Annotated in this window: 399 protein-coding genes, 9 pseudogenes and 2 riboswitches (2 of these 410 cut by a window edge); of the genes and pseudogenes, 208 read left to right on the top strand and 200 right to left on the bottom strand. The window is 61.9% G+C overall.

Features of this window, described 5'->3' with window-relative positions; genetic code table 11:
* The 8 genes from V6093_RS05900 to dapB form a co-directional block, all read left to right on the top strand.
* Positions 1–1,097, top strand: partial view of an acyltransferase family protein gene (locus tag V6093_RS05900; RefSeq protein WP_108078389.1) — the 3' portion only. The gene continues 913 nt to the left of window position 1, outside the view; 1,097 of the gene's 2,010 nt are visible here — the last part of the coding sequence; the start codon falls outside the window, past its left edge; it ends in the stop codon at positions 1,095–1,097.
* Between the two features lie 70 nt (positions 1,098–1,167).
* Positions 1,168–2,721, top strand: a complete 1,554-nt coding sequence (locus V6093_RS05895) for an FAD-dependent oxidoreductase (RefSeq protein ID WP_406669736.1) — start codon at positions 1,168–1,170, stop codon at positions 2,719–2,721.
* Positions 2,722–2,754: 33 nt separating this feature from the next.
* Complete coding sequence (locus V6093_RS05890; RefSeq protein WP_052196216.1) at positions 2,755–3,471, top strand: autoinducer binding domain-containing protein; 717 nt, start codon at positions 2,755–2,757, stop codon at positions 3,469–3,471.
* An 82-nt stretch (positions 3,472–3,553) separates the two neighbouring features.
* Positions 3,554–4,147: an acyl-homoserine-lactone synthase gene (locus V6093_RS05885; RefSeq protein ID WP_256658252.1), complete on the top strand. Its 594-nt coding sequence runs from the start codon at positions 3,554–3,556 to the stop codon at positions 4,145–4,147.
* A 57-nt stretch (positions 4,148–4,204) separates the two neighbouring features.
* Positions 4,205–4,876 carry an autoinducer binding domain-containing protein gene (locus V6093_RS05880; protein WP_218643551.1) on the top strand — a complete coding sequence of 224 codons (672 nt, stop codon included), beginning with the start codon at positions 4,205–4,207 and terminating at the stop codon, positions 4,874–4,876.
* 112 nt (positions 4,877–4,988) lie between these two features.
* A complete protein-coding gene (locus V6093_RS05875) occupies positions 4,989–6,002 on the top strand; it encodes an AfsA-related hotdog domain-containing protein (protein ID WP_346641271.1) in 1,014 nt (337 codons plus the stop codon).
* Positions 6,003–6,048: 46 nt separating this feature from the next.
* Positions 6,049–6,327: a YciI family protein gene (locus tag V6093_RS05870; protein ID WP_052196214.1), complete on the top strand. Its 279-nt coding sequence runs from the start codon at positions 6,049–6,051 to the stop codon at positions 6,325–6,327.
* A 43-nt stretch (positions 6,328–6,370) separates the two neighbouring features.
* The gene (gene dapB / locus V6093_RS05865; protein WP_267827643.1) at positions 6,371–7,231 is read left to right on the top strand and encodes a 4-hydroxy-tetrahydrodipicolinate reductase; all 861 of its coding nucleotides are present in this window, start codon (positions 6,371–6,373) and stop codon (positions 7,229–7,231) included.
* Positions 7,232–7,249: 18 nt separating this feature from the next.
* On the opposite strand, the gene V6093_RS05860 is transcribed toward dapB, so the two are convergent.
* The 4 genes from V6093_RS05860 to V6093_RS05845 all read right to left on the bottom strand — a co-directional run bounded on the left by V6093_RS05860 (position 7,250) and on the right by V6093_RS05845 (position 11,378).
* The gene (locus tag V6093_RS05860; protein ID WP_014861576.1) at positions 7,250–7,930 is read right to left on the bottom strand and encodes a hypothetical protein; all 681 of its coding nucleotides are present in this window, start codon (positions 7,928–7,930) and stop codon (positions 7,250–7,252) included.
* A 69-nt stretch (positions 7,931–7,999) separates the two neighbouring features.
* A complete protein-coding gene (locus V6093_RS05855) occupies positions 8,000–8,722 on the bottom strand; it encodes an NAD(P)H-dependent oxidoreductase (RefSeq protein WP_014861577.1) in 723 nt (240 codons plus the stop codon).
* A gap of 493 nt (positions 8,723–9,215) precedes the next feature.
* Positions 9,216–10,202: a zinc-binding dehydrogenase gene (locus tag V6093_RS05850; protein WP_047602925.1), complete on the bottom strand. Its 987-nt coding sequence runs from the start codon at positions 10,200–10,202 to the stop codon at positions 9,216–9,218.
* 69 nt (positions 10,203–10,271) lie between these two features.
* Entirely contained in the window at positions 10,272–11,378 is a 1,107-nt protein-coding gene (locus V6093_RS05845) for an alkene reductase (protein ID WP_047602924.1), read from the bottom strand.
* Between the two features lie 223 nt (positions 11,379–11,601).
* Between V6093_RS05845 and V6093_RS05840 the strand changes: the two genes are divergently transcribed.
* The 4 genes from V6093_RS05840 to V6093_RS05825 are packed head-to-tail and all read left to right on the top strand — an operon-like array spanning position 11,602 to position 17,478.
* Positions 11,602–11,739, top strand: coding sequence for a hypothetical protein (locus V6093_RS05840; RefSeq protein ID WP_179053510.1), 138 nt, complete (start codon positions 11,602–11,604; stop codon positions 11,737–11,739).
* A gap of 26 nt (positions 11,740–11,765) precedes the next feature.
* The gene (locus tag V6093_RS05835; RefSeq protein ID WP_223817384.1) at positions 11,766–12,929 is read left to right on the top strand and encodes an efflux RND transporter periplasmic adaptor subunit; all 1,164 of its coding nucleotides are present in this window, start codon (positions 11,766–11,768) and stop codon (positions 12,927–12,929) included.
* Positions 12,926–16,099: an efflux RND transporter permease subunit gene (locus V6093_RS05830; protein ID WP_179053511.1), complete on the top strand. Its 3,174-nt coding sequence runs from the start codon at positions 12,926–12,928 to the stop codon at positions 16,097–16,099. Before V6093_RS05835 ends, V6093_RS05830 begins: the two co-directional genes overlap by 4 nt.
* Entirely contained in the window at positions 16,096–17,478 is a 1,383-nt protein-coding gene (locus V6093_RS05825; protein WP_047602922.1) for an efflux transporter outer membrane subunit, read from the top strand. The genes V6093_RS05830 and V6093_RS05825 overlap by 4 nt, the downstream gene beginning before the upstream one ends.
* A gap of 175 nt (positions 17,479–17,653) precedes the next feature.
* Here V6093_RS05825 and V6093_RS05820 read toward each other — a convergent pair whose 3' ends face one another.
* The 6 genes from V6093_RS05820 to V6093_RS05795 all read right to left on the bottom strand — a co-directional run bounded on the left by V6093_RS05820 (position 17,654) and on the right by V6093_RS05795 (position 23,775).
* Complete coding sequence (locus V6093_RS05820; protein ID WP_080756695.1) at positions 17,654–18,961, bottom strand: MFS transporter; 1,308 nt, start codon at positions 18,959–18,961, stop codon at positions 17,654–17,656.
* A gap of 64 nt (positions 18,962–19,025) precedes the next feature.
* Positions 19,026–20,006, bottom strand: a complete 981-nt coding sequence (locus tag V6093_RS05815; protein ID WP_047602921.1) for a transketolase family protein — start codon at positions 20,004–20,006, stop codon at positions 19,026–19,028.
* A gap of 3 nt (positions 20,007–20,009) precedes the next feature.
* Complete coding sequence (locus tag V6093_RS05810; protein ID WP_144000007.1) at positions 20,010–20,897, bottom strand: transketolase; 888 nt, start codon at positions 20,895–20,897, stop codon at positions 20,010–20,012.
* 48 nt (positions 20,898–20,945) lie between these two features.
* Positions 20,946–22,037 (bottom strand): glycerol dehydrogenase, encoded by a 1,092-nt coding sequence (locus V6093_RS05805; RefSeq protein ID WP_047602919.1) that lies wholly within the window; start codon positions 22,035–22,037, stop codon positions 20,946–20,948.
* A gap of 143 nt (positions 22,038–22,180) precedes the next feature.
* Positions 22,181–22,873, bottom strand: coding sequence for an SDR family NAD(P)-dependent oxidoreductase (locus V6093_RS05800; protein WP_047602918.1), 693 nt, complete (start codon positions 22,871–22,873; stop codon positions 22,181–22,183).
* 110 nt (positions 22,874–22,983) lie between these two features.
* Positions 22,984–23,775, bottom strand: coding sequence for a shikimate dehydrogenase (locus tag V6093_RS05795; RefSeq protein ID WP_108078392.1), 792 nt, complete (start codon positions 23,773–23,775; stop codon positions 22,984–22,986).
* A gap of 280 nt (positions 23,776–24,055) precedes the next feature.
* Between V6093_RS05795 and V6093_RS05790 the strand changes: the two genes are divergently transcribed.
* From V6093_RS05790 to V6093_RS05755, 8 genes are all read left to right on the top strand, one after another.
* Complete coding sequence (locus V6093_RS05790; protein WP_047602916.1) at positions 24,056–25,249, top strand: glycerol dehydrogenase; 1,194 nt, start codon at positions 24,056–24,058, stop codon at positions 25,247–25,249.
* On the top strand, positions 25,250–26,422 hold the full coding sequence (locus tag V6093_RS05785) for an iron-containing alcohol dehydrogenase (RefSeq protein ID WP_047602915.1): 1,173 nt from the start codon (positions 25,250–25,252) through the stop codon (positions 26,420–26,422).
* Positions 26,423–26,559: 137 nt separating this feature from the next.
* Positions 26,560–27,834, top strand: a complete 1,275-nt coding sequence (locus tag V6093_RS05780) for a carbohydrate porin (RefSeq protein ID WP_144000009.1) — start codon at positions 26,560–26,562, stop codon at positions 27,832–27,834.
* Positions 27,835–27,901: 67 nt separating this feature from the next.
* Complete coding sequence (locus V6093_RS05775; protein WP_108078395.1) at positions 27,902–29,410, top strand: aldehyde dehydrogenase; 1,509 nt, start codon at positions 27,902–27,904, stop codon at positions 29,408–29,410.
* Positions 29,411–29,442: 32 nt separating this feature from the next.
* Positions 29,443–30,684 carry a sugar ABC transporter substrate-binding protein gene (locus V6093_RS05770; RefSeq protein WP_332729594.1) on the top strand — a complete coding sequence of 414 codons (1,242 nt, stop codon included), beginning with the start codon at positions 29,443–29,445 and terminating at the stop codon, positions 30,682–30,684.
* A gap of 55 nt (positions 30,685–30,739) precedes the next feature.
* Positions 30,740–32,251, top strand: coding sequence for a sugar ABC transporter ATP-binding protein (locus V6093_RS05765; RefSeq protein WP_047602911.1), 1,512 nt, complete (start codon positions 30,740–30,742; stop codon positions 32,249–32,251).
* The gene (locus V6093_RS05760) at positions 32,244–33,290 is read left to right on the top strand and encodes an ABC transporter permease (protein ID WP_047602910.1); all 1,047 of its coding nucleotides are present in this window, start codon (positions 32,244–32,246) and stop codon (positions 33,288–33,290) included. The genes V6093_RS05765 and V6093_RS05760 overlap by 8 nt, the downstream gene beginning before the upstream one ends.
* Before the next feature lie 122 nt (positions 33,291–33,412).
* Positions 33,413–34,090 carry a GntR family transcriptional regulator gene (locus V6093_RS05755; protein ID WP_047602909.1) on the top strand — a complete coding sequence of 226 codons (678 nt, stop codon included), beginning with the start codon at positions 33,413–33,415 and terminating at the stop codon, positions 34,088–34,090.
* Between the two features lie 88 nt (positions 34,091–34,178).
* Here the strand turns inward: V6093_RS05755 and V6093_RS05750 are convergent, their stop codons facing one another.
* Both V6093_RS05750 and V6093_RS05745 read right to left on the bottom strand, forming a co-directional pair.
* The gene (locus V6093_RS05750) at positions 34,179–35,120 is read right to left on the bottom strand and encodes a TIGR03571 family LLM class oxidoreductase (protein WP_047602908.1); all 942 of its coding nucleotides are present in this window, start codon (positions 35,118–35,120) and stop codon (positions 34,179–34,181) included.
* The gene (locus V6093_RS05745) at positions 35,117–36,334 is read right to left on the bottom strand and encodes an MFS transporter (RefSeq protein WP_098090529.1); all 1,218 of its coding nucleotides are present in this window, start codon (positions 36,332–36,334) and stop codon (positions 35,117–35,119) included. Before V6093_RS05745 ends, V6093_RS05750 begins: the two co-directional genes overlap by 4 nt.
* A 97-nt stretch (positions 36,335–36,431) precedes the next feature.
* Between V6093_RS05745 and V6093_RS05740 the strand changes: the two genes are divergently transcribed.
* On the top strand, positions 36,432–37,355 hold the full coding sequence (locus tag V6093_RS05740) for a LysR family transcriptional regulator (RefSeq protein ID WP_047602906.1): 924 nt from the start codon (positions 36,432–36,434) through the stop codon (positions 37,353–37,355).
* Positions 37,356–37,868: 513 nt separating this feature from the next.
* Here V6093_RS05740 and V6093_RS05735 read toward each other — a convergent pair.
* From V6093_RS05735 to V6093_RS05725, 3 genes are all read right to left on the bottom strand, one after another.
* Positions 37,869–40,295 carry a TonB-dependent siderophore receptor gene (locus V6093_RS05735; protein ID WP_047602905.1) on the bottom strand — a complete coding sequence of 809 codons (2,427 nt, stop codon included), beginning with the start codon at positions 40,293–40,295 and terminating at the stop codon, positions 37,869–37,871.
* Between the two features lie 146 nt (positions 40,296–40,441).
* Positions 40,442–41,467, bottom strand: coding sequence for a FecR family protein (locus V6093_RS05730; RefSeq protein ID WP_232861351.1), 1,026 nt, complete (start codon positions 41,465–41,467; stop codon positions 40,442–40,444).
* Positions 41,464–41,982 carry a sigma-70 family RNA polymerase sigma factor gene (locus tag V6093_RS05725; protein ID WP_049273522.1) on the bottom strand — a complete coding sequence of 173 codons (519 nt, stop codon included), beginning with the start codon at positions 41,980–41,982 and terminating at the stop codon, positions 41,464–41,466. The genes V6093_RS05730 and V6093_RS05725 overlap by 4 nt, the downstream gene beginning before the upstream one ends.
* A 1,024-nt stretch (positions 41,983–43,006) precedes the next feature.
* Here V6093_RS05725 and V6093_RS05720 point away from each other — a divergent pair.
* Positions 43,007–43,324, top strand: a pseudogene (locus V6093_RS05720) (GTP-binding protein); the annotation flags it as partial.
* A 55-nt stretch (positions 43,325–43,379) separates the two neighbouring features.
* On the opposite strand, the gene V6093_RS05715 reads toward V6093_RS05720, so the two are convergent.
* From V6093_RS05715 to V6093_RS05705, 3 genes are all read right to left on the bottom strand, one after another.
* On the bottom strand, positions 43,380–45,650 hold the full coding sequence (locus V6093_RS05715; RefSeq protein ID WP_052196229.1) for a C1 family peptidase: 2,271 nt from the start codon (positions 45,648–45,650) through the stop codon (positions 43,380–43,382).
* A gap of 705 nt (positions 45,651–46,355) precedes the next feature.
* Positions 46,356–47,543, bottom strand: a complete 1,188-nt coding sequence (locus V6093_RS05710) for an MBL fold metallo-hydrolase (protein WP_052196230.1) — start codon at positions 47,541–47,543, stop codon at positions 46,356–46,358.
* Positions 47,540–47,962: a hypothetical protein gene (locus tag V6093_RS05705; protein WP_047603561.1), complete on the bottom strand. Its 423-nt coding sequence runs from the start codon at positions 47,960–47,962 to the stop codon at positions 47,540–47,542. Before V6093_RS05705 ends, V6093_RS05710 begins: the two co-directional genes overlap by 4 nt.
* A gap of 1,311 nt (positions 47,963–49,273) precedes the next feature.
* On the opposite strand from V6093_RS05705, the pseudogene yfcF reads away from it, so the two are divergent.
* A pseudogene (gene yfcF / locus V6093_RS05700) lies at positions 49,274–49,906 on the top strand (glutathione transferase).
* Between the two features lie 81 nt (positions 49,907–49,987).
* Here yfcF and V6093_RS05695 read toward each other — a convergent pair.
* On the bottom strand, positions 49,988–50,902 hold the full coding sequence (locus V6093_RS05695) for a LysR family transcriptional regulator (protein ID WP_003253946.1): 915 nt from the start codon (positions 50,900–50,902) through the stop codon (positions 49,988–49,990).
* Between the two features lie 206 nt (positions 50,903–51,108).
* On the opposite strand from V6093_RS05695, the gene V6093_RS05690 reads away from it, so the two are divergent.
* The 3 genes from V6093_RS05690 to V6093_RS05680 all read left to right on the top strand — a co-directional run bounded on the left by V6093_RS05690 (position 51,109) and on the right by V6093_RS05680 (position 55,389).
* Positions 51,109–52,131, top strand: a complete 1,023-nt coding sequence (locus tag V6093_RS05690; protein ID WP_003253945.1) for a zinc-dependent alcohol dehydrogenase family protein — start codon at positions 51,109–51,111, stop codon at positions 52,129–52,131.
* A 517-nt stretch (positions 52,132–52,648) separates the two neighbouring features.
* On the top strand, positions 52,649–54,034 hold the full coding sequence (locus V6093_RS05685; protein WP_047605146.1) for a hypothetical protein: 1,386 nt from the start codon (positions 52,649–52,651) through the stop codon (positions 54,032–54,034).
* A complete protein-coding gene (locus tag V6093_RS05680; RefSeq protein WP_003253943.1) occupies positions 54,034–55,389 on the top strand; it encodes a GntR family transcriptional regulator in 1,356 nt (451 codons plus the stop codon). Before V6093_RS05685 ends, V6093_RS05680 begins: the two co-directional genes overlap by 1 nt.
* Before the next feature lie 127 nt (positions 55,390–55,516).
* On the opposite strand, the gene V6093_RS05675 is transcribed toward V6093_RS05680, so the two are convergent.
* Complete coding sequence (locus tag V6093_RS05675) at positions 55,517–56,818, bottom strand: MFS transporter (protein WP_003253942.1); 1,302 nt, start codon at positions 56,816–56,818, stop codon at positions 55,517–55,519.
* Positions 56,819–56,884: 66 nt separating this feature from the next.
* Positions 56,885–58,198 carry an L-fuconate dehydratase gene (locus tag V6093_RS05670; RefSeq protein WP_108078441.1) on the bottom strand — a complete coding sequence of 438 codons (1,314 nt, stop codon included), beginning with the start codon at positions 58,196–58,198 and terminating at the stop codon, positions 56,885–56,887.
* Positions 58,199–58,299: 101 nt separating this feature from the next.
* Between V6093_RS05670 and V6093_RS05665 the strand changes: the two genes are divergently transcribed.
* From V6093_RS05665 to V6093_RS05630, 8 genes are all read left to right on the top strand, one after another.
* Complete coding sequence (locus tag V6093_RS05665; RefSeq protein WP_003253940.1) at positions 58,300–59,247, top strand: LysR family transcriptional regulator; 948 nt, start codon at positions 58,300–58,302, stop codon at positions 59,245–59,247.
* 27 nt (positions 59,248–59,274) lie between these two features.
* Positions 59,275–60,246 carry a LysR family transcriptional regulator gene (locus tag V6093_RS05660; protein WP_014861306.1) on the top strand — a complete coding sequence of 324 codons (972 nt, stop codon included), beginning with the start codon at positions 59,275–59,277 and terminating at the stop codon, positions 60,244–60,246.
* A gap of 146 nt (positions 60,247–60,392) precedes the next feature.
* Positions 60,393–61,934 carry a UxaA family hydrolase gene (locus tag V6093_RS05655; protein WP_047605147.1) on the top strand — a complete coding sequence of 514 codons (1,542 nt, stop codon included), beginning with the start codon at positions 60,393–60,395 and terminating at the stop codon, positions 61,932–61,934.
* 35 nt (positions 61,935–61,969) lie between these two features.
* Complete coding sequence (locus V6093_RS05650) at positions 61,970–63,028, top strand: Ldh family oxidoreductase (protein ID WP_012052581.1); 1,059 nt, start codon at positions 61,970–61,972, stop codon at positions 63,026–63,028.
* 20 nt (positions 63,029–63,048) lie between these two features.
* Positions 63,049–64,266 carry a fumarylacetoacetate hydrolase family protein gene (locus V6093_RS05645; protein ID WP_014861308.1) on the top strand — a complete coding sequence of 406 codons (1,218 nt, stop codon included), beginning with the start codon at positions 63,049–63,051 and terminating at the stop codon, positions 64,264–64,266.
* A 99-nt stretch (positions 64,267–64,365) separates the two neighbouring features.
* The gene (locus tag V6093_RS05640) at positions 64,366–65,673 is read left to right on the top strand and encodes an MFS transporter (RefSeq protein ID WP_406669821.1); all 1,308 of its coding nucleotides are present in this window, start codon (positions 64,366–64,368) and stop codon (positions 65,671–65,673) included.
* 125 nt (positions 65,674–65,798) lie between these two features.
* On the top strand, positions 65,799–67,448 hold the full coding sequence (locus V6093_RS05635; protein WP_014861310.1) for a VRR-NUC domain-containing protein: 1,650 nt from the start codon (positions 65,799–65,801) through the stop codon (positions 67,446–67,448).
* Positions 67,445–69,706 (top strand): ATP-dependent DNA helicase, encoded by a 2,262-nt coding sequence (locus tag V6093_RS05630; RefSeq protein WP_406669735.1) that lies wholly within the window; start codon positions 67,445–67,447, stop codon positions 69,704–69,706. Before V6093_RS05635 ends, V6093_RS05630 begins: the two co-directional genes overlap by 4 nt.
* 99 nt (positions 69,707–69,805) lie before the next feature.
* Here V6093_RS05630 and V6093_RS05625 read toward each other — a convergent pair whose 3' ends face one another.
* Positions 69,806–70,987, bottom strand: coding sequence for an NnrS family protein (locus tag V6093_RS05625; RefSeq protein ID WP_406669734.1), 1,182 nt, complete (start codon positions 70,985–70,987; stop codon positions 69,806–69,808).
* A 216-nt stretch (positions 70,988–71,203) separates the two neighbouring features.
* Here V6093_RS05625 and xerC point away from each other — a divergent pair, with 216 nt between their 5' ends.
* From xerC to ureG, 9 genes are all read left to right on the top strand, one after another.
* A complete protein-coding gene (gene xerC / locus V6093_RS05620; protein ID WP_004576552.1) occupies positions 71,204–72,118 on the top strand; it encodes a tyrosine recombinase XerC in 915 nt (304 codons plus the stop codon).
* 277 nt (positions 72,119–72,395) lie between these two features.
* On the top strand, positions 72,396–73,229 hold the full coding sequence (locus V6093_RS05615; RefSeq protein ID WP_179052483.1) for an urease accessory protein UreD: 834 nt from the start codon (positions 72,396–72,398) through the stop codon (positions 73,227–73,229).
* A 9-nt stretch (positions 73,230–73,238) separates the two neighbouring features.
* Complete coding sequence (locus V6093_RS05610) at positions 73,239–73,541, top strand: urease subunit gamma (protein WP_003253929.1); 303 nt, start codon at positions 73,239–73,241, stop codon at positions 73,539–73,541.
* Between the two features lie 19 nt (positions 73,542–73,560).
* A complete protein-coding gene (locus V6093_RS05605) occupies positions 73,561–73,878 on the top strand; it encodes an urease subunit beta (RefSeq protein WP_010953752.1) in 318 nt (105 codons plus the stop codon).
* The gene (gene ureC / locus V6093_RS05600; RefSeq protein WP_003253927.1) at positions 73,875–75,578 is read left to right on the top strand and encodes an urease subunit alpha; all 1,704 of its coding nucleotides are present in this window, start codon (positions 73,875–73,877) and stop codon (positions 75,576–75,578) included. Before V6093_RS05605 ends, ureC begins: the two co-directional genes overlap by 4 nt.
* A gap of 9 nt (positions 75,579–75,587) precedes the next feature.
* A complete protein-coding gene (gene ureE / locus V6093_RS05595; protein WP_047605150.1) occupies positions 75,588–76,091 on the top strand; it encodes an urease accessory protein UreE in 504 nt (167 codons plus the stop codon).
* Positions 76,092–76,109: 18 nt separating this feature from the next.
* A complete protein-coding gene (locus V6093_RS05590) occupies positions 76,110–76,655 on the top strand; it encodes a HupE/UreJ family protein (protein ID WP_332731958.1) in 546 nt (181 codons plus the stop codon).
* A complete protein-coding gene (locus tag V6093_RS05585) occupies positions 76,655–77,329 on the top strand; it encodes an urease accessory protein UreF (protein WP_047605152.1) in 675 nt (224 codons plus the stop codon). Before V6093_RS05590 ends, V6093_RS05585 begins: the two co-directional genes overlap by 1 nt.
* Before the next feature lie 11 nt (positions 77,330–77,340).
* Positions 77,341–77,964 carry an urease accessory protein UreG gene (gene ureG / locus V6093_RS05580; protein ID WP_003253923.1) on the top strand — a complete coding sequence of 208 codons (624 nt, stop codon included), beginning with the start codon at positions 77,341–77,343 and terminating at the stop codon, positions 77,962–77,964.
* A gap of 766 nt (positions 77,965–78,730) precedes the next feature.
* On the opposite strand, the gene V6093_RS05575 is transcribed toward ureG, so the two are convergent.
* The 12 genes and pseudogenes from V6093_RS05575 to mcpP form a co-directional block, all read right to left on the bottom strand.
* Complete coding sequence (locus tag V6093_RS05575; RefSeq protein WP_047605153.1) at positions 78,731–79,459, bottom strand: thioredoxin family protein; 729 nt, start codon at positions 79,457–79,459, stop codon at positions 78,731–78,733.
* Positions 79,460–79,553: 94 nt separating this feature from the next.
* The gene (locus V6093_RS05570; protein ID WP_406669733.1) at positions 79,554–81,755 is read right to left on the bottom strand and encodes an LTA synthase family protein; all 2,202 of its coding nucleotides are present in this window, start codon (positions 81,753–81,755) and stop codon (positions 79,554–79,556) included.
* Between the two features lie 135 nt (positions 81,756–81,890).
* The gene (locus tag V6093_RS05565) at positions 81,891–83,171 is read right to left on the bottom strand and encodes a hypothetical protein (protein WP_004577464.1); all 1,281 of its coding nucleotides are present in this window, start codon (positions 83,169–83,171) and stop codon (positions 81,891–81,893) included.
* Positions 83,172–83,217: 46 nt separating this feature from the next.
* Complete coding sequence (locus tag V6093_RS05560) at positions 83,218–83,970, bottom strand: hypothetical protein (protein ID WP_064614697.1); 753 nt, start codon at positions 83,968–83,970, stop codon at positions 83,218–83,220.
* A gap of 45 nt (positions 83,971–84,015) precedes the next feature.
* The gene (locus V6093_RS05555) at positions 84,016–84,696 is read right to left on the bottom strand and encodes a C39 family peptidase (protein WP_003253917.1); all 681 of its coding nucleotides are present in this window, start codon (positions 84,694–84,696) and stop codon (positions 84,016–84,018) included.
* Positions 84,697–84,757: 61 nt separating this feature from the next.
* Positions 84,758–86,209: a hypothetical protein gene (locus V6093_RS05550; protein WP_047605155.1), complete on the bottom strand. Its 1,452-nt coding sequence runs from the start codon at positions 86,207–86,209 to the stop codon at positions 84,758–84,760.
* Positions 86,210–86,258: 49 nt separating this feature from the next.
* On the bottom strand, positions 86,259–86,837 hold the full coding sequence (locus tag V6093_RS05545) for a hypothetical protein (protein WP_010953763.1): 579 nt from the start codon (positions 86,835–86,837) through the stop codon (positions 86,259–86,261).
* A 1-nt stretch (position 86,838) separates the two neighbouring features.
* Complete coding sequence (locus V6093_RS05540; protein ID WP_003253914.1) at positions 86,839–87,276, bottom strand: hypothetical protein; 438 nt, start codon at positions 87,274–87,276, stop codon at positions 86,839–86,841.
* A 297-nt stretch (positions 87,277–87,573) separates the two neighbouring features.
* On the bottom strand, positions 87,574–88,143 hold the full coding sequence (locus tag V6093_RS05535) for an AAA family ATPase (protein ID WP_047605156.1): 570 nt from the start codon (positions 88,141–88,143) through the stop codon (positions 87,574–87,576).
* A complete protein-coding gene (gene pnuC, locus V6093_RS05530) occupies positions 88,140–88,706 on the bottom strand; it encodes a nicotinamide riboside transporter PnuC (RefSeq protein ID WP_047605157.1) in 567 nt (188 codons plus the stop codon). Before pnuC ends, V6093_RS05535 begins: the two co-directional genes overlap by 4 nt.
* A gap of 549 nt (positions 88,707–89,255) precedes the next feature.
* Positions 89,256–89,990, bottom strand: coding sequence for a methyl-accepting chemotaxis protein (locus tag V6093_RS05525; protein ID WP_404940839.1), 735 nt, complete (start codon positions 89,988–89,990; stop codon positions 89,256–89,258).
* A 138-nt stretch (positions 89,991–90,128) separates the two neighbouring features.
* Positions 90,129–90,800, bottom strand: a pseudogene (mcpP, locus tag V6093_RS05520) (methyl-accepting chemotaxis protein McpP); the annotation flags it as partial.
* A gap of 390 nt (positions 90,801–91,190) precedes the next feature.
* Here mcpP and V6093_RS05515 point away from each other — a divergent pair.
* Both V6093_RS05515 and V6093_RS05510 read left to right on the top strand, forming a co-directional pair.
* On the top strand, positions 91,191–92,021 hold the full coding sequence (locus V6093_RS05515) for an undecaprenyl-diphosphate phosphatase (protein WP_026031837.1): 831 nt from the start codon (positions 91,191–91,193) through the stop codon (positions 92,019–92,021).
* Complete coding sequence (locus tag V6093_RS05510; protein ID WP_003253909.1) at positions 92,014–92,427, top strand: DUF1294 domain-containing protein; 414 nt, start codon at positions 92,014–92,016, stop codon at positions 92,425–92,427. The genes V6093_RS05515 and V6093_RS05510 overlap by 8 nt, the downstream gene beginning before the upstream one ends.
* Before the next feature lie 58 nt (positions 92,428–92,485).
* Here the strand turns inward: V6093_RS05510 and V6093_RS05505 are convergent, their stop codons facing one another.
* Positions 92,486–92,845: an MmcQ/YjbR family DNA-binding protein gene (locus V6093_RS05505; RefSeq protein WP_012052560.1), complete on the bottom strand. Its 360-nt coding sequence runs from the start codon at positions 92,843–92,845 to the stop codon at positions 92,486–92,488.
* A complete protein-coding gene (locus V6093_RS05500) occupies positions 92,838–93,740 on the bottom strand; it encodes a LysR substrate-binding domain-containing protein (RefSeq protein ID WP_003253907.1) in 903 nt (300 codons plus the stop codon). The genes V6093_RS05505 and V6093_RS05500 overlap by 8 nt, the downstream gene beginning before the upstream one ends.
* 133 nt (positions 93,741–93,873) lie before the next feature.
* On the opposite strand from V6093_RS05500, the gene V6093_RS05495 reads away from it, so the two are divergent.
* On the top strand, positions 93,874–94,485 hold the full coding sequence (locus tag V6093_RS05495; RefSeq protein WP_003253906.1) for an FMN-dependent NADH-azoreductase: 612 nt from the start codon (positions 93,874–93,876) through the stop codon (positions 94,483–94,485).
* A 68-nt stretch (positions 94,486–94,553) separates the two neighbouring features.
* Here the strand turns inward: V6093_RS05495 and V6093_RS05490 are convergent, their stop codons facing one another.
* From V6093_RS05490 to V6093_RS05480, 3 genes are all read right to left on the bottom strand, one after another.
* Positions 94,554–95,756, bottom strand: coding sequence for an NAD(P)/FAD-dependent oxidoreductase (locus V6093_RS05490; RefSeq protein WP_406669732.1), 1,203 nt, complete (start codon positions 95,754–95,756; stop codon positions 94,554–94,556).
* Positions 95,757–95,836: 80 nt separating this feature from the next.
* Complete coding sequence (locus V6093_RS05485) at positions 95,837–96,436, bottom strand: helix-turn-helix domain-containing protein (RefSeq protein ID WP_108078432.1); 600 nt, start codon at positions 96,434–96,436, stop codon at positions 95,837–95,839.
* A 39-nt stretch (positions 96,437–96,475) separates the two neighbouring features.
* Positions 96,476–98,428 (bottom strand): FAD-dependent oxidoreductase, encoded by a 1,953-nt coding sequence (locus tag V6093_RS05480; protein ID WP_108078431.1) that lies wholly within the window; start codon positions 98,426–98,428, stop codon positions 96,476–96,478.
* Positions 98,429–98,601: 173 nt separating this feature from the next.
* On the opposite strand from V6093_RS05480, the gene V6093_RS05475 reads away from it, so the two are divergent.
* From V6093_RS05475 to V6093_RS05450, 6 genes are all read left to right on the top strand, one after another.
* Entirely contained in the window at positions 98,602–99,645 is a 1,044-nt protein-coding gene (locus V6093_RS05475; RefSeq protein ID WP_003253902.1) for an ABC transporter substrate-binding protein, read from the top strand.
* A 22-nt stretch (positions 99,646–99,667) separates the two neighbouring features.
* On the top strand, positions 99,668–100,423 hold the full coding sequence (locus V6093_RS05470) for a class II aldolase/adducin family protein (RefSeq protein ID WP_047605190.1): 756 nt from the start codon (positions 99,668–99,670) through the stop codon (positions 100,421–100,423).
* A gap of 162 nt (positions 100,424–100,585) precedes the next feature.
* The gene (locus tag V6093_RS05465; protein ID WP_003253899.1) at positions 100,586–101,470 is read left to right on the top strand and encodes an EamA family transporter; all 885 of its coding nucleotides are present in this window, start codon (positions 100,586–100,588) and stop codon (positions 101,468–101,470) included.
* Positions 101,471–101,540: 70 nt separating this feature from the next.
* Entirely contained in the window at positions 101,541–101,861 is a 321-nt protein-coding gene (locus tag V6093_RS05460) for a YbjQ family protein (RefSeq protein WP_003253898.1), read from the top strand.
* Positions 101,862–101,999: 138 nt separating this feature from the next.
* Entirely contained in the window at positions 102,000–102,188 is a 189-nt protein-coding gene (locus V6093_RS05455; RefSeq protein ID WP_406669731.1) for a hypothetical protein, read from the top strand.
* Positions 102,189–102,329: 141 nt separating this feature from the next.
* Entirely contained in the window at positions 102,330–102,641 is a 312-nt protein-coding gene (locus V6093_RS05450; protein ID WP_014591259.1) for a hypothetical protein, read from the top strand.
* A gap of 46 nt (positions 102,642–102,687) precedes the next feature.
* Here the strand turns inward: V6093_RS05450 and V6093_RS05445 are convergent, their stop codons facing one another.
* Positions 102,688–103,020, bottom strand: coding sequence for a hypothetical protein (locus tag V6093_RS05445; RefSeq protein ID WP_003253895.1), 333 nt, complete (start codon positions 103,018–103,020; stop codon positions 102,688–102,690).
* 300 nt (positions 103,021–103,320) lie between these two features.
* On the bottom strand, positions 103,321–104,463 hold the full coding sequence (gene ampC / locus V6093_RS05440; protein ID WP_406669730.1) for a class C beta-lactamase: 1,143 nt from the start codon (positions 104,461–104,463) through the stop codon (positions 103,321–103,323).
* 107 nt (positions 104,464–104,570) lie between these two features.
* Here ampC and V6093_RS05435 point away from each other — a divergent pair, with 107 nt between their 5' ends.
* Positions 104,571–105,572, top strand: a complete 1,002-nt coding sequence (locus V6093_RS05435; RefSeq protein ID WP_108078430.1) for a bile acid:sodium symporter family protein — start codon at positions 104,571–104,573, stop codon at positions 105,570–105,572.
* Positions 105,573–105,810: 238 nt separating this feature from the next.
* Here V6093_RS05435 and mobA read toward each other — a convergent pair whose 3' ends face one another.
* The 3 genes from mobA to V6093_RS05420 form a co-directional block, all read right to left on the bottom strand.
* Entirely contained in the window at positions 105,811–106,386 is a 576-nt protein-coding gene (gene mobA / locus V6093_RS05430; protein WP_004577474.1) for a molybdenum cofactor guanylyltransferase MobA, read from the bottom strand.
* Between the two features lie 61 nt (positions 106,387–106,447).
* Positions 106,448–109,576, bottom strand: coding sequence for an efflux RND transporter permease subunit (locus V6093_RS05425; RefSeq protein ID WP_047605193.1), 3,129 nt, complete (start codon positions 109,574–109,576; stop codon positions 106,448–106,450).
* A gap of 11 nt (positions 109,577–109,587) precedes the next feature.
* On the bottom strand, positions 109,588–110,763 hold the full coding sequence (locus V6093_RS05420; protein WP_406669729.1) for an efflux RND transporter periplasmic adaptor subunit: 1,176 nt from the start codon (positions 110,761–110,763) through the stop codon (positions 109,588–109,590).
* 245 nt (positions 110,764–111,008) lie between these two features.
* Here V6093_RS05420 and V6093_RS05415 point away from each other — a divergent pair, with 245 nt between their 5' ends.
* From V6093_RS05415 to ilvA, 4 genes are all read left to right on the top strand, one after another.
* Entirely contained in the window at positions 111,009–111,710 is a 702-nt protein-coding gene (locus tag V6093_RS05415) for a response regulator transcription factor (protein ID WP_003253889.1), read from the top strand.
* 6 nt (positions 111,711–111,716) lie between these two features.
* Positions 111,717–113,015 (top strand): ATP-binding protein, encoded by a 1,299-nt coding sequence (locus tag V6093_RS05410; RefSeq protein WP_003253888.1) that lies wholly within the window; start codon positions 111,717–111,719, stop codon positions 113,013–113,015.
* A 243-nt stretch (positions 113,016–113,258) separates the two neighbouring features.
* Positions 113,259–113,690 carry a PACE efflux transporter gene (locus tag V6093_RS05405; RefSeq protein ID WP_003253887.1) on the top strand — a complete coding sequence of 144 codons (432 nt, stop codon included), beginning with the start codon at positions 113,259–113,261 and terminating at the stop codon, positions 113,688–113,690.
* A gap of 180 nt (positions 113,691–113,870) precedes the next feature.
* A complete protein-coding gene (gene ilvA / locus V6093_RS05400; RefSeq protein WP_003253886.1) occupies positions 113,871–115,430 on the top strand; it encodes a threonine ammonia-lyase, biosynthetic in 1,560 nt (519 codons plus the stop codon).
* 122 nt (positions 115,431–115,552) lie between these two features.
* On the opposite strand, the gene V6093_RS05395 is transcribed toward ilvA, so the two are convergent.
* The 3 genes from V6093_RS05395 to V6093_RS05385 all read right to left on the bottom strand — a co-directional run bounded on the left by V6093_RS05395 (position 115,553) and on the right by V6093_RS05385 (position 118,995).
* Positions 115,553–116,734, bottom strand: a complete 1,182-nt coding sequence (locus V6093_RS05395) for a hypothetical protein (protein ID WP_108078429.1) — start codon at positions 116,732–116,734, stop codon at positions 115,553–115,555.
* A gap of 51 nt (positions 116,735–116,785) precedes the next feature.
* The gene (locus V6093_RS05390; RefSeq protein WP_004577478.1) at positions 116,786–117,265 is read right to left on the bottom strand and encodes a VOC family protein; all 480 of its coding nucleotides are present in this window, start codon (positions 117,263–117,265) and stop codon (positions 116,786–116,788) included.
* A 110-nt stretch (positions 117,266–117,375) separates the two neighbouring features.
* The gene (locus V6093_RS05385) at positions 117,376–118,995 is read right to left on the bottom strand and encodes an NADP-dependent glyceraldehyde-3-phosphate dehydrogenase (protein WP_047605195.1); all 1,620 of its coding nucleotides are present in this window, start codon (positions 118,993–118,995) and stop codon (positions 117,376–117,378) included.
* A 451-nt stretch (positions 118,996–119,446) separates the two neighbouring features.
* On the opposite strand from V6093_RS05385, the gene V6093_RS05380 reads away from it, so the two are divergent.
* The 3 genes from V6093_RS05380 (at position 119,447) to V6093_RS05370 (ending at position 122,845) form a co-directional block, all read left to right on the top strand.
* Entirely contained in the window at positions 119,447–120,601 is a 1,155-nt protein-coding gene (locus tag V6093_RS05380; RefSeq protein ID WP_003253880.1) for a hypothetical protein, read from the top strand.
* 229 nt (positions 120,602–120,830) lie between these two features.
* Positions 120,831–121,949: a glycosyltransferase 61 family protein gene (locus V6093_RS05375; protein WP_004576556.1), complete on the top strand. Its 1,119-nt coding sequence runs from the start codon at positions 120,831–120,833 to the stop codon at positions 121,947–121,949.
* Between the two features lie 47 nt (positions 121,950–121,996).
* The gene (locus tag V6093_RS05370) at positions 121,997–122,845 is read left to right on the top strand and encodes an AraC family transcriptional regulator (protein ID WP_003253877.1); all 849 of its coding nucleotides are present in this window, start codon (positions 121,997–121,999) and stop codon (positions 122,843–122,845) included.
* Here the strand turns inward: V6093_RS05370 and V6093_RS05365 are convergent.
* Positions 122,810–123,391, bottom strand: a complete 582-nt coding sequence (locus V6093_RS05365; RefSeq protein ID WP_047605196.1) for a LysE family translocator — start codon at positions 123,389–123,391, stop codon at positions 122,810–122,812. The two genes, V6093_RS05370 and V6093_RS05365, sit on opposite strands and share 36 nt — an antisense overlap.
* A gap of 292 nt (positions 123,392–123,683) precedes the next feature.
* On the opposite strand from V6093_RS05365, the gene V6093_RS05360 reads away from it, so the two are divergent.
* Entirely contained in the window at positions 123,684–125,255 is a 1,572-nt protein-coding gene (locus tag V6093_RS05360) for a TerC family protein (RefSeq protein WP_406669728.1), read from the top strand.
* Here the strand turns inward: V6093_RS05360 and rarD are convergent.
* Positions 125,218–126,105 (bottom strand): EamA family transporter RarD, encoded by an 888-nt coding sequence (gene rarD / locus V6093_RS05355; protein ID WP_047605198.1) that lies wholly within the window; start codon positions 126,103–126,105, stop codon positions 125,218–125,220. The genes V6093_RS05360 and rarD overlap by 38 nt on opposite strands.
* 33 nt (positions 126,106–126,138) lie before the next feature.
* Positions 126,139–127,725 carry an EAL domain-containing protein gene (locus V6093_RS05350; protein WP_406669727.1) on the bottom strand — a complete coding sequence of 529 codons (1,587 nt, stop codon included), beginning with the start codon at positions 127,723–127,725 and terminating at the stop codon, positions 126,139–126,141.
* 298 nt (positions 127,726–128,023) lie between these two features.
* On the opposite strand from V6093_RS05350, the gene hppD reads away from it, so the two are divergent.
* Entirely contained in the window at positions 128,024–129,100 is a 1,077-nt protein-coding gene (gene hppD / locus V6093_RS05345) for a 4-hydroxyphenylpyruvate dioxygenase (RefSeq protein WP_003253865.1), read from the top strand.
* A 23-nt stretch (positions 129,101–129,123) separates the two neighbouring features.
* On the opposite strand, the gene V6093_RS05340 is transcribed toward hppD, so the two are convergent.
* Both V6093_RS05340 and V6093_RS05335 read right to left on the bottom strand, forming a co-directional pair.
* Entirely contained in the window at positions 129,124–129,930 is an 807-nt protein-coding gene (locus tag V6093_RS05340) for a CSS-motif domain-containing protein (RefSeq protein ID WP_003253863.1), read from the bottom strand.
* Positions 129,931–130,059: 129 nt separating this feature from the next.
* A complete protein-coding gene (locus V6093_RS05335) occupies positions 130,060–130,746 on the bottom strand; it encodes a type 1 glutamine amidotransferase domain-containing protein (RefSeq protein WP_047605200.1) in 687 nt (228 codons plus the stop codon).
* Positions 130,747–130,939: 193 nt separating this feature from the next.
* Here V6093_RS05335 and V6093_RS05330 point away from each other — a divergent pair, with 193 nt between their 5' ends.
* Positions 130,940–133,003, top strand: a complete 2,064-nt coding sequence (locus V6093_RS05330; protein ID WP_080756814.1) for a PAS domain-containing sensor histidine kinase — start codon at positions 130,940–130,942, stop codon at positions 133,001–133,003.
* Between the two features lie 6 nt (positions 133,004–133,009).
* Here the strand turns inward: V6093_RS05330 and V6093_RS05325 are convergent, their stop codons facing one another.
* The 7 genes from V6093_RS05325 to gspG all read right to left on the bottom strand — a co-directional run bounded on the left by V6093_RS05325 (position 133,010) and on the right by gspG (position 143,648).
* The gene (locus tag V6093_RS05325) at positions 133,010–134,626 is read right to left on the bottom strand and encodes a response regulator (protein ID WP_014859088.1); all 1,617 of its coding nucleotides are present in this window, start codon (positions 134,624–134,626) and stop codon (positions 133,010–133,012) included.
* Positions 134,627–134,704: 78 nt separating this feature from the next.
* Positions 134,705–135,760 (bottom strand): HEAT repeat domain-containing protein, encoded by a 1,056-nt coding sequence (locus V6093_RS05320; protein ID WP_108078426.1) that lies wholly within the window; start codon positions 135,758–135,760, stop codon positions 134,705–134,707.
* Between the two features lie 223 nt (positions 135,761–135,983).
* Positions 135,984–137,399, bottom strand: coding sequence for an efflux transporter outer membrane subunit (locus V6093_RS05315; protein ID WP_003253851.1), 1,416 nt, complete (start codon positions 137,397–137,399; stop codon positions 135,984–135,986).
* On the bottom strand, positions 137,396–140,575 hold the full coding sequence (locus V6093_RS05310; protein ID WP_003253849.1) for an efflux RND transporter permease subunit: 3,180 nt from the start codon (positions 140,573–140,575) through the stop codon (positions 137,396–137,398). The genes V6093_RS05315 and V6093_RS05310 overlap by 4 nt, the downstream gene beginning before the upstream one ends.
* A 12-nt stretch (positions 140,576–140,587) precedes the next feature.
* On the bottom strand, positions 140,588–141,829 hold the full coding sequence (gene mexE / locus V6093_RS05305; protein ID WP_003253847.1) for a multidrug efflux RND transporter periplasmic adaptor subunit MexE: 1,242 nt from the start codon (positions 141,827–141,829) through the stop codon (positions 140,588–140,590).
* Between the two features lie 191 nt (positions 141,830–142,020).
* Complete coding sequence (locus V6093_RS05300; RefSeq protein ID WP_012052183.1) at positions 142,021–143,211, bottom strand: type II secretion system F family protein; 1,191 nt, start codon at positions 143,209–143,211, stop codon at positions 142,021–142,023.
* A gap of 11 nt (positions 143,212–143,222) precedes the next feature.
* Positions 143,223–143,648, bottom strand: a complete 426-nt coding sequence (gene gspG, locus V6093_RS05295; protein WP_012052184.1) for a type II secretion system major pseudopilin GspG — start codon at positions 143,646–143,648, stop codon at positions 143,223–143,225.
* A gap of 185 nt (positions 143,649–143,833) precedes the next feature.
* On the opposite strand from gspG, the gene V6093_RS05290 reads away from it, so the two are divergent.
* From V6093_RS05290 to V6093_RS05275, 4 genes are all read left to right on the top strand, one after another.
* Positions 143,834–144,427, top strand: a complete 594-nt coding sequence (locus V6093_RS05290) for a lytic transglycosylase domain-containing protein (protein WP_004576566.1) — start codon at positions 143,834–143,836, stop codon at positions 144,425–144,427.
* 174 nt (positions 144,428–144,601) lie between these two features.
* Positions 144,602–146,053, top strand: coding sequence for a HAMP domain-containing sensor histidine kinase (locus V6093_RS05285; protein WP_047605204.1), 1,452 nt, complete (start codon positions 144,602–144,604; stop codon positions 146,051–146,053).
* Between the two features lie 306 nt (positions 146,054–146,359).
* The gene (locus V6093_RS05280) at positions 146,360–147,853 is read left to right on the top strand and encodes a HAMP domain-containing sensor histidine kinase (protein ID WP_047605205.1); all 1,494 of its coding nucleotides are present in this window, start codon (positions 146,360–146,362) and stop codon (positions 147,851–147,853) included.
* Entirely contained in the window at positions 147,822–149,249 is a 1,428-nt protein-coding gene (locus tag V6093_RS05275; RefSeq protein ID WP_003253836.1) for a sigma-54 dependent transcriptional regulator, read from the top strand. Before V6093_RS05280 ends, V6093_RS05275 begins: the two co-directional genes overlap by 32 nt.
* Before the next feature lie 14 nt (positions 149,250–149,263).
* Here V6093_RS05275 and V6093_RS05270 read toward each other — a convergent pair whose 3' ends face one another.
* The 3 genes from V6093_RS05270 to V6093_RS05260 form a co-directional block, all read right to left on the bottom strand.
* A complete protein-coding gene (locus V6093_RS05270) occupies positions 149,264–149,566 on the bottom strand; it encodes a hypothetical protein (protein WP_012052189.1) in 303 nt (100 codons plus the stop codon).
* Positions 149,567–149,652: 86 nt separating this feature from the next.
* Positions 149,653–151,005 (bottom strand): GntP family permease, encoded by a 1,353-nt coding sequence (locus V6093_RS05265; RefSeq protein WP_003253832.1) that lies wholly within the window; start codon positions 151,003–151,005, stop codon positions 149,653–149,655.
* Between the two features lie 111 nt (positions 151,006–151,116).
* The gene (locus V6093_RS05260; protein WP_003253831.1) at positions 151,117–151,656 is read right to left on the bottom strand and encodes a gluconokinase; all 540 of its coding nucleotides are present in this window, start codon (positions 151,654–151,656) and stop codon (positions 151,117–151,119) included.
* Positions 151,657–151,862: 206 nt separating this feature from the next.
* On the opposite strand from V6093_RS05260, the gene V6093_RS05255 reads away from it, so the two are divergent.
* The 3 genes and pseudogenes from V6093_RS05255 (at position 151,863) to V6093_RS05245 (ending at position 154,414) form a co-directional block, all read left to right on the top strand.
* The gene (locus V6093_RS05255; protein ID WP_003253830.1) at positions 151,863–152,882 is read left to right on the top strand and encodes a LacI family DNA-binding transcriptional regulator; all 1,020 of its coding nucleotides are present in this window, start codon (positions 151,863–151,865) and stop codon (positions 152,880–152,882) included.
* A 212-nt stretch (positions 152,883–153,094) separates the two neighbouring features.
* Positions 153,095–153,877: pseudogene (locus V6093_RS05250) on the top strand (PAS domain-containing protein); the annotation flags it as partial.
* A 42-nt stretch (positions 153,878–153,919) separates the two neighbouring features.
* Entirely contained in the window at positions 153,920–154,414 is a 495-nt protein-coding gene (locus V6093_RS05245) for a methyl-accepting chemotaxis protein (protein WP_371044604.1), read from the top strand.
* Here V6093_RS05245 and V6093_RS05240 read toward each other — a convergent pair.
* The 8 genes from V6093_RS05240 to V6093_RS05205 form a co-directional block, all read right to left on the bottom strand.
* Positions 154,389–157,661, bottom strand: coding sequence for a transporter substrate-binding domain-containing protein (locus V6093_RS05240; protein WP_047605207.1), 3,273 nt, complete (start codon positions 157,659–157,661; stop codon positions 154,389–154,391). The genes V6093_RS05245 and V6093_RS05240 overlap by 26 nt on opposite strands.
* 13 nt (positions 157,662–157,674) lie before the next feature.
* Positions 157,675–158,289 (bottom strand): response regulator transcription factor, encoded by a 615-nt coding sequence (locus tag V6093_RS05235; protein ID WP_003253824.1) that lies wholly within the window; start codon positions 158,287–158,289, stop codon positions 157,675–157,677.
* A gap of 221 nt (positions 158,290–158,510) precedes the next feature.
* Positions 158,511–158,753 (bottom strand): DUF1272 domain-containing protein, encoded by a 243-nt coding sequence (locus V6093_RS05230; RefSeq protein WP_003253822.1) that lies wholly within the window; start codon positions 158,751–158,753, stop codon positions 158,511–158,513.
* 66 nt (positions 158,754–158,819) lie between these two features.
* Entirely contained in the window at positions 158,820–159,572 is a 753-nt protein-coding gene (cobM, locus tag V6093_RS05225; protein WP_047605208.1) for a precorrin-4 C(11)-methyltransferase, read from the bottom strand.
* Between the two features lie 34 nt (positions 159,573–159,606).
* Positions 159,607–159,993, bottom strand: a complete 387-nt coding sequence (locus V6093_RS05220; RefSeq protein WP_047605209.1) for a cobalamin biosynthesis protein — start codon at positions 159,991–159,993, stop codon at positions 159,607–159,609.
* Positions 159,993–160,679, bottom strand: coding sequence for a CbtA family protein (locus V6093_RS05215; protein ID WP_003253815.1), 687 nt, complete (start codon positions 160,677–160,679; stop codon positions 159,993–159,995). The genes V6093_RS05220 and V6093_RS05215 overlap by 1 nt, the downstream gene beginning before the upstream one ends.
* A gap of 9 nt (positions 160,680–160,688) precedes the next feature.
* The gene (locus V6093_RS05210; RefSeq protein ID WP_003253813.1) at positions 160,689–160,877 is read right to left on the bottom strand and encodes a CbtB domain-containing protein; all 189 of its coding nucleotides are present in this window, start codon (positions 160,875–160,877) and stop codon (positions 160,689–160,691) included.
* A 92-nt stretch (positions 160,878–160,969) separates the two neighbouring features.
* A riboswitch (cobalamin riboswitch) is annotated at positions 160,970–161,193 on the bottom strand.
* Positions 161,194–161,312: 119 nt separating this feature from the next.
* On the bottom strand, positions 161,313–161,792 hold the full coding sequence (locus tag V6093_RS05205) for a GNAT family N-acetyltransferase (protein WP_003253811.1): 480 nt from the start codon (positions 161,790–161,792) through the stop codon (positions 161,313–161,315).
* Positions 161,793–161,915: 123 nt separating this feature from the next.
* On the opposite strand from V6093_RS05205, the gene V6093_RS05200 reads away from it, so the two are divergent.
* The 4 genes from V6093_RS05200 to V6093_RS05185 all read left to right on the top strand — a co-directional run bounded on the left by V6093_RS05200 (position 161,916) and on the right by V6093_RS05185 (position 164,981).
* Positions 161,916–162,545 carry a LysE family translocator gene (locus V6093_RS05200; protein ID WP_012052198.1) on the top strand — a complete coding sequence of 210 codons (630 nt, stop codon included), beginning with the start codon at positions 161,916–161,918 and terminating at the stop codon, positions 162,543–162,545.
* A 21-nt stretch (positions 162,546–162,566) separates the two neighbouring features.
* Positions 162,567–163,439: an alpha/beta fold hydrolase gene (locus V6093_RS05195; RefSeq protein WP_047605210.1), complete on the top strand. Its 873-nt coding sequence runs from the start codon at positions 162,567–162,569 to the stop codon at positions 163,437–163,439.
* 96 nt (positions 163,440–163,535) lie between these two features.
* Positions 163,536–164,423 carry a pirin family protein gene (locus tag V6093_RS05190; RefSeq protein ID WP_047605212.1) on the top strand — a complete coding sequence of 296 codons (888 nt, stop codon included), beginning with the start codon at positions 163,536–163,538 and terminating at the stop codon, positions 164,421–164,423.
* A gap of 297 nt (positions 164,424–164,720) precedes the next feature.
* Positions 164,721–164,981: a DUF1652 domain-containing protein gene (locus V6093_RS05185; protein WP_033725899.1), complete on the top strand. Its 261-nt coding sequence runs from the start codon at positions 164,721–164,723 to the stop codon at positions 164,979–164,981.
* Between the two features lie 105 nt (positions 164,982–165,086).
* Here the strand turns inward: V6093_RS05185 and V6093_RS05180 are convergent, their stop codons facing one another.
* From V6093_RS05180 to V6093_RS05155, 6 genes are all read right to left on the bottom strand, one after another.
* Entirely contained in the window at positions 165,087–165,374 is a 288-nt protein-coding gene (locus V6093_RS05180) for a hypothetical protein (protein WP_003253801.1), read from the bottom strand.
* 169 nt (positions 165,375–165,543) lie between these two features.
* Positions 165,544–166,203: a DNA oxidative demethylase AlkB gene (gene alkB, locus V6093_RS05175; protein ID WP_019751428.1), complete on the bottom strand. Its 660-nt coding sequence runs from the start codon at positions 166,201–166,203 to the stop codon at positions 165,544–165,546.
* A 146-nt stretch (positions 166,204–166,349) separates the two neighbouring features.
* On the bottom strand, positions 166,350–167,795 hold the full coding sequence (locus V6093_RS05170) for a curlin (protein ID WP_003253796.1): 1,446 nt from the start codon (positions 167,793–167,795) through the stop codon (positions 166,350–166,352).
* 16 nt (positions 167,796–167,811) lie between these two features.
* The gene (locus V6093_RS05165) at positions 167,812–168,285 is read right to left on the bottom strand and encodes a curlin (protein ID WP_019751430.1); all 474 of its coding nucleotides are present in this window, start codon (positions 168,283–168,285) and stop codon (positions 167,812–167,814) included.
* A 15-nt stretch (positions 168,286–168,300) separates the two neighbouring features.
* On the bottom strand, positions 168,301–170,532 hold the full coding sequence (locus V6093_RS05160) for an Ig-like domain-containing protein (protein WP_265977457.1): 2,232 nt from the start codon (positions 170,530–170,532) through the stop codon (positions 168,301–168,303).
* Positions 170,533–170,564: 32 nt separating this feature from the next.
* The gene (locus tag V6093_RS05155) at positions 170,565–171,893 is read right to left on the bottom strand and encodes a hypothetical protein (protein WP_010954268.1); all 1,329 of its coding nucleotides are present in this window, start codon (positions 171,891–171,893) and stop codon (positions 170,565–170,567) included.
* Positions 171,894–172,161: 268 nt separating this feature from the next.
* Between V6093_RS05155 and V6093_RS05150 the strand changes: the two genes are divergently transcribed.
* The 6 genes from V6093_RS05150 (at position 172,162) to V6093_RS05125 (ending at position 178,568) form a co-directional block, all read left to right on the top strand.
* A complete protein-coding gene (locus V6093_RS05150) occupies positions 172,162–173,073 on the top strand; it encodes a LysR family transcriptional regulator (protein ID WP_265977453.1) in 912 nt (303 codons plus the stop codon).
* Positions 173,074–173,171: 98 nt separating this feature from the next.
* Entirely contained in the window at positions 173,172–174,101 is a 930-nt protein-coding gene (locus tag V6093_RS05145) for a hydroxymethylglutaryl-CoA lyase (RefSeq protein ID WP_047605215.1), read from the top strand.
* A gap of 24 nt (positions 174,102–174,125) precedes the next feature.
* On the top strand, positions 174,126–175,316 hold the full coding sequence (locus V6093_RS05140) for a CaiB/BaiF CoA-transferase family protein (protein WP_088512677.1): 1,191 nt from the start codon (positions 174,126–174,128) through the stop codon (positions 175,314–175,316).
* Positions 175,317–175,328: 12 nt separating this feature from the next.
* A complete protein-coding gene (locus V6093_RS05135; protein WP_014861744.1) occupies positions 175,329–175,853 on the top strand; it encodes a gamma carbonic anhydrase family protein in 525 nt (174 codons plus the stop codon).
* Positions 175,854–175,921: 68 nt separating this feature from the next.
* The gene (locus V6093_RS05130; protein ID WP_014756894.1) at positions 175,922–177,238 is read left to right on the top strand and encodes an MFS transporter; all 1,317 of its coding nucleotides are present in this window, start codon (positions 175,922–175,924) and stop codon (positions 177,236–177,238) included.
* Positions 177,239–177,287: 49 nt separating this feature from the next.
* On the top strand, positions 177,288–178,568 hold the full coding sequence (locus tag V6093_RS05125) for an OprD family porin (RefSeq protein ID WP_014861743.1): 1,281 nt from the start codon (positions 177,288–177,290) through the stop codon (positions 178,566–178,568).
* Between the two features lie 12 nt (positions 178,569–178,580).
* Here the strand turns inward: V6093_RS05125 and V6093_RS05120 are convergent, their stop codons facing one another.
* From V6093_RS05120 to V6093_RS05090, 7 genes and pseudogenes are all read right to left on the bottom strand, one after another.
* Positions 178,581–179,729, bottom strand: coding sequence for a DUF6708 domain-containing protein (locus V6093_RS05120; protein ID WP_265977446.1), 1,149 nt, complete (start codon positions 179,727–179,729; stop codon positions 178,581–178,583).
* A pseudogene (locus tag V6093_RS05115) lies at positions 179,729–182,401 on the bottom strand (T6SS effector BTH_I2691 family protein). The gene V6093_RS05120 and the pseudogene V6093_RS05115 overlap by 1 nt, the downstream one beginning before the upstream one ends.
* A gap of 14 nt (positions 182,402–182,415) precedes the next feature.
* Positions 182,416–183,294, bottom strand: a complete 879-nt coding sequence (locus V6093_RS05110) for a DUF4123 domain-containing protein (RefSeq protein ID WP_144000154.1) — start codon at positions 183,292–183,294, stop codon at positions 182,416–182,418.
* Positions 183,294–185,471, bottom strand: coding sequence for a type VI secretion system Vgr family protein (locus V6093_RS05105; protein ID WP_144000153.1), 2,178 nt, complete (start codon positions 185,469–185,471; stop codon positions 183,294–183,296). The genes V6093_RS05110 and V6093_RS05105 overlap by 1 nt, the downstream gene beginning before the upstream one ends.
* Before the next feature lie 13 nt (positions 185,472–185,484).
* Positions 185,485–186,333, bottom strand: a complete 849-nt coding sequence (gene icmH, locus V6093_RS05100) for a type IVB secretion system protein IcmH/DotU (protein ID WP_265977439.1) — start codon at positions 186,331–186,333, stop codon at positions 185,485–185,487.
* A 216-nt stretch (positions 186,334–186,549) separates the two neighbouring features.
* Complete coding sequence (locus tag V6093_RS05095) at positions 186,550–187,386, bottom strand: phosphatase PAP2 family protein (RefSeq protein ID WP_179052498.1); 837 nt, start codon at positions 187,384–187,386, stop codon at positions 186,550–186,552.
* 2 nt (positions 187,387–187,388) lie between these two features.
* Positions 187,389–188,078 (bottom strand): histidine phosphatase family protein, encoded by a 690-nt coding sequence (locus V6093_RS05090; RefSeq protein WP_014861729.1) that lies wholly within the window; start codon positions 188,076–188,078, stop codon positions 187,389–187,391.
* Positions 188,079–188,356: 278 nt separating this feature from the next.
* Here V6093_RS05090 and V6093_RS05085 point away from each other — a divergent pair, with 278 nt between their 5' ends.
* From V6093_RS05085 to V6093_RS05050, 8 genes are all read left to right on the top strand, one after another.
* Positions 188,357–189,103 carry a gluconate 2-dehydrogenase subunit 3 family protein gene (locus V6093_RS05085; protein ID WP_265977436.1) on the top strand — a complete coding sequence of 249 codons (747 nt, stop codon included), beginning with the start codon at positions 188,357–188,359 and terminating at the stop codon, positions 189,101–189,103.
* A gap of 3 nt (positions 189,104–189,106) precedes the next feature.
* Complete coding sequence (locus V6093_RS05080; RefSeq protein ID WP_004374955.1) at positions 189,107–190,891, top strand: GMC family oxidoreductase; 1,785 nt, start codon at positions 189,107–189,109, stop codon at positions 190,889–190,891.
* Positions 190,892–190,903: 12 nt separating this feature from the next.
* A complete protein-coding gene (locus tag V6093_RS05075) occupies positions 190,904–192,151 on the top strand; it encodes a cytochrome c (RefSeq protein ID WP_004574128.1) in 1,248 nt (415 codons plus the stop codon).
* A 244-nt stretch (positions 192,152–192,395) separates the two neighbouring features.
* Positions 192,396–193,415, top strand: coding sequence for a transcriptional regulator PtxS (gene ptxS / locus V6093_RS05070; protein ID WP_179052502.1), 1,020 nt, complete (start codon positions 192,396–192,398; stop codon positions 193,413–193,415).
* A gap of 64 nt (positions 193,416–193,479) precedes the next feature.
* Positions 193,480–194,259 carry a sugar phosphate isomerase/epimerase gene (locus V6093_RS05065; RefSeq protein ID WP_179052503.1) on the top strand — a complete coding sequence of 260 codons (780 nt, stop codon included), beginning with the start codon at positions 193,480–193,482 and terminating at the stop codon, positions 194,257–194,259.
* A complete protein-coding gene (locus V6093_RS05060; RefSeq protein WP_047605230.1) occupies positions 194,252–195,202 on the top strand; it encodes a sugar kinase in 951 nt (316 codons plus the stop codon). The genes V6093_RS05065 and V6093_RS05060 overlap by 8 nt, the downstream gene beginning before the upstream one ends.
* Before the next feature lie 58 nt (positions 195,203–195,260).
* Complete coding sequence (locus V6093_RS05055; RefSeq protein WP_014861724.1) at positions 195,261–196,553, top strand: MFS transporter; 1,293 nt, start codon at positions 195,261–195,263, stop codon at positions 196,551–196,553.
* A 10-nt stretch (positions 196,554–196,563) separates the two neighbouring features.
* A complete protein-coding gene (locus V6093_RS05050; protein ID WP_014861723.1) occupies positions 196,564–197,526 on the top strand; it encodes a D-glycerate dehydrogenase in 963 nt (320 codons plus the stop codon).
* Positions 197,527–197,568: 42 nt separating this feature from the next.
* Here the strand turns inward: V6093_RS05050 and V6093_RS05045 are convergent, their stop codons facing one another.
* The 3 genes from V6093_RS05045 to bamA all read right to left on the bottom strand — a co-directional run bounded on the left by V6093_RS05045 (position 197,569) and on the right by bamA (position 201,426).
* Positions 197,569–198,534 (bottom strand): endonuclease, encoded by a 966-nt coding sequence (locus V6093_RS05045; protein WP_004374941.1) that lies wholly within the window; start codon positions 198,532–198,534, stop codon positions 197,569–197,571.
* 14 nt (positions 198,535–198,548) lie between these two features.
* On the bottom strand, positions 198,549–198,932 hold the full coding sequence (locus V6093_RS05040) for a hypothetical protein (RefSeq protein WP_047605232.1): 384 nt from the start codon (positions 198,930–198,932) through the stop codon (positions 198,549–198,551).
* Positions 198,933–199,062: 130 nt separating this feature from the next.
* The gene (bamA, locus tag V6093_RS05035; protein WP_406669726.1) at positions 199,063–201,426 is read right to left on the bottom strand and encodes an outer membrane protein assembly factor BamA; all 2,364 of its coding nucleotides are present in this window, start codon (positions 201,424–201,426) and stop codon (positions 199,063–199,065) included.
* Positions 201,427–201,623: 197 nt separating this feature from the next.
* Here bamA and V6093_RS05030 point away from each other — a divergent pair, with 197 nt between their 5' ends.
* Together V6093_RS05030 and V6093_RS05025 are read left to right on the top strand one after the other, a co-directional pair.
* Positions 201,624–202,325, top strand: coding sequence for a response regulator transcription factor (locus V6093_RS05030; protein WP_047603558.1), 702 nt, complete (start codon positions 201,624–201,626; stop codon positions 202,323–202,325).
* Positions 202,322–203,584 (top strand): ATP-binding protein, encoded by a 1,263-nt coding sequence (locus V6093_RS05025; protein WP_012052222.1) that lies wholly within the window; start codon positions 202,322–202,324, stop codon positions 203,582–203,584. The genes V6093_RS05030 and V6093_RS05025 overlap by 4 nt, the downstream gene beginning before the upstream one ends.
* Here V6093_RS05025 and V6093_RS05020 read toward each other — a convergent pair.
* From V6093_RS05020 to V6093_RS05010, 3 genes are all read right to left on the bottom strand, one after another.
* Entirely contained in the window at positions 203,577–204,572 is a 996-nt protein-coding gene (locus tag V6093_RS05020; protein ID WP_010954243.1) for an aldo/keto reductase, read from the bottom strand. The genes V6093_RS05025 and V6093_RS05020 overlap by 8 nt on opposite strands.
* 96 nt (positions 204,573–204,668) lie before the next feature.
* On the bottom strand, positions 204,669–205,520 hold the full coding sequence (locus V6093_RS05015; protein ID WP_004374928.1) for a LysR family transcriptional regulator: 852 nt from the start codon (positions 205,518–205,520) through the stop codon (positions 204,669–204,671).
* Positions 205,521–205,582: 62 nt separating this feature from the next.
* On the bottom strand, positions 205,583–206,767 hold the full coding sequence (locus V6093_RS05010; protein ID WP_012052224.1) for an MFS transporter: 1,185 nt from the start codon (positions 206,765–206,767) through the stop codon (positions 205,583–205,585).
* Between the two features lie 267 nt (positions 206,768–207,034).
* Here V6093_RS05010 and V6093_RS05005 point away from each other — a divergent pair, with 267 nt between their 5' ends.
* A complete protein-coding gene (locus tag V6093_RS05005; RefSeq protein ID WP_004576841.1) occupies positions 207,035–207,694 on the top strand; it encodes an alpha/beta hydrolase in 660 nt (219 codons plus the stop codon).
* On the opposite strand, the gene V6093_RS05000 is transcribed toward V6093_RS05005, so the two are convergent.
* Positions 207,679–208,560 carry a LysR family transcriptional regulator gene (locus tag V6093_RS05000; protein WP_004374921.1) on the bottom strand — a complete coding sequence of 294 codons (882 nt, stop codon included), beginning with the start codon at positions 208,558–208,560 and terminating at the stop codon, positions 207,679–207,681. The two genes, V6093_RS05005 and V6093_RS05000, sit on opposite strands and share 16 nt — an antisense overlap.
* Positions 208,561–208,745: 185 nt before the next feature.
* Between V6093_RS05000 and V6093_RS04995 the strand changes: the two genes are divergently transcribed.
* Positions 208,746–210,389: an acetolactate synthase large subunit gene (locus V6093_RS04995; RefSeq protein ID WP_004576806.1), complete on the top strand. Its 1,644-nt coding sequence runs from the start codon at positions 208,746–208,748 to the stop codon at positions 210,387–210,389.
* A 126-nt stretch (positions 210,390–210,515) separates the two neighbouring features.
* Here V6093_RS04995 and V6093_RS04990 read toward each other — a convergent pair whose 3' ends face one another.
* Positions 210,516–213,059, bottom strand: a complete 2,544-nt coding sequence (locus tag V6093_RS04990) for an HWE histidine kinase domain-containing protein (RefSeq protein ID WP_047602652.1) — start codon at positions 213,057–213,059, stop codon at positions 210,516–210,518.
* A gap of 226 nt (positions 213,060–213,285) precedes the next feature.
* Between V6093_RS04990 and V6093_RS04985 the strand changes: the two genes are divergently transcribed.
* Positions 213,286–213,903 (top strand): dTMP kinase, encoded by a 618-nt coding sequence (locus tag V6093_RS04985; protein WP_047602653.1) that lies wholly within the window; start codon positions 213,286–213,288, stop codon positions 213,901–213,903.
* Positions 213,904–213,943: 40 nt separating this feature from the next.
* On the opposite strand, the gene V6093_RS04980 is transcribed toward V6093_RS04985, so the two are convergent.
* Complete coding sequence (locus V6093_RS04980; protein WP_004374903.1) at positions 213,944–214,384, bottom strand: Lrp/AsnC family transcriptional regulator; 441 nt, start codon at positions 214,382–214,384, stop codon at positions 213,944–213,946.
* Between the two features lie 143 nt (positions 214,385–214,527).
* Between V6093_RS04980 and V6093_RS04975 the strand changes: the two genes are divergently transcribed.
* A complete protein-coding gene (locus tag V6093_RS04975; RefSeq protein WP_406669725.1) occupies positions 214,528–217,575 on the top strand; it encodes an aminotransferase class III-fold pyridoxal phosphate-dependent enzyme in 3,048 nt (1,015 codons plus the stop codon).
* 78 nt (positions 217,576–217,653) lie between these two features.
* Here V6093_RS04975 and V6093_RS04970 read toward each other — a convergent pair whose 3' ends face one another.
* The 8 genes and pseudogenes from V6093_RS04970 to V6093_RS04935 form a co-directional block, all read right to left on the bottom strand.
* The gene (locus V6093_RS04970; protein ID WP_004374895.1) at positions 217,654–218,778 is read right to left on the bottom strand and encodes a mechanosensitive ion channel family protein; all 1,125 of its coding nucleotides are present in this window, start codon (positions 218,776–218,778) and stop codon (positions 217,654–217,656) included.
* A gap of 303 nt (positions 218,779–219,081) precedes the next feature.
* The gene (locus V6093_RS04965; RefSeq protein ID WP_144000569.1) at positions 219,082–220,140 is read right to left on the bottom strand and encodes a diguanylate cyclase; all 1,059 of its coding nucleotides are present in this window, start codon (positions 220,138–220,140) and stop codon (positions 219,082–219,084) included.
* A gap of 477 nt (positions 220,141–220,617) precedes the next feature.
* Positions 220,618–222,669: a TonB-dependent receptor gene (locus V6093_RS04960; RefSeq protein WP_406669724.1), complete on the bottom strand. Its 2,052-nt coding sequence runs from the start codon at positions 222,667–222,669 to the stop codon at positions 220,618–220,620.
* Between the two features lie 81 nt (positions 222,670–222,750).
* On the bottom strand, positions 222,751–223,158 hold the full coding sequence (locus V6093_RS04955) for a DUF2946 family protein (RefSeq protein WP_108078632.1): 408 nt from the start codon (positions 223,156–223,158) through the stop codon (positions 222,751–222,753).
* Between the two features lie 194 nt (positions 223,159–223,352).
* Positions 223,353–223,472, bottom strand: a pseudogene (locus tag V6093_RS04950) (hypothetical protein); the annotation flags it as partial.
* Between the two features lie 60 nt (positions 223,473–223,532).
* Positions 223,533–225,686, bottom strand: a complete 2,154-nt coding sequence (locus V6093_RS04945; RefSeq protein ID WP_406669723.1) for a TonB-dependent receptor — start codon at positions 225,684–225,686, stop codon at positions 223,533–223,535.
* Between the two features lie 71 nt (positions 225,687–225,757).
* Positions 225,758–226,147: a DUF2946 family protein gene (locus V6093_RS04940; RefSeq protein WP_014861864.1), complete on the bottom strand. Its 390-nt coding sequence runs from the start codon at positions 226,145–226,147 to the stop codon at positions 225,758–225,760.
* 402 nt (positions 226,148–226,549) lie between these two features.
* Positions 226,550–227,443, bottom strand: coding sequence for a LysR family transcriptional regulator (locus V6093_RS04935; RefSeq protein ID WP_004374880.1), 894 nt, complete (start codon positions 227,441–227,443; stop codon positions 226,550–226,552).
* A 101-nt stretch (positions 227,444–227,544) separates the two neighbouring features.
* On the opposite strand from V6093_RS04935, the gene V6093_RS04930 reads away from it, so the two are divergent.
* Together V6093_RS04930 and V6093_RS04925 are read left to right on the top strand one after the other, a co-directional pair.
* Entirely contained in the window at positions 227,545–227,958 is a 414-nt protein-coding gene (locus V6093_RS04930; RefSeq protein WP_014756856.1) for a VOC family protein, read from the top strand.
* A 158-nt stretch (positions 227,959–228,116) separates the two neighbouring features.
* Positions 228,117–229,433, top strand: coding sequence for a cation:dicarboxylate symporter family transporter (locus tag V6093_RS04925; protein WP_047602659.1), 1,317 nt, complete (start codon positions 228,117–228,119; stop codon positions 229,431–229,433).
* Positions 229,434–229,635: 202 nt separating this feature from the next.
* Here the strand turns inward: V6093_RS04925 and V6093_RS04920 are convergent, their stop codons facing one another.
* The 3 genes from V6093_RS04920 to folE2 all read right to left on the bottom strand — a co-directional run bounded on the left by V6093_RS04920 (position 229,636) and on the right by folE2 (position 233,714).
* On the bottom strand, positions 229,636–230,358 hold the full coding sequence (locus V6093_RS04920) for a DUF4198 domain-containing protein (RefSeq protein ID WP_004577556.1): 723 nt from the start codon (positions 230,356–230,358) through the stop codon (positions 229,636–229,638).
* 14 nt (positions 230,359–230,372) lie between these two features.
* On the bottom strand, positions 230,373–232,463 hold the full coding sequence (locus V6093_RS04915) for a TonB-dependent siderophore receptor (RefSeq protein ID WP_406669722.1): 2,091 nt from the start codon (positions 232,461–232,463) through the stop codon (positions 230,373–230,375).
* Positions 232,464–232,769: 306 nt separating this feature from the next.
* Positions 232,770–233,714 carry a GTP cyclohydrolase FolE2 gene (folE2, locus tag V6093_RS04910; RefSeq protein WP_265980319.1) on the bottom strand — a complete coding sequence of 315 codons (945 nt, stop codon included), beginning with the start codon at positions 233,712–233,714 and terminating at the stop codon, positions 232,770–232,772.
* A 353-nt stretch (positions 233,715–234,067) separates the two neighbouring features.
* Between folE2 and V6093_RS04905 the strand changes: the two are divergent.
* The 3 genes and pseudogenes from V6093_RS04905 to V6093_RS04895 all read left to right on the top strand — a co-directional run.
* Positions 234,068–234,501: pseudogene (locus tag V6093_RS04905) on the top strand (TerC family protein); the annotation flags it as partial.
* Between the two features lie 323 nt (positions 234,502–234,824).
* On the top strand, positions 234,825–235,238 hold the full coding sequence (gene arfB, locus V6093_RS04900; RefSeq protein ID WP_004374860.1) for an alternative ribosome rescue aminoacyl-tRNA hydrolase ArfB: 414 nt from the start codon (positions 234,825–234,827) through the stop codon (positions 235,236–235,238).
* 258 nt (positions 235,239–235,496) lie between these two features.
* Positions 235,497–235,859 carry a histone-like nucleoid-structuring protein, MvaT/MvaU family gene (locus V6093_RS04895; RefSeq protein WP_004374858.1) on the top strand — a complete coding sequence of 121 codons (363 nt, stop codon included), beginning with the start codon at positions 235,497–235,499 and terminating at the stop codon, positions 235,857–235,859.
* A gap of 223 nt (positions 235,860–236,082) precedes the next feature.
* Here the strand turns inward: V6093_RS04895 and V6093_RS04890 are convergent, their stop codons facing one another.
* The 7 genes from V6093_RS04890 to V6093_RS04860 all read right to left on the bottom strand — a co-directional run bounded on the left by V6093_RS04890 (position 236,083) and on the right by V6093_RS04860 (position 247,392).
* A complete protein-coding gene (locus V6093_RS04890; protein ID WP_332731927.1) occupies positions 236,083–236,991 on the bottom strand; it encodes an amino acid ABC transporter substrate-binding protein in 909 nt (302 codons plus the stop codon).
* A gap of 48 nt (positions 236,992–237,039) precedes the next feature.
* Positions 237,040–238,380, bottom strand: coding sequence for a putrescine-ornithine antiporter (gene potE, locus V6093_RS04885; RefSeq protein WP_004374854.1), 1,341 nt, complete (start codon positions 238,378–238,380; stop codon positions 237,040–237,042).
* 384 nt (positions 238,381–238,764) lie between these two features.
* Positions 238,765–239,877: a hypothetical protein gene (locus V6093_RS04880; protein ID WP_406669721.1), complete on the bottom strand. Its 1,113-nt coding sequence runs from the start codon at positions 239,875–239,877 to the stop codon at positions 238,765–238,767.
* 86 nt (positions 239,878–239,963) lie between these two features.
* Positions 239,964–241,379, bottom strand: coding sequence for a DUF2252 domain-containing protein (locus tag V6093_RS04875; protein ID WP_217427663.1), 1,416 nt, complete (start codon positions 241,377–241,379; stop codon positions 239,964–239,966).
* 295 nt (positions 241,380–241,674) lie between these two features.
* A complete protein-coding gene (locus tag V6093_RS04870; RefSeq protein ID WP_014861895.1) occupies positions 241,675–243,108 on the bottom strand; it encodes an efflux transporter outer membrane subunit in 1,434 nt (477 codons plus the stop codon).
* Position 243,109: 1 nt separating this feature from the next.
* Positions 243,110–246,319 (bottom strand): efflux RND transporter permease subunit, encoded by a 3,210-nt coding sequence (locus V6093_RS04865; protein WP_179052864.1) that lies wholly within the window; start codon positions 246,317–246,319, stop codon positions 243,110–243,112.
* Positions 246,316–247,392: an efflux RND transporter periplasmic adaptor subunit gene (locus V6093_RS04860; RefSeq protein ID WP_004374843.1), complete on the bottom strand. Its 1,077-nt coding sequence runs from the start codon at positions 247,390–247,392 to the stop codon at positions 246,316–246,318. Before V6093_RS04860 ends, V6093_RS04865 begins: the two co-directional genes overlap by 4 nt.
* A gap of 652 nt (positions 247,393–248,044) precedes the next feature.
* Between V6093_RS04860 and V6093_RS04855 the strand changes: the two genes are divergently transcribed.
* On the top strand, positions 248,045–249,724 hold the full coding sequence (locus V6093_RS04855; protein WP_274083866.1) for a SulP family inorganic anion transporter: 1,680 nt from the start codon (positions 248,045–248,047) through the stop codon (positions 249,722–249,724).
* Between the two features lie 26 nt (positions 249,725–249,750).
* Here V6093_RS04855 and V6093_RS04850 read toward each other — a convergent pair whose 3' ends face one another.
* Entirely contained in the window at positions 249,751–250,194 is a 444-nt protein-coding gene (locus V6093_RS04850) for a potassium channel family protein (RefSeq protein WP_004374840.1), read from the bottom strand.
* Positions 250,195–250,584: 390 nt separating this feature from the next.
* Positions 250,585–251,493 (bottom strand): LysR family transcriptional regulator, encoded by a 909-nt coding sequence (locus V6093_RS04845; protein WP_121783439.1) that lies wholly within the window; start codon positions 251,491–251,493, stop codon positions 250,585–250,587.
* Between the two features lie 103 nt (positions 251,494–251,596).
* Here V6093_RS04845 and V6093_RS04840 point away from each other — a divergent pair, with 103 nt between their 5' ends.
* A complete protein-coding gene (locus V6093_RS04840; RefSeq protein WP_060538616.1) occupies positions 251,597–252,349 on the top strand; it encodes an SDR family NAD(P)-dependent oxidoreductase in 753 nt (250 codons plus the stop codon).
* Positions 252,350–252,666: 317 nt separating this feature from the next.
* Here the strand turns inward: V6093_RS04840 and V6093_RS04835 are convergent, their stop codons facing one another.
* From V6093_RS04835 to V6093_RS04825, 3 genes are all read right to left on the bottom strand, one after another.
* Complete coding sequence (locus V6093_RS04835) at positions 252,667–254,103, bottom strand: alanine/glycine:cation symporter family protein (RefSeq protein ID WP_406669720.1); 1,437 nt, start codon at positions 254,101–254,103, stop codon at positions 252,667–252,669.
* Between the two features lie 83 nt (positions 254,104–254,186).
* Entirely contained in the window at positions 254,187–254,996 is an 810-nt protein-coding gene (locus V6093_RS04830; protein ID WP_406669719.1) for an alpha/beta fold hydrolase, read from the bottom strand.
* An 89-nt stretch (positions 254,997–255,085) separates the two neighbouring features.
* On the bottom strand, positions 255,086–255,985 hold the full coding sequence (locus tag V6093_RS04825; RefSeq protein ID WP_265979052.1) for a LysR family transcriptional regulator: 900 nt from the start codon (positions 255,983–255,985) through the stop codon (positions 255,086–255,088).
* A gap of 107 nt (positions 255,986–256,092) precedes the next feature.
* Here V6093_RS04825 and V6093_RS04820 point away from each other — a divergent pair, with 107 nt between their 5' ends.
* The 15 genes from V6093_RS04820 to V6093_RS04750 all read left to right on the top strand — a co-directional run bounded on the left by V6093_RS04820 (position 256,093) and on the right by V6093_RS04750 (position 269,455).
* Positions 256,093–256,755 (top strand): RraA family protein, encoded by a 663-nt coding sequence (locus V6093_RS04820; RefSeq protein WP_180688137.1) that lies wholly within the window; start codon positions 256,093–256,095, stop codon positions 256,753–256,755.
* A 1-nt stretch (position 256,756) separates the two neighbouring features.
* Positions 256,757–257,422 (top strand): RraA family protein, encoded by a 666-nt coding sequence (locus V6093_RS04815; protein WP_265979055.1) that lies wholly within the window; start codon positions 256,757–256,759, stop codon positions 257,420–257,422.
* Positions 257,419–258,048, top strand: coding sequence for an RraA family protein (locus tag V6093_RS04810; protein WP_180688135.1), 630 nt, complete (start codon positions 257,419–257,421; stop codon positions 258,046–258,048). Before V6093_RS04815 ends, V6093_RS04810 begins: the two co-directional genes overlap by 4 nt.
* The gene (locus V6093_RS04805) at positions 258,045–259,253 is read left to right on the top strand and encodes a pyridoxal phosphate-dependent aminotransferase (RefSeq protein WP_346641172.1); all 1,209 of its coding nucleotides are present in this window, start codon (positions 258,045–258,047) and stop codon (positions 259,251–259,253) included. The genes V6093_RS04810 and V6093_RS04805 overlap by 4 nt, the downstream gene beginning before the upstream one ends.
* A 270-nt stretch (positions 259,254–259,523) precedes the next feature.
* A complete protein-coding gene (locus V6093_RS04800) occupies positions 259,524–260,165 on the top strand; it encodes a DUF4286 family protein (RefSeq protein WP_265979060.1) in 642 nt (213 codons plus the stop codon).
* The gene (locus V6093_RS04795) at positions 260,165–261,496 is read left to right on the top strand and encodes an MFS transporter (RefSeq protein ID WP_265979062.1); all 1,332 of its coding nucleotides are present in this window, start codon (positions 260,165–260,167) and stop codon (positions 261,494–261,496) included. The genes V6093_RS04800 and V6093_RS04795 overlap by 1 nt, the downstream gene beginning before the upstream one ends.
* A 72-nt stretch (positions 261,497–261,568) precedes the next feature.
* Positions 261,569–262,255 carry a 5-oxoprolinase subunit PxpB gene (gene pxpB, locus V6093_RS04790; protein WP_108078642.1) on the top strand — a complete coding sequence of 229 codons (687 nt, stop codon included), beginning with the start codon at positions 261,569–261,571 and terminating at the stop codon, positions 262,253–262,255.
* Entirely contained in the window at positions 262,252–263,217 is a 966-nt protein-coding gene (locus tag V6093_RS04785; RefSeq protein WP_265979066.1) for a biotin-dependent carboxyltransferase family protein, read from the top strand. The genes pxpB and V6093_RS04785 overlap by 4 nt, the downstream gene beginning before the upstream one ends.
* Positions 263,218–263,232: 15 nt before the next feature.
* Positions 263,233–264,015: a LamB/YcsF family protein gene (locus V6093_RS04780; RefSeq protein WP_265979068.1), complete on the top strand. Its 783-nt coding sequence runs from the start codon at positions 263,233–263,235 to the stop codon at positions 264,013–264,015.
* Positions 264,015–264,449 carry a biotin/lipoyl-containing protein gene (locus V6093_RS04775; protein WP_108078645.1) on the top strand — a complete coding sequence of 145 codons (435 nt, stop codon included), beginning with the start codon at positions 264,015–264,017 and terminating at the stop codon, positions 264,447–264,449. Before V6093_RS04780 ends, V6093_RS04775 begins: the two co-directional genes overlap by 1 nt.
* A complete protein-coding gene (gene accC, locus V6093_RS04770) occupies positions 264,442–265,818 on the top strand; it encodes an acetyl-CoA carboxylase biotin carboxylase subunit (protein ID WP_265979071.1) in 1,377 nt (458 codons plus the stop codon). Before V6093_RS04775 ends, accC begins: the two co-directional genes overlap by 8 nt.
* The gene (locus tag V6093_RS04765) at positions 265,808–266,209 is read left to right on the top strand and encodes a hypothetical protein (protein WP_265979073.1); all 402 of its coding nucleotides are present in this window, start codon (positions 265,808–265,810) and stop codon (positions 266,207–266,209) included. The genes accC and V6093_RS04765 overlap by 11 nt, the downstream gene beginning before the upstream one ends.
* Positions 266,210–266,291: 82 nt before the next feature.
* Positions 266,292–267,524 (top strand): OprD family porin, encoded by a 1,233-nt coding sequence (locus tag V6093_RS04760; protein WP_265979075.1) that lies wholly within the window; start codon positions 266,292–266,294, stop codon positions 267,522–267,524.
* Positions 267,525–267,598: 74 nt separating this feature from the next.
* The gene (locus V6093_RS04755) at positions 267,599–268,510 is read left to right on the top strand and encodes a LysR family transcriptional regulator (RefSeq protein ID WP_108078649.1); all 912 of its coding nucleotides are present in this window, start codon (positions 267,599–267,601) and stop codon (positions 268,508–268,510) included.
* A 30-nt stretch (positions 268,511–268,540) separates the two neighbouring features.
* Complete coding sequence (locus V6093_RS04750; protein WP_265979078.1) at positions 268,541–269,455, top strand: LysR family transcriptional regulator; 915 nt, start codon at positions 268,541–268,543, stop codon at positions 269,453–269,455.
* Positions 269,456–269,911: 456 nt separating this feature from the next.
* Here V6093_RS04750 and V6093_RS04745 read toward each other — a convergent pair whose 3' ends face one another.
* On the bottom strand, positions 269,912–270,826 hold the full coding sequence (locus V6093_RS04745; RefSeq protein ID WP_108078651.1) for a LysR substrate-binding domain-containing protein: 915 nt from the start codon (positions 270,824–270,826) through the stop codon (positions 269,912–269,914).
* Positions 270,827–270,946: 120 nt separating this feature from the next.
* On the opposite strand from V6093_RS04745, the gene V6093_RS04740 reads away from it, so the two are divergent.
* The 4 genes from V6093_RS04740 (at position 270,947) to fliE (ending at position 273,416) form a co-directional block, all read left to right on the top strand.
* The gene (locus tag V6093_RS04740) at positions 270,947–271,864 is read left to right on the top strand and encodes a DMT family transporter (RefSeq protein WP_323055202.1); all 918 of its coding nucleotides are present in this window, start codon (positions 270,947–270,949) and stop codon (positions 271,862–271,864) included.
* Complete coding sequence (locus V6093_RS04735; RefSeq protein WP_265979082.1) at positions 271,864–272,664, top strand: NAD(P)H-dependent oxidoreductase; 801 nt, start codon at positions 271,864–271,866, stop codon at positions 272,662–272,664. The genes V6093_RS04740 and V6093_RS04735 overlap by 1 nt, the downstream gene beginning before the upstream one ends.
* A 33-nt stretch (positions 272,665–272,697) precedes the next feature.
* Positions 272,698–272,991, top strand: a complete 294-nt coding sequence (locus V6093_RS04730) for a DUF1330 domain-containing protein (protein WP_108078654.1) — start codon at positions 272,698–272,700, stop codon at positions 272,989–272,991.
* Positions 272,992–273,086: 95 nt separating this feature from the next.
* The gene (gene fliE, locus V6093_RS04725; RefSeq protein WP_108078655.1) at positions 273,087–273,416 is read left to right on the top strand and encodes a flagellar hook-basal body complex protein FliE; all 330 of its coding nucleotides are present in this window, start codon (positions 273,087–273,089) and stop codon (positions 273,414–273,416) included.
* Positions 273,417–273,424: 8 nt separating this feature from the next.
* On the opposite strand, the gene V6093_RS04720 is transcribed toward fliE, so the two are convergent.
* Both V6093_RS04720 and V6093_RS04715 read right to left on the bottom strand, forming a co-directional pair.
* Entirely contained in the window at positions 273,425–274,768 is a 1,344-nt protein-coding gene (locus V6093_RS04720; RefSeq protein ID WP_108078656.1) for a HAMP domain-containing sensor histidine kinase, read from the bottom strand.
* Positions 274,765–275,445: a response regulator transcription factor gene (locus V6093_RS04715; protein ID WP_108078740.1), complete on the bottom strand. Its 681-nt coding sequence runs from the start codon at positions 275,443–275,445 to the stop codon at positions 274,765–274,767. The genes V6093_RS04720 and V6093_RS04715 overlap by 4 nt, the downstream gene beginning before the upstream one ends.
* 305 nt (positions 275,446–275,750) lie before the next feature.
* Between V6093_RS04715 and V6093_RS04710 the strand changes: the two genes are divergently transcribed.
* The 6 genes from V6093_RS04710 to V6093_RS04685 all read left to right on the top strand — a co-directional run bounded on the left by V6093_RS04710 (position 275,751) and on the right by V6093_RS04685 (position 283,930).
* A complete protein-coding gene (locus tag V6093_RS04710) occupies positions 275,751–278,897 on the top strand; it encodes an efflux RND transporter permease subunit (RefSeq protein WP_108078657.1) in 3,147 nt (1,048 codons plus the stop codon).
* Positions 278,894–279,211 carry a DUF2790 domain-containing protein gene (locus tag V6093_RS04705; protein WP_108078658.1) on the top strand — a complete coding sequence of 106 codons (318 nt, stop codon included), beginning with the start codon at positions 278,894–278,896 and terminating at the stop codon, positions 279,209–279,211. Before V6093_RS04710 ends, V6093_RS04705 begins: the two co-directional genes overlap by 4 nt.
* A gap of 373 nt (positions 279,212–279,584) precedes the next feature.
* Positions 279,585–280,709: an MFS transporter gene (locus tag V6093_RS04700; RefSeq protein WP_265979304.1), complete on the top strand. Its 1,125-nt coding sequence runs from the start codon at positions 279,585–279,587 to the stop codon at positions 280,707–280,709.
* A 27-nt stretch (positions 280,710–280,736) separates the two neighbouring features.
* Positions 280,737–281,393 carry an alpha/beta hydrolase gene (locus tag V6093_RS04695; protein ID WP_265979090.1) on the top strand — a complete coding sequence of 219 codons (657 nt, stop codon included), beginning with the start codon at positions 280,737–280,739 and terminating at the stop codon, positions 281,391–281,393.
* A gap of 125 nt (positions 281,394–281,518) precedes the next feature.
* Positions 281,519–282,874, top strand: coding sequence for an MFS family transporter (locus V6093_RS04690; RefSeq protein WP_108078661.1), 1,356 nt, complete (start codon positions 281,519–281,521; stop codon positions 282,872–282,874).
* A 12-nt stretch (positions 282,875–282,886) separates the two neighbouring features.
* The gene (locus tag V6093_RS04685) at positions 282,887–283,930 is read left to right on the top strand and encodes a hydroxyacid dehydrogenase (protein ID WP_108078662.1); all 1,044 of its coding nucleotides are present in this window, start codon (positions 282,887–282,889) and stop codon (positions 283,928–283,930) included.
* A 109-nt stretch (positions 283,931–284,039) separates the two neighbouring features.
* Here V6093_RS04685 and V6093_RS04680 read toward each other — a convergent pair whose 3' ends face one another.
* The 9 genes from V6093_RS04680 to V6093_RS04640 all read right to left on the bottom strand — a co-directional run bounded on the left by V6093_RS04680 (position 284,040) and on the right by V6093_RS04640 (position 291,802).
* On the bottom strand, positions 284,040–284,618 hold the full coding sequence (locus V6093_RS04680; protein ID WP_108078663.1) for a TetR/AcrR family transcriptional regulator: 579 nt from the start codon (positions 284,616–284,618) through the stop codon (positions 284,040–284,042).
* 184 nt (positions 284,619–284,802) lie between these two features.
* On the bottom strand, positions 284,803–285,618 hold the full coding sequence (locus V6093_RS04675) for a CoA ester lyase (protein ID WP_108078664.1): 816 nt from the start codon (positions 285,616–285,618) through the stop codon (positions 284,803–284,805).
* Positions 285,615–286,457: a MaoC family dehydratase N-terminal domain-containing protein gene (locus V6093_RS04670; RefSeq protein WP_265979095.1), complete on the bottom strand. Its 843-nt coding sequence runs from the start codon at positions 286,455–286,457 to the stop codon at positions 285,615–285,617. The genes V6093_RS04675 and V6093_RS04670 overlap by 4 nt, the downstream gene beginning before the upstream one ends.
* Positions 286,458–286,470: 13 nt before the next feature.
* Positions 286,471–287,400, bottom strand: a complete 930-nt coding sequence (locus V6093_RS04665) for an electron transfer flavoprotein subunit alpha/FixB family protein (protein WP_265979097.1) — start codon at positions 287,398–287,400, stop codon at positions 286,471–286,473.
* Entirely contained in the window at positions 287,400–288,149 is a 750-nt protein-coding gene (locus V6093_RS04660; RefSeq protein ID WP_265979099.1) for an electron transfer flavoprotein subunit beta/FixA family protein, read from the bottom strand. Before V6093_RS04660 ends, V6093_RS04665 begins: the two co-directional genes overlap by 1 nt.
* Positions 288,150–288,200: 51 nt before the next feature.
* Positions 288,201–289,397 carry a CaiB/BaiF CoA-transferase family protein gene (locus V6093_RS04655; protein ID WP_265979102.1) on the bottom strand — a complete coding sequence of 399 codons (1,197 nt, stop codon included), beginning with the start codon at positions 289,395–289,397 and terminating at the stop codon, positions 288,201–288,203.
* A 55-nt stretch (positions 289,398–289,452) separates the two neighbouring features.
* The gene (locus V6093_RS04650) at positions 289,453–290,616 is read right to left on the bottom strand and encodes an acyl-CoA dehydrogenase family protein (protein WP_047602688.1); all 1,164 of its coding nucleotides are present in this window, start codon (positions 290,614–290,616) and stop codon (positions 289,453–289,455) included.
* Between the two features lie 71 nt (positions 290,617–290,687).
* The gene (locus V6093_RS04645; protein ID WP_047602689.1) at positions 290,688–291,284 is read right to left on the bottom strand and encodes a thiamine pyrophosphate-dependent enzyme; all 597 of its coding nucleotides are present in this window, start codon (positions 291,282–291,284) and stop codon (positions 290,688–290,690) included.
* The gene (locus tag V6093_RS04640) at positions 291,272–291,802 is read right to left on the bottom strand and encodes a thiamine pyrophosphate-binding protein (protein ID WP_047602690.1); all 531 of its coding nucleotides are present in this window, start codon (positions 291,800–291,802) and stop codon (positions 291,272–291,274) included. Before V6093_RS04640 ends, V6093_RS04645 begins: the two co-directional genes overlap by 13 nt.
* A 489-nt stretch (positions 291,803–292,291) precedes the next feature.
* On the opposite strand from V6093_RS04640, the gene V6093_RS04635 reads away from it, so the two are divergent.
* The 5 genes from V6093_RS04635 to V6093_RS04615 all read left to right on the top strand — a co-directional run bounded on the left by V6093_RS04635 (position 292,292) and on the right by V6093_RS04615 (position 298,611).
* A complete protein-coding gene (locus V6093_RS04635; protein WP_047602691.1) occupies positions 292,292–293,584 on the top strand; it encodes a dicarboxylate/amino acid:cation symporter in 1,293 nt (430 codons plus the stop codon).
* 214 nt (positions 293,585–293,798) lie between these two features.
* Positions 293,799–294,722: a LysR family transcriptional regulator gene (locus V6093_RS04630; protein WP_047602692.1), complete on the top strand. Its 924-nt coding sequence runs from the start codon at positions 293,799–293,801 to the stop codon at positions 294,720–294,722.
* A 274-nt stretch (positions 294,723–294,996) separates the two neighbouring features.
* The gene (locus tag V6093_RS04625) at positions 294,997–296,367 is read left to right on the top strand and encodes an MFS family transporter (protein ID WP_108078669.1); all 1,371 of its coding nucleotides are present in this window, start codon (positions 294,997–294,999) and stop codon (positions 296,365–296,367) included.
* A 380-nt stretch (positions 296,368–296,747) separates the two neighbouring features.
* Positions 296,748–296,936 carry a hypothetical protein gene (locus tag V6093_RS04620; protein WP_175442728.1) on the top strand — a complete coding sequence of 63 codons (189 nt, stop codon included), beginning with the start codon at positions 296,748–296,750 and terminating at the stop codon, positions 296,934–296,936.
* Between the two features lie 1,354 nt (positions 296,937–298,290).
* Entirely contained in the window at positions 298,291–298,611 is a 321-nt protein-coding gene (locus tag V6093_RS04615) for a hypothetical protein (RefSeq protein WP_265979112.1), read from the top strand.
* A 50-nt stretch (positions 298,612–298,661) separates the two neighbouring features.
* Here the strand turns inward: V6093_RS04615 and V6093_RS04610 are convergent, their stop codons facing one another.
* The 7 genes from V6093_RS04610 to V6093_RS04580 form a co-directional block, all read right to left on the bottom strand.
* Entirely contained in the window at positions 298,662–298,973 is a 312-nt protein-coding gene (locus V6093_RS04610) for a hypothetical protein (RefSeq protein WP_265979114.1), read from the bottom strand.
* 21 nt (positions 298,974–298,994) lie between these two features.
* Positions 298,995–299,930, bottom strand: coding sequence for a hypothetical protein (locus V6093_RS04605; protein WP_265979116.1), 936 nt, complete (start codon positions 299,928–299,930; stop codon positions 298,995–298,997).
* A 100-nt stretch (positions 299,931–300,030) separates the two neighbouring features.
* Positions 300,031–302,199: a P-loop NTPase fold protein gene (locus tag V6093_RS04600; protein WP_265979118.1), complete on the bottom strand. Its 2,169-nt coding sequence runs from the start codon at positions 302,197–302,199 to the stop codon at positions 300,031–300,033.
* A gap of 1,195 nt (positions 302,200–303,394) precedes the next feature.
* Positions 303,395–304,387 carry an integrase gene (locus V6093_RS04595; RefSeq protein WP_265979120.1) on the bottom strand — a complete coding sequence of 331 codons (993 nt, stop codon included), beginning with the start codon at positions 304,385–304,387 and terminating at the stop codon, positions 303,395–303,397.
* 1,779 nt (positions 304,388–306,166) lie between these two features.
* Entirely contained in the window at positions 306,167–306,595 is a 429-nt protein-coding gene (locus V6093_RS04590) for a DUF6691 family protein (RefSeq protein ID WP_004577360.1), read from the bottom strand.
* Between the two features lies 1 nt (position 306,596).
* Positions 306,597–307,034, bottom strand: a complete 438-nt coding sequence (locus V6093_RS04585) for a YeeE/YedE family protein (RefSeq protein WP_004577361.1) — start codon at positions 307,032–307,034, stop codon at positions 306,597–306,599.
* Between the two features lie 426 nt (positions 307,035–307,460).
* The gene (locus V6093_RS04580; protein WP_108078686.1) at positions 307,461–308,654 is read right to left on the bottom strand and encodes a sodium:proton antiporter; all 1,194 of its coding nucleotides are present in this window, start codon (positions 308,652–308,654) and stop codon (positions 307,461–307,463) included.
* A 320-nt stretch (positions 308,655–308,974) separates the two neighbouring features.
* Here V6093_RS04580 and V6093_RS04575 point away from each other — a divergent pair, with 320 nt between their 5' ends.
* On the top strand, positions 308,975–309,547 hold the full coding sequence (locus tag V6093_RS04575) for a bifunctional pyr operon transcriptional regulator/uracil phosphoribosyltransferase (RefSeq protein WP_047602794.1): 573 nt from the start codon (positions 308,975–308,977) through the stop codon (positions 309,545–309,547).
* Position 309,548: 1 nt separating this feature from the next.
* Here the strand turns inward: V6093_RS04575 and V6093_RS04570 are convergent, their stop codons facing one another.
* On the bottom strand, positions 309,549–310,427 hold the full coding sequence (locus V6093_RS04570; protein WP_179052861.1) for a universal stress protein: 879 nt from the start codon (positions 310,425–310,427) through the stop codon (positions 309,549–309,551).
* Between the two features lie 78 nt (positions 310,428–310,505).
* Here V6093_RS04570 and V6093_RS04565 point away from each other — a divergent pair, with 78 nt between their 5' ends.
* Entirely contained in the window at positions 310,506–310,631 is a 126-nt protein-coding gene (locus V6093_RS04565; RefSeq protein ID WP_014756736.1) for a hypothetical protein, read from the top strand.
* Between the two features lie 14 nt (positions 310,632–310,645).
* Here V6093_RS04565 and V6093_RS04560 read toward each other — a convergent pair whose 3' ends face one another.
* The 3 genes from V6093_RS04560 to V6093_RS04550 all read right to left on the bottom strand — a co-directional run bounded on the left by V6093_RS04560 (position 310,646) and on the right by V6093_RS04550 (position 314,229).
* The gene (locus tag V6093_RS04560; RefSeq protein WP_265979126.1) at positions 310,646–311,524 is read right to left on the bottom strand and encodes a universal stress protein; all 879 of its coding nucleotides are present in this window, start codon (positions 311,522–311,524) and stop codon (positions 310,646–310,648) included.
* A 161-nt stretch (positions 311,525–311,685) separates the two neighbouring features.
* The gene (locus V6093_RS04555) at positions 311,686–313,968 is read right to left on the bottom strand and encodes a heavy metal translocating P-type ATPase (protein WP_406669718.1); all 2,283 of its coding nucleotides are present in this window, start codon (positions 313,966–313,968) and stop codon (positions 311,686–311,688) included.
* 6 nt (positions 313,969–313,974) lie between these two features.
* Positions 313,975–314,229: an outer membrane lipoprotein OprI gene (locus tag V6093_RS04550; RefSeq protein WP_265979305.1), complete on the bottom strand. Its 255-nt coding sequence runs from the start codon at positions 314,227–314,229 to the stop codon at positions 313,975–313,977.
* Positions 314,230–314,417: 188 nt separating this feature from the next.
* Between V6093_RS04550 and V6093_RS04545 the strand changes: the two genes are divergently transcribed.
* The 3 genes from V6093_RS04545 to V6093_RS04535 are packed head-to-tail and all read left to right on the top strand — an operon-like array spanning position 314,418 to position 317,387.
* Entirely contained in the window at positions 314,418–315,065 is a 648-nt protein-coding gene (locus V6093_RS04545) for a BON domain-containing protein (protein WP_019751519.1), read from the top strand.
* A gap of 26 nt (positions 315,066–315,091) precedes the next feature.
* Entirely contained in the window at positions 315,092–316,933 is a 1,842-nt protein-coding gene (gene ftsH, locus V6093_RS04540; protein WP_019751520.1) for an ATP-dependent zinc metalloprotease FtsH, read from the top strand.
* Between the two features lie 28 nt (positions 316,934–316,961).
* Entirely contained in the window at positions 316,962–317,387 is a 426-nt protein-coding gene (locus V6093_RS04535) for a potassium channel family protein (RefSeq protein ID WP_088513168.1), read from the top strand.
* A gap of 7 nt (positions 317,388–317,394) precedes the next feature.
* Here the strand turns inward: V6093_RS04535 and V6093_RS04530 are convergent, their stop codons facing one another.
* From V6093_RS04530 to V6093_RS04520, 3 genes are all read right to left on the bottom strand, one after another.
* Entirely contained in the window at positions 317,395–319,770 is a 2,376-nt protein-coding gene (locus V6093_RS04530; protein ID WP_274083532.1) for a phosphoketolase, read from the bottom strand.
* 33 nt (positions 319,771–319,803) lie between these two features.
* Complete coding sequence (locus V6093_RS04525; RefSeq protein WP_019751521.1) at positions 319,804–319,980, bottom strand: CBS domain-containing protein; 177 nt, start codon at positions 319,978–319,980, stop codon at positions 319,804–319,806.
* Positions 319,981–320,099: 119 nt separating this feature from the next.
* Positions 320,100–320,660, bottom strand: coding sequence for an Hsp20/alpha crystallin family protein (locus V6093_RS04520; protein WP_265979136.1), 561 nt, complete (start codon positions 320,658–320,660; stop codon positions 320,100–320,102).
* Between the two features lie 190 nt (positions 320,661–320,850).
* Here V6093_RS04520 and V6093_RS04515 point away from each other — a divergent pair, with 190 nt between their 5' ends.
* Positions 320,851–321,585, top strand: coding sequence for a hypothetical protein (locus V6093_RS04515; protein ID WP_017148343.1), 735 nt, complete (start codon positions 320,851–320,853; stop codon positions 321,583–321,585).
* Here the strand turns inward: V6093_RS04515 and V6093_RS04510 are convergent.
* Positions 321,554–322,285, bottom strand: a complete 732-nt coding sequence (locus V6093_RS04510; protein ID WP_406669717.1) for a cyclic nucleotide-binding domain-containing protein — start codon at positions 322,283–322,285, stop codon at positions 321,554–321,556. The genes V6093_RS04515 and V6093_RS04510 overlap by 32 nt on opposite strands.
* 224 nt (positions 322,286–322,509) lie before the next feature.
* Here V6093_RS04510 and V6093_RS04505 point away from each other — a divergent pair, with 224 nt between their 5' ends.
* Entirely contained in the window at positions 322,510–323,079 is a 570-nt protein-coding gene (locus tag V6093_RS04505; RefSeq protein ID WP_004374572.1) for a GNAT family N-acetyltransferase, read from the top strand.
* 59 nt (positions 323,080–323,138) lie between these two features.
* On the top strand, positions 323,139–324,506 hold the full coding sequence (locus tag V6093_RS04500) for an erythromycin esterase family protein (RefSeq protein WP_144000130.1): 1,368 nt from the start codon (positions 323,139–323,141) through the stop codon (positions 324,504–324,506).
* A 47-nt stretch (positions 324,507–324,553) separates the two neighbouring features.
* Here the strand turns inward: V6093_RS04500 and V6093_RS04495 are convergent, their stop codons facing one another.
* The 4 genes from V6093_RS04495 to V6093_RS04480 all read right to left on the bottom strand — a co-directional run bounded on the left by V6093_RS04495 (position 324,554) and on the right by V6093_RS04480 (position 328,260).
* The gene (locus V6093_RS04495; protein ID WP_004374568.1) at positions 324,554–325,246 is read right to left on the bottom strand and encodes a phosphoribosyltransferase; all 693 of its coding nucleotides are present in this window, start codon (positions 325,244–325,246) and stop codon (positions 324,554–324,556) included.
* Positions 325,247–325,310: 64 nt separating this feature from the next.
* A complete protein-coding gene (locus V6093_RS04490; RefSeq protein WP_047602801.1) occupies positions 325,311–325,817 on the bottom strand; it encodes a hypothetical protein in 507 nt (168 codons plus the stop codon).
* 158 nt (positions 325,818–325,975) lie between these two features.
* Positions 325,976–327,343, bottom strand: a complete 1,368-nt coding sequence (locus V6093_RS04485; protein WP_004374564.1) for an MBL fold metallo-hydrolase RNA specificity domain-containing protein — start codon at positions 327,341–327,343, stop codon at positions 325,976–325,978.
* Complete coding sequence (locus V6093_RS04480; RefSeq protein ID WP_004374562.1) at positions 327,334–328,260, bottom strand: universal stress protein; 927 nt, start codon at positions 328,258–328,260, stop codon at positions 327,334–327,336. The genes V6093_RS04485 and V6093_RS04480 overlap by 10 nt, the downstream gene beginning before the upstream one ends.
* Before the next feature lie 182 nt (positions 328,261–328,442).
* Here V6093_RS04480 and V6093_RS04475 point away from each other — a divergent pair, with 182 nt between their 5' ends.
* Complete coding sequence (locus V6093_RS04475) at positions 328,443–328,991, top strand: GNAT family N-acetyltransferase (protein ID WP_047602802.1); 549 nt, start codon at positions 328,443–328,445, stop codon at positions 328,989–328,991.
* 29 nt (positions 328,992–329,020) lie between these two features.
* Here the strand turns inward: V6093_RS04475 and V6093_RS04470 are convergent, their stop codons facing one another.
* Entirely contained in the window at positions 329,021–329,947 is a 927-nt protein-coding gene (locus V6093_RS04470) for a universal stress protein (RefSeq protein WP_004577372.1), read from the bottom strand.
* Between the two features lie 539 nt (positions 329,948–330,486).
* Between V6093_RS04470 and fnrC the strand changes: the two genes are divergently transcribed.
* Positions 330,487–331,308, top strand: a complete 822-nt coding sequence (gene fnrC, locus V6093_RS04465) for a Crp/Fnr family transcriptional regulator FnrC (RefSeq protein WP_047602803.1) — start codon at positions 330,487–330,489, stop codon at positions 331,306–331,308.
* Complete coding sequence (locus V6093_RS04460; protein ID WP_047602804.1) at positions 331,293–332,531, top strand: DUF4010 domain-containing protein; 1,239 nt, start codon at positions 331,293–331,295, stop codon at positions 332,529–332,531. Before fnrC ends, V6093_RS04460 begins: the two co-directional genes overlap by 16 nt.
* A gap of 39 nt (positions 332,532–332,570) precedes the next feature.
* Here V6093_RS04460 and paaX read toward each other — a convergent pair whose 3' ends face one another.
* Together paaX and paaY are read right to left on the bottom strand one after the other, a co-directional pair.
* Positions 332,571–333,494: a phenylacetic acid degradation operon negative regulatory protein PaaX gene (gene paaX, locus V6093_RS04455; RefSeq protein ID WP_004374548.1), complete on the bottom strand. Its 924-nt coding sequence runs from the start codon at positions 333,492–333,494 to the stop codon at positions 332,571–332,573.
* A gap of 77 nt (positions 333,495–333,571) precedes the next feature.
* Positions 333,572–334,171 carry a phenylacetic acid degradation protein PaaY gene (gene paaY, locus V6093_RS04450; RefSeq protein ID WP_004374546.1) on the bottom strand — a complete coding sequence of 200 codons (600 nt, stop codon included), beginning with the start codon at positions 334,169–334,171 and terminating at the stop codon, positions 333,572–333,574.
* A 346-nt stretch (positions 334,172–334,517) separates the two neighbouring features.
* Here paaY and paaF point away from each other — a divergent pair, with 346 nt between their 5' ends.
* The 15 genes and pseudogenes from paaF to paaZ all read left to right on the top strand — a co-directional run bounded on the left by paaF (position 334,518) and on the right by paaZ (position 350,010).
* Complete coding sequence (gene paaF / locus V6093_RS04445; protein WP_004577376.1) at positions 334,518–335,291, top strand: 2,3-dehydroadipyl-CoA hydratase PaaF; 774 nt, start codon at positions 334,518–334,520, stop codon at positions 335,289–335,291.
* Positions 335,292–335,325: 34 nt separating this feature from the next.
* Positions 335,326–336,117 (top strand): 2-(1,2-epoxy-1,2-dihydrophenyl)acetyl-CoA isomerase PaaG, encoded by a 792-nt coding sequence (gene paaG / locus V6093_RS04440; RefSeq protein ID WP_014861995.1) that lies wholly within the window; start codon positions 335,326–335,328, stop codon positions 336,115–336,117.
* 2 nt (positions 336,118–336,119) lie between these two features.
* Positions 336,120–337,637, top strand: coding sequence for a 3-hydroxyacyl-CoA dehydrogenase PaaH (gene paaH / locus V6093_RS04435; protein WP_265979146.1), 1,518 nt, complete (start codon positions 336,120–336,122; stop codon positions 337,635–337,637).
* Positions 337,630–338,070 (top strand): hydroxyphenylacetyl-CoA thioesterase PaaI, encoded by a 441-nt coding sequence (gene paaI / locus V6093_RS04430; RefSeq protein WP_012052299.1) that lies wholly within the window; start codon positions 337,630–337,632, stop codon positions 338,068–338,070. Before paaH ends, paaI begins: the two co-directional genes overlap by 8 nt.
* On the top strand, positions 338,063–339,283 hold the full coding sequence (gene pcaF / locus V6093_RS04425; RefSeq protein WP_265979149.1) for a 3-oxoadipyl-CoA thiolase: 1,221 nt from the start codon (positions 338,063–338,065) through the stop codon (positions 339,281–339,283). The genes paaI and pcaF overlap by 8 nt, the downstream gene beginning before the upstream one ends.
* 121 nt (positions 339,284–339,404) lie before the next feature.
* Positions 339,405–340,724: a phenylacetate--CoA ligase PaaK gene (paaK, locus tag V6093_RS04420; RefSeq protein WP_004374534.1), complete on the top strand. Its 1,320-nt coding sequence runs from the start codon at positions 339,405–339,407 to the stop codon at positions 340,722–340,724.
* A 226-nt stretch (positions 340,725–340,950) separates the two neighbouring features.
* Positions 340,951–341,940 (top strand): 1,2-phenylacetyl-CoA epoxidase subunit PaaA, encoded by a 990-nt coding sequence (gene paaA, locus V6093_RS04415; RefSeq protein WP_004374531.1) that lies wholly within the window; start codon positions 340,951–340,953, stop codon positions 341,938–341,940.
* Between the two features lie 25 nt (positions 341,941–341,965).
* On the top strand, positions 341,966–342,247 hold the full coding sequence (paaB, locus tag V6093_RS04410) for a 1,2-phenylacetyl-CoA epoxidase subunit PaaB (RefSeq protein ID WP_004374528.1): 282 nt from the start codon (positions 341,966–341,968) through the stop codon (positions 342,245–342,247).
* Positions 342,248–342,255: 8 nt separating this feature from the next.
* Positions 342,256–343,014 (top strand): 1,2-phenylacetyl-CoA epoxidase subunit PaaC, encoded by a 759-nt coding sequence (paaC, locus tag V6093_RS04405; protein ID WP_108078698.1) that lies wholly within the window; start codon positions 342,256–342,258, stop codon positions 343,012–343,014.
* A complete protein-coding gene (gene paaD / locus V6093_RS04400; RefSeq protein ID WP_004374513.1) occupies positions 343,001–343,534 on the top strand; it encodes a 1,2-phenylacetyl-CoA epoxidase subunit PaaD in 534 nt (177 codons plus the stop codon). Before paaC ends, paaD begins: the two co-directional genes overlap by 14 nt.
* Positions 343,535–343,549: 15 nt before the next feature.
* A complete protein-coding gene (paaE, locus tag V6093_RS04395) occupies positions 343,550–344,626 on the top strand; it encodes a 1,2-phenylacetyl-CoA epoxidase subunit PaaE (RefSeq protein WP_265979154.1) in 1,077 nt (358 codons plus the stop codon).
* A gap of 152 nt (positions 344,627–344,778) precedes the next feature.
* Positions 344,779–345,087 (top strand): DUF485 domain-containing protein, encoded by a 309-nt coding sequence (locus V6093_RS04390; RefSeq protein WP_004374508.1) that lies wholly within the window; start codon positions 344,779–344,781, stop codon positions 345,085–345,087.
* A pseudogene (locus V6093_RS04385) lies at positions 345,084–346,646 on the top strand (cation acetate symporter); the annotation flags it as partial. The gene V6093_RS04390 and the pseudogene V6093_RS04385, both read left to right, overlap by 4 nt.
* 39 nt (positions 346,647–346,685) lie before the next feature.
* Entirely contained in the window at positions 346,686–347,918 is a 1,233-nt protein-coding gene (locus V6093_RS04380) for an OprD family porin (protein WP_047602812.1), read from the top strand.
* A 37-nt stretch (positions 347,919–347,955) separates the two neighbouring features.
* Complete coding sequence (gene paaZ / locus V6093_RS04375) at positions 347,956–350,010, top strand: phenylacetic acid degradation bifunctional protein PaaZ (protein WP_004374496.1); 2,055 nt, start codon at positions 347,956–347,958, stop codon at positions 350,008–350,010.
* 197 nt (positions 350,011–350,207) lie between these two features.
* Here paaZ and V6093_RS04370 read toward each other — a convergent pair whose 3' ends face one another.
* Both V6093_RS04370 and V6093_RS04365 read right to left on the bottom strand, forming a co-directional pair.
* Positions 350,208–350,477, bottom strand: coding sequence for a DUF6555 family protein (locus V6093_RS04370; protein WP_004374494.1), 270 nt, complete (start codon positions 350,475–350,477; stop codon positions 350,208–350,210).
* Between the two features lie 165 nt (positions 350,478–350,642).
* Positions 350,643–350,852, bottom strand: coding sequence for a general stress protein (locus V6093_RS04365; RefSeq protein WP_012052306.1), 210 nt, complete (start codon positions 350,850–350,852; stop codon positions 350,643–350,645).
* 235 nt (positions 350,853–351,087) lie between these two features.
* Here V6093_RS04365 and V6093_RS04360 point away from each other — a divergent pair, with 235 nt between their 5' ends.
* The gene (locus tag V6093_RS04360) at positions 351,088–351,486 is read left to right on the top strand and encodes an NUDIX hydrolase (RefSeq protein WP_047602815.1); all 399 of its coding nucleotides are present in this window, start codon (positions 351,088–351,090) and stop codon (positions 351,484–351,486) included.
* Between the two features lies 1 nt (position 351,487).
* Here the strand turns inward: V6093_RS04360 and V6093_RS04355 are convergent, their stop codons facing one another.
* The gene (locus V6093_RS04355) at positions 351,488–352,039 is read right to left on the bottom strand and encodes an ATP-dependent Clp protease proteolytic subunit (RefSeq protein WP_014862002.1); all 552 of its coding nucleotides are present in this window, start codon (positions 352,037–352,039) and stop codon (positions 351,488–351,490) included.
* A 124-nt stretch (positions 352,040–352,163) separates the two neighbouring features.
* Between V6093_RS04355 and V6093_RS04350 the strand changes: the two genes are divergently transcribed.
* From V6093_RS04350 to V6093_RS04335, 4 genes are read left to right on the top strand one after another with little or no spacing between them, the layout of a single operon-like run.
* A complete protein-coding gene (locus V6093_RS04350) occupies positions 352,164–353,216 on the top strand; it encodes a DUF72 domain-containing protein (RefSeq protein WP_265979157.1) in 1,053 nt (350 codons plus the stop codon).
* Positions 353,213–353,986, top strand: a complete 774-nt coding sequence (locus V6093_RS04345) for an endonuclease/exonuclease/phosphatase family protein (protein WP_265979159.1) — start codon at positions 353,213–353,215, stop codon at positions 353,984–353,986. The genes V6093_RS04350 and V6093_RS04345 overlap by 4 nt, the downstream gene beginning before the upstream one ends.
* A complete protein-coding gene (clsB, locus tag V6093_RS04340; RefSeq protein ID WP_108078703.1) occupies positions 353,983–355,185 on the top strand; it encodes a cardiolipin synthase ClsB in 1,203 nt (400 codons plus the stop codon). Before V6093_RS04345 ends, clsB begins: the two co-directional genes overlap by 4 nt.
* Positions 355,185–356,138 carry a lysylphosphatidylglycerol synthase domain-containing protein gene (locus tag V6093_RS04335; RefSeq protein WP_144000118.1) on the top strand — a complete coding sequence of 318 codons (954 nt, stop codon included), beginning with the start codon at positions 355,185–355,187 and terminating at the stop codon, positions 356,136–356,138. The genes clsB and V6093_RS04335 overlap by 1 nt, the downstream gene beginning before the upstream one ends.
* 294 nt (positions 356,139–356,432) lie before the next feature.
* Here the strand turns inward: V6093_RS04335 and V6093_RS04330 are convergent, their stop codons facing one another.
* Together V6093_RS04330 and V6093_RS04325 are read right to left on the bottom strand one after the other, a co-directional pair.
* Positions 356,433–356,657: a metallothionein gene (locus V6093_RS04330; RefSeq protein ID WP_004374480.1), complete on the bottom strand. Its 225-nt coding sequence runs from the start codon at positions 356,655–356,657 to the stop codon at positions 356,433–356,435.
* Positions 356,654–357,118: a hypothetical protein gene (locus V6093_RS04325; protein ID WP_047602817.1), complete on the bottom strand. Its 465-nt coding sequence runs from the start codon at positions 357,116–357,118 to the stop codon at positions 356,654–356,656. Before V6093_RS04325 ends, V6093_RS04330 begins: the two co-directional genes overlap by 4 nt.
* 127 nt (positions 357,119–357,245) lie before the next feature.
* On the opposite strand from V6093_RS04325, the gene ligD reads away from it, so the two are divergent.
* Genes ligD through V6093_RS04300 form a run of 5 tightly spaced genes read left to right on the top strand, consistent with a single transcriptional unit; the run spans position 357,246 to position 362,850 of the window.
* Positions 357,246–359,747: a DNA ligase D gene (ligD, locus tag V6093_RS04320; protein ID WP_265979163.1), complete on the top strand. Its 2,502-nt coding sequence runs from the start codon at positions 357,246–357,248 to the stop codon at positions 359,745–359,747.
* A gap of 40 nt (positions 359,748–359,787) precedes the next feature.
* Positions 359,788–360,831: an acyl-CoA dehydrogenase family protein gene (locus tag V6093_RS04315; protein WP_047602819.1), complete on the top strand. Its 1,044-nt coding sequence runs from the start codon at positions 359,788–359,790 to the stop codon at positions 360,829–360,831.
* Positions 360,828–361,583 (top strand): PIG-L deacetylase family protein, encoded by a 756-nt coding sequence (locus V6093_RS04310; protein WP_004374473.1) that lies wholly within the window; start codon positions 360,828–360,830, stop codon positions 361,581–361,583. The genes V6093_RS04315 and V6093_RS04310 overlap by 4 nt, the downstream gene beginning before the upstream one ends.
* An 11-nt stretch (positions 361,584–361,594) precedes the next feature.
* The gene (locus V6093_RS04305) at positions 361,595–362,194 is read left to right on the top strand and encodes a bifunctional 2-polyprenyl-6-hydroxyphenol methylase/3-demethylubiquinol 3-O-methyltransferase UbiG (RefSeq protein WP_121783496.1); all 600 of its coding nucleotides are present in this window, start codon (positions 361,595–361,597) and stop codon (positions 362,192–362,194) included.
* Positions 362,191–362,850, top strand: a complete 660-nt coding sequence (locus V6093_RS04300; RefSeq protein ID WP_004374469.1) for a glycosyltransferase family 2 protein — start codon at positions 362,191–362,193, stop codon at positions 362,848–362,850. Before V6093_RS04305 ends, V6093_RS04300 begins: the two co-directional genes overlap by 4 nt.
* A gap of 21 nt (positions 362,851–362,871) precedes the next feature.
* Here the strand turns inward: V6093_RS04300 and V6093_RS04295 are convergent, their stop codons facing one another.
* The 10 genes and pseudogenes from V6093_RS04295 to V6093_RS04250 all read right to left on the bottom strand — a co-directional run bounded on the left by V6093_RS04295 (position 362,872) and on the right by V6093_RS04250 (position 371,577).
* A complete protein-coding gene (locus V6093_RS04295) occupies positions 362,872–363,693 on the bottom strand; it encodes a Ku protein (protein ID WP_108078709.1) in 822 nt (273 codons plus the stop codon).
* Positions 363,694–363,778: 85 nt separating this feature from the next.
* Positions 363,779–364,366 carry a nucleosidase gene (locus V6093_RS04290; RefSeq protein WP_406669716.1) on the bottom strand — a complete coding sequence of 196 codons (588 nt, stop codon included), beginning with the start codon at positions 364,364–364,366 and terminating at the stop codon, positions 363,779–363,781.
* 56 nt (positions 364,367–364,422) lie between these two features.
* Positions 364,423–365,529, bottom strand: a complete 1,107-nt coding sequence (locus V6093_RS04285; protein ID WP_047602822.1) for a carboxylate-amine ligase — start codon at positions 365,527–365,529, stop codon at positions 364,423–364,425.
* Positions 365,530–365,535: 6 nt separating this feature from the next.
* The gene (locus tag V6093_RS04280; protein ID WP_014862014.1) at positions 365,536–366,489 is read right to left on the bottom strand and encodes a class I SAM-dependent methyltransferase; all 954 of its coding nucleotides are present in this window, start codon (positions 366,487–366,489) and stop codon (positions 365,536–365,538) included.
* Positions 366,489–367,820: an iron-containing redox enzyme family protein gene (locus V6093_RS04275; RefSeq protein ID WP_406669715.1), complete on the bottom strand. Its 1,332-nt coding sequence runs from the start codon at positions 367,818–367,820 to the stop codon at positions 366,489–366,491. Before V6093_RS04275 ends, V6093_RS04280 begins: the two co-directional genes overlap by 1 nt.
* Before the next feature lie 18 nt (positions 367,821–367,838).
* The gene (locus tag V6093_RS04270; RefSeq protein WP_014756700.1) at positions 367,839–368,036 is read right to left on the bottom strand and encodes a hypothetical protein; all 198 of its coding nucleotides are present in this window, start codon (positions 368,034–368,036) and stop codon (positions 367,839–367,841) included.
* A 58-nt stretch (positions 368,037–368,094) separates the two neighbouring features.
* Positions 368,095–368,220, bottom strand: a pseudogene (locus V6093_RS04265) (general stress protein); the annotation flags it as partial.
* A gap of 204 nt (positions 368,221–368,424) precedes the next feature.
* Positions 368,425–369,708: an NTP/NDP exchange transporter gene (locus tag V6093_RS04260; protein WP_406669714.1), complete on the bottom strand. Its 1,284-nt coding sequence runs from the start codon at positions 369,706–369,708 to the stop codon at positions 368,425–368,427.
* Between the two features lie 4 nt (positions 369,709–369,712).
* Positions 369,713–370,624, bottom strand: coding sequence for an aldo/keto reductase (locus tag V6093_RS04255; RefSeq protein ID WP_144000115.1), 912 nt, complete (start codon positions 370,622–370,624; stop codon positions 369,713–369,715).
* Positions 370,625–370,713: 89 nt separating this feature from the next.
* Complete coding sequence (locus tag V6093_RS04250; RefSeq protein WP_121783503.1) at positions 370,714–371,577, bottom strand: Dyp-type peroxidase; 864 nt, start codon at positions 371,575–371,577, stop codon at positions 370,714–370,716.
* Positions 371,578–371,761: 184 nt separating this feature from the next.
* Between V6093_RS04250 and V6093_RS04245 the strand changes: the two genes are divergently transcribed.
* Positions 371,762–372,655, top strand: a complete 894-nt coding sequence (locus V6093_RS04245; protein WP_004576240.1) for a bile acid:sodium symporter family protein — start codon at positions 371,762–371,764, stop codon at positions 372,653–372,655.
* A 34-nt stretch (positions 372,656–372,689) separates the two neighbouring features.
* Here the strand turns inward: V6093_RS04245 and V6093_RS04240 are convergent, their stop codons facing one another.
* Positions 372,690–373,157 carry a sterol desaturase family protein gene (locus V6093_RS04240; RefSeq protein WP_047602827.1) on the bottom strand — a complete coding sequence of 156 codons (468 nt, stop codon included), beginning with the start codon at positions 373,155–373,157 and terminating at the stop codon, positions 372,690–372,692.
* Positions 373,158–373,554: 397 nt separating this feature from the next.
* Between V6093_RS04240 and V6093_RS04235 the strand changes: the two genes are divergently transcribed.
* Entirely contained in the window at positions 373,555–374,268 is a 714-nt protein-coding gene (locus V6093_RS04235; protein ID WP_004374444.1) for an MgtC/SapB family protein, read from the top strand.
* A 17-nt stretch (positions 374,269–374,285) separates the two neighbouring features.
* The gene (locus V6093_RS04230; protein ID WP_047602828.1) at positions 374,286–374,789 is read left to right on the top strand and encodes a GNAT family N-acetyltransferase; all 504 of its coding nucleotides are present in this window, start codon (positions 374,286–374,288) and stop codon (positions 374,787–374,789) included.
* Positions 374,790–374,832: 43 nt separating this feature from the next.
* Here V6093_RS04230 and V6093_RS04225 read toward each other — a convergent pair whose 3' ends face one another.
* The gene (locus V6093_RS04225) at positions 374,833–376,401 is read right to left on the bottom strand and encodes a sensor domain-containing diguanylate cyclase (protein WP_267827383.1); all 1,569 of its coding nucleotides are present in this window, start codon (positions 376,399–376,401) and stop codon (positions 374,833–374,835) included.
* Positions 376,402–376,553: 152 nt separating this feature from the next.
* On the opposite strand from V6093_RS04225, the gene V6093_RS04220 reads away from it, so the two are divergent.
* On the top strand, positions 376,554–377,054 hold the full coding sequence (locus V6093_RS04220; RefSeq protein ID WP_406669713.1) for a DUF4142 domain-containing protein: 501 nt from the start codon (positions 376,554–376,556) through the stop codon (positions 377,052–377,054).
* An 8-nt stretch (positions 377,055–377,062) separates the two neighbouring features.
* Positions 377,063–377,314, top strand: coding sequence for a hypothetical protein (locus tag V6093_RS04215; RefSeq protein WP_341782820.1), 252 nt, complete (start codon positions 377,063–377,065; stop codon positions 377,312–377,314).
* A 112-nt stretch (positions 377,315–377,426) separates the two neighbouring features.
* Here the strand turns inward: V6093_RS04215 and V6093_RS04210 are convergent, their stop codons facing one another.
* From V6093_RS04210 to V6093_RS04200, 3 genes are all read right to left on the bottom strand, one after another.
* On the bottom strand, positions 377,427–378,413 hold the full coding sequence (locus V6093_RS04210; RefSeq protein ID WP_346641145.1) for a DNA-binding protein: 987 nt from the start codon (positions 378,411–378,413) through the stop codon (positions 377,427–377,429).
* A 345-nt stretch (positions 378,414–378,758) separates the two neighbouring features.
* Positions 378,759–379,715: an aliphatic sulfonate ABC transporter substrate-binding protein gene (locus V6093_RS04205; RefSeq protein WP_070095443.1), complete on the bottom strand. Its 957-nt coding sequence runs from the start codon at positions 379,713–379,715 to the stop codon at positions 378,759–378,761.
* A gap of 16 nt (positions 379,716–379,731) precedes the next feature.
* The gene (locus V6093_RS04200) at positions 379,732–380,697 is read right to left on the bottom strand and encodes an ABC transporter substrate-binding protein (RefSeq protein WP_060545114.1); all 966 of its coding nucleotides are present in this window, start codon (positions 380,695–380,697) and stop codon (positions 379,732–379,734) included.
* A gap of 200 nt (positions 380,698–380,897) precedes the next feature.
* Here V6093_RS04200 and V6093_RS04195 point away from each other — a divergent pair, with 200 nt between their 5' ends.
* From V6093_RS04195 to V6093_RS04155, 9 genes are all read left to right on the top strand, one after another.
* Complete coding sequence (locus V6093_RS04195; protein WP_047602832.1) at positions 380,898–381,788, top strand: LysR family transcriptional regulator; 891 nt, start codon at positions 380,898–380,900, stop codon at positions 381,786–381,788.
* Positions 381,789–381,982: 194 nt separating this feature from the next.
* Positions 381,983–383,116 carry an acyl-CoA dehydrogenase family protein gene (locus tag V6093_RS04190; protein ID WP_406669712.1) on the top strand — a complete coding sequence of 378 codons (1,134 nt, stop codon included), beginning with the start codon at positions 381,983–381,985 and terminating at the stop codon, positions 383,114–383,116.
* Complete coding sequence (locus V6093_RS04185) at positions 383,113–384,057, top strand: D-isomer specific 2-hydroxyacid dehydrogenase family protein (protein WP_144000112.1); 945 nt, start codon at positions 383,113–383,115, stop codon at positions 384,055–384,057. Before V6093_RS04190 ends, V6093_RS04185 begins: the two co-directional genes overlap by 4 nt.
* 16 nt (positions 384,058–384,073) lie before the next feature.
* Entirely contained in the window at positions 384,074–384,868 is a 795-nt protein-coding gene (locus V6093_RS04180; RefSeq protein WP_047602835.1) for a class II aldolase/adducin family protein, read from the top strand.
* A 72-nt stretch (positions 384,869–384,940) separates the two neighbouring features.
* Positions 384,941–386,560 (top strand): ABC transporter substrate-binding protein, encoded by a 1,620-nt coding sequence (locus V6093_RS04175; protein ID WP_267827374.1) that lies wholly within the window; start codon positions 384,941–384,943, stop codon positions 386,558–386,560.
* A complete protein-coding gene (locus V6093_RS04170) occupies positions 386,557–387,507 on the top strand; it encodes an ABC transporter permease (protein WP_267827372.1) in 951 nt (316 codons plus the stop codon). The genes V6093_RS04175 and V6093_RS04170 overlap by 4 nt, the downstream gene beginning before the upstream one ends.
* A gap of 1 nt (position 387,508) precedes the next feature.
* On the top strand, positions 387,509–388,417 hold the full coding sequence (locus tag V6093_RS04165) for an ABC transporter permease (protein WP_047602837.1): 909 nt from the start codon (positions 387,509–387,511) through the stop codon (positions 388,415–388,417).
* Positions 388,414–390,033, top strand: coding sequence for an ABC transporter ATP-binding protein (locus V6093_RS04160; RefSeq protein ID WP_047602838.1), 1,620 nt, complete (start codon positions 388,414–388,416; stop codon positions 390,031–390,033). The genes V6093_RS04165 and V6093_RS04160 overlap by 4 nt, the downstream gene beginning before the upstream one ends.
* A gap of 140 nt (positions 390,034–390,173) precedes the next feature.
* Positions 390,174–391,274, top strand: a complete 1,101-nt coding sequence (locus V6093_RS04155) for an LLM class flavin-dependent oxidoreductase (protein WP_004374416.1) — start codon at positions 390,174–390,176, stop codon at positions 391,272–391,274.
* Between the two features lie 97 nt (positions 391,275–391,371).
* Here V6093_RS04155 and V6093_RS04150 read toward each other — a convergent pair whose 3' ends face one another.
* Both V6093_RS04150 and V6093_RS04145 read right to left on the bottom strand, forming a co-directional pair.
* Positions 391,372–392,691 carry an LLM class flavin-dependent oxidoreductase gene (locus V6093_RS04150; RefSeq protein ID WP_004374414.1) on the bottom strand — a complete coding sequence of 440 codons (1,320 nt, stop codon included), beginning with the start codon at positions 392,689–392,691 and terminating at the stop codon, positions 391,372–391,374.
* A gap of 58 nt (positions 392,692–392,749) precedes the next feature.
* Entirely contained in the window at positions 392,750–393,688 is a 939-nt protein-coding gene (locus V6093_RS04145; protein ID WP_004374412.1) for an ABC transporter substrate-binding protein, read from the bottom strand.
* A gap of 296 nt (positions 393,689–393,984) precedes the next feature.
* Here V6093_RS04145 and V6093_RS04140 point away from each other — a divergent pair, with 296 nt between their 5' ends.
* Both V6093_RS04140 and V6093_RS04135 read left to right on the top strand, forming a co-directional pair.
* Positions 393,985–394,593, top strand: a complete 609-nt coding sequence (locus V6093_RS04140; protein ID WP_406669711.1) for a cysteine dioxygenase — start codon at positions 393,985–393,987, stop codon at positions 394,591–394,593.
* Complete coding sequence (locus tag V6093_RS04135) at positions 394,590–396,173, top strand: rhodanese-related sulfurtransferase (RefSeq protein ID WP_406669710.1); 1,584 nt, start codon at positions 394,590–394,592, stop codon at positions 396,171–396,173. The genes V6093_RS04140 and V6093_RS04135 overlap by 4 nt, the downstream gene beginning before the upstream one ends.
* 192 nt (positions 396,174–396,365) lie before the next feature.
* On the opposite strand, the gene V6093_RS04130 is transcribed toward V6093_RS04135, so the two are convergent.
* On the bottom strand, positions 396,366–397,172 hold the full coding sequence (locus V6093_RS04130; RefSeq protein ID WP_019751605.1) for a membrane protein: 807 nt from the start codon (positions 397,170–397,172) through the stop codon (positions 396,366–396,368).
* A gap of 655 nt (positions 397,173–397,827) precedes the next feature.
* Between V6093_RS04130 and V6093_RS04125 the strand changes: the two genes are divergently transcribed.
* The 9 genes from V6093_RS04125 to V6093_RS04085 all read left to right on the top strand — a co-directional run bounded on the left by V6093_RS04125 (position 397,828) and on the right by V6093_RS04085 (position 406,876).
* Positions 397,828–398,853 carry an ABC transporter substrate-binding protein gene (locus V6093_RS04125; RefSeq protein ID WP_004576255.1) on the top strand — a complete coding sequence of 342 codons (1,026 nt, stop codon included), beginning with the start codon at positions 397,828–397,830 and terminating at the stop codon, positions 398,851–398,853.
* 38 nt (positions 398,854–398,891) lie between these two features.
* Positions 398,892–399,917, top strand: coding sequence for an aromatic ring-hydroxylating dioxygenase subunit alpha (locus V6093_RS04120; RefSeq protein ID WP_108078722.1), 1,026 nt, complete (start codon positions 398,892–398,894; stop codon positions 399,915–399,917).
* Between the two features lie 65 nt (positions 399,918–399,982).
* The gene (locus V6093_RS04115) at positions 399,983–400,831 is read left to right on the top strand and encodes an ABC transporter ATP-binding protein (RefSeq protein WP_406669709.1); all 849 of its coding nucleotides are present in this window, start codon (positions 399,983–399,985) and stop codon (positions 400,829–400,831) included.
* A gap of 85 nt (positions 400,832–400,916) precedes the next feature.
* On the top strand, positions 400,917–401,645 hold the full coding sequence (locus V6093_RS04110) for an ABC transporter permease (RefSeq protein ID WP_029380638.1): 729 nt from the start codon (positions 400,917–400,919) through the stop codon (positions 401,643–401,645).
* A gap of 38 nt (positions 401,646–401,683) precedes the next feature.
* The gene (locus V6093_RS04105) at positions 401,684–403,114 is read left to right on the top strand and encodes an amidohydrolase family protein (protein WP_070095453.1); all 1,431 of its coding nucleotides are present in this window, start codon (positions 401,684–401,686) and stop codon (positions 403,112–403,114) included.
* The gene (locus V6093_RS04100) at positions 403,111–404,055 is read left to right on the top strand and encodes a PDR/VanB family oxidoreductase (RefSeq protein WP_406669708.1); all 945 of its coding nucleotides are present in this window, start codon (positions 403,111–403,113) and stop codon (positions 404,053–404,055) included. The genes V6093_RS04105 and V6093_RS04100 overlap by 4 nt, the downstream gene beginning before the upstream one ends.
* Before the next feature lie 188 nt (positions 404,056–404,243).
* Positions 404,244–404,849 (top strand): transcriptional regulator, encoded by a 606-nt coding sequence (locus V6093_RS04095; RefSeq protein WP_004374393.1) that lies wholly within the window; start codon positions 404,244–404,246, stop codon positions 404,847–404,849.
* 93 nt (positions 404,850–404,942) lie between these two features.
* On the top strand, positions 404,943–405,932 hold the full coding sequence (locus V6093_RS04090) for a threonine/serine dehydratase (protein WP_108078726.1): 990 nt from the start codon (positions 404,943–404,945) through the stop codon (positions 405,930–405,932).
* On the top strand, positions 405,929–406,876 hold the full coding sequence (locus tag V6093_RS04085) for an ornithine cyclodeaminase family protein (RefSeq protein ID WP_047602845.1): 948 nt from the start codon (positions 405,929–405,931) through the stop codon (positions 406,874–406,876). The genes V6093_RS04090 and V6093_RS04085 overlap by 4 nt, the downstream gene beginning before the upstream one ends.
* A 13-nt stretch (positions 406,877–406,889) precedes the next feature.
* Here V6093_RS04085 and codA read toward each other — a convergent pair whose 3' ends face one another.
* From codA to V6093_RS04060, 5 genes are all read right to left on the bottom strand, one after another.
* Positions 406,890–408,131, bottom strand: a complete 1,242-nt coding sequence (codA, locus tag V6093_RS04080; protein ID WP_047602846.1) for a cytosine deaminase — start codon at positions 408,129–408,131, stop codon at positions 406,890–406,892.
* Between the two features lie 4 nt (positions 408,132–408,135).
* Positions 408,136–409,353, bottom strand: coding sequence for a PucR family transcriptional regulator (locus V6093_RS04075; RefSeq protein ID WP_004374385.1), 1,218 nt, complete (start codon positions 409,351–409,353; stop codon positions 408,136–408,138).
* Positions 409,350–410,615 (bottom strand): cytosine permease, encoded by a 1,266-nt coding sequence (codB, locus tag V6093_RS04070; RefSeq protein ID WP_265979208.1) that lies wholly within the window; start codon positions 410,613–410,615, stop codon positions 409,350–409,352. Before codB ends, V6093_RS04075 begins: the two co-directional genes overlap by 4 nt.
* Positions 410,616–410,843: 228 nt before the next feature.
* On the bottom strand, positions 410,844–411,509 hold the full coding sequence (gene tenA, locus V6093_RS04065) for a thiaminase II (protein WP_047602849.1): 666 nt from the start codon (positions 411,507–411,509) through the stop codon (positions 410,844–410,846).
* Positions 411,506–412,153 (bottom strand): TenA family protein, encoded by a 648-nt coding sequence (locus tag V6093_RS04060; RefSeq protein WP_004374380.1) that lies wholly within the window; start codon positions 412,151–412,153, stop codon positions 411,506–411,508. The genes tenA and V6093_RS04060 overlap by 4 nt, the downstream gene beginning before the upstream one ends.
* A gap of 78 nt (positions 412,154–412,231) precedes the next feature.
* Positions 412,232–412,346: riboswitch (TPP riboswitch) on the bottom strand.
* Between the two features lie 241 nt (positions 412,347–412,587).
* Between V6093_RS04060 and V6093_RS04055 the strand changes: the two genes are divergently transcribed.
* The 4 genes from V6093_RS04055 (at position 412,588) to V6093_RS04040 (ending at position 420,472) form a co-directional block, all read left to right on the top strand.
* Complete coding sequence (locus V6093_RS04055) at positions 412,588–415,983, top strand: Ig-like domain-containing protein (RefSeq protein WP_265979211.1); 3,396 nt, start codon at positions 412,588–412,590, stop codon at positions 415,981–415,983.
* Between the two features lie 55 nt (positions 415,984–416,038).
* On the top strand, positions 416,039–417,022 hold the full coding sequence (locus V6093_RS04050) for an SCO family protein (protein WP_004576264.1): 984 nt from the start codon (positions 416,039–416,041) through the stop codon (positions 417,020–417,022).
* A gap of 81 nt (positions 417,023–417,103) precedes the next feature.
* Positions 417,104–419,431, top strand: a complete 2,328-nt coding sequence (locus V6093_RS04045; protein ID WP_265979213.1) for a bifunctional diguanylate cyclase/phosphodiesterase — start codon at positions 417,104–417,106, stop codon at positions 419,429–419,431.
* A gap of 60 nt (positions 419,432–419,491) precedes the next feature.
* Positions 419,492–420,472: a site-specific integrase gene (locus tag V6093_RS04040; protein ID WP_079732525.1), complete on the top strand. Its 981-nt coding sequence runs from the start codon at positions 419,492–419,494 to the stop codon at positions 420,470–420,472.
* Here V6093_RS04040 and V6093_RS04035 read toward each other — a convergent pair.
* On the bottom strand, positions 420,462–421,502 hold the full coding sequence (locus V6093_RS04035) for an SMP-30/gluconolactonase/LRE family protein (protein WP_179052836.1): 1,041 nt from the start codon (positions 421,500–421,502) through the stop codon (positions 420,462–420,464). The genes V6093_RS04040 and V6093_RS04035 overlap by 11 nt on opposite strands.
* Positions 421,503–421,629: 127 nt before the next feature.
* Here V6093_RS04035 and V6093_RS04030 point away from each other — a divergent pair, with 127 nt between their 5' ends.
* Entirely contained in the window at positions 421,630–422,529 is a 900-nt protein-coding gene (locus V6093_RS04030) for a LysR substrate-binding domain-containing protein (RefSeq protein WP_108078734.1), read from the top strand.
* Between the two features lie 19 nt (positions 422,530–422,548).
* Here the strand turns inward: V6093_RS04030 and V6093_RS04025 are convergent, their stop codons facing one another.
* Positions 422,549–423,688, bottom strand: coding sequence for a glycerate kinase (locus V6093_RS04025; RefSeq protein ID WP_265979217.1), 1,140 nt, complete (start codon positions 423,686–423,688; stop codon positions 422,549–422,551).
* A 141-nt stretch (positions 423,689–423,829) separates the two neighbouring features.
* Positions 423,830–424,927: a sugar diacid recognition domain-containing protein gene (locus tag V6093_RS04020; protein WP_012052348.1), complete on the bottom strand. Its 1,098-nt coding sequence runs from the start codon at positions 424,925–424,927 to the stop codon at positions 423,830–423,832.
* Positions 424,928–425,090: 163 nt separating this feature from the next.
* Between V6093_RS04020 and V6093_RS04015 the strand changes: the two genes are divergently transcribed.
* The 4 genes from V6093_RS04015 (at position 425,091) to V6093_RS04000 (ending at position 430,391) form a co-directional block, all read left to right on the top strand.
* Entirely contained in the window at positions 425,091–426,419 is a 1,329-nt protein-coding gene (locus V6093_RS04015; protein WP_004374354.1) for an MFS transporter, read from the top strand.
* 175 nt (positions 426,420–426,594) lie between these two features.
* The gene (locus tag V6093_RS04010; protein ID WP_047602854.1) at positions 426,595–428,115 is read left to right on the top strand and encodes an apoptosis inducing factor family protein; all 1,521 of its coding nucleotides are present in this window, start codon (positions 426,595–426,597) and stop codon (positions 428,113–428,115) included.
* 72 nt (positions 428,116–428,187) lie between these two features.
* A complete protein-coding gene (locus V6093_RS04005) occupies positions 428,188–429,198 on the top strand; it encodes an aldo/keto reductase (protein WP_047602855.1) in 1,011 nt (336 codons plus the stop codon).
* Positions 429,199–429,293: 95 nt separating this feature from the next.
* Positions 429,294–430,391, top strand: coding sequence for an alkene reductase (locus V6093_RS04000; RefSeq protein ID WP_004374351.1), 1,098 nt, complete (start codon positions 429,294–429,296; stop codon positions 430,389–430,391).
* A 42-nt stretch (positions 430,392–430,433) separates the two neighbouring features.
* On the opposite strand, the gene V6093_RS03995 is transcribed toward V6093_RS04000, so the two are convergent.
* The 14 genes from V6093_RS03995 to hisN form a co-directional block, all read right to left on the bottom strand.
* Positions 430,434–431,414: an LLM class flavin-dependent oxidoreductase gene (locus tag V6093_RS03995; RefSeq protein WP_047602857.1), complete on the bottom strand. Its 981-nt coding sequence runs from the start codon at positions 431,412–431,414 to the stop codon at positions 430,434–430,436.
* A gap of 100 nt (positions 431,415–431,514) precedes the next feature.
* Positions 431,515–432,426, bottom strand: a complete 912-nt coding sequence (locus V6093_RS03990; protein WP_004374343.1) for a LysR family transcriptional regulator — start codon at positions 432,424–432,426, stop codon at positions 431,515–431,517.
* Positions 432,427–432,494: 68 nt separating this feature from the next.
* On the bottom strand, positions 432,495–433,574 hold the full coding sequence (locus V6093_RS03985; RefSeq protein ID WP_070095470.1) for a metal-dependent hydrolase: 1,080 nt from the start codon (positions 433,572–433,574) through the stop codon (positions 432,495–432,497).
* 74 nt (positions 433,575–433,648) lie between these two features.
* Positions 433,649–434,899 (bottom strand): OprD family porin, encoded by a 1,251-nt coding sequence (locus tag V6093_RS03980; RefSeq protein ID WP_047602859.1) that lies wholly within the window; start codon positions 434,897–434,899, stop codon positions 433,649–433,651.
* Positions 434,900–434,953: 54 nt separating this feature from the next.
* Positions 434,954–436,153 (bottom strand): benzoate/H(+) symporter BenE family transporter, encoded by a 1,200-nt coding sequence (locus tag V6093_RS03975; RefSeq protein ID WP_265979288.1) that lies wholly within the window; start codon positions 436,151–436,153, stop codon positions 434,954–434,956.
* A gap of 145 nt (positions 436,154–436,298) precedes the next feature.
* Positions 436,299–437,213, bottom strand: coding sequence for a catechol 1,2-dioxygenase (catA, locus tag V6093_RS03970; RefSeq protein ID WP_012052357.1), 915 nt, complete (start codon positions 437,211–437,213; stop codon positions 436,299–436,301).
* Between the two features lie 29 nt (positions 437,214–437,242).
* On the bottom strand, positions 437,243–438,571 hold the full coding sequence (locus tag V6093_RS03965; protein ID WP_004576273.1) for an aromatic acid/H+ symport family MFS transporter: 1,329 nt from the start codon (positions 438,569–438,571) through the stop codon (positions 437,243–437,245).
* A gap of 57 nt (positions 438,572–438,628) precedes the next feature.
* Positions 438,629–439,390, bottom strand: a complete 762-nt coding sequence (locus tag V6093_RS03960) for a 1,6-dihydroxycyclohexa-2,4-diene-1-carboxylate dehydrogenase (protein WP_004374331.1) — start codon at positions 439,388–439,390, stop codon at positions 438,629–438,631.
* 193 nt (positions 439,391–439,583) lie between these two features.
* Positions 439,584–440,594 carry a benzoate 1,2-dioxygenase electron transfer component BenC gene (gene benC / locus V6093_RS03955; protein ID WP_014756669.1) on the bottom strand — a complete coding sequence of 337 codons (1,011 nt, stop codon included), beginning with the start codon at positions 440,592–440,594 and terminating at the stop codon, positions 439,584–439,586.
* A gap of 72 nt (positions 440,595–440,666) precedes the next feature.
* The gene (benB, locus tag V6093_RS03950) at positions 440,667–441,152 is read right to left on the bottom strand and encodes a benzoate 1,2-dioxygenase small subunit (protein WP_004576276.1); all 486 of its coding nucleotides are present in this window, start codon (positions 441,150–441,152) and stop codon (positions 440,667–440,669) included.
* Positions 441,149–442,507 carry a benzoate 1,2-dioxygenase large subunit gene (benA, locus tag V6093_RS03945; protein ID WP_014859583.1) on the bottom strand — a complete coding sequence of 453 codons (1,359 nt, stop codon included), beginning with the start codon at positions 442,505–442,507 and terminating at the stop codon, positions 441,149–441,151. Before benA ends, benB begins: the two co-directional genes overlap by 4 nt.
* 159 nt (positions 442,508–442,666) lie before the next feature.
* A complete protein-coding gene (locus V6093_RS03940) occupies positions 442,667–443,623 on the bottom strand; it encodes an AraC family transcriptional regulator (RefSeq protein ID WP_144000093.1) in 957 nt (318 codons plus the stop codon).
* A gap of 299 nt (positions 443,624–443,922) precedes the next feature.
* Positions 443,923–444,654 carry a hypothetical protein gene (locus V6093_RS03935; RefSeq protein WP_012052361.1) on the bottom strand — a complete coding sequence of 244 codons (732 nt, stop codon included), beginning with the start codon at positions 444,652–444,654 and terminating at the stop codon, positions 443,923–443,925.
* A 186-nt stretch (positions 444,655–444,840) separates the two neighbouring features.
* Positions 444,841–445,632: a histidinol-phosphatase gene (gene hisN, locus V6093_RS03930; protein ID WP_004374316.1), complete on the bottom strand. Its 792-nt coding sequence runs from the start codon at positions 445,630–445,632 to the stop codon at positions 444,841–444,843.
* Between the two features lie 125 nt (positions 445,633–445,757).
* Here hisN and V6093_RS03925 point away from each other — a divergent pair, with 125 nt between their 5' ends.
* A complete protein-coding gene (locus V6093_RS03925) occupies positions 445,758–446,648 on the top strand; it encodes a universal stress protein (protein ID WP_004374313.1) in 891 nt (296 codons plus the stop codon).
* Between the two features lie 255 nt (positions 446,649–446,903).
* A complete protein-coding gene (locus V6093_RS03920) occupies positions 446,904–449,030 on the top strand; it encodes a TonB-dependent siderophore receptor (protein ID WP_265979293.1) in 2,127 nt (708 codons plus the stop codon).
* Positions 449,031–449,061: 31 nt separating this feature from the next.
* On the opposite strand, the gene V6093_RS03915 is transcribed toward V6093_RS03920, so the two are convergent.
* The 3 genes from V6093_RS03915 to ptrR all read right to left on the bottom strand — a co-directional run bounded on the left by V6093_RS03915 (position 449,062) and on the right by ptrR (position 451,273).
* On the bottom strand, positions 449,062–449,583 hold the full coding sequence (locus tag V6093_RS03915; RefSeq protein WP_004374308.1) for an acyloxyacyl hydrolase: 522 nt from the start codon (positions 449,581–449,583) through the stop codon (positions 449,062–449,064).
* Positions 449,584–449,836: 253 nt separating this feature from the next.
* Positions 449,837–450,280 carry a hypothetical protein gene (locus tag V6093_RS03910; protein WP_060537386.1) on the bottom strand — a complete coding sequence of 148 codons (444 nt, stop codon included), beginning with the start codon at positions 450,278–450,280 and terminating at the stop codon, positions 449,837–449,839.
* Positions 450,281–450,406: 126 nt separating this feature from the next.
* Positions 450,407–451,273, bottom strand: coding sequence for a putrescine utilization regulator PtrR (ptrR, locus tag V6093_RS03905; RefSeq protein WP_004374302.1), 867 nt, complete (start codon positions 451,271–451,273; stop codon positions 450,407–450,409).
* Positions 451,274–451,380: 107 nt separating this feature from the next.
* Between ptrR and V6093_RS03900 the strand changes: the two genes are divergently transcribed.
* Complete coding sequence (locus V6093_RS03900) at positions 451,381–452,766, top strand: aldehyde dehydrogenase family protein (RefSeq protein WP_265979296.1); 1,386 nt, start codon at positions 451,381–451,383, stop codon at positions 452,764–452,766.
* Between the two features lie 37 nt (positions 452,767–452,803).
* Here V6093_RS03900 and V6093_RS03895 read toward each other — a convergent pair whose 3' ends face one another.
* Both V6093_RS03895 and V6093_RS03890 read right to left on the bottom strand, forming a co-directional pair.
* A complete protein-coding gene (locus V6093_RS03895) occupies positions 452,804–454,714 on the bottom strand; it encodes an AAA family ATPase (RefSeq protein ID WP_265979298.1) in 1,911 nt (636 codons plus the stop codon).
* A gap of 78 nt (positions 454,715–454,792) precedes the next feature.
* Positions 454,793–455,692: a helix-turn-helix domain-containing protein gene (locus V6093_RS03890; RefSeq protein ID WP_004374296.1), complete on the bottom strand. Its 900-nt coding sequence runs from the start codon at positions 455,690–455,692 to the stop codon at positions 454,793–454,795.
* A gap of 183 nt (positions 455,693–455,875) precedes the next feature.
* Between V6093_RS03890 and V6093_RS03885 the strand changes: the two genes are divergently transcribed.
* The 4 genes from V6093_RS03885 (at position 455,876) to V6093_RS03870 (ending at position 460,531) form a co-directional block, all read left to right on the top strand.
* The gene (locus tag V6093_RS03885) at positions 455,876–457,234 is read left to right on the top strand and encodes a glutamine synthetase family protein (RefSeq protein WP_004374294.1); all 1,359 of its coding nucleotides are present in this window, start codon (positions 455,876–455,878) and stop codon (positions 457,232–457,234) included.
* Positions 457,235–457,315: 81 nt separating this feature from the next.
* Positions 457,316–458,404, top strand: coding sequence for a polyamine ABC transporter substrate-binding protein (locus V6093_RS03880; RefSeq protein WP_004374291.1), 1,089 nt, complete (start codon positions 457,316–457,318; stop codon positions 458,402–458,404).
* A 13-nt stretch (positions 458,405–458,417) separates the two neighbouring features.
* A complete protein-coding gene (locus tag V6093_RS03875; protein WP_265979300.1) occupies positions 458,418–459,713 on the top strand; it encodes an FAD-binding oxidoreductase in 1,296 nt (431 codons plus the stop codon).
* 140 nt (positions 459,714–459,853) lie between these two features.
* Positions 459,854–460,531, top strand: a complete 678-nt coding sequence (locus V6093_RS03870) for a DUF3313 domain-containing protein (RefSeq protein ID WP_004374288.1) — start codon at positions 459,854–459,856, stop codon at positions 460,529–460,531.
* Between the two features lie 69 nt (positions 460,532–460,600).
* Here V6093_RS03870 and V6093_RS03865 read toward each other — a convergent pair whose 3' ends face one another.
* A protein-coding gene (locus V6093_RS03865; protein ID WP_047602865.1) for an L-serine ammonia-lyase crosses the window boundary here: on the bottom strand, positions 460,601–461,373 show its 3' portion. It continues 604 nt past the right edge of the window; only the last 773 of its 1,377 coding nucleotides appear in the window; its start codon lies beyond the right edge, outside the window — the gene reads right to left on this strand; it ends in the stop codon at positions 460,601–460,603.

Genomic DNA, 461,373 nt, shown 5'->3' with positions numbered 1-461,373 from the left:
CAATCGCACGCTTTGTTGAGGGCGACAACGACTTGTCGATGGGCATGATGGCCTGCTTGCTGGTGCTGATCGTGGCGCTTTCAGTACTGACCTACTTGGGTGTAGAGCGCCCTTTGATTCGTTCCAGGCTTGGGTTCAAGGCCGCCTTCACGGGTTTTGCCGGGCTTTCCATGGGGTCTTTTGCACTGATCGTGGCTATGACCGGCCTGGAGGCATTGAACTTGCCCCCGATAATGGGTGAGCGGTATACCAACCTGACGGTCAATGGCCAGAACATCCATATGACCGAAGGCTGGGTAGCGCCCTGCTGGGAAGTGAATGACCTGGATCCCAGCAAGGCCGCCGTGGATGAGCGCTGCCACATCGGCGCGCATTCCTCCGAGCAGGTCTTGATGGTAGGTGACTCCCACGGTGCGGCATTGGGCGGTTTCATCGACACCCTCGCGAAAGCGGAAGGCTTTTCCGTTACGGCATATGAAGTGGGTGGCTGCCAAGTGGCCGAGTGGGGTATGGCCAAGCGCGTACCGGCTATCGTGTTGACGGATGAACGCCGCGCCAAATGTGCAGCGATGCTTGATTTCATTGAGCAGAATCATGCCCGCTACAAAGCCATTTTCGTGGTTAACGCTTTCAACCTATTTGCCGGTGCATACGATGTACTTAAAAAGGTCGATGGCGTACCGGTGGACTTGAATGAGGAGCGCCTGCATAGGTTTGCGGCGAAGACACCGTTGTACTTCTTCCACGATGCGCCAGTGCTCGACCGCTCGATGCAACATTCGCCTCTGCTCAGTCGTCTCGGTCTGCGCTTGGGCGCTGCTCCTGTGGAGCATGGCGCGCAAGGCAACCTCCAGGTAAAGGCGATGGTGGCTCGGATAGCGAACGCTCACTGGGTCGACTTGGCTGCGGCTTACCAAGTGCTTCAGGACAGCAGTTTCCTGCATGACGGTCTGCCTGCCTATGCCGACACCAATCACCTGAGTGGTCGTGGTGCGCTGGCGCTGGCTGGGGTCTTCCAGGCTCAGGGCGGGTGTCTGCTGTGTACCTCGGTTAAGGCTGGCAAGGACGGGATGGCGTTGTCAGGGGCGGCGCGCTGAACCTACGGCAGGGCAATGTCGTGGGCGACGAGATTTCCCGCCCATGGCTTAACGGGCAAAGGAGCTTCATATGAAAACTGAACAAGGCAAGCATCACGTGGTAGTGGTCGGCGCCGGGCCAGTCGGCTTACTGACCGCCTACTTGTTACGGCGTATGCAGGTCGATGTGACGCTGTTAGAACGGCGTCACTCGCGCTCCACACAGTCCAAGGCGTCCTCGATGAACGCTTACTCGCTGGCAATCATGGACATGGTCGGGTTGGCGGACGCCTTCATCGAACAGGGAGTGCCGATTCACGACCTGTTGGTCTACTGGAACAATCGGCGCACGATGCATGTGAACTATCGCCACTTGCCATCGGTTCATGACTACATTCTCGGCATTTCCCAGCCCGAGACCGAAGCTGTGCTTGAGCATGCCTATCGAGACCTGGGGGGGAGCCTGCAACGAGGCAGCAGCGTGACTGCATTGACGCCCACCGAGCAGGGGGTCGAGGTGGAGCTGGACGATGGCCGTATTCTTAGCTCTGATTACGTCGTGGGGTGCGATGGTAGTCTAAGTACCGTCAGAACATTAATGGGCATCGAATTTGAAGGTAGCGATTTCGGTGTTGAGTTCTTCATGTTCGATGCGCAGGTCAGTTGGGCAGGGGAGGTTGGCAAGGTCCACTACTACGTCCGTGAGGACAGTTTTTTCCTCATCATCCCCCAGGCCGGCGGTACCCACCGGGTCATCATCAAGGCCAGCGACGGCAAGGTTGCCCAGGTGCAGGGCGATCCTCTGGCGTTCTACCAGGAACTCACCGACCGCTACGGTCGTTGTGGGGTCAAGCTGGAGCGCATCATCTGGGAGTCCAATTCTCGCTTCTACAACCGGCTGGCGCGTCGCTACTCGCAAGGCCGGGTGTTCCTGTGCGGAGACGCCTGCCACCTGTTCAGTCCGGTAGGAGGCTTGGGCATGAACACGGGGTTTCAGGATGCTTTCAACCTCGCCTGGAAACTGGCAGGTGTACTGAACGGTAACCTGTACCCGTCGGTGTTGGAAAGCTATGAGCATGAGCGCCAGCCGGTAGCGGCTCAGATGATTGCGACCACCGACGCCAACACCCGTTTGATCCTGCGCCAGGATTGCGATCCGGCTGGCGCATTGCGCCGGTGGCTGCCGACAATGGACAACCGCCATCACATCGCTGTTGGCTTCCCAATGACATTTTCGGGCCTGGGTCAACGGTACGGGGAGCAGGCCCTTGTCGCCGGCGGTGGGCGGTGGGTGGGCCGCTTGTTGCCCTCTGTCCAGATGCACACCGACGTGGGTGTGCAGAGCAGCCATGCACTGATGCGAGCAGGGCGATTCGTGTTGCTGGTTCGCGGGGCGTGCCCTACCCAGTTGAGTCAGCAACTGCAGGCCAGTGGGCAGGTTGATGTCGTGTCTGTCATTGAGGTGTCGGCTGGACGTAACCAAGCCATGGCGCTGCGTAAGGGGGAAGCCTTGCTGGTCAGGCCTGATGGCGTGGTTGCACTCCAAGCGATGGTTGATGACCCGAACGTGTTCTTGGCGTACCTGAGCAACGTCTTGCCTGCATTGGCACTTTACAGGCCTGCGGAGGAGTCCCTACAGGTCTGACGCATGATCAGATGCATGGAATGAGGGGAAATCTTGACTGACATCGAACGATTTAGAGCATTGACTGTAACAGCAACTCTGGACGAATGGTTCGACACCTTGAGAGGGCTCGCAGGCAACATGGGGTATGGTCAGATTCTGCTGGGCCTGAAGTCCAGGTCACAGGTGGATCACCGAAGCGCTTTCATCAGAAGCAATTATCCCCAGGCCTGGCGGCAGCGCTATGACGAGGAGCAGTTCGCCCTGGTGGACCCGGTGGTATCACATTGCCTGCGCTCGCCATTGCCGTTTTCGTGGAGCGGTTACAGCTGCCATTCCGCGTCGGCCCAAACATTCTTCGAAGAAGCCGCCGCCTATGGCCTGCAGCACGGTGTAGCTTTGCCCCTGCACGGAGGAATGGGGCACAGTGGCATGCTCAGCCTAGTGTGGCAGGGTGGTTGCGCCAAGGCGTACCAGCGACATCTGGATGACACACTGGGCCGCGCTACCCTGCTACGTGATTTTGCCTTGGAAAGCGCAATTTCTCTGCTGTCGCGCAGTCAATGGTCGCATGACCCTCTAACCAAGCGGGAGCTCGAGGTGCTGCTTTGGAGCGCGGCAGGCAAGACCACGTGGGAAATATCCATGATTCTCTCCTGCTCGTCCTCGACCATCGAGTTCCACTTCAAGAACATCCGTCGCAAGTTCAACGTCAGCTCTCGCCAGCTAGCTGTCGTCAAGGCCCTGCAGACCAAATTGATCAACCCATAAGCACAAATACGTTTGTGTCACCTCTCATATCTGAGAGGTGACACAATCGTGTTTGTAACTATAAATTTCAACGCGATATTTGATGCAATGGAATGTGGCAATGCTCATCTCGATAAAGCAACGCAGTGAAATGGACAGCGCGCACCTGAAGGCAATGCATGCCTTGCGCGCGAGGGTTTTCAAGGACCGAAAGCAATGGGATGTGAGCATTATCGATGACATGGAAATCGATGGTTACGATGCGTTGAACCCGTACTACATGGTGGTCCGCGATCCGACCGATCCGCAGGTGCCGATCGGTTGCTGGCGCCTGATGCCAACCACAGGCCCTAACATGCTTGCCCACAGTTTTCCGCAATTGCTGGATGGTCAACCTGCACCGTGTTGCACTGACGTTTGGGAACTGAGCCGGTTCGCCATCGATAGCCCGGCGCGATCAGCAGGCCGCTTTTCCCACGGTACGACCCATGCTATCCGAGCAGTCGTGGCTTTTGGCCTCGCACGCAACCTCAGCCGCTATGTGACCGTGACAACCACGGGTGTCGAGCGTTTGCTGCGGCGCCTTGGCGTCGACCTGTCGCGTTTGGGGCCAGCTCAGCAGATCGGTGTCGAAAAGGCTGTGGCCCTGAAAATTGAGCTCAATGAAATCACCCGTCAGGCGCTCATGGCTCGGTAGCCTCGGCACCCCGTATTCATTTGGGAGTATTTAGGCATGCTATCCGGACGCATGTTCATGGAAGACATCATCAAAATGGCGGGCGATGCAGAGGTGTTCTCGGTCTGTCAGCGTTGGGTAACACAACTGGGATTCGACTTTTTTGCGTGCGGCACCCGCAACCCTTTGCCCATTTTCAATCCGTCCATCGGTATGTTCAGCAATTATCCGATTGAGTGGCAAATGGCCTATCAGAACAATGACTATGTGGGCATCGACCCCGTGGTACGCCGCTGCACCGATGCTGTTTCACCGCAGATCTGGAATTGCAGCGAGTTCGCTGAGCGTCCGTTCGCCGAGCAGGCTCAGGCGCATGGCATCCGGTATGGGGTGTCGCTGTGTATCAGGGACGGTCGGGGTTACCAAAGCCTGGTCACGTTTGCACGCCAGGAGGAGCCGTGCAGGGCCATGGAGCTGCTGGAGCTGCAAGGTATGCTGGCGATGTTCGGCCAGTTGACCCACGCCCAGTTGGTGCGCCAGAGCCAATGCCCGGACGTGGCGTCATTGACATCCCGGGAGCTTGAAGTATTGAAATGGAGCGCCGAAGGCAAGACCTCTGCCGAAATCGCCCAGATCATGGATATCAAGGTGCGGACGGTTAATTTTCATGTCGACAACTGCGTCTTGAAGTTGTCCGCGTCCAACAAACTGCATGCTGTGGTTAAGGCTGCGAGGGTTGGCATTCTGTGAAAGTTCGCAGGTTGTCTGTGAGGCCACGCTTGATAACCTGAGTCGACCCAAGGGTGGCAGGCCTGCACAGGGGCTGGCCTGGCTCAGGGATATCAGCAAAAGGACCGATGCAATGGAACAGGCGTCAATTCAGCCAAGATGGCTGCATAAGGATAACGGCGAAGATGTCTTGATCCGCCACTACAGGCCGGCATGGCCGTTGTACCAGCCGGCAACCACCGCTGATGAGGCGCACCTGCCGTATCGGCAGGAGGCGGATGGCCGCAGGCGCTTCTCCCTCCCAACGACTTCGCTGGATGAGTACCTGGCCAATGGCATCCTGCCGCAGCCCATTGCTCGTGACGATGCCTGGCAAGCCCGGCGGGGCGTTCCCTATCAACTGGCCGCGCCGTTGCTGGAGGCCTCGGAGATGCCAGCAACCAGCCCAAGGCACCTCTCCAGCAGTTACGAGCTTATCAATTACGCCGATCACTACTACTTCTATCGAAAATCCCACGAGCATGTACCCGGTGTCATGCTGATAGAGGCGCAGCGCCAGGCGGTTTATCACCACCTTTATCACACGACCGCGCACGTACGTGGGGAAGTGACCGTCAGCTGGAATCAAGTCAATGCGAGCTTTTTCTCTCATGCCGAGCTGATGTATCCCATCGAGCTGGTGGTCGACGACCTGCAGACAGAGCCGTCACCAAAGCCACGCAAGATCCACTACCGAGTGGCGTTCTATCAGCGTGGCTATCTGCTGGGCACCATTGATACAGTGGCGAGCGTGATCGAGTTAGGACGTTTCGAACGCTTGCGCAGCGTATTTGCCTTAAGTAATGATCGCTTCCGCCCGCTTGCGGGCGTGCGCCATGAATGTTGTCTGACACTGGACGAGGGCAGTCAAGAGACAACGCAACTGGCGTTCCTCGAACGCGGCCACTGCGTCACCGCGCCGGCTCTAGCCGATCCCAAACGGGTGACAGGCATCAGCATTGCCAATGCCGAAGGTTTGCGCTTCGAGGCCCATGTTCGTTCGTTCGTTGCACTGGACGGCCAGGTCCGCTGGTATTTTGAAGCGTTGTCCGAGGATCAGGAAACAGCTATGGGCAAGCTGATCAAGCGTGGGTATGTGGCTGCCTGAACGGGTCATATTTCTTGCTGTTGAACATCCAAAAAGGGAATTACAGATGCTCATAATCGAAACGCGTTATATCGTTGATCCTGCACTAGCCGAACCCCACAAGCAGTCACATGTCGAGTGGGTCCGCAAGTATATCGCTGAGGGGTTATTCATCCTGGCCGGCCCCAAGCTGGAAGCTGGCGGTGGCGTCATCGTTGCCCATGCCGTGAACGACGAGCGCTTGCAGGCCATCTTGAAGGAGGACTCCTATGTCAGTGAAGGCATCGTCGAATACAAGGTGAGCGCATTCAACCCTCTGTTCAAAGGCGCTCCGTTCCAGGCTTGATACGTTTGCAGTCGTGGAGCGAGTTATCGCGGTTGCCGTAAGCATGACGGCGGCCGCTTTTTTTAAAGGAGACGTTTTGATACCTATGGATAGACCAATAAGACTGGTGGTATTGGGCGCGTCGGGGCGCATGGGTCAGAGACTGGTGCGAAGCTTGCTTCATGCCCAGGGTGCGTGCCTGCATGCTGCGGTGGTACGGCCTGGTTCCAGCTTGGTTGGCAAGGACTGCGCTGAAGTGGTGGGGAGTGACCCGACTGGGGTGCATTTCACTGACGATATGTTGCGATCGCTCGACGGGGCTGATGGCGTGCTTGATTTCACCCAGCCCGAAGTCACGTTGCAATGCTTGGAGTACACCTCGGCCCGAGGGTTGGTTCACATTATTGGTACGACTGGTTTCAACCCCGAGCAGGAAGCGGCGATTGCTGGCAGCCAAGGGGCGCGCATTGTCAAGTCTGGCAACATGAGCGTAGGGGTGCAGTTGCTCAGTGTCCTCGCTGAAATTGCCGGTCGAGTGCTACCTGCGGAGGATTGGGATGCTGAGGTGCTGGAAATGCATCACCGTCATAAGGTAGATGCACCGTCCGGCACGGCGTTGATGATGGGGGAAGCGGTCGCCAAGGGCCGGCAGGTGGACCTAGGCAGCCAGGCGGTGCGCGTGCGGGATGGGCTGACCGGCCCCCGTGAAGTGGGCACCATTGGTTTCGCCACCCTTCGGGGGGGCTCAGTGGTGGGGGATCACTCACTCATCTTTGCGGGCGAAGGAGAAGTATTTACCCTTAGCCACCAGGCACTAGATCGGCAGGTATTCACCCGAGGGGCGCTGCGGGCGGCACGCTGGGCTTGGCATCAGCCTGCCGGGGTATATTCCATGCAGGCGGTGCTTGGCTTGGCAGTGAGTTGAGCGTGAGTGCGATGCGGGCTAGTGGTGCTCTAGTCGCAAGGATTGGTCCAGCGCTTGCAAGAGTGTCTGGTCGATCTCGTCCAGATCCTTGCAGATGAACCGCACACCCGATGCCTGCATCTGCTGTTTCTGGTACAGGGTTGCGGGTTTGCCGATAAAGCCACAACCGAGCGTTTTGCTCACTTGGGCGACCCGGTTCAGGTCATCGATGAACACCAGCTCGCCGGCACTGGTAGCTGTTTGACGGTGGATTTCAGCCATGCCCGGGCGTGCGTGGCCCATGTCGATGTAAGGCAGGTCGGCATCGAAGTACTCACTTACCGGCGCCAGGTAGCGGTCGAAGATCGCTGCCTTGGTGCTTCCCCCATATGCGGTGATACGAGCGCCTGTTTCTTTGAGCCGGGCGAGCAAGGCAACGGCTCCCGGTGCCAGCTGCACAGGGTGGCGTGCGGCGTACTGGGCTTGCTCTGCGAGGAAGGCATCTATGGTTTCCATGGCTGTCCAGGGCAGGTTGCAGGCCAGCGCCATGATGTGCCCCCCGGCCATATGCGGCGAGCCTAGTATCTGGCGTTCTAGATCGGCCGTGTAGTGGCCGCCATGGCGTTCGACGAAGGTACGAATTGGAGTGCTATAGACATCGCTCAGCAATACACCATTGGTGTCTATCGCGAAATGGCGAATTTTTTCGAGCTTGTTCATTCTGGATTCCATCTCAAATGGGCGCATAGCCGACGAGAAGCAGCGCGGGCTGCTTCTCAACGCGGGGGATTAGGTGTTTTGCGTCGCGGCTTGGCGAAGGCGGAACGTGCTGGGGTCATAGTCGTGGAGGCTGGCGAAAGGCAGCGCTTCGGCTGTGAACAAATGGTCCAGGCGATCACGGTAGGCTTGTAGGTAGTCCGCACGAACCTCGGCGGAGACACTTGCTGGTTGCCAGCAGATGAAGGGTTCGAGCACATCGAAGCCGGTCAGACGCAGTACACCGTGCTGAATGGGAAACAGCAGCGTATTGATGTTGCCGTTGATGCCGTCATGGCCGTACATCGAGGCGCCACCCCCGGTGGTAAGCGAAACCATGGCTTTCTTGCCGGCGAACTTGCCGTTGTCATACCAGGCCCCGGCGCCATAGACCGCACCGTAAGCCAGCACGCGATCTACCCAGCCCTTCAGAATCGCAGGCATCGAGAACCACCAAAGTGGGAACTGCAGAATCAGCGCGTCGCAAGCAAAGAGCTTGTCGATCTCTGCTTGAATGTCCGGGGCAAAGCCTGAGTTTTCGGTAGCGTGCGCCTCCTCGACCTGTTGCTTGAAATAGTCAGGGTCGGCACAGGTTGTGAAGTTGCCACGCCCGGACAGTGCCTGCCAGTTCATCGCGTAGAGGTCTGAAACCGTGACTTCATGACCTTGCTGAGTGAGGTGACTGCGGGCTTGGGCTGTGAGTGCAGCGTTGAAGCTCTTGGCTTCAGGGTGGGCATGGACGATGTGTACTTTCATGTGTGTTCCCGGGAGTCGTTCGCTGATGGAAGTAAACGAACGGTGCATACTCAGCCCATCTCATGCAGGGCAGGCTCACGCCGTTCGCCCGCAAACTCTGGCCAAACGGGGGCATTTCGGCTAGCTGCGAACTATCTCAGGTAGGGGGGCGCCCAGCGGTGCGTCAGTGGGTTTCTGCGCCGGATCGTGCACCCCATGCAGGGTGATGACTTCGCCAGCTTCGTTGCGCCATTGAGCCTCGATCTTGGCTTTTTTGGCTTTGAGTGAGAGACAGACCCGGCACGTCGCCATCGGCGTACTTACCTATAATGGGCATGGTCCGAATCCGTATCTCAAGGATGCACTGACACGCTTGCCGATACAGCGGGCAAGTCAGATTGCCGAGCTGCTAGCGCACAGGTGGGGCACTGCTCAAATTTGCAGCATGTTTAAGGCTGAGCCGAGGCTCAAACATCAGGCCCTGCTTCAGCAAACACCATCCTGTGAAGCGCAGTCAGCCCAGTTGCGCGACCCACTTGCCCCCGCCGTTACCCTCTTTGAGCTGGCGCAGTGCCAGGGGAAGCTCAGCGAAGTCGAACAGCCGGCGTTGCGGAGTAATCAGTTGGCCATCGGCGACGTGTTGCAGCAGCTGTTGCGCCTGGGTCCGTAGTGCCTGGTGATCGAGCAGCCGACCGTGGGCGTGAACGCTGTTCAGGGCCACTTCATGCAGCGAGATCGCGCTGCTGAATGCGGGCAGTGGCGCGGTTTCCTGGCGGTCCTGGATGCACACCAAGTGGCCGTTGTAGCCGAGCAGATGGGCGAGGCTGGCAGCGTGGGCGCCGCTGACCGTGTCGAATAGCGCATGCAGAGGGCGCTCGCCCAAGGCGATTTGCAATTGTGCCTGCCACTGGGCGTTGTTGTAATTGAACACATCGACCACACCAAGGGCCTTTAGCGCAGCATGGTGCCGCTCACCGGCTGTGGCCCACACACGCAAGCCACGTTGTACGGCCAGTTGCGCCAGATAGAAGCCCACCGCGCCACCAGCTCCGATCACCAGCACATCGGTTGAAGCGCCTTGGGCAATTTTGGCCAATGCCTGCCAGGCGGTAAGAGCCGGGCAGGGCACAGTGGCAGCGACGCTGTCATCAATAGTGGCTGGCAACTGCATGAGCAAGTAGGCGTCTACCAGGCAGTATTCGGCGAAGCTGCCATCGCGTGAGAGCGATTGGTGGTAAGCCACGCGAGTGCCGACTGGGATATCCACACCAGCGCCGACGGCTTCGACGATACCTACACCGTCAACCCCGGGCACGGTGCCATGACGCCAGTCGGTGTGACCCCATTCGCAGATCTTCCAGTCCACCGGGTTGAGGGCGATGGCGCGGTTAGCTACCAGCACTTCGCCGGGGCCTGGTTGCGCCAAGAGTTTGCGGATCAGTTGCAGGCCATCGAGGCCAGCGCCCGGGGTCCAGCCCCAGGCTTGGTACGAGGTGGACATGAGCATTCCTGGTTCGAAAGGTATAAGGGAGTGTGCCAATGCCATGAAGGCTCTTTCACTGAATGACTATCAGACCGTCTGTAAAGTCGGGTAGTCCGTCAGCCCTTGGGCGTTACCCCCAAACAGGGTGGCGCGTTCATGCTCGGCCAGCGGCGCATGCTGGCGCAGGCGTTCGGGCAGGTCGGGGTTAGCCACGAACGGCCGGCCAAAACCGATCAAATCAGCCCAGCCCGCTTGCAGCGCCTCACGCGCGCGCTCGCCGGTGTATTTGCCGGCATAAACCATCACCCCTGGGAATACCTCGCGCAGCTGCTGCTTGAAGGTCACCGGCATGTCTGGCGCATCGTCCCAGTCGGCTTCGGCGATATGCAGGTAACCAATACCGATTTCGCCCAGCCGCTGGGCGGCCGCGGTGTAAGTGGTGACCGGATCTGCATCGACACAGCCATTGAGGGTAGTCAGCGGTGCCAGGCGCACACCGACCCGGCTGCGCTCGCCAGTGCCATCGACCAACGCGCGGGTCACCTCATCGAGAAAGCGCAGGCGGTTTTCCAGCGAGCCGCCGTAGCGATCGGTGCGGCTGTTGGCTTCTGAGTCGAGGAACTGGTTGACCAGGTAGCCATTGGCGGCATGCAGCTCGACGCCATCGAAGCCAGCTGCCATGGCATTGCGTGCGGCCTGGCGATACTGCTCGACAATCTGCCCGATCTCGTCTTCAGCCAGTGCTCGCGGCTGCGATGCCTGGACAAAGCCTGGGGTGCCATCGGGGTTGTCGATGAACACATTGACCCCGACTGCCTGCACCGCCGAGGACGACACTGGCGCCTGGCCGCCGAGCAAGCTGCTGTGGCTCAAGCGGCCGACATGCCACAGTTGGGCAAAAATCCGCCCGCCCGCGGCATGCACCGACTCGGTAACCAGCCGCCAGCCGTCGATCTGCTGCTGGCTGTAGATGCCTGGCGTGCGCGCATAGCCTTTGCCCAGCGGCGAGATCCAGGTGCCTTCGCTGACGATCAACCCGGCGCTGGCGCGCTGGGCGTAGTACTCGGCCATCAGCGCCGTGGGCACGTCACCTGGTTGCGCGGCGCGTGAGCGCGTCATCGGTGGCATGAGGATGCGGTTGGGCAACTGCAGCCCACCCAGTGGCAGCGGTTGGAACAGCGGGTCGTTGCGCATGGCGGTCTCCGGAGAAAGTCGATGGGGTGATTCTCGACAGCGGCGCAGGATGGAAACAGCCGTCGTGGGGACAATCACTTTTGCCTCCATGGCACAAGTCGCTTATGGAACTGCATGCTCCGTTCATGCTCGGTGCACAAAATTGATTTGTGCGCGCCGCTATTAATCTGCCACAGCCATTTGCCGAGAATCCGCCTCACTTTCCGCTCACCGAGGCATCTCCATGACCGTTATCAAGCACGCCCTGCTCCTGCTCGCCACCCTGGCCAGCCTGTCGTCCGCCCTGGCTGTCCAGGCCGAAGAGTCGTCAGCGTTCGTCGAGCGCACGCAAACCCTCAGCGCCCGCGTCCTGAAAAACTGATGCTGTTCTGCATGGAATCCATCCATATGAAGCTCTCCAGAAGTGGCGCAGCCGCAGCGTTCGCCTTGACCCTGGCCGCCGTGCTGGTCGGCTGCGGCCCGCAGGCCGAGCACAGCGCACCGGCGCTGCCAAGCGTAGTGATCAGCCAGCCCTTGAAATCCACCGTCAGTGACTGGGACAGCTTCACCGGCCGCTTCGAGGCCACCGACTCGGTCGAGGTGCGCTCGCGGGTCAGTGGCTACCTGGAAAAGGTAGCCTTTACTGATGGCGCGATCGTCAAGAAGGGCGACCTGCTGTTCGTCATCGACTCGCGCAGCTTCCAGGCTGCCGTCACCCAAGCGCAGGGCCAACTGGCCCAGGCCCGTTCGCGGTTGTCGCTGGCCGAGCAGGAGTATGCGCGGGCCAGGCTGCTGATCAATTCCAAGACCATCGCCCAGAGCCTTTACGACCAACGCCTGCAAGCGCGCGACGCGGCCAAGGCCGAAGTGCTCAGCGCCGAAGGGGTGCTGGCCAATGCGCGCCTGGAACTGGAGTTCACGCGCATCACCGCGCCCATGAGCGGGCGCATCAGCCGCAAGCTGATCAGCGAAGGCAACCTGGTCAATGGCGGCAACAGTGGCGCGACCTTGCTGACCACCATCGTCTCGCTCGACCCGATCGACATCTATTTCGATATCGACGAGCAGAGCTACCTCAAGTACCGCCGCCAGTCCTCCGGCAACCTCACCGGCAGCCAGGTACGCATCGCCTTGCCGGGTGAGGCCCAGCCGTCGCTGAGCGGGCGTATGGACTTCATCGACAACCGCCTCGACCCCTCCACCGGCACCCTGCGTCAGCGGGCGCGGGTGAGCAATCCAGACCTGGCCTTGAGCCCGGGCCAGTTCGGCCGCGTGCAGTTTTCCGCACGCCCTGCCTATGAGGCGTTGCTGGTGCCGGACACCGCAGTCGGCGTGGATGCCACGCGCAAGGTGCTGCACGTGCTCAATGCGCAGAACCGGGTCGAGCTGCGCCCGGTGCAGCTGGGCAAGCTGCATGACGGCTTGCGCGAAGTGGTCAGCGGTTTGCAGGCGCAGGAGCAGGTCATCGTCGATGGCCTGCAGCGGGTACGCGCAGGCGACAGCGCCGTTGGCGAGCCGCGCAGCCTGAGCCGGGTGGCCAGTGCCAACCCAACTGGGGAGGCACCGCTATGAACCTGGGACGCACGTCGATCGACCAGCCCGTGCTGGCCATCGTCCTTTCGGTGGTGATGCTGATCGTGGGTGGCTTGGCCTACCTGGTGTTGCCGACCTCCGAGTACCCCGACATCGCACCGCCGACGGTGGTGGTCCAGGCGACCTATCCGGGCGCCTCGGCGCAGACCGTGGCCCAGACCCTGGCGATCCCATTGGAGCAGGAGGTCAACGGTGTCGAGGACATGCTCTACATGTACAGCCAGGCGACCTCCGATGGCAGCCTCAACCTAACCGTGACCTTCAAGAGCGGCACCGATGTCGACAAGGCCCAGGTGCTGGTGCAAAACCGCGTCGCCCTGGCCACGCCACGGCTTCCGGAACCGGTGCAGCGCAGCGGCGTTTCGGTGCGCAAGTCGTCGCCGACCCAGCTGTCGACCATCTTCATCTCTTCACCCAAGGGCACTCACGATCAGCTGTACGTGTCGAACTTCGCCATTCGCACCGTGGCCGACACGCTCAAGCGCATCGATGGGGTAGGGGACATCAACCCGCTGGGCGCCCGCGAGTACTCGATGCGTATCTGGCTGGACCCGGAGCGGGTCGCGGCGTTCAACCTGACCCCAGGTGACATCATTGCGGCGGTACGCGCACAAAACACCCAGGTGGCTGGTGGGGTGATCGCTCAACCTCCGGTAGCGTCCCAGGCGTTCCAGCCGAACTTGATCTTCGAAGGCCGTCTCAAAGAGCCGGCAGACTTCGACAACATCGTGCTCAAGTCCGGTGAGGCGGGACGTCTGGTGCGCCTCAAAGATGTTGCCCGCACTGAAATCGCCGGGCTTGCCTACGTCAACAACACCTACTATCTGCGCCATCCGGCGATTGGCTTGCAAGTGTTGCAGCGCCCCGGCGCCAACGCCTTGGCGACCATGCAAGTGGTCGAGCAGACCATGGCGCAGCTCAGCGAGGAGTTCCCTGAAGGGATCGAGTACAGCATCGGTTACAACCCCACCGCGTTCATCGCCGACAGCATTGGCGAGTTGGGCAAGACCATCTATGAGGCTGTGATCCTGGTAGTGCTGGTGGTGCTGTTGTTCCTCCAGGGCTGGCGGCCATCGATCATCCCGATCCTGGCAATCCCGGTATCGCTGGTGGGCACTTTTGCGGTCATGGCGATGCTCGGCTATTCGATCAACAACCTGACTCTGTTCGGCCTGGTACTGGCGGTGGGGATCGTGGTCGACAACGCCATCGTCGTGGTGGAGAACGTCGAGCGGCATCTGGCCGAGGGCAAGGGCCCGCGTGAGGCGACTATCCTGACCATGCAGGAAATCGGCGGCGCGCTGGTGGCGATCACCTTGGTGCTGTGTGCGGTGTTCATCCCCACCGCGTTCATCCCGGGGATCTCCGGTGAGTTCTTCCGCCAGTTCGGGGTGACCATCGCGGTGGCCACGGCGATCTCACTGTTCAACTCGCTGACCCTGTCGCCGGCACTGGCGGCGATGATTCTGCGTCGCCATGGCGGCCATGCGCCGCTGCGCCGTGGTGTGCTTGGCGTGCCGCGGCGCGGTGCCGAGGCGTTCAACCGTGGCTTTGCCCGGTTGTCTGATGGCTATGCCCGCAGTGTACGCGGCCTGGTGGCGAAGACGCCGTTGATGCTGGCGCTGTACGCGGCACTGATCGCCGCCACCGGCTACCTGCTGGTGAGTACGCCCAAGGGCTTCATCCCGGCGCAGGATCGAGGCTACCTGGTGGTGATCGTGCAACTGCCCGATGGCGCCTCGCTGGAGCGCACCAACGCCATTTCTCAACAGATCGAAGCGATTGCCCTGCAGGTGCCGGGTGTCGATCGGGTGCCGACCTTCTCCGGTTTTTCGATGGTCACCGGGACCAACTCGTCGAATTCGGCGGGCCTGGCGCCGGTGTTCGAGCCCTGGTCCCAGCGCAAGCTGCACGGGCTGACCGCTGACAAGATCGCCGTCGACCTGCGCGAGCGGCTCAAGGCCGTCAGTGGTGCTTCGGTGATTGTCGCCACGCCGCCGCCGGTACAGGGGCTGGGCAGCACCGGCGGCTTCTCCCTGCGTCTGCAAGACCGCGCAGGGCTGGGCAGCGAGGCGCTGGCCAAGGCCACCGCCGAGCTGGTCGCCGCGGCCAACGCTACGCCGGGCATGACCGGGGTGTACTCGCCGTTCTCGGCCAGCACGCCGCAGGTGTTCGTCGAACTCGACCGCGAGCGCGCCGAGATGCTGGGGGTGCGGAGCAGCCAGATCAACCAGGCCATCGAGACCTACTTTGGCTCAACCTACATCAATGACTTCAACCTGGTCGGGCGTACCTATCGGGTCACTGCCCAGGCTGACTTGCCGTATCGGGTCAGCCCTGAGGACCTGGCACGGGTCAAGGTACGCAACGAGGCCGGGCAGATGGTGCCGCTGGCCAGCGTGACCCAGCTGCACGAAGCCCTCGGGGTCGAGCGCTTCCCACGGTACAACCTGTTTCCGACCGCTGAGATCAACGGCGACACCTTGCCGGGCCTGGGCTCGGACTACGCCATTCAGACCATGCAACGGTTGGCGGGCGAGCATCTGCCGGCGGGTATCAGCTATCAATGGACCGACCTGAGCTACCAGCAGACCACCGCTGGCAACATGGGCCTTCTGGTCTTCCCGCTGTGTGTGGTGTTCGTTTATCTGGTGTTGGCGGCGCAGTACGGCAGCTGGAGCTTGCCCCTGGCCATCCTGTTGATCGTGCCGATGTGTCTGTTGGCGGCGGCCGGTGGCGTGCGCCTGATGGGCCTGGATATCAACATCCTCACCCAGATCGGCTTCATCGTGCTGGTGGGCTTGGCAGCGAAGAACGCCATCCTCATCGTCGAAGTCGCCCGCCAGTTGGAGCAGGACGGGCAGGCCATCGTTACCGCCGTGGTCGAGGCCTGTCGCTTGCGCTTGCGGCCGATCCTGATGACCTCGCTGGCGTTCATCCTCGGTGTGTTGCCGCTGGTGCTGTCCGAGGGCGCCGGTTCTGAAATGCGTCTGGCGGTGGGCTCGGCGGTGTTCTTCGGGATGATCGGCGTGACCTTGTTCGGCCTGTTGTTCACCCCAGTCTTCTATGTGCTGATTCGCCGCCTGGCCGGTGGCGAGCAGCGGCTTTCGGCGCAGCCTGCGGCTGCTGAACAGGATATCCAGCCATGAACACTCGTCTTCGTTTTCCCCTGCTGGGCTTCACCGCGGCGCTGCTTGGCGCCTGTGCCGCGCCGAGCCTGCCGCCGGACAGCGCGGCGCCGCCCGCGCAGTACATCAATGCCCATTCCACGGCGCCGCTGACAGTCACCACACAGTGGTGGCGTGGCTACCATGACCCGCTGCTCGACCGCTTGGTGCAGCGCGCCATGGACGACAACCTCGATGTGCAGATTACCTTGGCGCGCATCGATGCGGCGCGAGCCTTGCGTCAGGTCAGCGCCTCGGCGGGTAGCCCGAATCTGGACCTTGGCGCCAGCGCGGCCCGCCAGCGCACCTCGGCCTACCAGACAGGTTTTAGCGACGCCGTGATCGATGAGCCGCTGTCGCTGGGGGTAGGCGCCAGTTGGGAGCTCGACCTGTTTGGACGCATTCGCGAAGGTGTGCGGGCCGCCGATGCCGAAATGGTTGCCAGCGAGGAGCAGGCGCGCGCGGTGCGCGTCGCCTTGGTGGGCGACGTGGTCCAGGCCTATGCCCAGGCGCGTGGTTTGGAGCAACGCCTGGCCATCGTTCGACAGAGCGCGCAGAGCCAGGCTGAGACCTCGCAGTTGAGTGAGCAGTTGTATGCTGCCGGCAGCAGCCCGCAAGCCGATGTGCTACGCGCGCGGGCCCAGGCTGATAGCACTGCGGCGCGGGTGCCGGCGTTGCAACTGGAGTGGCAGCGTGCTGTGCATCGGCTTTCGGTGCTGCTGGCCATGCCCAGTGCCGAGCTGTATGGGCAGATGCAGCAAAGCCCGGTCAGCGTGCGCGAAGTGGCCGTGCAAGACGCCGGCACCCCGGCCGATCTGCTGCGCCAGCGACCGGATGTGAAAGCGGCGGAAGCGCGGGTGATTGCCGCCTATGCCCGCGTGGGCGTGGCCAAAGCCGAGCTGATGCCGCGCTTGAGCCTGTCGGCGGCAATAGGGTCTTTGATCAACGGCATGAGTGCTGCCAATCTGGCCAGTTCGACCTTCTGGCTGGCGGGGGTGAATGCCAGTGCGCCGTTGTTCGATGGCGGTCGGCGCAAAGCTCAGGTGGCGCTGCGTGATGCCGAGGCGCGCGAGGCGTTGCTGGCGTATCGGCGCACGGTACTGGTGGCAGTGGCGCAGGTGGAGTCGGCGCTGGCGGCGGCGCAGCGCAATGCTGAGCGTCAGGTGTTGCTCGCACGCTCAGCCGAGCAGGCGGGCTCGGCGCTGGAGCAGATTCGCCGGTCGTGGCAGGCAGGTGAGGCGCCATTGCTCGATGTGCTGGAGGCCCAGCGTAGTCAGCTCAGCGCACAGAGTGCGCTGGCAATGGTGCGCACCGCGCAGTGGCAGAACCAGGCATTGTTGGTAAGTGCGCTGGGTGGGTAAGGCTTCAGGCCAGCGGTGGATGCTTCGCGGGCAAGCCCGCTGCCACAGGTATCGCCTAGATTTCAGACCTGCGTTGAGTCAGCACTGGCTCAACGCAAATACTGCCAACGGCCCGAACCCTGTGGGAGCGGGCTTGCCCGCGAGGAGGCCAGTAGGTACAGAGCAAAGGGTTGGTTCAAACCTGATCGATCGGCACCCCGTGGTTGTTCTTCCACATCAGCACCACACCACTGGCAATCACCGCCACCACAATCAGGTAGACATTGAACATCCAGCCGATCTGCTCCGAATACAACCAGGTGGTCAGGTATGAGGCGGTCCCGCCAAACACGGCAACCCCCAAGGAAATGCACACACCGAACATCCGTGTGCGATAGCGCGTCGGAATCTGCTCGGAGATCGATGCCGGCTTGCAGCCGGTGATGAATGCCACCAGCATCAACCCGGCTGTCTGCGCCACCATCAGTGTCCATGGCTCGCTGGATATCATGCCCCACAGCGGGAACAACGTCGCGGCAATGCCCAGCAGCGAGATCAGCGCGCAGACCTTGCGCCCCCAGTGGTCCGACAGCCAGCCACACACCGGCAGGAAGGCCAGGTAGATCACCTGGGCAACGCAACTCATCATGAACGCGCTGTGCGGATCCATGCCCTTGACGGTCATGGCGTAGATCGACGCGGAGGTCACCCAGGTGTAGTAGGTCAGGGTCGCCCCGGCTTCATAGAGGAACAAGCGCACGCCATGTTGCAAGACCTGGCCGCGGCTCCAAGGCGCCTGCAGCGAATTGTTGCTGGCACTTGGGCTGTGCTCGCTCTCCATCATGTTGCGCCGCAGCCATAGAGCGACCACGGCCAGCACACCACCGGTGGCGAACGGGATACGCCAGCCCCATTGCTGCATTTCTTCGACGCTGAGCACCGAGGTCAGCAGGGCCATGTAGAAGGTTGCCAGCAACGAGCCGCTGCCGACGGCGAAAAACACCGTGCTCGACCACAGCCCACGGCGTTTCGGCGGGGCAATTTCGGCGATATAGGCGTAGGAGGTGGTGGTCTCGCCGCCATGGGCGAAGCCCTGGATCAGCCGTGCACCAAGCAGCAAGGCCGAGGCCCAGCTGCCAATGGCTTCATAGGAGGGGATGAAGGCGATCAGCAGGCTGGCGCCGGCCATCAGCAGCATGGTACTGAGCAGCACGGTGCGCCGGCCGAGGCGGTCGGCGAGGATGCCGAAGACGATGCCGCCCAAGGGCCGTAGCAAAAAGCCTGCGGCGAACACGGCAAGGGTGGCCAGTAGTGCGGAGGTGGGGTTGCTCTTGTCGAACAGGGCGGCGGCGATGTACACCGAGGCGACGGTGTAGAGGGTCCAGTCGAACCACTCCAGCAGGTTGCCGATGCCAGTGGCGAGCAAGGATTTGCGGCGCAGGTTGACAGCGCCTGGTGTGGCCTGGGCCACGCTACCGGGCAGGGTCTCGGTCATATTGTTCATTGTTGGCTCCGAGCGAAAGGGGCGGGCAGCGCCAAGGCTGGCGCTGCCCGTACAGCGACAGAAGTCAGCTTGCCAGGTGCGTGAGCGCCACTTCCTCGATGCCAGCGGCGTCGAGCTTGTAGTGCTGGTAGAGGTGGGTCGGTGGTGCGATCAGGCTGTACTCGTCATAGATGCCATGGCGCTTGAGCTTGATCCCGACACCTTCGTCGGCCAGCACTTCGGCCACGGCCGCGCCCAGGCCGCCGAGCACGTTGTGCTCCTCGACCGTCATCATCCGTTTGCTGCGCGCTGCAGCCTGCAGGATCGCCTCACGGTCGATCGGCTTGATCGACGCCATGTCGATCACACCCACCGAACGGCCCTCGGCATTGAGCTTGCGTGCAGCGGCCAACGCCGGATGCACTGTGATCCCGCAGGCAATGATGGTCAGCTCTTCGCCCTGCACAAGCTCGGTGGCCTTGCCGAATTCGAAGGTGGCGCCGTTCTCGTAGATGATCGGGTCGCGACCACGACCGATACGGAAGTACACCGGTTTGTCGTAGGTGGCCGAGGCCTTGATCGCAGCGGCCAGTTGCGGCCCGTCGGAGGGCGAAACCACCGCCAGGTCGGCGATCGAGCGCATGGTCGCGATGTCTTCGGTGGCGTGGTGCGAGGTGCCGTAGAAGCCCAGGGAGATCCCGGTGTGGTGGCCGATCAGGCGCACCGGCTGCGCCGAGTAGGCGACGTCCATGCGGATCTGTTCGCAGCACAGCAGGCCGAGGAACGAGGCGAAGGTCGCCACGAACGGCATCACTCCGCAGGTGGCCAGGCCGGCGGCGGCGGTGACCATATTCTGCTCGGAGATGCCGAACTGGATGTAGCGATCCGGGAATGCCGTGGCGAACTTGTTCAGGCCGTTGGAGTACTGCAGGTCAGCGGAGCCAGCCATCACCGGATGGCCCTCGCGGGTCAACTCGATCAGGGCATCGGAGAGGTAGGAAAGCCCTGGGTTCATGGCGTTCAGGCCACGGTATTGCCAGGAGTTGGGGGACAGGGGGGCGCTCATGTTTCAGATCTCCTTGGCTTCGATTTCAGCGATGGCGCGTTTGGCGTCTTCAGGGTCCAGGTAACCCAGGTGCCAGCCCGGCTCGGTTTCCATGTAGGAAACCCCTTTGCCCTTGATGGTCTTGGCGATGATGCAGACCGGCTTGTCACGGTTTTCGTCGGCCTTGACCTTGCGCAGGGTGGTGGTCACCTCGGCGATGTCGTGGCCGTCGATCACGTGCACTTCCCAGCCGAAGGCGCGCCATTTCTCATCCAGCGGCTCGACGCCGATGACATCGTCAACGCTGCCGTCGAGCTGGAAGCCGTTGCGATCGACAATCGCGATCAGTCGGCTGGCCTTGTGGTGGGCCGCGCCCATGGCCGCTTCCCAGACCTGGCCTTCCTGCATTTCACCGTCGCCGAGCATGACGAACACGTCGTATTCGTGGCCGGTGAAGCGCTGGGCCAGGCACATACCCAGGCCGCCGGACAGGGCATGGCCGATGGAGCCGGACGAGAAGTCGATACCGGGTACTTTGCGCATATCAGGGTGATCACCCAGAGGGCTACCCAGGCGCGTGTAGTCATCCAGCCATTGCTTGGGGAAGATGCCGAGGTCGGCCAGGATCGGAAATTGACCGACGGCAGCATGGCCCTTGCCCATCAGGAAGCGGTCACGGCCAGCCCAGTTTGGCTCTTCTGGGCGCAGGTTCAGTACGTCGTAGTAAAGCGCCGAGAACAGCTCTGCGGCGGAGAACACCGAGGTGTAGTGGCCGGTCTTGGCGATCTCGATCAAGCGGATGGTTTCCAGGCGGACGAATTTCGCCCGGTCGCGCAGGTGGGCGACGGTCTCGGCGCTAGGCACGAAATCGCTGGCTTTCCAGGCCTCGAGGGTTTTACGGGGTGTAGCCATCTCTACCTCCAAATTCAGGCATCGCAGGGTGGGTGTTGCCGGGGAAATTCAGCGGGTCAAAGATTCGAGCGCGCGCATGGCCTCGATCAGTTCATCACTGGTTAGGGGGTGGCCGTTGGCGCGCACGAAATTGAGCGCGTGGGGCGCTTGCAGGGTCGGCTCGGCAACTTGGAGCAGGGTCGCCTGGTCGAGCACCTTGACGCCCAGATCAACCAAGTTGCAGGGCAGGCCGATGCGTCGGTAGAAGGCCAGCAGCTCAGCCATGAACGCCGCTTCGCGGTCTTCCAGAACCAGCTGCACCAGCAGGCCGTAGGCAACCTGCCAGCCGTGCACCTGGTCACGCGCGCCGGGGATCTTCGACAGGCCGCGAGTCATTGCGTGCGCGATCGACAGGCCGCCACTCTCAAAGCCCAGACCGCTCATCAGCAGTACGGCTTCGATCAGGCGCTCGAACGATTCGTTGACTTCGCCGCTGCCTGCCAGCGCCAGGCCTTCTTCAGCGTTCGCGCGCAGCACCTGGTAGCACTCGCGGGCCAGGGTCACGCCGGCTAGCGAAGGGCGGGCGCCGAACATATTGATGCCGCCGGCCTTAAGGCATTGTTCGGCTTCGAACTTCTTGGTTAGGGCATCGGCGATGCCCGCCAGCAGGAACGGGCGGGGAGCTTGGGCGATCAGGCGGGTATCGACCAGTACATAGCGTGGGCTGCTAAGCAGGTGGCCGACTTCGCTGAGTTGATGATGCTCGTCGTAGACGACGAAGTTCTTTGAGGTCGGCGCATCGTTGGAGGCTACGGTGGGCATGCTGATCAGGGCCGCGCCAGAGGAGTGAGCCAGGGCTTTGCCGGCGTCGATCGACTTGCCACCACCGACTGCCAGGATCATGTCGAAGGCAAACCGCGCCGCGGACTGGCGCAAGGCGGCGATGCCGTGGGCGGTGATCTCACCATCGAAGGTGATGTAGTGCAGCTGGACGTCGGCGCGGGCGCAGGTGGCGTCCAGACGCTCCTTGACCAGGCCGATGACGAAACTGTCGATGACCACCACGGCGCTGCGGCCGCAATGGGCCAGGTATTGGCCTGCCTCATCAAGTACACCAGGGCCTTGCACGTAGCGCCCGGGCGATCCGAATACCAGATTCATACGGCACCTCTTTGTGACTGTTTGTTGTTGTTATGCGAGACCAGCGAGGATCTCGGTCATGCGTGATGCATCATATATCATGCGTTTTGGCCGTCAAGCGACTTCAGCTGGCAGTAACGGCCGTAGGTCAGTTCAGCGGCGAATCAGGCGATCGAGTAGCCACCGTCGACGGCCAGGGTGGTGCCGGTGACGTAGCGAGCGTTGGCCGAGACCAGGAAGGCGATGGCGTTGGCCACGTCTTCAGGCTGGCCCCAGGCCTGCATTGGAATGCGTGACAGGATGCTGGCTGAGCGGCTCGGGTCTTCGTAGGCGCGGCGTGATAGCTGGGTCACGATCCAGCCTGGTGCCACGGCATTCGAGCGCACCCCGTCGCCCGCCCAGGCCACGGCCTGGCAGCGGGTCAGTTCAGCGATGGCCGCTTTGCTCGAGGCATAGGCCGGGGTCTTGGCCGAGCCGAAGATGCCCCACATCGAAGCGAAATTGACCACCGCGCCGCGGGCCAGTTTGAGCGCGGGCAGGGCGGCGTTGCTGATGCGCATGACAGCGGTGAGGTTGACCTCGAGCACGCGGCTGAAGCCGTCCAGTTGCCATTCACGGCTGTGGTCGATGACGCCAGCAGCATTGATTAGCGCATCGATACGTTCGAAACGGCTGAAGAAATCGTTAACCGCGGCGTCGCTGGTGACATCCAGCTCCTGATAGTGAATACCTGCAATCCGTTGCTCAGGTTCGCCCAGGCCCAGGGTATGCACCTGGTAACCGTCGGCGAGCAGGCGCTGGGCAGTGGCCAGGCCAATGCCTGAGCCGCCACCGGTGATGATTGCGATCTTGGTCATGCGGTGCTCCGTTATAGAGGTTTTTATGTGGGGGCAAGACAGCTGGTTTCGACCAGGCCGGCACAGGCCCTGTAGCAGCGGGTTTACTCGCCAAGAACAGCCACCGGGCATTAATGGCCGAACAGAAAATCAGCCAACAACTCAACCTGCCCGGTGAGCATGTGCACGCCTTTGTGGATCTGGCAGCCACGCGCCCGAGCGGCCTCCAGCAACGCGGTGACATCAGGGTTCATCACCACTTCGCCGACCAGCGTGCCCGGTTCGAGCGTTTCTGCCGGCAGCGGCAACGGGTCATTGGCCTTCAGCCCCAAGGCGGTGGCATTGATCACCACATCGAAGCCACGCCCATCGGCGGCACCGGTTGCGACCAGACGACCAGGCACCAGGCCCTGCAGTTGGATCGCCAGCTCCTGGGCCTTGGCCGCGGAGCGATTGCTGATCACCAACTGCGCCAATGGCTCGGCCAGCAGGGCGTGAGCTATCCCCGTGGCGGCGCCACCGGCGCCGAGCAGCAGCACGCGCTTGCCGGCCAGGCTGTGGCCTTGGTTCTTCAGGCCACGGACAAACCCTTCGCCATCGAACATCCGCCCAGTGAAGCGCCCGTCTGCTAAACGGCGAGCGACGTTGCACACCTTGAGCAGCTGCGCCGTGCCCTGGAGTTCATCACACAGATGCGCGACTTCGATCTTGTGCGGCACGGTGACGATCACCCCGGCGAGGTTCTCGATCCCGCGCAGGCCTTGCCAAGCTGAGGCCAGGTTGGCGGGTGAAACCTCCCAAGGCACCAGCACGCCGTCATGGCCCAGGCGTTCAAGCAACGGGTTGAAGAAGGACGGCGTGCGCAAATGCTTGGCCGGGTAGGTCAGGTGGACCACGACCTGGGTGGTGCCGGTGATTGGCATGGCTGCATTCCTTTTTGCGGACAGGTTCAGGGAAAGTACGTTTATTAATGCATCATATATCTTTCTTTTGGCATAGCGCCGCAAGCAAAAGTGTTTTGCCTTGAAGTCAAAGGATCGCGCTTGGCGCCTTAAAAATAAATATGATATATCATGTTTTCAGTCGGCCCCGAGCCGGTGAACGTCCTGATAGCAAAAACAACAACAGCCTAAGAAAAGGCGAGGATGAACCCATGCAAGCAATACGTTGTGCGTTGCCGCTCGAACGTGGCGGGAGGTGCGAATGACCCAGATCTTCGCCGCACCCGGCCGCTACATTCAGGGCTACAAAGAGCTTGAACGCCTCTACCGGCATATCGCCTGGTTTGGCCAACGCTTTCTGATCATCACCAGCCAGGGCCGTCTGGATAGCCTCAAACAGACCCTGGCCATCAGCTTCGATCAACCCGACCTGAGCCTGCACTACGCCGTGTTCGATGGCGAAGTCACCCGCGCCGAGGTCCAGCGCCTGGCTGCGTTGCAGCACAGCCTGGGCTGCGATGGGGTGATTGGCGTGGGCGGCGGCAAGGTGCTCGATGCCGCCAAGGCAGTGGCACAGCAAGCGCGGCTGCCGCTGTGCATCGTACCCACCGTGGTCTCCAACGACGCCCCGACCAGCGCCTTGTCGGTGCTGTACCACCCAGATGGCAGTTTCGATGACGTGCTGTTTCATGAACGCAGCCCGGATGTAGTGGTGGTCGATACCTGGGTGATCGCTCAGGCCCCGGTGCGCTTGTTGGTTGCTGGCATCGGCGACGCCTTGGCCACCTATTACGAAGCGCGTACCTGCGTGCAAGGTAACAACGACAACTTTCTCGGCCTGGCCGGTGGCGGTTTGCAGGCGAGCGAGGGCGGCGGCAAACCAACCCTCACCTCGATGGCGATTGCCCAGCTGTGCCACCAGGTGCTCCAGGCCGATGCCGTGCAAGCGGTCATGGCCTGTTCCCGGCAGATCGTCACCAAGGCGCTGAATCGGGTGATCGAGGCCAATGCCCTGATGAGCGGCATCGGCTTCGAAAGCAACGGCGTGGCTACTGCCCATGCGGTGTATTGCGGATTCAGCGTGCTGGGTGCGCGCGCCACGGCCTACCACGGGGAGTACGTGGCCTTCGGCACCCTGGTGATGCTGCTTCTGGAAGGCGCACCGGCCAGCGAGTTGGATCAATTGCTGGGGCTGTGCCTGGCGATCGGCCTGCCGGTGTGTTTTGCCGATCTTGGCCTCGCTGACCTCAGCGAAGAGGAGTTGCAGCAAGTGGTGCAGGTCGCCGCATCGCCGCAGCAGACCAGCCGGGTAGAGCCGTTCGAAGTCACCACCTGGGAAATGCGCGCGGCGCTGATCGGCGCCAGCGACCTGGGCGAATTCTACAAAAAAGGCGGATCGATCCTGAGCACATCGGGTGCTCGGGATCTGCCATCGGCCATTAGCAGAGGTGAGTAGATGAAAGCATTTCAGGCAAGCCTGCCGGTCAAACTGGATTTTGAGGTCGGGGCGATCCGCCGCATGGGCGAAAAGGTAGCCCCCTATGGCAACAAGGTGCTGCTGATGGTCGACCCGTTCCTGCAAGGCAGCGAGCTGGTCGCCCAGGTGCTGGGCAGTTTTGCCGAGCGCGGCATCAGCGCAGTGGAGTTCTACGACATCGTGCCCAACCCACGGCACACCACCATCGACCGTGCAGTGGCGCTGGTGCGTGACAGTGGCTGCCAGGTGGTGGTGGCGATTGGCGGCGGCAGTGCGATCGACTCGGCCAAGGCGGTGGCTTTCGTCGCCGTGCATGGCGGCAGTTGCTGGGACTACACCGAGCGCCTCGGTGAGCCGGTGACCCGTCCGCAGGCACGCGGGCTGCCGTTGCTGGTAGTGCCGACGACTTCCGGCACCGGCACCGAGGCAACGCCGTTTGCTGTCATCAATAATCCAGGGCTGGGCCTCAAGTGTGCCATCGTCAATCCGCACATCTATCCGGATGTGGCCTTGATCGACCCGCAGATTCTGGTTTCCAAGCCGCCACGGCTAACTGCGCTGACCGCGGTCGACACCTTCTGCCATGCCCTTGAGGCTTACATCAGCATCCACGCCACGCCCTGGGTGGAGATGGTCGCGCTGGAGGCGATTCGGCTTTTCGCGGCCAATGCCCTGCGCTGTGTCGAACAGGGCGATGACCTCGAGGCGCGGGCGCGCATGGCCTTTGCCTCGACCTTGGGTGGCATGGCCATCGCTGGCGCTGGGGTTACCGTGTCGCACGCGCTCGGCCAGCCACTGGGAGCGATGACCGATGCCCCGCATGGCGGCACGGTAGCGGCCAGCACCGCGCAGGTGATCCGCTGGACCTTGCCAGTGGCCGCCGGCAAGTTCGCCCGCGTTGCCGAAATTCTTGACCCCAGCACCCATACCCTGCCCGAAGGCCAGCGTGCGTCACGGTTGCCGGAGATTGTCAGCGCTCACTTTGCGCGCCTGGGCGTGCGCGACACCTTCGGCAGCTATGGCCTCAAGCCCGAGCAGGTCGATGAGTTCGCCCAAGTGGTTTGGACCAGTTTCAACCAGGACCTGGCGTGCCACCCGAAACCGATTCGTGACCAGCAGGAGGTGGCCGAGATCGTCAGGCAGTGCCTCTAGACCGGATCGGCTCAACATTCTCGCTTCGCGGCTAAAGCCGCGAAGCGTGCACCACAGCACTCAATACCAAGCACCACCTTTGCACACTCGAACCGCTGAACAACAACCACAAAAACCAGTTTCGGGAATTCAACGCAATGGCAAGAACCACCTTGATCGGGGTCGGGTTACTGGGCGCGTGCGCCTTGCCCCTGGCCCAGGCCGATAGCTATTCTCCGGCCAATTTTCTCTTCGGCGACTGGCAAGGCCAGCGCACCCTCCTGCATGAGCAGGGCGTGGACCTGCAGTTCACCTATGTCAATGAGCTGGCCTACAACACCCAGGGCGGCGAGCAGCACAAGGGCACTTACAGCGATCAGCTGATGGCCGATGCGCGCTTCGACCTGCAGCGCCTGCTGGGCTGGCAGGGCGCGGCGTTTCGCCTGACCCTGAGCAACCGCAACGGCGAGAGCCTGACTCAAGAGGCCAACACCGGTACGCTGTTGGCTGCCCAGGAGATCTACGGCTACGGCAGCGTCACCCGCTTGGTGCAGATGTATTACCAGCAAGCGTTGCTCGATGAACGCCTGCTGCTCAAAGTCGGGCGGCTGCCGATGAGCGGCGATGTGTTCCCGTTCTCCTGCAAGTTTCAGAACCTCACCTTCTGCGGCGCCGTTCCGGGCTACATTACCCCCAACTGGTTCACCTGGCCGGTCAGCCAATGGGGCGCCACCCTGGCTGCGCAGTTGGCCGATGATTGGTGGCTCAATACCGCGATCTATCAGGTCAACCCACGTTTTACCGAGAACAGCCAAGGGTTGAATTTCGCCAGCCCGTCAGGCACCAGCGGCTACCTGGCTGTAGGTGAGCTGGCCTGGAAGCCGAGCTTCAATGGCCTGCCGGGCAGCTATCGGCTCGGGCTGTGGCGCAACACGGGTGACTTCGCTGATATCTACCACGATGTCGACGGCCAGCCCATCGGCCTGACTGGCGCGCAAGCCAAGCAGCACGATCAGGCCAACGGCTATTACGCCATGGCCGAACAGCGCGTGTACCAGAGTGCGCGCAACCCCGCGCGCGGCCTGACCCTGTTCGCCAACTTCATCCAGTCTGACCGGGATGTCTCCAGCATCGAGCGGGTTTGGCATGTGGGCGCCTTCATCAGCGGGCCATTGGCCCAGCGCCCGCAGGACGAGATTGGCGTTGCCCTGGGCCGCCTGGAGGTCAACCCGCGTTCGGCCCGGCGTGTCCAGCAAGCCAGTGGGCAACCGCAGCGCGCCGACGTCGAGTACCCACTGGAGCTGTATTACGGCCTGAGCCTGAGCCCGGCGCTGACCCTCAGACCCAATGTGCAGTACGTACGTAACCCAGGCGGCTTTGAGCATGACCGCAGCGTGGTGGTCTGGGGCCTGAAAACCGAAATCAGCTTCTAGGGCGATGGTGCCAACACGGCGCCGTGTCGCTTTTTTAATGATGCATCATGTATGAATGGAGTGAATCATGAGCCTTGCCAATTTCGTTGACCTCACCAGCGTCCAGCAACGTGCCAGCCACCTCACACTGCTGGGCCAGGCATTTATCGATGGCCGCTTTGTCGATGCCCAGGGTGGCGAAACCTTCGACAATATTTCGCCCCGCGATGGCCGGGTGCTCAACCAGGTCGTCTCGTGCCAGGCCGCAGACGTCGACCTTGCCGTCAAGGCCGCGCGGCGCGCCTTCGACAGCGGCGTCTGGGCGCAGCGCACCCCCAAGGAGCGCAAGAAAGTCCTGCTGCGCTTTGCCGCACTGTTCGAGCAGCACATGGATGAGCTGGCGCTGCTGGAAACCCTCGACATGGGCAAACCGATCAGCGAAAGCGCAGGTTTCGATGTTCACGCCGTGCTTGATTGTCTGCAGTGGTACGCCGAAAGCTGCGACAAGCTTTACGACGAAGTCGCCCCGTCGGGCCCCGCAGCATTGGGCCTGGTGACCCGCGAAGCGATTGGCGTGGTGGCGGCGGTAACGCCGTGGAACTTCCCCATGCTGATGGCCATGTGGAAGGTCGCGCCGGCTTTGGCCATGGGCAACTCAGTGATCCTCAAACCTGCCGAGCAATCGCCGCTGACGGCCCTGCGCATCGCCCAACTGGCCGCTGAGGCGGGCATTCCGGCGGGGGTGTTCAACGTCCTGCCCGGCTTTGGCCCCACCGCCGGCAAGGCCCTCGGTCTGCACATGGATGTCGACACCCTGGTATTCACCGGCTCAGGCGAAGTCGGCAAGTTGTTTCTGCAGTACTCCGGCCAGTCGAACATGAAGCGGGTCTGGCTCGAGTGTGGCGGCAAGACGCCGAACATCATTCTCAATGACTGCCGCGACCTGGAAAAAGCCGCGACCACCGCAGCGCGGTCGATGTTCTTCAATCAGGGCGAAGTTTGCGTGGCGCCGTCGCGGCTGATCGTCGAGGCGGGTATCCGCGCCGAGTTCGTTGCCGAGGTGCTCAAGGTGGCCCGGGCGATCACGGTTGGCGACCCGCTGGACCCAACCACCGAGCTGGGCGCGATGGTCGATGCCAGTCAATTGCAGCGGGTACTGGGCTACATCGACAAGGGCGTGCAGGAGGGCGCCCAGCTGATTCTTGGCGGCGAGCGGGTCAAGCATGGCCTGGGCGCCGAGGGCTACTACATCCCACCAACCATTTTCGACAACGTCAGCAATGACATGACCATCGCCCGAGAAGAGATCTTCGGCCCGGTGCTGTCGGTGATCACTGCCCGCGATCATCTCGAGGCCTTGCGCATCGCCAACGATACCCCGTATGGCCTGGCCGCCAGCCTGTGGACCGCCGATCTGTCCCGCGCCCACCAGATGGCCCGTGGCCTGCGTGCCGGCAGCGTGTGGGTCAACTGCTTCGACGGTGGCGACATCAGCATGCCGTTCGGTGGTTTCAAGCAATCGGGCAATGGCCGCGACCGCTCGCTGCACGCCCTGGACAAGTACTCCGAGCTCAAGTCCACCTGGATCGAGCTGTGAGCCTTCGCCCGGCAACTTTGGAGAACAATAAGATGAACAAAACCGTTGCCCGTACTTTTGCCACCCTGGCCATGACTGCGCTGCTGGCGGGCCCAGCCGCCGCCGAGGCGCGCCACTCGCTGTACCAATTGATCCCCAATACCGCGCTGTCTGGCCTGGTCGATCCGCAAATGGCTGATCGTAGCCAGGTCGACAAGGCCCTGCCGCTGAAACAGAAGGGCGAGCGCCTGCGTATTGGTTGGACCGAGATCACCCTCGGCAACCCTTGGTTCGTGTCGATGATCGACGATGCCCGCAGCCTGGCCGAACGCTATGGCTATGACATGCAGGTGCAGGTCGCCGACGGCGATGTCGCGCGCCAGAGCACCCAGGTCGATAACTTCATCACCCTGGGTGTCGATGTGATCGTCATCGACCCCACCGACATCCTCGGCTCGGTGGCCGATGTCGAGCGGGCAGTGGCGGCGGGGATCCCGGTAATTACCGTCGGTACCGCACCCGACGCCCGAGCGCCGGTTATCACCACCAGTACCGGCAACCCCTACGGCAGCGGTGTCGAGGCGGGGCGCTATGTGGTCGAGCACAGTGATCCGGCCAGCGAGATCAACGCGGCCATGGTCATCGGGGTGATGGGCAACTCCACCTCCGAGAGCCGCCTCAACGGCATGATCTCGGGGATCGTCCAGGCCCGCGCCGAACAGCGCAAGCTCGGTCTGTCCAGGGAGGATGCCTTGCTCAAGGGCTTCGAGCTGTTCCAACAAGTAAAGGCCAAGGGCAGTTTTAGCTGGCCCGAAGGGGGCTTCAATGTGCTTGCCTGGGGGCGTGGCGATTGGACCGAGGAGGGCGGCCTGGCTGCCAGCGAAGACATCCTCAGTGCCCACGGCGAACGCCTCAACCTGATCCTGGCGGAGAACGACTTCATTGCCATCGGTGCGATCAGCGCCGTCGACAACGCTGGCAAGGCTGGCCAGGTGCGAGTCGCTGCCGCAGCTGGCAGCTTCAAGGTCGCGCTGGAGCTGATCAAACAGGGCAAGCTGCTGGTCACCGCCAGCAACAGTGGTTCGCAAACTGGCGTGGCGGCTATCGAGCTGATCCATCAGATCCTCGATGGCCGGCTTGCCGCCAACAACTTGCCACTGGCCTCGTACTTTCCGGTCGAGCTGATTACCCCGGCCAATGTCGAGCAGTTCATCCAGCTCGAACAGGCCCCGGCCAGTGTCGAGCGATTGCCGGCGTTCCGCTCCATCGACCAGCTCAAGGCAGCCATGCGCTGACCCCCGCGGATGCGGCGCCTGTCCAGACAGCGCGCCGCTTGCAGAGGCATGACCTATGAATACATCAAACACTATCGCTGTGGAGCTGCGCGACATCCACAAGGCTTTCGGCGGCATCAGCGCTCTGAGTGGTGCCAGTTTCAGCGCCCAGGCCGGTGAGATACACGCACTGATGGGCGAGAACGGCGCGGGTAAATCGACCTTGATGAAAATCCTCGCTGGCGCCTACCTGCGCGATGCCGGCGAGGTGCTGTTGCACCAGCAGCCGGCGAGCATCGCCAAACCGGCCGATGCGCTGCGCCTGGGGGTATCGGTGATCTACCAGGAGTTCGCCCTGGCGCCACACCTGTCGGTGGCCGAGAACATCTGCATCGATGACCTCGGCGCGCGCGGGGGCCTGGTGCAGTGGGCCACGCTGCGGGCCAAGGCGCGGCGCATTCTCGACGAGTTGGGCTTTGCCATCATCGACGAGCGCCGCGCAGTCGGCGCGTTGCCGGTAGCCCACCAGCAGGCGGTGGAAATCGCCAAGGCGCTGTCACGCAACGCTTCGGTGCTGGTGTTCGACGAGCCGACGGCGGTGCTCACCTCGCACGAGACCGAGCAGTTGTTTCGCATCCTCGATGAGCTACGGCGCAAGGGCGTGTGCATCATCTACGTTTCGCACCGCATGGACGAAATCTTCCGGATCTGCGACCGCGCTACGGTGCTCAAGGATGGGCGCACGGTGGGCACCTTACCGTTGTCGGCCATTGATGAGCGAGGCCTGGTGCAGATGATGATCGGCCGTGAGCTGAGCGATCTGTTTGCGCCGCGCAAGGCCAGCCTGGGCGAGGTGCGTTTGCAGGTCGAGGGGTTGTGCGCCGGGCCACTGGTGCGCGATATCAGCTTCCAGGTGCGTGCCGGCGAAGTGTTGGGTTTCAGTGGCTTGGTCGGCTCGGGCCGCACCGAAACCATGCGCGCCTTGTTCGGCGCCGAGCGCAGCACTGCCGGCAGCATTCGCCTGGATGGCCAGCTGCTGCGCAATCGCAACCCGCGTGCGGCCATCGGCCACGGCATTGGCTTGCTCCCCGAAGACCGCAAACAGCAAGGCGTGCTGCTGGAGATGTCGATCCGGATCAACGCCGCCTTGCGGCCTGATTCGCCCTACACCGGCCGCTGCGGCTGGATCGACGGCCGGCGCGAGCGCGCCGGGGTCGAGGCGCTGCGCAAGCGACTGCGGCTCAAGACCGGCTCGATCGAGCAGGCAGTGGGCGACCTGTCAGGCGGCAACCAGCAAAAGGTCGCGCTGATGAAGTGGGTCGATGCCGGCTGTCGGGTGTTGATCCTCGATGAGCCGACCCGCGGCGTCGATGTTGGCGCCAAGACCGAGATCTATCGGGTCATCAATGAACTGGCCGAGGCCGGGGTGGCGATCATCCTGGTGTCTTCGGAAATGACTGAGCTGATCGGCATGTGCGACCGGGTGCTGGTGATGCGCGATGGCGCCATCGCTGGCGAGCTCGGCGGCAGTGCGATCGAAGAACACGCAATGATCTGTCTGGCGATGGGAGTCGAACACCGTGGATAACAACCTGAGCAAACTGGCCGCCGGCAACCTGCCGGGCGAGCCTGCCCAGCCGCAGGCCTGGGGGCGCTCGCTGCAGCGCCTGTTTTTGCAGCACAACGCCTTGGTCATGCTGCTGGTGCTGGTGGTGGTTGCCAGCAGCCTGTCGGCGGACTTCTTCACCTGGCAGAACCTGGGCAACCTGCTACGCCAATCGACGCCGCTGATGCTGGTGAGCATCGGCATGCTGATCGTCATCCTCACCGCCGGCATTGACTTGTCGGTGGCGTCGGTGGCGGCGGTGGGCGGTATTGTGGTGGCGATAAGCCTGAACCTGGTGCCACTGGAGGGGGGCGCCGGGCTGTTTTTGGCGGTCGCCATCGCCGTGGCGGCAGGGGTGTTGATGGGCCTGGTGACGGGTAGCTTCGTCGCCTACTTTCGCATGGCGCCGTTCATTGCCACCCTGGCGATGATGACGGTGGCCCGGGGCCTGGCGTTCATACTCTCCAATGGCCAGCCGCAACGCCTCGCCGACGGCCAGAGCGCCGCTGGGCTGTTGCGCGACTTCGGTCGTCAGGCGGACGGCCTGTTCGGCGTGCCCTGGCCGGTATGGTTGGCGGTGCTGGCAATCGCAGTGTTCGCGCTGATCCTGCGTTACAACGCCTTTGGCCGGCTGATCATCGCCAGCGGCAGCAACGAAACCGCTGTGCGCCTGGCGGGCATCCCGGTGGAGCGCTACAAGCTTGCCGCCTATGCCATCTGCGGTGGGTTGAGTGCATTGGCCGGGGTGGTCATCGCCTCGCGCTCGGGAGTCGCCACGCCGAGTGCCGGCATGGCCCTTGAGCTTGATGCAATTGCTGCCTGCGTGATTGGTGGGGCGCTGTTATCCGGCGGCAAGGGCAGTTTGTTCTATACCGTGGTTGGCGTGCTGGTGCTGGGCCTGATCGGCAACATCATGAACCTGCTCAGCGTCCCCGCTTACCCACAGCAGATCATCAAGGGCGCGATCATCGTGGTGGCGGTATTGCTGCAAGGGGTTGGCAGGCGCGACGCGCGAATCTAGATACCAGCGGGCGTGCTGGCGGCGCATGAATGATGATGTATCATGCGTCTTCGCCATCTCGCCCAGCGGTACCATCACTGGACGCTGGCGCCGGGCCATTCACCAGACGAGAGAGAACCAGCGTGACAGTTCACAAGCCCCTGGATAAAGGCAACCTGAGCGAGCGGGTCTACAGCATCATCCGCACGGCATTGATGGACGGCCAGTACCAGCCGGGTGACCGCCTGCGCATCAGTGCCTTGGCCGAGGAGTTCGGGGTGTCGATCACCCCGGTGCGCGAGGCGATTTTCCGTCTGGTCAGCGACCATGCACTGGACATGAAGGCGGCCACCTCGATCTATGTGCCAGAGCTGAGCGTCAGCCAATTGCGCGAGATCCAATTGATTCGCCACCTGCTCGAAGGCGAGGCGGCGGGGATGGCCGCCGAGCGTATTTCTGCGGCTGAGCTGGAGCATCTGGAACAGGTGCAGGCGGCGTTTCAGGCGGCGGTCAGCGTCGATTACAAGAAGGCGTCGCTGCTTAACCGCGAGTTTCATTTCGGCCTGATTGCCGCGGCGCGCATGCCGGTGATCTTCAAAACCTTGGAGAACATGTGGGTGATGATGGGGCCGCTGCTCAGCACCTTCCACGCCGAAGTGCCCAAGGCGGAGTTGGCCAGTGCCAAGCACAAGCATTTCGAAGTGTTGGAGGCCTTGCGCAAACGTGATTCGGCCAAGGCCAAGGCGGCTTTGCAAGCAGATATCGCCTGGGGCGAATTGATGTTGGAGTGGTTGGAGCGCAAGTCGCTGAGTCCGGCCTGAGCAGTACCGGCCCTATCGCGGGGCAAATTGGGCCAAACCGCCGCTCCCACGCGGACCCCGTGGGAGCGGGCTTGCCCGCGAATGGGCCTTACTGGCCCTTGCAGGCTGAGGCATGAAAATGCGGCAATACAAACGCCGCCAACTCCTCCAGCGTCTCATCCAGCGGCCGCCGATTGCGCCGCAGGTGCAAGCCAAGATGCGCCACCCCCGCCTCGCGCATCGCCTCAAGCTCGCCAATCAGCCCATTACGCCCAACCATCGCGCCAAAGCGGTGACGCTGTAGCGGCGTGTCCGGGTTGTCATCCAGATCCAGGTGCAGGAATGACACGTATGGCTTGGCCCCGGCCACTTCGCGCCACAGCGCCGCACGACGCACGTGCTCCTGCGGCGTGCCGGGGTAGGCCAACCAGCCATCCAGATGCTCACCCACCCACGCCGGGCTCTGCTGAGCCAGGCCGGCCACCAGCAACGGCAGCGGTTGGGAGGGGCGCGGCAAGACTTCGATCTGCTCGGGCAGGCCCGGCCCGCGCCAGTCGCGCAGCAACGCGATATGCTCACGAAAGCGTTCGCCACGGCTGTCGAAGTCGCGCTCGAACAGCGGGTATTCCACTGGTCGGTCGCCACTGGCCACGCCCAGCAACAAGCGGCCGCCGCTGAGCAGATCGACGCTGGCTGCGGCCTTGAGAGTCAGCAGCGGCTCTCGGATCGGCAGTACCACCGCGGCTGTGCCGAGCATGATGTTGCGGGTAATGCCAGCGAGAAATCCGAGGTAGGTAAACACCTCGAACACCTGCGCCGCATCGCCGAATTGCGGGTCGTACAGCGGCACGTCGCGTACCCACAGGGCGCGAAAGCCCAAGCGATCAGCGAGAGTCGCCAGCTGTGCATGCTGTGCCAGGTCCGGCACACCGAACAGACCGCCGGCCTGCTGCCGGGTCTGATCGCGTGGGGTGGTCCAGTCGTTGTCCAGCGGCAGCTCCAGGCCGATGCTCAGGCCACCAGCGGTCAGTTTTGCCAGGGCGCCGCTCATGCTTGCGCTCCTGCCTGTGCACCCGCGTCAACCGCTGGGCGTTTGCCGCGCCAGACCAGCCACGCCAGCGGCAAGTGAACCAGTACCGCAGCGACCACGCCGGCCCAGGGGGTTAGGGCCAGTTGGCCGTGGGTCACCAGGTAGCTACCGGCGGTCTCACCTAGGGTGATGCCCAGGTTGAACGCCGAGATATTCAGCCCCGAGGCGAAATCCACCGCTCTAGGCGTGTAGCGCCCAGCGGTGTCGAGCATGCCGGCCTGGAAGCCCGGCGTCATGCCAAAAGCCAACACGCCCCAGATGAACAGCAGCACCACCATGGCCACTGGCGACGACAGCGAGAAGCCCAGCAACACCAGCACCGCCGCCAGCAAGACGAACAGTACGCGCAACGCCCGTTGCCAGCCCAGGCGGTCGGCCAGACGGCCTCCGGCAAGGTTGCCGATCAGCGTGGCAATGCCGAACACCACTAGCAGGCTGCTGGCCGTGGCCGAGGAGAAACCGGTGATGTCGGTGAGGATCGGCGTGATGAAGGTAAATGCGGCAAAGCTTGCGCCAAAGCCCAGGATGGTCACCAGCATCATCGACCAGATCGCCGGTTGACCGAGCGCAGCCAGCTGGGTGCGGATGCTCCCGGCTTCCCCGGTTTTCAGGGCCGGCAGCCAGAACAGGGTGGCGAGCAAGGCCAGTGCGCTGAGCACCGCCACCGCGTAGAACGGCAGACGCCAGCCCATGGCATTGCCCAGGAAGCTGCCCAGCGGCACCCCGATGACCATGGCCAGGGTCAGCCCGGCGAACATGATGGCGATGGCTTTGCTGGCCTGCCCCTTGGGTGCCAGGCTCGCCGCAACCGTGGCCCCAATGGCGAAGAAGCTGCCATGGGCGACGGCGGTGATCAGTCGCCCGATCAACAGCGTCGGGTAGTCACTGGACAACGCCGAAAGCAGGTTACCAGCCAGGAAGATTGCCACTAGGCCAGCCAACACCGGCTTACGTGGCAAGCGCCCCAGCAGCAAGACGATGAACGGGGTGAACACCGCCAGCGCCAATGCGTACAGGCCGACCAAGCCACCCGCGGTGGCCAGGGTCACGCCCAGGTCGTTGGAGATAGCGGGGAGAATACCGACCACGATGAACTCGGCCACGCCAATGGCGAAGGCGGTCAGGGCCAGTACGTACACCCCGGGGTGAATGCGTGTTGAGGAGAGGGTAGCCATGAAAAATGCTCGCAAGGTGAAAGATGCAGCACAGGATACGAGGCGCCAGTTTTGTGATGTAGACTCGTGTAATTCCAACCAGCTGTGAATTCAAGTCATGAAAACCCGAGCCAAGGACATCAATCGCTCTGGCGAGATGGAAGTGTTTGCCGAAGTGGTCGCCTGCGGCACTTTCTCGGAAGCGGCGCGGCGCCTGGACATGACCCCATCGGCGGTGAGCAAGCTGATCGCCCGCCTTGAGCAACGCTTGGGCGCACGCCTGCTACTGCGCTCGACACGGCGCCTGGAACTGACCGCCGAGGGCGAGCGCTTCCACGTCGAGACCCTGCGCATTCTTGAGCAGATCGACAACGCCGAGCGCGATGTGGCCAATGCCGCCTGCCCCAGCGGAATCATCCATATCAACAGCAACCTGCCGTTCGGCCTGCATTGCCTGGCGCCGCTGGTGCCAGCATTTCTTGAGGCCTATCCGCAGATAACCTTGAACATCGAACTGACCGATACGGTGGTCGATTTGCTCGAGCGCCGGGCCGATGTGGCGATCCGCTCGGGGCCGCTGAAGGCCTCGCGGCTGGTGCAACGGCACTTGGGCCGTAGCCGTTTGTTGACGGTGGCCGCACCGGACTACCTGGCGCGCAAGGGCACCCCGCGTACGCCACAGGAGTTGCTCGAGCACAATCGATTGAGCTTTGGTTTTCACCGGCACTCTCAGGCCTGGGTGTATCAGGACACCGATGGCGAGCGCGTCGAGGTTGAGCCGCAGGGGAATCTGCTGCTGCAAGACGGTGAGAGCATGCGCCAGCTGACCCTCGGTGGCGCGGGGATTGCCCGCTTGGCCAATTTCCATGTGGGAGCGGATATTGCGGCGGGGCGGCTGGTGCCGCTGCTGGAGGATTTTGACAGTGGTGAGCAAGACATCCTGCATGCGGTATTCATTGGGCCTGGTCGACAGTTGCCGCAGCGGGTGAGGGTGTTCATCGATTTTTTGGTTGAGCGTTTGGATGTGCAGTATTTCAGTTGAGTGGCTGGGCTAGGGCCCGCTTCATGCCACACCTCCACGCTCCCGCTATCACACCAGCTTGGCAGGGAGAGTGAGCTGGACGGAGTTGATCAGCAGGATCACATTGACGGCATGGCCTTCTACATCGAGGTGAGGAAATTCGTCACGCCAATCGATCAGATCCTCTTCGGTTTCAGCCGAGGCATCGATACTGAAAACGGCTTCAAGATGGGGAAGTAATCAAAGCTGTGCTTCTTCCACCTCCCAGAAATACCCTCTGATACCCCCAGCTGGATGCGCGATCGCGAATGGCGATTTCTGATAGCTGTCGGGGTGGCGCACTCTGGACTGTATCTCCATGGCTGGATCGACGTAAGCAGGGCGGGGCTGCATCTACATGGGTCGTATGTCACGAATGGCTGCTTTCGACCCAAAGCGGCCGTTGGTTCAGATCGGCTAAAAGCCAAGAGTCGCCCTTTAGGCAGTATCTGCCGAAGGGGCGATTCAAAGCGTTCCGAAATGGGCGACTGGAGACTAGTTCTCGTAGCGCAGCGTAACGGCAAAGTTGCGGGGTTCGCCGTAGTAGTTGCCAGTGTCCTGGCTGAAAATCGCGGTGTAGTACTTCTCGTCAAAAACGTTGTTGAGGTTCAGTTGCACGCTGAGGTTCTGGTCAATCCGGAAGTTGGCGTTCAAGTCCACCAGATTGTAGGCGCTCTGGGTAATATCATTCAGGTACAGCTTGCTCTGATGGTAGAGGTTGGCGCCCACTCGCCATTGGTCGAACCCACCGGGCAGTTGATAGGTGGTGGCGGCCTTGAACAGTCGCTGTGGCGAGTTCTCGGTGCCATAGGTGTCGCCCTTGCTGGCGCCGGCCACGTATTTCGGATGGCTGTAGGTGTAGCCCATCGACGCGTTCCAACCGGGCATCAATTCACCTGAAACCTCTGCATCGAACCCGCGGTTGCGCACCTTGGCACCCTCGGTGTAGCACCGCGCATCGCGCGTCGGCCCGCACACGCGCCCGGCCTCGGGCACTACCTGTGGAAGGCCGGTCTGATCCACCTGGAACACTGCGACGGCGGTATTCAAACGTCCATCGAACAGCTCGCTCTTCACGCCAACCTCGTAGTTGCTGCCGGTAGTGGGCTCCAGCAACTTGTTGTCGACACTGTAGGTGCTTTGCATCTTGTAGATCTCGGTGTAGCTGGCGTAGACCGAGGTGTTGTCCGTGAGGTCGTAGACGATGCCGCCGTAGGGAATGACCTTGCGATCTTCCTTGAACCGGTCGGTTTCCCACGGGCCTTGGGTGTCATAGTCGACCCAGCTCAAGCGGCTGCCAAGAATGACGTGCAGATCATCCAACGGATTGAGGCGCGTGGCGACATAGACCCCCTTGTCCTTGCGCACATGCCGGCTGGGCGTCAGGCTGCCGACTATCTGCGGCTTGGGGAACGTGGAGGTGTCGAAGTCGAGGATGTCGACGGTGGGGTTCTCACTGGCCGAGCCGGTGACGTACTGCAGCCTGTCGCGCCGCATGTTGGTCCCTATCACCACTTCATGCTTGCGCCCCAGCAGGGTGAATGCGCCGTTGAGCGCCGCGTCGAGGTTGACCTGCTCGTCATCGTAACGGGCACTGTTCGGCCAATACTGCATCGTCGAATCCGTCTCGTAGGTGTGATAGCCAACCTGGGCAAGAAAGTCGGCGTTGGACCAGATCAGGTTGGTGGCGACGGTGAGGTTCCAGTCCTCGTTGAAGCGGTGCTTGATATCGGCGAAGACGTTGCGGTTGATCTTGTCCAGATAGGCCCACTTGCCGGCGAGCGACTTCGAGCGCGAGAAGTTGTACGAGCTGCCGTCCAGGTGGGTAGGCAAACCACCCCAGTCGTAGCCGTTGTTGTTGTCCTGCTGGAAGGACGCCCCCAGCGCGACCGTGGTCGCGTCACTCAGGTCGGCTTCGCCGATGGCGTAGAACAGCTGGTTGTCCTTGCCTGCGTAGTCCTGGTAGCTGTTTTTCGTGTTGTACATCAGCACCGTGCGGCCGCGCAGGGTGCCCTCTGCGTTCAGCGGGCCGCCGACATCGAGCTGGGTGCGGTAGTTGTCCCACGAGCCGGCGCCGATTTCCGCCTTGAGCTGGTATTCACGCGTGGGTCGCTTGCGCACCATGTTGATCGCCGCAGACGGGTTACCTGCGCCTTGCATCAGACCGTTGGCGCCGCGGACAATCTCCACCCGGTCGTACATGGCCATGTTGTTCACCGACATGACGTCCATCGAGAAACTTTCGGTGACACTGCTCGGCAGGCCATCGAACTGCAGGTCGTCGACCTGGAACCCGCGTGAGTAGTACAGCGGGCGCTCTGTGCCAAACCCTTTGACCGTGCTGATGCCCGTCGCGGCCTTGGCAACGTCTTCCAGCGACTGCATGTTCTGGTCGTCCATCTGCTGGCGCGTGACGACACTGATGGACTGAGGCGTCTCTCGCGGCGAGAGCCCCAACCGGGTTGCGGTACTGGTGAGGCCAGTGGTGTAGGAGCCAGTCCCTTCGGTAGTCGCCCCCAGCCCAAGTGCATTCACATCGGTAGCGCCCAGCTCCAGCGCTGATGAATCCGCCGCTATCTTGCGCAAGGTCAGCGTCTTGTCATTTACGTACTCGTAGCCGTAACCACTGCCTCTGAGCAGTTGCTCGAGCGCCTCGTTGATCGTGTAGGCCCCACGCAGCCCAGCGCTGCGCATTCCGCTTATCTCGTCAGAATTGAAAATGATGCGCAGGCCGGCCTGGTCGGCCAGACGGGTTAGTGCGCTGTCCAGTGGCTGGGCAACGATGGTGAAGACCTGGGTGACAGCTGAGCTTTCTGAAGCCCTGGCCTGGGCCTCGACCGGTGCCAGGAGGCCGAACAAGGCGGCGAATGCCACCGCTTGGCGCAACGACTGTGCGCGGGTACGTACGCAGATATGCAGCATGACAGCAACCTTTCCCTAGAGTTGGCTGCGCGACTTTTATGTGAATGATTCGCGCTTCGTCTTTACGACGAAGCGACCTACAGGACCTTGCCAAAGAATTTTCATTTTTTTTGCAAGGCGCTGCGCGGAAGAGAGAGGGTGCGGCGTCAGTCTTTCGGCCGCACCAGGGTGATCAACGGCAACCGGGTGATACGCAGGGGCTGCGTCTGCTCCAGCACGGCCAGGGCAGCCTGTGGATCATCCACCTCGAATATGCCGCTGATGCGCCGGGCCGCCAGCGTCTTATCGGTGAGGTACACAATGCCGGGGATGTACCGGTCGAGCTCGGCGAGCACGTCACCCAGCGGGCGCGCGTTGAAGATCAATTTGCCGCGTTGCCAGGTGGCGACGTTCTGCACATCGACCGCCTTGCCCGGCTGCGGCGCCACACCGCGCCGATAGGCCGAGGATTGCCCGGCCGGCAGGCGCAAGCTCTGCCCGCCCGAACTGAGCTGCACGATGCCTTCGCTCACCTGCACGGTCACCTCGTCACCGCGCTGGTTTACATCAAATCGGGTGCCGACGGCCTGCACATCTCCTTGCGCCGCGTGCACGATGAAAGGCCGCGATGGGTCCTTGGCTACCTCGAATAGCGCCTCCCCTTGATACAGCGTGATACCGCGTCGATTTTGGCTGTAGCCCACCGACAACACGGTGTCTGCGTTCATCCAGACAACGCTGCCGTCCTGCAGGCGCACTTCCCGCCGCTCGCCAGCATCGGTCACCTGATCGGCATACAGGGCCGACCAAGGCCGTAGCAGCCCTGCACTGATCATCACCAGCGCCAGGCACGCGGCCAGGCCCACCGCCCACAAGGCGCGTGCGGGTCTGCGCCGCTTGCGCGGGCTTAGGGCGACGAACTGTTGGGCTTTCGGCGTGTGCGCAAATGCCCCCCACAACGCCTCGGACTTTCTGGCGGCCAGGGCATGGGCCTCGGAGCGCTGGCACCAGCGCTCATAGGCCAAGTGGTCGGCTGCAGTAGCCCGGCCGGACTGAAGATGCACCAGCATCTCGATGGCCTGGTCTTCCAGCTCGAAAGGATCAACGGTATCGGTCATGGTTTCTGCAAGCTGAGCAGCATGAGGAGGCGTCGGAGTCTGGGGGGTGGTGTCCGAATAAGGCAAGCGGTTCATATCCACTCCTTCTTGCTCAAGGAGTCGCGACAATGACGTACCGCTTGCACGATGTACTTGCCTACAGTGCTCTCGGACACGCCGAGCCTGGTGGCGATCTGGGCATGCGTCAGCCCCTCGAGACGATTGAGCAGCAGCGCCAGGCGTGCGTTGGTGGGCAACTGGTCCATCGCGACATCGAGCTGCGCCAAGGCCTCATCGGTCATCAGCGCCGACTCGGGTGAAGGGCGTGGGTCGCAGACCTCCAGGGCTTGCGACTCGTCGGCATGCAGGGCATTGAACCGCCCCTCGCGCCGCATACGGTCGATGGCCAGGTTGCCGGCGATGCGGAACAGGAACGCGCGCGGCTCCTGGATCGGTTCGCCCGCAGGGAGGTTGACCAACCGCAGGTAGGTGTCTTGCGCTACATCGGCAGCCTGCTCGACGTTGCCCAGCCGCCGAGCCAGGAACGCCATCAGTTCCGCGTAGTGCTCATGGAAGTTGGTCAGCAACTCAGAGGTGCCAATGCGCGACATGCTCAGCCCTACGTCGGTAAACCGGCTCCGCCGGAGAGCGGCGAATACTACACTAACTGAGAAGCATTATTAAATGGGCTTCGAGTGGACTTGACAATGTCGAGCATATCGCTTGGCGAGGGTGACAGGCTGCTGATCAGGCGATGATCGGACCCCACTGCTGGACCCTGATCGCCATCAATGAAGGGCAGCTTTGGGTCGTAAGCAGCCTCTCCACCCCAGCGGTTTTGGATTCAAACATTCAACCTCTTGTTCCTCGCCCTAGCGGATTGCCTCTCCGGCAGCCTCCACGTAGCGTTTTCTAGGCGCCTCCGTAGAAAGCTTCTGTTTGCCACAATGGTTTTTTACATAGGCCCTGCCGGCTTTCTCTTTGCGCGGCTCCCTCAGTACTCCTCGTAGCCAGGCAGGCAAATGACTACCCAACCGACTAAATCAGAGACGGCTGACGCTAGACATCCTGGGATAGTGTACTTGGCTATGTGGGGCGGCATTGAGAGCCGTCCCAATACACACTCCATGATGGAAGGAGTAAAGCGATATCGACCTTATCCTTGGCACGATGCACCCATGCAGTCAACAGATCAGACTTCGAGCGGGATCAGCAGTGGCCGGATACTCCCCAAAATCGCCGCCTGCTGGCCGCATACGGGGCCGCGTGTGTCGGATTCCGAAATAAATGCGAAATTTTGGAAATAGCTGCGACTACAAAGACGACAAAAAAACCGCACACGCGGGCCTGTGGGCGCATCTGATGTTCCGTGACGTTCGCGCATCCAGTTTCCAGGCAGCACGGGCGCGCTAAACTGAAGGCCCATCTACTGATGATTGAGCCCGTCGCTATGTCGCTGATGATTGATGCCGCACCGCTCAGAATGGTGATGGTCCAAGTTGAAGGCGCGCGCCAATAGCTGGAAAAAGCCGACAGAAAGGTCGGCCTAGGCAGCATGCTCTGGTCAGCGATTACGTCCTGAAGCTGATGGATGAGTATGCGCACGCTCATGAGACCTACGCTCGCTTCACCATTGACAACCTCAGCGCCACCTTCAGCCCGGAACTGGCCGACCTGACGGTCAATGTGATCGATGTCGCCGAGGGCGAGAAGATTCCGCGCAAGGGCGGGCCGGGCATTACCAAGTCGGACTTCCTGGTGATCAGCAAGATCAACCTGGCACCTTATGTCGATGGTTCGCTGGAGGTCATGGAAAAAGATACCCAGCACATGCGTCCGCAGCGGCCGTGGGGCTTTACCAATCTAAAGACCGGGCAAGGATTGCAGGCGCTGATCGACTTTATCGTCGAGCGCGGACTGCTCAAGGCAGGCAAAGGTCATCCAGACCTATAGGGACAAACCCGCCAGCTCACGGCGGGCTTGCATCTTTCACCGGGTGTAGAGTGGTTCAGTAGTCAAGCCACTCCAGATCGCCTACAAGTTTCTTGCCGGCGAGGATGCGCCGGAGCACGAAGGTCATAACCTCGATATTGTTATCAAAAGAACCATGGGTCGCCTGGATTTGCTGGCCATCACGGGTGTGCTGGACCCAGGGTGATGGCCAGACTCGCAAGCGATCCGGTTTGCTCGGCCAGTTCGCCAGCCATTGCTGCACATCGGCCAGGGAACCGGCATCCCATTGGTCCTGGTTGGTGGCAAAACTCTCGTCCAGGGCGCGGGCCATGCCCAGCAGGGGTTGCTTGCGCACATCCTCTAGGGCCCGGGATACCAGGTACAGCAGAGATTTGCCATAGGCAGCGAAGCCCGGCGTGGGCAGACCATCGGCTTTCTCATCTTCATCGCGCAGCACATCCAGCCACAGTTGATCCAGCGGCAATACGCCGTTGGCGTGGGCCTTGAGGTAGTGATCCAGGGCAAAGCGCGACGAGCAGGCTGCTGCGAACAGCTCGCAGCTGCGCACCTTCACCACACTGCCACCCGCAGGGCCGAGGCGGTCAAGCAGGTGGCCTAGGAGAATGGAACCGGCGGAGTGCCCGATCAGGTGCAGTTCAAGTGTCGCCCCTTGTTGCTGCAGGGTGTTGGACAGGTCGCGCAGCGCCTCGGCCAGCAGGTCAATGCCGTGCCCCGGCTTGCTGCTATCACGGGCATTGTTGCGCATTTGCGACCAGATGCCGGTGCCCAGCACATTGCCCAATGCCTCGACCATGCGGTCCTTGGCATCCTTGAGATCCTCGAAGACTCCGGTGGCCAGGGCATCGCGGTCACCGAATAACGAATGGAACCAGTCAGCGGCCATATTCGCCAAGGTTTCGCCGGGGCCGGTTTTCCAGGTCAGGAACAGCGGGTAGATGCCGTTGGCCAGGAAGTAGGGCGCCAGCACGCGGTTGCGTTGGATCGACTCATCCTCGGCGTTCAGCCCTCCGTGGGCATAGATCGCCAAGCGTAGTGTCGTCTTCGGGTTCTGGGTAGCAAGCCAGGCGAGTGGCCGCTCGTGCACGGTTTCCTGGACCAGGCCGACTCGGTTCAGCGGATCGTGGGTAAAATCAGTGGGGACGATTTCGCCGTCGTTGCCGGTAACCAGGGTCAGCTCGTAGGCACGGGGAGTGGTCAAGGGATGATACAGAGGTTGTAGGAAGGGGTGATCGAAGGGCCAGGGATCATCCACCGGGTTGGCCGGCTGCCGTGCGCTACGGCCGAGGCTGGTCAGTGAACGGCCCGAGCCCAGGCGAAAGGCCGAGGCTATCTGCGTACGCATGGCCACAGCCCCGGCTTTCTGCTGCGCCGCCGGCAGCAGCTGTGGAACGCCCAAGGCACAGGCCCAGGCGTCGGTGCCGTACAGCACCCATTCCTCGTAAGGCAGAATGGCAAACCCTGCGTTGCCCCAGCGGGTGCCCCAGGAGTTCTGCACGATAAAGCCGCGCTGGTTGTAGCCAACCAGTGCAAAGGCATGACCGCCCAGGGTGCCTGGGTCTTTCGCCGCGGGGATCACCGAAAGGCTGGCATGGTTCTTCGGTACGGCGGTTGCGCGGCTGCGCATCAGTGTGTCCCAACCGTCATGGACCTTTGCCGAAACATAGATGGCACCAATGTTGAGAATCGCCGCCTGCAGGTCGACCACCGAGGTGCGATCGATGCGGTAGTAGACACCCAGTGGCCGCGACGGAGCGTCGCTGTCCCATCCGGGTAGCGGCCGGACAAAGCCCTTCTGCGAAAAGGGCCAGAGTGTTTCGCTGCAGACTCCGTGCTTGTGCCAGCCTTTGAGCGCACCCCGGCAGCTTGAGCCCTCGTAGTCATCCCCCGGCCACTCATCGTAGCGCCGGGCCAGTTCGTAGAGCATGCGTGGGCTGACCGCGGTGAAGACGTGCCCGTCACCGAGGGACAGATGCTGCAACCACAACAGGTAGTTGACCACGCAGGCCAGCCCGAAGCCGGTACACGCGCCATCACTGCCCTGATCGAGGACCAGGCCTGCGGCCACATAGCTCTTGAGGTATCGTGCCAGGTCCGTTTGCAATGGCCAGCAGGGTGACAGGGAACGTAGCGGGGGCGTGTAGGGCAGGTCGCGAAAATCAAGGCGGTCGGGGCGGGCGTCAAACACCCGGCCGGCGATGGGGGTGCGATGGACCGGCGGCTTCTGTGCCTGGGTGGCGATAGCATTGCTTTTGGTTGCTGCAGTTTTTCGTGGCGCTTTGGCGGACGCGCTGGGTGCCTTGGGCATGTCTGTTGCTCCATGGAAATGCCTGACGTGGGGTCCATTGGTCATGGCATGTCCATCTGACTGCAAGGCCGGCCTCGGCTTGCTACCACCCGGGTCCAGGATGAAGGCATCGCCACTGTCCAAACGGCACCAAAGAGCCTAGATCAAGCGCGGATGCTTTGCAGATCCGTGCCGGGATCTTGAAGAGACTGATGGCTTTGAGGCTCACCACGACGAGTTGCCCAGCGTGCAGCTGGTCGACTGGAGCCGTCTCATTGAGTGTTTCAAGGCCCCAACAGGAGAATGCTGCATCAGCCAGTGATGAGTTCAGTACCGGCTGCTGATTCGGTTAGGATCGCAGAAGCGCCAGAGGGGGACCTCGAGTTCAACGAGCGCGTTCTGTCACCCAGTACTAATGATGGGCAGGAATGTCCGCGGTGTGGTGGTGCAATGACCGCTCGGTATGCTCGGGCCATGAATAACGGGATCGCCCAGAGTGTTTTCCTTAGCTGCCTCAACTTCCCAGCATGCCGTGGTACTCGGCCACTATAACGCTAACCCTACTCATAGAGGTCGACGGGCTGACTAGAAGATTCTTCTGAGGGTGTCATTTCAGGCCGGTCAGCTTTATGTGACAAGGGGGGCTCAGACCACCTTCTTTCGAGATGAAGCAATTTGGCGCCAGATTTTCAGCCCATCGGTCGGGAGTGCTCGCCGGCACTTAGGTTATGGCAGCTTCACTTCCTTTAGGGGGGCTGGCATGCTTACGGTTGCATTGATTCCGGCTTCCTTGACGACCCTGTCCACTGCCTTGCGCATACCAATGATGTCTTGGTGAGGTAGTGGTTTTGGATTTTCGTCACCGGGGTCATTCCCGAAGAAATTTTCCCAGTGGCCGAGCAGCACAAGCTTGGGCCTTGTCAGCTTCAGTATCTCATCCGGATAGTTTTTCACGTTATCCCATGACCCTACGCCGAGGATCTCCACGTCAACGGGATGATTCTCGGGCAACGGTGAGGGGAATCCGCAAGGAGGGTTGGCAGCACTGTCCTGGAAGTGGATGCGGTGTTCGACCTTTGCCTTGCTGTCATCTGGTTGAGTGGCATCCAGCAAATCAATCAACCAGGCCATCGACTGGCCTTGCTTCCATTTGAACACGCTTGTCGGCACCTCGTTCAGTTCCGTCGGGTAGGATCCGTCAGCGATGGTAATACCCAGAAAGTGGCTTGCGTGCATGCTTTGGATGGGCATTGCTCGGATGTGGCCACCGGTTGAGCGAATCCAATGTCCAGGTGTTGACGCATCCTGTCTGCCTTCGCAGCTCTGAACGGTTGCCATATACCCGGATGTCCAGGTTTCTCCGTTCACCACAATTTTCGTGTTAACTGTCCGGAGTCGATTGGGGTCCACGTGTGTCCAAGTGTCATCCACCGTTTTGTTTTCGAAGCGCATCGAACGCAACATGTTTACAACCGTGTCTGAGCCGTAGAGCGTAGCTTTCGGGGTGTGCATTTTCATCACCCAGGGCACGTCTAACAGGTGGTCATAGTGGCCGTGTCCAACAAGAAGCATCGTGACGTCCTTAGCTTCAGGCATGTACTTGTCGATCCGCCCCTTGTTGGCTACAACCCGCAACGGTGGAAGGCCCATGAAACTTTCAGGGTTGCTGAAGGATGGCGCTAATAGCAGGCCTTCTCCACGCCAGTGCACCAGCCAACCGCCTACGCCCAGATACTGAATTTTTGGCTCGAGTAAATCGTGGCCACGGGAGATATCAAGGTTCTCAGTGTCCGAGCCGTGGGCGAAGATACTGACAAGCATCAACCCAGCAAACCCAAGGAGCTTTTGCCTGTTCATCTGCGGGAAGGTTCTATTGGTGCAGGCACAACCCGTTTGGGTCAGGGGCTCGGTCATCGCCACACCTCCAACGAGATGGATGAGATGTTGTTCCAGTACATGCCAGGCATGTCGTTGGCGAAGACAGTGAGCCTTCCTTTCATGGTGGCAACCCATCCATCGCGCCAACGCGAGCCATCGCCAATGACAAACAATGAGTCGTTCGACTCTTCGATGGCCCCGATCAGGGTGAACCAGGTGGCTCCGTCCTTCCGGCAACGCAGGTGGTCCTTGGCAAAATTCGTGTACCAGCGACTGTAGCCATTAGCATCACAACGGATGTAGGCATCCCACCACTTACCAGTTGCCCTGAAGAAATATCGCGTGCCCTGCTCCAGGATGACCTTGGTGTCCGCCCAATCGTCTCGTGATGAAACCTCGGTTTGCACGAGCAAGTGTGATGCACCGAAGGGCGGAGAAAGCGCTAGGTCGTTCACGGCTGTTCCTATTTGTTGAAGGGATTGAACCTGGTAAAGACATCAGCGGCTTCATCCAACCACCCAAGAATTTTGAGGTCGTTGGCCAAAGAAGTGGGTGACCATTAAGTGTGTCTAGGCATCCCGTCGTTACTTGTCAAACGCCATCTCACCCGATCCGGTTGGAGTATCAAGGAAGGTTGGAAGTCGCTGCACTTTTGCGGCTGCAAAACACTGTCGCTGTTTCAAATGCCGTTAGACTCATGTGGTGGGCGGAAGGCCGCTCCTACACCGATGCGCAGGCCGTCGTGGAACGGGTTCACCCGCGAAAGGGCTGGGCCTGCTGGCCAATGTCCCCGGCCGTTCACCGTTGTCGCCGCCACCGTATTCGCGGGTAAACCCGCTCCTACACCGAGGCGCAGACCGTCGTGGAACGGGTTCACCCGCGAAAGGGGCGGGCCTGCTGGCCGATATCCCTGGCCGTTCACCGTTGTCGCCGCCACCGTATTCGCGGGTAAACCCGCTCCTACACCGAGGCGCAGACCGTCGTGGAACGGGTTCACCCGCGAAAGGGGCGGGCCTGCTGGCCGATATCCCTGGCCGTTCACCGTTGTCGCCGCCACCGTATTCGCGGGTAAACCCGCTCCTACACCGATGCGCAGGCCGTCGTGGAACGGGTTCACCCGCGAAAGGGCTGGGCCTGCTGGCCGATATCCCTGGTCGCTCACCGTTGCCGTCGCCACCGTATTCGCGGGTAAACCCGCTCCTACACCGAGGCGCAGACCGTCGTGGAACGGGTTCACCCGCGAAAGGGGAGGGCCTGCTGGCCGATATCCCTGGCCGTTCACCGTTGTCGCCGCCACCGTATTCGCGGGTAAACCCGCTCCTACACCGAGGCGCAGACCGTCGTGGAACGGGTTCACCCGCGAAAGGGGCGGGCCTGCTGGCCGATATCCCTGGCCGTTCACCGTTGTCGCCGCCACCGTATTCGCGGGTAAACCCGCTCCTACACCGAGGCGCAGACCGTCGTGGAACGGGTTCACCCGCGAAAGGGGCGGGCCTGCTGGCCAATGTCCCTGGTCGCTCACCGTTGCCGTCGCCACCGTATTCGCGGGTAAACCCGCTCCTACACCGAGGCGCAGACCGTCGTAGGAGCGGGTTTACCCGCGAAAGGGCCGGGCCTGCTGGCCAGTGTCCCTGGCCGCTCTGCCAGTTCATACCGCCCCCGAGGGTCAGGCGATTCAGCTCGCCTGGCAGACGATAGGTGCTCCACAGCTTATTTCTAGAGCCGGATCTCTTAGCGTCATTGCTCCCGCATATGGAGATGACGCTATGAACAATTCAGGGCTGTGCTTGCATGTTGACGCTCAATTCACAAGTCCTTATGCAATGTCGTGCTTTACGGCGCTTCGCGAAAAGGGAATCGAGTTCGAATGGAGCCCTCTTGACCTGGACAGCCTGTAGCATCAGGCGGATGGTTATTCCCATCTCTCGCTGACGCAGCGAGTGCCCACTCTGGTGCATGGCGATTTCGCGCTGTCCGAGTCATCGGCAATCACTGAGTATCTGGAGAAGCTGTACCCGCACACGCCGATTTACCCAGAACACTCACTGCAACGTGCCAGGGCGCGGCAAGTTCAGGCGTGGCTACGCAGCGACTTGCTCCCCATTCGTCAAGAGCGCTCTACGCTCGTTGTATTCTATGGCCTCAAGTCCGGCCCCTTGTCAGCACTGGCGGAGTCTGCAAAACAAAAGTTGGTGAATGCCGCGCAACTGTTGCTTGCTGATAATCCCGATTACCTGTTTGGTCGATGGTCAATCGTCGATGTTGATCTGGCATTGATGCTCAATCGATTGATACATAATGGTGACAGGCTTCCAGCCCAACTGGAGGATTATGCTCAGCGACAATGGCAACGCCCGACCGTGCAGGAGTGGGTCAAGCTGATGCGACCCATGCTGTAGCGCCGGCGTATGGACGGTCGCTGCCCTTGGTTGAGGGTAGCAATCGGGCCCGATCCAGATATTCGCCTGAAGGGCGGGAATTCAAAGGCTATCCGGATCCCCAAAGAACATCTGTATCCGCGACCGCAGCCACCGCTCCGCCGGGTCATTGTCCTGTGCCCCGCGCCAGGCCATGTGCAGTTCGAAACTGCGCACGGGTATCGGCAAATCCTCGGCCCGCAAGCCGCCGGCGGCCGTCAGTGCATCCGCCGTGTAGTCCGGTACCGTCGCCACGATATCGGTACCTGCCAGCAAGCTCCCCAGCCCGTTGAACTGCGGTACCGCCAGCACCACGTGGCGCTTGCGGCCGATTTCTTCCAGGGCTTCGTCGATGAACCCGGACAAGTCCCCGGCAAACGACACCAGCGCATGGGGCCGGGCGCAGAAGTCATCCAGGGTGATGCTGCCGGGTACGCTGTCGGCGCGCAGCAGTTTCGGCATGCTGCGGCGCAACACCTTGCGCTTGGCGTTGGCCGGCAGTTCGCTGGTGTAGCTGACACCCACCGAAATCTCGCCCGAGGCCAGCAGGGTTGGCATCAGCAAGTAGTTGACCCGTCGCACCACCAGCACGATACCGGGTGCCTCGGCGCGAATGCGCTTGAGCAGTTGCGGCAGCAAGGCGAACTCGGCGTCGTCCGACAGGCCGATGCGGAACACCGCATTGCTGGTGGCCGGGTCGAATTCGGCGGCGCGGCTGACTGCCGTGGAAATCGAATCCAGTGCCGGTGACAGCAGGGCGAAGATCTCGTGGGCCCGTGCCGACGGCTCCATGCTGCGCCCTGTGCGCACGAACAACGGGTCATCGAACAGGTTGCGCAGGCGCGACAGCGCCGCGCTGATGGCCGGTTGGCCGAGAAACAGTTTTTCTGCGGCACGGGTCACGCTGCGCTCGTGCATCAGCGTTTCGAACACGATCAGCAGGTTGAGGTCTACACGACGCAGGTCGTTTCGATTCATCGGTGCGCTTCGCCTAATGTGGGGCAGAGGTGAATCTTAAGGCCAAAGGCTGTTACCCTGCACGGGTTTAGGGGGACCAATCGCAGGGAAAGTCAGGTGCCCAATCGATGACAAGCATGTCGACTATTAATGCCCACTGATGGTCTAACGGGCAAAGCCCGGATAGAGTCAGTGGTAATTAGAGGTTCACAAAGGCGAGGTATGCGATGTCCCGCATGATCCGTTTCCACAAGTTCGGTGCTGCCGACGTGCTCCGTTGCGAAGAGCAGGCCGAACCGTCACCCGCTGCCGACGAGGTGCAGATCCGCGTCGAAGCGGTTGGCGTCAGCTGGTATGACGTGCTTTGGCGCCAGAATCTGGCACCGTCCCAGGCGCGTCTGCCAGCGGGGATCGGTCATGAAATGGCCGGGGTGGTGACTGCGGTCGGGGAAGGGGTCGATGACATTGCCGTCGGTGATCGGGTCGCCAGCTTCCCGGCCACCAGTGCCAACGACCACCCGGTGTACGGCGATGTCATCGTACTGCCCCGTACAGCCATCACGCGCTACCCGAATGTGCTCACCCCGATCGAGGCCAGCGTGCACTACACCCCGCTGCTGATCGCCTACTTCGCCTACGTCGACCTGGCACGGGCCAAGGCCGGGCAGACAGCACTGGTCACCGATGCCAGCCATTGCGCCGGGCCTGCCTTCGTGCAGCTGGGCAGGGCCCTGGGGCTGAAAGTGTTCGCCGCCACCAAGGATGCGGCGCAGCGTGACTACCTGCTGGGCTTGGGCGCAGACAAAGTGATCGTCACCGAAGAGCAGGACCTGCTGCTGCAGATTGGCAAGTACACCGATGGCCGTGGTGTGGACATGGTGCTCGACGGCATGGGCGGCCCGCAGATGTCGCTGTTGGGTGATGTGCTGGCGCCGCGTGGCAGCCTGGTGCTGTACGGTCTGCAAGGCGGCAACCAGACGCCGTTCCCGGCCTGCGCGGCATTCCAGAAGAACATTCAGTTCTATGTGCACTGCATCGGTAATTTCACCGGCAAGCCAGAGCTTGGCATCAGCCAGGACCAGGTGGCACTGCAGCGTGCCTTGCGCGATATCAACCAGTTCACCGCCGATCAGCTGCTGACACCGCAGATCATCAAGGTGTACCCGTTCGAGCAGGTGGTCGAGGCGCATCGCTACATGGACCAATGCCCGTGCGGCGGGCGCGTCGTGCTGGACATGGCGCAACACTGACGGTGGATGGCGCAAGCAGAAAACCCGGGCAATGTCCCGGGTTTTTTATGCGCGGAGTAAAGTGTTTCAACACTTAAAGTAGGACTGTTCCTACAATAAACCCAGATGTGGACTACATATAAGTCCGTAGCTTTCGGGCTGTCAGAAATATCCCGGAAAATAATCAGCCTTGAACGCTTTTGCCTTGCGAGTCACTGTGAACTGACACGGATGCTGAATGGTTTTTTTACCCTGAACTGTATCTTCAATTCATGCTGCCTCCCTCTCGATAATGGCCCAATGATAGTTTGTGCAAGGAACGTGGGATGAGCATGGCTATGCCTGATATAGAGCAGCATGTGACAGCGACAGGCCATCGCAGGGGTGGTTTCTTCTCGATGGCTTGGCGACAGTGAAGGGTTACGTCATTACTTTCATTTTGTTGTAAGAAATTTCTTCTAGGTAAGTTCGGCGCATGTTCACGTTCAAATGTTGGATACCGCATGCGCTGGCTGCATGAAGTTGATGAGGTGATTGCGTGACTGCTATTCACGACCAGGCGATGCATTATATCTACCAGCAAGTACTCGAGCGCTTGTTGAACCACATGTCCCAGGCCCAGCGCGCTTCCTTGCAGTTGCTGATACAACGCCTGTTGGTCGCTGCAGGCGGGCCGGAGTACATCGGTACTTTCAGCTTGCAGGTATTGCAAGGGAGCGACCGCCATAGCAGCCGGCTGCTGGCCATGTTGCGTGCCGCGCAACTGAGCATTGCCCTGCGTTCGCCGGTAACCTTCCAGCTGCGAGTATTGGTGGTCAGCCTGCCGGTTGCCGATAGCGCCACGCTGGAAGCTCACGAGCGCAGTTTTAGCGCGTTGTTCATGCAGGATGACCCGCGGGTGCAATTGCAGATGATCGAGGGGCGCGCAGTGGTGCCGTTCAGTCGTCGGCTCTCGGTAATGCCTGAGCGCTGGCTGCTGGCGAGGGACGCGATGTTGATGTTCGGCCACATGATCGATGCCAGGCCTGAAGCCCTGCTGGGCTGCCGCCTGCACCTGGAGCTGGCCGGGGCCGTGGGTCAGGCGCTGCAGGCAGCGGTGCCTCCCGATGCGTTGGTCACCGCCATGCCCGGGCTGCAGCGGCGCCGATACCTGGCGTGGGCCCGGCGTAGCCTGCGCCTGGCCGGCGTGCGTGGCTCGCATGCAGTGCACCAGTGCCTGGCGGCGCTGGCCCAAGGGCTGAGCCGATTGCACGGTGCTGTTGGGGGCGCACCGGGTGGTCAGCACGAGCCGGTTCCAGGCGCCGTACCGGAGCGCGCGCCGGTGCGGCTGATTGCTATTGATGACCTGTTGCCGCACTTGCTTGAAGAGCCGCAGCTTGACGCGATGCTGGGTTGTCACTTCGAGACGGCTGCGGATGCTTTGCCGCTGTCCGAATTCGTTGACTCGCTAGCCACGGCCCAGCTGCATGAACTGCGCGCCCGCAGTCTGGAGCCGCTGGCCGGGCGCCCAGCGCTGAGGCTGGCAGGGCAGGCGGGCGGCAGCAAGCAGCGTGACGCCGCGTCGTTGCTATTGGGCAAAGCCTACGGCATCAATCAGGCCCAACTGGTGTGCCTGCTGTTCAGCCCGTTTGCCAGGCAGGGGAAAAACCTCGAGCGGTTCTTGCAGTGTCGGCACGCCGACATGGTGGTGGCGTTGCCGTACCTGCACAGGGCCTTGCAAGGCAAACCCTGCCCCGATGCAGTCAAAGCCTGGCTGGTGAATACCAGTGGCTTGCCGTTGGGGCAACTGCGGCAAATTTATGATGGGCAGTTGCCGCTGGCGGGATGGCGCCTGCTTAACAACCTGGCCCGCCGCGATGTACACCTGAGGCTGCTGCCGCAGCTGGCGTTGGGGCGGCGGCGTGGTGTTGCGGGGCTGCCTTGATGGGGCGAGCGGCCCCAGGCGAGTTCGCGTATCGCAAGGTGTATCGCTACCTGGAAGCGTTGATCGAACAAGCTGCAGGCGTTGGCACATGCCGGTTGCCGTCATTGCGTGAGCTGTCCCGGCGGCTGCGGGTGTCGTTGGCCACGGTACAAAGTGCCTACAGCCTGCTGGAAGAGGAGGGCCGTGTACACTGCCTGCCGAGGTCGGGCTATTACGTACAGAGCGGTGGCAAAGATCAGGCCGTGGCCGTGGCCCGGCAGCCTCCCTTGCCGACGCAGCCACTGTTGGAGCGCATGCTGCTTGGTCACGAACGGCGTTTAGCCCGTCAGCGTGATCGCAGCGTTGCGTCCTGGGAAGCGCTGGGTAGCGCCCGTTTGCGCAATGCTGTGGCTGAGCGATACACCCGCTGCTCCAACCAGTACTGGCATGCCGATGATGTCCAGCTAGCTCCCGATGTGCTGGCGGTGCTGGAGACGCTGCTTGCGGCGCTGGCCCTGCAAGGTGGTACCGCATTGGTGCATTCGCCTTGTTGCTGGCAAGTGTTGCGCGCCCTGGCGCGTGCCGGCATGCGCGTGCTGGAAACACCACTGGATGCCCGTGGCAACCCCGAGCTGCACGCGTTGGCCAAGCTGCTGGGTAGCGAGCCGGTAAGCCTGCTGGTCATGCCGTCTTGCCTGGGCATGCCACAAGGTCGGCTGGTTTCACCGTATTACCAGCAGCAGCTTGGTCTTTTGCTTGGCCAGCACCCTGTATGGCTGCTGGAAAACGACCTGGACAGCGAGCTCTGTTACGACGGGCCGCCGAGCACACGCCTGCGTGACTGGATCGACCCGCGCTGGCTTCTGGTGATGGGCACGTTCGAGGCCGCAGTGGGGGCAGAGGCGCCGTATGCCTATTTACTGAGCCGTGACACCGTGTTGGCCAAGGCATTCGCTGAACGGGCGTTTCGGCTTGCGCCGCTACGTTTGCAGGCGCTTGCTCACATGCTCGGCAAGGGGGAAATCGAAACGCAGCTGGTACAGCAACGCACAGACTTGCAAAGGCGTACGCAATACCTGGCGCATGTACTGCAGTCGCAATTCGGCCAACGGGTGGTCTTCGACATGCCGCAAGGTGGGCAAATGCTGTGGGTGAGCTTTTGCCAGCCGCTGGCGTGGGACGGTATTGCCGCAGCGTTGGCAGGCTCTGCATTGCACGCACTGCCGGGCGAGCAGTTTGGCCTGCCGGGGCATTACCCTCAACACCTTGCGCTGATCTGGCTGGGGGGGCGCCCGGATGAACTGCAACTGGCGGTAAGGCGACTGGCGCAGGCGCTTGAGGTGCGCTGCGGGCGAAACACCCGCTTCTCAAGTTGAAATCAAGACGCTTGCAGGCGCCGCCAAGTGCTGCGAGAGGGCCGACAAACGAAATGACGGCCTGAAGATCTCAAGGCTCACTCGCAGCACAAAGAGCCACCTGCAGGGGGTGTAAATTGAGTACGCCTCAGGGTTGCTCTTGCCCTTGACGCAAACGGGTACTGACCAGCGCCGCACATACCAGCAACGCTGCAATGATCCACAACCCGTTGCGGGTGCTGCCGGTGGTCTGCTCGATCAGGCCCATCACCGACGGCCCGACGAAACCGCCAAACAGACCGCAAGTGGTGACGAAGGCCAGGCCCGCCGCCAACGCGCTGCCGCTCAGTCGGCTGGAGGGGAAGACGAAGATGATCGACTGCACCACGAACAGCATCAGCGCGGTCAGGGAAAACCCGATCAGGCCGATGAACGAGTTGGCCAGCGATGCCAGCAGCAATCCGGCCGCCATGGTCAGCAGGCCAAAGAACAGCAGGGTGCGGCAGCGGCGCGGCGAGGTGGCCAGGCGTGGGAAGGTCGCAGCACCCATGGCTGCTGCAATCCACGGCACCGCTGTCAACAGGCCGACCTGGAAGGGCGAAAGCGCAGCGTAGGTGCCGATAATGCCCGGCAGGAAGAAAATCACCGTGTAGATGGTGATCTGGTGCACGAAGTAGACCACGATCGCCAGCCAGATCTGCCGGTCGCGGAACATCTGCCCCAGCTTGCTCTGCTGCGGTGCGGCCGCCTGCTCTGCGGCCAGGCGGCGCTCGATGTCCTGGGCGTCGGCAGCCGTCAGCCAAGGTGCCGAGGCTGGACCGTCCGGCAGCTTCTTCCACACCACATAGGCCAGGGCTACGGCGGGCAGGCCTTCGAGCACGAACAGCCATTGCCAGCCATGCCAGCCCAGTACACCGTCCAGCTCCAGCAGGGCACCGCCCAGCGGGCCGCTAAGGATGTTGGCCAGGCACACACCCAGCAGGAAGTACCCCGTGGCACGGGCGCGTTGTTCGCGGTCGAACCAGTAGGTCAGGTACAGCATTACCCCGGGGAACAGGCCAGCTTCGGCGACCCCCAGCAGCAGGCGCATGATGTAGAACGAGGTTTCACCCTGAACGAAGGCCATGCCTGCCGAGAGCAAACCCCAGGTAATCATGATACGGGTGATCCAGAAGCGCGCGCCCACCCGGTGCATGATCAGGTTGCTGGGCACTTCGGCCAAGGCATAGGTAAGGAAGAACAAGCCCGCGCCCAGGCCATAGGCGGCTGCCGAAAGGCCCAGGTCAATGCCCATGCTGGCTTTCGCCAGGGCGATGTTGGTGCGGTCAAGAAAGCTCATCACGTAGACGACGATGAGCAGTGGCATCAATTTGCGTAGCAGCAGGCCGTTCAAGCGCTGCTCATGGGTGGTGGCTGGGGCGCAAGCCGCTGCGCGGGTGAGGGTTGTCATTGTTTTTTTCCCCGTGAAAAGTGCTGGTGGTGTGCCGCGCAGCAGCGGCACACTCAGGTCTGTGGGTCAGGAACGGTTGATGTCGAGCCACACTGCGCCGTTGGGGTACTGATAACGTTCCAGGGTCTCAGCGTGCATCTCGATGCTGTAGCCAGGGCGTTGTGGCGGCATGTAGCGCCCGCGATGGATCACCACCGGGTCGATGAAGTGCTCGTGCAGGTGGTCGACATACTCCAGCACCCGGTTGTGCAGCGAGGCAGACACCGCGATGTAGTCGAAAAGCGCGATGTTCTGCACATACTCGCACAGCCCGACGCCACCGCCGTGCGGGCAGACCGGCACGTCGTACTTGGCGGCCATCAGCAGTACGATCAGGACCTCGTTAAGGCCGCCCAGGCGGGCTGCGTCCAGCTGGCAGAAGTCCAGTGCACCGGCCTGGAACATCTGCTTGAACATCACCCGGTTGTGGCAGTGCTCACCGGTGGCGACACCGATTGGCGCAATGCGCTGGCGAATGGTGGCGTGGCCGAGAATGTCATCGGGGCTGGTCGGTTCTTCGATCCAAAGCGGTTCGAAGGCGGCCAGGCGGCGCATGTTGGCCACCGACTCTTCGACGCCCCACACTTGGTTGGCATCCATCATCAGGGTGCGTTCCCAGCCGATTTCGTCGCGCAGGATGCTGGCGCGGCGGATGTCTTCTTCCAGGTCGGCCCCGATCTTCTGTTTGATGTGGGTCCAGCCGTCTGCCACGGCCTCGCGGGCCAGTTTGCGCATTTTCTCTTCGCTGTAGCCCAGCCAGCCCGGGGCAGTGGTGTACCCGGGGTAGCCTTCACGCACCATGTGTGCCTCGCGCTGGGCTTTGCCCGGCGCCTGGCGGCGCAGCAGGGCGATGGCCTCTTCGGGGGTGAGCACGTCGGTGACGTAGCTGAAGTCCAGGCAGCGCACCAGCTGCTCTGGCGTCATGTCGGCCAGCAGTTTCCACACGGGCTTGCCCTCGTGCTTGGCCCACAGGTCCCACACCGCGTTGATGATGGCGGCGGTGGCCAGGTGGATCACGCCCTTTTCCGGGCCCAGCCAGCGCAACTGGCTGTCGCTGACGGTAAAGCGATGCCAGAAAGCGCCCATGTCGGCGCTGATTTCTTCGAGCGTAAGGCCGACGATCAAGGGGGCCAGCGACTGCACCGCTGCCGCGCATATCTCGTTGCCACGGCCAATGGTGAAGGTCAGGCCGTGGCCTTCGAGGGCTGCAGCGTCGGTGTGCAGCACCACGTAGGCCGCCGAATAGTCGGGGGCACTGTTCATGGCGTCGGAGCCATCCAGCGACAGCGAAGTGGGGAAACGGATATCGCGAACGCTCAGGTGGGTAATGCGTATGCTCATGGTCGACTCTTGTTCTGTTCAGGCACAGGGAGAGCTGACTGTAGGTTGTCGAGCGATACAGGCATAATCGCCAAATCTTAATCAGTGATACCGGATTCGATATGTCTCGCTTGCCACCTGACAAGGCCCAGGCGCCTGCCGGCCTCGGTGCCTTGAAGATTTCCAGCCGTCAGATCACGTTGCTCAATGCCCTGGGCGAATTCGGCAACCTGCGCCGCGCCGCCGCCGCGATGCACACCACGCAACCGGCCGCCAGCCTGTTGCTACAGCAGCTTGAGGAGCGCCTGGGGGTACGTTTGTTCGAGCGCCTGCCCCGGGGGATGCAAGCGACGCTGTATGGCGAGGTGATGATTCGCTATGCGCAAAACGCATTGCATGAGTTCGATCATGCCCAGGCGCAAATCGCCGAACTGGCGCGCGGGGCGTTGGGCCTGGTGCGGGTGGGCAGCGTCATGGGCCCGGTACCGGGCGTGCTGACCAAGGCGGTGCTGGCCTACAAGCGCGACCAGCCCAAGGTGCGTATCTCGCTGGAAGTGGGCACCAGCGACACCTTGCTGCCGGCCTTGCTACGCGGTGATTTCGATATGGTAGTGGGGCGCCTGCCGGATCAGAGCGACAGCCAGGAACTGAATATCGAGCTGTTCGACGGCGGTGAGCAGATGCGCGTAATTGCTCGCGCAGGTCATCCCTTGGCGACAGCCACAGGGCTGCAGCTGGCCGACCTGGTGAGCTTGACGTGGATCTTGCACCCCATCGGCAGCCCGATGCGCCGTCGCGTCGAAAGCGCATTGCAGGCCGGTGGCATGGTGCAGTCGCTGGATATCGTCGAAACCGCTTCGATCCTGGCGACCACTGCCATGCTCGAAGCGTCCGAAATGATTGCGGTGGTGCCCAATGACGTGGCCCAGCATTATGCCCGCTATGGCATGGTCGCCATCCTGCCGGTGGAGTTGCCACTGGCGATGGCCAACCTCGGCGTGCTGACCCTGCGCTCGCGGCCCAACTCGGTTGCCCTTGATACCTTGCTGCGCTACCTGCGGGCACAATAACTTTCACCTGCATGAGGCCCTGCGTCTATGCCGCCGGACATGACCCATTCCAGCTTTTGCAACTGGATCCGCTACAAGCACCTGGTGTTGATCGACACGCTGGCGCGCACGCGCAACATGCACGCCACTGCCACGCGCATGAACCTCAGCCAGCCGGCGCTCAGCAAAATGCTGCGTGACCTTGAGGAGCAGTTCGGCTTTGCCCTGTTCGAGCGCCTGCCTCGCAGCATGCCCCCCACCGAGCTGGGTGAATACGTGGTGCGGTACGCCCAGGGTGCCCTGGCCGAGTCGCAACAGTTCGTCGACCAGGTCAACCGCCTGCGCAACGGCGGGCACGGTTTCATCCGCGTTGGCGGGATCTTTGCCGCGACCGCATTGGTATTGCCGCAGGCCATCGCCGCCATCAAGGCGCGAAGCCCGTTACTGTCGATTGAAGTGGTGGAGCATTCCAGCGATCACCTGCTGACCATGCTCGAGCAGAACAAGCTGGACATCATGATTGGCCGCTTCACCGAGGAACGCTTCGGTCAGCTGTTCGACTTCCAGCCGCTGGAGCCTGAACCCTTCAGCCTGGTGGTGAACAGCGAGCACCCGCTCAACCGGCTCGACAACACACCGCTTGAGGCGCTAGGCGATTGGCCGTGGGTGCTGTACCCGGTGGGTACGCCGATCCGCAACCGCCTGGAGCAGGCGTTCCGAGTGGCCGGAATCGCCACGCCTGCCGACTGCGTGGAGACCATCTCCATGCCCATGTTCCTGCAGTTGCTGCAATCGGCACCGATGATTGCCATGCTGCCGCGCTCGATGGTGGCCGCGCAGTTGGCCAGCGGGCAGTTCAAGGAGCTGCGCAGCCCTTTGCAGGTGCCCGCGCTGGAGTATGGTGTGGTCACCCGCAAGGATGAACCGCTGAGCGCCTCCGCCAGGGCGTTTGTCGAGATTCTGCTGGAGGGCGCGCAGCGACGGCGGCAATCTCCGGCAGATGCTGCGTTCCACCCCTAGCCGATTTAAGATCACGCACCCAAATACCCTTGCGATAACTCCAGGTTATCGCTCGATCGGATCATCTCATTGGGAATGCGGCACCAGGCTTCTTACAGTGGCGACAGCCATAACAAGAAGTCAGCCGCTCCGCCCTGAGAGGTCCCATGCAACTGATTGCCAAATCCGGTGACCCCGCCGTCATCCGCCTCAACCCTTTGGACAACGTCGTCATCGCCCGCCAGGCCCTGGCGCCGGGCGTGCGCCTGGATGCCGAGGCGATTACCGTGCGCCAGCCCATCCCTTCAGGCCACAAGCTCGCCACCGAGCCTGTGGCGCAAGGCCAGCCGTTGCGCCGTTACGGGCAGATCATCGGGTTTGCGTCCCAGGCGATCGACGCTGGCGACCATGTGCACGTGCACAACGTGCAGATGGGCGATTTTGCCCGCGACTACGCGTTTGGTGTCGATACCCGCAGCCTGCCAGGCTGCGCCGCGCAGTTCCAGGGCATCGTGCGCGCCGATGGCCGTGTCGCTACCCGCAACTACATCGGCATTCTCACCTCGGTGAACTGTTCGGCAACCGTGGCCCGGGCCGTGGCCGACCATTTCCGCCGTGACATTCACCCCGAGGTGCTGGCCGACTACCCGAATGTCGACGGTGTGGTCGCCCTGACCCACGGTGCCGGCTGCGCAGTGGACCCGAGCGGTGAAGCCTTGGGCCTGCTGCGCCGCACCCTGGCCGGGTACGCCGTCCACCCCAACTTCGCTGCCGTGCTGATCATCGGCCTGGGCTGCGAAACCAACCAGATCGAAACCCTGCTGGAAACCCAGGGCCTGCAGGCGAGTGCGCAACTGCGCGCCTTTACCATCCAAGGGATCGGGGGCACCTCGAAAACCATCGCTGCCGGTATCGCCCAGGTCAAGGCGCTGTTGGCCGAGGCCAATCAGGTACGGCGCCAGCCGGTCAGTGCCCGCCACCTGGTGGTCGGCCTGCAGTGCGGCGGCTCAGATGGCTATTCGGGGATCACCGCCAACCCGGCACTGGGCAATGCCGTTGACCGCCTGGTGGCCGCCGGTGGTACCGCCATTCTCTCCGAAACCCCGGAAATCTATGGTGCCGAGCACTTGCTCACGCGCCGCGCGGTAAGCCGTGAGGTGGGGGAGAAGCTGGTGGCGCGCATTCGCTGGTGGGAAGACTACTGCCAGCGTATGAACGCCGAATTGAACAACAACCCCTCGGCCGGCAACAAGGCAGGGGGGCTGACCACTATCCTCGAGAAATCCCTGGGCGCAGTGGCCAAGGCAGGTTCCAGCAACCTGGTCGATGTGTATCAGTACGCGCAAGCCGTGCGTGCCCAGGGCCTGGTGTTCATGGACACCCCCGGCTACGACCCGGTCTCGGCCACCGGTCAGGTGGCCGGCGGGGCCAACCTGATCGCCTTCACCACCGGCCGCGGCTCGGCCTACGGCTGTGCCCCGGCGCCATCGATCAAGCTGGCAACCAACAACCGGGTGTTCGAGCACCAGCAAGAGGACATGGACGTCAATTGTGGCGGCATCGCCGATGGCTCCACCAGCATCGAAGAGCGCGGCGCATTCATCTTCGAGCAGATGCTGCGCATTGCCTCCGGGGAACGCAGCAAGAGCGAACAGCACGGCTACGGGCAAAACGAGTTCGTCCCGTGGCAGATCGGCGCCGTGACCTGATTGACCGCTCCCGTCCCATTTGCGAGGCAACTGCAATGATTCAAACCACACGGTACAACGTGCAAACGCTTACCACGTTTGTCGAGCAACTGTTCATGAAAGCCGGAGCCGACGTGGAGGTCGCCCAGGTGGTGACCCGGGTGCTGCTCGAAGGCGAACTGCTCGGCCACCGTACCCATGGCCTCAACCTGGTCAGCCGCTACATCGACGGCGTGCTCAGCGGGCAGGTCAAGGCCCGCGCGCAGGCGCTGGAACAGGTCGCCGACAGTGGTGTTTCCAGCCTGTTCGACGGCCACTACGTGTTGGGGCCCTATTGCGTCAGCCGGGCACTGGATTGCGCGGCCGCGGGCGCGACCAAGCAGGGCATCGGTATTGCGGTAGTACGCCGCGCTGCCCATATCGGCTGCCTGGCCGCCTACCTCAAGCCATACACCGACCAAGGGTTGCTGGCCATCGTCTACTCGTCGGATCCGTCGGTGGGGTTGGTCTGTGCTCATGGTGGCATCGACCCGGTGTACACCCCCAACCCGATTGCTGCCGGTATCCCGACCCAGGGTGAGCCGATCCTGCTGGACGTCAGCATGTCCACCGTCACCCTCGGCCTGGTCGGCCAATGCCGCGATGCCGGCCGACGTCTGCCGCACCCGGTGCTGGTGAGCAATGACGGGCAGCTCAGCGATGACCCGGGCGATTTCTTTACCCGCCCGCAAGGCAGCATCCTGCCGCTCGGCGGCCAGGCCTTTGGCCATAAAGGGTTTGCCCTTGCGCTGTTGGTCGAAGCCCTCACCTCGGGGCTGGCCGGCCATGGGCGCAAGGATGCACCGGATCAGTGGGGCGCCTCGGCCACTGCGCTGGTGATTGACCCGCGCATGTTCGGCGGCCTGGAGGCGTTCCTCGACGAAACCAGCTTCCTGGGGGGATTGGTTCTGGCAAGCCGCCCGCTCGACCCCGAACGCCCGGTACGCCTGCCCGGGCAAGCAGGCCTTGCCCTGCGTCGCCAGGCCGTGGAACAGGGCGTGAGCCTTTCGCCGCAGTTGATAGCCGACCTTGAGCGTGTGGCTGGGCAGTTGCAACTGCCGGGACTTTTCCAATGATGCACAGCAAGGGAACACAGATGACTGATCGAACGAACGCCAATCAACCGCTGCCACTGAACCATGATGCCAGCGTTTTCGACAGCGGCAGCTGGGTAGGGCGCGTCTGGTTGCCGGAGCAGGGGCCGGCGGTGGTGCTGGTGAAAGCCGGCGCTGTCTACGACATCAGCACCCACGTGGCGACCGTCTCGGCGCTACTGGAAGTGGACGATCCGGTGGCCTACCTGCGTGCCTTGCCGCTGGCCGAACCCTTGATTGCGCTGCCGGCATTGCTGGGCAACAGCGATCCCGCACGGCGCACCCCGCACCAGCCGTGGCTGCTGGCGCCGATCGACCTGCAAGCGGTGAAGGCCGCTGGTGTGACCTTCGCCACCAGCCTGCTGGAGCGTGTGGTAGAAGAACAAGCCAAGGGCGACCCGGCCAAGGCCGACGCCATCCGTGACACCCTGGCCAGCCGCATCGGCGCCGACCTGTCGCAGATCGTGCCCGGCTCGGCTCAGGCCGAAGCGCTGCGCAAGGTGCTGGTAGAGCAGGGCCTGTGGTCGCAGTACCTGGAGGTGGGTATAGGCCCGGATGCCGAAGTGTTCACCAAGGCCCAACCGCTGTCCGCGGTTGGCCACGGCGCCGACATCGGCATCCACCCCAAGTCCAGCTGGAACAACCCAGAACCGGAAGTGGTGCTGGCCGTGTCGAGCAATGGCAGCATCAAGGGCGCCATGCTCGGCAACGACGTCAACCTGCGTGACTTCGAAGGGCGTAGCGCGTTGCTGCTGTCCAAGGCCAAGGACAACAACGCCTCCACTGCACTGGGCCCGCTGCTGCGGTTGTTTGACGAAAGCTTCGGCCTGGACGATGTGCGTGCTGCCGAGGTGGACCTGCGGGTGGAAGGCGAGGACGGCTTTATCCTCGCCGGGCGCAGTTCCATGCGCCAGATCAGCCGTGACCCGCAAGACCTGGTGCAGCAAACCCTCAACGAAAACCACCAGTACCCTGACGGCCTGGTGCTGTTCCTCGGTACCCTGTTCGCCCCCAAGCAGGACCGCGATCAGCCGGGTAACGGCTTTACCCACAAACCGGGTGACGTGGTGAGCATCAGCAACCCGCAACTGGGTACCCTGTGCAACCGCGTGACCACCAGCGATCTGGCACCGCAGTGGGACTTCGGCCTGCGCGCGTTGATCGACAACCTCGGCCGGCGTGGCCTGCTGGAGGTCGCGGCCACCGCCCGCCCGCTTTGAACGGCTCGCTGCGTCAGGGAGGGGCGCAGCATCATCGAGGGATCGTCAAGGCGCTGACAGCGCGGCAACAATAATAATAAAGGTCATCACATGAACCCAATGAAGAAGTACCAGCGCATTACCGTCGTGTTCCTGCTGCTGATCGGCATCGTCAACTACCTGGACCGTAGTGCGCTGTCGATCGCCAACACCTCCATCCAGAAAGACATGATGATCAGCCCGTCGCAGATGGGCATCCTGTTGTCGGCGTTTTCCATTGCCTATGCCTTTGCCCAGTTGCCAATGGGCATGATCATCGACCGCCTGGGCAGCAAGATCGCCCTCGGCGCCTCGTTGCTGGGCTGGTCGGTTGCCCAGGCGGCGTTTGGCATGGTCAACAGTTTTGCCGGTTTCATGGGCCTGCGGGTGTTGCTGGGGATTGGCGAAGCGCCGATGTTCCCATCGGCGGCCAAGGCATTGTCGGAGTGGTTCGACGCCAACGAGCGCGGCACCCCGACCGGTGTGGTCTGGTCGTCGACCTGTCTTGGCCCCTGCCTGGCGCCGCCGTTGCTGACGCTGTTCATGGTCAACTTTGGCTGGCGCGGCATGTTCATCATCACCGGCGTGATCGGCGTGGTACTGGCGCTGTGCTGGCTGACCTTCTACAAGAGCAAGGCCCGTTTTCTGGCAGAGCTTGCCGCCGAGGGCAAACCGCTGCCGAGTGAGCGCCAGGCTGCGGCCGCCACGGCAACCGCGCCGAAGGCTTCGTACTTTGCCGGCTGGCTTGATCTGTTCAAGCACCGCAGTACCTGGGGCGCGGTGTTGGGTTTCATGGGGGTGATCTACATGCTCTGGCTGCACTTGACCTGGCTGCCGGGCTACTTCGAGCGCGAGCATGGCCTGGACCTGTACAAGACCGCCTGGGTGGTGTCGCTGGCGTATGGCTTCGGTGCGGCGGGTACCATCGTTGCCGGGCGCTTCTGTGACTGGCTGGTAAGGCGTGGCATGAGCGTGCTGGGCAGCCGCAAGTTCAGTGTCATCACTGGCCTGCTGCTGGCAGCGCTGTTCACCTTGCCACTGTCGTTCGTCACCGGCCTGACGGGGTGCATCATGCTGCTTTGCCTGGCGCTGTTCAGCATCAATATGGCCAGTGCCACCGCCTGGATGATCGTCAACACCATTGTCGACAGCCAGCGCGTGGCCTCGTTTGGCTCGATCCAGAACTTCGGCGGTTACATCGCAGGCTCGGTGGCACCGATCGCGACGGGCTTCAGCATCCAGTACTCGGGCTCGTTCACCACAGCGTTCATGATCAGCGCGGTGGTGGCGCTGTGCTCGGCGGTGGCGTACTTCCTGCTGCTACAGGCACCCATTGGCAGTGCCAAGGTCGAGGCAGGCGGGATGGCTGGCGCAACTGAACAGGCGTGAACGCTACGGGGGCTGCAGTGCAGCCCCTGAACCCTTGGTTGATTGTGACGCGACCCGCGGCGCTTGTCATGGAGGGGTATCTGTATGTATAAACAGTGCCTGTTGCCGCCATCTGACTTCCGCCCGTGATCGCCCATTCCGTCGACGACCCGTTCTACTACCTGCATAACTTCCGCCAGGTCGTGCTGTGGGTCGAACAGCGCTACCAGGACCTGCTCGATGACCAGGAACTGGCCTTCATCCGTGCCTTCAGTCAACTGCAAGCGCCAGCCCAGGCTTTGATGGTGCGCATGGTGATGCGCAAAGGCGAGTTGTTTCGCAGCGATCGGCTCGACTACGCCGAAATCGGCGATACTGCGCTGGCGCTGCAGCCGTTGCTGGCCCTCGGCTGGGTACGGGAGCCCGAGCAACTGGACCTTGAACAGCTGTTCGCGTTGCTGCGCAAGGAAGAGCTGGCCCGCTGCTTCGCCCGGCAACTGAACCGCCCGCGCGCGGCCAAGCATGAGTTGTTGGCACAGCTGCAACCCCTGGCGCTGGCAGCCCGGTCACTGGTCGAGTGGTTTCCTGACAGCGAGGTGCGCATCCTCCAGTGGTGCCTGCAACCTCTGTGCGACCGCATGCGCCTGCTGTTCTTCGGCAACCTGTACCAGGACTGGTCAGACTTCGTCCTTGCCGACCTGGGCTTGCTGCGTTACGAGCAGGTGCCGTTCAGCTCCGATTCGCGTGCCTTGCAGCAACGTGACGATGTCGACCTGGCCATGGCGCTGCACCAGTGCGCCGAGCGCCTGGAGCAGGGCGGCGACCCCCTGCCGATCCTTGCCACCCTGCAGGGCCTGCACAGCAGCAACCCCTGGCTGGCCCGGCGCCATGCGCGGCTACAATTCGCCGTGGGCCAACAATGCGAACGCCTGGGTGAATGGGACCTGGCCACGGCGGTGTATGCGCAATGCAACCATCCCCAGGCGCGCATTCGCCAGGTGAGGGTGCTGGAGCGCAGCGAACAGTGGCACCAGGCCCATGCACTGGCGGTGCAACTGGCTGCGGCACCTGCCAACGCGCTGGAGGTGCAGGCGCTGCAGCGCATGCTGCCACGCCTGGCGCGCAAACTCGGCGGCCCGCCACAGCGGCGCCAGCGCACCACGCCGCTGGAACTGATCGAGCTCGAACTGCCCCGCGGGGACGCTGCACTGGGCGTTGAAGAAGCCGTGCGTCAGCACCTGATGCAAGAGGGGGGGCAGGCGCATTACGTGGAAAACACGCTGTTCAACAGCCTGTTTGGCCTTTTGTGCTGGGAGGCCATCTTCGCCCCGGTGCCCGGCGCATTCTTCAACCCGTTCCAGGCCGCGCCACAGGACCTGCACGACAGCGACTTCCAGCAACGGCGCAGTGCACTGTTCGAACGCTGCCTCGGGAGGCTCGACGAGGGTAGCCATCGGCAGGCGATTCTCGACTGCTACGTGGCCAAACAGGGGCTGCAGTCGCCGTTCGTGTTCTGGTCCATGCTCAGCGAGGAACTGCTGGAGCAGGCCTTGGCTTGCCTGCCGGCCGCGGCGCTCAAGCAATGTTTCCTGCGCCTGTTGCAGGACATTCGCAACAACCGTACCGGCATGCCCGACCTGATTCAGTTCTGGCCCGAGCAGGGCCGTTATCGCATGGTCGAGGTCAAGGGGCCCGGTGACCGCCTGCAGGACAATCAGCTGCGCTGGCTGGAGTTCTGCAGGCAGCACGGCCTGCCGGTCGCGGTGTGCCACGTGCGCTGGAGCGAAACGCCTTGAGCTACAGCGTAGCGGTGCGCGCCTTGTGTGAGTTCAGCGCCAAGGTCGGCGACCTGGACCTGCGCTTCACGCCATCGCCCACCGCCCAGGAGGGTATCGAAGGGCATCAGCGGGTGGTGGCACGGCGGGCTGCTGGCTACGAGTCGGAAATCGCCCTTGAAGGCCAGTTCGAAACCCTCAGGGTGCGGGGCCGCGCCGATGGCTATGACCCTGGCAGCAATCGCCTGGAAGAGATCAAGACGCACCGTGGCGATCTGGCGCGTCAACCGGCCAATCACCGTCAGTTGCACTGGGCGCAGGCCAAGGTCTATGGCTGGTTGATGTGCCAGGCACGGCAACTGCCCGCCATCGAGGTGGCGCTGGTGTACCTCGACGTGGACAGCGACAGCCAGACGCTGTTCACGGAGCACTGTTCGGCTGCCGAGCTGCAGGCCTTCTTCGAAACCCAGTGCCAGCGCTTTCTGGGCTGGGCCCGATCGCAGCAACGACGCCTGGCCGACCGTGACCAAGGCCTGCTGACGCTGAGTTTCCCCTACCCAAAGTTCCGAAAGGGCCAGCGGCAGTTGGCTGAAACCTTGTACAAAGCGGTGAGCACCGGCCGTTGCCTGATGGCCCAGGCCAGCACCGGCATTGGCAAAACCCTTGGTACCTTGTTCCCGCTGCTGAAGGCCATGGTGCCGCAGCAGCTGGACAAGCTGTTTTTTCTCACCGCCAAGACACCAGGCCGGGCACTCGCCCTGGATGCCATGCGCCAGATCACCGATGCCACGGCCCAACCTGCCCTGCGCACATTGGAGTTGATCGCCCGCGACAAAGCCTGTGAGTACCCGGACAAGGCCTGTCATGGTGAGTCCTGCCCATTGGCCGCAGGTTTCTACGACCGTTTGCCGGCTGCGCGCGAGGCTGCAGCAGCACTGCCGTTGCTCGACCGCGCCAACCTGCGTGAAGTGGCTTTGGCGCACCAGGTGTGCCCGTACTACCTGGGCCAGGAGATGGCGCGTTGGGCCGACGTGCTGGTCGCCGACTACAACTACTACTTCGATGCGCATGCTTTGCTGTTCGGCCTGACCCAGCTCAACCAGTGGCGAGTGGCAGTACTGGTGGACGAAGCGCATAACCTGGTCGAGCGTGGGCGCGGCATGTACAGCGCCAGCCTTGACCAGGGCCAGCTGCTGGCGTTGCGCCAGAGCAAACCGCTTGGGCTGGTCAGTGCGCTGGACCGCCTGAACAGGCAGTGGAACGCCCTGTATAAAGAGCAGCGTGCGCCGTACCAAGCCAGTGAGTCGCTGCCTGAAGGCCTGCTGCGCGCCCTGCAGCAGTGCGTCGGGGTGATTCAGGAGCAGATGAACCAGGCCCCCGCGCACATCGACCCCCAGGTGTTGCAGTTCTACTATCAGGCCTTGCAGTTCTGCCGGGTTGCCGAGCTGTTCGACGAGCACTTTCTGTTCGACATCAGCCAGCGCCAGGGCCCGCGCAAGCGGCGGCTGGCCACGCTGTGCCTGCGCAATGTCACCCCGGCGCGGCTGCTGGCACCACGCATGCAGGCGGCGCGCAGTGTGACGCTGTTTTCCGCCACGTTGAGCCCACGGCACTTCTACAGCGACCTGCTGGGCATGCCAGCCGATACCGCTTGGCTGGACGTGGCCGCGCCGTTCCGTGCCGAACAGCTGGAGGTGCGCATTGCCAGCCAGGTGTCCACCCGTTACCAGCAGCGCCAAGCCTCCCTGGCGCCGATCGTTGACCTGATTGCCCGGCAGTATGAGCGCATGCCGGGTAACTACCTGGCGTTCTTCAGCAGCTTCGAATACCTGCAACAGGTGGCAGGGCTGTTGGCCGAGCAGCATGGGCAGATTCCGCTGTGGTCACAGGAGCCGGGCATGGACGAGGCGGCCCGCCAGGCATTTCTCGATCGCTTTGTCGCCGATGGCCGAGGTGTGGGCTTTGCCGTATTGGGCGGCGCTTTCGGCGAAGGGGTGGATTTGCCCGGCACGCGGCTGATTGGTGCGTTTGTCGCTACCCTGGGGCTGCCTCAGGTCAACCCGGTCAACGAGCAGTTCAAACAGCGCCTGGGGCGGCAATTTGGCGCGGGTTTCGATTACGCGTACCTCTACCCGGGCGTGCGCAAGGTGATCCAGGCGGCGGGCCGGGTTATTCGGGGTGATCAGGACCGTGGCGTACTGGTGCTGATTGACGAACGCTTCGCCGAGCCCCGGGTGCAGCAGATGTTTCCAGGGTGGTGGGCAGCGGCTATTGTCTAGCGGTCTTTCGCCTTTGGCGATCAGACGCAATCAGGAGGGTGAGCAAACCACCCACCAAGTTCCCCTCATGGCACACCGCCGCAAGGCGGCCCAAGCACGTCAACCGGGCATTCCGTCTGCCCGGGGACGCAGCAGGATGGGCAGGTAATGGCGCAGGAACAGCAACAGCGCCAGGCTCCAGCACAGTGCCGAAACGCTTACCCCCAGCGATGTGAACAGCGGCAGAATCACCCGGGCCAAGGTCGACAGTTGCATCAGGGCAAAGGCCCAGGCAATGCTGGTCGGCACCTGCAATGGCCTGCCGGTGTGGCCCAGGCTGACCCGCGCCATCATGGCCAGGATCAGCCCGGTCATGGCGCCAACGGTCAGCGCGTGGGTCACCAGGCTCGGGCTCAGGGCCACCCCGCTATGCCACAACGCCATGCCCAGGCAGGCCAGGGCGAGCCAGGCGTAGGCCAGGTGTAGCGACCACAGCAACGGTACGCGCCACAGGCCACGGTCGTGCCACAGCACCAGTCGGGTCGCGTGCAGCGCGAACAAGGCAAAAAACAGCACCGCCAGGCTTGCTTGCGGCGTATCGGCCAGGCCGGTGGCAAACGCCAGCGGTACTGCGACGCCGAGCAACAGGCAGGCTCGGTCCAGCCATGGGCGGGCAGGGGCCGCGTCAAGGTAACCCAGGCCACGGCGGGTAAAGAATGGTATGACCCGGCCGCCGAGTACGGTCATCATCGCCGTCACCAGCCACAGCCCGGCAAATATTCCACGACGCTGCCACAGTTCGTCCTGGTGCAACCAGCCGGCCAAGGTCAGCCACTGGCAGGCGGCAATCAACAGCACCAGTACGACGATCGGGTAGTTGTTGCGCAGGCGCCGTTGCAGGACCGGTCGTGCCAGGCTCAATGCCACCAATGGCAGGAAGCTGCCCTCGACCAGTACCAGCAAGCTACCCGGTAGTGGCATGAACCAGCTTACCCGCCCCAGCAGCCAAAGCAGGAACACACCCTGCAGCGCCCGCCCGCTCATGCCTGGGATGCCGCTCCAGTTCTGCACGGCGGTCAGCAGAAAACCCGCGATAATGGCGGCGGCGAAGCCGTAAAGCATCTCGTGGCGGTGCCAGGCGAGCATACCCCCGGGCGGTGCAGGGGCCAGTGCCCCAGCCAGTACGCCGGCCCACAACAGCAGGGCGATCAGCGCAAACAAACTGCCACCCAGGAAGAACGGGCGAAAACCCAGGCTCCAGACGGCTTGGCGTGGGCGTGAAGCAGTGGGTTGCAAGAGCATGGGCAGTCCTTGGTTCGTTCAGTAGGCTTCAATTGGGGTAAGATCACGATCCGTGCCAGTTTGCAAAGCCCTTGAATATCAAGGTGATGGCACTTCTCAGGGTCCGAATGACACGCGCGTATTGCGGTCATTCAGACTGGCTTGTATGTCGTTTTGACTTGCTTCAGGGTTTGCCTGGTTCAGTGCCGGCTGACGCTTCGCTACAGGATTCACGTTTTGTCCGACCTCTCGAAAAATCCGCTGCTGCAGTACATGGCCCGTCTGGCCCCATCCAGCCAGCAAACCATGCGCTACATTCTTCAGGACGCCGCCGACCGGCTAGGTTTTGTCGACTGCAACATTGTCGATGTGCCTTGGCATCGGCTCGAGCCGGGCCATGTGATTGCACTGGTGGCTGCCCTGCGTGCCGATGGCTACGCGCCCAACAGCTCGTCGCTGTACGTCAATGCGATTCGCGGGGTGATGAACGAGGCCTGGCGTCAGGGCCTGATCGACCACGAGCAGCTGTTGCGTATTCGCGAGGTCAAGCCCGCCACGGGCAGTCGCCTGCCGCCAGGGCGCAACCTGCGCCGCAGCCTGATCCGCGAGCTGATGGATGTGTGCGCCGCCGACCCGCGGCCACAGGGGGTACGTGATGCGGCGATCATTGCCTTGCTGTACGGCACCGGCATGCGCAAGTCGGAGTCGGTCGACATCGACCTCGACCAGGTCGACTTCGAGGCGCGCAGCCTGCAGGTAGTGGGCAAGGGCAACCACCAGCTGGTCAAGTACGCACCGCCGTGGGCGTTCGAGAAGCTGCAGGCCTGGCTTGAACTGCGCCGCCAGGACCTGCCTGCCGGGGCGGAAGATGACCCGTTCCTGTTCAACCGCATCCGTCGCGGCAACCACATTACCCGGGCGCGCATTACCAAGCATGCGATCTACTACATTGCCCGCCAGCGCGGCGCGCAGGTGGGGGTGAAGATCATGCCGCACGATTTTCGCCGGGCATTCATTACCCGGGTGATCGAAGAGCACGACCTGTCGATTGCGCAGAAGCTGGCGCACCATGCCAATATCCAGACCACGGCCATCTATGACCGGCGTGATGACAACGAGCGTCGGCGTGCCGTGGACCGCTTCGATTACTGAGGCTTGAAATTGTGGGGCTCAAAGCAGCCCCCTTTTCACGTATGCCGGCACCGAAACAGGGCCGACACACGCCCCTGCTTTGTGCGCCATTCCCCCGCATGCCCGATGCCAGAGCGGGCACCGCACAGGTTTCATCATCGTTCACCTGCGAAGTTGGCCCGCAACCTGCTATATCCAGCCTGCGAATTTGATCGAGTGGTCAGGCCGTGCGCGCTAGCAGGCGCCCGCGCCGGACCCTCTAAACGGCCAGCAGGCCACGGATTTCAGGGGCCGCAGGATGTCGCTCGCGGAGCAGATCGAACAACAACAAGACGATGCAGGCTGGAGTGCTCACCTGCAGTTGCGCTTTGTCCAGCGTGACGGCGTGACCCGCCTTGGTGCGTGGAAGCATTTCGGACCTCTTTTGGTGCAGCGGCCTTTCTATCCTGAAGGTGCGCCGTGCCATGTCTATGTCCTGCACCCGCCAGGCGGTATCGTCGCCGGCGACCGCCTGGAACTGGACATTCACCTGGAGCCGGGTAGCCACGCGCTGCTGACCATGCCCGGCGCCAGCAAGTTCTACCGCAGCATTGGCCCGACCGCGCGGTTGACCCAACGCTTCCACATGGCCGCGGGCAGCACCCTGGAGTGGCTGCCGCAGGACAGCATCTTCTTCTCCGGCGCCCGCGCCAGCCTCGCCAGCCGTTTTACCCTCGAGCCGGGCGCCCGCCTGCTGGCCTGGGAAACCCTGTGCCTGGGCCGTCCGGTCATGAACGAGCGTTTCGACCACGGCGCCCTCGACAGCCTTTTGCACATCGAACTGCCTGACGAGGTTGGCCTGCATGAGCGCCTGCGGCTCGCAGGCGGGCACCTGGGCAAGCTGGGTGGGCATCCGCTACTCGCCACCTTTTGTGCCGCACCTGCCGATCAGGCAGTACTGGAGCAGGTGCGCCCGCTACTCGATGAACTGGGCAACCCGGCCGGTGCGACCCTGCTCGGGTCGTTGCTGGTGATCCGCGTGCTCGACCATGACAACCAACACCTGCAACGCACCCTGCAACGCCTGTGGCATGTGCTGCGCCCGGCCATCCTCGGCCTGCCAGCCTGTCCGCCGCGTATCTGGGCTACCTGAGAGAGCGCCATGGAGCTTACCCCGAGAGAGAAAGACAAACTGCTGCTGTTCACTGCCGCGCTGCTGGCGGAGCGGCGGCTGGCCCGTGGCCTGAAGCTCAACTACCCGGAGGCCGTGGCGCTGATCAGTGCCGCGGTGCTCGAAGGCGCCCGCGATGGCCGCACAGTCGCCGAGCTGATGAGCCTGGGGCGTGAAGTGCTGACCCGTGAGCAAGTGATGCCCGGTATCGCTGAAATGCTTCACGACGTACAGGTCGAAGCGACCTTCCCGGATGGCACCAAGTTGGTGACCGTGCATGACCCCATCGTCTGAAACCGCCAAGGAGCGTCGCATGATCCCAGGTGAAATCCAGGTCGCCGCGGGCGACATCGAGTTGAACAGTGGCCGAGAAACGGTCAGCGTCAGTGTGGCCAACCATGGCGACCGGCCGGTGCAGGTCGGCTCGCACTACCACTTCTACGAGGTCAACGACGCGCTGGTATTCGACCGTGCGCCAACCCTGGGCTTTCGCCTGGACATCCCGGCCGGCACTGCCGTGCGCTTCGAGCCGGGTCAGGCGCGTACCGTGCAACTGGTGGCGTACGCCGGCAAGCGTGAGGTCTATGGTTTTCAGGGCAAGGTGATGGGCGCGCTGGAGGGCAGGGCATGAGCCGTATTTCCCGTCAGGCCTATGCCGACATGTTCGGCCCCACGGTTGGCGACCGCGTGCGCCTGGCCGACACTGCGCTGTGGGTGGAGGTCGAGAAAGACTTCACGATCTACGGCGAAGAGGTGAAGTTCGGCGGCGGCAAGGTTATTCGTGATGGCATGGGGCAGGGCCAGATGCTGGCGGCCGAGGCCATGGACCTGGTGTTGACCAATGCGCTGATCATCGACCACTGGGGCATCGTCAAAGCCGACATCGGCATCAAGCATGGACGCATTGCGGTGATCGGCAAGGCCGGCAACCCCGATGTGCAGCCGGGCGTGAACGTGCCGGTTGGGCCGGGGACCGAGGTGATCGCGGCCGAGGGCAAGATCGTCACCGCCGGGGGGGTCGATTCGCATATCCACTTCATTTGCCCGCAGCAGGTGGACGAGGCATTGAACAGCGGTGTCACCACGTTCATCGGCGGTGGAACCGGGCCGGCCACTGGCACCAATGCCACCACCTGCACGCCCGGCCCTTGGTACCTTGCGCGCATGTTGCAGGCCGCCGACAGCTTGCCGATCAACATCGGGCTGCTGGGCAAGGGCAATGCCTCGCGGCCGGACGCGCTGCGCGAGCAGATTGCCGCAGGTGCTGTCGGGCTCAAACTGCATGAAGACTGGGGCTCTACGCCAGCAGCCATCGACTGTTGCCTGGGCGTGGCCGAGGAAATGGATATCCAGGTGGCGATTCACACCGACACCCTCAACGAGTCGGGCTGTATCGAAGACACGTTGGCGGCCATCGGCGACCGCACCATCCACACCTTCCATACCGAAGGTGCCGGTGGCGGCCATGCCCCGGACATCATCCGTGCGGCGGGGCAGGCCAACGTGCTGCCATCCTCGACCAACCCGACCCTGCCGTACACGATCAACACCGTGGACGAGCACCTGGACATGCTCATGGTCTGCCACCACCTGGACCCGAGCATCGCTGAGGACGTGGCCTTCGCCGAGTCGCGCATTCGCCGCGAAACCATCGCTGCCGAGGACATCCTCCACGACATGGGCGCCTTTGCCATGACCTCGTCCGACTCCCAGGCCATGGGCCGGGTTGGCGAGGTGGTGCTGCGCACCTGGCAGGTGGCGCACCAGATGAAGCTGCGTCGCGGGCCGCTGGCACCGGACACCCCGTACAGCGACAACTTTCGGGTCAAGCGCTACATCGCCAAGTACACCATCAACCCGGCACTCACCCATGGCATCGGTCACGAAGTGGGCTCGGTGGAGGTCGGCAAGCTGGCCGACCTGGTGCTGTGGTCGCCAGCGTTCTTTGCGGTCAAGCCGGCTTTGGTGCTCAAGGGCGGGATGATCGTCACCGCGCCCATGGGCGACATCAACGGCTCCATACCCACCCCCCAGCCGGTGCACTATCGGCCGATGTTCGGCGCGCTGGGGGCGGCTCGGCATGCCACACGCATGACATTCCTGCCCCAGGCGGCAATGGACCGCGGGCTGGCAGAGGCGCTTAACCTGCGCAGCCTGATTGGCGTGGTCAACGGCTGCCGGCGGGTACGCAAGCCGGACATGGTCCACAACACCCTGCAGCCGCTGATCGAAGTCGATGCGCAGACCTATCAGGTGCGTGCTGATGGCGAGCTGCTGGTCTGCGAGCCGGCCAGCGAACTGCCGCTGGCCCAGCGCTATTTCCTGTTCTGAGGAGCACCCATGATTGTCTTGAGCCGCCGTATCTCCGAACCCGGTACGCGGGTTGTCAGTGGCACTGTCACCCTCGACGTGGACAGCCGTATCAAGAGCCGCCTGCGAGTAACCCTGGACGATGGACGCGAAGCCGGGCTGATGCTGGAGCGCGGCCACCTGCTGCGCGGAGGTGAACTGCTGGCCGATGCCGAGGGCACCCAGCTGATCCGCGTGCTGGCGGCGCCCGAGGCGGTGTCGACGGTGCGCTGTACCGATCCACACCTGTTGGCCCGCGCCGCCTACCACCTGGGTAACCGCCATGTGCCGCTGCAGATCGAACCCGGGCTGTTGCGCTTCCAACACGACCATGTGCTGGACGACATGCTGCGGGGGCTGGGCCTGACGGTAGAGGCCGAACAGGCCCCGTTCGAGCCTGAAGCGGGCGCTTACCAGAGTGCACCGCATGGCCACAGCCACAGTCATGCCCATGGCCACGATCACCCGTTCGTACGCCTGCCTGCCCATTCCTGAACTGCCCTGGAGCAACCGATGAAAAAGACTTTCGCCCTGTTTCTGTTGATGCTGGCACTGCCAGCCTTCGCCCATCCAGGCCATGACAGCAACCCGCTGCAGGACGGCCTGCTGCACCCGCTGACCGGGCTCGATCACCTGCTGATGCTGCTGGGCACCGGTGTGCTCGCCGCGTTGACCCGGCGCAACCTGACATTGCCCCTGGCGACCCTGGCGGCCATGTTCGGTGGCGCCGTGTGCGGTCACCTGTTCGGCGATGTGCTGGGCATGGAAACCCTGATTGCCGCGTCGCTGCTGGTGGCTGCCGGGGCGGTGCTGCTGCCGAGCCGCCAGTCGCTGCTGGCCATGGCCATGCCGGTGTTCGCCTTGTTCCATGGCTGGGCACATGGCGTAGAAGCCACGCCGAGCGCGTTCTGGCAGTTCAGCGCGGGGTTTGTCGTGGTCAGCGGCTTGCTGCTGGCGGCGGGCTTTGCAGTCGGTTGCCTGCTGCGCCGCCACAGCGGCCTGCAGAAGGCCTTTGGCGGTGGCCTGTTGGCCGGCGCCGCGCTGGTACTGGCCGGTTGATGAACAGCGACCTGGCGCTGCTGCGCCTGCTGCAGTTGGCCAGCCCCGGCTTGCCGGTGGGTGGTTTTACCTATTCGCAAGGCCTGGAGTGGGCGGTCGAGGCCGGCTGGGTTCGGGGCGTGGACAGTTTTGCCGGCTGGCAGCGTGAGCAGGTTCACGACACCCTGGCCTGCCTCGACTGGCCGGTGCTGGCGCGTCTGTACCAGGCCTGCCAGGCTGAGGACGCCGAAGCGTTCGGTCACTGGAGCCGGTTCTTGCTGGCCAACCGCGAAACCGCCGAGCTGCGCCTGGAAGAACAGCAGCGCGGCGCAGCGCTGGCGCGGTTGCTCGACGGCTGGCAACTGGGCCAGGCACCCGCCTGGCGCGCCAGCCTTGAGCTGACCCAGTTGGGCGGCATGGCCTGGCTGGCTGCACACTGGGCCATCCCGCTGCGCCAGCTGGCATTGGGCCATGGCTTTGCCTGGCTGGAGGGTGCAGTCATGGCCGGGGTCAAGCTGGTGCCGTTCGGCCAGCAGGCTGCCCAGACCTTGCTGCGCGACCTTGGCGCCGACTTGCCCGCTGCACTGGACCAGGCACTGGCCCTGGGCGATGACCAGCTTGGCGGCGGCCTGCCGCTGCTGGCCATCGCTTCATCGCGTCACGAAACCCAATACACCCGTTTGTTCCGTTCCTGAGGACTGCCTGCATGCAAAGCTATCAACAACCCCTGCGCGTCGGTGTCGGCGGCCCGGTCGGCTCTGGCAAGACCGCTCTGCTGGAAGCGCTGTGCAAGGCCATGCGCGATCACTACCAGATTGCCGTGGTTACCAACGACATCTATACCAAGGAAGACCAGCGCATCCTCACCGAGGCCGGCGCCCTTGAGCCGGAGCGCATCGTTGGCGTTGAAACTGGCGGCTGCCCGCACACGGCCATTCGTGAAGACGCCTCGATGAACCTGGCGGCGGTCGAAGCGCTGGCGCGCAAGTTCGGTAACCTCGAAGTCATTTTCGTGGAAAGCGGCGGTGACAACCTCAGCGCCACGTTCAGCCCGGAGCTGGCTGACTTGACCATTTATGTGATCGACGTGGCCGAGGGCGAGAAAATCCCGCGCAAGGGCGGCCCAGGCATTACCAAGTCCGACTTCCTGGTGATCAACAAGACCGACCTGGCGCCTTATGTAGGGGCTTCACTGGAGGTGATGGAGCGCGACACCCAGCGCATGCGGCCACAGCGGCCCTGGACCTTCAGCAACCTGAAGAAGGGCGAGGGGTTGCAGGCGGTGATCGACTTTATCGTTGAGCGCGGGATGCTGGGGGTGCGAGCCTGACAGAGCGAGGTCTCTGTGCGGGCATGTCCGCACAGCGACCAACGCGGTGGATGGCACCGGCTCTGCCGGTGTTCGCGGGTGAACCCGCTCCTACGACGGGCTGTGTCCAATCACCGATGTGTGTCCACCCCCGATCAGGTGTAGGAGCGGGTTTACCCGCGAATACGGTAGCGGCGGCAACGGTGAACGGTGGGTGGAGATTGGCCAGCAGGCCCGGCCCTTTCGCGGGTGAACCCGCTCCTACACGACGGGCTGTGTCCAATCACCGATGTGTGTCCACCCCGATCAGGTGTAGGAGCGGGTTTACCCGCGAATACGGTAGCGGCGGCAACGGTGAACGGCGGGTCGAGATTGGCCAGCAGGCCCGGCCCTTTCGCGGGTGAACCCGCTCCTACACGACGGGCTGTGTCCAATCACCGATGTGTGTCCACCCCCGATCAGGTGTAGGAGCGGGTTTACCCGCGAATACGGTAGCGGCGGCAACGGTGAACGGCGGGTCGAAATTGGCCAGCAGGCCCGGCCCTTTCGCGGGTGAACCCGTTCCTACACGACGGGCTGTGTCAAACCACCGATGTGTGTCCACCAACGATCTGTGTGTAGGAGCGGGTTTACCCGCGAATACGGTAGCGGCGGCAACGGTGAACGGCGGGTCGAGATTGGCCAGCAGGCCCGGCCCTTTCGCGGGTGAACCCGCTCCTACGGGGCGACCGCGCAAGCCTTCGAATGTTGATCAAGACAGTTGCCCCACAGGTGTGTGTTGCCTGCATCATTTGTGACAACAGTGAGGCTTGTCCGGTTGCCCTTCATAGCGGTCATGGTGCCGCACCCAGTCCATGGTCCCACCTTCATTGCGCCCCAGTGGCGCAATGTCGAGGAAGTTGTAGGTGTTGACCAGAATGTCCAGCCCGCGGGCGTAGGTTGAGTAGGTGTGGTACACGCTGCCGTCGCCTTCGCGGACAAACGCACTCAAGCCGGGCAGCTCGCTATCATTGCCCTCATACGGCTCATAGTTGTACTGCCGCTGGCCTTCACTGCCGACACTGACGCCAAAGTCCTCGTTGAAGGGGCTGCCATGCGACGAATACCACGGGAACTGCCAGCCCATGCGCTGGCGAAATGCCTGAAATTCGGCATACGGGGCCCGTGACACCGCCACCAGCGACACATCGTGGTGGGCCAGGTGCAGGTTGGCGCCGTCAAAGTGGTCGGCCAGAAAAGAGCAGCCGGGGCAGCCCTCGCTCCAACCCTCGGCGAACATGAAGTGGTAAAGCAACAACTGGCTGCGGCCTGCGAACAGGTCGGCCAGGCTCAACGCGCCGTTCGGGCCGAAGAAGCGGTAATCCTGCTCGACCTTTACCCAAGGCAGGGCGCGACGGGCTGCAGCTAGCGCGTCGCGGTGGTGGGTAAACGCCTTTTCGTGCAGCCACAGTTGCTGGCGAGCCGCCAGCCACTGGCTGCGGGAAACCACCGGGTGCCTGCTTTCGCGGGTGCTCATGGTGCTGTCTCCTCGCTGGGGGATTCACACCTTGGTCGAGTACGACCAGGTCGATTCGACAAGCACCGGTGACCGGGCGATGAGCGGTACCTGCTTAACCCGAATGAGCGATATGCCCCTCGGCCAGCTCATCGGCGCCGTCATCCTCACCCGGCAGGGCGGTGATCACGCTGAAGTCGCTGACTTCTACCTTGCCGCCGCCATAGCCCAGCAAGTGGAAGGAAAACGCCTTGCGCTCGGTCGGGTTGTCGAAGCTGAACTCCATCTCCAGTGGCGCGTCGGCAGTGACCTTTACCTCTTCTGGCAGGCCCAGCGGCACGTCCTGTTCCAACTGCTTGGCCTTGAGCCGGATATAAGCCGCACGTTCAGGGTCCAGCGAGCGGACCTTGACCCGCACGCGGGTATGCGAGCCTCCGGGCATTTCCAGATACTGTGCGCCAATGAGGTTGTCGGCCCAGTCATCGTGAATGCGCTTGCGCAACTTGATCGGCGAAGGGCCGCCAAACTGGTAACGCAGGTTGAGTGGGGTTTGCAGCAAGGATTGGTCGAGCACCCCGGCCAAGGCGCCGATCTGTTGGCCCAGCAAGCTGTCGGCCGGCCCGAGGTAGCGGGCCTGGTCGGCGATAAAGCCCTCACTGGCATAACGCCGGCAGCGCTGTTGGAAGTCACATTCAGTGAACAGGCCCTGGCCATTGTGGTAGCGCAGCATGCCGTTGGTGTAGGAGATCATTTCGCGGCCGCTGTCGTAGTCGCGGTACAACGAGCGACCGCCAAGCGCCACAGGAATGGGCAGTGCGAAGTAGTCGAGCAGCGAGGTGGCCAGGTCGATATGGCCGTAGGTGCCGCGCTTGATGGTTGGCAGCTGGGCTTGCTCCGGCGCCAGGGTAAGGTTGAAGCCCCAGGACGACGCCAGGCGCACGCCATCGATGCCGTGAGACTCGTCGGAAGTCACCACCACCAGTGTGTCCTTGAGGACGCCCTGGCGCTCGAGATTGTCAAGAAATGCCCCGACTGCGTCATCCAGGTAGGCGACCGCTGCCTGTTTCGGTGTGTCGAAGCGCTCGAGGTACTCGGCCGGCGCCGAATAGGGCTGGTGGGTGCCCACGGTGAGCAACGTCAGCATCCATGGCTTGTCCTGCTTCTGCAGCTGGCCCACATAGCCCAGGGCACCTTCGAAGAAGGCGCGGTCATCCTTGCCCCACGGGAAGTCCAGGTAGTTCTTGTTGCCGAACCACTCCTGGCCATGCACCGAATCGAAACCGATGTGCGGCATGATGCGGTCCTTGGCCATGAAGCGCAGGCCCGCGCCTTGCAGGTAGTGGGTGGTGAAGCCGGCCTGGCGCAATTGCGCCGGCAGGCAGGCCTGGTTGCGTTCGTTCTGGGTCAGCAGTTCTACGCCCTTGGGCGTGCCGTTGGCCAGCTTGTCGTAATCGCCGCACAGCATCGCATACAGGCCACGGATGGTCTGGTGGGTGTGCAGCACGTAGTCTGGGGTGTTCATGCCGCGCTCGGCCCACTTGCTGAGCTTGGGCATCAAGTCGTCGTTGAAACGGCTGTTCAGCGCCTGGCGGTTAGGCTGCAGGTAGGCGCCTGGGATGCCTTCCAGGGTAATCACCAGCAAGTTGCGGGCGCTTCCAGGGCCGGCAAGCAGCCTTTGCCCATGCAGGTCGGATTGAGTCAGGCCGCTGCTGGCCAGCGGGGTGAAGGGTTGCGTGCGGCCCATCCAGCCTTCGACCTGGCGTTGCAGGTTACCGACGCCGGCAGACATCAACTGGTGGGGGAGGTTGTATTGCCGCCACTGGTCGGCATCGGAAGGTACCCACTGCTGGCTGCCCCAATGCGCGCCGAACAGCAGTACGGGTATGGCCCAGGCTTTGGGCGGCAGTGGCAGGTTACGCCGTGCACGGCTGCGCCACGCACAGGCCAGCCAGGCCAGCAGGCCGCCACCCAGGGCCCAGGGCAGCCAGGCATGGGCCAGGCCGCCACCGGTCGAATTCTCCATGAATTGCGGGTCGGTCAGGTAGTTAAGGTCGGCGCTGGTGGGCAGTCGGCCCACTGCGCTTACCAGTTCGGCCGAGGCCACCCAAAGCGCCGCCCAGGCCAGCAGCACCGGCAGCGCCAGCCACCACGGCCTGCGGTGTAGCAGCACTATCAACAGGCTGCCGAGGGCGAGATCGGACAGGTAACCGAACGGGTTGGACCAACCCAGCATGGCGCGCGTACCCAGTGGGATCACCAGCACCAGGGCCGCCAAAGCGGCAAGCCGGGTGCTTGGGTGGTCGGACAGGTTCTTCACAAAAACTTCCCTTTTGCCATTAAATCGTCATGCATCTGTGCTTGATGATATCAGGCCTGGGCAGGGAAGGCGGCCGGTTACAAGGCTTGTAACCAAAGCCGGGCCCGTTCGCACAGGCCCGGCCGATGGCAACTATCAGAAGTAATAAGGGAATTTCAGGCTGAAAGAAAAGTCAGGTGCGTCATCGGTCAGACCAATGGACAGGTTGGGCACGATGGTCAGGTTGTCGGTGGCGGCGAAGGTCAGGCCAATGTTGAAGTTGGCGGCGTTGTAGTCACTGTTGGAGATCGATTGCCAGTCGCCGCCATCAGGTTTGATCTTGCTCTTGCGGGCGAACTGGTCGGATACCGAGAACGACATACTCATCTTTTCGTTAAGGGCAAAGGCGATGCCACCGCCGATCTGCCACGAGTCGCCAAGCTTGACGTCACCCGGCACCTTGCTGTTCACCTGCGGACTGATGTCGCTGAACGAGTCTTGCATGTTGTAGGTGTAGGACAGGCTGCCGAACAGCACGGCCGGGTCGAAGGTCTTGACCAGCGAGATGCCCGGTGTGATCGACCATACACCGTTGCCGGTCGGTAGGCTTTCCGGTACCGCGAGGTTGTTGTTGCCGTCCACCTCGCGCAGTTTGATGCCATAGGGGTCTTTGCCGGTCGGTGCCTTGATTCGCAGGGTGGCCACTGCGTCAGGCCAGGTTTCGTCCTCGTCGAGGAACTTGTAGGCCACCCCGACGTTGATATCGCCGATTTCCGGGTCGCGGGTCACGCTGGCATCGGAAGTGGTTGCCCCGGCTCCCCCCGCACCGCCAGACGAGTAGGTGGACTCGCGGTAAACCACGGGGACGTTGATATCGAACTGCCAGCGCTGCGCCAGGTTGTAGCGCGCGGTCATGTCCAGGGTCCAGTTGTCAGCCTTGATCCGGTCAAGGTTGATGCTGCCGAGGAAGATCGAGTCCAGTGCCAGAAAGCCATTGAGGGTCAGCGCACGGGTATCGTAATGGGTATAGGTAACGCCGGTTTCGAAGCTGAACTTGCCCCCGCCAAAGAATCCGCTGGCTTCGTCATACAGGTTGGAAACGCTTTGCGCCGGCTCGGAATCGGCTGTCAGCGCCTGGCCGTAGGAGCTCCCTGTAGTGCCCGGTGCGCCAGAGGCGACGGTCTGCGCACCTTTCACCCCCTCGGCCGGAGACTTGACCAAGCGTTTGGGTTGCGCGGCAGCAGGGGCCTCCTCGACCTGACGCACACGTTGCTCCAGCACCATCAGTGCCTGTTGCTGTGCCTCATAGCGGCGTTTGAGTTCAATCAGTTCCTGTTTCAGCGCTTCGACTTGTGGGTCGGCGGCTGCATAAAGTGCGGTGGCGGGGGCCAAGGTAGTCAAGCACACAAAAGCTCTGAGCGTAAAAGATCGGTACATGGAGTTGCCGTCCCTTCCAACTACTTTTGATGAGACTGAGCGTAGATCAGTATCCGAAGGTGCGAAGACCTTTGAGCTGGTCGAGGCTACCGTTGAGGGAAGCCGCTGTCGGCACGCTCTCGCGCATGACAACGTTCAGGGTAGTGACGTTGTTGACCAGGTTGCCGTTGCCAAGCAGCGTCGAGTTCTGCAACAGGCCACCTTGGGCCAGGCGTTGTACGCTGCTGCCCTGGTTATTGCTGGCATTGATGTTGAGCTGCACGCCCACACCGCTTGAGGAGACACTGAGCGCGCCGGCGCCATTTTCCCCGACCAGGGTCTGGCCGGCGGCCAGTACCTGGCCTTGCTGTTGTGCAGCGGGGGCCTGGTTGGCTTTGGTCACGTTGATGTCGACGTTGTTGTAAGCGGCGTTGTTGTCACCGGCTGCACGGACCACCTGGGTCACACCTTCGGTGGTGGTCAGGCCGTTGCCGCCCGTTACCACGCCAGTCCCGGCCGCAGACGCGCTGCTCGGCGCCGCACCTGCGCCTTTTCTATCGATCATCGATACATAGAACTGGGGTTTGATGGTCGATTGCTGAACCTGCAGCGTGGACGTTGCCCCGATCACATCCCCTTTTGCATTTTGCCAGGTGCTGGACATGACAATGCCGAAGCTCACGATTCGTCCGGGCATCACATAGCGGCCCCGCAGGTTGGCCAGCTCCTGGTCCTTCAGTTCGATGGGTTTCAACGCCTCTGCGTGACTGGGCAGGCTGGCTGCCAGGCAGGCGATGGCCAACCACAATGAAGTCTTCATGAAATGCTCCCTGGAGCTTCATGCTCCTTGTCATTAGAACAGTCGTTAGAAGAAGTCGCTTCTGATGAAGCCGAAGTCCAGCAGCTCTGAGTCCTGCACGGGGGTGAAGTTGTTCACCCGGCCCTTGGCGGTCAGTGGCAGGGGCGGGTCGAGCAGGATGTTGTTCTTGTCGTAACCCTGGCCGATCACCGCGAAGATGATGCCGTTCCAGCCCTTGAGGAAATCGTCGACCTTGTATCGCCTGTGGCCCAGCACCGGATCACCGATGTACACCCAACCTTTGTCGACTTTCTGCATGACCACGAAGTGCTTGTAGCCGCGCACATCCATCAGCACCACGACAGGAATGCGTACGCTGTGCAGGGTTTCAGGCGCCACCCGGTAACCGCGGGCACGCATCCCGAGGCTTTCGACGTAGCGCTTCATGTCGAGCATCGAGAAGCCTTGCGTACGCACAAGGTCCTGGTCGGCGTGGGCCAGCATGCCTTCGATGATCTGATGTTCGTCCACATCCAGCCAGTACGCCTGGCGCAGGATGGTCGCCAGCGCGGCGGCGCCGCAGCTGAAGTCGGTCTTTTGTTGCACCAGGTCGGCGAACTTGCGTTCACGCAAGCTCTGGATCGGTTTGAACACCACAGCGCCGCCCGGCAGGACGGACAGCGGCATTTGTGCAGCTTCGCTCACGCTGGCCAGGCACAGCAAAAACGCCAAGGCGAAAATACGCATGATCGGATGCCTTAGGGTGTGTTGAAGAAAGGCCCCCCGAAGGGGGCCTCAAGCACAGCGGTTAGAACGAAGTGTTGGAGATGGCCAGCGAGTTGCTTTGCTGGTTGCCCACACCGGCTGCTACGTTCACGCCCAGGTTACCGCTGCCACCGTTCACCGAACCGCTAAGGGTTGCAGTGTTGGTAACTGGGTTGGCCCAGCCGGTCGGGGTCAGCACTTGGAAGGACACAGTATTGCTCAAGTCGTAGGCGCTGCTTTCGCTGTAGCTCTTCGAAACGTCGTTCGAGGATTGTTTTGATTGCTCGCCAGACTTCGAGAACTCAGACGCCGAAGCATTCTCGTACGAAGAGTCGTGAGACTTGGTGTACGAAGACTCTTTGGACTTGTCGTACGACGACTGATGCGCCTTGTCGTAGTTGGAGTCGAATGCTTTCTCGAACGACGAGTCGTATGCACTTTCGTGCGACTTGTCGACCGACACATCCAGCGACGCACTCAGCGAGCCATCGAAGGAGCTGGAGTCGGTACGCTCGTGACGGCCATAGTCGGTGGTCCGGGTACGCGAGGCGCTAACGTCAGCGTCCAGCGAAGCTGCCAGGCTGGCGCTGCTCGACGCGCTGTGGCTGCCGCTGGCAGAGCCACTGGCACCCCAGCCGAACGAGCCACTTGCGCTCGAGTTGTGGGAGCCGCTGGCACTGCTGGATTGCGAGCCGCTGGAGTCCCAGCCACTGGAGCCGCTGGAACTGGCGCTTTGCGCACCGGCGAGGCTGAAGCTCGAAGACGAGCTGCGGTCGTCGGTCGAGTTGAAGCTGCCTTCCTTCGAGCTTGAACCGCTGGCCGATTTGGTGATGGTAATCGTATCCACCCGATAGGTGCGGTCGGCGCTGTTGTTTACAATCAGGCCTGGGCCGTCCTGATTGGCCGAAGCCGTGGCAGTGGCGTTACCCAGCGGGGCACCGGTGTTGGCGATGGCCATGGTGTTTTTCTGCTGGTTGAGGTCGCCACCGGCAACGTTGATGCCAATGTTGCCCTCAGCCCCGCTGGCCGAGCCGCTCATCACAGCCGAAGACTGGGTCGAATAGTTGTCGACCCGGTTGTTTCTGCTGGTTTGCACAACGTCAGCTGTGGCACTGGCCATGCCGAACACGAAGCTGTTGTCCAGGCTCGAGTCGGAGCCTGCGTTGGCAATGGCAGCGGCGTTATCTTGCTGGTTGCCGTTACCGGCCGCCACGTTTATGCCAACGTTGCCGCTGGAGCCGGTGCCAGAGTCACTCATCTCGGCTTCGTTGATGGTGCCTTCATTGGAGATGCGGTTGCGAGTGCTGGTTTGGGTGTCCCAGGCATTGGCCGTTGCATACACAGGGATCTTGGTGGGTGGAGGCGTGTGATGACCATTGTTGTGGTGGCCGTTATGGTGGTCATTACGCCGATCATTTTGCCCAGCTTGTACAGCAACAGCCATGACCGCAGCAATTGCGAAAACCAGAGGCTTGATTGCCATCGAGGGTTTCATGGTGATTCTCCGTACGCTATTAGGTTAAGTGTCGTTCTTAACTGCAGGGTCAATCCGCGACCCGGATGCTCAAGGTGTTGGCCATTCGGTTTCCCACCCCGGCACTCTGGTTCAACTGGATCACCCCTCGGCTACCGGTGAAGGCCTGGTCACTGGTAGTGACCTGGCGATAGCCTGCTGGAATGTCAGTTGCTCCTGAGTTGTTGATCAGCGCCACGTTCTGCTGCATGAGGACGCTGTCGTCGATGCTTTGCGGTTGTGCACCAATGCTGATGCTCAGTGCGTTGGCTTGCTGGGTGTTGGCACCTGCGCTCTGGTTGACCCCCAGGGCACCGCTGCCGTTGCTGAAAGCGTTGCCCTGGATGGTCGAGCGGGCGTCCATCGCGGGGTCGGCGGGCGTGTCGAGCCGTTGCCGGATCTGGGTGCTTGCATTGGCTTCGGGGCCGACGGCGATGGCGCGCGCATTGACTTGCTGCTGTTTGTCGCCAGCGGCCTGGTTGACAGAGAGGTTGCCCTGATAGCGGCTGCCGGAGCTGTCGATATCGGCGTTGTTGATGACGGGAACCAGGGATTGCGCAAAGGCCGGTGCAGTGCAAAGGGCGGCCAGCATCAGCAGTGTGCGCTTCATCTCACTTGCCCCCGCCGGTCAGAATCTGCAGCGGCGCGAGGCCACGCTGCACGCTCGAGTTGACCATGTTCGAGATACCGTTACCCGACCCCGTGCCGCGTCCGCCCGCCAAGTTGGGAAGCTGGTTCTGGTTGCCGAGGTTGCCACCCAGGTTGTTGGTCTGCTGGGTGACCAGGTTGCTGATGCCTGCACCGCTGCTGATGCCGGCGAAGTCGCCATCGCTCAGCTCGTTGGTTTGCTTGAGCACGTGGGCAGAAGGGTTGGCATTGACGGTGGTAGGGCTCGGGTCTGGGATCAGAGGGGGGATGGTCGCGTTGCGCACCTGCACATCGCGCTTGATGATGATGATCCCCTTGTCCGCCTGAGCCGTCAGGCTGAGTGACCCCAGTACACAACCCACCAGTAATAGGTGATAGAGGCGTTTGTCACGTTTCCTCACGACGGCAACTCCTTCTTTGAGCGCTGGCCCTGTTCAGCGATGCGAACGACAGAGCAGAAGGTGTGCCGCTTTTTAGAATCTTTTTTAGATCAGATAGTTAGGGCAAGAGGCTGACAAAGTGCGACGCATGCTGTCTCAGGCTTGAAACAGCTTGCTTCGAGCGTTGCCGGCAAAGGCAGCTGTGGCCTTGATTGGAAGGGTTTTTGCAAGTGTGTTTCACGGGCTTGACACTGCCCCCAGGACAGGGGGAAGCCCCGCAATTTCGGGGGCTTTGCCCCACCGGAGTGTGTCAGTGGTTTAACACTCGGTTGGGCATGATGGCGCATCGCTACCAAGCAGCATAGCAACTGATTGCAAGGCCAGCAATTGGCGTTGCGGCCAATTGCCATCGAGTATTTGGTGCGGCTGGTTGTGCCGCCTCAGCCACGCCTGGCTGTCGTCGAAAAAGCGCTGACGATCGCTGAGATCGGGTTGGCAACGCTGACCATCGGCAATCCAGTCCACCCCTTGCGGGCTGAGCAACAGGTGCAGGTCGTAACGCCGTGCCAGCAGTGCCTCTTCCAGCCAGGTTGGGCAGTCGTCGAACAGTGCCTGGCTCCAGAGCATGTTGCTCAGCAGGTGGGTGTCCAGAATTAGCAGCGGGGGCGCCAGCTCACGCGCACGGTCCTCCCATGCCAGTTGCCCGCGGGCGATGGCGGGAATATCGGCGTAGCAGGTGTCACGGCATTGCTGGTCGATGAAATGGCGCACGTACTCGCCCACCACCACGCCACCAAAATGTGCCTGGATCACCCCGCTAAGCCAGCTTTTGCCACTGGATTCTGGGCCGCACAGTACCAGCACTTTCATTGCTTGCTGCGCACTCATGGCTGTACCAACGCCGGGTCGCGGCGCCATTCCAGCCAGCCGCGTACAGCAATGAGGGTGAGCACGGCGAAGAAGCCTGCGGTGAAATACAACTGCTGATGCAGGTATTGGCCCACATAGATGATGTCGACCACCACCCACAGTGGCCAGCACTGCAGGCGTTTCTGCGCCATCCACAGTTGCGCTACCAGGCTGAATCCGGTCAGGGTGGCATCCAGCCAGGGCAGGGCGGCATCGGTCCAGTTGGCCATGGCCGTGCCCAGGGCGGCGCTCAGCAGCACCCCGGTGGCCAGGCCGGTGAACAGTGCCGGGCGTTGCAGGCGGGAGACCTGACGGGCGTCTTCAGCGTGGCCGGGGCGCTTCCATTGCCACCAGCCGTACAGTTGCAGGATGGCGTAGGCCACTTGCAGCAACATGCCCGAGTACAGCTTTACCTCGTAGAACAGCCAGCCATAAATCAGCACCATGACCAGGCCAATTGGCCAGCACCAGGCGTTCTGCTTGACCGTGAGCCAGACAGCGGTTACGCCGAGGAGGGCGGCAATGAGTTCAAGGCCGGACATCGGCGATCCTTGGAGGCTACGGGGAAGGGGCGAGATTGTAGCGGGTCGGCCGGGGAAGGTGTAGGGCGCAGCGGCGGGATACCTGGTTGTAGGAGCGGGTTTACCCGCGAACACCGGCAGCGCCGGTGCCATCCACCGCGTTGCTTCCTTCGCGGGCATGCCCACAAAGGATCGGCGGCGCCTTGATTACCAGCGCCCCGCCGCATCCTGGTCACTCTGCTTCCCCTCCACCCATCCAGTGGTGTGTCAATCAGCTTTGCCGGTGAAGATGACGCGTATCATCACTGACCTTCAGCGGGCTACACGCGCCCTGTGGGAGCGGCCTTGTGTCGCGATTGGGCCGCAAAGCGGCCCCAGGATTTCGGCTTTGATGCGCAGATTGTCGGGGGCCGCTACGCGGCCCTTTCGCGACACAAGGCCGCTCCCACTCGGATCGCGCCAGCTTTCAGAAATTGAGCAAGACAGTTGCTCCCACAGGTGCAGCGCAGGCTTGAAGGTCACTCGATACCTGCTGGAGCAGGCATGCCCGCTCCCACAAAGGGCTTGTTCTCAGACCCGGAACTGCCGCAACAACTGCTCCAGCTCTTCGCTCAACCGCCCCAATGCCACCCCGGCATCGCTGGACTGACGCGCTGCATCGGCGGTCTGCTGCGACAACCCGGCAGTATCCAGCACATTGCGGTTGATCTCTTCGACCACATGCGACTGCTGCAAGGTAGCGCTGGCAATGGAGGCATTCAATGCGGTGAGGTTGTTCAGCACCTGGTTGATGGCGTCCAGGCTGGCGCCGGCCTCGCGGGCTTGTTCGACAGTCTGGCGTGATGCCTCGCTGCTGGTGTCTATGGCCTTGACCGCAGCGTCCGACTGACTCTGCAGGTGCTCGATCATGGTATGAATCTCGGCCGTCGATTGTGCTGTACGCTGGGCCAGCAGGCGCACCTCGTCGGCGACCACGGCAAAGCCTCGGCCTTGCTCGCCAGCCCGTGCAGCCTCGATGGCGGCATTCAGCGCCAGCAGGTTGGTCTGTTCGGCAATGGAACGAATCACGTCCAGCACGCCACCGATGCGCGTGCTGTGGCCGGCCAGGTCGCGGATTACCTGTACGGCCTCATCGATGGTCAGCGACAGGCGGTCGATCTGCGCCAGGCTGCCGTGGATGGCCTGCTGGCCGTGCGTCACCTGTTGTTGTGCCGTGCGCATTTCTCCGGCGGCCTGTTCAGCGGTCTTGGCCACGTCCTGCACGGCGTAGGTCACCTCATTGACTGCAGTGGCCACCTGGTCCATCTGCAACGATTGCTGGGCACTGCGCTGTTGTGCGGCACCCGCATTGTCACCGACGTGCCCGGCGGACTGGGCCAATGCGTGGGCCGCGCCTTGCAGCTGGCCGACGACACCTTGCAGTTTGCCGTTGAAGCGGTTGAAGTGCTCGCCCAGGTGGGTGATCTCGTCGCTGCCATGGGTGTCCAGGCGCCGGGTCAGGTCGCTTTCGCCGCTGGCGATGTTGCCCATCGCCTGCACCGCTTCCTGCAGCGGGCGGGCGATGCTGCGGGCGATCAGCATGACCACCAGCGCCATCAGCAGGGCAATGCCCACGCCAACCAGCGAAGCGTCGCGCAACTGGCGAGCGAATTCGGCCTGCACGTCATCGACGTACACGCCCGAACCGATGATCCAGCCCCACGGCTTGAACAACTGAATATACGAGGTCTTGGCTACCGGCTCACTGGCGCCGGGCTTGGGCCAGCGATAGTTGACCGGGCCGGCGTCCTGCTGGCGGGCAAGGGCGACCATTTCGTTGAACACCGCGAAACCATCGGGGTCGCGGATGGCTGAAAGGTCCTGGCCGTCGAGCTTGGGGTTGGCCGGATGCATGATCATCTTCGGCCCCAGGTCGTTGATCCAGAAATAGTCGTCATGGTCGTAGCGCAGCGCGCGCACTACCTGCAGCGCCTGTTGCTGGGCGGTTTCGCGGCTGAGCGTGCCGGCAGCTTCCAGGCCTTGGTAATAGGCCAGCACACCCGCGGCGGTTTGCACCACATGGCGGGTTTTCTCTGCCTTGGCCTGGTACAGGTCGCCATGGATCTGCCGCAGCATCAGCAGGCCCAGTACCACCAGCATGGCCACTGCCACCACAAGGATCAGCCACAGGCGCTGACTGATTGACATCGATCTCAGAGTGTTCATCCATCAGCTCCCGCATTGTTCTTTTTATTGAGGTGCATCGAAGCATGCTTTGCAGCGAGCCCACACCCGACTAATGGCTAAGTGCTATGTTGGTGATAGTCTGCAACGGGTCAGGTAAAGCGATTGCCAGGGGGCTCTGTCAGGATTTCGGCCGCGCAAGATGAAACCTTTAACAGGCATGAACTTTTCCGCTGGCGTTGCGCCCAACAGACGCTGTAAAACAGCCGGGCCGTGTAAGGCAATTTCAAGCAAATCAAGAACAAGGGGCCTGCGACAAGCAGAGCTCCATCCGGGGGAATGATGGATTTTTGGACTGCCTTCCAGGCAATCATCTTAGGCGTGGTTGAAGGGCTGACGGAGTTTCTGCCGATCTCCAGTACCGGTCACCAGATTATCGTCGCCGACCTGATCGGTTTTGGCGGCGAACGGGCCATGGCTTTTAACATCATCATTCAGCTGGCGGCGATCCTGGCGGTGGTGTGGGAGTTTCGCAGCAAGATTTTCGAAGTGGTCTTCGGCCTGACCCACCAGCCCAAGGCGCGCCGCTTCACGGGCAACCTGTTGCTGGCGTTCATGCCGGCGGTGGTCCTGGGTGTGCTGTTCGCCGACCTTATTCACGAATACCTTTTCAACCCCGTCACCGTGGCGGCGGCTTTGGTGGTGGGGGGCGTCATCATGCTCTGGGCCGAGCGCCGTGAGCACCGCGTGCAGGTGGACCATGTGGACGACATGCGCTGGAGCCATGCGCTGAAAATAGGCTTCATCCAGTGCCTGGCGATGATCCCGGGCACGTCGCGCTCCGGTTCGACCATTATCGGTGGCCTGCTGTTCGGCCTGTCGCGCAAGGCAGCGACCGAGTTCTCGTTCTTCCTGGCAATGCCGACCATGGTCGGTGCGGCGGTATATTCGGGCTACAAATACCGTGACTTGTTCCAGCCCGGCGATCTGCCGGTGTTCGCGCTCGGCTTCGTGACCTCGTTCATCTTCGCCATGATTGCCGTACGGGCGTTGCTCAAGTTCATTGCCAACCATAGCTACGCGGCATTTGCCTGGTATCGCATTGTGTTCGGCCTGTTCATTCTGGCGACCTGGCAGTTCGGTTGGGTCGACTGGTCCACGGCACATGGCTGAGGCGCTGCGTGGGCAACGGGCTGAAGGCGTGCGCAATGTGCGCCTGAAGCTGCTGCTGTTGGGCGTGCTTTGCCTGTTGCCCGGCCTGGGGGCGGCGCGCATGGCCTGGAACGATCAGGCCTGGTGGCCGTTGGCGTTGTACCCGGCCATGAGCCTGATCAGCCTGTTGCTGTATTGGCAGGACAAGCAGCAGGCACGTAACCAGGCCTGGCGTACACCCGAGAAAGTGCTGCATGCCAGCGAGTTGCTCGGTGGTTGGCCGGGGGCGCTGTTGGCGCAGCAGCTGTTTCGGCACAAGACCCGCAAGGTGTCGTTCCAGTTGGTGTGCTGGGGGATTGTGCTGCTGCACCAGGTGTTCTGGGCAGACTGGCTGTTTCTTGACGGGCGTTATCTGCCCCTTGGTTGATGTGCAGTTGTGCCGGCCTCTTTGCGGGTAATGCCGCGAAAGGGCCGGTACAGGTAGATCACATGACCAACCCCACCTGCAACCGCTTGGGCAACCGACGCACGACCAGCTGGTGCGACCGCTGCAACACATCACACAGTTCATCACGCCCCATGGGGTAGGGCGGCGCCATGCTGACCCATCGCGCCCGCGCCAGGTACGGCGCCGGCCGTATCCCGGGGCGATCGCAATAACCCAGAAACAGCTCGTCGGCTACCTTGAACGACAACCCGGCACCCGCCAGGTCGAGCACCGCGAACATCTTGTTTTCTGCCACCGAAAACACTCGGATGCCGCCCCATTTGTAGTCTTCCCGCGCCCCCGGCAGGCTCAGACAAAATGCCGCCACCTGGGCCTCGCTCATCTTCCGTTCAGACATACCGCTCTCCACAAGCCTCGAATGACGCCGCCAGGTGATCGATCCACACTCGGACCGCAGGCAGCAGGCCGCGCCGGTGTGGGTAAACCGCCTGCAGGTAGCCACCCGGCAGCGACCAGTCTGGCAGCAGGCGCACCAGTTCGCCGCGTTCCAGTTCCTCTTCACAGAACATGCTGGGCAGCGCAGTGAACCCCAGCCCGGCACGTACAGCAGCGTTACGTACTACGAAATCATCGATCGCCAAGCGTGGCTCCAGCGCTATTTCCTGCTGCTTGCCATGGGGGCCGAACAGGCGGAAGTGTACCAGCCGGTCCGCTTCGGCTGCGCCCAGCACGGGCAATGATGCCAGCTCGCCCGGTTCGCGAATGTGGTCGGCAAAACCGGGTGCAGCCACCAGTTGCATTTGTGCCTGGCGCAGGCGGCGGGTGACCAGGGCCGGGTCTTCGTCGCCCAGGTCGCGTACGCGCAACGCTACGTCAATGCCTTCGGAAATCAGGTCGACCCGGCGGTTGAGCAATACCATGTCCAGTTGCACCAGCGGGTACTGCTCGAGAAAGCGGCTGATCACATCCGGCAGGAAGGCGTGTGCCAGTGCCACCGGGCAGGAAACCCGCAAACGCCCGCGCGGTTCACTGCTCATGCTGGCCACGGTTTCGTCGGCGGCTTCGGCCTCCAGCAGCATGGCCTGACAATGATGCAAGTAACGTTCACCTACTGCGGTGAGCTTGAGTTGCCGTGTGGTGCGCTGCAACAGGCGTGTGCCCAGGCGTTCTTCAAGCTCGGCGATACGCCGCGACAGGCGCGACTTGGGGATACCCAGCTGGCGCCCGGCGGCGGCGAATCCGCCGGCTTCGACGACGCGCGCGAAGTAGAAGAGGTCGTTGAGGTCTTGCATGGGCATGTCTCACTGTTCCATCTGTGGGACAAACTAACGCATTTTTGCTGACTTATCAGCTATTGATCACTTCGATAGGATTCTCCCCATCGTGATCGCCCACAGATGCGGTCTTCACTCACAGGAGAGTCCCATGAAACTGTTGCACATCGATTCGAGCATCCTGGGCGACAATTCCGCCTCGCGTCAGCTGAGCCGCGAAGTGGTCGAAGCCTGGAAGGCTGCAGACCCAAGCGTTGAGGTGGTTTACCGCGACCTGGCTGCCGATGCCATTGCCCACTTCTCCGCCGCCACCCTGGTCGCTGCAGGCACCCCTGAAGACGTACGCGACGCGGCCCAGGCTTTCGAAGCCAAGCTGAGCGCCGAGACGCTCGAAGAGTTTCTGGCTGCCGATGCCGTGGTGATTGGCGCGCCAATGTACAACTTCACCGTGCCGACCCAGCTAAAAGCCTGGATTGACCGTGTGGCCGTCGCCGGCAAGACCTTCAGCTACACCGAAGCCGGCCCGCAAGGCCTGTGCGGCAACAAGAAAGTGGTGCTGGTTTCCACTGCGGGTGGCCTGCACGCTGGCCAGCCGACTGGCGCCGGGCATGAAGACTTCCTGAAAGTGTTCCTGGGCTTCATTGGTATTACCGACCTGGAAATCGTCCGGGCCCACGGCCTGGCCTATGGCCCGGAGCAGCGCAGCCAGGCGATCGATGCTGCACAGGCGCAGATTGCCAACGAGCTGTTTGCGGCTGCCTGATCAAGGGAGCGGTTGGTTGCAAGCGTGGCCCTGTCGAGGGACAAGGCCACCCCAACCCGTAGAAGCGTTCAGGCTACCGGAATAAGCGGATCAGCGGCTGCCAAGGCTGCTGCACGGTCAGCCGCTGGCGGATAAATCCACACTGAATTGATCTGGCGCTTCAGCGCCTTGGCTTCGGCCTTGTCCTCCGGTGGCGACACCTCACGGTCCCATCCTTCGGTATACACCGCACCCCAAGCCCCCAGGTCCAGGCAGGTCACGTACTTGGGCTGGCTGTAAGCCATCTGTGCCACGCCAATCAGCTCGGCCGCGGCATTGTTGCCTGCGTGGCGCCCCAGCGCAATCGCATGCTGGCACGACATCATTGCAGGGTTGCCAAGCGCGTCACAGGTGGCGTAAGCCACGTCTCCAGCTGCATACACGGCATCATTGCCCTTGACCTTCAGGTTGCCATCGACATGCAAACGGCCGCGATTGTCGCGCTCGCCGCTGATCTGTTCGGTGAGCGGGTTGGCCTTGAAGCCAACCGTCCGGACCACCGTGCTGGCGTCGATACGCTGGCCGTTGTCCAGCTGCACACCGGCAGGGTCTACCGAAACTACTGTGGCACCGCAAACCCACTCCACGCCCAGGGCCTCGCATGCCTGCTCGATGGCTGGGCGGATGCCGTCACCCAAGGCTGCGCCAATCCTGGCGCCGCGGTCGATTACCACTACGCGCAACGCGGCGTCTTCACCCAGTATCGCGCGCAAGCGGGCCGGCAATTCGGTGGCCGTCTCGATGCCGGTAAAACCGCCCCCGGCTACCACCACGGTATTGCGTGCCGGCGTGTTCGGCAGGCTGGCCAGTGACTTCAGGTGGGTTTCCAGGCGTGCGGCGCTGTCGAGCTTGTCGACGTCGAAGGCATGCTCGATGCCGACCATGTCAGGGCGCTCGAGCTCACTGCCGCAGGCCATGATCAGACGGTCGTAGGGCAAGGTGCAGCGAGTGCCGCTGCGGGTGCGATAGCCCACGCGGCGGGCCGCTTCATCGATGTGGTATGCCGTGCCCTCCACGAAACGGACATTGACAGCGTCGAACAGCGCCTGCAGGGGTGCGGCCAGGGTATGCACGTCTGGCTCATAGAAGCGCGGACGCACATGCAGCTCAGCCTGGGGCGCGAGCAAGGTGACCTCGACGCCCTTGCTGCCGTTGAGGTCAAGCTGGCGGATGGCGCTGAGTGCGCTCCACAGGCCGGCAAAGCCCGCACCAATGATCAGGATCTGCTTCATGGTTGTGCTCCTTTGAAGTTCGGTGGACAAGGTAGACCGTATTGCCGGTCAACGGTGTTACCAGTGCTTGCCGGAGTGCTTCAGAATGTTGGCGGCGTGATCACCCAGATCACCACGGCATCCACCTCACCGGGGTTGCCGTAGCGATGGGGCTCCTGGCTCGAGAAGCTGAAGCTGTCGCCTTCACTCAGCTGGAAATGCCGCTCGCCTACCCACAGTTCAAACGTGCCACTGAGCAGGTAACCGGCTTCTTCGCCGTCGTGGCTGTAGCTTTGCTGGCTGTAGGTACCTGGCGGGAAACGTGAGTGCAGCATCTCCAGCTGGCGGTTGGGCTGGGGGGTGAGCAGTTGATCAACGATGCCATCTTCGTAATGCACGCTCAGGCGGCTGTTGCGCCGCACCACAAAGCCTTGGTCTTCGGGCGCGGTGGTGGCTTCGCTGGCGAAGAACCACTGGATGGTCACGCCCAGGCTGCGGGCGATATTGAACAGCGCCGGGATCGACGGGTAGGAGAGGTTGCGCTCCAGCTGGCTGATGTAGCCTGCGGTCAGTTCACTGTGTGCGGCCAGCTCCGCCAAGGTCATGCCGCGGCGCTTGCGCAGGCCGCGGATGCGGGTGCCGAGGAACTGCGGCGCGGCGCCCCCGGGTTCGCTGGCGGTGGGCTGGGAGGGTTGGCTCATGCGCGTCGGTCCATCGCAAAAGCCGCAGTATGTACAGCCTCAGAGTGCCCAGGCAACCGTCAGGCCATCGTGAATCGCTTCTTCGGCTGTGCGCGGCGCCAGGCAGTCGCCAATCCGCCGTACGTCCACCACACCTGCCAGTTCAGTGGCCAGGTGGTCTTGCGGTAGATGCCCCATGCACAGCACCAGGGTGTCGATGCCTTCGAAGATCATCGGATCGCCGCTGGCGGTGTGCTGCAGATACACCGTGTTGTCGTCGCTGCCATACAGGCGTGCGTATGGGGTGACAGGGATACCCAGGCGATGCAGCTCGCCGGCCAGTTGGTCACGTACATAAAGCGGCAGGCTCTCGCCGCAATGAGTGCCGTTGACCGCCAACTGGACCTGATGACCTTCGCGCACCAGGCGTTCGGCGATACCGGGGCCGATCCAGTCACAGCGCCAGTCGATCACCAGCACCGAACGCCCCGGTTTCACCTCATTGCGCAGCACTTGCCAGGCGTCCACTACCTGAAGCTCGCCGGTACGCTCGAACGCCGGCCAGTAGGGGGTGGCGCCGGTAGCGGCAATGACCAGATCAGGGCGCTCACGTTCGACCAGCGCGCGGTCGACCCGGGTGTTGCGCACCACTTCTACACCTGCCAGGGCCATTTCCCGTTGAAGGTTGGTGCTGGCACCCCCGAACTCGCTACGCCGTGGCAGTAGCTGGGCCAGCAGCACCTGCCCACCGAGCTGCGGGCCCGCCTCGTACAGCGTGACCTGGTGCCCGCGCGCGGCGGCCACGGCGGCGGCCTTCATGCCGGCAGGCCCGCCGCCGGCGACCATTATGCGCTTGGGCGAGGAAGTGGGCGTGAGGTGCCCGTACTGCAACTCACGCCCGGTTTCCGGGCGCTGGATGCAGGAAATGGGCAAACCACGATGGAAATGGCCGATGCATGCCTGGTTGCAGGCGATGCAGGCGCGCACGTCTTCGACCTGGCCGCGTTCGGTCTTGCCTGGCATCGACGGATCGCAGATCAGCGCCCGGGTCATGCCGCACACATCAGCCTGGCCGCGGGCCAGGATCAGCTCGGCTTCCTGGGGCTGGTTGATGCGCCCGGTGACGAACAGGGGGATAGCCAGCTGTTGCTTGAAGGTGCCAGCCTCGCGGGCCAGGTACGCCGGTTCGATGGCCATCGGCGGCACGATATGGACCGCGCCCCCCAGCGAGGCCGAGGTACCGGCGACGATATGCAGGTAGTCGAGCTGGCCCTGCAAGGCCACGGCAGCAGCCAGTGACTCGTCTTCACTCAGGCCCTGGCTGTCGCGCTCGTCAGCGCTGATGCGCAGGCCAATGATGAATTGCTCATCGGTGGCGGCGCGCACTGCGGCCAGCACTTCGCGCAAGAACCTCAGGCGCTGATCCAGGTCACCGTTGTAGCCATCGCTGCGTACGTTCACACGCGGGTTGAGAAACTGCGCGGGCAGGTAGCCATGGCTGGCCACCACCTCGACGCCATCCAGCCCGGCCTGGTGCAGGCGGCGGGCGGCGCTGGCGTAGCCCTGGACGATTTCGTCGATCATTGCCTGGTCCAGCGCCCGTGGCATCACCCGGAAGCGCTCATTGGGCACCGCAGAGGCCGAGTAGGCTACCGCCAACAGGCCGTCTGCCGATTCCATGATCTCCCGCCCGGGGTGAAACAGTTGCGACAGCACCACGGTGCCGTGCGCGTGGCAGGCCTCGGCAAGCTGCCGGTAGCCATCGATGCAGGCATCGTCAGTGGCCATTAGCACATGCGAGGTGTAACGGGCACTGTCGTGCACCCCGGCGACCTGCAGCACGATCAGGCCAACGCCGCCGGCAGCGCGGTCGCGCTGGTAGGCGATCAGTTTGTCGTTGACCAGGTTGTCGGTGGGCAGGCAGGTGTCGTGCCCGGTGGACATGATGCGGTTTTTCAAACGTTTGCCGCGGATCTGCAAGGGCTCGAACAGGTGTGGGAAGGCGGTCTGCATACAGGCGGCTCCGGTACGGTGTTGTTATTTTTCTATCAAAGTGTAGCGATAGTAAAAAATCAACTTGTTTTTTTACTGGTGTCTGTCTAGGTTTTCCTCACTCGCATGGCGAGGGTGTGACCTCAAAACAACAAGAAAACGGGCCCGTCGGGCACCGCCAGGAGGAAACTACGATGCAGCTATATCCACGTGTGACCGGCCTTTGTGCAGCCTTGCTGGCCCTTGGCCTGGGCACTGCGCAAGCTGCGCAGCAGATGGTTGTGGTCGGTTATGGCGGCGCGGGCCAGAAGGCCCAGGATGAGGCGATTTTCAAGCCCTTCGTCGCCCAGGACGGCAGCCAGCTGATCCAGAGTGAATACAACGGTGAAATGGCGCGGATCCAGGTCATGGCAGACACCGGCAACGTCGATTGGGATGTGGTGCAGATCGAAGGCCCTGACTTGATGCGCGGCTGCGACGAGGGGATCTACGAGCACCTGGACTGGCAGCGCCTGGGCCATGCCGCCGAACTGATCCCGGCAGCCGCACAGGATTGTGGATCGGCCGCGCTGGTCTGGAGCGTGGCTATTGCCTACGACCGCAGCAAGCTGGCCCAGGCGCCGGCGTCGTGGGCCGACTTCTGGGACGTCGACAAGTACCCTGGCAAGCGCGGCCTGCGCAAACGTGCGGTGTACAACCTGGAATTCGCGCTGTTGGCTGACGGGGTCAAGGTCGAGGACGTATACCGGGTATTGTCCACGCCGGCAGGTGTCGAGCGGGCCTTCGCCAAACTCAGTGAACTCAAACCCCATATCCAGTGGTGGGACGCCGGCGCTCAACCCGCGCAATGGCTGGCAGCCGGTGACGTGGTGATGACCTCCACCTACAGCGGACGAATTGCGGTGGCGGCGCAGCAGGGCAGCCCGTTGGCCGTGGTATGGCCTGGCAGCCTGTACGGTATGGACTATTGGGCGATCATCAAAGGCTCGCGGCATGTCGACCAGGCCAAGCGGCTGATTGCCTATGCCAATCAGCCGGATACCCAGGTGCGGTATGTACAACAAATCCCCTATGGGCCAACCAATACCCAAGCCGCGGCCAGGCTTGACCCGGCGCTGGCCAACTGGGTACCCACTTCGCCACAGAACCTGCAAGGGGCGCTGGCCATGAACGTGGAATTCTGGGTCGATCATGGCGAAGAACTGGAGCAACGCTTCAACGCCTGGGCCAGCAAATAGGGCTCAGTAAAGGGGCAACAAGATGACTGAAACGGAACTAAGCCTGCGTCGGGAGCTGGCTGCCTGCTACCGGCTGATCGCACACTTTCGCATGAGCGATCTCATCTTCACGCATATCTCCCTGCGCCTGCCTGGGCCGGAGCACCATTTCCTGATCAACCCGTATGGCCTGCTCTTCGAGGAGATCACAGCGTCCAGCCTGGTGAAGATCGACCTGCAGGGGCGGCCGGTGGGGGCTGCCCGTCACCCGGTCAACCCGGCCGGGTTCGTCATTCACAGTGCCATTCACGCTGCCCGCGAGGATGCCCAGTGCGTGCTGCACACCCACACCCGCGCAGGTTGCGCGGTGGCCGCACTGGAATGTGGCCTGCTGCCGGTCAACCAGATGTCCATGGAGTTTTACGGCAATGTGGCTTACCACGCCTACGAGGGCGTCGCGCTGGACATGGATGAACAGCAACGGCTGGTGGCCGACCTGGGCAACAAGCCGGTGATGATGCTGCGCAACCATGGCCTGTTGACCACGGGGCGCAGTGTGGCTGAAGCCTTCTTGCGCATGTACTACCTGGAGAAGGCTTGCGAGATCCAGTTGGCGGCGCAAAGTGCTGGGCAACTGATATTGCCGACGACCGACGTGTGCGTGCGTACCGAACGGCAGTTCAACGCGCCGGAGAGAGGGTTGAAGCAGGGGGAACTGACCGACCCGGATGCGCTGCAATTGGCGTGGGCGGCGTTGTTGCGAATGTTGGAAAAGGTGGCGCCTGGTTATCAGGATTGAACCTGTGCTTGCTGATTTGGCAGTTAGTCGTCCAAACGACAGCGGGCAGACGGAACAGTCACTGTAGTGCAACCATTGGTTTCAACTGTGCTGGTCCCTTCTCAAGGAATACCGTTATGCTGTAACGAAATATGTCTAAAAAGCCTGCAGAAGGAAGTCGCAATGCCACTCAAGGACCTGCTTATCGCCCTGGTGGTGATTGTCGCCTGGGGCGTCAACTTTGTGGTCATCAAGGTTGGCCTCGACGGGCTGCCACCGATGTTGCTGGGGGCATTGCGTTTCTTGCTGGTGGCGTTTCCGGCGATCTTGCTGGTCAGGCGGCCCAAACTGCCGTGGCGCTGGCTGATCGCTTACGGTGCGACCATTTCACTGGGCCAGTTCGCGTTCCTGTTTCAGGCCATGTACAGCGGCATGCCGCCAGGATTGGCTTCGTTGATCCTGCAGTCGCAAGCCTTCTTCACCCTCGGTTTTGCGGCGTTGTTTCTCGGTGAGCGGCTGCGCCTGGCCAGCGTGCTGGGGCTGCTGGTGGCGGCCGGCGGCCTGGCACTGATCGGCAGCGAAGACGGCGGCCATGTGCCCATGCTGGCGTTGGTGCTGACCCTGTGTGGCGGTGCAATGTGGGGCCTGGGCAACATCATTACCCGGCGGTTCGGCTCGGTCGACCTGGTCGCGTTGGTGATCTGGGGTGGGCTGATCCCGCCACTGCCATTCCTGGCACTGTCCTGGTGGCTGGAAGGCCCCGAGCGCATTGGCCATGCCTTGGCCAATATCAGTTGGAGTTCGGTGCTGGCCCTGGCGTATTTGGCCTTTGTGGCCACCATGCTCGGTTACAGCCTGTGGAGTAAGTTGCTGTCGCGTCACCCGGCAGGCAAAGTGGCGCCGTTCTCGCTGTTGGTACCGGTGATTGGCCTGAGTTCGTCGGCGTTGCTGCTGGGAGAGCGCCTGACCGCTACGCAGGGCTGGGGCGCATTGTTGGTGATGGCCGGCCTGCTGGTGAATGTATTCGGTGCGCGCATCGGTCAGCGTTTGCGGGCTGCCAACGCGTAAAGCGCTTAAATCCGCCGACCTGCGCTCTGTTAGAATCGGCCTCTTTTTGCCAGGCCAACGGAGCGCATCCATGATCATTTCCACCACCAGCCAGCTCGAAGGCCGCCCGATTGCCGAATACCTGGGCGTGGTCAGTTCCGAATCGGTGCAGGGCATCAACTTCGTGCGCGATTTCTTTACACGGTTTCGCGACTTTTTCGGTGGCCGCTCACAAACCCTGGAAAGCGCGCTGCGCGAGGCCCGGGAGCAGGCCACTGAAGAACTCAAGGCCCGGGCACGACAGTTGCAAGCCGATGCGGTAGTGGGGGTGGATTTTGAGATCAGCATGCCGTCGGTACAGGGCGGCATGGTCGTGGTATTTGCCACCGGCACGGCAGTACGCCTGAAGTAAAGCCTTTTGCCATTGGTCGGCTGCAAGGTTCTTGTCCGGTCGGTCCGCAAATGACCAGCTAGTCTCACTTTCACAGGCCGCGTTTCCTGGGCAACTTGTCTGGTTGCCGACGCGACCGCCACTGGAGGGAGACTGGGCATGAGCGAATCCTTTTTCGAAGACCTGAACGACACGTTCCCGATCAACAGCCAGGTGCGTTGCGGCCAGGCGGCATTTCGCCTGGGTTTCGCCCACATGACGCTGGATGATTCCGAACAGCTCCAGCCTGCACATTTGCAGCGCAGCAAAAAAGGCCGCTTCATGCCGCGGGTACCGCTCAAGAAGTGATCCCGCGTCTGCACACACCCCGCCCAACGGCGGGGTTTTTATTGCCATTCGTTGATCCGCCTCATGGTATTGCCCGGTAGCGCTCGCCGGATGGCCCGGCCTGTGGTTTTCTGACGCGGCATTCCAGCAACGGAGGATTGAATGCTCATGCGAGTCAGGGAAGAAACCTATTGGCAGTGGGCCGACGCACATTTGCACAGCCGCTGCCACGACGAAGCACTCAGCGACGGCACCACACTGGACGTGCAGGTGCGCTTGTCGCGCCTGGGGGCGACGCAGCTGTTTCTGGGGTTGTACGCCGGGGATGGGCGGGCGTTGCTGGAAGAGTATTACCCTGCGCTGCCGGGCGAGACCATGACCCGTGCGCTGGTGTGGGGTGTCGACCGCGCCCGGGCGATGGCAACAGGCGCCTTGCCTTTGCCGGAAACCCGTCTGCAGCGGCGCCAGGCATGAAAAAGCCCGGCCTATGCGGGCCGGGCTCTGGTAAGGGTGCGAACCCTCAATTTAGCGGTTCGATCACCTTGACTGCCTGCTGCTCACGGGCAGCGGGCCATTCTTGTTGCAGGGTCTGCAGCACGCGGCCAACGAATTCAGTGTCGGCGGCGGCTTTCTTGCCGACGTAGCCTTGGCCACGGCGGTAGACCTTGAAGCGGGCACGCATGCTGGGCAGGTGCTCTTCAAATTCATCTTCGACGGTGTTCGGTGGCAGGCGGTCGAGGCGCACTTCACCGGTTTGGCTAACCCACAGCAAATGGTCGTCAAGGCTGTCCTTGCGCACGGCGAACAGCTGGGCCAATTGGTCGATAGTCGGATTGTTGTTCAAGTTCATCATAAAGCCCCCATTACCCATTCATAGGTGATTTTCACAGTTGGCGCTATCACGGTGTAGCGCACTACCAAGGCTGCTACAGCAGCATCGCAACAGGGGCTTTCTCACGCTGCCTTTTGGACAGTTTCCCTCTCCACGGACGGCCTGCGTTACCGCGCAGGCCGTCTGGAACACCCTTGCCACCGCTCCCGATCGGGGAGACGGCTTCATCATGCCCAAGCGCGATGAACGGCGTCAACCATTTTGTAGTGAATATTTTTGCTCACTACATTCTGTCGTTTTGTCCGACAATCAACGTGAGCGTTATAAGCCGGAAAGGATGTCGAAGGCGGCTTGCACCCGCGCCTGGTTGGGGTAATTCCGATTGGCCAGCAGCACGACTGCCAGCTGTTCTGCCGGCACGAACGCGGCGTACGCGCCGAAGCCGTTGGTGGCGCCGGTCTTGTTGTACCAGGCTGCCGGTAGCGCGGGCAGGGCCGGCTGCAAGCGAGTGGTGGCCTGCGGTTCGCGGATCAGCCGTGGGCTGTTGCCATCGATCAGTGTGCTCAGCGTGACCGGGTAGGGGTAGCGTTCCCAGCCCAGGCCTTGCGTCATGCCGCCAACCTGGAAATAGCCCTGCTGGGTAATGGCGGTGGCTTTCACCAGGGCCGGTGGCAGGCCCTGCGGCTGCATGTGCAACCGCACATAGCGCAGCAGGTCGCTGGCGCTGGTTTTGATGCCGTAGGCCTCATCGGCGTAGGGGCCGGGCCCTACACGCACCGGCTTGTCGTCGGCGTCATACCCTTGGGCATAAAGCCCCTGGGCGCTGGCCGGAACCTGAAGGTAAGTATTTTTCAGGCCCATCTTCGTCAGCAGGCCCTCACTCATCAGCGTGGAAAACGGTTCATGCTGCGCACGGGCAGCCAGGTCACCGAACAACCCCAGGCTGGGGTTGGAGTAGCAGCGCTGGGTGCCGGGTTTGGCGCGAGGTTGCCAGTGGCGGAAGAAATCGACTACCTGCTGCGGTGTTTGCACGGTGTCGGGGAACTGCAGTGGCAGGCAGTCGGCGCTATAAGCGCCCAGTTCCAGCACCTTCGCGTCGCCGATGGGGACGCCGGCCAGTGCCGGGTGATAGCGCTTGGCCGGGGCCTCGAGGTCAAGCTTGCCCTCGGCGCTGGCAAGCGCGGCCAGGGTGGCAGTGTAGGTCTTGCTCAGCGAACCGATTTCGAACAGCGTATCGCGGCTGACCGGTACGTTGTCGGCCTTGCTGGCCACACCGTAACTGAAGTAATGCGCGTGGTCGCGTGCATAGATGGCCACAGCCATGCCGGTGATGCCTTGTTCCTGCATGAGCGGGCGGATGATCTGGTCGACCTTGGCCTGTAACTGGTCGTCGGCCTGGACGCTGGCATGGCCCAAGGCAAGGGTAATGGCGGCTGCAAGTGCAGCCAGACGTGGGCGGAGCATGGTGAGTCCTTTTTGTGGAACGTGTCCGTTGAGCGATACCGCTCGGGGTTCCGGCGTTAGCGACGGAGAGCCAAAGACCTTATCGTCTGCCCAGCCACCATGACAAGATGGATACAGTGATGAAGTATTTGCGCATGTTATTTGACAATTTCACCTTGGCCTTGCTCGGTGTAGTACTCATCGCCACCGTGCTGCCTTGCGCGGGCGATGGCGCGGTGTATTTCGGCTGGCTGACCAACCTGGCCATCGGCCTGTTGTTCTTCCTGCATGGCGCCAAACTGTCCCGTGAAGCCATCATTGCCGGTGCCGGGCACTGGCGCCTGCACCTACTGGTGTTCTCCTGTACTTTCGTATTGTTCCCATTGCTGGGCCTGGCGTTCAAACCCCTGTTCGTACCGCTGGTGGGTAACGAGCTTTACCTGGGCATCCTGTACCTGTGTGCCTTGCCTGCAACCGTGCAGTCGGCCATTGCCTTTACCTCGCTGGCCCGCGGTAACGTGCCGGCCGCCATCTGCAGCGCGGCGGCCTCCAGCCTGCTGGGTATCTTCCTCACCCCGTTGCTGGTGATGTTGCTGCTGGGTGCCAGTGGTGATACAGGTTCCGGCCTGGATGCGGTGTTGAAGATCACGTTGCAGCTGCTGGTGCCGTTCGTTGCCGGGCAGGTCGCGCGACGCTGGATCGGTGCCTGGGTCAAGCACAATGCGCGCTGGCTCAAGGTGGTGGACCAGGGTTCGATCCTGCTGGTGGTGTACACCGCCTTCAGTGAGGCCGTGGTTACCGGGCTGTGGCACACCGTATCGCCGCAGCACCTGGCGGGGTTGTTCGTAGTGTGCGCAATTCTGCTGGCAGTGGTGCTGTTTGGCACACGCATGCTTGGCAAGGCGCTGGGCTTCGACCTTGAGGATCGCATCACCATCCTGTTTGCCGGTTCCAAGAAAAGCCTGGCCACGGGGGTGCCCATGGCCCAGGTGTTGTTCGTGGGCAGTGGCATTGGCGCGATGATCTTGCCGCTGATGCTGTTCCACCAGATACAGCTGATGGTGTGTGCTGTGCTGGCGCAGCGTTATGCAAGCCGCGAGCAGGAGGTGGAGGCTTCGGCGGTGTCGTGAGCGCCTTTGCGTTCCCATTAGATACACTGTTGGCGGTCAAGCTTTTCTGCGGTGCTCAGAGCTGAAAAGCTTGGTCGTATTAAATGGTTGATGGCCGCGAAGAGGCCGTGCCTGCTGGCCAATTTCCACCCGCCGTTCACCGTTGCAGCCGCCGCCGTATTCGCGGGTAAACCCGCTCCTACAAAGTCACCACAGTTCTGAAGTGTTGTGGCTTACCTGTGGGGGCGGTGTCATGCCCTCAGTCTTGCAGCCGTTCCGGGCTGTTGAAGTTGCTTAGCCGGCGATCGCTCTCGGCGCACTCCAGCCCTTGCACCGCCTCGCGCAGCAAGGCCTTCTGCAAACTCCGCTCACCCGCTGCCCAGGCCTGCTCCAGCACCGGCAACACCCGCTTGGGCAGCACGCTGAACATCGGCTGCCAAAAACCACCCTGACGCACCATTGCCGCGCTGTTACCGGCCACTGCCAGCCGCAGCAGGTCTTCGATCAAGTCGCGATCAACCAGGGGGGCATCGCAGGCCAGCAACACCACCCACGCATGACGTGCCACCTTGAGCCCGGCAATCACCCCCGCCAGCGGCCCGGGGAAGTCGGCTTCTGCATCGCCCACCCACTGGTCGGCGTATGCTCGGTAAGCCGCCTGGTTGCGATTGCAGGAAATCACCAAGTCGTCGCTCAGTGGCCGCACCGCGCGATGAACATGTGCAATTAACGGCTCGCCTTGCCAGTCCACCAGGCCCTTGTCACGGCCGCCCATGCGCTGGCCGCGGCCACCGGCGAGAACGAGGATTGAGCAGGGGGGGAGTGCATCAGGCATGAAAAAGGGTTCCGGGCAGTCATTGCCGGGAACCCTCCCATTTCACGCGGGGCTTGTCCAGTCAGCTTTCGCGGGGCACGGGTTGCCCGTCGCTGTCATGCGCCTGGCGTCGCTGTGACAGGCGCATCACCACCACGAAGAACACCGGCACGAACACCACCGCCAGCGTGGCGCTGAGCATGCCGCCGATCACCCCGGTGCCAATCGCCTGCTGGCTGGCAGAGCTTGCGCCGCTGGCGATGGCCAGTGGAACCACGCCGAGAATGAACGCCAGCGAAGTCATCACGATCGGCCGCAGGCGCAGGCGGGCCGCTTGCACGGCGGCGTCGACGGCGTCCACGCCCTGGTCTACCAGATGCTTGGCAAACTCGATGATCAGGATGGCGTTCTTCGCCGACAGGCCGATCAGGGTAATCAGGCCAACCTTGAAGAACACGTCGTTGGGCATGCCGCGCAAGGTCACCGCCAGCACCGCACCGAGCACACCGAGCGGAACGACCAGCAGCACCGCAGTCGGGATCGACCAGCTTTCGTACAGCGCAGCCAGGCACAGGAACACCACCAGCAGCGACAGCGCCATCAGCAGGGGGGCCTGGCTACCGGACAGCCGCTCCTGCAGTGACAAGCCGGTCCATTCCAGGCCGGTACCGGCCGGTAGCTGCGCCACCAGCCGCTCGACTTCGGCCATGGCTTCGCCCGAGCTGTAGCCGGCGGCTGGCTCGCCAGAGATCGACACCGCCGGGTAACCGTTGTAACGGGTCAGTTGCACCGGGCCGCTGACCCACCTGGCCTGAACGAACGCACCCAGTGGCACCATCTTGCCGCTGTCGTTGCGCACGTGAATGTTCAGCAAGTCTTCAACCTGGCTGCGCTGGTCACCTTCGGCCTGCACCACCACCCGCTGCATACGGCCCTGGTTGGGGAAATCGTTGACGTAGCTGGAGCCTACGGCCACGTCCAGCACCGTGCCGATATCGGCAAACGACACGCCCAGTGCATTAGCCTGGCGGCGGTCGATTTCCAGTTGCACCTGCGGGCTTTCCGCCAGCGAGGCTTCGCGCACGTTGGTCAGCACCTTGCTTTTGCTGGCGCTTTCGAGCAACTGGTCACGGGCTGCCATCAGCTCGGCGTGGCCCATGCCGCCACGGTCCTGAAGGCGAAATTCGAAACCGGTAGACTCACCGAGCCCGTCGATGGGGGGCGGCAGCACCGAATAGGCTATCGCGTCCTTGAGCTGGGTGAAGGCCATGGTCGCGCGGTCGGCGATCGACTGGGCGCTGTCGTCGGCGCTGCGCTCGGACCAGTCCTTGAGGGTGGTGAAGGCCAGCGCCGCGTTCTGCCCGCTACCGGAGAAGCTGAAGCCGAGGATCAAGGTGGTGTTGCCCACGCCTGGTTCTTCGGCGTTGTGCGCCTCGATCTGCGCGGCTACCTGTTCGGTGCGCATGCGGCTGGCGCCCGGCGGCAGTTGAATGTCGGTAATGGTGTAGCCCTGGTCTTCGGTGGGCAGGAACGCCGTAGGCAGCTGGCTGAAACCGTAGCCCAGCACCGCCAGCAGCACCGCGTACACCAGCAGGTAGCGGCCGCTGCGCTTGAGCGCCTGCACCACCCAGCGCTGGTAGCCGTTGCTCATGCGTTCGAAGCGGCGATTGAACCAGCCGAAGAAGCCTTTGCGTTCATGGTGCTCGCCCTTGGCCACGGGTTTGAGCAGGGTGGCGCACAATGCCGGGGTCAAGCTGAGGGCGAGAAACGCCGAGAACAGGATCGACACCGCCATCGACAGCGAGAACTGCTGGTAGATCACCCCCACCGAGCCTTGCATGAAGGCCATAGGCAGGAATACCGCCACCAGCACCAGCGTGATGCCGACGATTGCACCGCTGATCTGGCCCATGGCCTTGCGTGTGGCGTCCTTGGGCGGCAAGCCTTCTTCGGCCATGATGCGTTCGACGTTCTCCACCACCACAATGGCATCGTCGACCAGAATGCCGATGGCCAGTACCATGCCGAACAGTGTCAGCACATTGACCGAGAAACCCATGGCCAGCATCACGGCGAAGGTGCCCATCAATGCCACTGGCACGACCAGGGTCGGGATCAGCGTGTAGCGCAGGTTCTGCAGGAACAGGAACATGACTGCGAACACCAGCAGCATGGCTTCGAACAGGGTGTTGATGACCTGCTCGATCGACACCTTGACGAACGGCGAGGTGTCGTAGGGGATGTCGTACTTGACGCCTTCCGGGAAGTAGCGCGCCAGGTCCTGCATCTTCGCCCGCACCAGGGTAGCGGTTTCCATGGCGTTGGCGCCGGGTGACAACTGCACGCTGAAGGCCGTGGCCGGTTTGCCGTTCAGGCGCGTGCCGTACTGGTATTCCTGGGCGCCGATTTCAACCCGGGCGACATCCCCGATGGTGACCGTGGAGCCGTCCGGGTTGGCACGCAGGACAATGGCAGCAAACTCTTCGGGGCTGCTCAACTGGCCTTTGACCACCACGTTGGCGGTGATTTCCTGGGTGCTGCGGCTGGGCAGATCGCCGATGCTGCCAGGGGCCACCTGGGCGTTCTGCGCGGCGATGGCTTCGGCCACATCGTTGGGCGTGAGGTTGAAACCGATCAGCTTGCGCGGGTCGATCCAGATGCGCATGGCCCGTTCGGAGCCATACAACTGGGCCTTGCCGACGCCCTTGAGGCGGCGGATTTCGTCCATCACGTTACGTGCAAGGATGTCCGACAGCGCGGTTTCATCGAGCTTGCCGTCTTCGGAGGTGAGGGTGGCCAAAAGCAGAAAGCCGGTGGACACTTTCTCCACCTGCAGGCCTTGCTGGGTGACCGGGCGTGGCAGGCGCGACTCGACCACCTTCAGGCGGTTCTGCACGTCGACCTGGGCCAGGTCCGGGTGGGTGCCCGGGGCGAAGGTGGCGGTGATGGTGGCGCTGCCCAGGCTGCTCTGCGACTCGAAGTACAGCAGGCTGTCGGCGCCATTGAGCTCTTGCTCGATCAGGCTGACCACGCTTTCGTCCATGGTCGCCGCCGAGGCGCCTGGGTACACGGCGTAGATTTCTACCTGCGGCGGTGCCACGTTGGGGTACTGGGCCACCGGCAGCTGCGGGATGGCCAGCGCGCCGGCCAGCAGGATGAACAGTGCGACCACCCAGGCGAATACCGGGCGATCGATGAAGAATTGTGGCATGAATCAGGCCCTCACTGGCCGGTATGCTGTGCGATGGGCGGGGCAGTGGGTGCGTTGTCGACCTGCACCTGGTCACCGGCCTTGACGTGCTGCAGGCCTTCGACCACCACCCGCTCGCCGGCCGCCAGGCCCTCGCTGACGACCCAGCGGTCGCCTTGGGCGCTGCCCAGTACAACCTGGCGGTCGCTGACCCGGGCGTGCTGGTCTACCACCAGCACCTTCGGCACACCGGCGCTGTCACGCAGGATGGCGCGTTGCGGCACGCTCAGGCCCTTGGGTTGCACCGCTTGCTCCAGGCGTACCCGCACGTAGCTGCCAGGCAGCAGGTCGAGGTCCGGGTTGGGGAATTCGCTGCGCAGGGTGATCTGGTTGGTGCTGGGGTCGACGCTGATGTCGGAGAACAGCAGCTTGCCCGGCAGCGGGTAGGCGCTGCCGTCATCCTGGATCAGCGTGGCGCGTGCCTGGCCGTCGCCCACCTGCTGCAATTCGCCAGCGCGCAGGGCGCGGCGCAGCGCGTTGAGCTCACGGGTAGACTGGGTGACATCGGCATGGATCGGGTCCAGCTGCTGGATGGTCGCCAGCGGGGTGGTTTCGTTTTGCCCGACCAGCGCGCCTTCGGTGACCTGGGCGCGGCCGATACGGCCGGAGATCGGCGCGGTCACGGTGGCATAGCCGAGGTTCAGCCGGGCGCGCTCCAGCGCCGCCCTGGCTTCGGCCACTTCGGCATCGGCCTGCAGGAAACTGGCCTTGGCGTTGTCGTATTCCTGGCGGCTGACGGCTTTGTCGTCGACCAGCTCGCGGTAGCGCTGCTCTTGCAGGCGCGCCTGATACCGGGTGGCCTCGGCCTTGGCCAGCGTGGCGCGGGCGCTGTCGTGGTCGGCCTTGAACGGTGCCGGGTCGATCAGGAACAGTACATCACCCTGCTTGACGTCGCTGCCTTCGCGGTACACCCGCTTGAGCACCACGCCTGCGACCCGCGCACGCACTTCGGCGGTGCGTGGCGCGAGGATACGGCCGCTGAGTTCGCTGCTGATGGCCAGTGGCTGCAGTTGCAGGGTTTCCACGCGCACTTGCGCAGTGGGTGCCTGGTCGTCTGGCTCGGCGCTGTCGCTGCAACCGGCCAGGGACAGGCTCAGCAATGCCATGAGCGCCAACGGGCGCAGGCACGGGGAGAGGGTAGTAGGCATGCGGATCTTCCGATGATGACCGTGTATATGCTAAGGCAGACGCTGGCTGAGCGGCTGTTAATACCTGTAGGGCGAGTGTGAAAAAGTGTGAAGAATGGTCCTGTCGAGTGGTTGGGTTCTATATTCTGCATGGGCCTGTGGCGAGCACTTCGCGGGTAAACCCGCTCCTACGGGGACCTGCAGGAGCGGGTTTACCCGCGAAGTGCTCGCCACAGGCTTACTTCAACCCAGACGCCCAAGCACCTATGCCGAACATTTTCCTGGTCGAGGACGACAGCGCCCTGTCCGAGCTGATCGCCAGCTACCTGCAACGTAACGACTTCCATGTCCAGGTGATCGCCCGGGGCGATCATGTGCTGGACGAGTACCGTCGGCAAAGGCCTGACCTGGTCATCCTTGACCTGATGCTGCCGGGCATCGATGGCCTGCAGCTGTGCCGGCTGCTGCGCCAGGAGTCGCAGACCCTGCCAATCCTCATGCTGACGGCCCGCGACGACAGCCATGACCAGGTGCTTGGCCTGGAAATGGGGGCCGACGACTACGTGACCAAACCCTGTGAGCCACGCGTGCTGCTGGCCCGCGTGCGCACGCTGCTGCGCCGCAGCAGTGTCAACGAACCGCGCCTGGAAAACGACCTGATCCTGATTGGTGGCCTGCGCATCGACCTGGCCGAGCGCACGGTGAGTTGGCGCGGCGAGGAGGTGGAGCTGTCCAGCGGCGAGTACAACCTGCTGGTGGTGTTGGCGCGCAATGCCGGTGAGGTGATGAACCGCGACCGTATCCTGCAACAACTGCGTGGCATCGAGTTCAATGGCACCGATCGCTCCGTTGACGTGGCCATTTCCAAACTGCGGCGCAAGTTCGACGACAACGCCGGCGAAGCGCGCAAGATCAAGACCGTGTGGGGCAAGGGCTACCTGTTCAGCCGTGTCGAGTGGGAGTGCTGATCGGCCATGCTCAAGATCCTGGTGCGGTTGTACCTGGTGATCATCGTCGCCTACGCCGGCGCATTGCTGTTCATCCCTGACACCATTGTCGGCCTGTTCCGCGACCGGTTCATGGCCTACAACCTGGACCAGGCCAAGGGCGTACAGGCGTTGATCGTGCGCCAGTTCCGCCAGGCCCCGCGCGAGCAGTGGCCAGCGGTGGAGCAGGAACTGGCCAGTGATTTCGCGCCGCTGGAGCTGCAGCTGCTGCGCAGGGATCAGGCCGGTTTGAGCGATGAGGAGCAGGCGCGCCTGGCGCAGGGGCTGTACGCAGTGCGCATTGCCGAGTGGGGCTATTACGAGACGGTGCTGGCGCCGCTGGACAAGGAGTGGCTGGTACGCCTGCATTCCCCGCCGGACCCGCTGGACATCAACGTGCTGTCGTGGGGCGTGACCGTATTGATTGGTGCAGCCATGCTGGGCTGCCTGCTGCTGTGGGTATGGCCGCACTGGCGTGATCTGGAGCGCCTCAAGGAGACCGCTCGGCGCCTGGGCCAGGGGCAGATGGCTGAGCGTACGCACATTTCGCCTCACTCCAACATTGGTGAGCTGGCCGGGGTATTCGACACCATGGCCAGTGACCTGGAACGCCATGTCAACCAGCAGCGTGAACTGCTCAATGCGGTATCGCACGAGTTACGCACGCCACTGACCCGGCTGGACTTCGGCCTGGTGCTGCTGTTCGACGAAGTGCCGCCAGCCAGCCGCAAGCGCCTGCTGGAGCTGGTCGGGCATGTGCGCGAGCTGGATGAACTGGTGCTGGAGCTGCTGTCCTACAGCCGGTTGTACAACGCCGATCAGGCGCGGGAGCGGGTGGAGGTATCGCTGCTGGAGCTGGTCGACAGTGTGCTTGGCGGCTTTGCCGAGGAGCTCGATGGCCGGGGTATCCAATGGGAGGTGCGGGCCGAGGGTGAGTTGCCGCGCTTTGTACTGGACCCGCGGCTGACGGCGCGCGCGGTGCAGAACCTGGTGCGCAATGCCATGCGCTATTGCGATGAAAGCCTGTTGCTGCGCTTGCGCCTGGAAGCCGATGGCGCCTGCTTGCTGACGGTAGAGGATGACGGGATTGGCGTCCCTGTGGAGGAGCGCGAGCGGGTGTTCCAGCCGTTCTACCGCCTGGACCGCAGTCGCGATCGCAACACCGGTGGTTTTGGCCTGGGGTTGGCCATCAGCCGTCGGGCAATCGAGGGGCAGGGTGGCACCTTGACCCTGGCGCAGTCGGCGCTGGGTGGGGCGCAGTTCAGGATTCGTTTGCCCGCCGGATGATGTTTCGCCTGTTCTGCCAGCTGGCTTGATCACAACGCAAAGCGGTCTTGGCTTCCTGCAACACCTGGGCAGGGACGGCGCCGCCACGCGCTGCTCGGCCCCAGCGGGTCCAGCCCTTCAACGCCTATCGCGAACGCTTCACCTCACAGCCGGGCAGCCAAGCGCGAAGTTGTCCAGCGTTCGGGCTTTTTCTTGGGGGCTACATCTTGTAGCTTTACAGGTCGTTTATTCAGGGAGCTGAACATGCAAGGCAAGGCCCGCAAGATCGTCCAGGCCATTCTCTATGAGGCCATCGCCGTCGCCTGTGTGGCGCCTGCGCTGGAGCTGGCGTTCGGCGCCGGCATGGCGCAGTCGACCGTGCTCTCGGTGCTGATGTCGGGTATCGCGATGAGCTGGAACATGGGCTACAACTGGGTGTTCGAACGTTGGGAAGCGCGCCAGCACAAGCGTGAGCGCACCTTTTTGCGGCGCCTGCTGCATGCGCTGGGTTTCGAGGGTGGGCTGGTGGTGATTCTGCTGCCGCTGGTGGCGTACTGGCTGGACGTGAGCCTGTGGGCGGCACTGCTGACCAACCTGGCGCTGTTCGTGTTCTTCTTCGTTTACGCCTTTGTCTTCCAGTGGGGCTTCGACAAGGTGTTCGATGTGCCGCTTTCGGCGCAGCAGGCCAAGTGTTGACTTCTGGCTGTGAGGCAGGCTAAGTTCCTACCCATGAACACATTCCCGCACGTGAACGCCATTATTATTACCGCCATTATCAGCTTGGCGGGCTAGCGCGTACGTGCACCGAACCCGCCCTGGAGGCGGGTTTTTTCTCTCTGACTCCTGGGCAACGTAAAAATAGCCAAGGAGTCATCGATGACCAGCTTCAGTGTCCCTCGTACTACCGTCACCCCCCAGCAACTGCTGTCGGAGCAGGTGCGGCGCATTCTTGCCGCGCCGGTGTACGACCTGGCCATCGAAACGCCCCTGCAAGCGGCCCCGGCCTTGTCTGCCGCCCTGGGCAACCAGGTGTTGCTCAAGCGCGAAGACCTGCAGCCTACGTTTTCGTTCAAGATCCGCGGTGCCTACACCCGCCTGTCGCGTCTGACCGATGTGCAGCGTGAGCGCGGGGTGATCACCGCTTCGGCGGGCAACCATGCCCAGGGCGTGGCCTTGGCGGCATCGCATCTGGGTATCAAAGCAACGATCGTCATGCCCACCACCACGCCATCGTTGAAAGTGGAAGGTGTGCGTTCGCGCGGCGGGCATGTGGTGCTGCATGGCGAGAGCTTCCCGCATGCGCTGGCCCATGCACTGAAGCTGGCCGACAGCGAAGGCGCCACCTTCGTGCCACCGTTCGATGACCCGGATGTGATCGCCGGGCAGGGTACCGTGGCCATGGAAATCCTCCGTCAGCGCCCGGGGGCGCTGGACGCGATCTTTGTGCCCGTGGGCGGTGGCGGCTTGATCGCCGGGATCGCCGCCTATGTGAAGTACCTGCGCCCTGACGTGAAGGTGATCGGCGTCGAGCCGGTAGATTCCAACTGCCTGCAGGCTGCCATGGCCGTCGGCGAACGCGTGATCCTGCCGCAGGTCGGCACCTTTGCCGATGGCGTGGCGGTGGCGCAGATCGGCGCCCATTGCTTCGAGCTGTGCCGCCACTTCGTCGACGAGGTGGTGACGGTGAGCAGTGACGAGCTGTGCGCGGCGATCAAGGATATCTACGACGACACCCGTTCGATCACCGAGCCGTCCGGGGCCTTGGCCGTTGCCGGGATCAAGAAGTACGTGGCGCGTGAAGGTGTGCAGGGGCAGACCCTGGTGGCCATCGACTCCGGGGCCAACGTCAATTTCGACCGCTTGCGCCATGTGGCCGAGCGGGCCGAGCTGGGTGAGCAGCGCGAGGCGATCATTGCCGTGACAATTCCGGAACAGCCGGGCAGCTTCCGGGCCTTTTGCCAGGCACTGGGCAAGCGGCAGATCACCGAATTCAACTACCGCTTCTACCCTGGCAAGGAGGCGCGCCTGTTCGTGGGCGTGCAGACCCACCCGGTGCACGACCCGCGTGAGCAGTTGCTGGCCAGCTTGCGGGAGCAGGGGTACAGCGTGCTGGACCTGACCGACAACGAGCTGGCAAAGCTGCATGTGCGCCATACCGTGGGCGGGCATGCCGCGTCAGGGGCTGATGAGCGGGTACTGCGCTTCGAGTTTCCCGAACGGCCAGGGGCGTTGCTGGGGTTTCTGGAGCGGTTGGGCAAACGTTGGAACATCAGCCTGTTCCATTACCGCAACCATGGTGCGGCGGAGGCACGGGTGTTCGCTGCTTTGGAAGTGCCAGCGGACGAATTGGCGAGCTTGCCGTTGACGCTGGACGAGATGGGGTACCGGTATTGGGACGAGACTGACAACCCGGCGTACAAGCTGTTCCTGGGTTGAGGCACCTGTGCGGCCAATGCACGCTTGTCTAACCGCTTGCCGCCTGTGTTCGCTGCGTGACCGCCCCGCCCAAAGGGCAGGGCGATCTCCTGCAAGAAACTGCGCGAGCCAACGCGTGGGTTTCAACGCTCGCGCATGAAAAAGCCGGCAACGAACTTGCGGAACGTTTCAAGGCTTTTGAAGTCGGCGTAGCGCTTGAAGTTCTCGGTATCCGGCTCGGGACCGATGGGCTGTTCCAGCAGCGACACTGACAACACCCGGTCCTGGTCCGAGGTCAGCACCAGTTCATCCATCACCTGCCCACCGATCACGGGGCGACGCATCTGCACTTTCACCCCTTTACTGGCCATCCAGTCGATCAGCGACACCAATGCCTTGAGCGGCTCGCGCTCTTCATCGCGGTACACCGGGAACAGGTGGGCGCGCGACAGCACGGGCACACTGGCCACATGAATCAGCTCATAGAAATGGCTGCCGGCGCTGGTCGGCGAGTAGATCATCAGCGCCAGCAACGGCCCGGTGGTGCGGCTCCCGCCCCAGTACAGGTGATGCCCCTGGAAGTCGAAGCCGTCTTCGCTGCGGTTGTTGAACAACTTGCGCCCTTTGATCTGGTCGACGCAGTCCAGCAGCAGGCCATGGCGGCGATGGTTGCCGAACACAGAGGCTTCGCGCAGGCGGGACTTGAGCATCATCATGTGCTTCATGTCCAGGCGGGTTTCCAGGTAGTTGCTGGCGGGCACCCGCTCCAGCAGCGGATAGCGGCTGGCCACGCTGCGCAACTCGGCAAACTGCGTGGTCAGGTCTTTTTTCAAGTGGGTGGCGTAGAGGTTGAGCCCGCTGGTTTCAATCCAGGTTAGCAGCAGTGACAGCAGGCGCTGCTGTTCGCGTCTGTCGTTGCCGTCGCCGGCGCCACCGGCCGTGCCAGCACGGAAGTCGCTGATCAGGCGCAAGGGTGTGTCGGGTGGCAGCCAGGCGGCGGGGGGGACAGGGTCATTTTCACGTTCGGCGGCTTCCCGCTCGTCCTTGGTGAACGGGCAGCCTGGCGCGTGCTCGGCAGTGCCCGGGTTGTTCTTGAGGAAGAGCGTACCGGTGCTGCCGTTGAGGGTGACGTTGAGCACCGGCAAGGCATCGTTGCGGCAGTCGCAAGCCAGCCACTGGTTGGCGTTGCGCACTTTCATCAGTAGCTGGTTGGCCTGTAGCAGGCGCGGGCCGGCGAGGCTGCCGGTGGCAAAGCCGACCAGCAGTTCCTCTTCAGCGGGGGTCAGGCTGCGCACCTGGGTGGCGGTTTTGTCGATGATTCGCATGAAGCAGCTCCAAGCTACGAGCCTCAAGCTTCAAGCAAAGTCGCGCGGCTTTCAACTCGCCGCTTGGCTGCCGCCGAACATCTTCGCGGCGCGGGCGCGAATCTCGTCGGGGGTCAGGTCCTCTTTGTGGGTGGACACGAACCAGATGTTGCCAAACGGATCTTTCAGGGTGCCGCTGCGGTCACCGTAAAACTGGTCGGTCAAGGGATGTAACTGGATGCCCCCGGCGGCCAGGGCCTGGGCGTAGACCTTGTCGCAGTCTTCAACATACAAGTGCAGGCCAACACCCGCACCGCTGAGCTTCTGGCTGGCGGTGAGGCCGCCTTCCATGTCGCAGGGGTCGCCCAGCATCAGCGACGAATCGCCGATTCTCAGTTCGGCATGGCCAACGCGACCGCCCGGGGCATCGAGGCGGAACATTTCCTTCGCGCCAAAGGCTTGCTTGTAGAACTCGATGGCCTTGGCGGCGTCGTTGATGGCCAGGTAGGGCGTGATGCTGTGCTGGCCTTCGGGGATGGGTTTGACTGCCATGTTCGACTCTCCTGCGCAATGGGCGCCGAAAGGCGCCCTGTTGCTTAGAGTCGTTCGCCCAGATGGAAAATCGACAGTGACGCTAGATCGATTGTCTATAAGCGCGGCGGTCAGAAGATGTAGTCGGTGGTCAGGAAGCTTGACTGGCGGTTGCGAATGATCTCGCTGATCAGCGCTTTGTTGGCCTCCTGGAAGCGGGTGGCGACCAGCGTCCGGATGGAGAACACACGCAAAGCGTCATCCACCGAGAGCGTGCCCTCGGCGCTGTTCTTGCGGCCGTTGAACGGGTAGGTGTCAGGGCCGCGTTGGCACTGAGCATTGATGTTGATGCGCCCGACCTGGTTGGCGAAGATGTCGACGAGGCTGCCGATGGTGGCCGGGTCGTTGCCGAACAGGCTCAGTTGCTGGCCGTAGTCGGAGTCCAGCACATAGTCGATCACTGTCTGCAGGTCGCGGTAGGGCACCACCGGTACCAGCGGGCCGAACTGCTCCTCGTGGTACACGCGCATTTCTTGGCTGACCGGGTACAGCAAGGCCGGGTAGAAGAATGAGCCGCGGCTGTGCCCGCCATTTTCGTTGAGCACGCGCGCGCCCTTTTCCGTCGCATCGGCAACCAGGCCATCGAGGTAGTCGACCTTGCCAGGCTCGGGCAATGGTGTCAGCGCCACGCCAGGTTCCCACGGCATGCCGGGCTTGAGCGCCGCCAATTTGCGCTGAAACTTGTCGAGGAAGGCCTCGACCACATCCTCATGCACGAACAGGATCTTCAGTGCCGTGCAGCGCTGGCCGTTGAACGACAACGCCCCGGTGACGGCCTCTTCGACAGCGTTGTCGAGGTCGACCTGGGGCAGCACGATGCCCGGGTTCTTGGCGTCCAGGCCCAGTGCGGCGCGCAGACGATGCGGGCGTGGGTGCAGTTTTTTCAGGTCGCTGGCGGCCTTGTGGGTGCCGATGAAGGCGAATACATCGACCTTGCCGCTGGCCATCAGCGCGCTCACCGTTTCCCGGCCGCGTCCATAGATGACATTGATCACGCCTGCCGGGAAGCTGTCGCGGAACGCTTCGAGCAAGGGGCGGATCAGCAGTACGCCGAACTTGGCCGGCTTGAACACCACCGTGTTGCCCATGATCAGCGCCGGGATGAGCGTGGTGAAGGTCTCGTTCAGCGGGTAGTTGTAGGGCCCCATGCACAGGGCCACGCCCAGCGGGGCGCGACGGATCTGGCCGAGGGTGCCTTGTTCCAGCTCGAAGCGGCTGGAGCGGCGGTCCAGGTCCTTGAGGGCGTTGATGGTGTCGACGATGTAGTCGCAGGTGCGGTCGAATTCCTTTTCTGAATCCTTCAGGTTCTTGCCGATCTCCCACATCAGCAGCTTGACCACGGCCTGGCGCTGTTCACGCATGCGGGCAAGGAAGGATTCCACATGCTGGATACGCTCGGCCACGCGCATGTTTGGCCAGGCGCCACGGCCTTTGTCATAGGCCTGCACGGCGGCATCGAGGGCGGTAAGCGCGGTATCGGCATCCAGCAGCGGGGCGCTGCCCAGTATGACCTGATGCTCTTCGTCGCCTTGCTTGAGCCACACCGGGCTGCGCACCGTGGCCAACGGGCCGTCCCAGCGCCTGAGCTCACCGTTGACCAGGTAGTCGCGTTGTTCCAGTGGGGCTCCCAGGCGCCAGGTTTCCGGGATGTTTTCGGCGCTGGGGAAGAGTGAATCGAGCAAACGGTCCATGGGTACTGCACCTCACATCAAAGGGCGGTTTTCAAGTCAGTTGAATCGTTTCAGCTGCGAGCATGCACTGGCTGCCGGAAAAACACCAGTCTGGTTCAACATGGCCGCCAATGCCTGCCCGGCAATCCGTCAGCGGCCTGAGAGACGTTGATGCAAGTCGTCAAAGGTTATTCATGGATAGCGAAGTGGCCAGCGGAGCTTGATGGGCACGGTTATAGCAAATGTGTTGTTGAGCGTCGGTTTGATGCGGGGAATTTGACGCCATGAAACTTGATCTAAAGTCAGCCAGAAGCCGCTTGCCAAAGCGTTTGCAGGCATCTTAAATTGTTACTGAATGTGATTAGAAAGTTGCAAGCCATACTATAAAAATCAAAGTGTTAAGTGTTTTTGCTGGATTTTTCTCTTTTTCCGATTGGCCAATAGTGCACTTCAAAAGGACGTCGAAGAAGAAATGAAAAAGACCTTGACGACTGTGGCGCGCAAGCTCCTGTCGCCCTCCATGCGCTACGAAATCAGGCTGCTGGCCAGCAAAATGCGAGAAATGATGGCGCGTGCCTGTCTCTGGCGTTGGGAAGTCGCCAGGTTTCGCCCGCAACAGGAGAGCCCGTACGAAATCCTCTACATCGGCCGCAAGCAGCAACGGGAAATGGCCAAGCTGCTGATTGGGGGCAAGGGCCAGGGCAGCGCATCGATCGTGGACGGTGCAAGTGCCACGGCGGCTGCCAGCCACGTCGTGGTCATCAGCGAAATGCCCACGTCGGGGGCGCTGTCAGTGCCGCACTACCTGAGCGCCGTGGTGCCCTTGGGGCGCCCTCTGGAAGACATCACGGCCCGCTACGACAGCGAACTGCGGCGCAGCATTCGCAAGAACCGGCCGCTGTATCACATGCGCCAAGCTCTTTCGGACGAAGAAATCGCCATGGCCGACCGGGATCTGCTGCGCCCTTATGCTTCGGCCCGGCAGGGCATTCATGCCGCGCAGTTTCCTACCGAAGAGGTGTTCCGTATTGCCAAGAGTGTCGGCCGGCTTGACTTGATCATGTTGGGCGATGAAGTGATCGGCTGTCACCTGGGGTGTGAAGTGGTACGCGGCGGCAAGCGTTACTGGAGCACGTTGCGCTTTGGCTATTGCGAGGCGGTGTTTTCCGATGCGAAGAAACTGCGCGAGGTGAATTCGATCACCACCTTCATGGCGCTTGAATGGGCACTGGAGCAGGGCTTCGATTATTACGACATCGGCCTGTGTCTGGCGCGCCCGGACGACGGCCTGCTGAAGTGGAAGCGCCGCCGCGGTGGTGATATCGATTCGCTGGGTAACCATGCGTACCTGTTTGTCCGCCTGCCCAAGACCGGTACGGCAAAGTTCTTGTGGGATACGCCGATGTTCGCGGTCGAAGGCGACAAGCTGACGTTGCATCTGGGGCTCCCGGATGGCCCAAGCGATGAAGAAGTTGCCAGTCGCTATCACGAAATGGTGTTTGGTGGCCTGCACAAGATTTATCTCTATGGCGGCAGCGGGGCAGGCGAACCGTTTGTGCAAACGTTGCGCAGCCGTTACGCCAGCTTGCAATCACCGCCCACCATGGAAAGAGTCACGAGCAATTGAGTAACTGCCAGGGATGCTTTGATCTGGCGCCTAGGCGCTGTAAGAAAAGCCTTGATACTGGTTCATGCTGCGTTGAAAACAGCCTCGGAATGCTCATGTACTCCAGTACAGTCGGGCGCGACCCCGGCCGTTCCTCGGCTGTTTTCGCCTTGCCTGACCCGCGTCTCAAGACTTTTCGTACAGCGCCTAGCGCCGGGCTCCACACTTCGCCATCAAGGGAGGACGCTTCATGGGAAGCGACATCTCGCAGTTCAGTGCATCGCCCGCAGCCAGGCAACACAGCTGGACCTTGGCCGCCTACCGCCACATGGCGCGCAAACGGCTGGGTGGAAAAACGGCGACCGATCTCAAGAGCGTCGCCACCAAGTGCTGGGACATCGCCCCGGGCGAAGCCACGGTTTCGCCGCCGGCCATTTTCCTGCCTGGTCAGCTGGAGCGGGTGACGGGCTGGGAAGGCAAGCGGTTTTACCCCTACGTGCACCCGGCGCAGACCATGGAGGGGGGCGTCAACACATTGCAAGGGCCAACCCGTGGCTACTTGATCAAGGATGTATGGCTGGTCGAAGGGGCGTTGTACAAGGGCAAAGCCAGCCATTGGCTGTCACAGAAGCCGAGTACCTTCCCGACCATCCTCATCGACAATGAAATCGACCGCGCTGCAATCTACTGCACGCAAAACGGTAACGCCTGGTTCGGCACCTGGTTGATGGAAGACTGTCCGACCTATGCGCTGGCCTGCAACGAGGGCATCCCGGTGACCACCGCCCCGTCTGCCAGGTATCCGCTGTTTACCCAGGCACCGGCCTATGAAGACTGGCTGGACATGAAGCCTTTGCGCCTGCGCAGTGCGTTCTTCCGTGAGCTGGTGCTGTTCGATGACCAGAGCAACAACCGCAGCCGGCATGCTCGCTACCGAGCCATGGGTGACAAGCTGCTCTCGCATGTGTCGTACACGCAGCACCCGGGGGTTTTCCTGTTGCGGGGCGGTGATGGTGACCTGCGCCTGTTGCGCAACGAGCTGGAGCTTGCCGAACACTTGCGTACTACCCGCGGTTTTCGCATCGTCAACCCGCTGAAGTCCGATGTGCCGAGCATTATCGCGGCATGCGCCGGGGCTAAAGTGGTCATCGGGGTGGAGGGTAGCCAGTTGGTGCATGGCGTGAATGTGCTGCAGGCTGGAGGCTGCCTGCTGACTTTGCAGCCGCCGAACCGTTTCGTCAGTTACTACAAATACCTGACGGATCGTGACCAGCAGCATTTTGGCTTTGTGGTGGGCCTGCCGGAAGGCGATGGTTTCAGGATCGATATTGACGAAGTGGAGCGCACGTTGGATCTGTTCCCACGATAAGTGTGTAGTATCGGTGCATGGATCCGCGGCGGGCAGGGCAGTAGAGGATGATCGAGGTATCACGGTTTTGGCGCGACCCTGCCTTGCCGTTCGTCGAAGCCCGACGGGTAGGGGACGGGCGCAAGGTGTGCTACGCCGCGCACTCTCACGAGAGCTTCTCCATCGGGGTGATCACGGGGGGGCGTAGCACTTACATCAACAGTGACCAGTGCGTTGAGGTGGGGGCGGGTACCACGGTGTTGATGAACCCGGGCGTGGTGCATACCTGCAACCCTGTTGCCGGGGAACCCTGGTCTTACCTGATGCTGTTCGTCGATCAGCCTTGGTTGCAGGCAGTGGGTTTTACCCTGCCAACACAGACCTGGAGCCGCTCACCTGTGTTGTACGGGCGGCTGTTGCAGGCCTTTGCCGACCTGTTCGACGCCAGGCTGCCTGATCGGGAAACCCGCCTGGCGGCCCTGTTCAGCGAGCTGCCGGGCATGCTTGCCCGTAATGCCAGCGAGATTGACCAGGGCAATCCACGGCTGGATGCAGCGGCTGCTTTCATACGCGCCCACCGCAGTGACCCGCTCAGCCTCGAAGACATCTGCGGGGCTTGCGGCCTGTCCCGCTCCTACCTGATTCGTGCGTTTCGCCAACGCTTCGGCCTGACGCCGCATGGTTACCTGCTAGACCAGCGTGTACAGCTGGCCCGGGCGCAGTTGCGCCAGGGCCGCTCAATTGCTGAAGTTGCACAGGAGGCCGGGTTCGCTGATCAGGCACACCTGCAGCGGGCATTCAAACAGCACCTGGCGGCGACACCGGGGCATTACAGAAATGCTGTCGCTAGCCTCGGTGCTCCTGCAGGAGCCGTGCATGCCTTAAAGGATCAGGTAAACCGCACTGGCAACCAGTAACACGGCCAGGCTCCGATTGAGCATGCGCAGGTGACGTGGGTTGTCCAGGTACCGGCGAATCACGCTGCCGGCCCAGGCCCAGCAGGCCACTGAGATGAAACAGATCGGCCCGTAGATCCAGGTAAACAGCCACAGCAAGTGCTGTTCACCACCGGTGTAGGCACCCACCCCGGCAACGGCTGCCAACCAGGCTTTGGGGTTCAGCCACTGCATTGCTGCGCCGTGCCAGGCGGAAGGGGCTTGGGTAGGCTGTGCGCTGTTCAGGTTACCGTCGTCACTGGCCAGCTTCCACGCCATGTACAGCAGAAACGCCACACCGCCCCAGTGCAACATCAGGCCCAGCAAAGGCCAGCGAAGCAGCAGTTGATGCAGGCCCAGCCCGACCAGCACCAGCAACAGGCAGAACCCCAGCGTGGCGCCGGCGACATGTGCAACGCTGGCGCGCAGGCCATGGCGGGCACCGCTACCAAGGGCGACGATGTTGACCGGGCCGGGAGAGATCGAGGCCGCAAGGGCGAAGGCGGCCATGGACAGGGATAGGCTCATGAGGAAGATCCACGTGGTTGGAGAGGCGTCATCCTCGCGTCGCCGACGGTCTGATGTATTGAACAAAAGTACCCGCGCACGACTCGCTCCCGCGGGGCGATAGGGCGTTGCAGGGTCGTTACAGGTTTTGTAATAGTTTTGCGCTACAACAGAAACCTGCTGTGCTTGTAGCATCGTTCTCCCAATTTGTTATCAAGGTCTATATGAGCACCTTCGCGGAGCCCCCCAGTCTTCGGCCTTTCTGGCCATCCTTCTCCCGTCCTTGTGACGTGTCCCACGTGAGTACCCGCTAATGGAATGGCTAGCCGACCCCACGGCCTGGCTAGGCCTGTTGACGCTTATCGTCCTCGAGCTGGTGCTGGGTATCGACAACCTGGTGTTCATCGCCATCCTTGCCGACAAGTTGCCGCCCCATCAGCGCGACCGCGCGCGGGTCATTGGCCTGAGCCTGGCGCTCATCATGCGCCTGGGCCTGTTGGCCAGCATTTCGTGGATGGTCACCCTTACCGCACCGCTGTTCGAAGTGTTCGGCAAGAGCTTCTCTGGCCGTGACCTGATCATGCTGTTCGGTGGTGTGTTCCTGCTGTTCAAGGCCACCATGGAGCTGCACGAACGCCTGGAAGGTCACGTGAGCCAGGCCAGTGGCACGCTGCGCCATGCCGCGTTCTGGCCGATCGTTGCCCAGATCGTGGTACTGGACGCGGTATTCTCGCTGGATGCCGTGATCACGGCGGTGGGCATGGTCGATGAGCTGTCCGTGATGATGATCGCGGTGATCTTCTCGATCGGTATCATGATCGTTGCCAGCAAGCCGCTGACCCGCTTCGTCAACGCCCACCCCACGGTGATCATGCTGTGTCTGGGCTTCCTGATGATGATCGGTTTCAGCCTCACCGCCGAAGGCCTGGGCTTCCATATCCCGAAAGGCTACCTGTACGCGGCCATCGGCTTCTCGATCCTGATCGAGCTGTTCAACCAGCTGGCGCGCGCCCGTCGCAAGCGCAGCCTGCAACAGCACAAGCCGTTGCGTGAACGCACTGCCCATGCCGTGCTGCGCCTGCTGGGCGGCCGCCGGGTCGAGGCTGACGAGGTCGGCGAGGAGATTGCCGATCTGGTCGAAGGTGGCGGCGAGCAGGTGCTGTTCGACCGCCGTGAGCGGGTCATGATCAGCGGCGTGCTGAACCTGGCCGAGCGGTCGATTCGTACGGTGATGACTGCCCGTGCCGAGGTTGATGTGATCGACCTGGCGCAACCGGCCGACGCCATTGCCCAGGCCCTGGCCAATTCGCCGTACTCGCGCCTGCCGCTGATCCGCGATGGTCGCGTGGACGAGCCCTTGGGCTTTGTGCACAAGAAGGAACTGCTGAAGGAACTGCTCTCGGGCAGCCAGCCCGATCTGGAAAGCATGGCCCGGGCGCCGTTGAACCTGCTGGAGAGCTTCAGCATCCTCAATGCCCTGGAGCAAATGCGCGGTCAGTCGACCCACATTGCCTTCGTGGTCAACGAGTTCGGTGACTTCACCGGGCTGTTGACCATGACCGACATCCTTGAGTCGATTGCCGGTGAGCTGCCGGATGCCAGTGAAGTTGAAGGCCCGGGCATCGTTCAGGAGGGCGAAGGCTTTGTGGTCAGCGGCGCGCTGAACCTCAGCCAGGTGCAGGCGCGTACTGGCTTCAGCGCCCGTGCTACCGAGGATTACCAGACCCTTGCGGGCCTGGTGATGAGCTTGCTCGACCGCCTGCCGATGGTCGGTGACCGGCTAGCCTGGAATGGCTGGATGCTGACCGTGGAGGCGGTTGAAGAGCGACGGGTACGCCAGGTTCGGCTTACACCGAACGGCGACGCTGACGTAGCAGGTGCTTGAAGCCCTCTAGCACCAGCACCAGTACTGCGGCCCAGATTGGCAGGTAGGTCAGCCACTGATCCGGGCCGATGGTTTCGCCCAGCAGCAACGCCACGCCCACCAGCAGCACGGGTTCGACGTAGCTGAGCAGGCCGAACAGGCTGAATGGCAGCATGCGGCTGGCCAGCACGTAGGCGATAAGCGCCGAAGCGCTGATCGCGCCAAGGATCGGCACCAACACATACAGCCCGGGGTGTGCTTGCAGGTCAGCGCTGGAAAGTGGGCTCTGGATCACGAAGTACAGCGCCCACGGTAGCAGCAGGCACATGTCGCACCACAGGCCGCCCAGGTGGTCGGTGCGGCAGCGTCGGCGCAGCACGAAGTAGATCGGGTAGCCGATCGTTACCAGCAGGGTTTCCCAGGCAAAACTGCCGTTTTGGTACAGCTCGTGGCCTACGCCCAGTGCGGCGCAGGCCACGGCTACCGTCTGCAGGCGTGACAGCCGCTCGCCATAGACCAGCCGCCCGGTCAGGACCATGGCCAGTGGCAGCAGGAAGTAACCCATCGACACTTCCAGGCTGCGCCCATGCAGGGGCGCCCAGAGAAACAGCCACAGTTGCACCCCCATCAGCCAGGACGTGCCGACCATGCCGAGCAACAGCACCGGCGTGCGTTTTACCCGACCCATCAGTTCGCCCACCCGCTTCCAGTCTTTCGAGACAAGCATGAACAAGGTGAGGCAGGGCAGTGTCAGCAGGGTACGCCAGCCAAAGATTTCTTCGCCATCGAGTGGCTTGAGCAGGGAGGTATAGAAGTACATCACAGCGAACAGGCAGGACGCCATGACCGATGAAACAATGCCTTTTGACACGAATGCCTCGAATGCGGGAATTGAGCGGGTTGATCAGCCGCGCATGATCTCAGGGGGCGCATCTTGCGGCAACTGCGTTGCGCTCGGGCGAGTGGCCAGGGCTGCGAGGAACTGGGCGGCCGGCATGGGCCTGGCGAACAGGTAACCCTGCTGGAAGTCCACCCCATGCGCGGCCAGGTAGTCGCGCTGCAGGTCGGTTTCCACACCCTCGGCAACGATGCCCAGGTCCAGCTTTCCCGACAGCTGGATGATGGTCTCGAGTATGTGCACAGACAGCGCATCGGCGCCGATCATGGCAACGAAGCTCTGGTCGATCTTCAGGTAGTCGACCTTGAATTGCCGCAGGTAGTTGAGGCTCGACTGGCCGGTGCCGAAGTCGTCGAGGGCGATCATCACGCCCATGGCATGCAGCTTTTCGAACAACTCAAGGGTGACCGGCGTGGGCTCGATCAGCTTGCGCTCTGTCAGTTCCAGGGTCAGCACCACCCGGCCGGGCGGAAAGTGCTGCAGGAACGTGCGGCAGTCATCCAGCAGGCTGAGGTCGCGGCAGTGGTCAGCGGTGATGTTGACACCAATATGGAAGCCGTCTTCCAACAACCCGGCATAAGGCGCCAGGCTTTGCGCGGTATGTGTCAACAGCGCGCGGGTCATGGCGACAATCTGCCCGCTGTGTTCGGCATAGGGGATGAACAGGTCGGGGCGAACCAGGCCTTCTCGTGGGTGGTGCCAGCGCATCAGCACTTCCGCACCGGCCCAGCGGTAATCGCCCTTGCGCACCACCGGCTGAAAATACGGCAGGAATTCATCGGCCTGCAGGGCACGGTCCAGTTCGGCACGCGGAGAGGTGGCGCGGCGAATCTGCCAGCGGCACACCAGCGCTGCCAGGGCACCCAGTACCAGCAACAGGCTGAGCAGGCCAGGGTAGTGGCTGCGCAACAGTTGGCCTTGCTTGTCGGCACTGTAGCCGCCCTGCACGCTGAAAGGGTAACGCGTCGAGCCTATCAGCACGTTGGCACTGGGGGCGGCAGGGGAGACACCTTTGTGGACCACGCCGTCCTTGCCCATCCAGGCGTCGCCCACGCGGATTTGCAGTTCTTCATCGGGGCCGATCAGGCGCAGTGCTGTTAGCAGGTGGTCGCCGTCCACCGTGGTGATTGCGCCGTGGTCGCCGTCGCTGGCACGGTAGACCAGCAGCGGGTGGCCCGGCGTAACCGAGTTGCCGTCCATCAGCCATAACTTGCCGTCGACGTAATCGCCAGGATTGACCGGTTCTTCGAACTCGCCGAACAGCGAGGTGCAATAAAGGTTGTTGTGCCTGAACAGGTTGGTCGAGCGCACGAAGGCATTGCGGGTAACCTGGGCCCGCAGCATAAGCTGGGCCTGCTCGCATGAACGGTCAGTCAGTGGAAGTAGCGAATTGGCGGCACGGGACAGGTTGTCGAGGATGTGTTCGACGTGCTCCAACGCCTGGCGGGTGGTGGCGTGGCTGCTGGCCTGCATTTCACGCTCGACCTGCCAGTTCATCACGGCCAGGCCGCACATGACCGGCAGCACGCCGACGACCCAAGGCAAGAGCGTGCGCCAGCTGAGTGCGGCGCGGCGTTTGACGGTAAGGGGCATGCTGACCTGACTATCATGGAGTAAAACGAGAGGATAGCCGTTTGTCGCCGCGTACGAGCAACTAAAACGCGACAAACCATTTTACGCAATGTAGAATCGATTTACGAATACAACAATAAGGTCCTTCACCTCCGAAGGATCAAGCCCGCCGAGAATGGGTCCATATGACATACCATGGGTTCAAGCTGATCATAGGTGACTTCCTCGCCCGCAGCGTGCGCGGTATCCCGTGCTCACCGCCGTTTCTGTTCCACATCCTACGCAATCTATAATTTTCGCAGCAGATGAGGACACGAACATGGCTGATATCTTCGACAATCCAATGGGCCTGATGGGCTTCGAGTTCATCGAACTGGCTTCGCCGACCCCTGGCGTACTTGAGCCTGTATTCCAGATACTGGGTTTCACCAAAGTGGCCACCCACCGCTCCAAGGATGTGCACCTGTATCGCCAGGGTGGCATCAACCTGATCCTGAACAATGAACCCAAAAGTATCGCTTCGTACTTCGCCGCTGAACACGGCCCGTCGGTATGTGGCATGGCCTTTCGCGTGCGCAATGCCCATGAGGCTTATGCCCGCGCCCTGGAACTGGGCGCCCAGCCGGTAGAAATCGAAACCGGCCCGATGGAATTGCGCCTGCCTGCGATCAAGGGTATCGGGGGGGCACCGCTCTACCTGATCGACCGCTTCGAGGAAGGCAGTTCGATCTACGACATCGATTTCAACTTCATCGAAGGCGTGGATCGCAACCCGGTGGGTGCTGGCCTGAAAATCATCGACCACCTCACCCATAACGTCTACCGTGGGCGCATGGCCTACTGGGCCGGGTTCTACGAGAAGCTGTTCAACTTCCGTGAAATCCGCTACTTCGACATCAAGGGCGAATACACCGGCCTCACCTCCAAGGCCATGACTGCGCCTGATGGCATGATCCGCATCCCGCTCAACGAAGAGTCGTCCAAGGGCGCAGGGCAGATCGAAGAGTTCCTGATGCAGTTCAACGGTGAAGGTATCCAGCACGTAGCCTTCCTGACCGATGACCTGCTCAAGACCTGGGATGCCCTGAAGGGGCTGGGCATGCGCTTCATGACCGCGCCACCGCAAACCTACTACGAAATGCTGGAAGAGCGCCTGCCTGGCCATGGTGAGCCGGTCGACCAACTGCAAGCGCGTGGCATCCTGCTCGATGGCGCCTCGCAGCCCGAAGACAAGCGCCTGCTGCTGCAGATTTTCTCGGAAACCCTGCTTGGCCCGGTCTTCTTCGAGTTCATCCAGCGCAAAGGTGACGATGGCTTCGGTGAAGGCAACTTCAAGGCGCTGTTCGAATCCATCGAACGTGACCAGGTACGCCGTGGCGTGCTGAGCACAGACTGATCGCCCCTGGAGTACCGTCGTCGTCATGTTCGTTCGGCGGCGGTACCCCGCCTGTTGGCACGTGCCCTGAACAGGGCCAGGTAGACGATCGAGCCGGTCACGATCCCCACCAGCATCAGCGAGGGGACGATCTGCAGCACCGACTGGCGGATTTCCTGAGCGGTGAAACCCTCTGGGTAGCCACCTTTGACCGTGTATCCATACTTGGCCGACATTGCGCTTGTAAAAAACTCGGACTGTGAAGGGCGCTCAAGGTCACGGCTGTCACCGTTGCTCCATATGTAGCGGTCGCCAAATTCGACCAGCAGTGTCAGCCCATCCAGAAAGCCATCCAGCTCGTTGCGGATCTGCATGGCATAGGCGGTGACGATTACGCTATTGCTTTTGCCCTTCTGGTGAAAGTCGACCAGCAGCTTCTGACGCGTATCAGGAGGGCCGTAGGACAGTGCGACTCGCTGGCCGGACGACGCGAAGGATGAATAATGCTCCAGCGAACCTGAAGCCGTGCTGCAGTAGGGTTGATTGTCTTTGAGCAAGGTCAGCGACCTGACCATTGAGCGAATGGCAACCTGGTCCTGCAAGGCACTTTTGACGTTATCGCAAGATTCCCCTGCAAATGGCAGAGTGCGCAGGGCCGTCTCGTGCATTCTGTCCAGTGCATTGTCGACGCTAAAAACCGCCTCCTGAACGGAAATGCTGGCGTTTTCCGCAAGTTTCGCTTCCAGCTGGAAAGCCATCACCAGCAAACCGGAAACCACAGGCACCAGCGCCACTGCAATGAGCAGCAGCAGCTCCACCATGCTGCGCCCCGCGTGCATGATTTTCGACATAGGCTAATAGTTCTCCGCTCTGAAACTGTTCGTGGTGAACAGCTGAGCCCTGAGCCTATGTATTTGCTGTCCGGGCTGCTGTAGTCCGGCTGCAGTTGAAACGGTAGGAAATCGAGCGCCTTGATGTAGCTAAGTGCCCTTGAGCTTTTTCAGCACTGTCTCGGCCAGCAAGGCAGTGGAAGCGGGGTTCTGCCCGGTGATCAGCCTATCATCGTCGACCACGTACGGCTTCCACGGCTCATCATGTTTGCTGTACTCACCGCCGCGAGCTACAAGTTCGTTCTCCGTCAGGAACGGCACTTTGTCGTCCAGTTCGGCCAGTTTTTCCTCTATGTTGGAAAAGCCGGTCACCTTGCGGCCTTTGAGGAGCAGGCAGTTGTTGCTCAGCTTGATGCTCAGCAGGCCGACAACGCCGTGACAGACTGCTGCGACAATGCCACCTTTTTCGTAGATTTTGCGTGCCAGTTCCTGCAGAGCCTGGTTTTCTGCGAAGTCATACATTACCCCATGACCACCGGTGTAATAGATGACGCTGTATTCGTCAGCCTTCACCTGCCCTGGGGCCAAGGTACTGCCAAGGCGCGTCATGAAACGCTTGTCGTCGTACCACTGCCAGTCCAGCTCAGGGGCCATCTGCAGGCTGTGCGGGTCGACGGGAACGTAACCGCCCTGTGGGCTGACATAGTCGACGGTGTAGCCGGCCTTTTCGACTTTCTCGACAAAGTGAACGGCTTCACCCAGCCACAACCCGGTCGCCCGTTTGAGGGTTGGATACTTCGCTGTATTGGTCAGTACCACCAGAATTTTCTTGCTCATGACCCTGCTCCCGTCGCCAACCTGAATGGGCCGGTGCTCCCTGGCCCGAGGGAAAACCTAAATAGCATAGCTGTCACCTGCAAGTGCGCCATGGTGTTCGGGACATGCTGTGCTAATTTGAACAAATCCACGGGCGAGCCTGCCAGGCTTGGCGGCGCTGTGGTCAACCCTTAGCATTGCTGGAGTCACGGTATTGGTCGCAAACGGTACGCCACGCGAGCCTGCGTCGCAGGTCATCCTGCAGTCGCCTGTTTTGCCATTGATCGAGCCGATGGGGGAGCGGATAGCCCAGTTCGACTGGTGGCGTACCTCGCTTGGGCCATTGTCGCGCTGGCCTGCTTCGTTGCGCATAGCCGTGGACATGATGCATTTGTCACCTTTCCCATGTGCGGTGGTCTGGGGGGCGGACCTGTGTGTGGTGCATAACGATGGCTACCGGGCGTTGCGGGCATTACCGGATGCGCTGGGCATGGCGTTCGATACCCTGTGGAGTGATATCTGGCCTGCAGTGGGACCCTGGGTGTTCAAGGCACTGGAAGGCCACTCGAATTTTGTCGAGGACCCACCCCTGCGTATCGTCCGCAGTGAAGGCGCCGAACCACTATGGTGCGCTTTCGGTTATGCCCCCCTGCACGATGAACTCGGTAACGTGGCGGGGTTTCTGCATACGGTGATCGAGACCACGGCCAGCGTCGAGGCCCACCGCCATTGGCGTGAGCAGGTGCAGAGCTTTGAACGCCAGGTTGAGCAGCATGTGGCCGAGCGAGAGCAGTTCTGGTTGCTGTCGCGCGAAGCGATGATGATGCTCACCCCTGAATTGAAACTGCATGCTGCCAACCCGGCCTGGTACCGCATTCTGGGCTGGACAGAAGAACAAGTGCAGGCGAAGTCGGTGATGCAGCTGGTGCACCCGACAGAGCGTGCCGAAGTGCAATTGGCAGTGTCCGAGCTGCTGCAATGCAGCCACGCGGAGCAGTTGGAGATCCGCCTGCGACACCGTGATGGTCACTACCACTGGTTTCGTTGGAGTGCGCGGTTTGACGGCAGCCTGCTGACTGCAGTTGGCCGCGACATCACCGCAGACCGTGAAGAGGCTGCGCGTCAGGCGGAGATGCTGATGCACAACAGCGAGCGTATGGAGGTGGTTGGCCAGTTGGCAGGCGGCATGGGCCATGAAATGAACAACTTGCTGTCCGGTATTGGTGGCAGCCTCGAACTGCTGCAGCGGCGCCTGCAGGAGGGGCGGCTGGAACGTGTGGAGGCCTACGTGGACGTTGCGCGCGACGCGGTGCAGCGGGCCATGGACCTGACCCATCGGTTGATCGCATTTTCCCGCCATCAGCCATTGGTCCCTCGGCCACTGGACTTCAAGCGGCAGTTACGTTTGAGCGAACCCCTGTTGCTGCGGGCGTTGGGGGCAGAGATGCGTTTGCACTGGCAACTGGACGTTGCACCTTGGGCAGTGAGCCTGGACGTGCCCCAGCTTGAGAATGCCTTGATCAACTTGTGTGCCAATGCGCGTGAAGCGTGCCTGGAACAAGGGAATGTCACCATCAGCAGCGTCAACGAACGGCTGACTGCGTTTTTCCCGGATGAAAGTGGCTTGCCGCCGGGCGACTATGTGGCGTTGCATGTCGAGGATGATGGCCATGGCATGGAAGTGGTGGATATCGCCAGGGCTTTTGAACCGTTTTACACAACCAAACCTCTCGGGCGTGGGGCGGGGCTTGGCCTGTCGATGGTGTATGGCTTCGTCCGTCAGTCGGGCGGGTATGCCTGGATCGAGTCGGCGCCGGAGCAGGGCACCAGGGTTTCCATGCTTTTCCCCAGGTGCCATGAGCCGGTTCCGGATGAGCCCGCGCCGGTACTGCTGTCGCAGCGCATGGCCCGGGGCGAGCGCCTGCTGCTGGTGGATGACGAGCTTGATCTGCGCGCGGTCATGCGTGAATACCTGACTGAGCGTGGTTTTGACGTCACGGATGTGGGCGATGCCAATAGCGCACTGGAGCGCTTTCGCCATGGCGGCCCTTTCGATCTGGTCATCACCGATATCGGCTTGCCGGGTGGGTTCAGTGGCCGGCAAGTGGCCAAGGCCATGCGCATGCAGCTTGCACAGCAGAAAATTCTGTTTATTACCGGATATGCGGATCAGTCCATTGAAGCGCAATTGCTCGATCAGCCGGGCACGGCATTGTTGAACAAGCCGTTTTCGCTGGCGCTGCTTGCCGATGAGGCGCTACGCATGCTTGACGTGTAAGGCGCTTCAAGGCTTGCCTAGAATCTGTGCCACTCGCGTCTGTAACTGCTGCAACTCGAACGGCTTGCAGATAAGCTGCATGCCTGCGCCCAGGAAGCCTTCGCGGGCCATGGCCGTTTCCGCGTAGCCAGTGATGAACAGCACCGGTAATTGTGGCCGCAGGCTGCGGGCAATTTCTGCCAGTTGCCGGCCGTTCATGCCGGGCAAGCCCACATCGGTGATCAGCAAATCCACCGGTTGTGCCGAGCGCAGCACCTTCAGTCCCTCGTTGGCGTCGGCTGCGCTTTGGCAGGGGAAGCCGTTTTCGCCCAGTGCCTGGCAAAGCAGTTGGCGCACATGGGGATCGTCCTCGACAATCAGCACGTGTCGGCTGCAGCCGTCTTGTCTGGCCGGCACAGGCTTGCTGGATGGCAGGGCCTGGTCGACATGGCGTGGCAAATACAGCTCCACCTGGGTTCCCTGGCCAATCTCGCTGCTGAGGGTGATATGCCCATGGGACTGCTTGCTGAAGCCGTACACCATCGACAACCCCAGGCCAATGCCCTGGCCGGTCGCCTTGGTGCTGAAGAAGGGTTCGAAGGCGTGCTCCAGCGTGCTTTGCGCCATGCCTTGGCCGCTGTCGATGATTCGCAGGCGCACATAGTCGCCAGTGCGCAAAGCGCCGTCCGCAGCTTGCTCGGTGGCGATGTGATGATTGTTCGCCTCGATGCGTAGCAGGCCACCGTTGGGCATGGCCTCGCTGGCATTGAGCAGCAGGTTGTCGAGGGCCTCTTGCAACTGCTGGTCATCCGCCTCCACGGGCCACAGGTCTTTGGCCGCGTGCACTTGCAGGGTTATTGACGGGCTCAGGCAAGCTTCCAGGCGTTCTGTCTTGAGCAAGGTAGGCAGGTCTATACGTTGGCTGTGCAGCGATTGGCGGGAAGAGAAGGCAAGCAGGCGGTGGGTCAGGCGGGCGGCGCGTGAAACGGCCTCGCGGCCCATGCACAGAACGCCATCCAGTCCCTCGCCGCGGCCTTGGCGCAGCCGCCGCTGGATGAGTTCGAAGCTGCCGCTGATGCTGGTGAGCAGGTTGTTGAAGTCATGAGCAACGCCGCCGGCCAGTTGGCCGATGGCCTCCATCTTGCGTGCCTGGCAGCGGGCGAATTCACCGCGGTCCTGCTCTTCTTCCGGCGTTGAAGGCCGGCTGTCCAGGCGCTGCTGCATACCATAGAGTTCATCACGTGTAACGTACTGTCGCCGGCGGTTGCGCAGCGCGGACCGGGTCATGTGCAGTAACTGGGCATTTTCGTAGGGCGCGCCCAGCCATAGCAGATTGCCCACCGGATGATGACTCACGCCAGCGGCCGACCAGGCGCTCTGGGTCAGCAGCACAATGGGCAAATCCGACCAGCTCGGTTGCTGGTCGATGAATGCCTGCAGCAAGGCGCTTGGGCCTTGGCTGAACACTTGCTCGGCAATAATCGCCAAGCCTGCGCCTTCGGCCAGACGCGCCTGCAGGTTGGCCAGGTCGACCGCGCAGAGGCTGTTGATGCCGGCGGAAGTCAACAGACGTGAGGTATCCGCCGCCAGTTGTGGCGGTGCGAGGATCAAGGCACGTTCATCCAGCGCCAACGAACTGGCCAAAACGACTCTCCTTTAGGGTGGCCTGATACCCACTGGACCCTGGCGCAGGCTCAGGGTTCAACTGAATTCAGGCACTGCCTACAGGCCCTGTTGCAGCGCAGGGTCGTCCGGGTTCTGGCGCTCCAGCTCGGCGAGCGAAACTTGCACGTTCTGCAGTTGGCCGGACTCTTTCCAGTACTGGATCAGCAGCACCCGTACCCGGCGATTGGCTGGCTGGCGATTGAGCACGGTTTCCAGTTGCTTCTGGGCGGCGTTGGGCTGGTCCAGCTCATGCAGAGTGACCGCCAGGGTATAGCGGTAATCGGCGTTGTCCGGGTCCAGTTCCACGGCGCGGGACAGGGCCAGCAAGGCATACTCGTGCTGTTCGTGGCGCTTCAGCCAAAGCCCTAGCTCATACTGCAGAAAGGCCGAGTCGGGGCTCAGCGCCAGGGCTTTGCCCAGCACCTGGCGGGAGGCGTCGTGGTGGCCCTGGCGCTCGAGCAGGCGTACCTGAGTTGCCAGGGCATCGAGGTTGCCGGGGGCAACCGCGAGCGCACGTTTCAAGGCCGCAGCGGCCTGCGTGTAGTCGTTTTCGTGCAGGTACAGGCGCGCCAGGTGCACTTGGGCGTCGGCATCTTCAGGCTGTTGCTCCAGGGCTTGCTGGTATTGCTCCAGGGCTGACTGCAGGGGGCCGAAATAGAGGCCGATGGCGTCGGGATCGAGGCCCAGCAGGGCATCCACGGCGGCAAAACGCACGCTTTGCTCACTGTCGTCCAGCAGCGGGCCGAGTACCAGGCTGCGCTGCGCTGGCGGTAGCAGGCGGCGGATACTGGCAATGGCCGCTCGACGCACCAGCGGCTCGGCATTTTCCAGGTCCTGGCGGGCCAGTTTCAATGCCTGCGGCGAGGGGTAGTTGGGCAACTCATCGTAGAGCGCCGCACGGCGGATCGCAGGCAGGTCGTTACGTTGCAATTGCTGGTACAGCACCCGTGCGGCACCGGGCTGGCCATCGTGGGCCTGGCGCAGCGCCTTGGCGTAGCTGTGTGCTGGCAAGGTCGGCGGGGTTGGCGGGGCGTCGCGCCACAGGTAGCCGAACAGGGCCGATACCAGAATCGACAACAGCAGGGCGATCAGGTAGCGGTTGCGTCTGGGCATCGGACGATCCGTGGCGGCGGGAAGGGCAGAGCTTGGGCCAGCCGGGGGGTAAATGCAACCGAACCGGGCACGCCGCTCGCCAGGCGCCAGGCCTGAGGTGGCATTCCATGCACTGCGTATTGGGGTGAATACGATGGCAAACATAAAAAAGCCCCGCGGGCCAAGGCCTGCGGGGCAAACGGTTGGGGGAGGAGCCAACCAAAGGAGTCGTTGAGCAGTGGAATCAGTGTGCGCTGGCCACTGTCTCCGGTTGCCAGCCGCCACCCAGGGCCTTGTAGATCGAGACGATGCCGCGATAAAGGTCGACTTCACCCTGAGCTTGTGCATCTTCAGCACTTAGCCGCTCACGTTCGGCATCGAGCAGTACCAGGTAGTCCACGGTACCCTCGCGATAGCGAATCGAGGCCAGTTCTGCAGCCTTGCGGCTGGCGTCGCTCTGGCGCATCAGCGACAGCAGACGCTGCTGGGTCTTGTCGTAATCGCTGAAGGCGTTGGCCGACTCTTCCAGTGCCAGCAGTACCTGCTGTTCGTAGTTGGCCAGAGCCCCTTCGGCATCGGCCTTGGCGCCGCGCAGGCGGGCCCGCACGCTGCCCAGGTCGAAGGCCGCCCAGGTAATGCTCGGGCCCAGTGCCCAGGCGTTGGCCGCCGAAGAGCCGATCTGCGAGCCGCGGGCGGCGGTAAAGCCGAGGAAGCCACTAAGGCTGACGCGCGGGAACAGGTCGGCGGTGGCCACGCCAACGTTGGCGGTGGCGGCCGCCAGTTGGCGCTCGGCGCTGCGGATGTCCGGGCGGCGGCGCAACAGCTCACCCGGGTCACCGACCGGCAGCGCCTTGGCGATGGCCGGCAGGGCCTTGGGCGACAGGTCTACGCTGAGCGCGTCAGGGCGCTGGCCGAGCAGGGTGGCGATGCGATGCCGCGCCCGTGCCTGTTCGGCTTGCAGTTGCGGCACGGTGGCTTCGACCCCGGCCAGGCGGGCATCGGCACGCACCACGTCGAGGTCGTTGCCCACGCCGGCATCGCGCAGGGTTTCGGTGATGGTGCGCGATTCCTGCTGGGTCTTGAGGTTGGCCAGGGCGATTTTCTCGCGCAATTGCGCGCCACGCAGCTGCCCATAAGCATCCACCAGCTCGGCGATCAGGCTGACCTGCAGCTGTTGCAGGTCGGCGGCGGCTACCGCTTCCTGGGCTTCGCTGGCTTCGATCTGGCGCTGGATGCGCCCGAACAGGTCAAGCTCCCAGGCCATGTCCAGGCCCAGGTCGTAGCGCTCGCTGTTCACCCGCTCGGTGGTCTGGCCGGGGATCTGGCCTTTGCCGAGATCGCTGCTGGCACGGCTGGTGACCACCGGGAACGGGTCGTTTTCGGCGTCTTCGCGGATCGAGCGGGCAGACTTCAGGCGGGCGAAAGCCACGCGCAAGTCACGGTTGCCGTCCAGCGAAGCCTGCACCAGCTGGTTCAGCACCGGGTCGTCGAACTGCTTCCACCACAGGCTCTCGAAGCGGCTACGGTCGTAGGCCTTGGCCTGCACATCGCTGCCCAGTTGAGCAGGTTCGGTGGCTGGCGCCTGGTAGTCCGGGCCTACCGCACAGGCCGCCAGGGCCAGTGCCAGCAGGCTTGGGGTCAAGGGTTTGAGCAGGTTCATGCGTGGTTCTCCAGCACTTGAGCGTGTTCAGCCTTGCGGGCCTGGCGACGCTCGACGAAACGGCGGATCAGGAAGAAGAACACCGGGGTCAGGAACAGGCCGAACACCGTTACGCCGATCATCCCCGAGAACACCGCCACACCCATGGCATGGCGCATTTCCGAACCTGCACCGGAGCTGAACACCAGGGGCACCACACCCATGATGAAGGCGATCGAGGTCATCAGGATCGGCCGCAGACGCAGGCGGCAGGCTTCCAGCACTGCAGCCAGCGGGTCGAGGCCCTTGGCCTGTTCGTCCTTGGCGAACTCGACGATCAGGATCGCGTTCTTGCACGCCAGGCCCACCAGTACGATCAGGCCGATCTGGGTGAAGATGTTGTTGTCGCCACCCGAGACGATCACACCGGTGATGGCCGACAGCAGGGTCATCGGCACGATCAGGATTACCGCCAGCGGCAGGCTCCAGCTTTCGTACTGGGCGGCCAGCACCAGGAACGCCAGCAGTACGCACAGCGGGAACACCAGCAATGCGGTATTGCCCGAGAGGATCTGCTGGTAGGTCAGGTCGGTCCACTCGAAGGTCATGCCGTTGGGCAGTTCCTCTTTCAGCAGCTTCTCGATCGCAGCTTCCGCCTGACCAGAGCTGTAGCCCGGGGCGGCAGCGCCGTTGATCTCGGCAGTGATGAAGCCGTTGTAGTGCATGACCCGGTCCGGCCCGGAGGTGTCGCTGACCTTGAGGAAGGTCGCCAGCGGGATCATCTCGCCAAGGTTGTTGCGCACTTTCAGTTGGCCGATCTGCTCGGCATCAAGGCGGAACTGCTGCTCGGCCTGGACGTTGACCTGGTAAGTGCGGCCAAAGCGGTTGAAGTCGTTGGTGTACAGCGAGCCCAGGTAAACCTGCAGGGTGTCGAAGATGTCGGTAATCGCCACACCGTGGGTCTTGGCCTTTTCCCGGTCGATGGCGGCATCGACTTGTGGCACGTTGACCTGGTAGCTGGTGAACAGGCCTGCCAGCTCTGGGACGTTGTGGCTTTTGGCGATGATGTTCTGGGTTTCCTTGTACAGCGCTTCGTAACCCAGGTTGCCACGGTCTTCGATTTGCAGACGGAAGCCGCCAATCGTGCCCAGGCCCTGTACCGGCGGCGGTGGGAAGATGGCAATGTAAGCGTCCTGGATGTCGGCGAACTGGGCATTCAGCGCGGCTGCGATGGCTGCCGCCGACTGGCTCGGGTCCTTGCGCTCATCGAATGGCTTGAGTGGGGTGAACACGATGCCGCTGTTAGGGCTGTTGGTGAAACCGTTGATCGACAGGCCCGGGAAGGCTACCGAGTCGGCCACGCCAGGCTGCTTGAGGGCGATTTCGCTCATGCGCTTGATCACCGCTTCGGTACGGTCGAGGCTGGCCGCGTCCGGCAGTTGGGCGAAGGCCACCAGGTACTGCTTGTCCTGGGCCGGCACGAAACCGGTCGGCGTGGACGAGAAGCCGAGGTAGGTCAGGCCCATCAGGCCGGCATACACGAACAGGGCGATGCCGCTGGAGCGGATGACCCGGCGCACGCCACCGACGTAGCTGTGGCTGGCCCGGTCGAAGAACCGGTTGAAAGGGGAGAACAGCCAGCTGCCCAGCAGCTTGTCGAGGAACCGCGAGAAACGGTCCTTGGGTGCGTGATGGTCCTTGAGAAGCACCGCGGCCAAGGCTGGCGACAGGGTCAGCGAGTTGAACGCCGAAATGACGGTCGAGATGGCGATGGTCAAGGCGAACTGCTTGTAGAACTGCCCGGTCAGGCCGGAAATGAACGCTGCAGGTACGAACACCGCGCACAGCACCAGGGCGGTGGCGATGATCGGCCCGGTCACTTCGCTCATGGCTTTTTGCGTGGCTTCCAGCGGCTTCAGGCCCAGCCCGATGTTACGTTCGACGTTCTCCACCACGACGATGGCATCGTCCACCACGATACCGATGGCGAGCACCAGCCCGAATAACGACAGCGCGTTGAGTGAAAAACCGAACAGGTGCATGACCGCGAAGGTACCGATCAGCGAGACCGGCACCGCCAGCAGCGGGATGATCGAGGCGCGCCAGGTCTGCAGGAACAGGATCACCACCAGCACCACCAGCACCAGGGCTTCGAACAGGGTGTGCACCACTGCTTCGATGGAGCCGCGCACGAAGATGGTCGGGTCATAGACGATGCTGTAGTCCATCCCTTCCGGGAAGTCCTTTTTCAGCTCGGCCATTTTCGCCCGCACTTCGTCGGAGATCTCGATGGCGTTGGAGCCTGGGCGCTGGAAAATCGGGATGGCCACCGCCGGCTGGTTGTTCAGCAGCGAGCGCAGGGCGTACTGGCTGGAGCCGAGTTCAACCCGGGCGATGTCTTTCAGGCGGGTGATCTCGCCATCGGCACCGGCGCGGATGATGATGTTCTCGAATTCTTCCTCGTTGACCAGACGGCCTTGGGTATTGATCGACAGCTGGAAGCTGGTCGAGCCTGGGGCAGGCGGCGCGCCCAGCTGGCCGGCGGCCACCTGGCGGTTCTGCTCGCGGATTGCCGCGACCACATCACTGGCCGTCAGGTTGCGCGAAGCGGTCTTGTTCGGGTCCAGCCAGACGCGCAGCGAGTAGTCGCCCATGCCAAACAGCTGCACATCGCCTACGCCGCCCAGACGCGCCAGCTCGTCCTTGATGTTGAGGATGGCGTAGTTGGACAGATAGAGCATGTCGTAGCGGTTGTCCGGCGAGGTCAGGTGCACGACCATGGTCAGGTCAGGCGAGGCCTTGTCGACGGTGATACCGATACGGGTCACTTCCTCGGGCAGCTTGGGCTGGGTGCGGGTGACGCGGTTCTGCACCTGCACCTGGGCGTTGTCCAGGTCGGTACCCAGGGCGAAGGTGATGGTCAGCGTCAGCTTGCCGTCCGCAGTGGACTGGGAGGACATGTACAGCATGTTCTCCACACCGGTAATGGCCTGCTCCAGCGGCGCGGCAACGGTTTCGCCGATGACCTTGGGGTTGGCGCCGGGGAAGTTGGCGCGCACCACCACGGTGGGCGGCACCACTTCGGGGTATTCGCTGATCGGCAGCTGGAACAGCGAGATAGAACCCGCGATCAGCAGCACCAGCGACAGCACCGCGGCGAAGATCGGCCGGGTAATGAAGAATTTCGAGAAGTTCATCGGTAGGGTCCCTTAACCGCGTGGCGCCTGGGCGCTGGCGACTTTCACGTTGTTGCCCGCCACCTTCGGCGCCGGGTTGCTGGCCTCCAGGGCCTGACGCTGCTGGGCGAGGGCGGCGAGGGTTTGCTCGCTGGCCATCTGTGTTTCTTCCGGGGTTACCGGCGAACCAGGGCGCACGCGCTGCAAGCCCTTGACCACGATGCGGTCGTCCTTGCCCAGGCCGCTGCGCACGATGCGCAAGCCTTCCAGCTTTGGCCCCAGTTCCACGGCGCGGTAGGTGGCTTTGTTGTCCTTGTCCATGACCAGCACAAACTTCTTGCCAAGGTCGGTGCCCACGGCTTCGTCGTTGATGAGCATGGCGTCGTACTGGGCGCTGCCGACCAGCTTCAGGCGCGCATACAGGCCCGGGGTGAACTGGCCGTTGCTGTTGTCGAATACCGCGCGGCCGCGGATGGTGCCGGTGCGCGGGTTGACCTGGTTGTCGACGAAGTTCATCTGGCCCAGGTGCGGGTTGCCGCTTTCGTTGGTCAGGCCCAGGTATACCGGGGTGCTCTGGCTACGCTGGCCTTCACGGGCCAGCTGGGTGTACTTGAGGTACACGCGCTCGTCGGCGTCGAAGTAGGCGTAGACCTTGTCGGTGGACACCACACTGGTCAGCGGGGTGACATCGGCGGTGACGATGTTGCCGGCGGTGAACTCGGCGCGGCTGACACGGCCACTGATGGGCGCGGTGACGCGGGTGAAGCTGAGGTTCAGGCGTGCCAGGTCGAGCTGGGCCTGGATCGCATCGACGCCGGCACGGGCTTCGGCGGCGGCACTGCTGCGCGATTCGGCCAGTTCGGCGGAGATGGCGTTGCTGTCACGCAGGCGCTCGCCACGGCGGGCTTCGTTGGCGCTGCGGATGGCGGTGGCCTTGGCCTGTTGCAGCTGGGCTTCAAGGCGGCGGACTTCAGCCTGGAACGGGCGCGGGTCGATCTGGAACAGCAGGTCGCCTTTCTTGACCTGGGCGCCTTCGGTGAAGGCTACCTGGTCGATCTGGCCGGAGACCCGCGGGCGCACTTCGACGGTTTCCGGGGCTTCGAGGCGGCCGGTGAACTCGTCCCATTCGGTGATCGGTTGTTCGATCACCTTGGCCACACTTACCTTCGGCGCGGCGGGAGCCTGCACGGCGTCGGGGGTTCGACCGCAAGCGCTGATCACCACCACTGCCAGGGCAGCGAGGGGGAAGCGCAAGGGTTTGAGTGATTGTTCCATGGAGAACTCCGCCAATGTATTAGTAGTGGGCGGAGTGTGAGTGTGTTGCGCGCGAGGCACGAATCGAACGGGACGAAGGTTAATATCACGCTGAATGATAAGTGGGGATCAACTATCGATGGCTGCCAGGGTTGGGCGCAGGGCACCGCCTGTGCGGGCACCACGTTACGCGAGAGCCTGGGCCTGGCCATTCAGTGAATACTTGAGGCCAGCTCGAAGATTGGCATGTACATGAGGATCACGATCAGGCCGATCAGCAGGCCGATGAAGGTCATCAACAGCGGCTCGAACAGTTTGACGAACCATTCCACCCAGCGGCCGATTTCCTGATCATGGAAGTCGGCGCAGCGCTCCAGCATCTCGCCCAGGTTGCCAGACTGCTCGCCAGCGCGCAGCAGGCGCAGTGACACCGGTGTCACCAGGTGCCCGGCCGCGAGTGCATCGGAGAGGGGCAGCCCTTCGCCCACCCGCTGGCTGGCCTGCTCCAGGCCCTGCGCTGCTGCGTTGCCGAGCAGGCCGCGGGCCATGCCCATGGCGGTGAGGATGGGGATGCCGCCTTGCAGCAGGATGCCCAGCGAGCGATAGAAACGCGCCAGCTCGTACATCATCAGGCGTTGGTGCAGCGCGGGCAGGCGCCGCAGTTGGCAGGAGGCCCAGTACCGTACACGCGGGTGCCGGCGCAGCAGCCAAAGCGCCGCGACCCCACCGACGGTGCCCAGCGCCAGTGGCGCTTGCTGGGCATGCAGAAACAGGCCGACCTGCATCAGCACCCGTGACAGCCAGGGGAGCTCGGTGCCCATGCCCTCGAACACCTGGCTGAACCGCGGCACCACATAGCCGAGCAGGAACAGCACCACACCGCCTCCCACCAGCAACAGCAGTAATGGGTAGACCGAGGCACCCACCAGCTTCTGCCGGACCAGGTCCAGGCGCTGGCGATAGCTGATGTAGCGGGTGAGGGCGTCGCCCAGAGCACCGGTGCGTTCGCTGGACTGCACCAGCGCCACATACAGCGGCGGGAATACCCGCGGTTGCTGGCCCAGCGCCTGGGACAGCGAGCGGCCCTCGTACAGCTGGCGCACCAGCTCGGCGAGCACCTTGCGCGCTGTCGCTGCGGGGCTCTTCTCCGCCAGGCTTTCCAGTGCGTCAATCAGCGGCAGGCCGGCATTGAGCAAGGTTGACAGTTCCTGGCTGAACAGCACCAGGTCGAACGCCGCTTCACGGCGCCAGGCCATGCTGCGCAGGGCGCCGCCGCTGCTGCGCAGGCTGAGCACACGCAGGCCTTGGTCTTCGGCCTGGCGGCGGGCCTGGTCGGCGTCCTCGGCGTCGATCTGCAACTGCACCACGCCCTGCCTACCCAGGGCCTTGAGGCTGTAGCGCATGGCTGCTCTCCTTACTGCCAGCTGGTAACTTCGGCATTTTCGCCATCGCCACCCGGCTGGCCGTCCTTGCCCATCGACAGCAGGTCGTACTCACCGCCGTTCTCGCCAGGTTGCCGGTAGATATAAGGGCGGCCCCACGGGTCTTGCGGCACGGCCTTCTGCAGGTACGGGCCGGTCCAGCGAGCCTCGCCACTGGGCGCGACCACCAGCGCCTGCAAGCCTTGTTCGCTGTTGGGGTAGTGGCCGACCTCCAGACGGTACAAGTCCAGGGCCTTGCTCAGCCCCTCGATCTGCGCCCGCGCTACCTTGGCCTCGGAGCGGCCTAGCTGACTGAAGTATTTGGGGGCGACGATGCCGGCCAGCAGGCCGAGTACTACCAGTACCACCAGGAGTTCAAGCAGAGTGAAGCCACGTTGCGGGTTGGTTCTGCGCTGCATGGTGAAACCCTCCACTGCATGGGGACAAGCGTTGACATGCACCATGCAACAGCCGTGCACGTCTGCCTTGGGGCCTTGCGCCATGCGGCACAGGAAGCGGCACAGTGCTTGCGTCGTGGTGAATGTCCTCGGGTTTTCCGGGGCATTTCCCCCACATCGGGGGCCACGACGAAGAGGCGACCGGCATGCGTGGACTCATCCTCGGTTTGATCTGGCTGGCGGCAGGTGCTGCCCAGGCCGATGTGTACATCTCAATCGATGCCAAGGGTGGCTACGTACTGACCAATGTCCATCGACCAGGGCGACACTATGAGAAGGTGATCAGCGAGCCGCTGGCCCAGGGCGGGCCGGTCAAAGCGCAGATGATCACCGGCCGCCCTTACGCCGAGGTAGTCGCCACGGCTGCGCGCCTCCACAACCTGCCGCCGGCGCTGCTGCACGCGGTGATCAAGGCCGAGTCCGGCTACAACCCCAAAGCCCGTTCGCGGGCGGGTGCAGTGGGGTTGATGCAACTGATGCCGGACACCGCCCGCGAGATGGGGGTGCAAGACCGCCTGGACCCGGAAGACAATGTGCAGGGCGGGGCACGCTACCTCAAGCAGATGCTCACCCTGTTCGACAACGACATCACCTTGGCCGTGGCGGCCTACAACGCTGGCCCGGATGCTGTACTGCGGCGCGGTGCCGTGCCGCCGTTTGCCGAGACCCGGCGCTATGTGCCCACGGTGCTGCGCGAGTATCGAAAGTTGCAAGGGTTGACGGATGATTCGTCTTTGTAACAGCGGGCGTGCAGCTCAAGCATTCCCGCAGGGGCGGCGCCACCCTCAAGCTATTTTTGGGTAGGTGAAGTCAGGGCGAATAAATACCCTTCGGCGGATGCCATCAATTTAATACTATAGTTTCCCCAAGTCTGGGCTATAACCTTCTGAAGGTGCCCAGCTGAGGAGTCCGTTATGGACGCCGCCCCTCGTTCCGTCACTCTTGACGTGCCAGCCGGTAGCGAGCTAGCCGTCCCGCGCAAGCCATTCAACCTGCTGCGCTGGTATGCCTGGGTCAGTCTGGCCATCATTCTCTCGGTGGCTGCCGGGCTGGGGCTGATTTCCAGCCGCTTCATCATCGACGAGAGCGTCGAGCGTGATGCGTTACTCACCGCACAGTTCATCACCTCCATTGCCGATGCCGAAGTGCGCCATGTGTCGATCCCCAATGTGCGGACCATGGGCGAACTGCTCGATCCGCGCACCGACCGCAATAACTTGCCCGACGTCGACCCGCAAGCCCGGCGCAAGGCCCGCGGCGAGTTCCTTGACCATATCGCTCACCTGCCCGATATGCTGCTGGCCAATATTTATGCTTTGGACCATACAGTGATCTGGTCCACCAACCCGGCACTGGTCGGCAAGCTGATCGAAGGCGACGAAGACCTGAGTCGGGCTTTCGAGTACAAGATGCGGGTCTCGGCCAGCTACCACAATTTCGAACAGGCTCGCGCCGAGCAGAAGTTCATCACCCCGCCCAAGCAGTTGTTCATCGAGAACTACATTCCGCTGTTCGATGCCGATGGCGATCGGGTCACAGCGATGGTCGAGATTTACAAGGAGCCCCACGACCTGATCGCACGCATCGAGCGTGGCCTGATCCTGATCTGGTTGGCCATCACGGTCGGCGCTGCACTGGTCTATGTCGGCCTTTACGGCATCATGCACCGCGCCGCACGGCTGCTGGCGGTACAGCAGAAACGCCTGATCAGCAGCGAAACCTACGTGGCACTGGGTGAGGTGTCTTCGGCGGTGGCCCATAGCTTGCGCAACCCGCTGGCCAGTATCCGCTCAAGTGCGGAACTGGCCCTGGCGTTCGACGAAGGCCCGGCGCAACGCCAGGTCAACGATATCATCAGCCAGGTCGATCGCATGTCGCAGTGGATCCGCCAGATGCTGCAGTCACTGCGCCCGCTGAACGACGAGGTATTGGCGGTGGACTTGCCGCAGGCGTTGCAGGAAAGCCTGCAGACCTACGCTGTGCCGCTGGCGCGCAGCGGGGTAAGCCTGGACCTGCAACCGTTACCGGCCGTGCAGGTGTTGGGGCACCCGGTATTGCTGCGCCAGGTATTCAGTAGCCTGATTGCCAATGCCTTGGAGTCGATGGAGCAGGGCGGGCGGTTGCGTATCGAGGTGGTACGTCACAACCGGCGCAGCCTGACTTTGCGCCTGGCCGACAATGGTAAGGGCATGAACGAAGAGCAGCAGCGTATGGCTTTTCGACCGTTCTTTACCACCAAACAGGGTGGGCTGGGGGTGGGGCTGGTGCTGGTGAAACGTATCATGGAACGTTTCGGTGGTACGGTCCGGCTCAGCAGCAGCGAAGGCCATGGCACGAGGGTTTCGTTAAGCTTTCGACTGGCCTGAATATGTCAAATTACCTCAATATAATTTAGTAAGGTATTGATATAAAAAGGATTATTATTTTTGGGTGATAATCACCCAGATGTGGGGAATCATCCTCTAATCATTCTTAATAAGTTCTTGCAAGCTACTGAAAAATAACGTTTTGAATTTGGCATGGTCCTGCTGGCCGAGTTTTTGCAGCGAAGTTTGTGAAGCGCGACACGCGACAAATGGCAGCTGCGACTGCCCAGGTGGATTGCTACCCAGTGGCTGCTGCCATTGGCCTTGATGCAGTTCTGAACGTACGCCCTGCGCGGGAACCACGCGATGCAGATGCTGGAAAACGAAGCGCCCGACAAGGCCAATGCGACCGCCAGCGGACGGGCCGTACCCTTGCGTGAATTCAACCTGCTGCGCTGGTTTTCGGTGATCAGCCTGTTGATCATTACCGCGGTGGCAGGTGGGCTGGGTTACGTTTCGACGCGCTTCGTGGTGCGCGACAGCGTGCAGCGCGATGCCATGCTCACTGCGCAGTTCATTCAGGCAATGGCCCAGGCTGAAGTGCGTCATTCGCAATTGCCGCCTGGCACCACCATGGGCGAATTGCTGGACCCGCGGCTGGACCTGCAGCACTTGCAGTTCACCCCGGCCTTGGCCGAATCGACCCGCGTCGAGTTCCTCGATCATGTCGAGCACCTGCCGGACACTTTGCTGGCCAACGTCTATGCCCGCGACCGCACCATTGTCTGGTCCACCAACGTAGAGCTGATTGGCAAGCAGATAGAAGTTGATGGCGATCTTGAGCGCGCCTTCCGCTCGCGCAAGGCGGTGTCGGCCAGTTATCACAAGGCCGCCGAGGATCGCGAAGAGCAGAAGTTCCAGCGCGCACCGCGTTACCTGTTCATCGAGAACTACATCCCGCTGTTCGACAGCCAGGGTGAGCAGGTACTGGCCATGGTGGAAATCTACAAGGAGCCGCAGGACCTCATTCGGCGCATCCAGCGCGGCTATGTGCTGATCTGGGCCTCGACACTGGTGGGTGGGGCGTTGATCTACTTCGGCCTGTTCTGGATCGTGCGCCGTGCGGCGCACATGCTGCACCTGCAGCAGGAGCGGCTGGTGGCAAGCGAAACCTACGTGGCGCTGGGAGAAATGTCGTCGGCCGTGGCTCACAGCATGCGTAACCCGCTGGCCAACATACGCTCCAGCGCCGAACTTGCCCAGGAAACCGCCAACCCTGCTGCGCAGAAGAACATCACTGACATCATCAGCCAGGTCGACCGCATGTCGCGCTGGGTGCGCGACCTGCTGGTGTCGTTGCGCCCGGCCAGTGACGAACCCGAGGCCGTGGACCTGGTGGCGGCCATCGAGGACACCCACCTGGCCTTCGCCCAGCAGATCGAACGCAACGGCGTGCGCTTCCATTTCGAAGGGCCTGACGTGCAATGGGTGGTCAGCCAGCCGCTGCAGCTCACGCAGATTCTCAACAGCCTGTTTTCCAACGCCCTGGAGGCCATGCCCGCTGGCGGGATGCTCAATGCCCAGGTCAACGTGCAAGAAGGCCTGCGTGCCGAGTTCGTGCTGACCGACACCGGCAAAGGCATGAGCCAACAGCAGGAACGGATGGTGTTCAAACCGTTCTTCACGACCAAGCAGGGAGGCCTCGGTGTAGGCCTGGCCCTGGTCAAACGCATCATGGAACGTTTTGGCGGCTCGGTCAGCCTGAGCAGCCGCGAAGAGGAAGGAACCCGCGTCAGCCTTACATTCAATATTGCAGCGGGAGGGGAACATGGAGCACAGCATCCTGGTCGTCGAGGATGATGAAATCCTTGCCGACAACATTCGCACCTACCTCAGCCTCAAGGGCTACGAAGTCATCGTGTGCCACAGCGCGGAGCTGGCGCTGGAGCAGATCAAGCGGGCGCAACCTGACGCGGTGCTGACCGACAACTCGTTGCCAGGCATGAGCGGGCACGACCTGCTACGTACCCTGGTGGCCCAGGCGCCGGACCTGAAAGTGATCATGATGACCGGCTACGGCAATGTCGAAGATGCCGTACAGGCGATGAAGGAGGGCGCCTTTCATTACCTGACCAAGCCGGTGGTACTGGCCGAGCTCAAACTGACCCTGGACAAGGCCCTGGCTACCGAGCGCATGGAGCGCACGCTGTCGTTCTACCAGGAGCGTGAGGCGCAGAAGTCCGGGTTGCAGGCATTGATCGGCGAGTCGCCGGTGATGCTCACCCTCAAGCACACCCTGCGCCAGGTGCTCGATGCCGAGCGGCGCATGGCCAGTGACGACCTGCCACCGGTGCTGATCGAAGGCGAGACCGGTACGGGCAAGGAACTGGTGGCCCGTGCCCTGCATTTTGATGGTTCGCGCAGTAAAGGGCCGTTCATCGAGTTCAATTGCGCTTCGATCCCTGCCAACCTGCTTGAGGCTGAACTGTTTGGCCACGAGAAGGGCGCGTTCACCGATGCCAAGGAGCGCCGGGTGGGGCTGGTGGAGGCTGCCGATGGCGGCACCCTGTTCCTTGACGAGATCGGCGAAATGGACCTGGTGCTGCAGGCCAAGCTGCTCAAGTTGCTGGAGGACCGCAGCATCCGCCGGATTGGTGCGGTGAAGGAACGCAAGGTGGATCTGCGGGTGATCAGCGCCACCAACTGTAACCTGGAGCAAATGGTGCAGCAGGGCAAATTCAGGCGTGACCTGTTCTTCCGGCTTCGCATTATCGCCCTGAAGGTGCCGCGCCTGTATTCGCGTGGGCAGGACATTCTGCTACTGGCGCGGCATTTCCTTGCCCACCATAGCCGGCGCTATGGCAAGCCGAACCTGCGCTTTTCTGCCGAGGCCGAAAGCCTGATGCTCGGTTATAGCTGGCCTGGCAATGTGCGTGAATTGCGCAACATGCTGGAGCAGACCGTGTTGCTGGCGCCAAACGAGGTGGTGCAGGCGCATCAGTTGAACCTGTGCATGACCTTGGTTGACGAGCCGTTGACGCAACAGCCGATGGCGGCCATGTTCGAAATGCCGCGGCACGAGCCAGAGCCGGGTACAAGCCTGCCTGACATGGAGCGTGACCTTGTCTGCAAGACCCTGGACCGCACCGACTGGAACGTGACCAAGTCGGCGCGGATGCTTGGGTTGTCGCGGGATATGCTGCGTTACCGGATCGAGAAGTTGGGGCTGACCCGGCCTGACAAGCGTCAGTGGTAGTACAGACCGTGTCGTCAGGGGTTACCTGTGCCCGAGCTGCCTTCTCCTTGCCGGCCGGTACCTTCCGACCCACTGCCATCCATCCCCGGCAGATCGCGGTTGTCATTTTGCTGCGCCGGTGGGCTTTGCGGTTCGTTGCCCTGTATGCGCGGGTCGGTGTCCCGCGGCAAAGGCTTCTCGATCGGGTTGAGGGTGCTGTCCACGCCTGGCTGTGGCGCCGTATTGTGCGGGTCGTCGGGGTAGGTCGGACCGGTGCCGACAGCAAAGGCCAGCGGCGAGGCGAGCAGGGCAATCGACAGGATGATTGAGCGGGGCATGGCAGGCTCCTTTGCTATACGGGTAAGGCTCATACTTCTCTTCGGCCTTACCCGGAACGTCAAGGTGCCATTACCCCGATCAACGGTCACACCACCAGCGACAGCAACATGATGAAAATGATGCCGACGATGGACAGGATCGTCTCCATCATGCTCCAGGTCTTGAAGGTTTCTGCCACGGTCATGTTGAAGTACTGCTTCACCAGCCAGAAGCCGGCGTCGTTCACATGCGACAGGATCAGCGAGCCGGCACCGGTGGCCAGTACCAATAGCTCACGGTTCACCCCCGGCACCAGGTCGATCACCGGCGCCACGATACCCGCGCCGGTGATGGTGGCGACCGTGGCGGAGCCGGTCGCGATGCGAATCACCGCCGCCACCAGCCATGCCAGCATGATCGGCGAAATTTCTGCCTGCACAGCCATCTGCCCGATCACGTTGCCTACGCCGGTGTCCACCAGCATTTGCTTGAAGCCACCGCCAGCGCCGACGATCAGCACGATGGCGGCAGTCGGTGCCAGGCTCTGGTCGAGCATCTTCATGATCTGCTGGCGGTTGAAGCCGCGGGCCGAGCCGAAGGTGTAGAAGGCCAGTAGCAGGGCGGCGAGCAGGGCGGTGATCGGGTGACCGATCAGGTCCATCCACTGGCGCACGATGTGCTCGGCCGGCAGCACCACGTCGGCGAACGTTTTCAGCAGCATCAACGCGACCGGCAGCAGTACGGTGATCAGGGTGATGCTGAAGCTTGGCAGGTTGCCCTGATCGGACTCCTTGGCGATCTGGTCCATCAACTCCTGGGACGGGTTGCCCGGGATGTAGCGGGAAATGAAGTTACCGAACAGAGGGCCGGCGATGATCGCGGTGGGCAGTGCGACGATCAGGCCGTAGAAGATGGTCTTGCCAATGTCAGCGTGGAAAATGCCGATCGCCAGCAAGGGGCCCGGGTGTGGTGGCACCAGACCGTGCACCACCGACAGGCCGGCCAGCAGCGGAATGCCGATTTTCACCAACGAGACGCCCGAGCGCCGGGCGACGATGAACACCAGGGGAATCAGCAGCACAAAGCCGATTTCGAAGAACAGCGGGATGCCCACCAGGAAGGCGGCGAACATCATCGCCCAATGCACGTTCTTCTTGCCGAAGGCGCGAATGAGGGTTTGCGCGATCTGGTCGGCACCACCGGAGTCGGCCATCAGCTTGCCGAGCATGGTGCCCAGGGCGAGCACGATACCGACGAAGCCGAGTACGCCGCCAAAACCGTCCTGGAACGATTTCATGACCTTGGCCACCGGCATGCCGGAAGTCAGGCCCAGGAAGCCGGCCGCGAGGGTGAGGGCGACGAAGGGGTGAACCTTGAAGTGGGTGATCAGCAGGATCAGCCCGACGATGGTAACCAGCGCGTCGAGCAGCAGGAAGGTATCAGTAGCCAGTCCGAACATGGTTTGAAGGCCTCGGTCTTATCGTTGTTTTGGGCGTAGCTTTTTGGAGTCTTTGCCGCGTTTACGGGGTGGGGTAGCGCTGTCTTTGGTGAGACGGAAAAGCCGCCGAGGTCAGGCGGTTTGCGCCAGGCCCGGCTCACCGCAGCGCTTTAGCCAGTGGTCCACCGCTTCGGCCAGTGCTTCGATCGGTTGGGTGGCGTCCAGTGCCAGCGTCAATGGCTCGCCGCGTGGCGATTCCAGGGCCGCGAACTGGCTGTCGATGAGGCTGGCCGGCATGAAGTGCCCTGGGCGAGCCAGCACGCGTTTTTCGGCCTCGGCAGGCGACAGTTCGAGGAACACGAACACCAGCCCGGGCATGGCATCGCGCAGGGTGTCGCGGTAGCGGCGCTTGAGTGCCGAGCAGGTCAGGATCGGGCGTTCACCGGCCTGGGTGGTGGCTTGCAACTCTTCACCAAGGCGGACCAGCCAGCCGGCACGATCGCTGTCGTCCAGCGGTATGCCAGCGCTCATCTTGCGGATGTTTTCGGCAGGGTGGAAAGCGTCGCCTTCGATCAGGCGGCCGCCGCTTCTGGCAGCGATGGCAGCGCCGATGCAGCTTTTGCCGCAACCGGCTACGCCCATCACCACAATGGCGGACAGGGGAGAATTCATCAGTACCTCCTGCGGGTGAGATAGCGCTGTCTCGCCGTTGACGAACAGCCACCTCCCCGGTGTTATTGGTCTTGTCCTTACGCAGTATGGACGCCTGGTGGCGAGCGCGTGGTGGCTGCTACCAAAGATTACATTGCCTGCATCCTGAGACAGCGCTACCTTAGTGGCCGTTCCCTCTCCTTGCAAGTAGTAAAATTACAACATTCATGTCCCGCACCGGCTCCCGAACTACAGGTCGTCCCACCCTGGCTGAAGTTGCCAGGCTTTCCGGGGTCTCCCCGATCACCGCTTCGCGCGCCTTGCGCGGGGTCAGCACGGTTGCGCCTGACCTGGTGGAAAAGGTCATCGCCGCAGCAGCGAACCTTGGCTATGTGGCCAACCCGGCCGCCCGGGCGCTGGCCTCGGCACGCAGCCAGTCGGTGGTGGTGTTGATCCCGTCGTTGTCCAACCAACTGTTCATCGACACCCTGGAGGCCATTCATGAGGTCATGCGCCCTCGTGGGCTAGAGGTGCTGATCGGCAACTATCACTACGACCTTGCCGAAGAAGAGAACCTGATCCGCAATTACCTGGCCTATCAGCCCTGCGGCATTTTGCTGACCGGCTTCGAGCGTAGCGATGCTGCGCGGCAGATGCTGGCTGCCAGCGGCGTGCCGTGTGTGCACATGATGGAACTCAATGGTGAGCCAGGGGCTTTGTCAGTCGGCTTCTCGCAGCATCAGGCCGGGCGTGCTGCTGCACGGCACCTGATCGAGCGCGGGCGCAAGCGCCTTGCATTCATTGCCGCGCAGCTGGACCCGAGGGTGATGCAGCGTGCCGAGGGCTTCCGTCAGGCGTTGGCAGAGGCCGGTTTGCAGGCTGCCGAGCTGGAGGTGTTGGCCCCGGAGCCATCGTCGATTGCCCTGGGCAGTGTGCTGTTCAGCCAGCTGATGCAGCAGGCGCCGGATGTCGACGGTATCTTCTTCTGTAACGACGACCTGGCTCAGGGCGCGGTGCTGCAGGCCTTGCGTCAAGGGGTGGAGGTGCCACGCCAGGTGGCGATGGTCGGTTTCAACGATCTACCGGCCTCGGCGCATATGGTGCCACGGCTGACCTCGATTCGCACACCACGGGCTGCGGTGGGGCGGGGCGCAGCGCAGGCGTTGCTGGCGTTGCTGGATGGCAAGCGGGTGACGAATGCGCAGCAGGATCTGGGCTTTGAGCTGATGGTGCGCGAGAGCACCTGAGAGTGCCCGCCAAGGCGTTCTCGCGCGAATGCCACAGGAATGATTGGCCCGAAACGAATGTGCAGCGGGTTTACCTGCGAAGCGGGCGACGGGGGCATGGCACCGGCTGCGCCGGTGTTCGCAGGTGAACCCGCTCCTACAGGCGCTGTCGATGCCACGACTTGCCAACGGCGATCTATGCTCAGAAAACCGCGCATAGGGAGCCCCGCGTCATGTTCGATTTCCACCGCAAGTCTGATTTGGCAGAAATCCAGCGCAGCCGCCAGGCGTTAGTCAATGCGCAAGCCAAACTGGCCGCTATCGGCCGTTCCATGGCGATGATCGAGTTCGCCCCTGACGGCACTATCCTCGACGCCAACGAGCGCTTCTGCCAGGCCATGGGCTACAGCGCCGACGAGCTGCGTGGCAAGCACCACCGGCTGTTCTGTGAGCCGGACTATGCAAAAAGCGCCGAGTACCAGCAACTGTGGCGCGAGTTGGGGCAGGGCAAGGCTATCAGCGGTACGTTCGAGCGTATCGACAAGGCGGGGCGCGAGGTCTGGCTGGAAGCCAGCTACATGCCCGTGCTGGACGAGCACCGGCAAGTCACCAGCGTAATCAAGGTGGCGTCGGACATCACCCAGCGGGTGGTGCTGGAGCACGAGAGCGAAAGCCTGCTCAAGGCCATCAGCCGCTCCATGGCGGTGATCGAGTTCACCCCGCAAGGCCGGGTGATCAAGGCCAACCAGAATTTTCTCGACACCATGGGTTACCGCCTTGATGAAGTGGTTGGCCGCCACCACGGGCTGTTCTGCCTGGCGCATGAACGCGAATCGGCCCAGTACCGGGAGTTCTGGGCTTCGCTAAACCGTGGCGAATACCACTCGCACCGCTTCGAACGCGTCAACAAGCAAGGCCAGACTGTTTTCCTGGAGGCCTCCTACAACCCGATCTTCGACAGCAAGGGCCGCCTGTGCAAAGTGGTCAAGTTTGCCAGCGACATCACCCATCAAGTCTGCACCCAGCAAAGCGCCGCCCATGCCGCCCATGCCAGTTCGGTGCAGACCGATGCCTGCGCGCGCAAGGGTACCGAAGTGGTGCAGCAGACCGTGCAGGTAATCGAGCAGATTTCCCAGGAGCTTAACGACGCAGCGCGCAGCATCGATGCGGTAAACAAGCAGTCGGATGTGATCGGGCAGATTGTGCTGACCATTCGTGGCATCGCCGACCAGACCAACCTGTTGGCCCTTAATGCAGCCATCGAGGCCGCGCGTGCCGGCGAGCACGGGCGAGGCTTTGCCGTGGTGGCCGATGAGGTGCGCAACCTGGCCGCGCGAACCAGCAAGGCCACCCTGGAAATCGTCGATGTGGTGCGGCAGAACCACGACCTGTCGCTATTGGCGGTGGCCAGCATGCAATCGAGCCTCAACCGTACCGGTCACGGCGTGGCACTGGCCAATGAGGCGGGGACAGTGATCATGGAAATTCAGCAAGGTTCACGGCACGTCGTGGACGCCATCAGCCAGATCAGCTCGACGCTGCAATTGCATTGAGCGCCTCGCGCATCTCGTCAAGCAGTGCCTGCAGGCTGACTTGCAGTTGCCCGCGTTGCTCAACGGTTGGTAGCCCTCGTGCGTGGGCGTGTTCGATGGCTTCACAGTCTTTGACCACGGTGCGCACCCTGATCATTTTGGCGCCACCCTTGATGCGGTGGGCCAAGGCGCGTACCGCTTCATCAGGGGCGTCTGTGGCCAAGGCACGCAGGGCGGCCAGGTCTTCACTGACGCTTATCGACAACTGCTCCAGCAAATGCCGCGTCAACTGTTCGTCGTCCTGGGTCAGGTGGCGCAATTCGGCCAGGTCGAACCCACCTTGGGAAGGCTCCGGCGACGGCTGCTGAGGGCGCACCTGGGGCAGATGGGTCTTGAGCGTGCGCAGACCAATCGGCTTGAACAGGCATTCGTCCATGCCGCTGGCCAGGCAGCGAGTACGCTCCTCGGCCTGGGCGTTGGCGGTCACGCCAAGAATACGGCCTGCTGGCAGGCCGTGTTCGCCCTCCAGGCTACGAATGCGCCGGGTGAGTTCATGCCCGTCCATGACCGGCATGCTGCAATCGGTGATCACCAGGTCAAAGCGTGCTTCCTGCCAGCGAGCAAGGGCGATCTCGCCATTCTCCGCCAGTGTCACGTGGTGCCCCAGGGTTTGCAGTTGCCGTTCCAGCAAGAGCAGGTTGGCTGGGTAGTCGTCGACCACCAGAATATTGAGCGGGCCGCTGTTGCTTTCATGTGTCGTGAGTTGAGGGTCCGCTTGTGCCGGTGCTTCGCAGACGGGTAACCGCAGGCTGACTTGTACCCGGGTACCAACGCCCTCGACGCTCTGAAGGCTCAGGGCGCCGCCCATCAGTTCGGCCAGGGTACGGCTGATGACCAACCCCAGGCCTGCCCCTTGACGTGCCCTTGGGCCATCGACCTGAACGAAGGCACTGAACAGCCTGGCCTGGTCGGCGGGGCTGATGCCGATGCCGGTGTCACGCACATTCAGCTCGATAGCCAGAACGCCGTGGCCGGCAACTTTGGGCAGTAGCAGGCATGCCTGCACTTCACCACGGTCGGTGAACTTGATGGCGTTGCTGATCAGGTTGGACAGAATTTGCTTGAGTCGCAGTGGGTCAGCCAGCACCCATACCGGCTCTGCAGGCAGCTCGCCCTGCAGATGCAACCCTTTGGCCCGGGCATTGCCTTCGAACACCCGCAGCGTGGCGCGCACCAGTTCGACCAGATTGGTAGGCACCGGTTGCAGGCTGATATGGCCGGATTCGATGCGGGAAATGTCGAGAATATCGCCAATCAGCTCAAGCAGGCCAATGGCCGAATCATGGGCGGTCTGCAAGGTCTGGGCGTCGCTGCGGCCGCTGCGGCTATCTTCCAGGGCCAGTTCCAGCAGACCGATCACCGCATTCATCGGGGTACGGATCTCATGGCTCATGGTGGCCAGGAAGGTGCTTTTGGTCTGGCTGGCCTGTTCGGCATCGTCTTTGGCCTGGCGTAACTGTTCCAGCAGCCCACGGCTCAGCGCGAGCTGTGCCTGCAGTGCGTGCTGTGCCTCGGTTCGCTGGTTGATCAGCTTGCGCAGGTAGCTGTTCCAGAACACCACCCCGGCCAGCAGCAGGGCCGACAGCACCAGCACCTGCAAAGCCAAGGTGCGGTAGTCGCGCCATGGGCTGTCGCTCACCAGTGTGCTGGTGCGCCAGCGGTTGATCAACTGGTCCAGTTCTTCAGGTGGAATGCTTAGCAGCGCCTTGTCGAGAATGGCCTGCAGCTGTGGCTGGTCGGCGGCTACGGCAAAGGCGGCAATGGCCGGGGCGTCGTCGAGCACGCTGGCAATGCGCAAACGGTCCTTGAACACATGGCTGATGTAATAGGCCGCATTGATATGGCTGCTCAGGGCCACGTCGGCAACACCGTTGGCCACGGCCTCCATCTGGCCCAGTGGGTTGTCAACTTCGACGATCTTGGCCTGCGGGTATCGCTGTTGCAAAACGGCCTGCAGCGGTGAGCCGCGCACCAAGGCGATGCGCTTGTCATCCAGGGCCTTGGTCTGTGCAGGTGATTCACCGTCGTTGCGGGTGACAAGCACGCGCGGGCTGACCAGATAGGGGCGGGTGTAGCGCAGTTGCTTCAAGCGGTCGGCACCATAGCCCAGCGCCCCGATCATCTGTGCCTCGCCGTGCACCAGGCGGTCGATCATGGCCTGCGATGAAGCACTCTCGACGGGTGTGAACTGCAGCCCAGTGCGCAGCGAGATCTGCTTGAGCAGGTCCAGGGTGATACCGCTAGGGCGGTGCTGAGCATCGTTGAACGTCAAAGGTGCCAGCGAGGTATTGACCAGTACGCTGATAGTGGGGTGGGCGGTGATCCAGGCTTCTTCTTCTTCGCTCAAGGCAGTGAGGTGGCGCTGCAGCAGCAGGCTGGTGTTACCACTGCTCCAGCGGCGCAGAATGTTCAGGCGTTCACTTTCGCTAATGCGTGACAGCGCCTTGTCCACCAGCCGATGCAGGCGCGGGTTGTCGCTGGCTATGGCGAAGGCAAAAGCCTCTGGAGCCAGTTGGGAGAAATGGTCGATTTTCAACGTGCCCTGAAAACTTTTGCCGATCATGTAGTCGGTGCTGATCGCATCGCCCAGATAGGCGTCTGCCTCGCCCAGCACCACAGCAGCGAGCCCGGCCAGGGTTGAGCGGTACAGGCTCAGTTGCGCCTTTGGGTACAGGGTGCGAACGCTGACGGCCGGCAGGTAGTGATCGACCATCGCCAGGCGCAGGCCAGCGAGGTCGGGCGTGCTTTTCAAGCTGTGCCCCTCACGGGTGACGATCACTGGCAGGTCGTCGGCATAGGGGGTGCTCAGGCTAAGCTGGGCGTCTGCCGCTTCGAAGGCGTTGGAGCTACCTAGCAAGTCGATATGGCCATCACGCAGGGCAGTGATGGCCTCGTGACGGCTGTCAAAACGGCGTACTTCAATGGGTATGTCAAGCTGTTCGCCGATGATGCCGGCGTAGTCTGCGCTTAACCCCTCATAGTCATGCTGACTGACATTGATTTCGAACGGGGGGTAGTCGGGGCGCGCGCTACCCAGTATCAGGCGTTGGCGATTTTTCAGCCAGTGGCGATCATCGCCGGATAACGCCAGTGGGGCAGCGGCACTGATTGAGCGCGCCAACAGATGGCGTGGTTCGCTGCTGGCCTGCAGCACCGTGGAGTTGGCCAGACCGATAGCCAGAAGGACGCTCGCCAGCAACAGTTTCATGGTAGCCGAGCGCTCAATAGACGCTGTTGCGCTTGGCCAGGTCGACCATTTCCACGAGAGACTCAGTCTTGAGCTTTTCCATGATGCGGCCCCGGTAGGTGCTGATGGTCTTGGCGCTGAGGTTCATGCACGTGCCGATGTTCTTGTTGTTCTCGCCGCGCGCAAGGCGCCGCAGCACTTCCATTTCTCGGTTGGAGAGACTGGCCAGGCGCACTGGCTCGCTCTCCAGCGAGTTGCTGTTGACCGACATTTGCGGAAAGGTCGAATAACCTTTGGTCAGGGCCTTGAGGGCGAACAGCAGGGCCTCGTGGTCCTCTTCCTTGGTGACGAAGGCACCTATCCCGGCATCCAGGCAGCGGCGTACATACAGGTCAGTGGCCTGGCCGGTCAGCACCATGATCTTCGGTACCGGCTCCAGGCTCTGCAATCGCTTGATGACTTCCATGCCGTCAAGGCCAGGCAGGCCGATGTCGAGAATGACTACGTCCGGGCGCAGTTCGCGGGCTACCTGAGCCACTTCACTGCCATTGCCGACCTCGCCGATGACATGGAAGCGCTCGCGCTCGAGCAGTAGGCGCAGGGACAGCCGGACAATGGGGTGGTCGTCGACGATCAGCACGGTTGTCATGAGGAAAACTCCTGTAGGGATGTGGTCCGCTTCCTGGAACACTCAGGAATACGTCTGCAAGTGGGGTTATCGGAAGCGCTGCACGATACGACCATTCCCGAAGTTTGGTAATGCCGAGTATAGAAGTGTTGAAAACCCCAGTGCTTTTTGTTGAAAAGTCCTACAAGAAACAGGAAAGACATCACCCTGAGAAAGCGGTGATGCCGCTTCTTTGCAGTTGTTCAGGCGCAGGCAGCGTGCGGTTTGTGTATACGCAGTGTGGAGGCAGGGTTGTTGGCCAATGCCTGGCCGACCCGCGTCGGGCGGGCTACCAACTGCCCGGTACAATTTGGGCAGCGGCCTTGGAAGCGGGTTTCGGCACAGGCACGGCAGAACGTGCATTCGAAGGAGCAGATCATAACGTCGGGGCTGTCACCCGGCAGGTCGGCATCACAGCACTCGCAGTTGGGGCGTAATTCCAGCATGGGCATGGCTCCTGTTCGCAGGCGGGAACCCGGAGTCTGCTACGCCCGAGGCAAGGCTGGCAATGTTCAGTCGCCAGGGCGGTACAGATGGGCATGCCCGGCACGGTACAAGGCCGATTCGGCGAACGGTGTATCCCCCAGTACGTGGCCTACCAGGATCAGCGCCGTGCGCCGGAAATCCTTGGTCGCTACGCGTTCGACGATATCACCGAGGTTGCCGCGCACCCAATCCTGGTCTGGCCAGGTGGCCCGATGCACCACCGCAACCGGGCAGTGCGCGCCGTAGTGCGGCATCAACTCATCGACAATGCGCGACAGGTGCTTGACCCCCAGATGAATTGCCAGGGTGCTGCCATGGCGCGCCAGGTCGCCTAACTGCTCACCCGGCGGCATGGGCGAGCTGTCGCCATAGCGGGTGAGGATCACGGTCTGCGCCACTTGAGGCAAGGTCAGCTCGCAGCCGAGCAGGGCGGCGCTCGCTGCCGTGGCGGTAACGCCGGGGATGATCTGGTAATCGATGCCCAGCGCCTGCAGGTGGCGAATCTGTTCACCGATGGCGCCGTACAGGCTGGGGTCGCCGCTGTGCACCCGGGCCACATCCTGACCTTTTTCGTGTGCGCTGCGCATGGCAGTGATGATCTGTTCCAGATGCAGTTCGGCGCTGTTGATCACGGTTTCGGCCTGGTGGCCTTCGAGCACGGCGGCGGGTACCAGTGAACCGGCATAAATGATCACCGGGCACTGACGAATCAGCCGTTGGCCCTTGACCGTGATCAGCTCCGGGTCGCCGGGGCCGGCACCGATAAAGTAGATGGTCATGCAAAGTCCTGGCAAAAAAGAGGGTACGAAACGCTCAGCAGGCCAGGGCGAGCGTCGCCGGGCCCAGTACCTGGCGCGTCAGCAGCAGCCTGGCCGAACCCTGCCGCTGGCTGGCCAAGGCCAGTGCCGCGCTCTCGGCTACGCCCCAACAGCCACTGTGCTGGTGGGCAGCGGCGGAACGGTGGCTGAGCAGTGGTTCATAGGGTTGCAGTTGCGCGCCATGGTACAGCACCAAGGGCAAACCGAGGCGCTCTGCCAATTGCTGCAAGCCGGGCTCGTCGGCCTTCAGGCTGATGCTTGCGATGCCGCGCAGGTCGGCCAGCGCCAGGCCCTGGTTGTCCAGGGCCTGGCGCAGCAAGCGTTGCAAGGCATCTGCCGGGCAACCCCGGCGGCAGCCAAAACCGGCATAGAAGGCAGGCATCAAGCCTGGCTGGAACGGCGGAACAGCCAGGCGCTGAGCAGGCCCAAGGCCAGCCAGAAGGCGGCGTTGGTCAGCCAGGAGGCGACTTTGAACTGGGTTTCCAATGCTTCAGGGGCCAGGCTTTCGTGCACCTCGGGTTGCGGTGCACCGATTACATGGGGAATGACCAGCAGTACGGCGCCCAGCGCCTTCAGCAGCCAGTGGCGGGCGAACACCAGCAAGGCCAGGCCCAGCGCTGTGGCACTGGCTGTACCAACCCACCAGGTTTGGCGTTGCCCCAGGTCGGCGGCCGCAGTCCCCGGCAGTTCTGGTGGCAAGCCCAGGGTGGGAGCCAGGCAGAACACGGCGAAGCCAGCCAACCCCCACAATGCGCCAGTGGTAGCGCGTTTGGGCTCGCGAAGGCTGTACAGGGCGGCGAGGATCAGGGCGAAGCCGACTGCGACCACCAGGTTGCCGCCTGTGGTGGACAGCACGCGCTGCCAGCCGTCTTCCGGCGACCAGGCTTCGGCGCTGTGTTCATGAGCGGCCACTTCGCTACCGTGTTCGTGGTGTGCGGCCGGGGCCGAGGACTCGTAGGTTTCCGCCTCCAGAATCAGCGGGGCAACCCAGAAGCTTTGCAGCAAGGTCAGCAACAGGGCTGCAAGGAGCCCGCTGAAACCCGCAGTACGGGCAATGCGCGTGATCATCAGGCGTACTCAGTGGCAGGGGAAGGCGGCGCTGTGGCGGGTGTCGTGGGCGGCGTTGTGCACAGCCTCGATGTGCGAGAACCCGGCAAAGTACACCAGGCACAAACCCAGCAAGCTGGCACCGACGGCGATGATTACACGCTGGCTGAGGGTAACGGGGGTAGCAAGGCTGTGTTGTTTGGCGCTGGTGACGGGCATGACGCGATCCTCTGCTTTTTGTGGGCAATGGGCGAGCGCGGCAGCCCCGGACGTGGTCGCCCAAGGGAATGCAACAGCGCCCGCCCACCGCGGGGTGTTCATGAACGCCAGGCCGGTCTCCGGGCTTGCGAGGAAGAGCTGGGCTCCTGGAACGCGTCACCTTCCCATGCCGCACTACAAGGCACAGTGGTACAGACGCTTCACTCGCTTACCGTTGCGGGGGCAGCACCGGCATTGTCCGGCCCTGCTGAAGGGCCTGGGACGCACCGGTTTCCCGTTTCACCCCCTGAGGGGCACCTGAACGTGAGGCATAAGGAGAGCATGGGGCGGGCTTGGCGTCAATGTCATACAGCGCGCGAGGCTGCCGAGCAGCAGGTAGGACAGGCTCAGGCCTGCCGTGTTCTTCCAGCAGGCAGAAGTGCAGAAACCGGGCGATCACCCGCGGGCGAATGCCGCCAGCTTGTCGCCATCCAGGCGGTAGCGCACCCACTCATCCTGCGCCTCGGCCCCCAGCTTCTGGTAGAAGCCGATCGCTGGCTCGTTCCAGTCCAGCACGCTCCATTCCAGGCGCCCGCAGTTGTTCGCCAGCGCTTCGCGGGCAATGTGCTGCAACAACTGCCGGCCGGCGCCATCGCCGCGTTGCTCGGGGGTTACGTACAGGTCTTCCAAATAGATGCCATTGCGCCCGAGCCAGGTCGAGTAGCTGTAGAAGTACACGGCAAAGCCAATTGCACGGCCATCACGCTCGCACATCAGGGTGTGCACAGTGCTGCCTTCGTCGAACAGGCTGTGCTCGATATCGGCAAGGGTGGCGACCACCTCGTGGCGCGCGCGTTCGTACTCGGCCAGTTCGGTGATGAAGGTGAGGATCTGCTCGGCATCGGTACGAACGGCAGGGCGAATGGTAAGGCTCATGGTGACGGCTTCCTTGATCCGGGTTGTCGGTACAGTGATGTGTATCTGCGTAATTTAATCGAACTGTACCGGTTGCTGGGAGTGGCGCTCCGTTAGTGTGACAGCACCCATAAAGAAAGTGGAATGCCCGCCATGCTTGCCTCTGCCGACCTGCTGACCGCCTTTGTGCTGTTTGCCTTCGTGTCTTCCATCACCCCGGGTCCCAACAACACCATGTTGCTGGCCTCGGGGGTGAACTTCGGCGTGCGCCGCTCGGTCCCTCATGCCTTGGGTATCAGTTTTGGTTTCATGATGATGGTGCTGGCCGTCGGCCTGGGGCTGGGTGAAGTATTCAAGGCCTGGCCACCCTTGTACACGGTGCTGCGCTACGCTGGCGCCGCCTATCTGCTGTACCTGGCCTGGAAGATCGCCACTTCCGGGCCGGTCGGCACGGCCGCGTCCAGTGCCCGTAAACCGCTGGGCTTCTGGGGGGCGGCGGCGTTCCAGTGGGTCAACCCCAAGGCTTGGGTGATGGCGGTAGGGGCGATTACCACCTACACGCCAGCGCAAGGCTATGTAACCAACGTGATCGTCATTGCGGCCTTGTTCGCGTTGGTCAACTTGCCCAGCGTGGGGGTATGGGTGATGTTCGGCAGCGCCCTGCGCAACCTGTTGCAAAACTCGCGCTGGCTGATGCTGTTCAATGTCGTGATGGCCTTGTTGCTGGTGATTTCACTGTACCCGCTGCTGTTTGTAGAATCAGCGTTTTCCTGACCCCGAGAGTACAGTAAGCCGATGCAGTTGATTCCCTGGTCCCACGAATGCGCCGAAGGTTTCACCCTGCGTGGCTGGCGAACCCCGGCCAGTGGCAAACCGCTGCTGCACTTCCTGCATGGCAACGGCTTCTGTTGTCTGGCTTACCAACCGTTGCTGATGCGCCTGGGCGAGCATTTCGACCTGTGGCTTTGCGACGTTCAGGGCCATGGGGACAGTGACCATGGTGGGGTGTTTCGCGGCTGGAACCGCACCGCTGCCTTGGCGGTGGAGGCCTTTCAGGGCGGACGTGGCGAGTATGGCGACGTACAGCGGTTTGCCGTAGGCCACAGCTTTGGTGGCGTGCTTACGGGGCTGATCCTGGGCAGTGAGCCGCAACTGTTCGCCCGTGCCGTGCTGCTCGACCCGGTACTGTTCAGCCGACGCATGATCGGTGTGATGGGGGCGGCAGCCCTGGTCGGCCTGCATCAGCGTCACGCCCTGGCCCGTAAGGCCGCCAGCCGCCGCAGCCACTGGCCCGATCGCGAGTCGGCGTTGGCCTCGCTGGAAGGGCGCGGTATCTTCAAAGGCTGGACCCATGCGGCACTGCAGGCCTATGTCGAGCATGCCATCGGTGAGTGTGGCGAGGCCGTGGTGCTCAAGTGCCGGCCCAGCCGTGAAGTGGAGATCTTCAGCTCATTCCCTAAACGCATGTGGGCCAGTCTGGCCGCAATCACGACGCCGACACGGGTGTTGTACGGAGAAGACACCTATCCCTTTGTGCCACATTCGGTCAATCGCCTGGCGCTGCTAAACCGCAATGTGACCGCACGGCAAGTTCCCGGTGGGCACTGTTTCATGCAGGAAGACCCGGCCATGGCGGCGGAGCAGGTGCTCGATTTCTTGCAGGGTTGATTGTTCCGCACGTGGGACGATGCATGCCATTTTAGCCAGCTACCGCGTGATTGGCATCATTGATAAGGTTATCTCAGCCAAGAGAGGAGCCTTCTCATGAAAACGATTCTGGGTATTCACCGCAGCCCCCACGCCCATTGGGTGGGGGATGGTTTCCCGGTGCGCAGCCTGTTCACCTACGACAACCTGGCCAGCCGGATCAGCCCGTTCCTGCTGCTGGACTACGCCGGTCCGCATGACTTCACCCCGACCCAAGCACGACGCGGTGTAGGCCAACATCCGCATCGCGGCTTCGAGACCGTGACCATCGTCTACCAAGGTGAACTGGAGCACCGTGATTCCACCGGTGCTGGCGGCTTGATCGGTCCAGGTGACGTGCAGTGGATGACGGCGGCCAACGGCATCATTCATGAAGAGTTTCATTCCCCGGACTTTGCACGCAGTGGCGGCACGCTGGAAATGGTCCAGCTGTGGGTGAACCTGCCGGCGCGGGACAAGCGTGCAGCGGCCGGCTACCAGACGCTGCTGGCCGGCGACATTCCGGTGGTAGCGCTCGACGGTGATGCCGGGCGCTTGCGGGTGATTGCCGGTGACTACCATGGCCACCAAGGGCCGGCCAGAACCTTCACCGCGATGGACGTGTGGGATTTGCGGCTCAACGCCGGCGCGGCCTTGCAGTTGCCGGTCGCTGCCGGTCGCAATGCGGCGCTGGTGGTGTTGCGTGGTAACGTTCGAATCAACGGCGAGCGCGAAGCAGGCCCGTCCAGCCTGGTGCTGCTCGACCGGGAGGGTGTAGACGTAGCTGTCGAGGCGCTGGACGGCGCAAGTGTGCTGCTGCTCAGCGGTGAGCCAATCGATGAGCCGATCGTCGGCTACGGCCCGTTCGTGATGAACAGCCAGGCGGAGATTGCCGAGTCGTTCGATGATTTCCATGCCGGGCGGTTTGGGCAGATGCAGGATGAGAGGGGAGGTGCCGCGCACTGATCCTGTTGATTGGGTGGCCTGTCCCGGCCCTGTCGCTGGCAGGCCATCTTCCCACGGCCACCCGGCTGTACATTGGTCAACGCGTTGCTGACCAAGACCACTCGTCGTCAAGTCTGCTAATGCAGTCGAACACTCGGCCCTCGCGGAGAATCTTCCACTAAGGTGCTAAAGGATCCCCCGCAAGCTCATTGCCCGGGCGCATGGACAGCTGGCCGAGCATGCGCAATATCAATTGGCGCCCCGCCCGACAAAGGCGTACTCCCAAACAACAGGCCATCCCACAGAGAGGGTCGTACCATGTCGTTGATAGGCGTTTCGATACTAGAGATGCGGCAACTGATCGAGCAGGCCTGCTTGCCAGACCGCTGTGAAGTCAGCTGCCCGGACGGCGCCAACCTGACCATCCGCCTGGGCCAGGGCCAGGATCTCGATCAGGGCGTGACCCTCAGCGGGGTCGCGCTGCAAAACCTCAACAGTTGCCGTGACCTGGTCAACCTGGTGGAGCAGCTGCATGCGCTGCGTGACAACCACCCGGCGCCACTCAAGGCGATTGCCTGAGCGCGCCTGTCGTGCCTCGGTCAGCCTAGGCTGGCCGGGCATAGATGGCTGCTGAAAGCAACGCGCTGGCATGCGCCCAGGCAGCCACAACCCCCGTTGATCGGCTTATTGCAGTTCCAGCAGCAGGTTCAATCCACCGTCGCCGCACTTTCCCTTCTCGCGAACCACGCCGTGGTAACTCCGCCCATCCCAGACGAAGGCCACACTGTGAGCTCGGTCGATCTTGTCAGGCAGTGGGGGGCACACGTGCAGGCGCAGCCCTGGGCGACCCTGCAGGTTGAGGGCGGCGAGCTGGCATTGGCATTCCACGCGTTGCGCCACCGGGCCGAACAGGGTGTCGCGTACGTAATCGAGCTGCAGCGAAGCATTGGGTGCGCGGCCAGGCATCTTCATCGGTACATGGCTCCGTTGCAACGGCTCGAAGAACCAGGCGGGTTGGGCATGGCAGGCTCCAGACAAAAGAAAGGCGGCTTATCATTCGAAGCTTGCCTGGCCAAGATGTTCAATGTGTTTCATGTGCGTTCATCTTGTTTTGCGCGGGGTGGCAGATGACGGCCCCTGTTCAGGCACCCGCCTTGCGCAAGGTCAGGTTGATCCGCCGTTCGCCCAGGCGCGGATGCACACCGGGTTTGATCGGTAGCACGCCGTGGAAGCGCAAGCGGTCTTCGCCGCCCCAAACCAGCACATCGCCGTGGCTCAGCGCAATGCGCTGAGCCTTGTCGGCACGCTGCAGGCCGCCGAACAGGAACACCGCCGGTAAGCCCAATGACACCGACACGATCGGCTGGCCGAAATCCTGCTCGTCGCGGTCCTGGTGCAGACTCAGGCGTGTGCCTGGCAGGTAATGGTTGACCAGGCAGGCATCCGGCACAAAACCGTCAAACCCGGCCATGGCTGCCGCGCGGGAGGCCAAGGCGAGCAGAACCGGGGGCAGGGCGGGCCAGGGCTGGCCACTGAGTGGGTCGCTGGGGCTGTACCGGTAGCCATGTTGATCACTCACCCACCCCAGCGTACCGCAGTTGGTCAGGCCCACTGCCATGCGCAGGCCTCCTGGGGTGTACATGTGCCGGAACGGCGCAGCACGCAGCACCGGACGCAGGGCATCAAGCAGCGCCTCGGTTTCGGCCAGGGCGAAGCCGGGCAGCAGCACGGTGTGGCTGGCCAGGCGTTGCGGCTGGGCGCCGAACAGGTCGAGGTCGGACTGGATCATGCGGCTGCACATTTTCGAGCGGTTTGCCATTGTACCCGACAGATACACGTCAAGGGATCGCACACGCCGATCGGATCGAACGATTGCAGAGGGCGGGATAACAGAAAAAGGAACCGCGGCACCAGGGAGAGGAGCACCGCGGTTCAAGGGGGAGCGGTTTACTGCTGGGTCACAGTGGCCAGGTTCGCGCTGCCCAGCTGGGTGATGGTGGCGGATTGGGCGACGCCACTTTGGTCGACGAACGCCTTGTTGCTTTGGCCTCCCTGGGTCACGTAGGCGACGTTGATGCTGTCAGTCTGTTTGATGGTGGCTTCGTTTCCGCTTCCGTAGAGTTGGTTGGTGTAGCTCTGGTTGCTATAGCCGGACTGGTCGAGCGTGATGGTGTTGCCGGTGCCCTGGCTGCTGCCGTAGGCATAGTTGTCGGTCCCACGCTGGTCGGCGATCAGAATGTTGTCAGTGCCGTTCTGTTCGAAGTACAGCTCGTTGCTGACGTCATCCTGCTTGGTCGACATCTGGTTGCCTTTACCCGTCTGGGTCAGCGTGGCCTGCTGGTCAGCGCCCTTCTGGGTAAGATTGACACCGTTGCCATTGCCCGTCTGGTTGATGGTGGCGTTTTGGTTGGTGCCGAACTGGCCACCCATCTTGGCGCCTTTCCAGTTACTGGCGGTGATGCTGTTGCCATTGCCTTGGGTGTTGATGGTCAGGTTGAGGTTCTCACCATTCTGATAGGTGAAATGCAGGTTGTTGTTGCCGGTTTGGGTAATGGTGGTGGTCGAGTTGTTGGTCTCGAACTGGTCCGACCAACTGGCGTTGGCATTGCCTTGCTGCGACAGGCTGACCTTGTTGCTGACGCCGAAGCTCTGGTCGATATAGCCTTCGTTCGACTGGCCGGTCTGGACTACGGAGGCCTGGCTACCGATCTGTGTGTCCTGCCACACTTCCACGGAGTTGCCGCCCCCGTACTGGCCAATGGCAATGGTGCCACCGGTGCCTTCGCGCTGGTCGCCATAGGCCCAGTTGTCGTGGCCATCCTGATAGACCTGGATATCGCCATCGATATGGTTCAGGTGCTCGGCGGCGGCGTAGTTGTCCTGGCCGGTCTGGTTGACGGTGCTGCGGTTGTTGCTGCCACCGAAGGTCTGCTCGATGAACGCTTCGTTGCGCTGGCCGGATTGCCAGCTGGTGGCTTTGCTGCCTTCCTGGCTGTCCTGCCACACGGTGGATTTATTGCCGACGCCTTGTTGGGTTTGCAGCGATTCGTTGTTCGACCCTATCGACTGGCTGGCGAAGGCATCGTTGTAGCTGCCTCCGGCGTGCTGGGTGATCTGGCTGCCGTTCTCGAACAGTTGCTCAGCGTAGCCGGCGTTGTACTGGCCGGTGGCGCTCTGCTGAATATCGCTGGTGCTTTCGGTCTGCACGGCGAGGTGGTTGTGGCCCTTGCCAGTCTGGTTCTGGGTGGCCGAGGCGAAGGATGCCTGGGTCTGAGAGACTTCGGCGATGTTTTCCTTGCCGTCCTGGGTCTGGGACGAGGTGCTGTCAGCAGCCATGGCCTGACCTGCGAGGGCCAGGACGATAGCGGCACTTAACGGAGCGAGCTTGTACATGGTGGTGCCTCCAGGTCTATCGGTATTGGGTGATCTGAACATGCTGGCCATTGCCAGCCTGGGTCACGGAGCTGTTGAGACCCGAGCCGGACTGCACGATGCTGGCGCTGTTGTCGTTGCCGATCTGCTCGATGGCAGCGTTGTTGCTGCTGCCACTCTGGCGAATCGACGCGCTGTTGCCATTTCCCTGTTGGCGGATGATGGCCATCAGGTCACTGCCTTCCTGCAAGATGTACGCTTCCTGGGCACCGCCGGACTGGACGATACGGCCCAGCAGGGCCTGACCGTTCTGGTCGAGGGCGGCGCGGTTGCCTGACCCGTGTTGCTCGATCACCGCAGCCTGGCCGGCACCGGCCGGCAGCAGGCGGATGATCACGGGTTCACCGAGGTCGTTGCCGGGTGCGAGGTCGGCATTGTCCATCAGGTCCTCTGCCCAGCAGGCCTGGCCCGCCAGGGCCAGGCAGAGCAACAGGGAGTACAGCCGTTTCATCGAAGCCTCCGGCTTTTACTGCACGACTACGTTGACGGTGCGCGTGGTGCCTTGGCTGGTTGTGATCGTCGCCGTCGGTGCCGCAGTCGGGATGATCGTGGTGCTATTGCTCACCGCCAGGCGCCAGCGGCCGGTCAGCGCTACCGTGGCCGTACCCAAGGTCTGGACGCCGGTAGTCGTGGTTACCCGCACGGTTACGGTATTGCCGGTGGTCACCGACGAGGTGCCACTGATGTCCCAGTTGTAACGGTTGTTGGAGCGCGCCGTGACCGTGGCTGCCGTGACGGCGAAGGTTTCAGCGGCAGGCCGAGGCGACACGTTGACGGTGACCGTACCTGGGGTGGACAGCCCCCCCAGCGAGTCACGTGCCTGGTAGGTGAAGGTGGTGGTGAAGGCTGTGGTTACAGTGGCTGGTGGGGTATAGGTGACGGTTGTGCCGTCGGTGCTGACCGTGCCGCGGCCGGCGGCCGGTTGGGTGATGTTGGTCACGCTCAGCGGTACGTTGCCTTCTGGATCGGTGTCGTTGGCCAGCACGTTGATGGTCAACGGCACGCCCAAGGTGGCGACGGTTTCCGGGTTGGCAGTCGGTGCCTGGTTAGGTGCGACGTTGATGGTGACCGTGGCCGGTACCGATTTCAGGCCCTTGGCATCCACCGCCCGGTAGCTGAAGGTGGCTACCAGCGGTTGTGTGGCCCCGGTCGGCGGCGTGTAGGTAACCGAGGTGGTGCCATTCATCACGACGCCGCCAAGGCCGGTCCCGGGTTGGGTCAGGTCGCTGATGGTCAGCGGCACGTTGCCATCCGGGTCGCTGTCGTTCAGCAGCAGGTTGAGTGTGATCGGTACACCGACACTGGTGCTGCCGACATCGGCCTGGGCGAGCGGTGGCTGGTTGGCGGCCTCGACCGGGGCGTTGCCGACCACGATCACTGGCTCTACATCACTACCGCCGCGGGCAGACTTGACCGTAACGGTGGCGGGCGGTTGCGCCAAGTCGTTGACCGTGATGCTTTGCAGTGTGCCCGATTTCGACAGGCGGCCGTAGCCTTGGGCGAGCAGGTCGGGGACCGCTACTTCGTCGCTGGAACTGGCCTCGATCAACAGACGTTTGTTGGCCCAGTCGTAGCGTGCGGTGCTGACTTTGACCACGTCGCTGAGCTTGCTCGAGAGCGCAGTCGGCTGGGTGCCGCCGACTGCGTTGCTGGCGGTGACAACCACCACCTCTGGCGGCACCGACTGGTTGAACTGCTGGCTGAAGAACAAACCGTTGTTGTCCGAAGTCAGGGTGAACTGACAAGGCGAAGGCGGCGTGCCGATCAGTGCCAGGCCATTGCGCATACACAGGCTGGCCTCACTCGGGGCCTTGGCGAACACTTCCACGCGGGTACCGCTGCCGTTGCGCGAGTAGGTGGCGCGCTCCAGCGTGACTGGGGTTTGTGCTCGCGGGTCCAGCACCTTGCCAGACACTGTGAACGTGTTGGTCTGAATGGCGCCCGCGGGCCCTTCGATGCGCACGAAGTTGGTATTGAAGGGGCTACCGGTTACCGCTTCGGTGATATTGGGGTCGCCGATGTAGGTTTCGGTGGTGCCAGTGTCAGGATTGACCTCTGTATACGGCCCGCCAACCCCCTTCAGCCAAGGGCCGATCGCCCCCCCCAGCGCCCCCTGGAAGTTGCCCGGAGCGCCAATGCCTATGTCCCGAGTGATATTGATCGCGCGACGACCTGCCGTGGTGACGTTGACCGTCTCCACCCCGTAAGGGTGCGTGATGGTGTAGGTACCGGTGCGTGGGACCGATGCGCGGATACGGATACGGGCGAAGCTTTGCTGATCACCGTCTACCGGGTTTTCAGCCGCGAAGGCTGCCTCTATACCGGCAACGTAGACCTCCAGTTCATAACCGCTGTTGCCTACTTGTGGTATCGAGGTTTCGGCCAGGAACCAGAACATCTCGGGTGGCCAGTTATCTGGAAATACCAGCGGCAGGGCATCGTCATAGATCCCGGGCTCGGGCAACAAGGTGCACATGTAGGCGGGCGCCCCTGGTGCGCCTGGCGCACGGGTGCTGGTGGCACGCGACTGGCACAGCTCCAGGGATTGGTCGAGGCTGTCCTTGTACCACATCGGATAGCCACCCGTGGCGAAGGTGTAGGGCCCCGGGTCGACATCAGACAGCGCGGCGAACGCGGCGCTGGTAACGGTAAGAGAGAAACCGGCGGCCAACAGCGCACGGCGCGACCAAGTGTTCATGCTGCCTCCTTGAAGGCTGAGCCTTTGTCTGTTCATGGCACCAGCACCACGTCTTCGGAGTCGCTACCACCGTTGGCGCTGGTGACCTGCACCTTGGCCGGCGGAATGGGCGAGAGGGTCATGCTCAACGTCTTCACGGCGCCGGTACCGCCCAGGTTGCCGATCAGCGTGCCGTTGCCGGTATGTGCGGTAAGTACTGGAGGTGTTGTTTCGTCACTGGTGCTGGCCACCAGGGTCAGCTCGCCAGTGGACAGGCGGTACTGGGCCTGCGTGATGGTGACCAGGTCGGTCAGGGGAACGTTGCTGGTGGTCAGGCTGCTGGTCGGGATTGCCACGCTGTTGTCAGCGGACAGCGTCACGATGGTTCCGGCCGCCGGGTTGAGGGCTGACTGGGCGTACCAGGCGCCGGTGCCGTTGGCCTCGGTGAGGCTCAGGTTGGGGGTCTGACTGGTCAGGGTGACGCTTGCCGGTGGCGGCGGGGCCAACACGAAGATGTCTTGCTGGGCGATGAGGTCGCCGTTCTCGGTATGGCGTGAGTAAGTGCTGCGTTGTGGCATCAGCGGGGTTGGCAGGGCCACTTCGGAAAGCTTGCCCGAGACAGCGAACAGCTCGGTGCGCAGGTCGATGCCACCAGGGCCTTCGATGCGCACGTAGTTGGTGTTGAATGGGCTGCCCGTTACCCGTTCTTCCAGGTTCGGGTCACCGATGAAGCGCTCGTTGCCTTCGGTGTAGGGGCCGTTGACACTGCGCAGGAACGGCCCGACATCGCCCTTGAGTGCGCCGGTGAAGTCGCCTGCGCCGGCGATGCCGATGTCGCGGGTCATGTTGATCGCCCGGCGCCCTGCAACGGGCACATCGAACACTTCAACACCATAGGGGTGGGTGACCACGTAGGTGCCCGCGGTGGGTACGTCGACCCGGATACGGACCCGGGCGAAGCTGACCTGGTCACCCTCGACAGGTTCTTCGGCAGCGAATGCCGCTTCGATCGCCGTGCCATAGCTGAGGTCGATGCCACGCGCAGCGTCGACGATGGCAGCGTCGGCAGTGAACCAGAACGCTTCGTCAGGGAAGTTGGTGGGGAAGACGATGGGTTGGGTATCGTCGAACACACCAGGTGTGGGCAGTAGCGTGCACATGTATGAGGGTGCACCAGGTGCGCCGGCGACCCGGGAGCTGACGGCCTTGGTCAGGCACAGGTCGAGGGTACGACCGTGGCTGTCCTGGTACCAGGCGGGGAAGCCGCCATTGGCTGGGACGTAAGCGCCTGGATCGACAGCGTTCAAGGCGGCCTGCGCGGGAAGCTGGAGCATGCCGGCGAAAATCGCCACTGCCAGCGGGTGGGGTATCGGTCGGTGCATGAGTCAATTCCTCCTGCAAACGGGCCCATGGACTTGGGGCGTCTGGGAGGAGATCGGCAAGAGCTGTGCCAACACCTGAAAAATGCTTTGCAGGCCTTGTGGTGCAGGGGCTACAGATTCTCAGTAGGGCTTTATGCCAGCCGCTGGCGGTGGGCAGCGTTCCCCCAAGGTTGGGGATTGGGGGCCGGTAATTCAAACCCGGTTTTAGAAGCCAATGCGGTTTTTGCTACAGTGCTACGGCGGTCCCTTCCCCAAGCCGAGCCAAGCGATGCAACCCCTCGACCACCTTTCCCTGAACCTGTTCATCGTCGTCTGCGAAGAAGGCACCATCGCCCGCGCAGGCGAGCGCGCGTTCATGGCGCCGTCCGCCGTCAGCAAACGTATTTCAGACATCGAGGCGCGCTTTGGCACCGCCTTGCTCAAACGTAGCAAGCGCGGCGTGGAGCCCACCCCGGCGGGGCTTGCACTGCTGCGCCATGCCAGGGAAATGACCCGCGCCATGGAACGCCTGGACAGCGAGCTGAGCGAATACGCCCACGGCGCGCGTGGTCATGTGCGGGTGCTGGCCAATGTATCGTCGATCATGGAGTTTTTGCCTGAAGAACTGTCAGCGTTCATGCTGGAATACCCACTCATCCAGGCCGATATCGAAGAGCGCTTCAGCGCCGATGTCGTTCATGGTGTGGCCGAGGGCACTGCAGACCTCGGCATCTGCCGCAAATCCATGGCGGTGGGTGACCTGGATTTCGTACCGTATCGGCAGGATCACCTGGCCGTGGTCGTTGCTGCTGACCACCCGTTGGCCGGCCGCAGCCAGATTGCCTTCGAGGAAACCCTGGGTTACGACCACCTGGGGCTCTCGGCCTTTGCCACATTGAACGCTTTTATGCGTAAAAGCGCCGAACAGTCAGGCAAGGCGCTGCATTTTCGTTCGTACGTGTCGTCGTTCGACGCGGCATACCGTCTGGTGCAGTTCGGCCTTGGCCTGGCGGTGTTTCCGCAAGAGGCCGTGTCCCGCTATGCGGCGTTGTTCGACCTGCGGGTCATTGCGCTGACTGACGACTGGGCGCTTGGCGAATTCGTCATCTGCATGCGCGACCGGCACACGCTCTCGCTGTCGGCTCGGCGCCTGCTTGACCACCTGTTGCTGCGTGCACCGGCCTGGCAGGTCGCGGGCTGATCCATCGTGGCTGACGATGGATCAGCCCGCGAAACACGTCTTTTCTGCCCGTCATCCAGCTCTTAGTCTGGCGCAACGCTTCAGACAGAGAGACCGCGATGACAACAATAACAATCAATGAAGTCGGCCTGCGCGATGGCTTGCAGAGCCTGCAAGTGATCATGCCGACAGCAGCCAAACGCCGCTGGATCGACGCCGCTTACGGCGCCGGCGTGCGCCATATGGAAGTCGCGTCGTTCGTGTCGGCACGCTTGCTACCGCAGATGGCCGATGCCCGCGAAGTGGTGGCCCACGCCCTCACGTACCCGGACCTGCAAGTAACCGTGCTGGCTCCGAACCTTCGTGGCGCAAGGGACGCACTTGAATCGGGTGCACACCGCATCGTCGCCCCGGTATCGGTGAGCACGGCGCACAGCCTGGCCAACGTGCGCCGCACGCCAGTGGAGATGGTCGAGGAACTGGGGCGCATGTGCCAGCTGCGTACTGAAATGGGCCTGCATGGGGTGCAAGTCGTGGCCGGCATGTCGGTGGCCTTTGGCTGCACCCGCCAGGGCGAGGTGCCGCTGGCTGACCTGTGTGCGTTGACCCGCCAGGTGATCGAAGCCGGTTGCGACCTGGTCTCCCTGGGAGACACCACTGGCTATGCCAATCCGGGCCAGGTGGCAACGGTGCTTCAGGCCGTACGGGAGATTGCAGGCGACCGTCTCAAGGCCGCGCACTTCCATGACACCCGGGGCCTGGCCTTGGCCAACAGCCTGGTGGCGGTGCAGCAGGGCATTGGAGAACTGGATGCCTCCCTGGCGGGCCTGGGAGGGTGCCCGTTCGCCCCTGGCGCGTCTGGTAATACCGTGACCGAAGACCTGGTGTTCATGCTGCAAAGCATGGGCTACGACACCGGCATCGACTTACCTGCACTGATCGAAACCCGGCAGGTACTAAGCGAAGCGCTACCGGGCGAGCCACTTTACGGCTTCATCGCCCGGGCCGGATTGCCGCTCAACTTCGCCAACACACACCGCCACGCCTGAACTGCCCGTAAGAGGAGCACCACGATGTCCAGACTTCCCTTGGACGGCATCCGTGTCGTAGAGATTTCGCATATGGTCATGGGCCCGACGTGCGGCATGATCCTCGGCGACCTTGGCGCCGAAGTCATCAAGATCGAGCCGGTACGCGGCGACGGCACGCGCCGGTTGCTGGGCGCAGGGGCGGGTTTTTTCCGCACCTTCAACCGCAACAAACAATGCATCGCTGTCGATGTTGAAACGCCCGAGGGCCGTGAGGCGGTGCTGCAACTGATCGACACCGCCGACGTCTTCATCGAGAACTTCAAGCCCGGGCGTATGCAAAAGCTGGGTCTGGGCTACGACGCACTGTGCCAGCGCAATCCAGGGCTGATCTACGCCTCGCACAAGGGGTTCCTCAGCGGGCCATACGATAACCGCCTGGCGCTGGATGAAGTGGTACAGATGATGGCCGGTCTGGCCTACATGACAGGGCCGGTAGGGCGCCCGCTGCGCGCAGGCAGCTCGGTGAACGACATCATGGGTGGCATGTTCGGCGCCATTGGCGTGCTGGCTGCACTCAACGAGCGCCACAGCACCGGCAGGGGCCGTGAGGTGCAAAGTGCCCTGTACGAGAATTGCGTGCTGCTGGCTGCCCAGCATATGCAGCAGTACGTGGTCACCGGTGAAGCCGCAGCGCCGATGCCGAACCGCATCAGTGCCTGGGCCATCTATGACGTGTTCACTTTTGCCGGTGGCGAGCAGATGTTTGTCGCCGCCACAGGGGAAGGCCAGTGGCACGCGTTATGCCGGGTACTGGGGCAGACCGCTTTGCTTGATGACCCAACCCTTGGTAGCAATAACGACCGCGTGTTGCAGCGGCCACGGCTGCTGGCGCACCTGGCCGAGGTGTTTGCGCCGCTGGACGCCGGGCAGTTGGCGGTGCAGCTGGAAGCCAACGGCATTCCTTTCGCGCCGATCCGCCGCCCTGAAGAGCTGTTCGAGGACCCCCACCTGCTACAGAGCGGTGGCATGGCCGAGCTGCAACTGGAAGACGGCAGCCACACACCGATGCCGTTATTGCCGCTGTCACTGGACGGCCAGCGCCTGCAGCCACGGCGGGCGATCGCGCGGATTGGTGAGCACACCCGCCAAGTGATGCGTGAACTGGGTTACAGCGACGCGCACATTGCCCAGCTGTGTGCGGCGGGCGTGCTGAAAACAGACGACGCGGCGTGAGGAGGACTTGAGATGGCGATCTACCAATATGACAACCTTGCGCCCAACCTGCACCCGGAAACGTTCATCGCCGAGGATGCCAGCGTCATCGGCGACGTTACCCTGGAACAAGGCGTCAGTGTATGGCCGCAGGCCGTGCTACGGGGCGACAACGAAGCGATCCGTATCGGCCAGCACAGCAACGTGCAGGAGGGTGCTGTCTTGCATGCCGACCCCGGCTTTGCGTTGACAGTGGGGCAAGGTGTCACCATCGGCCACCAGGCTATGCTGCACGGCTGCACCATCGGCGATGGCGCGCTGATCGGCATTCAGGCAGTGGTGCTCAATGGCGCGGTCATCGGCAACAACTGCCTGGTGGGTGCCGGCGCCATCGTCACCGAAGGCAAGGTGTTTCCCGACAACTCGTTGATTCTGGGCGCACCTGCCAAGGTAGTGCGCGAGCTCACTGCCGATGCCATCGCCAGTATGCAGCGCAATGCGACCGAGTACGTCGCAAAAGGCCAGAGCTTCAAGGAAAAGCTGATCCGTATTCGCTAAAAAAACCTGCTGGTGGCGCCCTTCGAGACGTCGCTGCTCTCCAATAATTACAAGAATGGAGATTCACCATGGTTGCTTTGACCGGCGAACTGGCGCGTGAGCGCAACGACAGTCACATCAATGAGCTACTGCTATACCGCCGTGTGGCCTGGCGCATCATGCCGCTGGCTATCATCTGCTTCCTGTTCTCCTACTTCGACCGCATCAACATCAGTTTTGCGAAGACACAAATGCAGCAGGAACTGGGCCTCAGCGATGCCGCCTACGGCCTGGCCGCGAGCATGTTCTTCGTCGGCTACGTGCTGTTCGAAGTGCCCAGCAGTCTTGGCCTGAAACGCTACGGGGCTCCGGCCTGGATCTGCCGGATCATGGTGTCCTGGGGCCTGGCGACGGCTGCGCTGGTATTTGCCTATACCCAGTACACGCTGTACTTCCTGCGCTTTCTGATCGGCGTCATGGAGGCCGGTTTCGGCCCGGCGATCCTGTTTTATCTGGCATGCTGGTTCCCCCGCAAGCACCTGGCGAAGATGAATGGCCTGTGGTTCCTGGCGGTGCCGCTGGCCGGTGCGGTGGGTGGCCCGGCTGCGGGCTTTTTGCTGGGGACAATGGACGGCGTGCTGGGCCTCGCTGGCTGGCACTGGTTGTTCCTGATGTCCGGGCTGCCGTGTGTGCTGCTGGGCCTGCTGGTGCTATGGAAGCTGGACCGTGATATCGAGGCGGCGAAATGGTTGAGCCGCGAGGAGAAGGACCTGCTGGCGGAGAACCTTGCCCAGGACAAACGCACCGCAAAACCGATACTCGGCTCGATCTGGCGGGTGTTGCTGACACGTGAAGTGGCGATCATGGCGTTTATCTACTACGTGGTCAAAACCGCGTCCTACGGGCTTAATTTCTGGATGCCGCACCTAATCAAGTCCTCGGGGGTGCAAGACATGCTCTGGGTTGGCGTGCTGTCGGCATTGCCCTATGCGGTAGCGTGCATCGGCATGGTGTTGCTGACTCGTCACTCCGACCGCACCGGCGAGCGCAAGCGCTATCTGGTGTACTGCCTGCTGGCGGCCGCCGCCGGTTACCTGCTGGCGTGCCTGTTCTCCGACTCTCCCTTCGCGATGATGACCGCGCTGGTGCTGGCCACCGCGGGCACCTTTATCGCTATCCCGATCTTCTGGACCATTCCACAGTCGACGTTCTCGGGGCTGGCCATTGCCACCGGCACCGCCGCGATCAACTCGGTGGGACAGCTGAGCGGCATCGTTGCACCAGTGATGGTGGGCAAGATCAATGACCTTACCGACAGCACCTACATGGGCATGCTGTCAATCGCGCCGCTGATCCTGGTCGCATGCCTGGTGGTGATGCGTTGCGTGCGCAACCCCAAAAGCTGATTGGCGCTGAGTCTTCGAACAACAACAAGAATAAGCACAAGGCATACCAATGATCGTGATCTTTCGGCGAGCATCGCTGGTGCTCTCGGCGCTTTACTGCGCCTGTCAAACCGCCCAGGCTGCCTTTATCCATGACGGCAGTGGCAACCTGGAACTACGCAATTTCTATTTCGACCGCGACTTTCACGGTGACAGCGCCACGCAATCGCGGCGCAGTGAATGGGCCCAAGGCTTCATGCTGCGCTTGCAGTCTGGCTATACCGACGGCGTGGTTGGCTTTGGCCTGGACGCAGCCGGCATGCTGGGGCTCAAGCTGGACTCATCGCCTGACCGTAGCGGTTCCGGCCTGTTGCCGCGAGGCAGCGACAAACGCGCCGCGGATGACTACGCCAAGGCCGTGGCTACCTTCAAGGCCAGGCTGGCGCAGAGCGAATTGAAAGCGGGGGGCCTGAGCCCGCAACTGCCATTGCTGGCGTCCAACAGCAGTCGCTTGTTCCCCCAGTGGTTCAACGGTGTGCAACTGGTGAGCAAAGACTTGGACCGGTTTACGTTCACCCTGCTGCAGGTGAATGCCACCAAATTGCGTGACTCCACCGACTATGAGGACCTGACCGCCATGGCGCAGCAAGGGGCCTATTTGGCGACGGTCACCAGTGATCGTCTGCGCTACGCCGGTGTCGATTACCAGCCGTTGAACAACTTGACCCTCAGCCTTCACACCAGTGTGCTCGAAGACCTGTTCCGGCGTGATTTTGCCGGTTTCAAGTTCAAGACCCGCCTTGGGCCGGGGGATGTGTTCACCGAGTGGCGCTGGTTCAATGCAAGGGAGCAGGGCCGGGCGTTGCTGGGCGGAGTCGACAATCAGACCCTCAGTACCAACTTCGGGTACAGCGTTCAGGGCCACACGTTCAGTGGCGGCTATCAGAAAGTGCGTGGGGATACGGCCTATGCCTACGTGGGGGGCACCGATACCTACCTGTTCAGCGAACAGCAGGTCAGCACATTTGCCTTGGCCAACGAACGGGCGTGGATGCTGCGCTACGACTTCAACTTTGCTGCCGTGGGCATCCCCGGGCTGACGTTCAACGTGCGTTATGTAAAGGGCGATCAGGTGGACCCGCAACGCATTGCCAGCGTCAAGGGCAGGACATTGGCCGCTGGCGGCGGAGAGGGGCGGGAATGGGAGCGGACTACGGATATCACCTATGTGGTGCAGTCGGGGGCGCTCAGGAATGTGTCGCTGCGTTGGCGCAATGCGAGCATGCGCTCGAATTTTGCCGATGCAGCGGATGAGAACCGGGTGATCGTGGGGTACACGTTCGAATTCTGAATTCAGACACAATCATTCGTTGGGCGCAGCCGGTTTCTCTTGCGCTTTGGATCTGCGCGGTTTGCGTGGCTTTTTCGCCGGCCGCTTGCCGGGCTTGAGCTGCCAGCGGTCGGCGTTGGCGAGCAGGCGTGCCTGGATTGCGGGTGGGTAGTCGCTCAGGGTTGTCACGGGTGGGACTGGCTTGCCGGGCAGGCCGGCCTCGCGGATGACCTTCGGCCAGTGCGGTCGCCAGCACAGCAGCAGGCTGAGCCAGTGGCCGGTGCCGATGATGATGAACGCGGGCCAGACAAACAGCAGCGCAACTTTGAACAGCCAGCTGCTTTTGCGGAAGAAACGCCCAAGGCCTTCGAACTGGGCGCTGAATGCCTGGAGGGGTGAGGGTAGCTGGGTGCTCAGGCGGGGGCGGGGGACGGCGTGTGGGCCTTCTTCCATGTAACGGCGGATGAATTCCCACTCATCACGCAGTTCGCTGCCGCCTTGGCCTTGTTTGCCCAGCAGGGCCATTTCCATGTGGGGTAAGCCGGTGCGGCTGGGGTGCCAGATTAGGCCGAGTCGTATTCCAACGCTTAGCGAATCATCTTCTGGGCGAATGCCCGTGCTGCCGGTTGTTTTCCAGGGGAAGGTGACGATGCCACCACAGTAGCTGGGTCGATGGAGGTGGACCTGTTGAGTTATTCGATTGAAGCGAATAAGTAGATGCCGACTGGTCAGCATTTCCAGTCGCGAGATTCTTACGCCGTACTTCAGGTAAAAATACAATGCTGCTCCTGAAGCTGAAGCCAAGAGAGCTGTAAGTAAGACTGCTATAAAGGAGATTGAATAAGGTTGGGTGATATCAAGCCAGATGGAACCGACAGCTATGCCGATTCCGAAAATTATCCCAGGCAGTACTCCGCCGATCGTGACTAGCGTAATGAGGCCGCGCTTCTCTTCTGAGCCGCCACAGCGCATTTCCATGTAGGTTTCATTGAATGCATAAACAGGGCCGCGTAGGAGGGGTGTTTCACTTACCTGGCAAAAGTGAATTTCTTCATTCAGGTCGCCTTCATAAAAATCTCTATTTGCGCGCTTCTCTGCTGGTGTCATCCCTGCTTCGTACGTTCTACGTGCAGCTTGTGGCTGAGTTGCCATCTGCCAGAATCCCCATTCGATAAGATACATTATAAAACCTCGCTGATAGCAGAATGTAGGGCGCTCAGTTCTTCCTGCTCTTCATAGGGCTTAATATTTTTATGAGTTCGGAAGCAGCTGCGTTTGCACCACTTCTCTAACGCGTCATCTTCCAAAATATAGATTGTGAGTGTCAGGATGAGTCCGATCCAAAATGCACCTAAGACTAAACGTGCAAGCAGTAGGCGAGCAGCTTGTGTTCCTAGTTTATTGGCGAGCGCGCCCATGGATGTTGTCATCATTCTCACAAGTTTTGTTTTGGCATTCTGAGATAGGTGGTCAAAAAGAGGTTTTGCGATTGCAATGGCTGTTCCTGCTTCCGCCAGCGAAATTGTAATAGTTGCCAGTGCCCGCGATGCGTATGCGAGTGCCAGTGTTCTAGGTTTTTTTGTACTTTGTTCGGTAAGGTTTTGCTGGCGGTATACTAAGTGCTGAGCCGCATCGGCGAAGTCCCACCAGGCGAGTACGAAACCACCTGTCACAGCTAAACTAGCGCCCCATAGTTTCAAACGCCCTAAAGCGGCCGCTGCTCCTCGTCCGGTCACACTGTTCGCGCCGTACCGCGCGACCACCTGGTCCACATAGCTGGCTCCAACTTCAAAGCCCGCCGCAGCCGTAGTCATCGCGGCCGCCAGGAGTTCGGTCTTCACCCGCGCATCACTGTCAGGCAGTTCGCGCGCTTTGAAGGCCATCAGCATCCCCTCCAGCAGGCACACCAGCCCGGAGACACGCACTTTGTAGAAGTCACTGTTACGGGCCTGCATCAACCCTTCAGCCCAGGCCTGGTCGAGGTACCTTGATACCTGGCCTGCACTGCGTTGTGGGTTAATGGGCTGCCCGCTACGTGCAGCTTCACTCAGGCGAATATCGACAGCCGTTTCATGCACCGAAGCGAACAAGGTCAGCCGCAAACCCTGGTGCAACGCGCGGTCCATGCTGTTGGGGGTCGCGGTGCGCAGCACTTGCCGCCCCAGCGCGACGTACCAGGCATACAGGCCGATGCTGGCCGTGCTGCTCTGTGCCTGCATCTGTTCGTACAGGGTGTTGATGCGCCCAAAGGCATTGGCAGCGGCATGGGCTTGCCGGGCAAGTGCTTCCGGCAGGGCGAAGGATGACGCTGACTGTGGTTCGCTTTTAGCCGCTTCCAGCAGCGCCGCCAGTGCTTCCCGCAGGTCCTCCTGGTTGTAGGTGATGCCGCGTATTGCCAGGTTGCCCCGGTCTGCTACGTCGCTGCGCCACCAGTGGTCCAGCACCTTCGTACCCCCTTCACTCAACTCCATGCCGATCACGCACTGGCCGGTCTGTTCGGCAAAGGCCAGGCCGTTGATGAGGTCGGCGTTGTCGTAGCGGTCCAGCGCCTGCAACAAGCGTTCGCTGACCACCTAGCGGGTATGGTCCTTGGCGCGGTCCTCGGCGGCTTGCTGGGCGTGTTGCATGGCCTGCTCGAAACCGTCGAGCTGATCGTGCATGGCCTGGCGGTCGACCAGGTGGCCGTATTTCTGGTCGAACCGCTTGCGGAACTCGCCGGCATCCTGGCGGGCCTGGACTTTGCTGCGGACCTCGCGCTCGAACTGCGCCAGGTGGGGCTTCATGCGTTCATCATGGGCATCGGCCTGTTGATTGGCCCGTTCGGAGAACAAGTAGATCTCGGGATGCAGGTGGGGCTGGTTGCGGACTTTTTCGGCCATGACTTCGCGCTTGACGATCTGCTCGGCCACCATCTGCGGGTAGAGTTTTTCGATTTCCAGGAACGACTGCGCGACCAGCAGCTTGCGTTCGTTGTCCACCCCGGGTTCCACAGTGCGCGCCAGCCACTGGGTCTTCACATCCTCGACAGCGGCGTTGCGCCAGGCGTTGAGCTCCTGGGTGATCCCGATGGCGTCTTCGATGACGATGGCCGCGCCACGGGGTTTGCTGTGGTTCACCAGCGGTGCCAGCGCTTGGCGTGATGCGTGCGGCGAGACGATCTGGTCGTTGTTGAACGGCTGCAGGTCCAGCAGTGCCTGCAGGTCTGCATCGTTTTGGGCCTTGAAGTCGGCCACCCAGTTCAGTTGGTCATGCTTGAGGACGTGGGGCTGTGGCGGGGCGTCGGAAGGCTGGATGAAGCGGGCGATATCGATCGTGGGCAGGCTGCTGCGGTATTCCTCGTCGAGCAGGCGGTAGTTGTCGAGCATGCGCGGGGTCAGCGGGGAAGGGCTGAACAATGGGCGCAGCTCCTGGATGTCATCCAGGTCGTAGAGGGTGATGGTCCAGCCGAAACCGCGAAGGATCTCATCCAGATTGCCGGCGCTGGGGGCAGGCGCCCAGGGGGCGTCGCTGCTGATGTACAGCAGCGAGCCATTGGGCGCCACGCGGTACTGGCTGTGCCATTCGTAGGCCGGTGCGCTATGGCGCTTGATCAGCAGGTAGAGAAAGCCCTCACGCAAAGGGCGGATGGCGTAGCTGGAGTGGGTCAGCTCGCCGACCTCCTGGAACGGGCTGAGATAGCCCGGCAATTTGGGCAGGCGGGCACGTTGTGCCGGGTTGCCGCCGACGGCGGCGTAGCGCAGGGGCAGCAGTTCGAAGCGGCGGGTGCAGTCGGCGACGGGGCTGTTGCGCAGGGCAGGGCGGTAGCCGGAGGTGATGCGCCTGCACAGTTCGAGGGTTTCGCTGAGTGAGTCCATGGTTGTGTTGTGCCTCAGTCCTTGGTGCGCAGGCAGCGCTGCACGTTGTCCATCAGGGATGTCTGCTGCTCGCGCGTGGCGGCAATCGCCTCCTGCCAGGCTGGCGAGCTACTGAGCTGTTCGCCACCGCGAGCCAGCATCAGCACATAGCTGATAAGGTCTTCTTCACGCCCCAGGCCTTGCGCGCGCGCCTGATCCAGATAGTGCTGAATCAAGCCAACCCGTGTGCCGTTGCAGGCAGCGTGCAAGGTCGGGCAGGACTGCTCGTTCTTGAGCAACTCGGCAAGTTGATAGCTCAGCGGGTCACCCGCCAGTTCGGCCCAACACGCTTCGTTCAACGTGATTGGCGGACAGTGCGTGGATTGAGGCTGATTACCGCCGGATATCTGCATCCACAACCGCTTGCTCGGGTGTGCCACGGGGGCCCACCAGTGATGGATGGGAGCCAGCCATTCGCTAACCCCAGGCAGCTCACGGTGCCTGTCCAGCACTAGCAGAGCCGCGGCGGTGTGGAAGCGCAACAGGTACGAGTGGCCGTCCGTGCCCGTGACGATGTTGGCGTGGCTCAGGTGTCCGGCGAGCCGGGCAGCGGGAAGCGCGCTGACTATCCAGCCGCACACGGCGCCAGCAGCACCTTGTTCAAGTTGCCATTGGAAGTCGTACTGGGCCGAGACATCGGAACCGAGGCGCGAACCGAACAACCAAGGGCCTGCTGTCCGCAGGTTGCTGAACTGGGCTTGCTGCAGCAGTGGCCAGCAGCGGCCCGTGTAGTGCCCGGTCAGTTGTTCCTGCACCTCGGGTGTCAAGTTGGCCATTTCCACGATGGCGCTGAGGCGATAGTGATCGGATGCCCGCAGCACATCGACCATTGCTCTGACAAATGGGCTGGGCATCAGCTTGCTCCTTCCATGCGAATGATGGTGTGGCCGTCGGCGATCGCTTTGAGCAGGCAGCTGAGGCAAATGGGTTCGCCCGGCGCCGGTACGCCAGACGTTGAAGTGACGCGATTGCTACCCGTAGCCTGCTGGCTGACAGGCCCTTTGAAGGCCAGCGCCAGGCCGTCCAGCGTGATACCGGCGCCGTCGACTCTCAGAAGCCCCGCGGGGCTGCGGATCGTCAGGCTTTCGCTGACCTGGATGTCATAAACCTTGGTGGTGTGCCGGATGGCTTCGCCCGTTTGCAACGTGCTGTGACCGGCAACGACCTGTTCGAGGTGGCCGCCGATTTCTACTGTGTGGTTTGCCTTGGTGATGTCCTGCCGGTGGTTCCCTACCTGTTCGATTCGATCCTTGCCTGTGGTGATCCTGTGGTTGCGGCCGATGCTCAGGCTGTCGTCGTTGCCGATTTCGTGTACCCGGTTCTGGCCGATGCCAACAGATTCGTCACGGGCGATGTCTTCGCGACGGTCCTGACCGATCGAAATCGTCTCGTCTCGTTCGACGCGTTCGGTACGGTCGTTACCCACGCGTGTGGTTTCGTCGTGCTTGACGATGTTGTTCTGGTCCCGCTCGGCATGAATGAACACCTCCTGCCGACCCAGTTCATCCTCGAAGCGCAGCTCGTTGAAGCCTTCGCCTTTATGGGTCTGGCTCTTGATGGTCATGCGCGTCTTGTGCTCGGGCAGGTCATAGGGCGGCAACTGGTTACCGCAATAGGTGCGCCCGGTGATCATCGGCTGGTCCGGGTCGGCGTTGACGTACTGGATGATCACATCCTGGCCGATGCGCGGGATGGCCATCGAACCCCAGCTGCCCCCCGCCCAACCTTGCGACACGCGCACCCAGCAGGAGCTGAACTCGTTGTTTTCGCTTTCCCGGTCCCAAGGAAAGCTCACTTTCACGCGGCCCCATTGGTCGCAATAGATTTCCTCGCCCTTGGGCCCGACCACCGTCGCCATGTGCGGGCCGTCAATGCGTGGCTTGGGCAGGGGGGCCGGGCGCCATTCGGCCCTGCCGGGAACCAGCAATGCTTCCTGTTTGTAGCGGGTGCCTTGCTGCGAGCCGGCGGCCTCTTCCTGCAGGCTGGTGAACTGGGTGCCTTCGTGATGCACGCTGACCGTGCGCCAGTGCACGTTGAGGTCTTCACGCGGGTGCTCGATGAGGGTGAAGCTCAGCCCCGGTTGCAGGCGCACATCGTCGCCTTCCACTTCGGCAATGCGCGCATCATGGCGCAGGGCCGTAAGGCGGGTGGCAGTGAACGGAACCCCAACCGCATCACGCTTGTATCGGCCGGGGTAGTCGAAGCGCTCATAGTTCAGCGATTGATGGGTGTTGCTATTGTCGTACGCCTGGTGTTCCTGACGGTATTGCGGATGAGTGAAGGTGTAGTCCCGTTGCACCTGCCGCGCTGTTCGCACCTGTTCGCTGTAACGCAAGCGCCGCAGGCAAGGCCTGGCCTGATCGCCGCCTCCAACGGATCGGTACAGCACCTGATCGGGGCCCACGTCGTCATTGTGAAACCCTTCATCCTCATCATCGGTCTTGATGGCCCCCCGGCTGATCTGGCCCAGCGCCAGCAGCCGGTCAGTGATGACCAGCAAGTGCTGTTTCGGCGTGTGTTCGAAGCGGTAGACAATGCCTTCCTCGGCGGCCAGGCGGGCCATGAAGTCGAGGTCTGTTTCACCGGCCTGCACGCAAAATTCGCGCACCTGATGCGGGTCGAGACACTTCAGCTCGTAGGCATTCACGCCTTGGCGTTTGAGCATGATCTCGAGAATCTGCGGCACGGTTTTCTGCTGGAAGATGCGCCAGTTCGAGCGCAGCCCGGCGCGGGCCAGCATGGGCTCGACCAGTGCCCGGTAACGGGTGCGATGGAAGCCTGTTTCCCCTTGGCTGAAGGTGCTGATCAGGCCGTGCACGTAGCGCAACGGGCGCTCACCCTGCCAGAGGGTGAACAGCACCGGTTTGTCGAGGAGCTGGCCGAAGTCGACATCGTCTTCGAAACTGATCAGCTCCAGCTGCAGCTGGAACGGTGAGCTGATGGCTTCGTCCAGTTCGAACGACACCACCTCAAACTCGCTTCGGCCAACCAGCGGCTGGAAAGTGAAGCGCAAATCGGATTGGCTGGGCATGTGGCGTCCCCCTTTACTGCTGCAGAATGGCGTTGAGCGATTCGAGGACTTCGGCGGTTAGCAGGTCGAGGCGGTAGCTGTAGTAGCTGTACGCGCAGACCATGGCGATGACCGAAATGACCAGCGGGGTCCACCAGGGCCACTGCCAGCGGCGCATACGGTGGGGGCAATGGACGACGTTGCTATAGGGGTCGCTCACTGTTTGCGGCGTGGGGCCACGCAGTTGGCGAATGACCTTGTGCATCCGACTGATCAGCGCGCTGAGGATTTCATCACCCTTGGGGTCAAGGGCGTATTTGCCTTGCAGGCCCAGGCAAAAGCAGAAGTACAGGAACTCCAGCACATCCTGGAATTCCTTTGGCGATTGCATGATGCGCTCGAGCAGCACGAAGATCTTTTCGCCGCCCTGGGTTTCATCGTGGAAGATGCTCAGCAGCGGTTCGTGGCTCCAGCACGAGTTCTGGCCCCAGGGGCGGGTCATCACGGCCTCGTCCAGGTGCAGGCACAGGGCGTAGGAATAGACTTCCTGATGGACCGCGCAATAGCCGTGCTGTCGCATTTCTTCGCGAATAGTACTGACCTGTGTTTGCACGGTCTTGTGCACGAACTGGATGTTGGGCAGGTCATCCAGCGTGCGCAGGCGAATGACCAGGCCGAACAGCTGGCTTGCCGCGTCGAGCATGAGGTTGTCGTAGCCGCCGCGTAGCTGAAAGTCTGGATCGGCCGGGTAGCCGGGTAGATCGGTTGCATATTCAGGACCCGCGCCGTCAGGAGGCGATGAGGTTTCGTTTATGTCTTCGAGCAGGATTGGCTTTTGGGGGGTGGGCACTGGTTTGCCAGTGCGGTCGGACTCTTTGGGCATCCTTGATCCTCGTCTCTTGGCAGCTCAACACTCGCGGTGGCCCCCCGCGTCCATGCGGTCGGGCATTAGCAGTTGCGAAAGCCTGAAGAGTAACTAGGAATCAATTTTTGTGGGAGATTGAAACTTCCTAAAGCATTGTAGGAAGTTTCTTTGGAAGTTGTTGTCTAATTATTTCTGTCAAAAAATGAGTGATGTTTTATAGAGGGCTGATTTTTCTCATGACTGTTCTGGCCACGTCTGCAAGTGCTGCGGCGCAGCATCAGATAGGACTGGGCTGAGTTCAGCCGCCTGCAGCGCGATGCGTCCATAGAAGAGCAATGCTGTTGCCCAGGTTGTAAGCCAGACAAAGATCCCGGCCCAGAACGTATGAGACATATAGTGCCAGCCCTGTAATACTCGGGTAGTGCCGTACACGAACCCGATCAGCAGAATGGCCACCAACAACTTGCGAGCATGTGCCCACCGATGGCGCAGGGCCACGAAGTACAGCGCCAACAGCGTAAACCCGCTGGATGCATGGCCACCCGGCCAGCAACGGCCATCGCCGGGTTTGCTCCATAAAGAGAAGTTTTCGAACCATTCGACCCGGGGCTGCGAACCGCCATACAGCGTGGTTTCCACAGGGCAATACACGCTGGTATGGCTTTTCAGGTAGTGAATCACGGTGGTGCTCAGCGCGAACGCTACCACCACGAACAACAGGTCGCGTCGGTGTTGGGTGGTAAAGCGCAGCACCGGTGCAATACGGACCTTTTCCAGCGCCCGGGCAAGGCCCAGTTGGGGGCGGTTGGCCAAGCGCGGCCAGATGAACGACAGCAAGCTGCCTATGACGGCCAGTTCACCGGTCCAGTCCGGCAGGATGCGTGGCCATTTGTGAGTGACTTTCTCGAATAACGGGTTGTGCAGCAGCGGGAACTGGCCAGTGGCCGGGTCAAGCAGCAGGTTGCTGATCCAGCGATCGAAGTCTGTGAGGTCGAAGGCCATGAACACAATGGCGGCCAGCAATAGCGGCAGCAGCAGGTTGTTGCGGTAGAAGGTGGCGCGGGAGGGCATGTTCAGAGTTCCTTGGCATCAATGAGTGTGTGCCATTCACTGGCCGCCATTTGGCCCAGCACCTTCGTCTTGCCATCGTTGCCACGCGTGATGAACAGGGCGCTGGCATAGCTGTTCGCTGTTGCGCTAGAAGGCGCTTTGAGTGCCTGCTCCAGTTGCTCCATGCAGCCGCTGTGGCTGACCAGCACGAGGTTGTGGCCTTTTCGCTTGAGGGCAAAGGCATTTTCGGCAAAGTGGCCGTCACACTGATTAAGCCAGTCTTGTGTGGCAATGGTTTTACCGAACATGGCTTGTGCGGTCTGCCGGGTTCGCACCTCTGGGCTGGTCCAGACATCAACTGCGCCCAGGCCAAGGTGTTGCAACCCGAGGCCTACATCGGTGGCCGCCTGCCTGCCCGCGACGGTGATGCCGCTGGGGTCATTCAGGCACGCCTCACTGGAGCGGTCGCAGCGTTCGGCATGGCGCAATACGACAATCACCGAGCCTTTCGCCCAATCGGTATACAGCCCACTGTGCTGCAGGTGATGGGGATTGCCCAGGTTGGGGATGGCCGCGCGCTGCTGAGCCCAGGCTGCCGCTACGTCGAGCAAGAGCAGCAGGCACAACACCACCCATTGCGCTGTGCCCCAAGGCCATCGGTATATTGGCCCAAGCCGTGAAGCGGGGGAGTCGTCGATCACGTCGTGCAGCATGTTTGCCACTCCAGTCAGTCTGCTCCATGCAAGAGCGTCGGCACTGTAGGCAGTGGAATGTCGGCAGAGGGTGAGGTGGGTGTGAAAAAAGCCTTGCGCTGATGGGCGTGCGGTGGAGGTCAAGCCGGGTGAGAGGGTAAAAATGAAACCGGTTTCAAAACCTGTCTGAACGCGCTAGATTATTCGGCTGTCTTCTTGATGGCCTATCAAGATCACCTCTTTATTGAAAATCAGATGGCGCTTATCAAGGCCACCCCCACAGCCGATGAGGATTCGCAATGCCTGAGCATGCCCCAGACAACCCGCGCAGGGATTTTCTGCGCAAGACCTTGACCCTGATCCCTGTCGTTACAGTGGCCAGTACAGGGCTTGGCGTGGGCGCCAGCCAGCTGCTTGCGGCCCCGCAACCGCATCAGCAACCGAAAGTGCCGGCCACGCCGCCTGCGGGCAATTATCAACCGACATTCTTCAACGCCGAAGAATGGGCTTTTGTACAAGCCGCCGTGTCGCGCATCATCCCGGCCGATGAGCTTGGCCCAGGGGCACTGGAAGCTGGCGCCGCCGAATTTATCGACCGGCAAATGAACACCCCCTACGCGACTGGTGCGCAGTGGTACATGCAAGGGCCCTTCAACGCCGACGCCCCGCCCGAGCTGGGCTACCAGCTGCAGCTCAGCCCGCAACAAATCTACCGCCTGGGCATCGCTGCCGTGGACGGCTGGTGCAAGGCCAATGGCGGACAGGTTTTTGCTGAGCAAGATAGCGCTACCCGGGACCGCATTCTCAGCAAGTTGGAGGCAGGAGAGCTGGTTTTCGAAACCATTCCGGCCAAGGTGTTCTTCAGCCTGCTGGTGCAAAACACGCGCGAAGGGTTCTTCTGCGACCCGATTCATGGCGGCAACAAAGGCATGGTCGGCTGGACCCAGATCGGCTTCCCCGGCGCCCGCGCCGATTTCATGGACTGGGTCGAGCGCAATGAGCCTTACCCGTTCCCGGCTGTATCGATCCGTGGTGAGAGGGCCTGAGGCATGGCGACTGTGTTGAACAAAGTGGATGCGGTGATCGTCGGCTTCGGCTGGGCCGGTGCGATCATGGCCAAAGAGCTGACCGAGGCCGGGCTGCACGTGGTAGCCCTGGAGCGGGGGCCGATGCAGGATACCTACCCCGAAGGCAGCTACCCGCAGGTGATCGATGAGCTGACCTACAGCGTGCGCAAGAAGCTGTTCGTCGATGTATCGAAAGAAACCGTCACTGTCCGCCATAGCGTGAATGATGTGGCATTGCCCAATCGCCAGCTGGGCGCATTCCTGCCGGGCAAGGGCGTGGGGGGCGCGGGCCTGCACTGGTCGGGTGTGCACTTCCGGGTCGACCCCGTCGAGTTGCGCCTGCGCAGCCACTATGAAGAGCGCTACGGGCGCACGTTCATTCCCGAAGGCATGACTATCCAGGACTTCGGTGTCAGTTACGAAGAGCTGGAGCCCTATTTTGACTTTGCCGAAAAGGTCTTTGGCACTTCGGGCCAGGCCTGGACCGTCAAAGGCCAGGTGGTCGGTGAAGGGAAGGGTGGCAACCCCTATGCGCCGGACCGTTCCAACCCGTTCCCGCTGCCCGCGCAGAAGAACGTTGTATCGGCAAGGCTGTTCGAAAAGGCGGCCACCCGCCTGGGCTACAAACCCTACAACCTGCCGTCGGCCAACACCTCCGGGCCATACACCAACCCCTACGGGGCGCAGATGGGGCCGTGCAACTTCTGCGGTTTCTGCAGCGGCTACGTGTGTTACATGTACTCCAAGGCCTCGCCCAACGTGAATATCCTGCCGGCGCTGCGCCAGGTGCCCAACTTCGAGTTGCGGCCCAATGCCCATGTGCTGCGGGTGAACCTGGACGACCGCAAGCGCAAGGCCACCGGCGTGACCTACATCGATGCCCAGGGGCGCGAGGTGGAGCAGCCGGCAGAGCTGGTGATTCTGGCGGCTTTCCAGTTCAACAACGTGCGTCTGATGCTGCTTTCCGGCATTGGCAAACCTTACGATCCGGTAAAGAACGAAGGTGTGGTCGGGCGTAACTTCGCCTATCAGAACATGGGGACAGTCAAGGCGTTCTTCGACAAGGACACCTACACCAACAACTTCATCGGCGCGGGTGGCAATGGCATTGCCATCGACGATTTCAACGCCGACAACTTCGACCATGGCCCGCACGGCTTCGTCGGCGGTTCGCCAATGTGGGTGAACCAGGCCGGTAGCCGGCCGATTGCCGGTACCTCCAACCCGCCGGGGACGCCGGCCTGGGGCAGTGCCTGGAAGAAAGCCACGGCCGACTACTACACCCACCAGGTGTCGATGGACGCGCACGGCGCCCATCAGTCCTACCGTGGCAATTACCTGGACCTGGACCCCACCTACCGCGATGCCTACGGTCAGCCGCTGCTGCGCATGACGTTCGACTGGCAGGAAAACGACATCAAGATGAACCAGTTCATGGTCGATAAGCTGAGCAAGATCGCCCAAGCGATGAACCCCAAGGCCATTGCCGTGCTGGGCAAGCAGGTCAAGGACCACTTCAATACCGCCAGTTACCAGACCACCCACCTGAACGGCGGGGCGATCATGGGCACCGACCCCAAGACCAGTGCACTGAACCGCTACCTGCAAAGCTGGGACGTACACAACGTGTTCGTTCCGGGCGCTTCGGCGTTCCCGCAGGGGCTGGGTTACAACCCGACCGGGCTGGTGGCTGCGCTCACCTACTGGTCGGCCCGCGCCATCCGTGAGCAGTACCTGAAAAACCCCGGTCCGTTGGTCCAGGCTTGAGGAGCGATGAGCATGAAGACACTGTTGATCGCCACCCTGGTGCTGGGTGCCGGCGCGGCTGCACAGGCCGTAGCGAATGACGATGCGCAGGTACGCCTGGGCGAGTACCTGGCCCGCGCCGGTGACTGCGTGGCCTGCCATACCGCCAAAGACGGCAAGCCTTTTGCCGGTGGGTTGCCGATGGAAACGCCGATTGGCACGGTGTACTCCACCAACATCACCCCGGCGGCCAGTGGCATTGGCCAGTACAGCTTCGAAGACTTCGACCAGGCCGTGCGCAGGGGTATTGGCAAAGATGGCAGTACGCTCTATCCGGCCATGCCATACCCGTCGTATGCGCGGGTCAGCGAGCAGGACATGCAGGCGCTGTACGCCTATTTCATGAAGGGCGTGGAGCCTGTCGAGCAGGCGAACAAGGCCTCTGACATTCCCTGGCCGCTGAGCATGCGCTGGCCACTGGCAATCTGGCGCGGCCTGTTCGCACCAGAGGCCAAGCCCTGGCAGGCATCGGCGACAGCTGACCCTGTGGTGAACCGCGGTGCGTACCTGGTCGAGGGCCTTGGGCATTGTGGCGCTTGTCATACGCCGCGGGCGCTGACCATGCAGGAGAAGGCCCTGAGCGCGGCCGATGGCGAGCAGTTTCTGGCCGGCAGCGCACCGCTGGAAGGCTGGATTGCCAAGAACCTGCGTGGTGATCACAAAGACGGCCTGGGCAGCTGGAGCGAAGCGCAGTTGGTGCAGTTTCTCAAGACTGGGCGCAGTGATCGCAGCGCCGTGTTCGGCGGCATGAGCGATGTGGTCGAGCACAGCATGCAGCACATGAGTGATGCCGACCTGACCGCTATCGCCCGCTACCTGAAAACCCTGCCGCCGAGTAATCCGAATGACCAGCCGCATGTTTACGACAAGCAGGTCGCGGATGCGCTATGGAAGGGTGACGACAGCAAGCCTGGGGCGGCGGTGTACATCGACAACTGCGCGGCCTGCCACCGCACCGACGGGCAGGGCTACACCCGCGTGTTCCCGGCTTTGGCCGGCAACCCGGTGGTGCAGACTGCGGATGCCACGTCGCTGATCCATGTGGTGCTCGCCGGTGGCACGGTACCGGCAACGCACACTGCGCCGTCGAACTTCACCATGCCGGCTTTCGGCTGGCGTCTGAGTGACCAGGAGGTTGCCGAGGTGGTGAATTTCATTCGCAGCAGCTGGGGGAACCAGGGCAGTGCCGTCACCGCCGGTGATGTGAAGTCGCTTCGCTGACGTGTTTTTCTGCGCCCTCGCCCGTAGGAGCGGATTTACCCGCGAACACGGGCGAAGCCTGTGCCATCCCTAACCCCGATCCCGTAGATCTAAATTTATTAATATCAATGATCTATGCAATATTCTTAATGCGATTTAACATTCCCTGTCTTCGTGCCCGACCAACGGCCTGTTGACGAATCCGCGCATTTTTGCTGTATTGAAACCGGTTTCATCACTATTAAAACAATCATAAGGAAAACCCATGACCGACGCGCCTGCCCATACCCGCGAACGGGTCACCATCAGCGAAGTGGCGCGTGTTGCTGGCGTTTCCAAAGCCACCGTCTCCCGTTACATCGGTGGCGACCGCCAATTGCTGGCCGAAGCCACGGCCAAGCGGCTGGAAGAGGTCATCGAACGCCTCGGCTATCGCCCCAACCAGATGGCTCGCGGCCTCAAGCGCGGCCAGACGCGACTGATCGGCATGCTGGTGGCCGATATCCTCAACCCCTATTCAGTGGCCGTGATGCACGGCGTGGAAACCGCCTGCCGTCAGCATGGTTACAGCCTGGTGGTGTGCAACACCAACCGTGACGACGAGCAGGAGCGTCACCACCTGGTGGCCCTGCAGAGTTACAACGTCGAAGGGTTGATCGTGAACACGCTTGGTCACCACCCCGGCGAACTGCTCAACCTGCAGCGTGACATCCCCATGGTGCTGGTCGACCGCCAATTGCCCGAGTTGAATGTGGACCTTGTCGGCCTGGACAATGCTGACGCAGTCGAGCAGGCCCTTGACCACCTGCAAGCCCAGGGCTACCGCGACATCCTGGCGGTCAGCGAACCCCTCGATGGCACCAGTTCTCGCCTGGAGCGGGTGCAGGCATTCGGCGCGTCGATCAGCCGTCGGCCAGGCATGCGTCAGCAGGTACTGGAAATCGGCACCGGGCTGCAGGGCCAATTGGCTTCGTTTCTTGCCCACAGTGGTCATGGTCCGCAAGCCATCTTCACCTTCAACGGCGTTGCCACCTTGGCGGTGACCCGGGCGCTGCTCGAGGCCGGGCGCAACCTGGTTGCCGATGTCGGGCTGATCGCCCTCGACGACCTCGACTGGTACCCCTTGGTCGGCAAAGGCATCACCGCACTGGCCCAGCCCACCGAGCGTATCGGCGTGGCGGCATTCGAAAGCCTGCTCGGTCGCTTGCGCGGCGACAGCGGCGCAGCCCGGCGCATCGACTTCAAGGCCAACCTGATCATCCGCGGTTCAACCCAACCCCAGTAAGAAAACGGCAGGCTTGTGCCTGCTGTTGATCAAAAATGAAACCGGTTTCATAAGGACAAGAACAATGCAAGCGAACCCCGTTTCCATCAGTCTCTCCAGCTACGGTGCCGATTTTGTGCGCCAACGTGGCCAGGAGCAGTTTCTGGACCTGCTGGCAGCCGCTGGCGTCAGTCGCGTCGAATTGCGCGAAGAATTGTTCACCAGTGCACCGGACGCAGCTGCGCTGGGCAGGGTCATTGCCGCGCTGCGCCTGGAATGCCTGTACTCCACCCCCCTTGAACTGTGGACCGCGCAAGGCGTGCCCGACCCGCTGCTGGTGCAGAAGCTGGAAATTGCCCGGGCGCTTGGCGCGGTGGCGCTGAAGGTTTCCTTGGGACACTTCGATGAGCACTGCGATGTGACGGCCCTGGCGTCGCTGCTGCCTGCGCAGGGGCCTCTGTTGCTGGTGGAAAACGATCAGACCGCACAAGGTGGCAGGATCGAACCGATGCTGCAGTTTTTCCAGCGTGTCGACCCGCTTGGGCTGCGCCTGGGCATGACGTTCGATATCGGTAACTGGCAGTGGCAGGGCGAGCCTGCGCCGCAAGCTGCAAGACAGCTAGGCCGTTGGGTGCGCTATGTGCATTGCAAGGCTGTGCAGCGCCGGGCCGATGGCCGTCTGGTTGCCATACCGCCGCAAGCAGCGGACCTGCAAGCGTGGGCAGCACTGATGGCCGAGTTCGCGCCGGGCGTGGTGCGCGCCGTCGAGTACCCCCTAGTGGGCGAAGACCTGCTGGCGCTGACCCGGGCCCAGGTGCGTCACCTTTCTGCACTGGGCGCTGCGCAGGAGCTGGACCATGCATGAACATGACGTGCTGTGTTTCGGCGAAACCATGGCCATGTTCGTCGCCGAGCAAGCCGGCGATCTGGCCGGTGTCGGCCAGTTCGGCAAACGCATCGCCGGTGCCGACAGCAACGTGGCGATCGGCCTGGCGCGGCTGGGTTTCAAGGTGCGCTGGCTGAGCCGGGTAGGTGACGATTCGTTGGGCCGTTTCGTGCTCGACAGCTTGCGCTGCGAAGGCCTGGACTGTTCCGGCGTCGAGGTGGATGCCAACTACCCGACGGGTTTTCAGCTCAAGGCCCGCAGCGATGATGGCAGTGACCCGGCAGTGGAGTACTTTCGCCGCGGTTCGGCGGCCAGCAGGCTGTCACCTGCGATGGTGAGCCCCGTTTGGCTGCAGGCTCGCCACGTGCACGCTACCGGTATTCCGCTGGCGCTGTCGGACAGCTCGCGGGCGCTGTCCCACGCGCTGCTGGACGCAATGCGCGCAGCCGGGCGCAGCATATCGTTCGACCCCAACCTGCGCCCCTCGCTGTGGCCCGATCAAAGCAGCATGGTGCGAGAAATCAATGCCCTGGCGGCCAAGGCCAACTGGGTTTTACCGGGGTTGGAGGAGGGGCGGTTGCTGACCGGTCAGCACACGCCGGCCGATATCGCCGCGTTCTACCTGGACCAAGGGGTGGAATTGGTGGTGATCAAGCTGGGCGACGCTGGCGCCTACTTCCGCAGCGCCAAGGGCGAAGGGCAGGTAGCCCCCGTGCCAGTCAGCCGCGTGGTGGACACCGTCGGTGCAGGTGATGCCTTTGCCGTCGGTGTGCTCAGCGCGCTACTGGAGGGCCGTCCGGTAGCCGAGGCGGTAGCGCGCGGCAACTGGTGCGGCAGCCGTGCCGTGCAGTCGCGGGGCGACATGGAAGGGCTGCCGCTGCGCCATGAACTGGAGGCCTACGACTTGCGCAGAAGCGCGTGAAGGCCCCAACCCGAATCACCTGTTGCAACAAAAAAAACAAGCTCAGGAGCAACAAACCATGCAAAGCCAAAGCCTGGCACCGCGCCGCTGGTGGTACATCATCCCGATCGTGTTCTTTACCTACAGCTTGGCCTACCTGGACCGCGCCAATTACGGCTTCGCCGCCGCCTCCGGTATGGCCGAAGACCTGCACATCACCCCCGTGCTTTCGTCATTGCTGGGGGCGTTGTTCTTCCTCGGCTACTTCTTCTTCCAGGTACCTGGGGCGATTTACGCCGAAAAGCGTAGTGTGAAGAAGCTGATCTTCGTCTGCCTGATCCTTTGGGGCGGCCTTGCCACGCTTACCGGCATGGTCAGCAACGTCTACATGCTGATCGGTATCCGCTTCCTGCTCGGGGTGGTGGAAGCTGCGGTCATGCCGGCCATGCTGGTGTACCTGTGCCATTGGTTCACCCGGGCCGAGCGTTCGCGCGCCAACACCTTCCTGATGCTGGGCAACCCGGTGACCATTCTGTGGATGTCGGTGGTGTCCGGTTACCTGATCAAGCATTACGACTGGCGCTGGATGTTCATCATCGAAGGCCTGCCCGCCGTGATCTGGGCGTTCTTCTGGTGGCGCCTGGTGGATGACCGCCCGGCCCAGGTGGCTTGGCTGAGCGAGCAGGAAAAGGCCGCTCTGGCGCAGGCGCTGGCTGCCGAGCAGCAGGGTATCAAGCCTGTAAAGAACTACCGCGAAGCGTTCCGCTCGCCGCAAGTGATCATCCTGGCGCTGCAGTACTTCTGCTGGAGCATCGGCGTGTATGGCTTCGTGCTGTGGCTGCCGTCGATTCTCAAGCAGGCGGCGAACGTCGATATCGTGCAGGCCGGCTGGCTGGCCTCGGTGCCTTACCTGGCGGCAGTGCTGGCAATGGTGGGCGTGTCCTGGGCGTCCGACCGCCTGCAAAAGCGCAAGCGCTTCGTCTGGCCGCCGCTGCTGATTGCCGCGTTGGCGTTCTATGGTTCCTACGCCTTGGGCAGCGAGCATTTCTGGCTGTCGTATGCATTGCTGGTGGTTGCTGGCGCCTGCATGTACGCCCCTTATGGCCCGTTCTTCGCGATCGTGCCCGAGATCCTGCCGGCCAACGTCGCAGGCGGCGCCATGGCCCTGATCAACAGCATGGGGGCGCTGGGCTCGTTTGGCGGTTCGTGGCTGGTGGGCTACCTCAATGGGGCTACGGGCGGGCCCGGCGCCTCTTATCTGTTCATGTGCGGTGCGCTGCTGACTGCAGTGGCGCTTACCGCTGCGCTCAATACTTCCCAGACCTCTGGCCGAGCAAAGCGCGATAGCTCGCGTCTGGCCATGAACCATTAGGAAATCTGCAATGAAGAAGCGAATCGTCCTGTATAAACGGCTGTCAGACGACTTGATGGCACGCCTGCAAGATCGCGTCGAGGTGACCTGGGTGGACACCACCCAGCCCGATGGCCTGGCCCGACTGCGCGATGCGTTGCCGGGGGCGCACGGGTTGCTGGGGGCCAGCCTGCGCCTGGATGCCAGCCTGCTCGACCTTGCCCCGCAACTGGAAGTGGTGTCGAGCGTTTCGGTGGGCGTGGACAACTACGACATTGCTGAACTCAGCAGGCGTGGTGTGATGCTTACCAACACGCCCGACGTGTTGACAGAAACCACGGCCGACACAGGCTTTGCCTTGATCCTGGCTACCGCCAGGCGGGTGGTGGAGCTGGCGAACTGGGTGCGTGACGGCCGTTGGCAGGCCAACCTGGGGCCGGCGCATTTTGGCAGTGATGTGCACGGCAAGACGCTAGGCATCGTCGGCATGGGCCGCATTGGCGAGGCCCTGGCCCGGCGCGCGGCCGCTGGTTTTGGCATGCGCGTGCTGTATCACAGCCAGCGTGCCAAGCCCGAGGTGGAAGCACGCTATGCCGCATGCCAGTGCAGCCTGGATGAGCTGTTGCAGCAGGCAGATTTCGTTTGCCTGACGGTGCCGTTGAGCGCTAGCACCGAAGGCCTGATAGGCGCACGGGAACTTGCGTTGATGAAGCCTGAGGCAATCCTGGTGAACATCTCACGCGGGCGTGTGGTGGATGAGCAGGCGCTGATCGAAGCGCTGCGGGCCAGGCGCATCCGCGGTGCGGGGCTGGACGTGTTCGTGCACGAGCCGCTGCCGAGCGACTCGCCGCTGTTGCAGCTTGATAACGTGGTAGCGACCCCGCACATCGGCTCGGCGACCGAGGACACCCGCCAGGCCATGGCGCGTTGCGCGGTGGACAACCTGCTCAGCGCGCTGGCCGGTGAACGGCCGGTAAACTTGGTCAACGGCTGACGCGCCCCGGTTCCCACTGGGGCCGCGCAGCCTTTGAAACGGTCAGCGGCAGTTGCCTGCCTTGCGATACCCCGCTGCCTGCGCTTCACCTTCGTTTGCGAAGGTAACCTGGTTCTTCGCTGCAACCTGGTTGTAGCCCGGGCAGCCGACTGACAGGTGATAGACGTGGCTGTTGCGGTTGCCAAGCACGGCGCCGACCGAACCGGCGCTGGCCAGGCTTGGTTTGGCCTCTGGCTTGGCCGCTTTTACCGGCACCGCCTCTACCACGCCGCTGCCAACCGGCTTGTAGCCGGCGGTCCACTTGCGTTCGCCGCTTACGAACGGGTTGGCATGGCCCATGATCGCGGCAATGCGCCGGTCGCGTTCTTTCTCCCAGGCCGACACCGGGTGTTGCTTGTCCCAGGCCATCAGCAGCTGTTGCTGTTGGCGCGACATGTTCAGCTTGTAGCGGTCGAACATGTAGAACGTGGTGCGGGCCACCAGGCCTTTGACTTCGTCACGCGGTTCGGCGGTGCGCTGGACGAAATCGACCTTGGTGGTGCATTGGCCGTATTCGCCGGCATTGCCAGTGACCATGCCGTAGTTGAAGTTGCTGCGGTCACCGTTGACCTCACCCACGGCCGGGTAAAGGTTGAACAGGTCGGCCTCCATGGCGCGGAACACCGGGTCGTTGTCCACGCAGTGCTCACGGCCGCCGTTCTTCCAGCACTGGCGCTGGTTGCCGAAGGTGTGGGCGGGCACGATGTGTTCCCACTCGGTGCGTTCGGCACGGTTCTGCTGCTTGCGCGTCTGGTAACCACACGAGGCGGCATCGATGCGCCCGCCAGACTTGCCCACCCAGGTCCATTTGCAACCGCAGTACAGGTCGCCCATGGCACTGCTGGCCTGGTCCAGGTAGACCTTCTGCTTGGCCACCACCTTGGCTTCGGTGAAGGTGGCCGGCGGGTTGGCCAAGGCAGGGAGGGTAAAGGAAAATAATAAGGTTACGGCGTAAAGCAGTGATTTCATGGGGAAAACATATTTCAGGTTGGGCCGCGCATTGTAATGGTTTCCCCGGGGCTGACCAGCTCGCGGAGCCATACCAATGGTCGGCCAGGGTCATCGCTGCCCATACGGCTGAAGGTGGCTGAGTCGAGCATGTCCCGCACCTGGGTGCCCATGCGCAGCAGGTGCTCGACGAAACCGGCACCGACGTCACCGTAATCCTCCAGGGAAACCCCGCTCTGGTTGTGCTGGATTGCCAGGTGGTAATGACTGACACCATCGCCGTTGCCGCTACCGCCCAGTACCACCGTGAAGCGTGGGCCAAGCAGGGTGGCCAGGCGTTGCTGCACCAGATCGAGCAGGGCGACGGGTATTTCATCTTCGCGCAGTGATGTAGGGAAACAGGGTGTGAACGGAGGCATGAGGGTGTCCTGCTGGGCGGGGTTCGAGTGCTGGCCAGCTTAGGCAAGGTGACTGTCAACTTGGGTAAAGCGGGGGTAAAAGCGGGTAATGCTCAACCCCCGTGCTGCGCGGTTCATTTCATGAGCAGCCTCAGAAGGTCTGCCCCAACGAGAACTGGAACACCTGGGTTTCGGCGTTATCCGGCTTTTTCAATGGCGCCGCCAGGCTGAAACTCAGCGGCCCCATCGGGCTGTACCAGGTCACGCCAACCCCCAGCGACACAGCCATCTGCGCCAGGTCGACGCTGCCGCAGCCTTGGGTGGTGGACAGGTAGCAGGTGTCGGCATACACGTTGCCGGCATCGACGAACACCGAGCTGCGCAGTTGGCTCTGGTCCTTCACGAAGGGCAGCGGGAACAGGTACTCGGCACCGCCGGTAATCAGGATATTGCCCCCCAGCACATCGGTGTCGCGGTCGGAATAGTAAGCCTGCCCAGCGCTGGAATAGGCCCCGGTAGCCGGTGTGCTGCGCGGGCCGAGGGTGCCGTCCTTGAACCCGCGTACCGAGCCCTGCCCACCGGCGGTGTAGCTTTCATAGAATGGCAAGCCGTCGGTGGAGCCATAGCCGTTGCCGTAGCCCAGGTTGGTGTGCAGGCGCAGCGTGGTGTTGCTGGTCACCGGCAGGAAAGCCTGGCCGTTGTAGTCGAGCTTGTAGAACGACAGGTCGCTGCCAGGGGTGGTAGCCATCAGCGTCAGGCTCTGCGAGTGGCCCCGGGTGGCTAGCACGCCTTTGTTGAGGGTAGATTCCGACCAACCGATCGACGCCTTGAGGTTGTTGAAGCTTTTGCCTTCGCGGGAGATGAAGTCGTAGATCTCGTCAGCGCTGTAGGTGCCGGGCGAAATGTCGTCGTGCTGCAGGGTCAGGCCGTAGGTCAGGCGCGAGGTTTCGTTGATCGGGTAGCCGAAGCTGACCCCGGCGCCGTAGCTGTTGATTGCATAGTACGAAACCCCATCGTCGTAGTAATCGCTGTAGTCGGTGCTGTTGTAGAACAGGTTGTAGCCCAGGCTGACGCCGTCGGCGGTGAAGTAGGGGTCGACGAAGCCGAAGTTGTACTTGGTCTGGTATTCCGAACGGGTCAGGCCGATGGATACCTTGTTACCGGTACCGAGGAAGTTGCTCTGGCTGATCGAACCACCCAGGATCAGGCCGGCGCTCTGGGCGAAACCGACGCTGGCGGTGATCGAGCCGGAGGCCTGCTCTTCGACGCTGTAGTTGACGTCGACCTGGTCGTCGGTGCCAGGCACCTGCGGGGTCTCGACGTTGACTTCCTTGAAGAAGCCCAGGCGCTCCAGGCGGGTCTTGGACTGGTCGATCAGGTAGGTCGACGCCCAGCCACCTTCCATCTGGCGCATTTCGCGACGCAGCACTTCGTCTTCGGTCTTGGTGTTGCCGCGGTAGTTGATGCGGTTGACGTAGGCACGCTTGCCCGGGTCGACCACGAACATGATGTCGACGGTGTGGTCCTGGTCGTTCGGCTGTGGCACGCCGTTGACGTTGGCGAAGGTGTAGCCTTCGTTACCCAGGCGGCGGGTGATCAGCTCGGACGTGGTGGTCATCACCTTGCGCGAGAACACCTGGCCCGGCTGCACCAGCAGCAACGACTTGACCTGGTCTTCCGGCACCTTGAGGTCACCGGACAGCTTCACGTCGCGAACGGTGTATTTCTCGCCTTCGTTGATGTTGACGGTGATGTAGACGTGCTTCTTGTCCGGCGTGATGGACACCTGGGTGGAGGCGATGTCCATGTTGATGTAGCCGCGGTCCAGGTAGTAGGAACGCAGGCGCTCCAGGTCACCGGAGAGTTTTTCACGGGCGTACTTGTCGTCGTTCTTGAAGAACGACAGCCAGTTGGTGGTCTTCAGCTCGAACAGCTGCCCCAGGGTCTCATCATCGAAGACGTTGTTGCCCACGATGTTGATGTGCTGGATGGCGGCGACGGTGCCTTCGTTGATCTTGATCTTCAGCGCCACACGGTTGCGCGGCTGCGGCACCACCTCGGCGTCGACCTCGGCCGAGTAGCGGCCTTGGGCCACGTACTGGCGCTGCAGCTCGTTACGCACACCTTCGAGGGTGGCACGCTGGAAGATCTCGCCTTCGGCCAGGCCCGATTGTTTCAGGCCCTTCATCAGGTCTTCGGTGCTGATCGCCTTGTTGCCTTCAATCTCGATGCTGGACACCGACGGGCGCTCGACCACGTTGATGATGAGCACATTGCCATCGCGGCTCAACTGGATGTCCTGGAAGAACCCGGTCTTGAACAAGGAACGCGTCGAGTCCACCAGGCGGCGGTCGTCGGCCTGGTCGCCAACGTTCAGCGGCAAGGCACCGAACACACTGCCAGCGGAAACCCGCTGCAGGCCGTTGACGCGAATGTCGGCGATCCTGAACGGTGAGGCCTGGGCCAGCGTGGCTTTCAGCAGCAGGATGGAGAGCAACAGGCGCGGGTAGTTCATCGGGGGTTCCAGACAAGCGGATTTGGAGGGAGGCGAGCGCGGGCAACCCGCAAGCAGCGGGCGATGAGGATACGGGCGGGCTGTGTACGGCGCGGTTAGCCGAGGGTAAAGATGTGTAAAGTCCGACCGGCCGGCGGTGACAGTGCCGGCGCGTAGGGCGATCATTACCACCCCTGCAATTGCGATATCTGGCCCTGATGATCCCTGTGCTGCTGGTCGACGACGACCGCGAACTGACCGAAATGCTCTCTTTGTACCTGGCGCGCGAAGGCTTCCAGGCAACGGCCGTGGACACCGGCGAAGAAGGCGAGACCCAGGCGTTGTCCGGTAACTTCCAGGTGGTGGTGCTGGACGTCATGCTGCCCGGCATTTCGGGCATCGAAGTGTTACGCCGCGTGCGCGCGCGCAGCCAGGTGCCGGTACTGCTGCTGACGGCCCGTGGCGACAACATCGACCGCATCGCCGGCCTTGAGCTGGGTGCCGACGACTATGTACCCAAGCCCAGCTCTCCTGGCGAGCTGGTGGCGCGCCTGCGGGCGATACTGCGCCGCGTGCAGCCACACCTGATGGGTGAAACCAGCGCGCCCGAGGTACCTGAACAGGTACGCAGCGGCGCATTGAAAATGTGGCCGGGGCGGCGCGAGGCACGCTGGGGCGCAGCCACGCTGGAACTGACCGGCTCCGAGTTCAGCCTGCTCGAAGCCCTGGCGCGCCAGGCCGGTCAGCTGGTCAGCAAGCAGGACCTGTCGCTCAATGCCCTGGGCCGGCCGCTGACCCGTTATGACCGACGCATCGACGTGCACGTCAGCAGCATCCGGCAAAAACTTGGCCCGCGTGCCGATGGCAGCAGCTGGATACAGAGCGTGCGCGGCATGGGCTACATGCTGATCGTCGAATGATGCGCCGGCGTCTGTTCTGGAAGCTGTTCCTGGCGTTCTGGCTGGCCAACACCCTGACCTTCCTGGTGGGGGCGGGGGCCTTCATGCTCAATGAGCTGCGCGGCGATACACCCGGGCTGCGTTCGCTGCTGGCCACCGAGCTGCAATTGCTCGAACGGCATGGCGAGCGGGCCGGCCGCCAGTTGCTGGACGTGTCGCCACAGCCGCAGGATGTGCAAGTAGGCCTTTACGACGATCAAGGCCGCTTGCTGGCTGGCCAAACGGTGCACGTGGCGCGTTTCGAGCAGGCACTGCTCGACCGTGACGGCCGCCCGCTGGTGCTGCGCGCTTCGGTGGCCACCCGTGTCGGTATGGCACCGCGCCCACGCAACCTTGGCCCGTTTGTGACAGGGGCGGTGATGAGCGCGCTGTTCGCGCTGTTGTGCAGCTTTTACCTGACCCGGCCGCTGACCTGGCTGCGCGAGGCCATGGGCCAGGTTGCCCAAGGCCGTTTCGATGTGCGGGTCAGGCCGCGGCTGGGCAAGCGCCGTGACGAAATCGTCGACCTGGCCGAGGACTGTGACCGCATGGCCGGCCAGCTCAAGGCCCTGGTGCAGGCCCAGCAGAACCTGCTGCATGATATTTCCCATGAGCTGCGCTCACCGCTTACCCGCATGCATGCCGCCATCGGCCTGATGCGCCAGCAACCCGACCGGCCCGACATGCTGGAGCGGGTCGAGCGCGAGTCGCGGCGCATGGACGACCTGATCGAGCAACTGCTGACCCTGGCCCGTGCCCAGTCCCGTCAAGGCAACAATGACTTCGCCAGCGTGGATGTGGTCGAACTGCTGGCGCAGATCGTCGAGGATGCCCGTTTCGAGGCAGGCATGAAGCAGTGCCAGGTGTCCTTGCTGGCTCAGGGCGCGTTTCTCATGCATGGCCATGAAGAGCTCCTGTACCGGGCTTTCGAGAACGTCATCCGCAATGCCGTGCGCTACACCAAGCCCGGCACGGCGGTATTGGTGGAGGCCGCACCGGCACCCGGTGGGCAATGGTTGCAGGTGTGCGTCAGCGACCATGGCCCGGGCGTCGACCCGGCGCGCCTGCAGCGCATCTTCGAACCGTTCGACCGTGGCACCGACAGCAGCGACGGCTTCGGCCTGGGGCTGGCGATCGCCCAGCGTGCCATCGCCTTGCACGGTGGCAGCATCACCGCGCTGGCCGCCGCCACAGGGGGCTTGCGGGTGCGCATCGAACTGCCGCAAGCCATTGCTACTTGAAGCCGGTGACCGCGTGGGGAACGTAAGGGGCCTGCAAGCGCGCCACCTCGTCCTCGCTCAGCTGCAGTGACAGTGCGCCCAGGGCATCGTCCAGGTGGGCGGGCTTCGAGGCGCCGACGATAGGGGCGCTAACGCCGGCCCTACCCAGCACCCAGGCCAGCGCAACCTGGGCCATCGGCACCCCCCGTTCGCTGGCGATCTGCTCGACCACATCGATTACCCGGCCGTCCTCCACCTCGGTCTTTTCATAGAACGACTGCCCGGACACATCGGTGCGCGTGCGCTGGGTTTGCTGCCCATGCGGTCGTGTCAGGCGGCCGCGCGCCATCGGGCTCCAGGGCATCAGGCCGACGCCTTGATCCAGGCACAGCGGGATCATCTCTCGCTCTTCTTCGCGGTAGATCAGGTTGAGGTAGTTCTGCATCGACACGAAGCGGCTCCAGCCATGGTTGGCGGCTACCTGCTGCGCCTTGGCGAACTGCCAGGCATACATCGACGATGCACCGATGTAGCGCGCCTTGCCGGCCTTGACCACATCATGCAGAGCTTCCATGGTTTCCTCGATGGGGGTGTGGTAGTCCCAGCGGTGGATCTGGTAAAGGTCGACGTAGTCTGTGCCCAGGCGGCTGAGGCTGGCGTCGATGTTGGCCATGATCGCCTTGCGTGACAAGCCTTGCTCATTGGGCCGGCTGGCGCCTTCCCACATGTTGGCAGGGAAGAACACCTTGGTGGCGATCACGGTTTCTTCGCGGCGGGTAAACTCCCTCAGGAGTTTGCCGAGGATGATTTCCGAGGTGCCGGCGGAATAGCTATTGGCAGTGTCGAAGAAGTTGATGCCTTGCTCGACCGCATGGCGAATGATCGGCCGGCTGGCGTCTTCGCCCAAGGTCCAGGGATGAGTGCCGGCGTCGGGTTCACCGAAGGTCATGCAGCCCAGGCACAGCCTTGAAATGTCCAGCCCAGTGCTACCCAGCTTTACGTACTGCATCGTCGTCTCCTTCAAGGGCGTGAGTGATGGAGTTAGCCTAACGCTGGCAGGGTTGGGCGAAAATTCCGTATTGATGCATGCGCCATCTGCAAGAATTCACAAGCGTAGCAGCGGCCGCACCTGTTGCTGAAGGAAGTCGGTAACCGCCTTGATCCGCGGGGTGGCACGCACGTCTTCATGCACGGCCAGCCAGATTTCGATGCTCATTGTCTGTTGGGCGCTGCCTGCTTCTTTCAGACCGTGTTCCTGTGCCATGAACGCGGGCAGGCAGGCGATGCCGATGCCGCCGGCACAGGCTTGGGCCTGGATGCGCAGGTCATTGCTGTGCAATGCGAACGGCTGCTGGCCGGCCTGGAGGTTGAGCCATTGCTGTTGTGGGGAACGGGCCTGAGACTCGTCGTAGCCGATGTAGCGCCTGACCGTTGCGCTGGCCAGGTAACCGGGCGAGGCATACAGCCGGTAATCCAGGTGCCCCAGCAGGCTGACCACCAGAGTTGGCTCTGTCGGCCTGGCCAGGGCGATGCTGATGTCAGCTTCGCGGCGGACCAAGGATGCCTTGGATTTGCTGCCTACCAGCTTCAGGCGCAGCTGTGGGTAGCGCTGGTACAGCTCGCCCAGGCGCCGGGCAACGATGCTGCCCAGCAGCGCCGGTGGTGCCGAGAGCACCACTTCGCCTTCCACTGTCTGTTGGCCGGCGCTGGCGAAATGTGCCAGGGCAAAAGAGGACATGGCCATCTGCTCGGCGAGTTCCGCAACACGTTGGCCTTCGTGGGTGAGGGCATAGGCGCGGGGACGTCGGTCGACCAGCTTGAGCTTGAGCGAAGCTTCGAGCGAGGCGATGCGCCGGGCCACGGTGGCGTGGTCGACACCCAGGGTCTTGGCAGCGGCCGACAGCGAGCCGGCCGAGCTGAAGGCGGAGAAATGGCGCAGGTCTTCCCAATCGAACATGAATGACTCGGCAGTGGCGGGTGCATAAAGGGGTAGGGTAACCCTTTATGACCCTGCCGGCTTCAATGCCCGCCTTTCATCCGCCGCGCCACCAGGTAGATGCCCAGGCCAACCAGCGCAGTCGCGGCGCCGATGTACCCGGTGCTGGTCCAGCCCATGCCGGCAGTGATCGCCATGCCTCCCAGCCATGGCCCCAGGGCATTGGCCAGGTTGAACGCCGCATGGTTCGACGCCGCTGCCAGGCTAGGTGCCTCATGGGCAATGTCCATGAGGCGGATCTGTAGCGGTGCCGCCAGCGCGATCATGGTGCCCACCAGGCCGATGCCCAGCAGCAGGCTCCACAGCGCCTGGGCGGCGAAGGTAAAGAACAGCAGCACGGCGACCGACCATATCAGTACCAAGCCCACGGCGCGGAACTGCAGGCGGTCGAACAGCTTGCCGCCAGCGATGTTGCCGACGATACCGCCCACGCCGAACGCCGCCAGACCAAACGGAATCCACTGTGGCGACACCTGGGTCACGTGCAGCATGGTCGGTGCCAGGTAGCTGAACACGCAGAACATGCCGGCAAAACCGATCGAAGCGATGGCCAGCGCCATCCATACCTGTGGGAGGGCAAAGGCTTGTAGCTCCTTGCGCGGGTCGCTGCGTGTTTCGTCGTGGCGCTGGGGCACGAAACGCCAGACCAGGGCGATGGTGCACAGGGCGATCGCGCCGACCAGCACGAATGCCGAACGCCAACCGAAGTACTGGCCCAGGAAGGTGGCAACCGGGTTGCCGAGCAACATGGCCAAGGTCAGGCCCATCATTACCCGGGCAACCGCCCCCGCGCGCTGATCCTTGGCGACCATGCTCGAGGCGACCACTGCGGCAATGCCGAAGTAGGCGCCGTGGGGCAGGCCGCTGATGAAACGAAATGTGACCAGGCCACCGAACGAGGGGGCAAAGGCCGTGGCCAGGTTGCCCACGGCATACAGCAGCATCAACAGCAGCAGCATGTGCTTGCGCAACAGTTTGGCACCGAGAATGGCCAGTGTCGGTGCGCCAACCATCACCCCCAGCGCATACGCGCTGATGGCATGGCCCACCTGCGGCTCGCTCAACTGCAAATTGCTGGCAATGTCGGGCATCAGGCCCATGATGGCGAATTCGCCGGTGCCGATGGCAAAGCTGCCCAGTGCCATGGCGGCTTCCATCTTGGCGACGGTGTGTTTACTGGGGAGCGGGGGGCGTTCCTGGACTGACATTTGTATCCCTATTGAAACATGCTGAAACGTTCAAGGCGGGATAATAGTCAATCGATGGCTGCAACGTCGAGGATGCTGCCCCGGCTGCCGCGACGTTGCAGCCCGTTTCCTGCTCAGTGCGGGCGCGCTTGCTACGCCCCTGGCTGAAGTGACTGGACCCTGTGGCAGCGGGTACGCCTGCTCTTTTAGACTGCGGGCGGTGACGCGCCAACGCTCGGCAAACGGTGAGTACACGCGCCACACACTCGGTTCACAAGGACAACTGCAATGTCAGATACCCCGCGCAACCCGCTGCTTATCGATGGGGCCGTCGGCCAGATCGAGCTGTTGATCGACTACCCCGACGGACCACCCAAAGGGCTGGTGCTGGTCAGCCATCCGCAACCGCTGCTGGGCGGTAGCCCACGGCATATCGTGCCACTGACCCTGGCACGGCAGCTGCGTGCAGCCGGCTGGCAAGTGGTACGGCCGAGCTTTCGTGGGGTGGGGCAGACGCAAGGCACGCACGACCAGGGCATCGGTGAAGCCGAGGATTGCATCGCGGTCATCCGTCACTTCAATCAGCAACAGCCCGAGCTGCCGGTAGCGCTGGTCGGGTTTTCCTTTGGGGCCTACGTGTTCGCCCGGGTTGCCTGTGCGCTGGAAGGGCAGTTGCAGGCAGTCGCATTGATGGGGCTGCCGGTGGGGGATGTACCGGGAGGGCGCTATTACGAGCCATTGCCGCTGCCTGGGGATTGCCTGTTACTCCATGGTGAACAGGATGAAATGGCACCGCTGGCCAACCTGCTGCAATGGGCTGGCCCTGAACAACGGGCGGTGTCGGTGTACGCCGGTGCCAATCATTTTTTCAAAGGCTGCCTGGGGCGTGCAGCGGAGCAGGTGATTGCTCATCTCGCCCAGAAGACTGGTACTCACCGCTCCAGGTAATGCGTCTGTGCAGCAAAATCGATAAACCGCTTGCTGGCCAGCGACAGGTATTCCCCCGAGCGCCAGCACAAGCGGAAACTCATCTGCTGTGCTGGCCGGAACGGCACGCCGACGATGCCTGGCGTGCGTTGCTGCACCGAGCGCAGCAGGGTCGCCACCCCCATGTTGTCCAGCGCGGCCTGCACCACCAGCGAGACGAAGTTGCTCTGTAGCGCCACCTGGTAAGTGATGCCATGTTCGGCGAAGAACGCATCCAGAAGATGGCGTTGAACGAAGGTGCGATCGAACACCACCATGTCGGTATTGCGCAGGTCTTCGGCGGTGAGGTAGGCCTTGCCGGCATAGGGGTGATCCGGGTGCATGCACGCCAGCATCTCGTCGCTGCCCAGCAGGATCGACTCCTTATCCGGCGGTACACGCCGGGACTCCAGCAGCGCCAGGTCGATTTCCCGTTGCTCCAGGCGATGGCCAATGTCTTCGGCACTGCCTTCGAACACGGTCATGGCAATGCCGGGGTACGACTTGCGGAAGGCGTTCATCAACCCGGGGACGTAGTGCAGGCCGAACATCGGCGGGATACCCAGGCGCACTTCACCGCGCTTGAGGTCGGCCATGTCGCGCAGCTCTTGCCGGGCAACGTCCATTTCGCGCAGGGCAGAGGCAATGCGCGGCAAGAACTGCTCGCCTTCTGCCGTGAGGATCACTTTGCGCGTGGTGCGGTTGAACAGGGTTACCCCCAGTTCTTCTTCCAGCCGGGTGACGGCCATGCTCAGCGCTGGCTGGGCGATGTGCAGGTGCTGCGCGGCCTTGGTGAAGCTGCCTTGCCGGACGATTTCGACACAGCAGCGCAATGCCTTGAGGTTCATTGAGGGGTGCTACCTTTCATGCGAGATGCATTCATAACGAACTGTGATGCTAAGCATCATAACAATATATTTATTATTATTAACCAGAGGGCCTACGATGCGCGCCACTGAGACATCCTGCAACATCTCAGTCACGCAGCTTAATAAATCTGCAATCCCACAAAGATTTTGAGGTAGTACCCCAAATGGCCAAGGCCGCCGATGTCGTTGTGCAATGCCTGGAAAACGAAGGTGTCGAGTATGTATTCGGCATTCCCGGTGAGGAAAACCTCGACCTGCTCGAATCCCTGCGCAAGTCGAAGATCAAGCTGGTACTGACCCGTCACGAGCAGTCTGCAGGTTTCATGGCTGCCACCTACGGTCGTCTGACCGGCAAGACCGGCGTCAGCCTGTCGACCCTCGGCCCTGGTGCCACCAACCTGGTGACCGCCAGCGCCTACGCCTACCTGGGCGGCATGCCGATGATGATGATCACCGGGCAGAAGCCGATCAAGAAGTCCAAGCAGGGTCGCTTCCAGATCATTGACGTGTGCGGCATGATGGACCCCATCACCAAGTACACCCACCAGTTCGCCTCGGCCGACAACATCCCGGCCCGCATGCGCGAAGCCTTCCGCCTGGCCGAAGAAGAAAAGCCGGGTGCGGTGCACCTGGAGCTGCCGGAAGACATCGCCGCCGAGCAGACCGACGCGCTGCCGATCCCGCGCAGCCTGCACCGCCGCCCGCTGGCCGAGCACGTGGCCATTGAAGCTGCCGTCGAGAAACTGCAGAACGCGCGTAACCCGATCCTGGTGATCGGTGCCGGTGCCAACCGCAAGATGACCGCCAAGGTCCTCAAGCAACTGATCGACAAGACCGGCATCCCGTTCATCACCACCCAAATGGGTAAAGGCGTGGTCGACGAGCGCCACCCGCGCTTCCTTGGCAACGCTGCGCTGTCGTCGGGCGACTTCGTTCACCGCGCCGTCGAAGCCGCCGACCTGATCATCAACATCGGCCACGATGTGATCGAGAAGCCACCGTTCTTCATGGTCCGTGGCGGCACCGAAGTCATCCACATCAACTTCCGCTCTGCCGAAGTCGATGCTGTGTACTTCCCGCAAGTAGAAGTGATCGGCGACATCGCCAACGCCGTGTGGCAGATCAGTGAAGCACTGAACGACACGTCGCACTGGGACTTCACCCGCCTGATGGCCATCCGTGAAGCCAACGAAGCACAGATCGCCGAAGGCGCCGACGACGACCGCTTCCCGGTCTACCCACAGCGCATGGTGGCTGACATCCGTCGTGTACTGCCGTCCGAAGGCATCGTCGCCCTGGACAACGGCATCTACAAGATCTGGTTCGCCCGCAACTACAAAGCGCACAAGCCCAACACCGTGCTGCTGGACAACGCCCTGGCGACCATGGGCGCCGGCCTGCCATCGGCAATGGCTGCGCACCTGGTGCACCCGGACCGCCCGGTAATCTCGGTGTGCGGCGACGGCGGCTTCATGATGAACAGCCAGGAACTGGAGACTGCAGTACGTCTGGGCATGCACATCACCGTGGTGATCCTGCGTGACGACGGCTACGGCATGATCCGCTGGAAGCAGGCCAACATGGGCTTCACCGATTTCGGCCTGGACTACGGCAACCCGGACTTCGTCAAGTATGCCGAAGCCTACGGCGCCAACGGCCACCGCGTGGAAAGCGCCGAAGGCCTGCTGCCGCTGCTGGAGCACTGCATCAAGACCCCGGGTGTGCACGTGATCGACTGCCCGGTCGATTACAGCGAGAACGACCGCATCCTCAACAGCGAGCTGCGTGAGCGCGCGCTGGCGGTGTAAGCCCTGACAGGCCGGCGCCGTCTTTTTGCCGGCGCGGCCTGGTGCTGTAAAGAGGCCCGTATAGCTGACGGTGATGTGTCGGCTTTACGGGCCTTTTCGCAATACAAGGCTGCTTCTGTATCCCATTCACCCCAGCTCAAGCAGGCCTTGCAGGCTGGCCAGAATGGCATTGGCGTCATAAGGCTTGCGCGTGACGGGCACATGCTGCAAGTGCTCGGGAATGCTGATGCCGTCGCCATAGCCGGTGGCAAAGAGGAACGGGACCTGCCGGCGAACCAGTTCATCGGCTACGGAAATGGAGGTTCCGGTGCCCAGGTTGACATCCAGTATTGCCGCGTCCGGTTTGTGGCTACCAAGCAGTTGCATGGCTTGGTCCTCGGAGCTGGCGGTGATCACGTCCTCGATTTGCGCATCGTTGAGAATTTGCTCCAGGCCTACTGCAATTACCAGTTGATCCTCGAGTATCAGCACACACAAACCCGAGCGCGCTGCAAACGCACCGTTTGCACGGGCCATAGGCGTGGCCGGGAGAGCGGTTACTGCCGCTTCGGCTACGGAAAGGTGCTTGGCCGGGATTCTGAAAAAGCCTTGCAGGCCTTCGGGGTGATATTCCACCGCGCTGGTGCCACCCAGGTCGAACGGGATGCTGCGGTCGATCAGCACCGTACCGAAGCCGCTGCGGCTGGGCGGGCGTACCGTTGGCCCACCACTTTCCCGCCAACTGATGGCACAAGCGTTGGTGGCGTCGATTGCCCAGCTCACCGAAAGCTTGCCGCCAGCCCGCGATAGCGCACCGTACTTGGCCGCGTTGGTGGCCAGTTCGTGCAGCACCAGGGCCATGACCGAGTACGCGCGCGCATCGAGGATGACGTTCGGGCCCTGCAACTCGATCACGTCGGCAGCCGTGCGATAGGGAGAAAGCTCGGCCTCCAGCAGCTTCGCCAGGCGCCCGCCACCGTCACCGCGCACCACCTGGTCATGGGCCAACGACAAGGCCTGGATACGCCCTTTGAGCGTTGCCACATAGTCCTGCAGGGTCTGGCTTTCCGGGGTCGGATGGGCAACCAGTGCACCAATCAGCGACAGGATGTTCTTGACCCTGTGGTTGAGCTCTTCGTTGAGCATGCGCTGGCGCACGTCGGCTTTGGCGCGTTCACTGGCGAGCAGTTCGCTGTTGTGCAGCACCACTTCGACGATAGCGGTACGGATGGCATCGCCAAACTGGCGGTCCTGCTCGGTCCAGGGTAGCGACTGCTGGTGAACGGTTTCTTTCCAGATGGCGAAGCTCTTGCGGGGCGTCAGGCGGTCGCCCAACGCGCCGCTGTCATAGGTCTTGTTCGGGTCCCCGGCCCAATCGAGTGTCTCGACCACCTCCTTGCGGAAGAAGATCAAGTAATCCCTTGGGTGTTGCGACATCGGGACGATCAGCACACCCGACACATCATTAAAATACGCCTGGGCCGACGGAAGCACCGTCGACAGGCGATTGGACGCCCAGATTCGGCCTTCGCTGACCATGTCTGCCAGGCGCAGCAGATCAGGCACGGCCGTTTGGGGCGGCGCCAGCCCTGCGCACGACCAGCGGCCTAGCAGCGACATGCCGATGCCGTCGCAGGGAATCAGCGACATCAACCGGGGCAGGCGTGCGTGGAAGAACCCATCAATGTCCGCCGCCTGGTTGGCGTCGCGCAGCAGGCTGTCCAGGGCTTTGTGGATGCGCACGGCGGCTTCGAGTTTTTGCCGGCTACGCAGGGTCTCGATATGCAGGGAGAAGAACTCACCGAACATCTCGGCGGCCACACGTTGCCCCATGGCCAGCGTGCGCGGTGCGTAGTGATGGCAGGCAATCATTCCCCACAGCTCGCCATTGACGATGACGGAAATCGACATCGAGGCGCCCACGCCCATGTTGCACAGGTATTCGCAATGGATCGGCGAGACGCTGCGCAGGTGCGCGTAGGACAGGTCGAGCGGTTCGCCCGAGGGGTCGAGCACCGGGTTGATGGCGACCGTATTGAACTGGGCGTCGGAGATTACCCGGATCGGGTTGCGCAGGTAGAGCGCGCGGGCCTGCTGGGGGATATCGGAGGCGGGGAAGTACTGGCCCATGAAGCTTTCGAGGTCGCTACGCTTGGACTCGGCAACCACCTTGCCGGCACCGTCGGCTCCCAGCTGGTAGATCATCACCCGGTCGTAACCGAGCACCGCCCTGACAAAGCGGGCGGCGTCGCGGAACAGCTTGTGGGTCTGGTCGATTTCGCGCAGTTGGGCAATCAGCGTGCGGGCCAGCTCGATCGGTTCGGCGATGCTCGCCCCGGCGGGCTCGAATTCGAGGATTGCCGTGCCTTTGTACAAGTGGGCGGCGATGTCGACGGCCGCGCCGTTGGGCAACGTCACGCCGAAACTGAGCGCGGGCCGCGAGGCATCCCGGGTACGGGCAAGTGCGTTGCGAAGCGTATGCGTGACCTCGTCACCCAGCACCGCGTGCAGTTTCTGACCATTGATATCGTTTGCTACACCCAGCATCTGTGGGGCGTTGACCGAATGGCGCAGCACTACGGTCGCCGAGGCATCACAGGCCAGCAGGCAGCCATGGGGCTGGATGCTCCCGGGAATCTGGATGGGCTCCCGGTCGCAGTTGGTCAGGTTAACGTGGGGGTTGTAGGTCATTGGCCCGTGCCTGTGGGTAAGGGGAGGCGGGCTGCAGGTCCGCCATCGTCCGTCAGCCTAGCAGGCATTGCACGCCTTGGGGATGGCGGGTCGGGCAATGCCGGTCCATTCCCAAGGCAATGCTTTGATCACAGCGTGGAGTACGGATGTACTCCCGTCGAGAATCGCTTGAAGGCAGCTACGATCAATGGTCTTATCCCGGGCTTGAGCCAACTGGTATTGCAAGATGAACCGCCCGCTGTTTATTTCCTTCGATGGGCCCAAGGGGACCGGCAAGACCACGCTGCTGGAGGCCGTCACTCAAGCGTTACGGCTGGACGGGAACAAGGTGATCCGCCTTTGCGAAAGAAAGAATGATCCTCACCGGGGCGAGACCATGGCCCTGGTCAACCAGCTTTCCAGAAGCCCTTGCCAGGACCTTGAGTTCAAGGTTTGCGAGCGCTTCGCTGAAAGCCGCGCCTGGATTTCCCGACATGTACTGCCCAGGCAGCCCGCTGACAGCATCATCCTGATTGATCGCTGGTACCCCTCTGACGCTGCGTTTCGCCGCACAGTGCCGTTTGACAAGATCCTGCGCCTGAACCTCGAACGAAACGTGCAAGTGCCCGATTTGCATGTCGGGGTTGTCACAACGCCTGAAACCTCATGGGCGAGGGCCGCGGCGCGCACGCGTGGGCTGGGCAGTACGGTGATCCATAACCTGGATGAACAGGTTGCCTGTACCGAGGCGTTCGAGCGTGCGGTTGCGGAGCAAGGCTGGGTGCTGTGCCGCAATGAAGGGACCGTCGACGAGGCAACGCGGCAGGTCGTTCGCGAGATCCAGGGCGTGCTTCGACACCTGTGAGGCTTGGGTAAGTACGGCCTGTCTACTGCCTCTGCAGGTATCAGGCGCCCTGGCGGTCGATATCACGGCGCAGGACTACCGACGTGGTAATGTCATCCACTGATTCGTGACGTGCCACGTTGTCGCGTACCTGGTTGAGGTCGTCGATCGTTCGGGTCTCCACTTCAACCACCAGGTCAAGCTGACCGCTCACCGACGACACCCGCCGTACGCGCGCGTCCGTTGCCAACTGGTCGAGCAGCCCCATGGCAGGCGTACGCTGCAACGTAACCAGCAAGATCGCGCGTATCACGTTGGCGTCTATTTCGCCGATGTCAGCGCGATAACCGCGAATGACTCCGCTGCGTTCAAGGTTGGCGACACGCTCGGTGGTGGCACTTCGGGAAAGGCCTATGCGGCCGGCTAACGCCTTGAGCGCAATACGCGCGTCCTTCGAAAGTACCTCAAGAATCTCACGATCTTTAGCGTCCAGGTCACGCATTGCAGCCCCTTGATAAGCTTGCCGTCATTATGCCGGTCGGAACCGGCATAATGCCTGTTGCGCCCGACCGTATGCAGGGTGTCCGTTTCGGCGGCGCATGACAAGCTATTGAAAAACAATCAGCGCGCTCGGAACCTGATGATATGACAGACCTTTCCCACCCGGCACCTCGGTTTTCGGCAAGCGATGCAGAGGGCCTTGCAAAAGATTTCTTCAATGTCACCGGCACTGCAACGCCCTTGGATGGGGAACGTGATCGCAATTACCGGCTGGATACGGGCGTAGACGCAGGCTGGATACTGAAAATCGTCAATGCCAGCGAGCCCAGGGTAGAAAGCGAGTTTCAAACCGCGCTACTCGACCACCTGGCCGTGCATGGCGCGCATTTGGGCGTACCACACCTGCGGGCCAGCGTGACGGGCGACTACCTGCCGTCTGTGGCCAGCAGCACCGGTGAACAGCACGCTGTGCGCCTGGTCAGCTGGCTGGCCGGCACGCCACTTGCCAAGGCCAGACGCTCCCTGGCGCTGATGAGAAACTTCGGCCAGGCACTCGGTGAACTTGACCGTGCGCTGCAGGGCTTCATGCACCCGGGCGCAGTCCGCGACCTGGACTGGGACTTACGCCATGCTGCGCGCTCCCGTTCGCGGCTGCACTGCATCAAGGACCCTGATCGCCGGGCCGTTGCCGAGCGCTTCATCGCCCGGTTCGAGCAGACGGTACAGCCTGAACTGGCGTCCCTTCGGGCCCAGGTGATCCACAACGATGCCAACGACTGGAACATCCTGGTCGATGCCGAAACGGCCGGTAACGTGACTGGCTTCATCGATTTTGGCGATGCCGTGCACACCGTTCTGATTGCCGAGGTCGCAATCGCCAGCGCCTACGCCATTCTCGACATGGACGACCCGATCGGCGCTGCGGCTGCGCTGGTGGCCGGCTTCCATGAGAAGTACCCGTTGCAAGCGCAAGAACTTGATGTGTTGTTCAACCTGATAGCCATGCGCTTGGTCATCAGCGTCACGTTCTCCGCTTCCCGGCAGGACCAGACCGACGACAACCCCTACCTGGCGATCAGTGAAGCACCTGCCTGGCGTCTACTGGAACAGCTCGATTCGATGAACCCACGGTTGGCCACCGGCATTTTGCGCAAGGCCTGTGGTTTCGATGCCATCGAAGGTGCGGGGGAAGTCCGCCGCTGGATTGCCGACAACCACAAGTCGTTTGCCGACCTGGTGCGCCCGTCAGCCGCCATTCTCGACAAGGTCATCGCGCCGTTTGGCGATGCCAGCCATGAGATGACCATTGCCTCGGCCCAGCAGCGCCCTGCAGATGCGACGCGGTGGTGGAATGAATGCTCTGCCGCGCACAAGGCCCCGCTGGGCATCGGGCCATGGGGCGAGGTACGTGCCGTCTATACCGACAGCGCCTTTGAGTCTCGCTTCATCAAGGGGCAGCACCGGACCCTGCATGTGGGGGTAGATTTGCTGATGCCAGCGGGTACGCCGTTGTACGCACCGATTGCCGGCACCGTCAGAAGCGTCGAGGTTGAGCCAGACCCGCTGGGTTATGGCGGCCTGGTGATGCTCGAGCACACCCCGCCCGGTTGCCCGCCATTTCTGACACTGTGGGGGCACATGGCCCACGAGGCGCTCAGCCGTTTGAAGGCCGGTGACAAGCTCGAAGCGGGCGACCTCGTCGGTTACATGGGCAGCGATCACGAGAACGGCGGCTGGATTCCCCACCTGCATCTGCAGTTGGTCACCGATACCCAGTTGCGCGCGTGCGAGGTCATTGGCGTGGGTGAGCCCGCATACCGCGAAGCGTGGGCCGACCTGTTCCCCGATGCCTCGGCCCTGGCCGGTATCCCGCCAGAGACCTACAGCCAGCAGGGGATGACCAAGGCCCAGATCATTGCCAGGCGCAAGGAACTGCTGCTACCCAACCTGTCCATTTCGTACACCGACCCGATCAAGTTCGTGCGCGGTGATGGCGTATGGCTGATCGACAACTTCGGGCGGGCCTACCTGGACTGCTTCAACAACGTGTGCCACCTGGGCCATAGTCATCCCGACGTGGTCGAAGCCCTGACCCGCCAGGCTGCGCTGCTCAACACCAATACCCGCTACCTGCACGACAACATCGTCGAATACGCCGAGCGCCTGACCGGCACTTTGCCCAAGGGCCTTTGCGTAGCGTCCTTTGGCTGCTCGGGGAGTGAGGCCAACAGCCTGATGCTGCGTATGGCGCGCAACTACACAGGCAGTGATCAGGCGATCGTGCTGGACTGGGCCTACCACGGCACCACTCAGGAACTGATCGATCTGAGCCCTTACAAGTACAAGCGCAAGGCGGGCAAGGGCAGGGCGGCGCATGTTTACGAGGCCGTGGTCCCGGACAGCTACTACGCCCCCGAGCACTGGCCCGTGGAAGCGCACGGCAAGCGCTTTGCCGAGTCGGTGGCAGAGCAGCTGGATGCCATGCGCAAGGCAGGCAAGCGCCCCGGGTTTTTCATTGCCGAATCGATCCCCAGCGTGGCGGGGCAGGTGTTTTTGCCCGAACACTACCTTGAGGAGGTGTACGCCATGGTGCGTGCCGAAGGTGGGCTGTGCCTGGCCGATGAGGTTCAGGTCGGGTTTGGCCGGGTCGGCAGCCACTGGTGGGCATTCGAGACCCAGGGCGTGGTCCCGGATGCCGTCAGCATGGGCAAACCCATTGGTAACGGCCACCCGATGTCGGCGGTAGTGACCACGCGCGAGGTTGCCGATGCTTTCAACAACGGCATGGAGTATTTCAATACCTTCGCCGGTAACCCAGTGTCATGCGCGGTAGGCCTGGCGGTACTCAATGCAATCGAGCGCGACCAGTTGAAAGAAAACGCCTTGAGTGTCGGCCATTACCTGCTCGAGGGTTTGCGCAAGCTTCAGCAGCAGTTCGACGTGATTGGTGATGTGCGCGGGTTGGGCCTGTTCCTCGGCATCGTGCTGGTCACTGACCGCAAGTCAAAGACGCCAGCCACGGCCCTGGCCAGAAAAGTGGCTGATGGTGCCCGGGAGCGCGGCGTGTTGATCGGCACCGAAGGCCCGCATGACAACGTGCTGAAAATGCGCCCTTCGATGATTTTCAGCCGGACCAATGCGGACTTCCTTCTCGAGGTGCTGAAAGACAGCTTCATCGCGGCGCTGAAATAGCGTTTCAGCGCGGGCAGGGCGTGCGCATGTGCACGCCCTGCGGCGGACCTATCTGGCGAGCCGGGCAGGTTGCCAGCATCAAGCGCCCCTGATGCTCAGGCCTTCGCGAGCCTGGCCATGCAGGCCGGCGGCCTCTGGCAATGCCGTGACCTTGATTGCGCGCACCGGCACGGCGAACTTGGCGCCGATTTGCGAGAACCGCTCCAGCAGCCTGAAGTTGATCGCTTGCTGAATGTCCATGTAAAGGTTGTAGCCTGGGTCCCGGACAATGTAGACACACTCGAACTCCAGCGCCTCTTTGCCGAAGCCGCGCAGGTGAGCGCGATCGAAACGCGCCTGCTCCTGGGCCTTGATGGCGTCTTCTACGATGGCTGGCGCTTTCTTCACGGCCTCGGTGGGCGTGTCGTAGGAAAGCCCGAACTCGAACACGATGCGACGCTCTTGCAGGCGCTTGTAATTCTGGATGGTGCTGCTGATCATGCTGGCGTTGGCCATGACGATCTGTTCGCCGCCGAGGCTGCGGATGCGTGTGGTTTTGAGGCCGACGTGCTCAACGGTGCCCGCCAGGGGCCCGATGACGATGAAGTCACCGATCTCGAACGGCTTGTCCACGGCGATCGACAACGAAGCGAACAGGTCGCCAAGGATATTCTGCACAGCCAGCGCCACCGCGATGCCGCCCACGCCAAGGCTGGCGACGAAGGCGGTGATGTTCACCCCCAGGTTCGACAGCATCGCCAGCACTACGACTGACCACAGCAGGACCCGCGCGCCCCAGGCCGAAAGGGTTGCCAGTGCGCTGCCCTGGTTCAGGCCGTCGGTACGGTGGCGGGCGAAGTAGCGGCTCAGGCCCAAGCCGATGGCGCGGTTGGCCCACAGGCCAATCTGCAAGGCAGCGACCACGAACCACAGGCTGCTGACCCTGCTCAGCCAGCGCTCGGGCAGGTCGAGCATGCTCAGGCCTACCAGCAATGAGGCCAGCAACAACAGAACGTTGCTGGTGCCGGAAAGCACCTTGGCCATTATCTGGCTCAATGGGCCTTCGTGTTCGGACCAGCGCCGTACCCGGCGCATCAGGAAACTGATGGCGGCACGGGCGACCAGGAAAACTACGGTGGCGACTGTCAGCGCCACCAGCAGATTGAGAATGGAGATGCCGAATAGGGTGGTTTCGGTGAAAAACGCGATGATGCGGTCGTTCATGAGTACCTCGCCTCTGGGGTGATTTGCCAAGGTGCTTTCTTGGGACGTCAAAGAGGCGCAACAGGTCGATCGGATTTCACCACGCTGGGCAGACGGAGTCAGTCTCGGTAGATTTTCTTCAATAACTGCAACAACTTGTTCAGCATTGGCACGACTTGCGGGGTTCGATTGCCAACGCACGCTTGCCGCAACGGCTGCAGGCCCATGCCAACCTACACCTGTTTGACGATGCCGTGCGCACGCTGCGCCCAGCCCCGGGTGACGCCGTGGCCCAGGACCCTGCATAGCCATTCTTTGGATGGGCTAGTGCTGCTCGCGCAATGCCTCCTGCTCCGGTTCGGCGACCGTGACCCGGTTACGGCCCGATACCTTGGAAAGGTACATGGCGCTGTCTGCACTGCTGAGCAAGGCGCCGAGCTCAGAGGCAGGGGCCTTCGCGAACGCTAAACCTATGCTTGCGGTGACCGGGTGTTCATCATTCACACGCAGATTGGCTATCAGGGCCCGCAGGCGCTCGGCAACCTCAATCGCCGTGTCTGGCGGCGTATTGGGCAGCAGGATGGCGAACTCCTCGCCGCCCAGCCTGCCGGCAATGTCGTTGTCACGCAGGCTGGCACTGATCGCTGCACCGATGCGCTGCAGCACCTGGTCGCCTGCGGCATGCCCGAACGTGTCGTTGATCTGTTTGAAATGGTCGACGTCCAGCATCAACACGGCCATGAATGTACCCGCATCCCTGCACTGGGCGTGCTGCGCCGAAGCGTTGTCGAAAAAAGCACGTCGGTTGTTCAGGCCGGTCAGTTCGTCCGTGCACGAGGCCACCATGGCAAGCCGATGCGCGCGTTGCATTTCGTGTTTCAGGCGCCAGGCCGTCGTCAATGCCGAGGACAGGCTTTGCGTCGCGCTGACCACGAACCAGGCGAACACCAGCACCGCCAAGGCTATCCCTTGTTGCAGCGTAGAAGGTTGCAACAGTAGCCAGCCTGTAGAAGGCAGCAAGACCAGGCCCATCGACACCAGGGTCATGTTGCGGTAGGAGGAGTAACACGACACCGCGCTGACAGACATGCCGACGGCAAACAACATGATCAGCGTCTGCCCCAGCGCGTCGTCGGTGGGCATTACGGCAAAGGCGCCCCAGCCCCAGATAGCCGCCGACAGCATCAGCGTGACCCAGTAACGCCACTCCCAGCGTTCGGCCGTGCGCTGGTTGGCCGGTGCTCGCAGATAGGCGAAGAACATGGCGGTACGCACGCCGGTCGACAGGCCCAATAACGTCATCCACACGATGACCCTTTGCGGGTCGAAACGCTCCCAGCCCAACCAGCACAGCATGACGGCGGCCAGGAAGCTGCCAAGCACAGCGGGCGCCGACTGGACAAACAGCTGTTCAAGCCGATCCCTCCGTACGGAGTAGGCTACTTCATCGCCGGGATCAAGGTTTGTCATGGCTGGCGCCGCCGCATGTGACCGGTAGCGGATTCTGGCACTTTGACGGCGTCCTGGAAAAGCCTCCTGGCGTTCACATGTGATGCCCTTCGCCCTGTTCGATTGCTGGATTCAGAAAGCGTTGCGGTAAGTAGTGGCAGTGCAGCACAGGTTATCGCCACGGTTACGGCACCTGCGACGCTTCCCGTATTTCACGTCGTTGCGCGGATCCTTTTCTTGATCGAAGGCTGCCTTGGCTACACAGTTTCCCCTCGCAAGTTCAATCACGAACATAGCGTGTTTTCCGGCACTTCGAAAGCCAATTGATCGCGACGGCCAACAAGCGGTCGAGCAAGCCAAGGCCACTGAGGGCGTTGCCCGAGCCACTGGCGCCGACCAACGTGCAGACTTTCAGAAGTCGAACGTCACGCCGGCATACAGCGCACGACCGTCACCCGGGGCGTGCAGGGAAGCCTCCGCACCATCCGGGTCGTACCACACGTACTCATAGTAGCGGTTGGTGAGGTTCTTCAACTGCAGGTCGACACTCATCGCTTCGGTGACCTTGTACGTCGCGCCAAGGTTCGTGAGTACGTAACCGCCATACCGGCCCTGGGTATTCTCGCGTTCCAGGTAGTAGTGGGTCTGGCCATTCATCCAGGCCGTCAATTGCAGGGCAGGGGTGGCCTGGTAGCTGATGCCGGTGTTCCACAGGTGATGCGGCACGTGGTCGATTTCCTTGCCTTTGCTGGCTGGCAAGGCACTGCTGGGCTCAAGGATTTTCGAGTACTGCCAGGAATAGGACATCCACATCTCGGTGCGTGCGTCCGGGTGCAGGTTAACCTGCAGGTCATAGCCCCAGCGGCGTGTCTCGCCGACGTTGTCCGACTCGCCGCTGGGGTCGTTCAGACGGCGGCTGACCTCGCCCGTGGCGTCCTGGCGCCAATAGGCGAAGCGGCCATCGACCCAACCGGCTGGCGTGAACTTGACACCGGTTTCCCAGCCTTCGTTGATCGACGGAGAAAGGTCTTCGTTGCGCGGTGGTACTTTGTAGGCGGCCGCGCCCGTACCCACCTGGAACGTTCTGCCCCAATTGGCATAGACGCTGGCGACCTTCCAGGGTGAATAGACCACGCTGAGCTTGGGCTGTTTGATCAGGCCGTAGTCGTTGATGTCGTAATCCAGGCCGGTCATCTCGTTGGTGAAGTCACCGCTGATCCTGTCCACACGGTACGCCGGGACAATCTTCAGCGATTCGACCGGTTCGATCTCCGCCTGCACATAGGCCCCCACGGTGTTGAAGTCGTAACGCTGGTCGCGGGTTTGCGCCTGCCGCACGCGGTTGAGCGTGCGGTAACGTTCGCTGCGGTTTTCCTGCTTCTGGATATCGCTGCCGCCTTCCAGGGCGAAGGCATGCAGCCAGTCGACCTGCGGGCGCCAGGTGAGCGAGGTAATGGCGCCGTACTGGGTTTCGTACGTGTCGCGTTCCTGCTGCGAACTGCTGCTCCAGTACTGGGTCCAGCGCCGGTCGTCAAAGGTGTTGACGTAGGTCCTGGCGGACCAAGACAGGGTCTGCGCCAGTTCGGTATCGAAATGCAGGCTGACCTGGTTCATCCGCCGCGTGCCCTTGTCCGTGGCGTTGTAGTCGTTGCTCATGCGCGGGTGGTGGCGGGCGTTGTCCTCGGTCAGGTAGCCGGCCTCCTGCGCTTCGGACTCGTAATGGCGGGCGATCAGGCCCACGCGGTAGTTGCCATCGTCCGGGGTGTAGAACCATTTACCGCCGAAGCTGTAGCGTTCGGTGTCGGCATGGTCGCGGTAGCCGTCGACCTGCTGGCGGGCGAAGAAGTAGTTCTGCGTCCAGTTACTGGTCTCGATGCCCTTGGCCAGTTGCACCTCGCGGGTGTTGAAGCTGCCATAACGCATGCGCGCTTTGTTGTAGTTGCCGCCGGTACGGGTATTGATGTTGACGTTGCCCGCAATGTTGTTCAGGCCATAGCGCGGGTCGCTGGTGCCGCGCACCACCTCGATGCTGTCGATGTCCATGGGGAACACCGAGTCGATGAAGGGCATGTTGCCGTCATTGGTGTTGCTGGGAATGCCGTCGATCATCAGTTTCACGGCGTTGATTTCGCCTTCGCCATTGAAACCGCGGAACGAGAGCTTGCCGGAGGTGGTGCCTTGGTTGAACTCGGTGAGCATCACCCCCGGTGCCCGGCGAAACAGCTCCCAGCTGTAGGCAACTGGCATCTTCTCGAGGATGTCACCGCCCAGAATATCCACCGAACTGAGCACGCTGGTTGTGGCCAGGGGGCCGCTGTCGGTGCCGGTCACATTGACCGCGCCGAGGGTGAGTACCGAGTTTTCGGCAGGCAGTGTTTCAGCGATGGCAAGTGACAGTGGGTTGAGGCCGAACAAGGCGAGCACGGGCAATACGGCGCGTGCGGTGCAACGGGACGCAGGCATGTGTGGTTTCCTGGCAAAAACGGTCGGGCAAGGTCAGGCGTCGTGCAGCGCACGCCATGACCACAAGACAGCAGCGACGGTTTAGGCCAGGGGTGAGGCGCGGGGATTCAGCCGAGGCCACTGTTCTCGTGGCAGCGGCAAGGCATGACGGTCTCCCAGTAGAAGGTCGGCCGGCCAGTAGCGGGGGAACAGATGGCGGTAGTAATCACCGCCTGCCAAGGCATGGCTGGCATGGCCACAACAGCAGTCACCACGCTGATGCTTGGGTTCAGGGGAATGGTCGAGTTGCGGCAGGTCTGCCTTGAGCTGGGTCAACAGTGACTTGGGCAGGCTCTGGGCACCGTGCAGGCTGCAGAAGCTGCCAAATATCAACGACTGGCTGTCGATGCGGGGGGCCTGCAAGGCACGGTCAAGCGGCATCGCCAGCAGGTTGAACAGCAGGGCGAAGCAGGCGAACAGACAAAGTTGTGCACGTGCAGGTGAAAGCATGAGTCACCCGACCGAACGTGGCGCGAATTGAGCCGCATCCGTTGCGGGCTGTATACATTGCGTGGCAGGCCATTTTGTCGCAGGTGCACCACGCTGAGGGCTAAATGACTGCGCATGCTGGCGGCCACCCTGAACACCCGCATCAGCCAGGCGAACAGGCGCAGCGCCTTTAGCGGCTGTTGCGCCCAATGGTCGGGCAACTCGGCGCAGCACCCCGCCGGCAAAGCCGGCAGGTGGGCAAGGCGCTCGGTCGGTGTCAGCTTGGGGTAGCCGCCCTACAGCATGGCAACCCCAGAGACGAACCACCGCGCCATGAACAGGCAGGCGACGATGCCCAGCCAGCGGTGCCACAGGTACAGCTGGCTCCACGCTCATCAGTAGCGCCACTGCACAGCGACTTCCAGGCTGCGCGGTTCACCCAGGTAGTACTGGGTGTTGGTCTGGTGGATGAAGCGGGCATACACCTCGTCGGTGAGGTTGCGCAGCCGCGCGCTGACTTGCACGTGCTTGTCCAGGTCGTGGGTCATGGACAGCCCGTAGACGGTGTACGACGGTACCCATGCGGTGTTGGCGGTGTTGGCGTACACCGATGAGACATAGCGGGCATCGGCCCCGACCTGCCAGCCGGGCGCCAGGTCGTAGGTCAACCAGAGGTTGGCCACGCGGTCGGGGATGTTGACCGGGTTCTTACCCTTGCGCGAGTACACCACGCCGCCGATGGTTTCGTTGAATTCATCGTATTCGGCATTCACCCAACTGAAGTTGCCCGCCGCCAGCAGCTTGGACGTGACCTTGAACGAGGCTGCCAGCTCGATGCCGGTGGAGGTCTGCTGGCCCGCCTGCTCGGTGGTGTTGGGCACGGTCGAGGAGGGCACGGAGATATCCTTGCGCACGATGCGATACGCCGCTGCCGTCGCCGAGCCGCGGCCGTCGAGGAAGTCGAACTTGCTGCCTACCTCGACCTGACGGCCGGTGCTCAGGTCGAAGTCGCCGACCTGGCTGATCGAGGCGCTGGTCAGGGTACCGCCTGGTGGTTCGGCCGAGGTGCTGTATTGGGTGTACAGGCTGACGTTGGAGGTCAGGTCATAGACCAGGCCCAGGCGACCGGTGATGGCGTCCCAGTGTCGGTCGAGCCTGGCTCGCGCCACATGGTCGACCACGTCGAAGTCGATATGGTCGTAGCGCAGCGCGGTGATCAATGACAGTTGATCGGTCAGGCGGGTACGGTTCTCGACGAAGGCCGAGGTGGTGTCGGTGGTGGTGGTTCTGCCCTTGGTCATGGGCGCGTCCATGCCGGGGATATCGAGGAAGTGCCCGGGTTCGAAGCTATTTGGGTCAACCGTGTCGAACGCCCCCTTGGACAGCGGGTAGTTGGTTTGCTGGTTGGTGCTGTAGTCCATGCCGAACGCCCAGTCGCTGGCCAGGCCGAACAACTGGCCCTGGTGGGTCAGCTCCAGCTTGTTGCCGTTGACCTCCTGGTCGTGCCGCTGGCGATAGCCGCCGGAGCGAGCGATGGCGCTGTTGTCGGCGTTGTAGCGATACACCTCGAGATTGCGGTAATCGCGCTGGCCGTTGTAGTGGTAGAAGGTATTACGCAGTTGGGTGTTGTCGTCGAAGCGATAGTCGGTGATCGAGCGCAGCCACCGGGTGCGCTGCTCGTAGCGACCGTCTTCGACGTTGTAGTTGTTGAAACGGTTGTGCTTGTCGATGTGCAAGGTACCGACCAGTGGCTGCAATACGGGTGAGCCCCAGTAGGGGCTGTCCTCTTGCTCTTCCAGGTACTCGATGGCCAGCGTGTGCGAGAGCTGGTCGTTGATGTCGCTAAGCAGTGAGAAGGCCAGGTTGCCGGCCCCATTCTCCTGGCGATCGATATAGCCGTTGGTGCTGGTGCGGCTGTAGTCGAGGCGCGCATAGTGGCGTGGGCCGTCGCCCGTGTTCAGCGCCTTGTTGAAGGCAACCGACGTTTCCATGGTGTCGTAGCGTGCATAACTGACGCGCCCTTCGAAGGTGTCTTCGTCACGGCTTGCCAGCCGGGTGATGAAATTGAGGCTGCCACCGACAGCGCCGCTGCCGTTGAGGAAGGAGGAGGGCCCGCCGAGCAATTCGACGCGGTCGTAGATCCAGGCGCCCACCGGGCGCGCCGCGCCGCCATACTGCAAATTGATGCCATTGAACAACTGGCTGATCTGGGCACCGTTGAACCCTCGGTACGCCACATATCCCCCCCAGCCGGGCGGAGCCGAGGCGTTAACCCCGGGCAGTGCATTGGCGGCGTCCTGGAAGTTACGTGCGCCAATGCGCTCCATGGTCTTGCGGTCGGCAACGCTGACGGAGGCGGGGTTCTCCCTGGCGCTCAGGTTCAGCCGCGAGCCGCTTTCGATGGGGCGATCAAGGTCAAGGCGGGTTGCCTCCGTGGGTTGATTGGCTGTGGCCGTGACATTGCTGGCCGGCAGGGTCAGGGTGTCATCCTGCGCCCAGGCACAGGTTGCGCTGCCAACGAGCAGCGCCAAAGTGGTCATGCGGAACATGCAAGGCTTCCTGGCTGAAATCGGTGAGCACACGCCCGCTGCCGATCAGGCGGCACGGGGACGTGGCGATGTCAGAACGCGAGAAGCGAAGCGGGAGAGGCGCGGGGATTGACCAGTGGCCAGCGCTGCCTGGGCAGGCGTGGCGGCGGTTGGTTGGGTAAAGGGCTGCCCGGCTCACCGGCGAGCAGGGTCAGCAGGCCGAAAAAGACGGCCAGCAGTGTGGCGCTGAACAGGCTGGCGATCACGCAGTCACCGCCGGCAGGCAGGCTCGGATCGCTGAAGTCTTGCTCACCTTGGACCATGCCGCTGCTGTCGGCCGCGCACCAGGCGGCATCATCCATGCCAGCCAGGCGCAACCCGGCCATTTGCCCATGGCCCATGGCGCACAGCAACGAGCCGAACAGGATGCTGAAATACAGCACCCAGGCGACCTGTGATCGTGTGTGGTGGGCCAGCTTCATTGCAGGACTCGGCGTGACAACTGAATGATCAGGTTTAGAGGTTGGCGAGGGATTCTACATGTTCTGGTGCATCTGAACAGGGGGGATTTTTCAAGCACGAATAGTCAATCGGGTACTGTCGGGGGAGGGCTATCGCAGCAATGTCGGCTTCATGTACAGGCCCACCGAGACTCAGTGCTCACCGATGAGTTCGGCAGCAAGAGCGCGGCGTTCGTAAAGCACAAGTCCACTGTCCGCGTGTGCAAACAAGCGCGCGGCATGCCGGCTGCAGCCGGGTTAAAATGCGCAGGGGTAACGAGATGGGCGACACCCTCGGAGAGGTAGGCCGCCACTCCTGTTGTTGCCAGTATGGGCGTGGTGAGATCCGGCCCCGAGTCAGTTCAAGCATGATGGCTGAGGCAGTCAACGCAGCGCGTGTGTGATCGATGGGAAGCTGCAGTTATTCATAAGCTGTTCCTTCAAAACCTCCACCGCTTTAGGCCTTCTGGGGTTGGACTTGTAAAGCAGGACTACCTGGCGCATGTAGCGGTCAGCGTCCGACACGGGCGTTGCCTGTACGTCGTCAGTTTTCAATCCCGCCCATAGCGGGACGACGGAGGCCCCCATACCTTTTGCGACCATGATGTAGATTGCATCTAGCGCATCCAGGTTGCAGAGGACATCGGGTTGCAGGTTATTGTCATTCAAGTATTGCTGTGCAATCTGCCCACCCCAGGCATTTGAGTCATATCGAATCAGGTTTCGACCAAGAATCGTCGAGCGGATGTCGCGCTTGTCAATCGGGTCTTTGGTCAAAAGCATCAGGGGTTCTTCTCGAAGCACCTGTACACGAATGGTTTTGGGGACGGTGAAGGGCGGACATACCATGATTCCCGCATCGAGCTCTCCGCAGGCTACTTGTTCGTAAAGACTGCGCGAGTCCCCTGGCGTGATGCGTAGCCTCAGTTGCGGGGCAATACTTGATAGCTGATTCATGGCCTCCGGCAATAGGCCTGTCAACGCTGTAGAAATCGCGCCGATCTTGAGGTACCCGGACAGGCTACTGGTGTCCAGATCCTCTTTCAGCTCTGCTGCCCCCTGGATCAGATCTCGAATTTTCGGCAGCAACGACAGGCATTTCTCGGTAGGTTCGACAGCGTGTGCGCTTCGGTTCAGGAGTTCGCACGCCAGCGATTTCTCGAGTGCTTGTATACGTTGGCTGACTGCAGGTGCGGTCAGGTTTTCCCGTCGAGCAGCCGCTGCAATCGAGCCAGTTTCTATCACCGCCATCAGGCTTTCGAGAAATCGAGTGTCCAAAACATTTCCTTTCGCTGAGAGATGGAAAAATGCGCTTTAGCACGTGCGCGAGGCTACGCTAACCTCCCCAAAAGTTCTATCACGAAGCAAAGAGGTTAGTTATGAAATCGTTATTTCATGTTTCGTACCACGTCACAGATCTCGAAACGTCTCGTAACTTCTACGGTAACATTCTCGGCTGCAAAGAAGGCCGTGCGAGTGAAACTTATGTGGATTACGATTTCTTCGGTCATCAGATTTCGCTTCACAAAGGTGTTCCTTTTCCAACTACCCGTACCGGTAAAGTCGGCGACCATGAAGTGCTGATGCCGCATATCGGCTTGGTGCTGCATCTGGATGACTGGTTCGCGATGGCAGACCGCCTGGCGCTTCATGGCGTGCAGTTCGACATACCGCCGGTTGTACGATTCCCGGGCCAACCTGGGGAGCAGCGAACGATGTTTTTCCTGGACCCCAGTGGCAACCCGATCGAGATCAAAGGGTTCAAGGACTTTGAAGGTGTATTTGCCAGCTGATTGGCATAAACCTTCGGGACGCGCCTCCCGCTTTGTCTGCGTGAGATAAGAGGCGTGTATCGATGAGTGGCCACTCAATAAAAATAACAGGCTCCAACGATGTGTTTGGCATTTTTGCCGGCCAATGTACAGTCCAAATTATAATAACTGGAGGACGTATGGCGAAGACTAGTCTGGTGACTAGAATTATTGTAGGTCTTGTGCTCGGGGTTGTAGTGGGGGCACTTCTCAATTTCTTTCCCGAGTATAAAGCCTGGATAATCAGCAGTTTTTTGCAACCCGTCGGCGATATTTTCATCAAGATGATGAAGATGATTGTCATACCCCTTGTATTCGCGTGCATGGTCGGCGCGATTGCAGGCAATGGTGATAGCAAGGCGATAGGGCGGGTAGGGGTGAAAGCCTTGTTCTACTTCTTTGTCGTGACCAGCATCGCAATTGTGTGTGGCCTGCTGGTTGGCAATCTTGCGCAGCCAGGCGTAGGTGCCAACTTGACGACGCTGACAAACACCCAATCGCTCTCGCTTCCCTCTACCTCGGAGAGCACAGGGTTTGCTCAAGTCATCCTCAATATCATCCCGGACAATATCGTCGGTGCAATGGCGCAAGGAAAGCTGTTGCCTGTCCTGTTCTTCTCGGTCATGTTCGGCTTTGGGCTAAGTGCTCTGGACAAAGAGAAGAAAATGCCGTTGATCGCGGTAGTCAATGCCATTTCCGCGACGATGTTCAAGGTGACGCATATCGTGATGCACTACTCACCCATCGGGATCTTTGGCCTGATCGGCGTGACGGTAGCCAACTTCGGGCTTTCCGCGTTGCTGCCTCTGGCAAAACTGATTGCCGTCACCTACGTCGCGGTCATTCTGTTCGGCGTGGTCGTGCTGGGCGGCATCGCGAAGGTTGCAGGGATCAACATCTTCGACCTGATCAAGGCGATCAAGGATGAGTTGATCCTGGCGTTCAGTACTGCCGCCTCGGCGACTGTCATGCCCCAGCTGATTGAAAAGGTCGAGGCCTACGGTGCGCCGCGTTCGATTGCTACGTTGGTTATTCCTACGGGTTATTCCTTCAATCTGGATGGCGCATCGCTGTTCGTGGGCATCGGCACGCTGTTCATCGCGCAGCTGTATGAAATTCCCCTGAGCTTGGCTGACCAGGTGATGCTGATCATCATCATGGTGCTGACCTCCAAGGGCGCAGCCGGCGTCCCGGGTGCCATGTTCGTGATCTTGACCGCTACGCTGACCAGTGCCGGTCTGCCGGTGGAAGGTATTGCATTCATCGCCGGAGTCTATCGCTTGATGGACATGCCGATCACGGCGCTGAATGTCTTGGGCAACGCACTGGCGCCTCTGGTTGTGGCGAAGTGGGAGAACCAATACCGGATGCCTGCTGCCCCGGTGGTAGCGCCCGAGGAGCGCCCGCAAGTGTTGACCTCTTCAATTAGCGCTGGGAGCTCGGCAAACGCGACCTAGTGTGTTCATCGACATGATCGCCCTGCATGTGATGCAAGTGCCCATCATGCAGGTAATCGACATGCCCATCGTGTTCGATTGCCGTGTGGCCGCAGCTGGGCTTGTGCCAATGGTCATGGTGCGGATGCTGGTTGCAGGCACTCATTCCGAACGCCTCCAACTGCCATACCTCGGCCGTCACGGCCGAGGTAGGTCGCTTATGTTACTCGTGGTGCGGCTCACCCAGGAACGTCAGTGAACTGAACAGGCTCTGCTGGGCCACGGGGCTGCCGTCTGCCATTGGCAGGGTAGCCTGGGCCGCGATGATGTTGAGTCCTTCATTGCGTACGGTGATACGTGCCCGCCCTTGCTTGTCGGTGGTGGCGCTGACCTGATGAGGGGCGCCCCGGTAATCGCCCTGCAGCGGGATATCCGCAGCCGGATTGCCATCGAGCAGTACCTGCACTTCCAGCGTCTTGCCTGGCCCGACTTGCACAGGGTCGCTCAGGGGGATAATCGCCAAACGCAGCATGTCCAGTTTCGGCAAGCGAGCGCCGCGCTGGTAGATTGCCAGGCTGTACTTCAAGCTGTGGGTGGAGGCGATCGCATCCTTGACGTGGGTGCGATCCTGATTGACCCATTGCCTGTCCGGGCGCTGCGACCAAGGCCCGTTGTCCAGCAGCACGGCAAGTGCCGCAGGCGGGGTAAGTGGTTGCAGCACGGCATGATCCGCCAGGCGCCTGACCGTGACCGGGACCATGTTCCCGGCCGCGTCGAACGCCCAGGCGCGCTTGATCTTTTCCGCCTTGTAGGCGTTATCCTCGGCGCCGTGGCCGTACACGGCCTCGATATTGCCACGTCGCTCCTCGGTCCACAGACCGTGGGCGCCTGCGTTGACGCTGACCATCAGGGTCAACAGGGAAGCGACTTTCAACGATGGATGCATGATGGTTCCTCGGTTCAAAGGCTCAGGGTCAGGCTTACACTGAAGTTGCGTGGCTCCCCGGGCAGCACCCAAGCGCTGTTGTACGAGCGTTCGTAGTACTTGCGGTCGAACAGGTTGTTGAGGTTAAGGCCGACGGTGACCTGTTCGCTGGCTTTGTAGTGCGCCAGCAGGTCGACCGTGCTGTAGGCGTCCAGGGTGAAGTCGCTGCCGGCCTGGCCGGAGCGTTCGCCGACGTAGTTCACCGCTGCGCCCACATCCGAGCCGCGCAGGGCACCGTCCTGGAATTCGTACACACCCATCAGGCTGCCGCTGTTACGGGCGATGCCGAGCAAGTCGCTGCCTTTGGGCAGGGCTGCGTCGCCTTTGGTGACCTCGGCGTCGATGTAGGCGTAGGCGCCGATCACTCGCAACGCGTCGGTCAGCTGGCCGCTGAACTGCAGGTCCAGGCCTTGGCTGCGCGCTTCGCCCGCCGCCACGCTCTCGCCAAGGGCGTCGGTGGTGATGACGTTCTCCTTGTCGATATGGAACAGGGCGATGGTCGCGCCCAGGCGGCTGTCGAGAAGGTCGAGCTTGACCCCGGTCTCGTAACCCAAGCCCTTTTCAGGCTTGTACACCTGGCCCTGGGTGCCGATGGTGTTGGGTTTGAACGAAGTGGATGCGTTGGCGAACACGCCGACTTGCGGGGTCAGTTGGTACAACACCCCGATGCGCGGTGTGGCAACGTCCTTTTCCTGGCTGTTGCTGAGACCCGTGGTGCGGTTCTGCGAGGTCTGTTCGAAGCGCTCCAGGCGTACGCCCAGCAACCCGCGCAGGCGCTCGGTGAAAGCGATCTGGTCTTGCAGGTTGATCGCGTAGCTTTCAGTGTGCTCGAAGAAGTCGTTGGCACGGGTGATGGCCGGCTTCGGCTTGCCGTATACCGGGTTGTAGATATCCAGCCCATACGCTGCGGAGGTGGCGCTTTGCGGGTACTTCTGGCTGTTGCGGTAGTTTTCGTACTCCAGCCCGACCAGGGTCTGATGCTGCCAGCCACCCAGCTCGAACTGCCCGTGCAGCTCGGCCTGGGTGATGTTGTCGTTCCATTCGAAGTCGCGTTCGCGATAGAAGCGCGTGATGGTGGTGCCCACCAGGGCCTGGGGTTCGGAGCTGTTGCCCTTGAGCGTACCCTGGGTGTAGTGGTTGGCCAGGCGCAGCGTCCAGTTGTCGTTGAGCACGTGTTCCAGCGCCACGTCGAGGGTCTGGTTGTCGTTGCGGATCTCGCCGTCATTCGGCTCGCCAAGGAAGGTCGAGCGCTTGACCGACCCCATTTCGCCGTTGACCGCCGGAATGCCGCGGTCGAACACCGACTCGGTTCGGGAGAACTCGGTGTCGATCATCAGTCGGGTGTCGGGTGACAGTTGCCAGCTCAGGGAGGGGCTGACGATACGGCGCTCGCTGCCGACATGATCGCGGAAGCTGTCGTTGTCTTCGACGGCGAGGTTGATCCGGCCCAGCAGATTCCCCTCGCTGTCCAGCGGCGAGTTGGCGTCCAGGGCGGTGCGGTAGCGGTCCCAGCTGCCTGCGCTGAGCGTGAGCGTACTGAAGGCTTCGGCCTGGGGGCGCTTGGTGACGATGTTGACTAGCCCGCCAGGGTCGCCACGGCCGTACAGGCTGGCAGCCGGGCCTTTGAGCACTTCGATGCGTTCGATGTTCGACGTGTCAGGCGCGCTGTAGCTGCCGCGGTTGATGGCGAAACCGTTCTTGTACAGCTCGCCCGTGGTGAAGCCGCGCACACTGTAGTTGAGGAAAGTCAGGCCGCCGAAGTTGTTCTGCCGCGACACGCCGCCAGCAAAGTCAAGGGCGCGGTCGATGCGGGTTGTGTTGAGGTCCTTGATCACCTGCGCGGGCACGACGTCGATACTCTGCGGTGTGTCGCGCAGGTCGGTATCGGTGCGAGTGGCGGTGGCAGAGCGGTTGGCACGATAGCCTTGCACCGGCCCGTCGGCGCGTTCTTCGAGGTAGGCGTCGGTGATGGAGGTTTCGTTCAGCAGCAAGGGTTGTGCCGCTGAAATCGGCTGGCCGAACAAGCCCAGCGTCAGGCCGGCCAGAAGGGGTGCACGAGGGTCCACGTAAAGTCTCCGTTTTTCACGCTATAACGTTGCATTTTTGGTACGTCCTGACTTGGGCACTGTCCACGAGCTCGAAGGGGATCGACGGATACACCATCAGGCGCCACGGTGTGGGCTGTGCAGGCTGCACTCGATGCCAACATCGAGCCGCGCCCTGCTTCGGGCGGTGCTGCATCACAGATGACAAGAAACCCTTGCGAGTAGAGCGGCCCGTCTTGCGTCAGGCCTGACAAATGAATCCTGATGAGAAAATGTTCATGTGTTGGGATGCGCATGTTATTAGATGTAATAACGTAACACCAGTGGTTAACGCTCATTACCGGTTGCAAATGATTCTTGTTGGTCAGGCCCAGATGCCTGCGGGGCGGACCAGGCCGAGGCATCGTGCGGGTGCAGGCTTTCCAGGTGGCGAACGTGCACTTGGCTATCGCGGTAACCCTGCAGGCTTACCTGAATACGCCGCGCAGCATCCTCGACAAACATCAGGTTCTGCCCGTTGAGTGCCGCGAAAGCCTGTTCGTCAGCCCGTTTCACGGCGGTCTGAACCGGCGTGCGCAAGGCGCCTTCGACTTGGTCGATCAGGCCCAGCAACCCGAGATTAGGGGCATCGGCAGGCACCGCGACGCGCACCCGAGCTTCGCTGCGCTGGCTATGCGGCGTCGCCAGCGACGCATTGCTGCGCAGCCACTGCGCGACGGCGCTGGCTTCGAGCAGCGGCTGGTCCTTGAAGGTTCGCAGGAAGCCGTCCTCAATCAATTGTCGGGAGAGAGCGGCCGAGCACGGGCAGGTCGAAGAGTAGCCGATCCTGACCTCGATACTCAGGTTCAGTGCCCCGCCGACCTTCGTGGCGAGCACGTGAACCGGGTACGACTTCCAGCCAGAGAGGCCCTCGGTCACCAGCGCAGGGCGGCGAACCAACAAGTCGAAATCCAGGCGCAACCTGGCATTGCGGCTATCGCAATCCTGATGGCTGTCGATCATCTCCTGCAACAGCGCAAAGAGACTTGCCGGCGACACCGCCGCAGCCTGCCCCCAGGCGTCCAGCAGGCGATACAGCCTGGACATGTGAATGCCTTTGACGTGCGGTGCCGGCAGGTCGACCTGGACATCCGCACGGGCGTGTAGCTCGTGCTGGTAGGTCGCTTCTTCGATCCTTACCGGTAGGTCGATACCCTGCATGCCGACCCATTGCAACGGGCTTAGGCTGGGGGCCAGGTCGGTGACGGAAACGTCGGGTAATGCTGAGCTCATCATGTCTATCCAGTGGTGGGAGCCTTGCACGTAGCAGCAAGGGGTATGAATCAGTTCCAGCCGGGGAAGGGGTTGGTCAGCTTCATCCAGCCTTCCGTTCCCTGGGCCCGGTTCGCAGGCGAGCCAGAGGTAAGGCTTAATGTGGTTAGTTATAACATAACATTAAGGTCAGATTGCAAATCATGTCCGTGCTCTTGAGCAGGCAGAGGCAGGAAGCCGCTTCGCCTGTGGCTGCTGGAGTGGGAGAAAACTGCTGGACAAGATCGACGCTGGCCTGGACCGCGTTGCCCGGGGCGAGCTGAAACGTAGTCGCTCGGGCAATTTCCATGTGCAGGAATGTCACACAATACCTGCGCATCACCAAGGAATTGCACGGTCAACGCTTTGTGGTTCGCTGCCTGACGTGTCAGGGAAAAGAACGCTATGGGTGACGCCACTATTCCTTGCACTTGTCCTGATTGAATGTGCAGATTTAGTGTTTGCTGTTGACAGCGTGCCTGCAATTTTTGCAATCACGCAGGATCCGTTCATCGTTTATACGTCGAACATCTTTGCAATTCTCGGCTTGCGCGCGCTCTATTTTGCATTGGCTGCGATGATCAGTCGCTTTGTTTACCTTAAGTACGCGCTGGCTCTGGTGCTTGTCTTTATCGGCGCGAAAATCTTCCTTCATGGCGTTGTGGGTAAAGTACCAGTCGAAATATCGTTGAGCGTTACCATCGGCCTTCTGATTGGCGGCATGTTGCTTTCGCTTTGGAAAACCCGAGCGTCCGCTAACGCTCATTGAATGATTACGGCCGTTGACCGGCAGGACAAGGACACGCTCCGTAAGCATGGCATCGTGGCCTGCGCGTCCAATTACGAATGCCATGGGGACTCGTCCGAGTGGGTGATGACAGTGGCCGAGGCAATGCAGTAACGATCGCCTCTTGGGCCTTCACACTCGGTCAGTTGTCCCCGCAGGTTCAGTTTGTACGCGCTGGCCTAGCGCTCAGGTGCAGCTTTCTGCGTGGCGGCGCTCACGATGACCCTGAACGGACAGAGCATTATGTGTTGTCCTATGGGACAGCGGCGCAGTCTGTGATAATGGGGAATGAAAAGGGCCCTATCATGTTGACCATCTCCAATAACGTGCATCTGCCGGATGCCGAAATCGAACTCACCTACATCCGCGCGCAAGGCGCGGGCGGGCAAAATGTCAACAAGGTATCCAGCGCCGTGCACCTGCGCTTCGACATCCCGTCTTCATCGTTGCCCGAGTTTTACAAGGCGCGGCTGCTGGCGCTGCGTGACAGTCGTATCACCGGCGACGGCGTATTGATCATCAAGGGCCAGCAGTACCGCACACAGGAGCAGAACCGCGCGGACGCTTTGGCGCGTCTTGCCGAGTTGATCATCAACGCTGGCAAGACCGATAAGAAACGTCGCCCCACCAAGCCGACCCTGGGCTCCAAGACCCGCCGCCTCGAAGGAAAAGCCAGGCGCAGCGCTGTCAAGGCGGGTCGGGGGAGGGTGGAGTTCTAGGCTCTGTCAGTTGCGGTAGTCGTAATGTCGGCTGAGTGGGCCATGCAGCGCTGGCGCGTGTCAGCGTAGATAACTTTCTACTCGCCAAGGTCAGGCTGGAGGGTTTCAAATTCAGGCATCTCTAAATGAGACATTGGCGGTGTGGCGCTTGCACTGCAACAGGAAAGTGGAGCAGGTGGCCCCGATTTTCATTTCGGTTTGAATTTAAACTGCGTTAGGATGTTCTAAAGGTCACCTGTCCAACTTCGGAGTATCCCCATGTCGCGTCTGGCAGAATTTAGACAACTTGAGCAAAAATTGGCCGCCCAGTTGGCCGAACTGGAGGCCATGAAAGGCAGCCGTGAGCTTCAGAAAGAAATCGAGTTTGAGACCAAATTGCGCGATCTGCTGGGCCAATATGGCTATAGCCTTCGTGACATCATCAACCTTCTGGATCCACAGGCCAGTCGCCGTGCCGCACCTGCTGCCGCAGAGAAAGCACCTCGTCGCGCTCGTCAGGTTAAGCAGTACAAGAACCCGCACAACGGCGAGATCATCGAGACCAAAGGTGGCAACCACAAACTGCTGAAGGAGTGGAAGGCTCAATATGGATCTGATGTGGTCGAGTCTTGGGTTTCCTAAGTTCGATCAAAGACGCAAAAAAAGAAACGACCTCAGAGGCCGTTTCTTTTGCCCGTGGATTGGCAGGCTGTATCCCATGGTTTCCTCGACACTTGCCACGCTCAGGAAATGGCGTTTCTCCTAGTGACCTGCGGCCAAGGTTAGCGTCTGTATGAAAAGCCTTGCGACGGCTTTTCATACAGCGCCTGGAAGGCTGCTTGCAGACGGCCTGTAGTGATTGATGTCACTCGGGCAACGCATACACCCTGAACAATTTCTTCACGATATCGTTGGTCCCTCCCAAGTATTTGTCGTAGTCCTTTTCAATGGAGCCCGAACGATAGGCTTCGCTCAAGGCCGTATCGACCAGCAGGCGGAAGTCGTCGTCATTGCGCTCCACCATCATCGCCACCGGCGAGTACTCGAATATGCGGTCCAGGAGCATCAGGTTTTTGGGAGCCCCTTCCTTGGCTATTTCGTTTTTCAGCAACATGCGCTCGGCAAAGAACGCGTCCGCCTTGCCGTCGGCGACCAGCTTGATGCCCTCATCGTTGTTGGCCACGGTAACCAGTGAAGCGATTACACCAAGTAGGCGCATCCTTTCGCGAATCCAGTCTTCGGTTACACCGCCCTCAATGGTGGCGTATGTGTGGTTGGCCAGACCGCTGTTGATGCTTGCTCGCCAGGTCGGTCCGCTATTGGCGACTTTGCCATTGAGTACATTAAGCAGCGATTCGGGGGCATCCTTGCGCACCACGACAGAGAGACCGGCGGTGTAGATCGGTATGGCGTAACTGATCGTCTTGCGCCGTTCCAGAGTGGGCGGAGTCGGCGTGCAGAGAATATCGACTTTCCCTTGGCTCACCGCACTGACCTGCTCGTAAACCGTAACCGGCTGGTAGCGCACTTGCAGGTTCGGCAGGCCAAGTTCGCGCTTGAGCTTGTCTGCAACTTTAAGGCACTGCTCGATGGCATAGCCGCTGGCTTTGTCGCCTTCCTGCGTGCTGAAGGGGGCCAGGTCTGGCAGGTAGCCCATGGTGAAGCTGTGGCTGCTGCGCACGCGTTCAAGTGTGGAGGCACTGGCCATCAAAGGCAGCGTCAAAAACGCCAGAGCGAGCAAAAAACGGGTGGTTTTGATAAAGGGTACGTTCATGTCCGGTTTCCCCGTATGCAGATGTCTGTGCAGTCCTGGCTGCCGCGCCTAAGGATTGCCGGCCCCGGCCTGTTCGGCTGGCAGCGTGTCGGTGAAACGCTTGGCGAGGAAACCGTAGAGCAGGTAACCGAAGGCCAGTACCAGGGTGCCGCCCATCACCGCATCCTTGCCGCAGGCATACAGGGCATACAAGGAGTACGTCACCGCAACCAGCAGCACTACCAGGTTGCGCGCGTAGATCGTCGTTGAGACACCGGCCTTGTACATGATGACCAGCAGACCGGTCAGCGCGGTTAAATATGGGATGAGGTTAGTCACCGCCGCCAGGTTGACCAGCTTGCTGAACTGGGCGGCGGCATCCGGTGAAATGGTCGACAGGGCCATCAAGGTTTGCAGCACGCCACAGACGATCATGCCGACGACAGGGGCGTTCATGGCGTTGACCTTGCTGAAGAACTTGAGGAACAGGTTCTGGTCGGCGGTCATCTTGGCAGTTTGCGCCAAGGTAAATTGCCACCCCAGCAGCGAGCCGACACACGCCATGACCGCCAGGGCCATGACGATATGGCCTACCAATGGATTGAACATCGTGGCGTAGACCAGCGCGAAGGGGGCCGTGGACTTGGCCAGATCGGCATTGGGAATGATGCCCTGGATGACGGTGGTCGACAGTATATAGACACCGGCAGCTCCCAAGGTACCGAACAGGCAGGCCAGCGGCACGTTGCGCTTGGGGTTTTCCACGGCATCGGTGGCTTGGGCCGCCGACTCCATGCCCAGGAACGCCCACAGGGTCAGAGGAATGGCTTTGGCGATGGACTCGGAAATCGGCAGATCGTTAGGGTTCCAGGCGGCGACCAGTACATCGGGCTTGAACCAGAACCAGCCGATGATGCAAAGGCCCGCTACCGGAATGATCACGCCCCAGACCGTGAAAGCACCGATCTTGCCGGTGATGCCGGGGCCGCCGAAGTTGGCGAAGGTGGTCAGCCAGATTAGCCCGATGGTGCCTATGCACAACGGGATGGCACCACTACCCAGCCAGGGCAAGAAAGCGGTCATGTAGCCCACCGCAGAGATGGCCACGGCTACGTTGGCGATGGCCAGAGACAGGAAGTACAGGTACGAGCAGAGGAAAAAACCCGACTTCGCGTGAGCCTCTTCGGTGTAGGCGGACAACCCGCCAGAGCGTGAGCAGAAGACGCCGCACTGGGCAAAACAATAAGCGATGGCCATCGAGCCGATTGCCGTGAAAAGCCACGACAACAGCGAGACGGCACCCAGTTGAGCCATGTTGGTAGGCAACATGATGATCCCCGAACCCATCATGTTGACTGTCACCAGCGTCGTGAGCCCGACCAGGCTCATTTTTTTGCTTGAATCAGCCATCGCAAACTCCTTGCCGCGTTCAATGTTTTGAACCTTGGTCCGGCAACGTGCAACGCGTGGCCGAATAGGGGGCTAATGCTCAATGCTTGACTACGTAAACTCTGCAGGGTGGGCGCACCTGGCAGTCTCGCTTGATCTTGACAGCAGGTTGGCAGGTTCAAAGCCCGGGAAAGGGCCATCGAACAGTGCTATCGCCAACAGGTAATCGACGATGGATTGCTTACGGCGGGTACTCCGTGGCGGTGCGGCGTTGCGTCGTTATCAGCGTGAACTCGATTAACCGTTAACAATTGATAAAGATCAATGATCCTTGCCTATTTCACTTCGTCCAACCGGCAGCGCCTTTGATATGACCTTGGCGGGTTATGGATAATGACTGTCACATCAGTTAGCGGGTACGGTGATCACAGGGGCTTGCGGCGCCACGCCTGTTTCGGCAAGAGAGAACAGTACCAGTATGAACAAAAACTCCGATTTGGATTTCATGTCGTGGTCGTCGATCCAAAACCAATAGTCGCGATAGTGCACAGCAGCATAGGCATCAGCGGGTCGCTCTTCGCTCGAATGGATGCGAACCAGAGGATCGTCCCACGGACTGGGATGATCGGGCACGGGAGGCATGGGGTTTGCTCGCCCATCTTGCAAATGCGCGGCAGGGGCCTCGATCGTCGCGGCGAGTTCCAAAAAGATTTCTGACATGGAGCGTGTCAGGAGCGCAATCTCGGTATCGCTCCTGGATACCATACCGAAAGTAAGTGTCAGTTCATCCTTGTCGGGCCGCAAGTGAAGAATCTTTCGTACGGTACGGCGATCCTTCTCCACATCATCGGGGATGTCACGTTCGATCATGAGCACTTCGCTTCTTTCGTTGGCGCGGGTACTGACTCTTACACCTAGCGATTCCGAACGCTGTATCCGCCTTAGCGCATCCAATAGCTCATAGAAACGTGGATCTGCGGCACGCAAGCGTGTAGGCGATACCGATCGATTGTACACACCATTCGCTGCTCGGACGGTCAATTGCAGCACGCGGTCGACCGGGTAGCCTGCCTGAATAAGCGAAAAAACGGCCTCAGGAGATAAGGGTTGCAACAAGTAGCGTGAGAACCGTTCCCCGGAAAGCGGTGTATAGCTGATTGTTGGACGATCTGTGTAAACGCCGGATGCGCCTATGGCCTGACTGCTACCGTCGTTGGGCCATCCCGAAAGCCAGCCTGCTGCGAGGTTGACCTGACTTTGTATGGCGCTGGAGCTGATCACCGAAGAGACTTCCAGATACACCGGTGCATCGGCGTAGCGCAACTTGACGATATTGAGCAGTGTCTGTTCTTTCCAGGTCGTGGCAATCACTGTGCCGTAGTCTGTGCGATCGCGCTGTATCGAGGTCGGCCCCAGCGTACCGCAGCCTCCGACGCAGCACGCCGTGGCGATCAGTACCAACAGGCGGATACGGTACGGTAGGTGCGTGATCTTCGGCACTGAGGTCTGGTGATCCATAGTGTTGCCTCATGACGCATTTTTTGTGGGCCTCAGGTAATGGCATTCAGCGCGTTCGGTTAAGGCAACAGCACGGGACGGCAGTGTCAGTCTTCTTCTCTCAATGCTTTGATCCGTCCGGATTTTTCTGCGGCTACCAACGCGGCATAGTCTTTTGCATTTTGCTTTGCATAGGTCATGACAAATTTGCCGATGGCCTGATCGAAGGAGTCCGACTTACCCAAATAGCCGCTAATCAGTGCCGCATCCCCGGATTTTGCATGGGCACGCGCGAGTGTACGACCGCATAGCTCGGCGTACAGCTTCATTTGTGTGGTCGTTGCGCCTTCGATCGGCGCAGACATTTTCATGTCTCGCAACTGCCGCACAAAGAAATGGCGGCCTTTTTGGCCTTGCGTCCAGCCCAGAAAAATGTCGCTGGAAGACTGCATCAGCCGCTGCCCTGTGACAATGCGTTGCCCCTGGTTCTCGTACTCGCTTTTTCCCGCGTAAGGCCCCAACACGGAAGGACACGCTTCCTTGAATTGCAGAAGCAGGGGGTGGTTCTCCGCGGAAAAGAACAGGCCGACAAAACAATAGGTGCCGACGCTCCCTATTCCGACGGCTTTGACGGCAAAGTCTTCGAGACGGTACCGATCAAACAGTATGCGGCGTTCATGGGGTAGCGATAATCGATAGTCTTGCAGTGCCGCATGCACCCGTTTATCAAAGTCCTTTTCATAGATATGAAACAGAACAGGGGGTTGATCGATCAGGCGTCGACGGCCCGCCACTTCACTGCTGATCATGGGATAAAGGTAATCGCCGACTCGAACCTTGGCTTTTTCTATCAATTGCTCACGGTTTTTTTTGATTTTGGCATTGGGGGCCATATCGATGATCGTTTGTGCATCCAGGTGGTCATACCAGACTTCCAGCGGGCTCAATTTCGAAAGCTCGCGTAGACGTTCCCGGTAAGCTTTAACGGATTTGACGGCGATCGCGTGGGCATCTTTTTCGCTGAGCCTGTTATCTGCAGCCGCGACGGCGAAGCTGATCGCCAGGCGTTTGACATCCCACTCCCAGGGGGCGGGAAGGGTTTCGTCGAAATCATTGATGTCAAAAATCAGATTGCGCTCGGGTGTCGCGAACAGTCCGAAGTTCAACAGGTGACAATCACCGCACGCCTGTACCCGAATGCCGGTGTTGGGGAGGCTGGCCAAGTCATGAACCATCAATCCCGCAGAACCGCGCAAGAAGGTGAAGGGGCTGCGCAACATGCGTCCATAGCGCACGGGCACTAGACTGGGGAGTCTATATCGATTGGACGCTTCAAGGAGATCGATAGGGTTACGATGCTTGCGCGGTGGTTTCCACACTGCGTGAGATGAGTGTGGCAGGCTCTCGCGTATCCGCTCTCCTGCGTTCAGGCGTTCTTTTCGCGAGCGAAAAGTCGGCTCGTAAATTCCGAACTTTGGTTCTCGAGCCGCACCCTGGACGGATTTCTTCTTACTGGGAGACATTTCCACTCCTTTACTCAACGAAGTCGAAGTTGTTCAGGAGCAAGATCGCGTTATGGTTCGGTCCCATCACAAAAGCGTAGCAGCCTGCCCCTGAGCTGCGTGGATGCTCCGCTTGGAAAACCGCACATTTCATAGCCTTGGCGGGAGCGTTTTGTGGTTTGCCTGTGAGCCGTATCCGTCATCCCGCGACACTGTCCTTCCAGCGCAAGTGTTTAACCTCGAGAGGGCCAAGGTACAGCTACCGCTGGCGTTGGCACGGCTAAACCGGTCTGCCGAAACGGTGTCTCCATCATGCTCATGGTCGCTTTTGATTGGCAGTTGCTGTCAGTTTGTCCGCCTCGGTCACCCAGCCACCACCAGTCGCCTTGTACAGATCAATCATGTTGGTGAACACCGAACCGCGGGTGCGGGTGTAATCCAATTCGGCGTCGAACAGGCTGCGCTCGGCGTCCAGCACCTCGATGTAGCTGGTATAGCCGTTGTCGTAGCGCAACCGTGCGTAATGGGCATAAGTGCTCAGTGCCTCGACTTGCCTGGCTTGGTAGGCCATCCGTTCTCTGGATTTGCTCGATGCGACCAAGGCATTTTCCACGTCCCTGAACGCCGATTGAATCGACTGTTGGTAAATTTGCAGCGCCTGTTTCTGGATGGCTTCAGCTTGCTGCACCTGCCCGGCAATACCGCCGGCTGTGAAGATTGGCATGCTTACCGCCACACCATAGGACCAGGTGGAAGCGGGTCCAGTGAACAGGTTCGACAGTTGGTTACTGGCGGAACCTAACAGGCCGGTCAGGGAAATAGTCGGGAAGTATTGAGCCTTGGCAGCGCCGATCTGTGCATTGGCCGATATCAGATTCAGTTCTGCCTGACGCAAGTCCGGTCGCCGTTCAAGCAAGTCTGATGGTAAGCCGGCCGGCACCGTTGGCAGATTCAGTTGGGCCAGGTCACGGCCGCGGATGATTGGCCCAGGGTTACGCCCAAGCAGCACGGCCAAGGCGTTTTCCTGTTGCGCGACCAGGGGTTGGAGTTGCGCAACTGACGCCTGGGTGCGCTCGAGTTCGGATTGATTCTGTGCCAGTTCCATTTCGGAAATGGTGCCGGCACCGTAGCGCAGTTTGAATATTTCGTAGGACTCACTGCGAGCCTTGGCGGTCGTGCGGGCGATTTCCAGTTCCCGGTCGAGGTCACGCAGGGTCACGTAGCTCGACGCAACCGAAGCGACCAGACTCAAGATCACGCTTCGACGGCCTTCTTCCGAGGCCAGCAAATCGGCTCGGGCGGATTCATCCAGGCGGCGCAACCGGCCCCAGATATCCAGCTCCCAGTTCACGCTGAGAATGGCCTGGTAGTTGTTGAACACCGGGTCCACCGATGGGTCCAGCGAGACCGGACCGGTGTCCCGCGGCGAACGGGAGCGCTGCCCTTGGGCGCCCAGACCGACTTGTGGAAACAAGAGGGAACGGGTCTGGCCGTAACGGCCCTGGAATTCTTCGACCCGCGCGGCGGCAATCTTGATGTCCTTGTTTTCGAGCAGCGCCGTGCGGATCAGTTCATTCAGGACCGGGTCGTGGAACTGCTCCCACCACAGCGTATTCGACAGGTCTTTTGCTTCCTTGTCCGCATAACGGTAGGCAGCGGGGGTGTCGATTTTCGGGGGCTGGTAGTCTGGCCCCACCATGCAACCCGCCAGGCTCAGGCACAACATCAGCGGGATAGGAGGCTTACGCATCTCAATCCCCCTCATGTCGGTTTTGTGCCGCGCCGTCGGGAATCGTCGGAGCCTGCGTCGAAGCAGTTGGCTTGGCGGCTGTTTGGGCGTTGTCCTTTTCCCCGAACATTCGCTCCACCAGATAATAGAACAGAGGGATGAAGAAGATCGCGATCACCGTCGCCGCCAGCATGCCACCAATTACACCGGTACCAATGGAGTGACGGCTATTCTCCGAGGCGCCGACGGCAATGGCCAGAGGCACGCAGCCGAGGATGAACGCCAGGGACGTCATTACGATAGGGCGCAGACGTTCTTTTGCTGCGGTCATCGCGGCATCGTAGGTCGACATGCCGGTTTCCCGGTTCAATACCGCAAATTCGAAAATCAGGATGGCGTTTTTGGCGGCCAGCGCCACCAGCATGGTCAAGCCGATCTGGAAATAGACGTCGTTGCTCAAGCCCCGAAGCAGGACGGCGAGCAGGGCGCCGAACAAGGCAAAGGGTACGGCCAGTAGCACACCCACGGGCAGTGACCACTTTTCGTACTGCGCCGCGAGGATCAGGAACACCATCACCAGGCCGAAGATGAACACCTGGGAGGAGGCACCTCCGCTCTTTTTTTCCTCGAATGCCTCGCCGCTCAATGCCAGCGCATAGTCATTGGTCATGATTTCCGCGCCGATCTCCTCCAGAGCCTGTAGTGCCTGGCCTGAACTGTAGCCTGGCGCCGGGTTCGCTGTGAGTTTGACCGCCGGGAAGTTGTTAAAGCGTGTTAGCAGGTCAGGACCGGTGACGTAGCGGGTTGTCAGCAAGGCCTTGAGCGGCACCATGTCGAGGTTTTTGCTGCGCACAAAGATCTGCTGCAGGTCCTCGGCCTTCAAGCGATAGGCCGGTTCGGCCTGCAGAATCACCTGCCACAGGCGACTGAACTTGTTGAATTGCGAGACGTAGAGCGAGCCGAACATGGTCTGCATGGCGCTGTAGACATCTTCGACCGGTACGCCCAGGGATTCCGCTTTCTCGCGATCGACGTCGACCATCAATTGACGGGAAAACACGTTGAAGGTGGAGGTGATGACGCCCAGCTCCGGACGTGTCTTGGCTTTCGCCACCAGATTGGCGACCAGTTCCGCCAGTTGGTCGACATTGCCGTCGCCCTTGCTTTGAACCCAGACTTCCATGCCTCCGGTGGTACCCAGGCCGGGAATGGACGGTGGGTTGACCGGCAAGATGATCCCTCCCTGAACCGTGGAAAACGCCCGCGTGGCCTTCTGGATCACTGCGGGGGCGCTTTGTGCCTTGATGGTTTCGGCGTCCTTGTAACGCCCCTCGAAATCCTTGAAACCGACAAAAAACGCACCGGCATTGTTCTTGTTCTGGCCGTCGAGCAGGCTGTAGCCGTTCACAATCGCGACACCTTCGACGGCCTCATCCTTCATGAAGAAGTCACTGGCCAGTTTGCCGACCTCGGCGGTGCGATCCAGGCTGGCAGCGTCGGGCATGATCACCGCGCCAAGCAAGTAGCCCTGGTCTTCCGGTGGCAGGAACGCGCTGGGGATGCGCTCGGCCATCAACAGGATCAGCACGATCATGCCGGCAAAGAGTAGCAATGCCAGCACAAAGCGCTTGATCATGAACGCCACCGAGCGTGAATAGCCCTCGGTCAAGCGCTCGAAACTGCGTTCGAACCAGCGGAAAAAGGCGTTCTTGTCACCGTGCTGCGGTTTGAGTAGCAGGGAGGCCAGGGCGGGGGACAAGGTCAGGGCGACCAGGCCGGAAATTACTACAGATATGGCGATGGTGATCGCAAACTGTTTGTAGAGTTGACCGGTGATGCCGCCCATGAAGGCCACCGGAATGAACACCGCGCACAGTACCAGGACGATGGCCACCACCGGGCCTGCCACTTCATCCATCGCCCGTTTTGCCGCGTCCTTGGGCGTCATCTTGTGCACCTGCATGTTGCGTTCGACGTTTTCGATCACCACGATCGCGTCATCCACCACAATACCGATGGCCAACACCATGCCAAACAGCGTCAGCATGTTCACCGAAAACCCGAGTGCGGACATGCCGATGAACGTGCCGACGATCGACACCGGCACCGCGAGCACCGGAATGAGCGTGGCCCGCAGGCTCTGCAGGAAGATGTAGACCACGATAACCACCAGTACCAGGGCTTCGAAGAAGGTGTGGATTACCTCGGAAATCGAAGCTCGGGTAAAGGCCGTGGTGTCCATCACGATCTTGTACTCGATGCCCTCGGGAAACGTGGCCTTCATGTCCGAGAGGGTCTTGGTCACTGCTGCGGAAACATCCAGGGCATTGGCGCCGGGTTGCTGGTACACGGAAATCAGCGTCGCTGGCCGGCCCTGATAGGTGCTGCGCAAGGAATAGTCTTTTTGCCCCAGCTCGGCGCGTCCAACGTCTTTGAGTCGAACAACCGCCGCGCCGTTGTTGCTGGCACGCAAGATGATGTTCTCGAATTCCGAAGGCTCGGTCAGGCGTCCCTTGGTGGTCACGGCAAACGACTGCTCCACCGGTTGCCCCGTAGGCGACTGGCCGACCCTGCCTACGGCGAACTGCTGGTTCTGATTGGCGACGGCTTTCTGTACATCGGCGGCGGTGATGCCCAGCTGGGCCATACGGTCAGGCTTTAGCCAGATCCGCATGGCGTAGTCTGGCGTGCCGAAGATACTGGCCTGGTTCGCCCCTGGAATCCGCTTGATCGCATCGAGGATGTAAAGGTTGGCGTAGTTGGCGACATAGGTGCTGTCGTAGCGGTCGCCGGCGGAATACACCGCAAGCACCATCATGAAGGCCGAGGATTTTTTCTGTACCTGGATGCCCTGGCTCTGCACGGCGGAGGGCAGTTGCGGCAGGGCCAGATTGACCCGGTTCTGCACGTCGACTTGCGCCAACGAAGGGTCGGTGCCTATTTCGAAAAAAACATTGAGGGTCATGTTGCCCGTCGCGGAGCTCGACGAGTTCATGTAGATCATGTTGTCGGCGCCATTGACTTGCTGTTCGATGGGCGCGGCCACGTTATTGGCCACGACTTGCGCATCGGCACCGGGGTATGTCGCGGCCACCGTGATCTGCGGCGGCGTTATATCCGGGTACTGCGCAACAGGGAGCTTGAGCATGGCCACCGCACCGGCCAGGGTGATGATGATGGAGATCACCGAAGCGAAGATCGGCCGGTCAATGCAATAGTGGGAAATGCTCACTGGCTTTTCCCCTCATCGGCTTTTGCTGTTTGCCCATCGGCTGAGCCTGTTGACGAGGCGCCAGGTATACCGACGATCTTCAATGGCCCGTCTGGCGTGACCCTGATCGCGCCATCGACCACGATGCGCTCGCCGACCCGTAGCCCCTTGTTGATGAACCAGTTGTCACCTTGCCAGTCACCCACTTCAACCACGCGTTGCTCAGGTTTTCCCTCGGCATTGAGGACCCACACGAAGTGACTCTTGGAACCTTCCAGCACGGCTTTTTGCGGCACAAGAATGGCATTGGGTCGCGTAGCGCCTTTGGCCAGGGCTCTCACAAACTGACCAGGACGCAGCAAGCCATCGGGGTTGGCGAGCACTGCCCGAACCAGGAAGGTGCCAGTATCCTGACTGTAGGAAGGTGCCAGAAAATTCACCTTGCCAGTGTTGGGCGCCACGGTGCCGTCAGCCAATACCACTTCAACGATAAAATCACTACGCGGTGGAAAAATGAGATGGCCGGCGGCTATCTCGTCGCGGTATTTCAGCGTCTCGTTTTCCGAGAGGCTGAAGTTCACGTACATCGGGTCCATCTGTGACACCGAAGTCAATAACCCCGACTCACCTGGCGTCACATAACTGCCATCCTGTTTTTTGGCATAGCTTGAAAGTCCGGCAAGGGGTGAGCTGATGGTGGTGTAGCTGAGGTTCAACTGCGCGGTACGCACAGTACCCTCTGCGGCCAATACGGCGGCATGGGTCTCACGTTCGTTGCCCACCGCATTGTCAAGGTCCATCTTGCTGACCGCATTCTGCGCCGCCAGCGGCCGTACCCGCGCCAACGTGGACTTGGCTACCTCCCAGCGAGCTTGTTGCTGGGCCAGTTGGCCTTGGGCCGACAACAGCGCGGCCTCAAACGGTTTGCGGTCCATCTGGAACAGCGTTTGTCCGGCTTTGACCAAATCGCCTTCGGTGTACAGCCGCTTATCAAGGAAACCGGCCACGCGCGCACGGATTTCCACCTCGCGGGAACTTTGGGTCTGGGCAACGAATTCGAAAGTCACTGGCGTGTCGCGGGCGGTGACCGTCATCACAGTGACTTCAGGCGGGTTATGCGCAGGGGAGACGGGTTCTTTGCCGCAGCCGGCAACTAGACTTAAGGCGCCTAGGACAATAGCGATGGGCAAACCGACAGGCTGTCTGACAACATTAATGTTCCAGCGCATACTCTTCTCCGTGAAGCTCACTTGAACAGATGCATAGCCCGTCTCTTGTCACAACGCTAGCACCCGCAGAGGGTGGCACTTCTGACAAAAATCAAGTTGCAGCACGAGGTAACCGTGAGCGCCCTGGATGAGTACAGACCAGAATGACGCATGCGATGGCTATGCGTTTATTGGGAATATTTGATATTTCTCAAGTCTCTAGCACTTATCCGGAAGAAACTTCGATGCATCTGCGGTCAATAAATACTCCGCCTTGGTGGGCAACCCGTAATATTACGAAAATTCTTCGGCGGCGTTACAAGGCTGTCGTTAATAGTCAACAGAATCAAAGCGCCCTTCGGCGTGAAGGTTTTTATTCGTAATCGGCATATCCGAAGAGAGAAAACGTGAAGGTTGGCCGCGAGATTGAGCTGATCAAGGGTGACTTTAAAATGAGCTTACGGGTCAGCTCCGTGTCAGCGCGAATGCCGAGAGTCTTTGCGCGTAACAGGCAATAGAACCCATCAGGAGCGGCCGTGTGAAACTGCATCTGAAAGCCTCAAGCACAGCCCACTCTGACACGGCGTCACTTCGCCTCAACGTCGTTTCAGGGCTCACGGCCTCTGCAGTCGTACTACCCAAGGCAATGGCCTACGCGACTGTCGCCGGCTTGCCTGTTGCCGTCGGTTTGTATACGGCCTTCGTCCCAATGTTGATTTACGCATTCCTGGGCACGTCGCGAGTGCTTAGCGTCAGCTCCTCCGCCACGCTGGCGATTCTGGCCGGTGCGCAGATCGGTCTGGCAGTACCCGATGGTGACCCCGGGAAGCTGATCACGGCCACGGCAACACTGACCGCAATGGTGGGCACCATGCTGCTGTTGGCGCGGCTGATACGCCTGGGTTTTCTCGCGAACTTCATTTCCTCCCCGGTGTTGAGCGGCTTCAAAGCAGGTGTCGGCCTTGTGATCGTGTTGGATCAGGTACCAAAACTTCTCGGCATCCACATCGCCAAACAGGGCTTTTTTCTCGATCTCCTCAACATTGTGCATCATGTACCCAGGAGCTCTCTGATCACGATCGCGGTCGCTGCAGCGGCGTTCCTGATCCTCATCGCAATGGAACGCGCGTGGCCACATTCGCCAGCACCACTTGTTGTGGTGGCAGGGAGTATCGCCGCCTCGTGGTACTTCGGCCTGCAGGCGCTCGGCGTTTCGACTGTCGGCTTGATTCCAGCAGGGTTACCCCCAATCACACTGCCCGATCTCACATTGGTTGAACAAATGATACCGGGTGCGCTCGGGATCGCGCTGATGAGCTTTACCGAAACGATTGCAGCAGGTCGTGCCTTTGTCCGGCCAGGCGATCCCCCGATCAATGCAAACCGCGAGTTGGTTGCTACCGGCCTGGGTAACCTCGGGGGCGCACTGCTGGGGGCGATGCCCGCCGGTGGAGGTACTTCGCAGACGGCGGTTGTCCGCGCCACCGGAGGCCACTCTCAAGCGGTCTCGATTGTCACTGCCGGCATGGCTTTCGCCACGATGCTGCTGCTTTCGGGGCTTCTCGGGTATCTGCCTCACGCTACATTGGCGGCCATCGTCATCTACTACTCGGTCGGGCTGATTCAACCCCGGGAATTCCTGGCTATTCGCAAGGTGCGCCCGATGGAGTTCCACTGGGCGCTCGTAGCGACGTTTGGTGTGCTGTTGTTTGGCACGCTGCAGGGCATCACGGTGGCAATCGTCGTATCGTTGGTCAGTCTGGCCTATCAGACGGCTCGTCCGCATGTGTACGTCCTGGGTCGCAAGCGCGGTACCGACGTGCTTCGGCCTTTATCGGAGGACCACCCAGATGATGAGACTTTCCCGGGGCTGTTGATCGTGCGGCCGGAGGGACGTCTGTTCTTCCTTAACGCGGACTATGTCAAGGAGCAGGTCATAGCGCTGGAAGCGCAGTACCATCCACATGTGGTGGTCTGGGACATGAGTGCCGTTCCCGACATCGAATACTCGGCACTGCAAGCTCTGATTGAAGGCGAAAAACACTTGGGCGAACTCGGTGCCAGTCTCTGGCTGGCGGGGTTGAACCCTGGTGTACTTGAAATGGTACGGCGTGCTGGGTTCGACGAAAAACTCGGGAGCGAGCGTATGCTGTTCAACGCTCATGCTGCGATCCTGCACTATCAGGATCAGGACGCCACGCCGTTGACGGCGTCGTAGTCATGAAGTCCTGGTAGCGCAATACTTCAGGTTTTTTCGCCGCGGTCCTTGTCGGCATGGGTCATTTGGTAGATATGATTGACCTCGGCGAAGAACACACCCGTGGATAAGCCGCACATGATGATACCCGTCAACCCTTCAATCAGCCCGAATAGGCGCCAGGGTTTCACCAGCACCACGTCACCGTAGCCGATGGTCGCGTAGGTCACTCCAGAGAAGTAAAGCGCCGTTTCGAAATCAGGCAGAGATCCCTGCCACACATAGAATGTCGCCCAAATCGAGACAGCGATCAAATGCAGCATGATCATGTAGCAGACAACCCAAACCAACCGCGCGCTGATGGCGCCTAGTTGCCGTAGGGGAACATTGTTTCTGCGGGACAGAAACTTTAGCATCAAGGCCAGACCGACGGCATGCACAACCACAGTAATGGCTGCCAGCCCCCACGCGAAAAAGATGCTTGAATACATCAGTGCTCCTTCCGGGTTTCCGCGTGACGGTTGCCATCATTGCCCCTTCTTTTCTCGCGCGCTCCCAAGGGAGGTTCTTCGGCTGTTTAGTGGGGGCCAAACTGTGGTTCTCGAGGTCGAGCTTCTGTGTACGCTCCGATGTCCTTTGGTAAAGAGTCTCGACGAATGTAGGTAGACGGACTTGATAAATATCAAGCACCTCCTCGAGCTCGCGCGGGCGGGGTTTACGTACAAACTGTCCTGATGCGGGGCATTGATATTTGTCGGTAGGAAAACGGGATTGAAATCCACGTCATTCCGCCGCTGTGGGTGAAAACTTCAGGAGGGCCAGGAGGTAAGACGCCATGTCCTCACGCGACTAACATACTCCCTGTGCCAGCTTGGCGCTGATTACCTCCAGGCTGGGCTTGAAAGGTGCTCCGCGAAGAAGTCGGAAAGGGCCTGAACTTTTCTCGGCCGTGCACGGGCTGATGGCGTCACGAAATACAGACCGCCCTGCGTCATGCGCCACTCAGGCAAGATGTGCTGTAGACGTCCATCGGCGAGATATTCGGCGGCGATGAACTCCGGAAGCTCAGCGATTGCAACCCCCGCCAGCAAAGGTGCGACTAATGCATCCGAGTTGGTGACGCGCAGGGGACCGCGCGGGGCCACATCTTGCTCGCTGCCATTATCGTGAGTGAAACGCCACACCTGGCTCCGTGCTCGATAGGCGTAGCTCATACACGCATGAGCGGCCAAGTCGCGGGGATGAGATGGATGGCCACGCCGGGCCAGATATGACGGGGCTGCTACGAGGAATTGGGTCACCGAGCAAATTCGGCGAGCAACCAGGGAGGAATCGGGGAGGGCCGCGATCCGCAATGCCGCATCGAAACCATCGGCCACCAGGTCAACTGTCGAATCAGATAGGTGTAGATCAAGCTCTAGCTCTGGATAGAGCGTCAGCAACGCTGGGAGTAACGGCGCGACCCAGCGCAAGCCGAACGACATGGGCACAGCCAGCCGCACCAACCCGCGTGGTTGTACCGACAGCTCTTGGGCTTCGCTTTCCATTTCTTCAGCCTGGCGATACAACGCACTGGCCTGGTCAACCATACGTTGACCAAACTCGGTCACAGAGAGTTGACGTGACGTTCGGTTGAACAAGCGACCACCCAGGCGCTCCTCCAAGCGCGCAACCGCACGCGATACCGTGGGAACCGACACACCCATTGCCCTGGCGGCGGCCGCGTAAGAGCCTTCCTCCGCCACCTTGGCGAACATGGCAAGCCCTTCAAAATCCGGAATTCTTGGCATTTCAATTCTGCAATGATGACTTTCAAATGATTCTATTTTGAAATTATTTAGAGGTCGATACGCTTCTCCCACACCAAATCGCAATCCCGACGGGAGAAACACCATGAGCAAGAAACTGGAAGGTAAAGTCGCACTGGTCACTGGCGGAAGCACTGGCATCGGTTTGGCCACCGCCAAACGCTTCGCTGAAGAGGGTGCTCACGTCTACATCACCGGTCGCCGTCAAGCTGAATTGGACAAGGCGGTGGAACTGGTTGGCAACGCCACCGGTGTTGCCGTCGACTCCACGAAGCTCGAGCAGCTCGATACGTTGTATGCCCGCATTAACCAAAACCATGGTCGGCTCGACGTGCTGTTTGTCAACGCCGGCGGCGGCTCCATGCTGTCTTTGGGTGAGATCACCGAAGCTCATTACGACGATACATTCGATCGCAACGTGAAAGGCGTGTTGTTCACGGTTCAGAAGGCGCTGCCGCTACTGGCGCCGAAAGCGTCGATCATTCTGACCGGCTCCACGGCCGGTAGCTCGGGCACTGCGGCATTCAGTGTGTACTCCGCGTCTAAGGCGGCTGTTCGGGCCTTTGCACGGAGCTGGATTCTGGATTTGAAAGATCGCGCTGTCAGGGTCAACACCCTCAGCCCGGGCGCAACGCGTACGCCCGGCCTGGTCGACCTGGCTGGCCCAGATACAACACAACAGCAAGGCTTGCTCGACTACCTGGCCTCGCAGGTGCCATTGGGGCGGGTGGGTGAGCCCATCGAGATTGCCAATGCAGCCGTGTTCCTTGCCAGTGAAGACTCAAGCTTCGTGAACGGGGCTGAATTGTTCGTAGACGGTGGCCAGGCACAGATCTAAGGAAACATTTGTTGCTGTTGTTGACTGCGCATGGGGTAGCAGGTGTCCCGCAGATACTCTTGGGAATGGACACCGACTTCGACAATCAAGTGGCAAGCCAGTGTGTCCGCAAATAGTTGGCCACGCTGATCGGACAAATCACAAGGGGTTCGTAGAGACCTGTCATGCGGCCCAGGCCCAGATTGATCTCCTCAATACCCCTGATTGTTTCTGAAATTTTTAGCGGTTACGTCGGAGTGCAGATACTCCCCCCGGCAAAGCATACCTCCGAAGCAGGCAACGGGGCCACGTAACGGGCCCCGTCGCCACAGCCGGATTTAGCGGTGGCTAACCACAACCGCTGGGTTATCTAAGGGCGTTGGGGGTTGTTGAGCCCAGATACTCTGGTCGATATTCACATCCTGAAAGGCACTGGCGGTCAGGACGGGTTCGGTAACACCCGCTTTACGTTGCTTGTCGTAGTCTGCGAGCAGCCTCAGGCCAACCTTGCACAGTAGCGTCAGGGCGATCAGGTTCACCAGGGCGGAAAGGGTCATGGTGATATCGGCAAACGCGAATACGGTTGATAGGTCTTCCATCGAGCCCCAGAGGATGAGTGCTAGCACGACTGCGCGGTAGGCTAGAAGGACCTTGCGGCTTTCACCAAGGATAAACTTCAGGTTGTTCTCGCCGAGGTAGTAGTTGTAGAGGATCGAGGTAAACACGAACAATGCCAGTGCAGCGCTAATGAAAATGCGCCCCCAGTCGCCCACAACCGCAGCGAGTGAGTTCTGGGTCAGAACCAGACCGTCACCGGCAAAGCCGGCGGTGTAGAAGCCGGACAACAGGATCAGCAGAGCAGTGCAGGTACAAATGACGAACGTGTCGAAGAACACGCTAAACGCCTGTACCACACCTTGAGAAATTGGATGCCTGACCTCAGCCACTGCCGCGACATTGGGAGCACTGCCCAGGCCGGCTTCATTGGCGAACACGCCTCGTTTGACTCCCATTACGATGGCGCTGCCAATGAGGCCGCCGAATGCCTGGTCCAGGCCGAAGGCGCTTTTGATGATGGTCAGCAGCATCATTGGCACGTGATCGAACTGCAAAACAATCACGTAGAGCGTTACCGCTACGTAGGCTAGCGTCTTCACCGGTACCAGCAGGTCTGCCACCTTCGCGATACGCTTGATGCCGCCTACAAATACCAGCCCCAGCACGACCGCCAGGACGATGCCCGAATGGGTAGGCTCGATGCCGAAGGCATTTTGCAGGGAGTGGGTTACAGCATGCGATTGCAGACCGTTGAATGAAAAGCCAAAGGTGACGGTGAGCAAGATTGCCATCAGTACGCCGAGCCACCGCTTGTTCAACCCGTATTCAATGTAGAAGGACGGTCCGCCGTAGAATTGGCCGCTGGCATCTTTACGCTTGTACAACTGGGCCAAGCTACATTCCATCAGCGTGGTCGCCATGCCAACCAGAGCGGTGACCCACATCCAGAAGACAGCACCCGGACCACCCATTGTTACAGCGACTCCAACGCCGGCAATATTGCCTGCACCTACCCGACCCGCGAGGCTTAACATGAGCGCTTGAAACGAGCTAATTTGCGCTGAACTGCTGGTGAGGCTGTCTTTGAAAACTTTAAACATGTGCAGGAAATACCGAAGCTGCACAAAGCGTGTCTTGAGGGTGAAATAAGTGCCTAGTCCGACGACCAGGACGATGAGCAGCTTTCCCGAAAGAAAACCGTTGATGGCTTCGAGCATGGCGCAACCTCATTGTTATTTTTACTGGGGGAGTGCGAGCTTCACGCGGCCGACTCAGCCGCGTGTTTAAAGATATGATTCGCTCAGGTGCGGTCTTGCAAAGCCTTGATGTGCTTCCACATCAGGGCGGGATTCGAATACATCGGAAAATGACCGCAATCAGGGATGCACGCCAGTTCCACGCCTTGTGCTGCGATATGGTCAAGGTACGACAGGTGTGAGTTGGTGACTCCATACATGTATTGGCGCGGGAAGGGCAGTGCGAGGAACTTGTCCATCAACTTGGCGTTGTCGGACAAATCCACCATGGATTCGAAAATGCCACGCACCGCGCCGGTCCGTACTTTATGCGCAAGGCTGGCCGCATAGAGTGCACTTGCAGGATCCGAAGCCAGCCGAGTGCGATCGATAAAGTCACGGAAGAAGCCCACGTCGTCATCACGGTTATGATCATGGATCTGTCGACTGAGGAAGCAATCCTCAGGTGCAATGTTGCCTTCGATATCAACGAAACTTTTAACGCGATCAGGCTCCTCGTGAGCCAATACCAAGCCGGTAAGTCCCCCCATGGAATGGCCTACCAGATGGAACTTGTCGATTCCGAAATGCGTGAGCACGGCTTGCGCGGTTTTCACCAGGAATGCGATGTTGATGCGCGAGAGGTCGGCGCACTCCGTTTCACCGCAGCCTGGCGCATCATAGGCAATGAAGGGGTGTCCTTCGAAAGACGCCTGCAGGGTGATATCGGCATAGTCCTCTTTTGTAGAACCGAATCCGTGGAGGAACATGATGGGCGTTTTTGGGCCGGTGCGGTGTATCACCGCCAGATCGAGCTGCACACCATCGATGCTCAGTGGGATTTTCTCGTACGTGAAGCGAGCTGCATGGGACACGGATCAAACTCCTATAACAGAGTCCCCAATGTTGAACGCGCCAAGTGATTTGTAAAATACGAAGCCACGAACCCTGTCATACGCCCGGCCTATGACTGCAAATCTTGTCTTGCATGGTCGATCATTGCCTCCACCAATGGGTTTTTGTGCTCGCTATGCCAGGCCATGGCCGTGATCACCACTTTCACTTCGGGATGCAGGGGGCGGATAAGGACGTTCTCCGGCGCGAGTTTACCCATAGACGTCGGTACCAATGCGATGCCCTGTCCGCAACTGACAAAGGCGACTTGTGACGATACGGACCGCACCTGGTGGACGATGCGTGGTGCGAAGCCGCTGGCTTTGCACTGCGCAACCAGGTAGTCGAAGTACACAGGACTCACATCTCGTGAAGCCATGACCAGGGTTTCATCCGCGAGGGCTTGTAGAGAGATTGACTCCCTGGCGGCCAAGGGATTGTCTTTGGGTAGTGCCACAGCCAGCCTATCCTCGGACAACGGCAAGGATTGAATATGTCGACCGAGATTCCCTTCCAGGCGTGCGAATGCAATGTCGATATCACCCGCCTCCAGTGCGGGTATGGCTTCCGCGCTATCTATCTCCCGAACCGATACCGTAATCAACGGATGGTTCTGTTTAAAGCGCTCGATCAACGGGGGTAGCACGTCGATCATCGCCGATGTAATGGCTCCGATGGTCACCACGCCGGCATGGCCTGCGACGGCTTCGTGAACCGCCAACTCTAGTCGCTCCAGTTGATCAGCGAATTTCCGGACCGCGGGAAGAATCGCGGCGCCGGCGGCAGTCAGCTGTGCTCCGCGGCGAGAACGGGTAAAAAGTTGAACGCGTAGCGACTGTTCGAGCGCCTGGATCTGCTCGGTCAACGGGGGTTGCGACATACCCAGCCGCTTGGCCGCGCGACTGAAATTTTGGTCTTCTGCCACAGCCAGGAACAGCCAAAGGTGGCGTATCAAGCGAAAGTTGATCACGGCGCTTTTCCATAGGTTTAGGATATAACAAGCTTAGCTTCTTCGTAATATACGTATCAAATCTCGGCGCCGATACTCAAGCCTCACCTACAAGAGGCCTGCAACAGATGAGCTTGAAAGCCCCGCTTGAACGCCTGGCTGCGCTCGATACCAACACAGTGTCGGACGCGCTGGACTTCCTCGAACTGCCTGGCGCCACTAACGGCCTGCTGCCGCTCTGGAACTGCCCCAAAATTGTCGGCCGGGCAAGCACCGTGCAACTGGGGCCCAAGCAAGACGTGGCGCCCACGGTTCACCTTATTACCCCGGTGGTAGAACGAGTCACTACCGACGACCGCGTGCTGGTGATTGCAGGGGGCGTCGACGGTATCTCCAGCTGGGGCGACATCCTGGCCAACGCGGCCCAGCGCAAAGGCATCCGTGGGTCGATCATTGATGGCTTCAGCCGCGACATCCGCGGCAGTGCCGATATCGGTTACCCGGTCTTCGGTCGCGGCGTGACCATGATCAGCGCGCGCAACCGGCTCATCCAGATCGACGCGGCCGTCAAAGTTCGCATGGCTGGTATTGAAGTTGATGAGGGTGACTATGTGATCGCCGACGAATGCGGCACCGTTTTCGTGCCGGCCAATGCCATCGAGGAAGTGCTTGATTTGGCCGAGCGTATTGACCGCCGCCAAGCCGGCATGGTCGACGCTGTCCGTGCCGGTCGCTCGGTCGAAGAAGTCATGCACGACACGCAATTCGAAGCCATCAAGGTGGAGCACTGACATGAGCCTTTCTGATAAAGACCTGGTTGCCTTGTTTGACGGCTTGGATACCCCGGGTGTGTCCGACGCGATGGATAAACTGGGCATTCCGGGCCAGGCCTTCGGTATCTCGCCATTGGCCAACTACAGCCAGGTCGTCGTCGGCCCTGCCTTCACTGTTCAGTACGTCAGCGCGAGCACACCGCCCGGTACTGTCGGTGACTTCATTGATGAAGTAGCACCAGGCGATGTGGTGGTCATCGCCAATGACGGCCGTACCGATTGCACGGTGTGGGGCGACATCATGACCCAGTACGCACTGGCCCGGGGTATAGCCGGCACGGTCATTGACGGTGTCTGCCGCGATGTGAACAAGGCGCTGGGCGAAGGCTACCCACTGTTCAGCAAAGGCCGTTTCATGCGTACCGGTAAGGACCGCGTGGAAGTCGTGGCTGTAAACCAGCCGGTGTCGGTTGGCCAAGCTCGAGTCTGCGCCCGCGACATCGTTGTCGCTGACGCCAACGGTGTCGTCATCGTCCCGCGCAATCGTGCGCAGGAGGTCGCTGAAACGGCACGTCGCATCGAACATGTCGAAGCACAGATCCGCGAACAGATCGCCACTGGCAAGAGCCTCAAAGAAGCTCGTGCCGCCCTCGGATACCACTCCCTGCAGAGCAAACAGCCATGAGCCTTCCACACGATTATCAGAACATTGCAAAGGTCCTCGGTAGTTCCACCCTGTATGAGGCCTCTGGGCTGCCATCTGCAGTCGACCGCGAGATTCGCGCTGTCTGGAAGGGCGCCTTCATCGCCGCCCCCGCTTACCCGCTGCAGTGTTCGCCTGGTGACAACCTGGGCTTGCACTTGGCCGTGGCAAAAGCGCCGCGCGGTAGCGTCTTGGTCTGTGATTGCGCCGACTTCATTGCTGGCTACTGGGGTGAAGTGCTCACGGTGGCGGCGGAAGCCGCAGGCATTGTCGGTTTGGTAATCAATGGCGGCGTACGCGACATCGCCGCGCTTGAAGCGCATGGCTTCCCGGTGTTCGCGCGGGGTATATCGGTCAAAGGTACTGTCAAGGCGACTACGCCTTCAGTAGGTAAACCGTTCGACTTCAGCGGTGCACAAGTAAGCGCCGGCGATCTGGTCGTCGCGGACGAGGACGGTGTGATCATCATCCCGGCGGATGCAGTCGAACGCACGCTACGCGAAGGCCAGAAACGTGCGGACAAAGAAGCAGCGTTCATGGCCAAGCTGCGCGAAGGTCACACCACCATGGACCTGATGGGCCTTACTCATCCGGAGGAACACGCGTGAGCCTGGAAACGCTGAACCGTCGCTTGGAGGCTGCCAAGCCTTCGGCAACCTACAAGATCATCGACCGCGTGGCTGCGCGACGCGCAGAAGGGGCGAAGATCATTTCGCTTTGCGCGGGTGAGCCTGACTTCGATACGCCGGAGCACATCCGTACCGCAGCCATCAGTGCAATCAACAATGGTCATACTCGTTACACCCAGGTGGCTGGCCTTCGTGCGTTGCGAGAAGCCATCGCGCGTAAATACCAGCGTGAAAATGGTCTCGACGTCAGCTGGCAGGATACGCTGGTTTGCAGCGGCGGCAAGCAAGTCATCTTCAATGCCCTGGCCGCAACCCTCAACGAAGGCGACGAAGTTGTGATCCCCGCGCCGTACTGGGTCAGCTATCCAGAAATGGTTGAGCTGTGTGGTGGCGAGTCGCGCATTGTCGCTTGCGGCGCCGAATCGAGCTTCAAGCTGACCCCGCAAGCACTGGCCGAAGCCATCGGCCCGAACACCCGCTGGCTGATCCTGAATTCGCCGTCCAATCCCACAGGCGCTGTGTACGATCGCGACGAACTGCAGGCTCTGGCTGAGGTGTTGCTGGCCCATCCGCAGGTTCTGATTCTCGCTGACGACATCTATGAGCACCTGATTTTCGACAATCGTGACTTCCTCACGTTTGCCCAGGTTGAACCACGTCTGGCTGCACGAACGTTGACCATGAATGGCGTGTCGAAAGCCTATGCCATGACGGGTTGGCGAATCGGGTTTGCTACCGGTCCCCGCTGGCTGCTCGAGGCGATGGAGAAGCTTCAGGGGCAGCAGACCTCAGGTGCCTGTTCCATCTCGCAGCACGCAGCAATCGCTGCCCTCGACGGCCCGAAAGATTTCATCGCCCATAGCCGCGAAGTCTTCCAGCGGCGTCGCGATTTCATGGTCGAGTTGCTCAACCAAGCGCCGGGCATCAACTGCGAAATTCCAGGTGGGGCTTTTTACGCTTTCGCCGACTGTTCAGGGTTGATCGGCAAACGTTCTCCCGCCGGTTGTGAGTTGGTCAATGATGAGGCAGTGGCCCTGGCCTTGCTGGAGGAGGCCAACGTTGCAGTCGTTCAGGGCAGTGCTTTTGGTCTTTCAGGCTACTTACGCATTGCCTACGCGCTCGATGATGACTCGCTGCGTGCGGCGTGCCAGGCCATCCACCGCTTCTGTGAGGACGCTCGATAGCTAGATAACGACGCTGAAGTAGAGCAGCGGAAGGCTGCACCTCCTGAATTGCATACGTGCGATACAGGTGGTGCAGCCTTTTTGTTTGGACGCAGCCAATGTCCGCTCTGGATGGGTGCTGACAAGTTATCTAATGACTCAAAAAGACGCAGAAACACGAGCTGTTTGAAAAGTTTTTTCTATCAAAAATGGGTAAAAAAACTCGTTTGCCTAAGTTTTTTCTATCGATGAACATAGCCACAAGGTCAAGCCACCCTGAGGAAAATAACAATGAACGGCTCACCATTTGGTATGTTATTTGTTGCATCTGACATTGATGCAGTGCATGAACTTGAATTCAACCGTTGGTACGACGAGGAGCATCTTCCGGACCGTGCATCGATGGCCGGAGTGATTAAGGCAACACGCTTTAAATCCCCATCCGATTTTCCAAAATACCTCGCGCTCTATTGGGCAGAGGGCATCTCTGCATTCGACTGCCCGGAATATGCGCATGCGTTCAAGTACCAGTCTGTCTGGTCCAAGAAGATTCTTCCGCTCATGCAGAACCCCACCCGCCGCATCGGTGAAGCTTTCGGGCAATTTGACCAGCCTGGAGGGGACTGGGTGGCAGTCGTCGCAGCAGCCGAAGCAACTGAGCTTCGCACGCTGAACACGCTTCATTCAGCACTTGCCGAGATCCCAGGGTATATCCAGAGCTACTCTATAAGTCCGGTGCCAGCGCTGAGCTTGCCGTTGCCCCAAGAAGCCGGCAACCCGCGGCCGATGGTTCCCATGCTCATCGTGGAATGCGCCAGCGAAAGTGCGGCGCGACAGGCTGCCGAATCCAGCCTGATCCATTTGCCCACCGGTAGCACCCATTTTGGCGTGTATCAGAGCCTGAGCAAGGACTCGGTCGGGGAGGTGCGTTGATGAACACTTCGATCGCATCCGTGGATCAGTCAGGCCCCATCAGCAGCGAAAATTCTGGCAAGCGTGCCGACATCAGGCGACTCGCCGCTGCCAGCTCGATCGGGACTACGCTCGAATGGTATGACTTCACGGTCTACAACCTGATGGCGGCGCTGGTCTTCAATGTCATCTTCTTCCCTTCGTTCGACCCGTTGGCGGGTACCGTCATTGCGTTCTCCACCTACGCGGTAGGCTATGTCTCGCGCCCTCTGGGCGGGATCGTCTTCGGCAGCCTGGGCGACAAGCTCGGCCGGCGCTGGGTTTTGGTGGCGACACTGATTTTGATGGGGACGGTGACCGGGTTGATGGGGTTGTTACCTACCTATGAAACCTGGGGTATTTGGAGCCCAATCCTTCTGGTCCTGCTGCGTTTCCTGCAAGGGGCGGCTATTGGTGGGGAGTGGGCCGGATCAGTACTGTTGTCCATGGAGCATGGCGAAGATCGCCATCGTGGTCGGAATGCTTCCTTCACACAGGTAGGTCCGGCCTGCGGGACCCTGTTGGGTGCCGGGTTCATTGCCTTGATCACTTTCGTCATGACGCCCGAGACGTTCCAGGAATGGGGCTGGCGTATTCCATTCCTGTCCAGTGTCCTGTTGGTGATGCTCGGGTTCTGGCTGCGTCGGGGTGTAGATGAAACACCGGTATTCAAGTCGATCGAGGCGAAGGAAACCAAAGTCGACGCACCGGTGCGGGAAGTGTTCGTTGGGCACTGGCGGCGGTTGCTGGTCGCAGGCGGCGCACGTATTGGCTCGGACATCGTCTACGCGTTGCTGGTGGTATTCACGCTCGCTTATGTGACCAACGTCCTGCACTTACCTCGTTCTACCGCGCTGACTGCCACGATTATCGGTTCCGTGTTCCATGCCGTCAGTGTTCCGCTGTTCGGTATGCTCTCCGACCGATTGGGGCGCCGGCCGGTCTACGCATTGGGAGCAGTGCTATCGCTTGGCTGGGGGTTTGTGTTCTTCGTGCTGCTGGATACCGCATCCCCCGTGCTCATCTGCCTGGCAGTCATTGTCGGCATGATCTTCCAAGCAATGATGTTCGGCCCCCAAGCTGCTTTCGTTACCGAGCAATTCCCCACTCGCGTCAGGTATGCCGGATCGTCGTTGGCCTATACCTTGGCCGGCATTGTCGGAAGCGGACTGGCCCCACTGGTTATCACGGGAATATTCAAGGTATACGAGTCTTCGTTCGCAGTCAGCCTATATATCGCCGGCGGGCTGATCATCACCTTGATAGCGCTTGCATTCGCACGTGAAACCGCGAAGAAACCGTTGGAAGAATAATCCGAAATAGACAGGAAACTTCCTGATGCCCAATTGGGGTTGCCTGTCAAAACTTCGCTGTGGGATCAAGCCATGCAAGATATAGACATTATTGAAACGCCTGCCGCCGAATTATTGTTTAGCCCGTCAGGGTGTGGTGCAGTGCTTGTTGATAGTTCCCAGCCGGTGTTTTCGCCAAGTGTGCAACGAAAGTTTTTTTCACTGGCGCGCGCACTGGAAACTGATCAACAGATCAGTGAATTGGTGCTCGGGGTGAACAATCTGTTGGTCATGTTTGACCCGTTCGTTAGTTCACCTTCGACGATTGAACAACTGATTCAGAGCCTTTGGCTGTATCCCGACGCGCTTCCTTCCACCCCCAGGGTTATGGAAATCCCGGTGAGCTACGGCGGTGAAGCCGCTCAGGACCTGGCCATGCTCGCCGAGCACGCGGGGTTCAGCATTGATCAGTGGATCGAATGTCATAGTAACGCAACCTATGAGGTGGCGTGCGTCGGCTCCATGCCCGGCTTCGCCTACCTGTCAGGGCTACCCGCTGAATTGGCCAAACCCAGAAGAGCGTCCCCGCGGGCACAGCTCGCCAAAGGTACTGTGATTATTGGTGGGGCGCAGGCCGGAGTAATGCCGTGCACCGCACCATCAGGCTGGCACGCGATAGGGCGTACTGACGTCGATCTGTTCGACATTCAAAGACAGCAGCCATGCCTGCTGTTGCCCGGCGACCAAGTCCGGTTCCTGGTTCGGGAGGTCGCGTCATGATCGAAGTACTGAGTGGTGGTGCACTGAACCTGGTCCAGGATCTCGGGCGCTCGGGGTGCATGGCGATGGGGGTGAGCCGCAGTGGCGCCATGGATGCGCCCGCACTGATGATTGCCAACTGGCTGGTTGGCAACCAGGAGAACGCTGCAGGGCTTGAAGTGACCATCTTTCCGTTCCGTTTCAAGGCGAAACGCGAGCTACGCGTCAGCTGCACCGGTGCACACTGCGCACTGAGCGTGGATGGGCATCCCGTACCCAGTTGGACTTGTCTGGAAATCAGGCCCGGCCAACAGGTAGTGGTTGAGCGACCACGCTTGGGGGTCAGGGCTTACCTTGCGTTTTCAGGTGGTGTTGACGCACCGGTGCAATTGGGTTCCCGCGCGACAGATCTGAAGGCGGGATTCGGCGGTCATGAAGGGCGGGGCCTCAATCGTGGTGACCGTCTTCGACTATTGCCCCAAAGCCTTTCGTTACCAGGACGTGCCATCCTGCCCCTTGAGCGTGTGCAGTATGCAGAGGCTATGCGCGGCCAGCAGGTGACAGTGCGGGCGATCGCGGCAGCTCAGGCTGACGACTTTTCCTCCGCTTCGTTGGACGCGTTCTATTCCAATCCCTACGAAGTCACCCCGCAGGCCAACCGCGTCGGTTACCGCCTGCAGGGCCAACCCCTGCAGACCCTTCGACCCATCGAATTGCTCTCCCATGGCATTGCGCCGGGCACTGTCCAGGTGCCGCCGGCGGGGCAACCCATCGTGCAACTGGCGGAAGCCAATACCTGTGGCGGCTATCCGAAGATCGCCACGGTGCTCGATTGCGACCTCTGGCGCCTTGCCCAAGCGGGCGTCGGCTGCAGCATCCATTTCAAGCCCGTCACTGTGGCCGAAGGCATCGAAGCCCTGGCCCAGCACCGTGCGGCGCTCGCGAACATTCAGCGATACCTGGGCGTCAGCCCAACAGCCTGATTCGAGGAACAGACAATGAACAACAAGACCTTACGCATCGATATCAATTCGGACATGGGCGAAGGCTTCGGCCCCTGGAAAATGGGTGACGATGACGCCATCCTCGATATCGTCACCTCTGCTAACGTCGCCTGCGGACTGCATGCCGGCGACCCTGAGATCATGGCTACCACCTTCGCCCAGGCCAAAACCAAGGGCGTAGCAGTGGGGGCACACCCCGGTTTTCCAGATCTGTGGGGTTTCGGTCGCAGGGTGATTCCGCACACGACTGGCGAAATTGAGCGCTTCGTCGCCTACCAGGTCGGTGCGGCTGTGGCGTTGTCCAGTTACGCCGGTCACCCCATCACGTACGTCAAAGCCCATGGCGCGCTCGGGAATCTCACCCAAACGGACCCCGAGGTTGCCAAAGCGATCGCCAAGGCCGTTAAAGCCGTCGACCCCACGCTCGTCTGCGTCACATTCGCGGGTGGACTGATGATTCCGATTGCCAATGATATGGGCCTCGAAACTCGTGCAGAGGTCTTCGCGGACCGCGCTTATACCGAGGCCGGCCATCTGGTTCATCGTAAAGAGCCTGGTGCAGTGCTCCACGACGTGGATTTCGCCGCCCAGCGCATGCTGCGCATGGTTCAGGCAGGCGGTATCGAAACGGTGAGCGGACGCATGCTTCCAGTTCATATCGACACCATCTGTGTGCACAGCGATACGCCAGGTGCGATCAGCATGGCTCGGGTGTTACGCAAGACCTTGGAGTCGGCCGGCGTCGAAGTCTGTGCTTTCGCTGGGGGCTCACGCTGATGGAAAAACCCCTTGTCGAACGGCTGGTCAGCCTGCTCGAAAACAGCGCACTGAGTGAAATCGAATACTCGGCAGACGGCACCCGTATCCGGTTGGTGAAAGAGTCGGGGCAAACGATGCCCATGCAGCCTCGCCCACCTGAAACGCAGCCACCTATGGTAACCCCGACACGCCAGTCGAGCTGGACCATTGATGCCGGATTGACTGGCATTTTCTACCGCGCCCCTTCGCCAGATGAGTCCGCTTTCGTCGATGTCGGTACTGCCATCGAGGAAGGCCAGCAGGTAGGAATCATTGAGGCGATGAAGATGCTTAACGTGCTCGAAAGCGAGCGCAGCGGGCGTGTGGTGCGCATCTTGGTAGAGGACGGTGCTTCGGTAGAGGCAGGGACGCCGCTGTTCGAGCTGCAATCGATGGAGGACGCCTATGTTTGACTCAGTGTTGATCGCCAACCGAGGCGAGATCGCCTTGAGAATCCTGCGAGCTTGCCGGGCATTGCAGATTCGGACTATTGCTGTGCATTCCTCGGCAGACGCCGATCTGCGCCATGTGCAATTGGCCGATCAGGCCCTGTGTATTGGCCCCGCAGCCTCGGCTCAAAGTTACTTGGATATCAGTCGCCTGCTGGAAGCCGCCGAGCTAACCGGCGCGGGCGCCATCCACCCCGGCTACGGTTTTTTGTCTGAGCGCGCCGATTTTGCCGAGGCTGTAGAACGCTCCGGTCGAGTCTATATCGGCCCCACCGCTGCAGCCATTCGCCTGATGGGCGATAAGGTCAGTGCCAAGAAAGCCATGCTGGAATCCGGCGTGCCTTGCGTGCCCGGCTCGGAAGGCGCTCTACCTAGCGACCCACAGGCGGTGGCTGATATAGCCCGAGATGTGGGGTATCCGCTGATTGTGAAGGCTGCAGGTGGCGGAGGCGGGCGGGGAATGCGCATCGTCCGCGAGCCAAGCCTGTTGGCTCAGGCGGTGGTTACCACGCGGGAAGAAGCCAATCGTGCGTTTGGTAACCCGGCCCTTTACATCGAACGTTTTCTCGAAAATCCGCGGCATATCGAAATCCAGATCCTGGCAGACGGATTCGGCAATGCGGTATGGCTCGGTGAGCGTGACTGTTCCATGCAACGGCGACATCAGAAGGTGATCGAAGAAGCTCCGGCCCCCGGTGTTTCGCGAGAGGCGATTGCAGAGATCGGGCAACGCTGCGTCGACGCCTGCGTGCACATCGGCTATTGCGGCGCGGGCACTTTCGAGTTTCTCTACGAAGACGGGGCTTTCTACTTCATCGAGATGAACACCCGAATCCAAGTCGAGCATCCGGTGACTGAGTTGGTGACCGGTATCGATTTGGTGGTGGAGCAGTTGCGAATCGCCCGGGGGGAGCCTCTGTCGTTCGGCCAGAAGGATGTCGCCGTGACCGGGCACGCGATTGAGTGTCGCATAAACGCCGAGGACCCGTGGCGGTTCACGCCGGCTCCGGGCACAGTCGACCATTGGCTTCCGCCTGGCGGCCCGGGAGTTCGTGTCGAGTCCCATCTGTATTCCGGGTACCGCGTACCGGCCCATTACGACTCGCTGGTGGCCAAGATGCTTACATATGGCAGCAACCGCGAGGAGGCCGTCAGCAGGATGCGCCAGGCACTAGGAGAAACCGTGCTGGAGGGGATTCCATGCACTATTCCACTGCACAGACGGTTGATGGATGAACCTGGCTTCACAGCTGGCGGCTACAACATCCATCACCTGGAACATCTTTTCGAACAAGGCTTTGGTCAGACTGCGGAGATCCCTCATGAGCGTTGAAGAACTCGCGGTACTGGTTGAGCAGTTGCAGGGGCGAGGTATGGCGCGATGTGAGTACGAAACTGAGCAGGGGTCGGTGGTTCTGGTCTTCGCGTCACATTCCCGTACATGTGTCGTGGAACCCGTTCAACTGCCTGTCCCGAGTCGCCAGGATACTTTGGTCGAGGCTCCGAAGGCCGGCCGGTTCTTGTCTTCCCACCCTTTGCAGGGCGTCGCTCTGGCATGCGTTGGCGAACCTGTCGAGGCAGATGCAATCATCGGCTTCATTCAGGTTGGTGAGTCCCTTCAGCCCGTCAAAGCGAAAGCCGCCGGCGTCATGGCCGGCTATTGCCCGGTCGACGGCGAGCTTGTCGGCTACGGGGCGCCAATCGCCAGGCTGATCCCTTCCTAAGGGAAAGCCAGCAAGCGCACGACCGTATCGTGCGCGCTCCCTCCCGCGGTATTCATCTATATCAAGAAGAAGAGGTCGCTGCATGCGTGCACATTGGCCCGTGGTACCTGCTGTCCTGTGTTTGACCTTTGCAACGGACCTTAGAGCCGCTGGCTTTCTCGAAGACAGCCGAGCAAACGTCGACTTCAGAAACCTGTATTTCGATCGAGACTTTCGCCAGCCTGGAGGTAACACTGCGAACGGTCAAAGCCAAGCACGGGAATGGGGTCAAGCCGCCGTTCTGACACTCCAATCCGGATTTACTCAAGGCGCGTTTGGGCTGGGGATCGATGGCGCCGCCATGACCGGACTCAACCTCGATTCCAGCCCAGATCGTGCAGGCACCGGCATGTTCCCAACTGAGCGTGACGGCAGTTCGGAGGAAGAATTCAGCCGACTGGGCGCGAGCTTCAAATTGAAGTACTCCAAGACGCTTGTTCGCTCAGGTGTCATGGCGTTTCGTAAGCCCGTGCTTCAAAGCGCCGACTCTCGTCTGCTACCTGGTCTGTTCAAAGCCACCACGCTGGAATCCAGTGAGCTGGCGGGCCTCACGCTTCAGGCTGCACGCGTGACCAAGACGATGGGTTTGGATTCATCTAACTGGGAGCGGCTGACCAGCCGCTATGGCGGGCACAGCGACGATTTCACCCTGTACGGAGCTGATTACGCGCTGAATGATAAAAGCCAACTCCGGGTGTATTACGGCAAGCTGGACGGGATTTACCAACACACGCTGGCCAATTACCTAGGGCGCGTCGATTTCACGGCGGATCGACACCTCTCTTTCGATTTGCGCTGGGCGAAGGCGGGGGATGTAGAGGACTTTCGCGACATCGACAACAGGGCAGTGGGCGCGTTGGTAGGGTTCCGCCAAAAGCACCACACATTGAGTGTGGGCTTCCAGAAGATGAGCGGGCGCGATGCTTATCCGTACGTAACCGGAACCGATCCCTACCTCGTTAACTTCGTGCAGATCCTGCAGTTCTCCAATGCTGGAGAGCGTTCGTGGCAGTTGCGCTACGATCTGGATCTGGCCGCATGGGGTGTTCCTGGGTTGAGCTTCATGAGCCGATATGTCCGGGGCGACCAAGTTCAGCTTTCGAGCGGCGGCGAAGGACGAGAATGGGAGCGCAATAGTGAGCTCACCTATGTCATCCAGGGCGGCTCATGGAAAAACGCCTCAATCAAATGGCGCAACGCCACTGTCCGCTCAACCTTTGGTAATGATATCGACGAAAACCGCCTCGTGATCAGCTACCCACTGAGCCTGTTCTGATGGATCATCGACCTTAGATCGAACGCCCCGCTTGGTAGCGGGGCTATCCGCCGGATCGAGCTCGTGGGGAATCAATGAATACGCGTTTCATCGAGGCGTTTTTGCAGATTGCAAGGCTGAAAAGCTTCAGAGCCGCGGCCGAGCATCTGCACCTGACCCAAGCTGCCATATCCAACCGGATCGCTTCGCTTGAAGAAGAGATCGGTGCACGGTTGTTTGAGCGGGAAACACGAGAGCTCAAGTTGACTGCGGTCGGCTCGCGGCTGGTCGACTATGGCGAGCGCATGCTGGATTTGGAACAAGAGATCCGCCACCTGGGCCGGCCCAGTCACGAAGTTTTGGGATTGGTACGTATTGGCGCTGTGGACAGCGTGGTGCATACCTGGTTGATCGACTTCCTGAAACGCTTGCAATCGACATACCCTGGAATCGAGGTGCAACTGACTTCGGAAACCAGCGCTGGCGTTCACAAAGCTTTACGTGACGGCATGATCGACATTGCTCTACAGACGCATCCGATTGAGGGTGATGGGATCACCAGCATTCCGTGCCTCTCTATCGCAACGGGATGGATAGTCAGCAATCAGGCAATGATCAGCGCCCAGCAGCCCATTCTAGATTTACTCGGCCAACCAACCATTACCATGAGCCAGAACTCACAACCCCATCTGGTGCTCAAGGAGCTCTACCGCAGGTTCAGTCTCCCTGTTGGAAAAACCCATCATGTCAGCTCTATCTCAGCACTCGTGCAACTGGTTGAGGCAGGCTTTGGCAACGCGTTTGTGCCTCTTGCGCCGGTGCGCTATGCCATTGAGTCGGGGCGAGTCAGTCTGGTGGACTGCGGTGTGGCAATTCCTAACCAACCATTAGTTGTAAGCTATACCCAGGCGCATTCATGCGAGGCCATTCGGTTGGTCGCAGAGCTAGCGTGTGTAGAGTGCGATCAGTATGTGCGAGCACTCGTACCGCCCTACGCTGCCACCTAATTTTTTCTGCCGGCTAAATGTGTAAACGAGATGCTTGATCGACTGCGTTCCATGGAAGTATTTGTTGCCGCAGCCAACACTGGCTCATTTGCCGCCGCGGCTGTCCAGTTGGGTATGTCTGCGCAAATGGTGGCACGCCACGTACTGGCGTTGGAAGATCGGCTGCAGGTCCGGCTGATCAACCGAACGACGCGAAAACAAAGCCTCACGGAAATTGTACAACGTTATCTAGGCCGTTGTAGAGACGCGCTTGCGGCCTTCGATGCAGCCGATGTCTTGGCGATGGAAGCACATGAGCAACCTCATGGTCGGCTACGCATTAGCGCACCCCACCAGTTTGGTTCGCATAGCCTGATGGCGTTTGTTGGGGAGTTCATGCAGCGATACCCGAACATTGAGATAGACCTCAGCTTGACCGACCGTGCGGTGAACATCATAGAGGAGGGTTTTGAAGCAGTAGTGCGCATCGGTGACCTGGGTATTGGCGACAGCAGTAGTTTGGTCGCGCGTCCATTGGGGGGCTATCAGATGCTGACCTGTGCTGCGCCGGATTATCTGAGAGACCACGGTGTACCTACGCATCCCAGTGATCTGTACCGGCATCAGTGCCTCGGCTACGTTTTTTGGGATCGGGTTGTCTATGACGAATGGCTGTTCACCCGCGATGATGAGCTGTTCAAGATACGTGTCGGAGGGCGACTTCAGGTGAATGATGCCGTGGCCCAGCTAAATGCCGCACGTTCTGGCCTAGGCATATTGCTGGGAGCCGAAGATCTGGTGGAAAAGTCACTGGAGTCTGGAGAATTGATTCAGGTGCTTCCTGAGTATCAAGCGCCCTATAAGCTGGTGCATCTGATCTATCCAGTAGAAAAGCAACGGAGCGTAAAGCTGCAGCGATTCGTTGATGAGGCTGTTGAGCGGTTTGGGTCTCGAGCCCCACGCTGAAGCAAAACTATTTTAGCTTTTCAAGAAAGGGCTTCCAGTGATTCTTTTCGATACTTGTACGCTCATTGCCATTCAGGCCCAGTGCCGCTTGGGTGTCAGGGGAGGGTGAGAGCGCAGCGTTTAATTTTCATTAACTCCACGATTGGGAATTGCCAAGCTAGCTTAGATGCTGTTGAACCTAATAGGAGCGAGCCCAATGGTACAAAATTTTTGGATGCATAACTTGACGAAAATGCGTTCGATGCAACTCGCGCATCCTTTATCAACCGCCTAGCAGGATATGGCGCATGAAGTGATAAGCCTGCAAAAATTCTCAGACTTGCTATAACAGGCAATCGAGAAAATGTACCACGACCAATAAGCTTCATGGTAAATGGCCGTGGCGCTCGAAGTCGCTAACCAAGGGGTGGACATACCTCAAGTTAATTCACTGGTCGATATTTTGAGTAATAGTTCTTATGCAACCCCCGTCGTACGCTCCGATGCGTCATGGAAGAACCATTCGTACAGCGCTTTACCGCCTGCACTTAATGGCTTGTCAGTGCCATAGACAACGTAGTACCCCTTGCCAGTGATCAGGGAATGCTCGAATAGCTGAACCAGCCTGCCGTTCCCCAGATCCTCCTCTATGAGCCACGGGCTGGTCAGCACCAATCCCTGGCCCCTTCTTGCGGCATCGATTGCCAGCTCGGATTGATCAAATCGTAGTCCGCTTACTTTGCCAGTCGGAGAGGCACCGGATTGGGCCAGCCAGCGAGACCAGTTTGCATGAGAGGTGGTATGAATCAGGGTGGCGCGCCACAGGTCTTCGAGCGTCAGAAGCTGAAGTTGCTCTCGATATTGTGGGCTGCAGTAGACCCTTACTTCATCACTTAAAAGGAGGCGGCTGTGAAGTTTTTCATCATGACCGTCGAAGTGCCTAACTGCGAGGTCGTAAGTGCCCGCACAAAGGTCGACCGCCTCTGCGTTGGCGTTTAGATGAAGTTTTAGGTCCGGCAAGCGTTGAATCAGATCCGGCATGCGCTGAGCAAACCAAGTGCTGGCAAATGCCGGAGGCAGGCTCAAAGACACGTTGAACACGAACTTACCCAACAGGCTGGTATGAGTTTCATCAATTTGCGCCAAAGCAGGCTGAATCTGCTGCCAATAGCGCACTGCTTCTTCAGTGGGTTGAAGTTTGCGGACACTTCGAATGAACAATGGTATGCCGAGCCATTCCTCCAGCTTCCGCAGTTGCTGCCCTACCGCTCCAGGGGTCACGAACATCGATTCTGCCGCCAGCTTTGCGCTGCCCGTACGCATGACAGCATCAAAAGAGACGATGGCTTTGAGCGGGGTGTCTGGTCGCATGATGCAGTTTTTCTCTTTCATAGGGGCAGAATAGATGATTTGTAACGAGTCGGTTTCGCCGAGACAATCGCAACATCAGATTCGACAGGATAACGCGCGGTGCACTCAAGAAAGCCAGTGGATGTAGCAGCCACCGCAATCATGGTCGCCCTTTGTCTGACGTGGGGGGCGCAACAAGTCGCGATAAAAGCAATAGCAGGGGCCTTAGACCCGCTGATGCAAGTCGCCCTCCGCTCGGCGATCGCGGCATGCTTTGTCTGGGTATTCGGCCGAGTGATCACTCGCGACCCTTGGCTACCCAATCTCTGGTGTCGTTCTGGAATGATTGTGGGATTGCTCTTTGCAGCAGAATTTCTGTGCATTGCTCAAGGACTGCGCTGGACGACCGCATCCCACATGGCCGTGTTCCTTTATACGGCGCCACTCTTTGCAGCCATTGGGCTACATGTCCGCTTGCCCGAAGAGCGACTAGGAGTACGGCAATGGATCGGTGTCGGCATCTCGTTTGCCGGGATCGCTGTGACGTTTTTAGCAGGGGGCGAAAATAGCATCAGTCAGACCGGATTCACTCAGGGGCTGCTCGGCGACGCAATGGGTCTCCTCGCAGGTGCCGCTTGGGGGCTCACGACGGTCGTTGTACGTTCGAGCAAGCTCAGCGATGCACCGGCGAGCCAGACACTTTACTACCAACTCATGGGGGCGGCGTTGGTGCTGCTGCCGTTGGCAATGCTTGATGGGAGAGGCAGTTTTCCTGCGTTTAGCGGCATTGTCTGGACGAGCATGATTTTTCAAACCCTGGCTGTCTCGTTTGTCAGCTACCTGATCTGGTTCTGGATGCTCAGACACTACCTGGCGGCCCGGCTGGGCATCATGGCGTTCATGACGCCGCTATTTGGCGTTCTCCTCGGCATCTGGCTGCTGGACGAAGCGGTCTCTGACGGATTTATCGCAGGTGCCTTTCTTTCTCTCGCTGGCCTGCTGATGGTCAACGTTTCCTCGAGGGCCAAGCGCCCCATACCTCAGCCACGATTGGCTTCTCAACCAGGGGAATTCCGCTGATGAAAGTGCTCATTGTTCACGCCCACCCTGAACCGCAATCCTTCAATGGTGCCATGACCCGGACAGCCGTGCGCGCGCTGACTCAGCAAGGACACCAAGTGCAAGTGAGCGACCTCTATGCGATGGGCTGGGAGTCGGTACTAAGCGTCAATGAGTTTTCCGAGCTGAATGACTCAGGCTTCTTCAATCCCGCAAAAGAGCAGGAGCACGCTCAACAAACCGGCACCATTTGCTTCGAAGTCGCCCAAGAGCAAGCGAAGGTGCGCGACGTCGACTTGGTGATTTTCCAGTTTCCTGTGTGGTGGTTTTCGATGCCCGCGATTCTGAAAGGCTGGGTTGATCGGGTATTCAGCAAAGGCTTCGCCTATTCATCCGGGCGCAAGTACGACACGGGTCTCCTGAAGGGCAAACGGGCGATGTTGAGCATTACGACGGGGACAGCCGACACGCTCTATTCGCCCAGCGGGATCGATGGCGACTTGCACCATGTCCTTTGGCCGATCCATAACGGCATCCTTGCCTACACGGGATTTGCCGTGCTTCCACCCTTTGCCGCCTGGATGCCAGCGCAGGTTACGCCTGAAGAAAGGGAGGAATATCTTCAATCTTATGCGCAGCGACTTTGCGCTCTAGAAGAAATCGAACCTCTGTTCTTCCATCCGCGCGAGGACTATGACGACAATCAGCAACTGAAGCCGGGTGTGCGAGCGCGCTCGGGCGTGCAGTGGAATCCCCGGGCGGATCAAACTTTTGCGGCGTCTGCCTCATCTTTCGCCGACAGAACCAAGCAACGCACCTGACTGTGTCATCCAATCACCCAGGGGGGACTAAGCATGAAAGGTTACTGGATCATCTTTGGCGCGGCCGTTACCGACGCGCAGGCGCAACAGGAGTACGGTCGGCTGTGGGGGCCCATAGCTGAAAAATATCAGGCGACAATAAAAGTGCTGGGGGGCGACGCGCTGCTTGAGGCGAATGGCACAAACCGGGTACTAACCGTGGAGTTCCCGAGCTATGCCCAAGCGAGAGCATGCTATGAAGATCCCGCCTATGCAGAAGCCAAGGCCTTTGCGCTACGTGCATCTCGACGTGAACTCATCATCATTGAAGGGGAGCTAGGCGACTAGCACACGCCGCATGAGCGCTCTTTAAATTTTATTAACTGTGACCCCTGTCCCCGGCTGGTTACCGTTGCTCTTCCAAATCCCAGGAAGCGAGTTCGATGGTACAAACTATTAAAATGGACGACATGCTGCTGGACATGCGCGCGATGCGTTCCGCATCCGCGCTGTCGATCCCCGCTCATCAGGCACAAGCCTCGGCCAGCCAGACAGGCTTCAGCGATCTGTTCAAACAGGCGCTGGAGAAGGTACACCAGAATCAACAGGCCTCCGGACAATTTGCCAAGGCATTCGAAGTGGGTAATGCACAGGTGGACCTCACGCAGGTGATGATAGCCTCACAGAAGGCCAGCGTTTCCACCCAGGCCCTGGTTCAGGTCCGCAACAAGGTCGTCCAGGCCTATCAGGACATCATGCAAATGCCGGTGTGAGGTCGCTGCTACTCCTTGCACTGAATCACCACTCGTAAGCCCGGGGCCGCATCCTCCATGAGCAACCCATAGCCATGCAGGCGCACCACCGCGGCCACGATGGCCAGCCCCAGTCCGGCTCCGCTGACCTGCTGATCGCGGGTGCAGCGGCCGAAGCGCAACAGCACATGCTCGCGATCTTCAGCCGGTATGCCCGGGCCGTCGTCCTGCACCAGCAGATATGGGCCTGCGGCGGACTGGCCCAGTTCTATCCGCACCGTGCCGCCAGGCGGAGTGAACTTGATTGCGTTGTCCAGCAGGTTGATCAACGCCTCCGTCAGCAGTTCGGCATCGGCCAGCAGCGCCGGGCCTGCCTGCACCTGGGTGGTGAGGGTGATGTTGCACTCCTCGGCAACCGGCCTGAAGTCGGCCGCCAACGAGCTAACCAGCGATGCAGGGTCGAGCATCTTCATGCCGGCTCTGCGGCTATGGGTATCGATCTCGGCGACGCGCTGGATAGCGCGAAAGCGGCCCAGCAACTGCTCCGTGGCATCGAAGGCTTCGTGCAGACGCGCCAGCTGGCGCTCGGGCGGCGCGCAGTGGAAGTCTTCGATCATGCGCCGCAGTTGCGCGCGCAGGCGGTTCAGCGGGGTGCGCAGATCATGCGCCAGGTTGTTGCCGACACTGCGCACTTCGCCGAGCAGGTGCTCGACCTCATCCATCATCCGGTTGACCAGCGCCGACAACGCATCCAGTTCGTCGCCGCGGCGCGACAGGGGCAGGCGCAAGGCAAGGTTGCCCTCGGCGATGCGCTGGCTGGTGTGCTGGACCGCGCGGACACGTCGCAAGGGGCGCAGGCCCAGGATCGTGCCCACTACGATGCCGCCGGCAATCGCCAGGCCGCCTGACCACAGCAGCAGCGCCAGAAGCATGTCGCTGATCCCGCTGAGGGTTTTTGCATCGTAGCCGACCAGCAGGATCTGGCCGTTGGCGACCCGCTGCGCGGAAGCCTTGGCGCCGAACTCGAAACCCGGTTCGTTCAGTGCCCGGGGCGTGCCGTCCAGCGGTAGGTCGGCAGGCAGATGCGTGATGTTGCCGGTGAGGTACCGGCCCTCGGCGCTGAACAGCCCGTAGTGAGCAATGCCGCGGATGTCGCCGCGTTGCAGTTGCTCGAGTTCCCGCGGCAGCTCCTGGGGCGGCACGTGCATCAGCGACCGGGCCTGGCCGACCACGAACGCCTCGCCGATCTGGCTGAAGTAGTCGGTCGAGCGCCAGTAGATGAGCGCCAACAGCACCATCATCGCCACCGCCAGCACGCCGGCGTAGCTCACCGTCAGGCGAAAGGCGGTGGTGCGCCACAGGCTAGGCTTCATTCACCTGCATCGAGCACGAAGCCCGAGCCTCGAATGGTCCTGATCGTGGGTTCGCACTGTAGGTCCACCAGCTTTCGCCGCAGCCGGGTGAGATGAACGTCTATCAGCTTGGTACCCGGATCGAAGTTGTAGCCCCAGACGGTCTCGAAGATCAGGCCGCGGGTCACCACCTGACCGGCGTTGCGCATGAGAAATTCCAGCAGCTTGAACTCGGTGCCCTGGAGGTCGAAGTGGCGCTGCGAGCAGGACATCCTGCGCTCCAGCAGGTCGAGGCACAGGTCCTTGAATTGCAGCTGGGTCTTGCGCTCGTCGTGGGCGTGACGGCGTAACAGGGCTTCAACGCGTACGGCCATTTCTTCCGAGGCAAACGGCTTGACCAGGTAATCGTCGCCGCCGGCGCGCAGGCCTTGCACTCGGTCGTCCAGGGTGGCCAGCGCGCTGATCATCAGCACCGGGGTGTTCAGTCCGGCCTGACGAAGCCCGGCAACGATGGCCATCCCATCCAGGCTGGGCAGCATGCGGTCGAGGGTGATGACGTCGTATTGCCCGCCAAGGGCGAGGGCAAGCCCTGCCTGGCCATCGGCGGTGTGGTCGACCTGAAAATCGGCCCGGCGCAGTTCGGTGACGATTTCCTCGGCGGTGGTCGCATCGTCTTCGATGCACAGGGCGCGTTTCACGGGCGATTCTCGGTGGGTGAGCAGGCGTTGGCCGGGACTGACACAACGGTAGGCCTGCCCATCGTAAAGCAGCACCTGCACGGCGAACAGTTAACTTAATTTAGCTAACCCGCCGCGCCCGCTTCGCCTCACCATCGCCTCCTTCAAACCTGCGCGCCCCAGTATCGGGCGCTGACTGGAGCATCGAGGAGCGCCGTTATCGTGATTGTTACAAGTCCGTCCAGCCTGCCCACGCCTGCAGGCTCAATCCAACGCCTGCCAGTCGCGACAGGGCAGGTGACCGGAGATCAGCGGGGGAGGGCTTGATGTCCAGATTCTTCATCGATCGGCCAGTGTTCGCCTGGGTGATCGCCCTGGTGGTGATGCTGGCCGGCGCGCTGTCGATCCTCAAGCTGCCGGTCAACCAGTACCCCAGCATCGCGGCCCCTGCCATCGGCATTCAGGTCAACTACCCCGGCGCATCCGCCCGCACTGTCCAGGACACCGTGGTGCAGGTGATCGAGCAGCAGCTCAACGGCATCGACGGCCTGCGCTACATGTCCTCGGACAGCACCTCCGACGGCCGCATGAGCCTCACCGTGACCTTCGAGCAGGGCACCGATCCGGACATCGCCCAGGTCCAGGTGCAGAACAAGCTGCAGTTGGCCACGCCCTTGCTGCCGCAGGAAGTCCAGCAGCAGGGCATCCGGGTCACCAAGGCGGTGAAAAACTTCCTGTTGGTCATCGGCGTCGTCTCCGAGGACGGCAGCATGACCAACCAGGACTTGAGCAACTACGTGGTTGCCAATATCCAGGACCCGATCTCGCGCACTTCGGGGGTGGGTGATTTCCAGGTATTCGGCGCCCAGTACGCCATGCGCATCTGGCTCGACCCGGCGCGGCTGAACAGCTTCCAGCTGACCCCCGTAGACGTCAAGGCAGCGATCCAGGAGCAGAACGTACAGACCTCCGCCGGCCAGATCGGCGGCTTGCCGGCAGCCCCGGACCAGCAGCTCAACGCCACCATCACCGCCAAGTCCCGGCTGCAGACAGTGGAACAGTTCGCCGACATCCTGCTCAAGGTCAATGCCGATGGCTCCCAGGTCCGCCTGGGCGATGTCGCGCGGGTCGAGCTGGGCGGCGAAAGCTACAACGTCAGCGCCCAGTACAATGGTCTTCCGGCTTCGGGCATGGCCATCAAGCTGGCCAGCGGCGCGAATGCCCTGGACACCGCCAAGGCGATCCGCGCCACGGTGGCCGAGCTCGAGCCGTTCATGCCGCAGGGCATGAAAGTGGTGTTCCCGTATGACACCACCCCGGTGGTATCGGCCTCGATCCAGAGCGTGCTGATGACCCTGGCCGAGGCCGTTGTGCTGGTGTTCCTGGTGATGTACCTGTTCCTGCAGAACTTCCGCGCCACACTGATCCCGACCCTGGCGGTACCGGTGGTGCTGCTGGGCACCTTCGGGGTGCTGGCGATGTTCGGCTTCACCATCAATACCCTGACCATGTTCGCCATGGTGCTGGCCATCGGCCTGTTGGTCGACGATGCCATCGTGGTGGTGGAAAACGTCGAGCGGGTCATGGTCGAGGACGGCCTGCCGCCGCTGGAGGCCACCCGCAAGTCAATGGATCAGATCCAGGGCGCACTGGTCGGGATCGGGCTGGTGCTCTCGGCGGTGTTCCTGCCCATGGCGTTCTTCGGCGGTTCGACTGGGGTCATCTACAAGCAGTTTTCCATCACCATCGTCTCGGCCATGGCGCTGTCGGTACTGGTCGCCCTGGTCTTCACCCCGGCACTCTGCGCCACCATGCTCAAACCGCCCGCTGCCGATCACGGCCACAAGCGCGGGTTCTTCGGCTGGTTCAACCGCACCTTCGACAAAGCTGTCGGCCAATACGAGCGTGGCGTTGTCGGCGTGCTCAAACGCAAGTTGCCGTACCTGATGATGTACGTGGTGATCGTGCTGGCCATGGCCTGGATGTTCACGCGCATCCCCACGGCATTCCTGCCGGAGGAGGACCAGGGGGTGCTCTACGCGCAGATCCAGACGCCGTCCGGCGCTACCGCCGTGCGCACCCAGGCGGTCATCGACGAGGTACGCCGTTACCTGCTTGAAGACGAGGGTGAGACGGTGGCGTCGGTCTTCAACGTCAACGGTTTCAACTTTGGTGGCCGCGGGCAGAGTTCGGGTCTGGCCTTCGTCATGCTCAAACCGTGGGAGCAGCGTAGCGAGCCGGGGCAGGGTGTCTTCGAGCTGGCAGAGCGAGCCCAGCAGCACTTCGCCACCCTGCGCGACGCCAAAGTCAACGCCTTTGCGCCGCCAGCGGTAATGGAACTGGGCAATGCGACGGGGTTCAACCTTTACCTGCAGGATCGCGCCGGTCTAGGCCATGAGGCGTTGGGATCGGCCCGCGACCAACTTGTAGAACTGGCGGCCAAGGAGCCGGCGCTGGCCAATGTGCGCGCCAACGGCCCGCGTGACGAGCCGCAATACAATCTGGTTATCGACGACGAGCGCGCGCGCGCCCATGGCCTGACCCTGGCCGACATCAACGAAACCGTGGCGATCGCCTGGGGCGGCAATTACGTCAACGATTTCATCGACCGCGGCAGGGTCAAGAAAGTCTACGTCCAGGGGCAAGCGACCTCGCGCATGAGCCCAGAGGATCTGGGCAAATGGTACGTACGCAATGCCAGTGGGCAGATGGTGTCGCTAAGTACCTTCGCCCATGGCGAGTGGAGCTACGGGCCGCCGAAGCTATCGCGTTACAACGGCGTGCAGGCCCTCGAGCTACAGGGCGAGCCGGCAGCCGGCTACAGCTCCGGTGACGCCATGGCGGCGATCGAACGGATCGCCGCTCAGTTGCCACCCGGGGTGGGCTTCTCATGGACCGGCCAGTCCTACGAGGAAAGGCTGTCGGGCGATCAGGCGCCAGCGCTGTTTATTCTTTCGCTGCTGGTGGTGTTCCTGTGCCTGGCCGCGCTGTATGAGAGTTGGTCGATACCGTTCTCAGTGATGCTGGTGGTACCGCTGGGAGTGATCGGCGCGCTGATGTTCACCAGCCTGCGCGGGCTGTCCAACGATGTGTTCTTCCAGGTCGGCCTGCTCACAACCGTGGGTCTCTCGGCCAAAAACGCGATCCTGATCGTCGAATTCGCAAATGACCTGCACAGGCAAGGCATGAGCCATTTCAACGCCGCAGTGATGGCCTGCCGCATGCGCCTGCGTCCGATCATCATGACCTCGCTGGCCTTTACCCTGGGTGTGGTGCCGCTGGTGCTATCGAGCGGGGCAGGGGCCGGCAGCCAGCACGCGATCGGCACAGGGGTGATTGGCGGCGTCATCACCGGCACCTTGCTGGCGATCTTCTGGGTGCCGCTGTTCTACCTGGCCGTCAGCTCGCTGTTCCAGCGGCGCCGGCAGGCAGCGAACCCCGCACAATTCTCAACAACGGAGTCGAGCCAATGACCTGGCTTTGTGTTTCACGCCTGGGTATCTGTGCCTTGGGGCTGTTTCTATCGGGCGCCGCCTGGGCGGCGCAGGACACACGGGTGCAAGAGCATCAGCGCGCCATGCAGGCCTATGCGCAAAAGACCGGGCAAGCTGCGCCGGTAGTGGTGGAATATGAGTACGGGCAAAAACTCGACATCGCCAGGATGATCGGGATGACCGAGTCGATTCGGTCGTGTGAGCCGGTGCCCATGGCCATGACCTACGAAGACCATTTCGGTACGCTCAATACCGTGCTGTATTCGGCCATGGGCACCTGCCCGAAAAGTTGAGCAGGCTGCCGGGTGCGGCCCGGCAGCCTGATTGTCACTCGCTGAAGGCTCTTTTTCATCTGTTCATCGTCGCGAGCCTTCTCCCGCTTGGCGAGAAGGCCGTTCTGCGGTCGCAAGCATCCATTCGGGAAACAACACGTTCACGTGGGCCTTGATGAGTTGCCCCGCATACCTGAAATGCCTGGATTGAATAGCAGGTCTTTGTCCATCCCAGTAAACTTGCGCAGCTGCGCGACGTGCTTTACGTCCATCAGCGCCCCCTCGAAACATTTTGGCGACGGTACTCACCAGCGTCGATCTCCTCCATACATGAAGGTCGTTTGTGAACGCTGTTCTCCGTCTCCCCGGACCCATCGGCATCTTTTGCCTGGGAATGCTCCAGATCATGGTCTGGGGTGGCTCTTTCTTTCTGCTGGCGGTCATGGGCAAGCCCATCCTGCGCGAGACCGGCTGGGATGGTCATTGGGTCTATGGCGCACTGTCGCTGGGCTTGATGGTCTCTGCAGTGTTGGCTCCTTTGTCGAGTCGCCTGGTCGCTCGCTACGGTGGGCGACTGCAGTTGGCCGCCAGCGGCCTCGTAGTGGGGGCGGGCCTGCTGATCGTCGCCAATGCCCACAGCCTGGAAGTGTTCCTGCTGGCCTGGATCATCATCGGCGCCGGCATGGCCATCGGTCTGTACGAAGCCCTGTTTGCCACTCTCGGCGCCCTGTACGCCGAGCGGGCGGGCAGGGCGATCACTGGAATCACCTTGATCTCCGGTTTTGCCACTACCATCACCTGGCCGCTGGTGGCGTTCGCCATCGAGCAGTTCGGCTGGCGAGTTACCTGTACTGCTTATGCGCTGATGCTTATTGTCGTCGTCGCGCCGCTGTACCTCTGGGTACTGCCGGCGGGCCCGCACAGGACCAGGAGCAAACCTGCAGCGGCGGCGAGCGATGTAAGCATCGACCGACGCCTGTACCTGTTGCTGATGTGGATCTTCGCGATCGGCGCGATCATCATGACTGCAGTTTCGGTGCAACTGGTGGCAGTGCTGCAGGGGCTGGGTCACAGCCTGGCCACGGCAATCGCGCTGAGTGCGCTATTGGGACCCAGCCAAGTAGCTTCGCGCGTGCTGCAGATCGTCGCCCGCAAACGACACCCAATCTGGACCGCGCTGGTGTCTTCAGTTCTGGTGGCTGTGGGCGTGGCACTGGTTGCCCTGGCGCCTGGCGCAACGGCACTGGGGCTGTTGCTCTACGGGTGCGGCAATGGCCTGCGGGCGATTGTCCGGGGTTTGTTGCCCCTGGCACTGATGCCGCCGGCGCAGTACGTGGCCTTGATGGGCAAGATGTCGCGGCCTTCGCTGATCGGTCAGGCGCTGACGCCGCTGGTCGGCGGCTATCTGCTTCAGCTCTTTGGCGCCATGGGGGTGCTGGCAACGCTCGCTGCCTTGGCCATGGTCAATGTCGTGCTGGTGCTGTTGGTCATGCGGTCACTGCCGGCCCGGCCCGTGTGAACGCCAACCATCGAGGAGTCAATTGCAATGTCACAATTGGACCGTGAAGAACTGCTTATCGATGGCCCGGTCGGCAAGCTCCACTTGCTGCTCGACCATCCATCAACCTCACCGAAAGGAGTGGTTATAGTCAGCCATCCGCAGCCGTTGTTGGGCGGCAGCCCTCGGCACATCGTGCCAGTGACCCTTGCCAGACAGTTGTGTGCCAGCGGCTGGCTGGTGGTGCGGCCGAGTTTTCGCGGCGTGGGGTTAAGCGAGGGCTGTCATGATGGCGGCATCGGCGAGACTACGGACAGCCAGGTGGTGCTCAAGCACATGGCGGGAATCATGCCAGGGCTGCCCATCGCCTTGATCGGTTTCTCCTTCGGCGCCTATGTGTTCGCCAGGCTCGCCAGCGCAGCGGCGGGAGAGTTTGACGCCTTGGCCCTGCTGGGGCTGCCAGTCGGCGATGTACCAGGGGGCCGCCATTACCCGGCGCCGGACCTGCCCGACGATTGCCTGCTGGTTCACGGCGGGTATGACCAGATGGCGCCCCTGGTCAGCCTGATGGACTGGGCCGCTGGCGAACACCGCCGCGTATCGGTATACGCCGGCGCCGACCACTTTTTCAAAGGCTGCCTGAGTCGGGTCGGAGAAGAAGTCTGCCGCTATCTGCAGGACAAAGGGCCCAAAAGCCCAGCCTAGAAGGCCATGCCTGCCAGGCATAGCTGTTAGACCTGTGGCCCCTCTTCCCCCAAAACGACGCTATGCAAAGCTGTACCCGAGTTGGCAAAACAATAACAACAAGGGTAGCGATCATGAATGCAGACATGAGCACGGCACGTCCGTTGACGCGCAAAGAGCGTACAACCGCAATTGTGGGTGTGTGTTCCGGCAACTTGGTGGAGTGGTACGACTTCTTCATCTACGCCTACACGTCGATCTACTTCGCATCACTGTTCTTCCCCGCTGGCGACCAGACCAGTCAACTGCTGGCCACGGCCGGTATCTTTGCTGTCGGCTTCTTTATGCGCCCGCTGGGTGGCTGGATTTTCGGGTACATCGCCGATACCCGAGGGCGCAAGATCTCGATGATCATCTCGGTGTTCATGATGTGCGGTGGCTCGCTGATGATCGCGGTCATGCCCACTTATGCCACGGTAGGTGTCGCAGCGCCGGTTCTGCTGGTGATCGCACGACTGATGCAGGGGTTGTCGGTGGGCGCCGAGTACGGCACCGGCGCCACCTACATCAGCGAGGTATCCCGCGCCGGCCGGCGATCGTTCTATGGCTCGTTCCAGTATATGACGATCATTGCCGGGCAACTGCTGGCGCTGCTGACCGTTGCGGTGCTGCAACTGGTGCTGTCGGAGCAGGACCTCAAGGCCTGGGGCTGGCGGGTACCGTTCCTGATTGGCGCGCTGGCTTCGATCGTGGTGGTGATCCTGCGCCGTACCATGCGCGAGACAGCCACTGAAGAAGGAATGAAGAGCAAGGAATCTGGATCGCTCCGAGGCCTGATACAACACCGTCGCGCGGTGCTGCTCACTTTCACCATCACCATTGGCTGCTCGCTTTATTTCTACACCTTCACCGCTTACATGCAGAAGTTCCTGGTAGTGAGTGTCGGCATCCCGGCCCCCACGGTGAGCATCATCATGGCTTGTGCATTGGTGATCTTCATGCTGGCACAGCCGGTGTTCGGCATGCTCGCTGACAAAATCGGCGTGCGTCGCAACATGATCTTGTTCGGCCTGCTGTCCACCTTCCTGGTAATCCCGTTGCTGTCCGCGATCAAGTCAGTGCAGGACCCGCTCGCAGCCTTTGGGCTAGTGCTCGCAGGGTTGCTGATTGCGGCCTTCTATACACCGGTCACCGGTGTGCTCAAGGCCGACTTCTATCCGCCGACTGTGCGCGCACTGGGTGTGGGCCTACCTTACGCAGTAGGGGCCGCGATGTTCGGCGGTTCGGCCGAGTATGTGGCGCTGTCCTTCCGCTCTGTGGGAATGGAACAGTACTTCTACCTGTACGTGGCCGCGATCGGCGCCATCACCCTGGTGTCGGCCCTGCTGATGCCAGATCTTGGCAAACACGGTTACCTCGATGGGGACGGCAAGGTCGAAGAGAACATCGGCGTACGCAAGTTCATGGGGCGTAAATCCCTGCCTACACACCCCAGCCATTGAGGCAAGGCGAGCATGACTACTGAAAGGAAGAAGATCGTGCGCTTCGACGTCTGGTATCACCCGGTGATGGCTCAGATCCTCGAAGCTTCGCCCGATGTCGTGCTGCAAACCGTCGCCCGTGACCAGCCGCCTGCCGTCATCCTGCAGGCGCTGCGCAACTGCCAGGTGTATCAAGTACCCTCGGCGCGGGACGAGCTCCCGCGGCAGTGGTGTGTCACCGAAGCGCTGCTCCGCCAGTTGCCTGACCTGCTCTGTGTCTCGACCAATGGTGCAGGCTTTGACACAGTGGATGTCGAAGCTTGCACCCACGCGGGTGTCCTGGTCGTCAACCAATCGGGCGCCAACGCCCAGTCGGTGGCCGAGGCCACGGTGGGGTTGATGCTCGATTGCGCGCGGCGGATCAGCGAATCGGACCGGCGCCTGCGCCGGGACCGCGGGTTTTCTCGCGAAGACCTGATGGGTAGCGAGTTGTGCGGCAAAAGCTTGGGTCTCATCGGTATCGGTGAGATTGGTACACGTGTCGCACGCATAGCCCAGGCCCTGGGCATGCAGGTCCTGGCCCATGATCCCCTGCTGAGCGCGGAACAGATCGGCCAGCGGGGCGCTACCAGTTGCACGTTGCAAAGCCTGTTACAGCACAGTGATGTAGTTTCGCTGCATTGCCCACGACTGGCTTCGACCTTGAACCTCATGAACGTCTCGGCTTTCGCAGCGATGCGCAAAGGGGCTGTATTCATCAATACTGCACGTGGCGGCTTGCATGACGAGGTCGCCCTTTATGACGCGTTGGCCTGTGGCCATCTTGGCGCTGCGGGAATAGACGTTTGGGACCAAGAGCCGCCTGCGTTGGATCATCCTCTGCTTGGCCTTGAAAACGTGGTCGGCCTGTATCACACCGCAGGCGTCACGCGCGAGGCCCGCAAGCGCATGGGCGCGTGGGCGGCAGAGCAGATTCTGCAGTTGCTGCGCGGGGAGCCGGGGCCACGCATGGTCAATCCGCAGGCGTTTGAAGCGTTCCGGCAACGGCTGCAGGCCAAGAACCACCGCGATACCTGATGCCGCTTGAAGCTGGCTCTGGCGGGCGCTGATCCGCCAGAGCATGTCCTCCCCACCTTGGTGTCCCGCTTATGGCCTTATCGCGGGCTGTCACATTCAAGGCAGTTTGTCAGGCGGGGCATTCCTCGGGCTGGAGCAAGGCATTGCACATCCGCAAGATGTGCTGCTCGATCCAATTTTCATCGAAGGCCGTATTGCCTACCCGCAGACTGTTGCCGCTTTCGATGATCGCCAAGATGGCAACGGCAGTTCGGTCAGGGTCGCTCACGCAGTACCTGCCGATAGCGCACCCCCCCTCGATAATCTGGCGCAGTGGCTCGGCCAGTTGCCCCATTGCCCGCTCCAGCCAGAGCCTGTGGCGGTCGTCCAGGTGCCTGACTTCGTGACGAAGGACCATCTCCTCCTGGGGAAGGGCCACTTGCCGTGCCAGCGCAAAACGCACATAAGCATGCAGATCTTGAGATTGGGCGCCGTTTTCCCAGGCCTGCTTGCGGCGTTCGATGATGTCGAGCACTACATTGAGCAGCAGATCCTGTTTGCAATCGACGTGATGGTAAAGGCTGCCGGGAAGAATGCCGACGCGCAGGGCCAGCTTTCTCATGGTCATGGCGGTATAGCCAATCTCGACCATCAGTTCGGTTGCAGCCTGGGTCAGGGAGGAGGGACAGGCACGGGCAGCTTCAAGCATAGGCCGGCAACCTCGAAAGTGCGCGCAGCACCCGGCAGAGCAGGCGCTTGCAGTGGCGCCGGGGCCGGGATGTACCAGTGAGCAGATACATGGGGCACCTCTCTGGATAGGTGCCCCCGATACCGCTCACCGCTGCGCGTCAGAACAGAGGTGGTGTGCGGTGCCGGGAGCGATAACGGAGGCTTCAGCCGGCTTGGAGCAGCATGGCCCGGGCGCGAAGGATCACGGGCGCGTCGACCATCTGGCCATCGAGGGTGAATACGCCGGCGCCAGTTTCAGCTTGTTCAACCACCCGCTGCGCCCAGTCCAGCTCGGCAGCCGAGGGCTTGAGCGCAGCGTGAATCACGTTGACCTGACCTGGATGGATGCACAGAGCGCCGGCAAAGCCCATGTCCCGGGCGAAACGCACCTGGCGCTGCAGCCCGTCGGTGTCCTGAATGGCAGGGAACACGCCGTCCAGCGGCGCGGCAAGCCCGGCGACACGGCTGTGCAGCAGCACCGCATAGCGGGCATGGTCCAGTACCTGTTCGGCAGCGGCACTGCCAGTGTTCAGCCCGAGATCAAGGCCCAGGTCCAGGCTGCCGAACGACAGACGGTCGACGCCTGGCACCGCCGCCAGGAGGGGCAGCGCGGCAAGGCCCTTGGCACTTTCGATGATTGGCCATACCGCTTTGCCAGTGGCATGGGCACGTTCGATCTGGCCGACGGTTTCCGCTTTCGGCAGCAGGATGCCAACGACGCCGGTGTGGCGCTGACACAGCGCCAAGTCGGCCTCATGGGCCCAGTGGCCCGGCGCGTTGACGCGCACAAGCACTCGGGCCTGGGGTCGATCGCTGAGAAACTGCTCAAGGTTGTCGCGCGCCTGTTCCTTCAGCGCCTCTTCAACGGCATCCTCAAGGTCAACGATGACTCGATCTGCGCCACTGACCAATGCCTTGGGTATGCGCTCTGGGCGGGTAGCCGGCACGAACAGCGCGCTGCGTACAATCTCGGCGTTCATGGGCGTACCCCCTGGGCGAATTCGATTTCGCCAACCTGCGCCTGACCGGCCTGATTACCCGCCCAGACCTGCGCCTTACCGTCACCGGTCAACCGCCCGCCGACTTGGAACGCATCCGGGCAGATCAGCGGGCGCACACCGCGATAGCTGAAGCGGTGGACCTTCAGTTGCGGGTTCGCGCGCACGAAGGCACGCAGGTTCAGGGTAGCGATCAGTGGGCCGTGGACCACCAGACCCGGGTACCCCTCGGTTTCAGTGACGTAGGGCCAGTCGTAATGGATGCGATGTCCGTTGAAGGTCACCGCCGAGTAGCGGAACAGTAGCGTCGGATCTGGTTGCACGCTTTCGCTCCAATCGCCGTGGGGCATCGGCTCGGTGCCGCCAAGCTTGGGCGGTGAGGGCTCGCGGTAGACGATGTCCTGCTCTTCAAGCAGTGCTCGCTGCCCGTCCTGCACATATTCATGCTGCACGGTGACGAACATCAGGGAGCCGGTACGCCCGTGCTTCTCCTCGACATTGAGGATGGTCGAGCGGCGGGACACCTGAGCATCGATCCGCAGCGGGCGGATGAACTCCAGTCGTCCTCCGGCCCACATGCGGTTGCGGTTATCTGCCGGGGGCAGAAAACCGCCCCGCGCCGGATGGCCGTCGCCACCCAGGCCGGCCGCTTCGACAGGCTCCTGAAAAAACGCCCAGTGCCAGAGCGCGGGCAGGGCATCCCCAGGGGCGGGTGCCGGCTCGCTCAAAGTGGCAGCAATACGCTTGACCAGGTTATGGCTGATGCAGTCATGGACAGTCTCGCTACGGCCAATCCATGTTTGGGGTGCAGGTGTACTCATTTTTTATTGTCCTTTACAGCGTCGAAGTCAGTGCCGGTACGATCTCGAACAGGTCGCCGACCAAACCGTAATCAGCTACCTGGAAGATAGGTGCTTCTTCATCCTTGTTGATCGCGACAATGACCTTGGCGTCCTTCATGCCGGCCAGGTGCTGAATAGCGCCGGAGATACCCACGGCGATGTACAACTGCGGCGCGACGATCTTGCCAGTCTGACCGACCTGCATGTCGTTGGGCACGAACCCTGCGTCTACCGCCGCGCGCGAAGCACCAACCGCAGCGCCGAGCTTGTCGGCCAGGCTATACAGGTGGCTGAAGTTTTCACCGTTGCCCATGCCACGACCGCCCGACACCACGATCTTGGCGGCGGTCAGCTCGGGGCGGTCGGACTTGGCCAGTTCTTCGCCGACAAATGCCGACAGACCTGCATCTGTAGCGCCACCCAGGGCCTCGATTGGCGCGCTGCCGCCTTCTGCCGGCACGGCCTCAAAGCCGGTGGAGCGCACGGTGATGACTTTTACCGCAGCGCTGGATTGGACGGTGGCAATGGCGTTACCGGCGTAGATTGGACGCTTGAAGGTGTCAGCGGATTCAACCGAAATGATCTCGGAGATCTGGTCGACATCCAGCAGCGCAGCTACCCGTGGCAGGAGGTTCTTGCCGTTGCTGGTGGCCGGGGCCAGCACATGGCTGAAGTCGCGACCCAGGTTGGCCACCAAGGGCGCCACGTTTTCCGGGAGCTGATGGGCGTAGGCGGCATCGTCAGCCAGCAGCACTTTGGTCACCCCAGCGCACTGCGCGGCAGCGAACGCCACATCGGCTGCGTCCAGTCCGGCTACGAGAACGACGATGTCAGCGCCGATCTGGCGAGCGGCGGCCAGAGTGTGCAGGGTAGGGCCAGTAAGGATGCGATTGTCGTGTTCAGCAACTACCAGAATGCTCATCAGATCACCTTCGCTTCGTTCTTCAGCTTTTCGACCAGTTCGGCTACCGATTTGACCTTGATGCCAGCGCTGCGGGCTGCCGGGGCTTCAACTTTCAGGGTTTTGTTGGTGGAGGCGAGGGAAACGCCCAGCGCGTCTGGAGTCAAAGTTTCCAGCGGCTTCTTCTTGGCCTTCATGATGTTCGGCAGCGACGCGTAGCGTGGCTCGTTCAGGCGCAGGTCGGTGGTGACGATGGCAGGCAGGTTCAGCGAAACGGTCTGCAGGCCGCCGTCGATTTCACGGGTGACGTTCAGCTTGTCGCCAGCGACTTCGACCTTGGAGGCGAAGGTGCCTTGGGCGTAGCCGGTCAGCGCGGCCAGCATCTGGCCGGTCTGGTTGTTGTCACTGTCGATGGCCTGTTTGCCGAGGATGACCAACTGCGGCTGCTCCTTGTCGACAACGGCTTTGAGTGCCTTGGCCACGGCCAGTGAATTCAGCTCGTCAGCGGCTTCGACCAGGATGGCGCGGTCGGCACCCAGGGCCAGGGCGGTACGCAGTTGCTCCTGGGCGGTGGTCGGGCCAACGGAAACCACGACGATCTCGGTCGCAACGCCTTTTTCCTTCAGGCGCACGGCTTCTTCCACGGCGATTTCGCAGAAGGGGTTCATGGACATCTTGACGTTAGCAAGGTCGACGCCGGAGTTGTCCGCCTTGACGCGAACCTTGACGTTGTAGTCGACCACTCGTTTGATTGCGACCAGCACTTTCATAGGCAGGGATACTCTGTGTTTGAGCAATGGCAACGAATGAGGAACACGGGGTCAGATGACCCCTGAATTGCGCAGTTGCTGAATACGTTCTTGGGGCAGGCCGAGTTCGGCAAGGATGCCTTCGCTGTGCTGGCCCAGTGCGGGCACCGGGTCCATGCGCGGTGCATAGGCGTTGCTGGTGGCCGGCGGCAGCAGGCTGGGCACTGATCCGGCGGCGGTGTCGATGCGACGCCAGCGGTCCCGGGCCTGCAGTTGCGGGTGGGCCCAGACACCCTGCATGTCATTGACCTTGGCATTGGCGATGCTGGCCCCATCGAGGCGCTCGATTACCGTGTCGAAGTCCAGCGCAGCGAAGGTCTCGACGATCAGTCCGCGCAGCGCATCGCGGTTGGTCACGCGCTTGAAGTTGGCACTGAAGCGCTCGTCACTGGCCAGTTCTGGTTGCTGCAGCACCTGTTCACAGAAAAGCTGCCACTCCCGCTCGTTCTGCAGGCCAAGCATGACTGTGCTCCCGTCACCTACCGGGAACGGGCCGTACGGATAGATGGTGGCGTGCGCCGCGCCGGCACGTGGCGGTGGTGCGGCACCTTCGTAGGCGTAGTAGAGCGGGTAGTTCATCCACTCCACCAAGGCCTCGAGCATGGACACTTCCACCTGGCTGCCGATGCCGGTCTTTTCCCGCAACAGGACCGCCGAAAGGATACCGGTATAGGCATACATGCCAGCGGCGATATCAGCGATCGAGTTGCCGGCCTTGGCCATCCCGTCTTCCCCCGGCCCACCGGTGACCGACAGGAAGCCGCCTTCGCTCTGAATCAGCAGGTCGTAGGCTTTTTTCTGTTCATAAGGGCCGCCCGCGCCATAGCCGGAGATATCGCAGACGATCAGCCGCGGGAATCGCGCGTGCAGCGCCTCGAAGCTCAGTCCCAGGCGAGCGGCCGCACCCGGTGCCAGGTTCTGCACCAACACATCGGCCTGCTCTAACAGTTGGTCGAGAATATCGCCGGCGATATCCTGCTTGAGGTCCAGGGCCAGGCTCTCTTTCGAGCGGTTGGTCCACACGAAATGCGAGGCCAGACCGTTGACCCGCTGGTCGTAGCCCCGAGCGAAGTCGCCACTGCCGGGGCGCTCCACCTTGATGACTCGGGCGCCCAGGTCGGCCAACTGGCGGGTGCAGAAGGGCGCCGCGATCGCGTGTTCGAGGCTGATGACGGTAATGCCGTCAAGGGGGCGTATGGGCTGGCTCATGCTGGTTGTCTCTCTTGTTATGGCAGGCCCCCGTGGTTAACGGGGGCGGTCCGGATCAGAACGAACGTGGCAACTCCAGGAGGTGTTCGGCCACGTAGGACAGGATCAGGTTGGTCGAGATTGGCGCGACCTGGTACAGGCGGGTTTCACGGAACTTGCGCTCGACGTCGTATTCGTTGGCAAAGCCGAAGCCGCCGTGGGTCTGTAGGCAGGCGTTGGCCGCCTCCCAGCTGGCCTTGGCGGCCAGGTACTTGGCCATGTTGGCGGCCGCCCCGGCGTTGCGCCCGCTGTCGTATTCGGCGCAGGCGCGCCAGCGCATCAGGTCGGCGGCTTCGATCTCGATATGCGCCTCGGCGATGGGGAACTGCACGCCCTGGTTCTTGCCGATCGGCCGGCCGAACACCTCGCGATCACGGGCGTACTGGCTGGCTTTCTCGACAAACCAGCGGCCATCGCCGATGCACTCGGCGGCAATCAGGGTGCGCTCTGCGTTGAGGCCGTCGAGGATGTAGCGGAAGCCTTTGCCTTCTTCACCAATCAGGCAACTGGCCGGGATTTCCAGATTGTCGAAGAACAGCTCGTTGGTCTCGTGGTTCACCAGGTTGGCGATCGGTTGTACGGTCAGGCCGTTGCCGATGGCCTCACGCAGGTCGACCAGGAAGATCGACATGCCATCGACCTTTTTCGTCACCTCGGCGAGCGGGGTGGTACGTGCCAGCAGGATCATCAGATCGGAGTGCTGCACACGCGAGATCCACACCTTCTGACCATTGATCACATACTTGTCGCCCTGGCGAACTGCGGTGGTCTTGATCTTGGTGGTGTCGGTACCGGTGGACGGCTCGGTAACGGCCATCGATTGCAGGCGCAGTTCGCCGCTGGCCAGTTTGGGCAGGTAATAGCGCTTCTGCTCGTCGCTGCCGTTACGCAGCAAGGTGAACATGTTGTACATCTGACCGTGGATGGTGCCGGAGTTGCCGCCGCAGGCATTGACCTCTTCGAGAATTACAGAAGCCTCGGCCAGGCCCAGGCCGGAACCGCCGAACTCCTCGGGAATCATCGCCGACAGCCAACCCTCGTCGGTCATGGCCTTGACGAAGGCTTCAGGGAAGCCCTTTTCCTCGTCGATCTTGCGCCAGTACTCGGCGGGGAAGTCGCCACACAGGGCACGCACACCCTCACGAATGGCGTTGAGTTCTTCGTTGTTGTTGTCGTTCATCATCATTCTCCAAGGTGGACCGGGCCGGCAGCGTCATCGTGGTTCGGCCGCCGGCCGGCCCTTTAACACGGTCAGATGGGCTGGAAGCCCAGGGCAGCGCGGAAGCGGTTTTTGATGTAATGGCCATCGCGCGGCGGCAATACGCGGGGCGGGTTCTCGGCCTTGATCTTCACCGTCGCCAGCTTGACGCCATCACGGGTGGCGAAACGCTCGCGCAAGGCATGCACACCGTCCATCTCACGAATTTCCTGAGTCCAGGCGAAACCGCAGGTGTTGGCAACCTGGTCCAGCTGAATGCCGAAACCGGCGTGGCTGACCTGCATGCCTGTCTCACCGAAGTGGCCGTTGTCCAGTACCACGATGGTCAGGTTCTTCGGCTGTTGCAGGGCAACGGTGGCCAGGGCACCAAAACCCATCAGCAGTTCGCCGTCTCCGGTGACCACCACCACGCTTTTGTCTGGCTGGGCATTGGCAAGGCCCAGCCCTACGGTGATGGCGCTGCCCATGGCGGCCCAGAGGTAGTAGTTGTTGTCGTGATCGCCTGCGGCCATCACATCATAGGAGGCCGAGCCCAGGCCGGTGACCACGAGCACATCGTTGCGATCGGCAAGCAAGGTACGGACGACTTCACGGCGGCACAGCACGTGGTTGGCGCTTACTTGACCCATTTCTTTTCTCCGATCAGACGCTGGCCAAGCAGCAGGGCAGTGGCGGCATCGCCATTGAAGGCCATGGTGGCGGCACCATGGAGAAGGGGCGCCACATCCTCAGGCTTGTCAGCGCGCCAGGTCATCACCTTCATCAAGTTGAGGGAGGCTTCGGTGGCCTGGCCCATGGGGTTCTGCCAGGCGTTGAACTCGGCCCAGTCGCCACGCATGGTCACCACCATCAGCAGCGGGAAGCCGGCGCAGTTCTGCAGGGCAAGGGTGTTGATGCAGTTGCCGACGCCACTCGACTGCATCAGCAGGGCGCCGCGTTCGCCGCCCAACCAGGCGCCGGCCAGGTAGCCGATGCCTTCTTCTTCGGTGGTCAGCACAACGGCCTTGATATCGGGGTCCGCGTAGGACATGCGGATGGCCGCCGAGTGGCCGGCATCCGGGACGAACACGACGTGCTTGACGTCGTGGGCCTTGAGAACGCGGAACACGTCCTCTTGCCAGTTCTGTTCAGCTTCTTGCGATGACATGGGGTCTCTCCCGGCAGTACTGCTTTTGTTTTTCCTCATCATGGGGGGAGTTGCCGTGCACGACGACTACCGTTTTTTTCTTTGAGATATGCCGTTGCGGCATAGGTCGGCGCATGCAACGGCAGGTAGACACGCGCTGAGACCGGTTGCCGCGTCGGGTCAGGCATGGCGCGGGCAGGGGAGGCTGTCGTTATAGAAAGCGGGCATAGCTGATAGACACCTGCAGCGCTTATGGCGCGTCGGCGAAGACGTTAGGTTGTCGACTCGATCGCGGTCGAGCCGCTGTCGAATCAAAACAACAATAAAATTGGGGATCATCGATGTTGCTTCGTTACCTGCGCACGCTCGCCGGGTGGCTCACTGCAGAGCCGCCATTGGCCGATAAGCCATCCTCACCCTGCCGGTTCCGGCACCTTGCACTGTCCTATTTCGTTCCGTGATGCACTGCCCAGGCAGTGTTGGATCTTATTGCTTGAATACAGGTGCTCAATGAAACGCAGACTACCGTTGGCGGGCTGGATACTGCTGGCCATGTTTCTCGGGGTTGTGATCGGCTACGTCATTTTTCTCACCAGCCCGGACAAGGCCGCCGCTGCCCATACCGCGGGCTACATCTCGGTGATATCGGATGTGTTCCTCAGGCTGATCAAGATGCTGATCGGGCCGCTGGTGTTTTCCACCCTGGTGGTTGGCATCGCCCACATGGGCGACGCCGGTGCGGTAGGCAGAGTGTTCGGCAAGGCCATGATGTGGTTCCTGACGGCCTCGCTGCTGTCGCTGGCGGTCGGTCTGATGATGGCCAACATCCTGCAGCCGGGGCTGCATCTGGCGCTGCCCTTGCCGGACGTCAGTGAAACCACTTCGCTGCAGACCTCGGCCTTTACCCTCAAGGCCTTTGTCACCCATCTGGTACCCAGGTCGTTCGCCGAGGCCTTGGCCAACAACGAGATCCTGCAGATCGTGGTGTTCTCACTGTTCTTTGGGGTCGCCCTGGCGGCGCTGGGAGAAAAAGCCAAGGGTCTGATACGCTTGGCCGATGAGCTGGCCCAGGCCATGCTGCTCATCACCGGCTACGTCATGAAGCTCGCGCCCTTGGCTGTCATGGCGGCGATGGCTGCCACTGTAGCAGTCAATGGCTTGTCGATCCTGGCCACGTTCGCCGTGTTCATGCGCGACTTCTATCTTGGCTTGGTCTTATTGTGGGTGTTGCTGGTGCTGGCCGGGGCGATGTTCCTGGGCCGGAGGGTGTTCGCCTTGCTGGCCCTCATCAAGGAGGCGTTTCTGCTGGCGTTCGCCACAGCCAGTTCCGAATCGGCCTACCCGAAACTCCTCGCGGCGCTGGACCGCTTTGGGGTCAGCCGCAAGATTTCCAGCTTCGTGATGCCCATGGGTTACTCCTTCAACCTCGACGGCTCGATGATGTACTGCACCTTTGCCGTGCTGTTCATTGCCCAGGCGTACGGAATCGAGATGACCCTCGGCACGCAAATCCTCATGCTGCTGACCTTGATGCTGACCTCCAAGGGGCTCGCCGGGGTGCCTCGGGCATCGTTGGTAGTGATTGCCGCAACCCTGGTGCAGTTCGATATTCCTGAAGCGGGGCTGCTGTTGATCCTTGGGATCGACACCTTCCTCGACATGGGGCGTTCGGCCACCAATGCCGTGGGTAACTCGATCGCCACTGCGGTAGTGGCCAAGTGGGAAGGGGAACTGCAGGAACCGGACGCACAGCCGGCGAGCCCACGCGCCACTGACCCGGAAGTAGAGCGTTCAACAGCTTGAGGTCGGCGCTTGGCTGACACTGGAGGCCTGCGGGCGATTGCAGCGGGTGGAACAGGGCATTCATCCGTGCGGCCACACGTGTGTGGCCAGCCCGAGGGGTTTTCATGGGGTTCTAGCTGCTATGCTCAAATTCTATAGCTGGCGCCCGAGGCTGTCTTTAGACTGTCAAACACGCCGTTTCAGAGGCGCTCCTTTCCTTGCCAGTGGTTGACCGATGGACGTAACGCAACTCAAAACCCTGATCCACGTGGCTGAGCTGGGCAGCTTGAGCAAGGCGTCGGACCGGCTGCATGTCGCGCAACCGGCGTTGAGCCGGCAGATTCGGCAGTTGGAAAAGGAGCTGGGCGTTTACCTGTTCGAGCGCCATGGCCGTGGGATGGAAATCACCGCGGCGGGGCTCGAGGTGCTTGAGCGGGCCACCCGCATCATGAACGAGCTGGAGTCTATTCGTACTTCGGTCGCTGGCGGGCGCGCGGCCTTTCGCGGCATGGTCGCCATCGGTACCACGCCGACGATCGCCGAGATCGTCACCGTGCCGCTGGTCAAGCGCATCTGCGATACCCACCCGGACCTCTCCATCCGCTTTTCATCAGCCTTCAGCGGCTATCTGCTGGACTGGTTACAGCGGGGCGAACTGGAATTGGCCATCTCCTACGATCCGCAGCCGCTGCATACCCTGCGCATCGAACCGGTGATGATGGAAAACCTCGTGTTGGTGGGCCCTCCCGATTCGGGGCTGACCCTCGACACGGCGATCCCTTTCGCCCAGCTGGCCAGTGAACCGATGGTCTTGCCCAGCCCCCGCCATGGGCTGCGCAAGATCATGGACCAATGTGCCCTGGAGCGCGGCTTCAAGATCACCACTAGCGTCGAGGCGGATTCATTCGGCGCGATGATCGACCTTGTGCGCAATGGCTTTGGTTACACCGCGTTGCCCTTGGCCTCGATCTACTCGCGCTTGAACGACGGCACGCTGTGCGCGGCACCGCTGGTAGACCCTACGCCCATGCGAAAACTGGTGCTGGTGCTGCCGGCCGATCGCCAGGTGAGCCCGGCTACCCGCTATGTCGGCCAGACTTTCGTCGACATTGCCTCGGAGCTGGTGGCCGAAGGTATCTGGGCTGGGCATATGCTCTGACGCAGCCAGCTATTCAATTGAGGCATAACTGCTAGAGGGGAGCGGGTCTGGCCGCTATCCAGGTGAGGGCGTAGCTTTGCTCGGGAATAAAAGTCAGTGCGCTTTCGCTGACTTGTAAAATAATAGATCCCAGAAGGTACCCCCCATGATGCGCGTTTCATCGCCTCGCGTTTTGCCGCCCGCTTTTTCCCATCGCGACTCCAAACCGATCAATCGAACGTAAACCGACGCTGTCGTTCCTGCCTTACGTTTGCCTTAGATCTGGAGTTACCCCATGCACGCCAACAATAACAATCCCGCTGCGCCTGATATCCGCAACCTGACCAACCGCCAACGGATCCGCGCCATACTCGGTGCCTGCTCCGGCAACCTGGTGGAGTGGTACGACTTCTTCATCTACGCGTACACCTCGATTTATTTCGCGGCCCTGTTCTTCCCCCAGGGCGACCAGACCACGCAGTTGCTGGCGACCGCCGGAATCTTCGCCGTGGGCTTCTTCATGCGCCCGTTGGGCGGGTGGATCTTCGGCTACCTGGCCGACACCCGTGGTCGCAAGTTCTCCATGATCATCTCTGTGTTCCTGATGTGTGGCGGCTCGCTGATGATCGCCGTACTGCCCACTTATGAGTCCATCGGCATGGCAGCTCCGGTGCTGCTGCTGGTAGCCCGCTTGATGCAGGGGCTCTCGGTCGGTGCTGAATACGGCACCGGGGCCACCTACATCAGCGAAATTTCCCGCAAGGGCAAGCGCTGCTTCTTTGGCTCGTTCCAGTACTTCACCATCATCGCCGGCCAGTTGCTCGCGCTGCTGACGGTGGTGGTGCTGCAAAATGTGCTGCCAATCGAGGAGCTCAAGGCCTGGGGCTGGCGGATTCCGTTCTTCATCGGTGCGGTCAGCGCACTGGTAGTGGTGTACCTGCGCCGCTCGATGCTTGAGACCGCCCATGCCCAGGGCGCCAAACACAAGGAAGCCGGCTCGATCAAGGCACTGATGAAACACAAGAAAGCCGTGCTGCTGACCATTGCCATCACGGCCGGTTGCTCGCTGCATTTCTACACCTTCTCCACCTACATGCAGAAGTACTTGGTGGTGTCGGCCGGCTTCGACCCCTCGACAGTCAGCTTCATCATGACAGCCGCCCTGGTGGTGTTCATGTGCCTGCAGCCGGTGTTCGGGATGATGGCCGACCGGATCGGCTCGCGTAACAGCATGATTGCCTTCGGCCTGCTGTCGAGCCTGTTGATCGTGCCGTTGCTCACGGGCCTGAAGAGCGTCAGTAACCCGTACGAAGCCTTCGCGTTGGTCATGCTCGGGCTGCTGATTGCAGCGTTCTATACGCCGGTGACCGGCGTGCTCAAGGCTGACCTGTACCCCGCCACCGTGCGCGCACTGGGGGTAGGTTTGCCTTATGCACTGGGCAATGCGCTGTGTGGCGGCACGGCCGAGTACGTGGCGCTGTCGTTGCGCGGCGCAGGGGTAGAGTCGTATTTCTACTACTACGTGGCGGCCATGAGCGCCATTACCCTGCTGGCTGCTGTGCTCATGCCTGACTTGCGCAAGCATGGTTACCTGGATGGCACCGGTGCGGTGGAGGAGCACACCGGCCTGCGCAGTGGCCCTGCGTACTCCAACGCCCGGGGCTGAGCTCGGGGCTGGGCAGCCTTGGTGGTTGCCCGGATATCTTCATGATCGTACTGCCCGGTGCTGCAGCGTCCTCAAAATGCTCGATCGATTGCTGGAGGAGGGGAACGAAGCTTTGGCACATGAACGAGCCGCATTTGAGCTAGAGCGGAAGGAGATGAAAACTGAGCGAAGTACACTTTCGGGCGACTGTATTGTCCGCTCGGCGGCAGCCTTGCAGCCAGAGGGCGTGACCATCCAGTGGCGCGAGAATCGACATCGCTCTATAGGGCTTTCAACATCCGCTCCAGGGTTTGATACTCCCAAGTCGACAGCCGATCACCTAGGTCGAAATCCCAGCGCTTTCCCTCCGGGCTCACGCACCGCTCGCAGTAGTCCAGCTCATGACAGTCGTTGTAGATCGTGATCCGCCATCCCTCTACATCGACTTCGAAGTGGCAGGCGTACAGCTGCGCCCACGACTGACTGCCAACCTTGGTCATTGTCCGGCGTCCGAGCACGACCTCTCGCAGCACCTGGCAGACTTGGCGGGCCGTCAGCGCGCCTGGGAGAGTGTCACCGTATTCGTCTAAATTCATACCCAGCTCTCCTGGCACATCCGATCGTCTCGAAGACCATGCGGCCAGCTTGGTCTTGCTCTGAGGAGGAGCTACCGATCCGCCTAGATACTGTTGATACATACAGATACTGTTGATGCATCCAGTTCCTCTCGCTAAGATCACCACCAGAACATTAGTACCACTCGGCGTAACGAGCGTTATGACGAAGCCAGACCAGACTGGCCGTGATCGTTGACGGATGAAGGTCTCCAACCTAGTCAATGACCTGGATGGGTTGAAGTGCCGGTACTGTTGGGCTTCTTCAGCGGAATCTCTACTGCATTGCCAAAGGTTAAGGAGTTAGTTTGGATATACCAATCCCCTTTAATTTTGTTGCAAAAATTGCGTCTTGGGTTTGGGGGCGCGTGACCAGGGGGCTGTTGTATGAGACGTATTCTAGATCCCACGAGCGATGGAGCTCAAACCACAGATTGGGCTCGCATTGGGACGCCTTAGGTGATCACCTAGAATATTCAGTTAATTTGGCACAGCCAACCTATCCTAAATCACGCGTGGGGAAGCTTGCGCTACGTGCAACGGGGGAGACTGTGGCAGGAGTGGAGGTCTTCTTCGAAGCTCGAGGCCTGGGGGTTAAGTATCAGCAACGAATATCTCTTTGCAATGTTGACGACACACCGGTGATTTGTAGTCTTACAAACATCCCCATGATGCAATATGTAGACTCTCCAGGTGATTGCATTAGCTTCACAGTGGAAGACTTCAGGTTTCTCCAGTGCGAGGTGAAACTTAGTTCAGGTGAAAAGGTGAGGGCATTTGACTCAGTGCGATCCTATCTCACACACAGCTGGTTATTTAGTGATGATTGGTCGTACCGCTGGGGATATTGGTGGAATTGTAATTCAATAAAGTTTGCGAAGCATGAGCTGAGCACCTACTGGCGTTGGGGGTTCGGCCTTCCGAGGGTTAGAGTATATACTCCTCGCACGACCTCTCCGTATCGCAAGTCACTAATGCAAGCGCTGCTACAAGGATTTGGATGGTTGATGGGATCAGCCCCCCTAGTAACCGTCCAGTTTTGGTTTGCCATCTGGTCTGGATTGTTTGTTATGGATAATGGTGATCGTTTGTGTTGGAGGTGGAGTACCAAGCAGAACGGTGATACGGAAGGATAGTAGAAAGAAACTTTTACTCTGATTATTGAGTGCGCCCACCACACTAAAAGCAGGGCGCGGTCAAAGGGTCGCGCTTTCCGCGAAGCGGGCTGGTTGCTGTTTCTCCGACCGGGCTTTCCGCTCGGCAAAGATCCTCATACAACGTATGGCGGGACTTGGTTGTCAGTAAGGTATCAGCCCATGGAATATGCGCTATGCATCCAACAACACCAGACGGTCGCTACTTCGTAGTCAAAGGTCAGCTCTGGCGCTGCAGCAACCCCGCGCTGCCTGTTGAAGAGCGTCAGCACCTGGTGCACGACTTGATGGAAGCACGGCGAGTCGTGAAGGAAGCCAAAGCACTGGATGATGAAGACAAGCTGCATGCCGCTCGAGCAGCGGTGGATGAGGCGAAATTCGCACTAGGGGAAAGGGGCCCGGTGTGGTGGGATGACGGTAGCCCGGACTACAACCGCCACAAGGCGATCAACACGCCCTACGCTGACTGGTATCACTTAATCGATGAGCAGCAGTGAACATCCTTGTGGATCTAGCAGGCCTGATAGTACAAGCCTGCACAGCCCGATTATCGATCGTAGGTGTTGCCACCAGTACTGATCTTGTAGATGGTCTCGGAGTAGGGCAGACGCGCAATGATGGTGGTAGCGTTCACCACAGCCCCCATCGTCATACCGCGGCAAAGCAGGTTCACATAGCCCTGAATACGAACGCACATCGCATCAGCGCTATCGATGAAATTCGTCTTGTTGAGACGAAGCATGATGACTGTCCTCCCTTCTGGTACCGCTCCAATTGGCGGTACTGAGAAAATCGTAATCTGGGTGTAGATGACCAAGCAGAGCAGGGCGATGCCCGCTGCCATAAAAGCCTTCTTCATGTAGAGAGTCCTATCTCAGTATCAATCGATGCGCTTAACGATGCCGAACCGGCCTTCTTTGAAATCGCTTGCCCGGAGCACAGCGGGAGCAGCTTGGTCACAGCTATAGGTCGAGTAGCTCACGGGCGGATTACCGAATCGATCCGAGCTACGATTAGCGCAACCTGAAGACGAGGCAACGATGTACAGGGGTTTAATGATCGCTTCATTAGGGACTTGAAGACCCATTGAGAATCTGATGCTTGCCTTGTGAGCAAAATCGTTAGCGTCGTCGTGGTAGTTTCCCAGGAAGGTCGCATAGCTGCTCCAGCTAACGAACTCAAAGCCCATGACGCCAAGGCGTTTGAGCTCGCCACCGTTTGATGCGTAAACAATCAGAGGGGCCAAACGGGGATCTTTGCTCTTGGACGAGTAGGTCACCTTCGCGGTGATGTACCGAGAGCCGCGCTCAGCCGAGCGGTATTCGTACTCATCCCCGTGATCGTTGAAGCTCCATTGGCCGGCCACTTGAGCAGACTGAAGTGAGACGGCGCTGTCGTCCGCGGTGAACGAGCCTTTGACCGGGATCGCTTTCATACCAAGAGCCGCCAGTCGGCGCTCTTCTTGTTCCTTAGCTTCGCGATCCTTGACCATTTTTTGCAAAAGGCCATTTCCGATCGCAGCTTCAGCGGAGTCGGCGTAGCGGGAGGTTAACGATGCCAAGGCTGCTTTCGCGGTTGTCTCGTCCCCGGCATCCACAGCCTTTCTGAGCTGGGCTAAGAACACTGCCGGTGTCTCTTTGAGAGTCTTATTTTCCTGTTCGAGCTGAGTGATCCTGGTTTTCGCAGCTGCAATCTGTGCTTGCAGAGAACTGATGTCCCCGCGAAGGCTCTCCGCCTGCTTTCTGTAGGCTTCGCCACCATCTCCACATCCAGTAAGGGAAAGAGCCATACAAGAAACCAGCAAACCATTCCTCACGAAACACTCCTTGGGCATTCCTCGTATCAGGAATGGCAATTTAACATCATTCCGCAACCGCCGAAACGTAATGGTTTTCCTAGAGAAGAACCCCAGTTAATCATCTGCTTGCGTCGGTGCCGTCCACGCCATAAAGGGGCTTGCCGTCTAGCACCGATTGCCATGCTGCACGCGCTGGATAGGCCAGTGTTTCATCTGCGAGTCGCTTGGAAGCATGCTGACGCAGGGTCTTCAGTGGGCAAAATGCTTTGGTCACTCCCTCATCACTTGGCAGGGCGTAGGCTTGGCCGTTGCTCGAATCCCAACTGTTACGTAGGAAGTGGAGAGCGAACTGATCAAGAGACTTTTCGGACGCTTCCACGATACGGAAGATTTTCCTGCATGCTTGAGAATCAAGGCGCGCAAGTGTCCAGAGAACACGACTTGGAAGGTTGACCTCAAAAAATCGTTTCTCCTCTGTCGCATTCAGCACGTTTTGAGCAAAGGCTTGTATCACAGCGTCCTTGTTGTCCTGCTCAAGCAAAAGATCGCTGTCGTACCTCCTTTGATTCGGTACGTAGCTCACTCGAAGCAACTCGGCCGCGCAGCTCAGTGCGTATGGGTCAATAGCCACTTGGGTGTAGATTGCTGAGGCGCTCATGGAGTCAAAGGAAGCTGTAAGCAGCTTAATCTGTCGCAAGGCGAGGTCGTCAGGGCTCATTCCAAAGACCCCATCACGGTGTCTTCCACGCTTTACAAAAACGGAAGAATCAACAAGCCGAGCGAGCGATACACAAACACTTGAAATATCGTCGAGTTGATCGCTCGGCAAAGAGGAGCCGATTTGGCCGAGCATGTCCATAAATTCATGGCACACGTCAGGAGTGAGAGCAGCAACTATGTTCTCCCGCTGGGCGGGATTTTCTAGATACTGTCGAGCCGTCTTGATGCTCACATCACCATCTGTTATGCCCAACTGCAGCGCGACGAGTAGCCGTGAAGGATCTGAAATCACTCCATCAGTGTACTTACCGTCACCCATTGAGAAGCCTTCTTCTGCCGCTGCCACCTCAGGAAACAGGAAATGAACGACTTTACGAATTGCGTCAGTGCGTCCGTGTGCATATGCAGTTGCTCGCTCAGCTGAGCCGTCAGCGACAAGCTTTGTAGAATCACCAGGCCCAATCTCACTTGGCAGATGCCCCACGAACAGCTGTGGCTTAATCCTCAACAGCTCATACACCTGCGGAGCTTTCACCGACAACGCAGCTAGCCCAAGGATGTCAGCAAACACAATCTCACCCCGTAGAAGGGGCTCAATCATTCGCACAGCATTGAATACCCGGGCAAGATCTCGGGGCTGCTCCAACAAGTCCCGTAACCCCAGTTGATACAGGAAGCCCAGCCGCTTGGTTTGCCCCTCGAAGTAAGTTTGGATCGCCTTCGGATCAAGACTCCCGACAGCCGAGTCAAACAGCTTTGACCGGGCGCTCAAGGACAGGTTTGGCAGCGGCATCCTGACTTGAACGATCTTGTCCAGGTACGAGCTCGATTGAGGAACCTTAACGCTTGAGAGAGCTGCAGTAACGTATGCGGAATCCCAAGCCACGACATATCCGACCCTTGGCAGTCCCCCGACTGCTTTGATGATTCTGATCATCTCAAATACTTCAGCAGGGAAAAGACGGTCGACATCATCGATGAAAACTATGACAGGGCGATCAAAGCTCCTAAGCGCAGCCTCAACTCGCTCCTTTTGCTCCTCAAGGTCAGGCGATTTGTACTCTGCAACGGCTTCACTGGCATCGCCTGCAGCATCCATTACCGACTTAACCAGGGACGCCCACGGCTCCACGCCTGGTATGAGTTTTAGGACATCAAAAACCTTTGAGTAAGCTTTGAGCTCTTTGGCTACCTTCCGGCCATCCTTGCTGTGATCGCTCAATTTAACGGCCTTAGCAATGCTGGCGAGAAACTGGCGGAGCAGGGCATCCTTGTCGCCAACCAGCCAGGGGTTAAAATGCACAATCACTGGCTGACGCTTCTTGTCCTCACGGTTGAGCAGGGCCTGAATCATCGCGAGAACTGAGCTTTTTCCGCTTCCCCATGGGCCTTCGATTGACAGCACGAAGCCCGACGTCGAAGGCACTTTACGAAGCGAGGAGGTGGCGATTTCAGCGAACCCTACTCGGGATAGCTGATCGGTGTCGATAGCAGATTCGGGTAGAAGAGGGATGTCGAAATCAATTCCCTCAACATGCGATGCCCCTGTTGCGTGCTGCTTGCCCATATTAGCTCCTTCCAGGAGCATGGAGGCCCCATGCGCAAAATCAAAAGGCCAGCATAGGGTATTTGGGAAGCAGTCGAAAGTAGAGCAGACATACTACCTAGCCGAATGTTCAGGCTGCCGAAGGTTGGCTTCTAGATTCTGGCGTTTGCTGCGCGCTGCTCCGAAGCTCACAGCCTAGGGCCTTGCCGTAGGATATTTTGTGTCTATCGCACCTTCGGGCTCATAGAGACCGGCTAACGAGTATCACCATAGGAAATCGCCATTCGTCGAATCAATCTAACGAGGTATTTCGCCTCATCTAGAGTAATGGAAGGTTGCCTCGCCTAAGCTCTGGTCGACTTAAAGAGGTTATCCGCCCAACACATCCTCCCAGCATCTTTACCGCATTACCAAGCTCGAGATCGATCACTCCGATTCTTCTTCGAGGGTGAACCAAGCGGCCCAGTTAGCAGGAATTAAAATCATCGATCGCCATAATCGCTATCAGTCGGGGGGGCGAATAGAAGCCATACTGCGCAGTATTTATAAGTCCACAGCGAAGAACCCGCTGAGCCTACTTAGAGTGAGTTCTCTTTCAGATATTGAAACGATGACGGAAGAGAAATTTGTGCAGATCTTCCAAATAAGCTGCAAGCACACGCCACGTCGGCCGGTGTAGGCGGGCTACACCTGTGCAGCGTTCTAAGTCCAACGCGGTCATACGCAGCTACCTGTGTGGGAGCCATGGTGCAAGCCAGCGGCTTAGCCGGTCATGAGGGAAGGGCGCCGACACCTCGAATCTATCGGACATTCAGGCTCGAAAAGGCCGGCTCTGAGCGAAGGGCACAGACGTGAGGAGATAAAAAACACGTCGCGTCGAGTACCCGGGAGGGAGGATTGGGTGCCGGGAAGCAAGCACAGCGTATAGGCTGACGGATGGAAGCCGGGGGCGGCGAGGCGTCGTCGTCCGACGATGTCTCGATTCACGATAGCCGGGCCTAGAAGGGTACGCTCACGCTATCTGAACAAGAGTGTCAGCAGCAGGAATTTGTTGCTTCGCTAATGGAGGCGAAACATGTCTGGAATGAATCGAACGCTTTTGAGTATGGATGAGGCAGGCTCCTCCAGCAACGAACAGGCTTCAGTCAGCGACATTCACGCCAGCCTTGCTCGCAGTGCCAAGCCGATCTGACGCCGATAAAAACTCACCCTTGTTTTACTTTCTGCCTTCCTCGCCGTTATCGACTGTCAACTCCGGGGCCCGGACAAGCGCGACGGTCAATCCTCTAAATTTATGTGAAGCCTGACGGATGGCTGGTGAATTGGACGCAGACGCTAAGTTTCCCAGCGCTTCTCTGGCTCTAACTAGGATTTTCCTTAAACCCTTGAGCCCAATCGCACCCTTGGAATTATCCGTGGGAAATATGGGTGAGGGCGGGAGTAAACACCGTTTGTCAATATTTAGATATTGCAAATATCTGTTAAAAACCTGATCAAATTTTCTTGGCATCTTTTTCCAACCTACGGCGCCAGTCTTACGCTCAAACCATCTACCACTCTCGTCAATGATGAATTGATCCAGCCTGCCAGGGCTCGTGGCAGAGCCAATCACGCGCCCCAGCGGCTGTGAAGAATACCTAGCTATGATGAGGCCCATCTCAATTGCCTGAAAATCGTGGCTGCTCAACAGGCGCTTCAGATTGCGCAGAATCCAGGTCATTTCGGCATCCGTGATAGTTTCCCGGGTCTCGGGCTGCTTGAACACCAGGTGGGCTAGCGGTGCGTTGGCGACATTCAGCCGACTAGCCCCAACGTCCTGGAGATAAAAATTCAAGAACTGGGAGACGATTCTGATTTCACGCTTCCAGATATTTTCTTCGATCTCATTTTCAGAGCCGGTAATGCGGGACTCGTCAAATGGCAGCCAGGCTGGATTAATAGCCCATGCACGAAAATCACGTTGTGCATCTGGGATGAAGCGAGGCTGTCTGCTGGATGTGCACCAGCTCTCATCTGGCTTGGCGATGAAATCCGCGTAGTGTTCAAATTCATCGCGTGTCCATTCGAACAGCGAGAGCTCGTTGGCGAAGCTCCAATTAAGCATCTTTTCGAGGGACATGGTGCAGGTGTGATAAAGCTGATGCGGTCTCTGAGGGTTCCAACTGAACGCCACCCAGTTGAGGTATCGGTGGGCGTACCAGGTATTCATGAACGGGTTGATACTTGGATCCAGCGCACTCAGTCGCTCGGCGACCTGGATGTTTACCGGGAGCTCGGTTTCTTGGCTTGGCCACCAATGGGAGTATGGGGCAAATAGGTTTAGCAGATAAATTTGAAGCCATTCGAGGCGAGCAAGGTCTGGGCGTGCTGAACGGAGGTTTGTGAAACTGCAGGGAGGCTGGAGGACGGGGAGCCATACGTAAGCGCTTGATTTTAAAAGAACGGGGTTTTGTGAAAATCTCAACGGGGTTAATGGAAACGGACACTGACCCTGGCTCCCTTACATAGCACATGATTTAACATAATACGCATTATGCATAACTGCGTATTAGTCACCGGTACCGCTGGGTGGGCAGATTTAAAGCCAGGTACATGACAGCTCAGGCGCCTTTCCAGCTGTGACAGTACACGGAAGCCTCTTACCCTAATCTCGAAAGTAAATCGACCTAGGCCGATTTTTTTGCCTCATTCCAATCCATCTTGCTGCTCGGATCGCTCTCACAGCCGCAGACCCATTCAACGCTTCTGTCCACCGATGCCATGGATACAAGGCGCTTCCTGGCGCGACGAGCCTCGTCATTAAGGTGTCGATTTACGTCTATGTGTTACTGCAGCCACGTAAACTGCGTTAAGCAACCGTGCCAGCGCCTTTGCTATTTCTGAAGACTTGCGAAGGCCGCGTATGCTTACTCATCGATGAAAACACAAGCATCGGCGCGAACTCCTTTTTCTGACCAGAGGTCGAACCTGTGAAATCAGAAGAAACTTAAAGCGCGATGGCCTCGAGTGACTGCGGTTGCGCTGTCAATCCTGTACGGTTCCGAACACGCAATATCGGTGAGATCTGTTTCAGGTAGCTCATCATTATCCAGGTGAAAATAAAGCATGAGATATTTGTAGAGCCGGGTTTTTCCAATCGTATTTGGCTCTGATTGGCACAGACGCCACGACCTTTCAATAGCCTAAATGCCCAGATCAATCCCAATAGACGCTTTCGCCTAACCTTGGCAACCCCTCAACCTAGAGCGGTTTACTCACTCAATAAACGATAAAATCGGTCAAAATCATCGCCCTGTACAGCTCTGTCTCAGTCAGTACACCCGTTAAATCTGCCTGGCGCGCGGGTGCACGCCAGCCATTCTGTATCCTCAAAGCCCAATTCCAGGCTACCTGAGCGCTTCAGTTTGCCACGAAGCTGTCCGATATCAGCGTGCGCCCGCAGCCCGATAACCCAGAGAACCTGAGATAAAGCCAGTCGGTTGCATTGTCGAGCAATAAATACCAAACTACCCTTCTTTTATGTAAGCGCGCGACCCAACTCGACTAAATGAATATTTAGTTGAGTTATACGCATAGCCTGTCTGGAAAGTGCCCTTCACGCTTCCCTCAATATCCGATAACTCTCAGGCCGGGATATTGTGTATTCCTCAGCGCCATTCTTTATTCAGGTTGTCCCATGTCATCGTTATCACCCTGTCTTCGAAAGTTACCGGTGCTTTCTGATGCTGAATTTCCAGCAGTTGACCGAAGAACAGCCGACGGTGCGAGCCTACCTGGCCTCCTTCCCCGCCCCCTAAACGTGGCCGAGGGCTACAGACGACTATGCAACTGGCCGCGCACTCACCCGCCTTCAATGGGCGACTTTCGTCGGGATGGCAATGATAACGGGTGGTTCCATGTCGTCGGTAAGGGCAACGGGGTTGTCTCCTCTGCCCTCACCCAATGAAACCCACCCGCTGTTGTCTACGCGGCACGGCCGCAGCTTGCTTTACGCCTGGCGGCTTTTACTAAGCACTTCCAGCCCATTGAACAGCGCCATGCCGGCCAGCATCGCTGCCACAAACAGCCAGCCTTGCCAAAACCCGCCGGCCAGCAGCACCAGGGCCGGCCCTGGGCACACCCCGGCTAGCCCCCAGCCAATGCCGAAGATCAGGCTGCCACCCACTAGCCGTCGGTCAATGTCGCGCCGGGCAGGCAACTGCATCGCGCCGCCGAGCAAGGACACAGCGTGCTGACGCGCCCAAGCCATCGGCAGCAGTGCAACACCGATGGCGCCCACCATGACGAGTGCCAGTGACGGGTCCCACTGCCCCGCGAGGTCGAGAAACCCCAGTACCTTGGTGGGGTTTGCCATGCCCGACAGCAACAACCCCATGCCGAACAGCAACCCCGCGATGAATGCGCTGATCCGGGTCATTTCATGCTCCTGGGTAAAGGTGGCGAACCACGAAGACGGTGGCAAAGCCGGCCGCCATGAAGCACAACGTGGCCACCGCCGAGCGAGGGGACAGGCGAGAAAGGCCGCACACACCATGGCCACTGGTGCAGCCACTGCCATAGCGGGTACCCACGCCCACCAGAAGCCCTGCGACCATGAGCAACCAGGGGGCCGTACTGAAATGTACCGTGGGCATCGCCGAGAACGCTCGCCACAAAAGTGGCGCCGCGATGATGCCCAGCAGAAACGACAGTTTCTCGCCACGCCCTTCTCCCGTGCGCTGCAATAGCGAGCCGAGCAAACCGCTGATACCGGCAATGCGCCCGTTCGCCACCACGAACAGCCCGGCGGCCAGGCCTATTAGTGCTCCGCCTGCCAGAGCCGACCACGGTGTGAAGGCAGCCATATCAACCAACATTTCAGTGCTCCCTATCCAACTGCAGAAATGAACCGGTTCCATCTTAACGCTGTGCCTGCCCCCCTGGAATCCACCCCATCGCGACGGTCCTTCGGGCCCATCGACAGCCACGGGTAGCGTCAGAGGGATGCTGCTGGTAACCGCCTGTGCGACGGGTATATGCCCTGGGTTCCAGGCCTCTTGAACGCGCGTGGGGCTGAACCAGTACCAACCGATCAGGCTCAGACCGGGTACCGGTACGCCCCATACACTGATGGCGCCCAGCCGGCCAGTGATGTAGGCGCCGCCAACATTGGCCAATGTGGTAAACCAGATCAGTATGACCGCCCCTGCCAGCCAACAAGCCCATTTTCTTTGCTGGATGACTCCTGGTGCGCTTCTGCGCGTACATGCTTTGATGATACCGGTCGGTCTCCTGTCACACCCTCATTCTCGTGCGCTGCGCCCCAGCCGCCGCGCCCCCGGCAATGCACTCATGCCGTGCAATACCACGCTCAGCACAACGCAAGCGATGGTGCACGCGATGATCGTGCCAGCCTCTTGCAACGGCGCGTCCAGTATCAGTATCGCGAACACGATGGACGCGAGCCCACGGGGGCCGAACCAGCCGATGAACAAGCGGCTCTCGGCGCTAAGTGTGCTCCCCGCCAGGCTGAGCCAGACAGGCAGCATTCGCACCAGCGACAGGCTCGAAAGTGCGTAGAACCAGACGGAGGGTGCCATGATCTGCGAAGCCTTGGGCGCCACATAGGCGCCAAACACCACCCAGGTCAGCAGCGACAGCGCTTCACCGCACGACTCGCCGGTGACGATCAACGGCTGGGTTTCCCGTTTGAACAGGTAACCTGTCAGCAGCCCTGCGCAGAACGCGGCGATAAAACCGCTGCCCCCCAGTGCCTGAGCGCTGGCGAAGCTCAGTAATGCCAGCGCGGGCATCACCAGTTGCTGCCAGGCCTCGATCTGCAGGCAATGGCGTTGCGACAGTCGTAACAACCCGCCTACCAACAGCGCAAGCGCCGCCCCCGTGAGAACACCGATACCCAACTCCTCCAGGAAGAAGTAGCCCGCCAAGGCAAAAGGCATCGTCGAATGAGCCTCCGTCAACAATGCCAACAGCAAGAGTAGTACCGGCACGCAAATGCCGTCATTCAAGCCGCTTTCGACATTCAGGCTCTCGCGCACATCGGCCGGAACGTCGGGGTTGCTCACGACGGCCTTGCCGAGGGCGGCGTCGGTCGGGGCCAGTATCGTCGACAACAGCGCCATCTCCAGCCAGGGCATCCGTGGGAACATCAGCCAGGCAGCAAGCCAGCCCGCAATCAGTGTCAGTGGCAGCCCCAGGGTCAGCAAGCGCAAGGGCAGGCTACGGGATTGCCGCAATTGGGCCAGGTTGGCCTTGGCGGCATCATTGAACAGGACGATTGAGAGGGTAAGCTCGGCCAGCAAGCGAAGATCGTTGCGGTCCAGCGAAAGGTTCAACAACCCGAGCCCGGAGGGGCCTGCCACCAGGCCTGCCAGCAGAAACAACAGCGGCCCATTGACAGGTTTGGATTCAAGCGCACCGGCCAGGCTGGCGTACAGCACCAGCAAGGCGGCCAGAACAGCCAGGTTCTGATACATGGCCACGCCTCGGGATCAAAAGCGTATGTAGCAACGCTATCACTGCCCGCGCAACGCGACGATCTGAAAGGCGGCAGAAGTTATCTTAGGTCAACTATGCAGGTAATAAAGATCTCGCGTGCCGGTAACGGCCATGGCCCATCAGTGTCATCAGCAGGCTATTGGTGCCTGCGCCCGTCTGGTAGATGCAGTATCCGCGATGCACTGAAACTCAGGTTCCTGGCCCGGACTCGGCTGGCTATCACTTGGCTTTTATCAAGCCCACCTCAAGGTGCCCGGGTAGGCTCCCGCCCAGTGATATCCAATAAAGGAGAAACACCATGAATCGCCCCGCTCCATCGAGGGTCCGCCTGTATGACGAAGACGATCTGGACCGCGTGCTGCGCTCGATGGCCCGCCAGGCCATGGCCTGTCTGCCTGCGTCCGAAGTGGCACTGGTAGGCATTCAGCGGCGTGGTGAGCCGCTGGCGCAGCGCTTGCAACTGCACCTGCAGGCACTCACCGGTGCTGCGCCCTTGCCGCTCTACCCGATCAAGGTCAAGCGTTATGCAGACGACCTGAGCCTCCTGCATGCCCATACTCAACTCACCGAAAACCCTGAACTCGCCAAGCTCGACCTTGCCGCAACCACCTTGCTGGTGGTCGATGACGTGCTCTACGAAGGGCACTCTCTGCTACGCACCTGCGCCTATCTCGCCGACCTGGGTGCGCGCCACATCATCAGCGCGGTGCTCGTCGACCGCCACGTCTGCCACCAACCGGTGCATGCCGATATCGTCGGCATTCATCTGCAGGTCGCGGCGCAGGATATCGTCGAATGCCATGTGCCCCCCTACGAAGGTCAATTCTGCGTGGAGGTGGTGCGCCATGGCCGAACAGGCGATACCGTCTGATTCAACTGCCAGGTGCAGGCCTGATCGTCAGGATGCTGCACGGCGCATGGCTGACAAGCCGCTCGGTGGTATCGCCGATCAGCTTGGCCCAACGCCTGGCCTGCACGGCGCCGACCACCACCACATCGGCTCCCAGCGCTGCGATATGAGACTTGATGACACGCAACGGCGCACCTTCGCTGAAGAATCGATGGTTGTGGGCGATGCCGTGGGCATCGGCCAACGCATCGAACGGCAACTGCAGCGATTCCCGCAGCTCATCCGCCCAAGGGCCGGCGAGGTCAGGATTTGCCAGCATGGCGATTGGCAGGTCGTAAGCCGAAAGCAGGTTCAGCTGGCCCTGGCATTGTGTTGCCAGTTGCTGACCGGCCATCACCAGTGCGTCATTGAGCGGCGAGGCGTGGGATACATCCACCGCGACCAGCACGCTAGCTGGCATGGCTGGGGCATTCGCCGGTACGAACATCAACGGCACCTCGCTCCCATGCAACAGTACCTGGTCAAGTGAAGTCCGGGCCCGCTGATCGATCAGGGAACAGCCCGAGCAGTCCTTGATCACCAGGTCAGGCGCATAGCGGGCAATGCAGGCCGGCACCAGGTCTCGGGGATCGGAGGTTTCCACGGCCTCGAAACCTGGGCTTGCCCCCCTTGCCGGCTGTTCATCGAGCAGCGCCTTGAGCGCTGTGCTGAAATGCACGAATGAAACGCAAGGCCGCGGGGTTGTCGGCAACTCGTGGCGCAGGCGCAGTTCGCCGGGTTCATGAATACCCAGCACGTGCAGGGCAGCACCAGACGCCGCAGCCAGGGCCATGGCCCGGTCCAGCGCGGCATTGGCTTGAGCCTTGGTCATGATCAGCAAAATCCGGCGATACGGGCTCATCGGGCACCTCCCGGTGCGGCTGCAGGATAGCCTACGCCGCCGCAGCTTCAGCAGCGCGGGGCGCTGTTCCAAAACGGGATGTTCGAACGCATCCTGGTCGCCGACAGCATCAAGCCCTTTCGCCTGCCCGCCCCTTGCCAGGCCCGGCTGGACATCGTCGCCACCAGCGCCCTGGTCGCCGAGCGCCTCCCGCCCATGGCGTAGTCATCCGCACGTTCCTACACCACCAGGATGTTGCAAGGTACCTGGTACAACACATGTTCGGTGGTACTGCCGAACAGACGGTCCAGTCCCCGTGCGATGGGCCGCCCCAGGACCAGTACCTCCACCGGCTGTGATTCGACGTATGCGCTGAGCACCGCGACCGGGCGTCCGAGCACGAAATGGCAACGTTGCGGTGGTGCGCCGAAGCGTTCGGCCAGTTTCCTGAAATCATCCTCCAGCGCTTGGCGCAAGGGCTCGGCAATGTCACCGATGGCCCAGGCGGCATACCCCATATCGCCCATGTAGGCCATCGACAGATCGCAGGCGTGCAGCAGGTCCAGTTGCGCCCCTGTCTGCAAGGCCAAAGCACCGGCCTGCTGGACGATGCTGTCATTTCGGGCTTGCCCCTCTGGCGAGGTGTCGGCCACGTCCACCGCCGCCACGATCTGGCGCGGCAACGCCGGCTGGCTGGCACCGAGCAAGTAGACCGGGACCGGGCAGTGGCGCAACAGTTGCCAGTCAAGCGGCGTGAAGAAGGCGCGCTTGAGCGCAGGCTCATGCTCGACCTGCTTGAGCAGCAGGTCCGGTTGCATCTCCAGCACGTGCTGCAGAATGTCATCCTGCAGGTCGTTACTCCAGGCCACCTCGGTCGTCACCTGCACGCCGGAGGCACGCAGTGCGTTTGCCTGGGCTTCCAGCTGTTCATGCTGAGCAAGCCGCTCCGCTTGATGCTTACCGGACTCCAGCAGCCAGAGTTTGTCCAATGACTCGAGCAAGGCGACGATGTGCAGGCTGGCCGATGCCGATCTGGCCAGTGCAACAGCCTGCTCCAGGGCGACCGCCTGGTGCAGCATTGGACGCATGATCAGCAACAGCCGTTGATAGTGACTCATGATGGCCTCCAACGGTGGGCCGGCCTGATCACTCAGGTCGCTCGGGTTGCATCGAGACGGGGCTTTTCGGCCGGCAGTGATTGACCGCTGCTGCCAGCATCCGGTCAACGCCGCCCTTGGCGCTTGATTTTTATCAAGCGTGCAAATGCCCGCAGCGGTGTTCAATGTTGGTCAAGGTAACGGTACAAGGCCTCCTCCTGGTCGAAATGCAGTTTTGCCAAGGTATCCAGGCGTATGAGTTGGTGCTGGATTTCGTCGGCGCTCGGGTTGGCGGCGGCCTGGGCGAAATCCTCGTTCATGCGCGTCAGCAAATGGATCAGCCTGAACATTTCCCGGTGGGTATGGCTGAGCGGCGAGAGCGGATCCTCGCCTCCCATGTAGCGGCTCAACAGGGGGTACAGCTGCTGCTCGTCGTCCCGCTCATGGCGCTCCAGCGAGCCATGCAGGGCGGCGACCAGGCGCCCGAGGTCGGCCCGCGCCTGCTCCGCAGGGCGGCTGGCAAAGTCCCGCGCCATCTGGCTCAGGTCGGTCAACACCCCGTCCAGTTGTCGATGCTCGTCCTGCATGCGCTGCAGGCTCTCGGTCGGCAACCCGTTGTGGCCATCGCCCGCAACCGGGCCGAGGGCGCGAAGGGCGTTGAGGATGATCAACAGGTCGATGCCTTCCTGCAGTACCGCCCCCATCACCGCAGGCAGGTAGCCGGCCGCAGCGAACAGCATGGCCAGCAGCGAGAGGCTCATGCCCACCCACACGCCTTGCCGGGCGATGTGCACGGTGTGCCGGGCGATGTCGAGCGCTTCGATCAGACGATCCAGCCTGTCGACCAGCAAGACCACGCCGGCTGACTGTGCCGAAGCAGTCACGCCGGACGCGCCCATGGCAACCCCGACATCGGCGGCAGCCAGTGCTGGCGCATCATTGATGCCATCCCCGACCATCAGCGTGGGACCTTTTCGGCAACCTTCCTGCACCAGGCGGACCTTGTCCTGCGGTGAGAGGCCAGAGTGAAGCGCATCGATACCCGCTGTCAGCGCGATCATTTGCGCCGTCTGGGGGCGGTCGCCAGTCAGCATGACAATCTGGTCGATGCCGCGGGCTCGAAGCCGGCGCAGGGTCTGAGGGGTTTCCCGACGCACATCGTCGGCCAGCCGCAGCATCGCTTTCAATTCACCGTCCACGGCTACGAAACTGCCACTGCTGGCCAGATAGTCCAGCTGTTGCAAGCACACTTGTGCCCAAGGGCCCGCATCCCTGCCCTGCTGCACGTAAGCCAGCAGCCCCAAGCGCACGGCTTTGCCTTGTACCTGGCCGGCCAACCCTTGGCCTGGCGCCTCCTGCACCTGTTGCGGCGCCGCCAGGCTCAGGCCCCGCGCGAGGGCCGCGTCGACAATAGCCCGAGCGATCGGGTGGGTGGATGCCTGGGCCAATGACGCGGCCCACTGCAAGATCTGCAGCGGCGCGCCCTCCCCGTTAAGCTCGATCGATTGCAGCCGAGCATGGCCGCTGGTCAAGGTACCGGTCTTGTCGAGAAAAACCTGGCGGATCCCGGCGAGCGCCTCCAGTACCGCGCCATCGCGCACCAGAATGCTACGCCGCGCCGCTCGCGAGATGCCCGACAGCACGGCAATCGGCACCGCCAATATCAGGGGGCAAGGTGTGGCGACCACCAGCACCGCCAGCACGCGTTGCGGGTCGCCACTGGCCCACCAGGCGAGCGCGGCGATCAGCAACGTCAGCGGGATGAACGCCAGCGCGTAGCGGTCAGCCAGGCGCACGAAGGGCGCCCGTGACTGGCGTGCCGCCTCGGCCAGCCGCACGATGCCGGCATAGGTGCTTTGTGCCGCAGTCTGCGTGGCCACCAGCACCATCGGCGCGCCGGCGTTGCACACCCCGCTGGCCACCGGCTCGCCGCAATGACGAGTGATGGGTAACGATTCCCCGGTCAGCGCCGCCTCGTCCAGGGTGGTCTGGGGACTCTGCAGGCGCCCGTCCACGGGCACGATTTCACCCAGGCGCACCAGCACGGCCTGCCCTGGCCTGACCTGATCCACCGCAACTTCGCGCAGCCCGTCTTGCTCCTGGATCCAGGCACGTTGCGGCGCTCGATCGATCAGCGCCCGCAATTCGCGCTCGGCATGACGCACGCTGAACGCTTCAAGTGCTCGGCCAGTGGCCAGCATCAGCGCGACCACCGCAGCCACCAGCATGTTCTCCAGGGCCAGGGCGGCGGTGATCGACAGCAATGCAATCAGGTCGATACCCGCCTCACCCCGGGCTAGGCGCCTGAACATTTCCACCGCCAGGACCCCGGCCATGACCAGGCCACCAGTTGCCCAGACCAGCGCGGCCCAGGCAGGCCGCTGCGCCGCATAGGCCACGCCGCCAGTCAGCAGGGCCAGCGTGCAGACCACCAGCAGTGCGGGGTCGAGCCATCGACGTGGCATGGCGGGCTACTTGCGTCTGGCCTGCTGGCGCAGTTGCTGCACTTCCTCCTGAGCCTGGGTTGCCCGCCTTAGGGCCTCGTTGGCGGTCTGCTCGACCAGATCGATGCGGTAACACACTTGATCGGCGCGCAACCTTGCGGTGGCGGCGTTGTTCTCCGCTGATTCCAGGCGCGCATCGTATTCCTGGGCGCGCCACGCCGTGCAGCCGGACGCGGTAACCAGCAACAGGCTTGCCCACCCGCAAAGCACATAACGTCGCATGTCGGTACCCTCGTGCATGGCCAGGACACGCTAAGTATCGATGGCGGCGTGCGCCGCACGCCTGACATTTGTCAACCGCGACCGGCCTGTTCACCCGGTTTGACCTTTATCAATCGCGCTGGGGGGCACAAGGGTAGAAACAAAGACTCAGGGCACCGCCCCTACCCTATCTGCTACCGGAGCCGATCATGAACGACCTTGACCTGCGAGACCTTGTGCTCGAAGAGCTGGAATTCAAACCCGATATCAATGCAGCCAGCATCGGTGTGACGGTGCAGAACGGCGTGGTGACCCTCTCCGGGCACGTCAACAGCTACGCCCAGAAAGTCAGTGCCGAGCGCACGGTCAAGGCCATGAAAGGCGTGCGCGGCCTGGCCGAGGAGATAGAGGTACGCCTGAACAAGCTCGAAGGTACCGCTGACGACACGATTGCCAGCCGTGCCCTGAACATCATCGCCTGGAGCTCGGACGCCAACGTGGAGGGCATCCAGGTCACCGTGCAAAAAGGGACGGTGACCCTGGAAGGCCAGCTCGATTGGCAATACCAGAAGGAAGTGATCGAACAGGCAATCTGGCGCTTGTCGGGTGTGGTTGGCGTACACAACCGCATCACCCTCAAAGCCCGGGCCGACGTGGTCGATATCAAGCGCCACATCGAGGACGCACTCAAGCGCAGCGCCGAAATCGAGGCCGGAGGCATCCGCGTCACGGTCGACGGTGGTGTGGTCAAGCTGGAAGGCAAGGTGCACTTGCTGCGCGAGCGAGAAGTGGTCGAGCGTGCGGCCTGGTCGGTGCCGGGCGTCAGCAAGGTCGAAGATTATCTGTTGATCGCCTAGCGCCGCCGCGCCGAGGACAGATGGCCATGAACAAGGATAAGCCCTGGACGCTCTACCTCCTGGCAGTTGGCCTGGCAGTGCTCGCTGCCGTGCAGTTCGGCCTGTTCAGCCAGCCGGCCGTGCAAGCCATTCCTTACAGCCAGTTCCTGCAACTACTCGATCAGCAGAAGGTCAGCGACCTGCATATCGAGCACGAGCGGATCCTCGGCAGGCTGCAGGAGCCGATCGATGGCCACTCGGTATTCTCCACCGTTCGCGTCGACCCGGCTCTGAGCGAGCAACTGGGACGCTCTGGAGTCGCGTTCTCTGGCGTCGTCGAGGACAACACGGTAGCGACCGTGATGGGCGCGTTGATGCCGCTGTTGATGATGCTGGCGCTGTGGTACTTCCTGTTTCATGGCCTGGGGCAGAAACAGGGGTTGGGCGGGTTGATGGGGGTGGGCAAGTCGCGTGCGCGGGTCTATGTCGAACACGACACCCAGGTGACTTTCGCCGACGTGGCCGGTATCGACGACGTCAAGGGCGAGCTGACCGAGATCGTGTCCTTCCTGAAAAACAAGGCGTGGTATGCGCGCCTTGGCGCCCATGTGCCCAAGGGCACGCTGCTGGTAGGCCCACCCGGCACCGGCAAGACCCTGGTCGCCAAGGCCATCGCCGGGGAAGCGGCGGTGCCATTTTTCTCGATTTCCGGCTCGGAGTTCGTGGAGATGTTCGTGGGCGTGGGTGCCGCCCGGGTGCGTGACCTGTTCGACCAGGCCCGCCAAGCGGCGCCTTGCATCATCTTCATCGATGAGCTGGATGCCCTGGGCAAGATGCGCGGCGTCGGCAGCTTTGGCGGCAATGACGAGAAAGAGCAAACCCTCAATCAGTTGCTCGCCGAGCTCGACGGCTTCGACCCACGGGAAGGCGTGGTGCTGTTGGCAGCGACCAATCGCCCGGAAGTACTGGACCCGGCGCTGCTGCGTGCCGGGCGCTTCGACCGGCAGATTCTCATCGACCGGCCCGACCGCAAGGGCCGCCTGGCGATCCTGAAAGTCCACCTGCACAAGATCATCTACAAGAACGACCTGGACTGCGAGCGGATTGCCGAGATCACCCCGGGCCTGACGGGCGCCGACCTGGCCAACCTGGTCAACGAGGCTGCCATCGTTGCCACCCGGCGGTCCAGCCAGTGGGTCGAGTTGCAGGACTTCACCGCTGCGGTCGAGCGACTGGTGGCGGGCATCGAGCGCAAAGGCAGCGTATTGCGCAGCGACGAGCGCCAAGTGGTGGCGTACCACGAAATGGGCCATGCCCTGGCCGCCAGTAGCCTGCCGGCGATGGACCCGGTGCACAAGGTGTCGATCATTCCCCGCGCCGCGGGTTCACTGGGCTACACCCTGCAACGGCCGACCGATGACCGCTACCTGATCAGCACGCAGATGCTGCGTGACCGCCTTGTCGTGCTGATGGCCGGGCGCGCCGCCGAGCACCTTGTGTTCGGCCAGGTCTCCACGGGGGCCGCCGACGACCTCGGGCGCGCCACCGATATCGCCCGCCAGCTGGTCACCCGCTTCGGCATGAGCCCGGTACTGGGCCAGGCGGTCCTTGAGCGCCAGCAAGCCGGCTATCTGGGTGACTCGCTGTTGCGTCAGGAGCGCAAGGACTACTCGGAGCAAACCGCGCGCGAGATCGACCTCGCTGTCCGCGGCTTGCTCGAAGAAGCCTATGGCCGCGCCCGGGCTTTGCTGGAGCAGCGCCGCGACGACCTGGATGCAGGCGCGCGTCTGTTGCTGGCCAAGGAGACCATCACCCCCGAAGAATTCCCGGCGTTGCAACCGCAAGCCAATGAGCCCGCCACCTATGTGCTGGTCGATGCCACGAAATGAACCGCCGATCCTGGCCAGGGTACCTGCGATGCTCTTTGTCACGCTGATCAATATGCTGGTGGTGATCCTGGTGGTGATCATTCATTACGAATGCCTGCTGCGCCTGAATGACTGGCTACCTCGGCTCAAGCTCTGGAGCCGCTTTCGCATCGTCGCAGGCGTGTTCGGCGCGCTGCTGGCCCATGCCCTGGAGGTGTGGTGTTTTGCCTTGGCCTATTACCTGATGGCCCATGCCCCAGGCTGGGGTACGCTCAGCGGCAATTTCGACGGCAGTTTCCTGGACTGCGTGTATTTTTCCTTCACCACCTACACCACCATAGGCTTCGGCGATATCGCCCCCACTGGCCACCTCAAGTACCTCACCGGCCTGCAGGCGCTGACGGGCCTGGTGCTGATCACCTGGACCGCCTCGTTCCTGTTCCTGGAAATGCAGAAGTACTGGAAGGCCAAGTAAGGCGGACTCAGGCGCGCGACGCTGATGTCCAGCGCCATTGCGCAACTTCAGGCATGTCTTCGCCATGTTCGATGAGGTAGAGCTTGTGCTTCTCCATCGTGGCCCAATAGCGGGCGCGGGCCTGTTCGAGCTGGGGCTGCAAACGTGGCACGCGCTCGAACACATCGAGCAGCAGCTGGTAGCGGTCCAGATTGTTGATGACTGCCATGTCGAATGGCGTGGTGGTTGCGCCCTCTTCGCGAAAGCCCCGGACATGAAACCGTTGCGGATTGGCGCGTTTGTAGATCAGGCGGTGGATGAGCGCCGGATAGCCGTGGAAGGCAAAGATGACCGGTCGATCTTCGGTAAACAGCCCGTTGAAATCGCTGTCGGACAGCCCGTGAGGGTGCTGTTGCGACAGTTGCAGCGCCATGAGGTCAACGACATTCACCACCCTCACACGCACGTCTGGAGCCTGCTCTTGCAGCAGTGTAACCGCCGCCAGTACCTCCAGTGTCGGCACATCGCCCGCGCAGGCAAGCACCACCTCGGGCATCTCGTCATCATGGCAGGCCCAGCCCCAGCGCCCGATACCTGATTGGCAGTGCACGGCGGCCGCTTCGCAATCGAGCCATTGCCACTCCATCTGCTTACCGGCAACGATCACATTGATGTACCCACGGCTGCGCAGGCAATGCTCAGCCACCGACAACAGGCAGTTGGCGTCAGGTGGCAGATAGATCCGCGCAAGATTGGCCTTCTTGTTTGCCAGCAGGTCGAGCAAGCCCGGGTCCTGGTGCGAGAAACCATTATGGTCCTGCCGCCAGACATGCGAAGTCAGGAGGATATTCAATGAGGCGATCGGCTTGCGCCACGGCACCTCGGCAGCTGTCTTGAGCCATTTGGCATGTTGGTTGATCATCGAATCGACGATATGGATGAAAGCTTCGTAACAGGAAAACAGGCCATGGCGGCCCGTCAGCAGGTACCCCTCAAGCCAGCCCTCGCAGATGTGCTCACTGAGGATCTCCATGACCCGCCCCTGTGCCGAAAGGTGTCTATCATCGCTGGCCCGAGCATCCAGCCACACCTTGTCGGTCACCTCAAATACCGCATCCAGACGGTTGGACGCCGTTTCGTCAGGGCCGAACAGGCGGAAATTCTGCGACGCAAGGCTGTTCTTCATGACATCGCGTACATAACCACCCAGCACTCTGGTCGCCTCGGCCCGCACCTGACCAGGGCCCGGCATCGGCACGCAGTAATCGGCGTAGTGCGGCAAATCCAGGGCCCGCAATAAGAGACCGCCGTTGGCATGGGGGTTCGCGCTCATGCGTCGCCGGCCAGTTGGGGTCAGCGCGGCCAGCTCAGGCAACAACGTACCCTGTGCGTCAAAAAGCTCATGGGGGCGGTAACTTTCCAGCCATTGTTGCAGCTGCATCAGGTGCGGCGGTTTGTCAAGGTCCGCCAACGGCAACTGATGGGACCGCCAGGTGCCCTCTACGCGTTGCCCATCCACGTACCTGGGCCCCGTCCACCCTTTGGGGGTACGAAGAATCAGCACCGGCCACAAGGGCCTGTCGACCACCTGCGGGTCTTCGGCATACCGCGCGAGGCGCTGGATCTGGCTGATCTTCTCGTAGATGACATCCAGCGTCCTGGCCAACGCGCGATGGACCTCCATCGGCTCGTCACCCTCGACAAAATACGGATCATAGCCATAGCCATACATGAGGCTGGTCAGCTCCTCCTCGCTGATCATCGACAGCACGCTGGGGTTGGCGATCTTGTAACCGTTCAGATGCAAGATGGGCAGCACCGCGCCGTCGCGGGCGGGGTTGAGGAACTTGTTGCAGTGCCAGCTGGCAGCCAGTGGCCCGGTTTCGGCCTCACCATCACCAATGACGCACGCCACGATCAGTTGCGGATTGTCCAGGGCGGCACCATAGGCATGGGCCAGCGAATAGCCCAGTTCGCCCCCTTCGTGAATGGAGCCAGGCACATGGGGGCCGACATGGCTGCCAATGCCATAAGGCCAGGAAAACTGCCGAAAGAGCCTGGCCATTCCAAGTGCGTTGCGCTCGACCGATGGGTTGAGCTCGGTGTAGGTACCGTCGAGGTATGCCTGAGCGACCAGGGCAGGACCGCCGTGGCCAGGCCCCGTGACGAACAGCACATTGAGGCTGTACTGGCGAATCAACCGGTTCAGATGGGTATAGACGAGGTTGAGCCCCGGGGACGTCCCCCAGTGGCCCAGCAGCCGCGGTTTGACATCGGCCAAGGTCAAGGGCCTGGTCAACAAGGCATTGCCCTGCAGATAGATCTGGCCAACGGTGAGGTAGTTCGCCGCCCGCCAATAGGCGTCCAGGCTTTCGAGCTCTTCAGTACCGGGGAAATCACTCATGCCAGCCTCCTTTCGTCATCGCGCACGGGGCGCTCAAAGGTCTTCGCCGCGAAGATCTTCCTCCCGCCGGCTCTGTTGACGGATCAGCAGTGACAGTTCGTACAGGTGGTCCGACAGCAGGCCCATCAGGTCGTCCGCCGTGGCGATTCCGACCAGCAGACCGAGATCATCGACGACCGGAATGCGTCGGATATTGGCGCGCCGCGGCATAGATGGAGATACCGGGTAGTGCGGTGACCACGTCCCGTTTGCAGTATTTGCCAATGGACATCATGTGCTACCTCCACAGGCGGAGCCTCCTTGCTCCTCGATGCAGTGAGGGTGGGTGATCATTTACCGCTCTTGATCGGAATCACCTTTTCCGGATGGATGGCTTCGGCGCGTTTGGGCAGGTGCACCAGCAGCACGCCCTTGTTGAACTGGGCGTTGATCTTCTCGGCGTCGACTTCACGGGGCAGTTGGAAAACCCGTTCGAAGCTGCCGTAATGGCGCTCGGACAGGTGATATGCCTTGCGTTTTTCGTCCACTTCTTCCTGTTTCTCGCCGCGGATCAACAGGTTGCCATTGACGAGCTTGATCTCGATATCCTTGTCGTCCACGCCAGGCAACTCGGCGCTGATGCGGTACTCCTCGGCAAGCTCGCTGATGTCCATGGCCGGCATGCCGTGGGTGAACAGGTCACGCCGCCAGAAAGGTTCGACATCGAACGGTGTTTGGCTGAACGGCATGCGCATCGGCCGCCGTCCAAAATCCTCGAACAGGCTGTCGATCTGACGGCGTAATTGCTGGAAGGGCCGCCACAACTCCGAAGGTTCGACGCTTGGCGGCGAAGCTTTGGTTGGCTGGGTTGTGACGGGGGTAGCAGGCACTTTCTTGGCAACTTCTGACATGGCGTCCTCCTCGAATGAGTAATGCCTCCCAGGGAGACGCTTCGATCATGCGCCGTGGGGCAGCAGCCCATTTGACCTTTATCAACAACGTGAAGTCCCTGCCGCCCGCTGATTTGATCCTGATCAAAGTGCCGGATTGCCCACGGTCTAGGCTGATTACAGCAAGTCATCCTTACAGTGCGAGGCAGTCATGGACCGCGAGGGTGCCAGCGTTCGCTTGCTCCAGACATTGCCCGGCCTGGGCATCCAGCAATTCGTGCGCCTGGCCCTTTGCAGCCAGCCATGCGGCGAGGCAATGGCTGGCCAGTACTGCGTGCTCAGTGGTCGTACCGAGTGCTGGCCGTGCAGTTACGTGACCCTACCTGGCGTGGCCGGGCAATTTATCGTCAGCACCCAGAGCGCGCAGCCCGTGGGCCGTGCGGGGGAGCTGCTCGACTATTCCGGGCCGCTTGGCAGCGCTTGGCCGTTGCCCCTACAAAGCACAAGGTTGCTGGCCATCAGTCGCGCCGACGGCCTGCTGCCGTTGTTGGGTGCGCTGGATGAGATTCGCTGCTGGCTGCCCTGGTTACAATTGCAGCTGTCACATGACGGCATTGCGGCCGAACTGCTGCCGGACGATTGTCGAACCTGGCTGTCGGCACTGTCGCCATTGTCGCGTGACTACAGCAGTGGCTGGTGGCAGACCAGGCATTTGCTGACCACTTTCCGCCCGGACACGGTGTACTGTTGCGCGCCGCCACAGGTGGCGCGCCAAGTGGCACGGTTGTGCTGGCAAACTGGCGTAGCCGCGCAGCGTATCTGGATACGCACAGACCATGTGTCACGCCCGATCTGGGTGGGGCACTCCCCCGAAAGCTGGCCTGTGCAACGCTATGACCGGGTGCTTGCCGCGCTCAAGTGGGCTCCTCCAGGCGGGTCAGGTTGACCAGGCCTTGCATGTCGATGAGCCTGACCTCGCGCCCGGCGCACAGCATGAAACCTGCATGGACGAAACGGCTGAACAGTCGGCTGACCGTTTCCTGAGTGAGGTCCAGGTAGTTGGCGATATCACCACGGGACATGGGCAGGTTGAACACATCAGCCTGCAAGCCTCGCGCCTGGTAACGCGCGGACATGCCCAGCAGGAAGATCGCCAACCGCTGTTCGGCACGCCCATGGCAGCAGCGCAGGTGCTCGTCCTTGCCCTGGATCCCCAGGCTGAGCATGTGCAGCAACTGATAGCGCAGCCCTGAAATCTGGCCGGACAGGTCCACCAGTTGGTCCAGCCTGATGGCGCAGACCAGCGAGATTTCCAGGGCAACGGCAAAGCTTCGGTAACAACTGGCACCAATAGCGTCCAGCCCGAGCATTTCCCCCGGTAGGAGAAAGCCGGTCACCCGCTCGGTGCCCTCGGCATCGAGCAGAAAATTCTTGATCGCCCCGGAGCGCAAGGCATACAAGTGCTCCATGGGTTCATTGGCCTTGAACAGGTACTCACCCCGCTTCAGCGGCCGGTTACGGCGGACAATTCGCTCCAGCTTGGCCACTTCGTCGGCACTGAGGCTGGCTGCCAGGCAAAGCCGGCTCAACGAGCACGCAAGGCACTTGACCTGGAGCTTTGCTCCCATTTCCGCAAGGCCTGACATGATGATGCCTCTGCTTTTTTGCAGGCGTGTATCTATTGAAGTTAGCGGTTCCACTAAACGTTAGCGGTCTGTCCGACCAAGGGTCGGACGCTATCCCCGGCTATACCCGCTTTTTTCTATCGGTTTGACAAGTCATGTGGGAAGCAATTGACAACTGTCAAGTCAGCGATGGGCCCGCTGCCGAAACTGAACTTCCTTGTTCATTCGACACAGAGGACATTGCCATGGCGCCCGCCGAGACTTCCCGTGAGCATAAAACGCCTTCGTTCCCAAAACCTTCGGGTGAATACTGGATCGAAGCCCTTGAAAACGGCGTTCACGTATTGATCAGGCCCTTGCAAGCCCAGGACCGAGAACGCGAAAAAGCCTTCATCGAACGGCTGTCGCCCGAATCGCGGCATTTCCGCTTCCTGTGCCAGCTCAGGGAGCCCGGTGAAGCCATGCTCGACCAGCTGATGAAGGTCGACCAGGATCGCCAGGCGGCTTACGTCGCCCTTGCCCACGTGGATGGCGAATTGCAGGAAGTGGGCATTTCCCGCTACGCCACTGCTAGCGGCAAGGACGAGTGCGAGTGTGCCGTTACCGTCATGGACAGCTGGCAGCACCATGGCTTGGGTCGCCTGCTGCTCAAGCACCTGGTCGACCATGCCCGGGCCAAGGGCTTGCGGCAGATGTATTCGGTTGATGCAGCAGCCAACCAAGCGATGCGCGAGCTGGCCAAAGCGGCGGGGTTCACCACCGTCGCTGACCCGGATGATCCCAGCCAGGTCATCCACCGGCTCTCCCTGATCTGAACCCTGGGCCGTCGCACTGACGGGTCAATGCGCGGCGGCCCGATTACGGGAGGCTCTCCATGAGCGGCCCTTCGAAGACATTGATGGAAAAACTCTACGGCAAGCAGTATCAGGTCGACACTGCCGATATTGCCCCGGTGCTTCATCAGTACGCCGAACCTTTGCCGGACCTGGATACGCCGGCATTCGCAGCGCTGTTCGACCGCTATGCTGACGCGCGCGTCATCCTGCTGGGCGAGGCAAGCCACGGCAGCAGTGAGTTCTATCGCGCCCGCGCGGCGATCACCCGGCGCCTGATCGAACAGCATGGTTTCAACATCGTTGCTGTCGAGGCTGACTGGCCGGATGCCGGGCATGTCGATCAGTACGTCCGAGGCTTGGCGCACTCGGCGTGGAAACGCCATATTTTCAGCCGTTTTCCTACCTGGATGTGGCGTAATAGCGAAGTCAAAGCCTTCGCCCAATGGCTTCACGGGCACAACCGCCTGCTGCCCACCGACCACCGCGTGGAATTCCGCGGCCTGGATGTCTACAGCCTGCGCAATTCCATCCATGAAGTCCTGGCCTATCTGGACCGGGTCGATCCGCATCTGGCCCATGAAGCCCGCCGCCGTTACGGTTGCCTGACGCCTTGGCAGGACGACCCCGCGCTGTACGGGCACTTTGTCGAGCGCGGTGGCTTCATGCCTTGTGAGCAACCGGTGATCCAGCAGTTGAATGTCATGCTCGCCGAGCAACTGTCAGGGCTTGTCCGCAATGATGAAGCCTTCTTCAACGCAACGCAGAACGCCCGTGTAATCATCGCTGCGGAACAGTACTACCGCGCCATTTACCGAGGTTCGACAGCTTCCTGGAATCTGCGCGACCGGCACATGTTCGATACCTTGCGCGCACTGCTGGAACACCGTGGTCCCCACGCCAAGGCCGTGGTCTGGGCACACAATTCACACATCGGCAATGCCGGAGCCACGGAAATGGGCTGGAAAGGCCAGTTCACCATCGGCCAGCTTTGCCGCAGCGCTTTCGGGCACGACGCGGTGCTGATCGGCATGGCCACCGACCGCGGCCAGGTGGCCGCCGCCGATGACTGGGACGGCGACATGCAGATCAAGGAAATCCGTCCTTCGCGCAGCGACAGCTGGGAGCACCAGTTCCGCCTCGCAGGCGTGCCAGCCAGCCTGAGCGACTGGCGCGACCCACAGCGCAAGGCGTTGCGCCATGTGTTGTCCACGGCGCTACTCGAACGCGCCATCGGCGTCATCTATCGCCCCGAGAGCGAACGGCTGAGCCACTACTTCGAGGCGGTGCTGGCCGAGCAGTTCGATGCGCTGCTCTGGTTCGAACAGACCCAGCCAGTGACTGCCCTGCCCTTGCCGAAACAACAGCACCTTGAGCCTGAGGACGAAACCTATCCATTTGGTGTATGAGCCTCGGCGAAGCTCTATCAGTCTGCGTGCGGATTTCAACCCTGCGCTCAGTCATGGGGGGCACTCCGGCAAAGTGCTTGCTGATCAGCTTGCCCCATGAGCGTCATGACTTCCTCGTCCGACGTCTGCGGGAAATCCTGGTACCAATAGCCAACCGAGACCATCCGCTCAGGCACACGCGGGCACACCAGCTCATCCACTTCACCGTACAGCGCTTCGAGCGTTTCTGGCGGTGCGACCGGGACGGCGACGACGATTCGCGCCGGTGACTGGGCTCGTGCAGCCTGTATCGCCGCCCTCATCGTGGCACCGGTCGCCAGGCCGTCATCAACGAGAATCACCACCTGATCCTTGAGTTGCTGGGCTGGCCGCCCTCCCCGGTAAGCCCGCTCGCGCCGCGCCAGTTCCTCGGTTTCCCTGGCAACCACGGCGTCGAACACCGCGCGATCTACCGGATAGGCCCGCAACATGTCGTCATTGAGGAAGGTTACTCCGCCGCTGGCTATCGCCCCCATGGCGAACTCGGGTTGAAACGGCATACCGAGTTTGCGCACCATCAGCAGGTCCAGGCGAACGTTGAGGGCAGTCGCGACTTCATAGGCCACCGGAACACCACCACGCGGCAGTGCAAGCACGATCACGTCGGGCCTGCCGGCATACCGGGCCAGTGGCTCTACCAGGCAACGTCCAGCCTGGGTACGGTCGACAAACACAGTTGGCAAGGCAAGATCATGGGACATGAACACCTCCCGCGCCGCGATGGGCGCCGGTCGTTTCAGCTGCCGATGGGAGCCGTTGATGGCTTCAAGGCGTGGCTGCACGCCCCACCTCGGGCAACAGGTCGAACTGCGCGAGGCAACGCTGCTCATCAGCGGGAGTCAGCGCCTTCAGGCCGCTCACTTCCTGCATGGGCGTTTCGAACAGGGCCAGGCGCAGCACCCCATTGCGCTCCAGAAAGGTCTGTGCCAGGCACGTGCACACGGGTTTGCCGACCAGCGTAGCAAGCTTGTCATCCTCAGGCACCTCCACCTGGGCCTGCAGGTTGGCCGTGCAATTTTCTACAATCTGCGCCACGGAGCGCCCCGCCAGCCACACGGTGCCAGCACCGAGTAGGACCAGGAGCAGCAACACGCTTATCAACGTGTTCGATTCCCGGGTGATTGAACGCAGCAACGCCAGCCTGGCCTGCCAACCCGTCTGCTGGCCATTGAAAATGGCCTTGCCGACCGTGCGCTTGACGCCCCGCTGCACCGCCCACCCCAGCGCGACACTCAACGCCAGCAGGCCAAGGAGTACCGCCGGATCACGCATGGGCATGCGCCAGCTAGCGCTTAAGGCGCGATAGACGGACGCGGCGACGAGTAAAGCGACGATAGTCACGATCCAACCCAGGCTGCCCCTGGGCCTGTGCAACCAGGCCCGCAGTTTCGCCCTTGCTTGTGTACTCATGATTCACCTCCCGCGCCCGGCTAGCGCACAGGGTCGATGGCAACCGTTTCCTGATACTCAGGCACGCACACCTGCCAGCCGAGTTCGAGGCTGATTCGCCGCCGTAAGGTGTCGGCAGCGTGTGGCTCACCATGAATGACATAGGTCTGACGGGGTGGCCGGGTGAACCCGCGCAACCATTCCATGATTTCATCGGCATCGGCGTGCGCAGAAAGATTCTCCATCGCATGCACCTGTGCACGGATGGGCACATCCTCGCCGTGCAACCGCACACTGTGGGCGCCCGCGACGATATCGGCACCCCGCGTCCCCCCGGCTTGAAAGCCCGAGAAGAGAATGCTGTTGCGTGGGTTGGGGGCCAGCGCCTTCAGGTGGTGAAGCACCCGTCCGCCGGTCGCCATGCCACTGGCGGCGATGATCACTGCGGGCTCGCGCAGCTGGTCCAGGTGCCTGGACTCATCGACTGTCCGGACGATGTGCGTGCCTCTGCACATGGCGGCGCACTCGGCTGCGGTCAGCCGATGTTCACTGCGGTACTGCTGGTACAAGGCGGTGGCGTCGGTGGCCATCGGGCTGTTCAGGTAGACCGGGACATCAGGGATCAACCGGTCGCGCTTGAGCGTGTACAGGTAATACATGAGCAGTTGGGCACGGCCGACGGCGAACGAGGGTACCAGGGTAATGCCGTGGCGCAGGAGCGTTTCGTTGATGACCTTGGCCAGGTACTGCTCGGTCGATTCGGCGGGATGCTGGCGGTCCCCATAGGTAGACTCGATCAACAGCACGTCCGCCGTCCTGACCAGCTCAGGCGCACGCATGATCGGATCCTGAGGGCGGCCGAGGTCACCCGAAAACAGCACGGTCTGCCCTTCGGCGCTGATCTGGACTGTGGCCGCCCCCAGAATATGTCCGGCGGTACGCAACAGTAATTCCATGCCCTCGGCGATCATGGTCACCTGATGTAACGCCACGGGCCGAAACAGTGCCAGGGCACGTTTGGCATCCTGCTCGGTATAGAGCGGTTGCGCCGGCGCATGCTTGGAGTAACCGTGGCGATTGGCATGTTCGGCCTGCTCTTCCTGCAGCCGTGCACTGTCGAGCAGGAGGATTTCCGCCAAGGCGCACGTCGCCGGCGTGGCGTAGATCGGCCCGCGGTAGCCTTCCCGAACCAGCACCGGTAGATAACCACTGTGGTCAAGGTGGGCGTGGGTCAGCACCACCGCATCAAGCGCCCGCAGCGCCGGGGGCAGTGGCTGCCAGTTGCGCAGGCGCAGTTGCTTGAAACCCTGGAAGAGTCCGCAGTCGACCAATACCCGCGTGCTGTCACGGGTCAACAGGAATTTGCTGCCGGTCACGGTGCCGGTGCCGCCAAGAAATGTCAGTTGCATGGCCAAGGCTCCCAACTTTCGGCTATTTGGGGATGAACGGCGAGCACGCTGCACGGTGGGCGGCTGACGATACGCTCGGTGGTGTCTCCCAACAGTTTGTCCAGGCCTTTGGGTTGCACCACGCCCATCACCACCGCGTCGATGTCCAGGGCCGCGACCTGTTCACGGATCACCTGTACCGGGCCTCCTTCCATGAAATGTCGGCGGTCAGGCGCGACGCCTTCGGCATCGGCCAGCGCTTCGAAAGGTTCCTGCAGTGCCTCGCGCATCTCGTCGATCCACGCCTGGGTGACATTCATGTCCGAGGCAAATACCCCTGCCAGGTTGTAGGCCGATAGCAGATGCAGGTGCGCGTCACACTGCAACGCCAGCGCCTGGGCAGCACGAACCAGACCACGATTGAAGCACGCCTGAACGGCAGGCGTCTCACTGAACGCCGTATCCACTGCGACCAGCACACGCCGCGGCAATGAGATGGCCCCCGCCGGCACGAAATGGCTGACGCCTTTGAAACCTCGCATCAGCGCACAATCCAGTGGGGTGCCGAACACGCGCACCAGGGCCGACGCGGCTTCGCTGTCCTTGATGACCATATCGGGCTGCAGTTCACTGATGTAATCGATCGCCTGGCTGCGGATATCCTCCGCATTCAGGCTGTCGCTCGTCAGCGTTATACCGCTGCCGCGATGCCGCTCGACCAATCCCGTCAACTGAGCGCGATAGTGCTCGTACTGGCGCTTGATATCGGCCTCGTTCAGCCGCTCTTCGCGCAGAAGGTGCTCCTCGCTTGGCTCGAACAAGCCCAGTACATGCACGCTGGCGCCGCTGACATGCGCCAAGGCAAGGGCTCTGCGCAAAGCGGCGGAATGCGGTTCTACCTCGGTCAGCAGCACCAGCAATTGTCGATATTGCCCCATGGTGAACCTCCGCGCTTTCGTGAGTGGGTGTGATGCTGACGATATTCCGCGCGCAGGATCGCTGCTGCTTGATGCAGATCAGAAAACCGCTACCCAGGCTGAACTTGATGATTGTCAGAACCGAAACGGCCCGCCACGTTAAAACGGCTGCACCAGGTACTGATCAAGCAACGGGAGGCGTCATGAACGGGCAGCAAACAGCACAGCCACAGACCTGCGAACACTGGGTCGAAAACCTCGAGGACGGTTCGGCGGTGCTGATCCGTCCACTGCGCGAAGAAGACCGCGAACGGGACAAGCGTTTTCTGAGCACCATCGCTTATGAATCACGGCGTTTTCGTTTCATTGCCGGGCTCAGCGGCGGCTTGCCTAGCTTGGACACGCAAGACATGCCCGTGGACTATCACCAACGCATGGCCTATGTCGCCTTGGTTCATGTAGACGGTCAATTGCAACAAATCGGCGTCAGCCGCTATGCAGGCATACCTGGTAGTCCGCGGTGCGAATGTGCAGTGGCGGTCAGCGAAGACTGGCAGCGCAAGGGGTTGGGCAAGCGCCTGATGCAACACCTGATTGAAGCCGCACGACGCAATGGCTTTCAGTGCATGGTCTCCAGGGATCTGGCCAGCAACTATGCCATGCACCGGCTGGTCAAGGCACTGGGCTTCACCTCAAGATACCCTGGCGGGGATGTGAGCGAGATCCTGCACGAACTTGACCTGCGGCCTTGAAAAAACAAGGCCCTTGCGGGCCTTGTGCTTCAGCCTTTGGAGCGTTCTGGAGAAATCACCAGCACACTGCTGGACAACCGATGCAAAACGCGCTCGGCAGTACTGCCGATGAACCAGCCGATGCCATGGTGGTGATAACTGCCCATGACCAATACGTCGATATCATTGTTATCCATGAACATGGCCAGGGCCTTTGCCGGGTCGCCGATGCGCATATGGCGGTGTTCGACGGCGATCCCGTTGCGTTCGGCAAGCTCTTGGAAGGCAGCGCTCTGAACGTCATGCAAGGTCTGGGCACGGTTCGAATCGAACAGGAACGAATGTTCCCGGCTGCCGCCGGCGTCCAGGTACATGGAACCCAGGTCGTAGGTGTACAGCAATTCGATCTGGGCATTGCACTGCAAGGTCAGCTTCAGCGCTTCGCTGATGATCTGGTCGTTGAAACCTTCAAACTGATCCTCAGGCCTGGACAGGTCCACCGCCGCCAGAATCCTGCGTGGCAACGCATGGCTGGCCTTGTGTACCAAGTGCAAGGGTATTCGCGTTTCGCGCAGCAGCTGGATATCCAGCGAGGTGAACATTGCGCGCATCCACCAAGGCTCATGCTCAAGCTCTTTGATCAGCATGGCAAACGGTTGCTCACGCAAGTGTATCAGGATCTCATTCAAGGGCTGCTGCACCCACACCACCTCGGTTGTGACGGTGACGCCATTGCGCCGCATCGGCAACGCCTGGGTTTCCAGCCATGCACGGTGCTGCTGCACGTAACCCTCGCGCATGACTGCGAGCGCTTGATCATTCACCAAGCCCGCCGTGGCAAGCCCTTCCACGTAGTCGAAAGCGACGATGTGCAGCGCCATCCCCTTGGCCTTGGCCAGCGCAGCGGCCCGGTCATAGGCCGGGGTTCGGCGCATCAGGGGGGAGGCGATCAGCAGCAGTCTTTGCGGAGTTTCCATGGCACACCTCTGAGGTTGCAATACGTAGGTAAAGCATCTGCCACCTACGTGTTGCGAACTTGATGTTTATCAACTGGAGACACCTACCGACCAGTGGCATTGCCCATGGCGCAAGAACTTGACGCGGATCAATACCTCGGGACTTCGCCGGCGCACCCTGTACCCAGATCACAGCCACTTCAGGCCCCGCAGGCGTGCCATGGCGACACCGCCCTGGGTTTCACCTGCACTGCCGGCAGGGACGCCTTCATTCTGCATTGTCTACCGATACATGCTTTGGAGGCCCTGATGAACGTTTACGTGGAGAAGAACACAGAGCAGGGACGCTGTTGGGTACACATGGATGACTGGCGGGTGGGTTTCAGGACGGCTGCCGAAGCCGAGCGGTTTGTCGAACGGCTTACAAGCCGCCTCAATGCCCCCCACTCGCGTGACATGCTTGCTGATTGGTCGCCCCATGCTGGGGTGACCGTCGGGCTCGGTGCGCGTCATGGCGCAGGGGCCCAAAGCGGCCTCCAAAATGCGAAGGAGGCCTGAAAATGCCTGGCCAGCTGAAGGTCACCCTGCTCGACTCACCCAACGCATTGTCCAAGGCAAACCCTATTCACCTGAAACCGCTGGTGAACCACTGCATGGATTGCCGGGTCAGCGGCCTGTGCCTCCCCACGGGTCTGCCGGTTGACGACAACAGCTGCCTGGGCGCGTTGATAGGCCCACGCATGCGCATTCGCAAGGGTGCCGCGCTGTTCAATGCCAACGATCCGCTGTCCATGCTCTATGCCGTACGTTGCGGCAGTTTCAAGACCAGCCTGAACACCGCCGAGGGGCAAGGCGTGGTGATCAACTTCTGGATGCCGGGCGATGTACTCGGCCTCGATGCCATTGCCACAGAGCACCATGTCTGTGACGCCATTGCCCTGGAAGACAGCGAAGTCTGCCCCGTCCCCTATCGTCGCTTGCAAACCCTGGCGCGTGAGTTTCCGGAGCTGCAGCAGAGCCTTAATCGCTTGATGAGCCGCGAGATCGTGCGTGAGCACGGGCGCGTGCTGATGCTGTGCAACCTGACAGCAGAACAGCGGCTGGCCAGCTTCCTGGTGGGGCTCTCCAGACGCTTCGTCAGCCGCGGTTACTCTGCGCATGGCTTCATGTTGCGCATGTCTCGTGAAGACATGGCTTCGTACCTGGGGTTACGCCTGGAAACCGTGTGCCGATCCGTCGCCCGTCTGCGCGCGCTGGGTATCGTCGACCTGCATGGCAGGTTGGTAGAAATTCTCGATATGCCTGCACTCATGGCACTGGAACAAGGCGGCGGGGAATGTGAGGTCAAGGTCCCGCTAAAGGCACCATGCTCGACGCCTTGAATGTTGGCCACGGCGCTGTGGCGCTGGGTATCGGCATGCTGGTGGGGCTGGAGCGCGAGCGTAAGAAGGGGCGTAACGAAGACCACGCGGCCGCCGGGCTCAGGACCTTCGCCATCACTGCATTGCTGGGCTACGTCAGCATGTTGCTGGCAGGTGCGGTGCTGGTCGCGGTTTCGAGTCTGGGCTTGGTACTGATGCTCTGCATGCACTACCGCAGACATGCCGATAAAGACCCTGAAGTGACCAGTGAAATTGCCCTGCTGCTGGTGCTGACACTCGGAGCGCTCAGCCACCATGAGCCTGAGCTCGCCGCAGCGGTGGGCGTGGTGCTCACCGTGCTGTTGGCGCTGCGACGCGAACTGCATCATTTCGTGCTGCAACAATTGAGCGAGGAAGAGTTGCGCGATGGCCTGATGTTGTCCACGGTGGCCTTGGTGGTACTGCCGCTGACACCGGACCAGTTTCTAGGCCCCTACAACATACTCAACCCGCGCACGATTTGTAACCTGGTGGTCTTGCTGATGGCCGTGGGTGCTTTAGGACACATCGTCATGCGCCTGATGGGGCCTCGCTATGGCCTGCCCTTGAGCGCGATCGCATCGGGCTTTGCTTCAAGTTCTGCCACCATTGCCCTGCTTGCGCACCGCGTCAGACAGCAAGGCGCTGCTGCCAGGCCATTTGCCGGCGCTGCCGTATTGTCCAATCTCGCCAGCATCACCCAATTTGCACTGGTGCTGAGCATCGTCGACCGTCGCTTGCTCGACCCTTTCTGGTCATCGATCGCGCTGGGGGCACTGGTCACACTCGTGTATGGCGTGCTTCTGCTAGCCCCTTGGCGTGCTGCTCATGGAGGATCCGCCACACATCCGGGCGATGGCGCGTTCAGTCTCTGGACAGCACTGGCGATCACCGCTGCGATAACCGGCATCGCCTTGTTCTCGGCATTTCTGCTTCAGCTTCTGGGCCCCAATGGCGTCAATCTCGCGGCTTTCGTCGGCGGCCTGGCCGATGCTCATGCGGCCACGGCCTCGATCGCCTCGTTGGTCGCTGCCGGACGAATCAGCGCGAATGAAATCGTCATACCGGGGTTGCTCGCATTGACGGGGAACACATTGAGCAAATGTGTTCTGGCCTTGAGCAACGGAGGTTTCAGCTTTTCGCGATACCTCATTCCAGGGCAACTGCTCATCCTGGGGGCAATGTGGTTGGGGTTGCTCCTGTAAGGACACAAGAACTGCCTGCTGGTAGTAGGTGACTTACCCTCAAGCCAACCCGCCAAAACGCTTGTAGAAACTCTCACTCACATCCGGCAATGGGCCATCTGCTGTTTCCAGTGCTGCATTCAACCATTCTTCGGCTTTGGCAAACACCAGTCGGTAGAGGTTACGGCACAACTGCCGCGCAGCCCTTCCCTCCCAGTCCCCTGGCAGCAGTTCGTCAGGCAGTTGCGGGTCGCGCAGCAGCAGGCGGCGGTACTCGTGAATCAGCAGCGTGCGTGCCAGGAAGCAATCTTGAGCATCCAGCAACGGCTGCTCTTTCAAACCTTGCCACAGCGGCCTGAACAGCTGGATAAACTCGCTGTATTGCTGCCCCAGTTCGTCGATACGCCAGCTTTCCCGCACCTGGGCGCGCATCGCCTTGGACGCGAGCACCTCCTGGGTGTGGGTGTCGAAGACGATACTGTCGTCGCCGGCCTCAAGATCACGCAACGTGGCCACCAGGTCGGCACGGTCTGCCCGTGGGCAACCTAGCAGGTTCGGCGCCATGACACCAAACCCCTGCCACTCCAGCTCTTCACGCACGGCCTTGCGTTTACCCGCCTCGAGTTGCGACAGCAACACCAGCGTCCAGGCCCCGTCCCAGGCTGGCTGGCTTGGGCTATAGACGCGCTTGAAGGCTTTTTCGAAACGCCGACGGCCAGTGCCTGTCAGGCTGTAATAACTGCGTCGACCCACCTTTTCTGCAGTGAGCCAACCTTCTTTGGTCAGGCGAAAGATCGACGTGCGAATCAGCCGTTCATTGATGCCGATCGGTTCCAGCAGGTTGATCAGGCTACCGAGCCAGACTGTACCGCCGTGCGGCTCGATGGCATCGCCGTACAACGTGATGATCAGGGAACTGGCGCGGATCGGCGTCTGTTCCTGAAAACGGGTGATCAAGTGGTTCAGTGGGGCAAGAGTGCTCATGGGCGAACTGTGCGCGGATAAAGCACCGACTATACCTGTGCGGTGGGCCGCCTGGCCATTGCGTGTCGCTGCCAGGCTCATGCGCTCGCCTGGCCCTTGGGCCTGACCCCGGTGTCTTCCATGCGCGGGCGTCCCGGCTCTGCCTCGGCCAGCGGCGGGCATTCGACCATGCTGTTCATGCAGCGCTGCGCCAGGTGCTGGTACTCCGCCGTCCCGCGCTGTTTCCAGGCCAGCTCCTGATCGGTCAGTGGGCGTTTGACCTGGGCTGGCGACCCCATCACCAGGCTCTGCGCCGCGCATTCGAAGCCTGCCTTGACGAAGGCAGTGGCCGCGACAATGCAACGTGGTGCTACATGGGCGCCATCCATCACCACGGCGTTCATGCCGACCAACGCGTCTTCGCCCACTCGGCAGCCGTGCAGCACGGCGCCATGGCCGATGTGCCCGTTACGCTCTACTACGGTGTCGCCCCCCGGGAAACCGTGCATCACGCAGGTGTCCTGCAAGTTGGCGCCCTCCTCCAGCACGATGCGGCCGAAATCGCCCCTGAGTGATGCCAGTGGGCCGATGTAGCAGCGGGGGCCGACGATGACGTCGCCGATCAGGACTGCACTGGGGTGCACGTAGGCTGTCGGGTGAACCACGGGCGTCAGGCCGTCCAGTCGATAGCAAGGCATGGCAACACTCCTGAAATGATTTGAAATGTCAGTCGATCTTGTATCAGAAGCTGTTTGGTCGTCAATCGTGTATCACATGTGTTGAGTTAATTCTGCCCGTTAAAAACCTGCTTTAAATACTCGAAAACGCCTAGATTAAACGATTCCTCTGTAAGCATTGCACTGGAGCTGTGATCACTGGAAAACAAAAAAGAGATACGCGAAAACATTTTGAAACTTGCATTCCTGTATCGCATGGAGCATATACTGACCTCACCTGGTCGTGATCCCGCATTACGCCCCTGCAAACAATTCCAAAAAATGCCGGCCACGCGATGTGCCGTGCGTGCAGCCAGAGGAACCCGACATGCCGCGATATATCGATGTGCAGGCGCCCGAACACGGCGTTCAGCTCATTACCCTGCAACGGCCCGAGGCCTTGAATGCCCTGTGCACCGAGCTACTGGCAGAACTGGCTGCTGCGCTGCAGGCTGCCGGGGACGACGAGCATGTCCGGGCCACAGTGATTACCGGCAGTGCCAAAGCATTCGCCGCAGGCGCCGACATCCGCGAGATGGCCGATCGCGACCTGGTCGGCATCCTCAATGACCCGCGCGTAGCGCATTGGCAAAGCATCGCCGCATTCGCCAAACCGCTGATTGCCGCAGTCAACGGCTATGCCCTGGGTGGCGGCTGCGAACTGGCAATGTGCGCCGACATCGTCATCGCCGGTACCGACGCCCGTTTCGGCCAGCCGGAAATCAACCTTGGCATCATCCCCGGTGCTGGCGGCACCCAGCGCCTGTTACGTGCCGTCGGTAAGCCGTTGGCCATGCAGATGGTGCTGACGGGGGAAGCCATCACTGCCCACCGCGCCCAGCAGGCCGGCCTGGTCAGCGAAATCACCCAGCCCGAACTCACCGTAGAACGCGCCATGCAGGTTGCCCGCAGCATCGCCGCCAAAGCGCCGCTGGCCGTGCGCCTGGCCAAGGAGGCGTTACTGAAGGCCGGTGATACCGACCTGGCCAGCGGCCTGCGCTTCGAGCGCCATGCCTTCACCCTGCTGGCGGGCACCGCCGACCGCGATGAAGGCATCCGCGCCTTCCAGGAAAAGCGTCAAGCCCGTTTCCAGGGGCGCTGACCATCATTCTCTCGACTGACGGAGCGAGCCTGTCATGACTTTCCAGCACATCCTGTTTTCCATCGAGGACGGCGTTGCCTTCCTTTCATTGAACCGCCCCGAGCAGCTGAACAGCTTCAATACGGCCATGCATCTGGAGGTGCGCGAAGCGCTCAAGCAAGTGCGCCAAAGCAGTAACGCCCGGGTGCTGCTGCTGACGGCTGAAGGCCGCGGCTTCTGCGCCGGGCAGGACCTGTCCGACCGCAACGTTGCCCCAGGCGCCGAAATGCCGGACCTGGGCCAATCGATCGACAAGTTCTACAACCCGCTGGTACGCACCCTGCGCGACCTGCCTTTGCCGGTGATCTGTGCGGTCAACGGCGTGGCGGCCGGTGCCGGTGCCAACATTCCCTTGGCCTGCGACCTGGTGCTGGCCGCCCGCTCGGCCAGTTTCATCCAGGCCTTCTGCAAGATCGGCCTGGTGCCGGACTCCGGCGGTACCTGGCTGCTGCCGCGCTTGGTCGGCATGGCCCGGGCCAAGGCGCTGGCCATGCTGGGCGAGCGCCTTGGCGCCGAACAGGCCGAGCAATGGGGGTTGATCCACCGTGTGGTGGATGATGCCGCGCTGCGTGACGAAGCCCTCACCCTCGCCCGCCAGCTCGCCGCCCAGCCCACCTACGGCCTGGCACTGATCAAGCGCAGCCTCAATGCCAGTTTCGACAACGGTTTTGAGGCGCAGCTGGAGCTGGAGCGCGACCTGCAGCGCCTGGCCGGGCGCAGCGAGGACTACCGCGAAGGCGTGAGCGCCTTCATGAACAAGCGCACGCCAGCCTTCAAGGGGCGCTGAACATGGGCGCACTCGCAAGCAATGTGCAGGTGGCGGTGATCGGTGCCGGCGCCATGGGCGCCGGTATCGCCCAGGTCGCGGCCCAGGCCGGCCACCCCGTCAAGCTCTACGACAACCGCCCGGGTGCTGCCGCCCAGGCGGTGACGGGTATCGATCGCCAACTGGCCCGGCTGGTGGACAAAGGAACGTTGCTGGCCGCTGAACGCGAAGCGATCAATGCCCGCCTGTGCCCGGTCGATACACTCGACGCCTTGGCAGATGCCGGACTGGTCATTGAAGCCATCGTCGAAAACCTGCAGGTGAAGCAGGCGTTGTTCAGCCAGCTCGAAACCCTGTGCGCAGCCGACTGTATCCTTGCCAGCAACACTTCGTCACTGTCCATCACCAGCCTCGCCGCTGGCCTTGAACGCCCGCAGCACGTGGTTGGTATGCACTTTTTCAACCCGGCACCGCTGATGGCGCTGGTCGAGGTGGTGTCGGGCCTGGCAACCGACCCGGCAGTGGCCGCACGCATCTATGCCACTGCCCAGGCCTGGGGCAAGCAGCCGGTACATGCACGCTCTACACCGGGTTTCATCGTCAACCGTGTAGCGCGGCCGTTCTATGCCGAAAGCCTGCGCCTGATGCAGGAAGGTGCCGCCGATTGCGCCAGCCTGGATGCGCTGATGCGTGACGCTGGCGGCTTCCGCATGGGGGCGTTCGAGCTGACCGACCTGATTGGCCATGACGTCAATTACGCTGTCACCTGTTCAGTATTCGAAGCTTTCTATGGCGATTTCCGCTTCCAGCCTTCGCTGGTGCAGAAGGAACTGGTGGACGCCGGTCGCCTGGGCCGCAAGACCGGCCAAGGCTTCTATCGCTATGCCGAAGGCGTCGAGCGCCCGCAGCCGGCCGAACTGCACAGTTCCGCCTGCGCAGAGGCCTGCGTTGTCGAGGGCAACCTGGGGGTGATGCAGCCGCTGGTCGAGCGCCTTCGCCAAAGCGGCATTGCCGTGACCCAGCGCGCCGGTAGTGGCTTGATCCAGGTGGGCGACGCCACCCTGGCACTGTCCGATGGCCGCCTGGCCAGCCAGCGCGCCCGCGAAGACGGCCTGCGCAACCTTGTGCTGCTCGACCTGGCGCTGGACTACAGCAGCGCCACCCGCCTTGCCATCAGTTGGTCCGCCGACACCACTAACAGCGCCCGCGACCACGCCGTAGCCTTGCTGCAGCGTGCCGGCCTGAAAGTGACCGGTGTCGCCGACCTGCCCGGCCTGGTGGTACTGCGCACCGTGGCAATGCTCGCCAACGAGGCCGCCGATGCGGTGCTTCAGGGCGTCGGCAGCGCCGCCGACATCGACCTGGCCATGCGCGCCGGCGTCAATTACCCCCGCGGCCCGCTGGCCTGGGCCGCAGACATCGGCCTTGCCCACACCCTGGCCGTGCTCGACAACCTGCAGCGCAGCTACGGCGAGAGCCGCTACCGCCCTTCCCTGCTGTTACGTCGCTGCGAAGCCAAAGGAGGCACCCTGCATGACTGAAGTGGAACTGGCACAAGCCTGTGCCGACGCCATGTACGCCCGCGACCCGGCCACTCAGGGCCTGGGCATCAGCCTGCTGGATGCCGGCCCAGGCCGGGCCAGCCTGCGCATGGCGGTACGTGCCGACATGATCCAGGGGCATGGCACCTGCCATGGCGGTTTCCTGTTCGCGTTGGCCGATTCGGCGTTCGCCTTCGCCTGCAATAGCTACGACCAGGCCACGGTGGCGCTGGGCTGCACCATCGACTACCTGGCCCCGGCGCTGCGCGATGACGTGCTCACCGCCCACGCCAGCGAAGTCAGCCGCAAAGGCCGCACCGGCCTGTACGACGTGCGCATCGACAACCAGCGCGGTGAGCTGGTGGCGATGTTCCATGGCAAATCCTACAAAGTGCGCGGCACCGTGCTGGCGCAGGAGACGCAAGATGAATGAACCGACCCACGCCGATGCCTTGATCATCGACGCCGTGCGTACCCCCATTGGCCGCTATGCCGGGGCCCTGAGCAGCGTGCGCGCCGACGACCTGGCGGCCATCCCGCTCAAAGCCTTGATCCATCGCCACCCCGAACTGGACTGGAAAGCCATTGATGACGTTATCTTCGGCTGTGCCAACCAGGCCGGCGAAGACAACCGCAACGTGGCCCACATGGCGAGCCTGCTGGCCGGGCTGCCACTCGAAGTACCAGGGACCACGATCAACCGCCTGTGCGGTTCCGGCCTGGATGCCATCGGCAATGCGGCACGTGCCCTGCGCTGCGGTGAAGCGGGGCTCATGCTGGCCGGTGGTGTAGAGTCCATGTCGCGTGCGCCGTTTGTGATGGGTAAGTCGGAGCAGGCATTCGGGCGTGCAGCCGAGCTGTTCGACACCACCATCGGCTGGCGTTTCGTCAACCCGCTGATGAAGGCCGCCTACGGCATCGATTCGATGCCGGAAACGGCTGAAAACGTGGCCGAACAGTTCGGCATCTCGCGCGCCGACCAGGATGCCTTTGCCCTGCGCAGCCAGCACAAGGCAGCAGCAGCTCAGGCCCGCGGCCGCCTGGCGCGGGAAATCGTGCCGGTCGAAATCCCGCAGCGTAAAGGCCCGGTCAAAGTGGTCGAGCATGACGAGCACCCGCGCGGCGACACCACGCTGGAGCAGCTGGCTCGGCTCGGGACGCCGTTTCGTGAAGGCGGCAGCGTAACGGCGGGTAATGCCTCCGGTGTGAATGACGGCGCTTGCGCCCTGCTGCTGGCCAGCAGCGCCGCGGCCCGCCGCCATGGCCTGAAGGCGCGCGGGCGCATCGTCGGCATGGCGGTGGGCGGGGTTGAGCCCAGGCTGATGGGCATCGGTCCGGTGCCTGCGACCCGCAAGGTGCTGGCGCTCACCGGCCTGGCACTGGATGACCTGGACGTCATCGAACTCAACGAGGCCTTTGCCGCCCAGGGGCTGGCCGTGTTGCGCGAGCTGGGCCTGGCCGACGACGACCCGCGAGTCAACCGCAACGGCGGCGCCATCGCCCTGGGCCATCCCCTGGGCATGAGCGGTGCCCGGTTGGTGACCACAGCCTTGCACGAGCTTGAAGAAACGGCCGGCCGCTACGCCCTGTGCACCATGTGCATCGGCGTAGGCCAAGGCATCGCCATGATCATCGAGCGCCTCTGAGCGGTTCAGACCCTGCGCTTGTTACCGAACTGAACGCAGCCGTATATGCTGCCTCCATGACACTCACCGCGTGGCCTGCAACCGCTGGCGCGCGGCGTACAAGAACAATTCGAGTGAAGCCATGAACATGTACCATGATGCCGATCGTGCCCTGCTGGACCCGATGGAAACCGCCAGCGTCGACGCCCTGCGCCAGCACCAGCTGGAGCGTCTGCGTTGGAGCCTGAAGCACGCCTACGACAATGTGCCGCTGTACCGCCAGCGCTTTGCCGAGTGCGGCGCCCACCCCGATGACCTCAAGTGCCTGGAAGACCTGGCGAAGTTCCCCTTCACCGGCAAGAACGACCTGCGCGACAACTACCCCTACGGCATGTTTGCCGTGCCCCAGGAAGAAGTGGTACGCCTGCATGCCTCCAGTGGCACCACCGGCAAGCCGACGGTGGTCGGCTACACCCAGAACGATATCGACACCTGGGCCAATGTGGTTGCCCGTTCGATTCGTGCGGCCGGCGGGCGCAAAGGTGACAAGGTGCATGTGTCCTACGGTTACGGGCTGTTCACCGGCGGGCTCGGCGCGCACTACGGTGCCGAACGCCTGGGCTGCACCGTGATCCCCATGTCCGGTGGGCAGACCGAAAAGCAGGTGCAGCTGATTCGCGACTTCCAGCCCGACATCATCATGGTCACCCCGTCCTACATGCTCAACCTGGCTGATGAAATCGAGCGCCAGGGTATCGACCCCCACCACCTCAAGCTGCGCCTGGGCATTTTTGGTGCCGAGCCGTGGACCGACGAGCTGCGCCGTTCAATTGAGCAGCGTCTGGGCATCAATGCCCTCGATATCTATGGCCTCTCGGAGATCATGGGCCCCGGCGTGGCGATGGAGTGCATCGAGACCAAAGACGGCCCGACCATCTGGGAAGACCACTTCTATCCCGAGATCATCGACCCTGCCACCGGCGAGGTACTGCCGGATGGCCAGCTGGGCGAGCTGGTGTTCACCTCGCTGAGCAAAGAGGCATTGCCGATGGTGCGCTACCGCACTCGCGACCTCACCCGGCTGCTGCCCGGCACCGCTCGGCCAATGCGGCGGATCGGCAAGATCACCGGTCGCAGTGACGACATGCTGATCATTCGCGGGGTCAATGTGTTCCCGACCCAGATCGAGGAACAGGTCCTAAAAATAAAACAGCTTTCAGAGCTGTATGAGATCCATTTGTATCGCAATGGAAACCTGGACAGTGTCCAAGTGCATGTGGAACTGCGCGCAGAGTGCCAGCACCTTGACGAAGGCCAGCGCAAGCTGGTCGTCGGGGAGTTGACCAAACAGATCAAGACTTACATCGGCATCAGCACCCAGGTGCACCTGCAACCCTGCGGCACGCTCAAGCGCTCCGAGGGCAAGGCGTGCCATGTGTTCGACAAACGGTTGGCCAGCTGACCCAATCGGCTGCCATTTCGGCCCCGGCATTGCCCGGGGCCTTTTTTTTGCCTGCGTTCCCTCGGGCACGCGCTGATGCAGGCGCAGCCTTGTGCCGAGAGTGGGCTGCAACAGCCCCTTGGACGGCAATGCGATACACAAATCTTACTTGATACACATAAATGTGTTTGACGTTGTGTTTTGTATCGCTTACAAATGACTCATGCCTTAGCAGGAGTCGCAGCACATGTACGCACAGCTAGTGGAAACCGGAGTCAAGCGCGTCAAGACGCTGGAAGAAATGTCCCCCGAGGAACGCAACTTCCAGGAAAAGATCGACGCCGAAATCAAGATCGAAGCCAAGAACTGGATGCCCGAGGCCTACCGCCAGACCCTCATCCGGCAGATCTCCCAGCACGCCCATTCTGAAATCGTCGGCATGCTGCCCGAAGGCAACTGGGTTACCCGTGCCCCCAGCCTCAAGCGCAAACTGCAGCTGATGGCCAAGATTCAGGACGAAGCCGGTCACGGCCTGTACCTGTACAGCGCCATGGAAACCCTGGGGGCTGACCGCGACGAAGAGATCGACAAACTGCACAGCGGCAAGGCCAAGTACTCGAGCATCTTCAACTACCCCACCCTCAGCTGGGCCGACATGGGCGCTGTGGGCTGGCTGGTGGATGGCGCCGCCATCGTCAACCAGGTGGTGCTGCAGCGCACCTCTTACGGCCCCTACTCCCGCGCGATGATCCGTATCTGCAAGGAAGAGAGCTTCCACCAGCGCCAGGGCTACGAAATGCTCCTGACCATGATGCGCCAGGGCACCCAAGCCCAGCGCGACATGGTTCAGGACGCCATCAACCGCCTGTGGTGGCCAGCGCTGATGATGTTCGGCCCGAGCGATGAACACTCGCCCAACAGCGCCCAGTCGATGGCCTGGAAGATCAAGCGCCAGACCAACGACGAACTGCGCCAGCGCTTCATCGACCAGACCGTGCCGCAGCTGGAACTGCTTGGCTGCACTGCGCCTGACCCTGAGCTGAAGTGGAACGCCGAGCGCGGCCACTACGACTTTGGCGAAATCCAGTGGGACGAGTTCTACGAAGTGATCAAGGGCAATGGCCCGTGCAACCTGGAACGTGTCGCCACCCGGCGCAAGGCCATCGAGGATGGCGCCTGGGTACGCGAGGCCGCCGTGGCCTATGCGCGCAAGCAACAGAACAAGAACGCCGCCTGAGCGGCGATTGATGCGGAGATCGAAAATGTCTGTCTGGACCCTCTACGAAGTGTTCGTGCGCAGCAAGCACGGCCTTAACCACAAGCATGTCGGCAGCGTGCACGCCGCCGATGCCGCCATGGCCATCGAGAACGCCCGCGAGCTCTACACCCGCCGTAGCGAAGGTGTGAGCCTGTGGGTGGTGCCTTCGGCGCTGATCACCGCCTCCTCCCCCGACGAGAAAGACCCGCTGTTCGCCCCCTCGGACGACAAGGTCTATCGCCATGCCAGCTTCTACGAGCTGCCCGACGAAGTCGGACACATGTGAGGTGGGCCATGCATAAAGAAGCCCTTGTCCCCTATCTGCTGTTGCTCGGCGACAGCGCCCTGGTCCAGGGCCAGCGCCTCTGTGAGTGGTGTGGCCGCGCCCCGGCCATCGAGGAAGAGCTGGCCCTGATGAACGTCGGCCTCGATCTGGTCGGCCAGGCCCGCAACTGGCTGGAGTATGCCGCCGAGCTGCTCGACGATGGCCGGGATGCCGATGCCCTGGCGTTCCGCCGTGACGAGCGCGCCTACCGCAACCTGCTGCTGGTTGAGCAACCCAACGGTGATTTTGCCGTGACCATGACCAAGCAGTTCCTTTACGACGCGTGGCACTTCGCCGTGCTGCAGGAGCTGGTCGAGTCCAGCGACGCGCGAATCGCCGGGATTGCCGCCAAGGCCCTGAAGGAAGTCACCTACCACCTGCGCCGGTCCAGCGAATGGGTACAACGCCTGGGCGGTGGTACCGATGCCAGCCGCCAGCGCATGCTCGCCGCTATCCCGGTGCTGTGGCGCTTCACCGTTGAACTCACCGCTGGCAGCGACAACGAAGTCCGTCTGGCCGAATGCGGTATCGGCGCCGATCCAGCTACCGTCGGCGCCACCTGGCTGAAGCAGGTCACCGCGACGTTTGCTTCGGTCGAACTGCCGCTGCCCAAGGCCGCCAGCCACTTCTACCTGGATGGCCGCAAAGGCCTGCACACCGAGCATCTGGGCCTGCTGCTGGCCGAAATGCAGTTCCTGCCAAGGGCCTACCCCGATGCAACCTGGTGAACTGATTGCCGGCGACCGCGGCGCGCGGGCACAGCAAGGCGACGACCTGGCTCGTGCCTGGGCGGTATTGGGCCAGGTCATGGACCCTGAAGTGCCGGTGGTCAGCGTGGTCGACCTGGGGATCGTGCGCGATGTCGATTGGCGCGCCGGCCACCTGCACCTGGTGGTCACCCCGACCTACTCTGGCTGCCCTGCCACCGAAGTCATCGAAGGGGATATCCGCCAGGCGCTGGAACAGGCCGGTTTTACCGCGCCAGAGCTGGAGCGCCGGCTGACCCCGGCCTGGAGCACCGACTGGATCAGCGAACTGGGCCGCGAGCGCCTGCGCGCTTATGGCATTGCGCCGCCGCAAGGCAGTGCCAGCAAGCGCAGCCTGCTCGGCGAAGCCCCCCAGGTGTGCTGCCCGCAATGCGGCAGCGCCCATACCGAATTGCTCAGCCAGTTCGGCTCCACGGCCTGCAAGGCGCTGTACCGCTGCCGCGAGTGCCTGGAGCCATTCGACTATTTCAAATGCATTTGAGCCGTGGAGACCACCATGAGCCAGTTTTACAGCCTGACCATCAAGCAAGTGCGCAATGAGACCCGTGATGCGGTATCGATTGCCTTCGATGTGCCCGAGCACCTGCAGGACCAGTTCCGCTTCACTCAGGGCCAGTACCTGGTCATGCGCACCCAGCTGGATAACGAAGAAGTCCGCCGCTCCTACTCCATCTGCAGCGCCGTACAGGACGGCGAACTGCGCGTGGCCGTCAAGCGCGTACCGGGCGGGCGCTTCTCGGCGTTTGCCAATGAGGTGCTCAAGGAAGGCCAGCAGCTGGAAGTGATGCCGCCATCGGGCAGCTTCTTCGTGCCGCTGGACCCGGCTCGCCAGGGCAACTATCTGGGTGTGGCCGCCGGCAGCGGCATCACCCCGATACTGTCGATCATCGCCACTACGCTGGCCAGCGAGCCGCACAGCCGTTTCACCTTGCTGTACGGCAACCGCTCCAGTTCGGGGGCGCTGTTCCGCGACAAGCTCGAAGACCTGAAAAACCGTTACCTCGACCGCTTGAACCTGATTTTCGTGTTCAGCCGCGAACAGCAGGATGTTGACCTGTACAACGGCCGCATCGACGCCGACAAATGCGGCCAGCTGTTTTCGCGCTGGCTGGACGTTGCCGGCCTGGACGCAGCATTCATCTGCGGCCCGCAGGCGATGACCGAGACCGTGCGTGACAGCCTGCAGGCCAACGGCATGGCCAAGGAACGCATCCACTTCGAGCTGTTCGCCGCCGCCGGCAGCGAGGCCCGCCGCGAAGCCCGTGAGGCGGCACGTCAGGTGGATTCGGCGCTTAGCCACATCACCGTGATCAGCGACGGCCGGGCACTGAGCTTCGACCTGCCGCGCAACACCCAGAACGTGCTGGACGCCGGTAACGCCATTGGCGCCGAGCTGCCCTACTCGTGCAAGGCCGGCGTGTGCTCCACCTGCAAGTGCCGGGTGATCGAGGGCGAAGTGGAGATGGACAGCAACCATGCCCTCGAAGATTACGAAGTGGCGGCCGGGTATGTGCTGTCGTGCCAGACCTACCCGGTGAGCGACAAGGTGGTGCTTGATTTCGACCAGCTGTAGACCGAGTCGACTGCTTCGCGGGTAAACCCGCTCCTACAGGGCCTGCGCAAGGCCTTAGGGCGGCATCCTTACCTGCGAAGAGGGCCTAAGCAACAACGCAATACCCCGCGTGACCTCAACACAACAATTACAAAACCAAGAGATCGCTTGCCATGACACCCGAACGCATAGAAAGCATCGCCAACCACCCCGACTTCCAGCACCTGGTGCGGCGCAAGCGCCGCCTCAACGGCAGCCTGACCCTGGCCATGCTGGTGGTCTACTACGGCTTCGTCCTGCTGGTTGCGTTTTCGCCCAGCACCCTCGGCCAGTCCCTCAGCGGCGGCGTGACCACGGTCGGCATGCTGGTGGGCGTGTTGATGGTGCTGCTGTCCTTTGCCCTGACCGGCATCTATGTGCACCGCGCCAACAACGTGCTCGACCCGCTCAACGACAAGGTCAAGCAGGAGTGTGCACAATGAACTGGACCGCCATTTCGATGTTCATGGTGTTTGTCTGCTTCACCCTGCTGGTCACCCGCTGGGCTGCCCTGCGCACCCGCTCGGCCAGTGACTTCTACACCGCCGGCGGCGGCTTGACCGGTATGCAGAACGGCCTGGCAATCGCTGGCGACATGATCAGTGCCGCTTCGTTCCTGGGCATTTCCGCGATGATGTTCATGAACGGCTACGACGGCCTGTTGTATGCCCTCGGTGTCCTGGCGGGCTGGCCGATCATCCTGTTCCTGATTGCCGAGCGCCTGCGTAACCTGGGTAAGTACACCTTTGCCGACGTGGTCAGCTACCGGCTGGCGCAAACCCCGGTGCGCTTGACCTCGGCGTTCGGCACCCTGGTGGTGGCGCTGATGTACCTGGTGGCGCAAATGGTCGGCGCCGGCAAGCTGATCGAGCTGCTGTTCGGCATCAGCTACCTGTACGCCGTGATGCTGGTCGGTGTACTGATGGTTGCCTATGTCACCTTCGGGGGCATGCTCGCCACCACCTGGGTGCAGATCATCAAGGCAGTAATGCTGCTCTCAGGCACCAGTTTCATGGCCTTCATGGTGCTCAAGCACTTCGGCTTCAGCACCGAGGCCATGTTTGCCAGTGCCGTGGCCGTGCATGCCAAGGGCCAGGCGATCATGGCCCCAGGCGGCCTGTTGTCCAACCCGGTGGACGCTATTTCCCTCGGTTTGGGCATGATGTTCGGCACCGCTGGCCTGCCGCATATCCTGATGCGCTTTTTCACTGTCAGTGATGCCAAGGAAGCACGCAAGAGCGTGTTCTACGCCACCGGTTTCATTGGTTACTTCTACCTGCTGCTGATCGTTGTCGGCTTTGGCGCCATCGTCATGGTCGGCACTGAACCGTCCTACCGCGACGCCACTGGCGCCATCATCGGTGGCGGCAACATGGTCGCCGTGCACCTGGCCCAGGCCGTGGGTGGCAACCTGTTCCTGGGCTTCATCTCTGCCGTCGCCTTCGCCACCATTCTGGCTGTGGTCGCCGGCCTGGCGCTGTCCGGGGCATCGGCCGTGTCCCACGACCTGTATGCCTGCGTGATGCGCAAAGGCAAGGCGACCGAGCAAGAGGAAATGCGCGTGTCACGCATTGCCACGTTGCTCATTGGCCTGCTGGCGGTGATCCTGGGCCTGATGTTCGAGTCGCAGAACATTGCCTTCCTTTCCGGCCTGGTGCTGGCGGTGGCCGCTTCGGTCAACTTCCCGGTGCTGCTCCTTTCCATGTTCTGGAAAGGCCTGACCACCCGCGGCGCGGTGTGCGGCAGCATGGCCGGGCTGGTCTCGGCGGTGCTGTTGGTAGTGCTGGGCCCGGCGGTGTGGGTCAACGTACTGCACAACGAAACGGCGCTGTTCCCCTACAGCAACCCTGCGCTGTTCTCCATGAGCCTGGCCTTCCTCAGTGCCTGGGTGTTCTCGGTTACCGACACCTCCGAACGTGCCGTTGAAGAGCGTGGTCGCTACCTGGGCCAGTTCATCCGCTCCATGACCGGTATCGGTGCGGCTGGCGCCAGCAAACACTGACTTCAAGGACGAACAGACATGTCGGGTAAAACAACAACAATGAACCGCACACACTTCCTGTCAGCCGCCTGGCTGGCCACCTTCGCCCTGCCGATGCCCGCGCTGGCCGACTTCATCGGCGACAGCCATGCACGCCTGGAGCTGCGCAACCACTACATCAACCGTGATTTTCGCCAGAGCAACGCCCCGCAGGCCAAGGCCGAGGAATGGGGCCAAGGCTTTACCGCCAAGCTGGAGTCGGGTTTTACCGAGGGCCCGGTCGGCTTTGGCGTGGACGCGCTGGGCCAGTTGGGCATCAAGCTCGATTCCAGCCGCGACCGTCGCAACACCGGCCTGCTGCCTTTTGGCCCGAACAGCCACGAACCGGTCGATGACTACAGCGAGCTAGGCCTGACCGGCAAGGTTCGCGTGTCCAAGAGCACCTTGCGGCTGGGCACCTTGCAGCCGATCCTGCCGGTGGTGGTGTACAACGACACCCGCCTGCTGGCGTCCACCTTCCAGGGTGGCCTGCTCACCAGTCAGGACCTTGATGGCCTCACCTTCAATGCCGGACGCCTGACCAAGGCCAACCTGCGTGATTCCTCTGGCCGCGACGACATCGGCTATGGCGCTGCCAGCAGTGACCACCTGGACTTTGGCGGTGGCAGCTACGCCATCACCCCGCAAACCACGGTCAGCTATTACTACGCCAAGCTCCAGGACATCTACCGTCAGCAGTTCGTCGGGCTGATCGACACCCGCCCACTGGCAGAAGGCGTGAGCCTGCGCAGTGACCTGCGCTACTTCGACAGCCGCAACGACGGTGCCGAGCGTGCCGGCAACATCGACAACCGTAACTTCAACGCCATGTTCACCCTGGGCGTGCGGGCACACAAGTTCACCGCCACCTGGCAGCAGATGTCGGGTGACAGCGCCTTCCCGTTCGTCAACGGCGGCGACCCGTTCACCGTCAACCTGGTCACCTATAACACCTTCACCCGCGCTGGGCTGGACGCTTGGCAAGTGCGTTACGACTACGACTTCGTTGCCATGGGCATCCCCGGCCTGAGTTTCATGACCCGCTACACCGACGGTCGCCACGCGGAAACTGCCACCGTGACCAATGGCCGTGAGCGCGAGCGCGACACCGACATCACGTATGTCATCCAGAGTGGCCCGTTCAAGGACGTCAGCCTGCGCTGGCGCAATGTCACCTTCCGCTCCGGCAACGGCCTGACCAACGCCGTGGACGAAAACCGCCTGATCATCGGCTACACCCTGGCGCTGTGGTAACAGCACCCCTCACATTTTGAACAGCATGGAGAACAGCATGTCTGCCGCCCCTACTCTGCAAAGTTTCATCGCCGGCCGTTGGCTCGGCCAGCACGGCGCCCAGGCCCTGCGCAGCGCCCTCGACGGCCACGTACTGGCCTACAGCCATGAAGAGCGCCCGGACTTCGCCGAAGCTGTGGACTACGCGCGTGCACGCGGTCTTGCCTCGCTGATGGGCATGGATTTCCAACAACGTGCCCAACGCCTCAAAGCCCTGGCCCTGTACCTGGCCGAGCACAAGGAGCAGCTCTACGCCCTGTCGCACCACAGCGGCGCCACCCGGGCCGACAGCTGGATCGACATCGAAGGCGGGAACGCCACGCTGTTCTCCTATGCCGGCATCGGCAGCCGCGAGCTGCCGTCGGGTAACCTAGTGCACGAAGGGCCAGCCATACCGTTGGGCAAGCAAGGCCATTTCGCCGGTAGTCACATCCTGGTGCCACGGGCAGGCGTTGCGGTGCACATCAACGCGTTCAACTTCCCTATCTGGGGCATGCTGGAAAAGTTTGCCCCGACGTTCCTCGCCGGTATGCCCTGCATCGTCAAGCCGGCGACCTCGACCAGCTATTTGACCGAGGCCGTGGTGCGCCTGATGAATGCCTCCGGCCTGCTGCCCGAAGGCAGCCTGCAGCTTGTTATTGGCAGCACCGGCGACCTGCTCGACCGCCTGCAGGGGCAGGACGTGGTGACCTTCACCGGGTCCGCCGATACCGCTGCCAAATTGCGCGTGACGCCCAACCTGATTCGCAACTCGGTGCCGTTCACTGCCGAGGCCGACTCGCTCAACTGCGCCATCCTCGGCCCGGACGTGACACCGGACAGCGAAGAGTTTGACCTGTACATCAAGGAAGTGGTGCGTGAAATGACCACTAAAGCCGGGCAGAAGTGCACCGCCATCCGCCGTGCGATCGTCCCGGCCAGGCACCTGGATGCCGTCGCCACCCGCCTGCGCGAGCGCTTGAGCAAGGTCGTGGTTGGCGACCCGTCCCTGGAAGGTGTGCGCATGGGGGCCCTGGCCTCCCATGACCAGCAGCGCGATGTCGGCGAGCGGGTGCGCAGCCTGCTGCAGAGTTGTGATCAGCTGTTCGGCGCCAGCGATGGCTTTGCCCCGCGTGGCGAAGGCGTGGCTGAAGGCGCGTTCTTTGCGCCAACCTTGTTGCAGGCCCGCGACCCACATGCCGAGGGCGGCGCCCACGATATCGAAGCGTTCGGCCCGGTCAGTACACTGATGGCCTATGACGACCTCGACGAAGCCTTGGCACTGGCTGCCCGTGGCAAAGGCAGCCTGGTGGCGACCCTGGTCACCGCCGACCGCAGCGTGGCCGCCAAGGCTATCCCGGTGGCTGCTGCCTGGCATGGCCGTCTGCTGGTGCTCGATAGCCAGGCTGCCAAGGAGTCCACTGGGCACGGCTCGCCGCTGCCGCAGCTCAAGCACGGTGGCCCGGGCCGCGCCGGTGGTGGTGAAGAGCTGGGTGGCCTGCGTGCGGTCAAGCATTACCTGCAGCGCGCCGCCGTACAAGGCTCGCCGAGCATGCTCACGGCGGTCACCGGCGAGTACGTGCGCGGCGGCGAAGTGATCGAAACCGACGTGCACCCGTTCCGTCGCTACTTCGAGCAGCTGCGTATCGGCGAGTCGCTGCTCACCCATCGCCGCACCGTGACAGAAGCTGACCTGGTCAATTTCGGCTGCCTGTCAGGCGACCATTTCTACATGCACTTCGACGAAATCGCCGCCAAGGCGTCGCAATTCGGTAAGCGCATTGCCCACGGTTACTTCGTACTGTCGGCAGCGGCCGGGCTGTTTGTGTCGCCCGGTGCCGGACCGGTGCTGGCCAACTATGGGCTGGACACCCTGCGCTTCATCAACCCGGTGGGCATTGGCGATACCATCCAGGCGCGCCTGACCTGCAAGCGCAAGATCGACCAAGGCAAGACCAGCCCGCTGGGGCAGCCGCAGGGGGTGGTGGCGTGGGATGTGGAGGTGACCAATCAGCTGGGTGAGTTGGTGGCCAGCTATGACATCCTGACCTTGGTGCTGAAAAAACCAGAATGAGGGGTTGAAGCTACTGGCCTCCTCTCGGGCAAGCCGCCTCTGATCGGTAATGCCCAGTGCCCTTTGTAGGAGCGGGTTCACCCGCGAAGAGGCCGGTAGCTGCTCAAGCCGCTTAAGGACAGTTCACGGTATCTACGTACCCTATAGGAGCGGGCATCTCCGCTCCTGCAGTTTCTTTACCGGTTGCACGCGAGCTATTAGACCATCGCCGCCGGATCGCCCACCGACTGGTTAGGCTTGCTCCCCGAAATCCGCCAGCTCACGGCGGTAATGCCGTAACGCTCGGCCATCGGCCGACTGACCTTCCTGATTTTCTCGCGACCGAACTTGGGAATGATGCCGATGCCCGCATCACAACTTGCCCAATGCCAGGCCTCGGCATTGTCCAGGCGTTCCAGGCGAATGATGAAACTGCGCGGCTGGTCATGCAGTTTGTAATCGATTATGTACAACTGTGGGCTAGGCATCGCAGGGGGCCTCCTCTTCTCCATGGATGACATTTTGATTGATCGGGCGGTGGCCAGAAGATTCAAAATTTTGTCTAACAAAATGTCATGGCGCGATTCCGGGGCGGCTACCCCGAAATCGCTGCTGGGCACCTGTGGGGAGTTGCCGTTCAGCGAAAGCCCCACTCACTGGCTGCGGCCTGCGCCGTGGCTGTTGCGTCCCCCCTTGCGTCCGGCTTCCGACGCCCGTTGGCGGTCGTTGGCAAAGTTGCCGCCAGATGCCTGGCCACCCTTGTGGCCAGCGCGCGATGCCCTCTCGCGGTCATTGGCAAAGTTACCTGGGTTGGTTTCCTTGGTGCCGCCGCGCTGGCGGGTTCGCTCTTGGTCCTGCGCCATGTCGTTTCTCCTTGCGATGGATTGGCTGATCGCATGAATCGGTGCCATGCCTAACTTCCGAGCCCCCGATTTGTCGCTGTGCTCAATGGTTTTACGATCAGCTGACCGGTGGCACGAAAAACACGCAGGCAAGCTGTTTGCGTGCTGGAAGTGACCGTTCGTCAGCTTCAACGCAACGTTTATTGCCATCCAGGGCCGAAACTTCATGCAATAAAGGAATCGCCCAGGAGCCGGAATGAAACCAGTCAAGCATCGCGCCACCATCATTTGCCGGCATGGCAAGCAGCGCCATAAGTGGTTGTGGGTGAGAAAGCCCAAGGCGCCTTGGACCCTTCCAGGCGGCAAGATCGAGCCCGGCGAGACGCCGATGCAGGCCGCGCAGCGGGAGTTGCTGGAAGAGACTGGGCTACAGGCTGAATCGCTGGTTTTGTTGATGCGCCATGAAACGCCAGAGCGTGTGCATTACGTGTTCGCAGCGGAGTTTGCCGAAGCACCGCAGCCCAAGGCCCGGCACGAAATTGCCGACTGCCGCTTTGCCCACCTGGATCAGGTGGCTGTGGTGAAGGGCGAGATCAAGGCCCTGATCCGCTCCTTGCTGGCTTGTGACGCGGGCACGGCGGCGTCCGTTCGGTAAGCTAGGCGTGCACACTCCACTGAACGGCGTCTGACGCGATCGGCATCTCGTCGATGGCATGGATCATTCCGTTTTCCAGCGCCTCCCGCGGCGCCAGTATCCTTGGATAGGCCATTAGATAGCGCGGTACATCCAGGACCTCGGCCGCGCCTTTGGTGCGCTCGGCCACGATCTGCGCATACAGGCGCAGGTCGTAATCCAGGCTCATCGCATACTCGGACATCCGCGAATGGTCCACCGAACCATGCAAGGTCCAATGAAACGGGTGGAAAAGAAACTTGCTGAAACTGCAAGCCGTGCGTCGCGCTCCGGCAAGGAAGAGGATGTTGCCCATGGATTCCACCGTACCCAGGTTGTGGGTATGCACCTCTACGGGTAACCCCCGCAGAAAGTTGTACAGGGTAAAGCCATAGCTGCATTCGCCGCCCATGGTGGCGATGTTCAGTTGCAGAAGCTCGGCACCCTGTTGCAATGCCCGTGAGCAGGTCGTGATCAGGTTGCCGCAGGTAGACGAATTGATCGGCCCGGTGAAGTGGATGATATGTCTGGCCATGCTTGCCTCCGCGGGTGGCAGGTCATTGCTTGTGCTTTTGCACATCGTCGCCCAGCCCGGCCATCTGGCAGTGGGAGAAAGGCTCGAATGTCATCCGGGCACCCTGCCAGGAAACGGGTATGCGGTGGAGACGCCAGCTGCCGCAAAGTTCAACTCGGCGTCAGCATTTCCGTTGGTCAAGCGTTGTGAACCCTCGCCGGCCTTTGCCGGTCGCACCTTCAGAGCGACCGAACAAGGAACCGGCAGTGAGGACGGCAGCGTGAGCGATATTCGCATCGGTATCTCCGGGTGGCGCTATGGCCCCTGGCGCAAGGACTTCTACCCCAAAGGCCTGAGACAGGACGATGAACTGGCATTCGCTTCACGGGCGGTGAACAGCATCGAGATCAATGGCTCGTTCTACAGCCTGCAGACGCCCGAGCGCTATCTGGGCTGGCGTGAAGCAACGCCGGAAAGCTTCGTGTTCGCGGTCAAGGGGCCGCGCTATATCACCCATGTCCGGCGGCTGAAGGACATCGAAGAGCCAGTGGCCAATTTTTTCGCCTCCGGGCCGCTGCTGTTGGGCGAAAAGCTCGGGCCGTTCCTGTGGCAGTTCCCTCCCAACATGAAGTTCGATGAAGACCGTTTTGCCCGGTTTCTGGCGCTGCTGCCACACACCCGCAAAGCGGCCCTTGAACGCGCCCAAGGCTGCGCCGAGCGCCTGAAGGGTAATGGCAGCCTTGCCATCAAGGGCAATGCACGCTTGCGTCACGCGGTGGAAATTCGCCACGAAAGTTTCCTCTGTGAAGCCTTCATCAAGCTGTTACGCAAACATCACGTGGCGCTGGTGGTTGCCGACAGCGCCGGCAAATGGCCCTGTGTCGAAGATGTGACCGCCGACTTCGTCTACATGCGCCTGCACGGGGATGTGGAGCTGTTCAGCAGCGGATATACCGCACGCGCGCTGCGGCGTTGGAAGCAGCGTATCCAGCAATGGAGTGAAGGTAACCAGGCGGACGATGCCCACCTGATCGTGCCGGGGCCGCCGCCTCGGTGTGCGGCACGGGATGTGTATTGCTACTTCGACAATGACCAGAAGGTTCACGCGCCATACGACGCCAGGCGCTTGCTGCAAAAGCTGTCGCTGGACCATGAGCTGATGACCGAGCCAGGCGTGGTGCCGGAGGTGGCCTTGTGAACAAGACCCTGCCCGCCCCACGCTGCATCATCGACAAGGTGACCGCTGTACGCCGGCTCAATGTGTTGACGCTGAACGTGCACAAAGGCTTCACCTTCTTCAACCGGCGCTTCATCTTGCCCGAGTTGCGCGAGGCCGTACGGGCCACCGGCGCAGACCTGGTGTTTTTGCAAGAGGTGCACGGCAGTCATCAGCAGCATGCACTGCGCCACCCTGCCTGGCCTGAAACGCCGCAGTACGAGTTTCTGGCCGACAGCATGTGGCCGCAGTTCGCCTATGGCCGCAATGCGGTGTATCCCCATGGCGACCACGGCAACGCGCTGTTGTCGAAATTCCCCATCAGCCGCTTCAACAACCTGGATGTGTCGGTGCAGGGCAATGAACAGCGTGGCCTGCTGCATTGCCAGCTGGAGGTGCCGGGCCATGACGAGGTGCATGCGGTATGCGTACACCTGGGCCTGCGCGAAGCACACCGGCAGCGCCAGGTGAAGCTGATGCTGGACCTGCTGGCCAGCCTGCCGCCCAACGCGCCGGTCATCATCGCCGGCGACTTCAACGACTGGCGGCTGAAGGCGGACGCGGTGCTCAGCGAACACCTGACAGAAGCCTTCGGCACCCCGGCGCGCAGTTTTCCCGCGCGCCTGCCGTTGTTGCGCCTGGACCGCATCTACTTGCGAAACGCGATGCCGGGGGCTGCCCAGGTGCTGTCCAAATACCCGTGGTCGCATTTGTCCGACCACGTACCACTGGCTGCGGAGATCAACCTGTGAACCGACCCTGGGTAGATGGCAACAGCGTGCAGTTGCTGATCAATGGCGAGCAGTACTACCCCCGCGTGTTCGAGGCCATGGCCCAGGCGCGGGAAGAAATATTGCTGGAAACCTTCATCATCTTCGACGACAAAGTGGGCAAGCAATTGCAGCAGGTGTTGATCGAGGCTGCCCGGCGCGGAGTACGCGTGGAAGTGGCCGCGGATGGCTACGGCACAGCCGAGCTGCCGGCTGAGTTCATTTCAGCGATGACCGACGCGGGTGTAAGCTTTCACGCGTTCGATCCACAGCCCCTGTTGTTGGGCATGCGCACCAACCTGTTTCGCCGTTTGCACCGCAAGATCGTGGTGGTCGATGGTGAGCGGGCCTTCATCGGCGGTATCAACTACAGCGCCGACCATTTAGGCGACTTTGGTGCCATGGCCAAGCAGGACTATGCCGTGGAGGTCACTGGGCCGGTCGTGGCGCAGGTACATGCAGCCAGTAAGCGCCTGATGTCTCCCGTGCTGCAGCCCCCCAGTGCAGTACGCCCGGTTACCGAGCCCGCCGGAAGCAGCAGTGCGGTGTTGATCGAGCGTGACAACGGCATGCGCAGCACCGATATCGAGGCACACTACCTTCAGGCGTTTCGTAAAGCCCGGCAACGCATTGTGGTCGCCAATGCGTATTTCTTTCCAGGCTACCGGCTGATGCGTGAGCTGCGCAACGCGGCCCGGCGTGGCGTGGAGGTTCGGTTGATCTTGCAGGGCCAGCCCGACATGCGCTGGGTCCGTGCATTGTCGCGCCTGCTGTACAACTACCTGCTGCGCGACGGCGTGAAGATTCATGAGTATTGCCAGCGGCCGTTGCACGGCAAGGTGGCACTGGTGGACGACCAATGGGCCACCGTTGGCTCCAGCAACCTCGACCCCTTGAGCCTGTCGTTCAACCTGGAGGCCAACCTGTTCATTCGTGATCGGGCCTTCAACCAGCAACTGCACCAGCATTTGCAGGCACTGGCCAGCGAGCAATGCAAACCGGTCACCCTGGAGCGCATGATTCGCGGCTACTGGTGGCGAGCACCGTTGATCTTCGTGTGCTTCCACGTGATCCGCCACTTCCCCCGCATTGCGGGTTGGTTCCCTGCACACCGGCAGCGTTTGCGCTCGGTGCAGCCGGAAGCCGAACCCCAGGGCAACTTGCACGAGGGCAACTCCTGATGGCGCGCAAAAGCTGGCAGACCTGGGGCAAACGCCTGTTCACGCTCGCGTTTCTGATCTTGATCCCTGTGCTGTTGTACCTGCTGGCGCGCAACCTGGACTGGAACGAAGTGCGCCAGTCTTTGCTGGCCTACAAGCCTGGCACCCTTGCCATCGGCTTGGCGATCGCGTTGAGCAGCTACCTCGCGTTCGCCAGTTACGACCTGCTGGCCCGGGCTTACACGGGCCATACGCTACCTGTCCGGCAAGTCCTGCCAGTCGCGTTCGTGTGCTACGCCTTCAACCTCAACTTCACGACCTGGGTAGGCGGGGTTGCCTTGCGTTACCGACTCTATGGCCGACTGGGCCTGGATACCGCGACCATTACGCGAATCCTCACCTTGGGGCTGTTGACCAACTGGATGGGCTATATGCTGCTGGCCGGCACCGTATTTGCCCTGGGCCTGGTCGAGATGCCCGGCAACTGGGCGGTGGGCACTACAGGCCTGCGCCTGATCGGCCTGCTGTTGCTGGCGATTGCGGGCGGCTACCTGCTGGCCTGTGGTTTCGCCAAGAAGCGCACCTGGTGCTGGCGCGACCACGAAGTGACGCTGCCCTCGCTGCGTCTGGCGCTGTGCCAGGTGGCGCTGGGTGCCAGCAACTGGGCACTGATGGCCCTGCTGATCTTCTGGTTGCTGCCGGGCGAAGCGTTCTACCCATCGATTCTCGGCATCCTGCTGATCAGTTGCGTGGCCGGTGTGGTGGCGCATATTCCTGCGGGGCTGGGCGTGCTGGAAGCGGTGTTTCTGGCCCTGCTGCACGGGCAGATGGCCCAGGGCACGCTGGTGGCTGCCCTGCTCGGCTACCGCACGTTGTACTACCTGATTCCGCTGCTGTTGGCAGTGGTGACCTACCTGATCCTGGAAAAGCGCGCCAAAGCCATGCGCCGGCGCGACAAGCCTGCTCAGACCTGAAAGGGGCCGTGTGCGCTGGAGCTGGCTGCGTGGCACCGGCTTTGCCGGTGTTCGCGGGTGAACCCGCTCCTACGGGGGCGCGCGCCAAGAAACCAACCCGGCGCAAGACATGCGCCGTAAATGTAGGAGCGGGTTTACCCGCGAAGCAGGCAGCACGTTGCATGGCACCGGCTTTGCCGGTGTTCGCGGGTGAACCCGCTCCTACGGGGGGGCGCGCCAAGAAACCAACCCCGCGCAACACCCGAGGTTCAAAGGACTGGGCGATCGGGTGAAAGGGCTGCCCGCCTACTGGCTTCAGGGTGAAATCGGATCACTCGCTGGAAAGGTTTCATCCAGCGCATTGTCCACCGCGCTCTCGCCCGGCTTTTCACCACAATGGCAGTCCTGCATCCGGCATGGCTCACCCTTGCGGTGGCCGCTGGCGCAGGCCTCGCAGCAATAGGCCTTGCCGTCACGCTGCAAGGCATTGGCATCCACCGTGCAGGAGCAGTGCGTACACGCGCAGCGTTGTTCGTTCATGGCTTGCTCTCCTCGTCGTCTATCACATCATCGGTCCAGGGCACCCCGTCCAGCGGCGCGGATCGGGCCAGTTCGGCCTCGTCCAGGCCAATGCCGCCACCGATCTCATCGGCATCCACCTCGCGCAGACGCTGGTCTGCCGGGCCGTCACTGCCGCCCGGTTCGTGGGGGTCGCGGGCACCGGTTTCGTCCAGCAGGGTGTCCGGGCTCAAATCGTCGTAGGTGACATTGTCCTCATGCAGGCTGTCACTCAGCGCCTCGCCGCCGGTCATGCCACTGTGTGCCACGCGCTGGGGTGGGAACTCACGGGCGACCTCGGCGGCGGGTCGCTCGTCGCCCACCCGCCCTTCGCGCTCATCCAGGCGTTCATCGAAATCCAGCTCATGCACGCTGCCCATGCGGTCTTCGGTGTCATCGATTTCGGTGGGGGTATATGGCTTAGGTTCATCTGGTCGGGCCATGTGCGTTCTCCATCAGGTGGCTTCATTCGGTCGACTCCGCCAGCTCACGGAAGATTCAGAGTTTTTTGAACTACCGCCTCGGCCGGCACCTCCCACCTTAGAGACTGTGATCTGCCCGGAGCCCGCCATGGCCAAGCCCCTGCAGGAATATGCGCGCAAGCGCGACTTCAACGCCACACCCGAGCCCAGCGGCAAACGCAAACGTGGCAAACGGGCCCATGCGCTGCAGTTCTGCATCCAGAAACACGACGCCAGTCATTTGCACTACGACTTCCGCCTGGAGCTCGATGGCACCCTGAAAAGCTGGGCGATCCCCAAAGGCCCGTCGTTGGACCCCAAGGTGCGCCGCCTGGCAGTGCATGTGGAGGATCACCCGCTGGACTATGCCGATTTCGAGGGCCGTATCCCAGAAGGCCACTATGGTGCAGGGGACGTGATCGTCTGGGACCGCGGTATCTGGGAGCCTGAAGGCGATGCGCATGAAGCCTACGCCAAAGGCAAGCTGCGATTCCGCCTGCAGGGTGAGAAGCTAGGCGGCGTGTGGAACCTGTTCCGCACCCACCTGGCCGGCAAAAAAGAGCAATGGATGCTGGTCAAGTCGCACGACGCCCAGGCGCGCAGCGAAACCGAGTACAGCATTGTCGAGGCCCTGCCCGAAAGCGTGCTCAGCGAGCGCACGCTGGTGCCACGCAAATCCGCTGCAAAAAAAGCCACTGCCTCGCGCAGCAGCCGTAAACGCGCCGACAGAGCTCAGGCTGCCCCCTTGCCAGCACAGCTACAGCCACAGCTGGCAACGTTGGTGGATTCTCCCCCCAGCGGCGACTGGCGCTACGAAGTCAAGTTCGATGGCTACCGTATCCTGGCCCGCATCGAGGGCCAGGACATCCGCCTGTTCACCCGCAACGGCCATGACTGGAGCAGCAAGATGCCCCGGCAGGTTGCCGCCCTGCGCGCGCTCGGTATCGACTCGGCCTGGCTCGATGGCGAAATGGTGGTAGCTGATGAGAATGGCATGGCTGACTTCCAGGCGTTGCAGAACGCCTTCGATACCGAGCACGACGAACGCATCACCTATTACCTGTTCGACCTGCCATTTCTGGGCGGTCAGGACCTGCGACAGCTACCGCTGCAGCACCGCCGCGAGACATTGCGCCAACTGCTTGAGCACAACCATTCCGACGTCATCAAGTATTCCGCCGATTTCGACCAACCTGTCGACTCACTGCTCGACAGTGCCTGCCGGCTGAAGCTGGAAGGCCTGATCGGCAAGCGAGCTGACAGTGCTTACAGCGGCCGCCGCAGCCCAGACTGGATCAAGCTCAAGTGCAAGCAACGCCAGGAGTTCGTGATCGTCGGCTACACCGACCCCAAAGGCAGCCGCAGCGGCTTCGGTGCCCTGCTGCTGGCCCTGCACGACAACGACAGTGGGGAGCTGCGCTATGCCGGGAAGGTCGGTACCGGCTTCAATACCACGACACTGGCCAGCATCCATGCGCGGCTCAAGCCCCTGGAAATCGCCAGCCCTGCCCTGCCCTCGCCGCCTGCCGGAGCCGAAGCGCGTGGTGTGCACTGGCTGCGGCCGCAGTTGTTGGCTGAAGTCGCCTTTGCCCAGATGACCCGTGACGGCATCGTGCGCCATTCGGTGTTCCACGGCCTGCGCGATGACAAGGCGGCAACCGCCATTGACCTGGAGCGCGCCATGCCCGCCAAAACTGTATCCAGCCGCAACAAGCAGGCCAAGGCGTCCGAGAACCTGGGTGAACTGCGGCTGACCCACCCCGACCGGGTCATCGACCCTTCAACCGGGGTAACCAAGCGTGAGGTCGCCGAGTATTACGCCGGCATCAGCCAGTTGATCCTGCCTCAGCTCAAGCACCGCCCGGTGGCATTGGTGCGTGCCCCGGACGGTCTGGGCGGCGAGCTGTTCTTCCAGAAAAACGCGGGCCAGCTGCACATACCTAACGTACTCAGCTACGAAAAGGCCGAGGCCGGCCAGGCAGCGATGGTCATCAATCGCGCCGATACGCTGCTGGGCGCGGTGCAGATGAACATGCTGGAACTGCACACCTGGAACGCCACGGACAAGGATTTCGACAAGCCGGACCGTTTTGTCCTCGACCTGGACCCTGACCCTGCGCTGCCCTGGAAGGCAATGGTGGAGGCGACCCAACTGACCCTCACCCTACTGGACGAACTGGGCCTGAAGGTGTTCCTGAAAACCAGTGGTGGCAAGGGTATTCACGTGGTCGTGCCCTTGACCCGGCGAGCCGGGTGGGATGAGGTCAAGGACTTCAGCCACGGCATCGTCAATTACCTGGCCAAGCTGTTTCCGGAGCGCCTGAGCGCGGTGTCGGGGCCGAAAAATCGCGTAGGACGCATCTTCATCGACTACCTGCGCAACGGCAAGGGCGCCACCACGGCGTGCGCCTATTCACTGCGTGCCCGTGACGGGCTGCCGGTATCGGTACCTGTCTGGCGTGAGGAACTGGCGCAAATCAAAGCCGCCAACCAATGGAACATCACCAACCTGCGCGAGCGCCTGGCGGAGGTCGACGACCCTTGGGCCGACATGGGCAAGGTACGCCAGTCGATCACCGCGCGCATGCGCAAGCAGCTAGGGCTCGAATGATGACGCCCCTGCGATTGGACACGACCCGGGAGCCACGCCCATGAGCATCGTTCAGGACTTCAACCTGACCACCCTTGACCGCCTTTTACGCGCCTTTGGCGAACGCCAGCTACCGCTCAACCTCGATACCCAATTGCCGCAACTGATCCAGGCGCTGCAAGCTGATCACCTCGACCTGCTACCGCTGCCGGGGCAAGGCAACACCTTGCGTCGCTGGCAGACCTTGGCACGGGTGGCCGGTTGCGACCTGGCACTGGCCAAGCTCTATGAGGGCCATACCGATGCCTTGGCGATCCTGGCGGAATGTGGCGCAGCGCACCACGCCAACGACGGCATCTGGGGCGTGTGGGCAGCAGAGCCGCCCGATGCTCGGGTCCACATCACTGCGCGTGAAGGTGACCAGGTGCTCCTCAACGGCACCAAGGCCTGGTGTTCCGGTGCCTTGCAGATCGATCGCGCGCTGATTACTGCCTGGGATGAGACCGAGCAGCCGCAATTGGTGGCAATCGAGCTGTCACAGCCAAGCCAGGGCCTGAACATCGAGCACTGGCAGGCCGTTGGCATGGCCACTACCGCCAGTGTCGAGGTGGCGTTCAACGATACCCCAGGCACGCTCATCGGCACGCCAGGCCAATACCTCTCGCGCCCTGGCTTCTGGCAAGGCGGTGCGGGTATCGCCGCCTGCTGGTACGGCGCGGCCGAGGCGCTGGCGGATTACCTGCGTGAACAGTGCCGCAAACCCCGCCCAGACCCGCATGCCGATGCGCATCTGGGCGCTGTGGATGCTGCGTTGCATGGCGCCCGTGCGTCATTGCGTGAATGTGCTGCCTGGATCGATCAGCAGCCCGGTGTGGATGCCAGTTTCGAAGTTCGCCGCACCCGCGCCCAGGTAGAACAGGCCGTAGAGCAGGTCATCAGCCACGTCGGGCGTGCCTTGGGGGCCACGCCGTTCTGTCGCAGCAGTCATTTTGCCCGGCTGAGCGCCGACCTGCCGGTGTTCCTGCGTCAGAGCCACGCCGAGCGTGATCTGGCGATGCTGGGCCAGCAGTTGGCCCAATTGCCAGCGGGGGTATGGCAGCTATGAACCAGAACCTGATCCAGTCCGCCGGTGGCACGCCCTGGACAGCCTGGCAGCATAGCGCGCACCTGGCGCGTGCAACCTGGCTCGATTCACGCCAACTGTGCCCGCCGGGGCGCCGGCTGGTATTGATTGCGCCGCACCCGGATGACGAAATTCTCATGGCTGGCGGCCTGCTGGCAGGCTTCAAAGGGCGCGAGGACGAGCTGGTGCTGATCTCCGCCACCGACGGCGAAGGCAGCCACCCCGGCTCCAGCCACTGGACCGAACATCGCTTGCGCCGCCAGCGCCCCCAGGAAAGCCGACAGGCCCTGCAACAGCTCGACCTTGACCTTGAGCGCCTGGACTGGCGCAGGCTCCATCTGAAGGACGGCCAGTTGCCGCGCGAAGAAGCGTTTCTGGCCAGTCACCTCACGCAGTTACTTCGCCCCAATGACCTGCTGATGGCCACCTGGCGCAGTGATGGCCATTGCGATCACGAGGTCGTCGGCCGCGCCGCTGCGCAGGCGGCTGCAGCCCGTGGGGTGCAATTGGCTGAGGTACCGGTCTGGGCCTGGCACTGGGCCGAGCCTGACGACCCGCGCCTGCCATGGCCCCGTGCGCACCGCGTGCAGCTCGATGAAAGCCGTCTGGCACGCAAGCGCAAGGCGTTGGCCGCCCACGTCAGCCAGCTGCAGCCGGACGGCGAGCAGCCGCCGGTGCTACCGCCGCACCTGCTGGATTGCCTTCTGCAACCTTTCGAACTGGTGTTCCTTTGAGTGGAGCTGTCATGAGCCTCGATCCACAGTATTTTGCCGAGCTATATGCCACCCATGAAGACCCTTGGGCCTTTCGCACCCGCTGGTACGAGAGGCGCAAACGCGAGCTGGTGATGGCCAGCCTGCCACGCCAGTGCTATCAGCGCGTGTTCGAGCCAGCCTGCGCGAATGGCGAGCTCAGTGCGCTACTGGCCGAGCGCTGCGCCGACCTGCTGTGCCAGGACCTGGACCCGACGGCCGTAGGCCTGGCCCGGGAACGCCTGGCTCACGTGCACAATGCCTCGGTCGAACGGGCCCGGTTACCGGGGGACTGGCCGGGCGGCCGCTTTGACCTGATCGTGCTCAGCGAGGTGGGTTACTACCTTGATCCCACCGACTGGCTGCAGGTGATCGAACAATCGGTGGCCAGCCTTACCTACGACGGCGCGTTACTGGCCTGCCACTGGAAGCACCCTATCGCGGGTTGCCCGCAGGACGGTCGCGACGTGCACCGCCTGTTGACCCGGCATTTGCCGTTGCATCAGCAGTTCCGCCATGAGGAGGCGGACTTTTTGCTGGAGTACTGGTCATGCCAGCCAAGCGTTGTCGATCTCGACGAGACGTGCCCATGATTGCCGTTGTCATCCCTGCACATAATGAAGCCCGCCGCCTTGGGCGGTGCCTGCGGGCAGTGCTGATCGCTGCCCAGCAGGCGCAGTATGCGGGAATGCACGTGGACGTGCTGGTGGTACTGGACCGCTGCAGTGACGGCAGCGCCGCCGTGGCGCGGCGTTTCGGCGTACACCTACTGGAGGTGGATGCCGGTAATGTCGGCATGGCACGTCGCGTGGGCGCGGCGCACATGGTCGAGCGGGGCGCCACGTGGTTGGCGTGCACCGATGCGGACAGCCGGGTCCCGGCGCACTGGCTGCTGTCGCAGTTGGCCTGTAGCGCCGAGGTGGTTTGCGGCACCGTGCATGTCGAGTACTGGCAACCCTGGCAGACAGCCGCGCTGCGCAAGCTGTACCAGAGCCGCTACCAGGCGTGTGAAGGGCACCGGCATGTGCACGGCGCAAACCTGGGGGTATGTGCCGATGCCTATGAGCGTGTGGGTGGCTTTCAGCCCCTGGCGGCGCATGAAGATGTGCAACTGGTCAGTGACCTGCAGGCCAGCGGCGCCCAGATCGTCTGGACCGCCAGGCATAGTGTGGCCACCAGCAGTCGACGTGACAGCCGCGCCCGCGAGGGGTTTGGTGATTACCTGGCGGGGTTGCAGGCGCAGTCTTGACCTTAATGGCCTTGGCCATGTTCATGAGGCCTTTCGCGTCTTCTTCACCGGTTTCTTGCCACCCAGGCTGCGCTTGAGCAGTTCGGTCAGGTCGAGGATGTCCGCACCTTTCTCGGCCCCCCCTGCGTCGCCCTTCTCCACCGCCTCGATCTTGCCCTTGCTGGCTTTCTCTTCCACCAGGTCCATGATTGTCTGGCGGAAGGCGTCGTGATAATCCTCAGGCTTCCAGGGCCCGCTCATGTCCTCCACCAGGCGCTTGGCCATCTCCAGCTCACGCTTCTCCACCTTGCTGTTGGTCACGCTGGCATCGAGCTCCAGCGTTTCCAGCCCGCGCACCTCTTCAGGCCAGCGCAAGGTGATCATCACCAGCGCCTGGTCCAGCGGCCGCAGCAGCGCCAGGTGCTGCCGGGTATGCAATACCACGGTGGCCAGGGCCACCTTGCCGGTCTTTTCCAGCGTCTCGCGCAGCAAGGCGTACACCTTGCCGCCACGGCGGTCCGGGGTCAGGTAGTAGGGCGTATCGAAGTGCTGCAGCGGAATATCGCCCGCTTCCACAAAGGAAAAGATGTCGATTGTCTGGGTCGCTTCCGGCCGGGCCTTGCGGATCTCCTCCTCACTGATCACCACATAGCGGCCCTTCTCGAACTCTACGCCCTTGACGATATTGTCCTTGTCGATTTCCTTGCCGGTCACCTTGTTCACCCGCTTGTAGCCGACCGGCTCCATGCTGCGCTTGTCCAGCCAGTCGAAGTCCACGCGCTCGGTGCGCACGGCGGTATTCAGTGCCACGGGGATGTGCACAAGGCCAAAACTGATGGCGCCTTTCCAGATTGCCCGAGCCATGAGGGTGCTCCCAGGGTTGCCTGCTGATACCAGAAGTGACTGCGGCGGGCGACAAAGGTTTAGCTGCCCTGCCCTGCGGCAACCGTCACGCTTGGCTGAACAACACCCGCTTGAACGCTTCGGCCGCCAAGTGCACTTGCACCGCCCAATCCCCCGCGGCTTCGCTGCCGGCATCATCGGAAATGTATTTCAGGCACACGAACGGGATACCTTCGCCACGCGCGATCAATGCCAGCACGTAGGCTTCCATGTCGACCACGTCGTAAGGTGCGTCGCCATGGTTGATCTCGAAGCTGTCACCGCTGCCACAGGTTTCCACAGCCAGGCCGGGTATTGCCGCCCCGTGCTCGAGTACCACCGGGGTGTCGGACAAGGGTGTTTCATAGCGGGCAAAGCCCAGCGCGGTCACATCCATGTCGCGTTGTACGAAGCGGTTACAGCACACGACTTCGCCCTTGCCATGATGCTGGCTGCCAGCCGAGCCCAGGTTGACGATAAGTTTGGGCCTGCGCGTGGCGATCGCCTTGGTCAGGGCGATAGCGGCATTGACCTTGCCAATGCCGGTGAACACGGTGTTCACCTCGGTAAAGGCATCGCCAGCCTCGGCCTCAAGCGCAAAGACGAACAGCGTGTCATTCAGGGAAATGTCGGGGAATTGCGTGATCAGCATCATGGAGCAGGTGTTTCCGAGTGGCTGCAAAGGGCGCGGCCATTGTCGGTCAACCCGGGCTAAATGCAAGTCCCGGCAGCCACCACGGCGCGTAGCGCCTGCCCTTTGCCAAGCCCGTCTGCCCTGGCCTGTGCCAGGCAGCGCAATTGCTGGTCGGCATGGGTGCCATGGCGCAGCACGTGCAGGGCGTGCCGGCAGGCGCGCTCGGCGTCCGCGCTGTCTATGGGTATCTGGGCCTGCAGTTGGGCGAGCCAGCCTTGCGCCGTGACCGGCTGCTGCTCGTGACAACCTATGAAGTGTGCGTGGCGCCCATGGCGTATGGCACGCCAGTAGTTCTCCTGGGCGATCCAGCGCAATTCGCGGCTGCAGGGTAGCGGGTCATGGCGGTAGGCAATGCTGTGTTCAACCAAGTGGCGAAACAGTGCTGCAATGCACAGAACGTCTTCCAGATTCGGGCAGCCATCGCAGATGCGCAACTCCACTGTCGGATAGCGCCGCGAAGGCCGGAGTGCCCACCAAAGGTCGCCATCGGCAGCCAGTGCACCGGTGCGCTGCAACAGGGTACGGTAGCGTTGATAGGCGGCCCAATCCGGCAACGCTTCGGGCAAGCCCATGTGCGGCCACTCACCACAGATCACACGGCGATAGCTCATGTACCCGGTAGCCTGGCCAGCCCACAGGGGCGACGAAGTGCTCAACACCAGCAACAACGGTAACCAGGGCAAAAGGCGGTTGATCAGTTGCATGCGGTCACAAGCTGGCGGCACGCCAACGTGCACATGCAGGCCATTGAGCAGGCTACGCCTTGCCACATGGCGGTAGTCATCGAACAGCTGCTGATAGTGCCCTTGTGCCGCGGGCTTCTGCCGCAGCCACGCGGCGCAGGGGTGGCTGGCCGCAGCGTATGGCCCCATCCCCTCTTCGGCCAATGCCACGCGCAGCCGCTGACGGCTGCGCTGGAAGAATTCACGCGCTTCATGCAGGTTGGTGAACACCGGCGACGCCAGCTCGATCTGGCTGCGGAACATTTCCTGGGCGAAATAGCGGCCAAGTGCTTCACGGCAGCGCCCGATCACCGCGGGTGACGGTGTGGCCGGAACCTGACCCGAGCCCAGGTTCACCAGCAGGTACTCTTCCTCGATGCCGAACGTACAGGGCCGGATCATGCTGCCTCAGCGGCTGCGGGTAACGGTGAGCGCCACGGCGGCGATGCGTTCGACCTGTTCGTAGCCCGGCTCAGCCAGTTGCTCGCCAAATACGTCCGGGTCGATTTCCCGATACACCCAAGCCCAATCCGGACCGGCCAGGCGCAGGCGGATGGCTTCGAGCAAGGCATCGCGGCCTTCGACAATGGCCACGCCTGTGTATAGCAGCAACGTACCGTGGCGGCTCAGCCGATCGCGAGCCTGCTCCACGATACGTAGCGACAGGTCGACGCCTAGCGCGCCTCCGCCGTGGCGGTACAGGCGGGCGTTGGGGTCCAGCATGTAGGGCGGGTTGGCAACGATCAGGTCGAACGTGCCGCTGATACCGTCCAGCAAGTCGCTGGGCTCGACCGACAGGTTACTCACACCCGCCAAGGCTGCATTGATTGCCGTATAGCGCAGTGCCAGGGGGTTGATGTCAACGGCGCTGACCTGTGCGTGCTGGGCGGCGCGGGCAATCAGCAAGGCGCCCACCCCGCTGCCACAGCCGATATCCACTGCATGCTCGACCCGCTCGGGGCAGTGCTGGAGGTGATCGCGGATGACCTGGGCAAAGCGGTAACTGTCCGGGCCGAAGAACACGGCATCGCTGGCGTCGGTTGGATACGCCGAATGCAGCAACAGTAAATCATCCAGGCTGGACCAGCGTACCGTGCTGATCAGCCGTTCACCCTGTGCACCCAACGCCTGCGCACGTTCGAGCAACAGTAACTGATCTGCCGACAGCAAACCTGGCTCGAAAGGTCGGCTCCAGCCGAATATATCGCGCAGGGTGCTGGCCTGCCCGCAGCCCTCGCGGGCATTGACGCGCGCGTGGGTGGCGGGTGTCACGCAGGTAAAGCGGTATCCATCGGCGCGCAGGCGCTGTCCCAGTTGTAGCAACGCCTGGTCTGCCTCGATTTGCCTGTGAGCGAGCATCATCAACGTGGTTCCTCCTGGCGCAGCCCGGTTACGCGCATGTAGGCGCGCGTGGCAGACAGACCGTCGGGCGTGGCGTGGCGATTGCCGACCATCCTCTGGATCAACGCCTTGGGGGCCACATTCAAGGCGTCCTTGGGTATGTCTTCAGGCTCCTCGGGCAGCCCCCAACTGCCAGGGGACACGCGGCGGATGGACGGCTGCCAATCGTCGGCGATCCAGTCATGCCATAGCTGTTTTTCATAGGCGTTGAACACTCCGAACATCGCCGCGGTCGGCCCGTCGATCAGCGTCCACCAGCGGCTGTTCGCTGGCGGCTGCCCTCTGCGGATCCAACCCTGAGCCTGCAATGCGGCAACGAATGCGGGCATGGCGCCGGGTTCGGCCAGCCATTGATTGATCGTACGCTGCTGCAGGCGGCAATGGTCGGCATGCATCAATTGGCCATAGACCCGCTTGCGTTCAAGGGCTGCAAACAGTTCGCCTTGCAGGTCGAACTGGCCGATGAGGTCTGGCGTGGCGATACCCCGGTCATTCAGGCGGTAGCCTACGCGCGCGCGGGCGTAGAACGCCTGCGTATCATGCGCGGGGCTTAGCTGGTTCAGCGCCTGAATTGCCAGGCGGGCGTGGCCGCTGGCGGCATTGTCGATGGTCACATGCAACTGAAAATACTGCCCGTCGATGCCCAGTTCGGCCAGCTCGTACGTGGTGATCAGCAGATGCAGCGGTGGCTGCTCATAACCGAGGTTGTAGCCAACCACCTCTGGCAGGTGAGTGTCGCAGTGCTGCCCCAGGGCAAGTTGCAGGGCCCCTTGCAGATACCGCGTGTCATCCAGGGGCATGGCCTCTACGCAACCCAGGCGACCAAGCAGGCGCTGATAGATCAGCACATGGTTGCAGCGTGGATCACCGTTGCCGAGCTCTTCCAGATAGGTGCGAATCAGCCCGTGATAACTTTGATCGCGCCAGTGATGCAGGGTGCCCTGTAGCCAGGCGCCATCCACGGCCTTGGTCGGCGCAACCTGTTGCAGGAACCACAATGCGTGGGCGCGGTTGGAAAAGTAACGCCGGGGCATGCCTTGACGGCGTTGTGCCCGGTAAACGGTGTAGGCCTTGGCGACCTCGGCGGTATGCTTCTTACTCCAGGCCGGCAACTCGGACGGTGTGTCGGGCAAGTCGTCCGGCATGCTCGCAGCCCCCGACAGTTGTTCCTCGAGCCATGAGCCGCTGCCAGCATCCTGGCCTGCGAGCATTGCTTGGTAGCGTTGTCGCAGGCTGGTCGATTCGGTGACCACTTGCGCAGTTCTTGCAGTATTGCGGTTCATCACCGTCATGCCGTGCTCCTTGTCTTCTTACTGGCTCGGCTTTTGGCCAGGCATCGGCTCGGGGTCGGGCGCAGGCTGCGGTGCAGGCTTGGAATCAGGTTGCTGCATCTGCAGCGAAGGCTTGCTGGGGTCGGAATCTTTACCAGGGTGGTCATTGTCGCGGTCGAAACAGCCGCCGACCAAGCTCAGCGCCGCCATCAGGATGATCAGTGGAGTCAGTCGCATGGAGTACCCCCTTGGATAATTGCAGTGCCAGGTCGCCCCGGCACTGCGCGTCGGTCAGTTACGAACGGCCGCCCTTGTGGCCCGACTCGCGGTCGTGGGGCATGTTGCCGCCCGAGGACTGGCCGCCCTTGCGACCGGCTTCGGAAGCTTTTTCACGGTCATTGGCGAAATTGCCCGGGTTCTTGTTACCGCCTTGGCTGCCTTGTTGATTGCCGGTGCGGCTGTTGTCTTTAGTGGCCATGGTGTTCAAACCTCATATGACTTCGGAATGCACGGCAAGATGCCGTACACAGATTCGGAGTTCGGCGATATCGGCAGATTCGCTTTATTACGAGAGGTTCGGACCGGTGGCGTTAAATAAGCGGCATCGCCGTATTTGGTGCGCGTGTCAGTGGTGCGGCGGGCTATCCATGCGCGCCTGGCGCCGGCCCAGCCAGCCACCCGTCGCGGCCCAGCCCACGGCAAGCAGCGCGCCGATCAGCATCGCCAATTGCGGGTGCTCGCCCATGACGTCCAACCCACGCTTGACCCAGCCGCTCAGCGCATCGCCGCCACGGTAGACCACCGTGTCGATGAAGTTCTTGGCTTTGTACTTGTCCTCGGCGGGCAGCACGGTGAACAGCATCTCCCGTCCTGGCCGTACCAGTGCGTATTCACCTGCCCGGCGCACCACCATCACCACCACGAACAGGGCAAACACCGGGGCCAGTGCCAGCCACAAGAAGCCGGCAGCCATGACCAGCGGCACTGCAACCAGCAACACACCGACACCCAGCCGACGGGCCAGGCGCCCGGTAAGAAAGACCTGGGTGAGGATGGCCAGGGCCTGCACAACCGTGTCGATCAGGCCGAACACCTGTGTCTGTCGGGTGCGGTCCGTGAAGGTTTCACTGACAATACGCGCCTGCTCGAAGTACAGGAATGTGCTGACGCTGGCCAGCAATACCACGAACAAAGCGATGCCTAGCAGATAGGGCGAGCGCAGGACGGCGGTGGCGCCGGTAAACGGGTTGCCACCCAGTGGCCGCGCGTCCTGATGTTCGGTTTGCATCGCAATGGGTTGACGGGCTCGCCAGCGTTGCAGGAACAGTGTCGCGCCGATACTGCCCAGCAGAAATACCGCCGCCAGCACCAGTAACCCGGCATGGCCGAGCGGCGCCACCAGCAGGGTGCCAAGCAGGGGGCCACTGAGCCCACCCAGGCTGGCCCCGGCTGCCAGCAGGCCGAACAGCCGCTTGCCTTGGGCGGTGGAAAACAGATCGGCGAGCACGCTCCAGGCCAGCGAGATCGTCAGCAAATTGAACACCGACAGCCAGATATAGAACGCCCGGGCGGTCCAGAGATCGTCAGGGTTACCGGCCAACAGTGCCGCGAACAGCAACAGGTTGCTGGCGAAAAAACCATAAGTCCAAGGCAGGATATGCCTGCGCTGCACCCTGGATGCCAGCCAGCCAAACAGCGGCAGGCACGCCAACGTGGCAATGAAGGTGCCGGTGAACAGCCACTGCAGGTTTTCCACGCCACCGGCAACGCCCAGGGTTTCGCGCACCGGGCGCAGCATGAAGTAACCGGTGAACAGGAGGTAGAACAGCAGCAAGCCGGCGATGACCGCCGGCCCCTCACCAGGCTGAATGTTCAGCCCTTGGTCCAGGCGCCGCCGCCAGGCTTGCATGGTGTCAGGCAAACTGTGTGATCAGCGCCTGTTGCTGCGCTTGGGTGAGCATTGGCTCATGCCCGGCCTTGAGCTGATCGAGCTGGCGGTCAGGTCGACTGGTAGCGGGTATGACCGTGGTCACTGCCGGGTGGCTGATGGCGAACTTGAGAAACAGCTGTGCCCAGCTGCCGATGCCTGCTTCGGCGGCCCAGCCCGGCAAGGCCTGGCCTTTGACCCGGGCGAACAGCCGACCATCGTCGAAGGCCCGATTGATCAACACCGCAACGCCCTTGTCCTGGCATAGCGGTAGCAATTCACGGGCAGCGTCAGGGGCGTTGACCGAGTAGTTGATCTGGATGAAGTCCAGCGGCTCGCTTCGCACGATACGCGCGACGTCGTCGTGGCCACTGTTCAGGTAATGGGTGATGCCGACATAACGCGTGCCGCCCTGCTGCTTCAGCTCGTGGGCATAAGGCAGCTGGGTCTGCCAGTCGCGCAGGTTGTGAATCTGCAGCAAGTCGACCTTGTCGGTGCGCAGGCTCCTGAGGCTGCCGGCCCACTGCGCTTGGGCTTCAGCCCGGCTATTGGCGGCGATCTTGGTGGCCAGGAAGCACTGGCGGTGCCAGCCGCCCTCCTCCAGCAACTGGCCGAGAATGCTGTCGGCGCCCCCGTAGTTGGGCGAGGTGTCGATCACCCGGCCGCCGCCTTCGAAAAATGCCTTCAGCACCGTTTTGAGCTGAAGGTATTGGGGCGAACCGCTTTCTACCTCGAAACTGCCCGAAGTACCGGCACCGATCACCGGCAACGCTTCACCGGTGGACGGGACTTTACGGGCCAGCAAACCCGCCGGCACGGCAGCGTGCAGCCAAGGGCTGGCGGCGGCCAGCAACCCCAATGTTGCACCTGCGCGTAGGACTTCACGACGTGCGTACATGGAAAATCTCCCGTCATGAATCGGAAATTTTCAAGCCTAGCCGCTCTGTCCCTTGCCTGCGGGTGTTTCTGTATCTGGATGTTTAGAGATCAGGCCCGCAGCAAGGGGCTCAGATCAACACCCGTCTCGCTCATTGGCGGGCACCAGTAGTAGCCCCCCGTCAGCGGGCGGCTAAAGCGGTACAGCCCGTCGATGATGCCGTCTTCCAGGCCACTCATGCGCCGCAGCTGCACCTCGAATGCCTCGAAACTCTTGCCCAGGGCGACGAAAGCCAGGCCGGCGCCGCGTTGGTCGGCCCAGGCTACCGAGCGACGGACCATGAACGCCTCGGGTTCAAAGCTTTCCTGGGCGGTGCGCTTGACGTGCGCGGACTCGGGGGCGTCGTCGAGTTCTTCGTTATCGCTCAAGCGACGGCCGATAATGTTGTCCTGGTCTGCCTGGGGCAACGACTTGAAGTATTGCAGGTCGTGCTTCCACAGCTGGAACGCGGCAAAGCTGGAGCCATCTGCGGCAATGGCCGCTTGCACCGCCTCTTCGTCTACCGGGTTTTCGGTGCCGTCTTCATAACCGGTAAGGTCATGGCCGCCCCGGTGCAGGAAGCCATCAACGCTGTCGGCCAGGCCCAGGGCGGGTGCCAGCGCCTGCTCCAGAGCCTGGGCGCGCAGCAGCAGGTCGCCACGTTCGTCGCCACGCAGCCACAGCCACAGGGCGTGTTGGGTGCTGGGGTTCTCCACCGCGGCATCCAGCAGCGGGAACGGGCGCAGGCCGGGTATTTCACGGCCCAGGGCCTTGGCCAGCGGGGCGCCTACACCCAGCAGCAACTGTTTGCCATCGACCTGCGGCAGCAAGGCATCCAGCGCGGCAGGCAACGCCTCGGGCGACTGCAGGGTGAAGAACAGGTGACGGGCGTGGGCCGGCACCGGGGTGGCAAGCAGACCTTGCTGGAACGGCATATCAGGCTAATCCTAAGGTAAAAACGGAATGCTACTTCGCCTGCATGCCTGCTGCAATGCGGCATGCAGCCTCGCCAGCCGCTGCACGTGGTAACAAACGGTTACCAAGAGCTGGCCCTTTGCAATTAGCTATCGATCAAGGCCGACCTACACTGCTTCAGATACTTCGCCCGAGATCCCCCTCATGACCGCCTCGCCCCTGCTCACTGCGTTTCTGCCGCTTGCCCTGGGCATCATCATGCTTGGCCTTGGGTTGTCGCTGACCCTGGCTGACTTCGCTCGCGTGGTGAAGTACCCAAAGCCCGTGGTGGTGGGCCTGGTGTGCCAGATCCTGCTGTTGCCGCTGGTGTGCTTCCTGATCGCCAACGGCTTTGGTCTGGAATCTGCCCTGGCAGTGGGGTTGATGCTGCTGGCTGCTTCGCCGGGCGGTACCACGGCCAACCTGTTCAGCCATCTGGCCCACGGCGACGTGGCGTTGAACATCACCCTGACGGCGGTCAACTCACTGATCGCGATCCTGACCATGCCGTTGCTGGTGAACCTGTCGCTGAGTTGGTTCATGGCCTCGGACCAGGCTATTCCACTGCAGTTCGCCAAGGTCATGCAGGTGTTCGCCATCGTCTTGCTGCCGGTGGCGCTGGGCATGCTGATTCGCCATTTTGCCCCGGCGTTCGCTGCGCGCATGGAAAAGCCGATGAAGCTGGTGGCTGCGCTGTTCCTGGCCTTCACCATCGTCCTGGCACTGGCCAAGGACTGGCAGACAGTGGTCGAGTACGCACCGGTGGTGGGCCTGGCGGCGCTGCTGTTCAACTTGCTGAGCCTGACGGTGGGCTATTGGGTGCCGCGGCTGTTGAGCATTCCCAAGCGCCAGGCGATTGCCATTGGTATGGAAATTGGCATCCATAACGGGACCTTGGCGATTGCCCTGGCGTTGAGCCCTTCGCTGCTGAACAACGCGACCATGGCGGTGCCCGCTGCGTTGTACAGCTTGATCATGTTCTTTACTGCGGCCGGGTTTGGCTGGTGGGTGAGCCGCGGGCATGTGACGGCAGAGCCCAAAGGTGAAACCGTGAACTGACGTCACCCAATGCCCGGCAGGTGCCGGGGATGCGTCACGATGGGCTGCGCCTGCTGCGCAGTTGCTGCTTCAACACCTTCAGCGGCGGCGCATAGAAGAACCCGAACGACACGCTCCCCGTGCGCCCCTTCACCGCATGGTGCAGGCGGTGCGCGCGGTGCAAGCGTTTCAGGTAGCGGTTGACCGGCCGCGGCTTGCGCGGCCAGTGCCGGTGAAAGAAGCCGTCGTGGGCCAGTACATACAGTGCCCCATACCCTGCCACACCACCGCCCACCCACTGCAAAGGCGCATAACCACTTTTGCCCAGCGCCACCAGCGCCGTGGCGATCAGCCCCAGGGCCACCAGGTACAGGTCGTTGGTTTCGAGCATGCCCAGGTGTGGCTCATGGTGCGATCGGTGCAGCCACCAGCCCCAGCCATGCATGATGTACTTGTGAGCCAGCGTACCAACGCCCTCCATGGCCACCAGGGTGCCGAACAATATGGCGAGATTGAACAGCATGGAACGGTCCGGGTGATGGCAAAGGAAGGCGCAAGGTTACCGGCTGCCCAGGGTTTTTTCCATGTGGGCGTGACCGGCAGCAGGCCGTTCCCGGATGAAGCCATTGTCATGTGTTTGCCCTTGACCTGCTTTGCCCTGCGGCGTATGGTCCGCGACGCAATTTTGCCTTCCTCAACAGGAGACCTGCCTTGGACAGTAGCCCCAGTCGCTTGCGACAGGCCCGCGTGGCGCGCTAGCCCGGCAGTGTTCTGCACTGTCTGGCCGCTCTGGCAAGACGGTGGTTTCCTATAACCCCCGCTTCTCCTTCCCTCCGCGTGGTCCTGCGCAATTTCTGGTTATTTCAACCGCGCCAACTGATGGCGTTCATGCAGGCGTGTGCCTGCGGAAGAGGTTTGCTATGGATTGGAAAGTATTTCTGCTGCGCGTCAGCATTGCCCTGGTGCTGGGGGCGCTGATCGGTGCCGAGCGGCAATTGCGCCAACGCCTGACCGGGCTGCGCACCAATGCGCTGGTCAGTACCGGTGCCTGCCTGTTCGTATTGATGACCCAGGCGGTGCCAGGCATGGCGCCTGCCGATGCGTCGCGGGTCGCAGCCTATGTGGTGTCGGGCATCGGCTTTCTCGGCGGTGGTGTCATCATGCGCGATGGTTTCAATGTACGTGGCCTGAACACCGCGGCCACCTTGTGGTGCACGGCTGCGGTCGGCGTGCTGTGCAGCCTCGGGCTGATGATGGAGGCGGCACTGGGTAGCCTGGTGGTGCTCTGCGCCAACATCTTGTTGCGTGATATCGCCCAGCGCCTCGACCGTCAGGATGTAGTGCCGGCCAGCGAGGTGGAACAGCATTTCGAAGTCCGTATCGTCTGCCGCGGCGAGGACGAGATCCAGGTGCGTAGCCTGATGCTGCACAGCCTGGGCGATCCACAACTGCGCCTGCAGTCGTTGCAGAGCCAGGACCTGGACAACCCTGCGCGCCTGGAAGTGCGCGCCGAGCTATTGGGCACCGCGCAGGCGCCGGCGCAATTGGAGCGCCTGGTCAGCAGGGTCAGCCTGGAGAAAGGTGTAAGCTCGGTGCGCTGGCAATTACAGCCGCAGGTGCTGGCGACGGATTAGAACGACAGGAGTGACTCATGCTTATCCGCCCTACCCTTGACCGGGACATCACGTCGCTGCCGGACGTCGAGCGCTCGGCAGCCCAGGCTTTTGCCAGTTGGCCGGCACTGGCCTGGCTGGCGCAAGGCGAAGTCATGGATTGCGCGGCGCACAGGGCTTTCGTCGAGGCAGGTGGTAGTTGGGTGGCGCAGGACCCGGCTGGGCGCATTGTGGGTTTTGCCTGCGCCCGGCTGGCGGATCAGGCATTGCACCTTCATGAGATATCGGTTCGCCAGGAGGCCCAAGGGCAAGGTGTCGGGCGCCGGTTGCTGCAGCAAGTGGTCGATGCAGGCCGCTGCGCCGGTGTACGCGAGCTGACGCTGACTACCTTTGTGGATGTGCCGTGGAATGCGCCGTTCTATGCACGTTTCGGGTTCGAGATGCTTCAGGAAAGCCGGCTTTGCGAACGACTCCAGAGCATCCTCGCAAGCGAGCATGCTCACGGTCTCAGCGGGCGTTGTGCAATGCGCCTGGGGCTTTAGCGTTTCATCGCGACGCATGGTGCCCCCGCGCTCTCCAGCCAAGTCAGCAACCCTGCCCCGCCGCCACACTACCCGCCACGCAATACCCGTCCCGCCCCTGCTGTTTGGCCTGGTACAACGCCCTGTCCGCCGCCGCGACCAGCGCCTCAGCAGTGACGCCCTCCCGCGCCAGGTCGACCACCGCGACCCCGGCACTGAACGATACCCTCCCCAATGGGCTAGCGGCATGTTCCAGTGCCTGTCGGCGCACCAGCTGCTGTAACTCCTGCACCAGCAGTTCCGCCCCGCGGCCATCGGTATCGGGCAGCAACAGCGTAAACTCCTCCCCACCATAGCGCACCGCCAGATCGGCCGGCCGTTTCAAGGCCTGCTGCAGCACGTCGGCAAAGCGTCGCAAGCACTGGTCGCCAGCCGGGTGACCGTAGCGGTCGTTGTAGGCCTTGAAGTAATCCAGGTCTAGCATCACCAGCGCCAGGGGGTAGCCTTGGCGCCGTGCACGGCGCAGCTCAGGTTCGAATACCCCATCCAGCCGCCGACGGTTACCCAGCCCGGTAAGGCTGTCGGTCAAGGCCAACGCTTTCAGCGTCTGATGCGCCTGGAGCAGCGCCCGCTCGATGGCGATCCGCTCGCGCAGTTGGCGCAGCACCACCCCGCCAAACGCTGCCAGCCCTACCAACAACAGCAGCAATACCGCCACCGACTTGATCGCATCGTACCGCCAGGGCGCGACAATGGATTCACGCGACAGCCCCGCCTCCACGACCAACGGGTAGCTGGACAACGCGCGGTAGCCATACAGCCGAGGGGTACCATCGACGACCGCTACCGCCTCGGCTACCCCTTCTGTGGCATACGGTAAGTGGTTGCGGAAGATCTCACTGTTGGCAAGACTTCGGCCTATCACCTGTTCCACGAACGGGCGCCGTACCAGGAGGGTGCCGTCGCGCTTGGCCAGCACCAGCGCGCCGCGTTCGTCGATCTTGAAGTCACCGTAGTAACGCACGAACCACTCCACTTTGATGGTGCCGAGCAATACGCCGGCGAAGCTGCCGTCGGCATACTCCAGGCGCCTGGAAATAGGAATGATCAGGTCGCCGGTGGAACGGCTGCGCACCACCGAACCGATACGTACACCAGGGTCGGTATGGCTGCGGTGATAGGCGAAGTAGTCCCGGTCGGCGTTATTGGCGTTGGGCGGGATGGCCGCCTGATCAGTGACGATCCAGCTGCCGTCCGGGCCGTAAACGAAAAGCCCGTGCAACTGCGGCATGATGCTTTTTTGCTGGGCCAGCAAGGCGTGCAGGCGGGGCCGGTCGATGTGATCGAAACCATCGCCTTCCAGCCGCTCGGCCAAGGCTGCGGTAATGGCGTCGACCTGGCGGATAGCGTCCTCGGCGTGCTGCGCCGTGGCTCGGGCCAGGTTGCTGACCATGTTCTCGGCATTGTGATAGGCAAAGCGGTAGTCGCGCCAGATGCGCCAACCTTCCACCAGTACAAATGCCAGCATCACCACCAGCATGAACGCCAGTACCAGGCGGAACAGCGCCACCGCGCGGCCCTCGCCACTTATGGCGTAAAGCCCATCGTCGTCCTGTTTCCTGGCTGCGCACATTGGAATCCCTGGCCGTACCGCGTTCGCCGTCTTCACTATAGTTCAGCGTCGCACGGTCGGAACCGGCGGTAAAAAAGATTAAACCTTTGCCCTGCCTTCCCCCTCAACCGTACGCGACATTGAGGTCGCGCCACGGTTTAAAGGAGTGAAGCATGAAGAGTCTCTTCATCAGACGCGTTGGTTTTTCCATGGTGTTGGGCCTGGCATCGGTGCAAGCAATGGCCGCGACTTCCGATGATTTCGTCGATGCGGCCACCGAAGCCGCCATTGCCGAAGTGGTGACTGGCAAGCTGGCTCAGGAGAAAAGCCAAAACGCCGAGATCAAGACATTCGCCCAGCAAATGGTCACCGACCACACCCAGGCCAACCAGAAACTCGGCGACATTGCCCGCAAACTGGACATTTCGGTTCCGGATGAAGCCGCGATGACCGACAAGATCAAGAAAATGATCCTGGAGTGGCGCGATGAGTCCTTCGACAAGTCGTACCTCAACAACCAGGTCGACGCTCACGAAAAAGCGGTGGAGCTGTTCAAGAAAGAGGCTGCATCGTCCGACAAGGCTGAACTGAAGGCCTTTGCCAGCGAAACGCTGCCCAAACTCGAACAGCACCTGGAGCAGGCCAAAGCCCTTCAGTCCAAGCACGGCAAGTGAGGCCGCACATGAGTAACGATGCATTGAAGACCGAAGTACTTACCCGCCTGTTGCATGCGCACCCCGAAGGGCTAGGCAAGGAAGTACTGGACAACTACCGCGGCGAAAAGGCGGTGGCCGGCATGCTCAGGACGTTGCAGGAAGCCGGCTTGATTCACGACGGTAGCGTGGCGATAAGCAGTGATCATCAGATCAGCGTGCACTACCCTATCAAGCTGTCGGCGGCAGGCGTAGAGGCCGCCAGGCGCGCTGAAGGCTGACAGTCGTCTGTGGTGACCGTCGCCGGCAAGCCGGTTCCCAAGGGATCGCACATGGCTTGCCGGCAACGAGACCAGTAATCAAGGAAGAAACCACCCACCAGGAAACGCCTGATTAATCTGCGACCGGGGCCAACTGCGCGCGACACTGCGCCAGCGCCTCGTCGCGTGCCTTCAATTGTTCCTCAAGCCACTGCAACTGCCGCGCCTGCTCGGCGCACACGTCGCGCCTGGTTTCAAGGTTCTGGGCTTGCACATCCAGCTGCCGGCGCATCTCTTCGCTGGCGCCTTGTGCCTGGGCCAGGATCGTGCGCAGGCCTTGGATCTGCGCATCGCGTTGTTCCAGCAACTCATCCTGCGCCCGGCATTCACTGGCCGCCTGACGATGCTCTCCCAGCAACCGCTCATTGTCACGGTGCAAGCGGGTAAGTTCGTCCTGCTTGACGATCATGCCCTGCTGCATCTGACGTAATTCCACCTGCATCTGCTGCAACTGCGCTTCGTGGCGGCGCTGTTCCTGCTCACGCTGTTCACGGCTGGCATTGCGGTAGTGCTCCAGGGCGTCGCGGGCATGGCGGTGCTTGTCTTCCAACGATTTGACCTGCTCGTCCTTGTCAGCCAGGCGCACCTGCAACTCACCCAGCGACTGGTTGAGGCTGGCACTGCGCAGCTGTTCGGCTTGCAGCGTGCTCTGCGTGGACAACAGTTTTTCTGTCTCTGCAGCCAATGCCGCTGCATCGATCTTGTGTTGCTGATGCGCTGCAGCCAGTGCCTGCTGGGCGATTTCCAGCTGCGCCTCAAGCGTCTCGCGCTGTTGCGTGAAGGTGCTCTCGGCCTGCTCGATCTTCAGGTCGGCCTCGTCCTGCAGCTGGGTTGCCAGTTGCCCAACCAGGCGGCTCAGCACATCGCTCAGCGCGACCCCGCCCTCGGAAGCCACCGGCTGCTGGCCGTTCAGTTCCTTCAGGTAGCGGTGAATCGTGGTTTTGGAGCCGGTATTGCCCAATTCGATACGTATGGCATCGATGCTGGGGTTCTCACCCCGGGCGATCAGTGCCTGACGTGCCTGCTGCACTACCACCTTGTTGATGCCGCCACGGGCCATGCTTGCTCCTACGATTTTGTACTGTGTTATGTAATATGTAATTACGTACCAATTGTGGCGATAGAAAACCCCGCCTGCAAACATTTCCTCAGGTGGAATAATCACGGCTTATCGTATGTGAGCATCCAAATTGCTCGAATGAGAGGAGTCAGCAAGTGGTGATGAGGTATTGCAGGGTAAGCACGACGATTCCAGTCACTGGAGCACGCGGAGAATGAGCTGTGAGTCCGGTTTGTCTAGGAGGCTCAAGGCATCGTTGGGTTGTGCTGGATCCACCGGAGAAGGCGGCGCCCGCGCGGTGCGGGCACTGCAGCTGATTTTCAGTGGTACTTCTGAAACACCACGCTAGTTGCTAGGCGGCTGATACACGTCCACCGCACTGGTATCCACCGCCTTGGGTAACAACCCCTCGCGATAGAACGCGTCGGCAATCCGTTGCTGCTCGGTCAGGTTGTCCAGCTTCACCGGCTGCACATCGTAACTGCGCCGGGCGTTGGCCTGCTGCACCGTGGCGCTGTCCAGATTCCCCCACAGCGGGCCAAGGATGCGGGCAGCGGCCTCGGGGTTGGCCTTGGTCCAGGCGCCGGCTTCACGCAATGCCAGGTACACCTGCTGCAATACCTCAGGATGTGCCTTGGCATAGTCGCTGCCGGCGAGGTAATAGCGCTGGTAACTGGCCAGTTCGCTACCGTCGGCCAGGATCCGTGCGTTCTGCTGACGCTGGGCGCTGGCCACGTAAGGGTCCCAGGTTACCCAGGCATCGACCTTGTGGTTCTCGAAGGCGGCGCGGCCGTCGGCGGGGATCAGGTACGCCGGGGTGATGTCCTTGAAGGTCAGCCCAGCCTTGGCCAGGGCCTGGATCAACAGATAGTGGCTGCCAGCGGCTTTGGTCACCGCCACACGCTTGCCTTTGAGGTCGGCCAGGGTCTTGAGCGGTGAATCCGCCGGCACCAGGATCGCCTGGGCGGTCGGCGAAGGTGCTTCCCGGGCGAAATAGGTCAACTGGGCGCCTGCCGCTTGAGTGAATACCGGCACGGTGTCGGCAACGTCCGCCGAGAGGTCGACATTACCTAGGTTCAGAGCCTCCAGCAGCGGCAGACCGCTGGGGAACTCGTGCCAGGTCACACGAATGCCCTCGGCCTGCAGGCGCTGTTCGAGGCTGCCCCGGGCCTTCAGCAGGGTCAGCAGGGTCGAGGACTTCTGGTAGCCGATGCGCAAGGTCTGCTCGGCGCTGGCAAGGCTTGGCAGCAAGGCGCTGGCGAGCAGCGCCAGGCCCAATTGGCGCAGGGGTTTAAAGGTCATGGGTACGTCTCCGGGATCAGGGTTGCGCTGCAAGCTTGGCGGCGGCGGGAAGGGTGAAACCGGTGGCAAAGGTCGGGGCCACATCGAGGCGCTCGATCATCAGGCCGTGGGCGTGGTAGAAGTCGGCGGTGTCCTGCTGCTCGGCTACGGTTTGCGTGTCGATTACCTGCCAGCGCAACTGCCGACGCTCGAATTGCAAGCGGGCGGCCTCTACCGGAAAGCCAATGATCGCTGCCAAGGTTCTCGAGTAGGTATCCAGGTGTTGGTTGGCCCACACCTGGGCTGCGGCCAGGCGGTTGAGATAGTCCTGCAGCGCCGCACGACGCGCAGGCTCCTCCAGCGCCTTGTCGGTGGCGGCAAGAAAACTGTTGCCGCTGGACAGGCCGCGACCGTTGACCAACACACGGCCCTGCCCACTCAACTCGGCCAGCGCTGTGTAAGGCTCCCAGGTCGACCAGGCATCCACCGAGCCGTTGGCCAGGGCGATCTTGGCGTCCACCGGCCCAAGGAAACGGAACTCCACGTCCTTCTCAGTCAGCCCTGCCTGGGCCAGCGCCTTGAGCGCCAGGTGGTGCCCGATCGACCCTCGCCCGGTGGCGATGCGCTTGCCCTTGAGCTCGGCTGCACTGCGCAGCGGCGCCTCCGGCCGCACCAGCAACGCCGTGCCATAAGGGTCGGACTTGTCCACTGCGATGGCCTTGACCGGTGCTCCGGAGGCCAGCACGAACAGCAGTGGCGCATCACCAATGATGCCGGCGTCGATCGCCCCAGCGTTGAGCGCCTCGGCCAGCGGCGCGGCGGCGGGGAACTCAGCCCAGCGTATATCGTAGGGCAGGTCGCGCAGAGCGTCGGCGGCCTCCAGCTGGGCGCGCATGTTACCCTTTTGGTCGCCGATGCGCAGGGTCAGGCGCTCGCCGGCGCCAGCATGACCGGCCAGCAGCAGGGCAACGGCAACGGTCAGCAGCTTCGTTCGGATGGACATGATGCTCCTCGGTGTCTTGGCGGGCGGCCTCATGCGGCCCGGGTCAAGCGACTCTAGCGAGATCCTTCAAATAAATTAAATTGATTTTAGGAATAACCTAATATGCGTTTTGTCTTCTAAAATCATCCCGATGGCGCTGCCCTCCAGTGCGATGATGCTGATGCCAGATTTTTTCCCGTTCGACCCAGAGAGCGCCGATTATGAAAATCGATGATATGGACGCCTTCGTCGCCGTCATTCGTTGCCAATCCACCAACCTTGCCGCCGAGGCCCTGCAACTGACGCAGCCGGCCATCACCCGCCGGCTGCAGAATTTCGAGGAAGACCTCGGCGCCACCCTCCTCGACCGCAACACCAAGCCGCTCAAACCCACCCCCATGGGCTTGCGGGTCTACGAGCAGTGCAAGGCGATCCTGCGCGAAATAGACTCACTGCGTGAACTGGTAGCCAACGATGGCGCGCCATCGGGCACCTTGCGCCTGGGTGTGCCGCAGACGTTGGGCGACGTTGTGCTGCTCGACGCCCTGGCACAGATCCGCGAGACCTACCCTCAACTGCGCACCCAGGTCACCAGCGGCTGGGGCAGCAGCCTGATCGCGCGCATGGAAAATGGTGAGCTGGACGCTGCGGCGGCGCTGTTCCCCCCAGGCAAGATTTTCCCCGAAGGGATCGCCAGCCAGTCGATCGCGCGCATGCCGCTGAGGGTGGTCACGGCCAAGGGCAGCGCCGGCAAGCGCAGTTACAAACTCAAGGACTGCTACACCCGCGGCTGGGTGCTGAACCCGGATGGCTGTGGTTTCCGCGCTGGGTTGCAACGGGCATTGAGTGAGCAAGGGCTGAGCCTGTCGATCAACCTGGAAACCTTCGGCACCGAGTTGCAACTGGGGCTGGTCGCCAATGGCCAAGGCCTGGGACTGGTTCCCGAGCCGCTGCTGCAGACCAGCCGGCACCGCAATGCGCTGGATGTACTGAATATCAGCGATTTCAAGCCGCAGGTGGATCTGTGGCTGTTCCATCCGCGCTACCTGGGTAATTTGCAGGAGCCAGTGGAGCTTTTTGGTGAGGTGGCGGGACATCGATTGCTGGGTTGAGATCACTGGCCTGTGCAGCCTTGTGTGGCGAAAGGGCTGCAATACGGCCCTAACTCTAAATGCAATATGCGCATAACCAGAAAGATACTAAATTAGAAAAACTAATAATTAGCATAGAACTAAAAAGACTTTTACAGCCTTCATCCATACGAATACGGTCTTAAGCAGTACACCGTCATTCAGGGATGAGCCTCATGAGTCAACCGTCCGACAGCGCGCTCGCCGAGCTGACGCTGGCCCTCGCGGCAAACGCCGAGCGCTACGACCGCAGCGCCCAGTTCCCCCACGACAACTTCCACTTGCTGCACCGCCACGGGCTGCTCGCCCTCACCGTACCCCGTGCCCTCGGCGGAGGCGGCGCGGACCTTGCCAGCGCCCGCCGGGTGATCGGCGCGGTCGGCAAGGGTGACCCGGCCACCGCGCTGATCCTGGTGATGCAATACCTGCAACATTTTCGCCTGCAGGACGAAGCACGCTGGCCCCAGCCTCTGCGCCAGCGCGTGGCTTACGATGCCGTGCGGCACGGCGCGCTGATCAACGCCCTGCGCGTCGAACCTGAACTGGGCACCCCGGCCCGTGGTGGCCTGCCCGCCACCGTGGCGCGCCGCACGGCCGAAGGCTGGCGCTTGAACGGGCGAAAGATCTACTCCACCGGCAGCCACGGCCTGACCTGGTACCTGGTGTGGGGCCGCAGCGACGACACCGACCCGTTGGTCGGCGGCTTCCTTGTGCACCGCGACACGCCTGGCATCACGATCATCGATGACTGGGACCACCTGGGCATGCGCGCCACCTGCAGCCACGAAGTGCGCTTCGACGATGTGCTGATTCCCCTCGACCACGCCGTCAGCGTCAGCCCCGCCAGTGCCCCGAAGGCCGAACTCGACGGCGAGAGCCTACTGTGGATGGCGGTGCTACTGCCGGCCGTATACGACGGCGTGGCCCGCGCCGCGCGCGACTGGCTGGCGGGCTTTCTCAAGCAGCGCACACCTTCCAACCTGGGGGCGCCGCTGGCCAGCCTGCCACGCTTCCAGCATGTACTGGGCCGCATCGACACCCTGCTGTTCGCCAACCAGAGCCTGCTCGACGGTGCTGCCGCCGGGCACATCTCACCCCAGCATGCCGGGCAGCTCAAGCATCTGGTCAGCGCCAACGCCATCCAGGCCGTGGAACTGGCCATCGAGGCCGCCGGCAATCCCGGGCTGTCGCGGCGCAACCCGCTGGAGCGCCACTACCGCGATGTACTCTGCAGCCGGATCCACACCCCACAGGACGATGTGGTGTTCGGCCAGGTCGGCCGTGCCGCGCTGACGGAGGTACAGGCATGAACCACTCGATCATCGCCAGCCAGCTCGACGACCAGGCCAACCAGCACCTGCGCGAACACTTGCCAGGCCATGAAGTCATTGATATCGCCCCCGACCAGCTGGCTGTCGAAGCCCCCGCCGATGTGTTCATCCTGCGCCCGATCAATGTGCGGGGGCAACGCGTAGACACCCCGCCACCTGGGTGGCCCTGGGGCTTGAAGTGGGTGCAACTGGTGTCTTCGGGCATCGACTTCTACCCCGACTGGGTGTTCCAGGGTGCAACGGTAACCAGCGGCAAAGGCGCCAACGCCGAACAAGTGGCCGAGTTTGCCCTGGCCTTGGTGTTCGCCGCCGCCAAGCAACTGCCCGGTCTGTGGGTCAAGGACGCCGACTGGCGCCTGACCCCGCTGGCACCTTTGCGTGGCCGCACCCTGGGCATCCTCGGCTTCGGCAGTATCGGCCAGAGCCTGGCGCGCAAGGCCGTGGCCCTGGGGCTTCGGGTTCTGGCCCTGAGCCGCCCCGGCCAGGCCATCGCAGACATCCCTGGCGTAGAACGTGTGGCCGACCTGCGACAGCTGTTCGCCGGCAGCGACCATCTGGTGCTGGCCGCCCCGCTCACTGCGGCCACCCGTGGCCTGATCGACCGCCAGGTCCTGGCCTATGCCCGCCCCGGCCTGCACCTGATCAACATTGCCCGCGGCGGCTTGCTCGACCAACAGGCCCTGCTCGACGCCCTGGACAGCGGCTTGATCGGCCGGGCCAGCCTGGATGTCACCGAACCCGAGCCACTGCCGGCAGGCCACCCTTTGTACCACCACCCTCGGGTGTTCCTGTCACCGCACACCTCGGCCATTTCCGAGGACGGCTACCCGGCCTTTCTCGACGCCTTCATCGCCAACTTCCACCGCTACCACGAGCAGGCGCCCCTGGCCAACCTGGTCGACACGGCGCGCGGCTATTGATTACCGGAGAGCACCCATGAGTCCACTGTCTGCCGTCACCACCAGCACCTACAACGTACGCGACCGGGTCAGCGCCGAAGAGTGGGAGGTGCGGGTCAAGCTGGCCGCCGCTTACCGTCTGGCTGCGCTGCTGCGCTGGACCGACCACATCTACACGCACTTCTCGGTCCGCGTGCCGGGACCGCACGAGCATTTTCTGATAAACGCCTTCGGCCTGCTGTTCGACGAAATTACCGCCTCCAACCTGGTCAAGGTCGACGTCGACGGCGCAATCATCGACGACCCGCTGGGGCTGGGCATCAACCAGGCCGGCTACGTCATTCACAGCGCCATCCACCGCGCACGGCCTGATCTCAAGGCTGTGCTGCACACCCATACTCGCGACGGCGCGGCGGTGTCCGCCCAGCGCGACGGGTTACTGCCGATCTCCCAGCATGCCTTGGCCTACTACAGCCGCGTGGTTTACCACGACTACGAAGGCGTCGCCCTGGACCTGGACGAGCAAGCACGGCTGGTGGCCAATCTGGGCGACAGCAACATTCTTATTTTGCGCAACCACGGGCTGCTGACCGGAGGTGTCAGCGTGGAACACGCGTTCCGTGAGCTGCATGGGCTGGAGCGGGCCTGCAACATCCAGGTCGCCGCCCAGGCCGGGGGCAACGACCAACTGTTACATGCCTCAGAGGCGGCGATTGCCAAGGTGCATGAGCAGTCCAAACGGTTTTCCGATGGTCAGGGGGAAAGCATCCAGCGGCATTGGGATGCGCTGATTCGGCAGTTGGATCGCGAGGGCCGCGATTACCAGGACTGACTCCAAGGCACCTTTTGCCTGTTCCTGAATTGGCCGGAACAGGAGAGCCCCACTCATTGAAGGACGAATCCCATGCCCCCACTGCACCAGCTGTTCGCCATCGGCACCCTGGCCCTGGCCCTCAGCGCCTGCTCGCCGGCCGACAACACCTCAACCAGCAAGACCCTCAACATCGCCTTTTGGGGTGACAACACCACGCTGGTCAGCGTCGACCCCTTTCAGGTCTACTGGCTCGAACACCGCGTGCTACTGCGCAACGTCGCCGAGTCGCTCACTGACCAAGACCCGCAGACCGGTCGCATCATCCCGTGGCTGGCGAAAACCTGGGAGGTCGGTGCCGATGCCCTGAGCTACACCTTCCACCTGCGCGAGGACGTCACCTTCAGCAACGGCGAACGCTTCGATGCTCACGCGGTAAAAACTGCCTTCGACAGCAACAAAGCGTTCGCCACCCAGTTGCCGGCCACCTTCGGTGCCACCTACCTCGCCGGCTACGACCACGCCGAGGTGATCGACGACTTCACCGTGCGCCTGGTCCTGGCAAAACCCAACGCGGGCTTCCTTCAGGCCACGTCCACCACCAACCTGGCCATTCTCGCCCCGGCCTCGTACCGGCTGAGCGCGCAGCAACGCTCGCTGGGCAAGATCATCGGTACCGGGCCATTCATCCTCGATCACTACACCCCGGAGGTCGGCGCACGCCTGGTCAAGCGCGCTGATTACGCCTGGCCATCGGCCAACGTGCGCAACCAGGGCCCGGCGTACCTGGATGCCGTGGACATCAGCTACATCCCCGAAGAGAGCGTGCGCAACGGCCTGTTCCTGCAAGGCAAGGCCGACATCCTGTGGCCACGCAACCCGTTCTCGGAAGTCGACCTGAAGCTGTTTCAGTCCAAGGGCGCGACCATCCAGAGCCGTTCGCTGCCGGGCCCGGCGCTGAACCTCTACCCCAACACCCGCAACGACCGGCTGCTCGGTGACCGCCAAGTCCGCCTGGCGCTGCAGAAGGCCATCGACCGCACGAGCTACGCGCACACCGTTTACAACAGTGCGTTCCCGGTGGTGAGTGGCGTATACGACGTCACCACACCGTTCTTCAAAGCCCAAGCCGACAAGCTCGCTTACGACCCCAAAGGCGCCGAGCAACTGCTCGACGCCGCCGGCTGGCACAAAGGCGACGACGGCTACCGACACAAGAACGGCCAGCGCCTGACGCTGCGTTACAACCTCACACCCGCCGAAAGCGCCGGTGACGTGCTGGTACAGGACCAACTGCGCAAAGTGGGTATCGACCTCAAGCTGAACGTACTGACCCGCGCCGAGTGGGTGACCGGCAACTCGGCAGGCACCTACGACCTCACCTCCACCTACATGACCCGCGCCGACCCGATCATCCTGCAGACCATCCTCGACCCGCGCGCGGCCAACAGCGCCACGCTCGCCACCAACACCTACGAGCCCACCACCCTGGCCAAAGCTCAGGCGCTGTTCGACAGCGGTATCACCGCCACTGCCGACACGCAACGGGCCCAGGCCTACGGCCAACTGCAGGACCTGCTGGTCGACGAAGCGTCGGCGTTCCCGCTGTACGAGCGCGTCTGGCAGGCAGCCACCGCGCCGCGGGTCAAGCACTTCCACTGGACTGCCGAAGGCTTCGCCCTGCTCAGTGACATCCAGGTTGGCCAGCCATGAGACGCTACCTGATCGGCCGCGTCGGCCAGGCCCTGTTGGTGCTGTGGGGGGCTTATACCATCACCTACTTCATCCTCTACCTGCTGCCCGGCGATACCTTGGCGATCATGCTGAGCGCCTCCGGCATGGAAGCCGACGGCCTGTCGCCTGAGGACCTGGCCAAAGCACGCACTTACTACGGGCTGGACAAAGGCTTGTTCGAGCAGTATTTCGACCTGCTGTGGCGGGCCCTGCACGGCGACCTTGGCCAATCGCTGTCGCTGGGCCGACCGGTCACGGCACTGTTGGCCGAGCGCCTGCCGCAGACCCTGGCCCTGGCCGGTGCCGCCATTGCCCTGTCGCTGTTGGCGGGTGTCAGCCTTGCCTGCCTGACCGCCTACCTGCAATGGCGTCCACTGAAGATTGCACTGGCGCGCCTGCCCTCGCTGGGCTTCTCGGTGCCGGTGTTCTGGATGGGCCTGCTGCTGCTCCAGGTGTTCGCTTTCGCGTTGGGCTGGTTTCCGGCCACCGGCAGCCAAGGCCTGGCCAGCCTGGTGCTGCCGGCCATCACCCTGGCGATCCCCAGCGCTGCGGTGTACGCCCAGGTGCTGCAACGCGGCTTTCAGGGCGTGTGGCAGGAGCCGTACATCACCACCGCCTTCGCCAAGGGCCTTAGCCGGGCCCAGGTTCAGGCACGCCATGGCCTGCGCAACGCGGCGCTGCCGCTATTGACGCTGGTCGGCCTGCAAGTCGGCAATACGGTGTCCGGGGCCGTACTGGTGGAAACCATCTTCTCGCGCAACGGCGTCGGCCGTCTGGCCCAGGAGGCTGTGCTGCGCCAGGACATCCCCGTAGTGCTGGCGATCGTCGGGGCGTCGGCTGCGGCCTTCGTGCTGGTGAACCTGATCGTCGACCTGTTCTACCCCTACCTCGATCCGCGCATCAAACACACCGTAAGGGTGAACTGAGATGACCCTCGACATCCCCCTGTCACCCCTCGACACTGCGCTCACCGAGCCCCGCCCTGCCGCCGCCTGGAAGCGTCGCACGCGTTGGCAGCGTGCATACCAGGTGTTGGCCCCGCTGCTGCGCCGACCCGGTTTCAGCCTGGCGCTGCTGATCGTACTGTTCGCCCTGCTTTGCGCGCTGGCCCCGCACTGGCTCAGCAGCTTCGACCCCTACGCTACCGCGCCCGCCGACAAGCTCAGTCCACCCAGCCTGGCGCACTGGTTCGGCACCGACGAACTGGGCCGCGACCTCTACACCCGGGTGGTGTATGGCGCGCGCCTGTCGGTGCTCGCCGCCCTGCTGGCGGTGGCCATCGCCTTGCTGGGCGGCTTGGGCCTGGGCGTGCTGGCCGGTTTTGCCGGCGGGCGCGTCGACGCGGCGTTGATGCGCCTGATCGACGTACTGCTGGCCCTGCCCGGCCTGCTGTTGGCCCTGGCTATCGTCACCGCCATTGGCTTCGGCACCGTGCCGGTGGCCATCGCCGTGGGCGTCGGCATCCTGCCCGGTTTTGCCCGCACCACCCGAGCCGAAGTGCTGCGCATCAAGACCCTACCCTTTGTGGAGGCCGCACGCCTGTGCGGTGCCAGCTGGGCACGCACCCTGCTGCGCCATGTACTGCCCAATGCCTGGAGCCCGGTAGCGGTGCTCGCCACCCTGGACTTCGGCGCGGCCATCCTGGCCACGGCCGGGCTGAGCTTCCTCGGCTTTGGCGCGGCGCCACCCGCCGCAGAATGGGGCACGCTGATCGCCAACGGCCGTCACTTCCTCATCACCGCCCCTTGGGTATCCCTGCTGCCGGGGCTGTTCGTGGTGGCCGTGGTGTTCAGCCTCAACCACCTGGCGCGCAGCGCCGAGGAGCATGCCCGATGAGCCAGTCACCCCTGATCGAGGTCCGCGACCTAAGCGTCAGCTACAGCGTCGCCGGGCAACGCAGCCAGGCCCTGCGCCAGCTGTCGTTCAGCCTGGTCCAGGGCGAGACCCTGGCGGTGGTGGGCGAGTCAGGCTCGGGCAAGTCGACCCTGGCCAACGCCCTGCTTGGTCTGTTGCCGGGCAATGCACGCATCGACCAAGGCCAGTTATGGGTCGATGGTGTCGATATGGCGCAAGCCAGCGAACGCGCCAGGCGCCAGTTGCGCGGGCGCACCATCGGCCTGGTGCCGCAAGACCCCATGGTCAGCCTTAACCCCACCCAACGGATCGGCCAGCAAATCGCCGAGGCGCTGCAGCTGGCGCGTGGACGACGCTATCCAGGCCAAGAGGCCGAGGTGCTGGCGCTGCTGGACCAGGTCGGCCTTGACGAGCCGGTGCTGCGGGCGCGGCAGTACCCCCATGAGCTGTCCGGCGGCATGCGCCAGCGGGTGCTGATTGCCATCGCCCTGGCCGGCGAGCCACGGCTGATCATCGCCGACGAGCCCACCAGTGCGCTGGACGTGACCGTGCAGCGGCGTATTCTCGATCACCTGCAACTGCTGGTCGCCGAGCGTGGCATCTCGCTGCTGATCATCACCCATGATCTGGGCATGGCCTGTGACCGCGCCGACCGCCTGTTGGTGTTGAAGCAGGGTGAGCAGGTCGAACACGCCTCGCCCCGGCAGATCCTCTGGGGCGCCCAGCAACCCTACACCCGCGCGCTGCTCGATGCCGCGCCGGCCTTCGTGCCACGGCGCAGGCCAGCCGCACCGCGTGGCCAGACGCCTCTGTTGCGCCTGCGTCATGTCGGCAAACGGTTCGAGCTGCCCGGCAACAACGCGCACTACACCGCCCTGCACGACCTGAGCCTTGAACTGCATGCCGGGCAGACCCTGGCGATTGTCGGCGAATCCGGCTCGGGCAAGAGCACCGCCCTGCGCATCGCCCTGGGCCTGGAGAAGCCCAGTCAAGGGCAGGTGGTGTTCGCCGGCGAGGACGTCACCGATTACAGCTGGAGCCAGTTCCGCCCCTTGCGCCGGCGTATCCAGCTGGTGCAGCAAAACCCGTTCGCCGCGCTCGACCCGCGCTTCACCGTGTTCGACAGCATCGTCGAGCCGCTGGTCGCTTTCGGCCTGCTCCGGGGCGAGGCACTAGAGCGCAAGGCGCGCGAGCTGATCACACGGGTGCAATTGCCAGTGCAGTTCCTCGATCGCCTGCCCAGGGAATTGTCGGGTGGCCAGCGCCAACGCGTGGCGATTGCACGGGCGTTGGCACTTGAGCCAGAGGTGCTGCTGCTCGATGAGCCAGTCAGTGCACTGGACGTGTCTGTGCAGGCGCAGATCCTCGCCCTGCTGGACGAATTGCAGCGCGAGCGCGGCATGGCCTATGTGCTGGTCTCCCATGACCTGGCGGTGGTGGCGAGCATGGCAGACCAGGTGCTGGTGCTACGGCGCGGGCAGGTGGTCGAGCAAGGGCCGGCGCTGCAGGTGCTCAGCAAGTCGGCCAGCGCCTACACACGGGCGCTGATCGACGCGATACCGGGGCATTCACGCAGCGTGTTGCCCGTGGCGATTTAACGGTTGTGCCGTGCGGCACGCACGTGCTGCGCGGATCGAACATGGGTGAACATCTGACAAGGGGTATTGATCATGAGTAAACGGCAGGTCCATCTCGGCGCAAGGATCCACGGCGTCGGCCACAAAAGGAGTTCCATTGCATGAGCCTCGAATTCATTGGCCTGATTGGCCCCCATGAAAGCAGCGAATCACAGGCGCCGCGCGGACCGCAGGTTGACCTGGGCTTCATCAAGGCCTTCGCCCAGGCCCAGGAGTACGCCGGCTTCGACAAGGCCCTGCTGGCGGTGAATACCAGCGCGCCAGACTCGATGATTCTCGCCAGCTACGTGGCCGCGCTCACCGAGCGCATCGGCCTGCTGGTGGCACACCGCCCCGGTTTCCAGGCACCGACCTTCGCCGCCCGCCAATTCGCCACCCTCGACCAGCTCAGCCGCGGCCGTGCTTCGATCAACGTGATAACCGGCGGCGACAGCGGTGACCTGCAGCGCGACGGCGACTTTCTCGACAAAGAGGCCCGCTACGCACGCACCGACGAATACCTCGATGTGCTGCGTAACACCTGGACCCAGACGTCGCCCTTCGACCACCACGGCGACCACTACCGGGTAGAGGACAACCTGACCTTGGTCAAACCCGTGGGTAAGCTGCCGGTGTACTTCTCCGGCGCCTCGGACGCGGCGGTAGAAGTCGCGGCCAAGCATGCCGACGTCTACATGATGTGGGGCGAGCCGCTGGAGCAGGTGCGCGAACGCATCGCCCAGGTGCGCAAGGCCGCCGCTCGCTATGGGCGGGAGCAGCACATTCGCTTCAGCCTGTCGCTGCGGCCGATCCTGGGGGCCACCGAGGAGGAAGCCTGGGCCCGCGCTGAACGCATCCTGGCCGATGCACAGCAGCGTATTGGCATTCGCCAGGGCAACCGCCGCGAGAAGAATTTCGGCAAGAGCAACGTGGGGTCCGAACGGCTGGTGCAACTGGCCAGTCAGCGCAAGGTCCACGACACCCGGCTGTGGACAGAGATTGCCGCACTGGGTGGCGGGGCCGGCAACTCCACCTCGCTGGTCGGTACCGCCGAGCAGGTCGCCGAAGCGGCGCTGGCGTATTACGACCTGGGCGTGAGCACGTTCCTGTTCCGTGGCTTCGATCAGTTGCGTGATGCCGTGGAGTATGGGCAGGCGCTGATTCCGCGGATTCGGGCGCTGGTAGCAGACCAGGAAGCCGGTCGCAGCACCCGCAGCGCCTGATCTGCAACGGCCTCTTCACGGCGAAGGCCGATCCTTCAGGTGATTGAAGATCCCTGAAGGATCGGTTGCTAGCCGCGAAGCGGCCGGCCCAGGCGATCTAACGGCCAGATCGCGGTATCGGCAACCCCAAACTTTCCCGAAGGGTCGTGCCCTCATACGCCGTGCGATACACCCCACGCGCCTGCAGCAACGGTACCACTTCTTCGGTAAACCGCCGGAACTGGCCAGGATGACCAATGTAGATATTGAACCCATCCAGCGCCCGCGCTTCGAACCACTCGGCCATCTTCGCCGCCACGGTTTCGGCCGAGCCAACGAAGGCCCCTGGCCGCAACTGACGGCCAAATTCAACAGCCTGACGCAGGCTGAAGGCCTTGTCCCGCGCCTGGTCGGCAATACGCTTGGCATTCGTGAAAAAGCTGCTCCGTGCGAACGCCAGGCTCTCTTGCGGGAACGGGGCATCCAGGTCGTACTGGCTGAAATCATGCCAGCCGAAGTTGCGCCCGAATTCCTTCAACGCCAGTTCAAAACTGTGGTCGGCCTGATGGTAATGGCGCTCGATCTCACGGGCGTGGGCGTCGTTGTCACCCACGTAGATCTCCGCGCCGGGCAATACCAACAACTGCTCCGGATCGCGGCCCAGGCGTGCGGCGCGGTGCTTGATGTCGCGGTAGAAGGCCTGGCCCTGCTCGATGCTGGCAGCGTGGGTGAACACCACATCAGCCGTGGCGGCCCCGAGCGCTCGGCCTTGTTCGGAATCGCCCGCCTGGAAGATCACCGGCTGCCCTTGGGGCGAGCGCTGGATGTTGAGCGGGCCGACGACCGAGAAATGCTTACCCTTGTGGTTGAGCGCATGCAGCTTGGTCGGGTCGAGGAACCGGCCGCTGGCCCGATCACGGGGGAAAGCATCGTCTTCGTACGACTGCCACAGCCCCTGCACGACGTGCACATGCTCCTCGGCACGGGCGTAACGGGTGTCGTAGTCATAATGCTCGTCGAGCCCGTAGTTACCGGCAGTGCCGGCATCGCCGCTGGTGACCACGTTCCACCCCGCACGGCCCTTGCTGATCAGGTCCAGCGAAGCCAGGCGGCGGGCGACGTTGAAGGGCGCGTTGTAAGAAGTGGTAAGGGTACCCACCAGGCCGATATGGCGGGTGCTGACCGCCAGAGCCGAGAGCAGGGTCAACGGTTCCAGCCGATTAAGATAGTGCGAAGGCGAGCCGGGGGTGATGAACTGGCTGTCGACGATGAACATCAGGTCGAACAACGCGGCTTCCGCCTGCCGGGCGATGGCGATGTACCAGTCGATGTTCACGCTGGCGTCGGCGGGCAGTTCGGGGTCGAGCCACAGGTTGTGCCGCCCCGGGCCGCCACTGCCCATGGTCAGGGCACCGAGTTTGATCTGTCGTTTGCTCATGGGGAATTCCTGTTGGAAGGTTCATATCTGAATGTCGCCGCGGTCCTTGCGCAGCGGCCTAGTTATTGGCGAATGCTGCGTTGAACGAGGTATCGAACAGGCTTTGCGCCGGGTATGCCTTGATCAGCCCGAGCCCGGAGAAGAAGTCCACGGTTTTCTGCGCATCGGCGATCACCTGCGGGTCCAGCGGCGCGAGGTCGGTGCGTGCACGGGCGAACCAGGCACGGGCGATGTCCCGATCAGCACGGGTGAGCTTGGCCCACGCGTCGGCGTAGGCCTCGGTATTGGCGGGGGCGCTCAAGGTCCAGTCACGGGCCTTTTTCAGGCGCTGGAGGAAATCGGCGATCTGCGCACGCTTGAGTTCCACCGCCTTGCTGTTGGCGACCACGAAGCTCTGCGCCGGGATTACCCCATCGGCGGTGGCCAGCACCCGGGCGCCTTGCCGCTCCTGCTGAGTGACGTACGGCTCCCAAGTGGCGATCACATCCACCGAACCACCGTCCAAGGCGTGGGATGCATCCAGCGCACTGAGGTAACGCAGTTCCACGGCATCACGCGGCACGCCGGCCTTGTCCAGGGCACTGAACAGCAATTGCTGGCTCCACGAGCCTTTCCAGATGGCCGCGCGCTTGCCGCGCAGGTCCTGCAGGCTGTGGATCGGCGAATCCTTGCGCGCCAGGATGGCCACGCCTTCGAGGTTCTGCCGGCTGACCGCAATCACCTTGATCGGCGCCCCCAAAGCACCGAGGAACAGGGGCGGCGCGTCGCCCAGCAGGCCAATATCGAGACTGCCGACGTTGAGCGCTTCGGCCACCGGGGAGCCTGCGGTGAACTGCTTCCACTCCAGGGTGTAAGGCAGTTGTTCCAGCACGCCGGCGGCTTCCATCACTGCACGCGCGTTGTAACTCTGGTCACCGACCACCAGGGTCTGGGCGGCGGCGGCAAGGCTGAAAGTGGTGGCCAACACGGTGGCGGCCAGCTGTTTGAAGTAACGCACGTTCGTCTCCAGATACCCGCTTGGGGCATGTGAGGCGATCCGCGCGTGCGGTCTCGTCTGTGGTTGTTTATAGCCCCGAGGTATTAACGGGGTACTTTTTATAATCTAATCGGTGTTACGCATCCTGTGAAATGCACGTTGGGCATATCCTCATGCCTTTCACTGCGGCAATTTCAAAACAAACGGTCAATCCTGTAAATGCATTATTTGCATATTAGCTTATGTTTATTTTGCATTTTGAGAATAGAAAAAAGGTTTGCTAGGGTTAACTGAAACCTGAGAGCAGAGCCTGAACCATGACCGAACCCCTGCACCCGCAGCGCTTGCGCCACTTCATTGACCACCTCGCCGCGCTGCTTGACCAACAGCCTGACGAAGCCACCCTGCTCGACGCAGGCCAAGGCCTGCTGGCCGAGCTGGTCGCCCATGACGACTGGCTGCCGGACGACCTCGCCCAGCCCGACCCACAGCGCTATCAGCAATACCTGCTGCACTGCGACTCGCGCCAACGTTTCTCGGTGGTGAGCTTCGTGTGGGGCCCGGGGCAGCAAACACCGATCCACGACCACCGGGTCTGGGGGCTGATCGGCATGCTGCGCGGTGCCGAGCACGCTCAGGGCTTCGTGCGTGACGCCAAGGGCGCTTTGTTGCCAGAGGGCGCCCCCCTACGTCTGGTACCCGGCCAGGTGGAAGCGGTGTCGCCGCGCATCGGCGACATTCATCAGGTGAGCAATGCGTTCGCCGACCAGGTATCGATCAGCATTCACGTCTATGGCGGCAACATCGGCGCCGTCAAGCGCGCGGTGTACGCCTTGGACGGCAGCGAAGAACCGTTTGTCTCCGGCTATTCCAATACCCGCCTGCCAAACATCTGGGACCTGTCCAAAGAGAACCCTGCCCCATGAGCACCGTCACCACCCGCCGTTACCACGACATCCGCCGTGCTTTACTGGCCCAGGAGGAGCTGGCCCTGATCGACGTCCGCGAAGAAGACCCTTTCGCCCAGGGCCATCCGCTGTTCGCGGCCAACATACCCCTGTCGAAGCTGGAGCTGGAAATCTTCGCCCGCGTTCCCCGGCGGGACACCGCCCTCACCGTCTACGATGACGGTGAGGGGCTCGCCGCCGTCGCCGCGCAGCGCTTACTGGCCCTGGGCTACATCAATGTTGCCGTGCTCGATGGCGGCCTCGCCGGCTGGCGCGCTGCGGGCGGCGAGTTGTTTCGCGATGTCAACGTGCCAAGCAAAGCTTTCGGCGAACGGGTGGAAAGCGTGCGCCACACGCCTTCGCTGGCTGCCGAACAGGTCAAGGCGCTGCTTGATGGACAGGCCAATGTGGTGGTCCTCGATGCCCGCCGCTTCGACGAATACCAGACCATGAGCATCCCCGGCGGCATCAGCGTGCCTGGCGCCGAACTGGTGCTGCGCGTGGCCGAACTGGCGCCTGACCCGGCGACCCAGGTGATCGTCAACTGTGCCGGGCGCACCCGTAGCATCATCGGCACCCAGTCGCTGATCAATGCCGGCATTCCCAATCCGGTGGCGGCCCTGCGCAATGGCACCATCGGCTGGACCCTGGCGGGGCAGCAACTGGCTCATGGTCAGGACCGCCGCTTTGCCGAGGTGGGTGCGGGTACCCGCGCCAACGCCGCCGGCCAGGCCCGGGCGGTAGCAGACCGCGCCGGCGTGCTGCGCCTGGACCGCGCCGGGCTGGGCCAGTGGCAGGCCGACACGCAGCGCACCCTCTACCTGTTCGATGTGCGTACGACCGAGGAATACAGCGCCGGCCATCTGCCGGGCAGCCGCTCGGTGCCCGGCGGGCAACTGGTTCAAGAGACCGACCACGTCGCCAGTGTGCGCGGGGCGCGCATCGCGCTGGTGGACGACGATGGCGTGCGCGCCAACATGAGCGCCTCGTGGCTGGCACAGATGGGCTGGCAGGTCGCTGTGGTCGACGGGCTGACTGCAGCGGACTTCAGCGACCGGGGTGAATGGCAACCGCCGCTGCCCGAATTGCCGGATGCCAGCGAAATAACCGTCGAGCAACTGGCCAGCTGGATGCAGGAAGACGGCACCGTAGTGCTGGACTTCACCGCCAGTGCCAATTACGTCAAGCGCCATATCCCGGGCGCGTACTGGGCGATCCGTGCCCAGCTGGCCGACGCGCTGGAGCGACCGCCCGAGGCCCGCCGTTACGTGTTGACCTGTGGCAGCAGCCTGCTGGCGCGCTTCGCCGCGCGCGACCTGCAGTCGCTGACCCGCACGCCGGTTTACGTGCTCGCAGGAGGCACCGCATGCTGGATCGCCGCCGGTCTGCCCCTGGAAGGCGGTGAGGCCCGCCTTGCCGTACCGCGCAGCGATCGCTACCGGCGCCCCTATGAAGGCACAGACAACCCACACGAGGCGATGCAGGGCTACCTGGACTGGGAATTTGGCCTGATTGCGCAGCTTGAGCGCGATGGCACTCATGGTTTCAGGGTGCTTTGAACCGTATCCACGGTGGTATTTGAAACGACGCGCTGGATCGAAAGCGGGCCTGGACGGCCGAGCGCTTTCGAACCAGACGCGTTACAAGGGAAATAACCGTTGCTGGTCGGCCCTCGTCGATACACAACGCTTGATGAATGATGATCAACGGAGCCTGGACCAGATACTCTGTGGTACGTCTGAAACATCACATTAGAAATGCACCTTGATCAATGCACTCAACGCGTTCTGATCGGTCGGAAAGCCGTGGCTGTCTTCGATGCCATATTTGTCGGACCAATAGTCCCACTCGATCCCCGCATAGAAACGCGCCGGCGCTTGCCCCATCGCCTTACCGACGTCGTACTTGATCTGGGGGTTGAAGTGGAAACTCTTGGCTACGTAGTTCGAGGTACCCTTCGTACCCACATCATTGACGTACCACTCCAGATAACCGTCGAACAAAATGTCTGAGCGCCCGAGCGGTATCGTCATCGCCCAGGTCGGGTTGATCTGCCACTGTCCAGACGCTTTGCCGGTTATCCCATCGGGCTTGCGGTAGTAAGTGTTCAGTGAAAAACGATCAAAACCAGGCAGGTTCAGGTCAACAGCGGGCCCAAGCAGGTACTTTCGATTGCGCCCTTCTCCGCGCTCATAGGTGGCAGCGATCAACACATCCTTGACGATGCCATAGCTAAGACGGTGGCCACTGATTTTGCCCAGCGACAGTCGCGGTGAAAACTCGCCGTAATAGGTGTAGCCATCGTTGCCGGACAAGCCGTTGGACCACTTGTTATCGACGAACAAGAACATGTCGCCCCACGTCCAGCCACTGGCGTGCTCGAAGGTGATGGTTTGCTGGATATCGTTGCCGGTGCCATCGACTTTATAACCATGCCCGTAGAGGTAGCTTAGGCTGTTGTTGCTCCACATCAGCGGATTCGCCTGGGCACTACCAGTGGCCAGCGCGCAGAGTGGGACGACGCTGTGAAGCAGCCAGGAAAGAGCGTTCGGTTTCATTTGCATCCCTTGGGTCGTGATTGTTGGTTTTTGCCAGCAAGGGTATGCAGCAGCGGACGACCTCTCCTCTGGCCCCGGCTCATGCCGAGGCGCCACCCTTGCCGGGGGAGCGGCGCAAGGCCGCCAGAGCAATGTCCCATGCCAACTTTTGGCACTGACCGCTTCTACTCGAGTTAGCGCAAAGCAGGGCTCGTGCCAACTAATCGGATACACGCAGATTATTTATTGTGCGCAATCTTCATCACCAATGAACACCATATGCGCAGAGTATTGCGCACTTTATTAGTGCTCAATCGGTACGTTCTGCACCTTCTCAACTCACGCGTCAGTCCCGCCCCCCTCGGATGCGGGTCGCTACACCGCAAAGTCAGCGGCTTCATGAAATTGGCATGCTTCTGGCTTCTTGTATCAGCGAGTAGAAGCGGTCAGTGCCAGGCATGGCATGGGGCATTGCTCTTGCGTCCTTCGGGGCGTACATCCGAGCGGATGTTTGAACGAGGCTATGGCAGCCCCGGGCAAGAGAGCAATGTCAGTCGCCAGTTCACGCCCTTTTGCTTCGCGACTTCATTCTCTTCCCACGTTCTCTCCGCCCGGCTCCTTCGCTGTCGCGCTATCCGGCGCACGGTGGTTTTTGAATCGGGGTGAAGAACACATGATGAAAACGCGTTTGGCCTTGGCTCGCCCGCTACGCTCGCTGTTGGCAGCAGCGTTGCTCCCCACCACGCTGACGATCGCTCCGCTGGCGATCGCTGGCGACAAAGTCGTGTTGCTGACCTCTTGGTATGCTCAGGCCGAACAGGGCGGCTTCTACCAGGCACTGGCCGATGGGTTGTACGAAAAGGAAGGCCTGGATGTGTCCATCCGCATGGGGGGACCACAGGTCAATGGCATGCAACTGCTGGTCAGCAAGCAAGCTGATTTCATCGTCAACTATGACCTGCAGATTCTAAAAAGTGTCGAGCAAGGCCTGCCAGTGGTCGCAGTGGCTGCGCCCTTCCAGGGAGACCCGCAAGGGTTGATGACCCACGCGGACGTCAGCGGACTTGATGGGCTTGGCGGCAAGCCTGTGCTGGTGTCCACCTCGGGCCAGCAAACCTGGTGGCCTTGGCTGAAGGGTAAATATCAATTGGCTGACAACCAGGCGCGGCCTTACACCTTCAACCTGCAACCCTTTCTAGCCGACCCGCAAACCACACAACAGGCGTATGCCAGCTCGGAACTGTTCCAGGCGATAAAGGCAGGCGTGACGCCTAACTTTTTCCTCTTCGCAGATGCCGGTTATCCACCCTACGGATCCACCGTGGTCACCCGTCAAGACATCATCGCTCAGCACCCGGAGCGGGTAGCAGGTTTCGTGCGCGCCTCCATGGAGGGTTGGAAGCGCTATCTGGATGACCCCAGCGCCGGCAATGCACTGATCAAGCGCGACAACCCCAACATGACCGATGAACTGCTGGCCTGGGGCGTCTCGACCCTCAAGCAGTACCGCCTGGTCACCGGTGGAGAGGCCGCAACCCAGGGGATCGGCACCATGACTGACAGCCGCTGGCAAGCGACCCGCGACTTCATGGTCGAGGCGGGTCTGCTCGGTCCCGACGCACCTTGGCGCAACGCTTACACCACGCGCTTTGTGCAAGACCTGAAGGTACTCCCTGAGGCCGAGCAGGTCGGCAGCCGCTGAACACCATAACAAGCTCAACGCTGTGAGGAATCCTGATTATGTTGGTTACCAAACAACCTGTATTGCGCCGTTTCTGGTATGCCCTGCTACCTATGACAGCCCTCGAAGACGGCCCCAAGCCATTCACCCTGCTGGGTGAAGCGCTGGTGTTGTGGAAGCGTCCCGATGGTACCCCGGTGGCAATGCGGGACCGCTGCTGCCACCGCACCGCCAAACTGTCCAAAGGCTTCGTCAGTGCTGAGGGCAATATCGCCTGCGGGTATCACGGCTGGGAATACGACTGCACCGGCACGTGCGTGAAGATCCCGCAGAATCCCACCGGCGCTATTCCTCCGGGTGCCGCGGTGAAGGCTTATCACTGCCAGGAAAAGTACGGCTATGCCTGGGTCAGCCTGGACGACCCGCTACAACCGATCCCTGAGTTCCCGGAAGACGGCGCCCCCGGTTACCGACGCATCTTCCAGTTTTACGAAGAGTGGAAGACCAGCCCGCTGCGGGTCATGGAGAATTCCTTCGACAACTCGCACTTTTCCTTCGTGCACAAGGCCAATTTCGGCTTGTTCGACCAGCCCCAACCGGCCAGTTACGCATTTCGCGAAACCGATTATGGCTTCGAAGCCGAGACCCGCGTGCCGATCCGCAACCCCGAGGCAAGCTTCCGTATCACCGGTACCACCGAGCCAATCACCCAGCGGCACCTGCTCAACCGCTATTACCTGCCCTTCTCCCGGCGCTTTGGCTGCATGTATCCGGACAGCGGCATCCATCACATCATCTACAACTGCGCCACGCCCATCGACGACAACCGACTGATGCTCGTGCAGTGGTTGTATCGCAACGACAGCGAAGACCAATGCTCGACCCAGGAACTGATCGACTGGGACGCAGCGATCACAGCCGAAGACCGCGACATCCTGGAAGCCACCGATCCTGACGCCTGTGTCGACACCCGCCGCAGGGTGGAACTGCACATGCCATCGGACAAGCCTGGGTTGGTTATCCGTCGGCAACTACTGGGTCTGCTTGAAGCCCATGGCGAGAGCGAAGTGTTCCTCAGCCACTGACACTTGCCCAACGCCCCGGTGCGCCGGGGCATTCACCACCGCTCATGACCCCCGGGGAGAGCGCTATGTTGATGCAGACCCTATCCAAGGCCGGCGTCCAGCCGCAGGCCCTGCCGAACACCATCGGTGTGGACACTCCTTTGTTCGCCAATCAGGTGGAAAAAACCTACAGCAATGGCACCCATGCCTTGAGCCGCGTGAAACTGGCGATCGAACGCGGCGAGTTCGTCTCGCTCTTGGGCCCGTCGGGGTGTGGCAAAAGCACCCTGCTGAAAATGTTCGCCGGGCTCGAACAGCCCTCCGCCGGCCATGTGCGCTGGTGGGGCAAGGATGCCCCGGGTACGGACCACCACGCAGGCACACCGGGGCGCAGCCTGGCCATGGTGTTCCAGGAAGCCACCCTGATGCCATGGGCCAAAGTGCACGACAACGTGCGCTTGCCCCTGGACTTGGACGGCGCCCCCAAGGCCCAGAGCCAGCCCAAGGTGCAAGCCGCCCTGGAACTGGTGGGGCTGGGCAAGTTCGGCGACGTTTACCCGCGGGAACTCTCCGGCGGTATGCAGATGCGCGCCTCCATTGCCCGGGCATTAGCCACCGAACCCAATCTGCTGCTGATGGACGAACCCTTCGGCGCCCTGGACGAGTTCACCCGCAACAAGCTCGATAGCGACCTGCGCCAGCTCTGGCTCCAGCGCGACCTGACGGTGGTATTCGTGACCCACAGCATCTTCGAGGCGGTGTACCTGTCTTCGCGGGTGATCGTGATGGGCGCGCGTCCCGGTCGAGTGATCGCCGATGTAGTCATCGACGGCCCACTGGAGCGCGACGAGGCATACCGCACTTCACCGGCGTTCATCGAGCAATGCGCGCACCTGTCCCGACTCCTGGCCCAGGCCAATGGCGACCCTTCCTGAGAGCATCATCATGAGCCGACCCTCTACTCCCTGGCTACGCCACCCTTCTGTACTACGCATCGCTTCACCGCTGCTGGTTGGCGCCTTGCTGCTCGGCGTCTGGCAACTGGCATGCATCGCCTGGAAAGTCCCGGTGTACCTGGTACCGTCACCGGCTGATATCGGCCGCACCCTGGTCGCCGATGGCCCGATGCTGCTGGGGGCACTGTGGATGACCCTGAAGATCACCTTTCTGTCATTCGCCCTCGCCGTGATCATCGGCACGCTGGCGGCGTTCGTGTTCGTGCAGAGCCGCGTCGTGGAGGCCAGTCTGTTTCCCTACGCGATTCTGCTGCAGGTCACGCCGGTGGTGGCCATCGCGCCGCTGATCATCATCTGGTGCAGTGACACGACCTTGGCGTTGGTGATCTGCGCCACACTGGTGGCGATCTTCCCGATCATCGCCAACACCGTCCTGGGCCTGCGCAGCGTCAACCCTGGCCTGCTCAACCTGTTCCACCTGAACCGTGCCAGCCGCTGGCAAGTGCTGTTGCGCCTGCGCATTCCCAGCGCCTTACCGTGCTTTTTCGCTGGCCTGCGCATCGCCAGCGGCTTGGCATTGATCGGCGCGGTGGTGGCCGAGTTCGTCGCCGGTACGGGCGGCACGGGTGCGGGCCTGGCCTATCAGATCCTGCAGGCGGGATTCCAGCTCAACATCCCCCGCCTATTCGCCGCCCTGGTGTTGATCGCCCTGACCGGCGTGGCGCTGTTCAGCCTGATGGCGTTGCTGGCGCGCTTGAGCCTGCGCCACTGGCACGAAAGCGAACTGGGCTGACTTCCATGCAAAACGCCGTACTGCCTATGGAGACGAACATGAAACACAGCAACAGCTGGCTGATCCGTAACGCCAGCGCCATCCTCACTGGCCTGCGCGGCGGCGCCGCGCGCCATGTCGGGCCGGACATCCGTATCACCCAGGGGCGTATCGCCGCCCTGGGCTCGCTGCAACCGTTACCAGGTGAGCAAGTGCTCGATGCCACCGATTGCGTGGTGTATCCAGGCTGGGTGAACACCCATCACCATCTGTTCCAGTCCTTGCTCAAGGGCATTCCCGCTGGCATCGACCAGAGCCTCGGTGCCTGGTTGGGGGCCGTGCCCTATCGCTATCGCGGGCTGTTCGATGAGCACAGTTTCCGCTTGGCCGCACGGGTCGGGCTGGTGGAGCTGGCCCGTTCCGGCTGCAGCACGGTGGCCGACCATCATTACCTGTACTTGCCAGGCATGGCCTTCGACAGCGCACAGATCCTCTTCGAAGAAGCCGAGCGCCTGGGGCTGCGCTTCGTCCTTTGCCGGGGCGGCGCAACCCAGGTACGTCAGGCGGAAGGCCCCGCGACAGCCGGACCTGAGACCCTCACGCAGTACCTGGACGATGTTCAGCGCTTGGTGCAGGTCTACCATGATCCCGCCGACGATGCCTGGCGCCGTGTGGTAATGGCGCCGACCAGCCCGCCCTACTCAATGCCGCCCGAGCACCTGCGGGAGACCGCCCGCACCGCACGCCGCCTGGGCATCCGCCTGCACAGCCATTTGAGCGAAACCGTGGAGTACCAGAACGAAGTCCATGATCGCCACGGCCTCTCGCCCGTGGTGTTCTGCGCGGAGCAGGAATGGCTCGGGCCGGACGTGTGGTTCGCGCACCTGGTCAAGCTGAGCGCCGAAGAAATCCAGCTGCTGGGCGCCACCGGCACCGGCATCGCCCACTGCCCACAAAGCAATGGCCGGCTTGGCAGTGGTATCGCAGATATCGTTGCCATGGAGGCTGCAGGCATGTCGGTTTCGATCGGCGTGGATGGCGCTGCCTCCAACGAAGCCTGCGACATGATCAGCGAAACCCACGCCGCCTGGCTGATGCAAAGGGCCAAGGCCGGCGAACGCGCCATGGCCCGCCATGCCGGCGGCGATCTGGAGGGCGGTGCGCATGTCGCCAGCGTGGAGGACGTTGTGCGCTGGGGCACAGCAGGTGGCGCCCAGGTGCTGGGCCTGGACGCCATCGGCACGCTGCAGGTCGGCATGGCGGCGGACTTGGCGATCTACCGCCTCGATCAACCCCGCTACTTCGGTCTGCATGATCTGGGCATCGCGCCAGTGGTTGGCGGTGGCCGTCCGACGCTGCGGGCATTGCTGGTGGGCGGCCGCCTGAGCGTGGAAAACGATGCGCTTCCTGGCTTGGACCTGGCCGAACTGGGCAGCCAGGCACGGCAGGCTGTACTTCGCCTGCAACAGGCCGCGGGAGTACGCGCATGAGCTGGACGCCTCTGCAGGTGCGGGCCCTGCGCCTTGAAACCGACGACGTACTAGGTGTGGAACTCGCGCCGCCAGCTCCAGCTCCCCTACCCTTCGACTGGGCACCCGGCGCTCATGTGGACCTGCGCCTGGGCAATGGCGTGGTACGCCAATACTCAGTGGTCAGCCTGCCCGAGGACGGTCATGTCTACCTGGGCATCAAGCGCGAAAAAGCCTCCCGCGGCGGCTCGCAATGGCTGCACGAGCACCTGCGGCTGGGTGCCCGGGTGGAAGTGGGCCTGCCGCGCAACCTCTTTCGCCTGCAACCTGGCACAGGACAGGTCGTCTTGGTGGCCGCAGGCATAGGAATCACGCCACTGCTCGCCATGTACCGGCAATGCCAAGCGCAAGGTCGGTCGGTGCGCTTGCTGTTTTTCACCCGCGATGCCAAACAGGTGCCCTTTGTCCAGTACCTCGATGCGAATACCGAGGTTCATGGAGGCTTGCGCGCCCCGATGATCGCCGGGTACCTGGAGGAACACCTGCCGGCCTGGGACGGCAGCGCAAGCCTCTATTGCTGTGGCCCTGCAGGTTTCATGGATTGTGTTGAGCACGTCGCGCTGGCAAGCGGCTGGCCAACCACGGCGCTTCATCGCGAACATTTCCAGGCCGCAGAGCCCACCTTGCACGTCGAGCGTCACTGCACGCTGGTGCTACAGCGCAGTCGTCTCCAGGTCGAGGTGCAACCGGGCGAAAGTTTGGTACAAGCAGCATCGCGGGCGGGCGTGGAGCTACCCGTGTCATGTGGGATGGGTATCTGCGGCGCCTGTGTCAGCCGGGTCATCGAGGGGGCGCCTGATCACCGCGACGAGTACCTCAGCGATGCCCAGCGCAACAGCGGAGAATGGATAACGCCCTGCGTATCGGGCTGCCGCAGCGCCCGGTTGGTGCTGGACGTTTGACCATCGCCCGCAGCTGCCCGACGGCCAACGGCTGACGGCAGCTGCGCACGCAAAACCGCTGACGCAGTCAATGGCCGAGGCGAACGGCTCGCAGACAGGACTTGATCCTGACCCGGTAAAGCTCCGTCTTGTGCCCAGGATTCTCTAGGGCCAACATAGGCGATCTTCAATAGATCATTGGCTAATGCATGACACTGGAAAATTACCAGGCAATCGCTGAAAGCATTGCCCTGCTGCTGTACCCCCACGCGGAAGTCGTCATTCATGAGATACGCGGCCAGACAATCGTTCATATCGCCAATAATTTCTCACATCGCAAGCTCGGCGATGATTCAGCACTCGGTTCAGAACTGGGTGACCTTTTGAAGGGTACCAACCTTGGTCCCTACGAGAAGCTCAACTGGAACGGTCAGAAGGTCCGCTCGATCAGTGCTGTGCTGCACAATTCGCAAGGCGAAGCCGAGTATCTGATGTGCATCAATCTGAACGTGTCGGTGCTGGAACAGGCGCGTGTGGCATTGGATGCGTTCTTCCAGATGAGTCGGCTGGAGCCGCAACCGGATGCGTTGTTCCGCAACGATTGGCAGGAGCGCATCAACACCTTCCTGCAAGCGTGGCTGCAAGCGCATAACCTGTCGCTGCAGACCTTGAAGATGAAAGACAAGCGCAACCTCGTACTGGCCTTGCACGCCGAGGGTGCATTCGAGGGGCGCAGCGGCGCCGATTACGTTGCCAACGTCCTCAGCATGGGGCGGGCCACCGTGTACAAATACCTGAAGGAAGTCAGGGCCTAGGCGGTATTGCCTGGCTGTAGGCACACGCTCTTGCTGCTGGTGGAATATTATTCTATTGTGGACAAACTATCCATACGCCTGCAAGGACCCGTCATGCCAGCCACCCCGTCCGTTGATGCCCAGTTCCTTGATACATTGCACCAAAACATTCAGGACGCCCATGCGGCGCTCCGCCCGGCCGTCAGCATTACCCCGCTCTTGCACAGCGCTCGTTTGTCGGCACTGACCGGCTGTGAAGTGCTGCTCAAATGCGAACACCTGCAGCACACCGGTTCATTCAAGTTTCGCGGTGCCAGCAACAAGATGCGCCTGCTGCCGGCCGAGGCGCGCAAGCAGGGGGTGATAGCCGCCTCATCCGGTAACCACGGGCAGGCCCTGGCCCTGGCCGGCAAGATGGCGGGCGTGCCAGTGAAGGTCTACACCACCACGGGCGCATCGGCATACAAAACAGAGGCAATGCGCATGCTGGGCGCCGAAGTGGTCTGCCTGCCCACCGACCCGCTGAGTGCAGAGCTGGAAGCCGCCAGGCAAGCCAAGGCCCACGGCGTACCCTTCGTATCCCCCTACAACGACCTGCAAGTCATTGCCGGCCAGGGCACCATAGGCATGGAGTTGTTCGAGCAGGCGCCAGACCTGGACGCGGTGTTCGTCGCTGTGGGCGGTGGCGGGATGATTTCCGGTATCGGCGCCGCCCTGCGCGTCCTCAAGCCGGGCACTGAGATCATCGGCTGCTGGCCGGCAAATGACCCAACGCTGCAGCAATCTCTCAAGGCCGGTGAAATCATCGAATTGGATGCCTGCGAAACGCTGTCGGACGGCACGGCTGGCGGCGTCGAGCCAGGCTCGATCACCTTCCCGCTTTGCCAGGCGCTGCTCACCGATACCGTGCTGGTCAGCGAGGACGAAATCCGCTGCGCCATGCGCGACATCGCCAGCAGTGAGCGCTGGATCATCGAAGGCGCTGCAGCGGTTGCGGTCGCCGGCATGCAGAAGCTCGCCGAACGCTATCAGGGCAAGCGTGTCGCGGTGATCCTGTGTGGCCGTAACATCCTGCTGGAGAAGTTCCTCGAGGCCGTTCAATGAGGGTCTTCAGCAAGGCGCAGATCATCGCTCGCTTCAACCCCGAGCTCGCGGTCAGCCAACTGGAGGAAGGCTTCATCGCCTACTCCGAAGGCAAGGTGCAGGTGCCGCCCGTGCAGGGCTTCGCATTCAAGGGCGCGAACGGTGACTGTTGCGTGAAGTCGGCCTACATCGAAGGCAGCCCGACCTTCACCGTCAAGCTTTCGACAGGCTTCTACGACAACCCGTCCAAGGGCCTGCCGAGCAATGATGGCTTGATGCTTGTGTTGTCTGCACACACCGGTCAGCCGCTGGCACTGCTGCAGGACCAAGGCTGGCTGACTGCCATGCGCACCGCATTGGCCGGGCGTATCGCTGCCCGGCTGCTGGCGCCGGCCCATGTCAGGGCCATTGGCATCCTCGGCACCGGCATGCAGGCGCAGATGCAGCTTGAGCAGCTTCGCGCGGTGACCGATTGTCGCCAGGTGATTGTCTGGGGCCGGCATGAACGCGGGCTTGCGGCCTATACCGCATTTGCCCGCGAGCTGGGCTTCGCAGTGCACAGCACGCAGGATGCTGCCGAGGTTGCGGGCGCGGCAAACCTGATCGTCTGCACCACGCCTTCTCGCCAGGCGCTGTTGCACAGCGATTGGGTCCAGCCGGGCACGCATATCACCGCCGTCGGTGCCGATGCGCCCGGCAAGCAGGAACTGGACCCGGCACTGGTGGCAAGAGCAGACCGTATCATCGTCGACGCCATCGCCCAGTGCAGCCAGTACGGCGAAGTGGCCCATGCCCTCGGCAGTGGCCAGATCGACGCTCACCAGCTGATTGAGCTGGGTACGCTGCTGGCTGGCCGTGCCAAGGGGCGTGAGCACGACAGCCAGATTACCTTGGCGGACCTGAGCGGTGTGGCAGTGCAGGATGCACAAGTCGCAAGCTACGCCCTGGCAGCCCTGTGCACCTGAGGCGACAACAGCGTCAGCGCAAACGTTGCACCTGCGCTGGCGTGCGCTGCATCAGCACCTTGCCATTGCGTACCGATACCAACGCGTGCCCCTGGCTGCGCACCATCTCGTAATCATCCGGCGCCGACAGCAGCAACAGGTTCGCCGGCCGACCCACCTCGATGCCATAGCGCTCGCCCAGGTTCAGGGTGCGGGCGCTGTTGTCGGTAATCAGGTCCAGGCAGCGCTGCAGGTCTTCATAGCCGAGCATGTGACAGATGTGCAGGCCGGCTTCGAGAATGCGCAGGATATTGCCATTGCCCAGTGGGTACCACGGGTCGACGATGGAGTCCTGGCCGAAGCACACGTTCATGCCGGCGCGGTCGATCTCGGCCACGCGGGTCACGCCACGACGCTTCGGGTAGTTGTCGAAGCGCCCTTGCAGGTGAATGCTCTCGGTCGGGCACGACACGAAGTTGATGCCCGACAGCTTGAGCAGGCGGAACAGCTTGTAGCAATACGCATTGTCATACGAGCCCATGGCCACGGTGTGGCTGGCCGTGACCCGGGCCCCCATGCCGCGTACCCGCGCTTCTTCGGCCAACACTTCGAGGAAGCGTGATTGCGGGTCGTCGGTCTCGTCGCAGTGCACGTCCACCAGGCAGCCGGTGCGCTCGGCCAGGTCCATCAGGAACTTCACCGACGATACCCCCTGGTCGCGGGTATTTTCGAAATGCGGGATGCCGCCGACGACGTCGGCGCCAATCGCCACGGCTTCAGTCATCAGCGCCCGGCCGTTGGCGTACGACTCAATGCCCTCCTGCGGGAAGGCGACAATCTGCAGGTCGATCAGCTCACGCACTTCGTCACGCACCTCGACCATGGCCTTGAGCGCGGTGAGTTTCGGGTCGGTCACATCGACATGGGTGCGCACATGCTGGATACCGTGGTCCACCAGCATGCCGATGGTTTTTTTCGCACGGGTCTTGATGTCGTCGTGGGTGGTGATTTCCTTGCGCTCCGACCAGCGCTCGATGCCTTCGAACAACGTGCCGCTCATGTTCCACTTCGGCTCACCTGCGGTCAGCGTGGCATCTAGGTGAATGTGCGGCTCGACAAAGGGCGCGACCACCAGGTTTTGCCCGGCGTCCAGGTCATTGGCCGTAGCGGGCGCCACGACGTCGGTCTGGGGCACGATGGCGGCAATGCGCTCGCCGTTCAGTTCGACGCGGAACAGGCCAGGCTTGCCGCGCAGGCGTGCGTTGATGATGTTCATGCTGTTACTCCTTGCCGTGGGCTTCGCTCATGCGCCATACCAGCATGGCGACCGAAGCATTCATGCGAAAAAGCGGGTCGTCGAGCGACTGCCCGCTCAGTTGTTCGATGCGCTGGATGCGCTGATTGATCGTGTTGCGGTGCAGCCCCAGACGCTGTGCGGCCTTGAGCCCGTTGCCATTTTCCATGAGCAAGGCGTCGAGGGTATGCACCAAAGCATGGGCGTGTTTGCGCCCAGGGGCGATCAGCGGGCCGAGGGTGCGGCTGACGAAATCATCAACCAGCGAGCGGTCGACAATACCTTGCAGCAGGCGCAACACGCCGAGCTCGCTGAAGTTGCAATAACCGTTGGCCGGGCGCAGATGCTGCGCCACATCCAGCGCCTGGCGTGCCTCGTTGAGGGCCTGGCGGTAGTGCGCGCAATCGTCAGCGAGGCTCGACAAGCCCATGTAAAGGCCCAGTTCATCAGTCGCGGCTTGCAACTGCCGGTACAGCGCGCCCAACGTCTCGGGTAAGTCGTGTGTATCGGCCAGCAGCACCACGAACAGGTCGCCCGGCAACTGCGCCGTCACACTGCCGGGCCGCTGGCGGCACCAGGCTTCGAGCTGGTCTTCCAGGGCCTGCCGGGTGGCTTGCCAGGTACGCTCGCCGTGGGCCAGCCCTTGGCGCTCGAACAAGGCGTCCACGCCCGTCAGGCGCAACGCCAGCAGGCGCCGCGGTTTATCCAGGGCCAGTTGCAGGTGTGCTGCCCGCTGCCGGGCAATCGCCAGGCTTGGGTAGTCGCCTGTGAGCAGTTGCCCAAGGATGTCGTTACGCGAGCGGCGCGCCTGGCTCATCTGTACCAGTGCAGTGCCGATCAGGTGGGTGACCACCACCATCTTCAGTGCGTAGGGCTGTTCGATCAGCGGCAAGCCCAGCTGCTCGGCGCGCGCGACAACGGGCGCCGGGATGCTCTGGATGAAACTGCCGCCGGTGAGAATCACCATGCCGGCAATGCCCACGGCCTCGCCATCCTCCACCAGGCTCAGCAGGTTGGCTTCGCCGCGCGGGTGATTGATGCCGGTGACGAATACCAGTTCACCGCCCATCACCCATTCGGCGATACCCTCGTTCTCCGCCACGTAAGGCCAGCGTACCCGCCGCTGCAGGTTGCGCGCGCCGGCCCGCACCTGCATTTCGTGCAGACCGGGCAAATGAAGGAGCTCGTCCAGCGCCAGGCTCACGGCTCGACGCCCGCCTGGCCGGGCGCCCGGCGGCGTGCGCCCAGCTCTAGAATGACGATGTAGCACACTGCCGAGGCGGCGATGCCCACCAGCGGCGCGACCCACGGTGAGGTATAGGCCAGTACTGCGCCCACGGCATAGGCAAACAGCCCGGTGAGGTTGTAGCGTGGCAGGTATGCCGTACCCAGTGCCGGGTATTTGCCGCGGTGGCGGTACCAGAAATCAGCCATGATCACCCCACCCACCGGCGGAATGATCGACCCCAGCAGCACCAGGAACGGGATCAGCATTTCGTACATGCCACCCATCGCCAGCACAATGCCAACCCCGGCCGCCACCAGCGTTGCCGTGCGCCGGCGCTCGCTGCGCAACAAGTGGCAGGCGGCGGCCGACACGTTGTAGATGGTCGGACCCTGAATGGTCCACAGGTTCAGGCACAGCATCACCACGGCCGCGAACGACAGGCCCTGCAGCATCATCACGTCGACGATATCGGCCTGCTGATAAACCATCGCGCACCACGCCCCGGCCACCACCATCAGGCCGTTGCCAAGGAGGAATGCCACCACGCTGGCGATCACCGCTACCCGGCCACTGCGTGCCAGCCGTGTCCAGTTGGTGGCTTGGGTGGCGCCACTGGCGAAGGTGCCGAAGACCATGGTCACTGCCGCCGAAAAGGTCATGGTTTCATGTGGGACGACTGCAGCCAGGCCGGCAAAGCCACCGGCATCGCGGGTGGCGATGTACATGGACACCAACAGCAGCACGAACATCAATGGCACCGACACCCGCGACAACAGGTCCAGCCCCTTGAACCCGATGATGGCCGTAATGCTGAAACCCAGCCCGAACAGCACCATCAACGGCATGCCGAAACCATCCGCCAGCCCCAGCAGCTTGACCAGCACGATGGCCACCGTGGCCGTACCCCAGGCATACCAGCCCAGTTCGGCAAAACCCAGCAGAAAGTCCGAGAGCCGGCTCCCCGCTTCACCAAAACAGAAGCGCCCCATCAACACGGTATTCAGCCCGCTGCGTGAGGCGATGAAGGCCAGCACTGCGGCATACAAGGCAAGCAAACTGTTGCCGAGGGTCGCTACCCACAGCATGTCGACAAAACTGAATGCCATGCCCAGCTTGCCGCCGGCGAACATCGTGCCGGTAAAGAAGGTGAAGCTGAACAAGACCATCGCGATCGGCAGCAGGCCCTTGCGGGCGGACTGGGGGGCTTCGCTGAGTGGAAATTCGCTGGGTGAGCTCATTGCACGGGGCTCCGGGTGTGTAGTTGGGAGCGGAAAGAGCAATATGCGGGCCGCTTTTTCCTGCGCCGCCACCCGGAAGAAATCGGGCTGCTCGCCCAGAAATCCATATGCACTGTGCACATTAAAGCTGCGATCTGACGATCTGAAGTGTGCGGGACGACTTATTTTGAGGCGCTCATGCACCAAAGCGGGCCTGGGCTGGGTAGTAATCACCCAGCCCACGGCGGTTTACACGGTCCCGTCCAACCCCATTTGCCAGAAATCAGCCTCCAGGCTGGAGGCCTGGCCAAAAATCCCTGCCAGTTCGGCGAACCGCTGCTCGGTCATGCTGCGCGCTGCCAGTTCGTCCAGGTGCTTGCGCGCTGCTGCGGCCACCCCTTGGTAGCCCTCCCCGGCATACTCGCCAATCCACTCGCGGTAGGGGTGATTGCTCAAGTCGCCAATGCGCTCGGCCAGGGTCCGGCCGATTTCGGCATAGCCGATCACGCAAGGTGCCAGTGCCACGTGCAGCTCCAGCAGGTCGCCGGCTGCGCCGCAGTCCAGCACATAACGGGTGTATGCCACCGTGGCCTGATGCTCTGGCGCGGCCTCGATGTCTGCCTGGGTCAAGCCCCAGCGTGCGCACAGGCGCAAGTGCAGCTCGGTTTCATCCAGGATCGCCGACAGCCCGGCCTGCGCTGCACGAATGTCGGCCGGGCGGCGGCTTTTGTAGGCGGCCAGCGCCCAGGCGCGGGCGAACTGGATCAGGAACAGGTAATCCTGCACAAGGTAGGTCCGGAACGCTTCCTCGCTCAGCGTGCCCTCGCCCATCTGACGCACGAAGTCATGGTCTACGTAGCTGTTCCATTGTGGCGAGGCAGCGGCCTTGAGGCGCTCGAAGATATCCATGCTCATTTGCCCTCCGGGTACACTGCATCGAAGAAAGCCAGCTCCAGCGCCACGGTGCGCTGGTAGAAGTCACTTGCCAATGCGGCCTCCTGCGGGCCGACGCGGTCCAGTTCGGCCTGCAGGAAAGCGACGAATGCCTGGAATGCCGGGTTGTCATGCAGGGTAATCCACTCGGCATGGACGAAGTTGTCCGGCATCGGTTTCGGCGCCTTGAGCGCCCAGTCCAGGTACAGGCCTTCGGCAACGTTCAGCACCGCCAGTGCCGCTGCGTAGGAACGGGTGGCTGCCGCTTCGCGCATGATCGCCTTGAAACCTGCGGTAGGCGCGGTATCGGCCGGTTCACTGCGTTGCGCCGGGCTGACACCCAAGGCCTCGAAGGCACGCAGGAAGTAGGTGTTCTCGTCACTGCAGATCATCCCGGCAAAGCGGCCGAAGCGCAGGCGGGCTTCAAACGTGTCAGCGGTGGCGATGGCCGCGCCTAGCAGGGTCACGAAGCTGTCGAGGAAACGGTGGTCCTGAACCAGGTAGTCGACCATGATCGGGTCCGGCAGGCTGCCGTCGCACAGTCGGGTCACGAAACGGTGGCCAACGGCCGCCGACCAGGTCGGCTCGCTCTGGCGGCGCAGGGACTGGCTGAAACGTTCGGTCATGTTGCTGTCCTTGATGAGGGTGACAGCGAGACCTTGAAAGTTGGCATGGACTGGCCTCGCAGTGAGGCCGGCAAAAAGGCAGGTTACAAGCCCCATCCCTTCGCCGGCATGATCCGGATCAGGTTCGAAGGGTCACCGCGCTGTAGCGTTCAGCGGTTTCTCAGCCCATTGCCGGGCTCCCCTTGGTGAGGCTCAGGTATACCCGAGGGCGCCGCGCCTGTCACGCCCCAAACTGTGGGCAATGGTGACCCGCTAATGGGTATCTGTCCCCATTCTTGACGCGCCATCTTTTAGTGCACGCCAGACGCTGCAAGGTTTTGTATGTCAAGGCATTACTGAAAAATCTGTTGGCATAGCTGTTGCTGATGGCCATTTAACGGGCAAAACGCCATTGATGGCTTAAGGCCCTAAGGCCGCAAAAGAGGCTTAAGCCAATGAAAACACCTGCTGCGAGTCACGCGTCCAGACGCGCGTTCCATCTCTCCTCCGTCACTGCGCTGATGATCAGCCTCGGGTTGATCACGGCCATGGCAGCCCCCCTCGACGACAACAGCATGCCACCGCCGACCGACCCGTCGGCCTACACCGACCAGCCGGACGACCCGACCGCTGCCTTGCTTGAGCTGAACACCATGCCAGAGGCCAACGAAGGCTCGCTGGAGCTGACCGATGGCGCGTATGGCGACCGCAACACGGTACGCACCGACAACGTACTGCCGCCTGCCCTGCAAACGTCGGACAAGTACCCTACCAACGGCAAACCCAGCCCGTTGTTCGGTGCGCAACCTTTCACCCAGCAACTGTTGCTGTTCGAAGAATTCGGACCAGAGAAGCTCGACCCGACCACGCCGGTGCCCGATCTGACCTTCCCGGTACCGACCCTCGGCGCGGCCCCCGCCCAAGACCCCAACGTGGTGGCACGCAGCGGCCCCAGTGGCAACGCACTGGAAGCGTTCCTCAAGCAACCCGGCCTGTACCCGTTTCCGACCCAGTACGCCAACGTGCTGGACCGCAACCCATGGAAGGCGCAGATCGAGATGTTCCTCAACCGCCAGCCGGTCGGCTCGCCCGCTGAAGGCCGGCCACCAGGAAAAGGCTGGTCGCACCAGCGCTGGAACGAGTTTTACCCGCAGGCAGCGTTCAAGACCGCCCAGGCCGGTGCGCGCATCAACCTCGGCCTGCGCGACCGTAAGCAACTGCACAACTATGCCGTCGGTGAATTTGCCCCGGGCGGCCTGTACTACCAGACCTCCGACATTCCGACCACGCTGGGCACCACCAAGGGCATCGACACACGCTTCCATCCGAACATGCCGCTGCAAAACCACAAATCGCTCTGGACCTTCGACGGCACCTTCCCGCCCAAACTGCTGATGGTGCGCTACGGCCAGCCAATTCTGATGCGCCATTACAACGCCCTGCCGATTGACCCCTCGGCCAACGGTGGCTTTGGCCTGCATACCATCTCGACCCACGAGCACAACGGCCACTCGCCGGCCGAAAGCGACGGCTTTGCCAACGCGTACTTCTTCCCCGGCCAGTACTACGACTACCGCTGGCCGGTGCAGCTGGCCGGCTACGACACCATCAACACCCGTGCCCAGGACCCGCGTGCAGCTTTCCCCTGCTCGCCGGGTGAAACCTTGTTCGTCAACGATGGTTCACCGGGCCTGAAAACCTGCGAGAACGGCAGCATCAAGATTCGTGGCGACTGGCGCGAAACCATGAGTACCCACTGGTTCCACGACCACATGATGGATTTCACGGCGCAGAACGTCTACAAGGGCAACGCCGTGATGATGAACTACTACAGCGCCCTGGACCGCGGCAACGAGGCCCTGCAGGACGGTGTCAACCTGCGCTTCCCAAGCGGGTCAGCCATGCCTTGGGGGAACCGTGACTATGACGTCAACCTGGTGGTTGCCGACAAAGCCTGGGATGCCAATGGCCAGCTGTGGTTCAACCCGTTCAACACGGACGGCTTCCTCGCTGACCAGATTCTGGTCAACTGGCAGTACAAGCCCAGGCTCAAGGTGCGTGCGCGCAGTTACCGCTTCCGTCTCCTCAACGGCTCGGTGTCGCGCTACTTCAAGTTCGCCGTGGTGCGGGAGATTGCCGGTACCAGTGGTGAGTTCAAAGGCCCGTCCGGCTCCAACCTGTCGTATGCGCGGGTGCCGTTCCACATGATTGCCAACGACGGCAACATCATGGAACACGCGGTGCCATTCGACGGCACGATGGACCTCAATGGTGACGGCAACCTGCAAGACAACAACGGCGTCTTGCCGTTGCAGGCCATTGCCGAGCGCTACGACATCATCATCAACTTCGCCAAGAACGGCATCAAGGCCGGCGACAAGCTGTACTTCGTCAACCTGATGGAGCACGACTCCGGCAAAGGTCCGAAGCAAGCTATCCCGTTGGCCGACGTGCTGTCGGAAAAATACAAGGCGGTAATCAAGCAGACCAGCAAAGGCCCGCAGTGGGACAACGGCGACCCGGCTGTCGGCAAGTTTCTGCAACTGTGGGTGCAACCGTACACCGGCCAGGACCTGAGCATGGACCCGGTAGCCTATGAGCCGGCCAAGCCAGGCAAGGCTGCAGGCCTGAAAATGCTGCCCCTGCCCATTGACCGCGACGCCGCAGCCGACCAGGCCAAACTCAAGGATGCCCGCCACCGCGAGTTCATCTTTGGCCGCTCAGACGGTACGGACACCACCCCGTGGACCATCAAGACCGACGGCGGCTTTGGCTACAGCATGGACCCACGCCGTATCAGTGCCGCACCGCAACTGGCCAACCAGTCCACCGACGGTGGTTTCAGCGGCGACGGTACCTTGGAAGTGTGGAAGATCGTCAACGGCGGCAATGGCTGGAGCCACCCGGTACACGTGCATTTCGAGGAAGGCGTGATTCTTAGCCGCGACGGCAAGGCCCCGCCAGAATGGGAAAAATGGGCGCGCAAGGATGTGTACCGTATCGGGTCGGAACCTGATTCGTCCGAAGAGGTGGAAATGGCCATCCGCTTCCGCGAGTTCGCCGGCACCTACATGGAGCACTGCCACAACACCCAGCACGAGGACTCTTCGATGCTGCTGCGCTGGGACCTTGAACACCCGGGGCAGTTCCAGGTGATGCCCACCCCGCTGCCAGGATGGGATGGCGTGCGTTACATGGCCTCGGTAGGCCTGCCAACGTTCCGCACCAAAACCGATAACGACAATGACGACCCGGCCAACAAACCACCTGTCGTGGCCAATGACAGTGCCGCAACGACTGCAGGCAAGGCGATCACCCTGAACGTGCTGGCCAACGACAGCGACCCGGACGGCAACGTACCGCTCACGGTCACCGGCCTCAGCCAGCCAGACTCCGGCCAGGGAGCCGTCAGCACAGACGGCACCACCGTGACGTACACCCCACCCGCTACGGTCGCCACGCCGTTCACGGCCAGCTTCAATTACACGGCGCGTGATACCAAGGGAGCCGAGTCGGTGACCCCGGCCACGGTCAGCATCGCCGTAACCGCAGCAGCGGCGGCCGACGAGCTCAAGGTCACCAGTGCCACGGTGCAGGTACGCAGCGGCAACCGTTTCACCTGGGATGTGCAGGGCACTACCACGGTTGCCACGGGCAACAGCATCAGCGTGACTGCAGCAACCACCGGTGGTCCGGTAAGCCTGGGGAACGCGACGCTGACTGCCACGACTACGGGGGCCCGTTGGCGGGTAGCGGTGACCACCACCGGCTTTGGCCCGGCCACGCCAGCGACGGTCACGGTGAAATCGACGCTGGGCCAGACGGTGACAGCGCCAGTCACCTACAAGTGAGTGCAAAGCGGGGCCGCCATGCGGCCCCCATCAGCCACCCCACGAGGACCGCATCATGCCCAGCTCATGGCGTTTCCTGCTGGTACTCGCGTTGTTCGCCGCCAGCATTCCGTTCTGGCCGCTGCAACCCCAACGAACGGTGGCCGAAGCAGCGGCCTCTCCCTGGGGGGCCAGCTATTTCCCCAACATCCCCCTGCTCACTCAGGATGGCGAAAAAGTGCATTTCTTCGACGACCTGATCAAGGACAAGGTGGTCGCCATCAACTTCATCTTTACCGGCTGCTCCGATTCCTGCCCAGTAGAAACCGCTCGCCTGCGCCAGGTACAGAAAATCCTCGGTGACCGGGTCGGCAAAGACATCTTCCTCTACTCCATCAGCATCGACCCCTATAACGACACCCCCGCCACCCTCAAGCGCTATGCCGAAAAGTTCGGCATCGGCCCAGGCTGGACCTTGCTGACCGGCGAACCCGACGACATCGAGCAACTACGCCGCAGCCTGGGGCTGTGGATCGATGGCCTGGAAAACGGCCGCTCCAAAGACCACAACCTGAGCCTCATCATCGGCAACCAGGCCACCGGCCGCTGGATGAAAGCCTCGCCTTTCGAAAGCCCGTACATCCTTGCCGACCGCCTGGGCAACAGCCTGCACAACTGGAAGCAGGCCAGCGCCATGAGCAATGACTACGCTCAGGCTCCGCAAATTCGCTCACCCAGCAGCGGCGAGCAGATATTCCGTACCCGCTGCTCGTCCTGCCATACCGTGGGCAACACCGAGCCAGGCCAGCCAGGCATCGGCCCCGACCTGCTGGGCGTGACCCGTCAGCGTGACGCCAACTGGCTGGCCCGCTGGCTCAAGGTGCCCGACCAGATGCTGGCCGAAAAAGACCCCTTGGCCATGCTGCTGTTCGAACAATACAACCGCCTGGCCATGCCCAACATGCGCTTGGGCGATGCCGAAGTCAGTGCATTGATGAGCTACCTCGAAGAGGAAACGGCTCGCTTGCAAACACCCATGGCTAATAGGGAAATCCCCTAAAGGCTATTGGCCACCAGTCATCAGACTGTCATCTTATTGTCGTATTTTCCGAGCATTACCCAGGGTCGGGAACTATCAGCAGTGATTCGCCGTTCGCTTTCCTCCTCCAGCCTTCTGCGACTGCTGATCCTGATGCTCTGTGCAGCGACCCTGGCCTTTCTCTGGGGGCTCCACGTCACGCAGAAAGCCACCGCCCGACAGGGTGCACTGTCAGCCAAGGCCATCGAGCACCTGAACCTGGCCAGCATCGTGGGCGAAAACCTGCGACAGCTTGTCGACCGCGCCCAGGCGGTGGGTCGTGTTACCCAGGACGACATGAAAGCGCTGCGCCAAGGCAACTTCAGCCTGGTACCCAGCCTGGCCGCAGACCCAGTGTTCAAGCGCTTGAGCCTGTACGACCGACAAGGCCGGCTGCTAGCGGCCAGCCACACCGATGAGGCCGCCGAGTTGCCGGCAGACTGGTTGCACCAACTGCAGCGGCACATTGACCGCTACGGTTTCAAACCTTTCCTGCCGAGCATTCAGCCTGTCAGCCAAAACGCTGCCCCGCCCACTGGGCGCCTGCCCTTCCTGCTGCCGTTGACCAATTCGACCGGCCGGGAAATCGACAACCTTTTGGTGGTGCAATTGGACGTCGGCTACCTGGCGGTGCTGTTCCAGCCTATCGACCTGGGCAACAGTGGCCTGGTGCGTCTGCTGCAGGATGACGGCCTGGAGCGGCTGCGCATCGACAACAGCGGCGTGGTGACTGCGGGCGAGCTATTGCAGCCACCGCTGCCGGCGCTAAACACCGAAGCGGGCATGCTGACCCAATACATAGCGGGTGATGCCTACCAAAGCTTGTACCGCCATGTACCCGAGCACGGCTTCAGCGTGGTGGTCAGCCAGCGCCAGGCAGAAATCCTCGCACCCTCGACGCTGGCCTATTCCCGGCAGTTCTGGTTGAACCTGAGCATGACCCTGATGATCCTGGCCAGCCTGCTATGGACCTTGCGCCTGCTGCGCAAGCGCCAGGAGGCCTTCGACGCGCTGGAACATGCCCAGCAGGTCAATCAGCAACTGATCGTGCGCCTGGAGGACGAACACCGGCGCAGCAGCCACGCCGCCGCCACGGACCACCTCAGCGGCCTGCACAACCGCCGCCAGTTCGTCGAAGTGGCCAGCCAGGCGCTGACTCGGCAACGTGGCAAGCGCCGACTGATGGCGATCCTGTTCATCGACATGGACCGTTTCAAGTCGATCAACGACTCGCTCGGACACAAGATTGGTGACCTGCTGCTACAGGCTGTGGCCGGGCGTATCCAGCGCCTGCTGGAGCCCGGCGACGAGGCTTCGCGCTTTGGCGGCGACGAATTCGTGGTGCTGCTGGCCGGCGAGCGCAGCGAGGAACAGATCAACGCCTGGGTCCACGAACTGGTGCAGAAACTGTCGGCCGCGTACGCCCTGGATGGCCAAGAGGTCAACACCAGCCCCAGCGTAGGGGTGAGCATCTGCCCGCGTGATGGCCAGGACATCGACAGCCTGATACGCAGTGCCGATGCTGCAATGTACTCGGCCAAGCAGGCTGGACGCGCGCAGTATCGCTTTTTCGACCCCTCGCTGAACCTGGCCGATATCCAGGCTTTCACCCTTGAGCAAGCGTTCGGCAGTGCCTTGGCCGAACGCCAGTTCGTGCTGCACTACCAGCCACAGATGCGCCTGGACACCCACCAGGTGCTGGCCTACGAGGCGCTGGTGCGCTGGGACCACCCTGATTTCGGCCTGCTGTACCCGGACCGCTTCATCGGCCTGGCCGAGCGCAGTGGTTTCATTGTCGAACTGGGTTGGGAGGTCATTCGGCTGGCCTGTGAAGCCTTGTCGAGCTGGAATGCCCAAGGCCGCAAGACACGGCTGGCCGTCAATGTCTCCGCCCTGCAGCTGCGTCAAGCCGATTTTGCTGACCGGCTGCTGAGCAAATTGCAGCATCATGGCATCGCGCCCCAGCAGCTGGAGCTGGAAATTACCGAAACCACCATCCTCGACCCCGAAGGCACGGCGGTGGCGCACCTGCATACGTTGCGCGGCGCAGGTTTGGGTATCAGCCTGGACGATTTTGGCCGTGGCTACGCCGGCTTTGCCCACCTGCATTCACTGCCCCTGAGCAAGCTGAAGATCGATCGTTCGCTGATCGCGGCGCTGTCCAACAGCCATGACGACAGCCCGATCGTGTCCTCCACCATCATCCTGGCCAAGCGCCTGGGCCTGGAAGTGGTGGCCGAGGGGGTGGAAACCCGTGAGCAGGTGGTGTACCTGAAGCTTGCCGGCTGCGATATCGCCCAGGGCTACCACTTCAGCCGGCCACTGTCGCTGCCGCAGCTGTGGGTTTACCCGCCCTTCAACGGTATCGAGGACAAGGCATGCGTGTACTGAGCGCAACGGCAGGCTTGCCGATGGCGTTGGGCAAGGACAGGCAACGCATTTCGGTTTATCGTGTACCGATCACACACCGACACCCGCACCATGACCGATATCGAGCGCTACCTTCGCGCCGCCACCCGTGACAACACCCGGCGCAGCTACCAGGCCGCCATCGAGCACTTCGAAAGCCATTGGGGCGGCTTTCTCCCGGCCACTGCCGAGAGTATCGCCCGCTACCTGGCCGATCATGCCGACCAGCATGCAGTCAGCACCCTGCGCCAACGCCTGGCCGCGCTCAGCCAATGGCACGTCGCCCAAGGCTTCCCCGATCCGACCAAGGCGCCATTGGTGCGTCAGGTGCTACGCGGCATCCGCACCCTGCACCCGACGCCGCCCAAACAGGCCGCCCCGCTGTTGCTGCAACACCTGCAAACCGCTGTGACGTGTTTCGAAGAAGAAGCCCGACAAGCCCGCGAGCACCATGATTTGGCAGCCCTGCGCCGGGCTCGCCGTGACAGCGCCTTGCTGTTGCTGGGTTTCTGGCGTGGTTTTCGCGGCGATGAGTTGGCACGCCTGCGCATCGAACACATCCAGGCACAAGCCGGTGTCGGCATTACGCTTTTCCTGCCACGCAGCAAGGGCGACCGCGAAGCCTTGGGCGTCCAGCACCGCACCCCTGCCCTTAAGGCCTTGTGCCCTGTCACTGCCTACCTGCAATGGCTTGAAGTCGCCGGTATTGCCCATGGCCCGGTGTTCCGCAAACTCGACCGCTGGGGCAACCTTGGCGACAACGCGCTCAACAGCAACAGCCTGGTGGGCCTGCTGCGGCGCATGCTGGAACGCGCCGGGGTGCCGGCGGCGCTGTATACCGGCCACTCGCTACGGCGTGGCTTCGCCACCTGGGCCACGGCCAATGGTTGGGAACTGAAGTCGCTGATGAGCTATGTGGGCTGGAAAGACGCCAAGTCGGCGCTGCGCTACATCGACTCGGCGCAGCGTTTTGGCGATCTGGCCGTGCTACCGGCCAGTCAGGTGCAACCGCTTATTCCTTGAAGCTGTGCCTGGCGACGCCGCCCGTTTCCGGGCGGATGGCATACAGGTCGCCAGCGTCCGGATAATGGTGCAGGTCTTCTGGCGTCATGTCGTAACGCGCGGTGCTGATGTACAAGGTGTTCATCCCGGGCCCGCCAAAGCAGCAGCTGGTGGGGCACGGTACTGGCATCAACACCTGGTCGGTCAGGTACCCGTGGCGGTCGTAGCGCAGCAGGCAGCTGCCATGGTACTGGCACACCCACAGCCCGCCGTCGCGGTCCAGCGCCAGACCATCCGGCCGCCCCAGTTCGGCGGGGGTTTCGGCAAACAGCGTGACAGCGCCCAGCCGGCCTTCGATGAGGTACTCGGCGCGGTAGATCGCACGCGCCGCCGAGTCGACGAAGTACACCGTGTGGCCGTCCTGAGACCAGGCAAGGCCGGTGGGCAAAGCCATGTCATCGTGAATCACCTGGTCGCTCAATTGCCAGTCAAAGCGAAAAAGCGCCCCGGTATTGCCGCTGAGGGCCTCGTCCATCAGGCCGGTGACGAAGCGTCCCTGAGGGTCGCAGGCGCCGTCGTTGAAGCGGTAAGTCGAGCGCGGATGGACCGATGCCGAATGCTGGCTCACCTTGCGTGTTGGCACATCGAAGATGGCCACGCTGGCATCCTCGGTGAAAATCAGGTTACCCCGGTCGGTCAGCGCCAGGGCGCCAATACGCGCGGCAGACTCGTAAAGGCAATCGACTTCGCCATCAGGTGCCAGGCAGTTGATGCGCCCGCCAGAGATATCGACAAAGTACAGCACGCCGCTGCGTTCATCCCAGACCAGGCTTTCACCAAGGTCCGCGCGCGTGTTGGCCACTTTGACCGGCACGTAATTGCATTCCTTGATGCGGCGCCAGCGCTCGGCCACCTGCACACGGCCGAGGTCCCGAGAGTAGCTGACACTGCTGTATTCGTTGAAGCGCATGGCGATGTGCTGGCTATTGCTGGCGCGCAAGGTGCAATCAGTGTGATGGCACAACGCACCGGCCAGGTGAGTAACGGGCATTTCTGGCTACCTTCAATTCTCCTTTCTTACAATATCAACAAAAAAATCAATGACTTAATATTAAAAGCATGCAACTTTGATATCCCATGGATATCACCGCTGAGTCGCCGCGCTGCAGGAATGCTGGATGATCGAAACACGTTTGCTCAGGCAGTTCATCGCCGTGGCCGAAGAGCTGCACTTTCACAAGGCCGCCCAGCGCCTGCACATGGCGCAACCGCCGCTGAGCCAGGCGATCAACCGGCTTGAGGAAAAGCTCGGCTTTGGCCTGCTTCTGCGCAACAAGCGCGGGGTGCGCCTGACCGCAGCGGGTGCAGCGTTTCTCGACACCGCCTACCGCACGCTTGCTGAACTGGAACAAGGGATCGAGTACGCGCGCAGCGTTTCGGCGGGGGTCAGCGGCAAATTGACCATCACGGCCATTTCCATCGCCTATTACGACTCGCTGCTCAACCGCTTGCGCCGCTTTCGGGAGACTTATCCGAACGTGCAGCTGACCATCCGCGAGATGCCATCCGCCTCCCAGGCCAAGGCCTTGCTGGCCGGTGAGGCGGATATCGGCTTCATGCGCAGGCTACCACTGCCGGCCGGCACCCTGGAGGCACGCTTGCTGCTTGACGAGCAGATCGTCATGGCGCTGCCTGCCAGCCACCCCAAGGCGCGGCACGAGGCCGTCGACTTGCGCGAGTTTGCCGATGAGGACTTCGTGTTCACCCCACAAGCGCTGGGCGGCGGCTACCACGCACAGTTGGTTGCGCTGTGCGAATCGGCCGGGTTCTACCCCAAGGTCGTGCAGGAGGCGGCGCAGATCCACACCCTGCTGGGTCTGGTGGCTTGCGGCTTTGGCGTGGCCCTGGTGCCGGCGTCGTTCGTCCGCTCGACCCCGCGCGAACGCGTGCGGTTTTGCCCCATCCGCCCTATCGATGACCAGCCACCCCCAGGGCTTGGGCTGTACATGAAATGGAACGCCCAGAATGCTTCGCCAGCGCTGGCCAACTTCATTGCCATGTTCGAGACGCAGCAATAAGGCCATTTCTGCACGGTGTTCAGCCTCGCTTCGCGCAGCGCCACAGCCGACCGATATCACAAGCCCTGGCCTGCAACAGCTCGGCAGCATTTGCACACGCCAGCTCCAGGCTCATCGGTCCGCTGGCCAGGGCAAATGCAGCATCGACCCCATGGACATACAACTGCTGATACCCCTCCCCCAAGGTCCCGGCCAGTACCACCACCGGCACGCCATGGCGCTTGGCAACCCGCGCCACCCCCATCGGCGTCTTGCCGCGCAATGTCTGGGCATCGAAACGCCCCTCGCCCGTCACCACCAAGTCTGCCCCCTGCGCCAGGGCGTCAAGGCCAGCCAGCTCAGCCACGACTTCCACCCCAGGGCGGAACTGCGCGTCCATGAATGCCCGGGCAGCGAAGCCCATGCCACCGGCCGCGCCACAACCAGGGTAATCGCGCACATCCTCGCCCAACAACAGCGCACAATGGTCGGCAAAATGATTCAGCGCGTGGTCCAGCGCCTCTACTTGCTGCGGGTTGGCACCTTTCTGCGGGCCGAAGATCGCCGATGCGCCGTTGGCGCCACACAAGGGGTTGTCGACATCCGCTGCGACTTCAAACTGCACCCCGGCCAGGCGCGGGTCGAGGCCGCTGGCGTCGATATGGGCCAGCTTGGCCAAGGCCAGGCCGCCCTCTTCCAGCGCTTGCCCGTCAGCATCCAGCAGGCGCAGGCCAAGCGCTCGCAACATGCCACTGCCGGCATCGTTGGTGGCGCTGCCACCGATGGCCAGCACCACGCGCCGAGCGCCGGCGTCGAGGGCTGCGGCAATCAGCTCGCCGGTACCCCAGGTGCTGCTGCGGCAAGCATCGCGCTGGCCTGTTGGCACGTGTTGCAGGCCACTGGCCTGGGCCATTTCGATGATTGCGGTGCGACTTTGCGGCAACCAGCCCCAGCCAGCCTCGACGTGCTGCCCCAATGGCCCGCGCACGGTCTGGCGGCGCAATTCACCGCGGCTGGCGGTCAGGATCACCTCCATGGTGCCTTCGCCACCGTCGGCCATTGGGCACTCGACCAGTTCAGCCTCCGGCCACGCTTCGCTCAGGCCCGCAGCGATGGCGCGGGCGACACCGACAGCGTCTAGGCTGTCCTTGAACGAGTCGGGGGCAATGACGATCTTCATGGGGTTTCTCCTGTCCTGATGAGCGGCATGCTGACAGGTGGCTGCGCAGGTGGCCTCGGTCAAATGCACAAAACGCCGGCCGGGTTGTTTGGGCAGATGCCTTTTTGCCTGTTCTGGCCCAACCGCCGGCAAGTGAATACTTCAGTCAGCGGGCAACAGCTGCAACCCCAGATACAAGCTAAGCATCCCTTCCAGGCGCAGCGGGTCGACCTCACCCAGCTCGGCTATGCGCTCCAGTCGATAGCGCAGGCTGTTGCGGTGGATGCCCAGGGCATCGGCACAGGACTGGCTCTGGCCGTCATGGGCACACCAGGCGCGCAGGGTGGCGAGTAACTGGCCACTGCTGTCCTTGGCGCGGATGCGCTGCAACGGCTCCAGCAGCTCGTCCAGCGCGTCGTCGTTACGGTGGCGCCACAGCAGCGCCGGCAGCCGGTAGCGCTGCAGGCTGAGCAATCGTTCGCTGGGCAACACTTCGCGGCCATAGGCCAGCAAGTCACGCACCCGGCGGTAACCACGGCGTAACTGCTCCAGGCTCTGCGCTGCACTGCCCAGGGCCAGTCGCTCAATGTCCCAACCGTGGCGTTGCAGGCGTTCCAGCAGGCGCAGTTCATCCAGTGCCACGCCTGCCGGGCGGCACCACAGCAACGACTGGCGGGCCGGGCTGACGCACCAGCTATCCGGATAACGGCTCATCAACCATGCGGCCAGCGCCTCGGCAGGTGGCCCCGAGGCAATCTCGAACAGGCACGGTATCCGCGGTAGCTGAGGTTTCAAGCCCAACTGACGGGCTTCGTCCAGCAAGCGCGGCGAGTTACCGCTGCCGCCGAGCAATAGCGCCAGCAGGTCGTCACAGCGCTGCCTTCGCCATTGCTGGTCAGCCTGTAAATTGCGTTGGGCCAGCAGCATTTCGGCGGTCATGCGCACCAGCTCGCCATAGGTGCGCACCTGCTGCGGGTCGCCGGTCAGGCCCAACACGCCCATCAGCCGCCCATCGAGCATCAATGGCAGGTTCACGCCGGGCTGCACGCCCTTCAGGCACTTGGCCGCGTCGGTATCCAGTTCGACGATCCGGCCATTGGCCAAGACCAGCTGCGCGCCCTCGTGACGGGTGTTGATGCGCTCCGGCTCACCACTGCCCAGGATCAACCCCTGGCTGTCCATGACATTGACGTTGCAAGGCAAGATGGCCATTGCCCGGTCAACGATATCCTGCGCCAGGTCATGGTCGAGTTCGAACATTGCGGGGTCCTTTAGGTGTTTGGCTTTTGGGCTCGGGCACAGCAGCCTGGGCCAAGCGCTGTGCAAAAGCACAAAGACAGGCTTGCCGCAGTCCCCGAGACTCGTCAGGGCGAGCGCCGGAACAGGCGACGCGGCGAAAACCATAACAACAGAGAACCCGATCATGGCACACAGCCCCGCCCCTGACCAAGGCACGGACACCACCCGCAACGCGCTGTACCGGCGTATCACCTTGCGGCTGATTCCGTTCATTTTCATCTGCTACCTGTTCAACTACCTGGACCGCGTCAACGTCGGCTTTGCCAAGCTGCAGATGCTCGACGCCCTGAAATTCAGCGAAACGGTGTACGGCCTTGGCGCCGGCATCTTCTTCATCGGCTATGTACTGTGTGGCCTGCCAAGCAACCTGGCCCTCAATCGCTTCGGCCCACGGCGCTGGATCGCGCTGATGATGATCGCCTGGGGCAGCCTGTCCACCTGCCTGCTGTTCGTCACCACCCCTACCGAGTTCTACACCCTGCGCCTGCTCACCGGCGCTGCCGAAGCCGGCTTCTTCCCGGGTGTGGTGCTGTACCTCTCGCGCTGGTTCCCGGCGGCCCGGCGCGGCCGCATCATGGCCCTTTTCATGTCGGCGATCCCGGTATCGGGCCTGCTTGGCGGGCCGTTCTCCGGCTGGATCCTCGAACATTTTGCCGCCGGCCAGCACGGCCTGGCCGGCTGGCAGTGGATGTTCCTGATCCAGGGCCTGCCGACCGTGGCCTTGGGCGTACTGGCGGTGTTCCTGCTCAGTGACGGCTACCAGAAAGCCGCCTGGCTGAGCCCGGCTGAACGTCAACTGATTGCTGCCGACCTGCAGGCCGATGCTGCAAGCAAACCGAGCACCACCAGCGACAGCGTGCTGGCCGTGTTGACCAACCCGCTGATCTGGACCTTCGGCTTCGTCTACTTCTGCATTCAGAGCGGCGTATACGCGATCAACTTCTGGCTACCCTCGATCATCAAGAGCATGGGCTTCGACAACCCGCTGCTGATCGGCTGGCTCAGCGCCATCCCGTACCTGCTGGCGGGTGTGTTCATGATCCTTTGCGGGCGCTCGGCCGACCTGCGCAACGAGCGCCGCTGGCACCTGGTGGTGCCAATGCTGATGGGCGCCGTCGGCCTGCTGATTGCGGTGAACTTCGCCGGCAACCCGAGCATTGCCATTCTTGGCTTGTCGATCGCCACCATGGGCGCGCTTACCGGTTTGCCGATGTTCTGGCCAATGCCGACTGCGCTGCTCAGTGCCGGAGCCGCCGTGGCAGGTCTGGCGATCATCAACTCGGTAGGCCAGATGGCGGGGTTTCTCAGCCCGTACCTGGTCGGGTTCATCAAGGACCAGACCGGTTCAACCGATGCCGCACTGTATTCGCTCGCGGCGTTGATCGTATTGGGTAGCCTGGTGGCCTTGCGTGTAACGCGAGCGGGTTCGCTGAGTACTGCACGGGTGAGTTGAGGCATTCGCAGGCTTGCCCACGCCCACAAGTTTCAAGCCTGTGGGCGCGGGCAAGCTTGCAATGAGGCCCACCCAAGCCGCACCAAATCCACACCCGCCACCGATCGTCAGCTCAACGCATCCCCTTCCCGCCCCAGGCGTCAAATGGTTCCAAAGGCCCCTTTGGAGAAGCCCCATGACCCAGTACGCCGTGGCCCGCTTGGCCCAGCTCGACGAGCACCGCCCCCTGCGCGTCCAGGCCGGCAACGAAGAACTCATCCTCATCCGCCAAGGCGATCAGGTACACGCCTACCAGGGCAACTGCCCCCACGCAGGCGCCCCCCTTGATGAAGGCGTGGTTTGCGGTGGTTTGCTGGTCTGCCCTTGGCACAAAGCTGCATTCGCCGTTGACGATGGCGTGGTCTGTGAGCCGCCTGCACTCGCCGACCTGCGCCGCTACAAGGCGTGGATCAAGGGCGATGAAGTCTGGGTCGATGACCAGCCCCTGTCGGCAACCGAACCGCCCAGGCACAGCGATGCCCGCTGTTTTGTGGTGGTCGGCGCCGGGGCCGCCGGCAGCGCCGCCGTCGCCACGCTGCTGGCTCATGGCTTCGCGGGCAGGCTGGTATGGATCGACCAGGAGCGCCAGCCGGCCTACGATCGCACAGCACTGAGCAAATTCGTGATTGCCGGGCAGATGCCGCCCGATGAGGTCCCCGCGCTGCTCGAAGCCGACGCCCTGCGCAAGGGCCAACTGCAGCGCAAGCACGGCAAGGTGCGCACCCTGAACAGCCAGAAGCGCCAGGTCACCCTCGCCGATGGTCAGCAGATCGATTACGACGCCTGCCTGCTGGCAACCGGCGGTAAAGCACTGCGCCCCGACATTCCCGGCGCCGACCTGCCCGGGGTGTTCACCCTCCGCTCACTGGAAGATGCTGCACAGTTGCTCGACGCAGCCGAGCCTGGCCAACCGGTGGTCATCGTCGGTGACGGCTTCATCGGCCTGGAGGCAGCCTCGGCATTGCGCAAGTATGGCGTGCAGGTGCACGTGGTCTCGCGCCACGAAGTCCCTCTGGCCCGACAGTTGGGCGAGCGTATCGGGCGCTGCATTCGCGCGCTGCATGAACGAAAAGGCATCACCTTCCACGGCCCCACCGAGGTCGAGCGGATCGAAGGCCAGGACAAGGTCGAAGCGGTGCAACTGGCCAATGGTGAACGGCTGCAGACCCCCTTGGTCCTGCTCGGCACCGGGGTAAAACCCGCCACCGCGTTCCTTCAAGGGGTGCCGCTTGGCGAAGACAAATCGGTGAGGGTCGACGCCGAAATGCGCGCAGCTGACGGTTTGTGGGCCGCCGGTGACATTGCCACGTTCCCGCTCTCGGGGCGCCCGGTGCGCATCGAGCACTGGCGCCTGGCCCAGCAACACGGGGTGATCGCCGCCGCCAACATGCTTGGCGAACAACGCCGTTATGCCGATGTACCGTTCTTTTGGACCTACCAGCATGGCCGTACCTATGAAGTGCTAGGCCATGCCAGAGACTGGAACCGGATCGAATTCGTCGGTGACCCGGAAAACGGCGATTTTGTTGCCCTGCAGTGTGTGGATGAACGCGTCGAGGCCGTTATCGCCAAGGGTTACTCCGATGCCATGGCGACGCTGTCGCAACGCCTGAAGCGCCCCTTGAGCCTGCAGGAGGCTTTGGCGCTCATTGGCTGAGGGGTGCCTTTCAATGCATCCAGGTTGTGTGTAAAACAGGCAGGTCAGCTGACTGCATAAGGACCCACGCGCATGATCTACCGCCCCCTCGGCCACAGTGGCCTGCAGGTTTCCGCCCTTACCCTGGGCAGCATGATGTTCGGCGAGCAGACCCGTACCGAGGATGCCCTGCGCATCATCGACAAGGCCTGGGACCAAGGCATCAACTTCATCGACACCGCCGACGTTTACAACGCCGGGCGCTCGGAAGAAATCGTCGGTGAAGCCGTGGCGCGCCATCGCCATGACTGGGTCATCGCCAGCAAGGTCGGCTTCGGCCCGGCCGACGGCCTGCCCAACCGCAGCGGGTTGTCGCGCAAGCACATCTTCAATGCCGTGGATGCCACACTGACCCGCATGGGCATGGACTACCTGGACATCTACTACCTGCACCGCGAAGACCACAAGGTACCGCTGGAGGAGACCGTGCAGGCCATTGGCGACTTGTTGCGCCAGGGCAAGATCCGCTACTGGGGGGTGTCCAATTTCCGTGGCTGGCGCATTGCCGAGGCCTGCCATGTTGCCGAGCGCCTTGGTGTGCCCAGGCCGGTAGTCAGCCAGCCGCTGTACAACATCGTCAACCGCCAGGCCGAGCCCGAACAGCTCACGGCCGCCGCCGCCCATGGTCTGGGCGTCGTACCCTTCAGCCCGCTGGCCCGGGGCGTGCTCAGTGGCAAGTATGCGCCGGGCGCGGTGCCGGACGCCGGCAGCCGCGCTGGGCGGCAGGACAAACGCATCATGGAAGTGGAGTGGCGCCAGGAGTCGCTGACCATTGCCCGGCAGATTCAGACGTACGCAGAGGCCAAGGGGGTGGGTATTGTCGAATTCGCCATTGCCTGGGTGTTGAATAACCAATGGGTCAGTTCGGCGATTGTCGGGCCGCGGACCGAGGAGCAGTGGGATACCTATGGCGGCGCATTGGCGGTGAAGATTACCGCGGAGGATGAGGCGTTCATCGATTCGTTGGTAACGCCAGGGCATGCGTCCACGCCGGGCTTCAATGACGTGGCGCATTATGTGAGTGGGCGGCTGGCGCGCAGCTGACGCATTGGGGAGCCCTGAGCCGGGCTCCCGGTCCCCCCTTTCCCCAATCACCTCGGTATCGTGCGCACCATTGGTTTTCCACCTCTGGAGCTGCAATGAAACTCTTGCAACCGCTGCAAATCGGCCCACTGACCCTACCCAACCGCGTATTCATGGCCCCCCTCACCCGCCTGCGCAGCCTGGAGCCGGGTGATGTACCCACCGCGCTGATGGCCGAGTACTACCGTCAGCGCGCCAGTGCTGGCCTGATCATCACTGAAGCCACGCAAATCTCCTTCCAGGCCAAGGGCTATTCTGGCTCGCCCGGCATTCACAGCGCCGAACAGATCGCTGCCTGGAAGCACATCAACCAAGGCATCCATGCCGATGGCGGCCACAGCGCCGTGCAGGTGTGGCACACCGGGCGGGTGTCGCATACCTCGCTGCAACCTGGCGGCGAGGCACCCGTGGCCCCTTCGGCGCTGCCGGCGGACGCACGCACCACCCTGCGTGACGCGCAAGGCAACCTGACACGCGTGGAAACCTCCGCCCCCCGGGCGCTCAGCGAAGCGGAGATCGCTGGCATCGTCGCCGACTTTGGCCAGGCCGCGATCAATGCCTGTGAAGCCGGCTTCGACTTCATCGAGTTGCACGCCGCCCACGGTTACCTGCTGCACCAGTTCCTCACCCCCAGTGCCAACCAGCGCGAAGACCGCTACGGCGGCAGCGTTGAAAACCGTGCGCGCATTGTGCTGGAGGCGGTGGATGCGGCCATTGCCAACTGGAGCGCCGACCGGGTCGGTATTCGCGTGTTCCCGCTGGGTGGTTTCAATGGTGTGGACAATGGCGAAGACCAGGAAGCCGCCGGCCTGTACCTGATCCGCGAACTGGCCAAGCGAAACCTCGCCTACCTGCACCTGTCCGAGCCGGACTGGGCCGGCGGCAAGCCACTGCGTGATGAGTTCCGCCAGGCCATTCGCGCCGCCTACCCCGGGGTGATCATCGCGGCCGGTGCCTATACCGCCGAGAAAGGCGAAGACCTCATCGGGCGGGGTTTGATCGATGCCGTGGCGTTCGGGCGCGCCTACATTGCCAACCCCGATCTGGTGGAGCGTCTGCGGCTGCAAGCGCCGCTGAATGAGCACCGGGCGAAGTTCGATTATGCCAATGGGCCTGAAGGGTATACGGATTATCCGTTCCTGAAGCAGGCTTGATGCAAAACCGGGCGCTCTTGCGGGCGCCCGGTTTTTGTCGTGTCAGCCCAGTTCAGCCAGCGCCTGCGCGGCATAGGCATGTGACCGCTGCCGCGCCAGCGGGTCATGGATGCGGCAGTCGATCATCAGCTCGTCCGCCCCGGTCTGCTCGATCAGCGAGCGCAGCCCTTCCCTCACCCGTTCAGGCCCTCCGGCTACGGTGCAGGCCATCACCTGCTCGAGCACGGCGCGCTCGTGGTCCGGCAAGCGTTCGATGTAACCCTCTTGCGGCTTGGGCAGCAAGCCAAAGCGCCCGACATGCAGGTCCAGCATCCACTTGCGGTGGGAGCTGGCCAGGTAGTGCGCCTCAGCATCGCTGGCAGCGGCGAACAGGTTCATGCCAACCATCACATAGGGTTTGGCCAGTTGCGCGGAAGGCTGGAAGTTGGCGCGGTAATGGGCAATGGCCTGCAGCAGGTAACGCGGGGCAAAGTGCGAGGCGAAGGCATAAGGCAGGCCCAGCTTCGCCGCCAGGTCAGCACCGAACAGGCTGGAACCGAGGATCCACACCGGCACATCGTGCGCACCCGGTACGCCGCGCACCCGGCGTTTGCCGTTGTCCGCCAGGTAATCACGCAGCTCGGCGATGTCCTGGCTGAAATCTCGCTCTGGCGCGGCGCCGCGCAATGCACGCACGGTCGGCCCGGACGTGCCTGGCGCACGGCCCAGGCCCAGGTCGATACGGCCCGGGTGCAATGTATCGAGGGTGCCAAACTGTTCGGCCACCACCAACGGCGCATGGTTGGGCAACATGATGCCGCCAGAACCCACACGAATGTGTCGGGTGGCGTTGGCGATTTCGTTGATCACCAGCGACGTGGCAGCCGAGCCAATGCCCGGCATGTCATGGTGCTCGGCGATCCAGTAGCGGCTGTAGTGCTGTTGCTCGACATGCCGCGCCAGCTGGCGGGATTCTTCGATCGCATCGGCGAAGGTCTTGCCTTCGCCGATCATGACCAGATCCAGTACGGACAGTGCAGTCATGGGGTCTCCAGAGGGATTATCAATGGCTGCCAGTTTCCATGCTGCGCCGCCAGCGATAAACCCGGTTTCAGGCCCGGCATAGGGGCCTGGCATTCCCCAATCAGTATTCCCAAGGCACGCCCGGCTCCCAGCTGGCCACCAACAAGTCGATGAAGCCGCGTACCCGAGGGGACAGGTGGCGCTTGCTTGGGTAGACGATGCGAATGGGGTCTGCCGGGGGTCGGTAGGCGTGCAGTACCTCCACCAGATTGCCAGCGCGCAGGTCGTCACCGGTGATATAGGTAGGCAGGTGAATCAGGCCGAAACCGGCCCGGGCGCCGTCAAGCATGGCCTCGGAACTGTCGATGTTCAGCCGCCCGGGATCTTCGCACAGGTGCAGCCCCGCTTCTGTGTGAAAGCGCCAGGGCATGGCCTTCTCGCCCGCCAGGAAGGCGATCTTGTCATGGCCATAGAGGTCGCCGGGCATCTGCGGCACACCGCGCTTCTCCAGATACGCAGGCGATGCACAGGTCACGAACTGCTGCCAGGCGACGGTGCGCGTCAGCAATTGCGAGTCTTCCTTAGGTGCACCGATGCGCACGGCGACGTCCACGCCCTCTTCGACCAGATCAACGAAACGGTCGGTGAAGCGGATATCCGCCCGCAGTTCGGGCCATTGCTTGAGGTACTGGTCGAGGATAGGCAATACATGGCGCTGCCCGAGCGACAGCGGTGCGGTCAGGCGCAGGGTGCCGGTGGGCTTGCCGCGGCGCAGGGCCATGGTGCTTTCGACCTCGTCCAGGTCATCCAGAATCTGCCGCCAGCGCTCGAACGCCACCAGGCCTTCATCGGTCAGGCTCAGCTTGCGCGTAGTGCGGTTGAGCAGGCGCACCGCCATGCGGGCTTCCAGGCGGGCGATGCTCTTGCCCACCGCTGAACGCGTCAGGCCCAGGCTGGCAGCCGCAGCGGTGAAGCTACCGGCCTTCGCGGCGCTGACGAAAGCGGCGATGTCGCCGAAGCGGTTGGGTTCCATGGTGTTTTCCTGACGCTGATCGAACCGCCATAGATGGGTGCGATTTCAGGCAATGCAAGGTTCCTGATCTAGTGGGGCTGCCTTGCAGCTTCCGTTTGCCCGAGGTAGCGATCGGTCCAGTTAGCCAGCGGCAGTGGCGGCTGCTGGTCGACAATGCGTCGCCAGATAAGCATCAGCTCTTGAGCGTTGAACAGCGAGCCAGGCCCGCTGCCTCGCCACGGCGAAGGTACACCGACCATCCACTGCCCTTGATGATCGCGCTGAGCCATGTTGAAACGGAAGGTGTAATTCCCCGGGATACCCATGCGCAGGTCGGTGACCACCAGTGCGTCGCCAATCTGGTCATAACGCAGCCAGTCATCGGTGAACCAGCGCAAGCGCTGGTGCAAAGGGTCATTGTTCAGTGCTTGCGCCAGTTCCAGATTGCGCGACAAGCGTTGCATTTCGGGTGGTTGCTGGTCGAGCACGCTGCTGATGCCTTCGTAGTAATCGCCATCCGGGGCCTTGGCCAACACCCGCCAGACCAGGCTGTTGAATGCCATCGGCACGGCACGCACCTCGCTCACGACGATACCTTGCTGGTCCAGTGCCGACTGGAAGCGCTGCTCGGCAGCCATGCGCCCCGCCAGGCCGAAACCCAGGTAGCAGGTACTGAACACCAGGGCCATGGTCAGCAGGCGGGTAGCCCTGCGGGTCACGCCCTTCATGAGGGTGAAGACCACCGCAGCCAGCAGCGGCACGGTGTAGACCGGGTCGATAATGAACACCGCCGCCCAGCTTTCCGGGGTGGTGTGCAAAGGCCAGAACAACTGCGTGCCGTAAACCGTGAAGGCGTCGAGCACCGGATGGGTTACCAATACCAGCCAGAACGCCAAAAAAAGCCTGGGCAAGGTATACCCCTTGCCGGGCCAGCGCCTGTTGACCAGCCAGGCCAACAGCAAGGCCAGGCCGGTGAGCACGAACAACGAGTGGGAGAAGCCGCGATGGTAAGTCATCTGCGACACCGGGTCGGCATAGCGAATGATCACATCCAGGTCCGGTAGCGTGCCCAGTGCTGCACCATACAGCAGCGAGCGTCGGCCCTGGATGCGCCCGAGCACGGTCCCTTGCAGCGCCGCGCCAAGTACGGCTTGGGTGATGGAGTCCAAGGTGGGGATTCCTGAAAGAGTCGTTTACGCACGCTACCCCCATACACCCCTGATGCGCAATTCTCCTGGATGGCTCAGAACAGCTGCCAGGTGTACACCAGCGTCAGGCGGTTCTCGTCGATATCACTGCGGTAGTTGGAGCGCGCCATGGCGTTCCTCACCCGAATCCCCAACCCTTTCAGTGCCCCGCTCTGCACCGCATAGCCGATATCCAGGTCACGCTCGCGGTCACGCCCCTCGTAACCCAGCCCGGTATCGACATTGTTACCGGTTATGTAGCGCACGGTCGCTGTCAGGCCCGGCACGCCCATGGCGGCGAAGTTGTAGTCGTAGCGCACCTGATACGAGCGTTCATCGGTGTAGGCAAACTCATAGGTCGGCACCTCGTTGCCCAGCGGCGAGATGTTGGCGAATACCCGTGGGAACGGGCTATCGCCATAAATGCCCTGGTAGCCGGCGTGGAAGCTGTGCCCGCCATGCCGGGCAGTGAACAGCGAGAAGAACGCCTGGTTGTCGATGTTGCCCAGCAGCGCATCGCCTTGCTCACGCGCGGTGAAATAACCCAGGTTGGCGCTGAGTACCCAGTCCCCGACGGGTTTGCTGTGCTTCAGGCCAACGAAGCCTTGTTGGTAGATGTCCTCCAGCTGACCGTACCAAAGGCTGACGCTGCTCTGATTGGCATTGAACGCATAGTCCCCTCCCACATAGTTGAACGCGTCGCTTTCGGCCTGTCGCATCGGCACATGGCCGAGCATCGCGTTCATCTTGCCGTCGCCACCTTCGTTGCGCAGGTGGGTGCTTTTCAAGTGCCCGGCCTGCATAGTCAGCCCGTCGATTTCCGACGAGCTCAAACTCACGCCCTGATAGGTGGGTGGCAACAGGCGAATATCACTGAAGGTCAGCACCGGCAGGTTCGGTTGCAGTTCACCTGCACGCAGTTCGGTTTTTGATATCCGGGCCTTGAAGGTCGGCGCCAGGCGGCTGTACTCATCGGCAGCACGGCCGTCGCCATGCACCGGCAACAGGCCGGTGTTGGTGCGGTCTGGACTGCTGTCCAGCTTGATGCCCAGCAAGCCCAGGGCGTCCACGCCAAAACCGACGGGGCCCGGGGTGTAGCCACTTTTGAAGTCGAGGATGAAACCCTGGGCCCACTCCTCGGCCTTGGACTGTTTGTTGGCCCCGACAATGTCGGAAAAATCGCGGCTGAAGTAGTAGTTACGGGCACTCAGGGTGGCCTTCGAGTCCTCGAAGAAGCCGCCTTCGGCAGCCAGCAGTGGCTGGCTGAGCAATGTCAGGCCCAGGGCAACGCAAGGGGTGTGGTTCATTCCGAAGCTCTCTTGATCTTGTTTTTATGGGTAAAGCGTTGGAAACACGGCAGTTCATGGGATACGGCGCAGCACCTCCCGGGCACGTGGCTGGCGCAGCCTCAGCAGCGCGTGCGCCAGCAGGCCGAACAGCAGCCCCCAGAACGCCGCCGACAGGCCCAGAAAAGCCACCCCCGAAGCGGTGACCAGGAAGGTGAACAGCCCGGCGTCGCGCTCGGCCGGTTCTGCCAGGCTGCGGACCAGGGCTTCGCTGATGGCGCCATACAGGGCCAAACCGGCCAGGGCCGCGATCAGTACGGCGGGAAAGGCGGCGAACAGCGACATCAAGGTGGCCCCGGCAATGCCCAGTAGCAGGTACAACGCACTGCCAGCCACCGCCGCCACATAACGCCGTTGCGGGTTTTCATGGGCTTCATGGCCGGTGCACAGGCTGGCGGTAACCGCCGCCAGGTTCAGCCCGTGGCAACCGAACGGCGCCAGAAGCGCCCCAGCCAGGGCACTGGCGCTGATCAGCGGGCTGGCCGGCGTGGCGTAGCCAGCGTTGCGCAGTACCGCCATACCCGGCATGAATTGCCCGGTCAGCGCCACCAGCACCATCGGCAGCGCCAGGCTGAATACCGCCGACAGGCTGAACTGGGGGGTGACCCACTGGGGTGAGGCCAGTTCCAGCACCAGTGCCTCGCTGCGCAACGTACCGCCGGCCACGGTCACCAGCATGCCCACGCCCAGCACCGCAGCCACGGCATAGCGCGGCTGCACCCGACGCATCAGCACGTAGGTGACGAACATCGCCAGTACCAGCAGCGGTTGCACCGGCAAGGCGCGGAACACCTCGATGCCAAAACTGAACAGGATCCCGGCCTGCATACCGGCAGCGATAGAACCCGGCAGGCGCGCGATGATGCGGTCGAAGGCCCCGCTGATGCCGATCAGCAGCAGGACCAGGTTGGCCACCAGGTAGGCGCCCACGGCCTGCGCCAGGCCCAGTTGCGGCAAGGCGGTGACCAACAGCGCCGACCCCGGGATCGACCAGGCGATCACTACCGGCACGCGGTAGCGCAGGCTGAGCAGCGCACCGAGCACCGCACTGCCCATGGACACGGCCCAGACCCAGGATGACAACTGCTGGTGCGACAGGCCGGCCGCTTCGGCGGCGTGGAAAATGATCACCAACGGGCCGGCGTAAGAGATCGTCGTGGCAATGCTGCCGGCGACGATGGCCGACACAGAGCAGTCCTTGATCAGCGTTTTCATGAAGCTTCTCGCAAGCCAGCGGCCGGCCTTTGTGGCGGGCTCTTGTTTGGGTGTTGGCTGCTTCGCGGGCTTGCCCGCTCCCACAACGACTACACAGGCTTCACCTGTGGGAGCGGGCATGCCCGCGAAAAGCCCACTCGGTGGATCAGGCCTCCTGCAAAGCCCGCGGCCGCCCGCTGCGCTGCTCATCGGCACCGCCCTGGGCCTGCTGCAACTGGAAGTCGAACTTCAGCTCGGCATGCCGACCCTCCGGCCCTTCGACGAACACCACCTCCCCGACCAGCCCGTCCCGTGTGGCATAGGCAAAGTCATCCCACAGGTACTTGTCCCCCGACAGGTTTATCTGCGTGGTCAGGTGCCGGTACCCGGGCGCCGAGATAAAGAAGTGCACATGGGCCGGGCGCTGGCCATGACGGCCCAGCAGGTCCAGGCATTCCTGGGTTGGCCCCTGCGGGTCGCAACCATAGCCCGATGGCACGATGGAGCGCGCGCGGTAACGCCCTTGGGCATCGGTAACGATGCGCCGACGCAGGTTGTACGCCGACTGGCTTGGGTCGAAGAACGAATAGGTACCACGGGTATTGGCATGCCACAGGTCGACCGTGGCACCCGGCAGCGGGTGTCCGTGCGGGTCCAGCACCTGGCCTTCCAGGAACATCACCGTGGCCACGCCCTCCTCGCTGCCGTCGTCCATGCGCACTTCACCTTGGGCGATCGGTGCGCCAGCCACGTACAACGGGCCTTCGATGGTGCGTGGGGTACCGCCAACGCGCCCTGCCTCCTGGTCCTTGGCATCCTGCAGCAGGTCGAGGAAGTGTTCGATGCCCAGCCCCGCCACCAGCAGCCCAGCCTCGCCACGACCGCCCAGGCGGTTGAGGTAGTCGACGGCGTGCCAGAACTCGTCTTCGCTGATGTCCAGGTCTTCGATCAGCCGCGCGGTATCCTGCAGCAGGCGCTGCACGATGCGTTTGAGGCGTGGGTTGCCGGCCGCATTACCAAAGCCTGCGGCCTGCTCGAAGAACTGCTGTACCTCGGCAGTATGGGAAATGTTCACGGTCATGGGGGTTACCTCGTCTTGTTCTGTTCGGTTCAGGCCTGCGCCGCCAGGGCCTGGGCGTGGCGCCGACCACTGGCCAGGTGCACGGCCATGGCCAGCGCGGCGATGGCGCCAGGAATGGCGAAAGCGATGAAATTGAGTTGAAGTGGCAGGTTGATGCCCATCAGCGCACCGCCCAGCAGCGGGCCGACGATGGCGCCATTACGGCCGATGCCCGAGGCCCAGCCCAGGCCGGTAGAGCGCACCGACAGGCCGTACATCTGCGCCGCGCCGGCATACAGCAGAATCTGCGTACCAATGGTGGTGGCGCCGGCAATGAAGATCAGCAGGTACAGCACCGGCATCGGGCTGTTCACCCCCAGCAGGCTGATCGACAGTGCGGCGGCAATGAAGAACGCCACCTTCACCTTGACCAGGTTGTAGCGGTCGCCCAGCCAGCCGCCGAGGATTGCCCCGGCCATGCCGCCAAAGTTCAGGGCCAGCAGGAATGACAGGCTTGAGCCCAGGCTGTAGCCGGCGTTGGCCATCAGCTTTGGCAGCCAGGAACTCAGGGCGTAGACCATCAGCAGGCAGCAGAAGAACGCAACCCACAGCGCCAGGGTGCGAATCGCCAGGCCATTGCGGAACAGTTCCAGCACCGAAGCGCCGCTGCCTTTGCGGTCGGCCGCCTGAAGCACATCATCGGCCTGGACATCGCAGTCCGGGTCCAGCCGTTTGAGCAGTGAGCGTGCTTCCTCGATACGGCCTTGGCGCACCAGGAAGCCGATGGATTCAGGCAGGTAATAAAGAATCACCGGTAACAGCAGCAGAGGCACCGCTGCGGCGAAGAACATCGACTCCCAGCCAAAACGCGGCAGCATGAAAATGCCGACACCTGCCGACAGCATGCCGCCCAGCGAATAGCCACTGAACATGATCGCCACCAGCGTGCTGCGCAGGCGCTTGGGCGCGTATTCGTTCATCAGTGCCACGGCGTTGGGCATCAGGCCACCACAGCCCAGGCCGGCGATGAAGCGGTAGATGCCAAACTCGCTCGGGCTGCTGGCAAAGCCGTTGAGGATGGTCGCCCCCGAGAACAAGGCGAAACAGATGGCAATGCCCTTCTTGCGCCCGATGCGGTCGGCCAGGCTGCCGAAGGCCAGGGCGCCGAACATCATGCCGAACAGCGCATAGCTGCCCAGTGCACCAGCCTGCAACGGGGTCAGGCCCCACTCTTTCATGATGACCGGCAGTACCACACCGTAGATGAACAGGTCATAGCCGTCGAAAATCAGCAGCAGGCCGCACCAGGCCATGACCATCCAGTGAAACGGGGAAAAGCGCGCATTGTCGATGATCGGGTGTACATCAAGGGTTCGCATGGCATCTGTCGCTCTTGTTTTTGTTGTGGAAGAAAGCTTTTGCCTTGAGGTTGCAGTTCAGCCGAGGTCGCCGCCCCCAACCGGCAGGGTCACGCCGGTGATGTACGAGGCTTCGTCGGACGCGAGGAACAGAATGGCCCCCACCTGCTCGTCGATGCTGCCGTAGCGGTGCATCAGGCTGCTGTCGAGGGTCTGGTCGACGATCTGCTGGTACCAGTGCTTTTCCTGCTCGGTTTGCGCTGCACTGTTGCGGGGTACGCGCCGGGGCGGCGCTTCGGTGCCACCCGGCGCGGTGGCGTTGACACGGATCCCACGGCCAGCCGTTTCGAAGGCCAGGCAGGCGGTGAGCGCATTGACGCCGCCTTTGGCCGCGCCATAGGGCACACGGTTGACGCCACGGGTGGCGATGGACGAAACGTTGACGATGACGCCGCTGCCACGCTCAAGCATGTAGGGCAGCGCGGCATGGCAGCACCACAGTGTCGGGAATAGCGAACGGCGCACTTCGGCCTCGATCTGCTCGACATCGTAGTGCTCGAAAGGCTTGGCCCAGATGGTGCCGCCGACGTTGTTGACCAAGATGTCGAGGCGGCCGAAGGTTTCCACCGCACTGGCCATGACCCGGGCGCAATCGGTGTGTTGCTCCAGGTCGGCGGTGAGGGTGAGCATGCCTTCGCCGGCCAGCTCGTGGACCAGTTCGGAACGGTCTACGGCCACCACTTGCGCACCTTCGGCCTTGAGCCGCCAGCACACACCCCGGCCGATGCCTTGAGCGGCACCGGTGACCAGGGCGACCTTGCCTTGGAATCTGTTGTTCATATGCAAATCTCCAGTTCGCGAGAGACCCTGTGGCAGCAATTGTCTTGCTCAAAGCCGGAATGGCTGCGCGATCACTGTGGGAGCGGGCATGCCCGCGAACACGGGCGAAACCCGTGCCATCCACCGCGCTGCCTGCTTCGCGGGCTCGCCCGCTCCCACAGGGTCGGCGTATTGCTTTGAATCAGAGGGGCTGTCAGGCCGCAGCCGCAAACTTCTCGTAGTAGAAGTTGGCCGGGGTAATGCCCTGTTCGCGCACGTACTGGCTGACCGCTTCCACCATGGGGGGCGGCCCGCACAGGTATACGTCCACATCGCCGTCATTGAGGTGGCGTGGCTCGATGTGCTGGGTGACATAGCCCTTTTGCGGGTACTGGCTGTCCGGGTTGGCGACGCAGGCGCTGTAGGTGAAGTTGGGGATACGTGCCGCCAGAGCTTGCAGGCGGTCGAGCTCGACCAGGTCGAAGTCGTTGGTCACGCCGTAGATCAGGTGCAACGGGTGCTCACTGCCCTGCTCGGCGATCTTCTCCAGCATCGCGGTGAACGGTGCCAGCCCGGTACCACCCGCCAGCAGCAACAGCGGGCGCTGGATCGGCCGCAGGTAGAAGCTGCCCAACGGCCCGGCCAGGCTCAGGCTGTCGCCAGCCTTGGCAAGGTTGGTCAGGAAGCTGCTCATCAGCCCACCTGGTACGTTGCGGATCAGGAAACTGACTTCGCCGTCCTTTTGCAGCGAGCTGAACGAGTAGGCCCGGCTCTGCTCGCTGCCCGGCACCTTGAGGTTGACATACTGCCCCGGCAGGAAGGCCAGACGGCTCAGGGCCTCACCCTTGATCGACAGGGCAATGGTGCTGACCGACAGCTGGCGGACATCGCTGATAGCGGCCTCGAAACTGGCCTGCTCGGTCTTGCACAGCTGCGACGAAGCCGGGATGCGGATGACGCAGTCGCTTTCGGCGCGCATCTGGCACGTCAGCACGTAGCCTTCGGCGATTTCGTCTTCGCTCAAGGCGTCTTCGATGAAGTTGTCGCCAAGGTCATAACGACCGGACTCAGCCTTGCACTTGCAGGTCCCGCAAGCGCCGTCACGGCAGTCCAGCGGAATGTTTATGCCTTGGCGGTAAGCGGCGTCGGCCACGGTTTCCTGACCGGTGGCCTCAATGAAACGGGTAACCCCGTCTTCGAAATTCAGTGCGATCTGGTAGCTCATGTTGCACCTCGCGGGCGAGCCGGGCCACGGCGCGTCACAAGACGCACCGGGCAATGCTCGAAAAACCCTGTATCAGATGTGGTAGATGTCGATGACCTGGCGGACGTAGTCGTTCTTCAGCACCACCTTCTTGGCCTTGATCAGCGGCTGCTCGCCGCGCAAGTCGAGGGTGTAGAAGCTGGTGCCGAAGTAACTGTCGGTGGTCTTGTAGCGGAAGCTCAGGGTGTGCCAGTTGAAGCGCACCTGGCAGCTGCCCTCGCCCTGCTCGACGATCTCGATGTTGCTGATGTTGTGCGAGGTGCGGGTGTCGGGCACGGTCGCACTGGAGCGCTCGGTCTTGATGCGGAACACGCGGTCTTCCAGGCCGCCACGGTTGCCGTACCAGATCAGCGAAATTTCGCTTTGTGGGTCTTCGGTGAGGGTGTCGTCATCGTCCCAGCTCGGCATCCAGAAGCTGGCATCGCTGGCGTACAGTTCCAGCCACTGGTCCCACTGGGCATCGTCCAGGTAGCGCGCTTCGCGGTACAGGAAGTCGCGCACGGTGTCATACAGGCTCATTGCACGGCCTCCACGGGGATCAGCTGCTGTTCGTCCTTGAGGGCCTGGATCATGGTGTCCTGCCAGTACTTGTGCTGCAGCACGAACAGGCCTTCGTCCTCGGTGCGCACGCCTGACAGCAAGGGTTCGAGTTCAATCTCCTTGGCCGCCTCATCGGCGCCTTCGACCCAGTGTTTGGCGCCGCGAGACATGTCGTTCCAGCCGGTGCCGCCGCCATAGCCGGTCTGGCACGAGCGGAATTCTTCCAGGTCGTCCGGGGTGGCCATGCCGCTGACGTTGAAGAAGTCTTCGTACTGGCGGATACGCTTGGCGCGGGCATCGGCGCTCTCGCCTTTCGGCGCGATGCAGTAGATGGTGATTTCGGTCTTGTTCACCGAAATCGGCCGTGCGACGCGGATCTGCGAGCTGAACTGGTCCATCAGGTACACGTTGGGGTACAGGCACAGGTTGCGCGAATTTTCGATCATCCAGTCGGCGCGCGCCTGGCCGAAATCGGCGGCCAGTTGGTCGCGACGCTCATAGGCCGGGCGGTCTTCCGGGTTGGCCCAACGGGTCCACAGCAGCAGGTGGCCGTGGTCGAAGGAATAGAAACCGCCGCCCTGCTTGGCCCAGGCACCCGCACTCATGGTCTTGATCTCGTCACCCGCCTCGCGCTGCTTGCGCTGGTTCTGGGTGGCGGCGTAGTTCCAGTGCACAGAGCTTACGTGGTAGCCGTCAGCGCCGTTTTCGGCGGTGAGCTTCCAGTTGCCTTCGTAAATGTACGAGCTGGCACCGCGCAACACTTCCAGGCCTTCAGGCGACTGATCGACGATCATGTCGATGATCTTCGCTGACTCGCCCAAGTGCTCGACCAGCGGTTTCACGTCGGCGTTCAGGCTGCCGAACAAAAAGCCCCGGTACGACTCGAAGCGTGCCACCTTGGTCAGGTCGTGGGAGCCGTCGCAGTTGAAGCTGTCGGGGTAGCCGGCGTTGCTCGGGTCTTTCACTTTCAGCAGTTTGCCGCTGTTGTTGAACGTCCAGCCGTGGAACGGGCAGGTATAGCTGGAACGGTTGCCGCGCTTGTGCCGGCACAGCATGGCACCGCGGTGGCTGCAAGCGTTGAGGAAGGCATTGAGTTCACCGTCCTTGTTGCGCGCGATGAAAATCGGCTGGCGCCCCATGGTCAGGGTGAGGAAGTCATTCTTCTCGGGGATCTGGCTTTCGTGGGCCAGGTAGATCCAGTTGCCCTCGAAGATATGTTTCATCTCCAGGTCAAACAGGCGTGGGTCGGTGAACATCTCGCGCTTGCAGCGGTAGACGCCCTTTTCACGGTCGTCCTCGAGCATGGCATTGAGGTAGTCGAATCCCAGGGACATGGCCAGGGTCTCCCTTGTTATTGTTTAGACCTGGTCAGGTTAGAGGCTGGGATTGGGTCGCAATATCCGGTTTGTGCGGGGTGCTATCCGTTTTGTGCAGGTTGAGGTGACAGGTTCAAGGGTCTCTTCGCGGGCGTACCCGCGAGAGACCGGTACGGTTTAACGCCGGTTGCGCAAGGTTTCGGACGGCAATTCGCCAAACTGCTGTCGATACACCTCGGAGAAACGCCCGAGGTGCAGAAAACCATAATCCATGGCCAGTTCGGTCACGCTACGTACCGAGCAACTGGCATCGCCCAGGCAGGCACGCACCTGTTCCAGCTTGCGTTGTCGCACGTACTGCTTGGGTGTGGTCTGCAGGTGCCGGTCGAACAGCGCATACAACGAGCGCAGGCTCATGCACGCCTGCTCCGCCAGCGCCTCCGCTGTCAGCTCGAACTTAAGGTTGCGGTCGATGTAGTCGATGATCCGCTCCAGGCTTGCACCCGGTGAGCTGAGGCTCTCCCGGCGGATGTTGGTGCTCATCAGGGTCAGCAGCTTGCTGGCGACAATCTGGCTGTAATGGCCCTGCACTCTTGACAGCGAATCGCTCACTTCCGCCTCGTGGCAAACCATGGCCAGCAGGTTGACGAAGCCATCCAGCTCCTCCAGCCGGTAATGATTGCGCAAGAACCGCACGCCCCCATCAGGCCGCTGCCAGCGCTGTTCATCGCAGATCGAGTCCAGCAGCCGGGTCGGCACCTTGAGGATGAACTTCTCGCAGTCTTCCGAGTAAGTCAGGTCAACCGGGTCGTCCGGGTTGATCAGCAGCAATTCGCCCGGCACCAGGTGCTGCTCGCGCTTGTGCCCGCGCCACAGGCAGTTGCCATTGAGCAAGACTTGCAGGTGGTAGATGGTTTCCAGCGCGGGCGACGTCACGCGAACACTGCCGCCATAGCTGATACGGCACAGGTCGAGCTCGGCGAACTTGCGATGGCTGAGGCTGGCCTGGGGGTGGGTGGTGCGGGACAGACCGATGCAATGCTGGCCTACATGCTGGTTCACATAATCGGACACAGCGTAAGGGTCGGCGTGGTGAAACACGCTACTGCGCTCGCTCAGCAGGCGGCTTTCCATAGGCAAGGCACTCGGTATCGTTATTGTTCTGGTCGCCGCGCCCTACCGCCTTGTGGGCTGTGGTTGCGGTCATCACGGTCATTCTATCGGGCTGGCAGCGCGTCGCAGGGGCAGGCGACAGCCGGCGGACAGGGACACTACAGCAAAAAGGCGGGGGTTGGGCAATGCAACGATGGGATTGGCTGGGCGGATAGCGGACAGTTGCGCCGCCATGAGTGTTCGTTTATCGAACGCTATCTTCCGGTGCTCGCATGGCCTGCACATGGCGGCGGACCAAACGCTCCTGCAACGACCGTCATTCACTGCACCGGCAGGAAGTTCATCAGCAACAGGCTCTGCGCGTAATTCAAGCCTATGCGCCGATAACGTTCATCCAGCAACTCGGCCAGCAAGTCCAGCCGCGCGACGATCTTGCCAAACTCAACGGCAAAACTCAGGTTGCTGCCCTCCTCCGAGATCTCGTTCGAGAACAGCAGCAACACCCCATTGGCATCTTGCCGCTGGCTGAGCATCCATGTTGCCTTCTCGATATTGCGCGCGGCGTTGTTGACGAACAGGGGGTCGATGGTATCGGTCATGTAGAACTCGGTACGCCCGCCATGCGCGGTGATCAGCATGCTGCCAATGGCGTAGATGAAGGCGCCGACCCGGTCCCCGCGAAACTCGGGGCTCAGGGCGTAGCTCAAGGCTGCAAGGTCACGGCGGTTGCCCAGTTGTGGCAGCGGCCGGCGCTGTTCGATGGCAATGCGGATCTGTCGCTCGGCAGTGGCGGCGTCCAGGTAACCAGACATCTTCCACTGGCTGGGGTTGCGCAGGTACAGCTTGTTCATCAGCAGGTACAGGCTTTGCAGGTTGTCGCGCATCGACAGCGTGGCCAGGCGGTCGACGCTGGTCTGGAACAGCTCGCTGGGTTTACCGTTGCCGAGCTGGTTGACCATGTCACGGCCCTGCTGCTGCGTACAGGCGCACAGGCATGCCAGGGCACTTGTCAGAAGCAGGCGGGGGAGGAAATTCGGGTAGCTTGCAACCATCGGCACCGGGTCGATATTCGGCGGCTGCGCTGGGAGTCAGCGCGGCCTGGCCAAGCATAGAGCCCGAAAATGGGAAAAAGTGCGGTGGCTGGAGAGAATGCAAACCTGTGGCGGCCTCTTCGCGGGTGAACCCGCTCCCCCAAAAAGGGACTCGCCCGCGAAGAGGCCAGGGCCGACGAGCCCGGATCACATGGCGTGGCGCAGCATCTCCAGCACCTGCGCATGCAGCGCAGGGTCACCACAGGCCACCACGCACCCGCCATCCTGCGCCGAACTGCCATCCCACGCCGTGATCACGCCACCCGCCCCTTCGATGATCGGCATCAGTGCCTGTACGTCATACGGCTGAAGGCTCGCTTCGACAATCACGTCGACAAAGCCCGAGGCCAGCATGCAGTAGGCATAGCAATCACCGCCGTACCGCATCAATCGCGCCTTGCCGGCGACCGCTTCGAATGCCGCCTTGCGCTCGGCGGTGTCGAACATGTCCGGCGTGGTGCACATCAGCGTGGCGGCAGACAGGTCAACGCAGGCACGCGTCTTCAGGGGCGTGCCACTGCGCCAGGCGCCTGCCGGGGTACCCACGAAACGTTCGCCGGTGAACGGCTGGTTCATCACGCCCAGCACCGGGCGGGTGCCGTCATTCAGGGCAATCAAGGTGCCCCACAGCGGCAAGCCGGTAATGAAGGCGCGGGTGCCATCGATCGGGTCCAGCACCCACGTCAACGGGCTGCTGCCCACTGCAACACCGGCCTCTTCGCCAAGAATGCCATGTTCGGGGTAACGTGCCTGGATCAACTCACGCATGGCGTCTTCAGCGGCCTTGTCGGCCACGGTCACCGGGTCATACAGACGCCCGCCCTTGTCCTCGACATCCAGGCTGGCGCGGAAGTACGGCGCGATCGCTGCAGCGGCAGCATCGGCCAATTGCTCGGCAAAGGCGCGATACTCAACGATCTGTTCAGCACTCAGGGACATGGGACGGGCCTCGTGACAATGATGGGGCACGCATCATACCCGACACATCGCCCCGGTGTACGCTGCGGCAGTCTAGACTGAACATGATCAGGTTACCGGGGGGCTGCCACACGTGGAGGTGTGCGATGAGCCAGTTCAAACGTCTGTTCGTCATGCTCGGCCCGCAAATGCGTCATACGCCTGCGCTGCAACGCGCGGCGGCGTTGGCAGAGTCCAGCGGTGCCCTGCTGGATATCAATGTGTTCGTCGACGACGTCGACACCTTTGGCTTGATGAGCGATGGTCGTGAGCGTGAGCGGCTGCTCAGCGACAACCGCCAGTGGCTGGCGGATGAGGCCGAACAGCTGAGCGATGCCGGTGTGGACGTGTCCACCGAGCTGTTGTTGACCCGCGACCCGCTGGGCAGCGTACTGGAACGGGTCGAACGGCTGGGCTGCGATCTGTTGGTCAAGGACGTACAGCACGAGCCCGTACTCAAACGCCTGCTGGTCACGCCGCTGGACTGGCAGTTGCTCAAGGACAGCCCGGTCGCCGTGCACCTGGTCAGCGACATTCGCCTGCCCCTGCCACGGCAGATCGCCGCCGCGGTGGACCTGAACAGCCACGGCGCTGGCGAACACCTGGACGAGCAGGTCATCCAGTGCGCCCATGACCTGGCCCTGCAGTGCAACGCCGAACTGCACCTGCTGCATGTGTGCGACGCGGCCAAGACCCACATCGCCGACTTCGGCGCCGGTACGGTCACCATGCCCGGCTTCGACAGCAGTGTGCGAACCGCGCAGCGGGCGGCGTTCAACCGCCTGGGCGACCATCACCAGATCCCGCTGGAGCGCCGGCACTTCCTCGAAGGGGCCGCGATCAGGGCCATTGCCCAGTTCGTCGGCCACAACCGGGTGGACGTGATCGTCATGGGCAGCCACAGGCATGACGCCATGCAGACATTCCTGGGCGGGACAACGGCGCATGTGCTGGAACACCCGCTGTGCAATGTGCTGGCGATCAAGGCTGTTCGCTGAGCTTCAGCAGCCTGCCCAGGGGCCAGGCAGGAATAACCTTGTACTGCGAAGAGGCACTTGCACCACAGAGCAGCTTCTAACCTGTGAGCCCCTTCGCAGTGCCCTGCAGGCACTGTTGTCACTGACGCTTTATCGTCGCTGGTATCTGGTACACCAGTGCCACTCAAAATTAATGCATTTGATAATGATTCGTAGTATGTTCGCGGCGTTTCCCGACCCAGCCCCTCAGCGCCCTATTCAAGGACCGTACTGTCGATGCGCCGCACGTTCGTTTCGCTTTGTGTGCTTCATGCTGTCTCCCCGCTGGCCTTTGCCGAGCCTGAACCGCTCAGCGACCCTAACCCGATCGAACTCCAGGCCCTGAGCATCACCAGTACTGCCGACGGTGAACGCGCCGACGGCCCGGTCGATGGCTACAAGGCCACCCGCTCGGCCAGTGCCACCCGCACCGACACGGCGCTGCACGAAACCCCGCAATCGGTCAGCGTGGTGCCCAAGGATGTGCTGGTAGACACGGGCGCCACGCGCCTGCAGGACGGCCTGGACTACGCCGGTGGTGTCGGCCGCGCCAACAACTTCGGCGGCCAGGGCCTCACAACCTTCACCGTGCGTGGCTTCACGACCGGCGAGTTCTATCGCAACGGCTTTCCGATCAACCGCGGCTACCCCAATGCTCCGGATGCCAACACCGTCGAGCGCCTGGAGGTCATCCGTGGCCCGGCCAGCAGCCTGTACGGCCGTGGCGACCCCGGCGGTACGTTCAACGTGGTCAGCAAGCAGCCGTTGCCCGAGTCCAAGGTCACCCTTGGCAGCCAGTTCGACGACCAGGGCATGCACCGTGCCACCCTTGATGCCACCGGGCCGCTGAGCCAGGACGGCTCGCTGGCCTACCGCCTGAACGTACTGGGTGAAGGCGGCGACAGCTTCCGCGACGATGTCGAAAGCGAACGCTACGATGTCGCCCCTGTTATCAGCTGGCAGGTCAACGACGCCACGAAGATCACCTTCGAAGGCGACTTCATGCGCAACAACCACCCCCTCGATCGCGGCCTGACCCGCTACCCCACCCAGACCGGCAGCGCCTCGCGCGATACCTATATCTGGGAAAAAGGCAGCGACAACCTGCTGCACAATGACAACAACATGGCACAGGTGCGTTTCGAGCACCTGCTCAATGACAACTGGTCGCTGGCTGGCGGGTTCCAGTTCCTCGATGGCTCGCTCAAGGGCAACGCTGTCGAAGCCGACGGCGCACCGGCAGACGGACGCACGCTGCAGCGCAACTTCAACTACCGCAAGCTGGAGTGGACCGACCGCGACTGGCAGCTGAACCTGACCGGGCATTTTGACACCGGCAATTTCAGCCATACCTTGTTGACCGGGGTCGAATACGAGAACTACGACTACAACTCGATCATCCAGCGTTCCTCGGCAGCCTACCCGATCGACATCTACAACCCGGTACTGGGCCAGCCGCGTCCGGCCCTGAACCGCACCACCACCTGGGACAAGGAAAACCTGCAGACGTGGGCGTTCTTCATTCAGGACCAAGTGGCCCTGACCGAGCGTTTGAAGGCATTGGCAGGCGTGCGCTTCGAGCGTTTCGAGCATGACTATGACAACAAGCTGAACAATGCCGGCGATTTCAGCAAGGGCGAAAACGGCGTCACACCCCGCCTTGGCTTGATCTATGACCTGACCGATACCCTGGCGGTCTACGCCAACACCGCACGTTCGTTCAAACCCAATACGGGCACGCCGGCCAGTGGCGGTGGTTTCGACCCGGAGAAGGGCAAATCCTACGAGCTGGGTGTGAAATGGGAGTCACTCGACCGCCAGTTGAGTGTCGACGCGGCGATCTACCACATCGTCAAGGAGAACGTACTGACCAACGACCCGAGCGACCTTACTGGTACTTACAAGATCGCGGCCGGCGAGGTGCGCAGCCGTGGCCTGGACATCAACGTCGCCGGCAACCTCACCCCCGAATGGCGCATGATCGGTGGCTATGCCTACGTGGACGCCGAAGTCACCAAGGACACCACCCTGCCCAAGGGAACGCGCCTGGCCAATATCCCGCGCAGCACCTTTAGCCTGCTGAACACTTACGAGTTCCAGGATGGCCTGGCCAAAGGCCTTGGCCTGGGCGTAGGCGTGAAGTATGTAGACGACCGTGCAGGGCAGACATCGGCAGCCACCTACACGATGGAACGCTACAGCGTGGTCGACCTGTTGAGCTTCTACAAGGTCAACGAACACGTGCGGTTGAATCTGGACGTGAAAAACGTGTTCAACAAGGGGTATGACGAGGGCGCGTTCAACAGCTACGTATACCCCGGCGCACCGCGCACGGTGCAGGCCGGCGTTTCCTATACCTTCTGAATTGCCGGGGCCGCGCAGTGGCCCCGTAATGTCAGAACGCTGTGCTGTAGAACAGCGAGTACGACTCTATGCCGTCGTTTGGCTGCTTTATCCCGGCGTTGGAGTAGTGCATGGCACGGATGCCTACCTTCTGTTCTCCCGGCAACTTCAGGCCAAAGCCGATACGGTCTTCAAAGTTGACCGCCGACCCCAGTCGCTGGTCGCCCACGTCGGTCTTTGAAAACGCTGCCAGGCCAATACCTGCCTCGATGTAAGGCGTGTAGGTAAAGCCGCTGAACTCATACGTGAACACCGGGCTGAACGACAGCGAGTGCGCACCACTGGCATCGCCACCTTCCCAATAGGTGTAGGCCGCATCCCAGTAACCGCTCACATGGCCGGCGCTGCTTTCCAGCCATGTCTTGTCCCAGTCGAACGACAGGCCGATACGGTACGTCATGTCACCTTGGCCAGTGGCGCCCACGGCACCTGATATCTGCGCAGCCTGAACCAGATCAGCCCCGGCAAAGGCCAGCACTGCAACGGCCAGCGAAGCGGCTAGACGGGTTTTCATCAACGACTCTCCTGATGGTCTACACGGCAAGCGGGGGCTTGGGCCCCTCGATGTTTTGCGCTGACCGGTGCATCCAGACCGGTCATACGAAGTAATACTTTTCTGATTATTGTCCAGATAATCAGAAAGTTGGAAGTATATTGCCACTATTGGCTAAAACACTCGGTAAAGATGTGCTTGCCGGGCACAGGCATTCGCGAGGCGTGAGCTTACCCCAGGCAGGAGTACATCCGTACTCCTGCCTGTCTCTTCATCAACGCCAATTAAGGCTAACGGTCGTGGGGGCCTTGCCCGTGACGGCCGCCCACTGCTGCACCGCCTGACCTTGGGCATTGCCAATGACCTTGTATTTGCCGGGAGGCAGCTGCACATACAGCAGTGGCCCGGCATCGGCGACGCTGATCACGGGCTGGCCCTGGGCATTCTGGATATCGACGGTGGCCCCGCTCTGGAACTTGCCTTCCGGGCCGGTCGAAAGCTCTACGTGCAGGTCATAACCCGTGGTCTTGCGCAGGGCATTGGCCTCGTCCTGGCCGATACCGCCCTGCAGGTAGCGCACGCCATTCTGCTCCTGCGGTTGCAACTGCACGGCCTGCATGTCGATGGGGGCATTGAGGTCGGCGGCGGCGGCCAGGGTCCATGGCAGGGCCAGGGTGATCAGTAAGGCTGCGCCGAGCGCATAGTGATGGTTACGCATGGTACGACCCTCCTTTCGAGGATGGCTTACCTAGCATTTGATCCTCCCAGCGAAGGGGTGTTCGTGCTGATGCCTGGTCATGGAGATGAAATTCACTTCAGATAATCAGGTTATCGAGTGAAAACATCAGCTTGCGCGGCCTTCTTCAAGCAACTTCACGAACATGCTCAAACTGCGCGAGACCGTCCCCCGTCGCCATACCAGCCAGGTTTTCAGATAGCGGAAGTCCTCCGACATTGGCCAGGCGCTGACGGTGCTGCACCCGGGCATATTGTCGAGCATGCTGCGCGGCAGCATGGCCAGACCGGCACCCGCACTGACGCAGGCCAACATGCCGTGGTACGACTCCATTTCGTGGATCTTGCCCGGTACCGCCTGGTCCTGCACGAACCAGTTCTCGAAGTGATGGCGGTATGAACAGTTGGCGCGGAAGGCGTAGATGCTTTCACCGTTCACGTCCTGGGCGCGGGTCACCGGTGTATGGTTGAGCGGCGCAATGACCATCATCTCTTCCTCGAACACCGGTATGCCCTCCAGCGTCGGGTGCAGCACCGGGCCGTCGACGAACGCGGCCACCAGGCGGCCAGACAGCACGCCTTCGAGCATGGTCCCGGAGGGCCCGGTGGACAGGTCAAGGTCAACCTTGGGGTAGCGTTGGTTGTAGGCGGCCAGCAGCGCCGGGATGCGCACCGCCGCCGTGCTTTCCAGCGATCCGAGGGCAAAGGTGCCCTGCGGGTCTTCACCCGCCACGGTCAGCCGCGCCTCATGGACCAGGTCGAGGATGCGCCGGGTGTATTCGAGGAAGTTCCAACCCGCAGGCGACAGGCGCAGGCGGCTCTTCTCCCGAATGAACAGTTCTACACCCAAGTCCTCCTCCAGTTGCTTGATGCGCGTGGTCAGGTTCGACGGCACCCGATGGATGTGCTGCGCGGCGGCGCTGATGCTGCCCTGCTCTGCCACGGCCTTGAAGATCTCCAGTTGCACCAGGTCCACAGACATTCTCCAAACGTGAATGTTTCGCTCATTATTATTCAGTTTTCATTAAAGCCATAGCCCACTAGTCTGGCCTCATTGATTAACAACAACGAGAGTGTCCCGCCATGAGCGCGATCAGCAGCCTGACCCACGCCATCTCCCTCGACCCGTACAGCGGCGAGCAGATTGGCGCCTACCCGTTCGACACCGACGCCGCACTGGAAGCGGCGCTGCAACGTGCCAAGGTTGGCTATCGCCAGTGGCGCCAGGTGTCGCTGGGTCAGCGCAGCGAGTACCTGCTGGCCCTGGCCGCCACCCTCGAAGCCAAGGCTGAAGCTTTCGCGCACATGATCAGCCGTGAAATTGGCAAGCCGATCGCCCAGGCCCGTGGTGAAGTCGCCAAATGCGTTGGCCTGTGCCGCTGGTACGCCGAGCACGGCCCGGCCATGCTCGCCGCCGAGCCGACCCAGGTCGAAAAAGCCCGTATCGAATACCGCCCGCTGGGCCCGATCCTGGCCGTGATGCCGTGGAACTTCCCGGTCTGGCAGGTGCTGCGCGGCGCCGTGCCGGCGATTCTGGCGGGTAACACCTACGTGCTCAAGCACGCACCGAACGTAATGGGCAGCGCCTACCTGATGGGTGAGCTGTTCAAGGATGCCGGCCTGCCGGAAGGCGTGTTCGAAGTGTTGAACGTGACCCCGGATGGCGTCACCCGCGCCATCAACGATCCGCGCATCGCCGCCGTGACCCTGACCGGCAGCGTGCGTGCCGGCATGGCGATTGGTGCACAGGCCGGTGCCGCGCTGAAGAAGTGCGTGTTGGAGCTGGGTGGCTCCGATCCCTTCATCGTACTGGCCGATGCCGACCTTAATGCTGCCGTCCAGGCCGCGGTGATAGGCCGCTACCAGAACACCGGCCAGGTGTGCGCCGCCGCCAAGCGCCTGATCGTGGAAGCCAGCATCGTCGATGCGTTCACCCACAAGTTCGTTGAAGCCACTCGCCAGTTGAAAGTCGGCAACCCGCTGGAGGACGACACCTATATCGGCCCGATGGCCCGCTATGACCTGCGCGACGAGTTGGACGGCCAGGTTCAGGCGACGTTGGCCGAAGGCGCCACGTTGCTGCTGGGCGGCAACAAGGTCGAAGGCGTGGCCAACTTCTACGCGCCGACCGTGTTCGCCAATGTCACCCCGGACATGACCGCGTTCAAGCAGGAGCTGTTCGGCCCGGTAGCGGCGATCATCACTGCACGCGATGCCGACCATGCCGTGGAACTGGCCAACGACAGCGAGTTTGGCCTGGCCTCGACCATCTACACAGCCGACTATGCGCTGGCCGAACGCATGACCGCCGCACTGGATACCGGCGGCGTGTTCATCAACGGCTACTGCGCTTCCGACCCCCGCGTGGCGTTTGGTGGCGTGAAGAAGAGTGGTTTCGGCCGTGAGCTGTCGCACTTTGGTGTGCGCGAGTTCACCAATGCCCAGACCGTGTGGCTGGACCGTAACTGATTCATGACCCTGGGGCTGCTTTGCAGCCCCAGCTGCGTCAATCCCGAACCTGGTCCTTGACCCAGTCCAGCATCCCCCCCGGCACGATCAGTTCATGCCGCGCCCGCGAACAGGCGGTATATAACCCCGCCAGCATACGCGCCCGCTCATTGCGGTTACCCGCCACCTGTGGCGCCACCATCAGCTCCGGCGACACCATCACCCGGGCAAACTCCATGTTCTTCACATCCCGTACTCGCCCCAGGAACAGCTTCGGCGCCTTGTCCCAGCGGTAACGGCTCTTGGCCTTGGCAAAGTGCTCCGGCGTGTAGCCCTTGCGCAGCATATTGGCCACGGCGACGAACGCTTTGTCATCGCCCTTGTCCTGTTCCAGCGCCTGCCAGCTGGCATAGCGGAACAGCATCGGGTGGCGCGGCCGGGTGCCGTAGCGGTACAGCTCGATGCAGTCCTCGACGAACAGTTCAAAGTCCTTGCGAGCGCTTTTCAGCAACAAGAACGGCACCCCCTGATGCGTCAGGCGCTGGAACCAGCCAAACAGGCCCCATTCATCATCGACGATAAGCGCCGTGGGCTGTTCCGGCACCATCACCGTATCGAAGAAACTGACCCGGGTGTAGTGCTCGGCGTTGCCACTGAAGGCCGCCTGGATCGTGGCCGGGTGCGCCTGGATCAGCGGGTTGAGCACATTGTCCATTGCCGGCCCGGCGCGCAGTGAATGGTCGATGCAGCGTTGCCGGATGAAGCTGCCATGGTGCGAGCTGAGGCCGTTGAGGTTCTGCAGTTCGTCACCCAGGGTAATGATCGACTGCGGACTGCGATCGAGTACCGCCAGCATCGGTGCCGACAGCTCGTGGGCCTCGTCGACGATGACATGGGTGTAACGGCTGTCGATCACATGCTCGGTCAGCGACAGCAGCTTGACCCGGTGGTAGTCACGCACCGGTAGCTGAATGTCCCGCGCCGACGGGCGAATCAGCTCTTGCCAGTACAGACGCGCCTTTTCCAGCAGCACCTCCTGATCCAGCGGCGAGGTGCCAGGCCCGGCCCAGGGCAAGTGATGCAGCTGAAGCTGGGTATCGGCACTGTGGCAGAACGTGCGCACGGCGCGGATGCACAAGGCAACCACGTCACGCGCTGCGAGCGGGCCGATATCAGGGATGGCCAGCCAGCGCACCACTTGCGCTTCCTGGGGGCGCCAGGACAGCTTGGTGCGGTATGGATCGCGCAATCGCCAGCCGTTGCTGGTGAGGTCACGGTTGAGCAGCTCGTCAGCCAGTTGGCCGAAGGTCAGCGCGGTATAGGCGGCAGCGTCCTTGACCCGCGCCTGCAGCGCGCGCAACTGCCCTTCGGTCAAGGCCAGCAGCAAGGTGCGCTGTGGCTCCAGCAGCCGGGCGAACTGGTGAATCAGGAAGGTCTTGCCGGTGCCGGCGAAACCTTGCACAGCCACCGACTCGTCGACGCCACTGAGGAATTCACGCAGCAGGCGGTTCTGCTGGTCGCTGAGCATCAAATCACTGGCCAGCGACGGCAGGTACACTGGGTGCAGCGGCGTGGCCCGTTGGCGGTAGCGGTCGGCGAACTGGAAGTTCCACTGGCCTTCGTCGTCCAGCCATTCGTCCGCCTGGTACTCCACTTCGGCCGACAGCAGTGCAATGCCATTTTCGCCCAGCATGCCCAGGCCCATGGCGAACGCTTCGCGATCGAATTGCTGCGCTACCTGGGCCTGGAAGCGCCCGGGGGCGACACCTTCGACTTCGTTTGCGATGCGCACGATTTCGGCGAAACGACGCTCCTGCGCGTCGGCCGACGCGGTGGCAGGCTGGCGCGGCAGGTTTTGCACGAACAGCACGGCAGCGGCATCGAGCACACTGGCGGTGGTGAAGAACTCGGTTACGGCGGCGCTGGCGAGGCGGTCAGCCTGGTCGCTGGGCAAAGGCAGGTAGAACATCGGCACCTCGGGTGAAATCAGGGCGGCACGATAGCAACTTTCGGCACGAGATGCTGGGTTCAGTTTTGGCGTGCCCCCTCAACCCCTGCCCCGCCTCAACGTCTCGCTCGGAAACTCCTTGAACAACTGCCGGTAACTCTCTGAAAATCTTCCCAAATGCCAGAACGACCAACGCATCGCCACCTCGGCGACAGTCACCCCTCCTCCCCGCAAAAGATCGCGCCGCGCGCCGTTCAACCGGCGCAGCCGCAACCAGTGCGCAGGCGGCATGCCGGTGAATGCTTTGAACGCCTGCTGCAACTGACGCAATGAAACCCCGGCAACCTCCGCCAGCTCCACCAGGTTCAGCGTTTCTTCCGGGCAGTCGGCCGCCCATTCGCTGACCCGGTGCATGATCGCCCGTTCCTCGTCCCGTCGCCCCAGGGCCACGCCCTGTAAACGCTGGCTGGCGTTGTCAAGAATGAACAGGCAGTCCTCCAGCAACTGCTCAGCCAGGGCCTGCCCCTGCAACGGGCAACCCTCCTCGCCCAGCCGGGTCAAGGTGGCGCTGAGCCAGCTGCCGAACAGCGCATTCTGGCCGCTGCCCAATGGCACCATGAACAACCCTTCCAGACGCTGCGGGTCTAGCCCATGGCGGGCCAGGAACGCCTGGTCGAACACGACCGCCACTTCGTGGTAGTTCTCCGGTGTGATCCAGATATTGCGACTTTGTTCGTTCAGCAGGTACAGGCTGTTCTCGCTGCGGTCGAAGCAAAACGCCAGCGAGCCGCTTGGCGCGCGGAAAAACTGCTCCACCCGGGTGTTCAGGCGCTCTTCGTACACCTCCACACCCTCCAGCCCCAGACAACGCAGCTCACCGCTGAAGTACCCGGGCGACATCTGCCGGTACTGCTGCTGCCAGCCAGGGGTGGCGCGCACTTGCTCGGTGACGTCAGTGGTGTGGAAAGCCTGGACCTTCAACGCATTGGCGGTTGTCACACATCGTCCTGTATGCACTCTTTTGGTGCATTCGATACTGAAGAAAGTGGATAGATTGCCCCGGGGGGCTGCGACCAAGATAGTCTGCAGCGCGTCACCTGGGAAGCGTAACGCCTTCGCAACTGTTCAACGGTTTTCGCAAGCGCCCACGCTCCCCCACTAAAACCCAACCAAGAGGTCTGTATGAACGCCCCCTTCGATCAGCTGTCCACCTGGCTGAAAGAACACCGGATCACCGAAGTCGAATGCGTGATCAGCGACTTAACCGGCATCGCCCGCGGCAAGATTGCGCCCACCGCCAAGTTCCTCCATGAGCGAGGCATGCGCCTGCCAGAAAGCGTGCTGCTGCAGACGGTCACCGGCGACTACGTCGACGATGACATCTATTACAACCTGCTCGACGCCGCCGACATCGACATGGTCTGCCGCCCCGATCCCACCGCCGTTTACCAGATACCGTGGGCGATCGAGCCAACCGCGATCGTGATCCATGACACCTTCGACAAGCAAGGCAACCCTATCGAGCTTTCGCCACGCAACGTGCTGAAGAAGGTGCTCAAGCTGTACGCCGACAAGGGCTGGCAGCCGATCGTCGCGCCCGAGATGGAGTTCTACCTGACCAAGCGCTGCGAAGACCCGGATTTGCCACTGCAGGTGCCACTGGGGCGTTCCGGTCGTGCTGAAAGTGGCCGTCAGTCGTTCTCGATCGACGCCGCCAACGAATTCGACCCCCTGTTCGAAGACGTCTACGACTGGTGCGAGATCCAAGGCCTGGACCTGGATACGCTGATTCACGAAGACGGCCCGGCGCAGATGGAAATCAACTTCCGTCACGGCGACGCGCTGGACCTGGCCGACCAGATCACCGTGTTCAAGCGCACCATGCGCGAGGCCGCGCTCAAGCACAACGTGGCCGCCACGTTCATGGCCAAGCCGATCACCGATGAACCAGGCAGTGCCATGCACCTGCACCAGAGCGTGGTCGACATCGCCACTGGCAAACCGATCTTCGCCAACGAAGACGGCAGCATGAGCCCGCTGTTTCTGCATCACATCGGCGGCTTGCAGAAGTACATCCCCAAGCTGCTGCCGATGTTCGCGCCCAACGTCAACTCGTTCCGCCGCTTCCTGCCGGATACCTCGGCACCGGTCAACGTCGAGTGGGGCGAAGAAAACCGCACGGCCGGCCTGCGTGTGCCCACGTCCAGCCCTGAGGCGATGCGGGTGGAAAACCGCCTGCCGGGCGCCGATGCCAACCCTTACCTGGCCATCGCTGCCAGCCTGCTGTGCGGCTACCTGGGCATGGTCGAGCAGATCGACCCTAGCGCACCGGTGCAGGGCCGCGCCTATGAGCGACGCAACCTGCGCCTGCCGATCACCATCGAGGATGCGCTGCAGCACATGGAAGACTGCGAAACCGTGCAGCAGTACCTGGGCAAGCAGTTCGTCCAGGGCTACGTGGCGGTCAAGCGCGCCGAGCACGAGAACTACAAGCGCGTCATCAGCTCGTGGGAGCGTGAATTCCTGATGCTGAGTGTCTGATCCACCGCGAGGGGTGCTTTGCACCCCATGCACAGGCAAGCCTGCTCTGAACTCCAAGAACAAGACCAACGAGGTGTTCCCATGCGTCATCTGCAAGCCCTGATCCCCGCTGCATTCACCCTGCTGTTCGCCACCACCACCCAGGCCGCGCCCACGGTCAGTGTGTACAACTGGACCGACTACATCGGTGACACCACCCTGGCCGACTTCCAGGCCAGCAGCGGAATCAAGGTGGTCTATGACGTGTTCGACTCCAACGAAACCCTTGAAGGCAAGCTGTTGGCCGGGCGCACGGGTTATGACGTGGTGGTACCGTCCAACCACTTCCTCGCCCGCCAGGCCCAGGCCGGCGCCTTCCTGCCGCTGGACCGCAGCAAGCTGCCGAACTGGCAGCACCTGGACCCCAAACTGCTCAAGCAACTTGAACAGAACGACCCCGGCAACCAGTACGCCGTGCCTTACCTGTGGGGCACCAATGGCATCGGCTACAACGTCGACAAGGTCAAGGCGGCACTGGGTGTGGACCATATCGACTCATGGGCGGTGCTGTTCGAGCCCGAGAACCTGAAAAAGCTCAAGCAGTGCGGCGTGGCATTCATGGACTCGCCCGACGAACTGTTCCCGGCCGTGCTCAACTACCTGGGCATGGACCCGCGCAGCGAAAAACCGGGCGACTACGCCAAGGCCGAGGCCCGCCTGCTCGAACTGCGCCCCTACATCACCTACTTCCACTCCTCCAAGTACGTCTCTGACCTTGCGAACGGCGATGTCTGCGTAGCGTTCGGCTACTCCGGCGACGTGTTCCAGGCCGCCAACCGCGCCGTAGAGGCGAAAAACGGCGTGAAGGTCGCCTACAGCATTCCCAAGGAAGGCAGCAACCTGTGGTTCGACCTGCTGGCCATCCCCAAGGACGCCAACAACCCCGAGCAGGCCCTGGCGTTCATCAACTACCTGCTCGACCCCAAAGTGATCGCCAAGGTCAGCGCCACGGTCGGCTATGCCAACGCCAACCCGGACGCCAAGGCCTACATGGATGCATCGCTGGTGAACAACCCCGAGATCTACCCACCCCAGGAGGTGCTGGACAAGCTGTACATCTCTAGCACCCCGAGCCCAAAAATCATGCGCGTCATGACCCGCTCCTGGAGCAAGATCAAGTCCAACCGCTGAGTCGAGAACGCTCATGTCTTTCAATACCCAACACACCGCCTCGTACTACGCCGCCACCGCGCGCGACACGGCACCCTACCCCAGCCTGGACAGTGAACTGACGGCCGACGTATGCGTGATCGGCGGCGGACTGACTGGGGTCAATACAGCCCTGGAGCTGGCCGAGCGCGGCCTCTCGGTGGTACTGCTGGAAGCCCGACGCATCGGCTGGGGCGCCAGTGGGCGCAATGGCGGCCAGCTGATTCGCGGTATCGGCCATGATGTCAGCGGCTTTGCCCGGCATGTCGGCCAGGACGGTGTGCGCTACCTGAAGCAGGCCGGCATCGACTCAGTGGAACTGGTGGCCGAGCGCATTGCCCGCTACGGCATTGCCTGCGACCTGCGCTGGGGCTTCTGCGAACTGGCCAACACCACGGCGCAGTTCGCGGCCTTCAAGGAGGAACAGGACGACCTGGCCGCCCTGGGCTATCGCCATGAAACACGCCTGGTCAGCGCCGGGCAGTTGAACGAGATCGTCGCCAGCGACCAGTACGCTGGCGGCCTGGTCGACATGGGCTCGGGCCACCTGCACCCACTTGACCTGGTCCAGGGCGAAGCCCGTGCGGCCCACAGCCTGGGCGTGCGCATTTTCGAGCAAAGCCCGGTGCTGCGTATTGAGCACGGGCCCAGGTTGACGCTGCACACGGCGCGCGGCAAGGTGCGCGCAAGCAGCCTGGTGCTGGGCTGCAATGCTCACCTGGATGAACTGGAACCGCGCCTGAGCGGCAAGGTACTGCCGGCCGGCAGCTATGTGGTGGCCACCGAACCCTTGCCCGAAGCGCTGGCCAGCAGCCTGATCCCGCAGAACATGGCGCTGTGCGACCAGAAGGTCGGCCTGGACTACTACCGCCTTACCGCAGACCGCCGCTTGCTGTTCGGTGGCGCTTGCCACTATTCCGGGCGCGACCCTAAAGACATCGGCGCGTACATGCGGCCGAAGGTATTGAAGGTGTTCCCGCAACTGGCCAACGTGCGTATCGACTACCAGTGGGGTGGCATGATTGGTATCACCGCCAACCGTTTCCCCCAGGTCGGGCGCCTGAACCAGCACCCCAACGTGTATTACGCCCAGGGCTATTCAGGCCACGGGCTGAACGTGACGCACTGGACGGCGAAACTGCTGGCCGAAAGCATCGCCCTCGGCCACAGCCACGGCCTGGATGTGTTCAGCGCCGTGCCGCACCTGACCTTCCCCGGCGGCAAGGCCCTGCGCTCACCCCTGCTGGCACTGGGCATGTTGTGGTACCGCTTGCGTGAGGCCCTGGGTTGAGTGGGCCACAACGTTTGCAGCGCCCCTCAGGGCGAGCCACGCACTGTGTTCTTTTCAAAGAGGATTGCCCCGTCCACTGGCCAACTGCCTCGCACCTGCTAGCGTTGTTGAGGCCGACCTCTCACGGATGCCTTTTCATCATGAAATCATTGCCTCGCATTACCCTGTTGTGCGCCGCGCTGCTTGCCGTGGCCGCCTGCTCCAGCAACCGCGTGGACCCCAAGGATTACTCCGGCTTCCTCAAAGACTACAGCCGGCTGCAAGAGGCCAAGAGCCCGTCGGGTGACCCGGTCATGCGCTGGATCGACCCCAAGGTCAATATCAATCAATACAGCCAGGTATTCGTCGAGCCAAGCCAGTTCTACCCCAAGCCGCAGCCCACAGCGGTTATCTCGCAGCAGACGCTGCAGGAAATCACCCGCTACTTCAACGAGGCCCTGCGCCGCGAAATGGGCAGCGTGATGCCGTTGGCCAAGGGGCCTGGCCCGGGCGTGATCGTGGTACGCCCGGCGATCACGGCAGTGTCCACCAGTAACGAGGGCCTCAAGCCTTACGAGGTGATCCCTATCGCGCTTATCGCGGCAGGAGTGAATACCGCCATGGGTGGACGTGACCAGGACGTGGATGTCGGTGTGGAGGCAGCGTTCCTGGACGGCGCCAGCCAGAAGGTACTGGCCCAGGTGGTCCGCAAGGGCGCGGGCCAGGAACTGGAGAACGATACCCAGAAGCTGACCTTGAATGACGTCAAGCCGGTGCTCGATGGCTGGGCCAAAGACATGCGTGCGAGCTTCCTGGCAGCCAAGCAGAAAGGCCGCTGAGTCCGTCGCAACCGGGTTCAGGAGCGGCCCATCGTGACACAAGGCCGCTCCAGTTGACCGCGTTAAAACTCAGCACTCGACAAAAGCGACCGCCAAACCGCCGCGCGAGGTTTCCTTGTAATTGGCATGCATGTCCGCCCCGGTATCACGCATGGTGCGGATCACCCGGTCGAGCGAGATGAAGTGCTCGCCATCCCCCCGCAGCGCCATCTGCACAGCATTGATCGCCTTGACCGCAGCAATCGCATTGCGCTCGATGCACGGCACCTGCACCAGGCCACCCACCGGGTCGCAGGTCAGCCCAAGGTTGTGCTCCAGGGCAATTTCGGCGGCGTTTTCAAGCTGGGGCGGCGTAGCACCCAGTACCTGCGCCAAGCCGGCAGCAGCCATCGAACAGGCTGAGCCCACCTCCCCCTGACAACCCACCTCGGCACCGGAAATCGAGGCGTTCTTTTTGCACAGGATGCCAACCGCCGCTGCCCCAAGCAGGAAGTCCACCACATCAGCATCGCAGGCACCGGGGTTGAACTTCATGTAATAGTGCAGCACCGCCGGGATAATGCCGGCTGCCCCGTTGGTGGGCGCGGTAACCATACGCCCACCGGCGGCATTCTCTTCATTGACCGCCAAGGCGAACAGGTTGACCCACTCCATGGCGCCAAGGGTCGAGCCGATCACGTTGGGCTTGCCCAACTCCTGCAGGCTGCGATGCAACCGCGCGGCGCGGCGCTTGACGTGCAAGCCGCCCGGCAGGACGCCCTCGTTGCGCAGGCCGTTCGCCACGCACTCACGCATGGCCGCCCAGATGCGCAGCAAGCCTTCGCGCACCTCGGCCTCCGGGC

The organism is Pseudomonas putida group bacterium ESBL64 (assembly GCF_045277175.1).
GTDB classification, from domain to species: Bacteria; Pseudomonadota; Gammaproteobacteria; order Pseudomonadales; family Pseudomonadaceae; genus Aquipseudomonas; species Aquipseudomonas alloputida.
Note: the sequence above shows the minus strand (reverse complement) of the source record. Positions and strands in the feature narration are given on the sequence as shown.

Coding starts and splice junctions, on each gene's coding strand:
- gspG (WP_012052184.1), bottom strand. CDS start 143,648: ATGCAGCGCAGAACCAACCCGCAACGTGGCTTCACTCTGCTTGAACTC.
- V6093_RS04590 (WP_004577360.1), bottom strand. CDS start 306,595: ATGACCCGGATCAGCGCATTCATCGCGGGGTTGCTGTTCGGCATGGGG.
- V6093_RS05075 (WP_004574128.1), top strand. CDS start 190,904: ATGAAGACACTGTTGATCGCCACCCTGGTGCTGGGTGCCGGCGCGGCT.
- V6093_RS04800 (WP_265979060.1), top strand. CDS start 259,524: ATGAACGGCTCACCATTTGGTATGTTATTTGTTGCATCTGACATTGAT.
- V6093_RS05500 (WP_003253907.1), bottom strand. CDS start 93,740: ATGCAAGACCTCAACGACCTCTTCTACTTCGCGCGCGTCGTCGAAGCC.
- V6093_RS04530 (WP_274083532.1), bottom strand. CDS start 319,770: ATGAGTGATTTCCCCGGTACTGAAGAGCTCGAAAGCCTGGACGCCTAT.
- V6093_RS05150 (WP_265977453.1), top strand. CDS start 172,162: ATGCAACCCCTCGACCACCTTTCCCTGAACCTGTTCATCGTCGTCTGC.
- V6093_RS05010 (WP_012052224.1), bottom strand. CDS start 206,767: ATGTCAGTCCAGGAACGCCCCCCGCTCCCCAGTAAACACACCGTCGCC.
- V6093_RS04085 (WP_047602845.1), top strand. CDS start 405,929: ATGAGGGTCTTCAGCAAGGCGCAGATCATCGCTCGCTTCAACCCCGAG.
- V6093_RS04730 (WP_108078654.1), top strand. CDS start 272,698: ATGAAAGGTTACTGGATCATCTTTGGCGCGGCCGTTACCGACGCGCAG.
- V6093_RS05130 (WP_014756894.1), top strand. CDS start 175,922: ATGGTTGCTTTGACCGGCGAACTGGCGCGTGAGCGCAACGACAGTCAC.
- V6093_RS04215 (WP_341782820.1), top strand. CDS start 377,063: ATGAGTAACGATGCATTGAAGACCGAAGTACTTACCCGCCTGTTGCAT.
- V6093_RS04290 (WP_406669716.1), bottom strand. CDS start 364,366: ATGATGCTGATCACGCAATTCCCCGACATTTCCCTGAATGACACGCTG.
- V6093_RS04355 (WP_014862002.1), bottom strand. CDS start 352,039: ATGGCCAGACATATCATCCACTTCACCGGGCCGATCAATTCGTCTACC.
- V6093_RS05465 (WP_003253899.1), top strand. CDS start 100,586: ATGCCACTCAAGGACCTGCTTATCGCCCTGGTGGTGATTGTCGCCTGG.
- pnuC (WP_047605157.1), bottom strand. CDS start 88,706: ATGTCCGGCCTTGAACTCATTGCCGCCCTCCTCGGCGTAACCGCTGTC.
- V6093_RS04460 (WP_047602804.1), top strand. CDS start 331,293: ATGCTCGACGCCTTGAATGTTGGCCACGGCGCTGTGGCGCTGGGTATC.
- V6093_RS05820 (WP_080756695.1), bottom strand. CDS start 18,961: ATGAACAATATGACCGAGACCCTGCCCGGTAGCGTGGCCCAGGCCACA.
- V6093_RS05380 (WP_003253880.1), top strand. CDS start 119,447: ATGAAAAAGACCTTGACGACTGTGGCGCGCAAGCTCCTGTCGCCCTCC.
- V6093_RS04780 (WP_265979068.1), top strand. CDS start 263,233: ATGAACAACAAGACCTTACGCATCGATATCAATTCGGACATGGGCGAA.
- paaZ (WP_004374496.1), top strand. CDS start 347,956: ATGTCTGCCGCCCCTACTCTGCAAAGTTTCATCGCCGGCCGTTGGCTC.
- V6093_RS05020 (WP_010954243.1), bottom strand. CDS start 204,572: ATGCAGTACGTAAAGCTGGGTAGCACTGGGCTGGACATTTCAAGGCTG.
- V6093_RS04140 (WP_406669711.1), top strand. CDS start 393,985: ATGACCGAACCCCTGCACCCGCAGCGCTTGCGCCACTTCATTGACCAC.
- V6093_RS04680 (WP_108078663.1), bottom strand. CDS start 284,618: ATGCTTGAAGCTGCCCGTGCCTGTCCCTCCTCCCTGACCCAGGCTGCA.
- V6093_RS04510 (WP_406669717.1), bottom strand. CDS start 322,285: ATGTCAGGCCTTGCGGAAATGGGAGCAAAGCTCCAGGTCAAGTGCCTT.
- paaC (WP_108078698.1), top strand. CDS start 342,256: ATGCATAAAGAAGCCCTTGTCCCCTATCTGCTGTTGCTCGGCGACAGC.
- V6093_RS05005 (WP_004576841.1), top strand. CDS start 207,035: ATGTCAGATACCCCGCGCAACCCGCTGCTTATCGATGGGGCCGTCGGC.
- V6093_RS04880 (WP_406669721.1), bottom strand. CDS start 239,877: ATGGATCACCAGACCTCAGTGCCGAAGATCACGCACCTACCGTACCGT.
- ligD (WP_265979163.1), top strand. CDS start 357,246: ATGGCCAAGCCCCTGCAGGAATATGCGCGCAAGCGCGACTTCAACGCC.
- V6093_RS05505 (WP_012052560.1), bottom strand. CDS start 92,845: ATGTCTGAACGGAAGATGAGCGAGGCCCAGGTGGCGGCATTTTGTCTG.
- V6093_RS04815 (WP_265979055.1), top strand. CDS start 256,757: ATGAGCCTTTCTGATAAAGACCTGGTTGCCTTGTTTGACGGCTTGGAT.
- V6093_RS04875 (WP_217427663.1), bottom strand. CDS start 241,379: ATGTCTCCCAGTAAGAAGAAATCCGTCCAGGGTGCGGCTCGAGAACCA.
- paaK (WP_004374534.1), top strand. CDS start 339,405: ATGAACATGTACCATGATGCCGATCGTGCCCTGCTGGACCCGATGGAA.
- V6093_RS05695 (WP_003253946.1), bottom strand. CDS start 50,902: ATGAATCGAAACGACCTGCGTCGTGTAGACCTCAACCTGCTGATCGTG.
- V6093_RS05670 (WP_108078441.1), bottom strand. CDS start 58,198: ATGAGCATACGCATTACCCACCTGAGCGTTCGCGATATCCGTTTCCCC.
- V6093_RS04595 (WP_265979120.1), bottom strand. CDS start 304,387: ATGAATACCTGGTACGCCCACCGATACCTCAACTGGGTGGCGTTCAGT.
- V6093_RS04205 (WP_070095443.1), bottom strand. CDS start 379,715: ATGACCTTTAAACCCCTGCGCCAATTGGGCCTGGCGCTGCTCGCCAGC.
- ftsH (WP_019751520.1), top strand. CDS start 315,092: ATGAACAAGGATAAGCCCTGGACGCTCTACCTCCTGGCAGTTGGCCTG.
- V6093_RS04670 (WP_265979095.1), bottom strand. CDS start 286,457: ATGAGTACACCTGCACCCCAAACATGGATTGGCCGTAGCGAGACTGTC.
- V6093_RS03920 (WP_265979293.1), top strand. CDS start 446,904: ATGCGCCGCACGTTCGTTTCGCTTTGTGTGCTTCATGCTGTCTCCCCG.
- V6093_RS04010 (WP_047602854.1), top strand. CDS start 426,595: ATGACCCAGTACGCCGTGGCCCGCTTGGCCCAGCTCGACGAGCACCGC.
- V6093_RS04315 (WP_047602819.1), top strand. CDS start 359,788: ATGAGCATCGTTCAGGACTTCAACCTGACCACCCTTGACCGCCTTTTA.
- V6093_RS05055 (WP_014861724.1), top strand. CDS start 195,261: ATGCAAAGCCAAAGCCTGGCACCGCGCCGCTGGTGGTACATCATCCCG.
- paaD (WP_004374513.1), top strand. CDS start 343,001: ATGCAACCTGGTGAACTGATTGCCGGCGACCGCGGCGCGCGGGCACAG.
- V6093_RS04930 (WP_014756856.1), top strand. CDS start 227,545: ATGAAATCGTTATTTCATGTTTCGTACCACGTCACAGATCTCGAAACG.
- V6093_RS04550 (WP_265979305.1), bottom strand. CDS start 314,229: ATGCGACGTTATGTGCTTTGCGGGTGGGCAAGCCTGTTGCTGGTTACC.
- V6093_RS05515 (WP_026031837.1), top strand. CDS start 91,191: ATGGATTTTTGGACTGCCTTCCAGGCAATCATCTTAGGCGTGGTTGAA.
- V6093_RS04295 (WP_108078709.1), bottom strand. CDS start 363,693: ATGGCTCGGGCAATCTGGAAAGGCGCCATCAGTTTTGGCCTTGTGCAC.
- V6093_RS05235 (WP_003253824.1), bottom strand. CDS start 158,289: ATGACAACCGTGCTGATCGTCGACGACCACCCCATTGTCCGGCTGTCC.
- V6093_RS05040 (WP_047605232.1), bottom strand. CDS start 198,932: ATGCCTCCGTTCACACCCTGTTTCCCTACATCACTGCGCGAAGATGAA.
- V6093_RS04305 (WP_121783496.1), top strand. CDS start 361,595: ATGAGCCTCGATCCACAGTATTTTGCCGAGCTATATGCCACCCATGAA.
- V6093_RS05455 (WP_406669731.1), top strand. CDS start 102,000: ATGAGCGAATCCTTTTTCGAAGACCTGAACGACACGTTCCCGATCAAC.
- V6093_RS04055 (WP_265979211.1), top strand. CDS start 412,588: ATGAAAACACCTGCTGCGAGTCACGCGTCCAGACGCGCGTTCCATCTC.
- V6093_RS05735 (WP_047602905.1), bottom strand. CDS start 40,295: ATGCTGCATATCTGCGTACGTACCCGCGCACAGTCGTTGCGCCAAGCG.
- V6093_RS03935 (WP_012052361.1), bottom strand. CDS start 444,654: ATGGTTGCAAGCTACCCGAATTTCCTCCCCCGCCTGCTTCTGACAAGT.
- V6093_RS04155 (WP_004374416.1), top strand. CDS start 390,174: ATGAGCCTCGAATTCATTGGCCTGATTGGCCCCCATGAAAGCAGCGAA.
- V6093_RS04325 (WP_047602817.1), bottom strand. CDS start 357,118: ATGGCCCGACCAGATGAACCTAAGCCATATACCCCCACCGAAATCGAT.
- paaA (WP_004374531.1), top strand. CDS start 340,951: ATGTACGCACAGCTAGTGGAAACCGGAGTCAAGCGCGTCAAGACGCTG.
- fnrC (WP_047602803.1), top strand. CDS start 330,487: ATGCCTGGCCAGCTGAAGGTCACCCTGCTCGACTCACCCAACGCATTG.
- V6093_RS03900 (WP_265979296.1), top strand. CDS start 451,381: ATGAGCGCGATCAGCAGCCTGACCCACGCCATCTCCCTCGACCCGTAC.
- V6093_RS04235 (WP_004374444.1), top strand. CDS start 373,555: ATGGATTGGAAAGTATTTCTGCTGCGCGTCAGCATTGCCCTGGTGCTG.
- V6093_RS05415 (WP_003253889.1), top strand. CDS start 111,009: ATGCCGAACATTTTCCTGGTCGAGGACGACAGCGCCCTGTCCGAGCTG.
- paaG (WP_014861995.1), top strand. CDS start 335,326: ATGACTTTCCAGCACATCCTGTTTTCCATCGAGGACGGCGTTGCCTTC.
- V6093_RS05050 (WP_014861723.1), top strand. CDS start 196,564: ATGAAGAAGCGAATCGTCCTGTATAAACGGCTGTCAGACGACTTGATG.
- V6093_RS04260 (WP_406669714.1), bottom strand. CDS start 369,708: ATGCAAGCCTGGCGGCGGCGCCTGGACCAAGGGCTGAACATTCAGCCT.
- V6093_RS04685 (WP_108078662.1), top strand. CDS start 282,887: ATGACTACTGAAAGGAAGAAGATCGTGCGCTTCGACGTCTGGTATCAC.
- V6093_RS05715 (WP_052196229.1), bottom strand. CDS start 45,650: ATGCCCAAGGCACCCAGCGCGTCCGCCAAAGCGCCACGAAAAACTGCA.
- V6093_RS04660 (WP_265979099.1), bottom strand. CDS start 288,149: ATGAAAGTGCTGGTCGCAATCAAACGAGTGGTCGACTACAACGTCAAG.
- V6093_RS04795 (WP_265979062.1), top strand. CDS start 260,165: ATGAACACTTCGATCGCATCCGTGGATCAGTCAGGCCCCATCAGCAGC.
- V6093_RS04765 (WP_265979073.1), top strand. CDS start 265,808: ATGAGCGTTGAAGAACTCGCGGTACTGGTTGAGCAGTTGCAGGGGCGA.
- V6093_RS04655 (WP_265979102.1), bottom strand. CDS start 289,397: ATGAGCCAGCCCATACGCCCCCTTGACGGCATTACCGTCATCAGCCTC.
- V6093_RS05780 (WP_144000009.1), top strand. CDS start 26,560: ATGGCAAGAACCACCTTGATCGGGGTCGGGTTACTGGGCGCGTGCGCC.
- V6093_RS03925 (WP_004374313.1), top strand. CDS start 445,758: ATGAGCCAGTTCAAACGTCTGTTCGTCATGCTCGGCCCGCAAATGCGT.
- V6093_RS05840 (WP_179053510.1), top strand. CDS start 11,602: ATGACCGTTATCAAGCACGCCCTGCTCCTGCTCGCCACCCTGGCCAGC.
- V6093_RS04225 (WP_267827383.1), bottom strand. CDS start 376,401: ATGTGCGCAGCCAGGAAACAGGACGACGATGGGCTTTACGCCATAAGT.
- V6093_RS05025 (WP_012052222.1), top strand. CDS start 202,322: ATGATGCGCCGGCGTCTGTTCTGGAAGCTGTTCCTGGCGTTCTGGCTG.
- V6093_RS05690 (WP_003253945.1), top strand. CDS start 51,109: ATGTCCCGCATGATCCGTTTCCACAAGTTCGGTGCTGCCGACGTGCTC.
- V6093_RS04735 (WP_265979082.1), top strand. CDS start 271,864: ATGAAAGTGCTCATTGTTCACGCCCACCCTGAACCGCAATCCTTCAAT.
- V6093_RS05160 (WP_265977457.1), bottom strand. CDS start 170,532: ATGAACACTTGGTCGCGCCGTGCGCTGTTGGCCGCCGGTTTCTCTCTT.
- V6093_RS05350 (WP_406669727.1), bottom strand. CDS start 127,725: ATGCCCCTTACCGTCAAACGCCGCGCCGCACTCAGCTGGCGCACGCTC.
- V6093_RS05090 (WP_014861729.1), bottom strand. CDS start 188,078: ATGCTGCACGACGTGATCGACGACTCCCCCGCTTCACGGCTTGGGCCA.
- V6093_RS05410 (WP_003253888.1), top strand. CDS start 111,717: ATGCTCAAGATCCTGGTGCGGTTGTACCTGGTGATCATCGTCGCCTAC.
- V6093_RS04130 (WP_019751605.1), bottom strand. CDS start 397,172: ATGAAACCGAACGCTCTTTCCTGGCTGCTTCACAGCGTCGTCCCACTC.
- V6093_RS05275 (WP_003253836.1), top strand. CDS start 147,822: ATGGAGCACAGCATCCTGGTCGTCGAGGATGATGAAATCCTTGCCGAC.
- mobA (WP_004577474.1), bottom strand. CDS start 106,386: ATGCCTGATGCACTCCCCCCCTGCTCAATCCTCGTTCTCGCCGGTGGC.
- V6093_RS04615 (WP_265979112.1), top strand. CDS start 298,291: ATGCATCCAACAACACCAGACGGTCGCTACTTCGTAGTCAAAGGTCAG.
- arfB (WP_004374860.1), top strand. CDS start 234,825: ATGTTGACCATCTCCAATAACGTGCATCTGCCGGATGCCGAAATCGAA.
- V6093_RS04570 (WP_179052861.1), bottom strand. CDS start 310,427: ATGAGCCCGTATCGCCGGATTTTGCTGATCATGACCAAGGCTCAAGCC.
- V6093_RS05080 (WP_004374955.1), top strand. CDS start 189,107: ATGGCGACTGTGTTGAACAAAGTGGATGCGGTGATCGTCGGCTTCGGC.
- V6093_RS05585 (WP_047605152.1), top strand. CDS start 76,655: ATGAACAGCGACCTGGCGCTGCTGCGCCTGCTGCAGTTGGCCAGCCCC.
- V6093_RS04185 (WP_144000112.1), top strand. CDS start 383,113: ATGAACCACTCGATCATCGCCAGCCAGCTCGACGACCAGGCCAACCAG.
- V6093_RS05790 (WP_047602916.1), top strand. CDS start 24,056: ATGACCCAGATCTTCGCCGCACCCGGCCGCTACATTCAGGGCTACAAA.
- V6093_RS04390 (WP_004374508.1), top strand. CDS start 344,779: ATGACACCCGAACGCATAGAAAGCATCGCCAACCACCCCGACTTCCAG.
- V6093_RS05490 (WP_406669732.1), bottom strand. CDS start 95,756: ATGAAGCAGATCCTGATCATTGGTGCGGGCTTTGCCGGCCTGTGGAGC.
- V6093_RS04535 (WP_088513168.1), top strand. CDS start 316,962: ATGCTCTTTGTCACGCTGATCAATATGCTGGTGGTGATCCTGGTGGTG.
- V6093_RS04555 (WP_406669718.1), bottom strand. CDS start 313,968: ATGCCACGTCGATGGCTCGACCCCGCACTGCTGGTGGTCTGCACGCTG.
- V6093_RS05665 (WP_003253940.1), top strand. CDS start 58,300: ATGTCTCGCTTGCCACCTGACAAGGCCCAGGCGCCTGCCGGCCTCGGT.
- ptxS (WP_179052502.1), top strand. CDS start 192,396: ATGACCGACGCGCCTGCCCATACCCGCGAACGGGTCACCATCAGCGAA.
- V6093_RS05060 (WP_047605230.1), top strand. CDS start 194,252: ATGCATGAACATGACGTGCTGTGTTTCGGCGAAACCATGGCCATGTTC.
- V6093_RS05550 (WP_047605155.1), bottom strand. CDS start 86,209: ATGAAACCCTCGATGGCAATCAAGCCTCTGGTTTTCGCAATTGCTGCG.
- ureC (WP_003253927.1), top strand. CDS start 73,875: ATGAGCCGTATTTCCCGTCAGGCCTATGCCGACATGTTCGGCCCCACG.
- V6093_RS05615 (WP_179052483.1), top strand. CDS start 72,396: ATGTCGCTCGCGGAGCAGATCGAACAACAACAAGACGATGCAGGCTGG.
- V6093_RS04740 (WP_323055202.1), top strand. CDS start 270,947: ATGGTCGCCCTTTGTCTGACGTGGGGGGCGCAACAAGTCGCGATAAAA.
- paaF (WP_004577376.1), top strand. CDS start 334,518: ATGCCGCGATATATCGATGTGCAGGCGCCCGAACACGGCGTTCAGCTC.
- V6093_RS05375 (WP_004576556.1), top strand. CDS start 120,831: ATGGGAAGCGACATCTCGCAGTTCAGTGCATCGCCCGCAGCCAGGCAA.
- V6093_RS04785 (WP_265979066.1), top strand. CDS start 262,252: ATGATCGAAGTACTGAGTGGTGGTGCACTGAACCTGGTCCAGGATCTC.
- V6093_RS04630 (WP_047602692.1), top strand. CDS start 293,799: ATGGACGTAACGCAACTCAAAACCCTGATCCACGTGGCTGAGCTGGGC.
- V6093_RS05895 (WP_406669736.1), top strand. CDS start 1,168: ATGAAAACTGAACAAGGCAAGCATCACGTGGTAGTGGTCGGCGCCGGG.
- paaI (WP_012052299.1), top strand. CDS start 337,630: ATGACTGAAGTGGAACTGGCACAAGCCTGTGCCGACGCCATGTACGCC.
- V6093_RS05510 (WP_003253909.1), top strand. CDS start 92,014: ATGGCTGAGGCGCTGCGTGGGCAACGGGCTGAAGGCGTGCGCAATGTG.
- V6093_RS04810 (WP_180688135.1), top strand. CDS start 257,419: ATGAGCCTTCCACACGATTATCAGAACATTGCAAAGGTCCTCGGTAGT.
- V6093_RS05795 (WP_108078392.1), bottom strand. CDS start 23,775: ATGCCAATCACCGGCACCACCCAGGTCGTGGTCCACCTGACCTACCCG.
- V6093_RS05445 (WP_003253895.1), bottom strand. CDS start 103,020: ATGATGAACTTGAACAACAATCCGACTATCGACCAATTGGCCCAGCTG.
- V6093_RS05765 (WP_047602911.1), top strand. CDS start 30,740: ATGAATACATCAAACACTATCGCTGTGGAGCTGCGCGACATCCACAAG.
- V6093_RS04485 (WP_004374564.1), bottom strand. CDS start 327,343: ATGCAACTGACATTTCTTGGCGGCACCGGCACCGTGACCGGCAGCAAA.
- dapB (WP_267827643.1), top strand. CDS start 6,371: ATGACGGCGGCCGCTTTTTTTAAAGGAGACGTTTTGATACCTATGGAT.
- V6093_RS05775 (WP_108078395.1), top strand. CDS start 27,902: ATGAGCCTTGCCAATTTCGTTGACCTCACCAGCGTCCAGCAACGTGCC.
- V6093_RS04580 (WP_108078686.1), bottom strand. CDS start 308,654: ATGTATCAGAACCTGGCTGTTCTGGCCGCCTTGCTGGTGCTGTACGCC.
- V6093_RS03895 (WP_265979298.1), bottom strand. CDS start 454,714: ATGTTCTACCTGCCTTTGCCCAGCGACCAGGCTGACCGCCTCGCCAGC.
- V6093_RS04035 (WP_179052836.1), bottom strand. CDS start 421,502: ATGCCCGTTACTCACCTGGCCGGTGCGTTGTGCCATCACACTGATTGC.
- V6093_RS04005 (WP_047602855.1), top strand. CDS start 428,188: ATGATCTACCGCCCCCTCGGCCACAGTGGCCTGCAGGTTTCCGCCCTT.
- V6093_RS03990 (WP_004374343.1), bottom strand. CDS start 432,426: ATGGAACCCAACCGCTTCGGCGACATCGCCGCTTTCGTCAGCGCCGCG.
- V6093_RS03980 (WP_047602859.1), bottom strand. CDS start 434,899: ATGAACCACACCCCTTGCGTTGCCCTGGGCCTGACATTGCTCAGCCAG.
- accC (WP_265979071.1), top strand. CDS start 264,442: ATGTTTGACTCAGTGTTGATCGCCAACCGAGGCGAGATCGCCTTGAGA.
- V6093_RS05310 (WP_003253849.1), bottom strand. CDS start 140,575: ATGAACTTCTCGAAATTCTTCATTACCCGGCCGATCTTCGCCGCGGTG.
- V6093_RS04980 (WP_004374903.1), bottom strand. CDS start 214,384: ATGCGTGACCTGGACGCTAAAGATCGTGAGATTCTTGAGGTACTTTCG.
- bamA (WP_406669726.1), bottom strand. CDS start 201,426: ATGAACTACCCGCGCCTGTTGCTCTCCATCCTGCTGCTGAAAGCCACG.
- V6093_RS05200 (WP_012052198.1), top strand. CDS start 161,916: ATGCCCGCCATGCTTGCCTCTGCCGACCTGCTGACCGCCTTTGTGCTG.
- V6093_RS04165 (WP_047602837.1), top strand. CDS start 387,509: ATGACCCTCGACATCCCCCTGTCACCCCTCGACACTGCGCTCACCGAG.
- V6093_RS05575 (WP_047605153.1), bottom strand. CDS start 79,459: ATGAGCACCCGCGAAAGCAGGCACCCGGTGGTTTCCCGCAGCCAGTGG.
- V6093_RS04090 (WP_108078726.1), top strand. CDS start 404,943: ATGCCAGCCACCCCGTCCGTTGATGCCCAGTTCCTTGATACATTGCAC.
- V6093_RS05810 (WP_144000007.1), bottom strand. CDS start 20,897: ATGGCTACACCCCGTAAAACCCTCGAGGCCTGGAAAGCCAGCGATTTC.
- V6093_RS04710 (WP_108078657.1), top strand. CDS start 275,751: ATGTCCAGATTCTTCATCGATCGGCCAGTGTTCGCCTGGGTGATCGCC.
- V6093_RS05390 (WP_004577478.1), bottom strand. CDS start 117,265: ATGGCAGTCAAACCCATCCCCGAAGGCCAGCACAGCATCACGCCCTAC.
- V6093_RS05045 (WP_004374941.1), bottom strand. CDS start 198,534: ATGAAATCACTGCTTTACGCCGTAACCTTATTATTTTCCTTTACCCTC.
- V6093_RS04610 (WP_265979114.1), bottom strand. CDS start 298,973: ATGAAGAAGGCTTTTATGGCAGCGGGCATCGCCCTGCTCTGCTTGGTC.
- V6093_RS04105 (WP_070095453.1), top strand. CDS start 401,684: ATGAAACACAGCAACAGCTGGCTGATCCGTAACGCCAGCGCCATCCTC.
- V6093_RS05885 (WP_256658252.1), top strand. CDS start 3,554: ATGCAATGGAATGTGGCAATGCTCATCTCGATAAAGCAACGCAGTGAA.
- codA (WP_047602846.1), bottom strand. CDS start 408,131: ATGAACATCATCAACGCACGCCTGCGCGGCAAGCCTGGCCTGTTCCGC.
- V6093_RS04335 (WP_144000118.1), top strand. CDS start 355,185: ATGGCGCGCAAAAGCTGGCAGACCTGGGGCAAACGCCTGTTCACGCTC.
- V6093_RS05830 (WP_179053511.1), top strand. CDS start 12,926: ATGAACCTGGGACGCACGTCGATCGACCAGCCCGTGCTGGCCATCGTC.
- V6093_RS04560 (WP_265979126.1), bottom strand. CDS start 311,524: ATGAGTCACTATCAACGGCTGTTGCTGATCATGCGTCCAATGCTGCAC.
- V6093_RS05110 (WP_144000154.1), bottom strand. CDS start 183,294: ATGCCCAGCCCATTTGTCAGAGCAATGGTCGATGTGCTGCGGGCATCC.
- V6093_RS04520 (WP_265979136.1), bottom strand. CDS start 320,660: ATGTCAGAAGTTGCCAAGAAAGTGCCTGCTACCCCCGTCACAACCCAG.
- V6093_RS04955 (WP_108078632.1), bottom strand. CDS start 223,158: ATGCTTTCACCTGCACGTGCACAACTTTGTCTGTTCGCCTGCTTCGCC.
- V6093_RS04760 (WP_265979075.1), top strand. CDS start 266,292: ATGCGTGCACATTGGCCCGTGGTACCTGCTGTCCTGTGTTTGACCTTT.
- V6093_RS04250 (WP_121783503.1), bottom strand. CDS start 371,577: ATGCCGTTCCAGCAAGGTCTGCTTGCCACCCCGGTGCCGGCCCACGCC.
- V6093_RS05855 (WP_014861577.1), bottom strand. CDS start 8,722: ATGAAAGTACACATCGTCCATGCCCACCCTGAAGCCAAGAGCTTCAAC.
- V6093_RS05815 (WP_047602921.1), bottom strand. CDS start 20,006: ATGAGCGCCCCCCTGTCCCCCAACTCCTGGCAATACCGTGGCCTGAAC.
- V6093_RS04635 (WP_047602691.1), top strand. CDS start 292,292: ATGAAACGCAGACTACCGTTGGCGGGCTGGATACTGCTGGCCATGTTT.
- V6093_RS05880 (WP_218643551.1), top strand. CDS start 4,205: ATGGAAGACATCATCAAAATGGCGGGCGATGCAGAGGTGTTCTCGGTC.
- V6093_RS05435 (WP_108078430.1), top strand. CDS start 104,571: ATGGATACAGTGATGAAGTATTTGCGCATGTTATTTGACAATTTCACC.
- pxpB (WP_108078642.1), top strand. CDS start 261,569: ATGCAAGATATAGACATTATTGAAACGCCTGCCGCCGAATTATTGTTT.
- V6093_RS05120 (WP_265977446.1), bottom strand. CDS start 179,729: ATGTATCTTATCGAATGGGGATTCTGGCAGATGGCAACTCAGCCACAA.
- V6093_RS05425 (WP_047605193.1), bottom strand. CDS start 109,576: ATGCCACAATTCTTCATCGATCGCCCGGTATTCGCCTGGGTGGTCGCA.
- ureG (WP_003253923.1), top strand. CDS start 77,341: ATGCAAAGCTATCAACAACCCCTGCGCGTCGGTGTCGGCGGCCCGGTC.
- catA (WP_012052357.1), bottom strand. CDS start 437,213: ATGACCGTGAACATTTCCCATACTGCCGAGGTACAGCAGTTCTTCGAG.
- V6093_RS05395 (WP_108078429.1), bottom strand. CDS start 116,734: ATGCGAATCATCGACAAAACCGCCACCCAGGTGCGCAGCCTGACCCCC.
- V6093_RS05835 (WP_223817384.1), top strand. CDS start 11,766: ATGAAGCTCTCCAGAAGTGGCGCAGCCGCAGCGTTCGCCTTGACCCTG.
- V6093_RS05205 (WP_003253811.1), bottom strand. CDS start 161,792: ATGAGCCTTACCATTCGCCCTGCCGTTCGTACCGATGCCGAGCAGATC.
- V6093_RS04625 (WP_108078669.1), top strand. CDS start 294,997: ATGCACGCCAACAATAACAATCCCGCTGCGCCTGATATCCGCAACCTG.
- hisN (WP_004374316.1), bottom strand. CDS start 445,632: ATGTCCCTGAGTGCTGAACAGATCGTTGAGTATCGCGCCTTTGCCGAG.
- V6093_RS05270 (WP_012052189.1), bottom strand. CDS start 149,566: ATGCCCCGCTCAATCATCCTGTCGATTGCCCTGCTCGCCTCGCCGCTG.
- V6093_RS04985 (WP_047602653.1), top strand. CDS start 213,286: ATGAACCGCCCGCTGTTTATTTCCTTCGATGGGCCCAAGGGGACCGGC.
- V6093_RS05180 (WP_003253801.1), bottom strand. CDS start 165,374: ATGAAGATGCCTGGCCGCGCACCCAATGCTTCGCTGCAGCTCGATTAC.
- V6093_RS05105 (WP_144000153.1), bottom strand. CDS start 185,471: ATGCCCAGCCAATCCGATTTGCGCTTCACTTTCCAGCCGCTGGTTGGC.
- V6093_RS04995 (WP_004576806.1), top strand. CDS start 208,746: ATGGCCAAGGCCGCCGATGTCGTTGTGCAATGCCTGGAAAACGAAGGT.
- ureE (WP_047605150.1), top strand. CDS start 75,588: ATGATTGTCTTGAGCCGCCGTATCTCCGAACCCGGTACGCGGGTTGTC.
- V6093_RS04515 (WP_017148343.1), top strand. CDS start 320,851: ATGGACCGCGAGGGTGCCAGCGTTCGCTTGCTCCAGACATTGCCCGGC.
- V6093_RS04125 (WP_004576255.1), top strand. CDS start 397,828: ATGAAAACGCGTTTGGCCTTGGCTCGCCCGCTACGCTCGCTGTTGGCA.
- V6093_RS03910 (WP_060537386.1), bottom strand. CDS start 450,280: ATGCGTAACCATCACTATGCGCTCGGCGCAGCCTTACTGATCACCCTG.
- V6093_RS05285 (WP_047605204.1), top strand. CDS start 144,602: ATGGACGCCGCCCCTCGTTCCGTCACTCTTGACGTGCCAGCCGGTAGC.
- V6093_RS04620 (WP_175442728.1), top strand. CDS start 296,748: ATGACAGTCGTTGTAGATCGTGATCCGCCATCCCTCTACATCGACTTC.
- V6093_RS04565 (WP_014756736.1), top strand. CDS start 310,506: ATGTTCGAACGCATCCTGGTCGCCGACAGCATCAAGCCCTTTCGCCTG.
- V6093_RS04275 (WP_406669715.1), bottom strand. CDS start 367,820: ATGACGGTGATGAACCGCAATACTGCAAGAACTGCGCAAGTGGTCACC.
- V6093_RS05495 (WP_003253906.1), top strand. CDS start 93,874: ATGAAACTGTTGCACATCGATTCGAGCATCCTGGGCGACAATTCCGCC.
- V6093_RS05730 (WP_232861351.1), bottom strand. CDS start 41,467: ATGAACCGCTTGCCTTATTCGGACACCACCCCCCAGACTCCGACGCCT.
- V6093_RS04060 (WP_004374380.1), bottom strand. CDS start 412,153: ATGACCGAACGTTTCAGCCAGTCCCTGCGCCGCCAGAGCGAGCCGACC.
- V6093_RS04675 (WP_108078664.1), bottom strand. CDS start 285,618: ATGAACGCCGAGATTGTACGCAGCGCGCTGTTCGTGCCGGCTACCCGC.
- V6093_RS04135 (WP_406669710.1), top strand. CDS start 394,590: ATGAGCACCGTCACCACCCGCCGTTACCACGACATCCGCCGTGCTTTA.
- V6093_RS04220 (WP_406669713.1), top strand. CDS start 376,554: ATGAAGAGTCTCTTCATCAGACGCGTTGGTTTTTCCATGGTGTTGGGC.
- V6093_RS05825 (WP_047602922.1), top strand. CDS start 16,096: ATGAACACTCGTCTTCGTTTTCCCCTGCTGGGCTTCACCGCGGCGCTG.
- V6093_RS05460 (WP_003253898.1), top strand. CDS start 101,541: ATGATCATTTCCACCACCAGCCAGCTCGAAGGCCGCCCGATTGCCGAA.
- benA (WP_014859583.1), bottom strand. CDS start 442,507: ATGTCCCTGGGATTCGACTACCTCAATGCCATGCTCGAGGACGACCGT.
- V6093_RS05220 (WP_047605209.1), bottom strand. CDS start 159,993: ATGCCTGCCTTCTATGCCGGTTTTGGCTGCCGCCGGGGTTGCCCGGCA.
- V6093_RS05165 (WP_019751430.1), bottom strand. CDS start 168,285: ATGAAACGGCTGTACTCCCTGTTGCTCTGCCTGGCCCTGGCGGGCCAG.
- ampC (WP_406669730.1), bottom strand. CDS start 104,463: ATGCTCCGCCCACGTCTGGCTGCACTTGCAGCCGCCATTACCCTTGCC.
- V6093_RS04190 (WP_406669712.1), top strand. CDS start 381,983: ATGAGTCAACCGTCCGACAGCGCGCTCGCCGAGCTGACGCTGGCCCTC.
- V6093_RS03880 (WP_004374291.1), top strand. CDS start 457,316: ATGCGTCATCTGCAAGCCCTGATCCCCGCTGCATTCACCCTGCTGTTC.
- V6093_RS04720 (WP_108078656.1), bottom strand. CDS start 274,768: ATGAAGCCTAGCCTGTGGCGCACCACCGCCTTTCGCCTGACGGTGAGC.
- V6093_RS04940 (WP_014861864.1), bottom strand. CDS start 226,147: ATGAAGCTGGCCCACCACACACGATCACAGGTCGCCTGGGTGCTGTAT.
- V6093_RS05675 (WP_003253942.1), bottom strand. CDS start 56,818: ATGACAACCCTCACCCGCGCAGCGGCTTGCGCCCCAGCCACCACCCAT.
- V6093_RS05135 (WP_014861744.1), top strand. CDS start 175,329: ATGGCGATCTACCAATATGACAACCTTGCGCCCAACCTGCACCCGGAA.
- V6093_RS05370 (WP_003253877.1), top strand. CDS start 121,997: ATGATCGAGGTATCACGGTTTTGGCGCGACCCTGCCTTGCCGTTCGTC.
- V6093_RS04975 (WP_406669725.1), top strand. CDS start 214,528: ATGACAGACCTTTCCCACCCGGCACCTCGGTTTTCGGCAAGCGATGCA.
- V6093_RS04990 (WP_047602652.1), bottom strand. CDS start 213,059: ATGACCTACAACCCCCACGTTAACCTGACCAACTGCGACCGGGAGCCC.
- V6093_RS05750 (WP_047602908.1), bottom strand. CDS start 35,120: ATGAGCGGCGCCCTGGCAAAACTGACCGCTGGTGGCCTGAGCATCGGC.
- V6093_RS04270 (WP_014756700.1), bottom strand. CDS start 368,036: ATGCGACTGACTCCACTGATCATCCTGATGGCGGCGCTGAGCTTGGTC.
- V6093_RS03995 (WP_047602857.1), bottom strand. CDS start 431,414: ATGACTGCACTGTCCGTACTGGATCTGGTCATGATCGGCGAAGGCAAG.
- V6093_RS04200 (WP_060545114.1), bottom strand. CDS start 380,697: ATGTCCATCCGAACGAAGCTGCTGACCGTTGCCGTTGCCCTGCTGCTG.
- V6093_RS03960 (WP_004374331.1), bottom strand. CDS start 439,390: ATGAACAACAGATTCCAAGGCAAGGTCGCCCTGGTCACCGGTGCCGCT.
- codB (WP_265979208.1), bottom strand. CDS start 410,615: ATGAGCTCACCCAGCGAATTTCCACTCAGCGAAGCCCCCCAGTCCGCC.
- V6093_RS04495 (WP_004374568.1), bottom strand. CDS start 325,246: ATGTCCCATGATCTTGCCTTGCCAACTGTGTTTGTCGACCGTACCCAG.
- paaH (WP_265979146.1), top strand. CDS start 336,120: ATGGGCGCACTCGCAAGCAATGTGCAGGTGGCGGTGATCGGTGCCGGC.
- V6093_RS05230 (WP_003253822.1), bottom strand. CDS start 158,753: ATGCTGGAATTACGCCCCAACTGCGAGTGCTGTGATGCCGACCTGCCG.
- V6093_RS05485 (WP_108078432.1), bottom strand. CDS start 96,436: ATGAGCCAACCCTCCCAGCCCACCGCCAGCGAACCCGGGGGCGCCGCG.
- V6093_RS05645 (WP_014861308.1), top strand. CDS start 63,049: ATGACTGATCGAACGAACGCCAATCAACCGCTGCCACTGAACCATGAT.
- V6093_RS05030 (WP_047603558.1), top strand. CDS start 201,624: ATGATCCCTGTGCTGCTGGTCGACGACGACCGCGAACTGACCGAAATG.
- V6093_RS05155 (WP_010954268.1), bottom strand. CDS start 171,893: ATGCACCGACCGATACCCCACCCGCTGGCAGTGGCGATTTTCGCCGGC.
- V6093_RS03940 (WP_144000093.1), bottom strand. CDS start 443,623: ATGGAAAGCCGCCTGCTGAGCGAGCGCAGTAGCGTGTTTCACCACGCC.
- V6093_RS04845 (WP_121783439.1), bottom strand. CDS start 251,493: ATGCCAAGAATTCCGGATTTTGAAGGGCTTGCCATGTTCGCCAAGGTG.
- V6093_RS04860 (WP_004374843.1), bottom strand. CDS start 247,392: ATGACGGTCACCGCCCGCGACACGCCAGTGACTTTCGAATTCGTTGCC.
- V6093_RS05360 (WP_406669728.1), top strand. CDS start 123,684: ATGGAATGGCTAGCCGACCCCACGGCCTGGCTAGGCCTGTTGACGCTT.
- V6093_RS05140 (WP_088512677.1), top strand. CDS start 174,126: ATGTCCAGACTTCCCTTGGACGGCATCCGTGTCGTAGAGATTTCGCAT.
- V6093_RS05065 (WP_179052503.1), top strand. CDS start 193,480: ATGCAAGCGAACCCCGTTTCCATCAGTCTCTCCAGCTACGGTGCCGAT.
- V6093_RS04820 (WP_180688137.1), top strand. CDS start 256,093: ATGAGCTTGAAAGCCCCGCTTGAACGCCTGGCTGCGCTCGATACCAAC.
- paaY (WP_004374546.1), bottom strand. CDS start 334,171: ATGCCTTGCTATCGACTGGACGGCCTGACGCCCGTGGTTCACCCGACA.
- V6093_RS04850 (WP_004374840.1), bottom strand. CDS start 250,194: ATGTATTCAAGCATCTTTTTCGCGTGGGGGCTGGCAGCCATTACTGTG.
- V6093_RS04015 (WP_004374354.1), top strand. CDS start 425,091: ATGGCACACAGCCCCGCCCCTGACCAAGGCACGGACACCACCCGCAAC.
- V6093_RS04705 (WP_108078658.1), top strand. CDS start 278,894: ATGACCTGGCTTTGTGTTTCACGCCTGGGTATCTGTGCCTTGGGGCTG.
- V6093_RS04020 (WP_012052348.1), bottom strand. CDS start 424,927: ATGTTCGAACTCGACCATGACCTGGCGCAGGATATCGTTGACCGGGCA.
- V6093_RS05480 (WP_108078431.1), bottom strand. CDS start 98,428: ATGCAGACCGCCTTCCCACACCTGTTCGAGCCCTTGCAGATCCGCGGC.
- V6093_RS04115 (WP_406669709.1), top strand. CDS start 399,983: ATGTTGATGCAGACCCTATCCAAGGCCGGCGTCCAGCCGCAGGCCCTG.
- V6093_RS05405 (WP_003253887.1), top strand. CDS start 113,259: ATGCAAGGCAAGGCCCGCAAGATCGTCCAGGCCATTCTCTATGAGGCC.
- V6093_RS05340 (WP_003253863.1), bottom strand. CDS start 129,930: ATGTCGAAAATCATGCACGCGGGGCGCAGCATGGTGGAGCTGCTGCTG.
- V6093_RS04365 (WP_012052306.1), bottom strand. CDS start 350,852: ATGGCGCAGGACCAAGAGCGAACCCGCCAGCGCGGCGGCACCAAGGAA.
- V6093_RS05300 (WP_012052183.1), bottom strand. CDS start 143,211: ATGCGCTACAGCCTCAAGGCCCTGGGTAGGCAGGGCGTGGTGCAGTTG.
- V6093_RS05210 (WP_003253813.1), bottom strand. CDS start 160,877: ATGCCCGTCACCAGCGCCAAACAACACAGCCTTGCTACCCCCGTTACC.
- V6093_RS04480 (WP_004374562.1), bottom strand. CDS start 328,260: ATGGGGCAATATCGACAATTGCTGGTGCTGCTGACCGAGGTAGAACCG.
- icmH (WP_265977439.1), bottom strand. CDS start 186,333: ATGCCCAAAGAGTCCGACCGCACTGGCAAACCAGTGCCCACCCCCCAA.
- alkB (WP_019751428.1), bottom strand. CDS start 166,203: ATGTGCAGCCGCATGATCCAGTCCGACCTCGACCTGTTCGGCGCCCAG.
- V6093_RS05085 (WP_265977436.1), top strand. CDS start 188,357: ATGCCTGAGCATGCCCCAGACAACCCGCGCAGGGATTTTCTGCGCAAG.
- V6093_RS04470 (WP_004577372.1), bottom strand. CDS start 329,947: ATGGAAACTCCGCAAAGACTGCTGCTGATCGCCTCCCCCCTGATGCGC.
- V6093_RS04745 (WP_108078651.1), bottom strand. CDS start 270,826: ATGAAAGAGAAAAACTGCATCATGCGACCAGACACCCCGCTCAAAGCC.
- V6093_RS04585 (WP_004577361.1), bottom strand. CDS start 307,034: ATGTTGGTTGATATGGCTGCCTTCACACCGTGGTCGGCTCTGGCAGGC.
- V6093_RS04645 (WP_047602689.1), bottom strand. CDS start 291,284: ATGGGTCAAGTAAGCGCCAACCACGTGCTGTGCCGCCGTGAAGTCGTC.
- V6093_RS05260 (WP_003253831.1), bottom strand. CDS start 151,656: ATGAATTCTCCCCTGTCCGCCATTGTGGTGATGGGCGTAGCCGGTTGC.
- cobM (WP_047605208.1), bottom strand. CDS start 159,572: ATGACCATCTACTTTATCGGTGCCGGCCCCGGCGACCCGGAGCTGATC.
- V6093_RS04050 (WP_004576264.1), top strand. CDS start 416,039: ATGCCCAGCTCATGGCGTTTCCTGCTGGTACTCGCGTTGTTCGCCGCC.
- V6093_RS05800 (WP_047602918.1), bottom strand. CDS start 22,873: ATGACCAAGATCGCAATCATCACCGGTGGCGGCTCAGGCATTGGCCTG.
- V6093_RS03885 (WP_004374294.1), top strand. CDS start 455,876: ATGAACGCCCCCTTCGATCAGCTGTCCACCTGGCTGAAAGAACACCGG.
- V6093_RS04025 (WP_265979217.1), bottom strand. CDS start 423,688: ATGAAGATCGTCATTGCCCCCGACTCGTTCAAGGACAGCCTAGACGCT.
- paaX (WP_004374548.1), bottom strand. CDS start 333,494: ATGAGCACTCTTGCCCCACTGAACCACTTGATCACCCGTTTTCAGGAA.
- V6093_RS05470 (WP_047605190.1), top strand. CDS start 99,668: ATGACTGAAACGGAACTAAGCCTGCGTCGGGAGCTGGCTGCCTGCTAC.
- V6093_RS04920 (WP_004577556.1), bottom strand. CDS start 230,358: ATGCATCCATCGTTGAAAGTCGCTTCCCTGTTGACCCTGATGGTCAGC.
- V6093_RS05315 (WP_003253851.1), bottom strand. CDS start 137,399: ATGAACCTGCTCAAACCCTTGACCCCAAGCCTGCTGGCACTGGCCCTG.
- V6093_RS04255 (WP_144000115.1), bottom strand. CDS start 370,624: ATGTACGCACGTCGTGAAGTCCTACGCGCAGGTGCAACATTGGGGTTG.
- V6093_RS05215 (WP_003253815.1), bottom strand. CDS start 160,679: ATGATCACGCGCATTGCCCGTACTGCGGGTTTCAGCGGGCTCCTTGCA.
- V6093_RS04160 (WP_047602838.1), top strand. CDS start 388,414: ATGAGCCAGTCACCCCTGATCGAGGTCCGCGACCTAAGCGTCAGCTAC.
- V6093_RS05870 (WP_052196214.1), top strand. CDS start 6,049: ATGCTCATAATCGAAACGCGTTATATCGTTGATCCTGCACTAGCCGAA.
- V6093_RS05290 (WP_004576566.1), top strand. CDS start 143,834: ATGCGTGGACTCATCCTCGGTTTGATCTGGCTGGCGGCAGGTGCTGCC.
- V6093_RS04170 (WP_267827372.1), top strand. CDS start 386,557: ATGAGACGCTACCTGATCGGCCGCGTCGGCCAGGCCCTGTTGGTGCTG.
- V6093_RS03975 (WP_265979288.1), bottom strand. CDS start 436,153: ATGAAAACGCTGATCAAGGACTGCTCTGTGTCGGCCATCGTCGCCGGC.
- V6093_RS04925 (WP_047602659.1), top strand. CDS start 228,117: ATGGCGAAGACTAGTCTGGTGACTAGAATTATTGTAGGTCTTGTGCTC.
- V6093_RS04370 (WP_004374494.1), bottom strand. CDS start 350,477: ATGCCTAGCCCACAGTTGTACATAATCGATTACAAACTGCATGACCAG.
- V6093_RS04180 (WP_047602835.1), top strand. CDS start 384,074: ATGAGTCCACTGTCTGCCGTCACCACCAGCACCTACAACGTACGCGAC.
- V6093_RS05655 (WP_047605147.1), top strand. CDS start 60,393: ATGCAACTGATTGCCAAATCCGGTGACCCCGCCGTCATCCGCCTCAAC.
- V6093_RS05535 (WP_047605156.1), bottom strand. CDS start 88,143: ATGAGTGCGCAGCAAGCAATGAAAGTGCTGGTACTGTGCGGCCCAGAA.
- benB (WP_004576276.1), bottom strand. CDS start 441,152: ATGAGCCTGTATGACACCGTGCGCGACTTCCTGTACCGCGAAGCGCGC.
- V6093_RS05650 (WP_012052581.1), top strand. CDS start 61,970: ATGATTCAAACCACACGGTACAACGTGCAAACGCTTACCACGTTTGTC.
- V6093_RS05280 (WP_047605205.1), top strand. CDS start 146,360: ATGCAGATGCTGGAAAACGAAGCGCCCGACAAGGCCAATGCGACCGCC.
- V6093_RS04095 (WP_004374393.1), top strand. CDS start 404,244: ATGACACTGGAAAATTACCAGGCAATCGCTGAAAGCATTGCCCTGCTG.
- V6093_RS04490 (WP_047602801.1), bottom strand. CDS start 325,817: ATGCGTGATCCGGCGGTACTCCTTGGCCTGCTGGCGTTGAGTGTCGCG.
- V6093_RS04120 (WP_108078722.1), top strand. CDS start 398,892: ATGTTGGTTACCAAACAACCTGTATTGCGCCGTTTCTGGTATGCCCTG.
- V6093_RS05565 (WP_004577464.1), bottom strand. CDS start 83,171: ATGTACCGATCTTTTACGCTCAGAGCTTTTGTGTGCTTGACTACCTTG.
- V6093_RS04030 (WP_108078734.1), top strand. CDS start 421,630: ATGATCGAAACACGTTTGCTCAGGCAGTTCATCGCCGTGGCCGAAGAG.
- V6093_RS05365 (WP_047605196.1), bottom strand. CDS start 123,391: ATGAGCCTATCCCTGTCCATGGCCGCCTTCGCCCTTGCGGCCTCGATC.
- V6093_RS05125 (WP_014861743.1), top strand. CDS start 177,288: ATGATCGTGATCTTTCGGCGAGCATCGCTGGTGCTCTCGGCGCTTTAC.
- V6093_RS05335 (WP_047605200.1), bottom strand. CDS start 130,746: ATGAGCAAGAAAATTCTGGTGGTACTGACCAATACAGCGAAGTATCCA.
- V6093_RS04750 (WP_265979078.1), top strand. CDS start 268,541: ATGCTTGATCGACTGCGTTCCATGGAAGTATTTGTTGCCGCAGCCAAC.
- V6093_RS05785 (WP_047602915.1), top strand. CDS start 25,250: ATGAAAGCATTTCAGGCAAGCCTGCCGGTCAAACTGGATTTTGAGGTC.
- V6093_RS04210 (WP_346641145.1), bottom strand. CDS start 378,413: ATGGCCCGTGGCGGCATCAACAAGGTGGTAGTGCAGCAGGCACGTCAG.
- V6093_RS05385 (WP_047605195.1), bottom strand. CDS start 118,995: ATGGACCGTTTGCTCGATTCACTCTTCCCCAGCGCCGAAAACATCCCG.
- V6093_RS05560 (WP_064614697.1), bottom strand. CDS start 83,970: ATGAAGACTTCATTGTGGTTGGCCATCGCCTGCCTGGCAGCCAGCCTG.
- V6093_RS05545 (WP_010953763.1), bottom strand. CDS start 86,837: ATGAAGCGCACACTGCTGATGCTGGCCGCCCTTTGCACTGCACCGGCC.
- V6093_RS05740 (WP_047602906.1), top strand. CDS start 36,432: ATGAAAACCCGAGCCAAGGACATCAATCGCTCTGGCGAGATGGAAGTG.
- V6093_RS04310 (WP_004374473.1), top strand. CDS start 360,828: ATGAACCAGAACCTGATCCAGTCCGCCGGTGGCACGCCCTGGACAGCC.
- V6093_RS04505 (WP_004374572.1), top strand. CDS start 322,510: ATGGCGCCCGCCGAGACTTCCCGTGAGCATAAAACGCCTTCGTTCCCA.
- V6093_RS03915 (WP_004374308.1), bottom strand. CDS start 449,583: ATGAAAACCCGTCTAGCCGCTTCGCTGGCCGTTGCAGTGCTGGCCTTT.
- tenA (WP_047602849.1), bottom strand. CDS start 411,509: ATGAGCATGGATATCTTCGAGCGCCTCAAGGCCGCTGCCTCGCCACAA.
- V6093_RS05420 (WP_406669729.1), bottom strand. CDS start 110,763: ATGCCTACTACCCTCTCCCCGTGCCTGCGCCCGTTGGCGCTCATGGCA.
- V6093_RS05240 (WP_047605207.1), bottom strand. CDS start 157,661: ATGAAACTGTTGCTGGCGAGCGTCCTTCTGGCTATCGGTCTGGCCAAC.
- V6093_RS05095 (WP_179052498.1), bottom strand. CDS start 187,386: ATGCCCTCCCGCGCCACCTTCTACCGCAACAACCTGCTGCTGCCGCTA.
- V6093_RS04500 (WP_144000130.1), top strand. CDS start 323,139: ATGAGCGGCCCTTCGAAGACATTGATGGAAAAACTCTACGGCAAGCAG.
- V6093_RS04755 (WP_108078649.1), top strand. CDS start 267,599: ATGAATACGCGTTTCATCGAGGCGTTTTTGCAGATTGCAAGGCTGAAA.
- V6093_RS04000 (WP_004374351.1), top strand. CDS start 429,294: ATGAAACTCTTGCAACCGCTGCAAATCGGCCCACTGACCCTACCCAAC.
- V6093_RS04575 (WP_047602794.1), top strand. CDS start 308,975: ATGAATCGCCCCGCTCCATCGAGGGTCCGCCTGTATGACGAAGACGAT.
- V6093_RS05185 (WP_033725899.1), top strand. CDS start 164,721: ATGTCGTTGATAGGCGTTTCGATACTAGAGATGCGGCAACTGATCGAG.
- V6093_RS04970 (WP_004374895.1), bottom strand. CDS start 218,778: ATGAACGACCGCATCATCGCGTTTTTCACCGAAACCACCCTATTCGGC.
- V6093_RS04600 (WP_265979118.1), bottom strand. CDS start 302,199: ATGGGCAAGCAGCACGCAACAGGGGCATCGCATGTTGAGGGAATTGAT.
- V6093_RS05265 (WP_003253832.1), bottom strand. CDS start 151,005: ATGTTCGGACTGGCTACTGATACCTTCCTGCTGCTCGACGCGCTGGTT.
- benC (WP_014756669.1), bottom strand. CDS start 440,594: ATGAGCTACCAGATCGCACTGAATTTCGAAGACGGGGTTACCCGTTTC.
- V6093_RS04545 (WP_019751519.1), top strand. CDS start 314,418: ATGAACGACCTTGACCTGCGAGACCTTGTGCTCGAAGAGCTGGAATTC.
- V6093_RS05015 (WP_004374928.1), bottom strand. CDS start 205,520: ATGTTCGATTGGGAAGACCTGCGCCATTTCTCCGCCTTCAGCTCGGCC.
- V6093_RS05170 (WP_003253796.1), bottom strand. CDS start 167,795: ATGTACAAGCTCGCTCCGTTAAGTGCCGCTATCGTCCTGGCCCTCGCA.
- V6093_RS05625 (WP_406669734.1), bottom strand. CDS start 70,987: ATGCTCTTGCAACCCACTGCTTCACGCCCACGCCAAGCCGTCTGGAGC.
- V6093_RS04650 (WP_047602688.1), bottom strand. CDS start 290,616: ATGAACGACAACAACAACGAAGAACTCAACGCCATTCGTGAGGGTGTG.
- V6093_RS05770 (WP_332729594.1), top strand. CDS start 29,443: ATGAACAAAACCGTTGCCCGTACTTTTGCCACCCTGGCCATGACTGCG.
- paaE (WP_265979154.1), top strand. CDS start 343,550: ATGAGCCAGTTTTACAGCCTGACCATCAAGCAAGTGCGCAATGAGACC.
- V6093_RS04640 (WP_047602690.1), bottom strand. CDS start 291,802: ATGTCATCGCAAGAAGCTGAACAGAACTGGCAAGAGGACGTGTTCCGC.
- V6093_RS04100 (WP_406669708.1), top strand. CDS start 403,111: ATGAGCTGGACGCCTCTGCAGGTGCGGGCCCTGCGCCTTGAAACCGAC.
- V6093_RS04960 (WP_406669724.1), bottom strand. CDS start 222,669: ATGCCTGCGTCCCGTTGCACCGCACGCGCCGTATTGCCCGTGCTCGCC.
- V6093_RS03875 (WP_265979300.1), top strand. CDS start 458,418: ATGTCTTTCAATACCCAACACACCGCCTCGTACTACGCCGCCACCGCG.
- V6093_RS04870 (WP_014861895.1), bottom strand. CDS start 243,108: ATGCGTAAGCCTCCTATCCCGCTGATGTTGTGCCTGAGCCTGGCGGGT.
- V6093_RS05610 (WP_003253929.1), top strand. CDS start 73,239: ATGGAGCTTACCCCGAGAGAGAAAGACAAACTGCTGCTGTTCACTGCC.
- V6093_RS04665 (WP_265979097.1), bottom strand. CDS start 287,400: ATGAGCATTCTGGTAGTTGCTGAACACGACAATCGCATCCTTACTGGC.
- V6093_RS05725 (WP_049273522.1), bottom strand. CDS start 41,982: ATGTCGCGCATTGGCACCTCTGAGTTGCTGACCAACTTCCATGAGCAC.
- V6093_RS04285 (WP_047602822.1), bottom strand. CDS start 365,529: ATGATCCGGCCCTGTACGTTCGGCATCGAGGAAGAGTACCTGCTGGTG.
- V6093_RS04835 (WP_406669720.1), bottom strand. CDS start 254,103: ATGCTCGAAGCCATCAACGGTTTTCTTTCGGGAAAGCTGCTCATCGTC.
- V6093_RS05850 (WP_047602925.1), bottom strand. CDS start 10,202: ATGTCCACCTCGTACCAAGCCTGGGGCTGGACCCCGGGCGCTGGCCTC.
- fliE (WP_108078655.1), top strand. CDS start 273,087: ATGGTACAAACTATTAAAATGGACGACATGCTGCTGGACATGCGCGCG.
- V6093_RS05195 (WP_047605210.1), top strand. CDS start 162,567: ATGCAGTTGATTCCCTGGTCCCACGAATGCGCCGAAGGTTTCACCCTG.
- V6093_RS03870 (WP_004374288.1), top strand. CDS start 459,854: ATGAAATCATTGCCTCGCATTACCCTGTTGTGCGCCGCGCTGCTTGCC.
- V6093_RS05590 (WP_332731958.1), top strand. CDS start 76,110: ATGAAAAAGACTTTCGCCCTGTTTCTGTTGATGCTGGCACTGCCAGCC.
- pcaF (WP_265979149.1), top strand. CDS start 338,063: ATGAATGAACCGACCCACGCCGATGCCTTGATCATCGACGCCGTGCGT.
- V6093_RS05255 (WP_003253830.1), top strand. CDS start 151,863: ATGTCCCGCACCGGCTCCCGAACTACAGGTCGTCCCACCCTGGCTGAA.
- V6093_RS04695 (WP_265979090.1), top strand. CDS start 280,737: ATGTCACAATTGGACCGTGAAGAACTGCTTATCGATGGCCCGGTCGGC.
- V6093_RS05320 (WP_108078426.1), bottom strand. CDS start 135,760: ATGCCCAGACGCAACCGCTACCTGATCGCCCTGCTGTTGTCGATTCTG.
- V6093_RS04525 (WP_019751521.1), bottom strand. CDS start 319,980: ATGCCGCGGCGCGCCAATATCCGACGCATTCCGGTCGTCGATGATCTC.
- V6093_RS04150 (WP_004374414.1), bottom strand. CDS start 392,691: ATGAGCAAACGACAGATCAAACTCGGTGCCCTGACCATGGGCAGTGGC.
- V6093_RS05450 (WP_014591259.1), top strand. CDS start 102,330: ATGCTCATGCGAGTCAGGGAAGAAACCTATTGGCAGTGGGCCGACGCA.
- mexE (WP_003253847.1), bottom strand. CDS start 141,829: ATGGAACAATCACTCAAACCCTTGCGCTTCCCCCTCGCTGCCCTGGCA.
- V6093_RS05605 (WP_010953752.1), top strand. CDS start 73,561: ATGATCCCAGGTGAAATCCAGGTCGCCGCGGGCGACATCGAGTTGAAC.
- V6093_RS04175 (WP_267827374.1), top strand. CDS start 384,941: ATGCCCCCACTGCACCAGCTGTTCGCCATCGGCACCCTGGCCCTGGCC.
- ilvA (WP_003253886.1), top strand. CDS start 113,871: ATGACCAGCTTCAGTGTCCCTCGTACTACCGTCACCCCCCAGCAACTG.
- V6093_RS04300 (WP_004374469.1), top strand. CDS start 362,191: ATGATTGCCGTTGTCATCCCTGCACATAATGAAGCCCGCCGCCTTGGG.
- V6093_RS05660 (WP_014861306.1), top strand. CDS start 59,275: ATGCCGCCGGACATGACCCATTCCAGCTTTTGCAACTGGATCCGCTAC.
- V6093_RS04240 (WP_047602827.1), bottom strand. CDS start 373,157: ATGCTGTTCAATCTCGCCATATTGTTCGGCACCCTGGTGGCCATGGAG.
- V6093_RS04280 (WP_014862014.1), bottom strand. CDS start 366,489: ATGATGCTCGCTCACAGGCAAATCGAGGCAGACCAGGCGTTGCTACAA.
- V6093_RS04700 (WP_265979304.1), top strand. CDS start 279,585: ATGCTCCAGATCATGGTCTGGGGTGGCTCTTTCTTTCTGCTGGCGGTC.
- V6093_RS05000 (WP_004374921.1), bottom strand. CDS start 208,560: ATGAACCTCAAGGCATTGCGCTGCTGTGTCGAAATCGTCCGGCAAGGC.
- V6093_RS05875 (WP_346641271.1), top strand. CDS start 4,989: ATGGAACAGGCGTCAATTCAGCCAAGATGGCTGCATAAGGATAACGGC.
- V6093_RS04475 (WP_047602802.1), top strand. CDS start 328,443: ATGAACGGGCAGCAAACAGCACAGCCACAGACCTGCGAACACTGGGTC.
- V6093_RS04330 (WP_004374480.1), bottom strand. CDS start 356,657: ATGAACGAACAACGCTGCGCGTGTACGCACTGCTCCTGCACGGTGGAT.
- V6093_RS04230 (WP_047602828.1), top strand. CDS start 374,286: ATGCTTATCCGCCCTACCCTTGACCGGGACATCACGTCGCTGCCGGAC.
- V6093_RS04690 (WP_108078661.1), top strand. CDS start 281,519: ATGAGCACGGCACGTCCGTTGACGCGCAAAGAGCGTACAACCGCAATT.
- V6093_RS04775 (WP_108078645.1), top strand. CDS start 264,015: ATGGAAAAACCCCTTGTCGAACGGCTGGTCAGCCTGCTCGAAAACAGC.
- V6093_RS05805 (WP_047602919.1), bottom strand. CDS start 22,037: ATGAATCTGGTATTCGGATCGCCCGGGCGCTACGTGCAAGGCCCTGGT.
- V6093_RS05745 (WP_098090529.1), bottom strand. CDS start 36,334: ATGGCTACCCTCTCCTCAACACGCATTCACCCCGGGGTGTACGTACTG.
- V6093_RS05680 (WP_003253943.1), top strand. CDS start 54,034: ATGGGGCGAGCGGCCCCAGGCGAGTTCGCGTATCGCAAGGTGTATCGC.
- V6093_RS05710 (WP_052196230.1), bottom strand. CDS start 47,543: ATGACCGAGCCCCTGACCCAAACGGGTTGTGCCTGCACCAATAGAACC.
- V6093_RS05845 (WP_047602924.1), bottom strand. CDS start 11,378: ATGCGCAACGACCCGCTGTTCCAACCGCTGCCACTGGGTGGGCTGCAG.
- V6093_RS04895 (WP_004374858.1), top strand. CDS start 235,497: ATGTCGCGTCTGGCAGAATTTAGACAACTTGAGCAAAAATTGGCCGCC.
- V6093_RS04840 (WP_060538616.1), top strand. CDS start 251,597: ATGAGCAAGAAACTGGAAGGTAAAGTCGCACTGGTCACTGGCGGAAGC.
- V6093_RS05190 (WP_047605212.1), top strand. CDS start 163,536: ATGAAAACGATTCTGGGTATTCACCGCAGCCCCCACGCCCATTGGGTG.
- V6093_RS05555 (WP_003253917.1), bottom strand. CDS start 84,696: ATGCGTATTTTCGCCTTGGCGTTTTTGCTGTGCCTGGCCAGCGTGAGC.
- V6093_RS05525 (WP_404940839.1), bottom strand. CDS start 89,990: ATGGACCAGGTGGCCACTGCAGTCAATGAGGTGACCTACGCCGTGCAG.
- V6093_RS05475 (WP_003253902.1), top strand. CDS start 98,602: ATGCAGCTATATCCACGTGTGACCGGCCTTTGTGCAGCCTTGCTGGCC.
- V6093_RS05145 (WP_047605215.1), top strand. CDS start 173,172: ATGACAACAATAACAATCAATGAAGTCGGCCTGCGCGATGGCTTGCAG.
- folE2 (WP_265980319.1), bottom strand. CDS start 233,714: ATGAGCTCAGCATTACCCGACGTTTCCGTCACCGACCTGGCCCCCAGC.
- V6093_RS04360 (WP_047602815.1), top strand. CDS start 351,088: ATGAAACCAGTCAAGCATCGCGCCACCATCATTTGCCGGCATGGCAAG.
- V6093_RS05860 (WP_014861576.1), bottom strand. CDS start 7,930: ATGAACAAGCTCGAAAAAATTCGCCATTTCGCGATAGACACCAATGGT.
- potE (WP_004374854.1), bottom strand. CDS start 238,380: ATGGCTGATTCAAGCAAAAAAATGAGCCTGGTCGGGCTCACGACGCTG.
- V6093_RS05640 (WP_406669821.1), top strand. CDS start 64,366: ATGAAGAAGTACCAGCGCATTACCGTCGTGTTCCTGCTGCTGATCGGC.
- V6093_RS04890 (WP_332731927.1), bottom strand. CDS start 236,991: ATGAACGTACCCTTTATCAAAACCACCCGTTTTTTGCTCGCTCTGGCG.
- V6093_RS04945 (WP_406669723.1), bottom strand. CDS start 225,686: ATGTTCCGCATGACCACTTTGGCGCTGCTCGTTGGCAGCGCAACCTGT.
- V6093_RS04245 (WP_004576240.1), top strand. CDS start 371,762: ATGACCGCCTCGCCCCTGCTCACTGCGTTTCTGCCGCTTGCCCTGGGC.
- hppD (WP_003253865.1), top strand. CDS start 128,024: ATGGCTGATATCTTCGACAATCCAATGGGCCTGATGGGCTTCGAGTTC.
- paaB (WP_004374528.1), top strand. CDS start 341,966: ATGTCTGTCTGGACCCTCTACGAAGTGTTCGTGCGCAGCAAGCACGGC.
- V6093_RS04380 (WP_047602812.1), top strand. CDS start 346,686: ATGAACCGCACACACTTCCTGTCAGCCGCCTGGCTGGCCACCTTCGCC.
- V6093_RS03965 (WP_004576273.1), bottom strand. CDS start 438,571: ATGCGAACCCTTGATGTACACCCGATCATCGACAATGCGCGCTTTTCC.
- V6093_RS04195 (WP_047602832.1), top strand. CDS start 380,898: ATGAAAATCGATGATATGGACGCCTTCGTCGCCGTCATTCGTTGCCAA.